The organism is Nannocystis punicea, from assembly GCF_026965555.1.
Lineage (GTDB): Bacteria > Myxococcota_A > Polyangia > Nannocystales > Nannocystaceae > Nannocystis > Nannocystis punicea.
Genome location: NZ_CP114040.1, coordinates 3048529 through 3509901 on the forward strand (window position 1 = coordinate 3048529; position 461373 = coordinate 3509901).

General features: G+C 71.9%; 367 protein-coding genes, 4 tRNA genes and 1 pseudogene (2 of these 372 cut by a window edge). 185 read left to right on the forward strand and 187 right to left on the reverse strand.

What is annotated here, in order from left to right; genetic code table 11:
- Positions 1-484 carry the final stretch of an ankyrin repeat domain-containing protein gene (locus O0S08_RS11570; RefSeq protein WP_269039143.1) on the forward strand. Its footprint begins 1010 nt before the window's first position, so the window shows 484 of its 1494 coding nt (coding positions 1011-1494); its start codon lies off the left edge, out of view; it ends in the stop codon at positions 482-484.
- Between the two features lie 58 nt (positions 485-542).
- Here O0S08_RS11570 and O0S08_RS11575 read toward each other — a convergent pair.
- From O0S08_RS11575 to O0S08_RS11595, 5 genes are all read right to left on the reverse strand, one after another.
- Positions 543-614 (reverse strand) — tRNA-Asn (locus tag O0S08_RS11575).
- 16 nt (positions 615-630) lie between these two features.
- Positions 631-703: transfer RNA gene (locus O0S08_RS11580), tRNA-Glu, on the reverse strand.
- A 7-nt stretch (positions 704-710) separates the two neighbouring features.
- Positions 711-784: transfer RNA gene (locus O0S08_RS11585), tRNA-Glu, on the reverse strand.
- Positions 785-1248: 464 nt separating this feature from the next.
- Complete coding sequence (locus O0S08_RS11590) at positions 1249-1725, reverse strand: hypothetical protein (protein WP_269039144.1); 477 nt, start codon at positions 1723-1725, stop codon at positions 1249-1251.
- A gap of 116 nt (positions 1726-1841) precedes the next feature.
- The gene (locus tag O0S08_RS11595; protein ID WP_269039145.1) at positions 1842-3032 is read right to left on the reverse strand and encodes a protein kinase family protein; all 1191 of its coding nucleotides are present in this window, start codon (positions 3030-3032) and stop codon (positions 1842-1844) included.
- Between the two features lie 193 nt (positions 3033-3225).
- Here O0S08_RS11595 and O0S08_RS11600 point away from each other — a divergent pair, with 193 nt between their 5' ends.
- From O0S08_RS11600 to O0S08_RS11610, 3 genes are all read left to right on the forward strand, one after another.
- Positions 3226-6198, forward strand: coding sequence for a peroxisomal multifunctional enzyme type 2 (locus tag O0S08_RS11600; RefSeq protein ID WP_269039146.1), 2973 nt, complete (start codon positions 3226-3228; stop codon positions 6196-6198).
- A gap of 33 nt (positions 6199-6231) precedes the next feature.
- Entirely contained in the window at positions 6232-7413 is a 1182-nt protein-coding gene (locus O0S08_RS11605; protein ID WP_269039147.1) for a lipid-transfer protein, read from the forward strand.
- 162 nt (positions 7414-7575) lie between these two features.
- Positions 7576-8367 (forward strand): acyl-CoA thioesterase, encoded by a 792-nt coding sequence (locus O0S08_RS11610; protein ID WP_269039148.1) that lies wholly within the window; start codon positions 7576-7578, stop codon positions 8365-8367.
- A 26-nt stretch (positions 8368-8393) separates the two neighbouring features.
- Here the strand turns inward: O0S08_RS11610 and O0S08_RS11615 are convergent, their stop codons facing one another.
- A complete protein-coding gene (locus tag O0S08_RS11615) occupies positions 8394-8960 on the reverse strand; it encodes a hypothetical protein (protein ID WP_269039149.1) in 567 nt (188 codons plus the stop codon).
- Positions 8961-8988: 28 nt separating this feature from the next.
- The gene (locus O0S08_RS11620) at positions 8989-10401 is read right to left on the reverse strand and encodes a hypothetical protein (protein WP_269039150.1); all 1413 of its coding nucleotides are present in this window, start codon (positions 10399-10401) and stop codon (positions 8989-8991) included.
- 183 nt (positions 10402-10584) lie between these two features.
- On the opposite strand from O0S08_RS11620, the gene O0S08_RS11625 reads away from it, so the two are divergent.
- On the forward strand, positions 10585-11661 hold the full coding sequence (locus tag O0S08_RS11625; protein ID WP_269039151.1) for a hypothetical protein: 1077 nt from the start codon (positions 10585-10587) through the stop codon (positions 11659-11661).
- A gap of 52 nt (positions 11662-11713) precedes the next feature.
- Here the strand turns inward: O0S08_RS11625 and O0S08_RS11630 are convergent, their stop codons facing one another.
- Positions 11714-12445, reverse strand: coding sequence for an alpha/beta hydrolase (locus tag O0S08_RS11630; protein ID WP_269039152.1), 732 nt, complete (start codon positions 12443-12445; stop codon positions 11714-11716).
- A gap of 222 nt (positions 12446-12667) precedes the next feature.
- A complete protein-coding gene (locus tag O0S08_RS11635) occupies positions 12668-13645 on the reverse strand; it encodes an archaemetzincin (protein ID WP_269039153.1) in 978 nt (325 codons plus the stop codon).
- A 417-nt stretch (positions 13646-14062) separates the two neighbouring features.
- Here O0S08_RS11635 and O0S08_RS11640 point away from each other — a divergent pair, with 417 nt between their 5' ends.
- Positions 14063-15913: a serine/threonine-protein kinase gene (locus O0S08_RS11640; protein WP_269039154.1), complete on the forward strand. Its 1851-nt coding sequence runs from the start codon at positions 14063-14065 to the stop codon at positions 15911-15913.
- A gap of 298 nt (positions 15914-16211) precedes the next feature.
- Positions 16212-18161, forward strand: coding sequence for a serine/threonine-protein kinase (locus tag O0S08_RS11645; protein WP_269039155.1), 1950 nt, complete (start codon positions 16212-16214; stop codon positions 18159-18161).
- Positions 18162-18247: 86 nt separating this feature from the next.
- On the opposite strand, the gene O0S08_RS11650 is transcribed toward O0S08_RS11645, so the two are convergent.
- Positions 18248-19246 carry an oxidoreductase gene (locus tag O0S08_RS11650; protein ID WP_269039156.1) on the reverse strand — a complete coding sequence of 333 codons (999 nt, stop codon included), beginning with the start codon at positions 19244-19246 and terminating at the stop codon, positions 18248-18250.
- 34 nt (positions 19247-19280) lie between these two features.
- On the opposite strand from O0S08_RS11650, the gene O0S08_RS11655 reads away from it, so the two are divergent.
- The 4 genes from O0S08_RS11655 to O0S08_RS11670 all read left to right on the forward strand — a co-directional run bounded on the left by O0S08_RS11655 (position 19281) and on the right by O0S08_RS11670 (position 23435).
- Positions 19281-20264, forward strand: coding sequence for an AraC family transcriptional regulator (locus O0S08_RS11655; protein WP_371879534.1), 984 nt, complete (start codon positions 19281-19283; stop codon positions 20262-20264).
- Positions 20265-20644: 380 nt separating this feature from the next.
- Entirely contained in the window at positions 20645-21619 is a 975-nt protein-coding gene (locus O0S08_RS11660) for an NADPH:quinone oxidoreductase family protein (protein ID WP_269039158.1), read from the forward strand.
- Between the two features lie 704 nt (positions 21620-22323).
- A complete protein-coding gene (locus O0S08_RS11665) occupies positions 22324-22860 on the forward strand; it encodes a carboxymuconolactone decarboxylase family protein (protein ID WP_269039159.1) in 537 nt (178 codons plus the stop codon).
- 80 nt (positions 22861-22940) lie between these two features.
- Positions 22941-23435, forward strand: a complete 495-nt coding sequence (locus O0S08_RS11670; protein ID WP_269039160.1) for a YkgB family protein — start codon at positions 22941-22943, stop codon at positions 23433-23435.
- Positions 23436-23504: 69 nt separating this feature from the next.
- Here the strand turns inward: O0S08_RS11670 and O0S08_RS11675 are convergent, their stop codons facing one another.
- From O0S08_RS11675 to O0S08_RS11685, 3 genes are all read right to left on the reverse strand, one after another.
- Positions 23505-24482: a cupin domain-containing protein gene (locus tag O0S08_RS11675; protein WP_269039161.1), complete on the reverse strand. Its 978-nt coding sequence runs from the start codon at positions 24480-24482 to the stop codon at positions 23505-23507.
- A gap of 84 nt (positions 24483-24566) precedes the next feature.
- Complete coding sequence (locus O0S08_RS11680; protein WP_269039162.1) at positions 24567-25541, reverse strand: zinc-binding alcohol dehydrogenase family protein; 975 nt, start codon at positions 25539-25541, stop codon at positions 24567-24569.
- Positions 25542-25594: 53 nt separating this feature from the next.
- A complete protein-coding gene (locus O0S08_RS11685; RefSeq protein WP_269039163.1) occupies positions 25595-26449 on the reverse strand; it encodes an alpha/beta fold hydrolase in 855 nt (284 codons plus the stop codon).
- Positions 26450-26722: 273 nt separating this feature from the next.
- Between O0S08_RS11685 and O0S08_RS11690 the strand changes: the two genes are divergently transcribed.
- The 3 genes from O0S08_RS11690 (at position 26723) to O0S08_RS11700 (ending at position 28556) form a co-directional block, all read left to right on the forward strand.
- Positions 26723-27346 carry a CGNR zinc finger domain-containing protein gene (locus tag O0S08_RS11690; RefSeq protein ID WP_269039164.1) on the forward strand — a complete coding sequence of 208 codons (624 nt, stop codon included), beginning with the start codon at positions 26723-26725 and terminating at the stop codon, positions 27344-27346.
- A 121-nt stretch (positions 27347-27467) separates the two neighbouring features.
- Complete coding sequence (locus tag O0S08_RS11695; RefSeq protein ID WP_269039165.1) at positions 27468-27839, forward strand: zinc-binding dehydrogenase; 372 nt, start codon at positions 27468-27470, stop codon at positions 27837-27839.
- Between the two features lie 264 nt (positions 27840-28103).
- Entirely contained in the window at positions 28104-28556 is a 453-nt protein-coding gene (locus O0S08_RS11700) for a hypothetical protein (protein ID WP_269039166.1), read from the forward strand.
- A 14-nt stretch (positions 28557-28570) separates the two neighbouring features.
- Here O0S08_RS11700 and O0S08_RS11705 read toward each other — a convergent pair whose 3' ends face one another.
- A complete protein-coding gene (locus O0S08_RS11705; protein ID WP_269039167.1) occupies positions 28571-29305 on the reverse strand; it encodes a hypothetical protein in 735 nt (244 codons plus the stop codon).
- Positions 29306-29631: 326 nt separating this feature from the next.
- On the opposite strand from O0S08_RS11705, the gene O0S08_RS11710 reads away from it, so the two are divergent.
- On the forward strand, positions 29632-31032 hold the full coding sequence (locus O0S08_RS11710) for an NHL repeat-containing protein (protein WP_269039168.1): 1401 nt from the start codon (positions 29632-29634) through the stop codon (positions 31030-31032).
- Between the two features lie 209 nt (positions 31033-31241).
- Positions 31242-31481 (forward strand): phage tail protein, encoded by a 240-nt coding sequence (locus O0S08_RS11715; protein ID WP_269039169.1) that lies wholly within the window; start codon positions 31242-31244, stop codon positions 31479-31481.
- Positions 31482-31532: 51 nt separating this feature from the next.
- Here the strand turns inward: O0S08_RS11715 and O0S08_RS11720 are convergent, their stop codons facing one another.
- From O0S08_RS11720 to O0S08_RS11730, 3 genes are read right to left on the reverse strand one after another with little or no spacing between them, the layout of a single operon-like run.
- Complete coding sequence (locus O0S08_RS11720) at positions 31533-32627, reverse strand: methanobactin export MATE transporter MbnM (RefSeq protein WP_269039170.1); 1095 nt, start codon at positions 32625-32627, stop codon at positions 31533-31535.
- A 28-nt stretch (positions 32628-32655) separates the two neighbouring features.
- On the reverse strand, positions 32656-33156 hold the full coding sequence (locus tag O0S08_RS11725) for a hypothetical protein (protein ID WP_269039171.1): 501 nt from the start codon (positions 33154-33156) through the stop codon (positions 32656-32658).
- Between the two features lie 7 nt (positions 33157-33163).
- Complete coding sequence (locus tag O0S08_RS11730; protein ID WP_269039172.1) at positions 33164-34000, reverse strand: MbnP family copper-binding protein; 837 nt, start codon at positions 33998-34000, stop codon at positions 33164-33166.
- A gap of 405 nt (positions 34001-34405) precedes the next feature.
- Here O0S08_RS11730 and O0S08_RS11735 point away from each other — a divergent pair, with 405 nt between their 5' ends.
- The 3 genes from O0S08_RS11735 to O0S08_RS11745 all read left to right on the forward strand — a co-directional run bounded on the left by O0S08_RS11735 (position 34406) and on the right by O0S08_RS11745 (position 37010).
- Entirely contained in the window at positions 34406-35188 is a 783-nt protein-coding gene (locus O0S08_RS11735) for a hypothetical protein (protein WP_269039173.1), read from the forward strand.
- 183 nt (positions 35189-35371) lie between these two features.
- On the forward strand, positions 35372-36073 hold the full coding sequence (locus O0S08_RS11740; RefSeq protein WP_269039174.1) for a hypothetical protein: 702 nt from the start codon (positions 35372-35374) through the stop codon (positions 36071-36073).
- A gap of 145 nt (positions 36074-36218) precedes the next feature.
- Positions 36219-37010 (forward strand): hypothetical protein, encoded by a 792-nt coding sequence (locus O0S08_RS11745; RefSeq protein WP_269039175.1) that lies wholly within the window; start codon positions 36219-36221, stop codon positions 37008-37010.
- A 90-nt stretch (positions 37011-37100) separates the two neighbouring features.
- Here O0S08_RS11745 and O0S08_RS11750 read toward each other — a convergent pair whose 3' ends face one another.
- The 7 genes from O0S08_RS11750 to O0S08_RS11780 form a co-directional block, all read right to left on the reverse strand.
- Positions 37101-41489, reverse strand: a complete 4389-nt coding sequence (locus O0S08_RS11750; protein ID WP_269039176.1) for a DEAD/DEAH box helicase — start codon at positions 41487-41489, stop codon at positions 37101-37103.
- Positions 41490-41617: 128 nt separating this feature from the next.
- A complete protein-coding gene (locus O0S08_RS11755) occupies positions 41618-43180 on the reverse strand; it encodes a hypothetical protein (RefSeq protein ID WP_269039177.1) in 1563 nt (520 codons plus the stop codon).
- A gap of 321 nt (positions 43181-43501) precedes the next feature.
- Entirely contained in the window at positions 43502-43981 is a 480-nt protein-coding gene (locus O0S08_RS11760) for an SRPBCC domain-containing protein (protein ID WP_269039178.1), read from the reverse strand.
- Positions 43982-43986: 5 nt separating this feature from the next.
- Positions 43987-44835, reverse strand: a complete 849-nt coding sequence (locus O0S08_RS11765) for a hypothetical protein (RefSeq protein ID WP_269039179.1) — start codon at positions 44833-44835, stop codon at positions 43987-43989.
- Between the two features lie 156 nt (positions 44836-44991).
- The gene (locus tag O0S08_RS11770) at positions 44992-45546 is read right to left on the reverse strand and encodes a hypothetical protein (RefSeq protein WP_269039180.1); all 555 of its coding nucleotides are present in this window, start codon (positions 45544-45546) and stop codon (positions 44992-44994) included.
- Between the two features lie 488 nt (positions 45547-46034).
- Entirely contained in the window at positions 46035-47411 is a 1377-nt protein-coding gene (locus tag O0S08_RS11775; RefSeq protein ID WP_269039181.1) for a hypothetical protein, read from the reverse strand.
- Between the two features lie 484 nt (positions 47412-47895).
- Complete coding sequence (locus O0S08_RS11780) at positions 47896-49206, reverse strand: UDP-glucose dehydrogenase family protein (RefSeq protein ID WP_269039182.1); 1311 nt, start codon at positions 49204-49206, stop codon at positions 47896-47898.
- Between the two features lie 56 nt (positions 49207-49262).
- Here O0S08_RS11780 and O0S08_RS11785 point away from each other — a divergent pair, with 56 nt between their 5' ends.
- A complete protein-coding gene (locus tag O0S08_RS11785; protein WP_269039183.1) occupies positions 49263-51428 on the forward strand; it encodes a hypothetical protein in 2166 nt (721 codons plus the stop codon).
- 258 nt (positions 51429-51686) lie between these two features.
- Here O0S08_RS11785 and O0S08_RS11790 read toward each other — a convergent pair whose 3' ends face one another.
- Positions 51687-52037: an Hpt domain-containing protein gene (locus O0S08_RS11790; RefSeq protein WP_269039184.1), complete on the reverse strand. Its 351-nt coding sequence runs from the start codon at positions 52035-52037 to the stop codon at positions 51687-51689.
- Positions 52038-52302: 265 nt separating this feature from the next.
- Between O0S08_RS11790 and O0S08_RS11795 the strand changes: the two genes are divergently transcribed.
- A complete protein-coding gene (locus O0S08_RS11795; RefSeq protein WP_269039185.1) occupies positions 52303-53295 on the forward strand; it encodes a nucleotidyltransferase family protein in 993 nt (330 codons plus the stop codon).
- An 82-nt stretch (positions 53296-53377) separates the two neighbouring features.
- Positions 53378-53914 (forward strand): hypothetical protein, encoded by a 537-nt coding sequence (locus O0S08_RS11800; RefSeq protein WP_269039186.1) that lies wholly within the window; start codon positions 53378-53380, stop codon positions 53912-53914.
- A gap of 60 nt (positions 53915-53974) precedes the next feature.
- Here the strand turns inward: O0S08_RS11800 and O0S08_RS11805 are convergent, their stop codons facing one another.
- The 4 genes from O0S08_RS11805 to O0S08_RS11820 all read right to left on the reverse strand — a co-directional run bounded on the left by O0S08_RS11805 (position 53975) and on the right by O0S08_RS11820 (position 57756).
- Positions 53975-55189: an FHA domain-containing protein gene (locus O0S08_RS11805; protein ID WP_269039187.1), complete on the reverse strand. Its 1215-nt coding sequence runs from the start codon at positions 55187-55189 to the stop codon at positions 53975-53977.
- Positions 55190-55303: 114 nt separating this feature from the next.
- Entirely contained in the window at positions 55304-56917 is a 1614-nt protein-coding gene (locus O0S08_RS11810; protein ID WP_269039188.1) for a tetratricopeptide repeat protein, read from the reverse strand.
- The gene (locus O0S08_RS11815; RefSeq protein WP_269039189.1) at positions 56914-57144 is read right to left on the reverse strand and encodes a hypothetical protein; all 231 of its coding nucleotides are present in this window, start codon (positions 57142-57144) and stop codon (positions 56914-56916) included. The genes O0S08_RS11810 and O0S08_RS11815 overlap by 4 nt, the downstream gene beginning before the upstream one ends.
- Positions 57145-57342: 198 nt before the next feature.
- Complete coding sequence (locus O0S08_RS11820) at positions 57343-57756, reverse strand: CBS domain-containing protein (RefSeq protein WP_269039190.1); 414 nt, start codon at positions 57754-57756, stop codon at positions 57343-57345.
- Between the two features lie 133 nt (positions 57757-57889).
- Here O0S08_RS11820 and O0S08_RS11825 point away from each other — a divergent pair, with 133 nt between their 5' ends.
- Positions 57890-58822, forward strand: coding sequence for a hypothetical protein (locus O0S08_RS11825; protein ID WP_269039191.1), 933 nt, complete (start codon positions 57890-57892; stop codon positions 58820-58822).
- A 47-nt stretch (positions 58823-58869) separates the two neighbouring features.
- Entirely contained in the window at positions 58870-59118 is a 249-nt protein-coding gene (locus O0S08_RS11830; protein WP_269039192.1) for a hypothetical protein, read from the forward strand.
- A 58-nt stretch (positions 59119-59176) separates the two neighbouring features.
- Here O0S08_RS11830 and O0S08_RS11835 read toward each other — a convergent pair whose 3' ends face one another.
- On the reverse strand, positions 59177-60559 hold the full coding sequence (locus tag O0S08_RS11835; RefSeq protein WP_269039193.1) for a cytochrome P450: 1383 nt from the start codon (positions 60557-60559) through the stop codon (positions 59177-59179).
- A 115-nt stretch (positions 60560-60674) separates the two neighbouring features.
- On the opposite strand from O0S08_RS11835, the gene O0S08_RS11840 reads away from it, so the two are divergent.
- The 3 genes from O0S08_RS11840 to O0S08_RS11850 all read left to right on the forward strand — a co-directional run bounded on the left by O0S08_RS11840 (position 60675) and on the right by O0S08_RS11850 (position 65985).
- Positions 60675-61364: an NAD(P)H-binding protein gene (locus O0S08_RS11840; RefSeq protein ID WP_269039194.1), complete on the forward strand. Its 690-nt coding sequence runs from the start codon at positions 60675-60677 to the stop codon at positions 61362-61364.
- 137 nt (positions 61365-61501) lie between these two features.
- On the forward strand, positions 61502-62869 hold the full coding sequence (locus O0S08_RS11845) for an efflux RND transporter periplasmic adaptor subunit (protein WP_269039195.1): 1368 nt from the start codon (positions 61502-61504) through the stop codon (positions 62867-62869).
- Complete coding sequence (locus O0S08_RS11850) at positions 62866-65985, forward strand: efflux RND transporter permease subunit (RefSeq protein ID WP_269039196.1); 3120 nt, start codon at positions 62866-62868, stop codon at positions 65983-65985. The genes O0S08_RS11845 and O0S08_RS11850 overlap by 4 nt, the downstream gene beginning before the upstream one ends.
- 63 nt (positions 65986-66048) lie before the next feature.
- On the opposite strand, the gene O0S08_RS11855 is transcribed toward O0S08_RS11850, so the two are convergent.
- The 4 genes from O0S08_RS11855 to O0S08_RS11870 form a co-directional block, all read right to left on the reverse strand.
- Positions 66049-67488 (reverse strand): right-handed parallel beta-helix repeat-containing protein, encoded by a 1440-nt coding sequence (locus O0S08_RS11855; protein ID WP_269039197.1) that lies wholly within the window; start codon positions 67486-67488, stop codon positions 66049-66051.
- A 303-nt stretch (positions 67489-67791) separates the two neighbouring features.
- On the reverse strand, positions 67792-69594 hold the full coding sequence (locus O0S08_RS11860; RefSeq protein WP_269039198.1) for a TlpA family protein disulfide reductase: 1803 nt from the start codon (positions 69592-69594) through the stop codon (positions 67792-67794).
- Positions 69595-69974: 380 nt separating this feature from the next.
- A complete protein-coding gene (locus tag O0S08_RS11865; RefSeq protein WP_269039199.1) occupies positions 69975-70748 on the reverse strand; it encodes a hypothetical protein in 774 nt (257 codons plus the stop codon).
- Positions 70745-72877, reverse strand: coding sequence for a M1 family metallopeptidase (locus tag O0S08_RS11870; RefSeq protein WP_269039200.1), 2133 nt, complete (start codon positions 72875-72877; stop codon positions 70745-70747). Before O0S08_RS11870 ends, O0S08_RS11865 begins: the two co-directional genes overlap by 4 nt.
- 76 nt (positions 72878-72953) lie before the next feature.
- Here O0S08_RS11870 and O0S08_RS11875 point away from each other — a divergent pair, with 76 nt between their 5' ends.
- Positions 72954-73562: a tRNA (adenosine(37)-N6)-threonylcarbamoyltransferase complex ATPase subunit type 1 TsaE gene (locus O0S08_RS11875; RefSeq protein ID WP_269039201.1), complete on the forward strand. Its 609-nt coding sequence runs from the start codon at positions 72954-72956 to the stop codon at positions 73560-73562.
- Between the two features lie 464 nt (positions 73563-74026).
- Entirely contained in the window at positions 74027-74224 is a 198-nt protein-coding gene (locus tag O0S08_RS11880; RefSeq protein WP_096326703.1) for a hypothetical protein, read from the forward strand.
- A gap of 285 nt (positions 74225-74509) precedes the next feature.
- Here O0S08_RS11880 and O0S08_RS11885 read toward each other — a convergent pair whose 3' ends face one another.
- On the reverse strand, positions 74510-76525 hold the full coding sequence (locus O0S08_RS11885) for an ATP-dependent helicase (RefSeq protein ID WP_269039202.1): 2016 nt from the start codon (positions 76523-76525) through the stop codon (positions 74510-74512).
- Positions 76522-78861 (reverse strand): S9 family peptidase, encoded by a 2340-nt coding sequence (locus O0S08_RS11890; RefSeq protein ID WP_269039203.1) that lies wholly within the window; start codon positions 78859-78861, stop codon positions 76522-76524. Before O0S08_RS11890 ends, O0S08_RS11885 begins: the two co-directional genes overlap by 4 nt.
- Positions 78862-79231: 370 nt before the next feature.
- Between O0S08_RS11890 and O0S08_RS11895 the strand changes: the two genes are divergently transcribed.
- From O0S08_RS11895 to O0S08_RS11925, 7 genes are all read left to right on the forward strand, one after another.
- Positions 79232-79693, forward strand: a complete 462-nt coding sequence (locus O0S08_RS11895; RefSeq protein ID WP_269039204.1) for a DUF6918 family protein — start codon at positions 79232-79234, stop codon at positions 79691-79693.
- A 197-nt stretch (positions 79694-79890) separates the two neighbouring features.
- Positions 79891-81201, forward strand: a complete 1311-nt coding sequence (locus tag O0S08_RS11900) for a sensor histidine kinase (protein WP_269039205.1) — start codon at positions 79891-79893, stop codon at positions 81199-81201.
- On the forward strand, positions 81198-81569 hold the full coding sequence (locus tag O0S08_RS11905) for a response regulator (RefSeq protein WP_269039206.1): 372 nt from the start codon (positions 81198-81200) through the stop codon (positions 81567-81569). The genes O0S08_RS11900 and O0S08_RS11905 overlap by 4 nt, the downstream gene beginning before the upstream one ends.
- A 165-nt stretch (positions 81570-81734) precedes the next feature.
- Positions 81735-83813, forward strand: coding sequence for a serine/threonine-protein kinase (locus O0S08_RS11910; protein WP_269039207.1), 2079 nt, complete (start codon positions 81735-81737; stop codon positions 83811-83813).
- A 50-nt stretch (positions 83814-83863) separates the two neighbouring features.
- On the forward strand, positions 83864-85051 hold the full coding sequence (locus tag O0S08_RS11915; protein ID WP_269039208.1) for an LBF_2804 family protein: 1188 nt from the start codon (positions 83864-83866) through the stop codon (positions 85049-85051).
- Positions 85052-85146: 95 nt separating this feature from the next.
- The gene (locus O0S08_RS11920) at positions 85147-86250 is read left to right on the forward strand and encodes a DNA ligase (RefSeq protein WP_269039209.1); all 1104 of its coding nucleotides are present in this window, start codon (positions 85147-85149) and stop codon (positions 86248-86250) included.
- Between the two features lie 217 nt (positions 86251-86467).
- A complete protein-coding gene (locus tag O0S08_RS11925; RefSeq protein ID WP_269039210.1) occupies positions 86468-87376 on the forward strand; it encodes a hypothetical protein in 909 nt (302 codons plus the stop codon).
- 249 nt (positions 87377-87625) lie between these two features.
- Here O0S08_RS11925 and O0S08_RS11930 read toward each other — a convergent pair whose 3' ends face one another.
- Positions 87626-88735, reverse strand: coding sequence for a hypothetical protein (locus O0S08_RS11930; RefSeq protein WP_269039211.1), 1110 nt, complete (start codon positions 88733-88735; stop codon positions 87626-87628).
- A 534-nt stretch (positions 88736-89269) separates the two neighbouring features.
- Between O0S08_RS11930 and O0S08_RS11935 the strand changes: the two genes are divergently transcribed.
- Positions 89270-90643 (forward strand): MFS transporter, encoded by a 1374-nt coding sequence (locus tag O0S08_RS11935; RefSeq protein ID WP_269039212.1) that lies wholly within the window; start codon positions 89270-89272, stop codon positions 90641-90643.
- 134 nt (positions 90644-90777) lie between these two features.
- On the opposite strand, the gene O0S08_RS11940 is transcribed toward O0S08_RS11935, so the two are convergent.
- Entirely contained in the window at positions 90778-91563 is a 786-nt protein-coding gene (locus O0S08_RS11940) for an SDR family NAD(P)-dependent oxidoreductase (RefSeq protein WP_269039213.1), read from the reverse strand.
- Between the two features lie 548 nt (positions 91564-92111).
- Between O0S08_RS11940 and O0S08_RS11945 the strand changes: the two genes are divergently transcribed.
- Positions 92112-92552 (forward strand): hypothetical protein, encoded by a 441-nt coding sequence (locus tag O0S08_RS11945; RefSeq protein WP_269039214.1) that lies wholly within the window; start codon positions 92112-92114, stop codon positions 92550-92552.
- A gap of 346 nt (positions 92553-92898) precedes the next feature.
- Positions 92899-93591, forward strand: a complete 693-nt coding sequence (locus O0S08_RS11950; protein WP_269039215.1) for a hypothetical protein — start codon at positions 92899-92901, stop codon at positions 93589-93591.
- Between the two features lie 101 nt (positions 93592-93692).
- Here O0S08_RS11950 and O0S08_RS11955 read toward each other — a convergent pair whose 3' ends face one another.
- Complete coding sequence (locus O0S08_RS11955; protein ID WP_269039216.1) at positions 93693-95726, reverse strand: carotenoid oxygenase family protein; 2034 nt, start codon at positions 95724-95726, stop codon at positions 93693-93695.
- A gap of 8 nt (positions 95727-95734) precedes the next feature.
- Positions 95735-97201, reverse strand: coding sequence for a serine/threonine-protein kinase (locus O0S08_RS11960; protein ID WP_276082626.1), 1467 nt, complete (start codon positions 97199-97201; stop codon positions 95735-95737).
- Positions 97202-97694: 493 nt separating this feature from the next.
- Here O0S08_RS11960 and O0S08_RS11965 point away from each other — a divergent pair, with 493 nt between their 5' ends.
- Together O0S08_RS11965 and O0S08_RS11970 are read left to right on the forward strand one after the other, a co-directional pair.
- The gene (locus tag O0S08_RS11965) at positions 97695-98948 is read left to right on the forward strand and encodes an efflux RND transporter periplasmic adaptor subunit (RefSeq protein WP_269039218.1); all 1254 of its coding nucleotides are present in this window, start codon (positions 97695-97697) and stop codon (positions 98946-98948) included.
- Positions 98949-98981: 33 nt separating this feature from the next.
- Positions 98982-102215, forward strand: a complete 3234-nt coding sequence (locus O0S08_RS11970; RefSeq protein ID WP_269039219.1) for an efflux RND transporter permease subunit — start codon at positions 98982-98984, stop codon at positions 102213-102215.
- 1 nt (position 102216) lies between these two features.
- On the opposite strand, the gene O0S08_RS11975 is transcribed toward O0S08_RS11970, so the two are convergent.
- Positions 102217-102870: a 2-hydroxychromene-2-carboxylate isomerase gene (locus O0S08_RS11975; RefSeq protein ID WP_269039220.1), complete on the reverse strand. Its 654-nt coding sequence runs from the start codon at positions 102868-102870 to the stop codon at positions 102217-102219.
- 138 nt (positions 102871-103008) lie between these two features.
- Here O0S08_RS11975 and O0S08_RS11980 point away from each other — a divergent pair, with 138 nt between their 5' ends.
- Positions 103009-103914 carry a hypothetical protein gene (locus O0S08_RS11980; RefSeq protein ID WP_269039221.1) on the forward strand — a complete coding sequence of 302 codons (906 nt, stop codon included), beginning with the start codon at positions 103009-103011 and terminating at the stop codon, positions 103912-103914.
- Positions 103915-104045: 131 nt separating this feature from the next.
- Positions 104046-104939, forward strand: a complete 894-nt coding sequence (locus O0S08_RS11985; RefSeq protein ID WP_269039222.1) for a hypothetical protein — start codon at positions 104046-104048, stop codon at positions 104937-104939.
- Between the two features lie 54 nt (positions 104940-104993).
- On the opposite strand, the gene O0S08_RS11990 is transcribed toward O0S08_RS11985, so the two are convergent.
- From O0S08_RS11990 to O0S08_RS12025, 8 genes are all read right to left on the reverse strand, one after another.
- Positions 104994-106724, reverse strand: coding sequence for a golvesin C-terminal-like domain-containing protein (locus O0S08_RS11990; RefSeq protein ID WP_269039223.1), 1731 nt, complete (start codon positions 106722-106724; stop codon positions 104994-104996).
- Between the two features lie 183 nt (positions 106725-106907).
- Complete coding sequence (locus tag O0S08_RS11995; protein ID WP_269039224.1) at positions 106908-108104, reverse strand: hypothetical protein; 1197 nt, start codon at positions 108102-108104, stop codon at positions 106908-106910.
- A 33-nt stretch (positions 108105-108137) separates the two neighbouring features.
- Positions 108138-109436 carry a hypothetical protein gene (locus O0S08_RS12000; RefSeq protein WP_269039225.1) on the reverse strand — a complete coding sequence of 433 codons (1299 nt, stop codon included), beginning with the start codon at positions 109434-109436 and terminating at the stop codon, positions 108138-108140.
- A 69-nt stretch (positions 109437-109505) separates the two neighbouring features.
- Positions 109506-110375, reverse strand: a complete 870-nt coding sequence (locus O0S08_RS12005; RefSeq protein WP_269039226.1) for a hypothetical protein — start codon at positions 110373-110375, stop codon at positions 109506-109508.
- Positions 110372-111601 (reverse strand): hypothetical protein, encoded by a 1230-nt coding sequence (locus tag O0S08_RS12010; protein WP_269039227.1) that lies wholly within the window; start codon positions 111599-111601, stop codon positions 110372-110374. The genes O0S08_RS12005 and O0S08_RS12010 overlap by 4 nt, the downstream gene beginning before the upstream one ends.
- A complete protein-coding gene (locus tag O0S08_RS12015; protein WP_269039228.1) occupies positions 111598-112245 on the reverse strand; it encodes an RNA polymerase sigma factor in 648 nt (215 codons plus the stop codon). The genes O0S08_RS12010 and O0S08_RS12015 overlap by 4 nt, the downstream gene beginning before the upstream one ends.
- A 272-nt stretch (positions 112246-112517) precedes the next feature.
- Positions 112518-113141: a peptide-methionine (S)-S-oxide reductase MsrA gene (gene msrA, locus O0S08_RS12020; protein ID WP_269039229.1), complete on the reverse strand. Its 624-nt coding sequence runs from the start codon at positions 113139-113141 to the stop codon at positions 112518-112520.
- Positions 113142-113210: 69 nt separating this feature from the next.
- Positions 113211-114233: a hypothetical protein gene (locus tag O0S08_RS12025; RefSeq protein WP_269039230.1), complete on the reverse strand. Its 1023-nt coding sequence runs from the start codon at positions 114231-114233 to the stop codon at positions 113211-113213.
- An 86-nt stretch (positions 114234-114319) separates the two neighbouring features.
- Between O0S08_RS12025 and O0S08_RS12030 the strand changes: the two genes are divergently transcribed.
- On the forward strand, positions 114320-115183 hold the full coding sequence (locus tag O0S08_RS12030; protein WP_269039231.1) for an ATP-grasp domain-containing protein: 864 nt from the start codon (positions 114320-114322) through the stop codon (positions 115181-115183).
- 283 nt (positions 115184-115466) lie between these two features.
- Here O0S08_RS12030 and O0S08_RS12035 read toward each other — a convergent pair whose 3' ends face one another.
- The 7 genes from O0S08_RS12035 to O0S08_RS12065 form a co-directional block, all read right to left on the reverse strand.
- Positions 115467-116711, reverse strand: coding sequence for a hypothetical protein (locus O0S08_RS12035; protein ID WP_269039232.1), 1245 nt, complete (start codon positions 116709-116711; stop codon positions 115467-115469).
- 334 nt (positions 116712-117045) lie between these two features.
- Positions 117046-117918 (reverse strand): M48 family metallopeptidase, encoded by an 873-nt coding sequence (locus O0S08_RS12040; RefSeq protein WP_269039233.1) that lies wholly within the window; start codon positions 117916-117918, stop codon positions 117046-117048.
- Positions 117915-118754, reverse strand: a complete 840-nt coding sequence (locus tag O0S08_RS12045; protein ID WP_269039234.1) for an alpha/beta hydrolase — start codon at positions 118752-118754, stop codon at positions 117915-117917. Before O0S08_RS12045 ends, O0S08_RS12040 begins: the two co-directional genes overlap by 4 nt.
- 218 nt (positions 118755-118972) lie before the next feature.
- Positions 118973-119548, reverse strand: coding sequence for a hypothetical protein (locus O0S08_RS12050; RefSeq protein ID WP_269039235.1), 576 nt, complete (start codon positions 119546-119548; stop codon positions 118973-118975).
- A 233-nt stretch (positions 119549-119781) separates the two neighbouring features.
- Entirely contained in the window at positions 119782-120690 is a 909-nt protein-coding gene (locus O0S08_RS12055) for an HTTM domain-containing protein (protein WP_269039236.1), read from the reverse strand.
- Between the two features lie 47 nt (positions 120691-120737).
- Positions 120738-121280 carry a hypothetical protein gene (locus O0S08_RS12060; protein WP_269039237.1) on the reverse strand — a complete coding sequence of 181 codons (543 nt, stop codon included), beginning with the start codon at positions 121278-121280 and terminating at the stop codon, positions 120738-120740.
- Between the two features lie 241 nt (positions 121281-121521).
- Positions 121522-123849, reverse strand: a complete 2328-nt coding sequence (locus tag O0S08_RS12065) for a prenyltransferase/squalene oxidase repeat-containing protein (RefSeq protein WP_269039238.1) — start codon at positions 123847-123849, stop codon at positions 121522-121524.
- Positions 123850-123956: 107 nt separating this feature from the next.
- Between O0S08_RS12065 and O0S08_RS12070 the strand changes: the two genes are divergently transcribed.
- From O0S08_RS12070 to O0S08_RS12080, 3 genes are all read left to right on the forward strand, one after another.
- Entirely contained in the window at positions 123957-124643 is a 687-nt protein-coding gene (locus O0S08_RS12070; RefSeq protein ID WP_269039239.1) for a hypothetical protein, read from the forward strand.
- 15 nt (positions 124644-124658) lie between these two features.
- Positions 124659-125888, forward strand: coding sequence for a DUF4215 domain-containing protein (locus tag O0S08_RS12075; protein ID WP_269039240.1), 1230 nt, complete (start codon positions 124659-124661; stop codon positions 125886-125888).
- A gap of 95 nt (positions 125889-125983) precedes the next feature.
- On the forward strand, positions 125984-126640 hold the full coding sequence (locus O0S08_RS12080; RefSeq protein ID WP_269039241.1) for a glycerophosphodiester phosphodiesterase: 657 nt from the start codon (positions 125984-125986) through the stop codon (positions 126638-126640).
- A 44-nt stretch (positions 126641-126684) separates the two neighbouring features.
- On the opposite strand, the gene O0S08_RS12085 is transcribed toward O0S08_RS12080, so the two are convergent.
- Positions 126685-127422, reverse strand: coding sequence for a hypothetical protein (locus tag O0S08_RS12085; protein ID WP_269039242.1), 738 nt, complete (start codon positions 127420-127422; stop codon positions 126685-126687).
- Positions 127423-127636: 214 nt separating this feature from the next.
- Here O0S08_RS12085 and O0S08_RS12090 point away from each other — a divergent pair, with 214 nt between their 5' ends.
- A complete protein-coding gene (locus tag O0S08_RS12090) occupies positions 127637-128968 on the forward strand; it encodes a radical SAM/SPASM domain-containing protein (RefSeq protein WP_269039243.1) in 1332 nt (443 codons plus the stop codon).
- A 566-nt stretch (positions 128969-129534) separates the two neighbouring features.
- Here the strand turns inward: O0S08_RS12090 and O0S08_RS12095 are convergent.
- Entirely contained in the window at positions 129535-130524 is a 990-nt protein-coding gene (locus O0S08_RS12095; protein ID WP_269039244.1) for a pyridoxal phosphate-dependent aminotransferase, read from the reverse strand.
- Positions 130521-131849 carry a radical SAM protein gene (locus O0S08_RS12100; RefSeq protein ID WP_269039245.1) on the reverse strand — a complete coding sequence of 443 codons (1329 nt, stop codon included), beginning with the start codon at positions 131847-131849 and terminating at the stop codon, positions 130521-130523. The genes O0S08_RS12095 and O0S08_RS12100 overlap by 4 nt, the downstream gene beginning before the upstream one ends.
- 643 nt (positions 131850-132492) lie before the next feature.
- Between O0S08_RS12100 and O0S08_RS12105 the strand changes: the two genes are divergently transcribed.
- A complete protein-coding gene (locus O0S08_RS12105; RefSeq protein WP_269039246.1) occupies positions 132493-133569 on the forward strand; it encodes an eCIS core domain-containing protein in 1077 nt (358 codons plus the stop codon).
- 20 nt (positions 133570-133589) lie between these two features.
- The gene (locus O0S08_RS12110) at positions 133590-133946 is read left to right on the forward strand and encodes a hypothetical protein (RefSeq protein ID WP_269039247.1); all 357 of its coding nucleotides are present in this window, start codon (positions 133590-133592) and stop codon (positions 133944-133946) included.
- Positions 133947-134022: 76 nt separating this feature from the next.
- Here O0S08_RS12110 and O0S08_RS12115 read toward each other — a convergent pair whose 3' ends face one another.
- Positions 134023-135438 carry a TIGR00366 family protein gene (locus tag O0S08_RS12115; protein WP_269039248.1) on the reverse strand — a complete coding sequence of 472 codons (1416 nt, stop codon included), beginning with the start codon at positions 135436-135438 and terminating at the stop codon, positions 134023-134025.
- Between the two features lie 200 nt (positions 135439-135638).
- Between O0S08_RS12115 and O0S08_RS12120 the strand changes: the two genes are divergently transcribed.
- On the forward strand, positions 135639-136067 hold the full coding sequence (locus O0S08_RS12120) for a hypothetical protein (protein WP_269039249.1): 429 nt from the start codon (positions 135639-135641) through the stop codon (positions 136065-136067).
- Positions 136068-136268: 201 nt separating this feature from the next.
- Here the strand turns inward: O0S08_RS12120 and O0S08_RS12125 are convergent, their stop codons facing one another.
- Complete coding sequence (locus tag O0S08_RS12125) at positions 136269-136949, reverse strand: DUF2293 domain-containing protein (RefSeq protein ID WP_269039250.1); 681 nt, start codon at positions 136947-136949, stop codon at positions 136269-136271.
- Positions 136950-137250: 301 nt separating this feature from the next.
- On the opposite strand from O0S08_RS12125, the gene O0S08_RS12130 reads away from it, so the two are divergent.
- From O0S08_RS12130 to O0S08_RS12155, 6 genes are read left to right on the forward strand one after another with little or no spacing between them, the layout of a single operon-like run.
- A complete protein-coding gene (locus tag O0S08_RS12130; protein WP_269039251.1) occupies positions 137251-137976 on the forward strand; it encodes an HlyD family secretion protein in 726 nt (241 codons plus the stop codon).
- Positions 137943-138422: an efflux RND transporter periplasmic adaptor subunit gene (locus O0S08_RS12135; RefSeq protein WP_269039252.1), complete on the forward strand. Its 480-nt coding sequence runs from the start codon at positions 137943-137945 to the stop codon at positions 138420-138422. Before O0S08_RS12130 ends, O0S08_RS12135 begins: the two co-directional genes overlap by 34 nt.
- An 18-nt stretch (positions 138423-138440) precedes the next feature.
- Positions 138441-139166: an ABC transporter ATP-binding protein gene (locus O0S08_RS12140; protein WP_269039253.1), complete on the forward strand. Its 726-nt coding sequence runs from the start codon at positions 138441-138443 to the stop codon at positions 139164-139166.
- Positions 139150-141597 (forward strand): ABC transporter permease, encoded by a 2448-nt coding sequence (locus tag O0S08_RS12145; RefSeq protein WP_269039254.1) that lies wholly within the window; start codon positions 139150-139152, stop codon positions 141595-141597. Before O0S08_RS12140 ends, O0S08_RS12145 begins: the two co-directional genes overlap by 17 nt.
- A gap of 8 nt (positions 141598-141605) precedes the next feature.
- Positions 141606-142973, forward strand: coding sequence for a sigma-54-dependent transcriptional regulator (locus tag O0S08_RS12150; protein WP_269039255.1), 1368 nt, complete (start codon positions 141606-141608; stop codon positions 142971-142973).
- Entirely contained in the window at positions 142970-144337 is a 1368-nt protein-coding gene (locus O0S08_RS12155) for a sensor histidine kinase (protein WP_269039256.1), read from the forward strand. Before O0S08_RS12150 ends, O0S08_RS12155 begins: the two co-directional genes overlap by 4 nt.
- A gap of 3 nt (positions 144338-144340) precedes the next feature.
- Here the strand turns inward: O0S08_RS12155 and O0S08_RS12160 are convergent, their stop codons facing one another.
- Positions 144341-144778: an acyl-CoA thioesterase gene (locus tag O0S08_RS12160; protein ID WP_269039257.1), complete on the reverse strand. Its 438-nt coding sequence runs from the start codon at positions 144776-144778 to the stop codon at positions 144341-144343.
- 22 nt (positions 144779-144800) lie between these two features.
- Between O0S08_RS12160 and O0S08_RS12165 the strand changes: the two genes are divergently transcribed.
- On the forward strand, positions 144801-145592 hold the full coding sequence (locus O0S08_RS12165) for an enoyl-CoA hydratase/isomerase family protein (protein WP_269039258.1): 792 nt from the start codon (positions 144801-144803) through the stop codon (positions 145590-145592).
- 116 nt (positions 145593-145708) lie between these two features.
- On the opposite strand, the gene O0S08_RS12170 is transcribed toward O0S08_RS12165, so the two are convergent.
- From O0S08_RS12170 to O0S08_RS12225, 12 genes are all read right to left on the reverse strand, one after another.
- Positions 145709-145909, reverse strand: a complete 201-nt coding sequence (locus O0S08_RS12170; RefSeq protein ID WP_269039259.1) for a helix-turn-helix domain-containing protein — start codon at positions 145907-145909, stop codon at positions 145709-145711.
- 85 nt (positions 145910-145994) lie between these two features.
- Positions 145995-147257, reverse strand: coding sequence for a M24 family metallopeptidase (locus tag O0S08_RS12175; protein WP_269039260.1), 1263 nt, complete (start codon positions 147255-147257; stop codon positions 145995-145997).
- A gap of 295 nt (positions 147258-147552) precedes the next feature.
- Positions 147553-148266, reverse strand: coding sequence for a hypothetical protein (locus O0S08_RS12180; RefSeq protein WP_269039261.1), 714 nt, complete (start codon positions 148264-148266; stop codon positions 147553-147555).
- Positions 148263-149423 carry an AAA family ATPase gene (locus O0S08_RS12185; RefSeq protein ID WP_269039262.1) on the reverse strand — a complete coding sequence of 387 codons (1161 nt, stop codon included), beginning with the start codon at positions 149421-149423 and terminating at the stop codon, positions 148263-148265. The genes O0S08_RS12180 and O0S08_RS12185 overlap by 4 nt, the downstream gene beginning before the upstream one ends.
- Positions 149424-149476: 53 nt before the next feature.
- Complete coding sequence (locus tag O0S08_RS12190; RefSeq protein ID WP_269039263.1) at positions 149477-149821, reverse strand: 2Fe-2S iron-sulfur cluster-binding protein; 345 nt, start codon at positions 149819-149821, stop codon at positions 149477-149479.
- Positions 149822-149827: 6 nt separating this feature from the next.
- Positions 149828-151849, reverse strand: coding sequence for a Fe-S protein assembly chaperone HscA (gene hscA, locus O0S08_RS12195; protein ID WP_269039264.1), 2022 nt, complete (start codon positions 151847-151849; stop codon positions 149828-149830).
- Positions 151846-152358, reverse strand: coding sequence for a Fe-S protein assembly co-chaperone HscB (gene hscB / locus O0S08_RS12200; RefSeq protein WP_269039265.1), 513 nt, complete (start codon positions 152356-152358; stop codon positions 151846-151848). The genes hscA and hscB overlap by 4 nt, the downstream gene beginning before the upstream one ends.
- A gap of 125 nt (positions 152359-152483) precedes the next feature.
- A complete protein-coding gene (locus tag O0S08_RS12205) occupies positions 152484-152816 on the reverse strand; it encodes a HesB/IscA family protein (RefSeq protein WP_269039266.1) in 333 nt (110 codons plus the stop codon).
- 5 nt (positions 152817-152821) lie between these two features.
- Positions 152822-153232 carry a Fe-S cluster assembly scaffold IscU gene (iscU, locus tag O0S08_RS12210; protein ID WP_269039267.1) on the reverse strand — a complete coding sequence of 137 codons (411 nt, stop codon included), beginning with the start codon at positions 153230-153232 and terminating at the stop codon, positions 152822-152824.
- Between the two features lie 61 nt (positions 153233-153293).
- Positions 153294-154520 carry an IscS subfamily cysteine desulfurase gene (locus tag O0S08_RS12215; protein WP_269039268.1) on the reverse strand — a complete coding sequence of 409 codons (1227 nt, stop codon included), beginning with the start codon at positions 154518-154520 and terminating at the stop codon, positions 153294-153296.
- Positions 154517-155308 (reverse strand): MerR family transcriptional regulator, encoded by a 792-nt coding sequence (locus O0S08_RS12220; RefSeq protein ID WP_269039269.1) that lies wholly within the window; start codon positions 155306-155308, stop codon positions 154517-154519. The genes O0S08_RS12215 and O0S08_RS12220 overlap by 4 nt, the downstream gene beginning before the upstream one ends.
- Before the next feature lie 252 nt (positions 155309-155560).
- Positions 155561-157636, reverse strand: a complete 2076-nt coding sequence (locus tag O0S08_RS12225; RefSeq protein ID WP_269039270.1) for a hypothetical protein — start codon at positions 157634-157636, stop codon at positions 155561-155563.
- A 155-nt stretch (positions 157637-157791) separates the two neighbouring features.
- Here O0S08_RS12225 and O0S08_RS12230 point away from each other — a divergent pair, with 155 nt between their 5' ends.
- The 3 genes from O0S08_RS12230 to O0S08_RS12240 all read left to right on the forward strand — a co-directional run bounded on the left by O0S08_RS12230 (position 157792) and on the right by O0S08_RS12240 (position 161539).
- Positions 157792-158895, forward strand: coding sequence for a hypothetical protein (locus O0S08_RS12230; protein WP_269039271.1), 1104 nt, complete (start codon positions 157792-157794; stop codon positions 158893-158895).
- Between the two features lie 33 nt (positions 158896-158928).
- Positions 158929-159339, forward strand: a complete 411-nt coding sequence (locus tag O0S08_RS12235) for a rhodanese-like domain-containing protein (protein WP_269039272.1) — start codon at positions 158929-158931, stop codon at positions 159337-159339.
- Between the two features lie 325 nt (positions 159340-159664).
- Positions 159665-161539 (forward strand): choice-of-anchor I family protein, encoded by a 1875-nt coding sequence (locus tag O0S08_RS12240; protein WP_269039273.1) that lies wholly within the window; start codon positions 159665-159667, stop codon positions 161537-161539.
- Between the two features lie 90 nt (positions 161540-161629).
- Here the strand turns inward: O0S08_RS12240 and O0S08_RS12245 are convergent, their stop codons facing one another.
- Positions 161630-162262: an NAD(P)H-binding protein gene (locus tag O0S08_RS12245; protein WP_269039274.1), complete on the reverse strand. Its 633-nt coding sequence runs from the start codon at positions 162260-162262 to the stop codon at positions 161630-161632.
- Between the two features lie 200 nt (positions 162263-162462).
- Entirely contained in the window at positions 162463-163059 is a 597-nt protein-coding gene (locus O0S08_RS12250) for a hypothetical protein (RefSeq protein WP_269039275.1), read from the reverse strand.
- Between the two features lie 257 nt (positions 163060-163316).
- Between O0S08_RS12250 and O0S08_RS12255 the strand changes: the two genes are divergently transcribed.
- The 3 genes from O0S08_RS12255 to O0S08_RS12265 all read left to right on the forward strand — a co-directional run bounded on the left by O0S08_RS12255 (position 163317) and on the right by O0S08_RS12265 (position 167411).
- On the forward strand, positions 163317-164543 hold the full coding sequence (locus O0S08_RS12255; protein WP_269039276.1) for a hypothetical protein: 1227 nt from the start codon (positions 163317-163319) through the stop codon (positions 164541-164543).
- A 367-nt stretch (positions 164544-164910) separates the two neighbouring features.
- A complete protein-coding gene (locus O0S08_RS12260; protein ID WP_269039277.1) occupies positions 164911-166314 on the forward strand; it encodes a GNAT family N-acetyltransferase in 1404 nt (467 codons plus the stop codon).
- Between the two features lie 200 nt (positions 166315-166514).
- Positions 166515-167411, forward strand: a complete 897-nt coding sequence (locus O0S08_RS12265) for a spermidine synthase (protein ID WP_269039278.1) — start codon at positions 166515-166517, stop codon at positions 167409-167411.
- A 128-nt stretch (positions 167412-167539) separates the two neighbouring features.
- Here O0S08_RS12265 and O0S08_RS12270 read toward each other — a convergent pair whose 3' ends face one another.
- The 3 genes from O0S08_RS12270 to O0S08_RS12280 form a co-directional block, all read right to left on the reverse strand.
- Entirely contained in the window at positions 167540-172690 is a 5151-nt protein-coding gene (locus O0S08_RS12270) for a P-loop NTPase family protein (protein WP_269039279.1), read from the reverse strand.
- 13 nt (positions 172691-172703) lie between these two features.
- On the reverse strand, positions 172704-173675 hold the full coding sequence (locus O0S08_RS12275) for a hypothetical protein (RefSeq protein WP_269039280.1): 972 nt from the start codon (positions 173673-173675) through the stop codon (positions 172704-172706).
- A 2070-nt stretch (positions 173676-175745) separates the two neighbouring features.
- Positions 175746-177401 (reverse strand): glycoside hydrolase family 44 protein, encoded by a 1656-nt coding sequence (locus O0S08_RS12280; protein ID WP_269039281.1) that lies wholly within the window; start codon positions 177399-177401, stop codon positions 175746-175748.
- A 355-nt stretch (positions 177402-177756) separates the two neighbouring features.
- Between O0S08_RS12280 and O0S08_RS12285 the strand changes: the two genes are divergently transcribed.
- The 3 genes from O0S08_RS12285 to O0S08_RS12295 all read left to right on the forward strand — a co-directional run bounded on the left by O0S08_RS12285 (position 177757) and on the right by O0S08_RS12295 (position 182781).
- Entirely contained in the window at positions 177757-178368 is a 612-nt protein-coding gene (locus O0S08_RS12285; RefSeq protein ID WP_269039282.1) for a TetR/AcrR family transcriptional regulator, read from the forward strand.
- A gap of 94 nt (positions 178369-178462) precedes the next feature.
- On the forward strand, positions 178463-181645 hold the full coding sequence (locus O0S08_RS12290; RefSeq protein WP_269039283.1) for an efflux RND transporter permease subunit: 3183 nt from the start codon (positions 178463-178465) through the stop codon (positions 181643-181645).
- Positions 181642-182781 (forward strand): efflux RND transporter periplasmic adaptor subunit, encoded by a 1140-nt coding sequence (locus tag O0S08_RS12295; RefSeq protein WP_269039284.1) that lies wholly within the window; start codon positions 181642-181644, stop codon positions 182779-182781. Before O0S08_RS12290 ends, O0S08_RS12295 begins: the two co-directional genes overlap by 4 nt.
- Positions 182782-182954: 173 nt before the next feature.
- On the opposite strand, the gene O0S08_RS12300 is transcribed toward O0S08_RS12295, so the two are convergent.
- Positions 182955-184268 carry a threonine aldolase family protein gene (locus tag O0S08_RS12300; protein WP_269039285.1) on the reverse strand — a complete coding sequence of 438 codons (1314 nt, stop codon included), beginning with the start codon at positions 184266-184268 and terminating at the stop codon, positions 182955-182957.
- 7 nt (positions 184269-184275) lie between these two features.
- Positions 184276-184554: a hypothetical protein gene (locus O0S08_RS12305; RefSeq protein WP_269039286.1), complete on the reverse strand. Its 279-nt coding sequence runs from the start codon at positions 184552-184554 to the stop codon at positions 184276-184278.
- 503 nt (positions 184555-185057) lie between these two features.
- Between O0S08_RS12305 and O0S08_RS12310 the strand changes: the two genes are divergently transcribed.
- The 3 genes from O0S08_RS12310 to O0S08_RS12320 all read left to right on the forward strand — a co-directional run bounded on the left by O0S08_RS12310 (position 185058) and on the right by O0S08_RS12320 (position 191442).
- Positions 185058-185240, forward strand: coding sequence for a hypothetical protein (locus O0S08_RS12310; protein WP_269039287.1), 183 nt, complete (start codon positions 185058-185060; stop codon positions 185238-185240).
- A gap of 264 nt (positions 185241-185504) precedes the next feature.
- Entirely contained in the window at positions 185505-189458 is a 3954-nt protein-coding gene (locus tag O0S08_RS12315; protein ID WP_269039288.1) for a protein kinase domain-containing protein, read from the forward strand.
- Positions 189459-189726: 268 nt separating this feature from the next.
- Positions 189727-191442 carry a hypothetical protein gene (locus tag O0S08_RS12320; RefSeq protein WP_269039289.1) on the forward strand — a complete coding sequence of 572 codons (1716 nt, stop codon included), beginning with the start codon at positions 189727-189729 and terminating at the stop codon, positions 191440-191442.
- Here O0S08_RS12320 and O0S08_RS12325 read toward each other — a convergent pair.
- On the reverse strand, positions 191417-192148 hold the full coding sequence (locus O0S08_RS12325; RefSeq protein WP_269039290.1) for a hypothetical protein: 732 nt from the start codon (positions 192146-192148) through the stop codon (positions 191417-191419). The genes O0S08_RS12320 and O0S08_RS12325 overlap by 26 nt on opposite strands.
- 284 nt (positions 192149-192432) lie before the next feature.
- Between O0S08_RS12325 and O0S08_RS12330 the strand changes: the two genes are divergently transcribed.
- Both O0S08_RS12330 and O0S08_RS12335 read left to right on the forward strand, forming a co-directional pair.
- Complete coding sequence (locus tag O0S08_RS12330; protein ID WP_269039291.1) at positions 192433-193110, forward strand: sterol desaturase family protein; 678 nt, start codon at positions 192433-192435, stop codon at positions 193108-193110.
- Positions 193111-193174: 64 nt separating this feature from the next.
- Positions 193175-193408 (forward strand): hypothetical protein, encoded by a 234-nt coding sequence (locus tag O0S08_RS12335; RefSeq protein ID WP_269039292.1) that lies wholly within the window; start codon positions 193175-193177, stop codon positions 193406-193408.
- Here O0S08_RS12335 and O0S08_RS12340 read toward each other — a convergent pair.
- A complete protein-coding gene (locus O0S08_RS12340; protein ID WP_269039293.1) occupies positions 193378-195957 on the reverse strand; it encodes a TIM-barrel domain-containing protein in 2580 nt (859 codons plus the stop codon). The two genes, O0S08_RS12335 and O0S08_RS12340, sit on opposite strands and share 31 nt — an antisense overlap.
- A gap of 207 nt (positions 195958-196164) precedes the next feature.
- On the opposite strand from O0S08_RS12340, the gene O0S08_RS12345 reads away from it, so the two are divergent.
- The 5 genes and pseudogenes from O0S08_RS12345 to O0S08_RS12365 all read left to right on the forward strand — a co-directional run.
- A complete protein-coding gene (locus O0S08_RS12345; protein WP_269039294.1) occupies positions 196165-197004 on the forward strand; it encodes a hypothetical protein in 840 nt (279 codons plus the stop codon).
- A 15-nt stretch (positions 197005-197019) separates the two neighbouring features.
- Positions 197020-197643, forward strand: coding sequence for a hypothetical protein (locus O0S08_RS12350; RefSeq protein WP_269039295.1), 624 nt, complete (start codon positions 197020-197022; stop codon positions 197641-197643).
- Positions 197644-197907: 264 nt separating this feature from the next.
- On the forward strand, positions 197908-198684 hold the full coding sequence (locus O0S08_RS12355) for a sterol desaturase family protein (RefSeq protein ID WP_269039296.1): 777 nt from the start codon (positions 197908-197910) through the stop codon (positions 198682-198684).
- 23 nt (positions 198685-198707) lie between these two features.
- Positions 198708-199142 (forward strand): hypothetical protein, encoded by a 435-nt coding sequence (locus tag O0S08_RS12360; RefSeq protein WP_269039297.1) that lies wholly within the window; start codon positions 198708-198710, stop codon positions 199140-199142.
- A 12-nt stretch (positions 199143-199154) separates the two neighbouring features.
- Positions 199155-199475 (forward strand): annotated as a pseudogene (locus tag O0S08_RS12365) (TUGYCR motif thioredoxin fold (seleno)protein); the annotation flags it as partial.
- Between the two features lie 69 nt (positions 199476-199544).
- Here the strand turns inward: O0S08_RS12365 and O0S08_RS12370 are convergent.
- The 3 genes from O0S08_RS12370 to O0S08_RS12380 form a co-directional block, all read right to left on the reverse strand.
- Positions 199545-201431 (reverse strand): hypothetical protein, encoded by a 1887-nt coding sequence (locus O0S08_RS12370; RefSeq protein WP_269039299.1) that lies wholly within the window; start codon positions 201429-201431, stop codon positions 199545-199547.
- Positions 201428-202798 (reverse strand): hypothetical protein, encoded by a 1371-nt coding sequence (locus O0S08_RS12375; RefSeq protein WP_269039300.1) that lies wholly within the window; start codon positions 202796-202798, stop codon positions 201428-201430. Before O0S08_RS12375 ends, O0S08_RS12370 begins: the two co-directional genes overlap by 4 nt.
- Positions 202799-202882: 84 nt before the next feature.
- On the reverse strand, positions 202883-204424 hold the full coding sequence (locus tag O0S08_RS12380; RefSeq protein WP_269039301.1) for a M23 family metallopeptidase: 1542 nt from the start codon (positions 204422-204424) through the stop codon (positions 202883-202885).
- Positions 204425-204718: 294 nt separating this feature from the next.
- Here O0S08_RS12380 and O0S08_RS12385 point away from each other — a divergent pair, with 294 nt between their 5' ends.
- The gene (locus O0S08_RS12385) at positions 204719-205462 is read left to right on the forward strand and encodes an FHA domain-containing protein (protein WP_269039302.1); all 744 of its coding nucleotides are present in this window, start codon (positions 204719-204721) and stop codon (positions 205460-205462) included.
- A gap of 102 nt (positions 205463-205564) precedes the next feature.
- Here O0S08_RS12385 and O0S08_RS12390 read toward each other — a convergent pair whose 3' ends face one another.
- Entirely contained in the window at positions 205565-206287 is a 723-nt protein-coding gene (locus tag O0S08_RS12390) for an NADPH-dependent F420 reductase (protein ID WP_269039303.1), read from the reverse strand.
- Positions 206288-206480: 193 nt separating this feature from the next.
- Here O0S08_RS12390 and O0S08_RS12395 point away from each other — a divergent pair, with 193 nt between their 5' ends.
- Complete coding sequence (locus O0S08_RS12395) at positions 206481-207527, forward strand: oxidoreductase (RefSeq protein ID WP_269039304.1); 1047 nt, start codon at positions 206481-206483, stop codon at positions 207525-207527.
- 25 nt (positions 207528-207552) lie between these two features.
- Positions 207553-208047 carry an Rrf2 family transcriptional regulator gene (locus O0S08_RS12400; RefSeq protein ID WP_269039305.1) on the forward strand — a complete coding sequence of 165 codons (495 nt, stop codon included), beginning with the start codon at positions 207553-207555 and terminating at the stop codon, positions 208045-208047.
- Between the two features lie 312 nt (positions 208048-208359).
- Here O0S08_RS12400 and O0S08_RS12405 read toward each other — a convergent pair whose 3' ends face one another.
- On the reverse strand, positions 208360-208695 hold the full coding sequence (locus tag O0S08_RS12405) for a thioredoxin family protein (protein ID WP_269039306.1): 336 nt from the start codon (positions 208693-208695) through the stop codon (positions 208360-208362).
- Positions 208696-208827: 132 nt separating this feature from the next.
- Here O0S08_RS12405 and O0S08_RS12410 point away from each other — a divergent pair, with 132 nt between their 5' ends.
- Positions 208828-209691 carry an NmrA family NAD(P)-binding protein gene (locus O0S08_RS12410; protein ID WP_269039307.1) on the forward strand — a complete coding sequence of 288 codons (864 nt, stop codon included), beginning with the start codon at positions 208828-208830 and terminating at the stop codon, positions 209689-209691.
- 15 nt (positions 209692-209706) lie between these two features.
- Here O0S08_RS12410 and O0S08_RS12415 read toward each other — a convergent pair whose 3' ends face one another.
- Entirely contained in the window at positions 209707-210342 is a 636-nt protein-coding gene (locus tag O0S08_RS12415; RefSeq protein ID WP_269039308.1) for an RNA polymerase sigma factor, read from the reverse strand.
- A gap of 194 nt (positions 210343-210536) precedes the next feature.
- Between O0S08_RS12415 and O0S08_RS12420 the strand changes: the two genes are divergently transcribed.
- Positions 210537-211664: an SMI1/KNR4 family protein gene (locus tag O0S08_RS12420; RefSeq protein WP_269039309.1), complete on the forward strand. Its 1128-nt coding sequence runs from the start codon at positions 210537-210539 to the stop codon at positions 211662-211664.
- An 82-nt stretch (positions 211665-211746) separates the two neighbouring features.
- Here O0S08_RS12420 and O0S08_RS12425 read toward each other — a convergent pair whose 3' ends face one another.
- Together O0S08_RS12425 and O0S08_RS12430 are read right to left on the reverse strand one after the other, a co-directional pair.
- The gene (locus O0S08_RS12425) at positions 211747-213297 is read right to left on the reverse strand and encodes a phytoene desaturase family protein (protein WP_269039310.1); all 1551 of its coding nucleotides are present in this window, start codon (positions 213295-213297) and stop codon (positions 211747-211749) included.
- Between the two features lie 70 nt (positions 213298-213367).
- The gene (locus O0S08_RS12430) at positions 213368-214723 is read right to left on the reverse strand and encodes an MATE family efflux transporter (RefSeq protein ID WP_269039311.1); all 1356 of its coding nucleotides are present in this window, start codon (positions 214721-214723) and stop codon (positions 213368-213370) included.
- Positions 214724-214829: 106 nt separating this feature from the next.
- Here O0S08_RS12430 and tsaA point away from each other — a divergent pair, with 106 nt between their 5' ends.
- From tsaA to O0S08_RS12455, 5 genes are all read left to right on the forward strand, one after another.
- Positions 214830-215372, forward strand: coding sequence for a tRNA (N6-threonylcarbamoyladenosine(37)-N6)-methyltransferase TrmO (tsaA, locus tag O0S08_RS12435; RefSeq protein ID WP_269039312.1), 543 nt, complete (start codon positions 214830-214832; stop codon positions 215370-215372).
- Between the two features lie 285 nt (positions 215373-215657).
- Positions 215658-216662 (forward strand): hypothetical protein, encoded by a 1005-nt coding sequence (locus tag O0S08_RS12440; protein ID WP_269039313.1) that lies wholly within the window; start codon positions 215658-215660, stop codon positions 216660-216662.
- A 17-nt stretch (positions 216663-216679) separates the two neighbouring features.
- A complete protein-coding gene (locus tag O0S08_RS12445; protein WP_269039314.1) occupies positions 216680-217090 on the forward strand; it encodes a hypothetical protein in 411 nt (136 codons plus the stop codon).
- 789 nt (positions 217091-217879) lie between these two features.
- A complete protein-coding gene (locus tag O0S08_RS12450) occupies positions 217880-219589 on the forward strand; it encodes a hypothetical protein (protein WP_269039315.1) in 1710 nt (569 codons plus the stop codon).
- Positions 219590-219650: 61 nt separating this feature from the next.
- Positions 219651-220706 (forward strand): hypothetical protein, encoded by a 1056-nt coding sequence (locus O0S08_RS12455; protein ID WP_269039316.1) that lies wholly within the window; start codon positions 219651-219653, stop codon positions 220704-220706.
- Between the two features lie 19 nt (positions 220707-220725).
- Here the strand turns inward: O0S08_RS12455 and O0S08_RS12460 are convergent, their stop codons facing one another.
- From O0S08_RS12460 to O0S08_RS12490, 7 genes are all read right to left on the reverse strand, one after another.
- Entirely contained in the window at positions 220726-221256 is a 531-nt protein-coding gene (locus tag O0S08_RS12460; RefSeq protein ID WP_269039317.1) for a GNAT family N-acetyltransferase, read from the reverse strand.
- A gap of 96 nt (positions 221257-221352) precedes the next feature.
- Entirely contained in the window at positions 221353-223071 is a 1719-nt protein-coding gene (locus O0S08_RS12465) for a serine/threonine-protein kinase (protein WP_269041956.1), read from the reverse strand.
- A gap of 425 nt (positions 223072-223496) precedes the next feature.
- Positions 223497-224036, reverse strand: a complete 540-nt coding sequence (locus O0S08_RS12470) for a hypothetical protein (RefSeq protein ID WP_269039318.1) — start codon at positions 224034-224036, stop codon at positions 223497-223499.
- A 302-nt stretch (positions 224037-224338) separates the two neighbouring features.
- Positions 224339-225232 carry a hypothetical protein gene (locus O0S08_RS12475; protein WP_269039319.1) on the reverse strand — a complete coding sequence of 298 codons (894 nt, stop codon included), beginning with the start codon at positions 225230-225232 and terminating at the stop codon, positions 224339-224341.
- Between the two features lie 79 nt (positions 225233-225311).
- The gene (locus O0S08_RS12480) at positions 225312-225731 is read right to left on the reverse strand and encodes a hypothetical protein (protein WP_269039320.1); all 420 of its coding nucleotides are present in this window, start codon (positions 225729-225731) and stop codon (positions 225312-225314) included.
- Complete coding sequence (locus tag O0S08_RS12485; RefSeq protein WP_269039321.1) at positions 225731-226525, reverse strand: hypothetical protein; 795 nt, start codon at positions 226523-226525, stop codon at positions 225731-225733. The genes O0S08_RS12480 and O0S08_RS12485 overlap by 1 nt, the downstream gene beginning before the upstream one ends.
- Positions 226526-226557: 32 nt before the next feature.
- Positions 226558-227745: a hypothetical protein gene (locus tag O0S08_RS12490; RefSeq protein ID WP_269039322.1), complete on the reverse strand. Its 1188-nt coding sequence runs from the start codon at positions 227743-227745 to the stop codon at positions 226558-226560.
- Between the two features lie 562 nt (positions 227746-228307).
- On the opposite strand from O0S08_RS12490, the gene O0S08_RS12495 reads away from it, so the two are divergent.
- The 3 genes from O0S08_RS12495 (at position 228308) to O0S08_RS12505 (ending at position 230663) form a co-directional block, all read left to right on the forward strand.
- On the forward strand, positions 228308-228877 hold the full coding sequence (locus tag O0S08_RS12495; protein WP_269039323.1) for a hypothetical protein: 570 nt from the start codon (positions 228308-228310) through the stop codon (positions 228875-228877).
- A 96-nt stretch (positions 228878-228973) separates the two neighbouring features.
- A complete protein-coding gene (locus O0S08_RS12500; RefSeq protein WP_269039324.1) occupies positions 228974-229645 on the forward strand; it encodes a TetR/AcrR family transcriptional regulator in 672 nt (223 codons plus the stop codon).
- 19 nt (positions 229646-229664) lie between these two features.
- On the forward strand, positions 229665-230663 hold the full coding sequence (locus O0S08_RS12505; protein WP_269039325.1) for a VOC family protein: 999 nt from the start codon (positions 229665-229667) through the stop codon (positions 230661-230663).
- Between the two features lie 200 nt (positions 230664-230863).
- Here O0S08_RS12505 and O0S08_RS12510 read toward each other — a convergent pair whose 3' ends face one another.
- From O0S08_RS12510 to O0S08_RS12520, 3 genes are read right to left on the reverse strand one after another with little or no spacing between them, the layout of a single operon-like run.
- Positions 230864-231112 carry a hypothetical protein gene (locus O0S08_RS12510; protein WP_269039326.1) on the reverse strand — a complete coding sequence of 83 codons (249 nt, stop codon included), beginning with the start codon at positions 231110-231112 and terminating at the stop codon, positions 230864-230866.
- On the reverse strand, positions 231109-231825 hold the full coding sequence (locus O0S08_RS12515) for a hypothetical protein (RefSeq protein ID WP_269039327.1): 717 nt from the start codon (positions 231823-231825) through the stop codon (positions 231109-231111). The genes O0S08_RS12510 and O0S08_RS12515 overlap by 4 nt, the downstream gene beginning before the upstream one ends.
- Entirely contained in the window at positions 231815-233602 is a 1788-nt protein-coding gene (locus tag O0S08_RS12520; protein WP_269039328.1) for a CFI-box-CTERM domain-containing protein, read from the reverse strand. The genes O0S08_RS12515 and O0S08_RS12520 overlap by 11 nt, the downstream gene beginning before the upstream one ends.
- A 230-nt stretch (positions 233603-233832) precedes the next feature.
- Between O0S08_RS12520 and O0S08_RS12525 the strand changes: the two genes are divergently transcribed.
- From O0S08_RS12525 to O0S08_RS12550, 6 genes are all read left to right on the forward strand, one after another.
- Positions 233833-235353 (forward strand): hypothetical protein, encoded by a 1521-nt coding sequence (locus O0S08_RS12525; protein ID WP_269039329.1) that lies wholly within the window; start codon positions 233833-233835, stop codon positions 235351-235353.
- Positions 235354-235649: 296 nt separating this feature from the next.
- The gene (locus tag O0S08_RS12530) at positions 235650-236624 is read left to right on the forward strand and encodes an expansin EXLX1 family cellulose-binding protein (protein WP_269039330.1); all 975 of its coding nucleotides are present in this window, start codon (positions 235650-235652) and stop codon (positions 236622-236624) included.
- A gap of 155 nt (positions 236625-236779) precedes the next feature.
- The gene (locus tag O0S08_RS12535) at positions 236780-237415 is read left to right on the forward strand and encodes an RNA polymerase sigma factor (RefSeq protein WP_269039331.1); all 636 of its coding nucleotides are present in this window, start codon (positions 236780-236782) and stop codon (positions 237413-237415) included.
- Positions 237416-237459: 44 nt separating this feature from the next.
- Complete coding sequence (locus tag O0S08_RS12540; protein WP_269039332.1) at positions 237460-240834, forward strand: serine/threonine-protein kinase; 3375 nt, start codon at positions 237460-237462, stop codon at positions 240832-240834.
- Between the two features lie 78 nt (positions 240835-240912).
- The gene (locus tag O0S08_RS12545; RefSeq protein ID WP_269039333.1) at positions 240913-242235 is read left to right on the forward strand and encodes a hypothetical protein; all 1323 of its coding nucleotides are present in this window, start codon (positions 240913-240915) and stop codon (positions 242233-242235) included.
- A 29-nt stretch (positions 242236-242264) separates the two neighbouring features.
- The gene (locus O0S08_RS12550) at positions 242265-243602 is read left to right on the forward strand and encodes an outer membrane protein assembly factor BamB family protein (protein ID WP_269039334.1); all 1338 of its coding nucleotides are present in this window, start codon (positions 242265-242267) and stop codon (positions 243600-243602) included.
- Between the two features lie 132 nt (positions 243603-243734).
- Here the strand turns inward: O0S08_RS12550 and O0S08_RS12555 are convergent, their stop codons facing one another.
- Positions 243735-244874, reverse strand: coding sequence for an endonuclease/exonuclease/phosphatase family protein (locus O0S08_RS12555; protein WP_269039335.1), 1140 nt, complete (start codon positions 244872-244874; stop codon positions 243735-243737).
- Positions 244875-245024: 150 nt separating this feature from the next.
- Between O0S08_RS12555 and O0S08_RS12560 the strand changes: the two genes are divergently transcribed.
- Positions 245025-246218, forward strand: a complete 1194-nt coding sequence (locus O0S08_RS12560) for a hypothetical protein (RefSeq protein ID WP_269039336.1) — start codon at positions 245025-245027, stop codon at positions 246216-246218.
- Between the two features lie 3 nt (positions 246219-246221).
- Here O0S08_RS12560 and O0S08_RS12565 read toward each other — a convergent pair whose 3' ends face one another.
- Positions 246222-247976, reverse strand: coding sequence for a sensor histidine kinase (locus tag O0S08_RS12565; protein WP_269039337.1), 1755 nt, complete (start codon positions 247974-247976; stop codon positions 246222-246224).
- Positions 247977-248159: 183 nt separating this feature from the next.
- Positions 248160-248783, reverse strand: coding sequence for a hypothetical protein (locus O0S08_RS12570; RefSeq protein ID WP_269039339.1), 624 nt, complete (start codon positions 248781-248783; stop codon positions 248160-248162).
- Between the two features lie 142 nt (positions 248784-248925).
- On the opposite strand from O0S08_RS12570, the gene O0S08_RS12575 reads away from it, so the two are divergent.
- Positions 248926-249888 (forward strand): diacylglycerol kinase family protein, encoded by a 963-nt coding sequence (locus O0S08_RS12575; protein ID WP_269039340.1) that lies wholly within the window; start codon positions 248926-248928, stop codon positions 249886-249888.
- A 184-nt stretch (positions 249889-250072) separates the two neighbouring features.
- Positions 250073-251314 (forward strand): DNA polymerase IV, encoded by a 1242-nt coding sequence (locus O0S08_RS12580; protein ID WP_269039341.1) that lies wholly within the window; start codon positions 250073-250075, stop codon positions 251312-251314.
- A 111-nt stretch (positions 251315-251425) separates the two neighbouring features.
- On the opposite strand, the gene eutB is transcribed toward O0S08_RS12580, so the two are convergent.
- Together eutB and O0S08_RS12590 are read right to left on the reverse strand one after the other, a co-directional pair.
- Positions 251426-253657 carry an ethanolamine ammonia-lyase subunit EutB gene (eutB, locus tag O0S08_RS12585; RefSeq protein WP_269039342.1) on the reverse strand — a complete coding sequence of 744 codons (2232 nt, stop codon included), beginning with the start codon at positions 253655-253657 and terminating at the stop codon, positions 251426-251428.
- 266 nt (positions 253658-253923) lie between these two features.
- Positions 253924-254568 (reverse strand): winged helix-turn-helix transcriptional regulator, encoded by a 645-nt coding sequence (locus tag O0S08_RS12590; RefSeq protein WP_269039343.1) that lies wholly within the window; start codon positions 254566-254568, stop codon positions 253924-253926.
- An 83-nt stretch (positions 254569-254651) separates the two neighbouring features.
- Here O0S08_RS12590 and O0S08_RS12595 point away from each other — a divergent pair, with 83 nt between their 5' ends.
- Positions 254652-255383, forward strand: coding sequence for a DUF8737 domain-containing protein (locus O0S08_RS12595; RefSeq protein ID WP_269039344.1), 732 nt, complete (start codon positions 254652-254654; stop codon positions 255381-255383).
- Positions 255384-255411: 28 nt separating this feature from the next.
- Positions 255412-256215 (forward strand): crotonase/enoyl-CoA hydratase family protein, encoded by an 804-nt coding sequence (locus O0S08_RS12600; protein ID WP_269039345.1) that lies wholly within the window; start codon positions 255412-255414, stop codon positions 256213-256215.
- A gap of 368 nt (positions 256216-256583) precedes the next feature.
- Here O0S08_RS12600 and O0S08_RS12605 read toward each other — a convergent pair whose 3' ends face one another.
- A complete protein-coding gene (locus O0S08_RS12605) occupies positions 256584-257246 on the reverse strand; it encodes an SAM-dependent methyltransferase (protein ID WP_269039346.1) in 663 nt (220 codons plus the stop codon).
- Positions 257247-257310: 64 nt separating this feature from the next.
- Between O0S08_RS12605 and O0S08_RS12610 the strand changes: the two genes are divergently transcribed.
- The 4 genes from O0S08_RS12610 (at position 257311) to O0S08_RS12625 (ending at position 262590) form a co-directional block, all read left to right on the forward strand.
- Complete coding sequence (locus O0S08_RS12610; RefSeq protein ID WP_269039347.1) at positions 257311-258369, forward strand: hypothetical protein; 1059 nt, start codon at positions 257311-257313, stop codon at positions 258367-258369.
- A gap of 41 nt (positions 258370-258410) precedes the next feature.
- Complete coding sequence (locus O0S08_RS12615; protein WP_269039348.1) at positions 258411-259595, forward strand: hypothetical protein; 1185 nt, start codon at positions 258411-258413, stop codon at positions 259593-259595.
- A 224-nt stretch (positions 259596-259819) separates the two neighbouring features.
- Positions 259820-261262: a pyridoxal phosphate-dependent decarboxylase family protein gene (locus O0S08_RS12620; protein WP_269039349.1), complete on the forward strand. Its 1443-nt coding sequence runs from the start codon at positions 259820-259822 to the stop codon at positions 261260-261262.
- A 302-nt stretch (positions 261263-261564) separates the two neighbouring features.
- Positions 261565-262590 carry an adenosine deaminase gene (locus O0S08_RS12625; protein WP_269039350.1) on the forward strand — a complete coding sequence of 342 codons (1026 nt, stop codon included), beginning with the start codon at positions 261565-261567 and terminating at the stop codon, positions 262588-262590.
- Between the two features lie 65 nt (positions 262591-262655).
- Here O0S08_RS12625 and O0S08_RS12630 read toward each other — a convergent pair whose 3' ends face one another.
- Complete coding sequence (locus O0S08_RS12630; protein WP_269039351.1) at positions 262656-264671, reverse strand: vWA domain-containing protein; 2016 nt, start codon at positions 264669-264671, stop codon at positions 262656-262658.
- Between the two features lie 164 nt (positions 264672-264835).
- Positions 264836-266119, reverse strand: coding sequence for an FG-GAP repeat domain-containing protein (locus tag O0S08_RS12635; protein ID WP_269039352.1), 1284 nt, complete (start codon positions 266117-266119; stop codon positions 264836-264838).
- Positions 266120-266472: 353 nt separating this feature from the next.
- Here O0S08_RS12635 and O0S08_RS12640 point away from each other — a divergent pair, with 353 nt between their 5' ends.
- Together O0S08_RS12640 and O0S08_RS12645 are read left to right on the forward strand one after the other, a co-directional pair.
- Positions 266473-270321 (forward strand): tetratricopeptide repeat protein, encoded by a 3849-nt coding sequence (locus O0S08_RS12640; protein WP_269039353.1) that lies wholly within the window; start codon positions 266473-266475, stop codon positions 270319-270321.
- A gap of 10 nt (positions 270322-270331) precedes the next feature.
- A complete protein-coding gene (locus tag O0S08_RS12645; RefSeq protein ID WP_269039354.1) occupies positions 270332-271018 on the forward strand; it encodes an RNA polymerase sigma factor in 687 nt (228 codons plus the stop codon).
- 40 nt (positions 271019-271058) lie between these two features.
- Here the strand turns inward: O0S08_RS12645 and O0S08_RS12650 are convergent, their stop codons facing one another.
- Genes O0S08_RS12650 through O0S08_RS12660 form a run of 3 tightly spaced genes read right to left on the reverse strand, consistent with a single transcriptional unit; the run spans position 271059 to position 273655 of the window.
- Entirely contained in the window at positions 271059-272522 is a 1464-nt protein-coding gene (locus tag O0S08_RS12650) for a sodium:solute symporter family protein (RefSeq protein ID WP_269039355.1), read from the reverse strand.
- A gap of 40 nt (positions 272523-272562) precedes the next feature.
- On the reverse strand, positions 272563-272778 hold the full coding sequence (locus O0S08_RS12655) for a hypothetical protein (protein ID WP_269039356.1): 216 nt from the start codon (positions 272776-272778) through the stop codon (positions 272563-272565).
- Between the two features lie 58 nt (positions 272779-272836).
- Entirely contained in the window at positions 272837-273655 is an 819-nt protein-coding gene (locus O0S08_RS12660) for a hypothetical protein (RefSeq protein ID WP_269039357.1), read from the reverse strand.
- Between the two features lie 208 nt (positions 273656-273863).
- Here O0S08_RS12660 and O0S08_RS12665 point away from each other — a divergent pair.
- Positions 273864-273936 (forward strand) — tRNA-Lys (locus O0S08_RS12665).
- A 132-nt stretch (positions 273937-274068) separates the two neighbouring features.
- On the forward strand, positions 274069-274677 hold the full coding sequence (locus O0S08_RS12670; RefSeq protein WP_269039358.1) for a hypothetical protein: 609 nt from the start codon (positions 274069-274071) through the stop codon (positions 274675-274677).
- A 10-nt stretch (positions 274678-274687) separates the two neighbouring features.
- Here O0S08_RS12670 and O0S08_RS12675 read toward each other — a convergent pair whose 3' ends face one another.
- From O0S08_RS12675 to O0S08_RS12705, 7 genes are all read right to left on the reverse strand, one after another.
- A complete protein-coding gene (locus O0S08_RS12675; protein WP_269039359.1) occupies positions 274688-276556 on the reverse strand; it encodes a hypothetical protein in 1869 nt (622 codons plus the stop codon).
- Between the two features lie 147 nt (positions 276557-276703).
- The gene (locus O0S08_RS12680; protein WP_269039360.1) at positions 276704-278023 is read right to left on the reverse strand and encodes a DUF1501 domain-containing protein; all 1320 of its coding nucleotides are present in this window, start codon (positions 278021-278023) and stop codon (positions 276704-276706) included.
- 18 nt (positions 278024-278041) lie between these two features.
- On the reverse strand, positions 278042-280336 hold the full coding sequence (locus tag O0S08_RS12685) for a DUF1588 domain-containing protein (protein ID WP_269039361.1): 2295 nt from the start codon (positions 280334-280336) through the stop codon (positions 278042-278044).
- A gap of 321 nt (positions 280337-280657) precedes the next feature.
- Positions 280658-281908: a hypothetical protein gene (locus O0S08_RS12690; RefSeq protein WP_269039362.1), complete on the reverse strand. Its 1251-nt coding sequence runs from the start codon at positions 281906-281908 to the stop codon at positions 280658-280660.
- A 39-nt stretch (positions 281909-281947) separates the two neighbouring features.
- The gene (locus O0S08_RS12695; protein WP_269039363.1) at positions 281948-282751 is read right to left on the reverse strand and encodes a DUF434 domain-containing protein; all 804 of its coding nucleotides are present in this window, start codon (positions 282749-282751) and stop codon (positions 281948-281950) included.
- Positions 282748-283788: an aromatic ring-hydroxylating dioxygenase subunit alpha gene (locus tag O0S08_RS12700; RefSeq protein ID WP_269039364.1), complete on the reverse strand. Its 1041-nt coding sequence runs from the start codon at positions 283786-283788 to the stop codon at positions 282748-282750. The genes O0S08_RS12695 and O0S08_RS12700 overlap by 4 nt, the downstream gene beginning before the upstream one ends.
- 98 nt (positions 283789-283886) lie before the next feature.
- Complete coding sequence (locus O0S08_RS12705; protein ID WP_269039365.1) at positions 283887-285125, reverse strand: hypothetical protein; 1239 nt, start codon at positions 285123-285125, stop codon at positions 283887-283889.
- A gap of 197 nt (positions 285126-285322) precedes the next feature.
- Here O0S08_RS12705 and O0S08_RS12710 point away from each other — a divergent pair, with 197 nt between their 5' ends.
- From O0S08_RS12710 to O0S08_RS12730, 5 genes are all read left to right on the forward strand, one after another.
- On the forward strand, positions 285323-286030 hold the full coding sequence (locus O0S08_RS12710) for a matrixin family metalloprotease (RefSeq protein WP_269039366.1): 708 nt from the start codon (positions 285323-285325) through the stop codon (positions 286028-286030).
- Between the two features lie 307 nt (positions 286031-286337).
- The gene (locus tag O0S08_RS12715; protein ID WP_269039367.1) at positions 286338-287780 is read left to right on the forward strand and encodes a nicotinate phosphoribosyltransferase; all 1443 of its coding nucleotides are present in this window, start codon (positions 286338-286340) and stop codon (positions 287778-287780) included.
- Between the two features lie 201 nt (positions 287781-287981).
- Complete coding sequence (gene pncA, locus O0S08_RS12720) at positions 287982-288599, forward strand: bifunctional nicotinamidase/pyrazinamidase (RefSeq protein ID WP_269039368.1); 618 nt, start codon at positions 287982-287984, stop codon at positions 288597-288599.
- Positions 288600-288606: 7 nt separating this feature from the next.
- Positions 288607-289695, forward strand: a complete 1089-nt coding sequence (locus tag O0S08_RS12725) for a hypothetical protein (RefSeq protein WP_269039369.1) — start codon at positions 288607-288609, stop codon at positions 289693-289695.
- Between the two features lie 167 nt (positions 289696-289862).
- Complete coding sequence (locus O0S08_RS12730) at positions 289863-290948, forward strand: DUF4215 domain-containing protein (RefSeq protein WP_269039370.1); 1086 nt, start codon at positions 289863-289865, stop codon at positions 290946-290948.
- Between the two features lie 88 nt (positions 290949-291036).
- Here the strand turns inward: O0S08_RS12730 and O0S08_RS12735 are convergent, their stop codons facing one another.
- On the reverse strand, positions 291037-292491 hold the full coding sequence (locus tag O0S08_RS12735) for a hypothetical protein (protein ID WP_269039371.1): 1455 nt from the start codon (positions 292489-292491) through the stop codon (positions 291037-291039).
- 101 nt (positions 292492-292592) lie between these two features.
- On the opposite strand from O0S08_RS12735, the gene O0S08_RS12740 reads away from it, so the two are divergent.
- The 4 genes from O0S08_RS12740 (at position 292593) to O0S08_RS12755 (ending at position 296460) form a co-directional block, all read left to right on the forward strand.
- Positions 292593-293138 carry an RNA polymerase sigma factor gene (locus tag O0S08_RS12740; RefSeq protein ID WP_269039372.1) on the forward strand — a complete coding sequence of 182 codons (546 nt, stop codon included), beginning with the start codon at positions 292593-292595 and terminating at the stop codon, positions 293136-293138.
- Entirely contained in the window at positions 293135-294022 is an 888-nt protein-coding gene (locus tag O0S08_RS12745; RefSeq protein WP_269039373.1) for a hypothetical protein, read from the forward strand. The genes O0S08_RS12740 and O0S08_RS12745 overlap by 4 nt, the downstream gene beginning before the upstream one ends.
- A 588-nt stretch (positions 294023-294610) precedes the next feature.
- Entirely contained in the window at positions 294611-295603 is a 993-nt protein-coding gene (locus O0S08_RS12750) for a DUF4215 domain-containing protein (RefSeq protein ID WP_269039374.1), read from the forward strand.
- A gap of 47 nt (positions 295604-295650) precedes the next feature.
- Positions 295651-296460, forward strand: a complete 810-nt coding sequence (locus O0S08_RS12755; protein WP_269039375.1) for an SDR family NAD(P)-dependent oxidoreductase — start codon at positions 295651-295653, stop codon at positions 296458-296460.
- A 32-nt stretch (positions 296461-296492) separates the two neighbouring features.
- On the opposite strand, the gene O0S08_RS12760 is transcribed toward O0S08_RS12755, so the two are convergent.
- On the reverse strand, positions 296493-297632 hold the full coding sequence (locus O0S08_RS12760) for an alpha/beta hydrolase family protein (RefSeq protein WP_269039376.1): 1140 nt from the start codon (positions 297630-297632) through the stop codon (positions 296493-296495).
- A gap of 113 nt (positions 297633-297745) precedes the next feature.
- The gene (locus tag O0S08_RS12765; protein ID WP_269039377.1) at positions 297746-298666 is read right to left on the reverse strand and encodes a hypothetical protein; all 921 of its coding nucleotides are present in this window, start codon (positions 298664-298666) and stop codon (positions 297746-297748) included.
- A gap of 223 nt (positions 298667-298889) precedes the next feature.
- On the opposite strand from O0S08_RS12765, the gene O0S08_RS12770 reads away from it, so the two are divergent.
- A complete protein-coding gene (locus tag O0S08_RS12770) occupies positions 298890-300428 on the forward strand; it encodes a carboxypeptidase-like regulatory domain-containing protein (RefSeq protein ID WP_269039378.1) in 1539 nt (512 codons plus the stop codon).
- 64 nt (positions 300429-300492) lie between these two features.
- On the opposite strand, the gene O0S08_RS12775 is transcribed toward O0S08_RS12770, so the two are convergent.
- Complete coding sequence (locus tag O0S08_RS12775) at positions 300493-301884, reverse strand: Vgb family protein (protein WP_269039379.1); 1392 nt, start codon at positions 301882-301884, stop codon at positions 300493-300495.
- A gap of 56 nt (positions 301885-301940) precedes the next feature.
- Entirely contained in the window at positions 301941-302117 is a 177-nt protein-coding gene (locus tag O0S08_RS12780) for a DUF1328 domain-containing protein (RefSeq protein WP_269039380.1), read from the reverse strand.
- 272 nt (positions 302118-302389) lie between these two features.
- Here O0S08_RS12780 and O0S08_RS12785 point away from each other — a divergent pair, with 272 nt between their 5' ends.
- Positions 302390-303736 carry a cytochrome P450 gene (locus O0S08_RS12785; RefSeq protein ID WP_269039381.1) on the forward strand — a complete coding sequence of 449 codons (1347 nt, stop codon included), beginning with the start codon at positions 302390-302392 and terminating at the stop codon, positions 303734-303736.
- Between the two features lie 118 nt (positions 303737-303854).
- On the opposite strand, the gene O0S08_RS12790 is transcribed toward O0S08_RS12785, so the two are convergent.
- Positions 303855-307439, reverse strand: coding sequence for an ABC transporter permease/M1 family aminopeptidase (locus O0S08_RS12790; protein ID WP_269039382.1), 3585 nt, complete (start codon positions 307437-307439; stop codon positions 303855-303857).
- On the reverse strand, positions 307436-308332 hold the full coding sequence (locus tag O0S08_RS12795) for an ABC transporter ATP-binding protein (protein WP_269039383.1): 897 nt from the start codon (positions 308330-308332) through the stop codon (positions 307436-307438). The genes O0S08_RS12790 and O0S08_RS12795 overlap by 4 nt, the downstream gene beginning before the upstream one ends.
- Positions 308333-308491: 159 nt before the next feature.
- Between O0S08_RS12795 and O0S08_RS12800 the strand changes: the two genes are divergently transcribed.
- Together O0S08_RS12800 and O0S08_RS12805 are read left to right on the forward strand one after the other, a co-directional pair.
- The gene (locus O0S08_RS12800) at positions 308492-308803 is read left to right on the forward strand and encodes a hypothetical protein (protein WP_269039384.1); all 312 of its coding nucleotides are present in this window, start codon (positions 308492-308494) and stop codon (positions 308801-308803) included.
- A 58-nt stretch (positions 308804-308861) separates the two neighbouring features.
- Complete coding sequence (locus O0S08_RS12805; protein WP_269039385.1) at positions 308862-309878, forward strand: hypothetical protein; 1017 nt, start codon at positions 308862-308864, stop codon at positions 309876-309878.
- 80 nt (positions 309879-309958) lie between these two features.
- On the opposite strand, the gene O0S08_RS12810 is transcribed toward O0S08_RS12805, so the two are convergent.
- Positions 309959-311614, reverse strand: a complete 1656-nt coding sequence (locus O0S08_RS12810; protein ID WP_269039386.1) for a formate--tetrahydrofolate ligase — start codon at positions 311612-311614, stop codon at positions 309959-309961.
- 181 nt (positions 311615-311795) lie between these two features.
- Complete coding sequence (locus O0S08_RS12815; protein WP_269039387.1) at positions 311796-312443, reverse strand: YiiX/YebB-like N1pC/P60 family cysteine hydrolase; 648 nt, start codon at positions 312441-312443, stop codon at positions 311796-311798.
- 208 nt (positions 312444-312651) lie between these two features.
- Between O0S08_RS12815 and O0S08_RS12820 the strand changes: the two genes are divergently transcribed.
- From O0S08_RS12820 to O0S08_RS12845, 6 genes are read left to right on the forward strand one after another with little or no spacing between them, the layout of a single operon-like run.
- The gene (locus tag O0S08_RS12820) at positions 312652-314667 is read left to right on the forward strand and encodes an ATP-binding protein (protein WP_269039388.1); all 2016 of its coding nucleotides are present in this window, start codon (positions 312652-312654) and stop codon (positions 314665-314667) included.
- A complete protein-coding gene (locus tag O0S08_RS12825; protein WP_269039389.1) occupies positions 314664-315308 on the forward strand; it encodes an ATP-binding protein in 645 nt (214 codons plus the stop codon). Before O0S08_RS12820 ends, O0S08_RS12825 begins: the two co-directional genes overlap by 4 nt.
- Positions 315308-315895 carry a SpoIIE family protein phosphatase gene (locus O0S08_RS12830; protein WP_269039390.1) on the forward strand — a complete coding sequence of 196 codons (588 nt, stop codon included), beginning with the start codon at positions 315308-315310 and terminating at the stop codon, positions 315893-315895. Before O0S08_RS12825 ends, O0S08_RS12830 begins: the two co-directional genes overlap by 1 nt.
- Positions 315896-315899: 4 nt before the next feature.
- Positions 315900-316355 (forward strand): STAS domain-containing protein, encoded by a 456-nt coding sequence (locus tag O0S08_RS12835; RefSeq protein ID WP_269039391.1) that lies wholly within the window; start codon positions 315900-315902, stop codon positions 316353-316355.
- A gap of 31 nt (positions 316356-316386) precedes the next feature.
- Positions 316387-317514 (forward strand): STAS domain-containing protein, encoded by a 1128-nt coding sequence (locus O0S08_RS12840; protein ID WP_269039392.1) that lies wholly within the window; start codon positions 316387-316389, stop codon positions 317512-317514.
- Entirely contained in the window at positions 317511-318344 is an 834-nt protein-coding gene (locus tag O0S08_RS12845) for an STAS domain-containing protein (protein ID WP_269039393.1), read from the forward strand. Before O0S08_RS12840 ends, O0S08_RS12845 begins: the two co-directional genes overlap by 4 nt.
- Positions 318345-318454: 110 nt before the next feature.
- On the opposite strand, the gene O0S08_RS12850 is transcribed toward O0S08_RS12845, so the two are convergent.
- On the reverse strand, positions 318455-318877 hold the full coding sequence (locus tag O0S08_RS12850) for an ATP-binding protein (RefSeq protein WP_269039394.1): 423 nt from the start codon (positions 318875-318877) through the stop codon (positions 318455-318457).
- A 79-nt stretch (positions 318878-318956) separates the two neighbouring features.
- Between O0S08_RS12850 and O0S08_RS12855 the strand changes: the two genes are divergently transcribed.
- A complete protein-coding gene (locus O0S08_RS12855; protein WP_269039395.1) occupies positions 318957-319691 on the forward strand; it encodes an expansin EXLX1 family cellulose-binding protein in 735 nt (244 codons plus the stop codon).
- Between the two features lie 75 nt (positions 319692-319766).
- Here O0S08_RS12855 and O0S08_RS12860 read toward each other — a convergent pair whose 3' ends face one another.
- Both O0S08_RS12860 and O0S08_RS12865 read right to left on the reverse strand, forming a co-directional pair.
- Positions 319767-320909, reverse strand: coding sequence for an STAS domain-containing protein (locus tag O0S08_RS12860; protein ID WP_269039396.1), 1143 nt, complete (start codon positions 320907-320909; stop codon positions 319767-319769).
- Between the two features lie 149 nt (positions 320910-321058).
- Positions 321059-321619 (reverse strand): helix-turn-helix domain-containing protein, encoded by a 561-nt coding sequence (locus tag O0S08_RS12865; RefSeq protein WP_269039397.1) that lies wholly within the window; start codon positions 321617-321619, stop codon positions 321059-321061.
- Positions 321620-321740: 121 nt separating this feature from the next.
- Between O0S08_RS12865 and O0S08_RS12870 the strand changes: the two genes are divergently transcribed.
- The 4 genes from O0S08_RS12870 (at position 321741) to O0S08_RS12885 (ending at position 325796) form a co-directional block, all read left to right on the forward strand.
- Positions 321741-322481, forward strand: a complete 741-nt coding sequence (locus O0S08_RS12870; RefSeq protein WP_269039398.1) for an SDR family oxidoreductase — start codon at positions 321741-321743, stop codon at positions 322479-322481.
- Positions 322478-323551 carry an S-adenosylmethionine:tRNA ribosyltransferase-isomerase gene (locus tag O0S08_RS12875; protein WP_269039399.1) on the forward strand — a complete coding sequence of 358 codons (1074 nt, stop codon included), beginning with the start codon at positions 322478-322480 and terminating at the stop codon, positions 323549-323551. Before O0S08_RS12870 ends, O0S08_RS12875 begins: the two co-directional genes overlap by 4 nt.
- Positions 323552-323912: 361 nt before the next feature.
- The gene (locus O0S08_RS12880; protein WP_269039400.1) at positions 323913-324698 is read left to right on the forward strand and encodes a VOC family protein; all 786 of its coding nucleotides are present in this window, start codon (positions 323913-323915) and stop codon (positions 324696-324698) included.
- Positions 324699-324983: 285 nt separating this feature from the next.
- Positions 324984-325796, forward strand: a complete 813-nt coding sequence (locus O0S08_RS12885; RefSeq protein ID WP_269039401.1) for a hypothetical protein — start codon at positions 324984-324986, stop codon at positions 325794-325796.
- Between the two features lie 175 nt (positions 325797-325971).
- On the opposite strand, the gene O0S08_RS12890 is transcribed toward O0S08_RS12885, so the two are convergent.
- From O0S08_RS12890 to O0S08_RS12905, 4 genes are all read right to left on the reverse strand, one after another.
- Entirely contained in the window at positions 325972-326751 is a 780-nt protein-coding gene (locus tag O0S08_RS12890; protein WP_269039402.1) for a hypothetical protein, read from the reverse strand.
- A gap of 496 nt (positions 326752-327247) precedes the next feature.
- Positions 327248-327589, reverse strand: coding sequence for a hypothetical protein (locus O0S08_RS12895; RefSeq protein ID WP_269039403.1), 342 nt, complete (start codon positions 327587-327589; stop codon positions 327248-327250).
- A gap of 145 nt (positions 327590-327734) precedes the next feature.
- Positions 327735-328607 (reverse strand): RNA polymerase sigma factor SigJ, encoded by an 873-nt coding sequence (gene sigJ / locus O0S08_RS12900; RefSeq protein ID WP_269039404.1) that lies wholly within the window; start codon positions 328605-328607, stop codon positions 327735-327737.
- 1 nt (position 328608) lies between these two features.
- Positions 328609-329040 carry a carboxymuconolactone decarboxylase family protein gene (locus O0S08_RS12905; protein WP_269039405.1) on the reverse strand — a complete coding sequence of 144 codons (432 nt, stop codon included), beginning with the start codon at positions 329038-329040 and terminating at the stop codon, positions 328609-328611.
- Positions 329041-329327: 287 nt separating this feature from the next.
- On the opposite strand from O0S08_RS12905, the gene O0S08_RS12910 reads away from it, so the two are divergent.
- The gene (locus O0S08_RS12910) at positions 329328-329999 is read left to right on the forward strand and encodes a DUF899 family protein (protein WP_269039406.1); all 672 of its coding nucleotides are present in this window, start codon (positions 329328-329330) and stop codon (positions 329997-329999) included.
- Between the two features lie 87 nt (positions 330000-330086).
- Positions 330087-331217, forward strand: coding sequence for a hypothetical protein (locus O0S08_RS12915; protein ID WP_269039407.1), 1131 nt, complete (start codon positions 330087-330089; stop codon positions 331215-331217).
- A 178-nt stretch (positions 331218-331395) separates the two neighbouring features.
- Here the strand turns inward: O0S08_RS12915 and O0S08_RS12920 are convergent, their stop codons facing one another.
- The 4 genes from O0S08_RS12920 to msrC form a co-directional block, all read right to left on the reverse strand.
- Positions 331396-332211: a mechanosensitive ion channel family protein gene (locus O0S08_RS12920; protein ID WP_269039408.1), complete on the reverse strand. Its 816-nt coding sequence runs from the start codon at positions 332209-332211 to the stop codon at positions 331396-331398.
- A gap of 278 nt (positions 332212-332489) precedes the next feature.
- On the reverse strand, positions 332490-333722 hold the full coding sequence (locus O0S08_RS12925) for an SLC13 family permease (protein WP_269039409.1): 1233 nt from the start codon (positions 333720-333722) through the stop codon (positions 332490-332492).
- A 48-nt stretch (positions 333723-333770) separates the two neighbouring features.
- Complete coding sequence (locus tag O0S08_RS12930) at positions 333771-334607, reverse strand: sulfotransferase family protein (RefSeq protein WP_269039410.1); 837 nt, start codon at positions 334605-334607, stop codon at positions 333771-333773.
- A 40-nt stretch (positions 334608-334647) separates the two neighbouring features.
- Entirely contained in the window at positions 334648-335136 is a 489-nt protein-coding gene (msrC, locus tag O0S08_RS12935) for a free L-methionine (R)-S-oxide reductase MsrC (protein WP_269039411.1), read from the reverse strand.
- Positions 335137-335331: 195 nt separating this feature from the next.
- On the opposite strand from msrC, the gene acnA reads away from it, so the two are divergent.
- Both acnA and O0S08_RS12945 read left to right on the forward strand, forming a co-directional pair.
- Positions 335332-338049 (forward strand): aconitate hydratase AcnA, encoded by a 2718-nt coding sequence (acnA, locus tag O0S08_RS12940; RefSeq protein ID WP_269039412.1) that lies wholly within the window; start codon positions 335332-335334, stop codon positions 338047-338049.
- Between the two features lie 34 nt (positions 338050-338083).
- The gene (locus O0S08_RS12945) at positions 338084-338815 is read left to right on the forward strand and encodes a class I SAM-dependent methyltransferase (protein ID WP_269041957.1); all 732 of its coding nucleotides are present in this window, start codon (positions 338084-338086) and stop codon (positions 338813-338815) included.
- 203 nt (positions 338816-339018) lie between these two features.
- On the opposite strand, the gene O0S08_RS12950 is transcribed toward O0S08_RS12945, so the two are convergent.
- From O0S08_RS12950 to O0S08_RS12985, 8 genes are all read right to left on the reverse strand, one after another.
- A complete protein-coding gene (locus O0S08_RS12950) occupies positions 339019-340002 on the reverse strand; it encodes a hypothetical protein (RefSeq protein ID WP_269039413.1) in 984 nt (327 codons plus the stop codon).
- Positions 340003-340201: 199 nt separating this feature from the next.
- Positions 340202-340402 carry a DUF4169 family protein gene (locus tag O0S08_RS12955; RefSeq protein ID WP_371879535.1) on the reverse strand — a complete coding sequence of 67 codons (201 nt, stop codon included), beginning with the start codon at positions 340400-340402 and terminating at the stop codon, positions 340202-340204.
- A gap of 442 nt (positions 340403-340844) precedes the next feature.
- Complete coding sequence (locus O0S08_RS12960) at positions 340845-341405, reverse strand: hypothetical protein (RefSeq protein ID WP_269039415.1); 561 nt, start codon at positions 341403-341405, stop codon at positions 340845-340847.
- Between the two features lie 70 nt (positions 341406-341475).
- A complete protein-coding gene (locus O0S08_RS12965) occupies positions 341476-341943 on the reverse strand; it encodes a VOC family protein (protein WP_269039416.1) in 468 nt (155 codons plus the stop codon).
- Positions 341944-342021: 78 nt separating this feature from the next.
- Positions 342022-342873 carry an AraC family transcriptional regulator gene (locus O0S08_RS12970; RefSeq protein WP_269039417.1) on the reverse strand — a complete coding sequence of 284 codons (852 nt, stop codon included), beginning with the start codon at positions 342871-342873 and terminating at the stop codon, positions 342022-342024.
- A gap of 13 nt (positions 342874-342886) precedes the next feature.
- The gene (locus tag O0S08_RS12975; RefSeq protein WP_276082596.1) at positions 342887-344278 is read right to left on the reverse strand and encodes a dihydrolipoamide acetyltransferase family protein; all 1392 of its coding nucleotides are present in this window, start codon (positions 344276-344278) and stop codon (positions 342887-342889) included.
- Positions 344279-344312: 34 nt separating this feature from the next.
- The gene (locus O0S08_RS12980) at positions 344313-345293 is read right to left on the reverse strand and encodes a pyruvate dehydrogenase complex E1 component subunit beta (protein WP_269039419.1); all 981 of its coding nucleotides are present in this window, start codon (positions 345291-345293) and stop codon (positions 344313-344315) included.
- 4 nt (positions 345294-345297) lie between these two features.
- Positions 345298-346266: a thiamine pyrophosphate-dependent enzyme gene (locus O0S08_RS12985; RefSeq protein ID WP_371879601.1), complete on the reverse strand. Its 969-nt coding sequence runs from the start codon at positions 346264-346266 to the stop codon at positions 345298-345300.
- Positions 346267-346607: 341 nt separating this feature from the next.
- On the opposite strand from O0S08_RS12985, the gene bioB reads away from it, so the two are divergent.
- The 4 genes from bioB (at position 346608) to O0S08_RS13005 (ending at position 352608) form a co-directional block, all read left to right on the forward strand.
- Positions 346608-347705, forward strand: coding sequence for a biotin synthase BioB (gene bioB / locus O0S08_RS12990; protein WP_269039421.1), 1098 nt, complete (start codon positions 346608-346610; stop codon positions 347703-347705).
- 389 nt (positions 347706-348094) lie between these two features.
- Positions 348095-349642, forward strand: coding sequence for an outer membrane beta-barrel protein (locus O0S08_RS12995; RefSeq protein WP_269039422.1), 1548 nt, complete (start codon positions 348095-348097; stop codon positions 349640-349642).
- A 95-nt stretch (positions 349643-349737) separates the two neighbouring features.
- Positions 349738-350895, forward strand: coding sequence for an aromatic ring-hydroxylating oxygenase subunit alpha (locus O0S08_RS13000; RefSeq protein ID WP_269039423.1), 1158 nt, complete (start codon positions 349738-349740; stop codon positions 350893-350895).
- Positions 350896-351171: 276 nt separating this feature from the next.
- Positions 351172-352608, forward strand: coding sequence for a ferritin-like domain-containing protein (locus O0S08_RS13005; protein ID WP_269039424.1), 1437 nt, complete (start codon positions 351172-351174; stop codon positions 352606-352608).
- A 156-nt stretch (positions 352609-352764) separates the two neighbouring features.
- Here the strand turns inward: O0S08_RS13005 and O0S08_RS13010 are convergent, their stop codons facing one another.
- Complete coding sequence (locus O0S08_RS13010) at positions 352765-354225, reverse strand: pectin acetylesterase-family hydrolase (protein ID WP_269039425.1); 1461 nt, start codon at positions 354223-354225, stop codon at positions 352765-352767.
- A 520-nt stretch (positions 354226-354745) separates the two neighbouring features.
- On the opposite strand from O0S08_RS13010, the gene O0S08_RS13015 reads away from it, so the two are divergent.
- On the forward strand, positions 354746-355045 hold the full coding sequence (locus O0S08_RS13015) for a hypothetical protein (protein WP_269039426.1): 300 nt from the start codon (positions 354746-354748) through the stop codon (positions 355043-355045).
- A gap of 117 nt (positions 355046-355162) precedes the next feature.
- Here O0S08_RS13015 and O0S08_RS13020 read toward each other — a convergent pair whose 3' ends face one another.
- Positions 355163-355840 carry a glutathione S-transferase N-terminal domain-containing protein gene (locus tag O0S08_RS13020; RefSeq protein WP_269039427.1) on the reverse strand — a complete coding sequence of 226 codons (678 nt, stop codon included), beginning with the start codon at positions 355838-355840 and terminating at the stop codon, positions 355163-355165.
- Between the two features lie 62 nt (positions 355841-355902).
- On the opposite strand from O0S08_RS13020, the gene O0S08_RS13025 reads away from it, so the two are divergent.
- Positions 355903-356838 (forward strand): LysR family transcriptional regulator, encoded by a 936-nt coding sequence (locus O0S08_RS13025; protein ID WP_269039428.1) that lies wholly within the window; start codon positions 355903-355905, stop codon positions 356836-356838.
- A 205-nt stretch (positions 356839-357043) separates the two neighbouring features.
- Here the strand turns inward: O0S08_RS13025 and O0S08_RS13030 are convergent, their stop codons facing one another.
- From O0S08_RS13030 to O0S08_RS13060, 7 genes are all read right to left on the reverse strand, one after another.
- Positions 357044-358519, reverse strand: coding sequence for a hypothetical protein (locus tag O0S08_RS13030; RefSeq protein ID WP_269039429.1), 1476 nt, complete (start codon positions 358517-358519; stop codon positions 357044-357046).
- Between the two features lie 218 nt (positions 358520-358737).
- Positions 358738-359184 (reverse strand): hypothetical protein, encoded by a 447-nt coding sequence (locus O0S08_RS13035; protein WP_269039430.1) that lies wholly within the window; start codon positions 359182-359184, stop codon positions 358738-358740.
- Between the two features lie 104 nt (positions 359185-359288).
- Positions 359289-360449 carry a pyridoxal phosphate-dependent aminotransferase gene (locus tag O0S08_RS13040; protein WP_269041958.1) on the reverse strand — a complete coding sequence of 387 codons (1161 nt, stop codon included), beginning with the start codon at positions 360447-360449 and terminating at the stop codon, positions 359289-359291.
- Positions 360450-360508: 59 nt separating this feature from the next.
- Positions 360509-361129, reverse strand: coding sequence for a 16S rRNA (guanine(966)-N(2))-methyltransferase RsmD (gene rsmD, locus O0S08_RS13045; protein ID WP_269039431.1), 621 nt, complete (start codon positions 361127-361129; stop codon positions 360509-360511).
- Between the two features lie 74 nt (positions 361130-361203).
- The gene (locus O0S08_RS13050; protein ID WP_269039432.1) at positions 361204-362172 is read right to left on the reverse strand and encodes a hypothetical protein; all 969 of its coding nucleotides are present in this window, start codon (positions 362170-362172) and stop codon (positions 361204-361206) included.
- Entirely contained in the window at positions 362169-362777 is a 609-nt protein-coding gene (locus O0S08_RS13055; RefSeq protein ID WP_269039433.1) for a hypothetical protein, read from the reverse strand. The genes O0S08_RS13050 and O0S08_RS13055 overlap by 4 nt, the downstream gene beginning before the upstream one ends.
- Before the next feature lie 626 nt (positions 362778-363403).
- Positions 363404-363526 (reverse strand): hypothetical protein, encoded by a 123-nt coding sequence (locus O0S08_RS13060; protein ID WP_269039434.1) that lies wholly within the window; start codon positions 363524-363526, stop codon positions 363404-363406.
- Between the two features lie 735 nt (positions 363527-364261).
- Here O0S08_RS13060 and O0S08_RS13065 point away from each other — a divergent pair.
- Together O0S08_RS13065 and O0S08_RS13070 are read left to right on the forward strand one after the other, a co-directional pair.
- The gene (locus O0S08_RS13065; RefSeq protein WP_269039435.1) at positions 364262-365188 is read left to right on the forward strand and encodes a ribulose phosphate epimerase; all 927 of its coding nucleotides are present in this window, start codon (positions 364262-364264) and stop codon (positions 365186-365188) included.
- A 330-nt stretch (positions 365189-365518) separates the two neighbouring features.
- The gene (locus O0S08_RS13070; RefSeq protein WP_269039436.1) at positions 365519-366058 is read left to right on the forward strand and encodes a hypothetical protein; all 540 of its coding nucleotides are present in this window, start codon (positions 365519-365521) and stop codon (positions 366056-366058) included.
- 46 nt (positions 366059-366104) lie between these two features.
- On the opposite strand, the gene O0S08_RS13075 is transcribed toward O0S08_RS13070, so the two are convergent.
- On the reverse strand, positions 366105-367352 hold the full coding sequence (locus tag O0S08_RS13075; protein WP_269039437.1) for a hypothetical protein: 1248 nt from the start codon (positions 367350-367352) through the stop codon (positions 366105-366107).
- 380 nt (positions 367353-367732) lie between these two features.
- On the opposite strand from O0S08_RS13075, the gene O0S08_RS13080 reads away from it, so the two are divergent.
- Entirely contained in the window at positions 367733-368767 is a 1035-nt protein-coding gene (locus O0S08_RS13080) for a hypothetical protein (protein WP_269039438.1), read from the forward strand.
- 425 nt (positions 368768-369192) lie between these two features.
- Here the strand turns inward: O0S08_RS13080 and O0S08_RS13085 are convergent, their stop codons facing one another.
- Positions 369193-369714 (reverse strand): hypothetical protein, encoded by a 522-nt coding sequence (locus O0S08_RS13085; RefSeq protein ID WP_269039439.1) that lies wholly within the window; start codon positions 369712-369714, stop codon positions 369193-369195.
- Positions 369715-369755: 41 nt separating this feature from the next.
- Between O0S08_RS13085 and O0S08_RS51270 the strand changes: the two genes are divergently transcribed.
- Positions 369756-370202 (forward strand): integrase core domain-containing protein, encoded by a 447-nt coding sequence (locus tag O0S08_RS51270; RefSeq protein WP_371879536.1) that lies wholly within the window; start codon positions 369756-369758, stop codon positions 370200-370202.
- A 275-nt stretch (positions 370203-370477) separates the two neighbouring features.
- Here O0S08_RS51270 and O0S08_RS13095 read toward each other — a convergent pair whose 3' ends face one another.
- From O0S08_RS13095 to O0S08_RS13105, 4 genes are all read right to left on the reverse strand, one after another.
- Positions 370478-370966 (reverse strand): IS5 family transposase, encoded by a 489-nt coding sequence (locus O0S08_RS13095; RefSeq protein WP_371879602.1) that lies wholly within the window; start codon positions 370964-370966, stop codon positions 370478-370480.
- A complete protein-coding gene (locus O0S08_RS51275) occupies positions 370917-371357 on the reverse strand; it encodes an IS5 family transposase (protein WP_371879537.1) in 441 nt (146 codons plus the stop codon). The genes O0S08_RS13095 and O0S08_RS51275 overlap by 50 nt, the downstream gene beginning before the upstream one ends.
- Before the next feature lie 1429 nt (positions 371358-372786).
- Complete coding sequence (locus tag O0S08_RS13100; RefSeq protein WP_269039442.1) at positions 372787-373119, reverse strand: hypothetical protein; 333 nt, start codon at positions 373117-373119, stop codon at positions 372787-372789.
- A 211-nt stretch (positions 373120-373330) separates the two neighbouring features.
- A complete protein-coding gene (locus O0S08_RS13105; protein WP_269039443.1) occupies positions 373331-374545 on the reverse strand; it encodes a hypothetical protein in 1215 nt (404 codons plus the stop codon).
- A 619-nt stretch (positions 374546-375164) separates the two neighbouring features.
- On the opposite strand from O0S08_RS13105, the gene O0S08_RS13110 reads away from it, so the two are divergent.
- Positions 375165-376298, forward strand: a complete 1134-nt coding sequence (locus tag O0S08_RS13110) for a hypothetical protein (protein ID WP_269039444.1) — start codon at positions 375165-375167, stop codon at positions 376296-376298.
- Positions 376299-376768: 470 nt separating this feature from the next.
- Here O0S08_RS13110 and O0S08_RS13115 read toward each other — a convergent pair whose 3' ends face one another.
- Together O0S08_RS13115 and O0S08_RS13120 are read right to left on the reverse strand one after the other, a co-directional pair.
- A complete protein-coding gene (locus O0S08_RS13115) occupies positions 376769-378355 on the reverse strand; it encodes a hypothetical protein (RefSeq protein ID WP_269039445.1) in 1587 nt (528 codons plus the stop codon).
- Positions 378356-378724: 369 nt separating this feature from the next.
- Entirely contained in the window at positions 378725-379015 is a 291-nt protein-coding gene (locus O0S08_RS13120) for a tetratricopeptide repeat protein (protein WP_269039446.1), read from the reverse strand.
- A gap of 162 nt (positions 379016-379177) precedes the next feature.
- On the opposite strand from O0S08_RS13120, the gene O0S08_RS13125 reads away from it, so the two are divergent.
- The 3 genes from O0S08_RS13125 to O0S08_RS13135 all read left to right on the forward strand — a co-directional run bounded on the left by O0S08_RS13125 (position 379178) and on the right by O0S08_RS13135 (position 381458).
- The gene (locus O0S08_RS13125; RefSeq protein WP_269039447.1) at positions 379178-379750 is read left to right on the forward strand and encodes a hypothetical protein; all 573 of its coding nucleotides are present in this window, start codon (positions 379178-379180) and stop codon (positions 379748-379750) included.
- 113 nt (positions 379751-379863) lie between these two features.
- On the forward strand, positions 379864-380142 hold the full coding sequence (locus tag O0S08_RS13130) for a hypothetical protein (protein ID WP_269039448.1): 279 nt from the start codon (positions 379864-379866) through the stop codon (positions 380140-380142).
- On the forward strand, positions 380139-381458 hold the full coding sequence (locus tag O0S08_RS13135) for a radical SAM/SPASM domain-containing protein (RefSeq protein ID WP_269039449.1): 1320 nt from the start codon (positions 380139-380141) through the stop codon (positions 381456-381458). Before O0S08_RS13130 ends, O0S08_RS13135 begins: the two co-directional genes overlap by 4 nt.
- Positions 381459-381757: 299 nt before the next feature.
- Here O0S08_RS13135 and O0S08_RS13140 read toward each other — a convergent pair whose 3' ends face one another.
- On the reverse strand, positions 381758-382822 hold the full coding sequence (locus O0S08_RS13140) for a hypothetical protein (protein WP_269039450.1): 1065 nt from the start codon (positions 382820-382822) through the stop codon (positions 381758-381760).
- Positions 382823-383131: 309 nt separating this feature from the next.
- Between O0S08_RS13140 and O0S08_RS13145 the strand changes: the two genes are divergently transcribed.
- Both O0S08_RS13145 and O0S08_RS13150 read left to right on the forward strand, forming a co-directional pair.
- On the forward strand, positions 383132-383680 hold the full coding sequence (locus O0S08_RS13145) for a hypothetical protein (protein WP_269039451.1): 549 nt from the start codon (positions 383132-383134) through the stop codon (positions 383678-383680).
- A gap of 408 nt (positions 383681-384088) precedes the next feature.
- A complete protein-coding gene (locus O0S08_RS13150) occupies positions 384089-385201 on the forward strand; it encodes a hypothetical protein (protein WP_269039452.1) in 1113 nt (370 codons plus the stop codon).
- A 3-nt stretch (positions 385202-385204) separates the two neighbouring features.
- On the opposite strand, the gene O0S08_RS13155 is transcribed toward O0S08_RS13150, so the two are convergent.
- Both O0S08_RS13155 and O0S08_RS13160 read right to left on the reverse strand, forming a co-directional pair.
- Positions 385205-386854 (reverse strand): hypothetical protein, encoded by a 1650-nt coding sequence (locus O0S08_RS13155; RefSeq protein WP_269039453.1) that lies wholly within the window; start codon positions 386852-386854, stop codon positions 385205-385207.
- A 521-nt stretch (positions 386855-387375) separates the two neighbouring features.
- The gene (locus O0S08_RS13160; RefSeq protein WP_269039454.1) at positions 387376-388347 is read right to left on the reverse strand and encodes a hypothetical protein; all 972 of its coding nucleotides are present in this window, start codon (positions 388345-388347) and stop codon (positions 387376-387378) included.
- Between the two features lie 101 nt (positions 388348-388448).
- On the opposite strand from O0S08_RS13160, the gene O0S08_RS13165 reads away from it, so the two are divergent.
- Positions 388449-390698 carry a protein kinase domain-containing protein gene (locus tag O0S08_RS13165; RefSeq protein WP_269039455.1) on the forward strand — a complete coding sequence of 750 codons (2250 nt, stop codon included), beginning with the start codon at positions 388449-388451 and terminating at the stop codon, positions 390696-390698.
- A gap of 171 nt (positions 390699-390869) precedes the next feature.
- A complete protein-coding gene (locus tag O0S08_RS13170) occupies positions 390870-391430 on the forward strand; it encodes a hypothetical protein (protein ID WP_269039456.1) in 561 nt (186 codons plus the stop codon).
- A gap of 551 nt (positions 391431-391981) precedes the next feature.
- Here O0S08_RS13170 and O0S08_RS13175 read toward each other — a convergent pair.
- The 4 genes from O0S08_RS13175 to O0S08_RS13190 form a co-directional block, all read right to left on the reverse strand.
- Positions 391982-392758, reverse strand: a complete 777-nt coding sequence (locus O0S08_RS13175; RefSeq protein WP_269039457.1) for a ketopantoate reductase family protein — start codon at positions 392756-392758, stop codon at positions 391982-391984.
- Positions 392759-392809: 51 nt separating this feature from the next.
- Positions 392810-394933, reverse strand: a complete 2124-nt coding sequence (locus O0S08_RS13180) for a choice-of-anchor L domain-containing protein (protein ID WP_269039458.1) — start codon at positions 394931-394933, stop codon at positions 392810-392812.
- Positions 394934-395132: 199 nt separating this feature from the next.
- The gene (locus O0S08_RS13185) at positions 395133-396509 is read right to left on the reverse strand and encodes a vWA domain-containing protein (RefSeq protein ID WP_269039459.1); all 1377 of its coding nucleotides are present in this window, start codon (positions 396507-396509) and stop codon (positions 395133-395135) included.
- A gap of 185 nt (positions 396510-396694) precedes the next feature.
- Entirely contained in the window at positions 396695-398914 is a 2220-nt protein-coding gene (locus tag O0S08_RS13190) for an RCC1 domain-containing protein (protein ID WP_269039460.1), read from the reverse strand.
- 173 nt (positions 398915-399087) lie between these two features.
- On the opposite strand from O0S08_RS13190, the gene O0S08_RS13195 reads away from it, so the two are divergent.
- Positions 399088-399855, forward strand: a complete 768-nt coding sequence (locus O0S08_RS13195; protein ID WP_269039461.1) for a hypothetical protein — start codon at positions 399088-399090, stop codon at positions 399853-399855.
- A gap of 72 nt (positions 399856-399927) precedes the next feature.
- On the opposite strand, the gene O0S08_RS13200 is transcribed toward O0S08_RS13195, so the two are convergent.
- Complete coding sequence (locus tag O0S08_RS13200) at positions 399928-402381, reverse strand: aminotransferase class V-fold PLP-dependent enzyme (protein WP_269039462.1); 2454 nt, start codon at positions 402379-402381, stop codon at positions 399928-399930.
- A 558-nt stretch (positions 402382-402939) separates the two neighbouring features.
- Here O0S08_RS13200 and O0S08_RS13205 point away from each other — a divergent pair.
- Complete coding sequence (locus tag O0S08_RS13205; protein WP_269039463.1) at positions 402940-404334, forward strand: monooxygenase; 1395 nt, start codon at positions 402940-402942, stop codon at positions 404332-404334.
- Between the two features lie 60 nt (positions 404335-404394).
- Here O0S08_RS13205 and O0S08_RS13210 read toward each other — a convergent pair whose 3' ends face one another.
- From O0S08_RS13210 to O0S08_RS13225, 4 genes are all read right to left on the reverse strand, one after another.
- The gene (locus O0S08_RS13210) at positions 404395-405672 is read right to left on the reverse strand and encodes a c-type cytochrome (protein ID WP_269039464.1); all 1278 of its coding nucleotides are present in this window, start codon (positions 405670-405672) and stop codon (positions 404395-404397) included.
- Complete coding sequence (locus O0S08_RS13215; protein WP_269039465.1) at positions 405654-406322, reverse strand: hypothetical protein; 669 nt, start codon at positions 406320-406322, stop codon at positions 405654-405656. Before O0S08_RS13215 ends, O0S08_RS13210 begins: the two co-directional genes overlap by 19 nt.
- 380 nt (positions 406323-406702) lie before the next feature.
- On the reverse strand, positions 406703-407341 hold the full coding sequence (locus tag O0S08_RS13220) for a hypothetical protein (protein WP_269039466.1): 639 nt from the start codon (positions 407339-407341) through the stop codon (positions 406703-406705).
- Positions 407342-407388: 47 nt separating this feature from the next.
- Positions 407389-408045: a hypothetical protein gene (locus tag O0S08_RS13225; RefSeq protein WP_269039467.1), complete on the reverse strand. Its 657-nt coding sequence runs from the start codon at positions 408043-408045 to the stop codon at positions 407389-407391.
- 158 nt (positions 408046-408203) lie between these two features.
- On the opposite strand from O0S08_RS13225, the gene O0S08_RS13230 reads away from it, so the two are divergent.
- Positions 408204-408746: a hypothetical protein gene (locus tag O0S08_RS13230; protein WP_269039468.1), complete on the forward strand. Its 543-nt coding sequence runs from the start codon at positions 408204-408206 to the stop codon at positions 408744-408746.
- Between the two features lie 76 nt (positions 408747-408822).
- Here O0S08_RS13230 and O0S08_RS13235 read toward each other — a convergent pair whose 3' ends face one another.
- On the reverse strand, positions 408823-410253 hold the full coding sequence (locus tag O0S08_RS13235) for a hypothetical protein (RefSeq protein ID WP_269039469.1): 1431 nt from the start codon (positions 410251-410253) through the stop codon (positions 408823-408825).
- A 176-nt stretch (positions 410254-410429) separates the two neighbouring features.
- On the reverse strand, positions 410430-411002 hold the full coding sequence (locus tag O0S08_RS13240) for a hypothetical protein (protein ID WP_269039470.1): 573 nt from the start codon (positions 411000-411002) through the stop codon (positions 410430-410432).
- Between the two features lie 62 nt (positions 411003-411064).
- Between O0S08_RS13240 and O0S08_RS13245 the strand changes: the two genes are divergently transcribed.
- The 7 genes from O0S08_RS13245 to O0S08_RS13275 all read left to right on the forward strand — a co-directional run bounded on the left by O0S08_RS13245 (position 411065) and on the right by O0S08_RS13275 (position 418880).
- A complete protein-coding gene (locus tag O0S08_RS13245; protein WP_269039471.1) occupies positions 411065-412234 on the forward strand; it encodes a PQQ-binding-like beta-propeller repeat protein in 1170 nt (389 codons plus the stop codon).
- 1 nt (position 412235) lies between these two features.
- Entirely contained in the window at positions 412236-412856 is a 621-nt protein-coding gene (locus O0S08_RS13250; protein ID WP_269039472.1) for a hypothetical protein, read from the forward strand.
- 47 nt (positions 412857-412903) lie between these two features.
- Entirely contained in the window at positions 412904-414451 is a 1548-nt protein-coding gene (locus O0S08_RS13255) for a TIM44-like domain-containing protein (RefSeq protein WP_269039473.1), read from the forward strand.
- 6 nt (positions 414452-414457) lie between these two features.
- Positions 414458-415084 (forward strand): DUF502 domain-containing protein, encoded by a 627-nt coding sequence (locus tag O0S08_RS13260; protein WP_269039474.1) that lies wholly within the window; start codon positions 414458-414460, stop codon positions 415082-415084.
- Between the two features lie 320 nt (positions 415085-415404).
- On the forward strand, positions 415405-418005 hold the full coding sequence (locus O0S08_RS13265) for an FG-GAP repeat domain-containing protein (protein ID WP_269039475.1): 2601 nt from the start codon (positions 415405-415407) through the stop codon (positions 418003-418005).
- A 144-nt stretch (positions 418006-418149) separates the two neighbouring features.
- On the forward strand, positions 418150-418449 hold the full coding sequence (locus O0S08_RS13270) for a hypothetical protein (protein WP_269039476.1): 300 nt from the start codon (positions 418150-418152) through the stop codon (positions 418447-418449).
- Entirely contained in the window at positions 418446-418880 is a 435-nt protein-coding gene (locus O0S08_RS13275; RefSeq protein WP_269039477.1) for a methyltransferase domain-containing protein, read from the forward strand. Before O0S08_RS13270 ends, O0S08_RS13275 begins: the two co-directional genes overlap by 4 nt.
- A 171-nt stretch (positions 418881-419051) precedes the next feature.
- Here the strand turns inward: O0S08_RS13275 and O0S08_RS13280 are convergent, their stop codons facing one another.
- On the reverse strand, positions 419052-420077 hold the full coding sequence (locus O0S08_RS13280) for a hypothetical protein (protein WP_269039478.1): 1026 nt from the start codon (positions 420075-420077) through the stop codon (positions 419052-419054).
- 387 nt (positions 420078-420464) lie between these two features.
- A complete protein-coding gene (locus O0S08_RS13285; protein WP_269039479.1) occupies positions 420465-421202 on the reverse strand; it encodes a TetR/AcrR family transcriptional regulator in 738 nt (245 codons plus the stop codon).
- 118 nt (positions 421203-421320) lie between these two features.
- Here O0S08_RS13285 and O0S08_RS13290 point away from each other — a divergent pair, with 118 nt between their 5' ends.
- From O0S08_RS13290 to O0S08_RS13335, 10 genes are all read left to right on the forward strand, one after another.
- Entirely contained in the window at positions 421321-421641 is a 321-nt protein-coding gene (locus tag O0S08_RS13290) for a hypothetical protein (protein ID WP_269039480.1), read from the forward strand.
- 167 nt (positions 421642-421808) lie between these two features.
- Positions 421809-422735 (forward strand): pyridoxal-phosphate dependent enzyme, encoded by a 927-nt coding sequence (locus O0S08_RS13295; RefSeq protein WP_269039481.1) that lies wholly within the window; start codon positions 421809-421811, stop codon positions 422733-422735.
- A gap of 65 nt (positions 422736-422800) precedes the next feature.
- A complete protein-coding gene (locus tag O0S08_RS13300; RefSeq protein WP_269039482.1) occupies positions 422801-422998 on the forward strand; it encodes a hypothetical protein in 198 nt (65 codons plus the stop codon).
- Positions 422999-423267: 269 nt separating this feature from the next.
- Positions 423268-424509 (forward strand): Mur ligase family protein, encoded by a 1242-nt coding sequence (locus tag O0S08_RS13305; protein ID WP_269039483.1) that lies wholly within the window; start codon positions 423268-423270, stop codon positions 424507-424509.
- On the forward strand, positions 424496-425851 hold the full coding sequence (locus tag O0S08_RS13310; protein WP_269039484.1) for an NlpC/P60 family protein: 1356 nt from the start codon (positions 424496-424498) through the stop codon (positions 425849-425851). The genes O0S08_RS13305 and O0S08_RS13310 overlap by 14 nt, the downstream gene beginning before the upstream one ends.
- 1225 nt (positions 425852-427076) lie before the next feature.
- Positions 427077-429659 carry a serine/threonine protein kinase gene (locus O0S08_RS13315; RefSeq protein WP_269039485.1) on the forward strand — a complete coding sequence of 861 codons (2583 nt, stop codon included), beginning with the start codon at positions 427077-427079 and terminating at the stop codon, positions 429657-429659.
- A gap of 103 nt (positions 429660-429762) precedes the next feature.
- A complete protein-coding gene (locus tag O0S08_RS13320; protein WP_269039486.1) occupies positions 429763-431229 on the forward strand; it encodes a M20/M25/M40 family metallo-hydrolase in 1467 nt (488 codons plus the stop codon).
- Between the two features lie 212 nt (positions 431230-431441).
- On the forward strand, positions 431442-432515 hold the full coding sequence (locus O0S08_RS13325) for a sensor histidine kinase (RefSeq protein WP_269039487.1): 1074 nt from the start codon (positions 431442-431444) through the stop codon (positions 432513-432515).
- On the forward strand, positions 432502-433296 hold the full coding sequence (locus O0S08_RS13330; protein ID WP_269039488.1) for a LytR/AlgR family response regulator transcription factor: 795 nt from the start codon (positions 432502-432504) through the stop codon (positions 433294-433296). Before O0S08_RS13325 ends, O0S08_RS13330 begins: the two co-directional genes overlap by 14 nt.
- Positions 433297-433511: 215 nt before the next feature.
- The gene (locus O0S08_RS13335) at positions 433512-434291 is read left to right on the forward strand and encodes a hypothetical protein (RefSeq protein ID WP_269039489.1); all 780 of its coding nucleotides are present in this window, start codon (positions 433512-433514) and stop codon (positions 434289-434291) included.
- A gap of 277 nt (positions 434292-434568) precedes the next feature.
- On the opposite strand, the gene O0S08_RS13340 is transcribed toward O0S08_RS13335, so the two are convergent.
- The gene (locus O0S08_RS13340; RefSeq protein WP_269039490.1) at positions 434569-434898 is read right to left on the reverse strand and encodes a hypothetical protein; all 330 of its coding nucleotides are present in this window, start codon (positions 434896-434898) and stop codon (positions 434569-434571) included.
- A gap of 161 nt (positions 434899-435059) precedes the next feature.
- Entirely contained in the window at positions 435060-437222 is a 2163-nt protein-coding gene (locus tag O0S08_RS13345) for an RCC1 domain-containing protein (RefSeq protein WP_269039491.1), read from the reverse strand.
- A 1307-nt stretch (positions 437223-438529) separates the two neighbouring features.
- Here O0S08_RS13345 and O0S08_RS13350 point away from each other — a divergent pair.
- A complete protein-coding gene (locus tag O0S08_RS13350) occupies positions 438530-439564 on the forward strand; it encodes a hypothetical protein (RefSeq protein WP_269039492.1) in 1035 nt (344 codons plus the stop codon).
- A gap of 264 nt (positions 439565-439828) precedes the next feature.
- On the opposite strand, the gene O0S08_RS13355 is transcribed toward O0S08_RS13350, so the two are convergent.
- Positions 439829-443644: a serine/threonine-protein kinase gene (locus tag O0S08_RS13355; protein WP_269039493.1), complete on the reverse strand. Its 3816-nt coding sequence runs from the start codon at positions 443642-443644 to the stop codon at positions 439829-439831.
- 228 nt (positions 443645-443872) lie between these two features.
- Here O0S08_RS13355 and O0S08_RS13360 point away from each other — a divergent pair, with 228 nt between their 5' ends.
- From O0S08_RS13360 to O0S08_RS13370, 3 genes are all read left to right on the forward strand, one after another.
- On the forward strand, positions 443873-445084 hold the full coding sequence (locus O0S08_RS13360) for a thiolase family protein (protein ID WP_269039494.1): 1212 nt from the start codon (positions 443873-443875) through the stop codon (positions 445082-445084).
- Positions 445085-445146: 62 nt separating this feature from the next.
- Entirely contained in the window at positions 445147-445701 is a 555-nt protein-coding gene (locus O0S08_RS13365; protein WP_269039495.1) for a hypothetical protein, read from the forward strand.
- 46 nt (positions 445702-445747) lie between these two features.
- Positions 445748-446701, forward strand: a complete 954-nt coding sequence (locus O0S08_RS13370; RefSeq protein ID WP_269039496.1) for a homocysteine S-methyltransferase family protein — start codon at positions 445748-445750, stop codon at positions 446699-446701.
- 166 nt (positions 446702-446867) lie between these two features.
- On the opposite strand, the gene O0S08_RS13375 is transcribed toward O0S08_RS13370, so the two are convergent.
- Together O0S08_RS13375 and O0S08_RS13380 are read right to left on the reverse strand one after the other, a co-directional pair.
- A complete protein-coding gene (locus O0S08_RS13375) occupies positions 446868-447629 on the reverse strand; it encodes an STAS domain-containing protein (RefSeq protein ID WP_269039497.1) in 762 nt (253 codons plus the stop codon).
- 941 nt (positions 447630-448570) lie between these two features.
- Positions 448571-451159, reverse strand: a complete 2589-nt coding sequence (locus tag O0S08_RS13380) for a serine/threonine-protein kinase (protein ID WP_269039498.1) — start codon at positions 451157-451159, stop codon at positions 448571-448573.
- A gap of 25 nt (positions 451160-451184) precedes the next feature.
- On the opposite strand from O0S08_RS13380, the gene O0S08_RS13385 reads away from it, so the two are divergent.
- From O0S08_RS13385 to O0S08_RS13400, 4 genes are all read left to right on the forward strand, one after another.
- Positions 451185-452063 (forward strand): sigma factor-like helix-turn-helix DNA-binding protein, encoded by an 879-nt coding sequence (locus O0S08_RS13385; RefSeq protein ID WP_269039499.1) that lies wholly within the window; start codon positions 451185-451187, stop codon positions 452061-452063.
- A gap of 33 nt (positions 452064-452096) precedes the next feature.
- Positions 452097-452612: a hypothetical protein gene (locus O0S08_RS13390; protein WP_269039500.1), complete on the forward strand. Its 516-nt coding sequence runs from the start codon at positions 452097-452099 to the stop codon at positions 452610-452612.
- A gap of 32 nt (positions 452613-452644) precedes the next feature.
- A complete protein-coding gene (locus tag O0S08_RS13395; protein ID WP_269039501.1) occupies positions 452645-452953 on the forward strand; it encodes a hypothetical protein in 309 nt (102 codons plus the stop codon).
- A gap of 917 nt (positions 452954-453870) precedes the next feature.
- Positions 453871-455520, forward strand: a complete 1650-nt coding sequence (locus O0S08_RS13400) for a DUF4215 domain-containing protein (RefSeq protein ID WP_269039502.1) — start codon at positions 453871-453873, stop codon at positions 455518-455520.
- 278 nt (positions 455521-455798) lie between these two features.
- On the opposite strand, the gene O0S08_RS13405 is transcribed toward O0S08_RS13400, so the two are convergent.
- Complete coding sequence (locus O0S08_RS13405) at positions 455799-456572, reverse strand: sulfite exporter TauE/SafE family protein (protein WP_269039503.1); 774 nt, start codon at positions 456570-456572, stop codon at positions 455799-455801.
- 212 nt (positions 456573-456784) lie between these two features.
- Here O0S08_RS13405 and O0S08_RS13410 point away from each other — a divergent pair, with 212 nt between their 5' ends.
- Positions 456785-457828 carry a hypothetical protein gene (locus tag O0S08_RS13410; RefSeq protein WP_269039504.1) on the forward strand — a complete coding sequence of 348 codons (1044 nt, stop codon included), beginning with the start codon at positions 456785-456787 and terminating at the stop codon, positions 457826-457828.
- Positions 457829-457860: 32 nt separating this feature from the next.
- Here O0S08_RS13410 and O0S08_RS13415 read toward each other — a convergent pair whose 3' ends face one another.
- Complete coding sequence (locus O0S08_RS13415) at positions 457861-459174, reverse strand: leucine-rich repeat domain-containing protein (protein ID WP_269039505.1); 1314 nt, start codon at positions 459172-459174, stop codon at positions 457861-457863.
- Between the two features lie 351 nt (positions 459175-459525).
- On the opposite strand from O0S08_RS13415, the gene O0S08_RS13420 reads away from it, so the two are divergent.
- Positions 459526-461373 carry the 5' portion of a M36 family metallopeptidase gene (locus tag O0S08_RS13420; RefSeq protein WP_269039506.1) on the forward strand. Its footprint extends 1809 nt past the window's final position, so only the first 1848 of its 3657 coding nucleotides appear in the window; the start codon lies at positions 459526-459528; its stop codon lies off the right edge, out of view.

Sequence of the window (461373 nt, forward strand, 5' to 3'; positions counted from 1 at the left end):
GCGGCCTTCGATCTCGGAGGGGCTCGCGCGTACGGCCGGGACGGCGTCGGCGGAGGAGGTCACCGCGCTGGTCGACGCCGGGGCCGACCTCGATGCCGCGCACGCGTTCGGCGGCCTCGACGGCTGGACCGCGCTGCACGTCGCCGCGTCGCAGGGCAACGCCGACGCGGTGCGGGTGCTCCTGGCCCGCGGCGCGACCGACCGCCGCGGGCCCGAGGGCAAGACCGCGCTGGCGCTGGCCCGCCGCTCCTCGGCCCCGGACTCGCGCGCCTGCAGCACGATGCTCGCCGCCGAGACGCGGCCGAAGTCGCCGCCGCCGCGGGTCGTCGACCCGCACGCCGTCGGCGAGCGCGTGACCCACGCCAAGTTCGGCCTCGGGACGATCGTCGCGGTCGAGGGCTCGCCCGGCGACCAGCGCAAGTTGACGATCGACTTCGGCGGGACCCGCCGGGTGCTGCTGGCGAAGTTCGTCGCGCCGGCGTGACCGCGAAAATGGTGCGACCCGCGAATCGCGTGAGCATGCGATTCGCGAATCATGTGAGAGGGCCGGGTGGGGATCGAACCCACGACCGACGGATTAACAATCCGCCGCTCTCCCGCTGAGCTACCGACCCTGGGGAATGCGAGGGCTGCTCTGTAGGGGATTCGAACCCCTGCGAACCTCCTTGAAAGGGAGGTGGCCTTGCCGCTAGCCGAACAGAGCGACGATGCGCGGGCGGAGGGGCTCGAACCCTGCGTCTCGGGAGTGAGGTTCCCGGATCCTGGCCAGTTGGACGACGCCCGCGTCTCTTTTAGAAAAGAGAGGAGATTCTCCTGCGCGGGCCCATCACTCTCAAACCCCGCGCAGGATCCGCTCGAGCTCCCGTTCCTCGTTGAGGACGCGGAAGCGAGCAGGATTGCTCGAATTGGGATTGAGGCGCGACATGACGACCGGAGTATCCGCGAGGTCCGGCGCGGCGTCAAGTCCATTCGTGGTGGTCCGCTTCACAATTCGTGTGAGTGCAGAACCGCGCGAGGTGTGGACATTCCGGCTCGCGGTCCGGTGAGCGACGGGGGCGGGCGACCGGGTGTCTTTCAGGACATGTGAGCGGGCCGGCTGCAGGCTACCCGGCCAGATGGGCGTGCCGGGCCAGTCGCTCCATTCGCTGCCGAGGCCGCGGTCCATGAAGGTGGCGCAGACGCTGCAGTGCCCGTGGGTACGGGCGTGGTGCGAAGGCGGGGGTGGGCTCGCTGCTCACGTGCCAGCGCTCAGCCGGGCGTGTCGACGGCGTCGTCGATGCAGGCGTCGGCGGCGGCGAGGAGGCGCTCGCGCGTGGGCTCGGGCAGCCGTGCAGTCGCGGCGGACTCGAGCTCGGCGCGGGTGATGCCGTCGTCGCTGCGCCAGCGGACGCGCTCGGGCGTGACCTCGCGGCGCCAGCCGCGGAGGTGCCCGTCGGCGAGCGGCGGATCTTTGCGGTCGATCGTCAACACGGGCGCCTCCGGCGTGGCGCCTCGCAAGGTCACCACGCGGTAGAGGAAGTTGTCGCCGTGCACCTCCTGGAAACTCACCGAGCCGCCCGCGAACTGCCGGACGGCGGCCTCGGTCGCCGCGGACCACACGACCTGGCCGCATCGCTGCTGCCACGGGCTGGTGGCGCCGCTGGTGTCCAGGGGTTGCAGGGGCCACGTCTCGGCGCTGGTGCAGGCCGAGACGACGAGGAGCAGGTAGAGCGCGGCGCGTGACATGGTTGGTTGCAGAGGGGGACTTCGAGGGGGCGCAGGCGCCCGGTGCGATATTGCTTGGAGCAATGTTGGAAAGGGCATGTCGTGATGGACATGCTCCAGGGGGCATGTCCGAAGATTCAGACGACGAAATCGCGGAACACGTGCGGGCCGTAGACGGTCTCGCGGATCCGCTCGAGCTCGGAGTACATGTCCCAGGCGTCCTGGGCCCGCTGCTGCCGGCTCGGGCGGGCCAGGTGGCGGACGAAGCGCTGCAGCGGGTCGGGCACGTGGTCGGGCAGCTCGAGGCTCAACGGGTCGCCGCCGAGGAGGAACGCCAGAGTGCGGCCGACCGACAGCAGGTCGGCGGCGGGGGTCGGCGGGCCGCGCTGGGCCACCTCGGGGGCGCTGTACTCGTCGTGCACGGCGCGGAAGCCCTGGCCGGTGCGGCCGGGCTCGACGATCGCGTAGCACCAATCGACCAGCACGACCCGGTGGTCGCGCGGGCGCACGATCAGGTGCGCGGGCTCGATGTTGCCGTGCAGCACGCCGAGGTCGTGCGCGTGTCCGAGGACGCTCAGGGTCCGGCGGGCGATCCAGACGATGTGCTCGGGCGGCACGCCGTGCGGCAGACGGGCGCGCAGGGCGGTGCCGTCGAGGCCCTCGACCAGGCCGAGCAGGTTGCCGGCGCGGCCGTCGGCGGTGAAGAAGCGGCCGTGCAGGCGCGGCAGCAGGTCGCGCTGACGGGCGTCGCCGGCGTGCAGCCGCTGCAGCACCTCGGCCTCGTTGAACAGCAGGTCGTTGTCGGCGGCCGCGAGCGCGACCTTGGCGACGCAGGGGTCGCCGTCGTCGCCGGGGGCGCGCCAGATGCCGGCGAGGTCGCCGTCGCCGAGGTGGTCGGCGAACTCCCGGGCGACGCCGGCGACCTCGACCCATAAACCGGCGGGCGGAGCGGCCGCCGATCGGTAAGGCCCCGGGTCCGCAGACGTGTGCGTCGCGGAGTTCGCGGGGGATCGATCCTGCTGCAGCGTCGCAGTGTCCGACTGCAGCGTTGCAGGCGGGCCGGGCGGCAGATCCGGCAGGCCCTGCAGGGCGGCGGCGTGCAGCTGGTGGAGCTCGCGCTGCAGCTGCTTGGCGAGGTCCTGGGCGCCGGGGTTGCCGCCGTAGCGCTCGGGCGAGGCGACCGCGAGCCAGCGCCGCAGCTCGTCGCCGAGAGCCCGCGCGAGCGCGGCGCCCTGCAGCGAGCGGTCGCGCAGCGACATGAACACGACCTCGGGTCCGCCGCCGCGTGCCAGCAGGTCTCGCAGGCGTCGCAGCTCGTCGATCCGCATCGCCGGCGAGGCTATCACGAGCGGGCGAGTGACGCCGCCAGGGGGCCCGCAGCCGCGCCCTCCGCAGCCGCTTGCGAGCGCGCGCGTTTCCCCTGCGAAAGGTCGGAGGGACGTCACGGATCGGCGGTTCGTCCGCGGCCCGGGGCGGGCGGTTGACGCCGCTCGCGCGGCTCGATATGCCGCGTGTGCCATCATGTCCAACGATCTTCGCTACGACGGAAGAGTCGCCATCATCACCGGGGCCGGCAACGGGCTCGGTCGCGCCCACGCCCTCCTGTTCGCCTCGCGCGGCGCCAAGGTCGTCGTCAACGACCTGGGCGGCAGCACGCGCGGCGACGGCAAGAGCTCGGCCGCCGCCGACAAGGTGGTCGAGGAGATCCGCGCCGCGGGCGGCGAGGCGGTCGCCAACTACGACAGCGTCGAGGACGGCGCCAAGATCGTGCAGACGGCGATCGACGCGTTCGGCCGCGTCGACATCGTCGTCAACAACGCCGGCATCCTCCGCGACGTGTCGTTCCACAAGATGACGGACGGCGACTGGGACATCATCCAGCGGGTCCACGTCAACGGCGCGTTCAAGGTGACGCACGCGGCGTGGCCGAAGATGCGCGACCAGGGCTACGGCCGCATCATCTTCACGGCCAGCGCCGCCGGCATCTACGGCAACTTCGGCCAGGCCAACTACAGCGCCGCCAAGCTGGCGCTGGTCGGCTTCTCCAACACGCTCGCGCTCGAGGGCCGCAAGTACAACGTCCGCGCCAACACGATCGCGCCGATCGCCGGCTCGCGCATGACCGAGACGATCCTGCCGAAGGAGCTCATCGACGCGCTGCGCCCCGAGTACGTCAGCCCGCTGGTCGCGTGGCTGTCGCACGAGTCGTGCGAGGAGTCGGGCGGCCTGTTCGAGGTCGGCGGCGGGTTCTTCAGCAAGCTCCGCTGGGAGCGCACGCAGGGCCACACCGTCCGCCTCGGCCGCGCGATCACCCCGGAGCTGGTCAAGTCGAAGTGGAGCACCATCGTCGACTTCGCCAAGGCCACGCACCCGCCCGACGTCGCGGCCGCGCTGCAGCCGGTGATGGACAACGTCAACGCCGGCGCGAGCAAGGGCGGCAACGAGTTCGTCGACGTCGACCAGGCGCTCGGCTACGAGATGCCGAAGGTCACCACCGAGTACGACGAGCGCGACCTGTCGATGTACGCGCTCGGCGTCGGCGCCGCCGCCGACCCGCTCGACGACACCGAGCTGCGCTACGTCTACGAGATGCACGGCAAGGGCTTCTGGCCGCTGCCGACCTTCGCCGTGATCCCGGCCCAGACCGGCATCATGCAGGCGTTCAAGGACGGCCACACGGCGCCCGGCTTCAACTTCGGCCTCGACCGCCTGCTCCACGGCGAGCAGTACACCGAGCTCAAGCGCCCGCTGCCGCCGCACGCGAAGCTGACCCATCGGACATGGGTGAAGGACATCTTCGACAAGGGCAAGAACGCGTTCATCGTGTTCGCCACCGAGAGCTCCGACGAGTCCGGCGAGGTCATCGCCTACAACGAGCTCGGCGCGGTGATCCGCGGCGCGGGCGGCTGGGGCGGCGACCGCGGCCCCTCGGGCGACAGCAACACCCCGCCCGACCGCAAGCCGGACGCGGTGGCGGAGGAGCAGATCCGGCCGAACCAGGCGCTGCTGTACCGCCTGTCGGGCGACTGGAACCCGCTCCACGTCGACCCCGCGTTCGCCGGCGCGTTCGGCTTCCCCAAGCCGATCCTCCACGGCCTGTGCACCCTCGGGGTGGCCGCCCGCCACGTGATCAAGCACTTCGCCGGCGGCGACCCGCGCAAGTTCAAGAGCATCAAGGTCCGCTTCAGCGAGAGCGTGTTCCCCGGCGAGACGCTGGTCACCGAGATGTGGAAGGAGTCCGACAACCGCGTCGTCCTCCGCTGCAAGCTGAAGGAGCGCGACAAGGTGGTGCTGTCGCAGGCGGCGATCGAGTTCTACTCGGAGATCCCGCAGCCGAAGCCGAAGGCCAAGCCGGCGGTCGCGGCCAGCGCGAGCGCCGAGGTCGCGCCGAACAGCGCCGACGTGTTCACGGCGATCGACCAGTTCCTGAGCAAGAACCCCGATCTGGCCAAGAAGGCAGGCGTGGTGTTCCAGTTCAAGCTCAAGGACCCCGAGAGCGTTTGGACGCTCGACCTCAAGAACGGCAAGCTCGCGGCCGGCGAGGCGGCGACGCCCGAGTGCACGCTCGAGCTGACCGACGCCGACTTCATGGCGATGTGCTCCGGCAAGGCCGACCCGCAGAAGCTGTACATGAGCGGGAAGATGAAGATCGGCGGCAACCTCATGGCGTCGACCAAGCTCAACTTCCTCACCAAGCTCGACCCGGCGACCGTGATGGCGGCCGCGCGGGCGCGGGCGGGCGCGGGCGGCGGAGCGGCTGCGGCCGCGCCGGAGGTCCCGGCGGCGCCGACCAGCGCCGACTACATGGCGGCGATCGGCGCGTTCGTGGCGGGTAACGCCGAGCTGCCGGGCAAGGTCGCCACGGTGTTCCAGTTCCGCCTCAAGAACCCCGACTCGAGCTACGTGTTCGACCTCAAGTCGAACCCGGGCAAGGTCTACGCCGGCGAGGTCGAGGGGGCCAACTGCACGCTCGAGCTCAGCGACAGCGACTTCATGCTGATGACCACCGGCAAGGCCGACCCGCAGAAGCTGTTCGGCGAGGGCAAGCTGAAGATCGGCGGCGACTTGATGGCGTCGATGAAGCTCGGCTTCCTCAAGAAGATCGACATGAGCAAGGTGAAGGCCGGCAGCGCGCCCAAGGCGGCCGCGCCGGCGGCGGCGGCGGCGGCCCCCAAGGTCGCGCAGGCGGCGGCGGTGCTCGACCAGGCCGCGGCGAAGCTGGCGGCGACGAAGTCGGCCCAGGAGGTCACGATCGAGCTGCGCGTGAAGGGCCCCGACGCGGTGTTCTTCCTGCAGGTCGGGCCGCAGGGCGGCAAGCTGGTCGACAAGGCCGCGGGCCCGGCGACCTCCACGATCACGGTGGCGGACGAGGACCTGGCCGCGCTCGCGCAGGGCAAGGCCAAGCTCGTCACCCTCTACCAGCGCGGCAAGCTGCGCGTCGACGGCGACGTCGCGGCGGCCCACCTGCTCGCGGCGCTCGAGCCCAGCAACTGACGGACGAACCGAACCAAGCGGAGAAACCCAGCCATGAGCAACAAAGTCAACGTGATCGGCGTCGGCATGGTGAAGTTCGCCAAGCCCGGCGCGAGCGACGATTACCACGTGATGGCGGCCAGCGCGGCCCGCACGGCGCTGCAGGACGCGGGCGTCGATTACAAGGACGTCGAGCAGGCGTTCGCCGGCTACGTCTACGGCGACAGCACCTGCGGCCAGCGGGCGGTCTACGAGCTCGGCCTGACGGGCATCCCGGTCGTCAACGTCAACAACAACTGCTCGACCGGGTCGACGGCGCTGTGGCTCGGCCGCCAGGCGATCCTCGCCGGCGAGGCCGAGTGCGTGCTGGTGGTCGGCTTCGAGCAGATGGAGAAGGGCGCGCTCGGCAGCAAGTTCAACGACCGGCCGACGCCGCTCGACAACTTCGCCGGCACGATGGACCGCCTGCAGGGCTTCAACCAGGCCCCGCCCGCGGCGCAGATGTTCGGCGGCGCCGGCCGCGAGTACCGCTGGAAGTACGGCACCCGCCGCGAGACGTTCGCCAAGGTGTCGGAGAAGGCGCGCAAGCACGCCAACCGCAACCCGTACGCGCTGTTCGGCGACCTCCTCAGCGTCGAGGAGATCCTCGCCTCGCCCGAGGTGTTCGACCCGCTGACCCGCTACCAGTGCTGCCCGCCGACCTGCGGCGCGGCGGCGGCGGTGCTCTGCTCCGACGCGTTCGCCAAGAAGAAGGGGATCGCCAATTCGGTGTACATCGCCGCCCAGGCGATGCGGACCGACTTCCCCAGCACCTTCGAGGAGAACAGCATGATCAAGATGGTCGGCTACGACATGGCCAAGAAGACCGCCGAGGCGGTCTACGAGAAGGCCGGCCTGGGCCCGCAGGACGTCCAGGTCGTCGAGCTCCACGACTGCTTCACCGCCAACGAGATCCTGACCTACGAGGCGCTCGGCCTGTGCCCCGAGGGCGGCGCCGAGAAGTTCGTGTGGGACGGCGACAACACCTACGGCGGCAAGTTCGTGACCAACCCGTCCGGCGGCCTGCTGTCGAAGGGCCACCCGCTCGGCGCCACCGGCCTCGCCCAGTGCACCGAGCTGGTGTGGCAGCTGCGCGGCCAGGCCGACAAGCGCCAGGTCGAGGGCGCCAAGGTCGCGCTGCAGCACAACCTCGGCCTCGGCGGCGCCTGCGTGGTGACGATGTACCGCCGCGACTGAGCTGACCGTCAGGACAGGCCCGGTAGGACATGGCGCGCGGGACAGGTCTCAAAGGACCTGCCCCCAGCGCCATGTGTTTTTCGCGCGGCCGACGGGCCCCGGCGCGGCGACTCACGCGCGGGGCGGCGAGCGTCGCGGGCGGCATTTGCTAAGGTCGCGGCGATGTCCGACCTCGACGCTCTCCTCGCGCTCACCCCCACGGGCCCCGGCCAGTTCCGCGCCGAGGTGGCCGACGGCTGGCAGCAGGGCCGCGGGGCGTTCGGCGGCCTCGTCATCGGCCTGCTGGTCCGCGCGGCGGCGGCGGTGGCGGCCGACCCGACGCGGCCGCTGCGGTCGCTCGGCGCCGAGCTGTGCGGGCCGACGCAACCTGGCCCGGCGGACATCTTCGTCGAGGCCCTGCGCACCGGCACCGGGGTGACGACCCTGGCGGTCCGCCTGGTCCAGGCCGGCGAGGTCCAGGCCCACGCGGTCGCAGTGCACGCGCGCACCCGCGATCCCGGCCTGCAGTGGACCGAGCTGCGCCCGCCGGAGCTGGCCCCGCCGAGCGGCCTGCCGCTCGGCACGCCGGACGAGGGGCCCGTGTTCGCCCGGCACTGCGAGTTCCGCCCGGTCCACGCGCCGCTGTTCACCGGCGGCGACGAGGCGCGGGCCGAGGGCTGGTTCCGCTTCAAGCGGCCGCCGAGCGTCCGCGACGCGGCCTACCTGGCGATGCTGTGCGACGGCTGGTGGCCGGCCGCGTTCTCGCGCCTGACGTCGCCGCGGCCGACGGCGACGCTGACGTACACGTTCCAGCCGCTGGCCGACGTGTCGCAGCTCGACCCGGAGCAGCCGGTCTACCACCGCGCCCGCGCGGTGGCGATGCGCGCCGGCTACTCGGTCGAGTTCCGCGAGCTCTGGTCGCCCGCCGGCGAGCTGCTGGCGCTCAATCAGCAGACCTTCGCGGTGATCCGCTGAGGCGGGGGCCGCGGGTAGCGCTCGAGTCAGAACATGAACAGGCCGGCGAACACACCGAAGTGCGGCAGCGGCACGCCGTCGAGGATGCCGACGATACGCGCCTCGCCGCCCACGACGCCCTTGACCCGCGTGGAGCGCTGCACGCCGAGCACGACGCCGAGCCGCACGTCGGCTTCGAGCGCGACCGGCGTGCTGCGCCACATCAGCACGCCGCCGCCGAATTGATAGTAGAGGCGGTCCTTCGGGCCGCCGTAACCGAGTGCGGCGAGGTGGTGCCGGTGGTAGGCGACGCCGTAATTGCCGCCCCAGCTCAGGAAGGCGGTCCCTCGCTCGGCGCCACCGACCGAGACGCCGAGCTCGTAGCCCAGGGCCGTCTTCCACACCTGCCCCTTACGGTCGATGCGCGGGCGCAGCGACGAGCCAAGAAACAGCGACACCTGGCCCGAGGGAGTACCCGAGGCGACGCTCCACTCGAGGCTGTAATGGTTGGCGAAGACGAGCCGGCGGGGCGTCTCCATCGTCGTGGCCGGCGGCGAAGCCGGCGGCGGAGATGGCGCCTGCAGGAGCAGGGCGAAGGCCATCGAGTGGAGCATGGTGCCGCTAGCGTAACAGACGTGAGGCTTATGGCACGGTTTGCAACGACGCCGAGGCCGTACCGAAGAGTGACATCTGGTAGGTCATGTTCAACGTGAGGGGACCGGTCGTGCTCTGGAGGCTGCCGACGAGCTGATCGAGCTCGGCGTTGAGGACCCCGCCGTTGTCGGTGACCGAGACGCCGTCGATCAAGACCGGTCCACCCCAGAACTGGGCCTGCATCACGTCGGTCGGGAACGTGATATTCTTGCGGATCTTGTCCCAGGTGCCGGAGAAGGGGACGCGGCTCTGGAACCCGATCTGCTGCAACTCGTATGTGCCGCCGCTGCCCGCCGCGTCGGTATACCCACCCTCCGCGTGGCCGGTGAGGCCGACGAGCGTATCAATGGTGATCGTGCAGGTGGTAGCCGTGCAATTAGACAGCGAGTAGCTGAGGAAACCCTGCACCCCGGTCATACCCGCCGAGTGACCGTCGGGAGTGATGATGGTGCCGCTGCCCTCGAACTGGGTGAAGGGCCCGTCCCCAATGATCAGCGGCTCTCCATCGCACTGCCAGTCGTTAGCATCTACCAAATCAATCTTCCAAGGCTCCTCCTGTTCATCGCCATCGATATCGTCGTTGTTCAACTCGTCCGTCCAATCGCCTTCGAAGATGCAGTCAACATACTTCGGAACCGAGCAGCCCGCATTCGCGCAGGCCATCGTGAGGGAATCATTGAAGTTGGTGCATCCATCCTCACATTTCGACTTCGCGTCCGCCTGGCTCTGCGCCACGACGCACTTGGAGAGTTTCTTCTGCCCGGCAAGCAGATTGACCGTGCTCGTCCAGCATGCGTCGTAATCATCGTCTTCAGGGTATAATCCCGGATCACGGTTGTAAGGGTCGTTCCCGAGAGCATCATCAGGGGAGATGTTGGCGCACTTGTGTGGCGACCGAAGGCTACAGTAGTACGTTCCGGGCCCGTCATTGAGGCCACCAGTGGTCTCCGTGTCGGTAGTCGTTGGCGCAGTGGTCGTTGGTTCGGTGGTCGAGTCGCCGCCGCTCGTGGCCGAGGTCTGACCGCTGCCACCACTGCTGTTGCCGGGCTCCTGGCCCACGCAACCCTTCGACTTTGCTGGATAGTACCAGACGGGGAAGTTACCCCGAGGGATTCCTGAACCGGAACAGTTCCCGACTTGGTCCGCGGTCAGGACGGTCATATCGCCCTGATGGGCGTCGTCGCCGAACCAGTTCCAGGAGCACAGCTCCGTGTCGTTGGGTTTGGGATCATTCCAGCACAGAGGCTCGGCAACCACGCAGTACTCTTTTGTCTCGGTCTCCTGTGTGACAGGATCTTTGTACTCACAGATGATGTGTCGCTGATACTCGGGTGGGGAACATCCCGGAACGACCAGAACCGACAAGGAAACAAGAATGCAGGATGTAGCGTGCTTCGACATTTTGAACCGATTGGTGTGAGACAGCGCTGGATGGTTGTAACATACCAAAGAGCGCTCGATCCTTATACCAACCAAACGGATGCAGTGTCAGTCTCCCTTCTCTTTGGTGTGTGAGAAGACTCAGCGGCGGGGGCAGCAGAAATGAAATCTCTGAGACGAGCTTCGGGTACATTTCTGTCAGACATGCGACGACGCTCAGGGGTTCACCCGGTCGAATTGGGGACCGCGCTGATGCTGAGCGCCTGCCTGCCCGAGCTCAGGCAGGTGCAGGGGGAGTATGTCCTCTACGAGTACAGCGCGGAATTGCACCCCTGCGCCGGCAATGCGGCCTTCGTCGATCGGATGGCGCCGTTCCTAGCGGGTCAGAGCGGCGTCCCCGTGCCGGACTCGGTGCGATTCTCGTGGATGAGGAGCGAGGAGCAACCTTTGCCGAGCTTGTCGGAGAATGGTGGACTCGCGGTTGGCGAGCACGCGTGGATTTTCAGGCCCGTTTCGATTCACGAGTTCACGCACGTGATTACGGGAGGCATGGTTGCACGATTTTTCACGGAGGGGATCGCCACCGCGATGGATGTCCTCGGGGATGGCCGGGGACCGCGGTACGCCACCGATACGGAACTCGCCTTCGAGGGGTGGGACCCGCGAAACACCATGATGGCGATCCGCAGCCAGGACGTGAATTATGCGACCGCAGCCGTGTTCGTCACTTACCTCCTGGTGCAGCACGGGCCCGAGCGATTCGGCGAATTTTATCGTCGCCTCGGGGGTCCTGCGAGCATGCGGTGGATCGCCGCGCAGTTCCGCGACGTGTACGGGCTCGAGCTCGAGGCCGAGATCGAGACGTTCTTGCAGGGCGTCCCGGAGTGCAGCGACGACAGCTTCCCGCTCCTGGTGGCCGAGTGCACTGGCCCAACGATCCCGTGGCAGAGCGAGGGATTTTGGCGGTTCGAGGGATCGATGGATTGCGAAGATCCAGAGGTCGTCGGCGGAGTCGAGCCGGGCTACGCGTGGCCCAGTTCTCGCGCCGTCACGGTCGAGGTCCCAGAGGACGGGACGTACTTCCTCTACATCAACGAGACTCGCGACGCCTGGCTGCGCGTCGGCCCGTGCTTTGGCTGCCCTTGGGAGGACGAGGGCATCTTCCTCGAGGACGAGAACCACGGCAAGGTCCTGCAGTTGGCGGCGGGCAAGTACTATGTCCGGATCGGATCGCGGTCAGATCTGTCGCCCGAGGTCACCGTGCGGCTCGAGAAGGTGTGAGGACGTGGGAGGGAATTGACTGCTCTACCAGGCCATGTCACGGAGGGCATGCTCAAGCGAACAGGAACTCGAGCGCGGCCGGGGCGCGGCGGCGCCAGGCGCTCTCGTGGTGGACTGCGCCGGGGTCGAACACCCAGCGCATCGCCTCGGGGCCGTAGCCGCGGCGGCGCAGCAGCTTGACCATGCGCTCGGTGGCAGGGCGCACGCGCGGCTCGTTACCGCCGGCGTCGAGGTAGATCCGCGACACGGGCGGGTTTTGCCGCTCGGACACGAAGGTCAGCATCTTCTCGCGCGCCACCCACAGCGACGGCGACATGCACAGCGCCCTGCCGAACACGTCGGGGCGGTGGAAGTGGGCGTACAGCGCGGCCAGGCCGCCGAGCGAGGAGCCGCCGACGGCGGTGCCTGCCAGGTCGTGGCGCACCGCGAAGGCGCTGCGGATCTGCGGCTGCAGCTCGTCGACCATCCAGCGCACCAGGTGCGGCGCCTGGCCGCGCTGGCGCAGGCGGAACGGCGACAGCTCGCGCATGCGGTACGGGCCGCCGTGGTCGATGCCGACGATCAGCGGGGCGACGCCGCCGCGGGCGCACAGGTCGCGCGCGGCGTGGTGCAGGTACCAGCCGCCGCTGTGCGAGGGCTCGTCCTCGAAGATGTTCTGGCCGTCGAACATGTAGAGCACCGGCGGCGGCGCGCCGGCGTCGGGCGGGACGTACACGCGCACCAGCCTGGGCCCCTTGAGCCAGGGGATCTGGAACACCCCGAACATGTGGATGCGGTCGTGCACGCTCGCGCGAGCGTAGCAGCTCGCTGCTCGCGTGGGCCCGGACGTGACTTCGCCGACGCGGCGGGCGGTGTGGAGCGGGGGCCTTGACGCCCGCGCTATGCTTTCTGGTCGCGCGGGCGTGACACTCACCTGTGCCAGCGGACATGTTTTTATGAGCATGTCTTCATGCATGTCCCGCGAGACATGTGGTGAATGCGATCGTCCTCCGGCGATCCGAGCGGCTCAAGGCGGGGGAGCGGCGGCGTCGATCGCGGCCAGGAGGCGCTCGCTGCGGGCGGCGTCGTCGGCCATCGCGTGGGCGCGGAAGAACTCGGCCAGCTGGCGCTCGCGGGTCGCAGGGTCGTAGGCGACCGCGTACTGCAGCTTGCGCCGGCACACCGGACAGAGGTGGAGCGGGGCGGCGTCGCTCTCGTCGAGGTGGTTGCAGCCGTTCATGATGCAGTGAAAATGGACGCAGTGCTCGAGGCCGAACATGTGGCCGACCTCGTGCACGAGCAGGCCGAGCCCGCGGCGGAGGATCTTCAGCTTCGCGCCGGCGCCGCGCGGCTGGCCGTAGAAGGCCGGATCGAAGCGGGCGAAGCTGTAGACGCCGACGCGCTCGTCGAAGCTGGCGTAGCCGAACACGAAGTTCCAGCCGGGGTCGGGGTAGAGGTCGGCGGTGGTGACCGCGATCAGGGCGTAGGCGTCGGCCGGGACGCGCGGCTTCATGCCGGCGAGGATCGTGCGGGTGTCGTATTGATGATGGTCGTCGCGGCCGCGGCCGCGGGCCTTGAGCGCGGCCATGGTGGTGGGCGCGAGGCGCTCGACCGGCAATTGAAAGTACCGCGCGGCGAAGTCGGCGACGACCGCGAGGCTCGGCCACTCGCCGCCCTCGAACGCGCCGATCGGCAACATGCTCAGCTTGCGCCGCGCCTCGGTCGGTCGATTGTGCCGTTGAGCGACGAATTGCGCGAAGGTCTGGCCGGGCTCGCGGTGCTCGCTCAGCCAGTCCTGCGGCCCGGGTCGCGGGATCGGCCGATCGTCGTCGCCGGGGGTGAAGGCGGCCTGGAGGTCGGGCGGGAGCTGGTCCAGGGCGCCGAGAGCGACCAGTCGCGCGGCCCGGTCGGGCGGGCTGAACTTGCGGGCCCGGGCGAGCGCAGGTGCGAGGGCGACGGGCGCGGCGAACAGGGCCCGCAGGAGCGAGCGACGCGTGGCAGGCATGCCGGCTGCTACGCGCGGGTCCAGGGGAAGTGTTCCAGGCTGTTCATGATCCTCAGGCGCGCGACCACGCCCGCCGGGGGTCGTGTCGACGATCGCCTGCCGAGGTGCGTGGCGAAGGACGTGGGATGTCCCTCGGGACATGCTCGGCGTGGAGCCGACGCCGCGCCGGGGCAGAGAGAGGATGCGAGCTGTCCTTCTGGACAGGATCGATCAGGCCGCGCCGCGGCGGGCTTCCTCGGCCGCGAGCGTGAGATGTCCTGAAGGTCAGGTTCGGTGCGAGGTCGTGCCGAGGAGGCCCACGCGCCGATGAGATCGCCGTCAGCGAAAGTCGCGCCGCGGGCTCGCATTCGGGCGAGAGGCGCGTCTGCGGGCTTGGCAGGCGGCCGGGCGGTCGTGGTATAGTTTGCGGCGAATCGCATGCAGGCGACGCCCCCGAATCCTGCCGATCTGCGCCTCGGCGAGGCGCTCGGGAGCGGCGCGGTGGCCACCGTGGTGCGCGTGCACGCGAGTGACGGGCGGCAGTTCGCCGGCAAGATCCTCCACAGCTCGCACCAGCAGGACGCGGCGGCGCAGTCGCGCTTCGCTCAGGAGGCCGAGCTGCTGCGGGGGGTCCGCGACGCGCACATCGTCGAGGTGTTCGGGGTGGTCGAGATCGCCGGCGAGCGGGTGCTGCTGCTCGAGTTGGTCGAGGGGCCGACGCTGGCGGAGCTGATCGCCCGCGAGGCGCCGCTCGGCGAGGCGCGGCTGGCCGCGCTGGGCGCGGGGATCGCCCGCGGTCTGGCGCGCGCGCACGCGGCCGGGCTCGTCCATCGTGACCTCAAGCCGGCCAACATCCTGGTCGCCGGCGGGCACACGCCGAAGATCGGCGACTTCGGCATGGCCCGGGCGACGTCGCTGGCCGGCGTCGATCGCAGCGCGCTCACGGTGCTGGGCACGCCCGACTACATGGCGCCCGAGTGCCTCGACCCGCTGGCGGTCGACGTCCGCAGCGACCTCTACGCGCTCGGCTGCATCCTCCACGAGATGGCCACCGGCGGGCCGCCGTTCGCCGGGGCGACCGCGTTCGGGGTGATCGAGGCCCACCGGCGCGCGCCGGTACCTGTCCTTCCGGACAGCTTCTCACCGCCGCTGCGCGCGCTGGTGCAGAGCCTGCTGGCCAAGGCGCCGGGCGACCGGCCGCAGGGGGCCGCGCAGGTGGCAGGGCTGCTCGAGCAGCTGGCGGCCGGGAGCACCTCGGCGCTGGCGGTGTTCACGGGCGAGCGCGACGGCGGCGACCCGCCGTGCGCCGGCTGCGGGCAGCCGCGGGCGGCGGCGCTGGCGGTGTGCCTGCACTGCGGCCTGCGGGCGGCGCGGGCCGAGGCGGGGCCGTTCACGGTGCTGGTGTCGGGGCCGGGCGAGCCGGGCGACCAGCTCGACGTGGCCCTGCGCGAGGCGCTGCGGCGGTGGGTGGCGGGCAACCCGGGGCTCCACATCACGCCCGGCCTGCTCGACAAGCGGATCCCGCGGGTGCCGTTCACGCTGCTGCGCGGGGTGTCGGAGGCGACTGCGCGGGCCGTGGGCGAGGCGCTGCGGCAGATCGGGGTCGAGATCGAGGTGGTGCGCGGCGGGGCGCTGAAGTCGGCGGCGATGCGCAAGAAGGCGCGCGCGCTGGTCGGCCGCAGCCTCGCGGTCGCGCTGGCGTCGTCGGTCGGGGTGATGAGCAGCAAGGCGATCTTCGTGCTGGCGCCGCTGCTGTTCATCGGCGTGACGGTGGGCGCGACGTGGTCGTCGCTGCGCCAGGTGACCGGCCGCGGCGAGCGCCCGGCCGCCCTGCCGCCGCCGCTGCAGCGCGCGCTGGCCGAGGTCGAGCGGGTCGGGCCGACCATCGACGAGGCGCGCCACCGCCACAGCCTGCGCGCGGTGGTCGGGCGGGCGCTGGCGCTGGCGCCCGCGCTCGGGCCCGCGACCGGCGACCCCGAGGCCCCGGTCGAGGAGCTGGCGCAGGCGGTCACTGCCGCGACCGCCGCGGCGGCCCGCCTCGACGCCCTCGACCGCGAGCTCGCGGCCCGCGGGATCCAGGGCAGCGACGAGGCGGTGCGCGCGACCCTGCACGAGCGCGACACCTGGGCCGCGCGGCTGCTGTCGCTGACCGCGTCACTCGACGGCCTGGCCGCCCGGGTCGCCCGCTCGCGGGCCGGCGGCGGCGCGGGCGAGGGCGAGGCCCTGGCCGATCTGCGGGCCCGCGTCGAGGCGCTCGAAGAGGTCCAGCGCGGGGGGCGAGGGGCGTGAGGCCGTCAGCATGGCTTTGGGGACATGTGCAGGGCGACATGTCCGTTCGCGCCTTCGCGCGGGCGGGAGGGGCCCGCGGCGGCGCTTCGTCGCCGACCCCCGGAGGGCAGCGGCTGGAGCGCGCCGAGCGGGCGCCGGCCGCCGCACGCGACGCCGCAGCCGCGCGACGTCGAGGTTCGGGGCCCGGCGCGAGAGTGTCTGCACCCGGGATGCGGGATCTCGCTGGATATGCCTGTGCAGGCATGTTTTTCGGGGCATGTTCTTTGGCACATGGTGATTGGGGCATGTCCTTGAGAGCATGGCGAAAGGGGCAGGCATGAGCGGGCCGGAGATCCCGCGGCTGCCGGCGGAGCTGGGGGCCGAGGTCGTCGGCGCGGCCGAGCGGGTCGGGTCGGAGCTGCGCTGTCGGGTCCGGCTCGGCGACGGGCGCGAGGGGGTGCTGGCCTGGCTGGCGCCGGAGCTGGCGCGCGACGCGGCGATGCGGCGCCGCTACGTGCGCGACGTGGCCCGCCTGCGCGAGCTCGACGCGCCCGGGGTGGCGCCGGTGCTGGCGGCGGGGCCGAACGACCCGCGGGCCCCGGGGGCGCCGCCGCCGTGGCGGCTGCGGCTCGACCCGCGCGGCGAGACGCTCGAGCAGTGGCTGCGGCGGCGGGCGGCGGCGCCGGTCGACGAGGTGGTCGAGCTGGCGATCGCGCTGTGCGAGCTGCTGGCGGGGCTGCACGCGCGCGGGGTGGTGATCCGCGACCTGCACCCGCGCCTGGTGGTGCGCGGCGACGAGGGCCTGTGGCTGACCGACGTCGGCCTGGCGCGGGTCGACATCCTGTCGACGCGCACCGCCTCGAGCCTGCTGCTCGAGGGCTCGCCGTACGCGGCGCCGGAGCAGCTGGCGCGCACCGCCCTCGACCCGCGGGCCGACCTCTACGCCGTCGGCGTGATCCTCTACCGCGGGCTCACCGGGCTGCTGCCGCGCGGCGAGGGGCCGGCGTTCCTCGGCGAGGCCTCGCCGGCCCCGCCGCGCGCGCTGCGGGCCGAGGTGCCGCCGGAGCTCGACGCGCTGGTGATGCGCTGCCTGTCCCTCGAGCCAGGTGGTCGCCCGGCCTCGGCGCGCGAGCTGGCGGCGGCGCTGGCGGGCGAGGCCCCGGCCGGCGCGAGCGCGGCCCGCACGATCTGCCAGCACTGCGGCGCCCGCCTGCGCCTCGGCCAGCGGCTGTGCCTCGCCTGCGGCCGCGTCGGCGTGCAGTTCGAGCACACGCCGAAGGGCACCTGCGCGGTCGACCTGCGCGCGGCCAAGGAGGACGCCGAGTTCTTCGCCCGCCTGGCCGGCGAGCTGCGGACGCTGGCCGAGGGCGAGGTGCCGGCGCTCAACCTGGTGATCGGCGACGCCCGCATGTACTCGAAGGCCGAGCTCGAGCGGCGCCACGCGCTGCCGCTGCGGCTGTTCTCGGACCTGTCCCCGGAGACAGCCGAGCGCCTGCGCGCGCGCCTGACCGCGGCCAAGCTGCAGGTCGCGGTGGCCGACCGCTCGCCGCGGGCGACCCGGCGCCTGGCCGCGCGCACGCTCGGCTGGACGGGCGGGATCACCGGCGCGATCGTGGCGATGACCCTGGCCTTCGGGGCGCCGATGTTCGTGCCGTTGATCTTCGGCATGATGGGGGCATTGATCGCGCTGATCGTGTTCCTCGCCGCCTCGGCCGCGCAGAAGAAGGACCGGCCGACGCTGCTGCGCCTGCGCGCGGCCCCGGCGGCGCTGCCGGCCTCCGACCCGCTGGTGGCGCGCCTGGCCGGCCTGCTGACGCCCGACACTGCCGCCGAGGTGCGCGAGATCGTCGGCGAGCTGGCGCTGGCGGTCCAGCGCCTGGTCGACCACCGCGCCGCGGCCCCGGGGGCGCGCGCCGAGCTCGACATGATCGCGGGCTCGCTGACGCCGCTGGTCGAGCTGATCGCCCGCCAGGTCGAGCGCCTGCGCAGCATCGACGCCGACCTGGCGAAGCTCGACGAGGGCGCCCTGGTCCGCGCCCTCGCCGGCAGCGAGGCCCGCCGCGAGCCGCCCGAGCGCCGCGAGGAGCTGCTGCTCGGCCTCGACCGCCTGCGCGCACTCGAGGACGAGCGCGCGCAGACGTTCCACCGCCTGCTCGAGGCGGAGCACCTGCTCCGCCGCGCGGTCGAGCTCGGCCTCGAGGTCCGCGACGACGCCGCCGAACACGAGCGCCGCGTGGCCCAGGCGCTGCACGAGCTCGGGGCGGGCTGACCGGGTGGTTTAAAGGACATGTTTTGAAGGGCATGTCCTTAGGGGCAGGATGGTCTAGACGTGAGGGCCGCGCGCGCGCGCGTCGGTCATGACTGTCCGCGCAGCAGCGCCTCGCTGGCGGTCCACAGGCGCTCGGCGGCGGCGGGGTCGATGGCGTGCGGCATGACGCCGAAGGTCCGGGTGGCGCCGTCGAGCTTCCAGGCGTCGACCTGGTCGGCGGGGACGGGCCGGGCGACCTCGCAGTTCTCGCAGTAGACGCCGCCGAGCCCGTCGAGCTGCGGGCTGGTGGCGCACCACACGGTGGTGGCCGCGCCCTGGGCGAGCGTCTTGAGCTGCCGCGAGGGGTCGCGGATCGTCCGGCCGTGCTCGTCGAAGACGCCGGTGGCCCGCAGATCGTCATCGGAGAGGTGCCGCTTGAGGTCGGTGTCGACGATGGCGCCGGGATGCAGCGAGAAGGCGCGCACGCCGTCGGGTCGGCCGCGCTGGTCGAGCGCCCGGGCGAACAGGATGTTGGCCGTCTTCGACTGGCCGTAGGCGCTCCAGCGGTCGTAGGCGCGTCGCTCGAAGTTCGGATCGTCGAACACGAACGGCGACAGGCGGTGGCCCCACGACGACACGCAGACGACCCGCGCACCGGCGGCCCGCCGCAGCGCCGGCCACAGGCGCTCGACGAGCTGGAAGTGCCCGAGGTGATTGGTGGCGAGCTGTGATTCGTAGCCGCGAGCGTCGCGGGCCAGCGGACAGGCCATGATGCCGGCGTTGTTGACGAGGAGGTGGAGCGGCTCGCCGCGGGCGAGGAAGCTCGCGGCGAAGCCGTCGATGGCGGCCGGATCGAGCAGGTCCATGGGCTCGATGTCGACGCCGGGGAGGTCGGCGAGGGCGCGCCGGGCCTTGTCCTGATCGCGCGCCGGGACGATCACGCGGGCGCCCGCGAGGCGCAGGGTTCGCGTGGTCTCGAGGCCGATGCCCGCGTAACCGCCGGTGACGATCGCGGTCTTGCCGGACAGATCGACGCCGCGGACGACCTCCTCCGCGGTGGAGGCGGCGCCGAAGCGCGAGCCGATGGGTGCTTGCAATGGGGTCATGGCCAGGAGTGTAAGGAGCCGATCCGGACGATGAATGCTGGAGAGTCCGGATTCCTTGTGCGATCGTCCGAGCGTGCTGCTCGACCCCTTCTCCGACATCCTGCGGCTGGCGAACGCCCGCTCGGTGGTCTCCGGCGGCTTCGTCGCCGGCGGTCGCTGGGCGATCCGCTTCCCCGCTCCGACGAAGATCAAGTTCTTCGCCATCGTCCGGGGGAGCGCATGGTTGCGCGTCGACGGCGAGAAGGCAGCGGCGCGCGTGGAGGCCGGCGACGTGTTCCTGATCTCGCGGCGGTCGTTCGTCCTCGCCAGCGCGCCGGGGGTGTCACCGGTCGACGCGCACCGCGTCTTCACCGGCGAGTCGCGTGCGTTCGCCCGGATCGGCCGCGGCGACGAGTTCTCCCTCCTCGGCTGTCACGTCGACCTCGACCCGACGAACGGCTCGCTGCTGGTCGAGGTGCTGCCCACGCAGATCCACGTGAGCGCGGCGTCTCCCCAGGCGACGGTGATGCAGTGGCTGCTCGATCAGCTCGTGCGCGAGCGCTCCGCGGAGCTGCCGGGGAGCGGGGCGGCGTCGCTGCAGCTGGCCCACCTGATGTTCGTCCAGATCTTGCGAGCGCACCTGGCAGGGTCCGAGAACCACACCGCCGGCTGGCTGCGCGCGGTGAACGACCCCCGCCTGGCGCCGGCGCTGCGACGGATGCACGCCGAGCCGGGCCGCGCGTGGCAGCTCGGGGAGCTGGCCCGCGCCTCGGCGATGTCGCGGACGTCGTTCGCCCACCACTTCAAGGCGGCCGCCGGGGTGGCGCCGCTGACGTACCTGACGCGCTGGCGGATGCGCCTGGCCGAACGCGCGCTGCGCGAGGCGGACACGCCCGTGGCCGAGCTGGCCCGCTCGCTCGGCTACGCGTCGGAGAGCGCGTTCAGCCACGCCTTCAAGCGGATCATGGGCGCCGCGCCGAAGCGCTACCGCGCGGCGGCCCAGGCGAAGACGCGCGACCGCCTCGCGGCGGCGAGCTAGCGGCGCTGGCGGTCAGGAGGTGAATGGATTGATAGTATATGTCATTTTGGACATGTCTTTATGTTCAAAATACATTCAGGGCACGGACCCGGTGACCATATGTCCTCAGGGACATGTCTTCGTGATACAGGCCGCGGCGGTGCGACCATCCGTGCTGCGGACGGCGGGGCAGCGCGAAGCGCCTGTCCGCCCGGAATGTCCTCCGGGACATGTCGTCGTGACGCAGGTCGCGGCGGCGCGACCGTCCGTGCTGCGGACGGCCGGACAGCGCGAGGGACCTGTCCGCTCGGACATGCGACAGCTCGCCTGGGCGGGCGGGCGACGGGAGCGACGCGGCGGCGCTCGACGGGCGCGGGCGTGCTTGCTAGAGTGGCGGCCGCATGCGCGCCGTTCGTGTCCACGAGCTCGTCGGGCCCTCGGGCCTCCGTGTCGATGATATGCCGGAGCCGCAGCCGGGCCCGGGCGAGGTGCGGATCGCGGTGCGGGCGGCGGGGGTCAACTTCCCCGATGTGCTGTTTTCGTACGGCAAGTATCAGTTCAAGCCCCCGCCGCCGTTCGTGCCGGGGCTCGAGGCCGCGGGCGTGGTGGCGGCGGTCGGCGACGGCGTCACTGCGGTCGCGGTCGGCGACCGGGTGGCGACGACGCTGGTCCACGGGGCGTTCGCGGAGCAGCTGGTGGTGCCCGCGACCGCGGCGGTGAAGCTGCCCGCGGCGGTCGGCTTCGAGCTCGCGGCGGCGACGCTGCTGACCTACGGGACGACGTGGCACGCGCTGGTCGACCGCGCGGGGCTGAAGGCGGGCGAGACGCTGCTGGTGCTCGGCGCGGCGGGCGGGGTCGGCATCGCGGCGGTCGAGATCGGCAAGCTGCTCGGGGCGCGGGTGATCGCGGCGGCGTCGACGGCGGAGAAGCTGAAGTTCTGCCGCGAGCACGGGGCCGACGAGGGCATCGAGTACACCCGCGAGGACCTCAAGGAGCGCAGCAAGCAGCTGACCGGCGGCGAGGGCGTCGACGTCGTCTACGACGCCGTCGGCGGGCCGTTCGCCGAGCCGGCCCTGCGCGCGATCGCCTGGCAAGGGCGCTATCTGGTGGTCGGCTTCGCGGCCGGCGAGATCCCCAAGATCCCGCTCAACCTCGTCCTGCTCAAGGGCTGCCAGCTGGTCGGCGTGTTCTGGGGGGCGTTCGCGGCCCGCGAGCCGGCAAAGAACCACGCCAACGCGGAGCGGATCCTCGCGGCCGTGGCCGCCGGGCAGCTGCGGCCCCACGTCGACGCGACGCTGCCGTTCGCCCGCGCCGGCGAGGCGCTGACGCGGATGGAGCGCCGCGAGGTGCTGGGCAAGCTGGTGCTGGTGCCGTAGCCGGGCCGTCGCACCGTCGCAAAAATGCCTCGATCCGGTCGTCCAGGTCGTCGAATGTGTGGGCGGCGAAGCGAGCCTCGCGGAGGCAGCGGATCGCCCCGCTCGACGCGGCCCTTCTCGTTGCTTCGCCGCGGAGCGCAGCCTTCGGGGCGAAGCGGTCCTTCGTGGCCAGGTTGAGGAGCGGGGGTCGAAGCGAATCGCGTCGCAGCGTCGTTCGACCGCCGCGCTCTTGAGATCGACGGAGAGCAGCTCGCGCGACACACCGCCGAATCGCTCGCGGGCATGCGCGTGGCCGGCGAGGAAGATGGGCATCTGTGCGCCGAGGTCGATGCGCGCGACCAACCGCCGCGACCAGCTCAGGACGACGAAGCCGACGCCTCGCCCTCGATGTCAGGTTCAGCCTCGCCAGTCTGTCCTTCAGGACAGGCTCCGAGCGCCATGGTCCGGCGGCGGACCATGGCCGCTTCCTCGAGCCGAGCGACCTGCGCTGGGGCTTCGATCGCCTCGCGCGCAACGCTCGAGTGACTCGGGCGCCGCGCGAGACGAGTTTCCCGAGCGTAGTCGTCGAGAGGGCGAGGTCGTGGAGGCGGCCATGAGACGATCGAGCATAACAATGAGACCCTTGTGCCCTGACTCGTTTCACATCCTCGGCGCACAATGACGCGTGTTCGGTTGACTCCGCTTCTTTCCGAGGAAACATCGCCATGTCTCGTATCCACACTCCCGCAGTCGAAACCGCCACAGGCGCTACCGCCGAGGTCTACGCCCGGATCAAGAAGGCCGCCGGCAAGGTGCCAAACACCTTCGCCGCGATCGGTGCGCTCGCACCCGCCGCGCTCGACGCAGTGCTGGCCGCCGACGCCGTGCTGGCCGCCGGCAGCCTGAGCAAGCAGGACCAGGAGACGATCAAGCTGCTCGTCAGCGAGATCGCCGGCTGCGACTACTGCGTGGCCGCGCACAACCTGCTCGGCAAGGCGACCGGCCTTCGACCGGAGACGCTCGAGCAGATCCGCAGCGGCGAATCCACCGGCGACGCCAGGCGCGATGCGCTGACGCGCTTCGTTCGCGTGCTGCAGCAGACCCGCGGAACCATCAGCGAGGAGGCGTACTCCGCGATCAAGGCCGCCGGCTACACGGACGCGCAGCTCGTGGAGATCGCCCTGGCGATCGTGATCGTGTCCTTCACGAACGTGTTCAACCGCGTCAACGACACGGACCTCGACTTCCCTCGCGTCGCGTGAGCCCTCGGCCGCGGGTCGGGCGGAAGCGACCCGTCCACCCGCGGCAACCACGATACCCAAACTTCAGGGGCGAAGAAACCATGAACTCTCTGCTCAACCTGCTCGGGAAGTCCGGCCTGCTGCGGAAGGACCTCGAGTACCACCTGATCCGCGCCTCGATGGTGCTGCTCTTCGTCATGTTCGGCTACCAGAAATGGTTCGAATACGAGGCGCAGACGTTGATTCCGTACATCAGCAGCGGCCCGCTGACCTTCTGGATGTATCCGGTGTTCGGCATTCGCGGCGCTTCCTGGTTCCTGGGCGTGTCCGAGTGGCTGTTCGGGGCCCTGCTGTTCGCCGGGTTCTGGAACAAGAAGCTCGGCGTGCTCGGTGCCCTCGGCTCGGTCGCTACTTTCATCGCCACCGTCACCATCATCCCGTTCATCCCCGGCGGCTGGGAAGAGTCGGCAGGCGGCTTTCCGGCGATGGTCGGCCCGGTGGCCTTCCTGATGAAGGACGTGGTGCTGCTGGCGGTTTCGGTGTACTTGCTGAAAGAAGACCTGGTCCGCCTCACGCCCGAGGCCGGGCGCGCATGAGCGAGACACGCCGAGGGGATCGACGACGGACCGCCCGGAGCCTTTCCGTTCGGGGCCGGCTCTGGCGGTTCAGCGCGACGCGTCGGCGGCCCGACGAGGCCCCGACGAACGCGCCTCGCGGCGCCAACGCGCCGGCGTGACACCCATGCGTTGCTTGAAAATGCGCTGAAAAGCGGCCTCGGATTGATACCCGACCGCCGCCGCCACGGCAGCCGTCGAAGCCGACGTGTTCTTGAGCTCCCTGGCGGCCACGGTCATGCGGATGTCCGTCAAGAGGTCGCTGGCCGAACGCCCCAGGGTCTGCTCGAATTGGCGAGCTGCAGTGGCTCGCGACATGCCGCACAGTCGCGCCAGATCGGGCAAAGTCCAGGGTCGGCCCGGCTCATGAAACATGGCCTCGACCGCGGGCGCGAGGCGGGGATGATTGGCCAGCGCGAGCAGTCCGGAGGGTCCTTGCCCCGCGTCGCTCGCCAGCCGCAACGTCAACGCGAACAGGGCGGTCGACAGCGCGTTCAGCATGGCATGGCCGCCCACCCTTTCGTCGGCCGACTCGGTCCGCATCAGGGATACGAGGCCCGCCAGTGGCTCACATATCGTGGACGGGGCCGCGGCCGGGCCGCGTGCGCGCACGACGAGCCGCCGAGGGAGGTACTCGCGCAGCAACCGATCGTGCCGTGCCGTGAGGACGAAATGACCGCAGAGCATATCCAGGCGGTCACCTGTCCCGTCGTTCTCGCTGATGGTCAGATTGAGCACGGCGCGGTTGCGGGCCGGTGCCCCGGGCGCACCGCTGCCGTCATGCAGTACATGGGCTCCGCCGCCGGGAAGCAGGAGGATGTCGCCCGCCGCGAGGTGCGTCCGCGGGCCGCCGTCCGGGCTCTCCAGCACGGCCGAGCCGCTCAGCACGACGTGATACGGAATCTCTCCTGCTGCCGCCGCAGGCTGGACGATGCGCCAAGGGGCGCCGTAGAGGCAGCGAAGATCGACGCGGCCACGGACGTGCAACATGTCGAGCAGACGGCTCAGCCAATCGATGGGCGGCGACATGTCGCACCGGATTCGTGAGACTCATGATAGCCAGTCGAGCTGGACGACCTCGCGGTCATGGCCGAATGGGTCGCGTGCAACGAGTCACTCATGGACCACGACCATCTTGCCGCGGGCCTCGTTGGCCTCCATGACGCGATGCGCTTCACGGATCTCGTCGAAGCGGAAGATCCTGGCGGGCTTCACGTCGAGCCGGCCGGCGGCGGCATCCGCCGCGATCTGCTGCAGCGGCACGTCCGACAGCGGGAAGCCCGGCGTGCCGAACACGAAGCTCCCGAAGAAGGTCAGGTAGACGCCGCTCGGCATCTGCAGCAGCGGGTTGAAATCGCGGATCGGGTCGAGCCCGCCGAGCCAGCCCGCGAGGCAGGAGCGGCCGCCGCGGCGCAGCATGGCGAGGGAATCGAGCATCACGCTGTTGCCCACCAGGTCGAGCACCGCGTCGATCGCCTTCGCTTCCGGGATGTGCCGCGACAGATCGGGCCGCTCGATCTCGCAGCGTTCGGCGCCGAGCCTCTCCAGCATGGGGAAGCGATCCCGATTGCGCGTCGTCGCGAGGACGCGCGCGCCGGCGTTGACCGCCAGCTTGAGCGCGGCCTGCCCGAAGGAGGATGTCGCGCCGCGGATGACCAGCAGCAGCCCCTCGCGGAGCTCCAGGTTGCGGAACAGGCAGGTCCAGGCGGTCGCGTAGGTCTCCGGAATCGCGGCGAGCTCGGCCCAGGGCAGGTCGGATTCGATCGACGCGACGTTGGTGGCGGGCGCGCGGGTGTATTCCGCGTAGCTGCCGTTGATGGTGCGACCGAGGCCGCCCATCAGCGCCGCGACCTTTGCACCGACCGGGAACTCGCCGCCCGGGCAGGACTTTACGACGCCGACGCATTCGATGCCGCTGACCGGCGCCGCTTCGGCCCATTCGCCGCGGCGCATGTGCATCTCGGCATGATTGATGCCGAAGGCCTTGACCTGGATGACGACCTGGCCGGCCTGGGGCTCGGGTTCCGGGATGTCGCGGTAGACGAGGCTGTCGAGCCCGCCGAATTTCTCGAGGACGATGGCACGCATGATGGCTCTCCGATGGATCGGCGGCCGCGCGGGGCGGGCGCTCGGTTGTATGATCAGTGGGGGAGGAAGCCGCGGATCTCCGTAGCGATCTCCGCGGCGTGGGTCTCCAGCGCGAAATGGCCGGTGTCGAACAGGCGGACGCGTGCAGCGGGGATGTCGCGCCGGAACGCCTCCGCGCCCGCGGGCAGGAAGAACGGGTCGTTCCTGCCCCAGACGGCCAGGAAGGGTGGCTTGTGGGCCCGGAAGTAGGCCTGGAAGGCCGCGTAGGAGGCGATGTTGCGCTTGTAGTCGCCGAAGAGGTCGAGCTGGATCTCATCGGCGCCGGGGCGGGCCAGGTAGTAATTGTCCAGCGAATGGCCGTCCGGCGAGATCATCGTCGCGTCAGGGACGCCGTGCGTGTATTGCCAGACGGTCGTCTCGGGCTGCAACAGGCTGCGCAGCGCGTCCCGGTTGGCGGCCGACGGGTCCTGCCAATAGGCGCGGATCGGGTTCCAGCCGTCGCTCAGCCCTTCCTCGTAGGCATTGCCGTTCTGGGAAATGATGGCGGTGATCCGGTCCGGGTGCTTCGCCGCGATCCGGAAGCCGGTGGGGGCGCCGTAGTCGAAGACATAGACCGCGAAGCGCGTCATGCCGACCACCTCGGTGAAGCGGTCGATCACCTCGGCGATGCGGTCGAAGCTGTAGGTGAAGCTGCCGCGGGCCGGCATGTCCGACTGCCCGAAGCCGGGCAAGTCGGGCGCCACGACACGGAAGCGATCGGCGAGCCGTGGCATGAGGTCGCGGAACATGTGACTCGCGCTCGGAAAGCCGTGCAGCAACAACAGCGCGGGCGCGTCGGCGGCGCCGGTCTCCCGATAGAAAATTTTCAGGCCGTCCACATCGACGGTGCGATAGCTGATGGCGGTCATGGCGGGGTGTCCTTGAGGTTCTGAGTAACCTTGTTGTGGCGGATTTTGAGGTTAGAAAGATGGCTCGCTGACTCCGCCTTGCCAGCGCCGTGAAGCCCGTAACCCTTCCAGGTGGAGCGCCGTCCTCTTGGACCTGGCACGGCTGGTAACCTCTTTGATTGCATTATGAAGGTTACCGATGGATCGTAACTTGTCAAGAGGCTTTTGAAGGGTTATTTGTGGCGGCGTGCACGACAGCCGCGCGTGGTCGATCGGCCACAAAGAGGAGTTGCGATGGACCGTCGTCCGCCTGCGATCTTCGTCGGCGATGCCCCCGGACTGGACTTCCTGAACTCGATCGCGACGCCGGTCGATACCCCCGTCGACTGGATCGATGACGGCGAGGGGTATCTGGGCTGGCTCGAGCAGGCCGGGCTGGTGCCGGGCGAGGTGCTCAGGGACGTCCGGGAGCGCGCGTTGCCCGGTGAGCTCGACAAGGTCGCGGCCCAGGCGCGCAGCCTCAGGGAATGGTTCCGGGGCTTCGTGCGCCGGCACAAGGGCCGGCCGCTGACCGCTGCGGCGCTGGCGGAGCTGGCACCGCTCAATCGCCTGCTGGAGCGTGACGAGGCCTTCAGCCAGGTCGTCCCGGATCCGGCTGGACAGGGCCCCTTGCGGCTTCAGGCCGCGCGCCGGTGGCGCAATCCCGATGCGCTGCTGCTGCCGGTGGGAGAGGCGCTGGCGAGCCTCGTCTGCACGGAGGATTTCGCCCAGGTGAAGGCCTGCGAGGGCCCCGCCTGTACGCTTCTCTTCGCCGACCACACGCGGGGTCATGCCCGGCGGTGGTGCAGCATGGCGATCTGCGGCAACCGCGCGAAGCAGGCGGCGCACCGGCAACGCCTGAAGGCGCAGCGGCACTAGACGCGGCCGGCGCTGCAGGCGGTGGGGCGGATGATTCGAGGCAGCCGCGCTGTCACCGGGCGCTCGCCAGCGAGCTCCCCAAGAGCCCGCTCAACCTCGGCCTGCTGAAGGCTGCCGGATCATGGGCTTGTTCCGGGGGGCGTTCGCGGCCCGCGAGCCGGCAAAGACCCCCGCCAACGCGGAGCGGATCCTCGCGGCAGTGGCCGCCGGGCAGCTGCGGCCCCACGTCGAGGCGACGCTGCCGTTCGCCCGCGCCGGCGAGGCGCTGACGCGGATGGAGCGCCGCGAGGTGCTGGGCAAGCTGGTGCTGGTGCCGGAGCCGGACGGCGCGTGTACGGATGCTGTCCTTTTGGACATGTCTTTACAATCATGTCCGAGAAGGGCCTCACGCGGCGCGCAATCGTCGGCGGGGCGGAGGCCTGTCGGCGCGACGAGGGCACGCGCGGGCGCGCAGGGCGAGCGCGAGCGCGGCGGTGCGGGCGAGCACGATTGAGCGCGCCGCGATCGGCGGGTTCCCCGATCCATCAGCGCGCGCTCCCGATCGCCGCATCCGTGTGATCCGATCCGCAATCGGCGTACTGCGGCCATTGCCTGGCCCCACGGCCTGTTCGGTCACCCGTCCACCCCGATCGCGTGAATGCAAGTCATGCGGGGTCATGTCGCACACCGCCGCAGGTGCTATTCGATCGGGCGCCGACGCGCGCCGCCCGAAGACCCGGGAATGGCCGTCCCTGGATCGATTTGGAGCGAGAGTACAATGTCACGAGGACACGAATTCCTGGCAGCAGTGCTCAACTTGACCTACCCCCCGCCGGCCGCCGGCGGGGAGCAGCCGGCCGCGGGGATCGGCGGCGACAGGCGCGAATTCGCGGAGAGACAGGAGGAGCGCTCGTTCGATGTCCGGGGCGAGGCCGCCCGCGCGCACGCGAATTTTTGGAGCTCCGAGGACGACGAGGATTTCCAGCTGATCGTCGACGTCGACACCCTGGCGCTCGTGGATGACAGCCTCGCCAAGATGAGTCGCGCGCTGGTCGAAGCCGAGGTCCTCGACGACTTCGCGGCGGGCGAGAAGGTTCGTTTCGCCGTGGAGGACGACGACGAGCCGCCCGTCGCCGGGCAGCCGGGGCTCGACCTCGGCCTCGAGTTCACGGACGCCGAGATCGTCTCCTTCCTGGATTTCGCGTGCAACGAGGTGCAGGCGTCGCCCTGAAGCGGCCGCTGCGGTCATTCCATGTGCGGGAAGCCGCAGCAGGCGGTCATCTTGTCTCCGAGCGTCTCGATGTCGAGGCAAGCGCCGTCCGTCGCGCACTCGCCGACGAGTTGCTCGTCCTCGAAGCACTGGCAGGATTCGACGTCGCACACCATCTTCCTGTCCGGCGCGAGGGGGCAGTCTTGCATCCACTCGCAAGACGTGCCGTCCATGGTGCCGCCGCCGCCGAAGGCGCAGCCGGCCGCGCACTCGGCCTTCAGAGCGAGCTCTTCCTCGCACGGGCCCGGATCGCCTTCGTTCGGGCTCTCGAGCTCTTCACAGGTCAATCCGGCCATGCACTCGAGCGCCGCCACCCAGGCCGCGTGACACTCCTCCTCGAAGGAGTCCAGATCCTGGGTGCATTGCAGCAAGCAGGCCTGCTCCATGGCCGGGTCGCCCTGCGTGCAGGCGGTGCTGTGCCCGCAGAACGCCTCGCACGGGCCCGCAGGCGGCTCTTCGCTGCCGGAGGTCGCCGTCTCGGGGGTCTCCTCGGGGCCCTCGCTGGTGCTCGCGGTCGTGGTGAGGGGGCCGCCGCTCGAGGTCGGCTCCGAGGCACCTCCGCCCGTGCTCGAGACGGACTCGCCGTCGCTGCTCGACGTGCCGCCGCTGCTCGACGAGCCCACGGTGCTCGGATCGTCGCCGGTCTCGGAGCCGCTCTCGCCCTTCGGCGCGCCGCACCCGGCCACGAATGCGAGGGCGATGGTAATCATCGTTGTGGCTGTAGATATTTTCATGAGAGTCCCAATGGCGCGAAGCTATCAGCAGCAGCGAGGGCCGGCCACGGACGGCGCTCGGAACTGGCTCGGCGGCCGTGTGCTGCGATTGAGGATGTCGAGACGGAACCTCGGTCCGGCGTCGGACGCGGTGAAACCATTGCGGCGGCGCCAGCGAGTTCGGGAGGGGCTGCGAGCGCATTCGCGCGCGAGAGAGGGGTCCGGTCGCCTCGGGTCCGGCGATCGCTGGGGTGACCTCGGGGGACTGTCCGCGGTCGCGGAACGCGCTTGTAGGTGGATTCACGGGGTAGTAGCGTGGCCTCATGAATCGCTGTGTCGCCGCGACTCTCCTCTGCACGCTCGCCCTCCTGAACACCGCTTGTGGCGACGATACCGGCGTCAGCGCGAGCGCGACCTCGATCGGGCCGGGGCCGGGCACCAGCACCTCGACCACCGGCGGCACGGCGACGGGGCCGACCACGGGCGCGCCGCCGACGACCAGCGGGAGTGATTCGGACAGCGCGACGACGACGACCTCGACGACGACCACCACCACGGGAGAGCCGCCGACGTCGACCAGCAACGGGGTGAAGTTCGACGTCGGCGTCGACGACGTCGGCGAGAGCTGCCGGCTCAAGTGCGGCAACACCGACTGGAGCTACGTGTGGATCGCCAACAGCGGCGAGCACACCATCTCGAAGCTCAACACGCGCGACATGACCGAGGAGGGCCGCTACATCACCCGCGCGGACCAGCTCGGCAATCCCTCGCGGACGTCGGTCAGCATCGACGGGAAGGCGGTGGTGGTCGCCAACCGCAGCGGCGGGATCACGAAGATCTGGGCCCGCCCGGAGTATTGCGAGGACAAGAACGGCAACGGCACGATCGAGACGTCGACCGGGGCCGGCGACGTGCTGCCGTGGGGCCAGGACGAGTGCATCGCCTGGTACACCGATTTCCCGGGAGCGACGACGCAGCGCCCGGTGGCCTGGACGTCGGGGACCTACAATCCGCGCACCTGCGAATACGAGGACCAGAAGATCTGGACCGCAGCCAGCTTCGGCGCCAGCGGGATCGGCAGCCCCTGCGACGGGGCCGACGGGGTCCACGTGTACCGCCTCGACGGCGTCAGCGGGGCGGTCGAGGACGAGGTGCACCTGCCGGACGTGACCTGCGGGGCGCTCGGGGCCTATGGGGCGGCGGTCGACTTCGACAACAACGTGTGGATGTTCGTGTTCGGCGGCGGCCTGATCTTCCGCGTCGACCACGAGACGCTCGAGCACACCGTGGTGTACAAGGGCTTTTATGGGATCACCGTCGACACCAAGAGCCGGGTGTGGCTCGACGACGGGTCGCGCTACGACCCGGTGACGCAGACGTGGGCGACGCAGATCGGCGACCTGCAGCCGAACGGCGGCTCGGGGGTGGTGCAGGACCTGAAAGGGCGGATCTGGCACGCCACGCAGGGCGGGATCGGCTGGGTCGACCCGGAGACGATGATGGTCGGCGGCAAGGTGACGCTGCCGAACCCGGGCCTGGCGCGCGGGATCGGGGTCGACGTCGACGGCTACATCTGGGCGGTGATCCTCGGCGGCACCGTGGCCTACCGGATCCACCCGGACACGTTCGAGATCGCGGAGTACAACGGGCTCAATCAGCCGTACACGTACTCGGACATGGCCGGCGGGCAGATCAACAACGTGACCTGCAATCCGCAGGGGTGACGGCGGTTTGCGAAGCGGAGGCGAGCGCTGCTGCGCGGTCGGGCTCGCTCGACGAGCGCGCGCGTGGCTCGGCGCACGCGGATTCGTGCATGCGCCGGTTCGAGGTCCGAAGGCCGCAGGCGCAGCGCGAGCGGGCCGCGAGGGCACATTCGCGCGAGGACGTGGCGGGCGGCCAAGCTGGTATGGTGCGTCGCCAGGAGGAATCGCTGATGGATCCGCTGCTCGCTGAAATTCGACTGTTCGCCGGTAACTTCGTCCCCCGCGGCTGGGCCGCGTGCGAGGGGCAGCTGCTGCCCATCGCGCAGAACGCGGCCCTGTTCTCGCTGCTCGGCAATACGTACGGCGGGGACGGCCGCACCACGTTCGCGCTGCCGACCTTGAGGGCCGCGCCGGCCGAGGGCCTCCGCTACATCATCGCCCTCGAGGGCGTGTACCCCTCGCGCGAATAGCCATGAGCGCACGGCGCTCGCGGGCAGCCGCGGGCGCCCGTGCCGACGCGGTCACGGCGGGCCGAACTTCGGGTCGGTCAGGAAGGCGTCGTCGGTGAGGCTCTCGAGGAAGGCGACGAGGTCGGCGCGGTCCTGCGGGGACAGCTCGACCTGGCGGACCAGCGTGCTCTTGTTGGGGTTCTGGCGGCCGTCGCCGGCGAGCGGGCCGTCGGCGATCTCGCGGCCGCCGGCGGCGTAGTGGTCGATGACCTCGGCGAGGGTGGCCATGCTGCCGTCGTGCATGTACGGCGCGGTGACGGCGACGTTGCGCAGGGTCGGCACGCGGAACTTGCCCTGATCGCGCGGGTCGCCGGTGAACTCGAACAGGCCGCCGTTGCCGGGGGGATAGGCGCCGCTCTCGTCGAGGTTGTAGAGGCCGTTGTTCTGGAAGTCGGGCGGGCCGGGCTCGGTGCCGGCGCTGCGGAACGAGGTCGAGAAGTTGGCGCCAGCGTGGCAATGATAGCACTCGCCGGTCTCGGAGAAGAACAGGGCCATGCCGCGCTGGGCCGACTCGGACATGGCCGAAGCGTCGCCCTGGTAGATGAAGCGGTCGTAGGCGCTGTCGCCGGAGATCAGGGTGCGCTGGAACGAGGCCAGCGCCTGGACGATGCGGTCGACGGTGAACGGGTCGTCGTCGTCGGGGAAGGCCGCGGCGAACAGCTCTTGATATTCGGGGTCGTCGGCGAATCGCCGCACGATCGCGTCGGTGTCCTGCTGGACGCCGAGCTCGAGCGGGAAGTCGGCGAACATCGGCACCAGCGCCTGCTCCTCGAGGGTCGACAGCTTGGGGTTGGCCCAGGTGTAGATCGACTGGAAGGCGACGTTGGTCAGGCTCATGGCGTTGCGCGGCAGGACGTGGCCGGTCGAGCCGATCGGGGTCGCCTTGCCGTCGGTGAAGGCCCGCGCCTGCTCGTGGCACGTGGCGCACGCCATGGTCTCGTTGTACGACAGCCGCGGGTCGTAGAAGACGTGGCGGCCGAGCTCGACCTTGGCGGCGCTCATCGGGTCGTCCTCCGGCACGAACGGCTCGGGGAAGCCCGGCGGCAAGCGCCACTCCCACGGCGCCTCGGCCGGAGGCTGGTCTTCGGGACATGCTCCGAGGAGCATGGCGAAACAGACAGCCGCGCGGCGCACCTCAGCCCTCCGGGAGGCGCACGCCGAAGCCGCCGGCGTGGCAGACGTTGCAGGCGCCCGAACTCGTGGGGAACGGCATGAAGTTCTTGCGCGCACCGTCGCCACTGTACACCGTGGGGAACAGGGACGAGGCGGGCAGCGGCAGGGACTCGGTGGTGTAGAAGTTGCCGAGGCCGTCGACCTCGATCGCGGCGACGAGGTCGCCCATGCCGTCGGGGGCGGTCCGCAGCTCGACCAGGCCGTCGGGGTAGGGGGCGCCCTCGGCGTCATGGAGGGTGCCGGCGGCGGTGAAGCGGCCGGGCCCGGGGCCGTTCTCCTGGTGGCAACGCATGCAGTTGTCGCCGGTGGCGTGGCTGATGGCGTCGCCGTGGGCGCTGACGAGCTCGACGTCGAGCGCGGGATCGCGGACGAACTCGTCGTCCCCCATGAACGGCTCGGGATCGGGCTCGTCGCAGGCGAGCGGGACGGCGGCGAGGGCGAGGCTGAAGAGCAGTCGAGACATGGGGACCTCACTCGGCGACGGAGAAGACGCTCTGGGCGGCGCCGGCCTCGTCGCTCTCGAAGCGCAGGCCGAGCGGGGCCATCATCGCCGGACACTCGGGGTCGCCGGGGAAGGCCATGCAGCCGGGGAGGGTGTCGGTCATGCCGTCGGGGGTCTTGTCGACGTCGACGCCGGCGAGGATCGCTGCGCCGTCGACCTTGATCGTGTCGCTGTCGGGGTCGAAGCCGTCGAGGCGGATGGTGGCGAGGTTGTCGTACTGGCAGGTGAAGCCCGCGGCGACGCTGCCGTCGCAGGCGGTGGCGCCGAGGTGGTAGAAGAACTCGGGCTGGGTGGTGGGCCGGACGTCGAGGCGGACGTACTTGTAGCCGCCGGCCCAGCTCCACCACAGACCCTGGGCGTTGAGCGGGGCCGGGGCGGTGGCGCCGTCGAGGTGGTTCTGCTCGTCGGGCACGCCGACCACGAACTCGACGCCGGTGTAGTCGTCGTGGTCGGGCGCGGTGCCGCGGACCTCGAGGTTCTTGCTCGGGCTGCCGGTCATGCACGCGCCGGTGCCGTCCTCGAAGTCGAGCAGGACCAGGCCGTCGTGCTGCCAGGTCTCGTCGTCGGTGATCGCCAGCGGGACGCGCTCGCCGCCGGCGCGCACCAGGGCCACGTCGTGCACGTACACGCGGAAGTCGAGCGGGGTGACGGTGGCGCCCGAGGTGCCGATGCCGGCGAAGTCGCGGCCACAGGCGAACGGCTCGCTGCCGAGCCGCGGGTCGAACCGGAGGGTGACCTCGCGGTCACCACCGGCGCCGCAGGCCGTGCCGACGAGGAGGAGGAGAGAGAGGGCGCGGAGGTTCACTCGGACTCGAATAGCGGAGGTCGCGCCGGGCGGCGATGCGACCCGAGGTCGCAGCGCGCCGGCCGTGCGACGCGGTGTCGCAGGACACTTTTGCCGAGAGGGGCCCGAGAAAACATGTCTTTTGAGACATGTGGTCTGCGAGCCTGCGCAACGGACGGGAGTCGAGGGGGCGGATCCGCGCGCGCGAGGGTGAGCTCGACCAGGTCGAGGACGAGCGGTGCTCATGACGAAGGGGTGTAGCGCGGGCCGCGAGAGCCGCAATCGAGATGTCTGAAGAGACATGTGATCCGGGCCACCGGCCGCTCCCGCGGTCGTCGGCGGGCGATCCGGGGCGCGCGAGTTGAACGAGGTTCGGCGTCGACGTAGCATGCCGGGATGCTTCTTACGCTTAATCGATACGCGACAATGACGATGGTGTTGGCGCTCTCGGCCTGTCCGGGCGGCGAAAAGGGGACCGGCGAGACCGAGAGCGGGGCGACGGCGGGCGAGACCGAAGGCGGGGCGACGGCGGGCGAGACCGTGGCAGAGACCCAGGGCGGCGCGACCGTGGGCGAGGTCCCGGCGGAGTGCGAGCAGGCCGATCCGGCCGCCGACGCGGGCTTCGAGCTGACGTTCAAGGACTGGGACGCCGGCTCGTTCGCCGACTTCGACGTGCAATGCGTGGTCGATGCGGTGACAGTGGCCGAGGCGGCGGTGACGACGGCGATGACCTGCGAGGTCGACGGGTCGTCGGAGCCGGCGTCGCTGCGCTTCGCGGTCGCGCCCGAGGGGGCGGTCGACTGGGAGGCCGGGCTGGCGGTGCGCCTGCGGATCGAGAAGGACGGCGATTTCGCCGACAAGCGCATCGTGCAGCTGCGCGCGGCCGCGGACGACGCGATCCTCGCGGTCGCGGTGGCGGGCGGGGTCGACAACAATTCAGGCTACCCCGAGGCGTTCCTGCCGCTGATCTACGGCTATTCGCGGGTGTGCGAGGGCGCGGGGGACACCGACGGCGGGACGCCGGCGCAGATCGACCTGTCCGACCCAGGCAAGGCGGAGCTCCACCTGATCTCGCAGCACCGCGGGAGCCTGCCGATCGACGGCGAGCACGCGTATGCGGTCGACGCCGGCGAGGTCGTCACCGGCGAGTCCGCGCACTACCCGGTGGCGCAGGACGTGCTGCTGCGACGGGTCCGCCTCGGCGGCTGAGCGAGGCGCCGCGCGAGCGCGGGTGGGATGGTCCACGGCGGCCAGAGATCGCGGCGGCGCGATCGATGGTTCATGGGACATATTCCTTGGAACATGTCCTTCAGGACATTGATTGAACTCGGGTGGCGGTTGACGCCCTCGCCGCCGGGAAGTACCTTTCAGGGCATGCGACGATTATTTTTTATGGGGACGATCGCTGTGGCTCTGGCTGGCGGGTGCGCGCCGAAGGAGGGCGGCGAGACGGACGGCGGGTTCCCGGCGGAGTGCGGGCAGGCCGATCCGGCCGCCGACGCGGGGTTCGAGCTGGAGTTCCAGGACTGGGACTCGCTGACGGGCTTCGAGGCCGACGTGCAGTGCGCGGTCGATGCGGTGACGGTGACCGCAGGCGCGGTGACGACGGCGATGACCTGCGAGGTCGAGGGCGCGTCGGCGCCGGCGAGCCTGCGCTTCGGGGTCGCGCCCGAAGGGCCGGTCGACTGGGAGGCCGGGCAGGCGGTGCGACTCGTGGTCCGGAGGAACTTCGACTTCGCGACCCAGCGCATCGTGCAGCTGCGCGCGGCCGCGGACGACGCGATCCTCGCGGTGGCGGTGACGGGCGGGACCGACAACAACACCGGCTATCCGCAGGCGTTCCTGCCGCTGGAGTACGATTATTCTTCGGTGTGCGACCCTTCCAACGACACCGAGAGCGGGATGCCGGCGCAGATCGATCTCCGCGGCTCGGGCGAGGCGGAGCTCCACCTGATCTCCCACCACCGCGGGAGCCTGCCGATCGACGCCGGGCACGCGTATGCGGTCGACGTCGGCGAGGTGGTGACCGGAGAGTCGAATCAATTCCCGGTGTCGCAGGAGGTGCTGCTGCGTCGGGTCCGCCTCGGCGGGTGAACGGGCGGCTCGCGCGGCCCACCCGAGCAGCAGCGGCGCGCGTCGTCCATGGTCTTCTGGACATGTTTAAAAAGGCATGTGCACACCGCGGGCGCGAGATTTGCGAGGCTTTGACGCGGACGCCGGCGCGAGCTACCTTCGAGAGATGCGTTGTTTAATTATTGGACATACGGTGATCGTCGCCGCGCTGGCGTGCGCGTCGGCGTGCGCGCCGAAGGACGGCGAGCCAGGCGAGACGGATGCGAGCTCGGGCTCGTCGACCGGGACGGACGGCGAGGAGCCCACGGGCGGCTCCTCCGACACGGAGGAGCCCACTGCGGGCGAGGCTTCGACGTGCGAGGGCGAGCCGACCGACGCGGCCGAGTTCGAGTTCACCTTCGACTGGGTGCAGGAGGAGGCGGAGATCGACGTGACGTGCGAGGTCGACGCGGTGACGGTCGACGCCGGCCAGGTGACGACCGCGTTCACCTGCGACCTCGGCGGCGCGTCCGGGGCCGCGAGCCTGCGCTTCGCGGCCCCGCCCGAGGGGCCAGTCGACTGGGAGGCCGGGCTGGCGGTGCGGGTGAAGTGGCTCGAGGAGCTCGAATTCGGCGACCTGAGGCTGGTGCAGCTGCGCGCGGCCGAGGACGACGGGCTGCTGGCCGTGGGGGTGTACGGCGGCCAGGAGGGTCCCGACGTGCAGGAGGCGTTCGCGCCGCTCACTTACGGCCACTCGTCGGTGTGCGGGGCGCCGTCCGGCGACGTCGTGCCGGCGCAGCTCGACTTCGAGGCGTCGTGGGGCGAGGCGCTGCACCTGATGCAGGGTCAGCGGGGCAGCTTGCCGATCGACGCCGGGCACGCGTTCGCGATCGACGTGGGTCGGGCCGAGGACAACGCGTCGGCCCACTTCGGTCTCTGGCAAAACGTGGTGCTCCGGCGGGTCCGCCTCGGCGGGTGAGCCGCGCGTCCGCCGACGGCCGGCTTCACACGCGCTGTTGGCAATGCTCGAATGGACATGTCGGAGCGGGCATGTCCGTTCGAGCATGCCTCAGTGGACATGTCCAGAGAGGCCGGCGCCGGCGAGCGGGCGGGTGACGGCGACCGGGGCGCCGTCGCGGTAGCGCAGCACCTGGCCGCGGACGGCGGGGACGCGCGGGCCGGGGGTGATGATGCCGACGAGGTTGAGCGGGTCGACGGCGGCGACCTCGAGCTCCTCGGCGTCGGCCGGCACGCGGCGGAGGGCGGCCAGGGCCTCGACGGCCTCGGGCAGGGCGAATTGCTCGCCCTGCTGGCCGGCGACGAAGCGGCCGCCGCGGATCTCCCCGCGGGCCTCGAGCCGGCGGTAGACATCGAGCAGGGCGCGCCACGGCGGGGCCCCGGTCTCGCGGGTGAGCAAGGGGCGGGCGACGACGCCGTAGCGGCGCAGGTACAGCCGGGCCAGCTCGACCGGGCTGCCGTCGCCGAACGGATCTGGCCGCTCGGACAGGTCGCGGGCGAGCAGCGACCAGCGGCCGCGCAGCAGCCGGCGCGGGCCCTTGCGCGGGTCGACGGTCTCGCACAGGGCGCGCAGGCCGGCGAAGCCGTCGCTGGTGATCGCGCCGGCGCGGGCGAGCTCCCACAGCGCCTCCTCGAGGTCGTCGTGGCCGGCGCCGGTGGCGGCGCGCAGGTCGGCGGCGAAGGCGGCGCCGCGCCCGAGCACGCGGGCGACCTCGCGGGCCAGCTGCGACAGGTGCGGCCACTCGTGCGCCGGCGTGGCGCTCGGGGCGACGAGGCTCGGGGCGTGGGCGCGCAGGAACAGGGCGACCTTGCCGGCCCCGCGCGGCAGCTCGCCGGGCTCGAGGCCCTCGGCCGGCAGCGGCGTGAGGCGGCCCCAGGCGACCTCGCCGGCGAGGCACAGCTCGTCGAGCCAGGCCGGGTCGTAATCGCGGACGCGCCGCGGCAGGACGTCGCGCTCCCACGATTGCGCCGGCAGCTCGAGGCCCTCCAATTGTTCGATGACGCGGAGCAGGCCCTCGGGGCCGTGCAATTGAGTGCCGGGCTGGACGTGCTGCCAGCGGGCGAGGAAGCGGACCAGTTCGGCCGGCGCGACCGCCCGCACCTCCTCGCGCAGGCGCCCGAGAGTGAGCCGGTGGATCCGCTGCAGCAAGCGGCGCTCGCACCACTCGGGCTCGGGTGTGGCGGGCGCGGTGAACTGGCCCTGGAGGACGATGCCGTCGAGCTCGAGGCGGGCCAGGGCGCCCTCGGTGTCGGCGCGCGACAGGCCGAGCGCGGCCGCCAGGGCGCCGGCGGTCAGCGGCGCCGCGGTCTGCACATGGGCGCGGACGAGCCGCAGCGCCGCCTCTTCGGGGTCGACGGGGCCGGAGAGCGCCGGCGGCAGGGCGATGCCCGGCTCGATCGCGGCCGCGGGCCACAGCGCGCGGGCCAGCGGGACCACCTCGGCCGCTATGTACAATGGCGCAGAGGACATGTCCCCGGAGACATCCGAGGCGGGGCGGCGGAGCAGGGCGGCCCGGCCGGCGCGGACCAGCGCGGCGAAGTGCTCGGCCCACTCGGGGCGCGGGGACAGGAGCCGCGGGGCGCACAGCAGGTCGTGCAGCTCGTCGGCGTCGCGCGGGCCGGCGGGGCCGTCGATGGCGACGGCGGCGATGACCGACTCGATCGCGCGCGGGTCGAGGCCGAGCAGGTCGCCGCCGCGGAGGGCGAGCTCGCCGGGGCGGGCGGTCTTGACCTGCCGGGCCCAGCGCTCCTCGAGCGGGGCGTCGTCGAGGAAGGCGAAGGGGTTGGCGGCCAGGATCCCGTGCGAGAACGGGGAGGGGGCGACTGTGTCGCGGGCGAGGGCCCGGATCTCGCCGCCGTGGAGGCGTCGCAACATGGCCTTGAGGCCATCCGCGTCCATGGCCTCTTGCAGGCAGTCGCGGGTGGTCTCGTGGACCAGCGGGTGGTCGGGCGGCTCGATGGTCTCGCCGCCGTGGTTGTCCTGGCAGCCGGCCTGGGCCGGGAACACCGCGGCCAGCAGGTCGGCGGCCTTCATGCGCAGGATCGGCGGCGGCGTGCGGCGGCTGCCCTGGTGGCGCAGCACCGCCAGCGAGCGGGTCGCGTTCCACCGCCAGCGCGTCTCCCACATCGGCGACTGCAGGGCCGCCTGCGTCAGCGCCTCGTCGACCGCCTCCTCGTGCAGGAAGTGGAAGATCGCCTCGAGCGGGAACGAGTGCTGCGGGCCGAGCGACAGCAGCACCGCGTCGTCGGTGGCGGCCGCCTGCAGCTCGAAGTCGAAGGTGCGGCAGAACTTCTTGCGCAGGCCCATGCCGAACGCGCGGTTGATGCGGGCGCCGAACGGGGCGTGGATGATGAGCTGCATGCCGCCCGACTCGTCGAAGAAGCGCTCGGCGACCAGGCACTCCTGGGTCGGCACCGCCCCCAGCGCGCGCGCCCCCTCGGCGACGTAGGCGACCGCTTGATCGATCGCCGGCTGCGACAGGCCGCAGTCGCCGGCCAGCACCGCGCGGGCGCGGTCGTCGGCTTGCCCTTCGAGCATGTCCCAAAGTTCATGTCGTAGGGTCGCGACCTCGGCCGACAGCGCCTCGCTGCGGGCCAGGCCCTCGCCGTTCCAGAACGGGATCGCGGGCGACTGGCCGCGGGCGTCCTCGACGCGCACGCGCCCGGCCTCGACGCGGCGGATCTTCCAGGCGTGCGAGCCGAGGCGGAACACGTCGCCGACCATGCTGTCGATGGCGAAGTCCTCGTCGACGGTGCCGACCACGGCCTCGCTGGTGTCCTCGACGACGGTGTAGTCGGCCTTGTCGGGGATCGCCCCGCCGGAGGTGAGGGCCGCCAGCTGGGCGCCGCGGCGGCCGCGGGCGCGGCCGTGGATCCGGTCGAGGTGGAGCAGGGCGCCGGCGCGGCCGCGGCGGGTGGCGATGCCGTCGCCGAGCATGGCGACGACCTGGTCGAAGTCGCGGCGGGTGAGCGTCGCGTAGGGCGCGGCCCGGCGCGCGAGGGCCCACAGCGCCTCGACGTCCCACTCCTCGGCGCTGCAGGCGGCGACCAGCTGCTGGGCGAGGATGTCGAGCGGGGCCTCGCGCTGGACCGGGCGGTCGATGCGGCCGGCCTTCATCGCCCGCACCGCGGCGGCGCACTCGATCAGATCGTCGCGGGTGGTGGCGAAGACCCGGCCCTTGGGCGTGCCGCCGACGGCGTGGCAGGCGCGGCCGATCCGCTGGCGCAGGACGCTGATCGAGCGCGGCGAGCCGACCTGGACCACGAGCTCGACGTCGCCGATGTCGATGCCGAGCTCGAGCGAGGCGGTGGCGACCACGGCCTTGAGCGCGCCGGTCTGCAGCTTGTGCTCGACCATCTGCCGGGTCCGCTTGGCCAGCGCGCCGTGGTGGGCCGCGACCACGCCCTCGCCGAGCCGCTGCTCGAGGTCGTGGGCGATCCGCTCGGCCAGCCGCCGGCTCGGCACGAAGATCAGGGTGGTGCGGTGCTCGCCGAGGTAGGCCTCGATGCGGGTGTAGAGGTCGTCCCAGGCGGTCCGTGAGGCCACCGCCGACAGCGTCTCCTGCGGCACCTCGACCGCGACGTCGAGCGGCTGCCGCCGGCCGGCGTCGACCAGGTGGCACGGGCGGGAGATGGCCTCGAGGACAGGTTCTGAAGGGCATGACCTTTCGGGCATGTCCACGGGGGCATGCCCCGAAGCGCGACCGAGGTCGTGGCCGACGAGGAAGCGGGCGGCCTCGGCCGGCGGCTCGACGGTGGCCGACAGGCCGATCCGCTGCAGCTTGCGGCCGCACAGGGCGTCGAGACGCTCGAGCGAGAGGGCCAGGTGGGCGCCGCGCTTGTTGCCGACGAGGGCGTGGATCTCGTCGACGATGACCTGCTCGCAGCCGGCCAGGATCGCCCGCCCGCGGTCGGAGGTGAGCAGGAGGTAGAGCGACTCGGGGGTGGTGATGAGGAGGTGCGGCGGCTGCTTCAAGATCCGCGCGCGCTCGCTCGCGGTCGAGTCGCCGGTGCGCAGGGCGGTGCGGATCTTCGGCAGCGGGGTGCCGAGCGCGGCCGCGGCGGCCTCGATGCCGCGCAGCGGCTGCTGCAGGTTGCGCTCGACGTCGGCGCCGAGCGCCTTGAGCGGCGAGATGTAGAGGATGGCGACGGCGTCCGGCAGCGCGCCGGCGAGGCCGCGGCGGACCAGGCCGTCGACCCCGGCGAGGAAGGCCGCGAGGGTCTTGCCCGAGCCGGTCGGGGCCATGACGAGGGTGTCCTCGCCGCGGGCGATCGCCGCCCAGCCGCGCCGCTGGGCCTCGGTCGGGCCGGCGAACCGCTGGCCGAACCACCGCGCCACCGGGGCCGAGAAGGCTGCCCCGAAGGGCATGTCCGAAGAGGCAGGCGCCGGGCCGGCGACGTCGGCGAGGTCGACCCCCAAAGGCGCGGAACCGTCCGTCATCGGCGCAGGATAGCCCGGGGCTGATTGGATGTACAGTGCGCCAGGCCGCGACGAAACGGCGATCTCGGGTCGCGACGCGGCGCCCGTCCGCCGAGAGCGGAGCGGGCGCCGCGAAGTGGAGGGCGCGACTACTCGATCGCGATCAGCAGCTCGTAGTTCGGCGTGGCGTAGCCGAAGTCGGAGTAGGTGACCTTGACGAAGTACTCACCGGCGGCCGGGATCGCGTCGCTGACGAAGTCCTCGTGGTAGTCGTCGTCGGCCGAGGGACCGCCGAGCGAGGTGGAGCAGTCGGCCTCGAACACCTCGACGACGGTGTCGGTGGTGTCGTCGCCGGGGGCGGTGGTGACGTGGATGGTCTTGCCGATGTCGGCGTCGCCGACGGTGAACTTGAACCAGTCGACGTCGGCCTGGTCGGGCATCGAGGCGGAGGTCGTCGCGGGCAGCGTGAGCTCGTTGGCCTGGGCGCACTCGTTGTTCGGCTCGGTCTCCGGCGGCGGCGGGTCGGAGAGGGTGACGTTGATCGTGTACTCGTAGCCCGAGTAGCCGCTATTGTCCCAGTAGACCAGGTACAGCGGGTCCTCGGAGCTGGTGTAGACCGAGATCTCGGAGTCGAACTTGATCAGGTCGGCGAAGCTGCCGCTGGCCGGCAGGGCGATCGCCCGCGCGCTGGCCTCGGCGTCGGCCGAGACGATCGAGAAGGTGACCTTCTTCGGCTCGGGCGGCGGGGTGAACGAGTACAGGTGGGTCTCGAGCGGATCGGCGACCGCGCCGATCTGCTCGGTGCCCTCGGCCAGGGCCACCGGGTCGCGCGCGGCGATCTCGAGCGAGCCCGGGGCGGTCGACGAGAGCTCGGAGCCCTGCGGGCCGCTCAGCACGCTGACGTCGTAGGTGCCGGCGGACACCGGCACGTCGACGAACATCAGGTAGTTGAGGCCGTAGAGGTTGGCGGTGTTGATGTCGCCGTAGAGGCCGGGGTCGCTGCCGCTGACGAGGAGGTTCGTGTAGGTGATGGGCTCGAACAGGCCGTCGCCGGTCTGGGTGGTGTCGAACGGGGTCGAGACGTCGAGCTGGTTGGCGTCGCCGACGAGGATCGAGCCCTGCGCGAGGGTGCCGGCGATCGGGCCGAGCGCGAGCGGGGCCTCGACCTTGAAGGCGCCGGCGTAGACCAGATCGGTGCCGCCCTCGCTGATCGTCACGTCGCGGGCGCCGATGCTGGCGCCGACGTCGACCGTGATGTTGGCCTGGATGCCGGTCGGGCTGGCGACGGTCACGTTGTTGACGGTCACGCCGTCACCGAAGTCGACGGCGACCGCGTCGGTCCACTGGGTGCCGAAGCCGCTGATCGCCACGTCGAGGGTGCGCTCGAGGTAGACCTTGCCGGGCACGATGCTGCTGATGCTCGGGTCGCTTCCGGGTCCGGGCGGTCCGGGCGGACCTTCGGGGCCGGGCTCGCCGGGCTCGCCGGGCTCGCCGGGCTCGCCGGGCTCGCCGGGCTCTCCGGGCGGGCCGGGCACGCCGGTGGTCGGCGGAGAGTCGGTGTCCGACTCGCCGTCGGTGTCCGTTCCGTCGCTGTCGGAGTCGGTGCCGCTGCTGGCCGTCGAGTCGCCACAGCCCACCGCCATCACCGGCATCACCGCCACGGCCGCGACCAGCCAATCCAGGTGTCTATCCCTATTGCGTGAAGTCATCATGTGGTCGGCGATGGTAACGAAATCTTCACGCGCAGGTGACGCAATTCGCGAGAGGTCCGATGGTTTTCCGTGACGCTCCAGGGGGGCGCTGGGGCCAGATTGGCGGCCGCGCGACGCCGCCCGGCGGTCACGTGACCGCGGCGCGAGGGCGCGCGCGATTGATGGCAAATGGCCATTGGGACAGGTCTGGAGAAGCGTGACAATCGAGCGCCGCGACGTCCGATTCGCGCCGCTGGCGCGACCCGAGACGCAGGGAGAGATGGCCCTCGAGACATGTCCATTCAGACATGCCGTTGGCGAGCGACGAGGCGCCCGCGGCCGCTAGCGGGCGTCCTGGCCGCCGGAGAGCGCCTCGGCGCGGGCCTTGAGGGCGCGGGCGTGGCGGTCGAAGCCGTCTTGGACCTTGGCCAGCGGGAGGAAGCGGGTGAGCAGGCCGGTAAATTCTTCGCGGGTGAAATAGCGGCTGCGTCCGCCGGGCAGCGGGTCGACCTGCTGCAGGCGGGTGGCGCGGACCAGGCCGAATGTGGGCAGCAGACCGGTGAAGCGGTAGGCGAGGCGGCCGGGCCGGGGGCCGTCGGGGGCGACGAGCTCGGTGATCCGCTCGCCCGAGCTGGCGCCGGTGCCGTCATTCCAGCGCACGTGGAGCCGCATGGCAGCGTCCGGCGCGGGCGGCCCGGCGTGGTCGATGGCCACGATGAAGGGATTCCATTCGTGGTAGCGATCGAGGTCGAGCATGACCGCCCACACGCGCGCGGGCGGGGCGTCGATGTCGAGGGTTGCTTCGGCGAAAGGTTTCGACATGGGGTTCACGGGGCGACGTCCGCCCAGACCTGCAGGTTGGCCCAGGTGGCGCCGTACCACGGATAGAAGCGATCTTCGACCGGGCCCGGCAGGCCGAGGCGAACCAGCGGATCGCGGGTGACCGCGACGTCGAGCGGGTCGAGGGCGGCGGCGATCGTCGGGCCGACCTGCTGGCCGCCGCTGAACACGGTGACCCGCGTGAGCCACGGCTTGGCCTCGAGGATGACGTGCCACACCTGTCCCGGAGACCAGGGACCGGGGGTGTCGGCGGTGTACGCGAGGTGGTTGCCGACCTCGAGGCGGCTGTCGCCGGGAGTGCACGCGCCGCGGACGCGGTCCATCGGGTGATAGAAGACGGTGGCCAGGACCTTGCCGGCCGGCTGGGTGCCGAACACCGAGGCGATGCCGAAGAACTCGGGGCAGCCCTCGGGATCGAGGGCGACGATGTCGTCGAGGTTGTCGAGGGTCTGCAGGTCGAACTCGACGCGCACGCAATTGAAGCCCTGGCCGGGCTGGAGGAACGCGGCCTCGTAGACGCTGCCGTCGGTGGTGGCCCACAGCACCGGCCCGGGCCGGTCGAGCACGAGGGCGTAGTTCGCACACGGACCGCCGTCGACCGGGCCGTCGGTGCCGCTCGTGGCGGTGGTCTCGGGCCCCGGCAGGCCGGTGGTCGGCGCGCCTTCGGCGGTGCTGCCGGTGGTGGTCGCGGTCGCGTCGCCGGTGGTGGTCGCGGTCGCTTCGGGCTCGCCGGTCGCCGGCTCGGTGGCCGTCGTGGTGCCGCCGTCGCCGGGCCGGTCGCCGCCGCCGCAGGCGATCAATGCGCTAAAGGACAGGTTGAAAAGGACATGTCGCATGAGACAGAGGAGAGCGCCGTGGCCGACGGAAGCGCGGCCGACGGGCGGCGCGGCCGACCCGGGTAGTGTATGCGGTCGGCCGCGGTCACGGCGTCTCCTCCAAGGACGATCGGGCGGGGCCTGGCGACCCCGGCGCGAGCCCGGCGCGGGGCCGAGCTAGAAGCGGATCTGCACGCCGCCGGGCGTGACGTTGAAGCGCGCCATGCCGCTGTAGCGGTTGTGGCGGGCCAGGCGGGCCGAGTAGACGATCGCGGGGATGATCGAGGCGATCGTGAGGGCGCCGAAGATCGGGGCCGCGACCGCGGCGGTCTGCCGCTCCCCGTTGCAATCCGCGTGGCGGGCGTGGGTCTCGTCGCAGCGGCGCAGGAGCGCCAGCGGGACCGCGGTGCCGACCACGCCGATGCTGGTAAACACCCACGAGACGGCGGTCTGGGCCTGCAGCTTCTTGCGCTCGCGCTCCCACTCGCTGGCCTGGATCCGCGGCGGGCGGATGCTCTGCGGCGGCGGCGTGGCGCTCGGCGGGCTGACCGAGGAGGGGGTGCTCGGCTCGGTGAGGACCGGCTCGCTGGTCCCCGGCGATTGCGCCGTGCGGGCGGCGAGCAGGCGGGGCGCGAGGCCGCCGGAGTAGCGGACCGGCTGGGCCGGCTCCCGGGCGAGCGCGACCGTCGAGGTGGTGAAGATGAGCAGGGTCAGGACTGTACGGACCAACATGGTTTCAGTCTCCTTGCCGTGACGGCGAGAAAGTCGATCGCATCGGGCGGACCATGCCGTCGCAATCGAGGTCGAGCTTGGCAGCGCGAGTCCCATCATTGGCGGCCGAGGTCGCCCACGCTGGATTCGAGCGGACACGTGTGTCTCCGGCGAACATGCCGAGGGTCGATTCGCTGTATGTGCCGATTCGCGGCCCGGCACAAACTGACATGTGCGTGCGCGTGGCCGGCGATCGCGTGGCGACATTGCGTCGCGCCCGAGAGGCACGATTGGCAGGTCCCGCCCCGGCGCCCGGTCGCCGGTCTCGCGCGGGCGGGGGCGCCCGAACCGCCGCACCGCGCGGCCGACCGCCGGCCGCCGCTCGCCCGGCGGCTGTCTCATGAGACAGCCGCCGATTGGCCGCGAGCCGGCGCGCATACGGCCGCGCCGGCCGCGGGCACGGGAGGTGCTCGCGCCGGCGGGGCGGTCGGGGGGGGCGGAGTGACGCATCACTCGAGCTTCAGCACCAGCTCGTACTTCCCCGAGTTGAAGGGGTCGGCGCTGTGGCTGACCTTGACGTAGACGTCGCCGGCGGCCGTGATCGGGGTGCTGAGGAAGTCCTCGTGGAACGAGTAATCGGGCGACGGGCCGCCGAGCGAGGTGGTGCAGTCGGCGGCGAACACCTCGACGACGGTGTCGGTGTCGGCCTCGCCGGGCTGGGTGATGACGTGGACGCTCTTGCCCACGTCGGCGTCCATGGCCTTGAACACGAACCAGTCGACGTCGGAGGCGTCGCGCAGCTCGCCGAGCGTCGAGGACGAGGACTCGACGCGGGTGGCCTCGTCACAGGTGTCGTTCGGCTCGGTCTCGGGCGGCGGCGGCTCGCCGGTGACGAGGTTGATGGTGAAGTCGTGCTTCGGGGCGCCGGCGGCGTCCCAGTAGATGACGTAGATCGGCTCGGCGGCGGTGCTGTCGACGACCACGCGCACGTCGGCGGCGATCAGGTCGGCGAAGCTGCCGCTGGCGGGCAGGACCGCCAGGATGGGCGCGGCGGCCTGGTCCGCGGCGGTGACGGTGAAGGTCATCCGGGTCGGCTCGGCCGGCGGAGTGAAGGTGTACAGCGCGGTGCCGAACTGATCCTTGAGCGTGCCGACGTTGTCGCCCTCCTTCAGCGGGATCGGGGTGCGGGTGGCGATCGGGAGGATGTCCGGCCCGGTCGAGGTCACCTCGCCGCTGTCGACGTGCACGTCGTAGGTGCCGGCGGCGACCGGCACGTCGACGAGCAGGGCGAAATCGGCGCTGTACTGCTGGGCGTAGAAGTAATCGACGGTGAACCCGGGTTCGACGGTGAGGGTGCTGTCCATCGAGTCGAACGGGGTCGAGATGTCGCGCTGGACGAGGGTGCCGGTGAGGACCGAGCCGACGGCGCGGGTTCCCTGCAGGGTCTTGAAGGCCAGCGGCGCCTCGAGCACGAAGGCGCCGGCGTAGACGACCTCGACCTCGCCCTCGCGGACGGTGACGTCGCGGGCGCCGAGGGCGGCGCGGTCGTCGATGGTGATGTGCGCGACCAGGCCGGTGGGGCTGGCGACGCGCACGCTGTCGACGGTGATGCCGTCGCCGAAGTCGACCTCGACGGCGTCGGTCCACTGGGTGTCGTCGCCGCTGATCGTGACGTCGAGGACGCGCTCGATGAAGGCGCGGTTGGGGTAGACGGCGCTGATGCTCGGATCGTCGAGCGCCGGCTCCGCGGGGGCGAGCAGGGCGGGCTGGCTGCGCTGCGCGGCCAGGAGGCTCGACAGGCGGGCGCGGGCCGCCGCGGGGTCGGTGTCCACGGGGGTCACGGCGTGGAGGAGCAGCGTGGTCAACATTGTCGCTTGCAGGATCATGTGGTTCTCCTTGCGCTGGCGACGAGCACGCCGTGCGCAGGTGCATCGAGCGCGTCGTCGCTATCGCGGTAGAGCCCGCAGGTGCAGCCTGCGGGCGGGTCCAGGGTCGATCCCGTATGGGGCGATTCGCCGCGGCGAACAATCCGACATGTATGACCGGCGCGGCTCGTGATTCACGGGTCGCGCGATCCAGCGATTCGGTCGAGGATCGCCGGCTCGCCCCGGCGACCGCCCGATCGCCGCGGACCGGTCATCGGCGGGCGAGGCGACGCGACGGCGCGCGGGCGAGGCGACGTGACGGCGCGCGGAGAGGCGGCCGCCCGGGCGACGGGCCGCGCCGGCGCGGCCGCGAGCTCATCCGGCGCCGCGGGCGAGCCGGGCGGCCGGGCCTCCATGGCGCATGGCCGAGCGGGCAGGGCATCGAGGACATGTCCCTACGGGCATGTCCGAACGAGCAGGCCGAACCGAACGAGCGGGCCGGCGGTCAGCGGCCGATGCCGGCGTACTCGAAGCCGAGGGCCTCGACGTGCTGGCGGTCCCACTGGTTGCGGCCGTCGAGCAGGACGGTGCCGGCCATGATGCGGCGCAGGCGCTCGAAGTCCGGGCTGCGGTACTCTCGCCACTCGGTGGCGAGGACGAGGGCGTGGGCGCCCTCGGCGGCGTCGTACGGGTCGCTGGTGAGCGTGCAGGCGGCGGCGACGTGCGGGCTGAGGGAGGCGAGGAAGTTCTTGCCGGCCTCGGGGTCGTGGAGGCGCAGGCGGGCGCCGTCGCCGACGAGGGTGCGGACGATCTTCAGCGCCGGCGCCTCGCGCACGTCGTCGGTGTTGGGCTTGAACGACAGGCCCCACACGCCGAAGGTCTTGCCGGCGAGGTCGCCGCCGAGCCGCTGCCGCAGCTTGCGGACGATCACGAGCTTCTGCGCCTCGTTGATGCGCTCGGCGCTGGCGACGATCTCGAGCGAGTGGCCGAACTCGCGGGCGGTGGTGAGGAGGGCGCGGATGTCCTTGGGGAAGCAGGAGCCGCCGTAGCCGACGCCGGGGTAGAGGAACTTGTTGCCGATCCGCGGGTCGGAGCCCATGCCGCGGCGCACCAGCTCGACGTCGGCGCCGAGCGCGTCGGCGAGGTTGGCCATGTCGTTCATGAAGCTGATGCGCGCGGCGAGGTAGGCGTTGCAGGCGTACTTGGTGAGCTCGGCCGAGCGCGCGTCCATGAACAGGATCCGGTCGCTGGTGCGGCAGAACGGCTGGTAGAGCCGGTGCAGCATCTCGCGCGCGTGGGCGTCGTCGGTGCCGACGATGACGCGGTCGGGGTGCATGAAGTCGTCGACCGCGGCGCCCTCCTTGAGGAACTCGGGGTTCGAGACGACGGTGAACGGGACGCGCGTCTGCTCGCCGACGATGCGGGCGATCCGCTCGGCGGTGCCGACCGGCACGGTGCTCTTGTCGACGATGATCGTCGGCCGGGTGATGTGACGCCCGATCTCGCTCGCGGCCTGGTAGAGGTACGAGAGGTCGGCGCTGCCGTCGGCGGCGGTCGGGGTGCCGACGGCGAGGAAGATGACGTCGCCGTGCACCGCGGCCTCGGCGTTGCTGGTGGTGAAGCGGAGGCGCCCGGCCTGGATGTTGTGCTCGACCAGCGGCTCGAGCCCGGGCTCGAAGATGGGCAGCTTGCCGGCCTTGATCGAGTCGATCTTGCCGGCGTCGATGTCCGCGCACAGAACATCGTTGCCGTAGTCGGCGAACACCGCGGCGGCGACGAGGCCGACGTACCCTGTACCGATGACGCTAAGCTTCATGACGCGCGCGGGAGGATACCGAAACGCCGCCTCGTCTGCTACGGTGGCCGTTACCCGTGGCGACGCCTGACGAGCCGAGCGAACCCGCCGAGATCACTCGCTCCGCCGCGGCCTCGCGGCTCGTGTACTTGCTGCCCGTGATCGGCGCGCCGCTCGGGATGGGCGCGGCCATCTTCGCGTCGTTCGCGATCGCGGGGTGGCACGTGACGCACTCGGCGATCGTGCAGGTCGAGCCGCAGTGGGTCGCAGGCGAGCCGGTGGCCGCGCGCGTGCAAGTCCTCGACGGCGGCGGTCAGGCCGTGCCGGACGCGCAGGTCGAGGCGACGCTGCGCCGCGGCGAGGAGCGCGCTCCGCTCGGCACGCTGCGCGACGCGGCCGGGGTGGGGACGGCGCAGGGGCGTCTGACGGCCCCTGGGTGGGCTCCGGGCCCGGCGAAGCTGGAGCTGGCGATCGCCGCGCACGAGCAGTTCCGCGAGGAGGTCGAGGTCGAGCTGGTCGCGTCTCGCGCGCCTCGCCGCGGGACGCCGACGGTGTCGGGTTCGACAAAAAATTACGCAGATGACACCGAATCGCAGCCCGAGAAGCTGCGCATCGTGCTGCGTCCGCTGGGCCGCCTGGTCGCCGGCTTCGAGAACGCGCTGGTCGCTCGCGTGACCGACCCCGAGGGCAAGCCGCACCGCGGGCCCGTCGAGGTCCGCCTGCTCGACGGCGAATTCGGCCGGCACAAGGCGGCCCGCGACGCGCCGGCGACGGTGGTCCGCGGCGAGACCGACGCGGCCGGGCTGGTCCGCGTCGACGGGCTGCTGGCCACCGACGTGGTCCGCTTCGAGGTGCGCGCGCTCGCCGGCGCGGAGGATATGTCCCAAGCGACAGGTGCGAAGGAGCCTGGCGCGAAGGATATGTCTGCTGGGACAGGTCCGAAGAGGCAGGCGAAGAGCGGGGCGAAGGACGCGACGGCGGGCGGAGCGAAGGACGCGAGCGCGACGGCGGGCGGAGCGAAGGACGCGAGCGCGACGGCGGCGGGCAAAGCGAAGGACGCGAGCGCGACGGCAGGCGCGAGCGGGACGGCGAAGGACGCGAGCGCGACGGCGGCGGGCAAAGCGAAGGACGCGAGCGCGACGGCAGGCGCGAGCGGGACGGCGAAGGCAGCGGGCGCGAGCGCGGAGGCGGCGGGGGCTGCCCAGGCGAAGGGCGCCGCGGAGGCCGGAGCGGGCGCGACAGCGGGCGCGAGCGCGGCGGCGGCGGGCGGAGCGACGGCTGCAGGCGCGGGCGGGACGGCGAAGGCAGCGGGCGCGAGCGCGGAGGCGGGGGCTGCCCAGGCGAAGGGCGCCGCGGAGGCCGGTGCGGGGGCGACCACGGACGCGAGTTCGGAGCCGCCGGCGATCGCGGCGCGGAAGTTCCGCATGGTCAGCTTCGCGGGCGCGGTGACGGTCGACGCGTCGCCGTGGACGGCGGGGGTCGGCGACGCGCTGACGATCAAGGCGCGCGGGCTGCGGCCGAAGCGGGCGGTGTTCGTCGACGTGCGCGGGCCCGACGGGGCGTGGGTCGACACGCTCGAGCCGCCGGTGGTCGGGCCGGAGCCGCCGCGCACGTGGTCGTCGGCGGGGCTGCAGCCGGGGCTGGTGCAGGTCGAGGCGTATCACTTCACCAATGCGCCGGGCGAGTCGTCGGCGCTGGCGCGGGTGGTCCTCGGGCCGGGCGCGGGGCAGGGGCCGCCGCTGTCGACCCTGATCGCGCTGCAGCGCGAGCGGCTGGCGATGCCGCGGGTCGAGAAGGACTTCGACGCCGGGCTCGAGGGCAAGTACCTCGACGCGCTGGCGACCGCGAGCCTCGACCCGGAGGCGCGCGAGCGGGCCGAGGCGTGGCTGATCGGGACGCTGCCGGTCGAGATCCACGGGCCGCCGACGGCGCTGACGACCCGCGGCCGCGAGGACGAGGACATGACGGCGCTGCGCCGGCTGTGGGCCGGGCGCGTGCGCCTGCTGCTGCTCGGCGGCGGCGGGCTGTTCCTGGCCGTGACGACGCTGCTCATCGTCGTCAGCCACCGCGGCGCGGCCGAACGGCTGGCCCGGGAGATGGTCGGCCAGGGCCCGGAGGTCGCGGTCGAGGTCCGCAAGGCCCAGCGCGCGGTGCTGTGGCGCGCGCTCGGGCTGCTGCTGTCGATGGCGTTCGGGCTGGTGCTGACGGCGGCGGTGCTCGACAAGCTGTTCTGGCAGACATGAGCGAGAGGCCACGTTGTTCGGCGGCGCTCGGCGGGTCGGACACGCTGTTTCGGAGGACATGACCGAAGGGGCATGTCCTCTGGCCCGGCGCGGCCGGACAACACGGGCCTGGAGACATGACCGAAAGGCCGCGTCACGAGGGCGCCCGCGGCGTCGCTCGACGAGCCGGTTCCTGGGACATGACCGAGCGGCCAGGTCCTCCGTCGCCGGCAACGTGCAGGTGTCCTTGAGGACAGGGCGGAGCGGACAGGCCGACGATCAGGCGAAGGCCTTGCGCAGGCGCTGCTCGAGCTCGTCGAGGGCGGCGCGGAAGGCGTCGATCCGCGGGCCGAGGATGGCGAGGTTCTCGGGGACCGCCAGCTCCTCGATGTCGCGGCCGTATTCGAGCAGCGGGCCGCCCGACAGATTGGCGAGGGTACCGACCACGCGGTGGGCGATCCGTCGCACGCACGCGGCGTCGCCGGCCGCGAGGGCGGTGGCGAATTCCTCGTGGATCTGCGGCAGATCGGCGGAGAAGAGGCCGACGAGCATCGCCAGCAGGTCGCGACGACCGCCGAGACGCGCGAGCAGTTCGGCCTCGTCGACCTCTACAGGAGGCGGCGCATGCACGCCTTCATCCTCGCGGATCTCGGCGCGCGGCGCAAGCTCGCGGCGCGTCGCGAAGCCCGCTTCGCTGCCTGCTTCGCCGGGCGAGCGGCGCTGGGATCGCTCGCTCGTGGGCGAGGTGTGACTCGCCCGCGGGAACGATGTTGCCGACGAACCAGCGAGCCGAGCGGGCGGCGAATCGGCGGCGCGGCGCGCGAGCGGCGGGCCCGGGGACGCAGTTCCGGCCGATTCCTTGGGCGCCGGATCGGCCGTGTTATGGTGCGACCTCATGAACGCTCCGCGCGCGATGATCCTCGCCGCCGGCCTCGGCACACGCCTCGGCGGGCTCAGTGCCGTGCGCCCGAAGCCGATGCTGCCGGTCTGCGGCGCGCCGCTGGTCCGCTGGGTGACGCTGTGGCTGCGCTCGCAGGGGGTGCGCGAGGTGGTGGTCAACCTGCATCACCTCGGCGACCAGATCGAGGCCGAGCTCGGCGACGGGTCGAAGCTCGGGATGGCGATCGCCTACTCGCGCGAGGACGGCGAGATCCTCGGGACAGGTGGCGCGCTCCGCCACGCGCGTCACCTGCTCGACGACGGCAGCGGCGCGCCGATCGTGGTCGTCAACGGCAAGATCTTGCTCGAGCTCGAGCTGGCTCGCGTGCTCGCGGTTCACCGTGCGGCGCACGCCGAGGCGACGATGGTGCTGCGCCCCGACCCCGAGGCGGAGCGCTGGGGGAGCCTGCGCGTCGACGATTCGGGGCAGGTCGTGGGTTTGCTCGGGGCGCTCCGACCCGGCGCCGAGGCAGCCGAGCCGCTGATGTTCACGGGGGTTCATGTCCTCGAGCCGCGGTTCTTGGACCGCATCCCTCCGCAAGGCCCGCAGTGCGTGATCCGCACTGCGTACACGGAGCTGTTCCATAGCGGTCGCGGTCTCGCCGGGGTGGTGACCCGCGATTACTGGTGGGAGCACTCGACGGTGCAGCGCTACCTGCAGGGCGTGGCCAACGTGCTGGAGGGCCGGGTGCGGCTACCCTACGCGGAGCGCCACCTGCGAGGTGCTGCGCCCGGCGCGACCATCGGTGCGGGGGCGCACGTCGACCCGACGGCGTGGATCGGCGAGGGCGCCGTGATCGGCGCAGGCGCGCACGTGGGACCGCGGGTGCAGATCGGTGACAGGGCCGTGATCGCCCCCGGGGTGCGCCTGCGCGACGCGATCGTGTGGGACGGGGTCGAGGTGACGCGCGATGTCGAGTGCGCGGTGATGTCCGAAGGGACAGGTTGATTCGGCAGCCCGGGCGGACGCGAGCGCGCGCGCTTCGGCCGATACCTTGACGATGTTCGCGCCGGTCCGCTATGTCCGGCCAATGCATCTTTTCAAAATGACCCTGGGCGCGGCGCTGGTCGCGGGCTCGCTGTCCGGCTGCGTGATCAGCACCGGTGGCACCGACACCAACTTCACCAGCCTCGGCACTGATACCAACGCGACGACGGACACGACCGCCGGCACGACCGATACCGCGGGCACGACCGACACGACCGACGGCACCGCGACCGATACCGCGGGCACGACCGACACGACCGACGGCACGACCGACACGACCGCGCCGACGACCACCGCGCCGACGACCACCGAGCCGACGACGACCACCGCCGGCACGACCGACACCACCACCGGCGGCGCCCTGTGCGGCTGGAGCCCGGGCGACAGCTACTACAGCTGCGGCTTCGAGGGCGAGGACCCGGACGGCACCCACCCGATCGCCTGCCCCGCGGGCCTGGTCGAGGGCGACCCGTGCAGCAACACCGGCCTCACCGGCGAGGGCTGCTGCGACGCCGACGGCAACAACTGGTACTGCGGCGAGGGCGACCCGCAGATCGTCGTGCTCGAGAGCTGCAGCTGAGCCGCGCTCCGCGTCCTCTACGCAAAAGCCCCCCGCGCGCTCGCGGGGGGCTCGCGCGTTTCAGGCCCGCGCCTCGGTGCGGCCCATGAGCTCGTCGATCTTGGCCCGCAGGAACTCCGACAGCTGCTGCGTGCTCGACACCCGGAACTGCGCCAGCTCGAACACCAGCTTGGTCTGCTTGTCGAACTTGAACAGGCTGGTCTTCTCGACCTCCATGCTCAGCTGGAGGTTGGCGCCGAGGTACTCGACGGCGAGGTTGATGTCGGTGACGCCGTAGTCCTTGCGCAGCTGCACCGGCGGCTGAAACTTGCCGGTGAAGCGCTGCCCGAGCGGCTCGGGGTCGAGCTCGGCGAGGCGGTAGTCGAGGGCGCCGAGGGCGTCGCGGATCTTCTCGATGTCGAGGTTGCGGACGTTGATCTGGCTGGCAGCGGCGATGTCGTAGGCCCACTCGATGTCGACGTAGCCGCGGACCTCCCAGTGGACGTCGCGGCCCGAGGGCGAGGTGCCCGGCGGCACGCGCAGTTGGAAGGTCAGCGGCAGGACCTCGTTCTTGGCGGTCCGCCACGGGCCCTGGCGCACCAGGACGCGGTCCCACACGTGGCCGTTCTTGGGCCCGCGCTTGTGGTACTCGACCAGCTCGACGAAGATCGAGGCGACGGTCTCGTTGTCGAGCGCGGTGAACTCGAGGTAGCCGTCGATGACCGCGGCGTTGGTGAAGGTGTCGCCGCGCAGCGCGATCAGCAGCACGCCGTTGTTGTTCGAGCCCTGGCGCCGGTAGGCGTAGTCGGCCGCCTTCGGCGCCGTGGTCCCGCCGATCCCCAGCATGGTCTTCATCGGGCCGCCCTGCGCCGGCGGGTCCTGGAAGGCCGCCGCGGCCGCGGCGACGGGGCTCGCCGGCGCCATCTTGGCCGCCTTGCGCGACTCGATCAGCGCCCGCAGCTCGGCCGGCATCTCCCCCAGCACCGTGGCCCCGCCCTGGCCGCCGCCCTGCCACTCGACCAGCAGCGGGATGTGGCCGAGGAACACCTGCTGGCCCGGCTGCAGCGGCTGCGGGTCGACGCCCACCGGCTCGCCGTTGATCCACGTGCCGTTCGACGAGCCCATGTCGCGGATCACGAGCTGGTCGCCGACGAACGCGACCTCGGCGTGGCGCCGCGAGACGCTGACCTCGCTGGTGGGGAGGCCGCAGGTCGGATCGCGGCCGAGGAGGACGCGCGGATTGCCGACGTCGAGCTGAACGGAGGCGCTGCCGAGCTGGAGCTTGACCTTCTGCATGACCCGCATGGCAACCGCATTCGCTTGCAGAGTCAACAGGGCCGGGGAAAGACGGCGACATCGCGGCGAATCACAGGCGCTCGCGCGATCGCTTGCGAGGCCGTAACCACCCGCTCAAGCGCCGTTCAACAGGCGAATTCGCCGAGCTCGACCGTTGGGGTCTCCGGCCTCCAAGGCCTCGAGCTCGCGCGCGTGGACGAGGGCCTCGTCGCGCCGCCCGAGCCGATGCAGACTGACGACGAGATCCCAGCGATAGCGGGCGCTGGCCGGCTCGAGCTCGACCGCGCGAGCCTCGAGCGCGGCCGCTCCGGCGAGGTCGCCGCCGGCGTAGAGCACAGCCCCGAGCGCGTGCGCGTGGGCTGCAGTGAGGTCGAGGTCGAGGGCGCGGCGCAGGTCGTTCTCCGCGAGCGCGAGGTCGCCGTCGCGGAGGGCGATCGTGCCGCGCGTGGCGTGGGCCCGCGCGCGCTCGCGATCGCCGAGGACGACTTCGCCGGCGTTGAGGAGGCGGATCTCGTCGACCTCGACCGTGGGCGCGGAGGTCCACTCCGGCGTGGCGAAGGCGAGGGCGATCGCGGCGCGGGCCTCGTCGCGGCGACCGAGGCGATCGAGGAGGACGGCGCGGGTGACGTGGTACGGCGTGATCGGGTCGAGCTCGGCGGCGCGGCCTGCGTCGCGCAGGGCGTCCGTCGGGGCGGCTGCGGCGCGCAGAGTGGCGCGGCGGTGGTAGGCGACCGCCAGCGGCAAGACGACGTAGGCGCGCTGCCGCGGGACGAGCTCGGGCAGGCGGGCCTCGCCGGCCGCGATCACGCGGTCCCAGTCGAGCGCCGGCAGCGGCAGGACGTCGACGACCGGGAGCGCGGCGATCCGCGCGTCCCAGTCGCTCGCGGCGGGCGCGAGCCCCTGCAGCAGGCGCGCGAGGCCGGCGACGTCGCGGACGACGGGCTCGCCGGCTGCCAGGCGCCGGACGGCGTCGACGATCGCGGGCTGGCCGCGCGCGGGCGGGGCGAGCGAGAGGTAGAAGCCGGCCAGGCGCGCGAGGTCGCCGGCGATCGGGTCGCTGTGCGGGTCATACTGCGGCGGCAGGTCGGCCGCTTCGTCCGTGACGGAGCCCGCGATGCGATCCTCGAGGTCGCGCGCGAGGGCGTCGGGATCGGTCTCGGGCGGGGCGTCGTCGAGGTCGGCCAGCTCACGGTGGCTCGGGACCAGCCAGGCGATCGTCCATTCACCTGACCTTTGGGTCATGCGGAGATTGTGCCGGCCGAAGTCGATCGGCATCGGCATGTCGAAGTCGAGGCGGCCGTGCGCGGTGCGACCGCCCTCGCCGCCGCAACCGATCGCGTGCAGGCGCGCCACGACCTCGCAGGCCGCCAGAGCGCAAGCGGCAGCCTGCGCGGGCGGCAGCCGCGGCCGGGCGACGGCGGGCGGAGGCTCGGCGAACACGACCCCCTGGCCGACGTGGAGGATCGGCACCGTGTGCGGCGAGGCGGCGGCGACGACGTGACGCGCGACAGCCTCGGCCCACATGCTGGCGGCCCACTGCCAGAACTCCTCGGGGAGCCGCTCGAGGACGCGGACGCGATCGCCGGTGCGGCGATCGACCGCGGTCGTCCACAGATCGTCCTCCCCGTAGGCGCGGTCGTTGCGGCTCCGCTCCCAGCGCAGCCAGCGGAGGCGGTGGCGGGTGGCGACGACGTCGAAGCGGTCGGCGATGACGCGGGGCGTGGTCATCGGGTCCGCTCCTGCAGGCGCGGGCGCGCGACGGCGACGAACGTGGCGGTCGCCAGCGCGGCGAGCCACAGGGCGAGCGCCGGGAGCTCTTTCTCCGGCGGCGGCGCGGGGGTCGGCGGATCGCGCGGCTCCCAGTCGTGCGGGCGCTCGGCCTCGGGCAGGACGTCAGCCGCGGCGATCGCGGGCGAGGCGAAGAGGACGAGGACGAGCGAGCTCGACCGGAGCATGCCGACGAGGGTAGCGAGCGCGCGGCCAGCTCTCAAGCCGGCGCCGCGGGGGGCCCGCGAGCGCGAGGCCGCGCCGAGCTGTCCGTCGGGACAGGTGCAGGCGCGCCCGCGGAGGGCGGTGAGATGGCCGAATGGACAGGTGACCGATCGGCCGGCGCCCGCCGTCGCTCAGTAACCTGCCCGCAGGGACAGGCGCGCTCAGGCGGCCGCGGGGGCCTCGTTGAGGAGCACGAGCAGGACCTCGAGGGCGTCGATGACGGTGAAGATGCCCTGGAGCTGGCCGTCGCGCATGACCAGGGCGGCGCCGATCTTGCGCTGGGACATGTCCCAGACGACCTGCGCCAGCGGGCTGTCGGGGTCGCAGACGTAAGGGTCCGGGGTGCACACCGACTCGACGGTGGTGTGCTGCGGGTCGAGGCCCTGGACGGCCAGGATGTGGCCGATGTCGCGATCGGTGACGATGCCGACGAGGTGACCCTGGCTGTACACCGGAAGGTGCCGGACCTGGAGCTGGAACATCCGCGTGTAGGTATCGACGAGGTTGAGACCGCCGTCCAGGATGAACGGATCTCGGGTCATGAACTGGCCGACAGTGAGGGTAGACCGTCGCATTGCGAACTCCTCCTGGGGAGAGTCTGAACCGGATCGTGCGATCGCGCCAAAACGGGCCGTAGGGGGTATCTCGGCCCGGTATAGGCGAACTCGCGCGCGGCGGGGGGGCAGACCGCGTGGTATGGTCCGCGCCATGCAGAGACTTACCACCCTTATGGCGGCGCTGGCCCTCACGGCTTGCCCGCAAGACTCCGGCGACGAGACCGGCGGGACCGACACCTCGGGAGCGTCCACGCCGATGACGACCACCACGTCCGCGACGAGCGACGACTCGACGACCGCGACGACCTCCGCGTCGACGACGACGGACACCACCGGGCCGACCACCGGCGAGACCACCGGGGAGACCACCGACGAGACCGCCGGCACCTCGACCACCGAGGACCCGACCGCGGGCGTGTGCGCCCTGCCGCCGCTGACCGAGGAGATCGTCAATACGCTCGGCTTCAACGTGTTCGGCCAGAGCTACGAGGCGAAGCCCGGCGAGTCGCTGGACCTGTCGGTCGGCTCGATCGAGTGCTGCTACATCAAGATGCCGGTCGACGCCTGCGTGACCTACTCGGTCAGCCCGGCCGAGGGCGCGACCATCAACGCGGCGGGCGCGCTGTTCATCGCCGCCGACGTCGAGCCGGGCACCGTGTTCACGGTGACTGCCGACGTCGAGGACGGCCGCAAGGTGCTGACGACCGAGGTATTCGTGTACACGCCGGAGTCGAACCCGTTCGTGGGGATCTGGCACGAAGTGGCGCAGCTGCCGTGCGGCGGCGGGGCCGAGGTGGCGCCGGAGATGGCGATCCAGGAGCTGTGGTTCCGCGCCAGCGGCGAGGTGCAGGTGACGTGGTTCCCGTTCGAGATCTACTTCGACTACTGGTCCGACTACGCCTACGACCTGCAGACCGGCGACCTCGAGATCACGCCGACCGGCGGCAACTACGTGCCGGCCGACGTCGAGGGCGCGGGCACGTTCAAGATCGAGGGCAATCAACTTGTCCTCGAGGACATGTGGCTCGGCTCGCCGCAGAACGGGATGACGCCGGCGAACTGCGGCCACCGCTTCGAGCGCTAGGTCGCAGGCTCGCGCGGGCGGCGTTGCAGAGCTGTCTGGAAGGACAGGTGACGGACGCCGCCTCGCGAGGGGGGGACGCCTTTGATGGCGTCCCACCCCACGCGTATGATCGTCGTCCCTCGCGCTTCGTCATCCCCGCGCTGGGCGGCTTCTGCGGCGAGTGCAACGGCGACGCCGACTGCCTCGGCGTGTGCGGCGAGTGCTCCAGCGACGGCGACTGCGGGCCCGGCGAGATCTGCAGCGGGCCGAAGGTGGACCTCGACCTCGGCGCCCTCACCGGCGCCAAGCGCCTGTGACGAGATGGCCTCGAGGACATGTCGGAATGGACATGTCTCGAGAGTCATCGTGCGTCCGCTAGCAGATCGGGGCCACGCGCACCGGGAGGCCGCCGCTCGGGCCGGCGGTGATGCCCTTCTGCTGCGCGTGGACCTTGTGAGCGGGGTCGGCCTCGACGGCGAAGCGCGTGAACAGGCGGGCGAGGACGATCCGCATCTCGTGCTCGGCGAACGCGGCCCCGAGGCAGCGCCACACGCCGCCGCCGAACGGGAAGTGGACGGTGGCGGAGGGCTTGCGCTCGAGCATGCGCTCGGGCTTGAAGGCGTCGGGCTCGCTCCATAGTGAGGGGTGGCGCTGGATGAGGTAGACGCTGAGCATGACGATGGTGCCGGCCGAGAGGTCGCGGCCGAGCAGCCGCATCGGCTTGCGCAGGCGGCGAGACACGCCGATGCCGATCGGGTAGAGGCGCATCGACTCGGCGATCGCCGCGCCGAGGTAATGGAGGTCGCGGACTCGGGCCGGATCGAAGCCGCCCTGCATGACCTGGGCGACCTCGGCGCGCACGCGGGCCAGCGCCTCGGGGTGCTGCACGAGGCAGTGCACGGCCCAGCACAGCGACAGCGAGGTGGTCTCGTAGCCGCCGATGACGAGCATCAACAGCTGGGCGTGCAGCTCCTCGCGCGACATCGGCTGGCCGTCGGCGAAGCGGGCCCGGAGCATCAGCGCCAGCACGTCGCTGCGGTTCTCCGGGCCGTCGGCGAGGCAGCGATCGATCTCCGCCTCGAGCAGCGCGTGGATCCGGCCCAGCCGATCGGCGATCCGCCGCACCGGCAGGCGCGACGGGGCGAACGGGGCGTCGAGCGCGGCCGCGCGGGCGCGCTTGCTGAGGCGCGTGAGGGCGGCGTGGGCTCCGGTCGGCGTCAGCAAGGTGCCGAGCGCCAGCATGTCGGGGCCGAACACCAGCTGCAGGTACTCGACGACGAGGGTGCGCAGCTCCTCGAAGCGCGGGCCCTCGGCGACGCCGAACAGGCAGCGCAGGATGACCCGCATGGTGATGTCCTGCATCGGCCCGATCAGCGGGAAGGTGCTGCCCCGCGGCAGGCCGTCGAGCACGCCGTCGGCGATCTCGAGCATCGTCGGCCCGAAGGCGCGCACGCTCTCGGCGTTGAAGGCCGGGTTGAGCAGCTTGCGCCGCTGGCGGTGGTGCTCGTCGTCGGTGAGGATGAGCGCGAGCGGGTCGACGAACAGCTCGACGCCGCCGGCGTGGCGCTCGAGTTGATCGTAGGAGCCGGTGAGGAGCTGGCGGACCGTGTCGGGCTCGCTACAGACGAGCACCGTGGGCATGCCGGCCAGGCGCAGCTCGGCGAGCTCGCCGCCGCGGCGCCGGAGATCGTCGAGGAAGCGGTAGGGTTCCCGGGCTATCTTGACGAGGTTGTCGATCGCTCGAGGGCGCCGTGCCACTTGTCGCGGATCGTCTGAAACATCGGCGGTCCGTCTAGCACGGCGATCCCCGGGGGGCCACGGAGGGACGGCGATGGACGGCGCGCGGCCGCTCGCGCTGGGGTATGTTCGGGCAATGCAGCGAGCAGCGACGCGACGCGTGGCGATCCTGGGGGCGAGCGGTGCGGTGGGTGGGCAGGCGCTGGCAGAGCTGTTGCGGTCGCCCGCGATCGCGGGGGTGACCAGCCTCGGCCGACGAACGATCGCCGACGCGCCGGCGTCGCCGAAGCTCGCGCAGCGCGTGGTCGAGCTCGAAGACCCGGCCGCGTACGCGCCCCTGCTCGCGGGGCACGAGGCGGCGATCTGCACCCTCGGGGTCGGGCAGCCGACGAAGGTGTCGCGCGAGGAGCTGCAGAAGATCGATGTCGACTACGTGATGAACTTCGCGACCGCGTGTCGCGACCAGGGCGTGAGGTCGTTCGCGCTGCTCGGGGCGGTCGGCGCCGACGCCCGCTCGCGCAGCTTCTACTTGAGGATGAAGGGCGAGCTCGAGGAGAAGCTGGTCGCGCTGGGCTTCTCCCGCACCAGCCTGTTCCACCCGTCGATGTTGCTGACGCCGCAGAACCGCTACGGGACGGGGCAGGCGATCTTGCTGGCGGTGTGGCCGAAGCTCGACCTGCTGCTGGCAGGGCCGTTGCGGCGGTTTCGGGGCATCACCGTGGCCGATCTCGGGCGGGCGATGGCGCGCGACGCGGAGCGCGACGACCCGGGCGTGCACGTGCTCCACTGGGACGAGTTCTCGGCGCTGGCCCGTGAGTCGACGTAGGGGATTCCACCGGGGCGCGCGATGCATGTCAGTACATGATTCTTCGGACATGTTGTAACGGGATCGTAATCGCGGCTTCGGCGGCGGCGGCGCGCCGATCGGGGGACATGACGGCGGTGTAAAGTCGGCGTCGACGCATGTCGACATCGACGAACGACAAGCCCCTGTTCCGTAGCGTCGCCACGTTCATCGCCTTCGTCCTGGTCGGCGTCGGCGTGTACGGCTGGCTGCAAGCGACCCGCGCGGCGCCTCGCCAGCGCAGCGCGGTCGAGCAAGGCCGCCCGGTGCGGGTGCTCGAGCTGGCGCCGATCGAGGTGGTGCCGCGGGTGATCGGCTACGGCGCGGTCGAGGCCCAGCGCGAGTGGCAAGCGCTGGCGCAGGTGTCCGGCACCGTGGTCGAGGTGGCGGACCGGCTCGAGGCCGGACGGATCGTGCAGGAGGGGACGGTGCTGCTGAAGATCGACCCCGGCAGCTACGCGATCGAGCAGGGCCGCTCGGAGGCGGTGGTGAAGGCGGTGCGGGCCCAGATCGCGGAGATCAAGGCGCGCGAGGCCAGCGCGGCGTCGAACCTCAAGATCGACGAGCGCTCGCTCGAGCTGGCCCGCGGCGAGCTCGAGCGCGTGCGCTCGTTGTACGAGCAAGGCGCGGCGCCGCTGACCGACGTCGAGGTCGCCGAGAAGGCGGTCATCGTCGCCGAGAAGACGGTGCAGACGTTCCGCAACACGCTCGGCGAGCTGCCGGCGACCCGCCGCGTGCTCGAGGCGCAGCTCGAGCAGCAACAGGCCGGGGTGGCGACGACCAAGCTCGAGCTGGCCAAGACGGAGATCGTTGCGCCGTTCACGATGCGCCTCCGCGAGGTCAACGCGGCGCTCGAGCAGGTGGTGACGGGCGGGCAGGCGCTGATGGTCGGCGACGGCATCGACGTGTTCGAGATCCCGGCGCAGGTGCCGGTCGGCAGCCTCGGCTCGCTGCTGCCGCCGCGCAAGCCGGAGGAGACGAAGCAGGCGCCGGGCGGGCCGTCGCGGCTCGAGGCGGTCGAGGCGATCGTGCGCCTCGAGGGCCAGGGGGTGCAGCGCGCGTGGAAGGGCAAGTTCCGCCGGTTCGGCGGCATCGACCCGAACACGCGGATGATGATCGCGGTGGTCCAGGTCGACGAGAGCCGCGAGGCCGGCGCGCAGCCGCAGGGGCCGCGGCTCAACCGCGGGCTGTACGTGGAGGTCGAGCTGCGCGGGCCGCCGCGCGCCGACTGCCTGGCGGTGCCGCGCGCCGCCTACCACGACGGGACGCTGCACGTGGTCGGCGCGGAGGACAAGCTCGAGCTGCGCAAGGTCGAGGCGACGCTGGTGCAGGAGGAGTTCGTGTGCGTGACCGGCGAGGTGCAGGCCGGCGACAAGATCGTGCTGACGGACCTGGTGCCGGCGCTGACGGGGATGCTGCTGGCGCCGCGCGTCGATGACGAGGGGACCGCCGCGCTGCAGCGGGCGGCCCGCGGGGAGGCGTCGTGATCGTCTACTTCGCGCGGCACCCGACGGCCGCAAACCTGTTGATGCTGGTGTTCGTGATCCTCGGCCTGGTGGCCCTGCCCGGGCTGCGGCGCGAGTCGTACCCGGAGTTCGAGCCGTCGCAGATCCGCATCACCGCGGCCTACCCCGGCGCCGACGCCGAGATCGTCGACGAGACGCTGGTCCAGAGCATCGAGGAGGCGGTGGCAGGGCTCGACGGGGTGGCGGTGATGACGTCGCAGGCCCGCGAGGGCTCGGCGTCGATCACGATCGACGTCGAGGACAAGGTGCCGCTCGCCGACGTGCTGGCCGACGTCAAGTCGGCGGTCGACGGCCTGCGCGACCTGCCGCCCGACCTCGATCCGCCGGTGGTCGCGGCGGCGACCCGCCGCGCGCCGGTGGCCTCGATCGCGGTCACCGGGCCGATGTCGGCCCAGGACCTCAAGCTGTACTGCGAGCAATTGCGGCGCGAGCTGCTGCGCGACGAGCACATCGCCCAGGTGACGATCGCGGGCTTCTCGACGCACCAGGTGTTGATTCAGCTGAAGCAGTCGGCGCTGGCCCGCCACGGGCTGTCGGTCGCCGACGTCGCGGCCGCGGTGCAGGCCCAGAGCGTCGACAGCCCGATCGGGACGATCGAGCGCGCCGGCGGCGACATCCTGGTCCGCTACTCCGACAAGCGCACCGACGTGGGCGCGCTGGCCGAGCTGGTGGTCAAGGGCGCGGCCGGGGGGGCGGAGATCCGCCTCGCCGACGTGGCGCACATCGAGGACACGTTCGCCGTCGAGGAGGAGCAGACGCAATTCAACGGCGAGCGCGCGTGCACGCTCGGGATCACCAAGACGGCGTGGCAGGACAGCCTCGACGTGCTCGGCGCGATCGAGGCGTTCCTCGCCGACCAGGAGCTGCGCAAGCCGACCGGCGTGAAGCTGACGCTGACGCAGAACATGGCCTCGGCGGTGGCCGACCAGATCGGGCTCCTGTTCACCAACGCGTGGCAGGGGCTGCTGCTGGTGTTCGTGACGCTGTGGCTGTTCTTCCACGTGCGCCTGGCGTTCTGGGTCGCGGCCGGCCTGCCGGTGTCGGTGCTCGGCTCGCTGTGGGTGCTCGGGCAGCTCGGCCAGACCGTCAACATGATGACGATGATGGGCATGCTGGTCGCGCTCGGCCTGGTGATGGACGACGCGATCGTGTTCGCCGAGAACTTCGCGGCCCACCGCGAGCGCGGGGCCTCGGCGACGCGCGCGGCGGTGGACGCGGTCAAGGAGGTCGCGTCGGGGGTGGTGTCGTCGTTCCTGACGACAGCGGCGGTGTTCGTGCCGCTGATGGGCATCGAGGGCCGGATCGGCCGCGTGCTGCAGGTGATCCCGATCGTGCTGATCGCGGTGCTGGCGGTCAGCCTCGCCGAGGCGTTCTTCATCCTGCCCAACCACCTCGCGCACACGTTCCGCGACGTCGACCCCAATCAGAAGAGCAAGGCCCGCGCGTGGTTCGACGCCGGGTTCGCCCGCTTCCGCGAGCGCCGCCTCGGCGGGGCGGTCGACTTCGCGGTCCGCCACCGCTGGGCGACGCTCGGGCTGATGGTGGCGCTGCTGATCGGCTCGGTCGGGATGCTGTCGAGCGGGCGCCTGCGCTACGTGGCGTTCCCGGCGGCCGAGGGCGACGTGGCGGAGTTCCGCCTGGCGCTGCCGCCGGGGGCGCCGCTGGAGCGCACGCAGCAGGAGGTCGACCGGGTGGTGGCCGCGGCCTGGCGCGTCAACGAGAAGCTGACGCCGGAGCAGCCGGAGCAGCAGCCGCTGGTCCGCAACGTGTCGGCCCGCTTCAACTACAACGCCGACGTGACCGACGAGTCGGGGCCGCACCTGGCGACGGTGTCGGTCGACCTGCTGGGCATCGAGGCGCGCTCGACCACGCTCGAGGCGTTCTCGAAGGCCTGGCGCGAGGAGACGGGGCCGCTGCCGAGCGCGGCGGTGACGAAGTTCGCCGAGGGCTCGAAGGGCGGCCCGGCCGGCAACGCGATCGAGGTCGAGATCCAGAGCGAGGACCTCGAGCGCGCGAAGGAGGTGTCGCAGCGGATCCAGGCGTGGTTCATGCAGAACCCCGGGGTGTTCGACGTCGGCGACAACCTCGACCCGGGCAGCGAGCAGGTGCGCGTGCGCCTGCGGCCCGGCGCCGGCTCGTACGGGCTGACCGGCAGCGCGGTGGCGCAGCAGGTCCGCTCGGCGCTGACGGGCGTGTCGGTGCAGACGTTCCACACCCACGGCGAGGACTACGAGCTCTACGTCGAGCTCGAGCACCGCGGCCGCGACACCATGGCCGACCTCGAGCTGATGCCGGTCACGGTCGCGCCGGGGGTCAACATGCCGCTCGGATCGATCGCCACCATCGAGCTGACGAGCAGCTTCGCCCGCCTGAACCGCCGCGACAGCGTGCGCACCGTGACCGTGACGGGCGCGGTGTCGGCGGAGGAGGCCAACGCGTCGGAGGTGATGAGCCGCTTCATGACCGAGGCGGCGCCGGAGATCGAGCGCGAGTTCCCGGACGTCCGCCTGGCGGCCGGCGGGGCGGCCAAGCAGTCGGCCGAGGCGCTGAACTCGATGCTGACGCGGATGATGATCGGCCTGTTCGCGGTGTTCGCCCTGCTGAGCCTGCAGTTCCGCAGCTTCGTGGCGCCGCTCATCGTCATGCTGGCGATCCCGTTCGCGTTCGTCGGGGTGATCTGGGGCCACCTGCTGATGGGCATGCCGCTGTCGTCGCAGAGCATCTTCGGCCTCATCGCCATCTCGGGGGTGGTGGTCAACGACTCGATCCTGCTGATGGAGTTCATCAACATGGCCCGCGTCCGCGGCGACTCGCCGGCGACCGCCGCCTCCCAGGCCAGCCGCGACCGCTTCCGCGCGGTGCTGCTGACGTCGGCGACGACCATCGCCGGCCTGTTCCCGATCATGTTCGAGACCAGCCGCCACGCCCAGTCGCTGGTCCCGGTGGCGGCGTCGATCGTGTTCGGCCTGGCCGCGTCGACCGTGCTGGTGCTCATCGTCATCCCCGCCGCCTACGCGGTCCTGGCCGACCTCGGCCTGGCGCCGAAGCCGTTCTCCGGCGACGAGGAAGAGGATTGAGCACGAGGCCTTCGGGACATGCTCCAAGGGGCATGTCCTGAAGGCCTCATGAAGAGCGGGCGCTCAGCCGGGGCTGGCGTAGGCGCCGTAGGCGGCGACCTCGGGCGCGGCGGTGTGGAAGTCGCCGGCTGCGGGGTCGGCGAACTGGGGGTCGGCCTCGACGACGGGGCCGACGCAGCTGGCGTCGCCGTCGCTGACGGGGAGGTCGACGGCGTTGTCGTCGAGGTGGAAGCCCATGGCGGCGGCGTCGTAGCAGTCGTTGATGACGCGGTGGCCGCCGGCGAAGATGTTGCGCCCGATCTTGGCGCCCTTGGCCTTGCCGGCGTCGTCGATGTTGATCTCCGAGCGCGAGCCGGCGGCCGAGCCGGCGCCGTTGGCGTAGAAGGTGTTGTGCTCGACGACGATGGCCTCGGTCGCCGGGCCGGCGAAGCGCACGCCGGAGTAGTAGTTGCCGTAGATCAGGTTGCGGCGGACGTGGACGTCGGTGATGGTGCCGTCGCCGGCGGCGTTGATGACGATGCCGTCCTCGTAGTCGGCGTGGCCGTTGCCGGTGATCCGGTTGCGCTCGATGACGATGCCGTCCAGGGTGCCGTACTGGCCGCCCTGGGTGTACAGCTGGATCCCCCGCGAGGCGTTGTCGCGGATCACGTTGTTGACGACGGTGATGTCGCTGCCGCCGGCGAGGTAGATGCCGTGGTCCTGGTGGCCCTCGGGGCCGCACCGGCCGTAGCGCTCGATCAGGCACGCCTCGACGCGCAGGCCGTTGGCGCGGTTGCTCTCGATGTGGCCGCCGTCCTCGCCGGTCTCGCAGTCGCCGGTGAAGGTGACGTGGTCGATCGTGACGTCCTCGACCTCCTCGACGCTGGCGGTGTTGAACGAGTCGCCCTTCTCGAAGCCGGAGATGTCGAAGGTCAGGTTGGTGACGACCACGTGGCTGCCGTCGCCCTCGAAGGTCATGCGGCCGCGCAGGCGCACGCCGTCCCGGCTCTCGCCCACGAACACGATCGGGGCCTCGGCCGTGCCGCCGTGCAGGATGTAGAGCAGCGGGTCGGCGCCGGCGTACTCGCCGTCGTGGATGAAGTAGCAGGTGCCGGGGCCGTCGTCGGCGTACTCGCCCTCGCCGCGCGAGGCGGCCGCGAGCTCGTCGACGGTGGTCAGGTCGACGCGGGTGGTGCCGTCGGGACAGGCGCCGGGAGCGTCGGTCCACTCGCCGATGGCGAGGTCCTCGGTCTCGTCGCCGGTGGTGGTGCCGGTGGGGTCAGGGTCGGGGCCGGTGGTGTCGGGGCCGGTGGTCGAGGTCGTCGGCGAGGCGGTGGTGGTGCCGTCGGTCGGTGAGGCGGTGGTGGTGCCGTCGTCGCTGCCGGTGGGCGTGCCGCTGCTGCCGTCGCTCGTGCCGGTGGGGCCGTCGGTGTCGTCGCCGGTGCTGCCGGCAGCGGCGCCGCCACAGGCCGACAGGAGGGCGAGCAGGAGCGGCGAGGAGAGGGCGAGCTTCGGCGAGGTCATCGCGGCGAGCATAGACGAATCGCGGTGCCGGAATTGTCGCGCCGCCGCGCGCTCACTGCGAGCAGTGGCGGGGGATACGGACGTCGTCGCGCTGCCCGGGCCGCCGCGGCTCGATGCGCGGCGGCGACATGAGGGCCTGCATGAGGTGGAGCGGACGAGGTCGTTCGTGGACCTCACGCGCCCGCCGGGCTCGTGGGTCGGCGCTCGACGAGGTTGGACAGGGCCTTCAGGGAATGTTCATGGGGACATGTTCATCAGGACATGGACTTTGAGGAATGTCCTGATGGACATGAACCTCCGCGCTCAGCCGGGCCCGGTCGCGGTCGCGCGGGCCGCGAGCGCCCGCTCGAGCGCGGGCAGCAGGTCCTTGCCGCGGAGCGCTGCGCCGAGCTCGACGATGGTGCCGTCGCCGTCGACGAGGACGCCGGTGGGGACGCCGGAGAAGCCGAAGCGGGCCATGACGTCGGCCTCGCCGTCGCGCCCGACGAAGGCGTGGGTCCACGGCATCGACCAGTGCTCGGCGCGGAACGACTGGACCGCGCCGGGGCTCTGGTCGAGAGAGACGAACACGAACTCGACCTTCGGTCGATCGACCGCGCCGAGCTTGCGCAGGCCGTCCTCGCCGGACCCGGCCGAGATGCCGTTGACGGCGGCGTAGGTGGCGTGGAGCTCCGGCATCTCGGCGACGCAGGGGCCGCACCAGGTGGCCCAGAACTCGATGAAGTAGAGCTGACCCTTGCGATCGGCCCGGGTGACCGGTGGGACGCCGGCGAGCGCGGGGAACTCGAAGTCCGGGAACTGCTTGCCGCGCTGGAGGATGCGCGCCGGATCGAAGTCCTCGGCGAGGCGCTTGGCCGTGTAGGTGCCGGCGAACTGCGGCTCGCCGGCGCGGGCGTAGAGCTCGGCGACGCGGTCCTCGAGGTGCCGCTCGTGCGCCCGGTAGAGGAGGAACTCGAGCGCGTCGAGGGCGACGTTGGCGTTCGGGTTGTCCTGCGCGTGAGCGAGCCACGCTTCGGTCCGCGCGGCGAAGGTCTCGTCGGCGGAGTCGAGGACGCGGTAGAGGAGGTTGTTGACGTTCATGAACACGCCGAGCCGCGGATCGAGCGGGTCGACGTTGGCCAGCAACCAGTCGGCGCGGGCGCGGGCGTCGGCAGCGCTGTCGTGGCCGACGAAGACGTCGAGGTGGGCGAGGCGCAACAACATCCGCGCGTCCGCGCTGGCGGCGGCGTCGGCCTCGGCGAGCGCCTCGGCGGCCAGCGCGGCCACGGCTGCCTGCTGCGTCGCGTCGGGGACGAGGATCTTGCCGTCGATGTGCGTCATGCTGCGCTGCAGCTCGCCGACGCGAGACCACCAGGCCTCGCGATACGTCTGCGCGGCGAGCAGCTCGGGCGCCACGCCGCGCCACTCGAGCCGCGCAGGCTTGCCCGGCGGCGGGAGGGCGGCGAGGTCGAGCTCGAGCGCGCCGCGACCTGCCAGGTCGACCACCGACCAGTAGTCGCCGCCGCCGTCGCTCTCGTAGCTGTCGGCGAGCGGGCCGTTGTAGGTGCGCGCGCCGCTGGAGAGCTGGTAGCGCAGCTTGACGGCGCGTGGAGGGAGGCCGGCGAGGTCGAGGCGGTAGGTGCCGGCGGGGGTGCGGACGGCCGTGCGCGACTCGCTGGCGAGCGTGGCGCCCCCGGCGTCGAGCAGCTGCAGGCTCACGTCCAGGGCCTCGCCCGGCTGCGGTCGAGCGTAGGTGCCGAGGTCGCCCTCGACCTCGACGACGCCCTCGACCCGCAGGGTCTGCACGAGCTGGGCGTGATCGACTGCGGCGAGGCTGAGCACGTAGAAGCCGGGCTCGAGCTCGACGCGGAAGCTGCCGTCCTCGGCCAGCTGCCCGCTGGTGACCGGCTTCATGAAGCCGTTGCGGAGGACGCTGAAGTCGGCCTTGCGCAGCGGAGAGCCGTCGTGAGCGCGGAGGCGCCCGGCGATCGCGCTCACGGCCGGGAGGGGCGCGAGCTCCGAAGGGGTCGCAGCCGCGGCGGGAGACGGGACAGGGACGACCGGTGCGTGGGTCGCAGCGCCGCAGGCGGCGAACAAGAACAGCCAGGAGACCATACCGATACGCATGGAACGGAGGGTAGCACGAGGAGCGGTCGGCGAGCATCGAGCAGGAACGTCGTGCGGCGAGAGACCGCGAGGGCTCGCCAGGCGTTGCAGCGGGGTTCACGACGGCACGGGCTGTCCCACGGGACATTGGAGGAGGCCGCGGGTCACGGGTCGCGTGGACCGTTGGGACATGTCTCGAGAGACATGTCGTTGCGGTGCTGCCTGTCATCTGTCTCTCGAGACATGTCCCCCGGTGCGGCTGGGTCTGGGGCGACGACCGCCCGGCGCGCCTGGGATCTGTCTCGAAAGACATGGCCTCATGCCGCGCCCATGAGCTCGTCCGGAGCGACGGCCCCGGGCGACCTGGCAGCTGTCTCGAGAGCCATGTGCCGGCCGCGCGCTCAGGCGCGGCGGCTGGCCTCGACGGCGACGGCCATGCGCCACAGCGCGAGGAACACCGCGACGCAGGCGAGGCCGCGGGCGGCCCACGACGACCAGGCCTCGCCGGACCCGTGCACGGCGACCAGGACGATCGCGCCGGCGACGGCCCAGCGGGCCAGGGTGAGGGCGCCGGAGGCCAGCCACAGGCGCGGGTTCTTGGCCACGTCGAGGCAGGCGCGCAGGTACTCGCGCGGGTGGACGCCGCGCTCGCCGCGGAGCACGCGGCGGGCGGCCGCGAGGTCTCCGGAACATGTCGCAAAGGTCAGGAGGAGGATCAGCACGACCAGCTCGACGAGCGCGTGCGAGCCGGCCAGGGCGTTGGCGACGAAGCTGAGGACGAGGCGGAGCACCAGGCCGTAGAGGCCGATCAGCGCCAGCACCGGGAGGTTGCCGAGGCTGGCGCGGCCGAACTCGGCCCAGGCGCGGGTGCCCCGGTCGCTGGGGTCGTCGAGGCGGAGCAGCGCGCCGCCGCGGACGAGCAGGGCGATCGCGGCGCCGAGGAGGCCGCTGGCGACGGCGGCGGCGACGAACACCGCGAGCAGGGCGGGGTTCAGCGGCAGGAGCTCGACGAGCGCGGCGATCAGGCGGTCGGGATGGACCCACAGGTGGCCGCCCATGGCCCGGCGCACGGCCCCGAAGACCAGCTGGGCCGCGCCCCAGGCGAGGCCGAGGTGCAGCGCGCACAGGCCGAGCCACAGGCCGGGGACGCGGAGGACGCGGCGCAGCGACTTCACAGGCCGAGCCCTCCGAGCAGGGCGAGGTCGAGGGCCTCGTGGAAGCGGGCCACCGGGTCGCTGACGCCGTCAGGCCGGCGCTGGCCGGGGGCGTGGAGCCGGTTGTCGAGGCGCTCGCCCTCGAGCAGCAGCTTGTCGTCGGGGTCGACGGCGACCGCGGCCAGCTTGCGCCCGGGGAAGTTGAACACGCGGTAGCGGGCCTGGCCGTCCCACCAGACCCGCTCGTGCGCGCCGTCGGTGAACTCGAACTCGACCTCGACCGGCACGCGGAACTCGCCCTCGCGCACGACCAGCGCGAAGGCCTCGGTGGCGGCCGCCTCGAGCTCCTCGCCCTCGGGCTCGGCCTCCGCCTCGACCAGCGCGAGCGCGCCGTCCTGGCCGCGGCGCCAGCCGCTGCCGCCGAGGGCCCGCCGGTTGGCGATCCGGGCCACCGCGAAGTCGACCGCGGAGGTCGCCTGCAGGCCCTGGTCGAGGAAGTCGCGCAGGTCGAGGTCGACCGGCTGTCCTTCGGGACCTGTCTCGGAGATCCTGACCTTTTGGCCCAATTCGCGCAGCAGCACGGCCTTCAGGTCGTCGCCGGTCGGGTGGCGGAAGCGCCAGGTGTCGCAGTACACGCGGAAGGCGCGGTCGAACTTCTCGGGGCCGGCGAGCGCGCGCAGGGTGTGGAACAGGGCGGCGGTCTTGCGGTAGACGGTGCCGCCGAAGGTGCCGGTGATGTCGCGGTACTCGTCGGCCCGGCTGTCGACCGGGTCGAGCCCGGCGGCCGCCGGCAGGGCGACGCGGATCATGTCGGTCGTGGAGACGCGCTGGTTGCCGATCCGGGCGATGGTGGCGTCTTCGCCGAGCCAGTCGTCGAACACGAGGGTGTTGGAGAACGAGTTGATGCCCTCGTCGAGCCACGGCTGGGTCGCCTCGTCGGAGGCGAGCAGGCCCTGGAAGTACTGGTGGCCGAACTCGTGGATGGTGGTGAACTCGCCGGTGAGGAGCTCGTGGATGCCGAGCAGGCGCAGCGGCAGCGGCAGGCGCAGGATGTCCGTCGTGGTGAAGAGGGTCGGGTACTCCATGCCCTGGGCGCCGCTCGCGGTGTCCGGCGGGTGCACGATCGTGATCGTCGACCACGGGTAGGGCCCGAAGCGGGCGTCCATGCTCTCGAGCGCGGCGATCTGGGCGTCGAGGTGGCGCTGGGCGTCGGCCGCCAGCGCGCGCGGGATCAGCTGGCGGATCCTGACGTCACGCCACATGTCGCCGTACTCGAGGAAGTCGGGCGAGGCGGCCCACGCGAAGTCGTGCACCGTGTCGGCGCGGTAGTGCAGCCGCTTGCGCCCGCCCTCCGGCGGCCGCTCGTCGACCAGCACGCCGGTTGCCCCGACGACCATGTCCTCGGGGACATCCAGGTGGACCTCGTAGTCGCCGAAGTCGGCGTAGAACTCGCTGTTCAGGGTGAAGACGTGGGCCTGCCAGCCGCCCTCGTGGCGCACGGCCAGCTTCGGGTACCACTGGCCGACCATGTGGAAGTCGCCCTCGTAGCCGGTGCGCGCGAACACCCGCGGCAGCTGGGTGAAGAAGTCGAGCTCGACGGTGACGACCTCGTCGGGGCCGACGGGGCGCGGCAGGGCGATCGTGCCGAGGCTGGGATCGCTGCCCTCGACCAGCGCGAGCGGGGCCGCGGCGGCGTCGCGCTGCTCGGGGGCCTTGAAGTCGGCGGCGTCGCCGTGCGCGAGCAGGCGAGCGGCGCGGACATCGATGTAGCCCCACTTCCCGTCGCCCTTGTCCTGGCGCGCGCCGCGGTGCGCTCCGCGGGCCTCGGCCATCCACGCGGTGTCCTCGGCGCGGAAGCCGTTCATATAGAGGTGGAGCACCAGCGAATCGACGGGCGAGCGGGTGTTGTTGCGCCAGGTGATCCGCGCGGTGCCGGTGACCGTGTGCTTGTCGGCGTCGAGGCTGGCGTCGAGGACGTAGTCGGCGAGCTTGATGCCGGCGGGGATCGGGCCGCGGACGTCGAGCGGCCGCAGCGGGTCGACGGGGTCGGCCACGCGCCGCTCCGGCGCCGCCGCCGGCTCGCACGCGAGGGCGCCCACGAGGGCGCATGCGGCGGCGCGGCGGAGGAGAGAGGAGCCCACTGCGAGCATCGGACCAGCCCTGTACCACCGGAGTTTCGCGGCGCACAAGGCCGCCTCTGCGCTCCGCCGCGTGTACACTCGCGGCGTGAGCGCAGGGCCGACCGACATGGGCGCGAGTGCCGACGACGGCGACCGACGATCGCTGGAATTCACCGACCTCGACCAGGAGGCGCTGGCGCTGCGCGGGCGCGCGCTCGGTGCCTGTCTGCAGGCCGGGGACGCGGTGCTCCTCCACGGCCCCATGGGCGCCGGCAAGACGACGCTCACCCGTGCGATCGCCGTCGGCCTCGGCGTGTCTCATCCCGGTCGCGTCCAGAGCCCGACCTTCACGCTCTGCATGGTCCACCACGGCCGCGGCCCGAGCCTCGTCCACGTCGATCTGTTCCGCCTCGGCGGCGACGGCGACGAGGGCCTCGGCGGCGGCGCAGGCTTCGATTCCCTCGACCTCGAGGAGATGCTCGGCGAGGCCGGTGCGCTCGGCGAAGCGGCCGAACAGCCGAGCCTCGAGCGGGGGGCGGCGATGATCGTCGAGTGGGGATCTCGGTGGCGTTCACCGCCCGCGGATCACCTGGCGATCACGCTGACGCGTCCGTCCGTGGACCGCAGATCCCTGTTCGCCGCGGCCACTGGCCCCCGTGCGGCCGCGCTGCTGTCCGCATGGTCGGTCGCCTGCGACGGCCTCTCCTCCTCTTAAAGGAAGGAAAGGCAAGGTCGCAAGAGACCTGGCCGGCGAGTACTCGGCCGTCAGGGCAGATGCGATCTACTGGGCCTCTCAGGCTGTGACGCGGGCTTCAGGGAGATCGGACTCTGCTCGCAGCATCGAGTTGTGGCGCGCCGACGTCGAGCAATTCGGCGGCCGCGGCGGCGCGTAGAGGCCCAGATTCATGGAATTTCGCCGATTTAGCGGCCTCGCATGCGCGTCGTCGAAGGTGCGATCGAGGTCGCCGACTGGTCCGCGAGACCTAAGGTACACGGGCCGCTACCCCCTCCCCGCAGCCCCTCCCCGAAAAAAGTTGGCTCCTACGCTGCAAATTTGCCTTTGCAGAGCACATGTTCCGGATTATGGTCCTTGCCGAGCAACGAGGTCGGGCTTCTCCGATCTACCGCGACCTCCTCCACATTCTCGTCCGCACGGACGTACGAGCGAAAGAACCAACAATGGCAACCAAGAACAAGGCACCCAAGGAAATCCTCGTCGTCGGCAGCAAGGTCAAGGACGTCATCCGTGACGCGGGTCTCCGCAGCGATGGCGAGCTGATCCAGGCCGTGTCCGACAAGGTCCACGAGCTGCTCGGCGCCGCGATCGAGCGCTGCAAGAGCAACAACCGCAGCACCGTTCGCCCCTACGACCTGTAGGCCGTCCGACCCTGAAGGGTCGCACGAAGCGAAAGAAAAAAGGCCGCTCCCGTCCGGGGCGGCCTTTTTTCGTGGCCTGCGGCGATTCTCACGCCGACGGCCCGATCGACGATTTTGCCGGCGACTCGCCCGCTCCGGCAATTCTTGCGGCCAGATCGGCCGCGGAGCGGCCGACGAATGGCCAGATCGGCCGCGGAGCGGGCGGCAAATCCTCGGTGTGTCCGTCCGGGCATGTGCGATCGGACATGTTCCCGGGCGCATGTCCGCTCGCACATGCTCCCGAGGTCAGCCGGTCGCCGGCGCCTCTTCGATCTGCCAGCGCTCGAACACCGCCGGGTTGTGGTCGATCTCGACCAGGAACCGGCTCGGGCGCATGATGTGCGACGGCCCGTCGCGGCTCTCCTCGATCACGGGGTAGCAGCAGTACAGCTCGTCGGCCGCGCGGGTGGCGGCGACGTAGAACAGGCGCCGCTCCTCCTCGAGGTCGGCGGGGTCGCGCACCGAGGTGGCCATCGGGAAGCGGCCCTCGGCCAGCCACAGGACGAAGCAGATCGGCCACTCGAGGCCCTTGGCCTGGTGCACCGTCGACAGCACGAGCATGTCGTCGGGCTCCTCGGCGCCGAGCACGTTCTCGGCGCTCATGCCCTGGACCAGCGCGAGCTCGCTGAGGAACTCGTTGGCGCCGTCGTAGCGCTCGGCGTAGCCGGCGAGGTGCTCGAGGTCGTCCTTGCGCGCGGCGGCGTTGGGGAAGTTGCGCTCGGTGTATTCGCCGTAGTGGCGGGCGACGACCTCGCGGATCATCGCGCCCGGGCTGCGCAGGTCGGGGTTCTCGAGGATCGCCCACAGCTCGGCCAGCCGCTCGAGCGCGGGCCGGCCCCGCCCGCGCGCCTGGCCGGCCTGCTCGGCCAGCAATTGCGCGGAGGAGGCGGCGCCCGCGGCTGTCTCTTTGGCCAGGAGCACCGCCAGCTGCTCGGCCGTCTGCGCGCCGATCCCCGGCCACAGCCGCAGCAGGCGGATCCACGACAGGCTGTCCTGCGGGTTCTGGCGCGCGCGCAGGTAGGCGACCACGTCCTTGATGTGGGCCTGCTCGAAGAAGCGGAGGCCGCTGCGTACCGTGTACGGGATCTGCCGCCGCGTCAGCTCGACCTGCAGCTCGAGGCTGTGCGAGTGGTTGCGGTAGAGCACGGCCATGCGCGACAGCGGCAGGTCGTACTCGTGGTGCAGCTCGAGCACGCGCTGGGCGATGAACTCGGCCTGCTGGAACACGTCGCGCAGCGGGATCACGGCCGGCTTCGGCCCCGACTTCTTCACCGCCACCAATTCCTTGGGGTATTGCTTGACGTTGCGGGCGATGCTGCGATTGGCGAGCGCGAGCACCTCGGGCGTCGAGCGGTAATTGATGGTCAGCGGATAGAGCCGCGCGCCGGGGTGGCGGGCGCGGAACTCGGCGATCTGGGCGAAGTCGGCGCCGCGGAAGCCGTAGATCGACTGGGCGTCGTCGCCGACGCACACCAGGCTGCCATGCTCCTTGGCCATGGCGTCGACGAGGGCGCCCTGGATGGCGCTCACGTCCTGGTACTCGTCGACGAGCACGTGGTCGTAGGCCGAGCGCACCAGCGCGGCGACCTCGGTCAGCCGCGGGTCCTCGAGCAGGCGCAGCCAGTGGATCAGGAGGTCGTCGAAGTCGCACACGTTCATGTGCCGCTTGCGCTCGGCGAAGCGGAGCGCGACCTCGTCGATCATGACCGCCTGGTCGAGCAGGCGCAGGCCGTGCTCCTCGACCACCTGCATCAGCGGCTTGCGGGTGTTGGCGGCCAGGCTGATGAGGTTGGCCAGCACCTTGGCCTGGGGGAAGCGGCGCGCGGTCAATGTCTGCAGGCCGAACTCCGCCACCACTGCGCCGAGCAGGGTGCGCGCGTCCTCGGGGTCGAGGATGCCGAAGTCGGGCGAGAGGCCGATCGCGGCGCCGTAGCGGCGGAGGATCCGGTTGCCGACGTGGTGGAAGGTGCCGGCCGAGCAGCGCCGCATCTCGACGCCGAGCAGCGACTCGACCCGGCCCACCATCTCGCGCGCGGCGCGGTTGGTGAATGTGCACAGGAGGATCCGCTCGGGCTGGCAGCCGCCGGCGACCAGGCGGGCGACGCGGTAGGTGAGCGTGCGGGTCTTGCCGGTGCCGGCGCCGGCGAGCACGAGGATCTCGCCCGGATCGGCCTCGACGACCGCGAGCTGCTGGGCGTTGAGCTCGCGCCCGAGGTCGAAGGGCTGGCGCGTCGGGGCGCTCGACTTGAGGACGTACTTCATCCGAGGTGCTTCTGCATGAACGCGAGGATCTGCTCTTCCATGTGCACGCGGTCCTCGAGGCCGCGCGGCATGTGCCGCTCGTCGGGGAACAGCAGCAGCTCGTAGGGCTTGCGCGCGCGGATGAGGGCGCCGATGAGCCGCGAGGTGTGGCGGAAGTGGACGTTCTCGTCGATGAGGCCGTGGACCAGCATCAAGGCGCCGCGCAGCTCGCCGGCGTGAGCCATGACGCTGCTCTCGCGGTAGCCGTCGGGGTTGCCCTCCGGGGTGCCCATGTAACGCTCGGTGTAATGGGTGTCGTAGCCGTCCCAGTGGGTGACGGGGGCGCCGGCGACGGCCAGGCGGAACACGTCGGGGTGGCGCACCATCGCCATCGCCGACAGGTAGCCGCCGTAGCTCCAGCCGTAGATGCCGACGCGCTCGGGGTCGACGAGGCCGAGGCCGGCGAAGTGGCGCACGCCGTCGACCTGGTCCTCGAGCTCGACGCGGCCGAGGTCGCGGTGGATCGCGCCCTCGAAGGCGAGGCCGCGGCGGGCGCTGCCGCGGTTGTCGATCTTGATCACGAGGTAGCCGCGGCTGCGCAGCGCCTGGGCCCGCATGTCGACCGTGGTGCCCCAGGTGTCGACGACGCGCTGGGCGTGCGGGCCGCCGTAGATCGCGACCAGGGTCGGGTAGGGCGGGCCGGCCGGGACCGGGGCGCCGCGGGCGTCGGCGCGGATGGTCGAAGGGTCAGGTCGGTAGATCGCCGCCCACAGCTCGTCGCCGTGGCGGTTGCGGAAGCTGACCAGCTCCGGCGGCGGCAGGTCGAGGCCGGCGAGGCGCGGGTCGTCCTCGCCGGGCAGCTCCTCGAGCAGCTTGCCGTCGTCGAGGCTGCGCAGCGACAGGCGGGTCGGGTGTTGCACGCTGCTGTGAGCGTCGACGAAGCGGCGCTTCTGCCGGTCGACGACGACGCCGTGGACGCCGGGCTCGTGCGTCAGCTGGACGACGTCGCCGCCGGCCAGCGGGACCGCGAACAGGTGCTGCTCGGTCGGGCGCTCGCGCCAGCCGGTGAAGTAGACGCGGCCGCGCTCCTCGTCGACGGCGACGATATGGTCGATGGGCCATGTCCCGGAGGTCAGCTCGCGGATCAGCCGGCCGTCGGCGGCGCGCAGCTCGAGGTGGCGGAAGCCGGTCCGCTCGGACGACCACACGAAGGCGCCGGCGAGCTCGCCCGCGCCCTGCTCGAGCGGGCGCAGGTCGTCGTGGAGGTTGTACCAGGGGGCGGCTGTCTCTTCGAGCAGGTGGGCGGACTTGCCGGTGCGCGGGTCGAGGCGCACGAGGCGGAGGTGCTGCTGGCCGCGGTCCTGCAGCTGCGCGGTGAGGCTGCCGTCGGGGAACCACTTCACGCGCGCGAGGTACTCGAACTCGCCGAGGTCCATCCAGGTGACGCGGCCGCCGGCGACCGGGACCACGCCGAGCCGCACGCGCGCGTTGGGGCTGCCGGCGAACGGGTAGCGGTGGTCCTCCTGCGCGCCCTCGCCGACCTGGTCCTTGCCCTGGTGGACGATGCGGTAGGCCGGGATGTGCGTCTCGTCGACCTCGACGAACGCGAGCTGCTTGCCGTCGTCGGACCACCAGAAGCCGTGGCTGCGGTGCATCTCCTCCTGGGCGATGTACTCGGCGAGGCCGTTCGTCTTGCCGGTCCCGCGCGCGCCGGTGGTGAGCTGCTTCGGCGCGCCGCCGGCGACGTCGACGACGTACAGCTCGTCGTCGTGGACGTAGGCGACGCGCTTGCCGTCGGGCGAGAGCTTGGCGTCGAGCGCCGGCGGGGCGCCCGGGCCGGGATCGACGAGCAGCCGCAGCTCGCTGTCCTCGGGCCGCTTGACGTAGATCTTGCCGGTGAGCGGGACGAGCATGGTGTCGCCGTCCTCGGCCCACGCGTACGAGGTGACGCCGAGCTCGCGCTGGCGCAGCCGCTCGCGCCGCAGCTTCTCCTCGAGCGAGAGGTTGGCCTCGGTCGCGCCGCCGCCGGGCGGGGCGACCAGCAGGCTCTCCTCGCCGGTCCGCAGGTCGCGGCGGTAGAGCTGGCGCACCAACGTGCGCTCGGGGCTGCGGAGGTAGGCGAGGGCGCGGCCGTCGGGGGTGAAGGTGATCGACTGCGGGCCGACGAGGCCGGGCAGCGGATAGGCGGCGGCTTCCTCGAGCGGGAGCGGGGGCTTGAGCGTGGGAGGCGTGGTCATGACGGGGCGAGTCGGCTGCTCGTGACGCGCGTCGTCGCGGCCGCACGCGCCGACCAGCGCGAGGCATGCGAGCGCGAGGCCGCGGACGAACGGTGCGTCGAGGTTCGGGAGGGACGGCACGCGCGTGCATCTTGGCACACTCACGCCCGCCGTAAATGCGGTCGCGCGGAGCGCCGCGGGCGTGGCGGCCCGGCGACGAGGTTTCATGGCGGCGTGTGCGGAAGCACCGAATCGGCGGCGCCGCCGGGACGCACGGGGAGCCGCGGGGCGCGTCGGACTCGCACCGGACCCCGACGCGCAGTGGACCGGTGCGGGAGAAGAGGCGCAGGAGAACGGGGTACGGTGGACGGGTGCGGAGGATGCCTGTGGTGGACGGCTGCGGAGGCTCGCGGTGGAGGCCTGCGGTGGATGCCTGCGGCGGATGCTCGCGGTGGCCGGGCGGGGCGCCTCGGCTTGCGCCGGCGCGGGAAATCGGCCATAAAGCGTGCCCATGGCCACCTTAGTCGAGATCTTGACCCGAGAAGAGGTTCGTCCGCAGGTGGTCCGCGCGTGCGCCTCGCTGATCGACGCCGAGGTCAAGAGCAAGACTGGCCTTTCGGCCCTGGCCATCAAGGCAGGTTACAAGCTGGTCGCGGCGATCCGCCCGTCGATGGTGGCCGACGTCGTCGACCGTCTGCTGCCCGAGTTCGCCGCGGCGCTCGAGCCGATGCACGTCGAGAGCCGCGACCAGGCCGCCCGCGTCGGCGAGCCGCTGCCGTCGGTGTTCGCCGCTCACGTGACCACCGAGGCGCCCCGCGTCGCCCAGGCGCTGCTCACCGTCACCGACCGCCGCGCGGCCAAGGCCAGCGGGCCGCTGCGCAAGACTTACGACCGCCTGCGCGACTCGGCCGAGGCCCACGTCCGCATCGCAGTGCCCGGGCTGGCGCGCACTCTGGCGCCGTTCCTCGCCTGAGCGCCGGCCTCGGCTGCGATCCGCGGGCCCGGCGCGCACACCCCTCCGAGGGCTCGGACGCCCCTGGAGCGCATCCCTTGCGGCCAGGGAGGGTCGTGATACCGTGAACCTCGGGGAGAGACGAGGTGTCCACTCCGGCTCCTGCTGAGGCTGCTGCATCCGGAGACACGGAAGAGGTCCGTGCGCTCCGCAAGCGCGTGGCTGAGCTCGAGCAGGCGCTGGCGACGCGCGAGACCCAGGCGTCGAGCGCGGCCGAGTTCCGCCGGTCGCTCTACGAGGCGTACGTGTACGGCCTCGGGCGCACGCTGTCGCTCTACGACCCGGCGTCGGTGCGCGTGCTGGTGCGCGAGATGGGGCGGCGGATCCGCGAGTACCTCGAGGAGGTCGGCTACGACCTCGGCGGGGCAGGCACGCTCGACGAGGTGCTCGAGAAGACGATCGGCTTCTTCGTCGACCACGGCTTCGTCGACCTCGAGGTGGTGCGGTGGGAGAACAACCTGATCCAGGCCCGCTGGCACCGCCTGCTCGGGCTCCGCGCGTACGAGCGGATCGTCGCCGCCGGCGGTGAGACGTTCATCTCGTGCCCGCTCAGCGCGGTGATCCACGACGGCCTGGCGGCGTTCGGCAAGGAGCTCGAGCTGGTCAAGAACACCTTCCACGTCGAGCGCGGCTACGTCGAGAGCTGGGAGGCGGTGGTCGACACGCCGACCGAGGAGCCGCGCGAGCCGCTGTCGCTCGACGCCGAGCGGATGTTCGCGCTGGAGCGCGAGCAGAGCCGGCAGCTGCGGGTCCGCGACGAGTTCATTCGCATCGCCTCGCACGAGCTGTCGACGCCGCTCACCGCGACCAAGCTGGCGCTGCGCCGGCTCGAGAGCGCGGAGCTGCCGGAGGCGGCGCGCCACCCGGTGGCGGTGCTGCACCGCCAGCTGCGCCGGCTCGAGCTGCTGGTGTCGGAGATGCTCGACACGACGCGGCTGCAGATCGGGCGCATCCGCCTCGAGCGGGCGGAGGTCGATCTGGTGGCGGTGACGCAGGGCGTGATCGAGCTGCTGTCGGCCAGCGAGATGGTCGAGCCGGGGGAGATCCGCCTGCACGGGACGACGTCGGCGGTGGGCCTGTGGGACGCGGGCCGCCTCGACCAGATCGTCACCAACCTGCTGACGAACGCGATCAAGTACGGCGAGCGGCGGCCGATCGACGTCACGATCACGCTCCACGGCGACGAGGCGCGCCTGCAGGTGGCCGACCGCGGGATCGGCATCGCCCCCGAGGCGCTCGAGCGGATCTTCGACCCGTTCGAGCGCGCGGCCCCGGTCGAGACCCACGGCGGGCTGGGGCTCGGGCTCTACATCGCCCGCCGGTTCGTCGAGATGCACGGCGGCCGGATCGCGGTCGACAGCCGACCCGGCGCCGGGGCGACGTTCACCGTCGACCTCCCGCGCACGCTGCCGCCGGCCCCGGGGTGGCGGGTCGAGCGGTCCGTCGAGGCCCGGGAGTCCACGCCGTGAGCCCGGTGCTGGTGGTCGAGGACGACAGGGACATCCGCGAGACGATGGGCCTGGTCCTCGAGGGCGAGGGCTACGAGGTCGTCACTGCGCCGAACGGGAGGGAGGCGCTGCAGCTGCTGCAGTCGGGCCTGCGGCCCTGCCTCGTCCTGCTCGACTTGATGATGCCGGTGATGAGCGGGTGGGAGCTCCGCGAGCAAATGCTGCGCGACCCGTCGATGGCCGCCATCCCGACGATCGTCATCACCGGCGACACGCGGGCGTCGCAGCGGACCGCGCAGCTGCGAGCGGCGGCCTGCTTCGCCAAGCCGTTCGAGATCAGCGACCTGCTGGCGGCGGTGGCCGAGGCGGCGCCGCGGGCGGAGGCGTGACGTCGCGTCGGGCGGCGCGAGGAGCGTCGACCGCGGACCGCCCGCAGCGAGCCGTGCGGCGAACGGGCCGCGTGCGGTCGGCGCTGCCGGGGGCCGCAGATGCGGCCCGCCGGGCGATGGAGCGCGATCGCGCCCCCGCGTCCTTTGTTATGCTGCCGTCCGCGCATGAGCGGGACGAAGCGATGGCCGTGGGACAAGCCGGACGAGGAGGATGAGCCGGCCATGGCCGAGCTCCGGCCCGCGGTGACGGGGACCGAACCGCAGATCGTCCGTTACCTCCGCGACATCGAGGTCGAGCCGCAGGTGAGCCCCGGCCTCGACGAGCTGGGTCCGCCGATCGACGGCATCGGCGACGGCCGCTACGCCGTGGGCGACCAACTGGGCCGCGGGGGCGGCGGGGTGGTCTACCTGGGGGCCGACCGCAGCATGCGGCGCACCGTGGCGGTCAAGGTGCTGTCGCCGCACCACGTGAACGACCCGGTGCGGGTGCAGGCGTTCGTCGAGGAGGCGATCATCACCGGGGGCCTCGAGCACCCGAACATCGTGCCGGCCTACGACCTCGGCTGCAGCCCGACGCTGGGGCTCTACTACACGATGAAGCGGCTGACCGGGCGGCCGCTGTCGCAGATCATCGACGCGCTGCACGAGGGCGACCCGGCGACGACGCACAGCTTCGGCATGTACCGCCTGCTCGGCTGCTTCATCGAGCTGTGCCGCGCGGTCGCCTACGCCCACGCGCGCGGGGTGCTGCACTGCGACCTCAAGCCGGAGAACGTGCTCATCGGCGAGTACGGCGAGGTCGTGCTGGTCGACTGGGGCCTGGCGCAGGTGATGGGCCCGCAGGGGCGCCGGCAGGCGCGGGCGCACATGCACGCGGGCACGCCCGAGTACATGGCGCCGGAGCAGATCACCAAGGCCGGTCACGACCTCGATGTCCGCAGCGACATCTGGTCGCTCGGGGTGATCCTCTACGAGATCCTCACGCTCACGCAGCCCTTCCAGGGCGCCAACGCCAAGGAGGTGCTGATGCGCGTGATGGTCGAGCAGGTCGAGCCGCCGTCGAAGCGCGCGCCGAACCGGCCGATCCCGCCGGGCGTCGAGGACATCTGCCGGCGAGCGCTGAGCAAGAACCGCGAGCACCGCTACAGCTCGGTGGTCGAGCTGCTGGCCGACCTCGACGCGTACCTCGAGGGCTCGCGCGAGCGGATGCGCCGGTCGGAGCTGGCCCGCCGCTCGCTCGACGCGGCCCACCTGCTGCTCGACCGCCTGCGCCCGCTCGAGGAGGAGTGCGACTACTGGCTGGCCGGGCGCCCGAGCGACGAGGGCGAGGAGGCGCCGACCGGCTTGATGGACGAGCCGCGGCTGGTCGACCTGCGCCGCGAGCTGATGGCGGTGTACCGCGACGCGGGGCAATTGATCTTGCGCGGGCTCGAGAGCGACAGCGAGATCGACAGCCTCGGCGACGCCGCCGGCGAGCTGTACTGGCGGGTGTTCATGCGCATCTATCCCTCGTCGGTGCCGACGTCGGGGCCGACCCGCGAGGCGGCGATGGAGCTGCTGCTGACGCTGAGCCAGAAGTGCTTCACCGGGATCGTGCGCGCGGGCCGACGGCTGACCCGCTCGCGCGAGCTGTCGCCGATCTCGACGTCGGACCTGCAGCGGCCCGGGCCGGTGATCGACGACCCGTGGCTCAACGTGGTCAGCACGCTGTGCGGCGACGCCGACGAGGAGGAGATCGACGCCTCTCGCGCCCCGCACAGCCTGCGCACGCTCATCGGTCGCATCATGTTCCTGCGCAAGATCAGCCTGTTCAACGCGGTGCCGACGGCCGCGCTGCTGCCGATCGCCGAGGCCTGCCACGAGGTCGCGTTCGCGCCGCTGCAGCCGGTGTTCGAGCAGGGGGCGCCCGGCGACGCGCTGTGCATCCTGCTCGAGGGCACGGTCGAGGTCGTGCGTGACGGCGCCGTCATCAACCGCCTCAAGCCCGGCGACGTCTGCGGCGAGGTCGCGGTGCTCAGCCAGTCGGCGCGCACGGCCGGGGTGTTCGCCACCGAGGAGCCGGTGCGGGCGCTGATGCTGGGGGCCGACCGCTTCCGCAAGATCGTGCGCGAGAGCGGCGACATCGGCCTCGCGGTGATCGAGGTGCTGTCCGAGCGCCTGCGCGTGGCGACCGAGCGCGAGGCGGCCCTGCGCTCGCTGGCCAAGACGATCCTGGCCAAGAAGGTCGACCTGGCCCTGCCGTGAGCGCCAGCGCGCCGACGCGGCCGCCGCGGATGCGCTAGCATCGCGAGCCTGTGACGCAGAAGCGGCGCGTGGTCGAGGCGCTCGCCGTGCGGTACTTCAAGCGCCGCGCGGGCAAGGCGGCGTGCCCCGACTCCCGCGACGCGGTCCACTTCCTCAACCCCGACGAGCGCCGGGCGCTGCGGCGCATCGAGTACCTGGCGGTCGGCCGCGCCGCGCTCGTCGGGGCGGTCTGCGCGGGCCTCGGGGCGATCGCCAACGTCGCCCTGCAGCCGCTCCTCGGCGACGACCCGAGCGCCGCCAGCTGGGGCGCGTGGATCGAGTTCCTGCTGTTCACGCTGATCGCCGCGCTGCCGCTGGTGGCGATCGAGCTGTCGCTGATCTACTGGAACGCGATCGACTCGGTGCACGCGCTGGCGGCCGCGGCCGGGCTGCCGCTGTTCCGCGCCAAGGAGGCCGGCCAGGACGTGGTCCGCCACGAGGGCGACGACGGCGACGACGAGGACGAGATCTTCGCGGCGGTGCTGGCCCGCGCGGCGCTCGAGATCCCGAACCCGCCGCGGCCGATGTTCGGCATCGACCCGCGGCGCGAGGCGTCGCGCCTGCGGATCTTGCTGGCGACGCTGGTCTACAAGGCCAAGGTCAGCCTGACCAAATTCGTCGCCCGCACGCTGCTGACGCGGGTGTTCGGCCGCGCGGCGCTGCGGGCCTGGATCCCGTTCGTCGCCGTGCCGATCACCGCGCTGTGGGACGCGCTGGTGTGCCGCCGGGCGCTGCGCGAGGCGAGGCTGCGGGCGATCGGCCCCTCGGCGGCGACCGAGCTGCTCGGCTTCGTCCTGGCGCCGCACCCGGAGCCGTCGCCGGGGCTGCGCGAGGCGCTGATGCGGGCGATCGGGACCGCGGTGGTCCGCTCGCGCGACTTCCACCCGAACCTGATCGAATTGTTGGATGACCTGAAGGACAGGATCGGAGAGACAGACGCGGAGGCGCTCGACGACGTGCCGCGCTTCATCGAGTGCCTGCGCCGGCTGCTGCCCGCCGAGCAGAAGGCGGCCCTGCACACGCTGGTGATCGCCTGCGTCCTCGACGGGCGGGTGCGCCAGGCCGAGCGCGCGATCATGACCAGAGCCTTCCGGGTGTGCGGCCGCCCGCCGCCGCGGATCCAGGTGCTGGTGCTGCAGCGCGCGCTGCTGTCCGGCGATCAGCTGGCGCCGAAGATGCTCGACCTGCTGACGCCGTAGCGCTCGATATCGATCATGAGCGCGCGGCGGCCCGATCTGCCGCGGATCGCCGCGAGCGGGTAGTCTCGCCGCGCCGCGAAGGCGAAGGATGGGACATGCCCGATCTGGCAGATGGGGACTCGGTCGAGGTCAAGGGGTCCGGCGCGAAGCCGTACGTGCTGAAGAATGTCGGCGGGGTGTACTCGTGCTCCTGCCCGGCCTGGCGTAACGCCGGCGGGCCGATCGACCGCCGCACGTGCAAGCACCTCAAGGGGCTGCGCGGCGAGGCGGTCGAGCTGGCGCGCATCGGCGCGCCGGCGGGTGCGGCGGCGCCCAAGCCGGCTGTCTCGAAGGCCAGCAAGGCTGGCCCGAAGACCAGCTCGGAGGAGGGCGACGAGGCCGGCGAGCAGGCGCCGCCGCTGCTGCTGGCGCACGTGTACGACCCCGAGGTCGACCCCACCGGCTGGTGGATGAGCGAGAAGCTCGACGGCGTGCGGGCCTACTGGGACGGCAAGCGGTTCGTGTCGCGGCTCGGCAACGTCTATCACGCGCCGGGGTGGTTCACGTCCGGGCTGCCCGACTTCACCCTGGACGGCGAGCTGTGGCTCGATCGCAAGGCGTTCCAGCGGACCGTGAGCGTGGTGCGGCGGCAGGACGGCGGCGAGGCGTGGCGGCAGATCCGGTTCCTGGTGTTCGACGCGCCGGGGCACGACGGCGACTTCGAGGCGCGGATGCGCCACTATCACGCGGAGCTCGAGCGGCGCCGACCGGGGTTCGCCAGCGCGCACGCGCACGAGATCTGCGCGGGCGCGGAGCACCTGCAGCGTGAGCTTATGCGGGTGGAAGCGCTCGGCGGCGAGGGCCTGATGCTGCGTCGGCCCGGCTCGCGCTACGAGGTCGGTCGCTCGCACACGCTGCTCAAGGTGAAGCGGTTCCACGACGACGAGGCGCGGGTGGTCGGGCATCAGGCGGGCACCGGCAAGCACAAGGGGCGGCTGGGGGCTCTGCTGGTCGAGCTCCGCGACGGGACGCGGTTCGCCCTCGGCACCGGCCTGTCGGACGCCGAGCGCAACGACCCGCCCGAGGTCGGCACGATCGTCACGTTCCGCTACCAGGAGCTGTCGGACGCCGGGGTCCCGCGCTTCCCGTCGTACGTCGGGGTCCGCCACGACGTGGCCTGGAAGCCAGGCCCGGCGGCGGCGAAGAAGGCGAGCCGCTGAGGTCGTCCGTGGAGGTCTGCTGCGGGGGTGAGCGGGCTCGGGGGCGAGCGGCCGGAGTTGTCTACGCCGCGCAAATATGGTACTTGCGCAGCGCGAATTCGCCCTGAACAAAGGGCCGTCCGTCGAATTGATCCTCACCCCCCAGGTTTTGACTTTCGCCGCCGCGCACCTGCGAATTCACAGACCAACCACGCACGAAAGACCCCACGGACACTCCATGAACACGTTCAACCGCATGTTTTTCGCCTCGGGCCTGGTGGCCTTCGGTCTCGGCATGTCCTCCACCTCCGGGTGCGGCGGCGGCGACTACTGCTCGACGGTCTTCAACAAGGCCGTGGAGTGTGCCTCGCCCGAAGAGAAGGCGCTCGTCGAGGGCCTGAAGGACCTCGTGATGAAGGACTGCCGCGAGAAGAAGGACCGCGACCCCGAGGAGGAGAAGGCCGATCTCGAGTGTGCCAAGAAGAGCGCCTGCGACGAGTACAAGAAGTGCCAGCAGGAGCTCAGCGACAAGAAGCAGGCCATCCGGATCAAGAAGGAAGTCGAGGGCGCGCTCAAGACCGGCGAGAAGATGGAGGACGCCCTGTCGTCCTGTAAGTACAGCGACATCAAGGACGAAGAGGTCAAGAAGCTGTGCGCTGACCTGTTCAAGAAGTCGATCGACGCCGCGACGAAGGAGCTCGAGGGCATCCGCGACAGCGGCGGCGACGGCCTCAGCAAGTGCTTCGACCTCCAGGCGACCGCCGAGAAGGTGTCCCCCGAGGAGAAGACCAAGGCCGACGCCCTGTGCAAGGAGGTCGAGGCCGGCAAGCGCGCCAAGGAGGCCCTCGACGAGGCCAAGAAGAACCTCGACGGCGGCACCAACGAGGTGCCCTTCCAGTGCAGCATGGCGGTCGAGGACCTCGAGAAGCTGACCTCGGACTGGGCCAAGAACAAGCTGCAGGAGGTCGCCAAGGGCTGCTACGTCGACCTCGGCAAGAAGATCCTGCCGGCCCAGGTCGACAAGATGCTCATCTGCGAGTACCAGGTCGAGCAGGTCTACAAGGCCGTCAAGAAGTACAACCTCAAGGACGCCGAGCTCGACGGCTGGATCACCAAGGCCGACGCCAAGTGCGCCGGCTCCAAGTGAGCGGTTTCCGATCCCCCAACCACGCCTGACGGCGGCCTGACGGCCCGATAGCGCCCGCCTCACTCCCCCGAGTGCGGCGGGCGTCGTCGCGAGCGGGCGCAGAAGACATGTCGTAAAGGGCATGTCCGAAGAGTCAGGCGGATGCGAGGCGCGCCGACGCGGGTGGCAGGTGTGCCGGTGGGCATGTCGTGATGGTCATGTCCCGAAGGACATTATTGATAGCTGCGGCGCGAGGCGGGCGCGGCGGGATCAGAGCCCGAACTGCAGCATCAACGAGCCGAGCCGCTCGGGCGGGGCGCCGCGGAAGGCCGGGTAGATGTCGAACGTGCCGAGCACGTGGCACCAAAACCAGCCGAGGCGGGCGAACACGCGGACGCCGGGGCGGGCGAGCGGGGCCAGCTGCACGGGCACGCCGACGCCGATGCCGCTGTCGGGGATGATGGGGTGGGGGATCCGCGGGTAGGTCAGCTCCCACGCCGGAATCACGGCCACGCGGGCGCGGGCGTCGGTCTCGATCACCAGGCTGTGGACCAGGACCTGCGGCCACGCGAGCTCCCAGCCGAGGCGCAGGCGCGGGCGCAGGCCCTCGGGCGAGAAGCCGAGGCCGACGCCGGCGATCGGTCCCCCGGGGTCGAGGCGGAGCGGGGTCTTGAAGGCGAAGGTCGCCGGGTCGTCGTCGTCCTTGCGGAGGTCGCGGGTGATCCGGCGGCCCTTGCCGCCGCGGAACAGCCCCGGCTTGTACTCGCGCCAGGGCCGGCGAAAGTCGAGGCTGAGGCGCATGCTCTCGGGCTGCTCCTGCGGCTGGTAGACGACGGCGTAGTCGGGCAGGCTCGCCGGCGAGACGAGCGGGTGGCGGCGGCGATTGGTGGTCCTGGCGCGGTCGCAGCCGCAGATCGCCGTGCCGAGGACCAGCTCGGCGCGGATCTCGACGACGGTGCGGCTCGCCTGTCCCGCGGGCCAGGTCACGAACAGCTCGCGCTGGTCGATGCCGAACCGCGGGTCGAGGGCGGCGATCGAGCTGGCCGCGACCTCGCCGTCGAGGCGGATGACGATGTCGGCGCCGGTCGGGTAGGCGAAGGTCAGCGGGATGTCGGTGGCGACGGCGCGGGTGAGCGCGTAACGAGCGGTCCAGGTGCACGCGAGCTTGCCGCGCCTGGCGGGGCGGCAGGTCAAGCCCGCGACCTCCTCGGAGGTCGTGACCGCGGCGGCGAACGCCTCGGGCACGTACGGCGGATGGAAAGTGGGGCCGATCCGGATGCAGTCGCAGGCGCGTGCAGGCCGGGAGCCGGCCAGGGCGACGGCGGCGGCCAGGAGCGGCAGGAGCCGCAGCAGCGCGAGCGAACGGGGCCGGGAGGTCATGGGCTAGTGCGGGTGTCGGCGGGGGCGGTCATGGGGCGTGGCGAGGCTGTTGGAAGGGACATGTCCTGAGAATCATGCGGAGAATGGCAGGCCGCTCGCCAGCGGCCAGGGCGCGGCGGGGGTGCTGCTGTTCGAAGGGGCATGTCCGAGGAGTCATGCAGCGAGCAGCGGACCGCTCGCGGGCGGCCTGGCGCGGCGGGGGTGCTGCTGTTCGAAGGGGCATGTCCGAGGAGTCATGCAGCGAGCAGCGGACCGCCCGCGGGTGGCCAGGGCGCGGCGGGACGGTGCTGCTGCTTTATTTTTAAAAACATGTCCGAGAGGGCGGGCGCGTGGGCGCGCTGCGGTCGGGCGAGTTGCGCGTTGCGCGTCGGCGGGCGGCGAGGCCGCGAACGACAGCGTGGCACATCGCCGCCGTCGCGACCACGACGCGGAGGTCGGCCGCGAGCGCCCGAGCGCGCCCGCCTGAAAAATGTCCGAAAGTTCATGTGAGAAGGCCCGGCGGCGCGGGCTCGGGCGACACGCTATGCTCGCGCCGTGGTCCAGCACCTGCAGGTCGATCCGAGCGCGTCGCAGGTCGGCCTGCCCAGCGACGCGCCGGGTTTGCCGTGGCGCGGAGTGTTGCGCCACGTCGGCTTCCGCCGGGTGTGGCTCGGAGCCATGGGCTCGTCGATCGGCACCTGGATGGAGGGCGTCGGCGTCCAGTGGCTCATGGCCGAACAGACCTCCTCGACCATGATGCTCGGCGCGCTCGCGGTCGCGCAGCTGGGGCCGATGCTGATCTTCGGGCTGCCGGCGGGGCTGCTGGTCGACTGGGTCGACCGGCGCAAGATGTTGCTGATCACGCAGGTGGCGATGATGGCGATCGCCGCCCTGCTGGCGGTGGCGCACGCGTTCGGCTGGGCCACGCCGCCGGTGCTGATCGGCCTCGGGTTCGTCAACGGGATCGCCATGGCGTTCAACACGCCGGCCTGGCAGACGCTGAGCCCGCGGCTGGTGCCGCGCGAGGAGCTGCCGCAGGCGATCGCGCTGATGGCCATGCAGTTCAACCTCGCGCGCGTGGCCGGGCCGGCGCTCGCAGGTGTCCTGATGGCCAAGTGGGGCGCGACCCTGCTGTTCACCCTCAACGCGCTCAGCTTCGTCGGCGTGATGTGGGCGGTGCACTCGACCGCGCCGGCGCCCCCGGCCAGCACGGGCGCGCACAAACCGTGGCGCGAGGTCGGCGAGGCGCTGCGGTTCGTCCGCGAGCACGTCGGCGCGCGCCAGGTGATGCTCGGCCTGCTCCTGCTCAGCATGCTGGCGGCGCCGCTGCAGCGGATGCTGCCGCTGTTCGTGTCGGAGGTCTACCACGCCGAGGAGGCCACCTACGGCGTGATGCTGTCGGCGGTCGGCGCCGGGGCGGTGCTCGGCGGGCTGACCCTGGGCCGCTTGCCGTCGTGGTACCCGCGGCACCACATCATCCCCCTGGCGCTGCTGATGTCCGGGGCGTCGATGACGCTCTACTGCGCGCTGACCGAACCGGCGTGGGCCGCCGCCTGCCTGCTCGTGTCGGGCTTCTTCTGGATCTGGGCCTTCTCGAGCCTGATGACCTCGGTCCAGCTGCTGACCCCCGACGTGATGCGCGGGCGCGTGCTGTCGCTGTTCAACATGGCGATGTTCGGGGCGATGCCGGTCGGCAGCGTGCTCTCGGCGCTGCTCGGCGACTGGCTGGCGGTGAAGCTCGGCGGCGGGCCGGGCCTGGCGGTGCAGCTGGGGGTCGGCGTGTTCACGCTGATCCTGCTGCTCGCCGGGGCGGTGCTGCTGATCTGGCGCACCCCGGAGATCGACGATCTCAAGCCGGGCGACCGCGGCCACGCGCGTCGGCCGGGGCTGTGGGCCGGGATCACGGCGGCCGGGCACCGCCCGGGGTGAGCGGCGCAGGCTGGCTCGGAGAGCATGTCCTGGGGGACATGTCGAGGGGCGCCCGACGAGCGCGCGGGCGAGTGAGAGCATGTCCTGGAAGACATGCTTGAACGGACATGTCCTCGGGGCCTGGCGAGCGCGGGCTACCAGTTGGCGGGCGCGCCGTCGCGGTAGAAGCGGTGGGGGGCGTCGCGGGGGACGTCGAGGCCGCTGAGGATGCTGGAGGCGCCGATCTCGACGGTGCGCTCGCCGTTGGGGCCGCCCATCTCGGTGCGCACCCAGCCGGGGCACACTGCGACCACGTCGAGGCGGCGCGGGTCGTCGGCGAGGTCGCGCGCGAGCAGGTGCGCCAGGGCGGTGACGCCGATCTTCGAGGTGCCGTAGGCCGTGCCCGGCCAGCCGGCCTCGCGGTGGCGCCCGGCCTGCACGTCGGCGACGAATTGGTGCATCAGCGCCGACAGCTCGCTGCGGGTGAGCGTCTCGAGGTCGAGGCGCGCGCGCAGCTCGGCCGACAGCAGGTCGCGCTGGCCGACGCCGCTCGAGACCAGGACGAGGTGCGCCCCGGGCCGCAGCAGCGGGAGCAGGCCCTCGACCACGCGCAGGACCCCGAAGTAGTTGGTGTCGACGGTGGTGGCCGCGACGTTGCCGTCGAAGCCGTTGAGGGCCACGCCCGCGTTGGCCACCACGACGTCGAGGCCCTCCGGGTGGAGGCGCCGCACCTCGGCGACGAGCCGATCGACGCTGGCCGGGTCGCTGACGTCGAGCTGCAGGAACTCGACCCCGAGCTCGTGGGCGGCGGCGCGGCCGCGCTCGGCGTCGCGGGCCGTCAAGATCACCCGGTAGCCCCGGTCGCGGAGCTGGCGACATACTTCGCGGCCGAGGCCACGGTTGGCCCCGGTGACGAGGGCGAGCGGCGGACGTGCGGTCATGCGGTCAGGCTAACCCTACCCTCGGGCCGATCTGACAGGACGGCGGGCGTGGGGCGCTCGCGACCTCTCGGCGAGCCGTCCGCGCCTCAGCGGGCTCGACCGTGGAGCAGCTGTCTCGCAACGCCGACGTCACGGGGCGCGGTCATGGTCGCTTCGGCGATGAGAACCGTGACGAAGGACGCCTGGCGGCGTCCCGGGTGGGCAAGCGCGTCGTGGTCCCGCACGGCCGTCCAGGGTTTTGCTTCGCGCGAGTACCCGGAGCTCGTGCGTGAATCGCTGCTGGCGCATCCGGGCGATCCATCGGCCATCGCTGCCGCTGCATGCGGGGCCGCCGTCTCGCCACGTCTGTCCTGCGACGAGAGCGGCGACGAAGGATGGCGTCCGGGCCGCCGCGCGGGCGGGGGATCGAGGTGCGCGGCAGAGCTCGCAGCAGCAAGCAGATCCGCGCATTGCGGCGGCGCTCAAAAAAAGTTTTCGGACCGTGTCGATTCCACGGGGCCCCGTTCGACGTGCTGGTGGAACCGGGCAAGGAGGAGAGAGACATGGTCATGAAGCGCATCTCTTGGGTCGCGTGTTTGTTCGTCGCCGCGTGCGAGAGCGGGCCGGACGGGCCGACCTCGTACGAGGACATGAACTTCGCGCAGCGGTACGAGTTCATGAGCGAGGTCGTGCTGCCGCAGATGCAGGAGACGTTCGTCCGGTTCGACGCGAAGTACGAGAGCATGACCTGCGCGACCTGCCACGGCGAGGGCGCGAGCGACGGCTCGTTCGCGATGCCGAGCCCGCAGCTGCCCCTGCTCCCCGCCAGCGAGGAGGCGTTCTTCGAGTACCTCGAGGAGGACCCGGAGCACCTGCGGTGGAGTAACTTCATGGCCGAGGAGGTCTGGCCGGACATGGCCGAGCTGCTCGAGGTGCCGGTGTACGATCCGAAGGCCGCCCCGACCGGGTTCTCGTGCAGCAACTGTCACATGCACGAGGGCCAGCTGTGAGGAGCGGCGGCGGCCGCGGGGGGCGAGGCGTCCGAGCGACTTCGACGCGAGGAGGAGGTGGTGCTCAGGCGGGTCGTCGGAACGCGTTCCGACGTCGGGTTGGTCCCGCGCGCGAGGCGGGCTATGACTGACGGATGCGTCGCGTCGCGGTCATTCTGCGGGTCCCGACCCAGGAGGTGCCGCCACCCGCGGGAGGGAGCGACGGGCGCGGTCGTGGGGAGCGCGGTACGGGCGACCTCGACGATCCATTCTTCGATCGCTCGGAGTCGGCGACGAATCGGCGCGCCAGGCCGTTCGAGCGGGTCGAGAGCGGGACGCGCGGCGCCTGGGCGGACGAGCGGCGAGGATGGCCGAATTGACGGTGCGCGGCCTCCCCGGGGGCGCGGTCGCGGCCGTGTGGCTGGCGCTGTCGTCTTTCGGCTGCGCGGCCGTCACGCCGGTGTATTGCGAGGACGAGCGCGGCCGGCTCGTGCACTGCGATTGTGCGCAGTCGCCCGGCGAGACCGTGGACTCGACGGGGCGGTGGACCGTGCGGGAGTACCACGTCACGGACTGGGGAGGCTTCAGGGAGAAGTCGTACACCGAGGGGCGAGACCTGAGCTACGTGATCCTCGGCCGCTGGTTCTACCTCGCGGTCGAGACGCGGCGAGCGGAGCGGCCGGCCGCGGCGCGCGTGTGGCTGCGCTGCGGCGGCGAGACGCGGCGGGCCGAGGCGGTGGTCCGCGGGACGAAGTCGTATCAAGGCAGGCTCCACGAGCAGGAGGTGCTGGTGTTGTTCCCGCGCGCGCCGGTGGAAGACGGCCGGACGCCGGTCTGTCGCCTGCACGTGGTGTTGTACGACGAGCGCGGGCGGCCGACCGCGCGCGGGAGCGAGACAGTGTACCGGGTGCCGCAGGTGTCGACGTGGGAGCCGGGCGTCGTCCGTAGATCGGCGTGGAGGGTGTGGATCTCGCGCGACCGCGAGCCGCCGGTGAAGGTGACGGCGACGCCGGCCGACCTGAACCCCCCGCGGCGCGCGTGTCCTTCGCGCGGTCGGTGAGCCGCCCGCATCGACGCGACGCGGGGCGATCCGTCGTCCTGACGGCTTTCAGGAGGATATGCGAAACATGTACTTCGGGACAGGATGTCCCAAGGGACAGCTCAGCGCGTCTGCTGCCACAGCCGGCGCAGCACGCCGGCGCCGATCGTGCCGAGCTCGAGCAGCTTCAGGTACGTCGGCATCTCGATGGTCGGCACCTCGTAGGGCGGGCGCTCCCACTCGTCGATGCCGCCGCGGTCGACCCACGCGCTGTGCAGCGGGAAGCCGGGGCGGATGCCCTGCTCGTGCGGGCCCGGGCCGAGGGTGCAGATCGGGCCGCGGTCGAGCGGCTGGGCGGCGTCCCAGATCCAGATCTCCATGTCGGGGTGGTCGGGGCTCCACACCAGGGCGACGATGTAGCCGTCGCGGGTGCTCTGGCTGCCGGGGCGCGGCACGAAGATCGGCGCCGCCATGAACCACCCGGGCTCGAACGTGTAGGCGCTGTCGAGCCGCATCTCGTGGTCGAGGCGGTAGAAGCGGACGGTGTTGTCCGGATCGGAGATCCGCTCGATGAACTCGGGCACCGGGACCAGCCGGCGCGGCGGCCAGGCGTCGTCGGGGCGGCCGCGGCGGAAGTTGGCGAACACCCGCGCGCTCATCGTCTGCGGCAGCCAGCCGCCGGCGACCCAGTAGGTCGCGTCGAGGCGCCGGCAGGTGCGGAGCAGGTTCGGCGTGTCCGAGGTGTCGTGCTCCGACAGGTACGGCGAGAGCTGCAGCGGCGGCAGGATGTTGAGGCCGTAGGCGAAGTGCTCGCGGTCGTCGGGGTGGGGGAAGGCGCGGGTCTCGACCGTGCCGCGGCGGAGGTCGACGACGTGGCGGCGGACCTGGTTGAGGTCGGTCGCGGACGAGAACATGCCGAGCAGGCTGTCGGGGACGATGCCGCCGCCGATCAAGCGGTCGCCCGCCTCCATCTGATCGGCCGGGTCGGCGCCGATGTTGTGCTGGGCGAAGATCGTGACGACGTCGCCGTCGTCGTCGTAGTCGGTCACCGCATGCGTCAGCTCCCACATGAGGTCGACGCGCCTGGCCGGCAGCTCGCGCGCGCCGGAGGCGAGGGCGCGGCGGATGTCGTCCTTGTGGATGAAGTAGACCGGGCAGACGTGGTCGGGCGTGGCCTCGCGCAGGCGGATCCGCAGCCAGCGGTACAGCACCCGCAGGTTGCGCGGGACCTCGATCGTGCGGCTCTCGACCAGCCACTTCCACAGCAGCGGCGTGAGCGGCTCGACCAGCGAGGAGGTGTTGAGCACCAGGTTGGCGTTGAAGACGACCAGGTAATTGCGGGTGAGGCAGATCTGGTGGACGCTGGCGTGGCCGAGGATCACGCCCTGGCCGTCGACGGTGACCCGCATCGGCGGGGTCGGCGGGGCGGGGCCGCCGTCCCAGGTGGTGATGTAGAGGTCGGCGCGGATCGGCTTGTTGACGTGGAGGAAGTCGGCGACCCGCGGGACGATGTTGGTGTAGAGAAGGCGCGGCTTGCCGGGCTCGAAGTCGGGGTCGTACACCGGGTGCCCGGTGGTCATGATCATCGGGCTGAACGAGCTGCCGACGGCGGTGTGATAGTCGCCGGGCCGACCCACCGGGGTGATGTGCGCGAGCGTCTTCGGCGAGACCTCGACCGGGCGGCCGGCGTCGTACGAGAGGAGCAGGCGCCGGCCGGCCTTGCCGTCGTGGGCGCCGACCGGGAAGGTCGGGATCGGCGAGGTGTTGGTGAGGTTGGAGGTGCCGAACCACGAGAACTCGGCGAAGTCGGTGCGGACGAACGCCTCGGGCGCCAGCTTGCGCAGGTGCCAGCTCTGGTTCTCGATGAAGCGGGTGGCGGCGCGGATGAACACGTTGCCGCCGTCGCGGTGCGGCTCGAGGTCGAGGATCAAGAGCCGCCCGCTGGCGGTGAGCATGTGCGGGTTGACGTTGAGCTCGTGGTGCTCGTGGATGGCCTGGTACGGGAAGACGGTGGTGAATGTCCTCCCGGACAGGTCCGAAGGGTAATGCCCCGTGCGCACGGCGTAGCGCGACGCGTGGTCGACGACGTCGCCGTGGTAGGCGTGCAGCAGGCCCCGCTCGACCCGCTCGGCGAAGGTTTGGGCGCTGATGGACATGGCGCGGACTAGCGGCTCCAGAAGCGGAAGGCGAGGAGGAACACGCCCACCAGCGAGCCGACCAGGATCAGCGAGGAGACCGCCGGGAAGGCGGCGCACAGCAGGGCGCCGGCGAGCATGACCCCCGCGGCGTACCAGATCCAGCGCTCGATGGCGATGCCCGCCATGGTGGCGATGGCGCCGAGCATCAAGAGGTCGTTGACCATGGTGGTGGCCACGGGGGTGCCCAGCACGACGGCGGCCGTCCGGTGGACCAGCATGGCCAGCGAGGAGACGACCAGCCAGGCCATGACGCGGCGGTTGATCGTGTTCTTGAAGAAGGAGCCGCGGAACGCGAAGATGAGGCCGAACAGGACCACGTTGATGACGGCGCCGGCGATCGCGTTGCTGGCCGCCGACGGGAGCAGGCTGCCCTCCGGGCTGTACATGATCAGGACGACGGTGATCGCCAGGATGCTGGCCGGGATGATCATCGACAGCATGACCCGCTGCGGGCGGGCGACCGAGAGGTCGAACTCGGGGTCGCGGGCGCGGCCGGAGCCGCGGTTCAGCGCGTCGAGCAGGTCGCCCATGCCGGGGAAGCGGTACTCGGGGTCGCGGTCGAGGGCGCGGACGATGGCGGCGTGGACGCCCGCGGGCACCGGCGAGTCGACCGGCGGCGGGCGGATCTTGCCGTCGCTGACGTTGATCACCAGCTCGAGCAGGCTGCCGCCGGCGAACGGGTGGTGGCCGTACAGCGCGGTGTAGAGGGTGACCGCGTAGCTGAACTGGTCGGTGCGGACGTCGGGCTGGCGGCCGGCGTGCTGCTCGGCGGCCATGTACGCGGGGGTGCCGGCGACCCGCCCGCCCTGGCTGCGGCCGGGGTCGGGCAGCGGCACGCCGTCGTCGGGCTCGGAAGTGTGGCGGTGCTCCGGCTCGCCGCCGACGGCCCCGACGGCGCCGCCCGTCAGGCTGGCGCGGCTCACCCCGGGATCTGCCGCTGCGGCGTCGCGTCGCAGCCCCGAGGCGCTGAGACCCGGCTCCGTCCGCGGGGCCGCGCGCGCGAGCCCGAAGTCCATGACCCGCGCGTGCTCGTGCTCGTCGATGAGGATGTTGTCGGGCTTGAAGTCGCCGTGGACGATGTCGGCCTGGTGCGCGGCCCACAGACCACGGCCTGCCTGCACCATCACGTCGAGGACCTGCTGCCAGGTCCGCGGCTGGGCCTTGAGCCAGCTGCCGAGAGTGCGGCCCTGGACGAACTCCATGGCGAGGTAGACCTGCTGCTCCCAGCGGCCGACCTCGTAGACCTGAACGACGTTGGGATGCGACATCCGGGCCATCGCCCGCGCCTCCCGCTGCATGCGCGCCTGTTGGCCGGGCTGTTGTCGCGGCCGGGGCGGATGAGCTTGAGGGCGACGCGGCGGTCGAGCTCCTCGTCGTAGGCGGAGTAGACGACGCCCATGCCGCCCTCGCCCAGCTGGCGCAGGACGGCGTATTTGCCGATCCGCGCCGACTCGCCGAGGTAGCCGGGCCGCCGCGTCGGCTCCGACAGCTCGTCCTCGGCGTCGGTGTCGGGGCCGTGCGACGAGTCCGGCAGCGCCGACATGTTGGCCAGCGTGTCGACCGTGACCTCGTCGGCCGAGCTGCCGGGGAACGCCGCCGCGTAGCTGTCACGCCAGTCGGGCTCGGACTTGGTCCCAGGGGCGAGGGGGCCGCGCTTGTTGTCGCCGTGGTCTCGCGTCATGTCCGTCGCCCGAGCCCGACCCCTCGGCGTGCTCGCCGAGACTACCCCAGCGCGACGCCGGGCGGCGCGAGATCGTCCCGCGGACGCAAGAGAAAACCCCCAGTGTCCACGCGAAGGCGTCCGCCAGACGCGGCGCCGGTTTCGCCGCCGGACCGGAGGTTTCCGACGTCAAGGGCTTTTAGGAAACGATGTACTTCCGGAGGCGCCCGCGCTATGCCCCACGGGCAAAGGGAGCCCCCCCGACGATGAAGCGAAGGCTGGCCCAAGGTGTCCTGATCGTCATCGTCATCGCCGTCGCCTTCGCGTTGATGGGCGTCATCCGCGGCATGAAGCCCGAGATCAAGGCAGTGGCCAGCGAGCGCCGCGCGGTGCCGGTGGTCGTGCAGCGGGCGCAGCCGGGGGCCCATCCGGTGACCGTCCGCGGCCTCGGCGAGGTCAAGCCGGTCCATCAGCTGCGCGTCACTTCCGAGGTCAACGGCCGCGTCGTCGAGCGCAGCGACGGCCTGCTCCCCGGCGGCCTGCTCCGCCGCGGCGACCCGCTGATCCGCATCGACGCCCGCGACGTGTCGGCCCAGGTGGCCTCGCAGCGCGCCGCGCTCGAGCAGGCCTCGGTCGCCCTCGCCGACGAGCGCGGGCGCAAGTCGGTCGCCGAATACGAGTGGCAGGGCCGCAGCGAGGCGCTCACCGACAACGCGCGCGAGTTCGCGCTGCGAGACGTCCACGTGCGCAGCGCCCAGGCCAACGTCGAAGCGGCGCGTGAACAGTTCGGCCGGGCCAGGCGCGACCTCGGGCGGACGATGGTCCGCGCGCCGTTCGACGCGATGGTGACCGACGCGACCGTCGAGCTCGGGCAGGTCGTCACCACGCAGACGCAGCTGGCCACGCTGGTGGCGATCGACCGCTACTGGGTCGAGATCGCGGTGCCGGTGTCGCAGCTCGTGCATTTGGAGATCCCGGGCGTCAACAGCACCGGCCAGCGCGGCTCGCCGGCGCGGGTCATCCACGACGCCGGCGCCGGCGTGATCATCGAGCGCGACGGCTACGTCGAGCGCCTGCTCGGCCAGGTCGACGCCCGCGGCCGCATGGCCCGGCTGCTGGTCGCGGTGCCCGATCCTCTCGGGACAGGTCTCTACGGACAGGTCCCGAAGGTCAGCGACGCGCCGGCCGCGGCCGCCCCGACGCCGCGCCTGCCGCTGCTGCTCGGCAGCTCGGTGCGGGTCGAGCTGGCCGGGCAGCCGCTGGCCGACACCACCGAGGTCCCGCGGGTGGCGCTGGTCGACGACGACAAGGTGTGGCTGGTGGTCGACGGCAAGCTGACGCTGCGCGCGATCGAGGTGGTGTGGCGCTCGGCGACCACGGTGCTGGCGCGCGGGCTGGCCTCCGGCGAGGCGGTCGTGACCACGCCGCTGGCGACCCCGACCGAGGGCATGCAAGTGACGATCGAGGGCGACTCGCCGGAGCTCATCGCGGCGAACCAGCCCCCGCCGAAGAAGCAATAGACCCGAGACACTGCGGACGCAGCGAGGAGCGCCATGGACTCGAATTCGTCAGGTTCGTCCGGCATGGTCGCAGGCAGCGGCGCGATCGCGTGGATGGCGAAGAACCCGGTCGCCGCCAACCTGCTGATGATCCTCCTGCTGGTCGGCGGCCTGCTCATGGCCGGCCGCGTCAAGCAGGAGGTGTTCCCCGAGACCGAGCTCGACATGGTCTCGATCAGCGTGCCGTACCCCGGCGCGAGCCCGGCCGAGGTCGAGCAGGGCATCGTCCTCGCGGTCGAGGAGGCGGTCCGCGGCATCGACGGGGTCAAGCGCGTGGTCGCGACCGCGTCGGAGGGCTCGGCCCGCATCAACGCCGAGCTGACGATCGACGCCGACGACGAGAAGGTGCTCGCCGACGTGAAGAGCGCGGTCGACCGCATCACGTCGCTGCCCAAGGACGCCGAGCGCCCGGTCGTCAGCCTGGTCACGAACCGCTCCGAGGTGATCTCGATGGTGGTCTACGGCCAGCAGGACCTGCGGGTGCTGCGCCGGATCGCCGAGCAGGCCCGCGACGTCTACCTCTCCGATTCGCGGATCACCCAGGCCGACCTCGCCGGCGCGCCGAAGAAAGAGATCTCGATCGAGGTGCCGCGCGAGCAGCTGCGGGTGCACAACCTGACGCTCGAGCAGATCGCCCAGAAGGTCAGCCAGACGTCGCTGCAGCTGCCCGGCGGCGGGGTCAAGACGGCCACCGGCGAGGTCCTGGTCCGCACCGACGAGCGCCGCGAGGACGAGCGCGGGTTCTCCGAGATCCCGGTGGTCACCGGCCCCGCGGGCACCGAGGTCCGCCTCGGCGACATCGCCCGCGTGCGCGAGACGTTCGCCGAGACCGACGAGTCGGCCAGCTTCGCCGGGATGTCGGCGGTGATGATCCGCGTGTACCGGATCGGTTCGCAGAAGCCGCTCGCGGTCGCGGAGGCGGTGCGCGAGCTGACCGCCAAGCACGCGGGGCAGCTGCCCGAGGGCGTGAAGATCGCCCAGTGGCAGGACATGTCCGAGATCTACGCCCAGCGCATGGACCTGCTGATGCGCAACGCGCAGAGCGGGCTCATCCTGGTGATCCTGTGCCTGAGCCTGTTCCTCGAGATCCGCGTCGCGCTGTGGGTCGCGTGGGGCATCCCGACGTCGTTCCTCGGCGCGCTGTTCCTGATGCCGCTGCTCGGGGTGTCGGTGAACATGATCTCGCTGTTCGCCTTCATCGTCGTGCTCGGCATGGTCGTCGACGACGCGATCGTGATCGGCGAGAACATCTTCGAGCGGGCCCAGCGCGGCGAGTCGTACATCGAGGCGGCCGTCGGCGGCACGCGCGAGGTCGGCATCCCGGTGGTGTTCTCGGTGCTCACCACGGTCGCCGCGTTCACGCCCCTCTTCTTCCTGCCGGGGTTCATGGGCAAGTTCATGAACGTGATCCCGATCATCGTGATCACGGTCCTGATCTTCTCGCTGGTCGAGTCGCTGTTCATCCTGCCGGCCCACCTCGGCCACCTCACCAAGCCCGAGGGCGGCGTCTACGGCGCGATCTTCAAGTTCCAGCAGCGCTTCGTGGTCGGCCTCGACCGCTTCATCGAGAAGGTCTACGCGCCGCTCGCCCGCGCCGCGCTGCGCTTCCGCTACTTCACCCTGACGCTCGGCTTCGCCACGCTGGTGCTGACGCTGACCTACGTGGCGACGGGCCTGATCGGGTTCCGCTTCCTGCCCGGCATCGAGGGCGACGTGGTCACTGCCGCGGTCGAGCTGCCCTACGGCTCGTCGGTCGAGCAGACCCGCCGCGTGCAGGAGCGGCTGGTCCGCGCCGCCCAGGAGGTGGTGAAGGAGTACGGCGGCGACCCGGTGCTGCGCGGGGTGTTCGCCCAGGTCGGCTCGCGCGGGCCGGTGATGGGCCCCGGCGGCTCGAGCGGCGCGTCCGGCGGGCACGTCGCCAACGTGCGCGTGTTCTTCGTCCCCAGCGACCTGCGCGACTTCAAGACCGGCGACTTCGCGGCCGAGTGGCGGAAGCGCGTCGGCCCGGTGCCCGAGGCGAAGACGATCAACTTCAGCGCCAACATGGGCCCGAGCGCCGGCAAGCCGGTCGACGTCGAGCTCAGCCACGTCGACGAGGACGTGCTCGAGCGGGCCGCCGACGAGCTCTCCGCGGCGCTGCGCGGCTACGCCGGCGTGCACGACGTCGAGAACGGGGTCGCGCTCGGCAAGCCGCAGCTCGACCTGACGCTGACGCCCGAGGCGCGCACGCTCGGCCTCACGTCGACGGACATCGCCCGCCAGGTCCGCGGGGCGTTCTACGGCGCCGAGGCGCTGCGCCAGCAGGACGGCCGCGACGAGGTGCGGGTGATCGCCCGCCTGCCGCTCGAGGAGCGGCGCAGCGAGCACGACATCGAGGAGCTGCTGATCCGCACGCCGCAGGGCGGCGAGGTCCCGCTCAACGAGGCGGCGGTGATCGAGCGCGGCCGCAGCTGGCCGTCGATCGAGCGCGCCGACGGCAAGCGGATCGTCCACGTCACCGCCGAGCTGCGCGAGGGCGAGGCCACGCCGGGGATGGTCAACGCCAAGCTGAAGAGCGAGCTGCTCGACAAGCTGCCCGAGAAGTACCCCGGCCTGTCGTGGCAGATGGGCGGCGAGAACCGCGAGCAGGCGGAGTCGTTCGGCAGCCTGAAGACCGGCGCGCTGATGGCCCTGCTGGCGATCTACGCCCTGCTGGCGATCCCGTTCCGCAGCTACGTGCAGCCGCTCATCGTCATGGCGGCGATCCCGTTCGGCCTGGTCGGGGCGATCGGCGGCCACATCCTGCTCGGCTACGAGCTGAGCATGATGAGCATGATGGGCATGGTGGCGCTGTCCGGCGTGGTCGTGAACGACTCGCTGGTGCTCATCGACGCGACCAACGAGTTCCGCCGCAGCCGCAACCTCGGCCACTTCGACGCGGTCATCTCCGCCGGCGTGCGCCGCTTCCGGCCGATCCTGCTGACGTCGGTGACGACCTTCTTCGGCCTCATGCCGATGATCCTCGAGCCGTCGGTGCAGGCCCGCTTCCTCATCCCCATGGCGATCAGCCTCGGCTTCGGCGTGATGTTCGCGACCGGGATCACGCTGGTCCTCGTGCCGGCGCTGTACCTCGCGGTCGAGGACGTGCGCGCAGGCGTGGGGGCGTGGTGGGACCTGGTGAAGGGCAAGCCGCCGCCGCCGCCGCCGCGCGCGCCCGAGTCGCTCGAGAAGTACTCGATCGACGTGTGAATCAGCGGCGATTGGCTGACGCGGGGCGGGTCAGCAGCCGATCGATCGCGTCGGGCGTGACCGGGTCGCGGCCGGCGAGGATCGCCTCGACGTCGCGCACGCGGTCCTGACCCCACACGAGCTCGCCGCGGACGAGGAAGCTCGGCACGCCGAACACGCCGAGGGCGATCGCCTGCTCCGTCTCGGCGACAAGGGCGGCCTTGATGTCCGGATCGCCGGCGCGGGCGACGAGGGCGGCGCCCGGCAGGCCGGCGCGGTCGAGGGCGGCGACGATGGCGGCTGGATCTCCGAGCTCGGCGCCCTCGGCCCAGCCGGCGCGGGCGATCGCGGTGGTGGCCGCGGCCCGCTGCTCGGGCGCGGCGGCGAGGATGGCCCGCTGCGCGGTGAGTGGATTGAACGGGTGCGAGGCGGGCCCGCGGAGCGGGACGCCCTGCTCGGCGGCGCGGCGCAGGATGTCCTTGAAGGTGAACACCCGCTTGGCCGGGATTTCGGCCGGGCCGAGCTGCCCCCAATGCTTGAGCAGCCCGGCGAACAGGATCGGACGATGGACGATCGTCAGATCGGGATGACGTTCGCGCAGCCCCGGCAGCATCGCGTCGGCGAGGTAGACGTAAGGCGAGATGACGTCGAAGAAGAACTCGAGCGTGTCGGCCATGTCCGGAGGTTAGCAATTGAGAATGCGTCATGGAGCCCCCGCGCGCAGCGAATGCGGATGATCCGGCGAGGCCCGCGAAGACGGTTGCGCGGGCCCCTGCGGCTTCAGGAGGCGTCCGCGGTGTGGTAGTGGGCAAAAATGCGGATCGCCTCATTCCTTTTCCTCACCACCGTCGGCCTGTTCGGATGCGGGACGGTGCCGAACATCACGGGTACCGACACCGACACGGAGACCGGCGCGGACACCGACACCGGGACCGGCACAGATACGAGCACCGGCACCAATCCATCGACCTCGAACAGCGGCGGCAACGGCTGCGTGCCCGGCCAGAGCATCGGCTGTGTCTGCACCGACGGCGGGGCCGGGGCGCAGGTGTGCAATCAGGCCGGCACCGCCTACGGCGAGTGCGTGTGCGAGGGCGGCGGGTCGAACTCCGAGAGTGATTCGACGCCGACGACCGGGCCCGACGCGACCACCGAGCCGGTCACGAGCACCGAGCCGGGCACGAGCACCGATCCGGGCACGAGCACCGATCCGGGCACGAGCACCGACACGTCGACCAGCACCACCGAGCCCGACACCACCGGCGGACCTGCGTGCGACGACCCCGGGCCCGAGCCGAACGAGGACGAGGACGGCGCGGTCGACCTCGAGAATCAGGGCTGCAACGACGAGGCGCAGACGATCACCGGCGTGCTGAACGGCGACGCCGACGTCGACTGGTTCCAGTACCATGGCGAGTGGGGCAACTTCTGCGGCTTCGGCGGGCCGGACGCGGCGCACACGTTGACCGCCAGCGACGAGGTGCGGCTGTGCGTGTTCGTCGACTGCGACGCGGGCACGCCGGACTTCGACTGCCCGGACGGCACGACGAACAACGATTCGCCGGGCGGGCTCCCGGGCTGCTGCGGCGACGGGGACCTGACCTTCGGCCTCAACTGCATGGGCGGCGGAGAAAACGCCCAGATCTACGTCCGCCTCGATCAGGCGCCGGCCGACACCTGCGTCGACTACGAAGTCGAGTACAGCTATTCGGAGGGCTGAAGCGGGTCGCATCCGCTCGCGTACCCCGACCCGCGAATGCTCGCGGGCCGGGGTACGGCGGTGTCGTCGGAGCGCCGGCGCCCGGGGGAATGCACGCGCGAGCGGTCCGCTGCTGTGATACTCGAAGGAGCATGCGGAAGTCTCACTTCGTCCTCCTCACTGCGCTCGCGGCCGCGGCGTGCGGCGGCGTGCCCGTGCCGAACGCCACCGAAGGCACCAGCGAAACCGGCACCGAGACCGGCACCGACACGAGCACCGACCCGTCGACGACGACGACGGTCACGCCGACCACGACCCAGGGCGACGACCTGTGCGTGCCGGGGTCGAGCACCGGGTGTACGTGCCCGAACGGCAACATGGGCTCGCAGGAGTGCAACGCCGACGGCAACAGCTACGGGCCGTGCGAGTGCGAGGGCGGCGGCTCGAACTCCAACAGCGACGGGACGCTGACCTCGACGACCACCGAGGGCGTGACGACGACGGAGGGGACGACGACGACGGAGGGGACGACGACGACCGAGGAGACGAGCACCACGAGCACGTCGACGGGCGAGGACACGACCACCGAAGGGGCGACCTGCGACGACCCGGGGCCGGAGCCGAACAACAGCGAGGCCAGCGCGATCGACCTCGGCGAGCAGGGCTGCGGCGCGATGGCGCAGACGGTCGAGGGCGTGCTCGACGGCGACGGCGACGCCGACTGGTTCTCGTACCACGGGATCTGGAGCGGGCTCTGCATCATCGGCCCCAACACCGGGCACACCTTGACCGCGAGCGACGACGTGCGCCTGTGCGTGTACGCGGACTGCGACCAGGGCAACGCCGACTTCAACTGTCCGAACGGCACCACCGAGGCCGACTCGCCGAGCGGCCGCCCGGGCTGCTGCGGCGACGGCGACGTCGACTTCAACCTCGGCTGCTCGGGGATCTTGAACCCCAACAACGCGCGGCTGTTCATCCGCGTCGACCAGGCCCCGGCCGACGCGTGCGTCGAATACTCGGTCGCGTACGACTTCGACCAATGAGAAGACCCGCCGGCGCGAGCGCGCGGCGGGCCTGTCGCGGCGAGCGCGGCCGGATCAGTTGCTGATCCGGATGGCGTCGGCGATGACGACGAAGTTACCGGTGGTCCAGCGCGACACCGCGATCTTGTTCCAGCCGGCGGTGAAGTTGAAGGTGCCGACGGCGACCCACTGCTTGCCGTTCGCCTGCTGGTTGACCTTCACGGTGCCGAGGTTCTTGTTGCTGGCATCGAAGGCGACGATCGGGGCGTCGGGGGCCCGGTTGGCGCCGGCCGTGTACCAGATCTCGACCTTCTTGCTGCCGGCCTTGTTGAGGAAGAACGAGAACTCGGCGGCGTCGCTGATCGGCGAGACCGAGGCGAACAGGTAGTTGCTGCCGTAGAAGCCGGGCGTGGACGCGGTGGCGGCCCAGTTGGCCGAGGCGTTGAACTTGGCGAGCGCGGCGTTGTTGTTGCCGTTGGCGCTGTCGATGATGATCTCGGCCGGGTCGGTGCCCTGCGGCGGCGGATCCTCGGGCTCGGGCGGCGGATCCTCGGGGTCCGGCGGCGGATCCTCCGGGTCGGGCGGCGGGTCGTTCGGATCCGGCTCCTCCGGCGGCGGGTCCTCGGGCTGGCCGCCGCACGCGGCGTTGATCTTGTTGTAGTAGGTCGCCCACGGCCAGTTCGGGCCGGGGTCGATGCGGTTGTTGGGCTGCAGCTGGCCGTGCGCGACGATGTGGTACTTGTCGATCGGGACGCCCTGGCGCTTGGTGATGTTGCACACCAGCTTGGCCGACTGCTCGATCAGGTTGGCGTTCCAGTTGGCCTGCTTGGCGAAGCCGGCGTGCTCGATGCCGACGGTGAAGTGGTTGCTGCTGACGCCCTCGAGCTGCGGCTCCTGCCCGCCGTTGAGGCTCTTCTTGTAGGCCGCGGCGATGTGGAAGGCCCGCTTCTCCTCCTTGACGAGCTGGGAGATCTCCGAGCCGTCCTCCTTGACCACGTAGTGGGCGCTGACGCCGGACTGCGAGTTGACCAGCCAGCCCCAGCAGCCCGAGTAGGCGCCCTCGCACGAGTGGATGATGACCATCCGAATCTTGCCGGTGCTGTTGGCGGCGCGGCTGCCGTAGTTCGAGCTCGGCGCGGCGCGGAAGATCGCGCCCGGGTAGTCGGGGTTGGTGGCGAGGATCGGGCCGCCGGTGCCGTCGTAGTTGGGCTCGACGCTCGGCTCGGGCTGGATCTCCGAGATCACGTTGCCGTCGTTGTCGGTGACCACGAGGCCGTTCTTGATGATGCCGTAGACGTCGTAGTGGATGTAGGCGATCGCGGCCGCCTTGTCGCCGATGTCGGCCAGGGCGGCGATCGACGGGGCCCACGCGCCGAGGTCGTCGCGGTCGATGCCCTCGTCGTCGGCCATGTCCGAAAGGACAGCTGCGGCGGCGCGGATGTTGGTCTCGCGGTCGGCCTTGATCTCCGCCGCGTCGACGCCGAGCAGCTTGGCCCCGCGCTCGAGGTTGGTGCCGCGCAGCGCCATGGTGCCGAACGCCGCGTCGCGGCCCTCGAACTCGACCTGGCCCTCGACCATCTCCCAGCGCGACTCGACGAACCCGACTGCCTTGAGGATCGAGACCGGGACGTTGAACTCCTCCGAGGCGCGGACGAACTCGCCGTCGATGCCCTCGAGGTACTCGCCGGGGTCGGCCTCCGGCGGGTCGACCGGGTCCGGGACGTCGATCGGCTGATCGCCGGTGTCTTCGCCTTGGCGCCCGCCGTCGTCGCCCTCACAGGCGACGGCGAGCAGGGGCAGTATCATGAGGGTGCGTGTACAGACGGTCCGCAGCATCATCGCCGCTATAGGCCAATGTCTGCGCGAGAACAAGAGGGGGGCGAACGATGTGCGACCTCGCAGAGCGCGGGGGCAGTCGTCCTCGTCACAGTCTTTCGCGAACGGGTGACGAATGCAGAGGCCCGCAGGGCGAATGCGATGCTGTCCCGGCTATCGCGGTTTTGTCTGTTTCGGCCACGCACGCGCGCGTAGTTCGAGGCCCAGGCTGGCCTCCACGCCGCCGGCGCTGAAGATTCGCGTGTCGCCGAGGCGGACGCGCACGGCGTTTCCGGTCGGGGTCGCGCTGGCGGCCACCTCCGCGAAGGCACCGAGGTCCAGCCATCGCGTGACCGCGAAGGTCGGGGCGATACGGATGTGTCCGCCGAGGAGGGGCGCCGGATCGGTCGATTCGCCGAAGCTGACGCGACGACCGACGTGAGTGACGAACCACGGTTCGACCGAGAGGTTCGCGGTCGCGCGCAGCTCGAAGCGGCCGCGAGTCAGCCACGCACCGGCCCCGAGGCTGACGCGGACCCGCGCGAGCCCGAAGCGCTCTTCACGACTCTCCATACCGGGACGAACGAGGCTGTGACCGGCCGCCCGCACGCCGGCGCTGACCAGCCAGACCCGCGGACCGCGGAGATCGACGCGGACCTCTCCGCCGCCCCCCCGCACGCCGGCGTCAGGCCCGAGGCCGAACAGCGGGCCGCCGGCGAGGCCGAGGGAGAGCGTCGGCCGCCTGTCTTTCGCGGCAGGTTTGGGGCGCTCGGGCGGCGCCGGCTCGACGAGGTCGTCGGCGGCTGGCGTGAGGGACATGTCCTGAGGTGCAGGCTCGAGGACAGGCGCGACCGGGACGATCTGCGGAGGGTCGGCGCTCCGCTCGGGCGGGGCCGGGACCGCGGGCTCGGCGGGTTCTTCGGACATGTCCTCGGGGACCTGTTCCGAAGGCGCCGCGGCGAGCGCGGGGCTGGCGGCCCGCTCGGGCAGGGGGGCGAGGGCGTCGTCGGCGATGGCGGCCAGCATCGAGGCGCACAGGCGGGCCGCGTCGCGCGGGCCGCCGCCGGGGCCGCGGCGGACGAACACACGGCCGTCGCGGAGGATGACGGTGACCGCGAGCTCGCCGGCCTGCAGCTCGACGTCGACGAAGGTGTGGTCGGGGTCGACGCTGGCGACGTCGCGCAGCAGGACGACGTCGGCGCCGCCCGAGCGCGGGCGCAGGGCAGCAGCGAGCGCGCGCTCGTCGAGGCCGCGCGCGCGCACGACGAGCGTCGGGGCGCGCGCGACCGCGGCGGGCGGCGCCGCGGTCGGGGTCGGCTCGGGCGGAGGAGCGGCGATGAGCGCCGCGAGGAGGAGCGCCGCCTGCGTCATGCGAGGGCGGCGGATGTTAGCAGCGCGTCGCGCTCACAGGCACACGCCCATGAGGCACTGCTGGTCGTCGGCGCAGTCGGCGTCGGTGTTGCACGGCGGGGGCTGGCAGTCCGGATCCTGCGGGACGTTGGGATCGCACATGTTGTCGGGGCAGAGGATCCCGTCGCACACGCACACCCCGTTCTGGCACAGGCTGCCGGGGCCGCAGTCGGCGTCGCTGTTGCAGACGAAGCCGCAGTCCGGATCGAACGGCAGCATGGGGTCGCAGACGCCGTCGAAGCACATGGGGTCGTTCGGATCGCACTGGTTGCAGTCGGGGTCGGCGGGGTTCATCGGGTCGCACACGCCGTCGGGGCAGTTCGGGTCGCCCGGCTGGCAGCCGCCGCACTGCGGATCGTTGGGGTCGTTGCACAGGCAGAGGCCGTTGATGCACGCCTGTCCCATGGGGCAGTCGGCGTCCGAGACGCACATGAGCCAGCAGTCCGGATCCATCGGGTTCATCGGATCGCACCAGTTGTCCGGGCAGAAGGGATCGCCGGGCTGGCAGCCGCAGTCGGGATCGCCCATGACGTCGGGGTCGCAGATGCCGTCGGGACAATTGGCCGGATCGTCGCACTGGTTCTGGCAGTCGGGATCCTCGGGGTTCATCGGGTTGCACACCCCGTCGCCGCAGTCGGGATCGCCCATGATGTTGACGTCGCACCAGCCGTCGCTGCCGCCGCCGCAGTTCGGATCCATCGGATCGGCGCACTGGCAGGCCCCGTTGACGCAGACCTGGCCGTCGGGGCAGATGCTGTCGTCGCTGCACTGGCAGTCGGGGTCCGCGGGGTCCATCGGATTGCACATACCGTCGCCGCACCCGGGGAGGTTCGGGTCGCAGTTCTGGCAGTCCGGATCCGCGGGGTTCATCGGGTTGCACAGGCCGTCGCCGCAGTCGGGGTCGCCCATGACGTTGACGTCGCACCAGCCGTCGCTGCCGCCGTTGTTGCAGTCGGGGTCGGCGGGGTTCATCGGGTCGCAGACGTTGTCGGGGCAATTCGGGCTGTCGTCCGGGCACTGGGGCTGACAGTCCGGATCGTCGGGGATCATGTCGCAGACGCCGTCGCTCGGCGGGGTCCAGCAGTCGGGGTCGTCGTCGACGTTGTTCATGTCGCAGACGCCGTCCCAGCAGTCGGGGTCCATCCCCTGGTTGGGATCGCAGACGGGCTGCTCGCCGCCGGTGTCTTCGTCGAGGCCGGCGGTGTCGCCCCCCTTGATGTCGATCTCGCAGGCGAGGCCGGCGAGCAGGGTGAGCGAGAAGACGGAGGATTTAAGGCGTGAAAGCGTACGCATGGGGCTCCTTGGGGCAAGCGTGGATGGCCGGCCCGGGGTCCGGGACCGGGGAGACAAGATTTTGGATTCTCAACAGTCGGGGTCTGCGGGGTTCATGGGATCGCAGTCGCCGTCAATACAGTCGGGATCGAGCGGGAGCATGGGATCGCAGACGCCGTCGCCGCAGTCGGGATCGCCCATGGTGTTGGGATCGCACATGCCGTCGCTGCTGCAGGCAGGGTCGTTCGGATCGTTGCACTGGCACACTCCGTTGGCGCACAGGTGATCGTCAGGGCAGTCGGCGTCGGTGTTGCACGCGGTGCAGTCGGGGTCGACGGGATCCATCGGGTTGCACGAGCCGTCGCTGCAGTCGGGGTCACCGGGCCGACACATGACAGCGCACTCGGGATCGCCGGGATCTCCGTCGCACTGACCGTCCATGCAGTCGAGGTCGGTGGGATCGAGCATGAGGTTGCAGAGGCCGTCGTCGCAGTCGAGGTCGTCGCCGTCGACGATGTCGCAGATGCCGTCGTCGCAGTCGCCGTCGCCCATGTTCTGCGGGTTGCAGTCGCCGTCGTGACAGTCGGGATCCATGGGATTCTCGGCCGGACACCAGCCGTCGTCGCAGTCGAGGTCGAGCGGGTCGCCGAAGTCGCAGAGGTCGTCGTCGCAGTCGGGATCGAGCGGGTCGTCGGGATCGCAGGCGCCGTCAGGGAGGACGCCGCAGTCGGGCGTGGCGCAGGTGGTCTCGCCGTCGCCGGTGGTGGTGGTTTCCTCGGTGCCGGTGGTGGGGAGGGAGAGGGTGGTGGTGGTCGGTTCGCCGGTGCTCTGCGGCTCGGCGGTGGTGGCGGGCAGGGTGGTGAGCTCGCCGGCGCTCTCGAGCTCGAGGACGTAGGTGTCGATGCCGCAGGCGAGGAGCAGCGGGAGGCACAGCGCGAGGCGACGACAGGGGACGATCATGGGAGGGTCGCCTCGTCGGCCTCGCGCCGGTAGGCGCCGCCGGGGAATCGCTCGCTGTAGGCGCGCCAGCAGTCGGGGCGGGCGTCGGCGTCGGCGAGCCGACAGAGGCCGGCGCTGGCTTCGTCGGCGAACCTTCCGCGCGGGAATTTCTTCAAATAGGCGCGCAGGAGCTCGCCGTGGCCGTCGTCGTCGCCGCGGCGCCGGGCGAGCAGCCAGCGATCGGCGTAGGCGTGCTCGACTGCGGCTCGCCGGCCGCCGATGGCGATCATCTGCTGGTAGCGCGCGTCCGCGTCGTCGAGGGCGCCGGCGAGCAGCGAGGCCTCGGCCTCGTCGTCCAGCCGCGCGAGCTGGTCGCCGAGCGGGTCGGTCGGGCTCGGCGGAGCGGCGGGAGGCTTGCTGGTCGAAGGGACAGGCGAGGGGCGGGGCGAGGCAGGGGCGGCGCCGGGGACAGGGCGGGGCTCGACGACGGGCGCGTCGGCCGAGAGCGAGCCTGCAACGGGCTCGAGGGCGGGCTCGGCGGGGGGCGTCGCGGCGGGCTCCGGGGTGACTGCGGTATGTCCTTCGGGGAAGGTTCCTGGGGACATGTCCCTTGGGGATTGTGACAGGGGGGCCCGCGGCTCGGACCGGTGCTGCTGCGGGCGGTCGCGGACGGTGTCGTCGGCCTGGGCGCCGGTGCGGTCGCTGGGGTCGAGATCGGCGAGGCGGCGCCAGGCCCCGGCGCCGGCGACGAGCAGCACGGCAGCCGCGGCGGCGAGGACGAGCAGGGGGAGACGCGGACGCGGGCGCGGCAGCGGCGGGGGCGGACGCCGCAGGCGCGCGGTCACGTCGGCGTCGGCGAGGCCGCGCGCGGCGGCGAGGAAGGGGGCGAGGTCGGCGGCTTGCGGATCGGTGGAGGACTGTTCGGACATGGCGGATGGGGCATGTCCGAAGGAGAGTCCGGTGCGCGGGGCATTGGGCCGATCGGACGTGGCGGATGGGGCATGTCCGGAGGGGGAGCCGGCGCGCGGGGAGCCGGCGTCGGGCCGATTGGACATGGCGGATGGGACATGTCCGGATGGCAATGCGGTGAGCGCGGGGGCGGCGGCCGGGGGCGGTACGGCGTCGGGGGCGAGGCTGTGGGCGCGGGCGAGGACGGCGGCGAAGCTGGGCGGCGGGCGCTGGGCGGCGCGCTCGGCCTCGGCGACGGCGGCGTCGAGGAAGGGATCGAGGCGGCGCTCGTCGGTCACGGGTCACCTCCGGGGAGCCAGCCCAGACGGCGCAGCTCGGCGTGGATCTGGGCGCGCGCGCGGCAGACCCGGACGTGGAGGTTGCCGGTCGAGATGCCGAGCAAGGCGGCGGCCTCGTCGCTCGGCAGGCCCTGCAGCTCGCGCACGAGGAAGGCCTCGCGCAGCCGCTCGGGCAGCTCGGCGAGGACTGCGTAGAGGACGCGGCTGCGCTCGCGCTGGAGGTGGACGTCGTCGGGGCCGACGCCGGCGGGCGGACAGCTGCGCCCCATGGCCTCGAGCCGGGCGTGCGCGGCGGAGGTGTTGCGTTGCCGCCGCCAGTACTTGCGCACGACGTTGAGGGCGACGCCGTGCAACCAACCCTGAAAAGTGCGCGCGGGGTCGAAGCGCTCGCGGCTGGCCATGGCCTGGGCGAAGGCCTCCTGCGCCAGCTCCTCGGCGACGCCGGTGTCGCCGGTGTAGTAGCGGAGCTGGCGGAAGACGGCCGGATAGCAGAGCTGGTAGAGGTGAGCCCAGGCGGCGACGTCGCCGGCGCAGGCGCGCGCGATGAGCGCGGGAGTCGGAGCGCCGCTGTCACCCGCGACGGGCTCGACCGCGCGGAGATGACTGGCCGCGAGTCGGGCGGCGCGTGGGCTCGGGACGCTCATGCGAGGGGCTCATGGCGTCTTACCGCGAGCCGCCGAGGCATTACACGCGAAGCGAGGCGGACGTTGCGGGCGCGCAGGCGCGCACGGCGGGGGCGGCGCGTCCGCGGACCCCGGCGGTTTGGGCCGGGGACCTGGCGCGAGATGGCCCGTGCATGAACTACCGCCGCGAGTTTCACGCAGGCGTGTTCAAGGATGTTGTCTTGGTGCTGTGGTGGAAGAGAGGGCGGACGCGGCCCATCGCGGCCCCGGCTTATCGACGGTGTTGCGAACGATCAGGAGCTCGCGCGCTGGTCGAATCGTGGCACCGGCATGTGGCAATATGGAGTCTTGCGGGTGCGCACATAATAATTTTGATGGTACTCCTCAGCGGGCCAGAATTTGCCGGCGTCCTCGACGGCGGTGGCGACGGCGTAGCCGTTGGCCTTGAGGCGGGCTATCAGCGACTCGACGGCGGCGCGCTGCTCGGGGCCGGTGACGAACACCGCCGAGCGGTACTGGGTGCCGATGTCGGGGCCCTGGCGATCGACCTCGGTGGGATCGTGGATCTCGAAGAAGCGCCTGGCGACCGCCTCGTAGCCGATCTTCTGCGGGTCGAAGGTGACGCGCACGGTCTCGGCGTGGCCGCTGTCGCCGCTCGAGACCTGCTCGTAGGTCGGCGCGTCGAGGGGGCCGCCCATGTAGCCCGACTCGACGTCGATCACGCCCGGCATCTGCTCGAGGAAGTGCTCGACGCCCCAGAAGCAGCCGCCGGCGAAGTAGCCCTGCTCGGTGGCGCCGCTCACGGTCGGCGTCGGCGCGGCCGCGGGCGTGGACTTCTTGTGGTTGGACTCGGTGGTGCCGCAGGCGGCGGCGAGGGCGAGCAGGCCGACGAACAGTCTTCGCGTGGTGGTGAACATGGCGGGCGCTCCGGGGCTACGTGGGCGGGCGGGGCGAGGTTACAGGCGGGCGAAAATGCGCGAAGCGCCTCAGGCGTCGGCGGGCGCGGGCAGGGGCAAGAGCTCGGCGGTGAGGCTGGCGACGAGCTCGAGGACGGGCGCGACGCGCTCGGGGTCGCGGGCGCGCCAGGCGGCGAGGGCGGCGCGCACGGGGGCGGGATCGTCGTGGGGCGGGGGATCGTCGACGAGGACCGCGCGCAGGGCCTGGCTCGGCGAGGTGTCGGCGCCGGCGGGCCAGAACGGGCGCGGGCGCTCGTCGCTGCGCGCGTAGCCGGCCGCGTCGCCGAGGCGCAGCAGCAGCGCGCGCAGCGGTCGGCGCAGCTCGACGTCGGGGCCGTCGGCGAGCAGGTCGAGCAGGGCGCCCTCGAGCCAGGGATCGTCGGCTGTCCTCGGGGACAGGCGGCGTACGTGCACCGCGGCGCCGCGGATCGTCAGCGGCGGGTCGGCGCGGCGCAGGCTCCAGCCGCTGGTGTCGACGCGGGTGAGGGCGATCCGCCCGCGCGCGGCCAGGCCCGCGAGGGCGGCGGCGACGAGCAGCTGCGGGTCGCCGGTGGTCCGCGCGGATGTCTCCGAGGACATGTCGGGAGAGTCATGCGCGGGCACGGGCGAGCGGACGGTGCGGACGAGGCCGCCGCGCACGGGGGCGCGGACGCGGACGAACACGTGGCCCTCGACGCGGTCGTCGTCGCTGCCGGCCGCGTCGCGGAGGTGCCAGCAGCGGCCGCGGTAGTGCTCGGGGATGGCGAGGATGACGCCGATGCCGAACAACCAGCAGGGGACGGTGACGAGGCCGATGCAGAGCGCGCCGGCGATGTCGAGGGGGGACTCCGGCGGCCAGCGGGGGTACAGCCACCACAGCAGCGGGCCGATGCCCAGGAGCACCGCGGCGACCAGCAGCGTGACGAGGGCCATGAGCAGGAGGTCGCCGAGGTTGTCCCACCACGGCGGGCGCAGCCACGCGAGGCGAGGATCGCGGGGGTGACCGCAGCGGGCGACGCCGCCCGGCGACCAGGTGCCGCAGGTGGTGCACAGCGAGAGCTCGCGCCGGGCCATCGCCGGGCATGGTAGCGCACGCGGGCTCGCGCGCGAGCACTCCGGCCTTGAGTCGCGGGGCGGCCGGGCCTACTGTCCTTCGGGTCATGCCGCCGCCGCTCTATTGCGTCACCGACGCGACCGTGCCGGCGACGACGACGGAGCTGCTGGCGGCGGCCTGCGCGGCGCGAGGGGTGACCTACGTGCCGGTCGACGCCGGGCGCTTCGATCCGTGCGAGGAGGTCGAGCTGCAGCCGGGAGACCTGCTGTTCCGGCCGGCGGTGTCGTACGCGGCGGTGCGGGTCGAGCAGCAGCTGTTCGCCGAGTCGGTGGCGACGTTCTACGCCGGCGGCGACGCGCTGTTCTTCGACGGGGCTGCGGCGCCGCTGCTGTTCGCGCGCGGCGGCCTGCCGATCCCGCGGACGATCACGCTGCTGCGCAACGACCGGACGCTGCAGCGGCGGGCGGTCGAGCTCCTCGGCGGGCTGCCGCTGGTGGTGAAGGTGCCGGGCGGCGAGGCCGGGGTGGGGGTGATGCTGCTCGAGAGCTGGGCGTCGCTGGTGTCGGTGCTCGACCACCTGTTCGCGGCCGGGAGCACGCCGCAGCTGATGACCTACGTGCCCGACGCGCTGCACTGGCGGGTGGTGGTGGTCGGCGCGCGGGCGGTGGCGGCGTATCGCAACTATCCGTACCCGGACGACTTCCGCAGCGGGCCGTCGAGCGATCCGGCCGACTACGTGGTGCCGACGCCGTCGCCGCTGACGGAGCTGGCAGTGGCGGCGACGCGGGTGATCCGCCGCGAGTTCGCGGGGGTCGACATCCTCGCCCACGCGAGCGGCCGCCTGTACCTGCTCGAGGCGAACTTTCCCTGCTACTTCCCCCAGGCGCAGGTGGTCGGCGGGATCGACGTGTCGGGGGCGATGCTCGAGCATTTATTGGCGAAGTCGGAGCGGCTCGGCAGGGCGAGGTGATTGAAAGGGCATGCGCGAGAGGGCATGTTTGAAAGGGCATGCTCTTATGGGCATGTTCTTCGGGGTAGGTGGTCGGTCACGCCCGGCTCGGCGGGGCGACCGGGAGTGCTCGCCGGCTCGGCGCCGGACGCGAGCGGGGGGCAAGCGCGTCGGGACGGGCTGAAGGGGCCGCGGCGGAGCGCAGCGCGATTGGTGGGCGAGCTCGTGGGCATGCTCGTGAGGACATGTGCATCGGGACATGTCCAACGGCGGGTGGGCGACCCGCGTCGGCCGGAACTCGGCGTCAGAGCGGGTCGGGGCCCGACTTGGCGGCGTGCTCGCAGGCTCGCAGCTCGACGCGGACGAGGTCTTTCTTGATGGTCTGCTCGACCTGACGCGCCTTGAAGTCCTGCTCGGCGGCGTGGCTGGTGCGCGCCTGGGCGGGTTGTCGCTCGCGCTCCCGCGCGAGCGCGAGCTGACGCTGGCGGAACTCGGCGAGCCGCTCGGCGCGGTGCTGTTGGCGGCGGGCCTCGGCTCGCTCGAAGGCCCCGGAGTTCGTGGGCTCCGATTCGGCGCGGGTGACCGCCTTGTCGTCTTGCTCGGCGGCGCGGCCCTCGGCGATGTCGGCCTGCCAGCGGGCGATCCGCGTCCATTCGAGCCGCTTGTCGCGCTGCTCGCCGGGCACCCGGCGGCGCTCGTCCTGGGCGACGAGGAGGGCCTTGTGGGCCTTCTCGTGGGTGGGGCCGAACTCGCCGGTCAGCTTGAGTCTCTGTTCGTACGCCGCGCGCTCGGCGGCTACGCCGGTGAGCTGGCGGGTGTAGCGGTCGCGCTCGCGCCTGGCCGCCTGCTCCTCGGCGACCAGCGGCGCGACGGCCCGCTTGCGCTCGGCCTCGCCGGTCTGCGCGAGCTCGGGTGGGAACTCGAGGCGCTGCTTCTCGGCCGCCTCGGCCGGTGAATCGGCGCGCTTGGCCGTCGACTCGTGAGCGGCGAGCAGGTCGGCCTCGGCCTTGTTGCGGGCCTCGGCCCTGGCGATGGAGGTCGAGGGTTGATCCCACGGAATGAAGAGCCTGGAGTACTGCTCGATCTTGGCGAAGCTCTCCTTGGCGAGGTGCTCGTGCGGCGGGGTGGTGACGAGCGATGGATCGTCGAGCTCGAGCGCGGAGGCGACGGCGGGGGCCTCGACGTGCGCCTCGCGCGGAGCTGCGGAGGGCGGTGCGGCGGCGGTCGAAGTGGTGACGCCGGCCGCGGCGACGCCGACGAGGGCGCCGAGGACCTCGCGGCGGGTCGGGCGACGCACGGCTGCAGGCGGGCTGACGCGGGCGCGCAGCAGGCCGTGATCGGCGAGCTCGTCGAGGGCGCAGAAGATGTCCTCGGGGACAGCTTCGAGCAGGCGCGCCAGCTCGGCCGGGCCGCGCCGGCCGTCGAGGAGGTCGAACAAGCGGGCGGCGAGGCCGAGCAGGATGACCTGGCCGCGCTCGCGGTGGGTCAGGACGATCGCCCCGGCCTCTCGCGTGGACTCCCAGCCGTCGCGGGCGAGCTCGGGGCTCATGGTGCGGACGAGGGTATCGCGTGGGGCGGTGCCGGAGCAACGCGCGGAGAGGAGTCTGCGGCCGGGGAGAGATGCGATGACCCGTCCGACCAAGCTCGGCAATGGCCCAAGGCCAGCTCTCCGCCGCTCTGTCGATGCGGTGGAGAGCTGGCCTTTTGAGTCAACTGTCGGGGCGCGGTGAGCTGCCCTTTGAGGCAGATTCCGTCGCGGAGCCTGGCTTCATGACTGCGGCGATTCGACGTTCGCCGCCGGGCCGGCTGTGTCGCGCGTCGGCGGGACGCGCATGCTCCTCGCGCCCCGCCGAGACGGCAGTCGCCATTTTCGCGAGCGGGGGCTAATCGGCGGCGGTGCGGGCCAGCTTGTCGTAGTCGCCGCTGGTGATCCACTCGTCGAGGTGCTTGGCGCGGAGGATCGGGAACGGGTGGGTGCGCATGGCGGTGATGAGGAACTTGTAGACCTTGTTGAGGGTCGACTCGTCGGCCTCCTCGTAGGCGCGGATCTGGCGGAGGAACTCCTCCTGATCCATCTCTGCGTAGAGCTTCTGCGCGCCGCCGGCGAGCTTCATGAAAGTGCGGAGGCCGACCTCCTTGTCCTGCACGCACATCAGCGCGGCGCGGTCGGCCGACAGCTCGCTCTTGCGCATCCAGTCATAGAGCGGCAGCTCGATGCCCTTGCCCAGCAGCGAGCCGAGGCCGAGCGTGGCCTGGCTGAAGATCTCGATCACTGCGGCGATGTTGCGGGCGACCGTGGTGTAGAGCGAGTGCTCGCACTTGACGTGGCCGACCTCGTGCGCCACCGCGAAGAACTGCTCCTGCTCGCCGAGGACGTCGATGAGGCCGGAGGTGAGGACGATGAAGGGCCGCGTGTGGCCGTAGGTGTAGGCGTTGGGCACCGGATCGAGGCTGACGTACATCTCGGGCTCTTCGACCCCGAGGATCGCGCAGCTCCACTTGAGGTAGCGGTACAGCCGCGGGAACATCTTCTCGGTCACGCGCACGTTGTCGGCGATGTTCTCGAGGTAGAGGATCCGCTCGAGCCCGTACTCCATGACCTTGGCGATCAGGCGGTCGAAGCCGGGCACGCGGTGGAGCGCGGCGGTGGCCTTGACGTCCCACGGGTGCATGAAGTCGGGGGCGGCGAGGCCAGGGTAGGTCCGCAGCTTGCGCTGCTTCCTGGCCGAGCCGTTGGGGATGTTGGGGTCGTTCATGGCGATCGCAGGGTGGCCTCGATGCGCTGGTGCAGCTCGCGGCGCATGGCGGGGGGAATGGCGTGGCCGACGTCGGGCCACACCTTGAGCCTGGCCGACCAGCCGAGATCTTGCAGATGATCGACGGCCAGTTCGGTGGGAGCGAGCTTGACGGCCTGATCGACCGCGCCGTGAAACGCGACGATCGGCGGGGCGCCGGCCGGCTTCGCGCGCGGCCACAGCGGCGGCGGGAGCCAGCCGCCGAGCGGGAAGGCGGCCGCGAACAGGTCGGGCGCGCGGACGGCCAGGTAGAACGAGAGCATGCCGCCCTGCGAGAAGCCGGTGACGATCGGCTTGCCGGCGGTCGGCCGCGTGGCCACGAGCTCGCGCACGAACGGCACGAGGGCGTCGCCGGCGCGGGCGATGCCGCCGGACAGGCCGCTGACGTCGGGGCTGCGGGCGCGGATCGGGAACCACGAATAGCCGCCCTCGGCGAGCGGATCGAGGCCGCGCGGGAGGATGACGCGGGCCGGCATCGGGAGGTCGTCGACCAGGACCGAGAAGCGCTCGGGCCGATCGCCGAGGCCGTGGATGACGACGAGCAGCGGTAACCTGGCCTCGGGGTCAGCCTTGCCGGTGACGAGCTCGACGTACTCGATGCCGGCGAGCTCGCGGTAGGCGGTCGCGGGCGGAGCAGGAGCGGGAGCCGGGGCAGGTGCCGGGGCCGGGGCCGGGGTTGGGGCCGGAGCGGGGGCGGGGGCCGGGGGCGGGGCGCTGGCGGCCGCGGGCGCGACCGGCGGCTCGCAGGCGGCCAGCGCGGCGAGGAGGAGGTGACGGACGCGCAGGCGCAGAGACATCGGCGCGCGTAGCGTGGCACACCGCGAGGGCCCGGTCCAGGGGCGCGCGGCCGGCGGGCCGGAGACTGTCCGAAGGGGCAGGTGAGGAAGGCGCCGAGTAGAAGGGGCGCGGCGGAGCGGTCGCGTGCGATGCGGTATGTCGTGGAGATGATCGATCGGACATGATTCGAGGGACATGTTTCGCCGGAGCGCCGGTCTTTACAGAGATGTCCTTACGGTCATGTGTGGACGAGGAAGTCGATCGTGCCGGTGGCGGCGAACTCGGGGGCCTCGATCTCGACCCTGCCGCTGCCGCCGGCGAGGACCAGGATCGCCTCGATCACGGCGATCTGGCCGACCTGCCACACGCGGCGGCGCAGCGCCTCGGGGACGTGCTGGAAGCGGACGGTGGTCGGGCGGCAGAACAGGATCTCGCAGGTGCCGCAGTTGCGGGCGCTGAACTTCTGCGCGTGGGGGTAGGCGCGCAGCAGCTCGACGGGCTCGCGGCCGAAGATGTGGATCACGCCGCGCAGGAGCGGCTGGAACATCGGCATGGCCGGCGCCGCGGTGACCATCTCGGCGGCGAGCTCGTAGACGCCGGTCTCGCCGAGGACCGCGGCGAGGGCCTCGTAGATGGCGGGCCCCCACGCGCCCGGCAGCCACTGCGTGCGCGAGGCCTCGGCGACCTCGCGCTGGACGTCCGGCGACAGATGGCGCCGCACCTCGGCGGCCTCGGGCAGCTCGTCGACGTGCTCGAGCATCATCTTGAGCACGCTGGCCTTGAAGGCCGGCTCCGTCTCGAGCAGCGGGCGCAAAGCTCGAGGAAAAATATCCGCGCGCAGCTCCCAGGTCGAGGCCTCGTGCGGGCGCGGCGGTCGCTGCGCCGCCTGTTCGTCGCTCCGGCGATGCGGACGGCTGCTGTCTGAAGGGACATGTCCCATCGGCGCAGCAGGCCCTGTCGGAGCGCGTGCGCACGGTCGAGGGCCGGGTGGCCGCGCCGGTCCTGCGCGTCGAGCTGCGCGAGGGCGCGGACTGGCCCGGTCGCGGGCTACGCGGGGGCGCGGGCGAGGCGGCGGAGCAGCGGCAGGCGCTCGACGGCGAACAGCGGGGCGAAGGCGAGGCCGAGCAGCGGGTAGGGGAAGAAGATCGCCATGATCGCCCACACGCCGAAGTGGAAGGCCCAGGCGAGCAGCGACCAGACGCGGGCGAACTTGCGGCCGAGCAGGGCGATCGGGGCCAGCAGCTCCAGCAGCAGGCTGGCGGTGGCCAGCGGCGGGAACAGCCAGGCGTAGCCCACCAGCCAGCCGCCGAGCGGCGAGTACCAGTCGCCGAGCAGGTGCTTGCGCAGGTTGTCGTAGGCGATGTAGTTGCGCAGCAGGTCGGAGGTGGCCCAGCCGAAGCCGGACAGGCGCAGCTTGGCGACGCCGGCGACGAAGTAGGTGCCGACGGTGAGCAGCGCGAGCAGGCGCACCGGCCAGCCGTACATGGCCGAAGGGACAGGCGATGGGGCGCCGCGGCGGCGGGCCCGGCGGGCGTCGAGCGACCAGACGTCGGCGGCGCGCGAGCAGCCGAGCGCGAGCACGTGCAGGACCAGCAGGTTCTCGGTGTGGAAGATCATGCCCCACGCGTTGCGGTAGGTGAGGACCCACAGCAGGGCGAGGGCGAACGCAGGGCCCGTGACGCGGAAGGCGAGGCCGAGGGCGAAGGCGAGGCCGAGGCCGAGGGCGAGCAGCGCCTGGACGATCACCGCGGCCGGCGGGAGCGGGGCGGCGAGGACGGAGGCGACGCCGACCGGGCGGAAGCCGCCGAGGCCGTGCAGGCCGAGCAAGTTGGGCAGGCGCAGCGCGAGGTAGGCGACGGCGAACCCGCCGACGAGGAGCCGCAGGGCCGCCAGGCGCTCGGGCGGGGCGACCGGGCGGTACCAGCGGTCGGCGGCGCGGGCTGCCCGAGAGAGCATGTCGGAAAGACCCTGTCGATTCGGACCGGTCGTCTGGGACATGTCCTTCATCGCGCGATCTTGCAGCGGGCCTGCCGCTTGGGCGCGGCCAGCGGGGTGGGGTCGCCGGCGAACCAGGCGAGGGCGTCGTGGCGCTCGCTCACCAGCTCGACGAAGGCGGCGTCGGCGTGTCCGGGGTCGGCGGCGACGCGGCGGGCGACGCTGCGGCACAGCGCGGCGCTGGCCTTCTTGCCGCGGCGGATCGCGTGGCGCAGGGTGACGTCGGCCTGCAGCACCTCGTCGCTGCCGAGGGCGCGCGGCGGGAGGGTGACCTGGGCGCCGTCGGGACCGACCGCGACCGCGCGGTGGACGGTGAAGACCGCGTCCTTGCGGCCGTGGGCGAACATCGGGAAGCTCGAGAACGGGAACGAGTCGTAGCCGAGCGGGCGCAGCATCGGCGACAGCGTCAGGCCGAGCAGGACGAGGCCGACCAGCCACGGCCAGGCGACGTGGCTGGATGTCCCCGGGGACAGGTCCGGAGGGATAGGCGGGGATGGGGCCGGGTGCGGCGCGCCGGGGGGGAGGGATCCGCGGGATGTCCCGGGGGACATGTCCGAAAGGATACGAGGAGATGGGGCCGGGTGCGGTGCGTCGGCGGGGAGAGCTCCGCGGTGCGGCGCGTCGGAGGATGAAAGTCCGAGGGATGTCCCGGGGGACATGTCCGGAGGGATAGGCGTGGATGGGGCCGGGTGCGACGCGGCGGAGGGGATCGGGGCGGACGCGGCGGCGACCTGCGGGCGCGGCGGCGCGTGGCCGTCCTCGCTGCGCGCGGGCTCGTCGCGGCCGCGCGAGTCAGCCATCGCGGCCCTCCGGCAAGAGGCCGAGCTCGCGGCCGCCGTGGCCGAGGGCGGACCAGGCGTGCTGGGTGTAGTCGATGCGCACGTCGAGCGAGCCGACCGACTCCGACCAGCCGCCGGCGACCTTCTGCTCGCGCGAGCAGGCGAAGCAGTTGGCGGCGGACCACTGCTGCTCGACGAGGAAGGTCAGGACCTTCTCCATCAGCTGCGCGTCCTCGGGGCGCTGCTCGCCGTCGGCGGCGCGGACGGCCATCGCCGCGGCGAGGGCCTCGCCGAAGCCGGCCGAGGGGGTGTTGTGCGGCACGAGGACGTTGCCGAAGCCGTAGGAGCCGACCAGCTCGGGGGCCACGCCGCTCGACTCGTCCATGATCAGGCGGCGCTTGAAGTCGACGTAGTCGAGGCAGAAGCGCTCGTAGCCGGGGTGGCGGTGGACGCCGAGGGCGGTGCGGGCGGCCAGGCAGTGCCAGTTCTCCTCGAGGAAGAAGAAGCCGTGGAGGCCGTGCGACCAGTAGTCGTCGGCGAAGTAGTCCATGGCCCGCTGGACGGCGGCCTGCACCTCGGCGTGCGCGGGCAGGAGCTCGCTCGCGGCGCGCGCGGTCAGCTGCTCGAGCAGGACGAGGGCGTACACGGCCTGGCCGGCGGCGTAGAGCAGGTCGGGGCCGACGTGGGCCTCGCCGGTGGCGAGGGTGACGCGGGCATGAAAGCCGCCGTCGGGCCGCTGCATGGCCAGGAGGTAGCGGCCGAGCGCGCCGATCAGCTCGTCGTGCTGCGGGCCGGTGCGGTCGCGGCAGGTGAGGAAGGCGATCAGCGGCAGGGCGGTGCTGCCGAGGTCGCCGAGGACCGGGGGACGACCTTCCTGATAGGACAGGACCGAATAGCCAGGTTGCGGGTAGTCCTTGCGCAGGCCGGCGAGCATGGCCAGCGACTTGGCGGCGGCGGGCACCGCGGCGTCGCTGCCGAGCTCGCACAGGGCGAGGGTGGTGCCGGCCTGGCGCGGGACGGCGAAGCCGCGCCAGGTGACCTTGCCGGTGAAGGGGTGCAGGAGGTAGCGGAAGCGGCCGTCGTCGGCCTGGGCGGCGAGGATGTGGTCCTCGGCGCCGGCGACGGAGGCGGCCAGGAGGTCGGCGTCGAGGCGATCGATCGGGTCGCGCAGGCGCGGCAAGGGGCGCACCCGGCCGGCGTGGTCGACGAGCAGGCTGACGGTGGCGAGGCGGGTGAGGCCGTCGACGCCGACGTCGGGCTCGGGCGCCGGGTCGCCCTTGCGCGCCAGCGCCTTGCGCAGGGCGGCCGGCGCGGCGCCGAACCGCAGATCCTCGATGAACGGCAGCGGGGTGTAGGTGAGGAATTGATTGAGGCCGAGCAGCTGCCACGGGAGCAGGCAGCGCGCGCCGTCGCAGGCGCCGTCGAGACCTGGCCGAAAGAGCAGGGGCAAAGGGCCAGGCAAGGAGTCGCGCAGCGGCTGGGCGCCGCCGACGACGTCGATCTTCATCGGCCCGGGCGCGCCGGCGTCGGCGACCACGGCCCCGAGCGCGGCGACCAGCCCGGCGGCGTCGTCGGCCTGGACGCAGCGCGCGGCGGGTCGCAGCTTCGGCTTGCCCTTCTGCGCCGCCCTGTCGGCGACCGGGTAGACGACGAACGCAGTGGGGCGATCGACGGGGTAGTCGCAGGTGATCGGAGCACGTGTCCACAAGGACAGGTCGGCGCCGGGCCGGGCCTTCACGCGCGGGAGGACGTCCTGGATCGCGGCGGCGAGGGCCGCGGGGTCGCGGTCGATCACTGCGATCGGCTCGGCGGCGGCGGCGGCGGCGGCTCGCCACAGCGAGAAGGTGACGAAGGCGAGCACCACCGCGAGGCCGCCGGTGAGCCGACGGCGCAGGCCGGGGCCGGACCCGAGGCCGCCGGTGGCGGCCAGGCCCCACACCGCGAACGGCAAGGTGAGGAGGACGAGGACGGCCCACAGCGCGGCGAGGGCCGCGAACACGCCCTTGCCCAGGCCGCCGTAGAGCACGGCGACGTAGGTGCCGGCGCGCGCGGCAATGAGGGTCTGGACCGCGAGGTAGAGCAGCGACAGCGCGGAGCCGATCCTCCAGACGAGCGCGCGAAGGCGGCTGCCGGCCAGCGCGAATGCGGCGGTGACGGCGTGGGCGAGCGCGAGGGCGGCGGTCATCGCCGCGAAGGCGGTCCAGCGCTGCCACGGGAGCACGCTCGCGGCCCAGGCGAAGATGCCCGCGTGCACGAGCGCGAGGGCTGCGAGCGACCAGCGCGGGGCAGGGCGAGGCGACGTGGACAGACCCGGCGCGCCGGGGTCCTGGGGCGTGACCATACGAGGCGTGTACCACATGCAGGCGATGTTCTGCGCCGGCGGGACGCGCACGGCCGCACCGCTCCGGGGGGTGCAAGCGGCGAGGAACGGTGCTATTGCCGAGGCGGATGGTCGGTTCGGTCGTCGCGTCGGCGCTGTCGCTCGTGCTCGCCCTGTCGCCTCCACAGCCGACCCCGAGCGCGGCCGAAGCTCCGGACCTCGCTGCGGCCGGTCGCGCGCCGCGCCGCGAGGCCGCGGAGGTGCGGCTGTCGCCGGACGCGCGGCTGGGGCTCGGGTTGGGCCTCGGCCTGACCGGCGGCCTGGTGATGGGGACGGGGATCGGCCTCGCCTTGCGCCACCGTCAGGTGTACCCGCGGTTCGTACCGGCGCCGAACAACGCCGCGTACGTCGCGGCCGTGAGCGCGACCGACACCGGCGCGGCGATGATCGGCGCCGGCCTCGGGCTCGGGGCGAGTGCGCTCACCGCGGGCCTCGGGGGGCGCGACCGGGTGCTGTGGGGCGAGCTCGCGGCCGGGGGGACGCTCGCCATCGCCGGGGTGGCGTGGTACGTCACGGAGTGGCAGCGCGTGCAGAAGATGCTCTACGACGGCGGCAAGGGTGACACGGCGATCGACCTGGCGCCGCTGCGGCGCGAGACCGCGGCGGCGACGTTCATCGGCGCCGGCGTCGGCCTGGCCTTCGGGGCAGGTGTGGCGCTGCTGACCCGCTACCTCGTCGCCCGCCGACTGGTCCGCCCGGGCCGCGCGGCGCTCGGCGGCGGACCGTTCGGCGCCGGGCTGCTGGCGCGCTTCTGACTCCCCTCCATCGCCATGGCCGCTGCGTCCCGAGCTCTCCTCCCCGGCCTCGTCGCCGCCGCGCTGGCGGCCGCGACGGCGCCCGGCTGTCACTCGTCCGGCTGTCGCGACAGCGACTTCGCCTGCGCCGCGCTGGCCGAGCCGAACACGACAAGCGAGCCGGAGACGACCACGACCGAGACGACGACCACCATGTCGCCGATGACGTCCTCGACCGAGCCGACGGTCACCGGCGAGCCCCCGCCGACCTGCGGCGACGGGGTGGTCGCCGGCGACGAGGAGTGCGACGACGGCAACAGCGACGACCTCGACGCCTGCAGGTCGGACTGCACCGCGACGACCTGCGGCGACGGGGTGGTCCAGGCCGGCGAGGAGTGCGACGACGGCAACGGCGACGACTCCGACGCGTGCGTGGGCGCGTGCCGGTGGGCCCGCTGCGGCGACGGCTTCGTCCAGGCCGAGCTCGAGCAGTGCGACGACGGCCCGGCCAACGACGACCAGGCGTATGAAGGCTGCACCTCCGACTGCCTGCCGGGGCCTCGCTGCGGCGACGGGCTCGTCAACGGCGAAGAGGACTGCGACGACGGCAACACCGTCGAGAGCGACGGCTGCATGACGTCGTGCGTCGAGGCGAAGAGCTGCCTGCAGATCAAGCAGCTCCTGCCCGAGGCGAGCTCCGGCGGGTACCGCCTGTGGCCCGAGGCGCTGGCCGGCGAGCTCAGCGTCGACGTGTGGTGCGACATGGACAGCGACGGCGGCGGCTACACCTTCCTCAAGGTCGACACCGAGTTCGGCAACGAGAGCGACAAGGGGGCCAAGAAGGCCGAGGCGGTCTGTGCGAAGTACGGCATGCGCCTGCTCGTCACGCGCACGCCGGCGCACGTGATGTCCTCGTACACGGTCGCGACCTCTCCGAACGTGCCCCCGATCGGCGGCGGCAACGTGGCCGCGGGCGTCGACTACCTGGCGATCCTGGCGATCTATCCGACGGTGATGGGGGCCACCTGCGACGGCGCGGGGCTCAACTCGACCGACTGCCCCGGCTGGCGCGCCGGCGACGACCAGGCCTACTGGGTCACCGATACCGCCTACGCCGATCAGCCCGACGCCGACCACTGCGCCGGCTGCTCGATGATCTACAAGTGGAACCTGGACGGCACCGCCAAGAGCTACATGACCGTGAGCTTCGGCGAGGGCGCGAGCAGCTACCGCTTCATGTGCGACGTCGGCGACAAGCACCCGTGAGCCCGCGGCCGGCCGGCCGATCGCCGTGAGTCGACGACGCCCCCGGGGGCCGGCGAGGACTACAGCACGCGCCCCAGTCGTGCCATAACCGCGGCATGCTGATCTTCGCGCACCGCGGCGCCAGCGACACCCACCTCGAGAACACGATGCCCGCGTTCCTCCACGCGCTGGAGCGCGGCGCCGACGGCGTCGAGCTCGACGTGCAGCTGGCCCGCGACGGGGAGGTGGTGGTGTTCCACGACCCGGACCTGATCCGCCTGGCCGGCCGCCAGCAGCGGATCGAGCACACCACGTGGGACGAGCTGGCGCAGGTGCAGCTCCACCGCAATCAGCGGATCCCCCGCCTCTCCGACCTGCTCGCCGCGTGGCCGACCGACCGCTGGCTCAACGTCGAGCTCAAGGCCGGCGGCGCCGCGGTGGCCCAGAAGACCGTGGCCCTGCTGGCCGGCCGCCCGAAGGTCATCCTGTCGAGCTTCGACCCGCGCATGCTCCTCGCCGCCCGCGCGTCCGGCAGCGCCTACGAGCACGCCCTGCTGCTCGCGGCCCAGAGCCCGCCGTTCCTCCACGCCGGCGGCGCCCAGGCGTTCGGCTGCGCCGCCGTCCACCTCGACCACCGCCTCACCACCGCCGCCACGGTCGCCCGCTACCACGCCCAGGGCCTCGTCGTCGGCGTGTGGACCGTCAACAGCCTGCTGCGCAAGCAAGAGGTCGCGGCCTGGGGCGTCGAGCGCATCATCACCGACTGTCCGTGAGGACATGTCGTGATGCGCATGTCGCGGCGGTCATGTCGTGAAGGTCATGCCGCGCCGGGCCCGGCGGTGTAGGCCGCCTCGGCCAGGTGGAGCGGGAACTCGCGGACGGACAGCAGGTGCCGCGCCGCCCCGAGCGGGCTCTTGGGCAGCTTGCTGAAGTAGCGCATGGCTCGCGGCAGCTCGCCGAAGGTGCGCTCGAGGACGCGGAAGCGGTCGTCGCCGAGGATGTTCTCGCGCAGCAGCGAGGCGGTCCTCGTCTGCCGGCGCCGGAACTCGCGCACGTACTCGAGCAGTCGGCCGTGGTACTCGGGGTCCTCGACGGTGGCGAGGATCGAGGCCGCCCGCGGGTGGGAGCCGGCGAGGATCGCCACGACCTGCTCCTCCATCGCGTGCAGGCCGTCGGGGAAGGAGTCGAGCAGCTGCAGGTCGTAGTCGGGGTTGGCGTGCACGACCTGGAGGACGTGGCCGATGATGGTGTCGCGCGCGCTGTTGAAGCCGGTCGGGTCGATCAGCGAGGCCGGGTCGTCGAGGAAGCGCAGCAGGGTGTGAAAATAGAAGTTGATGCCCTTCGACCGGTAATAGTCGGCCGCGCAGGGCACGATGAAGAAGCGCATCATGTCGATCGCCCCGAGCATTCGCTGGATCCGCGTCGGGATCTCGTCGACCCACCCGAGCTCCTTGAGCCGCTGCAGCCGCGGCAACACCTGCCGCTCGTCGCCGTAATTGCGGAGCGCCAGGGCCAGGTTGAGGAGCTTGCGGCGCCGGGTCGGCCGGTCGCCCATCGCCCTGCGGATCAGGGTGAACGGTGGCTCTCGAAGACGGGAAGTCGTCGTCTCGGGTGAAGGCGGCTGGGGTTCTCGCATGGCCATGATTTCCTGTGAACGTGAGCTCGGGGAGGCAGGTGTGCAAGATCGTTCGCGGCCCTCGGGGCTCGACTTGGGTCACACCCCTCGCGCGGCTGCGTAGCCCCTCCGTGGGCGTGCTAGGCTGGCTCTGGTGAAGCTTCGCGAGGCGCGCCGGCGGTTGCCGGTGGTGGAATCGTTGCCGCCCGGCCGCGGCCGGCGCGTGCTGCCTCCGCCGCGGGGCGCGGTACAGCGGCCGGCCCTGGCAGTATGGGAATTCACGCGCGCCTGTGACCAGCGCTGTCGGGCGTGCGGTCCTCGCGCAGGCGTCGCACGGCCGGACGAGCTGACGACCGAGGAGGCGCTGCGCCTGGTCGACGAGCTGGCCGAGCTCGGGGTCGGCGAGGTGGCGCTCATCGGCGGCGAGGCGTACCTGCGAGCGGATGTCCTTTGGGTCATCCGGCGGATCCGCGAGCGCGGCATGAGCTGCTCGCTGACCACCGGCGGGCTCGGCCTCACCCGCACGCGCGCGGAGGCGCTGGTGGAGGCCGGGCTGCAGCTGGTGTCGGTGTCGATCGACGGGCTCGAGGCCAGCCACGACGCGCTGCGCGGGACGCCGGGCGGCTGGCGCCGCTGCTTCGAGGCGCTGGCGCACAGCCGGGCCGCGGGGGCGCGGATCGCCGCGAACACGCAGATCAACCGCCTGAGCTGGCGCGAGCTGCTGCCGCTGTGCGACCTGCTGGCCGACGCCGGCGCCGAAGTGTGGCAGATGTTCCTGACGATGCCGCACGGCAACGCGGCCGACCACCCGGAGCTGCTGCTGCAACCATTCGAGCTGCTCGAGCTGTTCCCCGAGCTCGACCGCGTGATCGCCCGCTGCGCGGCCCGCAAGATCAGGTTCTGGCCGGGCAACAACCTCGGCTACTTCGGCCCGCTCGAGGGCAAGATCCGCCGCCTGCAGCAGGAAGAAGGCCACTACAAGGGCTGCTCGGCCGGCCGCACCGGGCTCGGGATCGAGGCCGACGGGACCATCAAGTCGTGCCCGAGCGTCGGCGGGGCGGTCAACGCCGGCGGCAATTGGCGCGACCACGGCCTGCGCGCCTTGTGGGAGCGAGCGCCGGAGATCCGCTACGTCGAGCAGCGCGGCGTCGATTCGCTGTGGGGCTACTGCCGCGAGTGCTATTACGCCGACACGTGCATGGGCGGGTGCACCGCGATGAGCGAGCCGCTGCTCGGGCGGCCGGGCAACAACCCCTATTGTCATCACCGCGCGCTGGAGATGGACCGCGTGGGCCTGCGCGAGCGCGTCGAGCAGGTGGCCGGCGCGGACGACCAGGCGTTCGCGCACGGCCTGTTCCAGATCGTGCGCGAGCCGAAGGTCCCGGGGACCGCTCCGGTGACGGTCGAGCGGCCGCGCACGGGCCGCGAGGTCGCCTTCTTCGGGCCGGGGACGCCGCTCGACGTCGAGGGCGAGGGCGAAGCCTGAGCGCGCGCCGGCTGTTCAGGGGCATGTGACGCCACCCTCACGGCTCACACACGATGCGGGCCCCGGCTGTGAGGCCGCGAGTCTCGGCGTCGTGCATCGATCGCACGGCTCGCTGCTCGTCCGGCTCTCCGGGCGGGATGAACGGCATGGGCAAGAGGACGGGGTTTTGCCCGTCTCGGTCATAGAACAGCCCTGCCAGGTGCGGGCAGCGAGGGCTCTCGACGATCTCCCATCGGGAGAGGGTCCCCTCCTCGTCGTGCCATTGCTGCACGACAGCGTTCGGACCTCCGCACGTAACGTCGGCGCATACCCGTTGCTGGGGACTCGGGACCGAGGGTGCGGCCGAAGTGGATCGCGCGTCATGCACGGGCGAGGTGACGGAGACGAGCGGGCCGGTCGCATCGGTCGGGGACTCCGGTGAACGCGGAGCGCATCCGAGACCGAACGCGGGAAAGACGAAGAGAAGCAAGGTCGCGAGCCGCACGCCCAGGAGCGTACGGCAAGCAAGCTGGTCAGGGCGTTGGGCGAGCCGTGGAACAGGTCGAGCATCGCCTCGCCGGCCCGCCTCAGGGCGCGGCGGGCAGGGCGCTCGCGAGGGCGACGGTGCGCTGGGGCTCGCCGAACACGCTGCCGGGGAGCAGCAGGACCCCGTGCGTGCGCAACAAGTCGCGGGCGTCGCCGTCGACGCCGACGAGGTAGCCGTGGTCGACGGCGAACGGCGCGAGGCCGCGGGCGCGCAGGGCGTCGATGAGCCGGTTTCGCCGCTCGTCGAGGGCCGTGACGAGCGTGGCGGGGAATTCGGGGTGGTCGGCGAGGAGGCGAGCGGCGAGCCACAGGTCGGCCTGCGGCGGGGCGGCGGCGCGGAACACAGGACCGAGGTGGTCGAAGTCGCGGGCGGGCAGGTGCGCCACGCCGAACACCCGCGGGTGCAGCCAGCCCTTCGACAGCGAATCGAGGTAGAGCACCTGGCCGCTGGCGAGCAGCTCGAGGGCGCCAGGCTGCAGCCTTCGGCCGAATGTGTAGACCCCGTCGAGGACGAGGCGGCGGTGCGGATCGCGGCCGAGCCAGGCGAGCAGGGCGGCGCGCTCGTCGGCGGCGAGCGGGCGACCGTGCAGCTTGAGCGGGTCGGGCAGGACGAGGGCGGCGACCTCGGCCCGGGTGGCGCGCGCCAGGACGTCGTCGATCGTGAGCTCGGGGAAGGTGGGCACCCCGATCGTGGCCACGCCGGCGGCGCGCGCGAGGTCCCAATAGACGGGGTAGACGTCGGTCGGCAGGGCGAGGCGGCGGCCGGCGGCCGCCATGTGGCCGAACAGCAGCGAGAGGGCGTGACGGACACCGGCGCAGATCATGGCGCCGCGGGCTGCCGCGGGCGGGAGGCCCCGCAGCTCGCACCAGGCGCGGGCGAGGTCGCAGCGGTGGATCGTTCGCGGCGGGTCCTCGCGCGCGAGGGCCGGGCGGCGGTCGGCGAAGGCGGCGGAGATCCGCGTCTCGCAGGCGCGCAGGACGTCGGGGTCGCGGACGGCCGCGCTCCAGGCGACGAACTCCTGGAAGTTCATGCCGCGGCCTCGGCGAGGGTGATGGCGCTGGCGCGGTCCTCGAGCGAGACGAGGCAGGTGTGGTCCGCCATGACGTTCCAGCTGCGGGCGAGGCCGTGGGTGCGCTCCCAGAACAGGCTCGGCTCGGTGTAGGCGGCGACGCGCACCGGGCTGCCGGCGATCGTGCCGGCGTAGACGGGGGCGCCCCACGGCAGCCGCTCGCGCTCGACGAAGTCGCGGGTGCGGGCCCACTCGTGGACGCGCGCGAGCGAGACCTGATGATCGGCGCTGTACTGATTGGCGGCCAGCGAGTGATACACGGACTCGCGGCTGGTGGAGACGTAGAGCTCCTTGAAGCAGACCTCGTCGGCGCCGCGAGCGGCGGCCCATTGCACATAGGCGTCGATGTCGGCCACGGTCTCGACGCCGCCGCGCTGCAGGACGCAGATGAGGCGCGTGCGCAGCGAGGAGCCGCGCGCGGCGCCCAGGACCCGCTCGGTGTGGGTCTCGAGGTTCATGCGCGCGGCGTTGACGGCCTCGTCCCAGTGGTGGCGCGAGACGGCGAGGACGCCGAGGCCGGCGGACGCGAGGTCGGCGATCCACGCCCGGCGCTCGCCCGGGTCGGCGGCGGCGAAGCGCACGCCGTTGGTGATGAGCACGACCTTGGCGAAGAACTCGCGGCAGGTGCCGACGAGCCCGAACAGGCGGTCGCGCGCGAGCAAGGTCGGCTCGCCGCCGCCGGTGAGGACGGCCCGCTCGGCGCCGCGACGGCGGGCCGCGGCGAGCCAGCGGGCGGCGAGCTCGAGATCGACGCGCCCGCCGGGTTGCTCCGCGGAGGCCGAGGCCTCGGAGAAGCAGAAGGGGCAGCTGGCCTGACAACCACGCGCGATCGGGAGGAAGGAGATCGATCGCGGAGCGATGCGCGGATAGGGGACGAAGCGGTCGGCGTGCAGGGCGAGGGCGCGGGCAGCGGCGTCCTCGAGCGGGATCGCGGCGCCGAGCTGACCGTCGCCGTCGATGGCGAAGAGCCGCTGGACCGGCAGGTCGCCGGAGGGCCACACGCGACCGAGGCCGTTGCGCTCGTTGACGCGCAGCTCGCTCGCCGGCAGCCGCGCCTCGAGGGCGACCAGAGCGTCGCCGGGGATGGCCAGCCGCGCGAGCAGACCCCTCGCCTTGCGCACGCCGATCGCCAGCTCGTCGACGGCGAGGACGTGCACGACGTCCGGATAGGTGCTCTCGGGGATCGACGATTTGCGGTAGCGCCGCTGGTACTTGTCGAAGCCGCGCGCGAAATTGCTGAGCGTGACGACGTGATACACCGTCGCCCGGGGAGAGGCGCTGTCCATGACCGGCGCCAATCTACCACGCGAATCGCAGGCCGGCAGCCGCGCACAGCCCGCGAAATCGGGCGATCCGGGCCGCGGGAGGTTTCGCGCGAGCTCGCCGACAGCGGCGGCGCGAGTGCGACAGTGAACCGCGAGGAGATAGCAGCACATGTGTCGTGGTGCTTAGTCGGAATGATGCGCTTCTTGCGCAGGGCGAGAACCATCACGACATCAGACTCTACGGTTCGACGCCGACTCGAGCCGACGACCAGTCGGGCCGTTCCCGCGATCATGGGTAAGCTGAGGCCTAATGAGGAAGAGCTCGGCTGCGCCCGAACGATTGACCGTTCCGCCCCGGCCGAATTCGGCCTCGAAGGCGCATAGTGACGACGGGCCCGACTGTAGCGACCATGCTTGGACGCACACCGGCATCGGCCAACTGCTTCTGGGACAGACGCAGACGAGCGTTAGAGTTCTTACCGGGTACGACGATCTCATCTCGGCGGTGCAGGGGACGTCACGTTCGCACGCCTTCGATGAAAGCGACGCCGGAAGGGCATTTAGCGCTTCACGAAGGAGCATGCCCGACTCGAGTTCAACCTCAACCAGAGCGCTACGCTCCAGTCGTAGCACTAGTTCGGACGTTGCGATTGCCCGAGCTGGGATGGGCGGTACACCCGCGAGCACTATCAACGTTCCAAAGGGCCGCGACGGTCGGCCACCCATCCGGGTGTACGAAGGGCCTGCAGCGGACTGGGCGGCGGTGCGCATCGGCGCCTATGGGTATTCACTGGGCGGTGATATCGTGCTCGGTCCAGGATTGGGGCAGCCGGGGAGGCCGAGCCGAGATGTGGTCTTGCGGCACGAGATGCGCCATGCGCTGCAGGCACGTAACCCTGGGCCGCGCGCCCATGCCGCAGCACTCGAAGCCGAGGCGCACAATCCCTCGATCTCTTTGCCTCAGCTCACAGCAGCCGACGACGAACTGCTCGGGTTCTGGTGGGTAGCGCCGCTGGCGGCCGGCCTCTATGTACTTCTGCGTCCCAGCGTCGCTAACGCACCAGGTCCCAAGGACCGCGCGCAGCCACGAGTGTCTGAGCTCCAGGTGGCGGGTGAGGCTCTGTCGATTTTCGCCGTCCCGGTCGGTGTGACTTCTGCCCTTGGTCGTATGGGCTTCGGCGTGATTGGCTCGTTCGCACTCGCCGGAGCTGGCTCCTCGACGACCTATCGTGGCCTTGGTGACATCGGCCGCGGCTCGTTCTCGGGCGTCGAGGCATACGTCGTCGACGCCGGGGTCGGCGCCCTGATCGGAGTCGTCGTTGGTGGCGTTTTCCGTTCGTTCGGTGGCATGCTTACGGCAATCCATGAGCCTACTCCACCCCTGGTTCACCTCACTGACACTGCGGGGAAAACAGGAATCACCGCCAGCGGGGTTTTGCGCCAATCGCAGGGTATCTATGCCGTGCCGGCGAAGACCGTGAGCGAGGGGACGGCTCTTCGTGTGTTTCGCACCCTGCTCCGGCCGAGCCGCACCGCTCATCCCATTCCGATCCCTGAGGGCAGCGGGGGACTATTCTCGCAGCCTCTCCCTATCGGCCCAATCTCCACGTATCAGCGCCTCGTAGGCGTGTATCGTGCGCCAGCTGGCGCCATCGAGCTTGCGACTGGTAGCTTCACCCCGTCCACCAACAGCCTCGCCAACATTACCGGGCAGTTCTGGCCCTATGTATCGACGCTATAATTTGGTCGAGTGGCGCCTTCGTGGGCAGCGAACTGTCGCCGAGCACGTCCGAGCAACGCGGGCAGGGCCTCCCCGGCAGCCTTGGCATTTACAGTATTGTCGGTGATCGCCCGCCGACGTTGGTCGGCGAACGCAGTGACGGTCCGTTCGTGTTCATCGCACCTGAAGCTCTCCAGATGGGAACCGAAGCGGCGCCAGTTGCGGGCTCCACAATGAAGCGATTCGACTCCAGCCCGGCGCTCGAGCCGAAATCAGAAATCCTTCCGCCGGCGATTATCTTCGTAACCCAGATGGTCAGTCAGCCGAACGCGTCGGGATCGGACTCGTCGGTTCCGCCAAATAACTTGGTGGCGCCACCTAACACGCTGGAGCCATGACTTCGTCGCCGCAAGTGCACCTTAGCGCCGGCCACATGGACGATCTACATCGTCCAGCCACGCCGTAGCCGCTCGTTCACAGCGAGGCGAGGAGCAGGCAGGCGGCGATCCACAGGCCGCCGGCGAACATCCACAGAGTGCAATAGCCGATGATGTCGCGCGCGCGCACGCCGGTGATCGCCAGCAGCGGGACGGCCCAGAACGGCTGGAGCATGTTGGTCCATTGATCGCCGTAGGCGATCGCCAGCATCGCGTGGGTCGGATCGACGCCGCGCTCCATCGCCGCGCTCATGATGATCGGCCCCTGCACCGCCCACTGCCCGCCGCCCGAGGGGATGAAGAGGTTGAGGAAGCCGGCCGAGAGGAAGGTGAGGCTGGTGAACACGCGCGGATCGGCGGCGGCGAACAGGCCCGCCAGCGCCGCCGCCAGGCCGGTGCCCTTCATGACGCCCATGATCCCGCCGTAGAGCGGGAACAGCAGCAGGATGCCCGCAGAGGCCCGGGCCCCCGCGTCGCAGGCGCGGACGAAGGCGTCGGGCCGGCCGTGGAGGACCAGCGCGAGCACCCACAGCGCGAGGTTGATGGCGTTGAGGTCGAGGGCCGCGCCGGCCGTGTCGCCGATCGCGAACACGAGCGCGGCGGCGGCCGGCAGCGCCAGCGCCCACACCACCAGCGGCGAGCGCTCGAGCCGGTCGAGGGCGGTGGTGTCTGTTTGGGCATGTCCTTCAGGACCTGTCTCGGAAGATAGGTCGTCAAGGACATGTCCCGAAGGCGGGGCGGGCCGCGGGTCGGGGTCGGCGCCGGCGGGCGGGGTGATGGCCATGAAGACGAGCGGGGCCAGCAGCCACAGGCCGCCGGTGACGGCGAGGTTGAGGCCGCCGAGCAGGCTGTCGCCGAGGCCGATCGGGCCGACGCGGGCGGCGAGGTCGGGGCCGAGCACCTCGGTGAGGTCGGCGAGGGTGGTGGCCTTGAGCGGGGCGGTGCCGGACAGACCGCCGTGCCACACCATCATGCCCGAGTAGCCGGCGGCGCACAGGAGCGGGTAATGCAAAGCGAAGCCGCGCCGCCGGGCCTCGTCTCCGGCTGTCCTGGCGAACATGGCCCCGCAGACAAGTCCCAAAGACCAGTTGAAGAGGCAGAGGGTGCACGAGACGAACGCGACCAGGCCGACGAGCCGGCGCGGGCCGGCGGCCAGGCGGGCCAGCGCCTCGAGGCCGCGCCGCACCGGCGGGGCGGCGGCGAGGGCGGTGCCGAGGGTGAGCATGAGGGCCATCTGGCCGGCGAAGGCCAGGAGCGACCACAGGCCGCCGGCGGCGCTCCACAGCCGCAGGGCGCCGCCGAGGCCGCCGAGGCCGTCGCCGAGCGCGAGGGCGCCGGCGAGGAGGGTGATGAGCGTCATGCCGACCGCGACGACGAACGGGTCGGGCGTGAAGCGACCGAAGCCGCGACGCACTGCGAGCCCGAGGCGGACGAGCGGAGGGAGGCGGGACACCGCAGGCGATGGTAGCCCCGGGCGGTGATTTTGGGGGACCGCGGCCTGTCGACCTCGGGAAGCTCGGCGCGACGAAGGGGCCGCCCGGTCGCTCGCACGAAGTTGCCGCTTGCGAGAGGCGCGGGTCGAGGAGCGGGTCGGGTTGCTCGCGCGGCCCGCCGATCTCCGACACGGGCCGGGGAGGTATGCTCGGGGCGAGCATGGATCTGCCGCTGCCGCCGCTGCTCGTGCTGCTGATCGACCAGGGCCGCTGGCCTCGCACCCGCGAGGAGGCGCTGGGCCAGCACCGGAGGCCGTGGGTCGAGCTCACGCGGATCCATGCGCTCGCCCCCGAGGAGGACGGGCTGTACCTCGCGCGGCCGCCGTTCGTGACCGTGCGGGCGGAGATGGCGAGGAACCCGTTCTGGGGCGACCCCTTGTCCGATCCGGGCGGCATCGATCCGGACCTCGCGCTCGTCCTCGGCGACTTCGGGCTCGGCTCCGACGCGCCGATCCTGCTCGACTATCGACTGGATCTCGCGCAGCCGCAGGTGCTGCGGCTGCTCTGGTCGCGGAGCGAGGGGAACCGCTGGGTCGTGGCGGCGCCGGACTTCGCCGGCTTCGCCGCCGCGCTCGGGCTCACGGGGTGAGCATGGCGCATCGGACATGTTTTTAAGGACATGTCATGGGCTGGGGCCGTGCAGACGAGGCGCGCGCAGGGCCTCGACCCGCGGGCGGCACGCTGCGGAAGCGCCGGGGCTCGGCAGGCGCGTGGCCCGAAGGGCATGTTTTCGAGGACATGTCCTGAGTGCCAGGGCGAGTGCCATCGCCTGGCACGAGGGACAGGTCGCTCACGCGGGCGCGGCGACGGCCTGGCACAGGGGACAGGCGCGGGCGGCGTGGGGCTCGTCGCGGCGGTGGAGGTCGAGCACCGCGCGGGAGATGTCGGCCAGCTCGCGCCTTACCTCGCGGCGGGCGCCCTTGACCCGGGCGATCTGCATGTCGTCGTAGCCGGTGGTCTGGTGGCGCATCCAGGCGATGACTGCGGCGCGGGCTCGCTCCTCGACGGGGATCCGCTCGGTGCGAGCGACTGTGCCGCTGCCGACCGGGGTGGCGTGGGCGGTGACGCGGACGGCGACTGCCCGGGCCAGCGCGTCCCAGCGCGGGGCGAAGCGCAGGAACTCGAGCACGCTCTGCTCGAAGGTGACGACGTAGGCGGCCTGGGTCCGCTCGCGGCGGGCGCCGTCGGCGGCCCGCTTCTTCGCGTGGGCCTCGGTCGAGCGCTCGGCCTCGAGGGCGACGCGCAGCGCCTCGATGGTGGCGGCGGGCGCCCACAGGCCCTTCGAGAACAGCTTGCGGCCCTTCTTCTCGACCACGGCCCACGACGGCCCGGCCGACTTGACCCTCCGCGTCAGGGCGGCGTCGCCGGGCGGCAGGCAGGCCCAGCCCGGCGGCGGAGACAGGCGGCGACCGTCCGGGGCGACGAAGACCCGCGGATCGGCGGTCGGGGCGAGGGTCAGCGACTCGCTCATCGTGCGGCGGACTGTGCCAATCCGCGCGCGAGCTGTCGAGGGTGCAGACCTCGCGGTCCGCGTCGGCGGCGGTGAAGCCGCTCGAGGCAGTGCAGGTATCCTCCGCGGGGTGTCCGGAAATGGGACGGCGTGGTGCCGGAACCGGACAAGACGCGGGACGCTCGCGGGCGAAGCTCATGAAATCGTTGGTGGCGCGGAGCTTGCGAGCAGTGAGGGCGTGGATGTCCCTCGCAGGCGGCGCGGATGGCTCGGCCGACACGGCGGGAAGCTCGTGGCCGCGATCGTGATCGCTACAGGGCTCGTGACCGCGACGGTGGCGATCGGGCAGCTGCGCCCGCAGCCGCCGACGATGGCGCGCGCGGCCCTGTGGATCGGGACGGTCGAGCGCGGCGAGATGCTGCGCGAGGTCCAGGGCAACGGGAAGCTGGTGCCCGAGCAGATCCAGTGGATCACCGCGCTGTCGGCGGCGCGGGTCGAGCAGATCTTCGTGAGGCCGGGCGCGGTGGTCGCGGCGGACACCGTGATCCTCGAGCTGCGCAACCCGGAGCTCGAGCTGCAGGCGCTCGAGGCGGAGCGGCAAGTGGCGGCGGCGCGGGCCGTGCTGGTCGAGATCCGGGCGACGATGCGCGGGCAGAAGCTGCAGCAGGAGGTCGCGGTGACGGGGCTGCAGATCGAGAAGTCGACCGCGCAGCGCAATGCCGACGCGAACTCGACGCTCGGCGGGCAAGGTTATCTGTCCCGCGACGACGAGCACGCCGCGCAGGCGCAGCTCGAGTCGATCGACCGCCGTGTGGGCCTCGAGTCGGAGCGGCTCACGGTGCTGGGCGACGGGTTGAAGCAGCGGAGCGCGGCGCAGGCGGCCCAGATCGAGCGGCTGGTGGCGATCGCGGAGTTCCGCCGGGAGCAGCTGGCGGGCCTGCGCGTGCGCGCGGGGGTGGCCGGGGTGCTGCAAGAGCTGCCGCTCGAGCCGGGCAGTGGGTCGACGCCGGGGCGTTGCTGGCGAAGGTCGCCCGCCCCGACCGGCTGAAGGCCCAGCTGGCGATCGCCGAGACGCTGGTGAAGGATGTCGGCCTCGGGATGCGGGCGCACATCGACACGCGCAACGGCGTGGTCGACGGCGAGGTGGTGCGCGTCGACCCGGCCGCGTCGAAGGGGACGGTGACCGTCGACGTGGCGCTCACGGGGCCGCTGCCCCGCGGGGCGAGGCCCGACCAGAACATCGCCGGGACGGTCGAGCTCGAGCGCCTCGGGGACGTGCTGTACGTGCGCAAGCCGGCGGCCGTGCAGCCGGACTCGACGATGGGGATCTTCCGCATCGACGGCGAGGGGCCGTACGCGTCGCGCACGAACGTCCAGTTCGGGCGGGTCTCGGCGTCCACCGTCGAGGTCGTCGCCGGCCTGTCCGAGGGCGACCGCATCATTTTGTCCGAGATGTCGAAGGCGGACGGCTCGGACCGGATCAAGCTCGAATAGCGAAGAGGCCGCACTGTGATGAATGCACCGACGACAGCGAACACGACGCAGGCTCCGATCATCCGCCTCGAGGCGCTGAGGAAGGTGTTCCACACCGAAGACCTCGAGACGCACGCGGTCGCCGACGTGCACGTGGAGATCCCGCGCGGACAGTACGTGTGCATCGCCGGTCCGTCGGGCTCGGGCAAGACGACGCTGCTGTCGCTGATCGGGCTGCTCGACACGCCGACCTCGGGCAGCTATTGGCTCGACGGACGCGCGGTGTCGGGCCTGTCGGCGCGCGAGCGGGCGCGCGTGCGCAACGAGCAGATCGGGTTCGTGTTCCAGAGCTTCAACCTGATCGGCGACCTGACGGTGGCCGAGAACATCGAGCTGCCGCTGACCTACCGGCCGATGCCCGCGGCCGAGCGGCGCCGGCGGGTCGAGGCGGCGCTCGAGCGGGTCGGGATGGCCCACCGCGGGCGCCACCTGCCGGCGCAATTGTCGGGCGGCCAGCAGCAGCGCGTGGCGGTCGCGCGCGCGGTGGCCGGCGAGCCGCTGCTGCTGCTGGCCGACGAGCCGACCGGCAACCTCGACTCGAAGAACGGCGACGCGGTGATGGGGCTGCTGCACGAGCTCCACCGCGCCGGCACGACCATCGTGATGGTCACGCACAACCCCGAGTACGCCCGCCAGGCCCAGCGCACCATCCACCTGTTCGACGGCCGGGTGGTCGAGGAGAGCGCGCATGCTCGCACTGGTTAGAGACGTCCGCTTCGCGTTGCGGATGCTGGCCAGGAACCCGGCGACCACCCTCGTCGCGGTCTTCACCCTGGCCCTGGCGATCGGCGTCAACACGTCGATCTTCAGCGCCGTCAACGCGATCCTGCTGCGGCCGCTGCCGTACGCCGATCCGGACCAGCTCGTCATGGTGCTCGAGACGCAGCCCGACGTCGAGCGGATGGCGGTGCCGTACCTGAACTACCTCGACTACAAGGCCGAAAACACGACCTTCAGCGCGCTGGTGGCGACGGGCATCCACGCCGCGACGGTGACCGGCAAGGGCAATCCGGAGCAGGTCCTGGTGGAGATGGTCTCGCACGACACGCTGCCGGCGTTGGGCGTCGCGCCGGCGCTCGGCCGCAACTTCCTCCCCGAGGAAGACGCGCCGGACGGGCAGAAGGCCGTGATCCTGAGGCACGGGTACTGGGCCCGCCGCTACGCCGCAGATCCGGCGGTCCTCGGTCAGACGATCACGCTCGGCGGTAGCGATTGGACGATCGTCGGGGTCATGCCGCCCGACTTTCGCAGCATGCTCCCCACCAGCGAATTGATGATACCCGTCGGCGCTCGCGCGAGCGAGACCACGTTCCGCGATCGCGCGGCGCGGCCGGAGATCTACCTGCTCGGGCGCATGAAGCCGGGCGTCCGCGAGGCCGAGGCGCGGGCCGACCTGCAGTCGATCGGCGACGGGCTGGCGAAGCGGTATCCCAAGGAGTACGGCAATTCGCGGCCGCTGGTGCTGTCGCTGAACGAGGAGATGGCCCAGCCCGTCCGCGGCGAGATGGCGATGCTGATGGCCTCGGTGATCTGCGTGCTGCTGATCGCGGCGGCCAACGTGGCCAACCTGATGCTCGAGCGGGCGATGCGGCGGCAGAAGGAGATGCAGATCCGCGCCGCGCTGGGGTCGGGCCGCTGGCGGCTGATCCGTCAGCTCCTGATCGAGAGCCTGCTGGTCGCGCTGTTCGGCGCGGGGCTGGGGCTGTTGCTGGCGCTGTGGGGCGTGGACTTGCTGGCCGCGGCCAGGCCGCCGGCGTATGGGGGGATACGCGGGCCGATGGCGGTCGACGCGACGGTGCTCGGCTACACTCTGGCGGTCGCGCTCGGCACCGGCCTTCTGTTCGGGTTGGTGCCGGCGCTGCAGGCGTCGCGGCAGAACCTCGCGCCGGCGCTGAAAGACTCCGACCGCCACGCGTCCGCCGGAGGCAAGAACCTGCGCGCGCGCAACCTGCTGGTCGTCGGCGAGGTGGCGCTCGCGTTGATGCTCCTGATCGGTGCGGTGGCGGCGATCCGCGGCCTCATACGCGTGCAGGCGGTCGATCCCGGGTTCGATCCGGACCGGCTCCTGATGTCGGCGGTCTCGACCGCGCCCTCGCCCGACGCGTCGCCCGCGGTGGCGATGCAGTTCTGGGAGCAGGTCCGCAGCAACATCGCGGCGATCCCCGGCGTGGTCTCGGTGGGGTGGTCGGCGGCGGCGCCGTTCGTCACCGATCAACTCGAGCAGTTTCAGCCGCTCGGCGCCGAGCGCACGCCGGAGAACATGCGGTCCGCGGGGACGTACCTCGTCAGCCCGGGATACCTCGAGACGATGAAGATCCCGGTGCTCGCCGGGCGCACGTTCGGGCCGCACGACGGGGCGGGCACGGCGCCGGTGCTCATCATCGACGAGGCGCTCGCCGAGGCGTTCTTCCCGGGGCAGGACCCGGTCGGGCAGCGGCTGCAGGACAAGCTCAGCGGGCTGCCGAGTGTGGAGATCGTCGGCGTGGTCGGCCACGTGAAGCAGTACGGGCTCGACGCGCCGGAGAAGACGCCGTACCAGATGTACTACGCGTTCGCCCAGCTGCCCGAGGCGTCGCAGCGGCAGGTGCGGCTGATCATCATGCACATGATCGTCCGCTTCGAGGGCGAGCCGCTGGCGTACGTCGAGCAGGTGCGGTCGGCGGTCACCGCGGCCGATCCGCTGCAGCCGCTGTTCGCGGTCGGGCCGTACACGGGACATATCTTCGGCTCGCTCATGACCCGGCGCTACACGATCACGCTGCTGTCGGTGTTCGCCGGGCTGGCGCTGGTGCTGGCGGCGGTGGGGCTGTACGCGGTGATGGGCAACACGGTGGCCCAGCGGACGCACGAACTCGGCGTGCGCATGGCGCTCGGGGCGCAACCGCGCGCGGTGGTCCGGCTGGTCGTTCGCCAGGGGATGGCGCTGGTCGGCGCCGGCGTGGCGATCGGCGCGATCGGTGCGCTGGCAATGACGCGGGCGATGTCGACGCTGTTGCCGGGCATGATCGACGCGACCGACCCGTCGCCGTTCCTCGCAGTGACTCCGGTCCTCGTGGTGGTCGGGCTGCTGGCGACGTATATTCCTGCACGCCGGGCCACGCGGATCGATCCGATGGTCGCGCTGCGCCACGAATGAGCCGCCCGATGCCAGACGCACGAGTGCTGATCGCCGACGACCAGGCCGACGTGCTCGAGGCGCTGCGCCTGCTGCTCAAGGGCCAGGGCTTTCAGCTGCACCTGGCCCGCTCGCCGGCGGAGATCGTGGCGGCCGTCGAGGCGCACGAGTTCGACGCGCTGCTGATGGACCTCAACTACACGCGCGACACGACGTCGGGGCGCGAGGGGCTCGACCTGATCGCCCAGATCGCGGCCGTCGACGCGACGCTGCCGATCCTGGTGATGACCGCGTGGGGCAGCGTCGACGGGGCGGTCGAGGCGATCCGCCGCGGGGCCCGCGACTACATCCAGAAGCCGTGGGACAACGGGCGGCTGCTGCTGACGCTGCGCACGCAGATCGATCTGGCGCGGGCGCTGCGACGCAGCGGCAAGCTGGCCGAGGCGAACGAGCGGCTGGCGGCCGGGAGCGAGCTGCCGCGGCTCGTCGCCGGTTCGCGGGCGATGGAGTCGGTGCTGCGGATCGTCGAGCGGGTGGCGCCGTCGGACGCGAGCGTGCTCATCACCGGTGAGCACGGGACCGGCAAGGAAGTGGTGGCGCGCTGGCTGCACGCGGGGTCGTTGCGGGCGAACCGGCCGTTCGTGGCGGTCAACGCGGGCGCGCTCGGCGACGGGGTGTTCGAGAGCGAGCTGTTCGGCCACGTGAAGGGGGCCTTCACCGACGCCCGGGCCGACCGCATCGGCTGCTTCGAGCTGGCCGACGGCGGCACGCTGTTCCTCGACGAGATCGCCAACATGCCGGCGGGCCAGCAGGCCAAGCTGCTGCGCGTGCTGCAGACCGGCGAGCTGCACCGGGTCGGGTCGTCGAAGCTGCGCAAGGTCGACGTGCGGGCGCTGGCGGCCACCAACGCGCCGCTGGGCCAATTGACCGCGGGCGGGGCGTTCCGCGAGGACCTGCTGTATCGCCTCAACACCGTGGAGATCCACCTGCCGCCGCTGCGCGAGCGCAAGGACGACATCCTGCGGCTGGCGCAGCACTTCCTGCAGGCCCGCAGCCCGCGTTACGGCGGCAAGGTGGTCGGCTTCACGCCGGAGGCCGAGAAGGCGCTGCTCGAGCACCGCTGGCCCGGCAACGTCCGCGAGCTCGAGCACGTGGTCGAGCGGGCGCTGCTCCTGGCCTCGGGCCCGGCGATCCGCGAGGAGGACCTGGCGCTGCGCGCCGGCGCGAGCGAGCGGGCGGCGGCGATCGACGACATGACGCTCGACGAGGCGGAGCGCTACCTCATCGTCCGCGCGCTGGCCCGCACCAACAACAACGTCAGCGAGGCGGCGCAGCGGCTCGGACTGTCGCGCAGCGCGCTCTACCGCCGGCTGGCGCGCCACGGGCTCGAGCCGTGAGCTGGAAGGAGCGGCACGAGGCGCGCGTCGTGCTGCTCGCGCTCGCGGCCGGGGCGCCGGCGCTGATCGTCGCGCTGTCGCTGCTGATGATCGGCGAGCACTCGGCGAAGGTCCGCTGGTCGCTGGCGTCGCTGTCGCTGGCGGCGTGGATCGGCGGCGCGGCGGCGCTGCACGCCCGGGTGACGCGCTCGCTGCAGCTGGTGTCGGCCCTGCTGGCGGCGCTGCGCGAGGAGGACTTCTCGCTGCGGGGGCGGGTCCCCGCCGGCGCGGGCGACGACGACGCGCTGACGGGGGTGATGCGCGAGATCAACGGCCTGGCCGACACGCTGCGCGAGCAACGGCTGGGGGCGTTCGAGGCCGACGCGCTGCTGCGCACGGTGATGGAGGAGATCGACGTCGCGGTCCTGGCCTTCGACGCGCAGGGCACGGTGCGCCTGGCCAACCGCTCGGCGGAGCGCCTGCTCTCCGGGACAGGTGGCTTGCTCGGGCGCGAGGCGGCGGGGCTGGGCTTGGGAGCATGTCTCGAGGGACAGGTGCCGCGCACGCTGCTGACCGTGTTCCCCGGCGGGGCCGGGCCGTGGGAGCTGCGGCGCAGCCGGTTCCGCCAGCGCGGCCTGCCGCACACTCTGGTGGTGCTGACGGACCTGCGCCGGGCGCTGCGCGAGGAGGAGCGGCTGGCGTGGCAACGGTTGGTGCGCGTCCTGGGCCACGAGATCAACAACTCGCTGGCGCCGATCCACTCGATCGCCGAGCACCTGCGGCAGCAGCTGGCGCGGCCGCGCGAGGAGCGGGCGAGCGACCTCGAGGAGGACGTGGCGGGCGGGCTCGAGGTGATCGCGCGGCGGGCGGGCAGCCTGAACCGGTTCCTCGCCGCGTACGCGCGCCTGGCCCGGCTGCCGCCGCCGAAGTTCGCCGCGGTCGAGGTGGCGGCGTGGGCCGGTCGGGTGGCGGCGCTCGAGCGACGCGTGCGTGTGACGGTCGAGCCGGGCCCGGACGCGCTGCTGCAGGCCGACGGCGATCAGCTCGATCAGCTGCTCATCAACCTCGTGCGCAACGCGGCCGACGCGGTGCTGCAGGCCGGCGCGGGCGAGGTGCGGGTGCGGTGGCGCGTCGACGCCGGCACGCTCGCGCTCGCGGTGGTCGACGAGGGCCCCGGCCTCGCCGACACCGCCAACCTGTTCGTCCCCTTCTTCACCACCAAGCCGGAGGGCAGCGGCATCGGCCTGGTGCTGGCGCGCCAGATCGCCGAGGCCCACGGCGGCGCGCTGTCGCTGGCCAACCGCGGCGACGGCCGGCGCGGCTGCGAGGCCTGCGTCACTCTCGGGGTGGTCGCGCGGGCGCCGACGATGATGCTGTCCGCGTAGGGCTCACTGCGCGACGACCAGCGGCTCGATGGCCGCGCGCAGGTCGGCCGGCAGCTCGACGGGGCGGCGGAAGGTCGGGCGGCGCGGGTCGAGGTCCATCACGACCGAGACTGTGGCGCCGGTGAGGCGCACGGGGGAGTCGGGCTCGCCGTGGGTGCGCACGCGGTAGGCGAAGCGGATCGAGGTGCGGCCGAGGCCGACGACGCGCTGCTCGACCGCGATCTCGTCGCCGAAGGCGACGGGGATCGCGAAGTCGGCCTCGGTGTGGACGGCGGGGAAGCCGATGCCGCGGCCGCGGACCATCTCGGAGTACCGCAGGCCCAGCACCTCGTCGAACCACGTCTCCATCGCCTCGTGGAAGAAGTGGAAGAAGCGCGGGAAGTAGACGATGCCGGCGGGATCGCAGTCGCCGAAGCCGACGCGGACGCGGTGGACGTGCACAGGATCGGGTATAAGCCCGGGCATGCCTCACGTCGAATACCACGCCGAGGGCGGCGTCGCCCAGCTCACGATCAACGTCCCGCCCGCCAACTGCTACTCGTACGCGATGATGCAGGACCTCGACGCGGCGATCCTCCGCGCCCGCTTCGACGCCGAGGCGCACGTGATCGTGGTCGTCGGCGCGGGCGAGAAGTTCTTCTGCGCCGGCGCCGACATCCGCATGCTCAAGGGCGCCGACCCGACGTTCAAGTACAACTTCTGCCTGCACGCGAACGAGACGATCGCGCGGCTCGAGCAGACGCCGAAGCTGGTCATCGCGGCGCTCAACGGCCACTGCGTCGGCGGCGGCCTCGAGATCGCGCTGGCCGCCGACCTCCGGATCGCCCGCCGCGGCGCCGGTCAGTGCGGCCTGCCCGAGGTGGCGCTCGGGGTGCTCCCAGGGACAGGCGGCACGCAGCGACTGACGCGCCTGATCGGCAAGTCGGCGGCGATCGAGCTGATGGCCGAGGGCCGGACGATGGACTTCGACGAGGCCCAGCGCCTCGGCGTCGTCAACAAGGTGTTCGACGCGCCGAGCGCCGCCGACTTCGTCGGCCAGGTCCGCGAGTACGCCAAGCGCTTCGTGCCGCCGGCCAAGGCGTCGCTGGCGGTCGGCCTGCTCAAGCGCGCCTGCCAGACCGGCGGCGAGCTCAGCCTGCTCGACGGGCTGGCGCTCGAGCGCGAGCTGCAGCAGCGGCTGTTTCAGAGCAGCGACGCCGCCGAGGGGTTGGCGGCCTACGTGGAGAAGCGGTCGCCGAATTTCACCGGGCGCTGACACAGTCCGCGCGCGCGGGCGCCCACGTCCGCGCGCTCGTCGATCGCGGAGCGTCGGCGTCGGTGCTCACCTGGCCGAAGAGCCATGTCGCACGCGCCGCCGCTCCGCCCCATCCACTAGGTCGTGGGCTCGCCACGACCGCCGCGCGCCGGCGGCCACTCGATGCCGAGCTTGATGATCCGCCGCTTGAGGGCGTGACGGGTGATGCCCAGCAGCTCCGCAGCGCCGACGATGTTTCCGGCGGTGTTGAGCGCCTCGGAGCACAGGCGCCGCTCCGCGGTCTCGAGGTTCAGGTCTTCAAGGATGAGCTGCGGCAATTTCCTCTCTCCGGTGTGTCAGGGCCTATACCACCCCGGCTTGCGCTCTTGGAGATCAAGGTCGCGCACGCAAAGGCGAGGCTCATCACCCGAACGGTGCGTCGATCGAACCGGCCCGCGGGCCGAATATCTCGGGCTCGCCCTCGGTGATCGCGACGATGTCCTCGAGGCGGACGCCGAGCTCACCAATCAAGTAGACACCTGGCTCGTCGGACATGGTCATGCCGGGGCGCAGCAGGTCCTGGTTGCCGCGCACGAGGTACGGGTCCTCGTGGGTCTGAAGGCCGATGCCGTGGCCGAGTCGATGCGTGAAGTTGCCGTAATCGGCAGCGTAGCCGGCCGCGGCGACCGCCGCGCGCGCGGCCGCGTCGGCCGCCTCGCACGTGCGACCCGGCCGCAGCTCGGCCAGCGCCGCCGTCTGGGCGCGATGGACCGCCTGCCACGCGCGCGCTTGCGCCGAAGAGACAGGTCCGAAGGGCCATGTCCGGGTGACGTCGGACTGGTAGCCGTGGAGCGCCCCGCCGGCGTCGACGAGCACGAGCTCGCCGCGAGCGAGCCGCTTCTCGCCCTGGGTTCCGTGCGGGAACGAGGCGTTGGCGCCGAAGAGGGCGAGCACCCAGGTGTCCGTGAGGCCAGCTGCGGTCTGGGCGGCGTGGACGAGTCCGGCGAGCTCACCTTCGGACATGCCCTCGGAGACATGCGCGGAAACGGCCCTCAGCGCGGCCTTGGTCGCCTCGTTGGCGCGCCGCAAGAGCGCGAGTTCGCTCGCGCTCTTGACCATGCGACAGCCGCGTAGCACGGGCGTGGCCGGAGCGATCTCGACCTCGCAGGCCGCGCGCGCGCCGTCGACGATGAACTGCCGGATCCACGGATCGACGCCGAGCTTGCCGCGCTCGCTCCCCGCCGCCCGCAGCGCCTCCGCCAGCCTGGCGTACGGCGATTCGTGCTCGTGCCACAGGTGCTGCGCGAGCCCGTCGCCGGCCCGCTCGCGCAGCGTCCGCGACTCGAAGGCCGGCGCCACGAGGGCCGCAGGACCGCGCGCCGGCAACAGGTAGAGCATCGGCCGCTCGCTCCGCCCCCAGCGGATGCCGGCGAAGTAGAGGAGCGAATCACCTGGCTCGAGGAGCATGGCCGAAAAGCCATGCTCCTGCATCAGCGCCTGCGCCCGCTCGCGCCGGCGCGCCCGCTCGTCGTCGCCGATCGGGGCGACGCCGTCGCAGGTGCCGGCCAGCGCGGCGAAGCGCTCGTCGGCGGCCGGGGCCGCAGTGGCGGCGGGCGAGCGAGCGGAGCGACATGACCCAAGAGACAGGGCAGCGAGCGTGCCGGTGACGAACGCGCGACGGTGCACGCGTCGACTATAGCCCCCGACCCCGCGGGCGGGCGCGCCGACAGCCGGTGGTCGCGGCGTGGTCTTCTTCAGATCACGCACGCGACCTACGATCGCCGGACCTCGCGGGCGCGGCAGGCGACAAGACCGCTCTTGTCCCCAAAAGTCGGGGCCCGATTCGGGCCCCCAGCGGAAGCGATACCTGGCGGCACGCCGCCCGCCGCGCCCACGAGGGACTTATTGCGATGGGCATCGTGGTCGGCCCGGGCGCCGGGCGTCCCTGTGTGTCGCTATCTCCGGGCGCGCCGCGGCCTGCTTACGGGCTGGTGGAGACGGGCGGGCAGGGGCCGAAGGCGGCGCGCAGGGCGGCGGCGAACGGGGCGAAGCCGGCGGGGCAGGCGACGCAGAGCTCGTCCGGGTCGGTGTGTCGCGCGATCTCTTCGCGCAGCTCGAGGCTGTCCGTCATCCGCCCGAGCTCCTCGGCGAGGCGCTGCAAGATGTGCTTCGGGCGACGCGAGCGATCGCCCGTGTTCTCGTAGAGGTCTTCGACAGGTCCCGAGGGACATGTCCTGGCGACCATATCAGGCGTGGTGCCGAGAGCCTCGGCGATGGCCCTGCGTGCTCCGAGCGTCCAGGCCTCGATCGAGCGCACCGCCACGCCGCAGACGATCGGGCAGCGCTCGCTCGTGTGGGCATGAGCGGCAGCGGGCAGGCCGCGGCGGTCGCGGTCGTTGTCCTCGTCCACGACGCATACGAGGCCGTCGACGAGGTGGATGCCGTGCTCGATCTGGAGCTGGGCGGCGCGGATCTTGGCCTCGTAGCCGAGAGTGCGCCGGGGACGGTTCTTGGGCTGGAAGCGGGCGAGCCGCGGGTGCGACCAGGGCATCGCCAGCGAGCCCGAGCTGTCGATGGCTGCGACGCTCTCGGCGAGGTGAGGCACGACGCCGCGCGCCGGGAACGGCTCGTCGGTGGGCCAGTCGGGGACGCCGATGTCGTGCTTGCCGTCGCCGAGGAACAGGACGCGCTTCACGGCTTCTTGCCCTCCACGAGGGCCTGCTCGCCGAGGAGGTACCACAGCTCGCCGGTGCCGAACTCGTCGAGGAGCTTGTGGACATCGGGGACGTCGCTCATCGGCGTGACGATGGTGCCGCGCTCGCGGTCTCGCTGGACGATCCGGACCTCTTCGGGTTGCGTGTAGTTGAGGAGGAGCGGGCTGTGCGTGGTGACGATGATCTGCCTCGGCGTGTTGCCGACAGCGCCGGTGCTGATCTTGCGGAGGAGCTCGACGACCTCTTGCAGGCGCGTCGGGTGGAGGCCGTTCTCCGGTTCTTCGACGAGGATCAGTCCGGGCTCGTCGCTGAAGGCGAGCGCCAAGAAGGCGGTCAGGAGCATCGCACCATCTGAGGCGTGGGCGCAGGGGATCGTGATGGCCGGCCCCTTCTTGGCGTTGGCGAGGACGAACTCGAGGGTCTTCGTGCCCGCATGTGCGGCGAGCGAGGGGAGCGCGATGCCGCTGAGCGTCGGAATCGCGGCATGCAGTGCCGTCTCGAGCCGGGCAATCGCCGTGCGATCGGGCCCCGAGAGAATACGATCGAGGACGGCCGCTAGATTGTCGCCGGTAGCAGAGAGGACCGCGTCGCGCGAGGTGAGTGCGGGCGTTCGCAGCGACTCCGGATTGAGGCGGAAGCGCGGTGCAGTGGCGAGCGAGTCGAGCGTGTCAAAGTTGACATGCGCAAACTGTGAGAAGAGCTCGTCGATATCAGTTCTTGGGTCCGAGGAACTGCCTGGCGGACCGAAGTGATCGGCGAGCCGCTCGCGCAAGCGGGTCTGTTTGAGGCTCGAAACCTCGACTTCTCCGACAGACGGCTTGGAAGCCAAATGCTCGCAGACTGGGCCGACAGGAGGAATTTCGAGGTCGTAGTACCAGGTCCGTCGCGCATGGGTGATGCGGAGCGCCCAGTTCATGCTTCCGGCATCCAACCCTTTCCACGCGAGATGCCGCCACTCGTCGTCGCCGCGGAAGATGTCGGCGAGCGGCTCGCGCATCGTGCGGCCGAGGATCCGCAGCGCGTCGAGGATGCTGGACTTGCCGCTGTCGTTCGGGCCGATGAGGACCGTGAACGGGCCGAACGCGAGGTCGACGTCGCGCAGGCACTTGAAGTTCTGGACGTGGAGGCGAGCGAGCATGCGGGTCGGCTACAGGATAGCTCGACTCGCGCGCCGCGGCAGGAGCGGGCGGCTCAGGGTTTACGGGCCTGGGGGTGCTCGTCGTACCAGGTGCGGATGGACTCCTGGGTGAGCTCGACGACGAGGTCGGTGGTGCCGACCTTGACCTGGCAGCCGAGGCGGCTGTAGGAGCGGACGTCGAAGCCCATGTCGAGGCGGTCGCTCTCGGCGTCGGACATCTCGGGCAGGCTGCCGAGGCCCTGACGGACGTAGCAGTGGCACGAGGAGCAGGCGCACACGCCTCCGCAGGCGGAGCCCATCATGATGTCGTGGCGCTCGGCCAGGTCGAGGAGGGTCTCGCCGGGCTCGGCCTCGACGACCTTGGTGCCATGGGGGCCGATGAAGGTGACGTTCGGCATGCGTTCTCAGGGCTCTTCGGGGTCGAGCAGCTCGGGGGTGTGGCCGGCCCGCTTCTCCTGCAGGGCGTCTTCGTCGGCCAGCGCGCGCTCGATGTCGTGGAGGCTCTTGCCGGCCATGCCGGCGTTGAGGGCCCGCTCCATGCGGCGGCGGGCGAACGGCTCGCTGACCTTCTCGAGCGCCGTGCGGGCGCGGTTCAGCGGGTCGGCGACGGCGTCGGGGTCGGCCATCGCCGCGTCGGCGGCGGCGAGGGCGGCCTCGAGGCGGGCGCGCTCGTCCTCGGGCAGGAGTTCGCGCAGGTGGCCGACCTCGGTGACGGCTGTCCTCAAGGCCAGGACGACGCGGCCGAGCTCGACGCGCGCCTCGGCGGCGTTGCGGCGGGCGTAGTCGTCGCCGGCGTGGTCGAGGCTCTCCATCACCAGGCGGTCGACCTCGGCCTCGGACAGGCCGTAGGTCGGCTTGACCTCGACCGACTGGCGCACGCCGGTCATCAGCTCGCGCGCGGACACGGTGAGGAGGGCGTCGGCGTCGAGCTGGAAGGTGACCTCGACGCGGGCCATCGACGGCGGCAGGCGCGGGATGCCCTTGAGGTCGAAGCGGGCCAGGCTGCGACAGTCGCGGGCCAGCTCGCGCTCGCCCTGGACGACGTGGATGACCATGCCGGTCTGGTGCTCGGCGTAGTTGGTGAACACCTGGCGCGCGGCGATCGGGATGGTCGCGTTGCGCGGGATGATCTTCTCGACGATCCCGCCCATCGTCTCGAGGCCGAGCGAGAGCGGGACGACGTCGAGCAGGGTCACGCCCTCGCGCGCCGAGCCGCTGAGGATGTCGGCCTGGATCGCCGCGCCCCAGGCGACGACCTCGTCGGGGTCGATGTCGGCCAGTGGCGGGCGCTTGAAGGTCTCGGCCACGAGCTCGCGGATCTTCGGCACCCGCGTCGAGCCGCCGACGAGGACCACGCCGTCGAGCTCGGGCGCGCGCAGGCCGGCGTCCTTGAGCGCCTGGCGGCAGGCGCGGAGGGTCCGCTGGGCCAGCGGCTCGATCAGGGCCTCGAACTCGCCGCGCGTGACCTCGAGCTCGGACAGGCCGGGCAGGGCCACGCGCGTGGCTGTCTCTCCGGTCAGGCGCTCCTTGGCCGCGCGGGCGGCGATGCGGGCGGCGTCGAGCTGGAAGCGGCTGGGCTCGCCGACGCCTGACCTTTGGAGCAGGTGGGCCGCGAGCGCCCGGTCGAAGTCGTCGCCGCCGAGGGCGCTGTCGCCCCCGGTCGCCAGCACCTGGAACACGCCCTTGTGCAGGCGGAGGATCGAGATGTCGAAGGTGCCGCCGCCGAGGTCGTAGACGGCGAACAGGCCCTCGCCGCCGCGGTCGAGGCCGTAGGCGAGGGCGGCGGCGGTCGGCTCGGCGAGCAGGCGGTAGACCTGGAGGCCGGCGATCCGCCCGGCGTCGCGGGTGGCCTGGCGCTGGGCCTCGTCGAAGTAGGCCGGGACGGTGATCACCGCGCCGTCGCACGGCTCGCCCAGCTCGGCCTCGGCGCGCAGCTTGAGCTCGCGCAAGATCGCCGCCGAGACCTCCGTCGGGGTGACGCGGCGCGACTGCGCCTCGCCCGACGAGCCGGGAGGCGAGCCGACCTGCGAGCCGGGAGGCGAGCCGATGTCGATGCGCAACAGGCCGGGTGTCTCTTCGGACAGGTGATACGGGTGGGCGAAGTGGATGTCGGAGAGGCCGCGACCCATCAGCCGCTTGACGCTGCTGATCACCTGCCCCGGGTGCTCGGCCTGCAGCGCCTGGGCGGCGCGGCCGACCAGCGGCGGGTCGGTGGTGTAGGCGACCACCGAGGGGACGAGGCCGCTGCCCGAGCTGTCCCGAAGGACACGGGGGGCGGCGCCGTGGGGGGCGAGGGCGACGAGGCTGTTGGTGGTGCCGAGGTCGATGCCGATCCCGCGGCCGGGGCGGCGCTGGGCGCGGCGCTGGTCGGTCGGCTCGGCGATCTGGAACAGCGCGCCGGTGTCGTGGATGGAGACGCTGGTCATGGGGCGCTGCTGTCGGTCTCGTCGAGGAATCGCTGGAAGTAGCGGCGGGCCACCAGGTGCTCGGCGGCGCGGCGGAACTCGCCGGCGTCGAGGGCCGCGACCGCGGCGTCGAGGGCCGCGTCGCCGCGGGCCTCGACGTCGTCGCGCAGGGCGGCGACGCCGTCCGGGCCGCCGTCCTCCAGGCGCTCGCGCAGGTCGATCATCTCGAGCAGGAAGGCCTGGGTCGGGTGCGGCGCGCCGCGCTCGGGGTCGGTGCTGTCGAGGTCGATGCCGCCGAGCTTGACGAGCGCCTCGGCCCGCAGGACCGGATCTCGCAAGACGCGATAGGCGGCGTTGACGGCGCTGGCGCGCTCGACGGCGGCGCGGCGGGCGGCGGTGCCCTCGCCGACGACGTTGTCGGGGTGGGCCGCCCGCGACAGCTCGAGGTAACGCTGCTCGATCGCCTCGCGCGCGGCGGCGTGCCGGCGCGGCAGGTCGAACAGGGCGAATGGGTCGATGTCGACGGACATGGCCGGAGAGTCGAAGAGAACAGGTCCGAAGGGACAGGCCCGCTCGAACAGGGCCGATGGAACAGGCCCGAAAGAGCAGGTCCGAGAGGGCAGAGGGTCGCCGGCCCCGCTGCGGCGGGCGGCGGCTAGAACGAGATCGACTCGCCGCAGCCGCAGGCGTCCTTGGTGTTGGGGTTCTTGAACTTGAACCCGTGGCCGCGGATCCCGGTCTCGAAGTCGACCTCGGTGCCGTCGAGGTAGAACAGGCTCTTGGGGTCGACGACGACGCGCACGCCGTCCTGCTCGACGACCAGGTCGTTGGCCCGGGGCGGCTTGTCGTCGAATTCGAACAGGTACGAGTAGCCGGTGCAGCCGCCGCCGCGGATGCCGAGGCGGATGCACGCCTGCGGGGTGCCGCGGCGGGCAAGCTGGTCGCGCATGATCTTGGCGGCGCGCGAGGTGACGGTGAGGCTGGGCATGACGGTCAGTGCTCGGGCTCGCTCTCGGGGTCGGGCGCGGCGCCTTGCTTCTGCTGGAAGTCGCGGATCGCGGCCTTGATCGCGTCCTCGGCGAGCACGGAGCAGTGGATCTTCACCGGCGGCAGCGACAGCTCCTCGGCGATCTGGCTGTTCTTGATCTGCATGGCCTGGTCGACGCTCATGCCCTTGACCCACTCGGTCACGAGGCTCGAGCTGGCGATCGCGGAGCCGCAGCCGTAGGTCTTGAACTTGGCGTCGGTGATGACGCCGTTCTCGACCTTGATCTGGAGCTTCATGACGTCGCCGCAGGCGGGCGCGCCGACGATGCCGGTGCCGACGCTCGCGTCGCCCTTGTCGAGGCTGCCGACGTTGCGCGGGTGCTCGTAGTGGTCGATGACTTTGTTGCTGTACGCCATGGCGGTTCTCTTCGGACCCGGGTGCGGGGTAGTGATTGGGCCCGGAGGCCCGAGAAGTCAATCAGTGCGGGGTCCACTCGATGGTGCGCAGGTCGATGCCCTCCTGGACCATCTCCCACAGCGGGGACATGTCGCGCAGGCGAGCGACCTCGCGCTGGATGAGGTCCGCGACGAAGTCGAGCTCCTCGCGGGTGGTGAACCGGCCGATCGTGATGCGCAGGCTCGAGTGCGCCAGCTCGTCGTCGAGGCCCATGGCCCGCAGGACGTAGCTGGGCTCCAGGCTGGCCGAGGTGCAGGCCGAGCCGGAGGAGACGGCGATGTCCTTGAGTCCCATGAGCAGGCTCTCGCCCTCGACGTAGGCGAAGCTGATGTTGAGGGTTCCGGGCAGGCGATGCTCGAGCGAACCGTTGACGATCGCGTGCGGGATCTCCGTGACCAGGCGCCGGCGCAGGTGCTCGCGCAGCTCCAGGATGCGGGCCGACTCGCTGGCCAGCTCCTCGCGCGCCAGCTTGGCCGCGTAGCCGAAGCCGACGATGCCCGGGACGTTGAGGGTGCCGGAGCGGGTGCCGCGCTCGTGGCCGCCGCCGTGGAGCTGCGGGGCGATCCGGACGCGCGGCTTGCGGCGGCGGATGTAGAGCGCGCCGACGCCCTTGGGCCCGTAGAGCTTGTGGGCGCTGAGGCTGGCGAGGTCGATGTTCATCGCCTCGACGTCGACCGGGATCTTGCCGAACGCCTGCACCGCGTCGGTGTGGAACAGGACCCCGGCGGCCCGGCAGGCGGCGCCGATCTCGGTGACCGGGTTGAGCACGCCGGTCTCGTTGTTGGCGATCATCAGCGAGACCAGCGCGGTGTCGGGCCGGATCGCCGCGGCGACCTGCTCCGGCGTGACGCGGCCGTCCTGCGCGACCGGCAGGTAGGTGACCTCGCAGCCGTGGCGCTCGAGGTGCTTGCAGGTGTCCAGGACCGCCTTGTGCTCGGTGACCGCGGTGACGATGTGCTTCTTGCCGGCCTCGGCCAGGTACTCGATCACGCCCTTGATCGCCAGGTTGTTCGACTCGGTCGCGCCGCTGGTGAAGGTGATCTCCTTCGGGTCGGCGTTGAGCGAGGTGGCGATCTCGCGGCGCGCGGCCTCGACGGCCTCCTCGGCCTGCCACCCGAACACGTGGGTGCGGCTGGCGGCGTTGCCGTAGCGGTCGCTGAAGTACGGCAACATGGCCTCGAGGACACGTGGGTCGACGGGGCAGGTGGCGGCGTAGTCGAGGTAGATCGGGCGCTTGGTGTCGGTCATGGGAAGGTCCCCTCGGCGTCGGTGGGGGCGGCGGCTCGCTCGGCGGGGCGCCCGGCGAACTCGCCCGGTCGCGCGGCCAGCTCGGGGCCGGCTGTCCGCACGGACAGGTCAGAGGAAGGTGTCCTCGGGGACAGGTCGGCTGTCCGCGAGGACAGCTCGGAGGCCCGCGAGGAGAGATCGGAGGTCCGCGAGGAGAGCTCGGCGGGTCGGCCGCCGGAGGCCGCGGTCTCGATCGCGCAGGCCCGGACCGGCTGCTCGCCGCCGGGCTTGCGGTGGATGCCGACCACCAGCGACGGGGTCGGCTCGTCGCTGCGGCGCTCGCTGATGCAGTTGGTGCAGGCGTCCGGCTTGGCAGGCTCCTGGCAGAGGCGGCAACCCTCGAGGTAGGCCAGACTTTCGGACAGGTCGCGCTCGAGCTGCAAGAGCCGGGTGACCTGCGCCCGGGTGTCGTCGAGCTTGCCGCGGAACAGCTCACGCACGCTGTTCATCGCCTCCGGCGCGGTCTGCGAGGCGGCCACGGTGCCCAGGAGGCTCTGGATCTGCGGCAGGCTGAAGCCGATGTCCTGGAGCTTGGTGATCCAGTAGACCCGGGCGACCTCGTCGGGACCGTACAGGCGGAAGCCGCCCTCGGTCCGGGCGCTCGGGACGAGCAGGCCCATCTCCTCGTAGAGGTGCAGGGCCCGCGGGGTCTTGCCGGTCTTGCGCGCGAGCTCGCCGATCTTGATCCGGCCGGGCCGCGTCACGCCGGCGGTCGGTGCGAGCGTGGGCTTGGCTTCGCTGATGCTCATGAGGCCCTCAACCTGTCGTCGGGAGGAAGGTATCTCTTACGTACACGTAAGAGTTGAGGCGGTGGTCAAAAACTGACATGCGGGCGCTTCGCTGTCAACCGCCGTTTCCTGCGAGAAAACGCGGCTGAAAAGCTCTCGGGCGACCGCGGAATGGCCGGGACCAGTCCGCGATCGCCCGAGGATTCAGGCGCTAAGCTCACGTGCACGTGCGAGTCGGGAAGACTTCAGCGCGGAGCCGCGCGCGCCTCGCCGTCACTCCGAGCGGCCGGCGCGCTTGGGCGGCACCCGCTCCACCTTGGTGGCGTCGATCTTGAGACCACCGGTCGTCGGGGTCTCGGTCTTCGGGGTCTCGGTCTTCGGAGTCTCGGTCTTCGGGGTCTCGGTCTTCGGAGTCTCGGTCTTCGGAGTCTCGGTCTTCGGAGTCTCGGTCTTCGGAGTCTCGACCTTCTTCTCCTCGACCTTCTTCTCCTCGACCTTCGGGGCCTCGGCCACCGGGGCCTCGGCCACGACCGGCGGCGGCGCGTCGATGACCGGGCGGAGGAACGCGGCCACGCCACCGGCAGCGAGCAGCAGCGCCGGCGCCGAACCGCCGACCAGCGCGCCCGCGCCGCCCTGACCGGCGCGGGTCTGGTAGGCGGCGATCCGCGGCGAGTTGGGGTACTTGGCGGCGAGATCGGCGAAGGCCTTGACCGGGTCGGCGCTGGTCGCCGCGGCGAGGGCCGCCTTGCCCTCCTCGTCGGTGGTGTTGCCGATCGACTGCACCGCGACGTGGATCACGGCGGCGTTCTGGTGCTCGCTGATCCACATCGTGGTGCTCGACAGCGGGGCGACGACGTTGAGGGCCGAGCGGGCGTTGCTCGACGAGTAGCCGGGGAGGCTGGCGAGGGCGCCGTCGAGGAGCTTGAGCAGCTCGGGGCTCTGCAGGCCGTCGAGCGGGACGTGGCCGACGAAGCCGACCTCGCCGGCGCGCAGCCCGGCGGCCAGAGCGGGCGGCAGGGCGGCGATGGTGGCCTCGCTGTTGGCGGCGGCCTTGACCAGGCCGACCTTGCCCGCGTCGGCGCCGACGACCGCGGCCAGGGTGCCCTCGGCCGGGAACACCCAGGCGTCGAGCGAGAGGCCGAGCTGGTCGGCCAGCGCCTTGGCCTGCGGGACGCCGCTGGCGCCGAGGTGCAGCGCCTTGATCTTGTCGGCCCCGACGGTCACGTTCTCGGCCTTGAAGGAGACCTTGCTGCCGGGGACGTCGGGGATCGGCTTGTTGTGGATCATCGGGCCGCCGAACGCGACCGCGAGGTCGGCGAGCGGGGCCAGCGAGCTGGTGTCGCTGAAGCCGAAGCGGGCCTGAAGGGCGGCCGGGTCGGCGCTGCCGCCGAACAGGACCTCGCCGGTGAAGGCGCTCACGGTGGCGCTGAACGGCGGCGGCACCTCGTTCAGGCCCTTCTTCTTGAGCTCGTCGATGTCGAGCTTCATCCACATGAAGCCGGTGCCGGCCGGGGCGAACTTCAGCAGCTCGGCCTGACCCGGGGCGAGGGTGGTGACCAGGTCCTTGGCGTCCGACGGGGCGCTGACGTGGAAGGTCGCGCCGCCGGCCGGCTTGTCGAGGCCGAAGTGGAGGTCGCCGTCGCTGACGTAGCCGAACAGCGCCAGGTCGTCGACCGCGACCGCCGGCAGGGCGGTGTTCAGGCGGGTGCGCGCGGCCTTGCCGTCGCCCGGCTTGTAGGTGGCGAGGGTCGCCTGGTCCTTGGCACAGGTGACGTAGCCGGGCCGCCCGGCGGTGGCCTGACACTCGGCGGTGGCGGCGTCGGGGATCTTCAGGGAGGCGAGCAGGCCCTTGGCGGCCTCGGCGCTGCTGGCCGAGAAGGTGATCACGGTGTCGTCGCCGCCCGTGAGCGAGGTGCTGGTGACGACGATGCCGCGCGCGAGGTCGGTGCCGGCCTTGGACAGGGCTTCCTTGGCGTCGGCGACGCCGTGCTTGAACAGGGCGAAGCTCTCGGTCAGCCGCGAGGTCTGGTCGGGCGAAGTGGCGCTGACGAGCGTGGTGAGCGGCTGCTCGAAGGTGCCCGCGGCGGTCTCGGCGAGCGAGAGGAGCGCGTCGGGGGCCTTGAAGACGACGTAGGAGGTGGCGCCGTCGTGGACCAGGCCGAGCAGCTCGTCGACGGTCGCCGGCCCGGTCGGGGCGGGCGGCGCGGCTACCGCCGGGGCCGGCGGCGCCTTGGCGTCTACCGCAGTCTTGGTGTCCGCGGCCTTTTGTTCGCCCCCCGAGGAGGCTGGATTGCACGCGACGAGCAGCATCAGCGTGCTCAGAGGGAGGGACAGGCGGGGGTTCGACATGCGGCGCATGGTAGCGAAAAGCGGGGTGGGTGTGTGATAAGCGGGGCGCGATATCGCGCTGGACGAATGCGGCGGTCGGCCGTGCGGCCCACGACCGACCGTGCGATGCTCCGCGCGTGCTTCGCCCATACTCGACCGGATTTATCCTGGCTTTCGTGGCTTCCTGCGGCGATCCGGGGACCTCGCGCCTGCAACAGCGAGACGGCGACGCGGCGCCCGGAAAGGCCGCGCCGGAGGTCCAGACGCCCGTGGGGGCCCAGCGCCCCGCGACGCCGGCCGATTCGCCGTCCAAGGCCGATCCTTCGCAACCGCAGAGCCCGGCGCAACCGTCCGAGACGGCGGAGATCCGCCTGGCCCTTCGGGAAGGTTCGGCCTACCGCGTGACGACGATCGGCAACGTCCGCTTCGGCTCGCTGGTCCAGCCGACCGGCTTCGCCCGCGAGGAGCGGCTGACGCTCAAGGACTGCGACGGCGAGGGCTTCACCCGCGCGTGCACGCTCGAGCACCGCTACGTGAACTTCGAGGCCGAGCCGCCGAACGGCAAGTTCCTCGACAACGACGAGAAGGCGGTCCATCAGCTGGTGACGACGCACCGCCTGCTGGCGACCGGCGAGCGACCGGGGACGACGTCGATCACCGGTCCCAAGGAGCAGGCGGAGAGCAAGCCCGGCCAGGCGCTGGTCGACGCCAATCGCTTCTTCTGCATCCGCTTCCCGGAGGAGGCGATCGGGGTCGGCGCCAAGTGGCGCTCGAAGTGCCAGATGCGCTCCGGCGGGGTGATCGACACGCGCGACGTGCTGTGGGAGCTGAAGAAGCTCGAGCGCGACCCCGACACCGGGCTGCGTGCCGAGCTGTCGTACATCGGCGAGTACACGTCGCCCGGCGCGAAGGCGCCGCTCGAGGGGGTGGTCCGCGGGACGCTGCTGTTCTTCGTCGACGCCGGCGAGCCGCACCTGCTGCGCGAGGAGTTCCAGACCGCGACCGACAAGGCGAGCGCCTACAAGACGCACACGACGCTGGCCTATCAGTTCGTCAAGCTGGTGCCGGGACCCGACGGCAAGGAGGTGGCGATGCGCACCGACGGCAAGCCGTTCCCGGAGACGCCGGCGATCAACGAGGGCCCGGCCGGGGAGGCGACGCCCGCCGCGGGCGAGGCGAAGGCCGGCGCGAAACCGGAGGGCGAGGCGAAGGCCGGGGCGAAGACGGGCGAGGCGAAGGAGCCCAGGGGCGCGGGCGGGGCGGTCTCGGCCGGGGGTTGAAGGTCGGCCCGGCCCGGGCTACGAAGGTCGGGCATGCCGATTCAGCGCCTCAGCACGCCCGAAGCGATCGCCAAGGTCGCGTCCGCTGGCAACCTCGTGCACATCGATGTCCGCAGCGTCCCCGAGTTCGAGGCCGGCCACGCGCCGAACGCCTACAACATCCCGCTGATGCACATGGGGCCCGGCGGGATGGTGCCGAACCCCGAGTTCGCCGCCGAGGTCCAGGCCCACTTCAAACAAGACCAGGAGATCCTGGTGTCGTGCAAGGCGGGCGGGCGCTCGGCTCGCGCCGCCGCGGTGCTCGAGGGCCTCGGCTACACCCGCCTGCTCGACCAGATCGGCGGCTGGGGCGGCGGTAACGGCGACGCCGGGTGGGTCGCCGGCGGCGGAGCGTCGACGACCTCGACGCTGCCCGGGCGCGACCACGCGTCGCTCAAGCGCTAGGCGCGACCGCTCGCCGCGACGCTGACGGGGGACGGCCGTCTGCAGGCATGACCTTCGGGTCATGTCCGTTCAAGCATGTTTTAAAAAACATGTCGCATCGAGCATGTCCCGAGAGACGTGTTCGGCGCGGCGCTCGGCGCCTGCGGACTCGGGCGACGCCTCGGGGGCGGGGCCGTCGCGAAGCCGTGGCATGGACGGCGACAATCGTCACCCGCGCGCGGCGCGGTCGTCGCCGAGGCCGCGTGTCATCGCGGCCACGAGGCGCAGTTTCACTCCCATGCGACAGAACCCGTCATTCTCCGAAATCGCCACAGTTCTCCTCGGCGTGAGCCTCGCGGCTTGCAGCCCGGAAGGGTCGACGACCGCCACGCCCGACGGCGAGACGGGCGAGACGACGACCACGAGCGGCACGACCGACGCGCCGGACACCACCACGACGCCGACCAGCTCGACGGCGACGCCGACCAGCACGACGACGACGCCGACCACCGGCGACGATTCGACGACCACCGGGGCGATCACGGGCAGCACGGGCGAGACGACGGACGGGACGGCGACGACGGGCGAGACGACGACGGACACGACGACGACGGACACGACGACGGGCGAGACGACGACCACGGGCAGCACGGGCGAGACGACGGAGGGGGAGATGGACACGGGCGTGGTCGAGACGATCGAGATGGTGCGGATCGGCCGCTACGCGCAGCCCGACGAGGCGGAGGCGATCGCGGTCTACCTCGACGACGACCTGAGCGCGGCGGAGATCCCCGCTTACGACCCGGCGAGCCAGCGGCTGTTCGTGGTCAACGGGCAGAAGTCGGGCATCGACGTGCTCGACCTGAGCGACCCGGCGGCCCCGGTGCTGGTGACGACCCTGTCGACGGCGCTGTTCGGGCCGCCCAACTCGGTGTCGGTGCACGACGGAGTGGTGGCGGCGGCGGTCGAGTCGACGACCAAGACCGAGACGGGCGAGGTGTGGTTCTTCGCGGCGGCGACCGGACAGAAGCTGGCGTCCGTGCCGGTCGGCGCGCTGCCCGACATGGTGACGTTCTCGCCCGACGGCAAGTACGTGGTGACCGCGAACGAGGGCGAGCCGGCCGACGACTATTCGGTCGATCCGGAGGGCTCGGTGTCCGTGATCGACGTGTCGGGCGGGGTCGAGGACGTCCTGCCCTCGGACGTCACGACGGCCGACTTCTCGGCGTTCACGCTGATGAACCTCGACCCCGAGGTGCGCCTGTTCGGGCCCAACGCGGACTCGCCGGCGCAGAACCTCGAGCCCGAGTACGTGGCGATCTCCGGCGACTCGAAGACCGCGTTCGTGACGCTGCAGGAGAACAACGCGCTGGCGGTGGTCGACCTGGCGACCGGCGAGGTCACCGACGTGCGCCCGCTCGGCTTCAAGGCCTGGAACAGCGGCGCGAAGCTCGACCCGTCCGACGAGGACGGCGCGGCGGCGCTGGTCGACGCGCCGGTGCGCGGCCTGTACCAACCCGACTCGATCGCGTGGTTCACGGTGAACGGCGAGGCGTTCCTGCTGACCGCCAACGAGGGCGACGTGCGCGACTGGGACGGCTACTCGGAGGAGGTGCGGATCAAGAACCTCGACCTCGATCCGCGGCTGTTCCCCGACGCCGACGCGCTGCAGCAGGACGAGGCGATCGGCCGCCTCAAGGTCACGAGCTCGCTCGGCGACCCCGACGACGACGGCGACTACGACGCGCTCTACACGTTCGGCGGGCGCTCGTTCTCGGTGTGGAGCGCGGCCGACGGGTCGCTGGTGCACGACAGCGGCGACGCGATCGAGCAGCTGCTGGCCAGCCACCCGGCCTACCAGGACAACTTCAACGCCGACAACGCCGACAACGACTTCGACAGCCGCTCGGACGACAAGGGCCCCGAGCCGGAGGGGCTGACGCTCGGCCACGCGTTCGGCCGCACGCTCGGCTTCGTCGGCCTCGAGCGCATGGGCGGGGTGCTGATGGTCGACCTCGCCGACCCGAGCGCGCCGGAGATCCTGCAATACGCCAACCCGCGCGACTTCGCGGCGGACGTCGAGGACGGGACCGCCGACGACCTCGGGCCCGAGGGCCTGACGTTCGTGCCGGCCGCGGCCAGCCCGAACGGCAAGCCGCTGGTGATCGTCGCCAACGAGGTCAGCGGCAGCGTGTCGATCTACGAGCTGCTCGGGCAGTGACGCGAGCGGCTGCCCAGGAGGACATGCCTCGACGAGCATGTCCTTCTGGGCATGCGCTCAGGGGCATGTCCAGAAGGACATCGCGCCGGCTCAGACGCGGAGGCCGAGCAGCGGGTCGGCGCCGGGCCGCTGCAGGCGGGCGTTGCTGAGCTCGAAGGTGGCGCCGAGGGCGTCGTCGCGGGTGAGCGCGGCGACGAGGGCGCGAGCGACGTGGCGGCAGTCGATCATGCGCGGATCGTCGGTGGGGCCGTCGTGCAGGCCGCCGGGGCGCACGATGGTGAAGGGCACGCCGCTGTCGCGCAGGACGGCCTCGGCCTCGCCCTTGGGGGCGAACCACTCGAGCATGTGCGGCGGGACGCCCGGCGTGGGCACGGCGCCGATGGTGGAGCAGAGCACGAAGCGAGCGACTCCGGCGGCCCGGGCCGCCGCGACGAGGCGCGCGGTGGCGGGCAGGTCGACGGTCCGCAGGCCGCCGCCGTGGACGTCGCGGCTGCCGAGAGTGCTGACGACGTGGTCGACGCCGGAGAGGGCCGGGGCGAGGTCGAGGTCGAGGGCGTCGCCGACGACGAGGTCGAGGCCCGCGCCGAGCTCGGCCTCGGCGCGCGCGCGGTCGCGGACGAGCAGACGCAGCGGGACGCCGGCCTCGCGCAGGAGGGCGACGACGTGGCGACCCGTGCGGCCGGTGCCGCCGACGACGAGGACTCGAGCGGGCGAGCTGGACATCGCCGGCACGCTAGCAAGACCGGCTGCGCCTGCCAACCAGGGCGCGCGGGCAGGGTTCCGGCGCGGATGCGCCGGCAAATGGCCGGCGCGCGCGATGTGTCCTCACGGACGGGGGGATGGTGATATGTCTGATGGGGCATGGCCCATCAGACAGGCCACGGAGCGGGCTGCGGCCGCTCCGGGATGATGTGTCCGATCGGTCAGGAGCGGCTGGTGCTGAAGCCGAAGCGCGACTTGGTGATGAAGATCTGGTCGACCGACTTGCTGTACGTGAAGCTGCTGACGCCCTCGCCCTTGTCGTCGACGATCCACAGCGAGTCGCCCTCGTTGCCGCTGACGTTGAAGGTCGCGTTGCCGCTGATCGAGTCGGTGCGGCCGCCGCTGTGGCCCGGCTGGCGGCCGTGGAACAGCAGCCCCTTGTCGGGGCACAGGTTGGTGACCCTGGTCGACGTGAACTTCGTGGCCGAGCCGCCTCCGCCCGAGCTCCCGCCGCCGGCGGCCTGGCGCTCGGCCTGGTGCCGGCGATAGGCCTCGGCGCGGGCCTGCTCCTCGGCCTCGCGGGCGGCGATCTCCTCGGGGGTGTGGCTGCGGCAGCCGAACAGGGTGTACCTGGCGCTGTACTGCTGGCTACGCTCGCAACCCTTGGCGCGATAGAGGCCCTCGTTGAAGCCGCGATCTTCGACCTCCTCGACCTTCAGCGATTCGGCGGAGCACGAGAGATCGGTCGCCGCACGCTGCCTCACCGATGGATCGAGCCGACCCGCGCACGCAGACAACGAGAGGAGGGAGAGAAACATCCACGGAGGTATCTTCACGCGGACGGGGTGTCGCCGACGGGCGCGCGAAAGTACGCGGACGCGCGCGGCCGAGCGAGGCCTCCTGGCTCGGACAGGGCGCTGGGAGCCGTGAATCACCATTCGGGCGGCGAGCGCCCGGGAGGGTCCTGGCGTGGCGAGGGCTCGCAGGTGGATCGCCTCGCGTGACGTCCACGTCATCCTCGATGGAACCGCGGGCCGGGGTGGACCGTGATCGCGGGTTGACCGACAATCACGGCGTGTCTGCTCGAACGATCCACGCGTGGGTGCTGCTCTCGGGATTGCTGGCGGCGTGCCAGGGCGGCGGCGAGACCACGGCCGCCTCCACGGCCGCAGCGACGGGCGGCGAGATGCCCGGCAGCGCGAGCGAGGTCAGCGGAGCGGCGAGCACCGCGGGACCGGACGGGCCGACGACGGGACAGGCGACGACGACCGACGGGGTGACGACGAATCCGGGTACGACGAATCCTGGTACGACGAATCCCGGGACGACGAATCCCGGGACGACGACCGAGGCGGACACGAGCGAGGCGACGTCGGCGACGGGCCCGGGCACCAGCGACGCGACGACGGCCGGCGATCCGCCGCCCCTCGACGACACGGCCTGTCAGGGCTACGCGACGCGCTACTGGGATTGCTGCAAGGCCCACTGCGGCTGGCAAGGCAACGTCAACCCCGCGACCGAGCCGCTGCAGAGCTGCGACAAGGGCGACAACAGCCTGGGCGCGGCGTACGACGTGGCGAGCTCGTGCCAGGCGCCGGCGGAGAACAGCGCCTTCACGTGCTACAGTGGGGCGCCGTGGGCGGTGTCGGACACTCTGGCCTACGGCTTCGCGGCGGTGCCGGCGATGGGCGACATCTGCGGGCGCTGCTATCAGCTCGACTTCGACGGGACCGGCCATTACAACGCGCAGGACCCGGGGTCGGTGGCGCTGGCGGACAAGGCGATGATCGTGCAGGCGACCAATATCGGCCACGACGTCGGCGGCGGGCAATTCGACATCCTGACGCCCGGCGGCGGGGTCGGGCTGTTCGACGCCTGCTCGTACCAGTGGAACGTGAACACCTCCGAGCTCGGGGCGACCTACGGCGGGTTCATGACGTTCTGCCAGCAGCAGGGCGGCGACCACGAGCAGATCAAGCAGTGCGTCCTCGGCCGCTGCGCGGCGGTGTTCGACGAGCCGGGCCTGGCCGAGCTGGCCGCCGGCTGCGAGTGGTACGTGCAATGGTACGAGGCGGCCGACAACCCGAACCTGCATTATCAAGAGGTGCCGTGCCCGCCGCAGCTGGTGGCGATCTCCGGCATCGACCGCGGCCCCCTGAACGACATCGCGCCCTGCAAGGGCGGCGGCGGCAGCTGCTCGCAGGAAGAGATGGACAACTGCGACTGCGGGTGGACGAACGGGGGGCAGAACTGCGGGCAGGACGACGGCTCGTGCTGCTGGACGGCCTGCTGCGGGCGGTGAGGGGGCGCTGCGAATCACCGACCGCGGCCGTGAACAGGCCGTCCTCGCGGATGCAGTCGTTGGGCGAGATGTCGCGTGGTCCGTCTTCGCGCACCTTCGACAGCGCCTTGCTTCGGCGAGCTCCATGGCGATGAAGCGGCGACCGCCCGCGCATTCACCATTGCATGGTGTCGGGTAATCGCCGCCGGCAGTGTCGACGCGCGCGCCGTCGACCCGCGCAGAGTCCTTGAAGCTCCAACCGGAGGTCGATCATGACCGGGGCGAGCTCGACCACGGGTTATTCCGCCCGAGGGCGCGAAGAACAGCGTTGACGGCCCTCTGTCCACGTGGCTAATGGGATGGTCGCCGAGCCCGAGCGAAGGACACCGTGCGCCGCCTCTCAGCCTCGATCGAACCGATGCTCCAAGGGTTACCGCTCCCCGACGGAATCGCTTTCCGGGGGCTCGCCCGCGCCGATCTGCCGGCGATCCTCGCAGCGCTCACCGACTGGCACCCCGACATCGCCATCGGCGAAGAGCGGCGCCTCGTCACCGCCGCCTTCTACGAGGAGCATGCCTCCTTCGTGGGCGAGGACGACGACCTCGAGGCGCGACCCGTCCGCGTCGCCCTGCTGCGCCAGGGGGAGGAGCTCGTCGGAATTCTCGTGCTCGAGTACGATGCCGCCGAGCACGCGCTCATCGGGCTGCTGTCGGCCGTGTCGCCGCGGAAGCGCGGGTGTGGCCTCGGGCGCGCCTTGATCCGGGCGGACGAGATCCTCGCCCGGGCTGCCGGAGCGCACGTCGTCTACGGCTTCGCCGAGCTCGACAATCTGCCTCAGGGCGCGAGCCTGGAGCGAGAGGGTCGCCACCTCTATGCCATCATTCCCGACTGCGAAGTGCGAAGGTTCGCGGGCGGCGTGACGAAGTACGTCCCCGAGGGAGTCTTCCTGAAGGTCCTGCTGCCGCCCGAGGAGCTGTTATGGCCCGATCCCGCGGACCTGTTGCCGCGCACGGCGGCCCTCTTCGGCATGGTCGAGTCTCTCGAGGCGGCGGCCTCCGTGCAATTCGGCGCCTGTCCGCCGGCCGCGCTCCCGCCGATCGGTCCCTCCGTCGCCGCCCTCGTCGCCGCTCGTCCGGTTGATACCTGGCCGGACGTGGCCGTCCTCGCCCGCGAGATCGATCTGCCTCCCGGCTGCTCCGTGCGCCAGCTGCGGAGAGAAGACATCCCGCGGGTGATCTCGATGTTCCGCTCCTCTTGCTGCGACGTCGCGGCCGAGTTGACGAGCGCTTCCTTCTACGAGGAGGTCGCCCTCGCCGGCGAGGATCAGCGGATCGCCGGGCGACCTTGGCACGTCTTCACCGTCGAACGCGATGGCGAGCTCGTCGGGGTCCCCTACTCCTTTTACGATAGCCAGGCTCACACCCTGCGCATCGGGCCAGGCGACATCGATCCACAGGATCGGCACCAGCGATGTAGCGCCCAGATCATCCGGTTGTCTGTGCTGCTCGCCCGTGCGATCGGAGCCGAGGCGGTCGTCACCCGGGCCACGTTAAGTCATCGAAGGGCCCAGATCGCCGCGGAGCGGGCGGGCCTGTGCCTTTGGGGCCTGATCCCCGCGTCGGAGCGCGTGATCGTCGGCCCGGGCGTGATCAAGCGCGGCTTCAAGGCGTTCTACGGCGTCTCCCTGGTGCCGCCCGAGCAGTCGCGCTGGCCGACGCTGGTATCGCTGCCGCCGCACCGGGCGGCCTGGGCGCGCTTTGTCCGCGGCGAAGCGTCGGAGCTCACCTCATGAGGGCGCTCGGGGTGGAGGTCGTCGCCGACCTTCATCCGCGCGGCCGCGCGACGCTCGACGTCGTCCTCCTTCGGGAGGCGATTCCGCGTGCCACAACCTGCTGAATGCGGTGAGCGGGGGCTCGCATGGCGGGCGTGGCGAATCGACACGATAGAATAGGAGACATTGCGATGAGACCATGGCCTCACGTACACACCGAGATGGTCGGTCCCGGCCGCACCCTCCTCCTCAAGTTGAGGGGACCCTGGCTCTTCGACGGCGAGGAGCACTTTCCGTCACTCGGTGGCATGAGCGCACGCATCCAGATCGGAGATTTTGAGGAGCTCGGCCGTGGACTCGTGATCGACGGCACGGTGCAGCTCACCGAGGCCGTGGACGCGCTCTACACGACGGCGCTGGTCTTCCCCGCGGCTCTGTCCGCGCGCTCGCGCCGTCGCTGGCTCGTGGTCGGCGGTGGCGACGGCGCGACGGCGCGCGAGGCGCTCCGTTTCCGCGACACCGGGTCGGTGCGCCTCGTCGACATCTCGCGCACCGTCGTCGAGCGGACGCAGGAGCTCATCCCCTCGTTCTGGTCGGGCTGCCAGCACGATCCGCGGCTCGAGATCATCCACCACGACGCCGGGGAGGTCCTGCGGGACATGGCCGATCGCGGCGATCAGGTGGATGTGATCCTCTACGACCTCTGCGATCCCGGCAGCGAAGAGTGCAACCCCTTCTTCGACTCGGCGGCAGACCACATGTACACAGAGGAGGCGTTCCGCTTGGCGGCGCGCTGCCTCTCCCCGGGCGGCGTCTTCGCGGCGCAGCTCGCCGAGCTGTCGATCCTGCGCTGCGAGGATCACCGCCGCTACCGGCGGGCCCTGAAGCGAGTGTTCCGCCATGTGCACTCGTATCGGACGTTCGTCGAGCCCTTCGGCTGTGTCGAGTCCTTCATCGTGGCTTCCAACGACGAGGGCGACTGGAACCCGTCGCGGGGCGACTCCGCCTCGCAGCGGCTCCCGGCCCTGTATGTCGGTGACTTCCGCGAGGTCTGGTCTGCTCCCTGGCACGAGCAGCTGTTCGCATTGCCTCCCTCACTCGTCAGCCGGTTGAACTGACGAACGGACGCTCTCCACCGCCGACGCGCTCGAGAACGTCAACGACGGCATCCGCCGGAGCACCGGCCGCGTCGACTCGGGGCGGATATGTGTTCGCGGGGACCACGAGCGCCGTGTCGGGGGCCTTATCACGCCGGGGGCCTCGTTCGCCGCAGGAGCTGCATCGCCACAGCTTCCGCCGGCTCCCTGCGGATCAAGGCGACCTCCAGCAGCTCGAGGTTCCCCCTTCGCTCGAGTGCAGCGACCAGTTCGTCGCAGACCGCCCTGAACGTCGCAGCAGCCCCTGGTAGCTCCGCCGAGACCTCGGCGCCGAACTCGCGCAGCACGAAGGGTCGGAGCGCCTCCTGGTCAGTCAGGAACTGATCCCGCACAAGCTCGGCGAGGCCACGCACGCGCGACCACCGGTCGCCGCCGACTGTCGGCGTGTCCTCGTCGGCCCAGCACGCGACCGCATGGCGGCGCCAGCATGGGACGACCTCTGCCTCGCCGATTCCGACGGCCGAGAGCAGAGCCAGCGCCAGCACGCTCGTCGGATCGTCGTCGAGGCGGCGCAGAAGCGTCGGCACGTCCTCAGGCCGCGGCCCGCCGAGCTCACCGAGCAGCTCGGTCGCGTGATATTCGATGGACTCGTCCCAGAAGGCCGCTTCGAGGAACGCGCGACGGACCTGCTCCTTATCGACCGTACCGGCGAAGCCGAGAACCATCTGTCGAACCTCGACGTCGGTGTCGTCGCTGTAGATCTCATCGCCGCCGCCAGTGATTTGCCACGGGACCACGCTGTCCTGCGGCGCGTGCAGAAGTGCGCCGAACACCAGCAACGCGTGCTCGGGGTGCCGGCCGTGGCGCGCGAACAGGCGGATCGCCCCTCGATCGCCGAGCAGCATCCGCGCGATCACACGGGCCTGCGCCCGATCCCCGTGGCGCACGACCATTCGATAGCACGGTCCTCGCCAGCGCTCGAGGTCGTGCGGGAAGGGCCGCGGAAAAGGTGGCCGGTCGGCGTCGTCCACAGCTTCGAGACCGGATCTTCCGGCCGCCCAGGCGGCCTGTCGCCGCTGGTCGTACCGCCGATCGGACTGCTCCCAGGCATCCGCACGCGCCTGCAGAGCTCTCGCAGCGGGAGGCGGGCAGTGGAGCAACGAGTACATCCAATCCGCTTCTTGAGGGCCGCCGAGTTCGGCCGCCGCGGAGAGCGCCGCGACGAGGATGTTGTCGCCCTCTGTGGTCTCCGCGATGTGTCGCAGCAACGGCAAGCTCTTCGCGTCCCCGAGCCGACCGATCAGCTCGAGTGCGGCGCAGGCGACGGATCCGTCCGGAAGAGCCTGCATCCATCGCGCACCCCAGCGCCTGGCATCGTCCGCGTCGCCGACGACACTGAGCAGGTGCAGTGCGGTCGTCGTCCGCTCAGGATCTGCATCCTCCATCCCGCGCGCCCAAATGGCGGCCCGCTGGCGCTCGGCCACCGTCGCCGACTTCAGAAGGTTCCCCCGGTGCGCCTCGACGAACGACAAGGCGTGCTTTACAACCCACTCGGGCGCGTCGCTGCGGATCAGTCGGAGCAAGCTCTCGAGGCCTCCGAGGGCGCCGAGCAGGCCGGGCCACACCGGCGCGACCGGCCGCTCATAGGGCCGCTCGGGCGGCTTCGGGGGCGTGAAGAGGCCGGCGCGAAGGGCGGCGGCCAGGCGGTCCGCGGCCTCGCTCGCTAGATCGGTGCCGAGGAGCAGCCGCGCGGCCCGAATGCAAGCGAGCTCGCCGTACGAGAAGCCGGCGAGCAGATCCGGCGCGCGGGGCTCGTCCGCGAGCAAGTGGAGGGCCCAGTATCCACGCAGCGGGTGCCTCAGATCGGCGATCACCGTGCTCCGGTGTACGTCCGGCCGATACAGCCGCCTGATCGCGGCGATCGCAGCCCGGCGTAGCTCGGCGTTCTCTGCCGCCGCCTGGCCAGCGAGCTCGTGGATGTACTCTGGGCCCTCCTCGGTGGCGAACCCCGGCATGTCCTGGAAGTTCTGCCAGCGGAGCGTTGCCCGCCCGAGGACCTCCCAAAGCGCGTCGAAGTGTGTGTACTCGCCGAGCTCCTTTGGAGTGATCGGGTCGACGAGCTCATCGCCCGGCGCTGCAGCATCAGCCACGAATGTCATGGCGACATCGGCGACGTCGGGTGCGATGGCACGCACCTTCGTGGGGGCGCGCGGACGGGATAAATCGTCATTGTGACGCCGACGCGCGAGGTATCGCGCGGCGAGCTGGGCAACCTCGGGATCGGGATCGACGGCCGCGCGGGTCATCCACGCCAGCGCCCTGTCCTCTTGCCGCCACGCGATGAAAGGCAAGCGCGCGGCCGCCCAGCGGCGCTGGACCACAGAGCCGCTGACGAGCACGTCCGCGACGACCGGCAGCATGCGAGCGTCGCCGATCTCGTCGAGCACCACGCGGGCGGCTGCCGCCACGGACTCGCGCTCGAGCGCCGCCAGCAGCGCCTGGACCTGCGGGTCCGTCACGACAGCCTCTCCCGCCCGACGCACGAGCGCCCGATATGCCCGCTCGCTGTGCGCCTGCACGGCGGCGTCGTGCGCGGGCAGCGACGGCACCGGCGGACGCTCGTCGTCCGAGGGTCGTGCGGGCGTGGTCGAAAGGATGGCCAGCCACAGGTCGAGTGGGAGGTCCGGCGTATCGATGGTGAAGTACTCCCATGCCAGTCGCCGCTCGCTCTCCTCGAGCGAGCAGAGCGAGGACAACAGGCGCTCCTTTGGCGCCTGGATGCCGCCGTCGATGATGCGCCGCCAGGCTTCGACACGCACCGGCAGGAACGGATCACCGAGCGCTGCGCACAGGATGTTCGCCGTCTCCGCGCCCTTCGCGTCCACGTTCGAGCGCGAGAGAATGGCCCGCCACCGGGCCGGACCGCAGGCGTCGTGGAGGAAGCTCGCGTACAGATGCTGAACCTCCTCGGAGGCGACGTACGCCGCACCGAGCAGGCCCGCCGTCCACGCCCACTCCCACAGGCTGAGCCAGTGCTCTGACGACAGGCCGCGTAGGCGGCCGTGGATCGAGACGGATGTCGGGGAGTCGCCCGGTGCCCGGTAGGAGAATGAGAGCGCGCTCAACTGGTGACGCAGCAGCGCTTCCTTCCGCTGCTCAGGACTACCGTGGCGGCGGACAGCGAGCAGAATGACGTCGGCACCGGCCCTGTGCTCATCCAGATCGGCGAGCCGCTCGAGCGCTCGATGCAAGGGGGCACCGTGCAGCCACGCGACCCGGGCTCGCTCGGCCAGTGGCCCCTCACGCGTCAGCAGCGGCTGCAGTTCCTCGGCCCAGGGACCGCGCTCGCGCTCTCCGAGCAGCTCCAGACCGTCGGTGAGGCGAAGGAGCTGCGGCGCCGAGAGCTCGGGCTCAAGGTGGCGGAACAGGAACTCCGCCCACGAGGCCATCGCACTGCGGTGAATGTCGCGGTCGGTGTACCGCGGCACCTCGAACACGTCCTCGCCGGCGATCCACGCCTGGATGTCGGGGTGACTGGCGGCGTACAGCCGCGCACGCTCGCGCCGAAGCCCGACAGCGTGCCGCAGGATGGCCGCGCGCACGTCGTCTTCGACATGCACGCGGCCGGGAAGAACATGTCCTGGCAGACAGGTCAGTAGCCTCAATCGCCGGCTCAGCGCTCGCACGATGAGGTCGATCGGCACGGACCCTGGCTCGCGCTCGAGCAAAATCCTGACAGCGAGAGAGGCGGCCGTCAGCGGTTGCTCTGGGTGGCTGAGCAGATGGCCAAGCACGTCGGAGACGTCCCGGCGGAGCGCGCTCAGGTGTAGCAATACCTCCTGCACGCCGGGGTCCGGCAGGCGGGCCAGCAGGGCGAGCGGCACTGGCTGTTCTGACCCGTCCGCCAGATAGTGCGCGGCGCAGAACTCGACGAAGCTCTTGTGCGTGAATTCCCACGCGTCCGGGCCGACGCGTTGCACGAAACTCCCGGCCTCGAGCAACGCGTGCAGGTTGTCCGCCTCCTCGTCGCCGAGCTGGCCGGAGCGCTCGAGCGCTCCGAGGTCCTCGCTCGTGAGGGTCGTGCGGCCGCGGAGGAGCATGCGCCAGGCCAGCGCACCGAGCATCGGCAGTCCCTTGCGCTCGCACCAGCGGCGGACCGAGGGCGAGATCCGTCCGCTCTGCTCGGCGGCGTGAAGCATATGATGGATGGCGTTGCGCAACAGCCGGGCGCGCGCGTCCGTCGGCCGGGTTCCGGGGAGCGCGAGTAAACCGACCCCGAGCGGCGTGCGACAAAGGTCTGTCTGCATCACCGTCCACGGCATGATCTCGTGCCCTACCGAGCGCGGCCACTGCGTCTCGCGGGGCGGGATGAGCTCCTCCCGGCCCTCCAGCTTCAGCAACGCATCGACGTGACGACGGTCGAGATCGTCGACCTCGCAGGCTGCGAAGTCCGATGGCGTGTTCGCCAGATGACGGGTCGTCGCTACCACCGGACCCGGCCAAGCGCGCAGCTGCGTCAGCAGTTCTTCTCGCGCGAGAGCGCCGAGTTCGTCGAGTCCGTCGACGAGCAGCCACACCGACCCTCGCAGGCCAGGGGTCGTGAGCGCGCCGACCACCTCGTCGCGGCCGACGTCCGCGAGCGGAGCCCCGATCGCCGAGTACAAGTCGGCGCCTTCGCGCACCCGTCGAGCGTCGAGACGAACGGCCGGCCCGTACCAGCGTTGCTCGCCCGCCACCAGGTCGTGGTGCAGCTTGCGCAGGAGCATCGACTTGCCCGAGCCGGGACGGCCAAGGACCAGCAGCCGGCGCGCCGCGAGGACGCGCTCGACGATCCAGGAGTTCGTGCTCCCTCGCGAGTAGACGGAGCGCTGCTCCAGCGGCCCGTGGACCGCGAGCTCGACAATCTCCTCGGCCGAGCGAATCCGTCCTCTAAAATCGGTGACGCTCGCCGCTGATCGCCGGATCTTGTCGAAGAAGCCCGTCGCAGGCTCTCCGAGGTCGACGATCCCCTGCATGACGAACAGATGGGTCCGGCTCCGCACCGGAATGATGTGTCGCCATGGCTCATGGGGCAGCCAGGGGAGCGGCCGCCCACGCTCGTCGTCCGCCCGACGAACCGCGACGAGCGCCGGATCGTCGTTCGCCACCAGAAACCGCGGCGCATCCCGCCAGCCCGCACCCGCGAGTCGCGCCGCGAGCTGCTCCAGGGTGTCGTCGCGCGGCCTGGCGACGCCGTCGGCGGCGAAGTCTGCGAGCAGGAAGACGCCCGGTAGGATCTCCGCGATCGGGCTCGAGTCCACGGAACCACCCCTTTCAACTCTCCATCACTTCTGTCCGAAGATGGGTGAGGACAGGTGTCTCGAGGATTGTTCCCGAGATACCGAACATGCCGAGCAGACGGTCGATGGCGGCGTCTCCGGCGGGGGTCCGGGCGAGACGCTCCAAGATGATCGCTGCCGGCCGATGCAACCCGGCTTCCGTGTGGATGGTCCGAGAGGCGATCTCGTGCCGCTGAGAACCGAAGGTCTCACTGGTCTTTTTCACGCCGGCGAGCATCGACTCGCACTCGAGGACATATTCGCGGTTGCCGAGGTCGAGCGCCCTTTGAAACTGCCCGAGCCATCGCCGCAACGGGCGGTACTCCTCGCGCATTTGAAGCGCCGCGAGTACGAGGTCCTCGGGGGTCCTGGCGTTTTCGATGATCTCGACGAGCAGCGGGGGCACGACGAAGCGCAGGAGCCGCGTCGCCGTGTCCTCCAGCGCCGCCAGGTAGCGCCCGCGGACCGCGTCGATCATGGCGAAGGTCCTCGCTACGGCATCCCCGTCCGGCCTCACGAGCCCGCTCTGGGCGAGAAAGCGGCGCCGTACAGGATGACCCACATAGGTGACGTTCAACACGGCGCTACGGGCGAGATAGCCGACGGAGCCCCACAGGACCTGCGATCCGTAGGCGCTCGCGGCTTCCCCGTTCGCTCTCATCGCAGCGATGTTCTCCTTGTGCCAGCGCTGAAGTGCAGGGACATGAAAGATCTCTTTGTAGTACCGCGAGCGAACCTGCGGCAGGCCGTCAGGCTCCGGAATCGGACACAAGATCCCTCGAGCGTGGAGCCCGAGGACCGGCGAGGACTCGCCGGTCCACGCCTCGACGTGTTTTTGCTCGACCAGCATGCGATCGCGCAACACGATCGCTCCGAGCACGGTAAGCAACGATTCGAGCGCGATGCCACACCAACCTGCGGTGCTCCACTTCAATTCTTCCTGACCGACGGCGACCAGCCCCCACACGTCTTCTCGCGGGGCCCTGCGAGAAGAGCTCCGCGATGTCTTGGTAGATCCAATTGTCGGTGAGCATATCGAACCCGACCGGCATTTCGATATGCATCGGGAGCTTCAGGGCGCGGCGGATATCGTTGACTGCGCTCGACTCGTGCGGGAGGGCTCGTTCGAGGGCATCGAGCAGCGGCGGATCGACGAGCCCTCTCCGGACGAGCGCGGGGACCACGAGCGCGGCGTAGTCCATCGCGCTTCCTGTCGGCGTGGGCAGCTCAGGGCCCAGGCTATGGTCCCCCAAGACCCGGAGGAGGAGCCCGTGAACCCAGTGCGGGTTAGGCGCATTCCTGCCCAGGAATTCGACAAGGAGCCTTTCGCTGCCAGGTTCGCGCATCACCAGTGCAGTGCCTCAACCAGGAAATTCGATCAAGTCGGGAGCGCACGTCATCCGGAAGAAGGCGCCCCGCGACCTCGGAGGCCGACTTCGAGTTCAAGATCTTCGGTGGGGAGGACGAGGCGCGGGGCGTCAACCAACGGGCCCGGCGCCGCCGGCGCCGGCCGCGTGCGCGCCCGTTCGCCCGCGTGTGCGCCCAACATGCCGAGGCCGCCCACGGCGTGGCTCCCTCGCCGACGACCCCGACAAGGCGCCATGCGCCCCGCGCTGGGGTTCAAGATGGGGGCGGGGATCGCGCCCGCGGTCGCGTATGCCGTGAGCGCCTGGTTTTATTGAGCGGCATCCGCCCGGCTATCAAGCACGCGGCCGCACCGTTGGGCCACCTGCGGGTGGCCCCCGTATCGTTCGTAGCCCATACGGGCCGCGACTTCCGGCGTATTCGTTCGCCGCGACAAGGCGGACTGATCACATTCCTGGTCGGCGTACTCGAACGCGACCCGGCGGGTATCGGCTCAACGTGAATGAAGCCAATGAAGTTGCTCGACCACCAGGCCTTTGTCGGGCAGGCGATTCTGCGCGCGAAGTCTCGCACGCTGAGTCCCGGCGCGTGCGGGACGCTCAGCGTCCGGCTCCGCGGAGCGACTTCGAGGTCCGAGTCCTTAGCGAGAAGCAGCGATGTGCATGGCTCCTGGCACGGGAGAGTGGTTCGCTCATTGACCACATCTCGGGGGCGTACCTCCGCCACATTCACAGGCGCAATCTCTCGCTTCGGGCCCGTCGGGCACGGCGGTTTGCCCCTTGCCACGGCAATCACAATAGCAGGCGCCAGGAACAACCTTACAGCCTGGGCGAGCTTCACATGTGCGGCGCGCGGCGCTGTCCGGCACCTCGAGCTCGGCCTGATCAATGCCTTGCTCGCAGGGGAGCTCGGCCTTCCGGCAGCGATACTCCCGGGACGGACCCACCGTCGCTCGCTCGAGGGTGCATTCGGTCGAGGCCATGCACTGGGCGCGGGTCAGGCCCGCGCAGTCCGAGCTTCGCGCAGTGGATATTTCGGGCGGGCTCTCGCGTCCGGGAGCGGCCGCAGCGCCCCCGTGCGCCGCCCCGCTGGGCGCGCCGGGATGCCCGCCGCAGGGCTCGAGCAGGAGCAGAGACGACAGCACGGCGCGGGTCCAGGTCCACATGAGTAACTCCCATCATGCCTCAATCCGCAGGTTGGCGCTCGCTCGGGCGTCGCCGCGGAGCCTGTCGTCGGCCGTTGCAAGCGCGGCCGGAGCACCCGGCGCTGCGAGCCGCTGAGCCAAGACCCGGGCCAACGCGCGACTGCTGAACGGGGCGCCAGCTGGATGCGCGGCGGCAACGACATCCGCAGCGCCCGATGTTCGACAGCGCCGATGGGCGCATCGCCGGTCCTGCGACCTGCGGCTCGGAACTGACCCCTCGGCGATGTCTGAAGCTACTTCACCTGGCGAATGCGCGGCGATGCGATCACGATTTCGCCCATGGGCTCTCCTGGGCGTACAGGGCCCGACGAGGCCGCACGGAGGCGGCCTCATCTCAGGAGCACGAGGCGCTGCACGAGCCAGAGCCTCGTGCTCGTCCCGAGCCCGGATCTGGTCGTGTCCCGTTCCGGCGGGATCGGGCTGGTTGGACGCGCCGCGCCGGTCGGCCGCAGCCGTCGCGCAAGCGCCTCACTGCGGGACGAGCACGCTGACGCTGTAGGCCGGCATCTCGTAGCGGAAGGCGTTGGTGGCGGCGGGGGTGAGCGCTGGTCCGGAGACCAGCTCGGGCTCGGGGCCGGTGAGCTGCCAGACGGCGACGCTCGAGTAGTCGGCGTAGGCGGCGAGGGTCACGGCGGCGGTCAGGGGGCCGCCGGTCTTGTTGATGGCGACGATGACGGTGCGCGCGGGGTCGGCGACGTCGGTGCTGGCGTAGACGCTGGTGGCGGCGACGTCGGAGGTGACCGCATGGATCGAGGTGTCGCCGAACTTGCTGCCCTGGCCGTCGTAGCTGGTGAAGGCGCGGAGGGCGGCCCAGATCATGGATGTCTGCTCGGACAGGGCCCAGTAGGCCGCCAGGGTCACGCCCTCGCGGCCGAAGATGCCGAGCACGTCGGCCTGGGCGATGGCGCCGGAGATGTGGCCGCCGCCGCCGTAGTTGTACTCGGTGAAGCCGAGGCCGGTGCCGGGGTAGTGCTCGTCGATGCGCTCCTTGAGCCACGGGATCAGGCGCACCGGGCCCTGCACGACGTCGTTGGCGATCCAGGTGTCCTCCTGGAAGCTGTCGTCCCACAGCGAGCGCGGGGCCTGCACGCGCGCCTCGACCGAGGCCGGCGAATTGTCGTCGCCGGTGATCCGCTGGCCGTTGGCGTAGACCTCGGTGTACCAGTGGAGGTCGAGGACGTCGACGAGGCGCTTGCCCGCCTGCGCCTCGGCCTCGGCCATCGCCTGCAAATAATAGGAGATGAACTCGCCCTGGGCGTCGGGGGCGTTCTGCAGGGTGGTGTAGCCGCTGTAGCCGTAGGAGACGAAGCCGGCGACGATCGCGTTGGCGGCGACGTCCTTGATGGCGCCGGCGAACTCGGTGTTCTTGTCGACGAGCTCGGCGTAACCGACCGGGTCGGGGTGGATCCGCTCGTGCGTGGACGACCAGAGGTCGGGCTCGTTGTCGAGGGAGAACAGGAGGCGCGCGCGCTCGCCGTGGAAGGCGTCGGGGAATTGGGCCTGCAGCCAGGCGACGAACTCGTCCTGGTAGACGGCGTCGTCGTTCAGGTCGGGCTCGCTGTCGAAGGCGGCGTCCTTGCGGGCGATGGTCGGGTGGAAGCGCGTCTCGAGGTAATTGGGGGTCTGGTCGACGTCGCCGCCGCCGTCCTTGTCGGCGGCCACATAGCCGCAGATCGGGACGGTCACGAGCAGGTCGGCGCCGGCGTCGAGCACGTCGGCGGCGACGGCCCGCACGACCTCGCCGGGGATGTCGCCGTCGACGCCGAGCTGCGAGGCGAGGTAGTCGTCGTTCTGGTGCTGATAATCGGCGCCGGCGTTGCTGGCGTTATTCTCCCAGTTGTACGCGGTCATGCGATTGCCGCCCGCGCGCACCAGGGCGAGGCCGCGGTTGGTGGTGGCGAGGTCTTCGTATTGATTGGTGCCGTAGATCCACGGCGAGATCGGGTGGCGATCGGTGTCGGCGCGAATTTCAAAGGTGACGTCGCCGCTGCCGGGGTCGCCCGGCTCGACCAGGGAACCGGGGTCGGGCCCATCGCCCTCCGTCGCAGATTGGCTCCCCGCCGGGGTATAGAAGCACGCGGGCCCTGTCAGGGCGACGATGATGGGTAGTCTGTTGTGCACCATCGACCCCAGTGTCGGCCGTGCCCTCGGCGATTTCAAGCCGCGGGCGGGCTGTGTCGGCGCGCTCTCGGCCCTGTGCCTGAGCGGGCGCGGAGCGCGAGCGGTGCGGCCATTCATCGAAGTTGCATGGCGGCCAGGGTAACCGAGCGCGGGCGTGAGAAGATGTCCCGAAGGACATGTCAGCGGCGCGCGCTCTCGAGTGCGCGCGCGGCAGGACGTCTGGCGACGTAGCGAGCGGGCTCGAACAGGCCGGCGCTCGCGGGTGCGCGCGAGAGGACGTCTGGCGATGCAGCGAGCGGGCCCCACCGCGGGATGTGCGCTGTTGCGCCGAGACGATCGGTCAAGTAGAACCGAGCCCGTGAGCCGGGGCGACGCGCGCGACCGCCTGATTCAGGCGGCCATCGACTTGATCTGGACGTCCAGCTACGGGGCGGTCAGCGTCGACGCCATTTGCGAGCGCGCGCAGGTGCGCAAGGGCAGCTTCTACCACTTCTTCGCCAGCAAGGACGACCTGGTGGTGGCGGCTCTCGACACCCACTGGAGCAGCCGCCGGCCGGTCCTCGACGACGTGTTTTCGGCCTCGCGCGCGCCGCTGGAGCGGCTGCAGCGGTACTTTACCCACATCGGCGAGCGCCAGGGTGAGGTCCGCGGGCAGTACGGGCGGGTCCTCGGCTGCTTCCACCACGCGGTCGGCAGCGAGTGCGTGCAGCGGCCCACGGCGGTGGCGGCCAAGGCGCAGGAGATCAGCCTGGCGCTGCGCCGCTACATCGAGTCGGCGGTGCGCGACGCCCAGGCCGAGGGCGCCCTGCCGTCCGGGGACCCGGTGGCGGCCGCGAAGGGCCTGTTCGCCTACGTGACGGGCGCGCTGGCCCAGGCCCGTGTCCACGACGACCTCGAATTGCTGCGCCAGCTGCCCCAGACCGCCTGGCTGGCGCTGGGCATGGCCGGGCCGCCGAAGCCCGGCGCGTGAGCGGCCCTGTCCGGCTGCTCCGCGCGTTTTCGCGCCCTCGAACTTGACTAAACAGTCATCTCCCACGACCTCCTCGACAGCTCGGTAACCGCCCATGTGGATCGTCCGACTCGCGCTGCGCCGCCCGTACACGTTCGTGGTGATGGCCTTGATGCTGCTGCTGTCGGGCATCTGGGTGGTCCGGCAGACGCCCACCGACGTGCTGCCGGACGTCGACATCCCGGTGATCAGCGTGGTGTGGACGTACACCGGGCTGCCGGCGCAGCAGATCGAGCAGCAGGTCACGCTGTTCAGCGAGCAGTCGCTGGCCGGCAACGTGGCCGACATCCAGAGCATCCAGAGCGACAGCTTCGACGGGGTGTCGGTGATCCGGCTGTTCTTGCAGCCCGACGCGGACGTCGCCTCGGCGATGGCGCAGGCGACCGCGGCCTCGCAGACGATCGTGCGCCGCATGCCGCCGGGCATCGTGCCGCCGATCATCCTCCGCTACACGGCGTCGAGCGTGCCGATCCTGCAGCTGGCGTTCTCGAGCGACACGCTGTCGGAGGCCGAGATCTACGACCACGTCAATCAGCGCGTGCGGACGATGCTGAGCGTGGTCCGCGGGACCCGCTTCCCGCTGCCCGCCGGGGGCAAGCAGCGCCAGATCACCGTCGACCTCGACCCCGCGGCCCTGCGCGCGCACGGGGTGTCGCCGGCCGAGGTCAGCCAGACGATCGCGGCCCAGAACCTGACCCTTCCGACAGGCGCAGCCAAGATCGCCGAACGCGAGTACCGCATCAGCCTCAACAGCAGCCCGGAGGCGATCGCGGCGCTCAACGAGATCCCGCTGACGGGCGCGGCCGGGCGCCAGCTGTTCGTCCGCGACGTCGCCCACGTGCACGACGGCTACGCGATCCAGACCAACATCGCCCGCCGCGACGGGCGGCGCTCGGTGGTCCTCAGCGTGATGAAGACCGGCGACGCGTCGACCACCGAGGTCGCCGACCGCGTGAAGGCGCTGGTGCCGGTGATCCGCGCGGCCGCGCCGGAGGGCCTCGAGGTCGAGCTGCTGTCCGACCAGTCGACGTTCGTGACGCGCGCGATCGACGGCCTGCTGGTCGAGGGCGTGATCGCGATGGTGCTGACGGCGGCGATGATCCTGCTGTTCCTCGGCAGCGTGCGCGCGACGGTGCTGGTGGCCATCAACATCCCGCTGGCGGTGATCATCGCGCTGCTGTGCCTGCGCGCCCTGGGAGCGACCATCAACGTGATGACGCTCGGCGGGCTGGCGCTGGCGGTCGGGATCCTGGTCGACGACGCGACGGTCGAGATCGAGAACATCCACCGCAACCTGGCGATGGGCAAGGGCCTGACGCGGGCGATCCTCGACGGGGCGCAGCAGATCGCGGTGCCGGCGTTCGTGGCGTCGCTGTGCATCAGCATCGTGTTCGTGTCGGTGGTGTTCCTCGAGGGGCCGGCCCGCTTCATCTTCCTGCCGATGGGCATGGCGGTGGCGTTCGCGGTGATGGGGTCGTACCTGCTGTCGCGCACGCTGGTGCCGACGCTGGCCCGCTACCTGCTCGCGGAGCACCACACGGCCGCGCCGTCGCGCGGCCTGTTCGCGCGGATCCACCGCGGCTTCGAGGCCGGCTTCGAGCGCGTGCGGGCCCGCTACGTGGGCCTGCTGGCGTGGGCGCTGGCCCGCCCGCGCACGGTGGCGACGCTGTTCGCAATGGTGGTGGCGGCGACCGTGGCGCTGGCGCCGTTCGTCGGCCGCGACTTCTTCCCGCAGGTCGACGCCGGGCAGGTGCGCCTGCACGTGACCGCGCCGCCGGGGACGCGGATCGAGGAGACCGAGCGGTGGTTCTCGCGGGTCGAGGACCGGATCCGCGAGCTGGTGCCGGCCGACCAGCGCGAGAGCATCCTCGACTTCATCGGCATGCCCAGCGGCTATACGCTGGCGATCACCGACAGCAGCAACGTCGGCTCGTCCGACGGCGAGATCCTGCTGACTCTGGCCCACGACCGCGAGCTGGCGACCGCCGACATCGTCCGCGCGCTGCGCGAGCAGCTGCCGCGCGAGTTCCCCGAGCTGTCGTTTTACTTCCAGCCGGCCGACATCGTCACGCAGATCCTCAACTTCGGCCTGCCGTCGCCGATCGACGTGCAGGTGTCGGGGGCGCAGCGCGACGCGACCCTGAAGGCGGCCCGCTCGCTCGAGGCCGAGCTGCGCGCGGTGCCCGGGGTGGTCGACGTGCACCTGCACCAGATCGTGGCGGCGCCGCGGCTGCACGTCGAGGTCGACCGCCAGCGCGCGCACGAGGCCGGGCTCAGCGAGCGCGACGTGGCGGCCAACCTGCTGCTGATGGTGTCGTCGTCGACGCAGGTGAGCCCGACGTTCTGGACCGACCCGAAGTCGAGCTTCGCCTATCCGGTGGCGATCCAGGTGCCGGAGCACCGGGTCGACTCGCTGGCGGCGCTGCAGGGGCTGTCGCTGCCGACGGCGGCCGGCGAGCAGAAGCTGCTGATGGACGTGGCCGACTTCCGCCGCGCGACCACGCCGGTGTTCGTCAGCCACATGAACGTGCAGCCGACCTACAACGTGCGCGCGGACGTGCAGGACTCGGACCTCGGCTCGGCGGTGGCCCAGATCGAGGCGATCGTGCAGAAGCACCGCGAGGCGCTGCCGCCCGGGGCGACGATCGCGGTGCGCGGCCAGGCCGAGAGCATGCAGGTCGGCTTCGCCAGGCTCGGCGTCGGCCTCGGGTTCGCGGCGCTGCTGGTCTACGCGTTGATGGTGATCAACTTCCAGTCGTGGAAGCTGCCGTTCATCATCCTGATGGCGCTGCCCGGCGCGGCCGTCGGCATCGTGTTCACGCTGTTCGCCACCGGCACGACCTTCAGCATCCCGTCGCTGATGGGCGCAGTGATGAGCATCGGCGTGGCCACGGCCAACTCGATCCTGGTGGTGTCGTTCGCCAACGAGCTGCGGCCGCAGGGCATGTCCGCCGCCGAGGCGGCGCTGACCGCCGGCAGCGTGCGCCTGCGCCCGGTGCTGATGACTGCGGCGGCGATGTTCATCGGCATGCTGCCGATGTCGCTCGGGCTCGGCGAGGGCGGCGAGCAGAACGCGGCCCTCGGCCGCGCGGTGATGGGCGGCCTGGCCGGGGCGACTCTGGCGACCCTCGGCTTCGTGCCGGTGGTCTACAGCGTGCTGGCGCGGCGCTGGCACCCGCCGGCGGTCGACCCCGATCTCGCCCTACCCGGCGATGCACACGCGAAGGAGAGCGTATGACGACGATGCAGTCCGGCAGGCCAGGGTGGGCGATGATGGCGATGATCGCGGCGGTGCTGGCCGGCGCGGTGGTGATCGGCGTGGGCCCCCGGCTCGAGCAGCGCGACGCGCGGGCGCGGACGCTGGCGCAGGCGACCGGGCCGAAGCGCGTGCGCACGGCGGCGGTCCGCGCGGGCGACGAGGCCCACCAGCTGACGCTGCCGGCCAGCTCGACGCCGATCCGTCAGTCGGCGCTCTACAGCAAGTCGACCGGGTTCGTGCGCCGCTACCTGGTCGAGCTCGGCGACGCGGTGAAGGCGGGCCAGGTGCTGGCGGAGATCGAGGCGCCGGAGACGGACGAGGAGATCCGGCTGGCGCGCGCGCGCCTGGCGGAGGCGCGCGCGAACGTGGGGATCCACCAGGCGACGTCCGATCGCACGCGCAGCCTGGCGGGCAGCGGGGCGGTGTCGCGGCAGGAGGCCGACGACGCGCTGGCGGTGGCCAACTCGGCCGACGCGCTGGTGGCGACGCGCAAGGCCGACCTCAAGCGGCTGCAGGCGCTGCGCGAGTACCAGCAGATCGTGGCGCCGTTCGACGGGGTGGTGACGCGCCGCCTGGTCGACTCCGGGGCGCTGGTCGGCCCGGCTCGCTCCGGCAGCGGGCCGATGTTCGAGATCGCCGACGTGTCGACGCTGCGGGTGCTGGTCGACGTGCCCGACAGCCACGCGGCCGACGTGAAGGTCGGCAACCAGGCCGAGCTCTACTCGCCGCGCGACCCGTCGCGCGTGGTGAAGGGCGTGGTCACGCGCACGAGCGGGGTGCTCGAGACGACGACGCGCACGCTCCGCGTCGAGATCGAGGTGCCCGGGGACGAGGCGGTGCTGCCGGGCTCGTTCGTGTACGTGCGCCTGCAGGTGCCCCGCGCCCGCCCGGTGCCGACGATCCCCGCGAGCGCGCTGGTGGTGCGCAAGGAAGGGACGCTGGTGGCGAAGGTGGCGGAGGGGGCGGTGACCCTGGTGCCCGTGAAGCTCGGCCGCGACCTCGGCAAGGAGATCGAGGTGCTCGAGGGCGTCGCCGCCGGCGACGAGGTGGTGCTGCAGCCGCCCGACACGCTCGAGAACGGGCAGGCCGTCGAGGTGGTGCCGACGGTCGGGTGAGGATGTGTCGAAGGACATGCTCGATGAGGCATGGCGATTCGAACATGTCTTGAAGGGCATATCTCTCGCGAGAGATGGACCGTGAACGAGCGGTTCGCCGGGCGAGCGGGCGCACGGCTCGCTCCCGGCCTCGTCGCGGAGAACTCCCGTCAGGGCGGCGCTCCTGTCATCGCTCAGAGCAGGGCTTGCATCGCCGCGACCGCCTCGTCATCCGTGAGCGTCTCGGCGTCCGCGCCGGGCTGCAGCTCGATGTCGAGGAATCCCGGGACGCGAGCGCGACCCGCACCATGCGCCACCCAGATCTTGTGGTCGCGCGCGACCTGCTCCAGCCGCTTCGGGAACTCCGCCGCGTCGATGCGCGCGTAGACGTGGAACAGGTTCGTCGGCGGGACCTCCGGCGCCACGATGAAACGCGCGTCCTTCGCGAGCCGGGCCGCCAGCCGCTGCGCGCGCGCCACCCACTTGGGGATCCGCGCGAGCACGTCGTCGATGCGCATCGCAGCCGAGGCCGCGTAGGGAAAATACGCCGCGACGTTGCCGCCGTGCCGGTGCCGCCACAGCCGCGCCCCGTCGATCAGCTCCTTCGAGCCGGCCACGACCGCGCCCCCCAGCGCGCCGATCGTCTTGTACAGCGAGACGTAGGCCGACGAGCAGCCCCGGCAGACCTCGGCGAGGGGGCGCCCGAACGCCGGCGCCGCCTCCCACAGGCGCGCGCCGTCGATGTGCAGCGGCACGCCTCGCTCGCGGCACGCCGTCTTCAGGTCCTCGAGCTCGGCCCACGTCTGCATCTGCCCCGTCCAGCGGGCCGGCAGTTCGACCGACACCACGGCCAGCGGCTCTGGCGCGTGGCGGACGTCGTCGCCGAGCAGCACTCGGCCCCACGGCGACAGGACCACCTCGTGCATTCCGTGCAGCACCTCGAACGCGGCGCTCTCGTGCAGCAGGTGGTGCGACGACGGGTGCACGCCGAGCGCGCGACCGCGGCTGCGATCCGCGTACAGCCGCAGGAGACAGAGCTGACCCATCGTGCCGGTCGGCATGAAGCAGGCCGCCTCGAAGCCGAGCAGAGAGGCGATCCTCTGTTCGAGCGTCTCGACGAGGTCGCCCGTGCCGTAGCGATCGGCGACGGCGTGTTGCTGCTGGCACCATTGACCGATGCGCACGAGCTCGGCGCCGTCGAAGATGCGGGCGCCGGTGACCAGCGCGCCGCGGCAGGTCGCGATGAGCTGGTCGACGCCGCCGGGCGGTCGAGCCGGCGGCGGCGCGGGACGCAGGGGCGGGGCCGCCGTCGCGGCCCGCGGTGCGCACCCAGCGAGCGCGCCGCCCATGCCGGCCGCCAGCGAGATCATCCAGTCGCGTCGCAAGAGATCGGTCATGCGTGGGACTCTAGCCGAGCACGCCGGCAATTGGCAGCGCCCGCGAGGCAGGCCGCGGGCGGTTCGTATGTTTGAAGAGACATGGCTGTTTCGCCATGTCTCTGCGGTCATGTCGAGGTCAGCAGTCGTCGCCGATGGTGCCGTTGGGGCCGCCGGTGGGCGGGAGCTCGAGGATGTTGCCGTTGAAACAGCCCGGCTTCTCGTCGTCGTCCTCGGTGGTGGCGGCGGTGGTGGTCTGGACCTCCGCGGTGTCGCCGCCGGTGGTGGTGTCGTCCTCGCCGCCGGTCGACTCGTCGCCGGTGTCGTTGCGCTCGATGTTCTTGTCGTCGGGGTCGTCGCAGGCGACGGCGGCGGTGAGGGAGAGGGCGAGGAGGAGGGCTGTGAAGATCTTGGACATGACGCGGGTCTCCGTGACGACGCGCAAGCTCCGGCGGCGGAGGTTCGCGCGGCGCGATCGAACTGTCGGTTGGGGGGTCGAAGGCGGGCCGGAGGACGGCCCGGCAGGGGCGGACGGACGAGGGCCGCGCGGCCGGCGTGGCTGCGCGGCCGCCCTGGCGAGGCGAGGCGAGGCATGGCCCGCAGCGCCGTGACTCGGATGGCGGTGGTTACTGGCCCGAAGGGATAGGGTTACGAGGCTGGAGGCCGTGGACTGCGTGCGCGGCTGGTCGGTGGCGCGCCGAGGTCTCAGGGTCGAGAGGCGGGCGGTGGCGGTGCAACCTGGCTCCTGGGACAGGTCTCAAAGGACCGGTGAGCATCGACGTCAAGTGAGACCGGGGCGTCGGCGCCGGAGTTTTCGCGGTGCAGCGAACTGGAAGGGCGTGCAGTGAGCGGCCGCCTGTGGCAGGATACGTAGCTATGGAGCACCGCACCCGAACAGTCGCGCAAAACGAACAATGCACCGTGCTGCAGTGCACGTGCGGGATGCTGCACGTGAGCGTCGGGTCGGTCACGGTTCGCATGCGGCCGGCCGCTGCAGCCGGCCTGCGCGACGCGGTGGCGGCGGCGCTGCAAAAGATCGAGGCCGACGATCCGTCGCGCGCCGCGGGGCGGGTCGCCTCGCGCGGCGAGGACCTGCCGTCGTGACGCTCGCGGAGGTCACCTCGCGCGGCGACGATCTGCCGTGACGCTCGCGGAGGTCACCTCGCGTCGTGACGCTCGCGTCGCGCGGCGGCGGCCTGCCTTCGTGAGCCCCGCGATCGCGCGGCGAGCTCCGGCGCTGCATGTACAAGCGCGGCGCTCGAACTCGCGCTGAAACGCGATCTGCAGGCGTTTTGGGGCGAAAAGAAGGCTCGCAGCGGCTGTGGGGAGGTGCAGGAGATCGAGTAGAGTGGGCCTCGGTAGCCGGCCATGAGCGAAGCGCAGGAAGTCGTCGACCGCAGCCCCAAGGCGAGGATCGGGAACGTCTTCGCCGACGAGTTCAAGATCCTCCAGCACCTCGCGCGCGGTGACGTGGCCGACACGTTCCTGGCCGAGTTCATCGACCCACCGACACAGGTGTGGATCAAGATCTGCCGCGCCGAGTACTCGCACGACCGCGCCCAGGCCGAGCGCCTGCTGCGCGAGGCGCGGGCCGCCGCGGCGGTGCTGCACGCCAACGTGTTGGAGGTCCTCGACGCCGACATCGCGCCCGAAGGCGACGTCTACGTGGTGACCGAGGCGTTCGAGGGCGAGGACCTCGGCCAGCTGCTGCGCCGGAACGGCCGCCTGCCGTGGCCGCGCGTGCGAGGCATCGCCCTGCAGATCGCGGAGGGCCTGCAGGCGGCGCACGCGGCCGGGGTGGTCCACCGCGCGATCAAGCCCGGCAACGTGATCCTCGGCGAGGGCGACCACGTGAAGGTCGCCGACTTCGGCATGGTCGCGGTCGAGGAGGTGACGCAGGACCGCGAGGCCGGCACCGTGGTGCTCGGCGACGCGGTCCACTTCATCGCCCCCGAGCAGGCGCTCGGCGAGGCGGTCGACCAGCGCAGCGACATCTATTCGCTCGGGGTGCTGATGTACACGCTGCTGTCCGGGCGGGTGCCGTTCTTCGGCCGGCCGACGCAGGTGACGATGCAGCACAAGTTCGCGGCCGCGGCGGCGCTCGGCAGCGTGGCGCCGGAGGCCGAGATCCCGCCGCTGGTGGAGTCGCTGGTGCTCAAGGCGATGTCGAAGCGCCGCGAGGACCGCTTCCAGGACATGAGCGCGCTGGTGGCCGCGCTGCAGCAGATCGGCGAGGACGGGGCGCGCGAGGGCGGCGGCGGGGCCAAGGCGGCGGCGCGCAAGCAGCAGCCGACCACCGACAGCGCGATGTTCTACTCGCTCGAGGCGCTGCAGACCGCGCTGGGCCAGACGCCGGACCCGCGGGCGCAGATCGACATCCTCCACAAGATGCAGAAGGCGCTGACGCAGCTGGCCGGCGGCGCGGGGGGCAAGGAGGGCCAGGCCTGGCAGCAGTGGATCGCCCAGGGCCTCGACTACGCGTACTACAACCTGGCGGCCCAGCACCTCGGCGCCGAGCAGTGGCAGGAGCTGGTCCAGACCTACCGCGAGCACGCCGACCTGACGGCCGACCGGGCGATGAAGAGCGGCCTCTACGGGGCGATGGGCTACGTGCTCGACAAGTCGCTCGGCGACGTGACCGGGGCGATCGCGGCCTACCGCAAGATGATCCAGCTCGAGCCGACGTCGCAGGACGCCGTGCTGGCGCTGGCACGCCTGTACGAGCGCGCGCAGCAGTGGGACGCGGCGGTGCAGACGCTCGACCACTTCCTGTCGCTGTGCGCCGACCCGGTCGCGCGCACCGAGGAACTGACGCACGTCGGCAAGCTGCTGCACGAGAAGCTGGTGGCCTCGGAGCGGGCCGAGCTCTACCTGCGCGGGGCGCTCGAGCACACGCCCGGGCACGTGCCGGCGCTGACGCTGCTGGCCGACATGTACCGCGGTCGCAAGGAGTGGCGCGAGCTCGCGGCGGTGTGCGAGGCGCTCCTGACCCACGCGACCAGCTACTACGAGCGGGTCGAATTCGGCATCGAGGCCGGCTTCATCCACTACCGCCAGCTCGGCGACATCGCCAAGGCGACCGAGATCTTCGCCCGCGTGATCGAGCTCGACCCGGAGAACGTGCGCGTCGGCACCGTGCTGTCGAAGATCTACTACGAGGCCGGCAACTACGTCGGCGCCGCGCCGATCTACGAGATGCTGGTGCGCAAGGCCCCGGGCGCGCCGATCAGCGTCAAGGCCCACGTCGAGCTGTGCCTGCGCGCCGCCCGGGTCGAGCGCCTGCTCGGCCGCTCGCAGCGAGCGCTCAAGCTGTTCAAGAAGGCGCTCGACCTCGAGCCCGGCAACTGGACGGCGATGCTCGGCCGCGCCGACCTGACCTTCGAGGCAGGCGAGTGGGAGGCCGCGTTCAACTACTACGAGCAATTGCTGGCCGCGTCCGCCAAGGAGAAGTCCGACAAGGTGGCGGCGGCGATCCAGGTGCGCCTGGCGGAGGTGTGCAAGCGGCGGAACCAGCCGCAGAAGGCGCCGGGCTACCTGCGCAAGGCGCTCGAGCTCGACGCCAACAACTGGCAGGCGCTCGAGGCGACGCTCGAGCACCAGCTGGCGGCCGAGGACTGGCAGGGCGCGCTCAACACCCGCCGGGCGATGATCAACGTCTCGGGCGACGACAACGTCAAGTTCGAGCTGTTCGTCGCCAGCGGCAAGCTGTTCCGCGATCGCCTGCGCGACCCGCAGAAGGCGGTGATCGCGTTCCAGCGGGCGATCGAGCTGCGGCCGCGCGAGCTGAGCGTACTCCACCTCCTGCTCGACACGTTCACCGAGCGCAAGATGTGGCAGGAGGCCGTCGGGGTGCTCGACCGGATCGTCGACGTCGAGCCCGAGCCGGCCCGCCGGGCCCGCTTCCACTACACCGCCGCGGTGCTGCTGCGCGACAACCTGGCCCAGGTCGACGGCGCGCTGGCGCGGTTCGACCGCGTGCTCGACGAGGACCCGAGCCAGCTCAAGGCGTTCCAGGCGATCGACAAGCTGCTGACCCAGCGCAAGGAGTGGAAGGGCCTCGACCGCGCCTACCGCAAGATGATCAATCGCTTGCCGCCCGACGGCGAGACCCCGCTGCGGACGATGCTGTGGTCGAACCTGGCCGAGATCTACCGCACCCGCCTCGGCGACTTCCGGGCCGCGGCCAAGGCCTTCGAGGTCGCGGCGGCGCTCGACGCGGGCAACGCCGACCGCTGGCAGATCCTGGTCGAGCTGTACGAGGCGCTGATCCGCAACAACAACGCGCGCGAGTTCATGGACCCGCTGATCCGCGCCCACTTCACGCTGCTGCGCCTGGAGCCGCACCGCTACGCCAGCTACCACCGGCTGTTCGAGATCTACGTGGCCCGCCGCGAGCTCGACAAGGCGTTCTGCGTCGCCCGCACGCTGGTGTTCGTCAAGCAGGCCAACGCGCAGGAGACCGCGCTGTACAACCGCTATCCGCAGCCGGAGTTCCGCCGGATCAAGCAGCGGCTCGGCGAGGACCTGCTGCGCCGCTGTGTGTTCCACGCCGACGAGGACGCCGGCGTCGGCGCGGTGCTCGGCCTGCTCGCGCCGGTGCTCGCCGGCTGGCGGCCGAAGATGCTGCCGTACCCGCTGCGCCCGTCCGACCGCGTCGACCCCGACGACGACGGCTCGCTGGTCAGCAAGAGCTTCATCTACGTCACGTCGGTGTACGGCTTCCCGCAGCCCGACCTGTACTTCCGGCCAGACGAGCCGGGCGACGTGGCGGTGCTGAACGTCGAGCGCGGCGGCAGCGTGCGGCCGACGATCATCGCCCTCGGCGGCGCGCTGGCGGAGAAGTCGGAGAACAACCTGGCGTTCACGCTCGGCCGCCACGCGCTCGACCTGTACCCGCCGCACTACGCGTTCATGATCATCGACCGCTCGCCCGAGAACCTGAAGGACGTGCTGATGGCGAGCATGCACGTGTGCAAGGTCGGCGCGCCCGAGCTGTCGAGCGGGGCGCAGGCGCTGGCGCGCGAGGTGACGAAGCACCTGCCTGCCGCGGCGATCGAGCGGCTGGCGGCGGCGCTGCAGCGGCTGGTCAAGGGCGGCGAGGTCGACGTCAAGCGGTGGGCCCGGGCGGCCGAGCTGGCCAGCTACCGCGCCGGCTTTTTGTTCTGCAACGACCTCGCCACCGCGGCCCACGCGATCGGCCAGGAGCAGCGGGTGTTCGGCTCGATCCTCGCGCCCAAGGAGGCGCTGCGCGAGCTCGTGGTCTACAGCGTCAGCGAAGAGTACTTCGAGGCGCGCCGCGGCCTCGGCCTCCACGTCGCCTGAGCCGGGCGACTGCGTCCTGCGAGCGGGAGGACGACCACGGCGGTCGTCCTCCCGAGTCGTTTCGCGGAAGCGCACCGGCCTCGCGCGAGCGCTCGCGCGATGCGACGAATGGTGCGACCCGGTCCGCCCCGGCGAAGTTGCATGATCACGCCGACGCGGCCGGCAGGGGGTCGGCTCCTGCAGCCAAACCGCGTGCAGCGGGCCCTCGGCGGTCCTCCGGCGCGGGGACGCGCTTGCCGGCCCGGACGAAGGGTGATACGACCGCTCAATGACGCGAGCGAAGCAGTGGTTGCGTTGGCCGATCGGGTGCGGGCGTGCGGCGGCGTTGGCGACGGTGTTGGCGGTCGCCGGCGTGGCGGGCTGTACCAAGTCGAACGAGCAGGTGGCCGCGGCGGCGCTGGCAGATCCGGCCGTGCGGGCGCTGCTGAGCAAGATCCCCGCCGACACGCCCTACGCGTTCATCAGCTTCGGCGGCCCCTCTGCGCGAGCGATGATCGAGAAGATCTACAAGAGCATGAGCCCGGCGATGGAGCGCCTCTGGCCGCTCCTCGACCAGATGCCGATGGACCAGGAGTGGGGGCCGCTCGCCAAGGCGATCTTGGTCGAGTTTCGGGCGGCGATGAAGGAAGGCGGCATCGACCGCACCGGCATCGACATGGACGGCCGCGCCGCGGTGTACGGCATCGGCGGCCTGCCGGCGGTGCGCTGGTCGCTGAAGGATCCGCAGGCGCTGCGCGACCTGCTGGGCCGCGTGCAGCAGGCCGGCAACGTCACCCTCCAGGTGTGCAAGCTCGGCGACGCCGAGTACTGGTGCGGCGGCGTCGGCGAGATCAAGTTCGCGGCGGCGATCGTCAGCGACGAGTTCGTCATGGGCCTGGCGCCGGCGTCGATGGCCGACAAGGTGTTCGAGCTGCTGTTCGGCAAGACGGTGCCGGAGCGGTCGCTGGCCGACTCGCCCAAGCTGCGCGACCTGCTGACGACCTGGCAGCTCGGCAAGCACAACGTCGGCTACGTCGACGGGCGGGTGATCGTCGAGGCGATCCTCGGCGAGGGCGACCCGCTCAACAAGGAGGTCCTGGCGGCGGTGGTCCCGAAGGTGGTCGAGGAGTGGCCACGGATGACGCAGGTGTGCAAGGACGAGTTCCGCGGCCTCGCAGCGATCGCGCCGATGGTGGTGCTCGGCACCGAGACGATCGACGCCAACGGCTTCGAGGGGGTGTTCGGCGTCGAGCTGCGCTCCGACCTGGCGCAGGACTTCAAGTCGCTGCGGGCGTCGGTGCCCGGCCTGTCGAGGGAGGTCCGCGGCGAGGCGATGTTCGCCCTGGGCGGCGGCTTCGACGTCGGCAAGGCGATCGAGTGGGCGCTGCGCAAGGGGCAGGAGGTGTCGAAGTCGCCGTATCAGTGCCCCGAGCTGGCCGAGCTCAACCAGTTCGCGGCGAAGATCGGCCAGGACACCTCGGCGATCCCGAAGTGGGTGCCGGGGCTGCGCGGCGGCAGCCTGGTGCTCACCGACATCAAGATGGCGGGCTTCTTGCCGTCGACGATCACCGCCCACGCGGTGCTGGCGGCCGCCGACCCGCGCGCGGTGGTCGAGGCGATCAAGGCCGAGACGCCGATGATCGCGTCGTACGAGTTCAGCGACGACGGGGCGGTCAAGACGCTGCCCGACGGCACGGTGCCGTTCGTCAACGGCATCGCCTACGGGGCGAAGGCCGGGACGGGCATCGTCGTGGCGATCGGGCCGGGCTCGGAGGGCACGGTCAGCAAGCTGCTGTCGGCGCCGGAGGTCAAGGACCCGCCGCTCGGCCTGTTCGCCTACGACATGGCCAGGATCATGAGCCAGCTCGAGCCGGTGCTCGGCATGACGGGCCAGCCCGAGCTCACGGCCGTGTTCGACATCTACAAGGTGTTCGGGCCCGCGGGCTACGAGATGTACGCCGAGGACCGCGGGCTCGTGTTCAAGGTGGGGATGACGCTGCGCTGAGCAGGTCGTTGGCCGCCTGCATGCGCATGGTGCAGGCGTCGCGCAGGCGGCCGACCACGACGTCGCCGTACCACGCGCCGTGGGCCGGGAGCTCGCGCTCCCGCAGGGCCTCGAGCAGGGCCGGGAGCTCGTAGACGCCCGAGCGGACCAGGCTCTCGACCTCGCGCTCGGTGCGGTGCTCGTTGCGGTCCTGGAGGACCCGGCGGATGGCGGAGCCGAGGTGCGGCAGGCGCAGGTCGTTGGCGGCCCGGCGCAGCCGCAGGGCGATGCCCGCGGGGTCGTTGTCGCAGAAGTCGAACCACAGCGCGGCGGCGAAGAAGCGCAGCGAGTCGGCGTTGCGGCGGGCGGCGAACGCGGCGTGCAGCTCGGTCGGCGTCAGCTCGGTGACCGCGCGCGTGAGCGGCACGATCGAGCATGGCCCATCGGACATGTACGCGAGGATCTCGACCAGCTGCAGCTGCTCCCACGGATCGGGGCCGAACCACAGCACGCGCTCGCAGTCGGTGGGCAGCTCCTCGGCCCGCTGGATCTCCGCCAGGTCCGTCTGCCAGAAGGCCATGCGGAGGAACACGTGCCGCCCGCGCTCCCGCGAGCAGGGTCCGACCGCGGCGCTGTCGCGCCAGCCGAGCACCTCACCCTCGAGGTCGATCTCGCGAGCGAACCCGGCGGCGCAATCACCTGAGTGGATATGGAGGATCGGTAGCACGCCCCGGTAATGGACCCGGTCCCGGAGCGGTGCAACTTGAGCGCGTCACCTTCGGCGGGCCGGTTTGCGATCCGCGAGACGATGCAGCACCGCGTTCCGTGGGAGCGGCGCGTCCGTACGCGCGGGTGATCGCCGGCACGCGCAGCGAGAGGGCGCGGAAGTGGCTGCAGGCGGCCTCGTCGGGCGATGTGGGACCATGATGGATTCTTGATGGGCTGCGCAAAACCCGAAGGGTCGCCGGGGGCACTTGGCAGCAGGCCGGACCGCCGCTAGCGTCCGCTGTGATGGTCGAGTCGTTCGAATCGCAGGCCCGCGAGATGCCGCAGCACGTGGTCGCCGCCCGGGCGCGCTACCACGCCGGGTTGCCGCCGACGTACCGGCCGTGGTTACACCTGGCGACGCCGTTCGCGTGCGGGGCGGCGGTGATCGCGGGCTGTGTGGCCTGTCTCGAAGGACCTGCGCTATGGGACATGTGCGTAGTGCCAGCCACGTGGATCTTCTCGATCGCGGCCGAGTGGCGGTTTCACCGCGACTTGCTCCACCGGCGGGTGGCGCCGCTGCAGCTGCTCTACGACAAGCACACCGTGTCGCATCACTCGCTCTTCGTCGAGGGGGCGATGCAGATCGGCTCGGCGCGCGACTTCCGGTCGATCCTGTTCCCATGGTGGGCGGCGCCCATCTTGGCGGTGGCGCTCGCGCCGCCGGCTGCCTTGCTCGGGCTCGTGCTCGGCGCCGACGTCGGGCGACTGTTCCTGGCCACGGGCATGCTCTACGTGATGACCTACGAGGCGCTCCACCTCACCTATCATTTGTCGCCGTCGCATCCGTTGCGGCGGCTGCCGGGCGTCGAGCGACTGGCGCTGCACCACGCGCTGCACCACGACCCGCGGCGGATGCAGCGCGAGAACCTCGGGGTCACGAGCACTCTGTGGGACCGCGTGCGCGGGACGATCGCGCGCTGAGTCGACGGCTCGGCTCGCCGGAGCTGGCGTCGGCCGCGCCGCGAGGAGACAGCCGCAGGCGAGCATGGCGGGCGCGAGCGGGCGCGACGGGCTGCAGCACGCGCTGGGGCTCGCCTTCTGCGATCGCCACGGCCGGGCCCGGCAGGTCGCGCTCGGGGCCGAGGCCGGCGAGGCGCTGGTGTTCTTCGCGCAGCCGCCCTGGGCCAGCGGGCTCGACGGGCGGCCGTGGCAGATCCGCGAGCCGACGCTCCATCCCCAGGCAGCGCGTCACTCGGCGAGCGTTGCCAGCACGACGTGAGCGCCGGGGCCGAGCTTGACGCGCAGGGTGCCGCCGAGATCGGAGGTGTAGATCCAGCCGTCGGCGGCGGCGTCGAGGGCGGCCGCGTCCGCTCGCTCGCTGAGGTCGGCGTCGTCGACGGTGACGCCGGCGAGCGGGGCGAGGGCGTGGACCTCGACGTCGACCCCATTTTTGAACACGTCGCCGGGGGTGACCTCGAGGTGGAAGGCGGTCTTGCCGAGGCGTTGCTTCAGGGCTGTCCCATCGTACAGGTCGAACCGACTGCCGAGCGGGCCGGGGGCGACGCGGGCGTACAGGACGCCGGGGTCGCCGACGAAGGAGTCGACGTCGGCCGCGGCGGTCGGCGCGAGGGTGTCGATGGTCGGGCGCAGCATGGGGACGATGCCGCCGACGCGCAGGAACAGCGGCAGGGTGCCGAGCGGGGCGTCGACGGTGACGTCGACGTCGCCCTGCAGGACCTCGCCGGTCCACCAGTCGAGCCAGGCACCTGGCGGTAAGGACAGCTTGCGCGTGGTCGCCCCGCGCGCGACCACGGGGGCGACCAGCAGGTTGTTGCCGAGCAGATACGTGTCGGACGGGTGGACGCCGAGCTCGGGGTAGGCGAGGCCGAGCGGGCGCTGCAGCGGGCGGCCGCCGGTGGCGAGGGATTGCGCGAAGCTCCACACGTACGGGAACAGGCGCAGGTGGAGCCGGGCGTATTGGCGGTACCAGGCCAGGCTCTCGTCGTCGAGGCCGTTCTCGGGGGTGAACTCCCACGGGACGTCGGACGAGCCGGTGCCGACCTGCATGACCGGGGTGAGGGCGGTGTACTCGAACCAGCGGACGAAGGTCTCGCGGTCGGGCGGGGCGTGGCGATAGCCGCCGGTGTCGGAGGCGAAGAAGGGGAAGCCGCTGGGGCCGAGGCTGAGGGAGGCGGTCAGCGCCGCGGGCAGACCGCCCACAGCCACGTACGACTCGCCGTCGTCGTCGACCGATTCGCGGTGGGCGGCCATGTTGGCGTCGAGGTCGCCGGGCCAGATCACGCTGACGTTCTGCTGGTCGCCGTAGGTGCCGGCGCGGCACAGCAGGAAGCCGCCGGACTCGGGCAGGAGCTCGGCGTAGGCGCGGTGGTACAGCAATTGGTAGAGCTTGTGCATCGTCCGCTCGCTGCTGCCGTCGGCGAATTGCCAGACAGTGCGCGCGCCGCCGAGGCCGACCGTGATGTCCTCGGCGTAGTCGAGCTTGAAGCCGTCGACGCCGTGGTCGGTGTATTCGCGGATGTGGTCCTGCCACCATTCGAACGCGTCGGGGTTGGTGAGGTCGAGCGGCTCGCCCCAGTCCGAGGTGACGAGGCCGACCTCGAGCGGGAAGAACTCGCTGGCCTCGGCCTCGCTGCGCATGGCGGCGGCGGCCGGGTCGTCGTCGTCGACGTAGGGCACGTGCCACAGGGCGAGGCGGAGGCCGAGGTCGTGGATCTCGGCGATCATCGCCTGGGCGTCGGGGAACTGCGCCTGGTTCCAGTCGAACACGCCGACGGCGCTCTGGTAGGGGCGGTCGATCCAGATCGCCGAGGTCGCCAGGTCGAGCTCGCGGATGGTGGCGATGTCGTCCTCGACCTGGGCCTGGTCGTCGTTCTCGTCGCGCCAGATCCACGGGCCCAGCGCCCACGGGGCCGGCAGCTTCGGCGCGCCGGTGGTGGCGTAGTAGTGGCGGGCGACGTCGAGCGGGTGGTTGGCGGCGTAGAGGTGGAAGACGAGGCCGGCGGGGGTGTCGGGGCCGGTGCCGAAGGTGGCATCGAGGCGGTCGTCGGCAGCGGCGGCGACGTCGAACACCGCGGCGTGCGGATCCTCGACGAACAGGCCCCACCCGCGGGTGCCGGTGACGAACGGGACCGGGACGTGGGCCTCGTTGTACTGGCTCTCGATCTGCGGGTCGTACTCGAGCTGCATCGCCCGCACGCGGCCGCGGTGCTCGGCGGCGTCGAAGTACTCGCCGAGGCCGTAGAAGCCCTCCGATGGATCGACGACGGGTCGCAGGCGCATGTACGCGAGGACAGGTCCGCCGGGCTCGGGGACCAGGCTGGCCTGGAAGCGCCCGGGCGCGGCCTCGCCGACGGTCAGGCGCGCGTGCACGTCTGTCCCGAAGGACAGGCGCACGTCGACGGCGGCGCCGCCCCCGAGGTCCTCGGCGGCGGTGACCGTGAGCCACTGGTCGGGCGCGAGGAAGAACGGGTCGTACGAGGAGCCGTCGTCGAGCGCCGCGACGACGCCGAGCTGGAAGCCGTCGGCGGGGAAGCGCAGGAGGACGTCTCCGCCGCGCACGAGCCGGAGCTCGAGGTCGGACCACTCGACCGTGACCGGCTGCTCGGGCTCGCTTTCGGACTCCTCCTCCCAGGCGGTGGTGCCGCTGGTGGTCGGCGCGGTCGACGAATCGGTGGCGCCGCCGGTGGTGGTGTCGGTGTCACTGTCGGTGGCGCCGGCGTCGTCGGCCGGGCCGCCGCCGCAGGCGAGGGCGCAGGCGAGCGCGAGGAGCGGGAGCGGCGAGGTTCGGAGGGCGCGGCGCGTCGGCATGCGTGGCGATGCTCGCAGGATGACGGTGAGTCCGGCTCGCTGTCCACCGCGATCGTGCGCGAGCGTGGGCCGGTGTGCCGCAGCGGTCCTGCCCGTGGGGGCTCGCACAGCCGCGGGCGCGCCAGGTTGTCGGCGCATGCGGTCACGTCATCCTGACCGATGGGTCATCCCCGGAGGTTCGCAATGTCGGTCGCGTATCGCCGCCCCGTGCTCGCATTCGTGTGCGCCGCGTCGTGCCTCGGTCCGCTGCCCGCGTCGGCCGCGTTCAAGACGCCGCGCCGGCCCGCGGCCGCCGAGGCGGCCAAGCCGGTCGATCCGCTGGTCGCGGCCGCGGCCGAGCGCGACGCGCTGATCGGCAGGGTCGGCGAGCTCGAGGCGATCCAGGGCGTCGAGCACTGCGCACGCTGGCTCAGCGGCCAGGCGTGGGACACGCAAGACCCGTGGATTCATATCATGTCCTCGAGGACATGGCTCAAAGTGCAGACTTCGACCGCGACCCTCGACCGCGCGGCGTTCCACGCCCATGAGGCGGTGGCGCTGGCCGACGCGCCGCCGGTGCCGCGGATCGCCGCCGGGGAGGTCGCGCAGATCCACGCGGAGGCCGACTCGCTGCTGCGCTCGGTGGCGGAGCGGCGGGCGGAGATCCGGCGGGTCCGGGCCGACCGGCGCGCGGCGGAGCGGCAGATCCGTCGCGGCCGACGCGAGCTGATCGCGGGCGGGGCGATGATGGTCGTGGCCGCGCTCGGCGGAGGACTCGCGCTCGGCGGGGCGACCTACAAGCGCCGCTTCGACGAGACGATCGCGCCGGTGCTGGAGGCCGAGCTGCCGGTCGACCTGGCGCCGCTGCGCGCGCTCGACATCCAGGGCGATCAGATGCTGGCCGCCGGCGCGGTGCTGGCCGCGGTGGGCGTGGCCGCCGGCGTGCCGCTGCTGGCGCTCGGCGGCCGCGACGTCCGCCTCGGCCGCCAACAGCGCGGCCGGCTGTTGCTGCAGCTGCAGCCGGGCCTCGGCACCTTGAGCCTGATCGGTCGGTTCGGGCCGCGTTGAGGCTACACTGTCGGCATGCGACGGGGCCCGCTGCGCCTGATGCTCTTCGACCGCACGTGCACCGGCAAGCGCCTGCGGCCGGGGCTGTCGCACGCGTGGTGGGCCGGCTCGCACGTGTACCGCGGGCTGTCCCGCTTCGACGCGTCGCACGGGGTGAGCTGCTGGGAGGACGGGCTCGAGTGGCTGGCGACGACTCACCCGGATCGTGAGATCGCGGAGATCCAGTACTGGGGGCACGGGCACTGGGGCGAGCTGTTCGTCGACCGCAAGGGCCTGACGGCCGAGGCGCTGCTGCCGACGCACCCGCTCCACCGCAAGCTCGAGGCGATCCGTGAGCGCATGGTGCCGGAGCACCTGTGGTGGTTCCGCACCTGCGAGGCGTTCGGGGCGGTGCGCGGGCAAGAGTTCGCGCGCCGGTTCACCGACTTCTTCGGCGGCCGCGCTGCCGGCCACACGTACATCATCGGCATCTGGCAGAGCGGGCTGCACAGCCTGCGCGCGGGCGAGGTGCCGACGTGGTCGACGCAGGAGGGTCTGTCTCGAGGGACAGCCGAGTCGCCGGTCGAGGCGCTGTGGTCGCGCCGGCGCGAGCCGAACACGATTCACTTTTTGAACGGCAAGATCCCCGAGGGGTACTGACCGGCCGTGGCCCTGACGGGCGACGCACGCGTCCGGCGTCGGTGACCTGTCCCGAAGTACTCTCGAGAGGACGGCCTGCGGTGGCCCGGTACGCGCCGAGATCGGCGGCCCTGGCTGCGCCGTGCGGGACGGGGCCGGAAACGAGGATCGGTCGCGGAACAGGGTTCGGCGGTCCATGTCGCGGTCGGGCGCAGCTCCGCGCGCAGGTTGGGTCACGCGGTCGCAGGCGGCGCGGGGCGGCTTCGGTGGTGCGACAATCGGCGGGTGTTCGACCTCGGGACGTTCCTCGACTGGTTCGTGGTGCTGGTGTTTGCGCACGCCGGGGTCACTGTGGTGACGGCGGCGATCGGTCGCGCGGCCGAGCGGGTGCCGGCGAACAAGCGGATCCAGGGGGAAGCCTTGCCCGAAGGACAGGTGGCGCGGGAGATCCGGGCGAACATCCGCTTCTGCTTGCTGATCCCCGCGGCGCTGGCGGCGGCGCTCGCGGGGCAGTGGATCGTGTGGGGACCCGACCTGCTGCTCTGGGCGGCGGTCAGCTTCTTTCTGTGCAACGTGGTGTTCGACGTCTACTTCTACGCGCTGCACCGGCTGCTGCACACGCGGCCGATGATGCGGTTCCACCGGCTGCACCACCTGTCGCGGGTGACGACGCCGTGGAGCGCGCAGTCGGTGTCGACGGTCGAGGCGCTCGGGTGGGCGCTCGGCTACGTCGGGGTGCCCTGGCTCTTGGGCCATGTCGCACCGGTCAGCCTGATCGGCTACTTCGTGTACCTGTTCTACAACGTGTTCGGCAACATCATCGGCCACACCAACGTCGAGCTCGGGCCGCCGGCGCTGACGCGCAGCCCCGCGGTGTGGCTGGCGCACCCGTACACGTTCCACGCGCTGCACCACGCGCGGTTCACGAAGCACTTCGGGTTCGGCTCGACCTTCATGGACCGACTGGCCGGGACCGAGTGGGCCGACTGGGTGCCGGCCTACGAGCAGGTGATGTCCGGAAAGCCGCTGCGTCACCACGGGAAGACGGAGCCGCACGCCTGAGGAACGGTGGTACGGTTCAGGGCGTGAACCGACGACCATCCTTTTACTTGTGCGCGCTCGCGCTCGCGGGCTGCCCGGACGGCGGCTCGGACTCGACGGCCAGCAGCAGCTCGGGCGGCATGACCGGCTCGACCACCGGCGGCCCCGAGACGGGGACCGAGACCGAAAGCCTGACGACGAGCGGCACGGGCATGACCACAGGGACAGGTACTTCCGGACCTGTCCCGACGACCAGCACCGGCGAGGAGCCGACCACCGGCGAGTCGACGACCGGGCCGGTGGCGACGACGACGACGACCGGTGACACCGATACGGACACCACGGGTGAGCCGGCCGGCCCGGCGCCGGACTGGGAGCTCGTCGACGTGAACCCCAACTCGGCGACCTACGAGCAGACGCGGGCCCGCAGCGACTACGCGGGCCAGGTGTCGGGCTGGTACTTCGCCCACGCGACTTGAGGCTACTGCCGTAGCCAGTTCGGCTACCTGAACGACCTGCAGATGGAGCTCAACGGCGAGTTCCCCGACCTGGGGATCGAGCTGCTGGGGGTGAACGGGATCGGCTTCGAGTCCGGGGTCCCGCAGATGGTGAGCGGCCGCTTCATCCCGCTGCTGCAAGACGTCGCCGAGGTCGACGCGTGGACGCAGTGGGAGGTGGTCTACCGCGACGTGATCATCCTCGACCGCGACGGAGCGCCCGTCGGCGTGTTCAACCTGACGGAGCACGACCTGTCGATGATGGGCGAGTACGAGGCGCTCAAGGGGATGCTCCTCGACGTGGCGATGATGTGAAGGCCGAAGGCTTGGCTCGCGCAGCCTCTTCGGTGTCTGCCGGAGAGGCGGACTCTACGTCCTGCCTCTTCAGGTCGCGCTCGAGGGCTCGCTCGAGTCGAGGCCGGCTGCGAGCCTTCGCCGGACCTCTGCGAGGGCGTCGACCAACGAGGGCGAGGGAGTGGAGGCGACGGCGCCGCTAAGCAGCGCCTCGGCCTCCTCGAGGCGTGCTTTGGCGTCGGCGTGTTGACCCTGGTGTTCATACACGTCTGCGAGACTTTGCAGGCAGAGGCCCATACTGCTCACGACTTGGCGGGTATCGCCGGTCAGCGCCCGGCTGCGGCGAAGCAGGTCGAGGCTGGACTCGAAGTTCGTCGCGGCGGCGGGCCAATCTTCCTTTTCCCGGTGAAGATCGGCGAGCTCGAAGAGCCTGGTTGCCTCGTTCCGAAGAGCGGTGGGCGTGTCGCCGGAGAGCGCGCGGATGCGATGACTGAGGGCCACGGAGCGCTTCAGTGCCTCGGTGGCGCCGGCCCACTCACCCTTGAGACGGTGGAGCTCGCCCGCAACGTCGAGGAACTCGGCTTCATCGTGCAACTGCTCCTCGGTCCCGCGAACAGTGCGGAGTGAGGCAAGAAGCGCCAGGCTCTGGTCGAGGGCCCGTTCGGCGGCATCGAGGTCGCCCATTTCAGACCGGATTTGAGCGAGCAGGAGGAGGGCCACGTACTCGTCGTGGAGCGCCTCCGATGTGTCGCCGACGATCGTGTTTACGCGTCGAAGTAAGGCTAGAGCTGTCTCGAGGGCTGTGACGGCGGCAGGCAAGTCGCCCAGAGAGAGACGAATGCTGCTGAGGCCGAGGAGACAGCGGACTTCGTCGCGGAGTGTCCGAGAGGTGTCCCCGAGCGTACCGCGAAGCTGACGACTGAGGGCAAGAGCCGCGTCGTCGGTCTCCGCCGCGGCCGTGTAGTTTTCCATTTCGAACTGGATGTCGCTGAGCTCGCGGAGGCACTCGAGCTCGACTCGCAGCGCTTGTGGAGACTCCGCGGATTCAGCCGCAACTCGTCGAGCTCGCTCGCGCATCCGTGTTGCCACCGCAAGCGCTTGGTCGAGGGCGCCGCGTCCTTTGAGGAGCGACGCGAACGCGTGCAGCATCCTGGGAGAAATCTTTTCGCGATGGTCGACTGCGAGCGCCTCGTAAAAGTGTCGTTCCGCTGCCGATACATCGCCGACCTGTCGTTCGATCACGCCGAGCGTGCTGAGAGCGACGGCGCGAGCTTCGGGGGGCGCGACTTGAACCGCGAGCCTCAGTTGCTCGCGCGCCTCATCGAGACGGGAGCTAGCGAGCAGGGCTGCGGCGGCACGAAGGCGGGCGGCAGTCTCCGCTAGCGGCTGACCGGCGGCCTGCGCTGCGGCGATTGCTTGCAACGCGAGGGGCAGCTCGGTGGTGGCGACGGGTTCTTCCTCGTCGTGCTCGAGCGCGGGGCGCGGCGCCATCGCACGAGTGAGAGGAGGCGCCGAGACGTCGAAGACGAGCGAGCGGATCGACCACAGGTCCGGTGCGGCCGCTCGCGCGCGCGGCTTGAACGCAGCGGGCGCGATCAGGAGAAGGCCACCGCGGAGGTGCTGCCGCAGCCAGTCGCGCCGGAGGTTGAGGCGAGTGAGGAAGTGATCCCAGGCGTCGGCCCAGGCTTCATCGACACCATCGACGAGGACAGCGACGCATCCGTCGACGCTGGTGGCGTCACCGAAGAGCCACGCCACTGCGTCCGTGGCGAGCTCTTCCGGCTGACGCGGCCGGCGCAGTTCGGAGCTCCGGTCCTCGCCGCGCAGCAGTTCGGCTGCTCGAGTGAAAAGCTCAGTCCCACTCGGCGGGTGGTTGGTGAAGATCCAGCCGAGCCAGAACCCGCGAGCCCACTCGAGATGGGTTTGCAGGTTCTTCCACGCCAGCTCGCCGCTCGCGCTCAGGGAAATGGAGCTCATGACGGCGTGCCGGCGGCGGACTGCCGTTCGGCTGTCTCGTCCAGCTCCGCGATCTGACGCTTCACCTGCTTGACGATCAGCGGATGGACGCCGACCCACTCGTGGCCGTTGCGGTACGTGAGCACCAGGTGGTTGTTGTAGAAGCGGGCGAGATCGCGGAGCTTCTCCTGATCGTCGAGCTGCGTCGTGTGCGACTCGTCGACCCGACAGAGCCATCGCGCGTCGTCGTTGGCGATCGGGAGGTAGCTGTTGCGCACGTCGTCGAGCGCGAGGGCCCGGATCGCCGGCGAGGCCGGGAGGCGTTCGTGCCGGGCCAGACGGAGCACGGTCTGGAGGATCCGGAAGAGGTCGCGGAGATAGCCGCCGGAGGCGAGGAGCAGCTCGTCGAGGGCCGCGCGATCGTCCCCGAGCAGGCGCCGCCAGTCGCCACGCCGCGCCACGATGCGCTCGAGCTCGTCGAGGCCAGCCTGGCACTTCTCGCCGTGCTCGTGGCGGACCTTGACGCAAGGGATGAGCTGCGCCTCGCGATAGAGACCGGCGACCCCTGGCGCCTTGATCTTCAGCCACGGGGGGACGGTGTAGACGACGTGCAAGTAGGGGATCTTGAGGGCGTTCGAGTGGGCCCTGAACACGATCTCGAGCGAGTCGGCGACCTTGGGTGCGTTGACCGATGTGCCTTCGATCTGCTCGACCGAGTCGAGGAGCATCACCACGCGCTGCGAATCGTCGGAGTGAGCCTTTCGGATCGCGGTGATGCATTCGCCGAAGAAGCCGTGCACGTCCTTGACGAGCGCGCCCAGGTGACCCTTGAGGCGGTCCTGCAGGCGCTGGCGGAACGTCGGATCCTCGCGGAGGTTGAGCTTGAGTTCGGCCTTGAGCGCCGGCGTGCCGGCGCTCAGCCCCAGGGCGCTCACCTCGATCTGGGTGCGGGTGAGGAAGTTGCAGAACCGGGTCCAGTACCCCTCCCGGATCACATCCTGGCCGGACATCACCGGGTCCTTCGCCAGCTCGTCGCCGAAGGCGCCCGCGGCGGCCAGCAGGAAGTCGCTCACGTCGAGTTCGGTGGACAGGTTCAGGTAGTCGCGCATGTCGCAGAGCACGACGACGCTGCCGTTCTTCTCGAGCTGGCGCTTGAGCCGGTGCAGCTCCGTGCTCTTGCCGGTGCCGCGAAAGCCGCTGAACAGCTGCGCGCTCTGGACCGCCTCCCACTCGATGGTGGTCTGGAGTTCGTTGACCGGGTCGGAGGGCGCGCTCGAGTTCTTGGCGTACAGCGGCTCGTAGAGGGCCTTGTCCACGACCGGATCCAACGGACGATCGTCCAGCGCCTGGTAGAACGCCTTGAGAAACTCAACGTCCGTGGACTCCATGGCCTGGTGGCCGTACCCCAAAGTTTGAGGGTCGTCCACTCGAAGGCGGAAGCGCGAAAACGCGCATGTGGCGCTGGTGATGAGCTACGAGCCCGACGTCTCGCGCAGGGCCTTCTGCCACGGGGCGATCTCGAGCTTGAAGCGCTCGAGCTGGGTGCCCTTGAGCGGGGCGCCGACCACTGCGGGGCGGCGGTCGCCGCCGGCGGCGAGCAGCAGCGGGTCGAGGACGGTCGGTTCGCCGTGCTCCTCGCGCCACAGCTCGAGGCGGACGCGGTCGGTGGCGGTCTTGCCGGAGTGGCCGGCGAGGGCGACGAGCTGGCCCTGGCGGACGGGCTGGCCGGGGCGGAGGTCGCCCATCGTGCGCGAGAGGTGGGCGTAGCGGGCCACCGTGCCGTCCTCGTGGGCGAGCTCGAGGACCAGGCCGGCGTCACCCTGCTCGCCGAGCGAGCGGACCGCACCGTCGCCGAGCGCGACCACAGGGGCGCCCTCGGGGCGGCGGTAGAGCGCGCCGGAGCGGCCGGCCACGACCTCGACCGACGGCGGCATCATGGCGCGGGCGCCGGCCTGGAGCGCGTGGAAGGCCAGCGGCGAGCGCAGCAGGGTGCGACGCACCGGCTTGCCCTCGGCGTCGAAGTAGGCGGCCTGGCCGTTGCCGGTCTGGAAGCGGAAGGCGAGGAAGCGGCCGGCCTCGCCGCGGAAGCGGACGGCGAGCAGGCTGCCGTAGCGGTGGAACTGTTTGCCGAGGAAGCGCCGCTCGATGACGAGGTCGATGCGGTCGCGCGGGCGGGCGTCGGCCACCAGGTCGACCTCGAACGCGAGCGCCGCGGCGATCCTGTCCGCGAGTTCAGGTCGCTCGCCGGCCTCGACCACTGCGGCGCGCAGGTCGGCGTCGGGTCCGAGCTCGAGGTGGACCGCGACGACGTCGCTGACCGGCGGGTGCTGGATCGCTCGGACAGTCATGCCCGCCTGACCGCCCGCGCGACAGGCCTGCAGCAGGCGACCTTCGGCTTGCTCGATCTCCACCGCGAGGATCGCGCCGTGGCGGTCGGTGGCGACGCGCAGCGGGGCACCTGTCCCGGCGACCAGGCCGAGGTCGATGGTCGGGCGCAGGGCGGCCTCGAGGGCGTCGATCTCCGGCGCGGCGACGCCGAGCTCGAGCAGGGCGAGGCGCAGCGTGCGGCCCGCGTCGAGCGTGGTGGCCTGGTGGATCTGGTCGTTCAGGCCCTCGAAGATCCGCACCGGATCGCCGCTGCAGGCGGTCTCCGGCGGCTCGGCGAAGGCGCCGAGCGGGCCGTGGCCGCGGTCGTCGTGCTCGACGATCGCGGCGGCTCGCGGGGCCCCGAGCTCGAGCACGCTGGTGCCCTCGCGCCACACGAACACGTAGAGGTTGACGACCGCGAGCAGCATCAGCAGCGCGACGGTGCGGTTGCGGGTCTTCCGCTCGACCGGGTCGACGTAGGCTCTGGCGGCCTTCTGCCGCTGCTCCTCGGTCATCCGCCGGTTGCGGGTCATCCGCGTCGCCGGGCGGCCCGACGTCTGCAAGCCGAGCCACGCGCGCAGGCCCTCGGTCTTGCGGGAGGTCCTGCGCCGGCCCGTGGCCATCCGGCGGTTCTTGCTGCTGCGCACCAGGGCGGCGCTATCAGATCGGGCGGCGCGGGGGCAACATTTCGGGGAATTCGGGGGGCTAGATGGTCGCCCACGGGCTCGCGCGGGCTGAATAACTGTGCAGGTCGCGCCGCTAGCGATCTCGGGGGGCGACGTCCGCGAGACGAATTTGACAGCGCGTGACTGCGCGCTCCGTCGCACGCCCGAGGATGCGGACTCGTCGCTCGTGGCCGCGCATGATCCGGGCGGGACCACGCGCTAGTTCACGAGCCCCGCGCGCCCCGCGAGGCCCCCGGTTGGCTTAGCATCCGGGCAATGGCGAATATCCCGCTCGTGCTGACGTGCGCCGGACGGCGGATCGGCGTCGGCACCGACGTGTTCTCGATCGGCCGCACCCGCGACAACGACCTCCCGATCCGCAGCGGGTCGGTGTCCCGCAAGCACTGCCGCGTCGAACGGCGCGGCGAGAATTTCTACATGGTCGACCAGCACTCGACCACCGGCCTCGAGCTGCGCGGCTGCAAGGTCACCAACTACCGCATCGAGGACGGCGACGTGTTCTTGCTCGCCGACGACATCACCGTCCGCTGCTCGCTGAGCCCCGCGCCGCTGACCGAGCTGCACCTCGACGACCTGCGCGTCATCACCATCGATCCGGGGCCGCTGCAGATCGGCGCGCAGGCGGCCGACCTGCGCCACCGCGAGGCCCTGCCGTTCGACGTCCGCGGCGTCCTGCTGGCCGGCCCCAAGGGCGCCATGGTGTTCTGGCGCGACGACAGCACCGGCCGCTCCGGCCTGGCCCGCGCGACCGAGTCGTACGTGTGGAGCACCGCCGCCTTCCCGCTGCTGCGCGCCGACGCGGCGCCCGACGGCATCACCCTGCGGCTGTTGCCGTCGCGCACCGCGGAGCCGGTGACGCTGCTCGAGACGACGACGCGGGTCGACGAGACGACCTGGCGGGTCACGCAGGACATCGTCTACCTGGTGTCGCGGCTGTTCCCGGCCGGAGCGAAGACCGGCGACGAGATCGAGCGGCAGCTGACGTCGTCGCGGCTGTGAGCGAGTGCCAGTCGTCCTCGCGCCGGATCTGGCAAACAGAAGGCGCGAGGAGGCGGCGGCCAGCGACAAGCGAGGGCTGCGCGAACTGCTCCGGTCGCGGCGCTAGGGCGCGGCGAGGGCGTCGATGCTGCCGGCCGCGGCGATCAGCTGCTTCACCGACTCTTCGCCCTCGCGGCGGTAGTCGGCGACCTTGTCGCGCTCGGCGGCCGCCAGGGCGGCGCGCAGGGCCGCGGCGTCGAGGTCGTGGCAGTAGGCCGGCGTGCCGACCTGTTGCCGCCACGAGTCCGCCAGAGTGCCGGCGTCGACGCCGTCGAAGCCGAGCTGCTCGAACAGCTGCAGGACGAGCTTCTTGGCCTCGACGTCGTCGCCGGCGACCGACAGGGCGACCCGGCCGGGCGCGCCCGCCGGCAGGCCGCCGCGGTTGAGGGTGCGGGCCTGGACGTTGTTGAAGGCCTTGAGGACCGGGCGACCGAGGTGACGCGCGACCCACTCGCTGTCGTTGAGCCCGGCGTCGAGCTCGGCGATCCGGCCGTCGCGCAGGTCGGGGTAGTAGTTGCCGGTGTCGACGACTGCGCGCGGCGAGCCGCCGGCGAACAGGTCGCGCGGCAGATTGGGCACGGCCCGCTGCGGGATGGTGACGATGACGACGTCGCGCGCGCGGGCGGCCTGCTGGACCGTCCCCGCGGTGGCGCCGGTCTCGGCCGCGAGCGCGGCGAGGCTGTCCGGGCCGCGCGAGTTGGCGACCGTGACGTGGTGCCCCAGCCCGCTCAGCCGCCGCGTGAGGGTGCCGCCGATGTGTCCTGAACCGATGATGCCGATGTCCATGCTGCTCCTGAATCCGAACCGGGCGGGCGGCGACAGGCTCGACGACCGCGCGAGCTCACAACTGTAACTCTTATAGTCTCATTTCTGCCTCGCGCAACGCGAAAGTGTGGGCGGGCGAGCGGGCGGTCGCGAGCGCAGAAGTGTTTTAATGATCCTTGCACTTAAACATGAACTGAACTAGTGAGGGATACATATGGACGGACACGTTGGTTCTGCACTGTTGGACCCGCTGCGGCTGGGCGCGCTCGAGCTGCCGAACCGGGTCATCATGGCGCCCATGACCCGGCTGCGCTCCGACGCCGCGCTCGCGCCGAGCGAGCTGGTGGCCGAGTACTACGCGCAGCGGGCCGGGGCCGGGCTCATCATCAGCGAGGGGATGGCGGTGCGGCCGTACGGCGCCGGCTTCCCCGACCTGGCGGCGATCTTCTCGCCCGCGCAGCAGGCCGGGTGGGCCCGCGTGGTCCGCCGCGTCCACGAGGCGGGCGGGCGGATCGCCGCGCAGCTGTGGGACGTCGGGCTCCCGCGCGCCGAGCGGCCCGGGCAGCCGCCCGGCTGGGCGATCGCCGACGAGGTGCGACCGGCGATGCTGTCGCGCGACGACATCGCGGCGATGATCGCGGGCTTCGAGCGAGCCGCGCGCGCGGTGAAGGACGCGGGCTTCGACATGATCGAGATGCACGCCAGCAGCGCCAACCTGTTCGACCGCTTCCTCCGCGCCGCCACCAACGCCCGCACCGACGAGTACGGCGGAGCGCTGGCGGGGCGGCTGCGGCTGCTGCAGGAGCTGCTGGGCCGGCTGCAGGCGGTGATGGGCGCGGGGCGGGTCGGGCTCAAGCTGTCGCCGAGCGCGATGGTCGACGGCAAGCCCGACGCGTCGGCGCGCGACAACTTCGCGGCGATCTTGCAGGAGCTGTCGCGGCGCGAGCTGGCCTACGTGCACGTGACGCGAACGACCGCGGACGACCGCGGGCGCGGCAGCGGCCCCGGTCTGTCGTTCGCGGAGCTGCGACCGCACTACCGCGGCACGCTGCTCGGCGCCGGCGATCTGACGCAGGCCGAGGCGGAGGTGCTGCTGGCGGAGCGGCAGATCGACGGGGCGGTGTTCGGCCGGCTGTTCATCGCCAACCCCGATCTGCCGGCCCGCTTCGCCGCGCGTGCGGCGCTCAACCCTCCCGATCGGGCGACGTTCTACACGCCGGGTCCCGCGGGCTTCATCGACTATCCGCGCCTACCGGGCTGAGTGCCCGCGTGCTACACCTCGCGCCATGGTGGACGTGCGGTTCGCCTCCGCGCTGCAGCTCATGCTGATGCTGGCGCTCGCCCAGCGCGAGGACGCGGGGTTGTTGTCGTCGTCGGAGCTCGCCGATGGGCTGGCCACGAACCCGTCGTTGACCCGCAAGCTGCTGGCCCAGCTGGCCGCGGCGGGCCTCATCGTCACCAGCATGGGGGTCAAGGGCGGCTCGCGCCTGGCCCGCCCGGCCCGCGAGATCACCCTGCGCGACGTCTACCTCGCCGCCCTCGGCGAACGCGGCCTGTTCGCCGGTCGCTGCGACCTCCCCCACCGCTGCGTGGTCACCTCCAACATGGAGGTGATGTTCCGCGAGCTGTCCCACGAGCTCGAGGACGCGACCCTCGCGGTGCTGGCCGGGCGCACCCTGGCGAGCGAGCTCGATCGGCTGGAGCAGCTCGGCGGGCCCTGCTCGCACAAGAAGAAGGTCGCGAAGGCCGGCAAGACGGCCGCCCGCGCCCGCCGGGCGTGAAATGCATCCAAAAAATGGGCATGCCCTTTCGGGCATGCTTCATCAAGCATGACCATTTTGCCATGTTCGAATGGACATGTCCTTCGAGTTATGTTCGCACACGGGTGCGACAACGGGGCCGTCGCGGGCTCGCGTCGCGGATGTCGACATCGACGGCCGCTCGCGGTGCTGGGCTCCGCGAGCGGTCCGTCGCCGCGCGGCGGCCTCGACGCCCAGCAGCCTCGATGCGAGCGGACGGCTGGTCGATCGGCTCGCCGGCGCACGGCTGCTCGCGGTGCGGGCTCCGCGAGCGGCCGTCTCCGCGAGGGGGCCTCAGGTGCGCAGCAGGGCCTCGATGCGCGCGCGCGGCTGGTTGCCGACGAGCTGGCCGATCGGCTTGCCGTCGCGGAAGGCGACCAGGGTCGGGATGCTGCGCACGCCGAACTGCTCGGCGAGGGCGTGGCTGGCGTCGACGTCGACGTCGAACAGGGTCAGGTCGTTGCGGTCGCGGGCGATCGCGTCGAGGGTCGGCTGCAGGGCGCGGCAGGGCGGGCACCAGGCGCCGGCGAACTTGACGAGGACGAACGGCGAGGCCGCGACGTCGGCGGCGAACGAGGCGTCATCGGTGCGGCGAGGGTGCGGGCGCGAAGAACTGGGCGAAGTCGTCATCGGGGAGCGATCCTTTCGTGTGGCTCGCCGATGCAGTGCGACCGGGGGCGGGAAGTGTGTCACGGGTTTCGAGGGCCGCGCGCAGGACCTTGCGGGGCCGCGCTTGAGCCGGTCAGGTGGTACCCTGGCCCGGTGCGCGGGCGGATCCTCGTCACCGGCGCGACGGGCAACGTCGGCAGCGCCGTGCTGGCGCGTCTCGTCGCCCGGGGCGCGGCCTGCCGGGTCGGTGTCCGCGACCCCGCGACCGCGGCCGCGCGCCGGGACGTCGAGGTCGTCGCCTTCGATTTTCACCGCCCGGAGACGTTCCGTGCCGCGGTCGCCGGGGCAGGCGGGCTCTTCCTCGTCCGTCCGCCGGCGATCGCCGATGTACGGCCGTCGCTGTGCGCGCTCGTCGACGCCGCGGCGGCGGCCGCGGTACCGCACGTCGTCTTCCTCTCCGTCGTCGGCGCCGACCGCCGGCGCCTGATCCCGCATCACGCCGTCGAGCAGCACCTGACTCGCGGACCTGTCCCCTGGACCATCCTGCGGCCCGGGTTCTTCGCGCAGAACCTCGGCGACGCGTACCGCCCGGACCTTCGGGAGCGCGACGAGCTGTTCGTCCCGGCCGGCCGCGGCCGCGTCGCGTGGGTCGACACCCGTGACCTCGGCGAGTTGGCGGCCGACGTCCTGCTCGATCCCGGTCCGCATCGTGGCCGGGCCTACACCCTCACCGGCGGCGAGACCCGCGACTTCGGCGAGGTCGCCGGGCTGCTCGCGCGCGCGCTCGGGCGACCGATCCGCTACACGCCCGCAGGCGCGCTGGCGTACGCCCGTCGCCTCCATGCGCGCGGGTGTCCGATAGGACAGGTCATCGTCCTCACCCTGCTGCACCTCGGCCTGCGGCGAGGCGACGCCGAGCGGGTCGACCCGACCCTCGCTGTCTTGCTCGGCAGGCCGCCGCGGACGATCGCGGACTACATCGCCGACCACTGCTCGCTCTGGCAGCGAGCGACATGACCGGCGAACGAGGCGTCATCGGTGCGGCGACGCGAAGAACTGGGCGAGGTCGTCATCGGGGAGCGATCCTTTCGTGGGGCTCGCCGATGCAGTGCGCCCGGGGGCGGGGAGTGTGTCACGGGCTTCGAGGGCCGCGCGCAGGACCTTGCGGGCGCGCTTGAGCCGGCTGCGCACGGCGTCGTGGGTGAGCGAGAAGCGCTCGGCGATCTCGACGCTGGTCACGCCCTCGGCGGCCAGCAGGAACGCCAGGCGGTCGGTGCGCGAGAGGGTCATCAGCGCGTCGCCGAGGGTCGCCCCGAGCTCGCGCCGCTCGGCGACCACCGCCGGGTCGTCGCAGGTGCAGGGGACGTCGACGACCTCGGCCGTGGGCGCGGCCTTGCGGTTCAGCCGCCAGCAGGTGCGCGCCACCAGGGTCGACAGCCACGCGAGCGGGGAGCCCTCGCCGCGGTAGCCGGTCATCGCCGTGCCCGCGGCGAGCAGGGCCTGCTGCACCGCGTCCTCGGCGTCCTCGCGCAGGTCGCAGCGCCGCCGCGCGACCGCGAGCAGGCGGTCGCCGTAGGCCCGCGCGAGGTGGTCGAGCGCGCGCAAGTCGCCGTTCTGCATCAACGCGAGCAACGTCTCGACGGACGGTGCGGGCCGGGAGCTGGGCATGTCTCGGAGGTGCAGGCTGCGGCCCGAAGTGTGTCACGAAAAATTCTCGAGCGCATGCCGCGCGAATCCGCGGAGCGCGGTGCTCCCTGTCCGGGCTGCGACGGGCGAATCGCTGGAGCATCCCCCGAGCCCCTCGAGGCGTGACCGCGGCGGGCCCCGCGCTCCGGGCGGCGAATGTGGTAATGGCGCCGCCCATGAGCTCCGCGACCCCCCCGCGTCCCGACCATGTCCCGGCGTCCGCCGTGTACTCCAGCGATTCAGCGCAGTGGTGCGAGGACAACGACACGGCGGTGCGCCGCTGGTACCGCGACGGTCAGCCCCTGCTCGACGCCCGGCTGCGCGGCGGCAAGCTGCACGGCGAGCTGTCGTGGTTCACCAACCACCCCGACTTCAATTACGACGAGGCGGCACGTCGCGCCGCGGAGGCGCTGCAGCAGCAGTACGGCCTGCCGATCGGCCCGCCGCTGACGACCCGGATCGCCGCGGTCTACGAGGACGGCGCGATCGTCACGGCCACCTTTCACGGCTACCCGTTCGGCCAGATCGCCCTGATCGCCTCGTGGCGGAACGGTCGCCTGCACGGCCGGTTCGAGTGGCAGAAGATCACCCAGGGCGAGCTCCTCCGCTTCGGCGACACCGTCATCGGCGCGCACGACGTCAAGCTGCCCAAGCCGCACCCGGACCGCGGGGTGTCGGAGTTCGTCGACGGCAAGCGCAAGAGCACCGCGTTCTTCGACCGCGAGGGACGGGAGCTCGTGCAGCCGAAGCCGCTCAAGGAGTGGGGCCAGAATTTTACAACAGCGGACCTCGCCGGCTACGTGGCCCGCGGCGAGTTCGAGCGCGACCTGGCGGCGTTCTTCCCGACGGGCCGCCGCGTCACCGAGCTCGTCGAGGGCGCGCGCCCGCTCGAGTCGTGGATCGATCGGCTGCCGGAGGCCCACCGCGCGGCGGCCCGGGCCTTCGACGCGCTGGTGCGCAGCGGCCGGTTCCCCTGGCTGGGGCAGCGCTTCGACGTGTCCGGCTCGTACGGCTTCGACTGCGTCCGCAACGGGCTCCACGGCGCGGCCGACGAGCGCTACGTCGGCCTGTCCGCCGACGGCTCCGGCGACATGCACCTGCTCGACACGACCACCGGCCGCGTCCTCGGCTATGAGCACGAGGAGGGCCGGTTCGACGCGCGGCGCGGCTTCGACGACCTCGACGCGTTCGCGTTCGCCATGATCCGCGCCGAGGCGGCCGCCGCCAAGCGCATCCCGGCCAAGAAGCTGGCCGACCTGTTCAAGGCCCTGGGCCTGACGGGCGGGCTCGCCGAGCTCGACTGAATATGTGCATGCGCGAAGGGGCATGTCCGTCAGGACATGCCCCTTCACACATGCCCCGACGGGCATGCCCGAGCGGACAGGCTCAGCCGAGGCCGAGGTCCTTGAGCGCGGCCATGGCGGCGTTGTGGCCGCCGCAGCCGATCACGCCGCCGCCCGGGTGGGTGCCGGCGGAGGCGGCGTAGAGGCCGGCGATCGGCTGGCGGTAGGGCACGCGCTGGTCGAAGCCGTAGGTGTTGTCGACGTGGAGGATGTGGCCGCGGGTGATGCCGAAGTGCTGCTCGATCTTCTGCGGGTGGAGGACGAAGGTGTCGACCACCAGGTCGCTGGTGCCGGGGGCGAAGCGGTCGCAGATCGACAGCAGGTGCTTGACGTAGCGGCTCTCCTCCTGCTCCCAGGTGGTGCCGGCCAGCTCGTAGGGCACCCACGACACGAACAGGGCCGAGTTGTGGTGGCCGTCGGCGTCGCGCATGGTCGGGTCGACGGTGGTGTGGATGTACCAGTCGATGACCGGGAAGTCGGGCAGCCGTCCGGCCTGGACGGCCCGGAACGCCTCGCCGAAGCTGCGGATCACGACCTCCTCGTCGGGCAGGAGGTGGATCGTCGGGCCGTACTGGCCGCGGTCGACCGGCAGGCAGGTGAACTGCGGCAGGCCCTTGAGCGCGAGGTTGACCTTGAGCGAGGTGCCGTCGCGGCGCATGCCGTCGAGGCGGGCGTTGTAGTCGGCCGGGAAGTTGTCGCGGCCGGCGAGGTCGCGCATGCGGAACGGGTCGGCGCCGACCAGGACCACGCGCGCGCGCAGCTCCTCGCCCTTGTTGGTGAGGACGCCGACGGCGGTGCCGTTCTCGACCAGGATCTGCTTCACCCCGTTGGCGGTGTCGATGACCGCGCCGGCCGCCCGCGCGGCGGCGGCGAACTTCTGGCTGATGGTGCCCATGCCGCCCTCGACCAGCATCCACGTGCCGCCGGCGCCGGGCAGGCGGCACATGTTGTGGACGAGGAAGTTCATGCCGGTCCCGGGCGTGTCCCAGGTGCCGTAGACGCCGGTGAAGCCGTCGGTCGAGGCGTACATCGCCCGGATCAGGTCGCTCTTGAACGGGAAGCGGTCGATGTACTCGCCGACCGGCTTGCGGCACAGGTCGACGAAGACCTGCCGCAAGGACGCACGGACGTAGCGCTCGGCGGTGTCCTCGAGCGACAGCGGCTCGTGGAACCACGACGGCGCGAGGTCGTCGCGCAGCTGGGCGAGCTCGGCCTGCATGGCCTGGTCGGCGTGCCAGTCGGCCTCCGACGAGAAGGCGGCGTACTGACGTCGGGTCTCCTCGGCGTCGGAGCCGAGCAGCAGGTAGCGGCCGTCGGTGGTCGGCAGGAAGTAGTGCGGGTCGCGTCGCTTCAGCGGCAGGTCGACGCCGGTGATCTGCAGCAGCTCGGGCTGCATGAGGCCGAGCAGGTAGGCGCCGGTCGAGATCGCCAGGTTCGGGGCGCGCGCGAACGGCTTCTCGGTGCGGACGGCGCCGCCGACGACGTCCCTCTCCTCGAGCACCCGCACTCGCAGGCCGCGCCTGGCGAGCAACAGCGCAGCCACCAGCCCGTTGTGGCCGGCGCCGACGACGATCACGTCCGTGTCCGTTTTCATGGCGGGCACCATACTCAATGCCCGTCGCCCGTGCGACCGCCGATGGCGGCCGCGGCGCGGCCACGCGGCACTAACGCTGTTCGATCGAGATCTTCCCGACCGTGGCGGGGCCGCGGACGGCGATCCACGCGAGCAGCGCGGTCGCCACCAGCGCCAGGCCGACGGTCAAGCCCCACCACAGGCCGCCGATGCCGTGGCCGCGCTCGAACGCCAGCCACCACCCGAGCGGCAGGGCGACCGCGTAGTAGCCGGCGAAGTTGACCAGCGCGGCCTTGTTGGTGCGGCCCATGGCGCGCAGCACCCCGAAGCCGACCACCTGGACGCCGTCGAAGATCTGGAAGGCGGCGGCGATCGGCAGGCTGGCGACCGCGAGCGCGTAGACCTCGGGGTCGGCCTCGAACAGCGCCGGCAACCGGTAGCGCAGCGAGTACATCAGCACCGCGCCGGCGCCCATCACACCTGCCCCGAGAGACATGGCGACCCACGCCGACCGCTCGGCCTCGCGCGGGCGCTCCGAGCCGAGCAGGTTGCCGACGCGGGTCACCGCGGCCATGGCGATCCCGACCGGGATCGTGAAGGTGCACGAGGCGAGGTTGAGGACGATCGTGTAGGCCGCGAGCGGGGCGTCGCCGAGCCAGCCGGCGAACAGCATGGCCGCCTGGAAGGCCCAGATCTCGAGGCCGAGCTGGAGGCCGATGCCGAGGCCGACCCCGGCGATCGCGGCCAGAGCGGCGCGGTCGAGCGCGGCCCGCGACCACGGGACCCACGCGCCGTGATGCAGGCCGCGGCGGACGATGATCCACGCCAGGGCCGCGGCCATGACCACGCGCACCACGCCGGTCGAGATCCCGGCGCCGACGGCCCCGAGCGCGGGCAGGCCGAGGGCGCCGAAGATCAGGACGTAGTTGAGGCCGACGTTGACGACGTTGGCCGCGAGCATGACCAGCAGCGCCGGGCCGGTGATCCCGCGGCCCTGGAGGTACGAGCGCATGGCCGCGTAGAGCAGCACCGCCGGCGCGCCGGGCAGCTGCGCGAGCAGGTAGTCGTGGGCCTGGGCGGACAGGTGCGGCGCCTGGCCGAGCAGGACCAGGGCGGGGCCGGCGAAGGTCCACAGCAGCATGACCGGGACGCTGGCGAGCAGGGCGAGCACCACGCCGCGCTGCAGGGTGAGGCCGAGGGCGCGGCCGTCGCCGGCGCCGTGGGCCTGGGCGATGAACGGGTCGCAGCCGAGGACCACGCCCATGCCGATCGTCAGGACCGCGAAGCCCCACAGGTTGCCGAGCGCGGCGGCGTCGAGCGCCTCGCGACCGACGCGCCCGAGCATCAGCATGTCGACGATGCCGAGCATCATGTTGCCGAGCTGGGTGAGCGCCAGCGGCACGGCGAGCACGGCGAGCCGCCTCAACTCTGCGAGGACCTCGCGCATAAAGAGCGAGTCTTAGCCCAGCGACGGCTGGGCCCGCCAGAGCGCCGCAGCGTGCCCCTGCGCACGCGTGGCCCGCGAAACCGGCGAATTGGACTAAGCTCGCCGCGTGCGCCGCAGCATTCCGGAGCAGGACCACACCACCGGCCAGGGCGAGCGCCCGAGCTTCTCGTTCGCGCCGATCGGCGTGGTGCGCTCGCCCTACACCGAGCGGTTCGGCACGCCGCGTCAGCCGACCATCACCACCCAGGTCAAGGAGGACCGGGCGCTCCCGGGGCGCATCGAGGTCCTGCCGGAGTTCGCCGCCGGCTTGCAAGATCTGGCCGAGTTCGAGCGGATCTGGTGCCTCTTCGTGTTCCACCTCAATCAGGGGTATGGCCTGAAGGTCAGGTCGCCGCGCGACCCGTCGCGCGCCGTCGGCCTGTTCTCCACCCGCGCGCCGCACCGGCCGTGCCCGATCGGCCTGTCGTGCCTGCGCGTGACCGCGATCGAGGGCGACGCGATCCACGTGCTCGGGCTCGACATCCTCGACGGCACGCCGGTGCTCGACATCAAGCCCTACGTGCCCTACGCCGACGCGTTCCCCGAGGCGCGCGCCGGCTGGCTCGAGGGCCGCGTGCAGGACGAGCCGGACGAGTTCCGCCCGCGCTGACCGGACGGACATGCCCAAAGAGGCATGTCCTGGTGGGCATGTCCGAACGGGTATGTCCGAACGGGTATGTCCCGCGGGACCTGTACCTTCGTCGCGCGCGCCGGTCCGCGGGCGCGTACGGCCGAGCCCGCTCGGCGTCGATGGTTGACGACGGTCACAATTCGCGGGACGGCGGCGCACGGGTCCGGGGCCTGCGGCCCGCAGGCGTCGTGTCGCGGCCGCACTCGCCGGGGCTTTTCGCGGCTGCGCGAAGTCGTCTATCCTCGGCGCTGGAGTTCAACCACCATGCACAAGCACACAGTCAGTGTCTCCGCCGGCGCGTTCGCGCTGGCGCTGCTGCTGCCGGCGGCCGGACGGGCCGACCTGCCCCCGGGTCCGCCGCCCGTCGCCGCCACCACCACAGCGGCGCCGGCCACCGCCACCGCGTCGGCCTCGGCCAACATCAAGATCTCCGATCAGGAGGCGCTGAACGACGACATCCTCTCGGTCATCGACCTGCCGCTCGCCGCCGCCGACGCGCGCGCGGCCGGGGTGCCGGAGGCCGATCTGAAGGAGGCGCTCTCGGTCACGCAGGAGGTCGGGCTCGGCGCCGGCGAGGCCAGCGACCTCGTCGCCGAGGAGGCCGACGCGACGAGCAAGCGCGGCAAGGCCAACGCAGGCTTCGGCAAGTGGGTGCGCGTCCAGGTGGCCAGCGGGCTGCGCGGGCAGAAGCTGGCGGCCAAGCTCAAGGACCGCAAGGAGGACGCCAAGGAGCTGACGGCCGAGGAGACCGACAAGCTCAAGGTCAAGCTCGACGCGCTGGCCGAGCAGAACCGCCTGCGGCGCGAGAAGCTGCTCGAGAAGCGCCAGGAGCTGCTGGCCAAGGGCCAGAAGAAGATCCTGGCGGCCAAGGATCGCCACGACAAGCGCCAGGAGAAGCTGGCGTCGTCGACGGCGGCGATCACCGAGAAGAGCGGGCAGGTCGAGCTGCGGCTGCGCGAGATCGACGCCAAGCTGGCGACCGCCACCGGCGAGGAGAAGTCCCGGCTCGAGATCGAGAAGAAGCGGCTCGAGGCGCTCGGCCAGCGGCTCGACAAGGCCGAGGAGAAGCTCGAGAAGACCGAGGGCAAGCTCGACAAGAAGGACGCCAAGCTCGACACGATCTCGGACAAGGTCGAAAAGCGCGAGGACAAGCTCGAGAAGAAAGAGGAGAAGCTCGAGCAGCGCCAGGACCGGCGCGAGGCCAAGATCGAGGCCAAGGCCGAGAAGGCCGAGGCGAAGAAGGACAAGGCCGCCCCGGCGCCGCAGTGATGAAAGGAGATACCGCCATGCACCACTCCACGCATTCGTTCCTCCGTGCCGGTCGTCTCGTCGCGCTGCTGGGCGCGCTCGCGCTCGCGCTGCCCGCCTGCGGCGGCGAGGGCAAGAAGACCGAGGTCACCAAGACGACCAAGGTCGAGACCAAGACCACCGTGACCAAGACCGAGACGCCGAAGCCCGAGGTGAAGGCCGAAGAGCCGGCGCCGAAGCCCGAGACGGCGCCGAAGCCCGACCCGGGCTCGGAGAAGGTCCAGGTCGCCGCCGCGGTCGCCAAGGAGATCGCGGCCGACCCCGAGCACGCCGACGACGTGCTGGCCAAGCACGGCCTCGACCGCTCCAAGCTCGACGCGATGATGTTCGAGATCGCGGCCGACCCGGCGCTGACCGAGGCCTACATGGCCGCGCGCAAGACCACCTGACGCCGCCTCCGCGGCCATTCCCGGGGCCGGGCGACTCGCGCGACGAGTCGCCCGGCCCCGTCGCAATTGCGCCATCGTGCCAGTCGACGGCGCCCCGCAGCGACGACAGGTGGTCGTGACACCGAAGAAGGAATGGCGCGGCCTGCTGCAGCTGCTCGCACGGCCGCCCGCGGCTGCGAGGCGTCCGCGGCTGCGCGCCGGAGCGCGACGTCGGCCGCGTCGGCCTGCGGGGCGTCCGCCGCTCCTGCCGACCGCTCGTGGGCGCCGGACCCGGCGCGCGCGCCTCCGCCGCTCTGCTGTGGATCACGGTCGCGGTGCGCGGGCGGCGGCGGGGGGCGAACGGTGGCGCAGGGCCGCATTCGATTGTGCCACCGCGGACCGCCGCGGCGAGGCGAGCAAGCGGGCAAGCGCCGCTGCTCCGGCGCGTGATCCGCCCCACCCGCCGGAGAATCGCGGCAGCGGACGCGGCCACCTTGTTCGTTGGCCGCGTCGGAGTGCGCGGAGAAAGAGGAGCGCGAGCAGGCCAATGATCGGACCACCTCGTACGCGGCGACACCGTGCGCCGCCCACCGTCGGATCGGCGCTTCGCCGGGTCGACGCGCGGTCCGGCCTGCACCCTCGCGGCATTCGCCCATGAATGCCCGCGCCGCTCCGACGCGGCCGATTCATCACACCTCGATCGGCGCCCTCGCTTAGCCTGCCGCCAATTCGTCAATCCGTAGCAGCACCGGCGGCGGCCCATCGCCCGCCGCGGCGGTGCCCGTCGTTTCGCAACCAGGAGTGATTGTCATGAGTGCGACCCACAGGCGCGGAGGCGTCGTCGATCATCGGCTGGTCCGCTCGCTCGCGCCGCTGTGCCTCGCGCTGGCCTGCTCCGGGGTCGACGTCTACGACACCCACGAGCACGGCGAGGGCGAGGGTGAGACCGAGTCCTTGCCGCTGCCGAGCGGGCCGGCCATCGAGGCGCCCTATCTGGTCGGCGACCTGGCGTGCGCGGAGCCGTCGCTGGTCGGCGCGGCCGAGCGCGACCTGTCGCCCGACGAGTCGACCGAGCTGCCGGCGCCGGCCGGGCTGCCCGAATTGCTGGCGGACATTCGCGCCCGCGGCGGGCGGCCGGTCCTCCGCTTCGACACCCACGCCGCGGGCCGGCTGCTCAACGTCCGCGTGCCGGTGCGCAGCCATCAGGTCCACCGCAGCGTCGACGGCGTCAGCGACGTCTCGCTCGACCTCGGTGCCCTGACCGTGCGGCTGGCCCACGCGCCCGGGGCGGGCGGCCTGGCGCCGGAGCTGGTGCTGCCGACGACCTTGCCTTTGGACCAGGTGGTCGTGCTCAAGACCTACGCCCGCGAGCCGACGCCGGACGGGCTCGGCCGCGCGGCGCTGACGATGGTGTCGGTCTTCGACCGCCGCGACGAGGCCGCGGGCCCGGTCGCCGCTCTGGCGATCGACGACCAGGTGCCGCAGGCGCGCGAGGCCGACTGCGACGCGCTGGCCTACGAGTTGGCCGCGGAGGTGCCGCCGGTGGCGGTCAGCTTCCCGCCGCTGTCGAGCTGCACCGTCGACGAGTGCGCCAAGACCCGCGCGGCCTGGCTGCGCGCCAACCACGACCTGTTCCGCGTGCGCCAGATGCTCGACTTCGTCGCCTCCAGCCCGCCCGGCGATCGAGCGTTCCTGTGGGCGGCGCAGGGCGGGTCGGAGAGCGGCGAGCGGCTGATGAGCTACGAGAGCGACGACGTCGGCCCCAACACCGCGCTGGAGTTCTACTTCGGGCCCTACGCCGAATACCGCCTGCAGGCGATCCGCCTGGCCTATTCGCGGCTGTGGCAGATCTTCCACGACCACGAGATGGGCGGCCTGACGCTCGACATCGAGTGCACGCCCGACGGCCCCGGCGACATCTGCAACACCACCCGTCCGGGCGGTCACCACGCGGTCAAGAGCAACATGAAGCTGTGCGACAAGGCCTACTCGACGCCGAGCCAGGCGTTCGACGTGCCGCGGCTGGTGCTCCACGAATCGATGCACCACATGTTCGTGCCGTGGAAGAACACCGTCGGCCGGCTGTCGCCGATCATGGACACCCACACCCACGGCCACGGCGGCCTGTGCACCAGCAAGCTGATCACCGACAAGGGCTACGGGCTGAAGAAGATCAAGCACCTCGCCTCGTACGAGAACGATCGCGGCGGCGATTGCTGGCACAACAACTTCGCGTTCCGCAACAACGACACCTACGCCTACGCGGCCGCGACCCTCGGTACGTACATTCGCTTCGGCTACCTGGCCCGCTGGCCGCTCGAGCTGCCGCCGCGGGAGTCGGAGGAGGGCTACCACCCCGACCCCGAGTGCGGCATGCCGGGCGTGACGACGCCGCCGCCAGGCTTCAGCGACCCGCTCAGCAAGTGCTACAAGTCGGGCGGGGTGCTGGTCTGTCCCGGCGCGAACGGGGGGCTGTCGCCCGGCGACCTCGACATCGCGGCGGTCTGCGGCGACCCGTGAGGCTTGTGCCTGGGCGGTGGCGCTTGACGCGGGTCGAGCGGTTCCACCATCATGAAGGACGTTGCCGTCGAGTCGTTCCTCGTGGAGCCTCCTCGCGCTGGGTCCCTTCGCGCTCGCGTGCGGGTGGTCTGCCGCGCCGTCCGATCCATCATCGCCGGCTTCGTCGGCCGTCCCTGCGGAGAGTGTTCAAACCGCGCGGATCGAGGGGCTCCAGGCACAGATCGATGCGATTTCTGGAAAGCCGGAGAGCTTCGATCTGTGGGTCTCCAATGCCATGACATTGAACGGGGCGCCCGTCCCCCAGGACCTGGGGATGGCGATCCTCGTCGACAGGCTCCTTGCGAAGGGGCTGTTCCCCCACGGCTTCTCGGAGGGCGCGGGCGGCCGCACGTATCACTTCCGCCGCGGACCAGCCGGGCCGGCTGTACCGCCCGCCGGCGAGCCGCGGCTCGTACCGCGGGACCTCCGCGCCGGGAGGGCCTACAAGATCCATGTCGAGCACAATCTCATCGGCGGCAGCTCGACGATGAGTGTCGACGCCACGGCGACTGTCACCTCGATCGGGGACGACGCCGTCGACCTCGACGTCCGCGTCGAGCACGGCACCGAGCACCCGGCCGAGCGCGTGATCTTCAGCGACGTGAAGCTCAGACTGTCGGTCCCGAAGGACGCCGGAGATCCGCGCCCCCAGCGGGCCGACGGTTTACCCTTCCCCGTGGAGTTCCTCGATCCCCGGCCTGATGACGATACGCGTGCGACCCTCCCCGGCCTGCTCAACACGTTCAGCTTCGAGCGGTGCCTGCTGCCTCGACAGGCGCACGCGACCGGAGAGAAGTGGACCGAGACGCGAGCGCTCCGGTTCTTCGGCGACGTGGCGATCGCGTGGGAAGCCGGCCCCGTGGTGGTCCATGCCGGCGGCGCGTTCGCGACTTACACCGCGCTGTGGCGGATGTCGACTGCCAAGAATGCCCCGCCGACGCTGGCCATATTCGAGGTGAAGCTGAGCGTGCACCTGGACGACGGCTTCCACGGCGATTGCGTGGTGCACGACTTCATGCTGGGGCCGGACAACCCGAGCTTCATGACGCGGATCTCGTCGACGCCGGTGCGAGGCTGAGCGCGTCGAGCCGGCGACGCTAGCGTACGTGCCCGTGCGCGGGAGCGGCGGCGTGCACGACACAGTCCATGTCGCACAGGCGATCGAAGCGGGCGAACTGCATGCCGATCTTGTGCAGGACGCGGATCGATGCAGTGTTGCGCCGATCGGCGAACGCGATCAGACCCTGCAGGCGCAGGACCTCGCGCGCATGGCCGAGCCACGCCGACGCGACCTCGGTGGCGAGGCCTCGACCCCAGTGTGTGCGCGCCAGGCGGTAGCCGAGCTCGAGCTCGCCGGTCTCCGGCAGATGAAGAACGCCGGCGTCGCCCAGGTACGCGCCCGTCTGCGCGTCGCGGACGGACCACTTCGAGAAGCCGTGGTGCTCCTGGTGCGCGATGTAACGCTCGAGGCGTGCGCGCGTCGCCGCGGTGTCCCGATCGGGTGCGCCGGCGGCGTAGCGCATCACCACCGGGTCGCCGAACACCGCGAACGCCTCGGGTACGTCCGCGAGCGAGAAGGGCCGCAGGAGCGTGCGCTGCGTGCGGAGCTCGGTCGCGGCGCGCGTCACCCGGCGACTGTACCCGCGCCGCGCGAGCGGGTCACGCGCTCGAACGCTCGGCACGATGCTGGCGGCCGAGCGCATCGAAAGGCCTCGGGTGCGGCGCTAGCCCTCGGCCTGGGCCTCGAAGCGGCCGATCACCCGCCCGAGGTCCTCGCGCAGGCAGCCGATGCAGTCGCGGGCGACGAACCAGTCGCGGCAGCCGTTCTTCGGCGTCTTGGCGACCATCTGCAGGCCGGGCAGCGCCCGCAGGTCGCCGGCCTCCTCGAGCTTGAGCAGGACCTTGCGCTTGTCCTCGCAGCGCGACAGCTTCTCGATCCAGGCGAGGTTGCGGACGTACTCGGGGATGGTGGCCTTGTCGGCCTCGCTCGCGCCCGTGATCGCCTCGGCGGCCTTCTTGCGCGCCTTGTTGCCGGTGCCGGTGAGCAGGGTCTGCGCCGCGTCGGCGAAGGCCGCGGGGATCTCGGCGACGTCGGCGGGCGGGGGCGCGGCCGGCTCGGGCTTCGGCTCGGGCTTCGGCTCCGCCTTCGCTTCGGCCTTGGCCTCGCCCTTGCTCGCCTTGCCCTTGCCGGGCTTGCTCGGCTCGGGCGCGGGCTCGGGCTCGGCGACCGCCGCCGGCTGCGGGTCGGGCTCGCTGTGCCGGCCGCATTGATACACCAGCACGAGCACCAGCAGCACCAGCGCCCCGGCGCCGTAGCGGAACAGCTGCGGCCGCTGGATCGACAGCGCGCGCAGCCGCATCTCCCACGGTGCCGGCCCCGGCGGCCCGGCGATCAGGGTGCCGCCCGGGGTCGAGAACTCGGGCCGCTGTGCCGCGCTCGACCAGCCGGCCGAGGTCGGCGCGTGCGACATGCTGATCGGCGCGCCCGCGAGGCGCAGCTCGGGGGCGGTGCTGAGCATGGGGTCGCCGCTGAAGGCGATCCGGCGCAGCTCGTCGCGCACCGGGGCGACCGCGCCGGGGCGCACTGCCGGGTCGGCGGCGATGAGCTGGGCTGTCAGATCGGACAGGGTCTCGGGGACCTGTCCCGGAAGCATGTCGCGCAGCGGGGTGACTGCGCCGGCCAGCTGGCGGGCGAACAGCGCGGTCAGGCTGTCGGCCATCCACAGCCGCTGGCCGGTGGTGCACTCCCACAGGATCACGCCGAGCGCGTAGATGTCGACCCGGTGGTCGATCGTCTGGCCCACTGCCTGCTCCGGGGCCATGTAGCCCGGCGTGCCGATGATCGCGCCCATGCGGGTGATCGGCTGGCTGGCGTCGACGACCGCGCCGTCACCTGTCTCTCCGGACAGGCGCGCGATGCCGAAGTCGACCACGCGAGCGTGGAACGAGCCGTCGTCGCGCTGCTCGAGCAGGATGTTGTCGGGCTTGAGGTCGCGGTGGATGATGCCGGCGGCGTGGCAGGTGGCGAGGGCGTCGGCGATCTGCCCGCCGAGCTCGGCGACGTGGCGCCACGGCAGCGGGCCGCGCTCGAGCCGGCGGGCCAGGGTCTCGCCGCGCACGAGCTGGATCACCAGGTACGCGCCGCCGTCCGGCAGGTGGCCGTAGTCCATCGCGCTGGCCACGTGCGGGTGATCGATCTGCGCCGTGGCCAGCGCCTCGCGGGCGAACCGCGCCTCGGCCTGCCCGTCGCCGGCGAACTCGGCCCGGATCGTCTTCAGCGCCACCAGCTTGCGCAGCTTGAGGTGTTCGGCGACGAACACCGCCCCCATGCCGCCCTCGCCGAGGACCTCGACGATCCGGTAGCGCTCGTCGATCAGCCGGCCGATCCACAGCCCGGACAGCTCACCCTCGGGGCTCGGCGGGGCGCTCGGCTCGGTGCTCACCAAGACGCTGCCTCCGGAACGGTGCGGGACATGGCGGGGCGCAGTATACCCGGGCGCCTACGGGAAAAGGCTGTCTCTTCGGACAGCTGCGATCGCGGTTTGCACGTGCTGGGGCCGTGACGCGCACCACCTCGCAGCCGCGGGCAGCCCCGCGCCCGCCAGCGGACTCGGCCGCGCGCGACGGCCCGCTCGCGGCGCGGGCCGGCGAGCGAGCGGCGACGCAGGCGGGCTCAGGCGCAGCGTGCGAGTGTCCGCGTGAGGACTCGCGCACGCGTGAGATCGACCTGCTAGCGAAGGCGGCGACGGCGGACCTTCACCCTGAAGGATCAGGGGAACCCCCGTCATGCCGTCGATCGTGGATCGGATGGTCGAAAGGACAGGTCACCCCGGACGTGGTTTCGCGTCGGGGCCCGCGACGGTGGGGCTCAGGCGGGGACGCAGAGGCCGCTGCGGTCGTCGCAGATTTCGTCGTTCGAGCACGCGTTCGGATCGCTCGGGTCGCAGTTCTCCTCGCAGTTGGTGACGCCGCAGCCGCAGGCCGAGTCGTTGACGCAGTGGAAGCCGTCCTCGCACGGCGGGGCGCCCAGCGACTCGTCCACGTCCGGGTGCTCGCAGTTGATCGAGACGCCGCAGGTCGAGGCGCACTCGTCGTTGGTGATGGACTCGCTCCCGAACGTGTCCAGCGAGTCGTCGGTGCCGGAGTCCGAGTCGGTCGCGGTCGCGGGACCGGTGCCGGTGGTGGTCTCGACGGTCGTCGTCGAGGTGGGCGCGGGCGTGGCGTCGGTGGTGGTGGCGTCGGTGGTGGTGCCGGTGGGTTCGCCGGTGCTCGTGCCGGTGCCGGTGCTCGCGGGATCGGTGGCGTTGCCGGTGCTGTCGTCGGTGACGGTGCCGGCGTCCTGCGGGCTGCAGGCGACGAGGGTGGTGATAGCGAGGATACGAATCATGCGATCGCCGAAGTTAGTCATGCGCCGCATGTTACTCCATTCGCAGCGCCGGGCCAGGCGCGCGCCGCCCCGAGGGGCGAGGGGCAGGTGCGCAGCGCCGGGGCCTCCACGCCCCGGTGCGCGCGCAGTCGGGCGGGCCGCCGCGATCGGCGGTGCGGGCCGAATCGTCGCCGTCTTCGCGCAGGCCCCGGCGACGCCTTACCCCGAGGATCGGGGACGATCCGCAGATCCGCAGGCGAGGTGGCGGATGTCCTGAAGGACAGAGGACCCTCCGTGCGCCCAGCAGCGCGGGCCGCGAGGGGCCTGTCCCCGAGGTCATGGGATCAGAGATCGGACTCGGGGATGTCGGGCGGGACGTCGGGGACGTCGGGGACGTCGAACAGGTCGCAGGGGATCGGCAGGAACGGGTTGAGCGTCGAGAAGGCGCCGCCCTGGTAGCTGTAGAAGTTGCCGTCGTACTTCACCCAGGCGTCGCCCAGCGACGGAACGGCCAGGCCGGTCAGGTCCTGGAGCGCGGACAGGCCGCCGGCGGCGTAGTGCAGGTGCAGCACCATCTGGAAGTTGGGGTTGTCCTCGAAGGCGTCGAGCGTCGAGCACAAGAACGGCTGGATCGGGGCGCTGAGGCTGATGAGGAGCGAGGTCGGGTCGCCGTCGAGCGGCGCCACGTCGGTCGCCACCAATTCGCCGGTGCTCTGATAGTAGCAAAAGGGCTCGTAGTAGCAATAATAATAGTTGTACGGCGGTTCGTAGTAGCAGGGCGCCGGCGGGTCCGGCGGGCAGACCTGCTCGAGGTTGTAGTACCTCAGGTCGATGAGGGTGGTGCTGGGCTGGCCGCCGTAGTTGCCCATGTAGGCCTGGGCCATGCTGAGGCGGAAGCGCTTGGGGTTGACCGTGTCGACCGGGGCGAGCGGCTCGGTGAAGCTGAGCTGCAGGGTCGACGGGTCGCGCAGCTTGACGCCCAGCAGCGCCGGCGGCACGTCGGCGGGCGGCGGCGGATCGGGCGGGGGCAGCGGATTGGTCGGATCGGGCGGCAGCGGGGTCGGATCGATCGGCGGTCCGGTCGGGTCGTCGGTGGTCGGTCCGTCGGTGGCGGTGCCGGTGGCGGTGGCGGTGTCCGTGTCCGTGTCGCCCTTGCCGCCGTCGGGACAGGCGGCGAGGACCAGCGCGCCGCTGGCGATGGCGGCGTGTACGAGCCGGCTGAAGCGTAGTCCAAGCATGCGCAGAGGGTACGCGCGCCGTCTCAACGCGCCGAGGTCGGCGCCTGCGGACGGCCGCGGGAACGACCTGTCCCTTGGGTCATCCCCATCGATCCATGGCGCGGGCGATCTCAAGCGCCGTGTCGGCGCCCTCGTGCGTTCGAGCGGCGCCGCGCAACAATAGCGCGACCAGCAGGGGGTGCTCGACCGCAGGCAAGGCGGCCGGACCCACCAGGAAATAGGTGAGGGTGCGGACGATGAACGCGAGCCCGCCGCTGCGCTCGCGCTCGGCACGATCGGCCAGCGCCTCGAGGCCGCGCAGCGCCCGGTCCCGCAGGTCCGCGAGGTCGCGGCCGGCGAAGGCCTCGCGGCCCGGCGGCCACGGACCGTCGTATCCGCCCGTGCCGACGCAATCCGCGAGCTCGGGGAAGAAGGCGAGCTCGGGCACTGCGCGCAGCAGGAACTCCACGTCCTCGTCGTCGGCCGGCGGAGGCGAGCCGGGGTGCAGCGCGGGGTGCATCAGAACAGGGTGCAGGGGATCGGCAGGAACGGGTTGAAGTTGCTGAACGGCGTGCTGTTCATATAATTGTAGTAGTTGGTCTGGTTCTTGACCCACGCGTCGGCGATCGGCGCCAGCGGCAGGCCGGCGAGGTCGGTGACCTGGGACAGGCCGCCGCCGGCGTAGTGGAGGTGCAGCACGAAGTCGATCACCGGGTCCTCCGGCGAATTGAGGATGTCGCACAGCGACGGCTGGATCGGGGCGGTCAGCGACAGGATGACCTGGGTCGCGTCGCTGTAGTGATTGAACACATCGGCGATCTGCAGCGGCGGCGACGGCTGATAATAGCACCCGCCGTAATAGCAGTAGTAGGGCTGCGGATCGTAGTAGCAGCCGGGCGGGGGCGGCGGGCAGTACTCGACGAAATTGTAGTACCGCGGGTCGCGCAAATAGGTGCCGGGCTGGCCGCCGTAGGTGCCGAAGTAGCCGCGCGCGAGGCTGAGGCGGAAGCGCTTGGGGTTGACCGTGTCGACCGGCGCGATCGCCTCGGTGAAGCTCAGCTGCAGCGTGAATTGATCGATCATCGTCACGCCCGCGAGGGCCGGCGGGGTGATGTCGCCGGGCGGGGGCGGGGGCGGCGGCGGGAAGCCGGTGGTCGGATCGGGCGGGTCCGAGGTGGTGTCGGTGTCGCTCGAGTCGGTGTCGGTCTCGGTGCCGGTCTCGGTGTCACCGGGCGCGTCGGGGCAGGCGCCGAGGATCAGCGCGCCGCTGGCGATGGCGGCGTGGACCAGTCGGCTGAAGCGTAGGCCAAGCATGGGCCCAGCGTACGCCCGACCTTTCGGACAGGTCAACGTTGCCGCGCGTGCAGCCGCTGGTGGGCGGCGTCGAGGGCTCTGGAGCCGAGGCCGAGCAGGTTCATGTCGTCGGCGTCGAGGCCGAGCTTGCGGCCGAGCTGGAGGTTGTACTGGTGGACCGCGAGGTCCCACAGGCCGACCTGCGCCGCCGAGGCGACGCCGCGCAGGCGCTTCCGCTCGAGCTCGAGCTCGAACTGGAGCTGCAGGCGGGCCCCGAGGTGCGAAAACGCGGCGGCGATCCGCTGGATCGCCGAGCGCCGATCGCCGGCCGGCGGCGAGACGCGGAAGCCGGCCAGGTCGAGGTCGACGCGCAGCCGCAGCGGGTCGCCGTCCGGCTCGACGCAGGTGACGCCGATGTCGACGCTGCCGTCGCGCAGCCATCGGCCGACGGCGCCGAGTCCGACCACCCCCTGCGGCGCGAGCGGGACGTCGCGCACCGTCCAGCTGCCCGGCTCGGCGAGGAAGGCGTTGCCGCGGGCGCGGCCGCGGGCGCGGGCGTGACACAGGACGTCGACGAGCGCGTACTCGCTGCGCAGCGGGGTGATCTCGAGGTGCTCCAGCGCCAGCGGCAGGACGCGCGTGGTCGCGGCTCCGGCCAGGTCCTCGAAGTCGACGGCGAGGTCGTCGACGACCAGCCGCTCGATCACGAAGCCGCGACCGCCCGGCTGGCCGACGCCGAGCGCCCGGTTGCGAACGATCGCACCGCGCACCCCGTGCAATTGCAGCGCAGTGATCGGGACCTCGCGCTCGAACAATCGCAGCATCGCGATATCGATGTCGAGGCGGCCGATCGAGAGGGCGAGGTCGGCGCCGTTGCGGTGGCGGATCGCCACGCCCTCGAGGTGCACGTGGCCGGTGAAGATGTTGCCGCGCGCGCGCTCGAAGCACACGTCGACGCCGCTGGTCCGCTCGACCTGGTCGAGCAGCAGCCGCAGGCCGGGCTCGTAGAGGACCAAATCGACGAACACGAGGGTCGTCAGCACGAGGCCGAGGACGCCGGTCAACGTCCACACCGCGCGACGCCACCAGCGCAGCAGGCGGGTCGGCCGCTGGCGGCTGCGCCATAATACGAGGTAGCCGGCGCCCAGCAGGGCCGCGCCCACCAGCTCGAACAGCAGGGCCGCCGCCACCAGCAGCGGCACTGCCATGAGCTCGGCGACGACGATGAGCAGGGCTTCCACGCCCGTGGGATTCTCGCACCGGTCGCTGCCGCTGCAAACGCGGCCGGGTGGCCCCACGGGCGCGAAATGTGGGGGTCTGTGAACGTTGATCCGCGGACGAACCCCCGGGGCGACCGCTGACCACGTGCTCGGGCCTTCAGGTGCGGGCGCCGGCGCATGTCTCGAAGGACAGGTTGCGCGTGGCGGGCGCCGTGTGCCCCGCGACACCGCGAGGACAGGGTTTCGCGCCGCCCGGCGCCGCGGCAGCGGGCGACCCGCGGGGCGGGGCAGGGCCGGCCGGCGCGCCGGCGAGCCCCGCCGCGGGCGCCCGCGCGACCGCCCGCGTGAGGACCACCGCGAGGTCGCTCGGCGGATCGATCCCGTGCGCGGAAGGGGTCGAGGTCGCTCGCCGCGGGCCGAGGCGAGCCGAGTTAGGCTGTCCTTTCAGACATGTGAATGCGGCGGCCCGGCGGCCCTGGCGCGGAGGTGGGCGTATGGACAGAGATGTCCTCCTGGACATGTCCTCGGGGACTGGCAGCCCGCGGCGCTGGCGAGCGCGGGCGCGGCTGGCTATCGTCTCGGCATGACGCTTGACTTCAAATTTCCCGGCACGGCCCCGCTCCTCGCCCTCGTCGCAGCGCTGGCGGCGTGCGGGCCGAGCAAGTCCGATACGACCGACACGAGCACGACCGACGCGAGCACGACCTCGGAGCCGCCCGCCGGCACAGGCACCGACACCGACACGACCGGGACGACGACTGACCCGACCACGACCGACGCGACGCCGACGACGACCGCCGACGCGCCGACCCTGTGCGCCGACGCGAAGACGGAGGCCGAGTGCATGGCGGCGACCGAGATGGACGAGGAGCAGGGCCTCGCCTGCCGCTGGGCCGAGGTCCTCCGCTTCACGCCGACCGACGGGGCCGACGGCTGCGGCTTCGAACCGGCGGGCGGAGTGTGCGTGCTCGCCAGCTCCGAGGAGGGCGGGGCCGGTTGCGCGGGCTTCTGGCGCGAGGTCGGGCCGGGCCAGATCGACTTCGCCATGTGGGACTGCGGCACGCCGGAGCCCGACGAATGGCAGGGGTGCTTCGACGTCGAGATGGACAGCCCGGGCTCCGCGGCGTGCCTGTGCATGAACGGCGGCGGCTAGGGCGAGCAGCCCGTCGCGGCTCGGAGAGGCGCGCCGGGTCGCGCGATCCCGAGCCATGTTGACGATTTAGACCGGTGGTCTATACTACCGGTCTAAATGCCGCGAGAGCGCTTCTACAACCTGTCGCCCGAGGCGCGGGCGCGGCTGCTCGGCGTGGCGATGCGGGAGTTCGCCGAGCGCGGGCTCGAGGGCGCCTCGCTCAACGCGATCCTGGCGGCGGCCGGGCTGTCGAAGGGCGCCTACTATTATTATTTCGAGGACAAGGAGGACCTGTTCGTCACCGCGATCGCCGGCGCGCTCGACGAGGTGCTCGCGCGGCTGTCGCTGCCGGACTTCGAGCGGCTGAAGCCGGCGGAGTATTGGCCGGCGCTCGAGCGAGCGGTCGCCACCTGGTCCGAGCTGTTCGAGTCCTCGCGCGAGCTGCTGCGCGCCTCGCAGCAGCTGGACGCGGCCCGGCTGAACAGCCCGCGGTTCGCCGCCGTGCTCGACCGCGGGCGGGCGCTGTGGCGGCGGCTGATCGCCGCCGGCCAGCGGCTCGGCTGCGTGCGCACCGACGTGCCGCTCGAAGCGCTCGTGCGCATGGTCGAGGTCAACGATCACGCCCTCGACGAACAGTTCCGGGCCGAACACGGCGGGGGCTTCACCCGCCGCGACTTCGAGGCGCACGTGCGCCTGGTGTTCGACACGTTCAGGCGGCTGCTCGCCGTCGATGCCGCGGCGACACCGGCCGGCGGGCGAGCGGCGGCCAGGAAGAAGCGCGCGCGCTGAGCCGCGCGAGGAGGCAAGAATGGGAGTGGAGGCACATCGACAGGTCGCGGCGCGCCTGCACCACGTCGGGCTGGTCGTCCGCGAGATGGCGGCGGCGATGGCGGTCTACCGCCGCCTGGGCTTTCACCTGCCGGCGCCGTCGTGCGGGGCGATCGCGGGCCACGAGGGCGGTCCGGCGACGCCGTTCGGCGCGATCAACGTGCACGCCGAGTTCGCCCGCGACTTCGTCGAGCTGGTCGCGTGCGTCGACGGACCGGCCGACGCTCCGCCGGACGCGGTCCTCGTGCCGGTCGAGGTGCCGCGCGAGCACGTGGGCCGCTTCCGCGAGCTGGTCGCTCGCAGCGTGGGCACGCTCGCGTGGTGCCTGCAGCGATTCCAGGGGCTGCACATCCTCGCCCTGCAGGCGGCCGATCTCGAGGCAGTCGCTGCGCGCCTGGGCGACGCGGGTGTCGCTCACGGCGGCGTGCACGCGGCCCAGCGGCGGATCGAAGGCGACCCCGATCCGGTGGCCGTGCCGATCCGCTTCCTCGAGCTCGAGAGCGCCGAGGCGGGGCCGGGTCGGATGCCGGAGGGGCGCGTGGCGATCGTCAGCGACCCGTCGAGCGAGCGACCCGACCGCGCGCGCCAGAGCCGGCACCCCAACGGCGCAGTCGCGCTCGTCGAGGCCATGCTGTGCGTCGCCGACACGGCGCTGCCCGCGGCGGCGCGGCAGTGGGCGACGATTCTCGGGCTGCCGGCGCGCGCGGCCGGGGCGACCGTGGTGTTCGAGCTCGAGGATGCGCGGCTGGTCGTCGCGCCGGCGTCCGCGCTCGCCGAGCTGCTGCCGGGAGAGCGACCGCCCGCGCTGCCGGCGTTCGTCGCCTACGCGGTCGCCGTCGGCGACGTCGCCGCGGCGCGCGAGCTGGTGGCGCGGAGCGGCTTCCCGGTGCGGACGACCGCCGCCGGTGAGCCGTTCGTCCCGGCCGAGGCGGCCCTCGGCGCCGCGGTGATCTTCCGCGCGACCGGCGACGGCGCGTGAGGCCTCCGCGGACGGTGGCTCGCCGTCGCTGCGCGAGCGGACCAGGAGCTCAGGTGCGTCCCGGACGTCATGAGACGCCGACGGCCCTCGACATCCATCGCTCGCTGGGCGAACGGCGCTGCGCGCCGGAGATCGCCTGTCCTTCGGAGCATGTCACTCGAGACGCCGGGAGATCGTGGCGCCGAGAGCGGTCGGCTCGCTCAGCCTTCGGTGCCGGTCGTGTCGTCGCCCGTGGTGGTGTCAGGCTCGTACGACGGGCAGGCGTCGGGGTCGGGCTGGGTCTTCACGCAGCCGTTGCCGTCGGCGACGCAGGGCGAGCACCAGGGGCGCTCGGGGCTGTTGTCGGCGCACCAGGCGTCGCTGTGGACGTCCTTGTGGACGCAGTGGTCGGGGTTGGGGATCCGGCACGCGCCCGCAGCCAAGGCGAGGATGAGAAGGACATGTCTCATGGGACAGCGGCGTGCAGGCGCTGGGCCAGGCGACCGGCCTTGCGCGCCGCCAGGAGGGTGAGGAGCCAGGTGGCGGCCAGGCCGGCGCCGACGGCCAGGAAGGCGGCGCCCGCAGGCCGGTAGGTGACGAGCGAGGTCGGGTCCGCGGGGTCGACTGCGAGCGGTCGGGCCACGAAGGCGACGCCGGTGATGACGGCGCCGAGGCCGAGCCCGCCGGCCACGCCGCCGAGGATCACCAGGCGACGACACGCGGCCGAGCCGTGACACCAGGGCCCGCCCGGGGCCGGGGCCGGCCCCTCCATGCCGGCAGCGACCGGGACGGGCGGGCTGGCCGGGGCGACGTGTTCGGTGGGCCTGTCCGAAGGGACAGGCGCGGAGGCGGGGCCGGGCATGCCGGGGGTGGCGAGGCCCGGCGAGGTCGCGGTCGGCGTGCGCGCGGCCGGACCGACGGGCGCGGCGGGACCGGCCGCGCCGTTGGTCGAGGCGGCGCCGTTGGTCGGGCTCGCGGGTGCGGCGTCCGTCTGGGCCGGGACCGGGCCGCGGGGCGAGGTCGCGCCGCTGGTCGCGGGCAGCGGTCCGGAAGGTGTCTCCGGGGACATGTCGATTGCGACAGGTTCCCAGGGGCCTGGCGCCGGGGACATGTTCTCGGGGGCAGCCGGGGCGGCGGCCAGGGCGAGCGCGGCGAGGGCCGCGGCGAGGGGGCTAGCCGCCATGACCGGGCTGCGCGCGGGTGGCCAGGTTCGCGGCGTCGGCGACCGGCTGGAGGACGACGCGGGCGAGGCCGCGGAGCAGCGGCTCGTGCTGGATGACGCGGGCCAGCGGCGGGCTGTAGGCGTAGTAGAAGCGCACGAGGTCGACGCCGGTCGCGGTGGTCTTGAGGTAGAGGTCGCGGAACGAGCGCAGCGCCGCGACCTGGGCGGCCCACGGCGCGCCCCAGGCGGCGGTGGCGACGAAGCAGAAGCTGTCGACGGTCTGGAACTGCTGCGCCTCGGTGGTGATCGCGGCGCCGACGATCGGGCTGCGGTTGGTGCACTTGTCCTCGTACACGACCGCGAACTGGTAGGTGTAGTCGCCCCACAGCTCGCCGATCTCGAGGGTCACGAGGCCGGTGGTGGCCGCGAGCTCGGCGGCGCTGAAGGTCTTGAGGAAGGCGGCGCCGAGCAGCTCGTCGGTGAGCGGCTTCTCGCCGGTGATGTGATAGACGTGGATCTTCGTCAGCTCGAAGTCGGGGTCGCTCTGCTCCGGCATGCGGAAGCTGACCTGCACGCGGTCGAACGACATGCCGGCGAGCGCGAGGTCGTCGATCGGGACGAGCGGCCGCAGCTGGCTGCACTGGCCCCACCCGCCGCTGCCGTCGCCGCCGGTGTCGTCGCCGCTGGTGCCGGGCTCGCCGGTGGCGCCGTTGCTGTCGGAGTCGCTGCCGGCGCTGGGGTCGTCGCCGGTGTCGTCGCCGCCGTCTCCGGTGGTCCCGCCGCCCTCCTTGCCGTACGAGAACACGCCCCAGCGGAACGTGTCGCCGTTCTTGGTCATGACCCGCAGGCGGTCGGCGCCGCTGCCGTTGCTCTCGCTGAGCTTGCCGTCGCGCGGGTGCAGCGAGCCGGTGGCGCCGTTCCAATCGCCGTAGCCGAGGTACTCGGTGGTGCCGACGAAGGCCCGCTCGCGCGGGTCGAAGGCGACCTTGTAGATCACCGAGGGCTGGCCGAGGAACTCGATGCCGTAGGCCTCCAGGCGCGGGTCGACGAAGTGGTCGTCCTCGCGGTCGTAGTCGAAGTTGGCGTTCTCGTCGCGCTCGAGGTTGACCTCGACGTAGGCGGTCAGCGGGCCCTTGGCCAGCACCTCGGGCGCCAGCAGGACGGTCGTGAACTCGGCCATGTCGCCGACCGGCGTGGCGGCGGTGACGGCGTCGAGGTCGTTGATCTCGGCGTACTGCTTGGCGTCGTCGGAGTCGACGCCGCCCTCGAACTCGACGAGGTCGTTGCGCGGCGGGTAAAACGCCTGGTTGCCCTTGGGGTCGAAGCGGCCCTTGTCGGACTGGAACACCTTCGGCGACGGGCAGGTCTTGGTGTCGACCGAGATGGTCTCGTGCTCGGAGGCGGTCAGCGGCCGGCAGTAGTAGTTCTCGGCCGAGCTGCTGTTCTCGTGCCAGCCGAGCGACTCGAAGTCGGCCGGGTTGTCGTCGAGGAAGATGATCCGCGGGTACTTCTTGCCGCGCCGGTGAGCCCACACCGGCAGCACCGACTGCCGCGGCCCGTACGGCGCGCGCCAGCTCGACACGAAGTTCCACACGCCCGGCCGGTTGCCGATGCCGTACTTGCCGGTGGCCTGTGTGACGAGGACGTCTTGCACAAAGTTGCCGTCCTGGTCCTCGAGCCAGATCGCCATCTGTACGTCCGGCACCGGGGTGTAGTGGAACTCGACGAGGATCGGCTCCTCGGCGGCCGCCTCGCGCGCCGGGGCCATGATCCCGGCCAACACGACGACGGCGCTCACGACAGTCCAGGGATGTAAGCCAGGCACGGCGGCAGCATATCACGGCGACCTACCGGCCCCTCCGCCGGCGCCTGGAGCCGCGCGAGGGTCCCGCGAGGGCCGGGAGGGGTCGTTCGCGCGCTGTGCGCGGGTCGCCGCCTGCGCCGCATTCGGGCCGATAACTGGCGGTCCGGGCGCGAGTGCGCCAGATCACCGCTGCATGCGCGGACGGACCGTAGAGTAAGATCGTCGTGGCCCTCAGCTCCTCTCATCGCCCCGGTCGCCGCCAGGTCGTGCGCCGCCGCGTCACGGCCCGCGGGTCGGGTACGCGGGTGATGGGGGCGATCCTGGTCGGCGTGGCGACGCTGACCTGCGGGCCGCGGCCAGGCACCGAGGCCGCAGTGCCGGCGCTCGGGAGCCAGAGCCAGCTGCCCGGCGGGCCGCCGCCGCCCCGCGTCGGGCTCGGTCTGCCGAGTTTGGTGGTCTCCTGGTCGCCGCCGACGCTGACTGCCGGCGACGCCGAGGCGCTGGCAGAGGCGCTGACGGCCTCGCCCGCGGTCGAGGTGCTGCTCGGCCCCGGCCTGGCCGGCTGGGACGCGCGCGTCGGCCCGGCGCTGCAGGCCCTGAGTCCGCCGCTGCGGATCACCAGCGTGCGCCAGGCCGAGCAGGCGGCGATCGTCACCCGGCCCGACGCCCTGACGGCCCCGCGCGAGCCCGGCGGCGGCCGCCCGCGCTACCGGGCCGACGGCATCCAGCTGCAAGAGACATGGCTCAGAAGACATGACCCGAGCGCCAGGTCGATCGTCAGCGTCGACGCGTCGACGATCGACCTGTCGGCCTGGAAGGCGCTGCCCGCCGCGCGCGTGGGCGGCTGCGAGCCGGCGATCCGCGCCCTGGCGGAGGGCCAGGAGCAGGGCCTGGCCCAGCTCGAGGGCTTCCTCAACCACGCCGACGCGCTGCTGTGGCGGTTCTACAGCGCCGAGCTGGCGGCGTTCGTGCCGGAGATCCACGCCGAGCTGCGCGCCTTCGCCGGCGACGAGGTCCCGACCGAACCTGACGCGAAGGCCAGGTACGAGTGCGGCCGGGCCTACTGGGAGCACGTGCAGCCGTACGCGGCCTGCACGTCGGCCGACCGCTGCGCGGTGGCGCCGCGCCTGGTGCTGTCGGCCGGCGGGGCCCGGGTGGCCGCGACCGAGCCGCCGCTGGCGCTGTCCGACCGCTGTCCGATGCTGGTCGGCCGCGACTACCCCGGCGAGCTGCGCCAGCTCGGCCTCGACGCCGCCGAGGCCGCGACCGCGGCGCTCGACCGCGACTGGTCGACCCTGGCCGACCGCCTCGGCGCGGTGGCCGAGGTGCATGCTGTCCTCGAGGACATCTGCACGCCCCGCCGCTGGCGCTTCACCGCGGCCGACCTGGTCGAGGCCCGCGGCCGCCTGGCCCGCGTCGGCGACCTGCTCGCCAGCTCCGAGCTGGCCCAGCCGCAGGCGGCCTGGCGCGTCGAGACGTCCGACCTGTTCGTGCCCGGCGCCGGGCCGATGCGCCAGCTGGCCCGCTTCGACCCCGGGCCGGCCGCCGTCAACAACACGATCGGCGCCGAGGCCAGGGCGCTGCGCGAGTTCGTGCTGTCCCGCGCGCAATGTCGTGCAGGACATGACCCAAGGCCCATGTCCGTGCTGGTCGCCGACGCGGAGTCCGGCCGCGCCCGCTTCTTCGGCTACCTCTACGCCGAGGAGCTGGTGTGCGGCGACCTGCCGCCGCTCGGGCGCGAGTGAGGCGCGAGCTCTACGCCGAGGAGCTGGTGTGCGGCGACCTGCCGCCGCTCGGGCGCGAGTGAGGCGCGAGCTGCCGCGGCTCGAGCCCGTGAGGCGCGAGCCGCGACACCGCGCGAGCGGGAGCCGGGGCGAGCAGACGGCGCTCGAAGGCGAGTAAGCGCGCGAGCCTCGAGGACGCGCAAGGCCGAGTCGCCGCTCGGACGCGAGGGTGCGTGCGAGTCCCTGTCGCGCGCGGACCTCGGGGGCGAGCCCGCCCGCCATTGACACGCCCCGCGAGCTGCGGCCATGTCTTGCGGATGCGCGGGCGACGGTTCGAGTGGGCGGCGATCTTCCTGTACACGGCGTGCCCTGGCGACGGCGGCGACACCGAGGCGTCGACCGGTGGGGTGGCCTCGACGACGGCGACCGAGGAGGCGACCGTCGCCGGCCCGACCGGTAGCCCCGGCAGCGACGGCACGGCCGGGCCGAGCAGCGGCGACGAGCCGACGAGCGCGGGCCCGACGAGCGGCGAGACGGCGACGACGAGCGGCGGACCGACGAGCACGAGCGAGACGAGCACGAGCGAGACGAGCACCGGCGCGACCAGCACGACCGCGAGCGAGACGACCGCGAGCGAGACGACCGGTCCGGGCACGAGCGAGACCACCGGCGGCGGCCAGGCCTGCGAGAGCCAGGACCACGAGGGCAAGGCGACCTACTACGCGGCCGACGGCAGCGGCAACTGCAGCTTCGACGCGAACCCGGGCGACGACATGGTCGCGGCGATGAACACGCCCGATTACATGGCCTCGGCGGTGTGCGGGGCGTGCGTGCAGATCGACGGGCCCGACGGCCAGATCGTGGTGCGGATCGTCGACCGCTGCCCCGAGTGCGAGTCGGGTCACATCGACCTCGACGAGGACGCCTTCCCGATGATCGCCGACAAGGACCTCGGCGTCGTGCCGATCACCTGGCGCTACGTGTCCTGCGAGCTCGACGGGCCGATCGTCTACCGCTTCAAGGAAGGCAGCAGCCAGTGGTGGACGGCCGTGCAGATCCGCAACCACCGCAACGCGATCGCCAAGCTCGAGTTTAAAAATGAGGACGACGCCTGGCAGGACGTCGCTCGCCTTGACTACAACTACTTCGTCGCGGAGGAGGGGATGGGGCCGGGGCCCTACTCGTTCCGCGTGACCGACGTCCACGGCAACGTGCTCGCGGACGAGGGCGTCCCGCTCGTCGAGGCCGGCGAGTCGCCCGGCGCGGGGCAGTTCCCGGCCTGCGCGCCGTAGGTGTTTTAATGGGCATGCTCTTGGAGACATGCTTTGAAGAGCATGGCCTATCGGGCATGTCTGCGAGGACACGTCGATCCTCGCCCGGCTCGCGGGTGCGCCCGTGAGCGAGGCGCGCGCTTGACCGGCCGGGGCGGGCTTGTGAAGCTCCAGAGATGGACGACGACGCGCTCTTGACCGCCTGGCGAGCCGGACGGCGCGAGGCCGGGCACGCGCTGATCGAGCGCCACTACGCGGCGGTGTTCCGGTTCTTCTACGGCAAGGCGCCGCTGCCGGCGTGCGAGGACCTGGCCCAAAAGACCTTCGAGACGCTGTGCCGGCGGCCGGAGGGGTTCCGCGGCGAGGGCTCGTTCCGCGCCTATCTGCTCGGCGTGGCCCGCTTCGTGCTGATCGGCTGGAGCCGCCGCGAGCGCCGCTTCGACGCGGTCGACGACAGCGCGCTGCCGGCCGAGGGCCCGTCGCCCAGCGGGACGATGGCCGAGCAGGAGACGCTGCGCCTGGTCGCCACGGCGCTGCGCGGGCTCGACCTCGACGATCAGATCCTCATCGAGCTCAAGGACTGGGAGGGGCTGTCGCAGGCCGAGCTCGCGGGGCTGTTCCAGCTGCCGCAGCCGACGGTGGCGCGCCGCCTGCAACGCGCCCGCGCCCGCCTGCGCGCCGCCGTCGACGCCCTGGCCGCGGGCACGACCCACGCGCCGGCGCTGCGCGACCTCGACAGCTGCCTCGCCAGCATCCGCGCCGACATCGAGGCCCGCTTCGGCCGCGTGCGCGGCGCGGTCGAGGGCGCTTGAAAAAAGAATCGTCGAGCGGGGATCACGCGCCGCGGTGGCGGCACATGAACAGCGAGGCCCCACCCGACGTGCCCGCGCTCGCCCTCCACCCCGATCCCGCGCCGTCCGCAGCCATCCGCGGCGCACGAGCGCGGCTGCTCGCGCGCCTCGACCGCCTGCACGACGAACCGGCGGAGGACCAGGACGGGCCGGGAGACGGCGAGCGCTACGCGATCGGCGAGGTGTTCGCGGTCGGGGGGCTGGGCGTGATCCGCCGCGCCTACGATCGCCGGCTCGGGCGCGTGGTCGCGGTCAAGATGCTGCGCCGCCGCGATCCCGCGGCGGCGGGGCGCTTCGCGCTCGAGGCCCGCCTGACCGCGCGCCTGCAGCACCCGGGGATCGTGCCGCTGCACGACATCGGCCGCTTCGCCGACGGCGAGCCCTACTACTGCATGAAGCTGGTCGACGGCGAGTCGCTGGAGCGGGTGATCGCCGGCGAGCCGACGCTGCGCGGGAGGATCGGCCTGGTCCCGCACGTGCTCGCGGCCGCCGACGCGATCGCCTACGCGCACCAGCACGGGGTGCTCCACCGCGACATCAAGCCCGGCAACATCCTGGTCGGTCCCCACGGCGAGACGGTGGTGATCGACTGGGGCCTGGCGAAGGACACGACGGGGATCCTGGCGGACGAGCTCGCGGCCGAGGAACCGGACGGGGCGCCGCTCGAGGCCACCGGCGAGGGCGCGATCGTCGGCACGCTGCGCTACATGCCGCCGGAGCAGGCCCGCGGCGCGGCGATCGACGCTCGCAGCGACGTCTACGCCCTCGGCGCGGTGCTGTTCCACGTGCTGGCCGGCCGTCCGCCGCACGCGCAGCTCGAGCGAGCGCAGTTGCTCGAGCGCCTGTGCGCCGGCGAGGCGGAGGACCTGCGCCCGCTGGTGCCCGAAGCGCCGCGCGAGCTGGTGGCGATCGCACAAAAGGCCATGTCCCCGCGGCCAGGCGAGCGCTATGCGAGCGCCGCGGCGCTGGCCGACGATCTGCGGCGATTCGCGGCCGGGCGGCTGGTCGACGCGCACCGCTATCAACCGGGCGAGCTGCTGCGGCTGTGGCTCCGGCGTCACCGCGTGGCCGTGGCCGCGATCGGCGCGGCGCTGGTGGCCGCGGCGGCGGCTTCGATGGTGTACCTCCGCCGGGTCGAGGCGGCCCGCGCCCGCGCAGAGGCGGCCGAGGCCGAGGCGCTGCGGCGGGCCAACGACGCGGTGCTGGCCCAGGCGCGCGGCGCCCTCGACGACGACCCGGCCGAGGCGCTGCGCCTGTTGCGGCAGGTCGACCTGAGCGATCCGCTCGACCTCCGGCGCGCGCGCCTGATCGCGGTCGCGGCGGCCGCTCGCGGGGCGCCGGAGCGGGTGCTGCGCGGGCACACGCGGCCGATCGAATACCTCGCGCCGCTGACCGACGGCGGGCTGGTGAGCATCGACGGCGGCGGGGCGGTGTGGCGCTGGAACTCGAGGACAGGTCGCGGAGAACAGGTGATCGACCTGAAGGCGCCGTTCGGCACGGTCGTCGCCGCCGCCGAGGCGCCGGTGTGGGCCGCCCTCGCGGGGTCGCATGGGGTCGTCTTCCGCGGCGAGGAGGCGCCCGAGTCGATCGATCTGTCGACCCTGCCGATCGGCGCCGGACAGACCATGTCGCACCGCTGGGAAATGTCGCGCGGCGGCGAGACGCTGGCGGCCCTGCGCGTGATGGGGATTGCATGGCTCGAGCCGGCGGACGCCTACACCTGGGACCTCTCGGTGCGCCCGGCGAAGGCGTCGGCGCCGCCGTTCGGCAGCTCGCAGCGGGCCGTGATGAGCCCCGACGGCCAGTCGATCGCCCTCGGCGGCGCGCAGCAGCAGGCGCTGCTGGTGAAGGGCGGGGACGTCACGCCGTTGCCCGCGCTCAGGTTCCCCAGCGCGTTCTCGCCGAGCGGTCTGTACCTGGTCGAGGTCGGGACGTCGCTGTCGCTGCGAGACGGCACGACGCGGCCGTTCGCCGGCAGAGCGCTGACGATCACGCCCGACGACCAGGTGCTGGTCCGCCGCCGCAACGCGCATCACCCGCCCGGGAGCGACGACCCGCAGCTGGCCCTCCTCGACCTCGAGTCCGGAGCACAGCGGTGGCAGCGGGACCTGTACCCCTCGCCGGAGGAACTGCGCGGGTTCGCCAGCCTCGACGGCGGCTTCGCGGCCGCCGACGCCGGCGATCGCTTCGCGGTTCGATACGACGGGCGCTGGACGATATGGTCGACCGCGGTCGGGCGGATCGTGCGGGCGCTCGCGGTCGGCAGGAACGAGCGCGGGGCGTTCACGAGCGACGGGCGGTTCGTCAGCACGCACGGCCGTGACCTGTGGCTGTGGTCGGCGGAGGCGCTTCCGGATGTCCCGAAGGACAGGTTCTTCACGGCCGCGCCGGAGGCCGGCTACGCGCTGGTGCTCGGCCTCGATCGCCGCGGGGCGCCGGAGCTCCTGCGCCCCTGCGACGGGCGCCGGCGCCGGGTGATGTGCCCGTTGCAGATCGATCTGGCGCCGGCCCACGGCCGCCCGGTGCGGCAGGCGGTCGACGGTCACGGCCGCGTGCTGATCGCCGGCGTCCGTCACGGGGCGTGTCTGGTCGACGCCGACGGCCGGACCTGGGTGATCGCGGCGGACGAAGCAGTCGCGGCGGTCGCCCTGGCCGAGTCCGGGGATCTGTACGCGGTCGGTCTGGCCGACGGGGCCGTCCTCGCCTTCTCCGGGGCCGGCTCCGCGACGCGCTGGCAGCTCGACGCCGAGGTCGTGGGCCTGTGGGCCACGCCCGCGGGCACGGACCTGATCGCGCACACGAGGTCGGACGCGGTGTTCGGCCTGCGCGTCGGCGAGGTCGAGCCGGCCCTGCTCGGCGGCGTGCGCGGGGGGCGGAGCGCGGCGCCGGTCGTCGCGACCGAGCGGCGCGGAGGCCGGGCCGCGATCGCGCTGTCCGGCACCGACACGCTGGTTTTCTACGCCGACGGCGTGGCGGCGCGCCGGTCGCTGCTGCTGGAATCCGCGCCCCGGATGGCCTTCAGCCCGAGCGGCGAGGTCCTGGCGATCTCCCTCGCAGGCCGCTCTGTGCTCGTGCTCGCGGGTGCAGACGATCCGGGCCGCGAAGTTCCGCTGCCGGAGGCGATCGATCAGCTCGAGTTCGTCGCCGAGGACGAGCTGGCGATCGCCGGTCGCGACGACTCGCTGCTCCGGCTCGACCTCGTGCTCGGCGAGGCGATCGTGCTGCAGCGTGAGCACAGCGTGAAGCCGCTCGGACTCGGCCTGCTGGCGCCGACCCGGGGCGACGCGCCGGCGGCCGTCCGCGTGCCGGCGGGCGACGCGGAACATGTTCCAAGGGACAGGTATGGCCTGACCCGGTGGTTGTCCGCTCGTACCGAGTGAGCGGTCGATCGGCATGAGAGCTCCGGCGTCGCGAGGCGGCGCGCGGAATGGGTGTTCTTCATCGGAGGTGGAGAGATCATGAGATGCGTTCATGGGCGCGTAGTCTGGCTTTTTGCCGCCCTCGGGTGCCCGGGGCCGGACACTGCCACGCCGGTCACCGAAGCCACCGGCGCTTCGGAGTCGACGACGTCGGCGGAGTCGACCACGGCCGAGCCGACCGGGACGACCCCGGAGCCGGTGCCGACCGGCGATGCGCCGGCCTCCTGCGGCGACGGGGCGGTCGACGGCGACGAGAGCTGCGACGACGGCAACACCGTCGACGGCGACGGCTGCAACCGGGACTGTGAGCCGTCGGCGCGGCTGTTGTGGGAGCGGCTGTCGGGCGCGCCGCAGTCCGACTGGTATCACGACATGGTGCTCGGCCCGGACCAGACGCTCCTGGTCGGCGGGACGATCGCCAACGCGCGCGACAATCAGGACCGCCTGCTGTCGCGCCACGACCTGGCGGGCGAGCCGCTGTGGGCGCGCAGCTATGACGCGGGCGCGCAGTTCGAGCGGGTGCTGGCGGTGGGGCGGCACGAGGCCGCCGTCTACGCCGCGGGCGCGAAGTACTCGCTCGCCGACGGCTACGACCTGTGGATCGCCCGCCACGACCTGGCCGGCGAGGTCGTGTGGGAGGACCACCTCGGGTCCGGCTTCGGCCACGACTTCGCCACCGGGCTGTCGCTGACGGGCGAGGGCGAGGTGCTGGTCGCGGGCGTCGTCGGCACTGCCGACGGCGCCGCCATGTGGACGCGGCGCTACGGGCCCGACGGCGCGGTGCAGTGGACGCAGAGCGTGCCGGTGCTGCCGAGCGCGGTCTTCTACCTCGGGCCCGACGTCGAGGTGGCCGGCGAGCGGGTGCTGGTCGGCTTCACCGCGTGGTCGAACGATTACAACGAGGTGCTCGCGGCCTATCCGCCAGGCGGTGGGGCGCCGTTGTGGCAGCGCGACTGGGCCAGCGGCGGGCTGATCTACGGGCTCGCGGCGGCCGGCGAGAGCATCTTCGTCACGGGCCAGCGGTACCCGGAGAGCTTCTTCGTCCGCCGGCTCTCGGCCGAGGGCGAGTCGCAGTGGGTGTCGACCGAGTGCATCGGCTCGGCCGGCCGCGCGGTCGCGGTCGACGGCCAGGGCGACGTGGTGGCGATCGGCCTCGGCGCCGGCAGCGACGGCGCCAACGCGCGGCTGTGCAAGTTCACCGGCGACGGCCAGCTGCGGTGGGGCAAGGACCTCGGCAGCGGGCTCGGCGACGACTTCGGGGAGGCGGTGGTGATCCTCCCGGACGGCCGGATCGTGGTGGCCGGCTCGCAGGCGGTCGGACCCGACGACTTCGACGGCTGGCTGGCGATGTTCGCGCCCTGATGTTTGGTGTGTAGGAAAGGACAGGTTGTATGCGACATGCTGTGAAGGACATGTTTTTGGGGACACTTTTGGTCGCGGCTTGCACGATCCGCTTCCCGGACGGCGACACCGACGCGCCGCCGGACGAGACGGGCGCGCCGGCGACGACCGGGGCGACGACGACGACGGGCGACGCGCCGACGACCGGGGTCCCGACGACCGGGACCTCGACGACGGACACGAGCACGACGGGTGTCGACGAGACGACGGCGGGGGCCTCGTGCGGCGACGGCGTGGTCGACGTCGACGAGTTCTGCGACGACGGCAACACGGCCGACGGCGACGGCTGCAACGCCGACTGCCGGCCGTCGGCGGAGCTGTTGTGGGAGTTCCGCTCGGAGATCTTCATCACCGACCACTTCCGCGACGTGGCGGTGGCCCCCGACGGGACCATCGTCGCGGGCGGCCTCTGGCTGGGCGAGGGCGCGTGGCTGACGCGGTTCACCGCCGAGGGCGAGGGCATGTGGTCGAAGACGTTCCAGAAGAGCCAGTTCGACACGATCCAGGGGGTGGCGGTCGGCGAGGCGACGATCGACGTGGTCGGCGCCACTCTCGGCCCGGACCAGCGAGACGCCTGGATCGCCCACCTCGACGGCGACGGCGAGATCCTGTGGGAGGAGACGGTCAGCTCGGGCCTCGGCGACGACTTCGCGAAGAAGGTCGCGCGCACGCCCGAGGGCGACCTGGTGCTGAGCGGGGTGCGCAGCGTCGAGGGCGGCCTGGCGGAGCTGTGGGTGCGGCGGTACGCGCCGGACGGGGCGGTGCAGTGGACGCACGCGCGGCCGATGGACAGCGAGCCGCTGTACGAGCTCGGACCGGCGCTGGTCGTCGCGGCCGATCAGGTCGTGGTCGGCTTCCGCACGCCGCCGCCGGCGCCGTCGGGGGAGCTGCTGTTCGCGCTGCAGCCGGACACCGGCGCGGAGCTGTGGTCGCAAGCGGTGCCGATGAGCGTGGACGTGGTCCGCGGGCTGGCGCGGGCGAGTGACGGCGACATCCTGACTGCGTCGTTCGAGACGCTGGTCCGCCGCCTGTCGAGCGCGGGCGAGAGCGAGTGGTCGCGCACGCAGTGCATGGCCGAGGGCCGCAGCAGCGACGTGGCGGTGGACGCCCAGGGCGACGTGATCGTGGTCGGATCGAGCTTCGGCAACGCGCAAATTTGCAAGTTCACGGCCGCCGGCGAGCTGCGGTGGGAGCGGCTCGTCGCCGGCGGCGGCAGCGGCGGCTTCGGCCTGGCCGTGGCGCTGACGGCCGACGACCGCATCGTCGTCGCCGGCGAGACGGGCAACGGCGACACTCCGGACGCGTGGCTGGCGATGTTCAGCCCGTAGCGCGCGGACGAATCACCGTCTGTCCGAAGGGACATGCGATGACGCGCCGGTTCGTTGCGATCGGGGACGTTCAGGCCGCCGTGGCAGGGCGAATCATCGCATGTCCGGAGGGACATGCGATGATTCACCGCCTCACTCGAGCGCGACGGTGGCCCAGATCGGCGCGTGGTCGGACAGGTCGGGGCAGTCGGCCAGGCTGCACAGGCCCGGGGCGGAGGTGAAGGGGCCCGAGCTGAACAGGAGGTCGAGGACCAGGCCCGGGTGGTGCGTGACCCGCTGCGATCCGGGCAGCGAGCGATGGGCGTCGAGCCAGCCGCGGTCCAGCAGCGGTCTCGTGGTCTCCTCGCTCCGGGAGGCGCCGAGGTCGAGGAAGTAGAGCGCGGCGTTCATGTCGCCGCCGAGGACGACGCGGTGCGGCTGCCGCAGGCCGTGCTCGGCGAGCTCGATCGCCTGGGCGGCACGATAGGCGCCGTCGCCCGCGCCGGACTCGAAGTGCAGGCTGTAGACGCCGAGGCGACGTGTCCCGACGGCCAGGTCGGCCTTGAGGAACATGCGCCCGCCGAGGCGCGGCTCGTCGCTGTCGTACCAGGACTTGTGGACCGCGTGGCGCACCAGCTCGACGGCGCCGATCGGGTAGCGCGACAGGATCGCGTTGCCGTGCTCGCAGGTGTCGACGATCGTGCCGCCCGGGCCGCCCTGGCGCGGCAGCTCGACGAACTCGACGCCGAACACGAAGTTCATCCGCAGCGCCGCGGCCAGCTCCCAGGCGATCGCGCGGCCTCCGGTGCGGCTGCAGCCGCGGTCGAGCTCGGAGAGGAGCAGGACGTCGGCGGCAGGCAGCTCGTCGCCGGCGGTGAGCGCCGCGATCTGGTCGTCGATCTTCAGGCCGCGCTCGAGGTTCCACGCCAGCACCACGAGCTCGTCCCTGGGCGCGACGGCCGGCGGCGCGAAGCTGCCGCCCTCGAGCGCGCAGTGGAGGAAGACCTTGTCGGGCGCGCCTGCCGGATCGGCCGCCTCGGCGCACAGGCGCGCGCCGAGGTCAGGCGGGCCGGGAGCGTAGGGGAACTCGACGAAGGGATCGACGGAGCTCGCGGTCCGCGGTGGCTCCGGGGCGCGGGTCGGTCGGGCGCGAGTCGGCGCTGCGGGCGGATCGCGGGGGATCGCCGGGAGGTCCGCCGGCGGAGTGTCGGCCGTGCGCGCGGCGTCGCTGCCGGACGGCGCGTCGCAGGCGGCGAGGACGAGCCACGCGAGGCGAGCGCGAAGGGCCGGCATCACCGCGAGGGTACGTGCTCTGCGCTGCGTGCGGGTAGAATTCTCCGCGGCTCGCCGACGGCGCGGCGTCGTCGTGGCCACCGAGGGTCGCACGGCCGAGCCCGGCGCCCGCCGCTCGCGCGCGCGGCTGGGGCGGTTTATCCTGCGCCGATGATGCGCCCTACCTTGCTGGTGTCTCTCGTGTGTGTCGCCGCGTGCGGTGACAGCGTGCAATCCACGGCCACGGCCGCGAGCGAAGCGTCGACGGCGACGGACACGTCCGACGGCACGTCCCCGACCTCCACGCCGACGACGACCACGTCGCCGACGTCGACGACGACCGCGACCGAGGGCGGGCAGACCGACAGCGACACCGGGACGACGATCGAGCCGACGACGTCGACGACGACCGAGGACTCGACGACGACCACCACCACGAGCGAGACGACGTCGACGACGACCTCGACCACCGACCCGATCGACACGACGTCGACGACGACCTCGACCTCGACCACGCAGGCCGAGACGACCACGACGACCGACACCGGCGAGACCACCGACGAGCCGCCGCCGGCGTGCGAGTGCCCGGACATCGAGGTGCCGCTCGACGACGGGATCTTCGTGCTCTCGGGCGATGCCGAGCTGTGGAAGTACTTCCCGGAGTCGAACTCGTTCACGATGCTGGGCGGGCTCAACTGCGGCGGCCTGGTGAGCACGTTCTCGATGGCGGTCGATCGCCAGGGCTTCGCGTGGGTCCAGTTCGTCGGCGGCGAGCTGCGCAAGGTCGACGTGACGAACGTGTCGAACTGCGAGGACCCGGGCTTCTCGCCGGGCCAGCTCGGGGTCAACAACTTCGGCATGGCGTTCGTGTCGAACAGCCAGTTCGACCAGTGCGACCGGATCTACGGCAACACGTACAGCGGCTTCGGGCCGTTCAGCGAGGGCCCGAACATCGGCGACTTCCTCAGCATCGACCCCGACTCGCTGCAGCTGAGCAAGCTCGGCAAGACCAACTTCGACGGCGCCGAGCTGACCGGCACCGGCGACGGGCGGGCGTTCGAGTTCGGCGGGACCGGGCCGGCCAAGCTGGTCGAGGTCGACAAGGCCAGCGGCGCGGCGCTCGAGGTGCTGCCGCTCGGCGGGCTCGAGATCAACAACGGCGCGTTCGCGTTCGCCTTCTTCGCCGGCGACTTCTACTTCTTCACCGACAGCGACAACGACTTCTTCGCCAGCGAGGTCACCCGCCTCGACTACGACGACAGCGACATGAACGGGATCCAGGACCTCGAGCTGCTGACGAGCGACGCGCCGCTGCTGATCGTCGGCGCCGGGGTGTCGACGTGCGCGCCGGTGGCCCCGATGTGACGATCACCCGGGCGGCGGCGCGGCGACCGGCGCGGCCGGCAGCTCGACGGTGAAGGTGGCGCCCTCGCCCGGGCGGCTGTCGGCGCGGATCGTGCCGTGGTGCGCGTCGACGATCTTGGCGGTGATGTGCAGGCCGAGGCCGAGGCCGCCGAAGTGGTTGAGGGAGACCGCGCGCTGGTAGCGGTCGAACACGCTCTGCAGCCGCTCGACCGGGATGCCGATGCCGTGGTCGACGACGACCAGGCGGGCGGCGCCGTCGCGCCGCAGGACGCGGACCTCGACCGGCGCGCCCTTGCCGAACTTCATGGCGTTGGCCAGGAGGTTGGAGACGACGACCTCGAGGCCGGTCTCGTCGCCGTCGATCTCGACGGGGTCGTCGGCGTGCAGCTGCAGCTCGCAGCCGGCCCGCGCGAACAGGTCGGCGAAGTCGACGGCGACGTCGCGGACCAGCGCGGCGAGGTCGAGCCGGGCGAACCGCAGCGGCAGCCCGCCGTCGCAGTGCTTCGCGGTCATGACGATCAGCTCGGTGAGCCGGGACAGTCGGGTGGCCTGGCGATCGATGGTGTCGACCGCGCGCTGGAGCGCGGGCGGGCCCGGCGGCTGGGCCTTGCGCAGCAGCTCGACCGCGAGCTGCAGCGAGGTGAGCGGGGTCCGCAGCTCGTGGCCGGCGAGGTTCAGGAAGTCGTCGCGCGCGCCGATGGCCGCCTGCGCCTGCGCGTAGAGGCGGGCGTTCTCCAGCAAGGTGCCGACCTGCTGCGCGTAGGCCTCGGCGAACCGCAGGTCCTCGCGGTCGTAGTGGCGGTTGCGGGTGGCGAAGGTGAGCACGCCGGTGACCTCGTCGCGGACGCGCAGCAGCACCGAGAGCACGCTGCGGACCCTCAGGGTGGTGAGCAGCTCGATGTGGCCGTCGGGCAGGTCGGCCTCGCGCAGGGTCGCCTCGTCGGCCACGGGCATGAGCAAGGACTGGCGCTCGCGCAGGGCCTGCATGCCGAGCCCCGGTCCGTCGATGTCGGCGCCGTACCGTCCGGTCAGCTGGTCGAGGATCCGCTGGCCGGCGGGCTCGACGTGGGCGGCGGCGATCCGCCAGGCGCGCCGGCCGTCGTAGCCGATCAATGTACATATGTCCCCGAGGACAGGGATGCCGCGGCGCACGACGATCTCGCCGGCGCGCGCGGGATCGAGGGTGTCCGCGAGGGCGCTGGCGGCCTGGGCGAGGAAGGCGGCCTTGCGCTCGGACTGCTCGGCGTGGTCGCGCGCGCGCGCCTCGAGCAGGCGCGCGAGGGTATGGCTCAGGGTCAGCGCCAGCTCGATGTCGTGCGGCGTCCACTCGCGCGGCTCGCCGACGGCCTCGTGGCAGAGGATGCCGGCGAGGCGGCCCTGGGCGAACACGGGGACGTCGAGCATCCCGCAGATCGCGTGGGTGTCGAAGTAGGCGGTCAGGGCGCCCAGGCGCGGGTCCTCGCGGACGTCGCGGATCGCCAGCACGTTGACGCTGCGGATCTGCTCGAAGTACTCGGGGGCGCTGCCCTCGGTGACGACGAGGCCGCGCTCGAGCAGGCGCTTGCTATGTACATAGCCGAGCTCGCAGGCGATCGCGGCCGGGTCGTCGTGGAAGCTCCAGTAGCTGGCGCGCTCGACCGCGATGAGGTCGCAGCAGATCTCCAGCACCTGCTGCAGCGCGCCGGACCAGTCGGACTTGCCCATCACGCCGAGTCGCAGCAAGGTGGCGACGACCGAGTCGGTGGGGGTGTGCGACATCGCTGGGAGGATGCCGTCCATCGCGCATGCAACAAGTCGGCGCCGGTCGTGCGGCCGACGCACACGTTGCGCGCGTCGATTCGGCCGCTCGCGCCCCAGCCGCCTCGGCGATTCGCTGACCCTGGAGTGTCGGGGAGATTCGCGGTGCGCAACGAGCGCTATCGCGCGCCGCGACCGACCCGCTCACTCGGCGGTCTTGATGATCGTCTCCGCCAGCGCAGTGAGGCCGCGCCGGGCGACCGTGACGACCTTCGGCGAGCGGCGATCGGTGTAGAGCTGCGAGACCTTGTGGTCGAGCAAGGTGGCGCCCCAGACGACGATCCGGTCGGCCCACGCGAGGTCGTGCGCGGCGTCGTGGGCGGTGCGGCGGGCGGTGCCGTCGACGAGCCGCAGATCGATGCGCCCGCCGACCAGCGCCCGCAGCTCGTGGTGCAGCGGCGGCGAGCCGCCGACGACGACCAGGCGATGCCAGTCGCGCCGGGCCATGGCGGCGAGCGCCCGCTCCCACGCGCTGCGGTTGGTCGAGCCGCCGCAGAACTCGCACAGGCGGGCCGCCGGGGCGTCGAGGTCGACGACGATCCGACCGTCGGCCACCGCGGCGGCGCGACAGTGGGCGCGCGAGCAGGTGCGCACGAACTGCTCGGCGATGACCTCCTCGACGCGCGGTCGCTTGCCGGCGGCCAGGTTGCGCTTGCCCGGGCGCGTGAGCCCTGCGCCCTCCAGCGCGGCGCGGCCCAGATCGCGCGCCTCGCCGCCGCGGAGACCGAGCTCGGCCAGGAGCGCGTCGATTTCGAGGTCGCCGCTCACGCCGGGAAGAGTGGCACACTCCCGGGATGAACACCGCACGCCGGCGGACGCCGCGGCCCGGGCTCCATCGCCTCGACTGTTACGATTGGCCGGCCGACCCGCGTGCGCGGGTCGCTCGCGCCGCCGGGCTCAGGAGGAAGTGGTGAAGCCGCGCGCCGCGCTGGTGTGGAACCCGGTCGCCGGCCTCGCCCGCGACGACCTGCCGGCGGTCGTCGCCGCGCTGGAGCAGACGTACGCGCTCGAGGTGTTCGAGACCAGCCCGGAGCGCGACGCCGACGCGTGCGCCACTGCAGCGCTGGCGACCAAGCCGGCGCTGGTGATCGCGGCCGGCGGCGACGGCACCGTGTCGCTGGTGGCGTCGCGCCTGATCGGCGGCGAGGTGCCGCTGGCAGTGATCCCGCGCGGCACCGCCAACAGCTTCGCGCGCGCCCTGGCGATCCCGCTCGACCTCGCGGGGGCGCTGGCGAACGCCTGCAGCGGCAAGCCGCACGCGATCGACACCGCCCGCGCGGCCGGTCGCACGGCGCTGCTGTTCGCGTCGGTCGGCTTCCACGCCGACGCGATCGGCGAGACGTCGCGCGAGGCGAAGAACCGCTGGGGCCTGATCGCCTATATCGTCACCGGGCTGCAGCGGCTGTCCGAGCTGACGCCGTTCGCGGTCGAGCTCGAGACCGAGAGCGAGATCATCCGCTGCAAGGTGACCAACGTGGCGGTCGCCAACCTGGCGCCGCTGCACACCCTGTTCGCGCAGGGGCCGACGGCCGTGTGCGGCGACGACGGCAAGCTCGACGTCACCCTGATCGCGGTCCAGGGCCTCGGCGCAGGCATCGGCGCGGCGCTGCACCTGTACCGCTCCGGCCTCAACCAGAACCCCGCGAGCCGCGACGACATCGGCTTCCTGCCGGTGACCCGGGTGACGATCCGCGCCGACCCGCCGCAGCGCGTGCTGGTCGACGGCGAAGACGTCGGCGAGACGCCCGTGACGGTCGAGTGCGTGCCCCTGAGCCTGCGGGTGCTGGTCCCGGAGGCCCCGCCCGCCGAGGGCTGCGATCAGCGCAAGCTCGAGGGGCTGCCCGAGCTCGAGGTCGAGCCGAAGCCCGGGTGAACGAGCGCACTTTTCATGAGTCGTTCGAGACATGCCCGATCAGGCATGTCTGGATGGGCATGTCTCTAACGACATGTTCAAACGAGAATGTCCGAGCAGACAGCCGAGGGGGGCGGCGAGGGCGCGGTTGCGCGCGTTCGCGCGCGGTGACGGGCGGGCGCGGGCGCGCTAGGCTTGCCTCCGCGTGAGCGGCGACCGGGCCATCCTGCACGTCGACATGGACGCGTTCTTCGCTTCGGTCGAGGTGCGCGAGCAGCCGCAACTGCGCGGGCTGCCGGTGCTGGTCGGCGGGGCGGGGCGGCGCGGGGTGGTGGCGGCGGCCAGCTACGAGGCGCGCAAGTTCGGCTGCCGCTCGGCCCAGCCGATGGCGGTGGCGCTGCGGCTGTGCCCGCAGGCGGTGGTGGTGCCGCCGCGGCACGCGCTGTACACGGAGGTGTCGCGGGCGGTGTTCGCGGTGTTCGAGCGCTTCTCGCCGCTGGTCGAGGGGCTGTCGATCGACGAGGCGTTCATCGATCTCGCCGGCACCGAGCGGCTGTGGGGGCCGCCGCGCGGGGTGGCCGAGGCGCTGCGAGTGGCGGTGCACCAGGAGGTCGGCCTGACGTGCTCGGTCGGGCTGGCCTGCGTGAAGTTCCTGGCGAAGATCGCCAGCGGCATGAACAAGCCCGACGGCCTGACGGAGATCCCCGCGGGCACGGAGCTCGAGTTCCTGACGCCGCTGCCGATCGGCGAGCTGTGGGGGGTCGGGCCGCGCACGCAGGAGAAGCTGCAGCGCCGCGGGGTCCACACCGTCGGCGATCTGCGGCGGCTCGGCGAGGCGGCGCTGGTCGAGATGTTCGGCGCGCACGGCCTGCACATGCACCGGCTCAGCCTCGCGCTCGACGAGCGCGCGGTGGTGCCCGACCGCGCGGCCAAGTCGCTCGGGCACGAGGACACCTACGCGGACAATGTCGTCGGGGTGCCGGCGCTGCGCCGCTGCCTGCTGTCGCAGGCGACGCGGGTCGCCGATCGCCTGGTCGCGCAGGGCCTGAAGGCGCGCTGCGTGTGCCTCAAGATCCGCGACGGCGACTTCGTCACCGAGACGCGCCAGTGCACCCTGCCGCGCGCGACCGACGACTATCGCGAGCTCCACGCGGCCGCCTGTCGCCTGCTCGAGGCCGTCGAGACCGAAGGCCGCGGCTTCCGCCTCACCGGCGTCAGCGTCACTCACTTCGAGGCGCCCGAGCGCGAGGTCCAGCTCGACCTGCTGGCCCCCGCGAGCGAACCCCCGCCGAAGAGCGCGGCGCTGCAGGCGGTCCTGTCGGCCGTGCGCGAGCGCCACGGCCATCAGGCGCTGTTCCCCGCCGAGGCCGGCAGCGAGCGCCGGCTGGGAGACACGGGCGCGATCACCCACTCGCGCCCGAACGAGCCGGCCAAGCGCCGGCGCTGAGGCTCTTTTTTTTAAAGAAGAAGCATGTCGTGGCGGACATGTCGTGAGGGACATGAGCGCCTCGGCGGGATCTTGGCTGCCGCTCGAAGGATGTGACCTCGAGGACATGCCTCAAGAGGCATGTGCATCAGGGCATGTCTTTTTCAAAGACATGATCTCGAGCAGGGCGACGGCCTCGCGGGCGGCTTGCGCGGGCGGATAGGCGGTGTCGGCGACGCCGGAGATCACGCGGGTGATGTGGTGATCGATCGCCCGTGGCTCGGCCCAGGCGGCGCCGTCGGCGGCGGTGAGGTAGACCGAGAAGGCGTGGTGCATGGTCCCGGGGCGCTCGCCGATGGCGTGGATCAGGCGGCGCGGGCCGGGCAGGCCGGCGAACAGGGCGGCGCCGAGGGCATAGCCGGCGCGGACGCGGCCGCCCGCGAGGACGAACACGTCGGGCGCGAGCGCGAGGCCGGCGGCGCGCAGCTCGGGCGCGAGGACGTCGAGGAAGGGGAACAGGTGGTGATCGTCCATCAACGCGCGCGCGTTGAGGCCGTCGGACACGACCAGGACGGTGTCGAAGCGGCCGGCATAGCTGTCCCTGAGGACATCCAGCTCGGCGAGCGCGGCGGGGCCGAGGGCCTCGCCGGTGGTCGGGTGCAGGATGTACTCGTCGCGGTCGCCGGCGCGGGTGCGGAGGCGGCGGGCGCCGGGGATCTTGCTCACGAACTCGGTCCGCCACTCGGCGCGCAGGCTCTCCTTGGCGTCGGCGCACTGCGAGCGGACCTCGGCGTCGAGGGCGGGCGGGAGGTCCCAGGGGCGGTCGCCGTGGCCCTCGCCGATCGCCACGCCGCGGGCGCGCACGGCCGCCAGAGCGGTTCGGCCCTCGCCGGCGACGACGTCGGCGGGCCTTTCGTCGCCGCGGGCGCGGCACCACTGCAAGTAGACCCACACCGGATCGCCGAAGCGCGCCGTCGGCCGCCCGCGCTCGTCGACGACGCCGAGGCGGTCGCGGAAGAACGCCCACATGCGATCGTCGACGCGGGTGCCGAACCGCTCGCGCAGGCGCACGTGGTCCTGGAAGGCGGTGGTGAGGTAGCTGAGCATCGGGTCGTTCTTGGTCGGCAGGGCCATGAGGTAGCCCGGGCAGGCCGGGGCGATCCGCTCCAGGCACCAGTCGAGGTCGTCGAGGCCGATGTCCATGTGCAGGGTGGCGCACACGTCGAGGCCGATCATCAGGCCGTGCAGCTTGGCCATGGCGATGTCCTCGAGGCAGCAGCGCACCAGCTGCTCGCGGGTGCGGAACACCTCGGGGCCGATGAAGCCGGCGACGTCGTTGACGTGCACCCACGGCGCCGGGTCGAGGCCGAGGCGGCGGCGGGCGTCGGCGACGTCGGCCTTCAGCAGGCGCGCCAGGCCGTACTTGCGGGCCTCGTGGACGACCATGTCGACGCCGCGGCCGTGGCCGTTGGTGAAGTCGGCCCCTTGACCTGTCTCGAAGTACAGGCCCCAGCGACCGCTGCGGCTGCGCGCGTGCCGGCGCAGGCCGGCGAGGTCGAGGCCGAAGGTGGCGTTGGCGGCGTCGGAGCCGGCGATGCTCTGGAACCAGATCCCGGTGGTGCCGGGCGCGCGCCGCTCGACCTCGGCCTGGACGTCGATGTGGGCGAGGACGCAGTGGGGCAGGGTGTCCTGCAGGCCGAAGTCGACCAGGATGTCCCAGAGGGCAGCTTCGACCGCGGCCACCGAGCGCGGGTCCGAGGACACCGGGTTGGTGCCGAGGACGACGTCGCCGACGGCGTACGACCAGCCGGCCAGCACCTGCCAGCGGATGTCGTCGGGGTGGTCGGTCGGGCTGTTCGGCTGGATCCGCGCGCCCAGGTAGCCGCGCGCGCCGAGCCGGCTGCCGGGCAGCGGGTGGAACAGCCGCGCGCCGAGGGCCACGAGCTCGGCGTCGCTCATGAGCTTGACCAGGCAGGCGACGACGTCGCTGGCGAGGCCGGGCAGCAGCTGGGTGACCTCGGCCTCGTCGGCGGCGAGGACGAATTGCTTGAGCTGTCCCAGGGACCAGGTCGTGACGTGGGCCGCGGCGCGGGGATCGAGGGCGGCCAGGAGGGTGTCGTAGAGCTCGTCGCGGAACAGCGGGGCGGCCGCCAGCCGACCGACCGCGGTGTTGGCGAGGAGCCGGCGCGCGGCTGTCCGCGAGGACAGGTCGGCCGCGTCGAGGCCGAGCGCCGCGTCGCCCTCCTTGAGCTCGTTGGCGGCGCCGATCACCGCCCGCCGCCGCGCATGGTCGCCGCCGGTGCGCGCGAGGTAGGCGAACAGGTCGTCGTCGGGCAGTGCGTCGTGGACTCGGACGGCCGGCATGATCCCAGGAGACGATACCCTGGGCGGTGGCCGGCGCGAACGCGAGGGAATGCGCGGGGCAGGACGGTCACGGCGGCGAGCCCGGGGCGGTTTTGCGCGGGCGGCGCGGGGCGCTCGCCGGCGCGCGCCGGCGGGCTCGAGTAGGCGGTGCGGAAGAGGTGGATGGCCGAAGGGACAGGTCCGAAGACGGCCGGGCGGATGGTCGAACGGACAGGTCGAGGCGTCGACGCGCAAGATGTCCGATGAGACAGGCGAACGGTGCGCTCTCACGGCCGCAGGCCGAACGCGCGCGCCAGGTCGGCCAGCGCTCGCGCCGGGCCCTCGCGGGCCAGCGCGGCCTCGGCCACCAGCGCGCGGGCCGAGGCGCCGTGGACGATCCAGGCGCCGAAGCTGCGCAGCGGGCCCGTGAGCACCAGCTCGGGGGCAGGTGGGGCGCCGTCGACCAGCTCGACCGCGGGGCCGCCGGTGCGGACGGTGAAGGAGAGGTCGTCGACGCGGAGCTCGGCGCACAGCGGGCGGCCCGTGCCGAGGTAGCGGCGCTTGAGCGAGACCATCGCCCAGCGCGGGTCGGTGCGCTCGTCGGCCGCGGGGGCGCGCAACCAGTGGGCGCCGAAGCGGCCGAGCGCGAACACCACGGGCTCGAGCTCGCGGCCGAGCGGCGTCAGCTCGTACAGGGTCGCCGCGTGCGGGGGCGGCAGGCGGCGCTGGGTGACGAGGCCGTCCTTCTGCATCTCCTTGAGGCGGCGCGACAGCAGGTTCGGCGTCAGGCCGGGCAGGGCCGCCTGCAGGTCGCTGAAGCGGCGGCCGCCGAGCAGCAGATCGCGGACCAGGAGCAGCGTCCAGCGCTCGCCGACGATGTCGAGCGCGCGGGACACCCCGCAGTACTGATGGTAGCCGCGACGCTCGGTCACGCGTCCCATTTTGCATACTACTTTTTTTGATAGCAAGCGCTTTACTCCTTGATAGTCTTGGCAAAACTATCGAGGAGCCCGCCGTGCCCGTCCCGCCGATGCACATCCCCTCCGCTGCCAGCACCGCCGCCTTCGTCGTCATCGTCGCCGCGGTCGTCGGCATGCTCGTCGTGGGGACCGCGCGGGCGGGCGTGCGCCTGGGCGAGCCCCCGGCGCAGGCGCTGCGCTGGACCGTGGGCACGGCCGCGGGCGCGCTGGTATGGCTGGCGCTCACGGGGCTGGTGTCGTGGTCCGGCGTGCTGGCGGCCGACACCCTCCCGCCGCGCGCGCTGTTCTTCTTCACCGGCTCGCTCGCGGTCGCTCTGGCCTTCGCGCTGACGCGGCCCGGGGCGCGGCTGGCGGCCGGCGTGCCGATCGCCGCGCTGGTAGGATTTCACGCGTTTCGCCTGCCGCTCGAGCTCGTGCTGCACAGCTGGTACCGCCAGGGCACCGTGCCGATCCAGATGACCTACGAGGCCTGCAACCTCGACATCCTCACCGGCGTCGCCGCAGTCCTCGCCGGGCTGTGGCTGTGGCGGCGCGGGCCCTCGCGGCCGCTCGTGTGGGCCTTCAACCTGCTCGGCACCGCGTTGCTGGTCAACGTGGCGACGATCGCCGTCCTGTCGTCGCCGGTGCCGTTCCGCCACTTCACGAAGGAGCCGGCGGTCCTGCTCGCGTTTCATCTCCCGTACGGCTGGATCGTCCCGTTCTGCGTCGGGGCGGCCCTCGCCGGGCACGTGATCGTGTTCCGCTGGCTCGCGCGTCCGGCCGCGTGAGGCCGCGCGATCGGGTATGCTCGCGGGTATGAGCGAGAGCCCGCCGCGCGTGATCGTCTCCGTCGACGCCGGAGTCGCCGAAGTCCGCCTCAACCGCCCCGACAAGCGCAACGGCCTCGACCTGGCGATGTTCGAGGCGCTGGTCGCCGCCGGTCGTCAGGTCGCCGCCGATCGGACAGTGCGCGCGGTCGTGCTGCACGGCGAGGGCAAGGCGTTCTGCGCCGGCCTCGACTGGGCCGCCTTCCTGGCGGCGCCGGAGATCGGGCCGAAGTTGCTCGAACGCGGGGCCGGCGCGGCCGCCAACCTGGCCCAGCTGGCCTGCTGGATCTGGCACGAGGTGCCCGTGCCGGTGATCGCCGCGATCCACGGCGCAGCGATCGGCGGGGGCCTCCAGCTCGCGCTCGCTTGCGACATCCGGCTCGCCGCGGCCGACGCCCAGCTCGCAGTGATGGAGCTGCGCTACGGCCTGATCCCCGACATGAGCCTGTCGAAGACGCTGCTGCGGCTGGTCCGCTCCGACATCGCCCGCGAGCTGATCTACACCGCCCGCAGCGTGTCCGGCGACGAGGCCGCCCGCCTCGGCCTCGTCACCCGCGTCGAGGCCGACCCGCTCGGGGCCGCCCGCGAGCTCGCGCGCACGATCGCCGGCCAGTCGCCGCAGGCCGTCCGCGCCGCCAAGGCGCTGTGCAACGAGGCGCCCGAGCTCGACACCGCCGCGGCGTTCCGCCGCGAGACGGAGCTGCAGCTGCCCCTGCTCGGCAGCGAGAACCAGGCGGAGGCGGTCCGCGCGGTGTTCGAGCGGCGGGCGCCGGTGTTCCGCGACGCCGAGTGAGCAGGCTGTCCCTGGGGACAGGGGAGCAGGGGATGCCGGCGCTTCGCGGGAACGAGTGAGGCTGTCCCTGGGAACAGGAGGCCGGGGACGTCGGGGACCTGTCCTCCGCGAGCCCGCATGAGGGAGGAGCCCGCGTGCGCGGGGCTGTCTCTGGGGACAGGCGGATGGGGAACGGCGGGCGCCGGTGTTCCGCGACGCCGAGCGAGACAGGGTGTCCCTGGGACAGGCGGATGGGGAGCGGCGGGCGCCGGTGTTCCGCGACGCCGAGCGAGACAGGCTGTCCTTGTGGACATGTCTGGCGACGGTTGCAGAGTGTCTTGAGAGACATGTCCATGGCGACATGTCCAAAGGGATAGGCGGATAGTGCGTCAGGCCGCGTTCGGGTCGAGCTCGAAGGTGCGGGCGGCGTCGGCCCGCTTGCGGTTGCGCTCGATGCCGACGGCGTCGAAGCCGTGGCCGTTGGCGACCGCGAGGATCGTGCCGAGGCCGCAGAAGGGCACGACGATCTGCGTGGTCGCGGGCGACAGGCGGCGCACGGCGGTGACGGCGGCCTCGGCGGCGCGCGTGCCGATGCTGTGGCTCCACGGCATCGCGCCGAGGTCGGGCAGGACATCGGGGGTCGGCCGGTCGGCGTCGTCGCGCGCGCGGCGAGAGAACGCGAGGATGTGCGAGTAGCCGGGGCGGCCGTGGATGAGGCTGCCGGGCGGGCGGCGGCACACGATCTTGTGGAACAGGAGCGGGACGTCGAGCTCGTCGGCGACCCGCAGGACGAGGCCGGCCTTCGACACCCAGCGGCCCTCGTGCTTGTTGTCGGTCTGGATGAAGACGGCGAGGCCGTCGTCGGGCGCGGCGAGCAGGACCGCCCGCGCGGCGCTCAGGAAGAACTCGCGCCAGCGATCCAGGCTGACCCCGAGCTCGCTGACGTCCGGCATGGTGGCGATCACGGAGCTGTCCTGGAGGCCAGGTCGCTCGACGAGCCAGGCGAGGGCGTCGCCGTGCACGACTTCGCGCCGCGGAGGATGGTCGGACACCGGCGAAGGATAAAGGAAGATGCCGCCGGCGCCGGGCGGGCGTGGTATGGGATCTCACAGAACAATGACGAGAGCGGCGCTGATCGCTTCCCTGTGGCTGGTGAGTTCGAGTTGCACGCGGACGGAGCAGGCCGCTCCGACGCCGCCGACGACGGCGGGGCCGGCGACCCCGGCGGGGGCCGGCGCGGCCGACCTCACGCCGGTCAAGCTGGCGTCGTACGTGCCGGGCTCCTCGTGCAACCTCGTCCACGACGGCGAGGCGCTGTACTGGCTGATCCAGAGCATGGCCGAAGAGACAGGTAAGACCGCCCGCGCGGACTCGACGGGCGCGTGCGGCTGGGCGCTCGACTGCCCGCGCACGCGCGGCTCGGTGATGCGGGTGGCCGTCGGCGGCGGGCCGGAGGAGGTGGTGGCGCGCACGTCGGAGTGGCCGTGGGAGCTGTCGGCCGACGCGACGACGCTGTCCTGGATCGGCTACTGCTCGTCGGCGCTGTGGACGGTCGAGAAGTCGGGCGGGACGCCGCGCAAGCTCGGACCCGAGGGGCTGCAGATCCTCGATCATGCGCTCGAGCCGGGGCGCGTGCTGGTGGCGGATCGCTCGAGCGCGACGAAGGGGATCCACGCGATCGATCGCGCGACCGGGGCCGCGCAGGTGGTGGCGGGCCGCGGGGTGGAGGCGTCGCTGATCGGGACGCTCGGGCAGCGGGTGGTGTGGGCCCAGGTCGGGGACGCGAACGCGACTGTGTACGCGTCGGCGCGGCCGGACGAGCGCGTGCCCCTCGGCGAAATCCGCGGGCGGCCGATGCATGTGGTGCCGGTCGACGGGGGACTGCTCGTGCAGACGACTGCGGCGATCGTTCGGATCTCCGAGGCGGGCGCGCCGGTCGAGTTGACCGCGCTGTCCGACTACGGCGATCGCGGCAGCCTGGCGACCGCCGCCGGGCAGGTCTACTGGGCCGGCGGGCGCGCGGGGACGCTGGGGCGACTGGACCGGGACGGTGTGCGTCGCGAGGCGCAGGTCGGCGGCGAACCGTGCGGCGTGGCCGTCGACGCGGAGCACGTGTACTGGCTCGATCGCGGCCGCAAGGCGGTGATGCGGGCGCCGCTGCGGGTGTTCGAGTGAGGCCCGCTGCGGACGGCGCCGGGCCCTGATAGGGTCGTGGCATGGTCTGGTCTGCCCGCGCCGTCGCCCCTGCCTTCGCCTCCGCCCTCCTCCTCGGCCTCGCCTGCGGCGACAGCGGGACGATGGCCTCCGCGACCACCGGCGAGTGCCCGGTCGGCGCGCAGGGCTGCCCGTGCACGCAGGGCGGCGGCTGCGACGGCGAGCTGACCTGCGAGGGCGGAGTTTGTATGTCCTCGGGGACAGGTACTTCGGGGCAGGAAACTTCGACCAGCACGGCCCCGACCACCGGCGGCAGCGAGTCGGGCGGGGAGACGACGACGACGACCGCGACGACCGCGGCCTCTCCGACGACCACGAGCGCGACCACGAGCGACCAGCCGAAGCTCGACGTCGGGTCGGACACGACCGGTGGGCCGCCGGCGCAGGGGTGCACGAAGATCGACATGCTGTTCGTGCTCGACGGTTCGGGCTCGATGAACGAGGAGCGGGCCGCGCTGGCGCAGGTCGACGCGTTCACGGCGGTGGTCGACACCCTGGCGATGCTCGGCGAGGGCGACATCGACTACCGGATCGCGGTCACCACCGACAACGACGACGGCTACGTCACCCCGAACTGCTGGCAGGAGCCGGAGCCGTGGGTGAGCTCGGTCGGGCACACGCCGCAAGAGGTGGCGCAGGCGTTCGCGTGCGCGGTGTCGGGCTTCGGCGTCAGCAACTTCGAGGCGGCGGTCGGCTGCGAGCACGTGCTCACCAGCGCGGTCGACCTGCTCGACGGCGACGCCAGCGGGTTCGTCCGCGAAGACGCGCTGCTGGTGCTGGTGCTGGTGACCGACGTCGACGATTACGGCGCGTACGACCAGCCGAACGGCAACGTCTGCGGGTTCGGCTGCGCGACCGGGCCGACGCCGCTGCCCGAGCTGACGCAGCGGCTGGTGATGGACGTGAAGAAGGGCGAGGCCGACGGAGTGGCCGCGATCGTCGTGGCCGGCGATCCGAGCGTCGACGGGGGCCTGAACTTCTGTCAGCAGCCGGGCTCGTGTGGCTGCAACGGGATCGACTGCGGGGCCTTTCACGCCGACCGTCTGTGGCAGTTCGTCGGGATGCTCGGCGCGAACGGCTACGCGGCCGACCTGTGCGCGGGCGCGAAGGCGGTGCCCGAGGCGGTCGAGACGGCGCTGACCGAGAGCATCGACCTGGCGTGCGAGCAGTTCGAGCCGCCGCAGTGAGAGTCGCGGCGAGCCACGTCGGCGTCATGAGCGGCGTCGGCATCATGGCCTGGGCAGCGACCCCGTCCGGCGGCGAAGGAGGGCGCAGCGCGGGGGCGTGGGGCCGCCAGCGATCTCGTGGGCGCTCGTCGGCCGGAGAAATTCGGGAAAAGGGGGGACACGAGCGGGGCGATTCGTGAGCCGCGTGGCTGGTGTTTTCGTCGCGCTTGGCGTACGCCCGGGGCGTGCGCGCGACGCCTCCGCCCGACTCTCCGACGCCCGAGCTCGAACCCGACGCGGCGGCGATGCGGGCGCTGGTGGACGCTGCGATGCGGAGGATCGGCGCGCACATCGAGGCGCTGCCGGCGATGCCCGCCTGCGCCGTCGAGGGCGGGGCGGCGCTGGCCCGCGGCCTGCGCGAGGGGCTGCCGGCAGAAGGATGTGCTTTCGAGCATGTCCTCGAGGTCCTGTTCGATCGGGCAGTCCCGTGCAGCTTCAACACCGCCGGCCCCGGCTACCTGGCGTACGTCCCCGGCGGCGGGCTGTTTTTGGCGGCGGTTGCCGACCTGATCGCCGACGCCACCAATCGCTACGTCGGCGTGTGGCAGGCGGCGCCGGGGCTCGTGCAGCTCGAGAGCAACGCGGTCCGCTGGCTGGCGGAGATCGTCGGGCTGCCGGCCGGGAGCGGCGGGTTCTTGACCACGGGCGGGTCGCTGGCGACGTTCTCGGCGGTGGTGACGGCGCGGAGCGAGCGGCTCGGCGAGCGGTTCGACGACGGTGTCCTCTACACCTCGGAGCAGGCGCACCACTCGGTGCAGCGGGCGGCGCGGCTGGCCGGGTTCCGCCGCGACCAGGTGCGCGAGATCGGCGTCGACGAGCGCTTCCGCGTCGACGTCGCGGCGATGGCCGCGGCGATCGCCGACGATCGGGCCCGCGGCTTGCGGCCGTGCCTCATCGTCGGTCACGCGGGCACCACCAACACCGGGGCGGTCGACGACCTCGCGGCGCTGGCCGAGCTGGCGGCGCGCGAGGGCCTGTGGCTGCACGTCGACGCCGCCTACGGCGGGTTCTTCTGCCTCACCGCGCGCGGGCGGGCGGCGCTGGCGGGCATCGAGCGGGCCGACTCGGTCACGCTCGATCCGCACAAGGGCATGTTCCTGCCCTATGGGACAGGTTGCTTGCTCGCCCGCGACCCGGCGGCGCTGCGGCGGGCCCACGGCTCGCCGGCCGAGTACTTGCCGCCGATGCAGGAGGACCCGGACTTCGTCGACTACTGCGAGCTGTCGCCGGAGCTGTCGCGGGACTTTCGCGGGCTGCGGGTGTGGTTGCCGCTGAAGCTGCTCGGGGCGCAGGTGTTCGCGCGGGCGCTGGAGGAGAAGCTCGACCTGGCGGAGGTGTGCGCGGCGGCGCTGCGCGAGCTGCCGGACGTCGAGCTGGTGGCGCCGCAGCTGTCGCTGCTGGCGTTCCGCCACGTGCCCGCGGGCATGGGCGACGGGCCCGAGCTCGACGCGCACAACCGGCGCTGGCTGGCGGCGATCAACCGGCGCGGGCGGGTGTACTTGACGGGCACCGTGGTGCGCGGCGGTTTCGTGCTGCGGATCTGCGTGCTCTCGTTCCGCACCCACCGCGACCGCATCGAGGCCGCGCTCGCGGACATCCGGGCGGGACTTGCGGAGGTCGGAGGATGAAGGCGGGTCCGGCGCGCTCGCGCAGTCGCCGCAGTTCTGCGCGATCCCCTGACCGATCGAATCACATCGTTCCCGGGGCTGCGGCGGCGCGGCCACAGAACAGGGTTCATCGGCGCGTGCCGGGTCCTGCGCGCGGGTCCTCGGCAGGCTCGAAATCAAACCGCGCCGAGGGCCGACGCGCGAGGACTTGCGCCGCCACCTGCTCCTGCGCTGACATCCAAGTACAGAGTTTGACTGCGAGTGCCCTGCGGGGCACCTAACTCCACAACGCCCCAAAGGGGCTGAAAAGGTCCGAGCACCCGATGACCCAGGCCGATCGTCTCGAGACATTCATCCGCGGCATCCCCAAGGCCGAGCTTCATGTCCACATCGAGGGCACCCTGGAGCCGGAATTGATGTTCTCGCTGGCCCGCCGGAACGGCATCGCCTTGCCATGGATGGGGGTCGAGGAGTTACGCAAGGCGTACGACTTCCACAACCTCCAGAGCTTCCTCGACATCTATTACAAGGGCGCCGACGTGCTGCAGCACGTGCAGGACTTCTACGACCTGACGTGGGCGTACTTCGAGCGGGCGGCGCGCGACAACGTGCGCCACGTCGAGCTGTTCTTCGACCCGCAGACGCACACGCGCCGCGACGTGCCGTTCGAGACCGTGATGACGGGGATCCACGGCGCGCAGGTGGACGCCGAGAAGCGGCTCGGGATCACGTCGAAGCTGATCCTCTGCTTCTTGAGGCACCTGTCCGAAGAGTCAGCCATGGAGACGCTCCACCAGGCGGTCCCGTTCCGCCCGTGGATCGGCGGCGTCGGCCTCGACTCGTCGGAGTCGGGCAACCCGCCGAGCAAGTTCAAGGACGTGTTCGTCGAGGCCCGCGAGGCGCTGTTCCCGGTGGTCGCCCACGCCGGCGAGGAGGGCCCGCCGGCCTACATCCTCGAGGCGCTCGACGTGCTCAAGGCCCAGCGCATCGACCACGGCGTGCGCTGCCTCGAGGACGACGCGCTGGTCGAGCGGCTGGCCCGCGAGCAGGTACCGCTGACGGTGTGCCCGCTGTCGAACATCAAGCTGCGGGTGTTCCCGCACCTGGCCCAGCACAACCTCAAGGAGCTGATGCGCCGCGGCCTGCTCGTGACCATCAACTCCGACGACCCGGCCTACTTCGGCGGCTACATCGGCGACAACTACGCCGCCTGCGCGCGCGAGCTCGGGCTGACGCGCGACGAGGTGATCGCCCTGGCCAAGAACAGCTTCAGCGCCAGCTTCCTCGGCCAGGACGACAAGCAGCGCCACCACGCCGCGATCGACGCCTACGCGGCCGCCAACCCGTGAAGCGAGACCTCGGGACATGCCCCGAAGGGCCTGTCCCGAGGTTCCTGTCTCGAGCGCCCTGTACTTCAGGGCAGGGCGCTGCGGCTGTGGACGGTCTCGCGGTTCATCAGCGTGCGGGCCTTGTCGACCAGCGCGACGAACTCGCGGCGGTGACCCTCGGGGTCGGGCAGCTCGGCCGACTGGGCCCACCAGCGGGCGGCGGCGAGGTCGAACTTCTCCATGCTGGGCGAGCCGCGCAGCTTGAGGCCGAAGGCGGCGACGGCGGCGGCGAGGCGCAGCTGCGGCGAGGCCTCGTCCCAGTCGGCGCGGGCCTCGGTGACGGGCGACTCGAACTTGGTGCTCTTGTCGCCGTCGGGCTGCTTGTAGCGGACCTTGATCGTCAGCAGCTCGGCGTCGGCGGGGCCGGCGGGGCGCTGGTACTTGAGGTTGTCGACCGCAGCCCCGGGCACGGGCCGACCGGCGGGCACGACCTCGTAGAGGGCGGTGACGCTGTCGCCCGCGCCGAGCTCGCCGGCGTCCTTCTTGTCGTCGTTGAACTGCTCGGCGGTCAGGGTCCGGTTCTCGTAGCCGAGCAGGCGATAGCCGGCGACGCGGTTGGGGTTCCACTCGACCTGCAGCTTGACGTCCTTGGCGACCGCGACGAGCGTGCCGCTGGCCTCGGCGACCAGCACCTTGCGCGCCTCCTTTTCGGAGTCGAGGTAGGCGTAGTTGCCGTTGCCGTGGTCGGCGATCTGCTCCATCGTCCGGTCGTTGTAGTTGCCGCGGCCGACGCCGAGCACGGTCAGGAACACGCCCGTCTTGCGCTCCTTCTCGATCAGCTTGACCAGGTCGTCGTGATCGGTGAGGCCGAGGTTGAAGTCGCCGTCGGTGGCCAAGAGCACGCGGTTGATGCCGCCCTTGAAGAAGTGCTTGTGGGCCTCGGCGTAGGCCAGGGCGATGCCGGCGCCGCCGTTGGTCCCGCCGCCCGCGCCCAGGCGATCGATGGCGCGCAGGATCGTCTGCTTCTCGCTGCCGGGCGTGGTCGGCAGGGCGACGTGGGTGTCGCCGGCGTAGGTGACGAGGGAGATCCGGTCCTCCGGGCGCAGCTGCTCGGCGAGCAGCGACAGGCCCTTCTTCACCAGGCCGAGCTTGTCGTCGTCGCTCATCGAGCCGGAGGTGTCGACCAGGAACACGAGGTTGCGCGCGGGCACGCGGTCGGTCTCGATCTTCTTGGCCTGCAGGTGCACGCGCACCAGCTGGTGGCCCTTCTTCCACGGACACGGCGCGACCTCGGCGCCGACGCCGAGCGGGTGGTCGCCCTCGGGCGCGGGGTAGGCGTAGTCGAAGTAGTTGATCATCTCCTCGACGCGCACCGCGTCCGGCGGGGGCAGCCAGTTGTCGCCGAGGAACCGACGGACGTTGCTGTAGCTGGCGGTGTCGACGTCGATCGAGAAGGTCGACAGCGGCGCGGCGTGGGTCAGCGTCCACGCGGCCTCCTGGACCTTGGCGTAGCGATCGCCGCCCGGGCCGCCGGCGACGTCGTGGCCGGAGAGGCCGCCCCACACGTCGGCGTCGTCGTTGCCGACGGCGTAGGCGCTGCCATAGGGGCTGCCGATCGTGCCCTCGCCGGTGCCGCCGCCGCCGCGACCGGTGCCGACGAGGCCGAGGCCGCCGACGCCGTAGCCCTCGCCGATCTCGGTGCCGGTGAGGCCGGCGAAGCCGCTGGCCATCTGCGGGATGGCGTCCTTCGGGCCCTTCATCGCGTAGAGGCCCGACTTGCTCTTCGAGGTGGGCCTGCCCATCTTGCCCTCCTCGCCCTTGTGACGCTGGCCGCTGCCCGCGGCCTCGTCGTCGCTGTTCTCGTGCTCGATGGGCGGGTCTTCCTCTTCGATCGTGTCCGGCTTGGCGATCGCGCGGAGGAAGCGGTTGGTCGAGTAGCCGCCCTCGCTGACGATGTCGTCGATGGTCGGCTCGGGGGTGCAGGCGGGGAGCAGCGCGCCGAGGAGGGCCACCGCGGCGGGGAGCAGGCGCGTGAGGCGGGCGCGCTGCGGGGAGACGAAGTAGTGCGGGACGACAAGACGGACGGGCGAGGTGCGATGCATGACGGCTCTCCGAAATCGACGGGGGCCGAGACACGGGTGATGCGCTCCGGTTCCTCGCGGCAAAAAAACTTCGCGTGGACGTGCGCCGGGACGGGCCGCGGCGACGACCTGCGAAGTCGCCGGGAACCTGCCCCGGAGCCGGTTGTCGGCCCGCGGACGGCCGATCACGGGTCGGCGAGGAGCACGGTCGCGCCGGCGCCGAAGGCGTCCGCAGTGACGATGTCGAGCGCGCCGTCGTCGTCGAAGTCGGCGGCGGCGAGGTCCATCGGCCCGGCGCCGACGTCGAAGCGAGCGATGTCGACGATGTCCTGGACGCCCAGGCCGGTGATGACGACGAGCTCGCCCCGGGTGTGGTCGACTGCGACGAGCTCGGGCGGGCCGTCGCCGTCGAGGTCGGCGCCGATCACGGCGTAGAGGCCCTCGCCGAGGAGGATCGGGATGTACTCGCCGAACTCGGCGCCGCCCAGGCCGGGCAAGATCGACAGGTGATCGGCGGTGAAGCTGGCGGTGGCGAGGTCGAGCAGGCCGTCGAGGTTGAGGTCGGCGGCGACGAGCCGGCGCGGCTCGGGGTTGACGAACCGCTGGCCGGCGTCGACGAAGGTACCTGGCCCATCGGACAGGAGGATGGTGACGCGAGCCTGGTTCTGGTCGGCGCTGACGAGGTCGAGGCGGCCGTCGGCGTCGACGTCGGCGACGATGACGTCGTAGGGCTCGTCGCCCACCGGGTAGACGACCGGGTCGGCGAATTCGCCGCCGCCGGAATTGAGGAACACGAGCACTGCATCGCCGGACTCGTCGGCGACGGCGAGGTCGAGCAGGCCGTCGTCGTCGAGGTCGGCGGCGGCGAGGGCCCGCGGTTCGCTGCCGGCCTTGACCGGCTGCGGCGGGTCGTAGACGAGACCGGGGCCGACGTGGCGGTAGACGCCGACGAGACCGACGCCCGGGTCGGCGAACACGAGGTCGAGGCGGCCGTCACCGTCGACGTCGCCGGCGATCACGTCGCGCGGGTGCAGGAAGGCCGGGAGGTCAGGGCCGGCGGTGAACTGACCGTGGCCGTCACCTGTCTGAATAGTCAGGTCGCCGGCATCGAAGTCGGCCAGCAGGAGATCCTCGTCGCCGTCGAGGTCGAGGTCGGCGACGGCGACTGCGACCGGGCGCGGGCCGGTCGGCAGGTGGACGCCGGGCGCGAAGCAGAACTCGCCGGGCTGGCGCATGCCGTCGCCGCACACCGCGACGGGGCCGGTGGTGCCGCTGGTGCCGGGGCCGGAGGTGGTGGTCGTCGCGTCGGAGGTGGTGGTCGATGTGGTCGGGTCGGAGCTGGTCTCTGAGACATGTCCTGAAGTGCTGCCGCTGCCGGTGCTCGTGGGCTCGCCGCCCGATGCGTCGCTGCTGCCCGGGGCGGTCGGCGTGCAGCTGACGAGGAGGGCGAGGAGGACGCGCGACTTCACCTTGAGAGGATACGCCGGGCCCGGTCGGCCGGGCTCGCGCGATCTGTAGCCGTCCTATGAGCGGCAGCCGCACGCCGAAATAGAGGATGGAAGGCGGATCGGCCGTACCGGTCCACGGCGGCGACAAAAAATATGCGGGTCGTCGTAACGTTCCGGGCAGAACTCGGATGAACCGGGCAACGCTCATGCGCAGCTCCATCCCGAACTCTCCATCCTCCCCCGCATCCTCTTGCACCGCACTCGTCGACCTGTATCTAGGCGAAGATGGCGCGCTCCACCTCTCCTGGATGGAGGGACCCGGGCAGGCGCCACGCCGCGTGTCACCTCCTCAGGTGCGCAGGCTCCTTACTCGTATGCAGGACGTCCGTGACGCCGAGCAGACTCACGACGTCGCGCGTGTTCAGGCGGCGAGACTGGCGGCCAGTGCCGAGCTCTACGACCTGCTCGATGGAGCAGAGCGAGCACTGGCTCGCCGTATCGAAGAAGCCGAGCAAGGGGGCATGGCGCTGCTCGTCTCAGTGCGGGCACTTGCCAAGCATCACGATGCTCTCCGTGAGCACCCGGCGACGCAGATGGGGTGGCATCTCTTGTCCTTCGCGGACGCAGAGGAGCACGGTCGGTATCGCTTCGCCGTCGTGCTGCAGCTCGGGCCGCGAAACTCGGTCGTGCCGGATCCCTTACCGCACTCCGGGCTGCGGATCCTCTACATGGCCTTTTCACCGCGGGACGTCGAGCCCGTGCTCGACTTTGAGGGAGAGGAAGAGCGCTTCCTCGAGGTGCTCGCGCCTTTCGTTCAAGCCGGCCGGGCACTGGTCCGCGTCGTCGAAGATGGCACGCTGGAAGACCTCATGAGGGCGTTGCTCCTCGAGTCCTACGACGTTGTGCATCTTTCCGGCCACGGTCTGATGACCTCGCACGGACCACAGCTGGTGATGGAAGACGACACCGGCATGCGCCGGCGTAACCTCGACGGTACGCCCGCCGATGTCTCGCCCGCATCGCTCATCGAAGCGCTTCGGCGCGCGGAATCGATGCCATCGATCGTGATGTTGTCGAACTGCCACAGCGCCGAGTCCCGAGACGCGATGCCGAGCTTCGCAGTCGAGCTGGTGGCTGCAGGGGTTCCGGCTGTGCTGGGATGGACGAGGCCGGTGCGCGACGACCAGGCGACGGAAGTGACCAGCGACATCTACCAGCAGCTCGCCGCTGGCAGGCCGCTGCCGATGGCCGTCGAGCTCGCCCGCGACTTGTTGCGCCGGCGCGAAGCCAAGAGTCCGCAGCGGAGTCACACCTGGACGACGCTTGCGCTGGTCACCGGCGGAGCTGCCGGAGTCCGCATCGACCGCCAAGCGCCACCTCTGCCCGCGCTGATCGACGCCTCGGCAACCTATCAATTCCTCGAGCGAAGTCCGATGCGGGTACTGCGTCGTGGCTTCGTTGGCCGGCGGCGGCCACTGCAGCGCATCGTCCGCCTGCTTCGCGACGGCATGTTTGCAGAGCACGACGGCGCGGCACAGCGTGCTGTCGCTGGCCTCGTGGTGTGGGGGATGAAAGGAGTCGGCAAGTCGTGCCTGGTCGCGCGCGCCGTCGAGCGAGTCCGCCAGCACGACCCTGAGCTGGGCATGATCGTCCTCCATGGTGCGCTCGACGACACGGGCGTGGTCCGCGCCTTCCAGCGGCTGGCGATCGATCACTGGCATGATGCCGAGGCCGAGAAGATCCTGGCGTCGGTGAAAGAGTCGGTCTTGCTGCGCGTCCGTCGGGTGCTCGCTCGCTGGCGTGACCGCGGGCTGGTGCTGATCTTCGATGACTTCGAGCAGAACATCGAGCTCCGCAATGACGGCCCGTCGCGCTTGCACCCCTACGCCGCCGAGTTGTTGGACACGCTTCTGCCGGCATGCCAGCTCGGCCGGCCCAAACTGCTGATCACGACGACGGCGATCTTTGCCGTACCCGGGCCTGAGCCGACAGTGCTCGGCGAACTCCGCCTGGGACCGCTCGAGCCCGCTTCTGTGCGGAAGTTGTGGATGCGAGGTCCATCAGCGAGCGAGCACATCCCGGTCTCCCTCGGACAGTGGGAGCTCCTCGCGGCGCGCTTGGGTCGCAACGGCAGGATCTTGAGCTGGGCTCGCGACTTGCTGAGCCGCAAGACCTCCGAGGAGTTGGTCACGATCGCCGCGCGGGCGGCCGCGACCGTACCCGTGTGGGAGCCCGGGGACGAGACGCGGCAAGCAAAGCACGACGAGCTCGCAAGCCTGTTCCTCCGGCACATGGCCCACGAGGAGGCGCGCGCGACTGTCGGCTCCGACGTGCAGTTTTTTCTGCAGCGTGTGCGCGTCTACGAGGTCGCAGTTCCGGTCGACGCGTTCGTCGAGCTCACCGAAGGGTTGACGCTCGACCTCGACCGCGACCTCGTGGCGCTGGCGAATCTCGGCTTGTTGGAGGTCGGCGAGCTCGACGGACAGCGTGCCTATCGCGTCAGTCCGCTCGTCGAACCGAAGTTCACGGCCGAGCGGCCGGAGCATTGGCACAGCATCGCGTCGCGCTACTGGTGGCAAGTTGCCCACGCGGACGAGGCTTCGCCCGCGTTTTTCGAGCGCGTGGGTTATTCGTGGCGCCACGCGCTCGCCGGCCGCCACGCGCAGCTCGCGGACCAAGCCGGCCGGGACATCCACCTCATATTGCATGAGTCGGGGTTTTATGCCGAGAATCTGCAGCGGGCGGAAGAGCACCTCGCCGCGTTGCCCGATTCCCCGTTCGGAGCCCTGTGGGTTGGCGACGCGGAGAACTATGCCGCGGGTCCCACGCAACGCGCGCACGATCTGCTGCAGAACGCCTTGCGCAGGTTGATCGAGGCGCATGGTACGGAGAATCACCCGGAGGTGGCGGCGTGTCTCCACGCGCTAGGCGGTGTCCTGCACGCACAGGGTCGTCTGCCCGCGGCCCGCGCTATCCACGAGCGAGCGCTGGAGATCCAGGTCGCGGTACACGGTACCGACAAGCACCTGTCCGTCGCGGTCTGTCTTCATGCTCTCGGGATCGTCTTCGACGATCAAGGCGACTTCCCTGGTGCTCGCGCCGCTCTCGAGCGCTCTCTGGCCATCAAGGCTGAGCTTCTCGGCAGTGACAAATTCCCGGAGGTCGCGGCCGGTTTGCACGTATTGGCGAGTGTACTCACAGCACAGGGCGATTACGGAGCTGCACGCGCAGCACTCGAGCGCTCCCTGGCGATCAAAGCGGAGTTGTTCGGCAGCGAGAATCATCCGGATATTGCAGCGACCCTGCAGGCGCTGGGCGGAGTTCTCCTCGCTCAGGGGGAACTACCGGCTGCTCGAGCCGCCCTTGAGCGCGCGCTCGCCATCGAGAGGGAGGTCCATGGCACCGAAAAACACCTTTCCGTCGCGGTCTGTCTGCACGCGCTCGGGGATGTCTTCCTCGCATCAGGCGATGTGCCGGCCGCTCGCGCCGCGTTTGCCCGTGCGCTCGCCGTCAAGCTCGAGGTGTACGGCACTGACAGGCACGCATCGATCGCCACCAGCTTGTACGCGTTAGGCTGCGTCCTTCAGACCGAGGGCGACCTCGCCTCCGCATACAACCATCTCAAGCGCGCATTGGAGATCCAAATCGAAGTCCATGGCACCGAGAAGCATCCGTACGTGGCCTCCGGCTTCCATGCCCTGGGTGGCGTCCTTCTGGCTCAAGGCGAACTCGCAGCCGCTCGCGCCGCTCTCGAGCGGTCCCTCGAAATCAAATTCGAACTGCACGTCGACGACGACCATCGGTCGATTGCCGCCGGCTTGCACGTCCTCGGCAATATTCTCTTTCAGCAGGGGGATCTCCGGGGTGCTCGAGCCGCGCTGGAGCGATCTCTCGCCATCACGATCGAGCTCCATGGTGCCAGCAAGCATTTCGACGTCTCGTCCGGCCTCCATAGCCTGTCCATGGTCTGTCTGGTCGAAGGCAAGCTGCAAGACGCCGTCATGCTCCTCCGCCGAGCCCTCGACATCGAGGAGCGATGCTTCGGAAGCCTCGAGCAGTACCACTCTGCAGAGATCGAAGCCGCGCTGGCGATGGTGCTCTTGCGCCTTCAGCAGCATGACGAAGCTCGAGGACGACTCGCACACGCCGTTCCCTTGCTCGCCGCTGTCAACCCCCATCACCCCATGGTGCTGCAATACGCAGCATGGATCAACCGTCGATAGCCACACGCCGATGTCGTTCGTCGAATCTCTGCTGAAGGTCGCGATGCAGGCGCAAGCGCCGGTCGCAGAGGATCTCACAGCCTTGCGCGCCGCGGTCTTCCGGCGATTGCACAGCTCGGGTTGGCGTCCCTCGCTGCAGCCCGCGCGGGGCCTTCCTCACATGCGACGCTCCGACGAGGCGCTGCTCGCGGCCTTCCTCGCCGGCGACGCAGACGCATTTGAAGAGTTAGCGAAGCGCCACCTAGCATGGCTCGTCGGCCATGTGCGCCGTAACCTCGCTCGGACAGCCGACGCGGACGACCTGGTCCAGGATGCCTGGATCGTCCTACTCGAGCGGGGGGCCGAGGTCTTGCGACACCCGAGCCCGAACGTTGCCGGATTCATCTTCGGCGTGCTGCGCAATCGGATTCGAAAGACCCTCGGTACGCGAGATTTCGGGCTCGACTCCTTCTCCGAACCCGTCGATGCCGTCGATCTCGCCGACCTGATGAGCGAGCGCCAGCAGTGGGCGCGAGTTGTCCGACTGCTCGAGCGAGAGTGTAACTTGCTTGAACAAGAGGTGCTCGCCCGCGTGCTCGACGGCTTGAAGAACACGGAGATCGCCGACGCGCTCGAGCTCAAGCCCGGTCATGTTCGCAAGCTCAAGCACGATGCCCTCAAGAAGATTCGCGCTGCGTTGCGACAAGAGCCGGCCTGACGCCACGTTGAATTCCGCGAGCGGTGATGACTGAGAGGTCTCAGGCCGGGCCGAGGGCCCTGGCGACCACGTGGGAGGGTGGGGGGCGGGACAGGGCGGTGCCGACGAGGGCGCCGGCGATGGCCGCGACCAGGCCCCAGGCGACGGGGAGGACGCCGAAGGGCGCGGGGAGGATGCCGGCGAAGGCGAGGCCGAGAGCGAGGTTGCCGGCGGCGATCGAGGCGATGGCGCCGGTGGCAGTGAAGCGACGCCAGCGGACGCCGAGCAGCAAGGTGGGGGTGAGGGTGACGTAGCCGGAGAAGCTGAAGGCGGCGATGTCGAACAGCGAGGCCGGGCGCGCGAGCACGAGGACGAACACTGCGGCCGACAGGGCGAGGGTGAACAGGCGCGCGGCCACGACCTCGCGCGCGGGCGCGAGGCCGGGCAGGAGCCGGCGCAGGACGTCGCGGGTGAGCATCGACGAGAGGGTGAGCAGCTGGGCGTCGAGGGTGGACATGACGGCGGCGAGGACGCCGGCGAGCGCCATGCCCTGAAGGACAGGTCCCAAGTGACGGGCGACGAGCAGCGGGAAGATGGCGTCGCTGGCCTTGCCCTGCAGGCCGGCGATCTCGGCCGCCCCCCACACGCCGAACAGCACCGCCGGTAGCCACAGGACCACCAGCACGACCGGGTACAGGCGGCACACGTTCTTGAGCGCGGCGGCGTCGCGGGCGGCGAACACCCGCACGAGCATGTGCGGGAAGGCGATCACGGTCAGCGAGATCGCCAGCGCCCACGAGGCCCACGGGCCCGGGGCGAAGGCGCCGGCGGTGGTTTTTTCGAGGAGGTGCGGGGCGCGGTCCTGGACGGCGGCGGTGGCCGCACCGAGGCCGCCGAGGCGATCGGCGATCAAGAAGAAGGCGGCGACGATGAAGCCGAGGAAGGTCGCGCCCTGAAACACGTTGGTCCACATGGTGGCCCGCATGCCGCCGAGCGCGGTGTAGGCGATCGTGATGCCGAGGATCAGGGCCGATGCTGCCCCGAAGGACAGGTTGCCCTCGGTCAGGACCTCGGCGGTCAGGCCGGCGCCGATCACCGCGGTGACCATGTACGGGAGGGTGTAGAGGAAGAAGGCGGCGAACAGCGCCAGGCCCACCGCGGGCGAGCCGAAGCGCTCGGCGTAGAGCTCGGCCGGGGTGATGGCGCCGAGGCGACGCGCGGCGCGACGGGCGGGCTCGCCGATGAGGAAGAAGGTCAGCGGGATGCCGAGGCCGACGATGGCGGCGTTGAGGCCGAACACCGCGACGCCCTGGTGATAAGCGAGGCCGGGGATCCCGAGCAGCACGAACGGGGTGACGTTGGTGCCGAACAGGGCCATGAAGAGGACGAAGGTGCGGGCGGCGCGGCCGCCGAGGAAGTAATCCTCGGGGGTGCCGGCGGTGCGGCGATAGGCGACGGCGCCGATCACCAGAGTGACGGCGAGATAGACGGCGACGACCAGGCCGATCGCGGCGAGCGAGCTCATGATGCGTCCTGGTCTTCGGGCCAGGTCGTGAGAGGCGAGATCACGGGTCGTCCGGGTCCTCCGGCCAGATCGCGCCCGAGGTCATGTAGAACACCAGAAAGGTGGCCGCGGCCATCCACGCCAGGTGATAGGCGAGGTCCCACGGCAGCCAGCCGAGCACGAGCGGGCCAGGGCCGGCGTTCCAGGTGTCGACGTGGAGGACGATCAGCGCGACCGCGAGGCCGGCGAACAGCCGCTGATGCGCCGCGGGGGACATTGCCGCGATGGTACGCGATGCGAGGTCGCGGGTGGGGCTGCGCGAGGTCGGGCCGGCGTCAGTTGTTGTTGAACACGCAGTACCGCGGGTCGGCGCTGCAGACGTTGTCGACGCAGGCGAGGTTGTCGCACTGGCCCAGGTTGCTGCACGGCTCGCCCGCCGGCCGCGTCTTCCGACAGATGCCGGTGGGGCTGTCGCTGGTGTCGCACCAGAGATCGAGGCCGCCGCACCAGCCGTCGCGGCAGGGGTCGCCGAGCTGCGGCCTGGGGACGCAGATGTTCTGGTCGAAGTCGCAGATCTGGTCGGCGCCGCAGAAGCCGACGTTCTGCTCGCCCTCGCGGCACTTGTCGCCCCCGTCGACGGGCGGCACGGGGCCGGTGCACACGCCGCCGTTGCAGAACAGGTGCGGGCCGCACGGGTCGACGATGTCGGCGATGAAGTCGCAGGTGTCGCCCTCGGCGCGGGTGCCGACGAAGTCCTCGCAGGTACCGCACGGCGAGGCCTCGTCGACGTCGCAGGAGGTCCACTCGTGGCGCAGCACCAGCTTGCGCGCGCACAGCGGGTCGAACACGCTGCCGGCCGCGAGGTAGACCTTGTTGCGGCCGATGTTCTTGGCGGTCTGGTCCTCGACGCAGGTGCTCGGGACCCCGGAGCAGTCGCAGGCCGCGAGCTTGGCGCAGGTCGCCTCCGCGAGCGCCGCAGCGTACTCCTCGTGGGTGGCAAAAGGCTCGAGGTCGGCCGGACATTCCGCGGGCGCGGTGCCCGTGGCGTCGCCACCGGTGGCCGGCAGCGGCTCGGTGTCGGAGCCGCCGGGATCGCCGGGGCCGCAGGCAAAAAGCAGGGATAGGAGGGCGAAGCAGGGTCGGCGTTGGCGCATGGCGAGGCAGCGTGGGTTGTTCGATTATCCATGCGCTAGCGCACGGTTCGTCGAGTCGTTCGCGAGTTCGTGGCTCTTGATGGCTCTGAAGGCACGAACAAGACCGCTCTGGCCGCTATTCCCCGGGGGGACGGGGGGGCCGGACCTCGCTCGCGGCGAAAATACCTGTTGCGTCCCCATGGGGATCGTGTAGAAGGGGGGCCGCTTCGGGCTCGTAGCTCAATTGGCAGAGCAAGGGACTCTTAATCCCTGGGTTGTAGGTTCGATTCCTACCGGGCTCACCGAAGAATGAAGGCCAGAGGTCCAAAAGACCCCTGGCCTTCGCTTTTTGGTCGCGCGGCGCTCGACGTCCGCGGGTCGGTGCTGGCGGCGACTGCGACCGCTCGAGGCAGATCTGTTAACCTCGACCGGTCATGCGTCCGCTCCGACCCGCCCTGTTGGCTCTGGCCCTGGCCGTGGCCGCCTGTTCGATGCACCCGGTGTACGTCGCCGAGATGGAGACGAAGATCCCCCAGCCCGGCGAGCTGCGGCGGATCGAGCACCCGCTGTTCATCATCCTCGACCCCGCCAAGCTGCCCGACACGATGACGGCGCTCGGGCAGGGGGTGAAGCCGATCGAGGTGCACGGCCTGCACACGTTCGTCGAGCGCGACCTGCAGCGGACGATGACGCAGCTGTTCTCGACGGTGACGGTGGGGCCGCCGTCGCTGCCGGCGCCGAGCGGGATCTTCCTCACCGGCGAGGTGCTGGTGAATTCGCTGTCGAGCTTCGTGGGCACGCGCGGGCCGGGGACGCCGTCGGGGGTCTACGTGCGCATGCAGTGGAGCTTCCGGATCCGCGCCTACGGGGCGCCGGCCGACGCGTTCATCTACCAGGGCACGGCCGAGAGCACGGTGCCGATCACGGCGACCAGCACGACCCAGCCGGCGCTGCAGACCCTGTTCGAGGACGCGTTGCGCCGGCTCGTGTCGCACTACGACGGCCAGAAGGCCTACGAGCGGATGTCGCGCATCGGCGCGTGAGGTCGCGGCCTCACTCGAAGGCGGCGACGCGGACGGTGATCTCCTTGGCGTCGCCCTCGGGGACGAGGAAGCGGGTCCGGTACAGGGTGCCGGTGTCGTCCTGCACGTAGAGGACGGTCTCGCCCGGGTCGAGGCGCAGCTTCTCGCGGATGGCGTCGCCCGCGCCGGCGAGGTCGGTGGCCGAGGCCTTGCAGCTCGGCTGTACTTCGGGACAGGTGAAGAAGCCGGGGTTGGGGTGCTTGTAATCGGCGTTCGGCGGCAGGTCGTCGGACGCGACGTAGAACAGGTAGGGCAGGCCGTCGCCGCCGCGGCGGTAGTAGAAGTCGACGGGGCCGTTGTTCTTCCAGTAGTCGCCGAGCAGGAGGTCGGCGATCTTGGGCGCCTGCTCCTGCAAGTAGGGCCGCACCGACTCGGCGATCTGCGGGCCGGTGATGCCGATGTCGATGTCGCGCAGGGTGAAGGCGACGTCGGCCTCGCCCTCGGGGATGTCGATGCTCGGCGGGGTGTGCAGGGCGATCTGCGCGACCTCGTTGATCAGCTCCCACACGTACTGGTCCTTCGGCGGGTTGCCGAGGTTGAGGAACACGTCGAACAGGGCCCAGCCCGGCGGGTCGGGGCCGACGTAGATGTGAGCGCCGAGGTTGCAGGAGAACAGGACCTCGTAGCACTTGTCGAAGATCCGGTTCTTGTACTTCTCGCGGCCGCCGGCGACGATCACGCTCTCGAGCAGCCACGGCTCGATCGCCCACGCCGAGCCCGGCCAGGTCGCCTTCACCAGGTCGACGTTCTCCGGCAGGTTCTGCTTGCAGGCGTCGTCGCCGGCGCACGAGTTGATGAAGTCGTCGTGCTCGGAGATGGCGAAGCGGAGGTCGACCCGCGGCTCGTCGGCGACGCCGACGATCGAGAACTTGGCCGGGTCGTTGAAGTCGAACTCGAGCGGCTCGCCGTAGGTCGGGCCGGTCACGTCGACGACGGTCGACATGTAATCTTTCCCTTTGGACAGGTCGATGCCGTCGAGCAGGCGGAGGTTGCTGGCCGCCTCGATGTTCATGGCGAACTCGGGCGTGAGGCACTCGCTGGTGATCGGGAAGCTCGGGTCGACGATGCCCGGGTGGCCGCCCATCGGCCCGAGCTTGGCGGCCAGGGTGGTGAGGTCCTGCAGCGCGTCGTCGAGGTAGAGCGGCAGCGAGGTGCCGTCGCCGCCGATGTGCGGGTGGGTGGCGAGCAGGTTGCGCTGCAGGGCGACGACCAGCTCCGGGGTGGTGATGAACTCCTCGGTGCGCTGGATGCCGAGGGTCTCGGCGAGGATCTGGCTGAAGCCGCCGCCGATGCCGAGGCCGTCGGCCAGGCCCTGCATGCCGTCGATCGAGGTGCCCTCGACCTTGGCGTTGGCCGGGGTCATGGTGAGGATCCGGATCAGCGAGTACTCGGCGCTGGTCTCCCAGGTGTTGTCGGGGCCCTTGAAGTCGGTGCCCGAGCAGTCGTGCTTCGGGTCGGCGCTGTCGGCCTTCCAGCCGGTGCCGCAGGCGCCCTTGATCGTGTCGAGGGTGTTCTTCAGGAGGGTCCCCGACTCGATGTCGAGCAGCTTGATCTCCTTGGCGGTGTCGCCGAACAGCTGGGCCGCCTCGGCCTTGTTCATGCTGAGCTTGAGCGGCGGGACCGGGTCGTCGTTGAGCCGCAGGACGAACTCCTGCTCGGGGCCGAAGCCGTCGGCGCCGGTGGTGGTCGGCTGCTCGGTGTTCTCGCCGGCCGTGGTCGAGGTCGGGTTCGGGCCCTCGGTGGTGCCGGTCTCGGTGGCAGAGTCGGCGGGCGAGTCGCCGCCGTTGCACGCGGCGAGGGCGAGGACGAGGAGGCGAGCGGTCGGCTGCGTGGTGGCCATTGGGGCTTCCCGTAAGACTTCACCTTATCACAGCCGCGCGTGGCGGCGCGACGGCCCGCAAAACGCCGCGAGCGGCTCCAGAAGCCCCGGGGGCCGCTGGACGCCGCTCGCGCCGCTCGTTCGGTCGTCGGTCGCTCGCCTGCGGGCTCAGGCGAGGAGGTCCATCTCGTCGCCCTTCTCGATGGCGATCGGGTACTGCTTCATGAGGTCGTGGCCGTCGATCTTGGCCAGGCGCCGCAGGCTGGCGTGGACGTGGCGCGGCTCGATGTGGATGCCCGAGTCGCTCTGCTTGAGCGTCTTGGGGTCCCAGTTGAAGGCGTTGTGGCGGTCGTCGGAGGCGCCGATGACCTTGTTGCCGCCGATGCCCTTGCCCATCATCATGAGGCTGGTGATGGCCCAGTGGTCCTTGCCGTTGGTGTCGTTGTAGCCGGGCGTGCGGCCGAAGTCGGAGCCGCACAGGACGACGAAGTTGTCGCCGATGCCCTGCACCTCGGCCTCGGACCACAGGAAGTCGAGGCCGTCGAGGATCTGGACCAGCCGCGGGATGTGGCTGTTGTCGTGATCGCCGTGGGTGTCGAAGCCGCCGATGTCGAGGTTGACCGAGATCGAGATGCCGGCGCGGAAGGCGGCCAGCGCGACCTGGATCTGGCGACGCAGCGGGTTCGGCCCGTTGTCGAGCATGTCCGGCAGGTACTGCTGCAGCTTCTTCAGCTCGTTGCTGCCGGTGCGCGAGGCGTAGAGGTTGCCGATCGCGTTCTGCACGCGCGGCAGCTGCTCGGTGGCGAGGAGCCGCTCCTTGCGCGCCTCCTGGGCCTTCTTGATCAGGTCGTTGGCCACCGGCGAGTGGAACAGGCTGTTCTCGTCCTCCGGGTTGGCGCGGTCGGGGTAGGCGATGCGGGCCAGCGCCTGGGTGTTGCCCGAGCGCGTGCGGGCGACCTGACCCTGCGTGTCGTCGTAGCCGCCGAAGCTGAGGTAGCTCATCGGCAGCGCGTGGCCGTGGACGGCGGCGACCAGCGCGGCGAGGCTCGGGTAGCCCTCGGCGAGGCGGCCCGACCAGCAGTGGCGCGAGCCGCTGTCGTGGCCGTTCGACTGCATGTCGAGGCCGTTGATCACGCGCAGCCGCTTGTAGTGCTTCTGGAAGAAGGCCTCGTAAGCGGTCGGGTTGTCCATCGTCCCGATGTTCGGGTACTTGATGTTGCCCGCGGCGTCGATCTGGTCGAACGTGAAGGCGTGGTTCATCGCCTCGTTGTCGTCGGGGCCCTTGCCGCCCTTCGGATCGCACAGCGAGGTCGGGTCCCACCCGCCGCCGGCGTTGAGGAACACCCACAGCGGGCCGGTGTAGGTCTCGGCCAGCGGCGGCAGGTTGGGGTTCTTGAGCGCGCCCGGGCCCCGGCCTGCGAACACGGTCGGGGACACGGCCGCGAGGCCCGCGAGGGACATGAGCTTGAAGAAATTACGACGGTCCATGATGTCCTCCTTCGGGGCCTATTCGTGCAGGAAGCGGTAATCCGACAGCATGTAGGCGAGGACGCCCATCCACGCGCGGATGGTGTAGTCGGTGTCCTGGGTGATCCGGTTCTCTTCCGGCAGCGGGTTGCCGGTCCACCAGTCCTGGTCGGTCCGGCACGGCGGCTCGTTCGAGTAGGTGCCGGCGGCGAGGCCCGCCTTGCCGTCCTGCCAGATCTCGAAGAACAGGTTGTACGCGGCGTCGACCTCGGGGTCGCCGATGTCGTAGTGCTCGCCCAGCACGTGGTCGTACAGGTGCTGGATGTTGGCCCGGATGGCGTCGTTGACGGCCGGGACGGCGAAGCCGTTGTCGTCCTGCGGGACGAAGCTGGTCTCGACGTACGGGAACAGCAGGCGGTCCGACGGGTCCTTCGAGAAGTCGCGCGAGGTGGCGCGGCAGGCCATCTCGTTCGACATCCGCAGGGCGATGTTCGCCATGATGCCGTTCGGCTCGGTGATGCGGGTGACGATCGAGTCCGAGTCGATGCCGCCGTAGAAGATCTTGTACTCGTTCTCGTTGAGCAGCAGGTCGGAGTCGTTGACGTTGTAGCGCCACGGGTAGCCGGTGACCGCCTCGACCTTGCGCGCGAGCTGCTCGGGCGACAGGTACTGCGCCGTGCCGAGCTCCGACAGCTCGCGGGCGCGGGCCTCGTCGACCTCGCCGCGGACGTTCTTCGCGCGGAAGAAGTCGGTCTTGATGATCTCGCGGAACACGACCTTGAGGTTGTAGTTGTTCTCCTTGAACTTCTTGGCGATGCCCTTGATGACGCGGTCCTGGACCTCGAACTCCTTGAGCGCCTCCTCGAAGCCGGGCATGGCGGCGTCGAACGGCTCGTTGAGCGGCTCGCTGCCGGTCAGGCCGCGCCAGATGATGTTGACCGCAGACTGGGCGAAGCGGTCGTCGGCGGTCAGCTGCTTGGCCAGCCACTGCTCCGCCTTCTTGGTGTCGCCCTCGGGCATCTGCGTCTCGCCGAAGCCGGGCAGCAGCATCTCCTGGTACCAGACCATCGCCTCGGTCTCGGCCCACGGCCGGTAGTCGCCCATCTCGTTGAAGTTCTGGAGGGCGCCGGCGACCGGGTCGATGACGTTGTGGCAGACGTTGCAGTTGGGGTTGTTGAGCGTGGCGTTCGGCGTCTTGATCGCGGTGGGATCGATCGGCCGCTCGCCGAGCCGCAGCACGTCGGTGGCGAGGAAGAACTTGTAGGTCATCCGCGCGCGGTGGCGGTTGCGGTTGGTCGGCGTGGTCGGGAAGCGGTTCAGCCACATCACCGAGGTCAGCACGCCGGCGTGCGGGATGCCGGGCAGCTTGCCGGTGGCGAGCTCCTTCCAGTCGTTCGGGTCGTTGAACTTGACGTCGACGCCGTAGGCCTTGGCCGAGAACGGCGTGAAGACCATGTAGTCGGCCTCGACGATCTCCTTGTACGAGAGGTCGTTCTTGACGATCCACGCGACCAGGTTGAGCGCCTCGCGGGCGACGCTGGTGTTGGTGTACCAGCGGTACTGCTCGCGCACGTCCTCAGGCTGGCCCTCGAACCAGTAGGCGTTGGGGTACTTCTCGGCGTTGAGCAGCTCGACGGCCCCGTTGCCGCCGATGTAGCGGTCGGTCAGGAACACGTCGTTGTAGATCTCGACGACGCGGTCGATGAACGCGTCCTCCTTCATCACCGCGTCGAGCACCGGGTCGAGCTGGTCGATGCCAAAGCCGCGGACGGCCTCGTACTCCTCCGGCGTCGGCAGGCGGCCGGTCAGCGCGAGGGTGGCCTTGCGCAGGGTGTCGACCTCGTCGAGCAGCTCGACGTCGTCGAAGTAGTTGCCGAGGTTGACCGCGCCCTCGCACTCGACCGGGTTGTCGAACCGCTTGAGCAGCGCCTGCAGGTCGCTGTACTCCTGGCTGTCGGGCTTGAGCTGGAGGCCGCCCTCGTGCTCGACGCGGGTCGAGGGCTTGGCCAGGATGAGCGGCAGGCCGTCGACCTCGTAGCGCGCGAGGTCCTGGACCAACTTCATGTTGGCCTCGAGGTAGCCGGGCACTTCCTTGGGAGTCAGCACGAACTTCGTGTGCTTGGCGGCGCCGGTCGAGCTGTGGCACGAGCTGCACGTCGCGGCGAGCGTCGGGGCCCAGACCTTCTCGCGGAAGAACACGTCGGTGGGGACACACTCGCCGTCAGAGACGTCGGAGCAGGCGGACAGTCCGAGGCCGAAGCCGGCGCCGGTCACGGCGACCAGCGCCGCGCGGGTGACCAGCTCGCTGGTTCGTTTCGGGTGAGAACGGGTCATCGTGCGACTCCTCGTGCGAAGGGGCGAGACGCATGCTCGCCACGTGGTCATCGTAAAGGCGTTGGCGCAGCCGCTGCAAGCGTCGCAGGCGGGGCGAATCCGATCGCAACGCGCCGGCTCATGGGCCGGCGGGAAAACCTGAGGGCGAGGATATCGAGATGTCCGAAGGGACAGCTCGCTCGAACGCCCGAATTCCGGGTGTGAGTCGGCCGTCACGCGCGTTTGGGGTTACGCGACCATGACGGCCGAATGCCCGCATTGGTGCGCTGCGGGCTGGCGACGACGGCGGAGCTCACCGCGATGGAGATCGATCGCGCGGCGCTAGGTGGTCGACGTGGTGGTCGTCGACGACGACGAGTCGTCGGTGGTCGACATGCCGTCGGTCGTCGTGGACGTCGTCGAAGTATCGTCGGTCGTGGTGTCCGGACCCGTGGTGGTCGTGGTGGTGTCCGGACCCGTGGTCGTGGTGGTGTCGGGGCCCGTCGTCTCCGGCGGGGGCTCGCCGACGCACTGGCCCTCTTCGTTGCAGTTCTGGCCCTCGCCGCAGCCGCCACAGCCGCCGCCGCAGCCGTCGTCGCCGCACATCCGCCCGTCGCAGTTCGGCACGCAATTGCAGGCCAGGGGGTCTTCCATCGGCGAGGCGTAGCCCTCGTCGCACTGGCACAAGGGCGCGCCGCTCGAGCTGTCGCACGCGCCGTGGCCCGAGCAGCTCTCGAGGTAACAGGAGCCGGTGACGAACGGCAGGTAGCCGACGCTGTGCGCGAGATCTCCGCTGCCGACCTGGACCTCGACCAGCGTCGCGCCCTCGACCTTGCCGAGCAGGAACGGCACCGCGTCGACGGTCACCTGCGTGCTGCTGACGATCACCGAGCCGGTGGCCAGGCCGCCCGAACAGCCGGCGCTGATGCTGCCGCCCTGCACGCTGGCGAACTTCAAGCCGCAGTAGCGGCTGCCGTCGCCGTTGAGTGGCCGATTGGACATGCCCATCGGGTCATACACGGTGAAGCCGATGTCGAGCATCGAGGTGCCCTTCGGCGAGACCTTGACGGTGGCGATGTCGATGAGCGGCTTGCCGTAGTCGACGTCGCCGGGCACGCGCGCGAGCATCGGCTCGTCGACGGTGGCCGCGATTTCGCCGCCGGCCGCGAGGGCGATGACACCGAGAGCGCCGATGTACGCGACGGCGCGGTCGTCCGCGGCGGCGTGCGAGACGACGCGGCCCTCGCCGCGCTGCCACAAGATCGCGGGCTGCTTGGGCACTTCGCCGCCGAAGGTGACCTCGGCGGGGATCCGCAGGTCGAGGTCGGTCGGCTCGAGGCGGTAGGCGCCGCCGGACTGCTTGAAGTCGCCGCGGCTGAGGTCGTCGTCGACGGGACGGATGACGATCTGCCGCGTGGTGACCAGAGCGCCGGCGGGGAACTTGATCGTCGGACCCTCTTCGAGCGCCAGCTCGCCGCCTTCGGGGCCGATCAACGCGTAGACGGCGGACGTGTCCTGACAGCCAGGTACGAGCACGGCCGCGGCGAGAAAGAACGAGCGGACGAGGGGGAGCCGAAGAGAAGCGATCGTCACGAAAGAACCGTATACCCGAAGTGCCTTCGCTTCAGAAGGTCACCCGAGGTCTGCTCGCGGCGGCGCTGCTTCGTCGGAGAGGTCGAGCAGCCACAGGTCGGGCCTCGCGGCGAGCACTGGTCCTTCGAGCGGCAACGCGTGCGAGGATTCGGTGGGGCCCCGAAGGAGCGCACCGAGGAGGTCGATCCAGCGCGCGCATCGATCGAGGATCCACGCGTCGCTGCTGGCGACGACGCCGGCGTGTTGCGCCAATATAGGATCGGGGTGAAGCACGAGCTGGACCGTCCACGGCAGCCGACGTTGTTCGGCGCGAGCCTCCAACAGCGCGCGGAGACGACCGCTGCCCGCGACAGGTCGGTCCAGGTACCACACGACCTGCGCGGGCGCAGGCGCGCCGTCGCGGTGCAGGAGGCGAGCGATCGCGTCGACTGCGAAGCTGGTCTCGAGCACCTGCTCGTAGGCGCCGTGGACGGCCGCGAGGTCGCGCAGGGCTCCGTCACGGCCGCGTAACACGACGCCGTGCGACAGCGCGGACTCGATGGTGATGAGCGCGTTGAGGCCGTCGATGGCCAGGTCGGCGCCGGCGAGATCGGCCAGGTCGGCCCGGGTGGCGCGGCGTCGCGCGAGCGCCTCGTCGCTGCAGGCCGAGCGCAGCACGGCCATGCGCTGCCTGGCCGAAAGGACATGTTTGTCGCCGACCAGCTTGAGCGCCGCGTCGCCGCTGTAGCCGCGGGTGAGCAGCCACGAGAGGTCGGCGACGGCGGCGCGCAGGGCCGGGCGGGCGGCCTCGCCGAACAGGCGGTCGTCGCCGGTGGCACGGGCGCGGCGGCGGAGCTCGGTCATGTGCGGATGGCGACCAGCTTCGCGGGCGCGGCGGCTTCGGGTTCGTCCCAGCGGAGGCCCCAGCCGCGCTCGACCAGGCACTCGCGCCGCAGCTTGCGGAACACCAGCGGGATGGCGTCGCTCTTGACGTGGACCTCGCGGCTCATGTCCAAAGGGACAGCTCGTGGCCGCTGCGCCTCGACGATCGGCTGGTCCTCGAGGAAGATCCGGCGGGTGCGGCGCTTCGCGGTGCCGTCGGCCCAGGCGCCGGGCAGGAAGTCGCGCAGCATGATCCAGCGGGTCAGGGTGTGCTCCTCGTCGACGGGGATGTTGCTGCTGAAGACGATCATCCGCATGCCGCCGAGGTCGAGGTCGAGGCGGGTGTAGCACGGCATGTAGAAGGCGACGCGGGTCTTGACCGGCGGGCGGTCCTTCGGCAGCACCAGCGACCACAGGCCGGCGGGCGGCGGGGCGACGAGCTCGACGGAGGCGCTGGCGCCCCACGGGTGCGGCTCGACGACGTAGTCGCCGACCTCGGGGCGCGCGGGGTTGCCGAACGAGCGCGAGTGGACGAACGGCGCGTGGGCGATGTCCATGCCGTTCTCGACCACGCGGGTGTAGTGCGCGTGCCAGAGGAAGTCGCCGTGGACGGCCTTCCACCCCGGCTGGCCGTACTCCGGCAGCGGCGGGATCGGCGGGCGCTCGGCCTCGGCGAGCTCGCCGACGAACAGCCACACCCAGCCGTGGCGCTCCTCCGTGGGGAAGCTGCGGACCTGGGCCTTGCGCGGGATGCGGGCGTCGCCGGTGTTGGCCGGGATGTGCACGCAGGCGCCGGCGGGGTCGAAGGCCCAGCCGTGGTACGGGCACACGATGTGGCCGCCGGAACATGTCCCCTGGGACAGGGAGCCGCCGCGGTGGGGGCAGCGGTCGTCGAGGGCGACGACCCGGCCGCCGCCGTCGCGCCACAGCACGAAGTCGTGGCCGAGCATGCGCAGCTTCGTCGGCCGGGCGGTGACCTCGGCCGAGCGGTGACAGGCGTACCAGAAGTTCTGCAGCACGACGCCGGTGTAGCACGCGGGCGTGGACCGGCGCCATCGCGGTCCGCGCGGCGGACGAGCCGCCGCGCGGACGCGGAGCGCGGCCTGGGGCGCGCGGACTACATCGGCGCGAACGGGGCGCAGGTGGAGACGCCGGCGCCGACGATGCGGATCGGGGCGGCGTTGTTGATGGTGGTCAGCTGCTGCTGGCCGTCCATGTCGCTGTCGTCGTAGTCGAGGTGGGTGACCTTGCTGAACGTCGGGTTGGCGCTCTCGGTGAAGAAGTAGAAGTCGCCGCCGAAGAAGGCGAAGGCGAAGCCATTGGTCAGCGGCAGGTTCTGCAGCGGGAAGATGTCGAGCACCGCGCCGCTGACCTTGTCGCGCTCGATGAGCTTGGACGGGACGCCGCCGAACGAGAACACGCGGCCGTCGCCGGTGCCGGTCATCTCGGCGCCGTTGAAGTCGGACGGCGAGATGATGTCGATGAGCAGGCTGTCGGGGTCGACGCTGAGGAAGTCGCCGAAGTTCGGACCCTCGGTGAAGCCGAGGAAGCCGCCGTCGAACGAGTTGCCGAACATGCGGTCGCACTGGTCGAACTGGCTGTTCGACACGAACGCCATGCCGAAGTAACCGATGCCCTGCTGGTTGGGGTTGTAGCCGGGGTCGATGCAGTTGCCCGGGTTGGTGACGTCGATCTTCCAGATCTCGCCGACGGGGTCGCCGAACATGACCCACGCGAAGCCGAGGCGGTCCACGGCCATCGAGAAGGTGTTGGTCATGCCGCCGCAGTTGAAGCCGCCCAGCATCGTGAAGCTGTTGCTCTCCGGGTAGTACTTCCACAGCTCGGAGTTGTCCGAGAGGACGAAGATGCCGTCGTCGAGCGGGACCTCGATGTCCGGACAGTCGCACGGGCCCGGCACCACGCCGGTGGTGGAGTCGTCGGTGGTCGAGCTGGTGTCGGTCGTCGACGTGCTCGTGGTGGTCTCGCCGGTGGTGGTCGTGGTGGTGTCGGTCGTCGTGGTCGTCGTGGTCGTGTCGGGCTCGGTGGTCGTGAGCGTGTCGACGCCCATCGTCGTGGTCCCGGTCATCGACTCGGTGGTGGTCGAGGTGGGCGGCGTCATCGTCGTGCCCTCGCTCGTGCCCTGCGACTCGGTCTGACCCATGGTGCCCACCGTCGGCTCCTCGGTCGCGCTCATGCTGGCGCCGTTGGTCGAGTCGGTGGTGGCGGTGGTCGTGCCGTCCGTGTTGGTGCCGGTGGCGCTGTCGGTGACGGCGCTGGTGACGCCGCCGTTGTCGCCGCAACCGACGAGCAGCACGGCCAGAGCCCAGGCGGAGCGGTTCATGGGTAGTTCTTTCATGCGCGCAGCGTAACAATTTCGGTACAAACGTGGGCGCAGGCCGGCGCGCAGGCGCGCATGTGCTTGCACGCCTTGCGTGATCCGGTTCACTTCGAGGTCGAGAGGTCCTCGTGACGGTTGCGGGCCCGGGCGGCGGCAGGTCGCTGAACCGCTTGCGAAGCCTGAATAGGTTCGGGCCGTCGTGCGTTGGCCTCGACATGTCGTCCTTGCTCGTGACCCTGTGCGCGGCGGCGCTGGTGGCCCGAACCTCGGGGGCCACGCTCGAGCTCGCTGCGGAGATCCCCGGAGACGTCGTTGCGGACGTGCAGGAACCGCAGATCCGGGCGGTGGTGGTGCTGGTGGTATTGGGAGAATTCCCGGCGGAGTTGCTCGACGGCGTCGAGGCGGCGCTGCGATCGACATACCAGGTGGAGGTGCAGCGCCGGCCGCCGATCGCGTTGCCGAAGTCGGCATGGTACGCGCCGCGCAAGCGCTACCGCGCCGACGCGCTGCTCGAGCACCTCGGGGCGCAGGTGGCCTCTGCGCCGCGAGGGACGCGGGTCCTCGGGCTCACGTCGGTCGACATCTCGACGAGCAAGGGCCAGTTCGTCGACTGGGGTGTGTTCGGCCTCGGCGAGCTCGGCGGGACGGCGGCGGTGGTGTCGGGCCATCGCTTGTGGCGCAAGACGAAGGACAAGCAGAAGATCGCGTGGCGGGTGACGAACACGGCCGTCCACGAGGTCGGCCACGTGCTGGGGCTCGACCACTGCGAGGAGCCGCGCTGCGTGATGCTCGACGCAGAGGGCAAGATCGACAACACCGACGAATCGACGGGCGGTCCGGGGCCGAGCTGCACTGCGCTGCTCGACGCGCGCGCGCCCCTGCGTCCGCGGGCGGTGGTGATGGGGGACGCGAAGGCGCGGTGACTCGGCGAAGAGGACGCGCGATCGGCGATCGACGAGGCGATGGCGGAGAGCCTCGCGCGATCGACGGCGCAGCGCTGTGAGAAGGGTGCGACGGGGGCGGGCGCGAGGGCGGCGAAGGCCTGCTGCGCTGGCGATGGGCTCGAGCGATGCGCGAGCGCGATGCTGCTCGGGGGCGGTGGCGAGACGCGGAGGCGCGATCGCGCGGGTGATGCGTGCGCGGATTGACGCGCGCCTCGACGCGCGGCGATCGCTGACGATGGCTCGCGCGCCTTGACGCGGGCAGGGCCGGCGCGCTACGCCGAACTTCGTGTCGCCCGGCTCGCTGGCGCTGTTGACGGACCTCTACCAAGTCACGATGGCCTGCGGCTACTGGAAGCTGGGGCGCGCGGACGAAGAGGCGGTGTTCAACCTGTTCTTCCGCCGGGCGCCGTTCCGCGGGGCGCATGCGATCGCGGCCGGGCTGCAGGAGGCGCTGCAGTACATGGCCGAGTTCCGGTTCACGCCGGAGGACGTGGCGTATCTGGGGACGCTGCGCGGCAACGACGGCCAGCGCTTGCTCGAGCCCGGCTTTTTGGACTATCTGGCGTCGCTGCGGCTGTCGCTCGACGTCGAGGCGGTGCCCGAGGGGACGCCGGTGTTCCCCCACGAGCCGCTGCTGCGGGTGCGCGGGCCGCTGGCGCAGTGTCAGTTGCTCGAGACGCCGCTGCTCAACTTCATCAACTTCTCGACGCTGATCGCGACCAAGGCGGCGCGGATCTGCGAGGCCGCCGGCGGCGAGCCGGTGGTCGAGTTCGGCCTGCGGCGGGCGCAGGGCAGCGACGGGGCGCTGACCGCCTCGCGCGCGGCGTACATCGGCGGGTGCGCGGCGACGTCGAACGTGCTGGCGGGGATGCGCCACGGGATCCCGGTCCGCGGGACGCACGCGCACAGCTGGGTGATGTCGTTCGCCGACGAGCGCGAGGCGTTCGCGGCCTACGCCGAGGCGCTGCCGAACAACTGCACGTTCCTGGTCGACACGTACGACACTCTCGAGGGGGTGCGGCGCGCGGCCGAGGTCGGCAAGCAGCTGGCGGCGCGCGGGCACGCGATGGCAGGGGTCCGGCTCGACTCCGGCGACCTCGCGGCGCTCAGCGTGGCGGCCCGCGAGATCCTCGACGCGGCCGGGCTCGAGCAGGCGGCGATCGTCGCCAGCAACGACCTCGACGAGCGCGAGATCGCGGCGCTCAAGGCCAAGGGGGCGGCGATCGGGGTGTGGGGCGTGGGCACGCGGCTGGTGACCGCGTACGACCAGCCTGCCCTCGGCGGGGTGTACAAGCTGGCGGCGCTGCGCGGGCGCGAGGGCTGGGAGTACCGGATCAAGCTGTCCGAAGAGCCAGTCAAGGTGTCGAACCCGGGGGTGCAGCAGGTGCGCCGCTTCGCCGACCCTGCGGGGCGTCTGCTCGGCGATCTGATCTACGAAGAGGGGCTCGGGCTGCACGGGGCGGGGGTCCGCGTCGACGCGGCCGGAGAGTTCGCGCCGCCGGCCGGGGCGAGCGTCGAGGACCTGTTGGTGCCGGTGCTGCGCGCGGGCCGGCAGGTGTACGAGCCGCCGCCGCTGGCCGAGGTGCGGGCGCGAACGCAGGCGCAGCTGCAGCGGCTCGATCCGGCGGTGCGGCGGATCGAGGCGCCGGCGACGTATCCGGTGGCGCTGGACCGGCCTCTGGCTGACCTGAAGGCCAGGTTGATGGCCGAGGCGCGGAGGGAGCGGTGAGATGCGGGCGCGGATCTTCGTCGACGTCGAGAGCGACTTCTGGCTGGCCGGGGCTGACCTGAAGGCCAGGTTGATGGCCGGGGCGCGGAGGGAGCGGTGAGATGCGGGCGTCGCTCCTCGTCGACGTCGAGAACGACTTCTGGCTGGGTGTGGCTGACCGGAAGGCCAGGTTGAGGGCCGGGGCGCGGAGGGAGCGGTGAGATGCGGGCGTTGATCCTCGTCGACATCCAGAACGACTTCTTGCCCGGCGGGGCGCTGGCGGTGCCGGAGGGCGACCGCGTGATCGCGGTGGCCAACGCGCTGATGCCGATGTTCCCGCTGGTGGTGGCGACGCAGGACTGGCACCCGCCCGATCACGGGAGCTTCGCGGCCAACCATCCCGGTCGTTCGCCGGGAGAGGTGGTGACTCTGGCGGGGTTGCAGCAGGTGCTGTGGCCGACGCACTGCGTGCAGGGCACGCGCGGGGCCGAGTTCGCAAGGACGCTGCAGCAGGGGCCGGTGGCGCAGATCTTCGTCAAGGGGGTCGATCCGGAGGTCGACTCGTACAGCGGCTTCTTCGACAACGGCCGCCGGCGCTCGACCGGGCTCGGCGAGTACCTGCGGGCCCACGAGGTCCGCGAGGCGGTGGTGCTGGGGCTGGCCACCGACTACTGCGTGAAGTTCACGGCGCTCGACGCCCTGTCGCTGGGGATCGCCACGACCCTGGTCGAGGACGGTTGCCGCGGGGTCGAGCTCCGGCCCGGCGACGTGGCGGCGGCGCTGACCGAGGTGCGTGCAGCCGGCGGCGCGGTGCGGCGGAGCGCGGATCTGCTAGGCTGACGCGACGATGCTCGCCGTGCTGATGGCGGCGACGATCGTCGCTGTGGCCGAGCCGCCCCCCGGCCTGGTGCTGGCGTGGACGGCCCCCGCGGGCTGCCCGGACGAGGCGGAGGTGCGCGCGCGCGTGGTCCGGATGACCGGCCAGGAGGCGGCCGACCGCGCGACCCTGACTGCGCGCGGGACGGTCCGCGAGGCCGGGCCGGGGCGCTGGTCCCTGACGCTCGAGCTGACCGGGGCGACCGGGGGCGGCCGCCGCGAGCTGACCGCGCCGCGCTGCGAGGAGCTGGTCGAAGCGGCGGCGCTGGTGGTGGCGATCGCGGTCGACCCACGCGCGGCCCTGGCGGCCCCGGTGGCGGGCGAGGTCGTGGTGCCGGCGCCGCCGGTGAACATGTCGCAAGGGGAAAGCCCGAAGGAACAGGGCGCGAAGGACATGCCCGATGGTTCAGGTCCGAAGGGAAATGTCGGAGAGGGCATGTCCGAAGGGCCAAGAGATGCGCCGGCGGGCGAGCTCGAGGGGCCGGTGGCCGACGAGCCGCCGCGACCCGACGGGGGCGAGGCGCCGGCCGCGGTCGCCCAGCCGCGGGGCGTGGAGGTGGGCCTGCGGGTGGCGGCGGGGGTGAGCTTCGCGCGGCTGCTGCCGCAGCCGAGCGCGGCGATCGGGCTGGCGTTGAGCGTGAGCGGCCGGCGCTGGCGGGCGGAGATCGGGGGGCTGTACGCGCCGCCGGTGCCGGGCGGGACGCCGGCCATCGGCGGGCTGTTCCAGGCCGGGGCGGTCGAGCTGCGCGGGTGCCCGGTGCTGCGCCGCGGGGCGGTCGAGGTGCCGCTGTGCGTGGGCCTGCAGGTGGGGGCGATGGAGGGCCGGGGCCGCGGGACGGGGCTGGTGACGACGACGACGGAGCGCTCGCCCTGGTTGGCGGCGACGGCCGGCGCGGCGCTTGCCTGGCGGCCGCGCGGGCGGGTCGGGCTGTGGGTGGGCGCCGACGCGATCGTGGCGCTGCTGCGGCCGACGTTCGTGACTGCCAGGGGGCAGGAGGTGCACAAGGCGGCGCGGTTCGGCGGACAAGTGCTGGCAGGGATCGAGGTGCGCCTGCGCTGAGACGGGTCGATGCGGCCGTGATGATCGGTGGGCGGCGGATGTTCGATGGGCCGCGACGCGAGGGGCGGCGAGGCGACGAGCGGTGAAGGGGGACGTTCGCCTCGACGTGCGTGGCGACACGCGGGGCATGGTTGCCCGGCGGGGGGCGGGCTGGCGAAGATGGGAGGATGCGATCCTGGCTGTCTTGTTCGCTCTCCCTGGCCCTCGCGTCGCTGCCCGGCTGCGGCGGCGGTGAGGCGAGCAATCCGTTCGGGACGAACCCGACGGCGACCGCAGCGATGACGACGAGCGGCTCCACCGGGCCGGCGGCGAGCAGCGGGAGCACGGACACGAGCGGGGCGGCGCCGACGACCGAGGCGACGCCGACGACGGGGACCAGCGCAGACACGACGGGGATGACGACGACGCCGGTGACGACGGGGGTGCCGGGCAGCTGCGGCGACGGGGTGCTCGATCGCGGGGAGGAGTGCGACGACGGCAACACCGACGACGCCGACGCGTGCACGAGCCTGTGTACGACGGCCCGCTGCGGCGACGGGTTCGTGCAGGCGGGCGAGACGTGCGACGAGGTGGTGGCGACGGCCAGCTGCGACGGCGACTGCACCGCGGTGCAGTGCGGCGACGGGCTGACGAACACGGTCGCGGGCGAGGACTGTGACGACGGCAACACCGTGGACGACGACGGCTGCTCGAACGCGTGCACGGGGGCCAAGTGCGGCGACGGGGTGGTGCAGCCGGGCGTCGAGGCGTGCGACGACGGCAACATGGTGGACGACGACGGCTGCTCGAACGCGTGCCAGATCGGGCCGTGCGCGCCGTCGGGGCAGCGGGCGCCGTTCGACACTCTGGCGTCGTTCACGACCACGGGCGACTGGAAGGGCAACCCGTGCGACAACGACGAGTACACCCACGGGCCGGGCGACACGCAGTGCTTCGGCGGGATCGGCGAGTCGTTCGTGTGCTCGGGGCCGTCGACCTGCGTGTCGCACGTGGGCATCACGACCTACTGGTCGGAGCAGATCTGCCAGGGCGTGTGGGAGGTGCTGTGCGACGGGACGGTGGTGGCGCAGCTGAGCACGATGAACAAGGTGTGCAACACGTCGGCGATGAACGGCGGCTGCAGCGTGGCGTTCCCGCAGCAGATCTGCTCGACCCTCGAGCTGCGGGCGGTGGAAGACGGGATGTTCGGCGCCGGCTCGTGCTGCGCGAACGCGGTGCCCGACTCGTCGATCGGGTCGGTCAGCGCGTGGTGAATGCTTGAGACATGCTTGAAAGGGCATGTCCGATGGAGAAGGTGCCGAGGGACATGCTCGATCGAGCATGTCCCCGGAGGCATGTGATTCAGCCGCCGAGCTGGACGCGGGCGGCGGCGGGGCGAGCCTTGAGGCCGGTGGCGCCGGGGACGGCGGCCGGGGGGCCGGGGTCCTCGCCGACGAGGCGGACGTGCTGCAGGGCGCCGCCGGTGACGTAGACGAGCTCGGCGTCGGCGCCGGTGGCTCCGCGCGCGAGGGCCGGCGGGAGGGTGGCGGTGGCCGGCTCGGCGACGGTGAAGGGGGCGCCCCAGTCGTCGTTGTCGAGGCCGCGCACGGCGTAGACGCCGTCGTCGTCGTAGCCCTTCCAGGCGAGGTAGTAGGCGCCGTCGTCGGTGGCGACGAAGGCGAGCTCGCTGGCGGTGATGGCGAGGTCGTCGACGAGGGTCTCGACGGTCCAGGCGTTCTGCGGGGTGAGCAGCTTGACGACGGCGATCTTGCCGTCGGCCGCGCGCACGTAGGCGAGCAGCAGGTCGCCCTCGGCGTCGACCAGCGCGGCGGGGGTGAGCTCGCTGTCGACCAGCGGCGGCGGGGCCTGCATCGACGGCTGCCAGGCGCCGCCGGGCGAGGCCTTGGAGCTGTAGAAGATCTTGCCGTTGTCGCCGGCGTAGGCGGCGTAGGTCTCGGCCGCGCCGGGGGCGAGCGCTGCGGCGCTGGGGCCGAACGCCTGGATCTGCGGCATCCCGGCGGGGAGCGGGGCGAAGGGGGCCCAGTCGCCGTCGGTCCACAGGGCGGTGTAGTGCTTGAAGTCGGTGCCGAGGAAGGCGAGCGTGACGGTCTCGGCGACGGCGGCGAGGGCAGGGCCGTCGATGCCGAAGCCGAACGCGCCGACGGCCTCGGCGGCGGCCCAGTCGTCCGGCTGTCCTTTGGACCATGTCGTGAAGACCAGCTCGTTCTCGGCGTCGGCCTCGGCGGTGGCGCGGCGGCCGGCGCCGAGAGCCCCGAGGTGGGTGGCGACGAGGGCGGTCTCGCCGAGGTCGACGTCGAGCTGGCCGACGGTCCAGCCGGGGCCGGGGACGTAGCGGGCGGCCAGGGCGGGGGCAGTGCCGGCGCCGGCGAGGACGAGCAGCGCCTGTCCCGAAGTACAGTCGCTGAGGCAGGCGTCGGCGTCGTCGGCGTCGCCGTCGTCGCACACCTCGTCGCCGTCGACGACGCCGTCGCCGCAGGCGCCCGCGGTGGTGTCGGGCGCGGTGGTCGAGGTGTCCGAGGTCGTCGAGGTGGAGGTGGTGGTCGAGGTCGAGGCGGTGGACGTGGAGGTCGCGTCGGTGGTGGTGCCGGTGAGCGCGTCGGTGGTGCCGGTGGTCGTCGCGTCACCGGTGGTGGAGGTCGGGGCGGCGGTGTCGGTGGCGTCCGGGAAGCTGCTCTGGGGGTTGGTGATCGGGGCGGTGGTGTCCACGGGGGTGGTGGCGGAGAAGCCGCTGGGTTGCTCTTCGGTGCAGTGGACCGAGAGGAGGACGACCACGGGGAGGACGCGCGCGGGGTGCATCGAAGAGGAGGATGCCCCGGAGGCGGGTGGGTGCGCCAGCGCGCGCGCGGGCCCGGCGGATGGGGGTGACAGAAACCCTCGGGTCTGGACAATCACGCGAGATGCCTGCCCTGGGCCCCGCCGCCGCACCGCCGCTGACGCTCGCGGAGGTCTATCGCGCGCACGCGGGGTTCGTGTGGCGGGTGGTCCGGCGCCTCGGGGTGGCAGAGTCGGCGCAGGAGGACGTGGTCCACGACGTGTTCCTGGTGGTTCACCGCCGCCTGCGCGAATACGACGGGCGGGCGGCGCTGACCAGCTGGCTGTACGGGATCGCCCGCGGCGTGGCGGCCAATCACCGGCGCAGCACCGTCCGCGCCGAGCGACGGCTCAGCGTGGCGCCGGCGCCGGGGGCCGGGCCCGATCCGGAGACCGGCGCGGCGCAGGAGCAGGCGGCCGCGTTCGTGCGCGCCTTCCTCGACGGGCTCGACGAGGAGCGGCGGATGTTGTTCGCGCTGGCCGACATCGAGGGCATGAGGGTGCCCGAGATCGCGGAGGCGCTGGGGCTGAACCTCAATACGGCGTACTCGCGGCTGCGGGCGACGCGAGAGCTGTTTCAACGCGCGCTGGCCGAGCGAGACGGGCGGCGCGGAAGGGCTGCGGCAGGATGACGACGGGACCACGGGGACGCGAGGGCGAGCTCGATCCGCAGGCTGCTGCGGCGCTGCGGGCGTTCCGCGCCGAGGAGGACATGCCCGCCGCGGCCCAGGCGCGGGTGTGGGCCCGCCTGGCGGCGAGCACCCGCGCCGACGAGATGTGGTCGAAGCGCCATGTCCAGAGGGTCAGGTCCGAATGGGTCTGGGGGGCGGTGGTGATCGCGGCGGCGGCCGCCGTGCTGCTGGCCTCGCGCGCGGGGGTGCTGGGGCCGCTGGTCGGGGTCCGCGACGGCGGCGAGGCCGCCGCCTACGCCGAGCGGCAGTCCGCGGCGACCGAGCCGGTGCGCGCCGGTGAGGGGCAGGCAGGGCATATCTCGGGGGACATGGCTCAGGAGACAGGGGACAAAGGCGGCGAGGAAGGGCCCGGGGACCCGACCGGAGTCGAGGGGTCGAAGGGACATGTCGTGAAGGACATGTCCAGAGAGACCGATGCTGCGCGTGCGAGCGAGGCCCGGCGAGTCGAGGCGGGGCGCGGCTCGGAGCGGCGGCCCTCACGGTCGAGCTCGCCGGAGGCGCAGGCGGGGGCGCAGGAGGCTGACGCTCCGGGGACGGAGAGCGCCGAGGAGTCGAGCTCGCTGGCGAAGGAGGCCGAGCTGCTGGCCGGGGCGCAGTCTGCGATCCAGGGCGGCCGCGCGGACGAGGCGCTGACGCTGCTGGCCGCGTATGCGCGGCAGTTCCAGCGCGGGGTGCTGCGCGAGGAGCACGACGCGCTGCGAGCTCTGGCGCTGTGCGCGAGCGATCGCGCGGACGAGGGCAGAGCGGCGGCGCAGGTGTTCCTGCGGGCGCACGGGGGCTCGGCGCTGGCCGAGCGCGTGCGGCAAGGCTGCGCTGAGGAGTGAGACGAGACAGACGGAGGCTCGGCGCGGGTTGAGGCGTGCGGCAGGGCTGCGGCGACGAGTGAGACGAGACAGACGGGGGCTCGGCGCGGGCCGAGCGCGTGCGGCAGGGCTGCGACGAGGAGTGAGACGAGACCGACGGAAGTTCGGCGCTGGCCGAGGCGTGCGGCAAGGCTGCGACGACGGGTGACGACGCGTCTCGCTGCGGGCACGCGAACCAGACCGACTGATGCAGCCGCGCTCCTGGTGAACCGAGGTTGTTGCGGGGCGCCAGACTGCAGAAGGTGACGCGGTCTCCGTGGGTGCTTCGCGTCGACTGAATCGTGCGTCGGCGTCGCTGTCGCGGCGTCCCTGAGGAACGCCCGCCGAGCGCGTTCCTCGGGCGCGGAACCATGAGGTGCGTCTGCTCGCATCGATGGACGCGTGGCCGGCCTCCTCGCTTCGAAGAGGGCGCGGGTCGTCGCGCCGTCTTGCGCGGGGGCGGCGGACGCGGCCGCGCGGACGTGCGATCGAAAAAAAATCGCGAGGGCCGACACAGACGAGTCGCGGGCCGGACAACTACCGGGCAACCCATCTCAGGAACGACCCACCATGCATCGCACTTTTCTTAATTCCTTCAAGTCCCTGAAGAACCATCGCCACCTCCTGTTCGCCGGCTTGCTGCTCGGCGCCACGGCCGCGGCCTGCGATCCCAAGATGATCGGCAACGAGACCTCCGGCAACGTGACCTGCGAGGAGGGCGAGACGAAGCCGGCCGACGACGGCTGCAACACCTGCACGTGCCACGACGGCGGCTGGGCCTGCACGGAGATCGGCTGCGAAGGGCTGTGCGAGGAGGGCGAGACGAAGCTCGGGGAGGACGGTTGCAACACGTGCACGTGCCACGACAACTCGTGGGCCTGCACGCTGAAGGATTGCCTCGCGACCGAGGGCCAGACCGCGGAGTGCGGCGACGGCGTGCTGCAGGCGCCGGAGGAGTGCGACGACGGCAACCTGGCGGGCGGCGACGGCTGCTCGGCGGAGTGCACGATCGAGGGCGCCGAGACCGAGGGCACCGGGACCGAGGGCGAGCCGAACGAGACCGAGGGCACCGGCGAGCCGGTCGAGACCGAGGGCTGGTCGACCACCAGCGCCGGCGTGTGCGGCGACGGTATCGTCGAGGGCGTCGAGTCGTGCGACGACGGCAATACGCAGAGCGGCGACGGCTGCAGCAGCGAGTGCGGGATCGAGGGCGGCGGCGCGTTGACTTGCCCCGACCCGGCGCCGGCGGATCCGTACGAGATCCTCGAGGCGGCGATCGTCGGCGACAAGATCGTGGCCGAGATCCAGTACAGCGGCGGCTGCATCGAACACGACTTCGCGCTGTGCTGGGACGGGGCGTTCGCCGAGTCGGATCCGGTCCAGATCTGGACCAAGATCTCGCACGACGCCAAGGGCGACCTGTGCGACGCGCTGCCCACGGTGAAGCGAGAGTTCAGCCTGCTCGACCTCAAGGCGACCTACCAGGCGGCCTACCAGGCGCAGAGCGGCGAGATCACGATCCACCTCGACGGCTGGGCCGACTCTCTCGACTACGTGTTCTGAGGTGAGGCGCGGCGCGCACCGGCCGCGGTTGCGGTATGGTGCGCGCCATGACGCAGTTTCACGGACAGGTCGCGTGGATCACCGGCGCGACGGCGGGGATCGGGCGGGCCATGGCCCGCGAGTTCGCCCGCCGCGGGGCCGATGTGGCGGTGTCGGGGCGTCGCCAGGACCGCCTCGCCGAGGTGGTCGCGGAGGTCGAAGGCCTCGGCCGCCGCGGCCTCGCGGTCCCGTGCGACGTGCGTCGCGACGACGAGGTCGCGGCGGCGGTGCAGACGGTCGTCGCCCACTTCGGCCGCCTCGACGTCGCGGTCGCCAACGCCGGCTTCGGCGTGATCGGCCGGGTCGAGGACCTGACCGACGACGACTGGCAGCGCCAGTTCGAGACCAACTTCTTCGGCGCGGTGTCGGTGGTGCGTCACAGCCTGCCGGCGCTGCGCCGCACCGGCGGGCGCCTGGGGCTGGTCAGCAGCGTGTCGGGCATCCTCGCCAGCCCGCGCGTCGGCGCCTACTCGGCCTCGAAGTTCGCGCTGCGGGCCGTGGGGCTGACCCTGGCGATGGAGCTGCGCGGCTCCGGCGTGAGCTGCACGCTGCTCAACCCGGGGTTCGTCAGCACGGAGATCGGGCAGGTCGACAACGAGGGCCGCTTCGAGGCCAGCCGCAAGGACAAGCGCCCGGCGGGGCTGATGTGGACGGCCGACGACGCGGCCCGGGTGATGGTGAAGGCGATCGCGGCGCGCAAGCGCGAGTACACGTTCACCGCCCACGGCAAGCTCGGCGCGTTCCTCGGCATGCACTTCCCGGGGCTGATGTGCTGGCTGCAACGCGACGCGCGCGTGAAGACGGCCAAGCTCGACTGAAAGGCCATGTCCGATCGGACATGGCCTGAGGGTCAGAGGGCGCAGTAGTCGGGGAAGTCGCCGGGCAGGCCCTGGGCGTACGGCGAGGCGCCGACCCCGAACGGGTGGTCGAAGAAGAACTGCATGACGCTGTCCTGGGCGTCGGGGATCGAGTGGCCGCCGCCGTGGTTGCACAGGAAGTTGAAGTCGTCGTTGTCGTCGAGGTAGGCGGCGTAGTCCTTGCTGGCCTGCTCGAAGCCGACGACGACGACGTCGCCGGGGCCGCCGTGGAAGATCATGGCGGCAAACTTGTTGTCCGGGTCCTGGAACGGCGGCATGGCGCCGAAGATGAGGCCGCCGGAGTAGGGGGCGGCGGCGGCGATGTAGCTCGAGCGCCGAATGCTCATCTGGGCGGTGTTCAGGCCGCCGGCGCTGAAGCCGAGGGTGTAGATCCGGCTGGCGTCGACGCCGATCTGCTCCCGGGCGCAGGCGAGCACCTCGTCGGCGAGGAGCAGGTCGTCCTGGGTCTCGCTCAGGACGAGCCACCACGGGAAGATGCCCGCCATCGGATCGTGGGTCGGCGCGATGACGATCCCGCCGAGGTCGAGGATCTCCTGGATCCCGAGCTCGCCGATGCCGGTGAGCGCCTCCTGCGGCGAACCGCCGGTGCCGTGCCAGTAGAAGACGACCGGCCCGTCGGCCTGATCGGCGGCGTCGAGGTCGACCCAGATCCGCACGTCCCGCGGGCTGTCGAGGCCCGAGGGCTGGAAGCTGACGTCGCCGTCGATGATGTCGGGACAGTCGGCCGTCGGCGCCGGCAGCTCCGGCGCGACCGGGTCGACGCCGGTAGTCGAGGTGTCGGTGGTCGCGCTGTCGGTTGTCGAGGCGTCGGTGGTCGAGGTGCCTTCGCCGGTGGTCGTGGTGGCCTCAGTCGTGGTCGAGGTGGCGACGGGACCATCTGTCGGGTCGGGCTCGGTGGTGACGGGCTCGCCGGTGGTGATCGGGTCGGGCGAGCTGGTCGAAGGGTCAGGTGAGTCGCTGGTCGGACCGGGCGCGGTGGTAGGACCCCCGGAGGTGCCGTCAGTGGTGCTGTCGGCGTCGGTGTCGCCCTCGGTCACGGTGAGGGCTTCGACCTCGCCGCACGCGACGGTGAGGAGGAACAGGAGAGGACCACAGGCGAGGATACGTGACACGCGCGAACTCCGGGCAGGCGAGGGCCGTCATGACAGCGCGAACGAGGGGGCGACGTCAAGCGCCGCCGCGGCGCATGGCCGACCATGCGCGCGGGCGAACCGTGGCCGCGCGCTCAGCCCGGGTTGATCGGGTAGCAGCAGCCCGTGGTGCAGTAGTAGCCCTCCGCGCAATTGCTGTTGCCCATCATGTCGACGGTGCACGAGTCGAAGCCCTCGCAGGTCGGATCGTCGCAGCCCGGCGGCGGCTCGGACTCGCCGAAGCAGATCTCGCACTCCTCCGGGTGACACTCCTCGTCGCAGTCGTCGTTCTTGGTGCACTGCTGGCAGCTGGCGATGTCCGACAGCGCGCAATCGGGGTCGCCGAGGAAGATGTCGTAAGTCATGCCGTCGACCTCGACGGTGCAGCAGCCGAAGCAGTCGCAGCCGTTCGGGACCTGGCAGTTGCTCAGGCACTCCTCCGACTGCATCTCGGGGCAATTGTTGAAGTCGGGGTCGTAGGGGCAGATGTCGCCGCCGGGGTTGGCGGGGTCGCACTTGAGGCTCCAGTTGCACTTGTCATTGCCGGAGCCGGAGTTGCCGTCGAAGAAGCAGTCCTGGTTGCACGGGTCCATGTTGTCGCCGGGGAGGCCGGTGGCGAAGGTGTCCTCGCGGTCGTCGCATGGGGTGATGCACTCCGGGTCGGCGAGGTCGACCAGGCCGTCGCCGTCGTTGTCCATGCAGTCGCCGCAGGCCAGCACGGCGCCCTCGCACGCGATGGGGGTGCAGGTGAGGCCCTCGGTGGTGGCGGTGCCATCGGTGCCGGTGCCGGTGGCGGTGCCGGTGCCGCCGGTGGTGGTGGTCGGCTCGCTCGAACCGCTGCTCGAGGTGGTGGACGTCGGGTCCGTGAGCACGTCGGTCAGGTTGAGGGTGGTGGTCGCGGTCGAGCTGCCCGGGTCGCTGGTCACCTCCGTCATGGTCTCGCCCGACTCGGGGGACTTGCAGCCGAAAGTGAAGGTCACTGCACTGAGGGAGACGAGCAGCGCGATCGATCGCATGGTCTGCCTCAGACCTGCCGGGCCGCGACGATTCCAAGTCGTCGCGAGGAGAATCATCAGACCCTCGATCGCGCACGATCGAACGCGGACACGCGCCGAGGTTGGAACGGGGCAGCAGACCTCGGTCTCAGCGGGCATGCCGGATACACTCATGGATCGTCTCGTTGGAGTTGCCGTCATTGCGTTCGGTGTCACGAGCTGCCAGAAGGAAGAAGAGGCGCCGTTGCCCGAGCAGCCTCAGCTGGCGGCCGGCGCGACTTGCGACCCCGCGGTCAAGCCGGTCGAGGCGACGCCCGAGACCGAGGACGACGAAGATCCGCAGCCGATCTGCGCGGCGGGTTTGGCGTGCGAACCGCTGGCGAGCGGCGAGGGCCACGTGTGCGGGACGGCGCTGTCGATCCGCGGGCGCGTGACCGACTCGGCGAGCGGGAGCGGAATCGCGGGGGCGCTGGTGGCGGCGCTCAATGAACTGGGGGAGCCGGTGACCGACGTGGTCGCGACCGACGGGTGCGGCGACTACGACCTGCCGGTGAGCGTGCGACGCGACGCCGACGGCGGCTACGCAGTGGCGCTGAAGTGGACGCTGTCGGTGTCGGCGCGGGACTACCAGCCGTTCCCGACCGGGCTGCGGCCGGCCCTGCCGATCGATCTGTCCGACGCCGAGGCTGCGCCCGAGCCGGTGGACGAAGAGGATGCGGACAGCGAGGAGGCGCAGGCGCCGGACGTGATCGACAACGCGGCGACGCACGTCGCGCTGGTGTCGCTGGGGGGCGAGGCCGCGGGTGTCACGATCGCGGGCACGCTCGGCGAGGGGACCGCGGGCGCTCTGGTGATCGCGGAGGGGGCGACGACGCCGGCTCCCTACGCGATCGCCGACGCCTCCGGGGCGTTCACGCTGTTCAACGTGCCGGCCGGCGCGGTGACGATCCGCAGCTACCGTCAGGGCCTCGAGGTGGAACCAGTGGCGATCACCGTGGGCACGAGCGACCTCGCAGACGTCGCGCCGGCGGTGATCACGACCGACCCGGCGATGCTGGCGACGGTGACGGGCGGCCTCAACATCGTCGACTCCGGGGCGGGCTCGGTGACGAGCGTGGTGCTGGTGCCGTCGAGCGTCTACAACGCGCCGCTCGAGCGCGGGCCGGTGCCGCTCGGCCTGCGCGACCCGCCGCCGCCGGCCGCGCCCGATGTGTCCGGGTCGTTCTCGCTGACGGGGGTGCCGAGCGGGACGTACAAGGTGCTGGTGGCGTTCGAGAACGACTTCCTGGTGCGCGACCCGGACGAGGGGATCGCGGGCACGCAGGTGCAGGAGATCGTGGTCGAGCGCGGGCAGGCGACGGCGGTGCCCGAGAGCTTCAAGGTGACGGGGGCGCTCGAGATCGTCGGGCCCGGCAAGGACAGCCCCGAGGCGGTCGAGGCGACGCCGACGTTCACGTGGATCGACGACTCGAGCGAGGAGGGTTACGACCTGGTGGTGTTCGACGCGCTCGGCAACCTGACGTGGGAGGCCGAGGTGCCGGCCGGGAACGGCGGCGAGGTGTCGTTCGCCTACGCCGGGCCGGAGCTGCTGCGGGGCATGATCTACCAGTTCCGGGTGACGTCGTGGCGCATGGTCCAGGACCAGCGCCGCAACATCTCGCGCACCGAGGACCTGCGCGGGGTGTTCACCTACGGCGAGGGCCCGCAGATCGAGGAGTGCGAGATCCCCGAGCCCGGTGAGACCGCGGGCGCGGCGAGCAGCAGCTCGAGCGACGGCGAGTGAGCCGGCACGGGACTCGACAATGACCGTTTGGACATGCCCTGCAGGGCATGTCCGAACATGCATGTCACCCGGGCGGGAAGACGACGTTGCTGAGGCCCCAGCCGGTCATGTCGCTGTAGGTGTAGGGGCCGACGAGGCCGTCGTACGACAGGTACTGGTCGGTGACCGTGTCGACGCGGAAGGCGCTCTGGGCCATGTCGACGACCCACACGTAGCCGTAGAAGTCGACGCTGACGCCCTTGACGCTGCCGGAGGGGAGGGTGATCGACTTGCCGACGGCGAGCGTCTCGCTGTCGATCTCGCGCAGGCCGGGCAGGTTGAAGTCGGCGATCCACATGCGACCCATGGCGTCCTGCTGGATGCCGTAGCCGAGCACGGGGAAGGTCGCCCACTGTTGGGTCTCGGGGTCGAAGCGCACGCTCTCCTGGCAGAAGGAGCCGATCCACGGCCGGCCCTTGCCGTCGACGGTGAAGCCGTAGGGGCAGATGCCGGGCGGGACGACGAACTTCTCGTACGTCAAGGTGACGCCGTCGACGTGCACGAGGTGGCTGGGGACGACGTCGTAGATGACGAACCAGAAGTCGCCGTCCTGGTTGACTGCGCCGCCGTAGGCGCCGAAGTAGCCGATCGGGACATCGGGCATGGCGAGGGTCTCCTCGACCGCGCCGGTGTCGCCGTTGACGCGGTTGACGACGAGGCTGTCGGCGACGCTGTTCTGCCCGCCGGCGGTCCACACCTTCTGGTTCTTGTAGGTGCACGAGCCCTGGTCGAGCTCGCCCGAGGTCCACGCGACCGGCCGCTGGGTGGAGTAGCCGAACGGGGTGTACCAGGCGATGCACTCCTCGACGCCCCAGGGGAGGAAGTTGGCGTCGGTCGACGTCTGGATGCCCGGCATGCCGTTGCTCTCCTGGCAGTCCTCGGGATCGGCGTAGACCTTGGTGAGGCCGCCGAGGCGGTTGGCGACGGCGACGTCGCCCGAGAGGTTGACGGAGGTGCGCGACGGGCTGCCGGCAGAGTCGGGTCGCACGATGTAGCGGCCCATCTCCTGCAGCGTCTGGGTGTCGATCTTGCTGATCGTGCCCTGGGCGCTGTTGGCGATCCAAATGTAGGAGAAGTCGGCCATGCCGCCGCCGCCTCCGCCGCCGCAACCCTCGCCCGCGTCGGGCTGGATGCCGAGGTCGAACTTGGGGCCGCTGTCGCTGGCGCTGCTGTCGGTGACGCTGACGGCGCCCGTGCTGGTGCTGGTGCTCGTGGTGCCGGTCTGACCGCCGCTGTCGTCGGTGGTGGCGGCGGTGGTCGTCGGCGCCTGGGTGGTGGTCGGCGACGCGGTGGTCGTGGGCGGCGGCGCGGTGGTGATGGTGGTGGTCGCGCTGGCGCTGTCCTGGGTGGAGTTGTCACCGCACGCGAGATGCACCGACGAGACGAACAGCGCGAGACACAAGCCAGGCTTCGACATCGCTCGACGGTACACCCCGGCGGCGGCGCGGCCAAGTCTGGTGCAGGCGAGCCGGCTCAGCGCGGCAGTTGGTCGCCGGCGATGAGGCCGGCCAGGAGCATCAGCGCGAACACGCCGAGGAAGATGTAGAAGAGCACCTGCGCGACGTCGGTGGCGGCGTTGGAGAGGCCGCTGAAGCCGAACACGGCGGCGATGACGGAGATGATGAGAAACACGAGAGCCCAGCGCAGCATGCGACGGTCCTCCTTCTCGCCTCGATACCCGAAGATGTGGACATCGCCAGGCATCGGGGCGACAGCGAGGACGGAGGACGCGGGAGGCCGGGGCGGTGGACGCGGGCGACGAGGCGAACGACGGCGGTCCGCGGCCGGCGCCAGAACGCCCGTAAACTGGCGAATTCGGCCGAGTCCGCCGGTTCGTGCGTTCGCGCCGGCGGCGGGGACGTTCGGTCCTCGTTGCCGTCGGCACGCCCGCCGGGCAGCATGCGGTGGTGACGACTCCTACCGTGTCCGCGCCGCCTCGTCTGCCGCCGGGTCGCTCCGGTCTGCCGTTCGTGGGCGAGTGGTTCCAGATCCTGTTCAACCCGCGCTTCGGCGCCGAGCGGCGGGCGGAATTCGGGCCGGTGTCGCGCACGCGCTTGTTCAATCGCGACATGGCGCTCCTGGCCGGGCCGGAGAACAACCTGCTGCTGTTCCGCGGCGAGCACAAATTCGTCGAGGCGACCTGGCCGGCGAGCACGCTCAAGCTGCTGGGGCCGAACACGCTGTCGACGCAGGAGGGCGAGCTGCACCTGCGGCGGCGGCGGCTCCTGGCGCAGGCGTTCCGGCCGAAGGCGCTGCTCGGCTACCTGCCGCTGATGGAGTCGCGGATCGCAGCCGCGCTCGATCGCTGGCTCGAACGCGGCGAGCTGGCGCTGTACCCGGAGATCCGCGCGCTGACGTTCGAGATCGCGGCGGCGCTGATGATGGGGGCGCGCGAGCGGACCGACCCGGCGCTGGTCCACGACTTCGAGACGTTCGCGGCCGGGCTGTTCACGATCCCCGCCGACCTGCCGCTCACCGCGTTCGGCCGGGCCAAGCGGGCCCGCCGGCGCCTGATCGCGCACCTGCACGCGGCCATCGACGCCCGCCTCCGCAGCGGCAAGGCCGGCGAGGACGTGCTCGGGCTGCTGCTCGCCGCCCGCGACGAGGACGGCTCGGCGCTCGGCCGCGAGGAGCTGGCCGAGCAGATGCTTGTGCTGCTGTTCGCCGGCCACGAGACGCTGACCTCGGGCCTGACCAACTTCTGCATGCTGATGGCGCAGCACCCCGAGGCCTACGCCCGCGTGTGCGCCGAGGTCGAGCGGGTCACGCCGCGCGGGCCGCTGACGGTCGAGGCGCTGGGCCGCCTGGCCGACACCGAGCGCGCGCTGGCCGAGACGCTGCGGCTGCAGCCGCCGGTGGCGGCGGCGTTCCGCAAGTGCACCCGCACCTTCGAGGTCGCCGGCTTCACGGTGCCGGCGGGCTGGCTGACCGGCTACCGGATCCGCGACACCCACCGCGACGGGGCCCTGTTCGAAGAGCCAGGTCGCTTCGACCCTGACCGTTTCGCAGTGTTCGAAGAGACATGTCCTCACGGTCGGGTCCACGCCCACGCCCACGAGGGCCGCTACCTGCCGTTCGGCGGGGGGGCGCGGATCTGCCTCGGGATGGAGTTCGCGCGCCTGGAGATGCGGGCGTTCGCGGCCCTGCTGGCGCGCCGCTGCGCGCTGACGCTGGCCCCCGACCAGGATCTGACGATGAAGCAGGTGCCGGTGCCGCGCCCGCGCTCGGGGCTGGTGACGCGGCTGTCGCCGCGCGGGCCGGCCCGCTGAGTCGGAGCGGCCTGCGCCGGCGCCTCGCGCCGCCGACCCCGGGGCAGAGCGGCGCGGCCGTTTGGAAGCTGTCCGGAGGGACATGAGGGGCGCGGGCCTCGCCGCGCCCCGCTGCGTGTCACACGCCCATGCGGTTGTCCTTGGGGGCGCGGTCGATGAGCTTGTTGTAGGGGTCGATGCCGACGCGCGCGGGCGGCTCGTCGACGAGGACCTCGATCTCGGTCTCGCCGTCCTTGAGCTTGCGCCGCTCGAAGAACAGCGGCTTGCCGAGGTCGAGGTCCTGCGGGCCGGGGACGCCGAACACGGCGACGTCGATGTAGTCGGCCACGGGCACCTCGGTCTCGTCGCCGAGCTCCGAGGCGCGCAGCTTGCGGGCGGAGACGGTGAAGCGGACCCTGTACTTGTCGCCGTCGGGCGCGGCCTCGGCCGAGACGACCTTGTTGTCGTAGAGGGTGATCGTCTCGAACATGTCCTCGAGGACGTACTGGTACTCGGCCGGGGTGACCTCCTTGAGGATGGCCATGAGCTCCCGGGAGGTGGTGAACGGGGGGTTCTGGAACCCGACCTGCTTGATGTAGCGGGCCAGGGCGGCGTTCAGGACGTCCTCGCCGATGTAGTCGGCCAGCGCGTACCACACCAGCGAGCCCTTCTGGTAGTGGATGTACTGCTGGTTCTCGTTGCGCATCAGCGGCAGCTCTTTCTTCTTCTCGTTGCTGCGGCCGCCGAGGTAGCCCTTGAGCTCGTAGGCGAGGAACTTGTGCATCTTCTCCTCGCCGTACTCCTGCTTCAGGACCATCAGCGCCGAGTACTGCGACAGCGACTCGGACAGCATGGTCGCGCCCTGGACGTTGGCGCCGATGACCTGGTGGGCCCACCACTGGTGGGCGACCTCGTGGGCGGTGACGTAGAACGGGTAGTCGATGTCCTCGGGGTCGCCGGGGCGGACGCGGGCGATGAAGCCGATCGCCTCGGAGTACGGGATGGTGTTGGGGAACGACTGGGCGAAGCTGGCGTAGCGCGGGAACTCGAGGATCCGGACCTGGCGGTGCTGGTACGGGCTGAAGTTGGCGGTGAAGTACGCGAGCGACTTCTTGATCGCGTCGATCATCCGGTCGAGGTTGTACTCGTGGCCGGGGTGGTAGTAGACCTCGATGTCGACGTCGTTCCACTTGTCGCGGCGGACCTGGTAGCGCGCCGACAGGAACGAGTAGAAGTTGAGGATCTTGCTGTCCATCGCGTAGGCGAAGCAGCGCCGGCCGTCCTCGGTCCACTCCTTCTGCAGGTAGCCGGGGGCGATGGCGATCTGGTCGGGGTCGGTGCACACAGTGCCGCGGAAGTCGATCCAGTCGGAGTCGTTGGCGATGTACGTGTTGGCCCGCGCGGCCTCGTCGTCGAGCGAGGGCATGCGCTCGCGCTCGGGCAGGCCGTGCTCCTTGCGGTCGTCGTCGTTGTCGAGCTCGAGGCCCCGGTTGTAGCCGATGCTCGGCGCGATGCCGTCGCTCGACACGAAGCTGCCGTTCTCGACGATGGCGGTGTCGCGGCCGCCGTTGCCGAAGCCCTCCCGCTGGTCGGCGAGGTCGAAGTGCAGCGTCAGCTCGGCGCCGGGCGCGAGCGGCTCGGCCAGGCGGTGGATCATGTAGCGCAGCCGCTTGTCGTCGTGCTCGACCTCGGAGGGGCGGTCGAAGCGGAGCTCGCGGATCGTCAGCTCGTCGCGCAGGGTCACGTGGACGGCCGGAATGGCCACACCTGACTTGTTGGCCAGGCGCAGGGTGCCCTTGAAGGTGCCCTGGCCGCGCGCCGGATCGAGGTCGACGCGGACGTCGGCGGCGACGATCCGCGGCTGCGGCAGGTGCTCGTACTGCTTGTACTCGCGCTCGTAGACGGCCCGCAGCTCCTCCTCGTCGTCCCTGTCGCGGAAGCGGTTGAGGCCGTGGGTGTTGTGGCGGATGAACGCGAACAGGCCGATGAACACCGCCAGGAGCCCGCCGGTGGCCGCGAGCCAGCGCGGGGTGATGCGCGCGCGGGCCAGCCGCAGGCGCGCGCGGGCGCCGTGGACCTGACCGCGGACCAGGAACAGCCGCGCGACCGCCAGCAGCAGGCCGGCGAAGGCGAAGTAATAGGCCATGAACCACATCCAGGCGCCGAGGCTCGGGCCGTAGCGGTTCATGTCGGAGTAGACCGGGTCGGGGAACTGGCTGTAGCGGAACAGGTTGTCGTGCACGCCCCAATAGCTGAGGACGAGCGTCATCACGTAGTAGGCGATGATGAGGCCGTTGGCGACGAGCTTCTGGTTGGTGACGACGTGGATGAAGAAGGCGAGCAGGGTGAGGAGGACGATGCCGGGGAAGGCGATGCCGTAGACGTAGCCGAGGTAGACGTCGAGCTCGAAGTGGCTGTAGCCCTTGCCGGCCTGGACGAGGATGCCCGCGAGGATCAGCGCGCCGCACAGGGTCGCCTCGACCGCCACGAGCGCGCCGACCTTGCTGGCGAACACCAGCGGGCTGCGCGTCGGGGTGGCGTCGACCAATTGATCGCACTTGAGGCCGCGCTCGCGCCACACCAGCTCGCCGGCGTACAGCGCGGAGATGATGACGAAGAACAGCCCGGAGCCGACGATGACCTCGACCATCGCGTAGGTCACCGGGTAGACGGTGGTGCCGTAGAGGAGGTCGGCGTAGAAGGCGTTGACGACCGTCATCTGCACGGCGATGGCGCCGAGCGCCAGGAAGGCGCGGTCGCGGACGATGCTGCGGTAGTGCAGCCCCATCAGCGCGACCACCCGCGCGAGCTCGGCGCGCGGGCCGGCGATCGGGGTGACGCGCGGCAGCTCGGCCGGGGCCCGCACCGCCGGGAGGTCGACCTCGACCCTGGCGGCCTTGCCGGGCCTCCGCGCGCGCGTGAACGCCTCCATGCGGAACATGCGATACGCGACCAGCAGGATGACGACGCCGAGGCCGATCCACAGCAGGCGGTTCAGCAGCAGCACGCCGTCCATCGGCAGGAGCGTGCTGTTCTTCTCGGCGACGGTCCAGAAGCGGTTGACGAGGTTGGTGGCGTTGAAGCCGAACGGGTCGAGCAGGGCGGCCAGCTGCTCCTGCTCGATGTCGCTGATGATGTTGTTGGCGATCGAGTAGCCGATGAAGAGGACGACGCCCTGGATGTAGACGGCGACGAAGCTGCGGGTCAACACGCCGACGGCGAAGAACAGGGCGCTGGCGAACAGGCCGGTCGGGACGACGTAGACGAAGACCGGCCAGAGATAGGTGCCGGGCGGGACGGGGCCGATCTTGTCGGCGTCGAGCCAGGGCATGTGCGCGCCGAGCCACAGGCCGAGCGCGCTGCTGGCGAGCACCAGCACCGTGACGAGGTAGGCGCCGAGGAAGCGGCCGAACACGAAGGCCGGCTTGCGCAGGCGCGTGGTGAACAGCAGCTCGTGGGTCTTGTACTCGAAGTCGCGCAGCACCGCGGTGCCGGCGATCGCCGAGGTGAAGATCGTGCCGATCAAGGTGAACACCATGACGGCGGTGCTCACCAGCCACGGGGCGTTGTTCAACACCTTGCCGCCGGCGCCGCCGAAGCGGACGACCTCGGTGGTCATGGCGAGGAAGCCGAACAGCGCCATAGCGAACGCGAACACGTAGGTGACCGGCCGCCGCAGGTGGTAGCGCACCTCGAAGCCGGCGAAGGAGAGGAGCTGGTTCATGCCGCCTCCGAGGCCGCGCCCTGGGCCGCGCCGGTGATGTGATAGAAGTAGACGTCCTCGAGGTCGGGCTCGACGGCCTGGAACTCGGGCCCCGGCGAGCCGTCGTGGAACACGTGGATGACCGGCTGCCCGGTGACGAGCCGGGTCGAGATGACGCGGAGCTTCCGCTGCATGTCCTCGAGCTCGGCCCGGGCCACGACGCGGCGCCAGATCTTGCCGCGCAGGCCGTCGATGACGGCCGCCGGCTCACCGCTGAACTTGACCTCGCCGGCGGCGATGATGGCGAACTCGCGGCACAGCTCGCGCACGTCCTCGACGATGTGCGTGCTCAGGATGACGACCACGTCCTCGCCGATGTCGGCCAACAGGTTCAGGAAGCGGTGGCGCTCGGTCGGGTCGAGGCCCGCGGTCGGCTCGTCGACGATGACGAGCTGCGGCCGCCCGAGCAGGGCGATGGCGATCCCGAGCCGCTGCTTCATGCCGCCCGAGAAGCCGCCGACGGCGTTCTTGCGCGCGGCGGTGAGGTTGGTCTGCTCGAGCAGCGCGGCGACCTGGGCCTTGCGCTGCTTGGCGTCGACGATGCCCTTGAGGACCGCGAAGTGATCGAGGATCGCCTCGGCGCTGAGGTTGGGGTAGAGCCCGAACTCCTGCGGGAGGTAGCCGAGCACGCCGCGCAGGCGATCTTTCTGCGTCAGGACGTCGATGTCGCCGAAGCGCACGCTGCCGCCGTCGGGATCTTGCAAGGTCGCAATCGTGCGCATGAGCGTCGACTTGCCCGCGCCGTTCGGCCCGAGCAGCCCGAACATGCCGGCACCGATCGTGAGGTCGACTCCGCGCAGGGCACGGACACCATTGGGATAGGTCTTCGAGAGATTGCGGATCTGGAGCTGCATGCGCGGTCCTGTCAGCCGAGGGTAACCCCGATGGTGCACCCTGACTGCGCTTGGAGCGGCCACCGAACCCGGCGGTTTCGCGCGCGCACGTGCGTTCTCGACCGGCGACAAGCCGGCGGCTATCGGCTACGGTGCCGGCGAATCAACGGAGGGTGGTGGATGCCAAAGGTCAGTAAGCGCGAATTGGAGGAGCTGGGCTTCGTCTCGTCGACCGACGGATACCTGTATCACTTCGGCGAGCCGCACAACAACACGCACCTGCACATCGGGGCGTACGGCTCGGGCTACAAGCCGCTCGAGATCAAGTACCTGTCGGCCAAGTTCGCCGACCAGGGCATCGGCAACTTCGGCTACTCGGCGGTCACCAAGCAGTTCAAGACCTACAACCTCGACGAGGTCCAGGGCCACGCCGAGGCGGTCGACGAGTTCCGCCGGGTCATCGCCAAGCTCAATGAAATCGTGACGAACTAGCCGGACGCTGGCTTGGGGGGCGCCGGCGGCTGTGCTATCGTCGGCGTATCCCTGGCTTATGCGACGCGGCGTCCGTTCCGTCCTGACCTGCGGGCTCGCGCTCGCAGGCTGTAACGACCACCGGTTCGGCTTCTTCCCCGGCACCGAGAGCGACGGCACCTTCGACCCGTCGACCGACTCGGAGACGATCGGGCCGACGACGCTGAGCCCGACGCTGAGCCCGACGACGGTCAGCCCGACGACGGTCAGCCCGACGACGGTCAGCCCGACGACGATCACGACGGCGACCGACACCGAGACGACGATCGACCCCACTGTCACGGTGACGACGAGCGGGCCGACCGAGTGCGGCGAGATCGTCCTGCCGGCGGTGGTGCCGATCCACCAGGTCGACTCGCTGCAGGCCAAGGGCGACGACTTCTCCCTCAGCTGCGGGGGGATCGGCGGCACCGACCTCGAGGTGGTGTGGACGGCGCCGGTCACCGGGCGGTTCCAGTTCGACACCATCGGCTCGACCTTCGACTCGCTGCTGGCGGTGCTCGAGGGGGTCTGCTTCGGCGGCGAGCTCGCCTGCGACGACGACAGCGGCGGCAACCTGACCTCGAAGGTCGAGGTCGACCTGATCGTCGGCCAGACGGTCACCCTGGTGATCGACAGCTTCGGCCAGAGCACCGCGGACGTGGTCTACAACATCACCCAGGTGCCGGTCGCCGACGAGTGCCCCGACGGGGTGTTCGAGCCGTTGGTGCCGCTGACGATCGACGGCCAGACCGCCGGCGCGGCCAACATCCGCGCCGGCAGCTGCAACGGCTTCGAGTCGCCGGAGATCGAGGCGATGTGGTCGGCGCCGTTCGACGGGCTGTTCGTGTTCGAGGTCGTCGAGGCCGACTTCGACCCGGTGCTGTACCTGCTCGACAGCACCTGCCAGGGCGGCGAGCTGGCCTGCAACGACGACTCCAACGGGCCGTTCCCGCAGATCGCGGTCCCGATGTTCGCCGGCCAGCAGGTGATCGTGGTCGTCGACGGGGTCGGCGGCCAGGCCGGCAACTTCGTGCTGTCGATCCACGAGGGCTGATGCGGGCCGTCCGTCGGGGCATGTCTCTCAGGACATGCGCGTGAGGGCATGCCCGAAGGAGCATGCCCCCCGAGACAGGCCTAGAGGCCGATCGCGGCGCCGGTGACCGGGTCGAGGTCCATGTCGACGGCGTTCGGGCGGGCGCCGAGCGCCGGCAGGGTGGTGAGCTCGCCGGTCAGGACGGTGGCGAAGCCGGCGCCGGCGCGGACCAGGACGTCGCGCACCGGCAGGGTGAACGGCTTCGGCAGGCCGCCGTCGGCCGGGTCGTGGGTGGTGGCCAGGTGCGTCTTGGCGACGCACAGCTGCAGCTCGCCGAGGCTCCACTTCTCGATCTGGTTGAGGCGCGTGCGCGCGGCCGGGGCCAGCTCGATGCCCTCGGCGCCGTAGACGTTGCGCGCCAGGCTCTCGAGCCGCGGCACGAGCGGACCTGTCCCTTCGTACTGGTAGCGCAGGTCGGTCGGGCGCGCGGCCTTGACGACCGCGCGCGCCAGCTCCTCGGCCCCGGCGCCGCCGTCGGCGAAGCCGGTGTGGACGGCGAAGCCGGCCCCGAACTCGCGGGCGATGCCCTCGACGACCGCGATCTCGGCGTCGGTGTCGGTGGGGAAGCGGTTGAGCGCGACGACCACCGGCGGGCCGAAGTTGGTGGCGATCCGCAGGTGGTGCCGCAGGTTGGCGGCGCCCTTCTCGACGGCGCTCACGTCCTCGGTGAGCACGGCCTGGTCGAGCGGCTTGCCGAGCACCGCCTTGGCCACGCCGGCGTGGACCTTGAGCGCGCGCACGGTGCAGACGACGACGACGCAGGCCGGCCGCAGGTTGCCGAGGCGGGCCTTGATGTGGACGAACTTCTCGAGGCCGAGGTCGGTGCCGAAGCCGCACTCGGTGACGACCCACGGCGCGCGCGTGAGGGCCCAGCGGGTGGCGATCAGGCTGCTGTTGCCGTGGGCGATGTTGGCGAACGGACCGGCGTGCAGCAGCACGGGCGTGCCCTCGCTGGTGCGCGCGAGGGTGGGGTAGAGGGCGTCGCGGAGGAGCACGCTCATGGCCCCGGCGGCGCCGAGCTGCTCGGCCCGCACCGGCGCGCCGCCCTGGTCGGGCCCGAGGACGATGTTGCCGAGGCGCCGCCGCAGGTCGCCGCGATCGTGCGCGAGGGCGAGGATCGCCATGACTTCGCTGGCCTCGTTGATCTCGAAGAAGGACTCGCGCGGGACGCCGTTGAGCGGGCCGCCCAGGCCGGTGATGACCTTGCGCAGGCTGCCGTCGTTGACCGGCGTGACCCGCGAGAAGGCGATCCGCGCCGGGTCGATCTTCAGCGCGTTGCCGTGGCGCAGGTGGGCGTCGAGCATCGCCGCGAGGAGGTTGTGCGCGGCGCCGACGGCCTGGCCGTCGCCGGTGCCCCCGAGGTTGATGCGATCGGCGGGGACGACCTGCGCCTTGCCGCCGCCGGCGCCGCCGCCCTTGGCCCCGAACACCGGGCCGAGCGAGGGCTGACGCAGGCACGTGAGCGCGGACTCGCCGATCCGCGACAGGCCCATGCCGAGGGAGATCGAGGTGACCGTCTTGCCCTCGCCGAGCGGGGTCGGCGTGACGGCGGAGACGACGACGAGGTTGCCGTGGGCGCTGCCTTCGCCGGCGGCGACGGTGTCGATCTTGGCGAAGTCGTGGCCGTAGGGGACATAGGCGCGGCTCTCGGGATCGAGGCCGAGATCGCGGGCGAGGTCGACGAGGCGGCGGAGCATCGCCGGATGGTGCCACACGGTCTCTGGCGCGGCGGGGCGACGGCCGCGGGCGTGTGGGCTGGGTCGCGTCGACGGCCCGCGCAGGAACGAGGATCCTTCGGCGTCGTCGGCGAGACCGAAGGCGGGGCACCGGCGCGGCGCGCGGCCGCACGTCGGCGGCGATGAGATCTCTCGTGATGCTTCAGGGTGGTCGGGGGAGGTAGCTGGTGCCGACGATCCGCAAGCGAGGATCGGCTGCGAGGCTGGCGGGTGTGAGGACGGGGACCGCTGCGAGCGCCGGCCGACACGCGGCGAGCGAGGGCGCGCCGCGGCAGGCCGGGTGCGATCGCCAGCGCCGCGTCAGCAGGCGTCGCACGGCCGCGTCGTCGAGTGCGAGATCCCCCAGAGGGCGCCACGAGCCGACCGCGACGTCGACTGCGGCGTAGGCGAGAACCACCAGCTCGCTACAGTAGAGGGCGTCATCACCTGGCGTAAAGGACAGATCGTAGGGACGCCCGAGGTAGCCGGCGGCGGCCGCGACCACGGCGGCGCGCGCTGCGGAGTCGAGGCCCGGATGGCGCAGGGCAGTGGCCTTGCCGCCGACGCCCCGGGCCAGCCAGTCCGCCAGCGGCGTGCGGCGAGTCGGGCCGACGGCCTCGATCACGAAGACGTCGCCGCCGGTGCGATCGACGATGCCGACGTGGGTGTAGGGGCTGGCGGTCGCGCGGGCGACGGCCACGGCCTGCGCGCCGCGCGAGGTGTGGAGCAGGATGTCGCCGTCTCGCAGCGCGGCGATGTCGAGCTGCGGGACCGCGAGCAGGCCGGTGAGCAGGGCGAGCCACACACACATGACGGTAGCAGGGCGGGGAATTGCGTGACGGCTCGCGCCGCGAGGTCGGGTGCGCCGGCCGAATGCGGACCGCGTGGCGAAAGCCGGGGAGGTCCCGAAGCCGCGGTCCAGGAAGGACGATGTGCGCTGCGGTCGCCGGGTGGTCGGTGAGCGTGCGCGAAAAAGGATCGCACACTGGGGATGCGTTCCCCCATACAATCCAACTCTCGTGTCTGACGGCGACACCCAGCGCGCGACGCGTGGCGAGGAGACGGCGATGTTCGGGGAGCGAGAGCGGGCCTTCGCCAGTTCGAGCTACGCGCGGCTGCTCGCTGCCAGCGACGCGCTGATCTTCGAGCTCGACCGCGACGGTCGATTCGCGGCGGTCAACGCCGCGGCCGCGGCGGCGCTGGGCCACGTGCCGGAGCAATTGCTCGGGGCGCGCCTCGTCGATCACGTGCACGCCGACGATCGCGGCGCGGTCGAAGCTGGCCTCGTGAACATGTTCGAAAAGCCAGGCGACGTGCAGGCCCTGCGGACCCGCTTCGTCCACCGCGAGGGGCGGACGGTCGCGCTGGCGTGGCACGCGGTGGTCGACGCCGCGGCCGGTCGGGCCTACGCGATGGCGTCGGACGCCGGCGGGCGCGAGCTGGCGGAGCGGGCCTTCGAGCGCGAGCACGCGGCCGCGGCCAGGGCGATCGCCGAGAGCGAGGCGCGGCTCGGGGCGCTGTGCGATCACATCCCGGCGATCGTCTACCTCAAGGACGAGGGCGGGTCGTACCTGTTCATCAACCGCTTCTTCGAGGCGCTGCTCGGCCGGCGGCGCGAGGAGGTGCTCGGCCGCACCGACCGCGACGTGCTGCCGGCGGCGGCGATCGAGGCGTTCTCTCGCGGCGAGACGCAGGTGCGCCAGCGCGGCGCGACGGTCGAGGTCGAAGAGGTGCTGCACGGCCTCGGCGACGGGGCGCGCACGTTCTACTCGGTGCGGTTCCCGCTGCGCGCGAGCGACGGCAAGATCGCGGCGATCTGCGGCGTGTCGACCGACATCAGCGGCCGCAAGTCGGCCGAGGCGCAGCTGGTCGAGCTCAACGAATCGCTCGAGCGCCGGGTCGCCGAGCGCACCGCGGCGGCCGAGGACGCGTCGCGGGCCAAGAGCGAGTTCCTGGCGCGCATGAGCCACGAGCTGCGCACGCCGCTCAACGCGATCCTGGGCTACAGCGAATTGCTCGAGGACGAGATGCGCGAGCGCGGGACGCAGACGTGGCTCGCCGACCTGCTGCGCATCCGCGCCGCCGGCAAGCACCTGCTGAGCCTCATCAACGACATCCTCGACATCTCGAAGATCGAGGCCGGCAAGATGCTGGTCCACATCGAGGAGTTCACGGTCGCGGGGATGATCGACGAGGTGGTGGCGACCAGCCGGCCGCTGATCGAGAAGAACCGCAACGCGTTCCGCCTCGAGATCAGCCCCAGCGTCGGCTCGATGCGGTCCGACCCGCTGAAGATCCGGCAGTGCCTCCTGAACCTGCTGAGCAACGCGGGCAAGTTCACCAACAACGGCCAGGTCGAGTTCAGCGTGGCGCGCCAGATCGTCAACGGCCGCGCGTGGATCCTGTTCCGCGTGTCCGACACCGGCATCGGCATCGCCCAGGAGAACATCGGCCAGCTGTTCCGCGAGTTCTACCAGGTCGACTCGTCGTCGACGCGCCGCTACGGCGGCACCGGCCTCGGCCTGGTCATCACGCAGCGGCTGTGCCACATGCTCGGCGGCGACATCCGCGTCAGCAGCCGGCCGGGGCAGGGCTCGCAGTTCACGCTCGAGCTGCCGGCGGTGCACATCGAGGCCGGCGGCTCCGAGGTGGCGCTCGAGCTCGACGTGCTCAGCGAGAAGGACGTCGCTCGCGCCCGCGTGGCCGCGCGCGAGCTGTGCCAGAAGCTCGGCGCCCGCCCGCTGTCGCTGCAGAAGATCGCCACCATCATCAGCGAGCTCGCGCGCAACATGGTGCTCTACGCGGGCGGAGGAAAGGTCGTGGTCGGATCGGTGGGCGCCGAACGAAAGTGCGTGTTCATCCGCGCCGTCGACGAGGGCTCCGGCATCGCCGATGTCGATGCGATCCTCGCCGGGCGCAAGGTCAGCCGCAACGGCCGCGGTCTCGGCCTCATCGGCACCAAACGTCTGGCCGACGGGTTCCGGCTCCACACCGGCCCGACCGGCACATGGATCGAGGCGGAGGTCAACCTGTGACCGATCTGCGAGGCAAACCACCAGGCGCTCCAGGCCTGGACGACGCCGCGCTGCTGTCGGTGCTCGCGCGCTTCGTCGGTACGGCGCGAGCACAGGGCATCCTGCTGCGCGCACGCACCGAGCTGCGCGGGCGGCCCGCGACCGACAGCCAGCTCATCACCCGGCTCGTCGAGGGCATGCGCGGGTTCGTCGGCGAGGCCGACTCCCGCAAGGCGTTCGCCGAGCTGACGCGGGCCGCGTCGCCCAAGACCATCGAGGCGATCGAGATCGACGTGAAGATCGAGGCGGACATCGCCCGCGCCCGCCTGGCCGCGCGCGACATCTGCATGGCCCTCGGGACATCCGCGCTGATCCTGCAGAAGCTGGCCACCGTGGTCAGCGAGCTGGCGCGCAACCAGGTGCTCTACGCCGGCGGCGGCAAGCTGGTCATTCGGCCATGTCCGAGCGGGCGCCGCTGCATGCACGTGGTCGGCAGCGACAAGGGCGGCGGCATCAAGAACCTGCCGGAGATCATGTCCGGCAAGTACAAGAGCCGCAGCGGGCTCGGGCTCGGCATCCTCGGGACCAAGCGGCTGTCGGACAAGTTCGAGATCGAGACCGGGCCCACGGGCACCCGGATCGAGGTCGAGGTGAACTACTGATGTTCACGACCGCCTATCGGACGAGCCCGAAGACGGGCGAGCGCGAGAACGGCGACGCGGTGCTCGTCCGCCGCGGCCCCGAGGCGATCACGCTGGCCGTGATCGACGGCCTCGGTCACGGGCGCCTGGCGGCGCTGGCCGCCCACGCGGCCGTCGATTGCCTCAACCGCCTGCCGCTCAACGTCGACATCGAGGAGGCGATGCGGGCGATGCACGAGGCGCTCCGCGGCACCCGCGGCGCGGCGGCGGCGGTGTGCCAGCTGGGCTTCACGCCGACGAGCACGCCGGGCACGGTGTCGTTCGTCTGCTGCGGCGTCGGCAACGTCGAGATCCGCTGCCTCGGCGCCAAGCTGCCCATCTTGCTCAGTCCCGGGGTGCTCGGCGCGCGCGTGCAGAGCTTCCGGATCTGCCGCGGCGAGCTGCCGTCGGGCGCGCGGCTGGTCATGTTCTCCGACGGCATCTCGCAGCGGTCGCCGCTCGATTCGCTGCGCAACCTCGACCCTGAACCCTTGTGCGACACCCTGATGCGCGAGCACCGCAAGCCGGACGACGACGCCAGTGTGCTCGTCTGCGATACCGAGGCATGAGGCCATGAAGACCTTCGAGAACCGCATCCCCGTCATTCAGCTCTGGCAGCGCATCGTCGTCCCCTTGCAGGGCGATGTGACCGACGAGACAGCCGCGTTCCTGGTCGACGACGTGCTGCGGACGATCCGCGACACCTCGGCGGCCGGGCTCGTCATCGACGTCACGGGCATGTGGACGATGGACAGCCACCTCTGCCACGTGATCGCCAACCTCGCGGCCGCGGCCCGGCTGATGGGCACGCCGACGGTCATCTGCGGCATGAGTGCGCCGATCGCCATGACGCTGCAGACGATGGGCGCCGACTTCCGCCTGGCCCAGACCGCGCTGACCCTCGAGGACGCGCTCGAGCGCCTCGGCGTCAGCGCGGTGGTCAGCGAGCTCGAGCCCGACGACGCCTTCGACGACGTGACCCCCGAGACGATCACCAGCGCGGCGTCCTTCGCCAAGTCCGCCGACTGACCTCCCTCCTCCTCCCTCCTTCCTCCTCGCCATGACCGCCCTCGCCCCAGGCAAGCTCGACATCGCCGGCGTCAGCCACGAGTGGGACCTCGTGCGCGGCGAGCTGAGGATCGGCGGCCTGCCGAGCGTGGCGATGTTCCGCGACTCGTCGCTGGCGCGGCTGATGTCGGCGTTCCTGGCGATGGTCGGGCCGCGGCGGTTCGCGCTGGCGCTGCAGGCCGAGGGGGTGCGCAGCACCGACGGCGACTGGACCGTCATCTCGGCGTACCCGACCTTCGAGCAGGGCTTCGTCGAGCTGGCGAAGTACGCGGCGGTGTCGGGCTGGGGCGGCTGGGAGCTGGTCGACCTCGACCGCGCGGCCAAGGTCGCGGTGTTCCGCGTGACCAACGGGTGGGAGAGCGTGCTGCCGCGCGACGGCAGCGCGTTCAACGGCGGGCTGGTCGCGGGCAAGCTGACGGGGCTGTGTCAGCGGCTGTTCGGGACCCTCTGCTGGCCGCGGCAGACGGCCTTCACCGGCGACGGCGACGCCTACGACGAGTTCGTGATCGAGGCCTCGACGCGCTCGCTGGACGACGAGATGCGCGAGCTGGCGGCCGACGATCAGGCGACCGCGGCCGACCTGCAGCAGATGCTGGCGACGGTGCACGCCAGTGCGGCGGCCCGCGAAGCGGCGCTGGCCGAGCGCGACCGGATGGTCGCCGAGATGCAGGAGAAGATCGCGCTGATCGCCGAGCAGCGGCAGGCGATCATGACGCTGTCGACGCCGATCATCGAGCTGTGGGACGAGGTCGTGGCGGTCCCGATCGTCGGGGCGATCGACGCCTCGCGCACGGCGCAGATGATGGAGCGGCTGCTCGAGGTGATCCTGCAGCGCCGGGCCCGCTGCGCCATCCTCGACCTCACCGGCGTCGACACGATCGACACCGCGACCGCCGACAACTTTCTCCGCATCGTCCGCGCGGTGAAGCTGCTGGGCGCCCAGGGCGTGATCGCCGGGGTCGGCCCGAGCGTCGCCCAGACCCTGGTCGATCTGGGCGTCGACTTGACGGCGATCCCCTCTTTCTCCAACCTCCGCGAGGCCCTCAGGGCCTTTATCGCCGCGCCGCGTCGCGCCGCGTCGTCCGCGACTATGTCGAATGTTAAGGAGCTGAGCCGATGAGCGCAGAGCCACAGTCCAACGTTGCGTCCTTCAAGGCGATGTTCGCCGGCCTCGCGGATTTCGCAGCGCTGGTCGAGCCGAGCGGGGCGGTGCTGCACGTCAATGCGTCCGGCTTGCGCCTGGTCGACCGCGCCTCCGACGAGCTCCCGGGCCTCTCGATCGACCAGCTGAGCGCGCACGCGGCCCAGCTGATCGGCGAGTGGATCCCGGCGGCCATCGCCGACGGCCAGTGGGAGGGCGAGGCCGAGCTGCGGCGCGCCGACGGCTCGTCGCTGCCGGTGCAGCTGACGATCGCCCCGGTCCGCGACGACGGCCGCGTCAGCGCGGCGGCCATCATCGCCCGCGACCTCAGCGAGGGCTTCCGGATCGAGGAGGAGCTGCAGCGGCGATTCCTGCAACAAGAGGCGATCACCGCCGCGACCTCGACTCCTATCATTCAGGTCTGGGACGACATCGTCACCATGCCGGTCGTCGGCCTGGTCGACAGTGTGCGCGCGGCCGACATGAAGAACACGCTGCTCGAGGCGGTGTCCCGCACCGGGGCGCGCTTCGCCATCGTCGACCTCACCGGCGTCGACACCGTCGACACCGCCACAGCCGACCACCTGCTGCGGGTGATGCGGGCGGTCCGCCTGCTCGGGGCTCGCTGCGTCATCACCGGCATCCAGCCCGCGGTCGCCCAGATCATCGTCGGCCTCGGCCTCGAGCTGCAGGGCGTGGTCACGCTCCGCAGCCTCCGCGAGGGCCTGCGCTTCTGTCTGCGCCGGCTCGGCTTCCGCGTCACCCGCGAGGAGCAGACCCTCGACCTCGCCGCCATCGCGGCCTCCTGAGCGAGCGCAGGGCACTCCGGCGAGCGCGCGGCGGCTTCGTGCCCCGCGCGCTCGGTCGTTTCGGCCGCTGCACGCCTGGCTGATGGGGCATGTCCTTCAGGACATGCGGCTCACGATCGGGTCGGGCGCACGAGGTAGCGGGTCGCGACGATGCGCTTGCCCTTGGGCAAGGCCTCCTGGACCAGGCGGTCGCTGAGGCGGAGCGCCGCTCCGAGGCCGCTGCCGAGGCCGCGCCGGCGCATCCGCTCCTCCGGCGGGATCGGGCCGCTGGCGGTGTGACCGTCGAGCAGCGCCGTCTCGAGGTCGGCGATCGGCGGGCTGCCGTCGATCGCGGCGACGACGAGCGCCGGGCCGTGCGGGCCGTTCGTCATCGCCAGATCGATCTCTCCGCCGCCTGCGTGGCGCACCAGGTTCCACGCCAGCTCCGAGGTGACCAGCGCGACCTCCTGGGCCGCCAGCCGCGGGAACCCCTCCTGCAGCGCGAGGCGTTCGGCTGCCACGCGGGCGCCGATCACGTCCGCTTCGGTAGTCACGCGGTAACGACCCACGACCGCGATACTATCACCGTTCGCCTGCGTTGACAGCGTTGGTTCGCTCTGGCCTGCTGGTGTCATGAGCGGAGCTCGCGGCATATGGGTGGCGGTGTCGGTGTTCCTGGCGTGCGGCGGCGGCGGCGGCGGCGGCACTGCAGGCCCGGACGCGGACAGCGACGCGGACGCTCCGAACGGGGGCGGCGAGGTGTGCGAGGGCGAGGTCCACACCGGCGAGGCGACCTATTACTCGGCCGATGGCAGCGGCAATTGCAGCTTCGACGCGGACCCCGGCGAGCCGATGGTGGCGGCGATGAACACCGTCGATTACGCGGCGTCGGCCGCGTGCGGCGCGTGTGTCGCGATCGACGGACCGGACGGATCGATCATTGTCCGCATTGTGGACAGTTGTCCGGGATGTCCGCAGGGCGACATCGATCTGAGCGAGGGTGCATTCCCGAAGATCGCCGCCAAGGAGCTCGGCCGCGTGCCGATCTCCTGGCGCTACGTGTCGTGCGCGACCAGCGGACCTATCGTCTACCACTTCAAGGAAGGCAGCAACGAGTGGTGGACGGCGGTGCAGATCCGCGGGCACAAGAACCCGATCGCCTCGCTCGAATTCAAGGACGGCGAGGGCCAGTGGCAGGCCGTCCCGCGCCTCGACTACAACTATTTCGTCGCCGAGCAGGGCATGGGCCCGGGGCCGTACTCGTTCCGCGTCACCGACACTGCCGGCAATGTCCTCGAGGACAGCAATGTCGCGTTCGTCGAGGCCGGCGACGCGCCGGGCGCGGGTCAGTTCCCGGCCTGCGAGTGAGCGCGCGGCGCACTCGTTATATGGCCGAAGAGACAGGCGCTGAGCGCGGCCCGGCGCGCGGCGGCCGGGGAGCGCTCAAGCGCCGGCGGCCGGGGCGGCGGGAGCGACCGGGCGCTTGCGGCCGAGGCGGGCGATGCAGTGCTGCAGGGCGTCGCGCAGCTTGCCGAACACGGCCACGTGGGTGAGGTCGACGCCGAGCGCGACGATCGTCTGCGCGATCATCGGGTGGATGCCGGTCAGGATGCCCTCGGCGCCGAGCAGACGGATCGCCTGGATCATGTTGATCAGGTGGCTGGCGGTGCCGGTGTCGACGACCTCGACGCCGGTGAGGTCGAGGATGGCGAAGCGGGCCCGCGTGCGCCCGACCGTCTGCAGCAGGTTGTCCATGATCTCGGCGGTGCGCACGCTGTCGATGAGGCCGACGATCGGCAGGGTGATCACGCCGTCCCACACCTCGATGATCGGGGTCGACAGCTCGCGGATGACCTCCTGCTGCTTCTCGATCAGATCGAGCTTGGCCCGCAGCTCGACCTCGTTGCGCTTGGTGTCGGTGACGTCGAGCGAGATGCCGACCAGGGCGACGTCCGACGCGTTCTTGACCGGGATGTACCAGTGCATCCAGTGGACGCCGTAGGTCTCGGACTGGACGCCGAGCACCGGCTCGCCGGCCAGCGCCGTCCGCACCTCGGCGTGGCCCGTCTCGTTGGCGTAGACCTCGAACATGTTGAGGCCGACGAACTGGTGCGGCCGGAGGCCCGCTTCTCGCATCGCCTTGCCGTCCTGGAACAGGAACACGCCGTCGGGGTCGAGCGCCCAGGCGCTGATGTCGAGGGTGTCGAGCAGCGTGCCGAGGACGGTGCGCTCGAGCTCGCAGCGCTTCTCCGCGGCCGCGCGGGCGGTGACGTCGAGGCCGTAGAGCGCGGCGCCGGTGACTCGACCGTCGCCGTCGCGGAGCGCCTGCGACCAGGCCTCGAACAGCACCTCGCGCCCGGGGAGGGCGACGGCGCGGACCCGCGGCGTCTCGCCGTCGGGCGTCAGGGCGTCGCGCCACGCTGAGGGATCGCCGGAGACCGGCATCAGCTCGACGACAGGTTTGCCGTGGGCCTCCGCCGCGGTGACGCCGAACACCTGCTCCGCCCGGCGGTTCCAGCCGGTGACGCGGAGCGCCTCGTCCAGCTCGATGACGACGTGGGGGGCACTGCTGCTGCGTTCGTCCATGGACCGTCGAGAGTATCCACTTCGTGGGGGTGAGAGCACGCATCCGCGAAGGCGGGCGAGCCGCGCGGCGTACATGTGCGCGCAACGAAGTGTCTGGCGCCGAGGACATGCCCCAAGGGACAGGCTGCGAGGCGCGCGCCGCGTCCGCATCAGCCGGCCGGCGGCGCGAGGGTGATGACGCTGTAGGCGATGGCGGCGGCGCCGCCGGGATTGCGATAGCCGTGGGGCTGGTCGCCGCGGAAGACGACGACGTCGCCGGGGCCGAGCTTCCAGATCCGTCCGGACTCGCTGAGCTCGATCTCGCCGCGCTCGCAGGTCAGGTACTCGCGTGTGCCGGGGGTGTGCGGGATGCCCGACATGCTCGCGCCCGCGGGCACTTCCATGCGCTCGATCTCGAGGCCGACGATCGGCTCCGGGAGCAGACGTCGCACCCGGACCTTGCCGCGCTGGCGGGTCGGCAGGGTCGCGGCGGCGTAGAACTTCGAGGTCGTGCGCGGCGGGCTGATCAGCTCCTCGAGCGAGACCTGCAGCGCGGCCGCGACCTTGATGAGGACGGCGAGGGTGGGGTTGGCGGCGCCGCTCTCGAGGTTGGCCCAGGTCGGCCGCGGGACGCCGGCGACCTTGGCGATCTGCTGCTGCGTCAGGCCGCGGGCCTCGCGGAGCTGGCGGACGTTGTTGCCGAGGTGCGCGGGGACGGTCTCGTCGTCCATGCGGCGACTTTGGCCGGGCGGCCCGGTCGGCGCAATAGCCTCGTGACAAGGAAATAGCGCCGCGGTTGGTAAACGGTCCGGGCGGCTCCAGCCTGGGGACAGACCCAAAGGAGCTGTTCTCATGACCACGAATCTCGACTTTGCAGACACCGCCGCGCTCGTCACCGGGGCGAGCCGCGGCCTCGGCCTGGCGCTGGCGCGCGAGCTCGGCCGGCGGGGGGCCCGGGTGGCGCTGGTCGCCCGCGAGGCGGCGGCGCTGGCGGCCGCGGTGGCCTCGCTGCGCGCGGAGGGCCTCGTCGCCGAGGCGATCGTCGGCGACGTCGGCGACAAGCAGGCGATCCACCCGATCGCGCACCAGGCGGCGGCGCTGCTGGGCCCCGTCGATCTGCTGATCCACAACGCCAGCACCCTCGGGCCGACGCCGCTGCGGCTGCTGCTCGACACCGAGTGCGAGGACTTCGAGCGCGCGCTGCAGGTCAACCTGCTCGGGCCGTTCCGCCTGAGCAAGGTGATTGCCGGGGCGATGGCGCTGCGCGGGCGCGGGACGATCGTGCACGTCTCCTCGGACGCGGCCGTCGAGGCGTACCCGCGCTGGGGCGCCTACGGGGCCTCGAAGGCGGCGCTCGACCACCTGAGCCGGACCTGGGCCGCGGAGCTCGAGGGCACCGGCGTGCGCGTGCTGGCGGTCGACCCCGGCGAGATGGACACGCAGATGCACGCCGACGCGATCCCCGAGGCCGACCGCGCCAGCCTGGCCGATCCCGCCGACGTGGCGCGGGCGATCGCGGCGATGGTGCTCGACCCCGCCGCACGCTCCGGCGACCGCGTGCGCGCCGAGGCGTGGAAGGAGGGCCGGCGATGAACCCCGCGACCGCTCCCCGCGACGACCGGGCCGACGCCCGGCTGCTCCTGCTCGACCCGCGCTCGGGCGCCCGCGCCGACGCCCGCGTGCGCGACCTGCCGCGCTGGCTCGGCTCCGGCGACCTGCTGATCGTCAACGACGCGGCGACCCTGCCGGCGTCGCTGCGGGCCAGCGTATGGCTGAAAGAGCATGTCTCAGAGGACATGTCCGAAGACGTCGAGGTGCGGCTGACCGGGGTCGGCGAGGCGACCTGGCGGGTCGCCCTGCTCGGCGCCGGCGACTGGCGCACGCCGACCGAGCGGCGACCGCCGCCGCCGCGGCTGCAGGTCGGCGATCGGCTGCGGTTCGGCGAGGCGCTGACGGCCGAGGTGGTGGCGGTGTCGCCGGTGTCGCCGCGCCTGTGCGAGCTCCGCTTCGACCGCGAGGGCGCGGCGCTGTGGGGCGCCCTGTACCGCCTGGGCCGGCCGGTCCAGTACGCCTACGTGCGCGAGCCGCTGGCGCTGTGGTCGGTGCAGACGGTGTTCGCGGGGCGGCCGTGGGCGGCCGAGATGCCGTCGGCGGGGCGGCCGCTCGACTGGGACACGCTGCTGGCGCTGCGCCGCGCGGGCGTCGAGATCGCGGCGGTCACCCACGCGGCCGGCCTGTCGTCGACCGGCGACCCGGAGCTCGACGCGGCGCTGCCCCTGCCCGAGCGCTTCGAGGTGCCGGCGGCCACGGTGGCGGCGATCGCCCGCGCCCGCGCCCGCGGCGGGCGGGTGATCGCCGTCGGCACCACTGTGGTGCGCGCGCTCGAGGGCGACGCGCGCCGCTTCGGCGAGCTGCAGGCCGGGGCCGGGGAGACCGACCTGGTCCTCGGGCCAGGTTTCGTCCCGCGCGTGGTCGACGGCATCGTCACCGGCATGCACGGCCCGGGCGAGAGCCACTTCGAGCTGCTGCAGGCGTTCGCCGGCGAGGCCGAGCTGCGGGCCGGGTTCGAGCACGCGGTCGCGGCCGGCTACCTGGGCCACGAGTTCGGCGACGCCGCGCTGATCGTGCCGGGGCTGCTGCCGCCGGCGGCGCGGGCGGCGTGATGAACATGTCTCTTGAGACATGCTTCGGCTCACGCGAGCCGGGCCCGTCGGCGGTGGATGTCTGAAAGGACAGGCGATCGCGCTGGCCGACGGGCGCGCTATCGTGGCTCTCGCGCCTGCGAGGCGGGGCGTGGGCCGGGCGAAGATGGCGATGGAACGGTGTCCTGAGGCAGCGCCTGGCCGACGCCATCCCCGTCGTCCTACCTCGACGCTCGAGCTCGCTGGCTAGAACATGTTCTTGAGGACAGCCTGTCACCCGCGTGTAGCAAGGATGTGGTTGCAGCGAGCGGGGACGCGAGAGGGGTTGACTGGCTGGTGCCGAGGGGGTAGGCAGGAGCGAACTCGCGCACGGAGCACGAACATGACACAGCGAACCGGATACCCCGACGGGGCCCCCTGCTGGGCCGATCTCAATGCCACGGACTTCGACGGCGCCAGGCGCTTCTACAGCGGGCTGTTCGGCTGGGCCTTCGACGAGCCGGTGGCCGAGTTCGGCCACTACACGACCGCCCGGCTCGGCGGCCGCAGCGTGGTCGGCATGGCGCCGAAGATGCCCGGCCAGCAGGACATGCCGACGGTGTGGAGCGTGTACCTCAAGACGTCCGACGCCGACGCGACGGTGCGCCGGATCGAGGACGGCGGCGGCAAGGTGCTGGTGCCGCCGATGGAGATCCCCGGCCAGGGCCGCATGGCGTTCGCGTTCGACTCGGCCGGCGCGGCGTTCGGCCTGTGGGAGCCGGCGTCGCACACCGGCGCGCAGGCGTTCGACGAGCCCGGGGCGATGTGCTGGCACGAGGTCAACTCGCGCGAGGGCACCAAGGCCGACGCGTTCTACCGCGGGCTGTTCGGCTACGAGCAGCAGCAGATGGGCGACGGCGAGAAGTTCGACTACGTGGTCTACAACCTCGAGGGCAAGGCCGTCGGCGGCCGCATGCAGATGACCGCCGAGTGGGGCGACATCCCGCCCCACTGGATGGTCTACTTCCGCGTGGCCGACACCGACACCAGCGCCGCCCGCCTGACCGAGCTCGGCGGCAAGATCCTGCACGGGCCGTTCGATTCGCCGCACGGCCGCATCGCCGTGGTCTCCGACCCCTGGGGCGCGATCTTCTCGCTCGTCGGCCCCGAGCCGACCGCGGCGGCCTGAGGCGCGGCGCTCGCCGACACTTGCCGACCGGCTCGCGCCGGTCGGTCCCTGGCTGTGCACCCGACACGGTCACGGCACCGGCTTCTCGCCGGCCTACGCGGTAGATTCCTGGGACATGTCTCCACGCACGGAATAGCTGGTGTTTGGGACATGTCCTTGGGAGCATGTGGGCCGCGCGGCTCGCCGCGGCTCGCGGGCTACGAGCCGGGCACGTCCGCTCGGCTCGGCGGCGAGCGCCTCCGCTCGCCACTGTCACAGGGCGAGATGCGTGATAGAGAGGTCGCAGTGCCTCCCCGCGTTCCTGCGGTCGCCGTCGCCGCGCTGCGCTGCCACGTCGAGCGCTTCCTCCGGGCCCACGGGGTCGCCCCGGACACGCTGTGCGAGGATGCGGAGGTCGACGTCGTCGACCTCGTCGGCATGCTGCTCGCCGGGCTGCGCCACGTCCGCGCCGCGTATCCGTGGCTCGGCCGCGACGGCGCGATCGTCGAGCCGCCCGAGCCCGAACCGCCGGGCCTCCTGCCGGCGGTGGCCCGGGCCCTGCCGGCCCTCGACGCGCCGCTCACCGTCGACGCCTGCGTCGAGGCGCTGCGGCGGGGCTGCCCCTTCGTGATCGACGAGGCGCAGTGCGGCCGCCGCAGCGCGCCGCCGGGCGTCTATCCGTACATGTCCCTCGAGACAGACGATGCCCTGGCCCGGGACGACCTCGTTGATCGCGTGTTCGGCGTGGTCGCCGACGACGGCTGGCTCGCCGAGCCCGCGCGCCGCGACGCGGTGCTCGCGGCGGTCGGGCCCGTGAACGCCGAGCCGATCAGCTTCGAGGCGCTCGACCGCGAACAGGCGCGCGCCCTCGCGGGCCACCTCCTCGCCGGCAGGCTCGACGCGGCCGCCGCGTTCGTGCGCATCTTCGGCGCCGACACCCGCTGCTTCGGCCTGCGCGGCCAGGAAGGCGAGGGCGACGACCGCTTCGCGCGCGGGCACGCGTGGAGCTGCTACGACGCCGACGGCTACGGCAGCTGGGGCCGCACCCTCGTGCTCGTCGCGACCGACGGCCTGCGCGTCGCCTACCTCGACGCGCTGTGGGACATCAGCAGCGAGTGAGCGGGCCGGTCCACGAGAGTGCGGGGCGACGTCCGAGGCCGCCGGCGGGTGCGACTGCGAGGGGACAACGAGCTCGCTGGCCGCGGATGCCGGAGCCGCACTCGCGACGACACGTCCAGGAACAACATGTCCAGCGCAACGGACGAGCTCGGCGATCCGTCGGCCCGCGCGGCGTTCACTCGTAGTCGTAGATCGTCGGCATGGTCTCGGGGAACGCGGCCGGCTCGACGGCGCCGTGGCCGAACAGCGCCGTGAGTCGGGCGCAGCGCTCGGGCTGGGCGGCGGGATCGCAGCGCTCGTACTCGCCGCGCAGGTCGGTGAACTTGACCGCCTCGAAGTCGGGGAAGCGCAGGGCGTCGGAGACGAAGGCCTGCGGGTACGCGGGCGCGGGCGCCTCACCGCCGTGGCACACGCCGCAGCCAGTGCCGTCCACGCCGTCGAAGATGCGGGAGAACGGGGCGTCGGGGGCGATCGGCGCCGCGAGGGGGAACGCGATCTCGGCCTTGATCGACCGCGTGGGTCCGACGAGCTCGCCGAACTCGAGGAGGTCGAAGCCGTGACCGTCGACCGCGACGGACATGACGAGCTCGCCCATGAACAGGAACAGCCGCGGGCTGCTCTCGCCCACGGCCGGCTGCAGGCTGATCACGCTCCTGGTCGCGGCGATCGCCAGCGGCCGCTCGAGCCGCTCGAGGAAGCAGTCGAGGGTGAGCGGCTGCGGCAGCTCGTTGATGAACGCGACGGCCTCGCCGATCGTGCGCGGCGACGCGGCGAGGCTCGTCGCCTCCGCGCACGCGGTCACCGGCGGCAGCGGCTCGCCGGTGGTGGGTCCGGTCGTGTCGATCGGCTCGCCGGTGGAGGGCTCGGCCTTCGACGTGCTCGCGTCGGTGGTCGCCGGCCCGGGCGTCGGCGCGCCTGCGTTGCACGCGGCCGCGAGCGCGAGGAGGCCCGCCACGATCACGCGCGGCCACGCCCTCTCTCGCATCCCTGCCTGCCCCGCCACGTCAGCGGTCACCTTACCGCTCGAGCGCCACCGGCTCAATCGTCCGCGACCGGACGCCGCACGGCCCGCGCCCCCGATCACTGCGGACCCGCCCAGGGCCGGCCGCGGAGCTCCGTCTCACGTGCGCAGAACCCACCTGCGCTCCCGCGAGGACGCGACATCTCTGGCCTGCATCTTCGAGCAGGTCGCGTTCCGGCCCGCTGCGACGCGAGTCGAGCTGCGCGTCCGCGCCGGCGGACAGGGGAACTGCAGCGCGGATGTCCCAAGGGACAGCAGGAGCGCCGACCCCTGGGGAATGCTCGAAGGACATGTTTTCTAAAAAAAAGAATTGTCACGAGTCTCTGCGGCGAGCTCGTCGAGGGCGCGCACGGAGCGGTCCGGCCAGATCACCGCGGCCCGTTCTCCAGCGTCAACTCGCTCGGAGCGCGCGCGCGTCCAGGCAGCTGGCTCACGGGGCATGCTCGGAGGGACATGTCTTCTCTGCCATGTCCCGAGCCTCCGCGGCGAGCTCGTCGACCAGGCGGCAGGCGCGGGCGAAGTCGACGCGTTTATGAAATTCGATGTCGGGCCAGGTCGCGGCGATCGGGCCCTTCTTGCACACGTGCAGGCAGCCGACCACTGCGACGCGCACCGGGGCCCCGCTGGCGGCCGCGTAGGCGCGGGTCTGCTCGACGAGCTGGCGCGAGACCTCGCGCGGGGCGCACGACTTGCCGACGCAGATGACCAGGGCCGGGGCGTCGTCGACCTCGCGCTTGTGCAGGTGCTTGCGGAGCTTTCGCTTCTTGCCCATGAGTCCGTCCGCGCCGCAGGCGGGCGCGAGAGGAGTCTAGCGCGGCGGGCCGGAGCGGCCGCCGGACCCGGCGAGAGCGCGCGAACCGGCGGCCTCCGAGCGGCCGGGCCCGCCACGGGGGACACGGCGCAGAGCACGGCGTCGCTCACGCGAGGCCGACCAGCTTGTCGGGGTTGCGCATGATGTAGATGCCGGTCGCGGCGCCGTGCTCGTCGTAGGCGAACGAGAGGGCGGCGATCGTGCTGCCGTCCTGGGCGCGGACGACCAGGCCGCGCGCGCCGTTGAGGTCGGAGGCGTCGCGCACGAAGGTGACCCAGAAGCGGCGCAGGGTGTCCTGCAAGAACGCGAGGACGGCCTCCTTGCCGCGCAGGGTCTCGCGCAGGGCCGGGACCTTGCCGCCGCTGTCGACCCGCAGCTCGACGTCGCTGGCGAGCAGCGCGGCGAGCCGGTCGGTGTGACCGCCGACGAGCGCCGCCTCGAAGGCGGCGAGCAGCTCTTCCTGCCGCTCGCGCGGGGTGACGTGGCGGACCTTGGCCTGCTCGACGTGGTTGCGGGCGCGCGAGACCAGCTTGCGGCAGTTTGTCTCGTCCATGCCGAGAGTGCGCGCGGTCTCGGCGTACGAGACGTCGAACACCTCGTGCAGCAGGTAGGCCGCGCGCTCCTTCGGCGTCAGGCGCTCGAGCACCAGCAAGAAGGCGGTGGTCAGCGAGGCGGCCAGCGAGACGTCGCCGGCGTCGCCGGTGAGCGTCGGCAGCGGCTCGGGCAGCCAGTTGCCGACGTACTCGACGCGCGACTTGTGGGCCGAGCGCATCATGTCGACGCAGCGCCGCGTGCACACCGTGGTCAGCCACCCGCCGGGGTTCTCGATGGTGCCCGGGACGGCGGCCCGCCACTTGAGCCAGGTGTCCTGGACGGCGTCCTCGGCGTCGGCGCGCGAGCCGAGGAGCCGGTAGGCGAGGCCCAGCAGCATCGGCCGGGCCTGCGAGAACACCTGGTCGTCGTCGTCGAGGTGCGTCATGTCAGTGGGTCGAGACCTGGAGGCGGTTCCAGAAGTTGATCATGCCGATGGTCGCAGTCAGCGCGGCGATCTGCTCGTCGCTGAAGTGCTGGCGCAGGCGGGCCCGCAGCGGCCCGTAGTCGGCCTTGCGGTCGAGGACGGTGAGCGCCTCGGCCCACGCCAGCGCGGCCTTCTCGCGCTCGGTGAAGTCGCTGACGTGATCCCAGACGATCAGGCGGTCGAGCCGGTCCTGGGTCTCGCCGTGCTCGCGGGCCTCGCGGAGGTGCATCTTGAGGCAGTTGACGCAGTTGTTGATCTGCGAGGCGCGGGTGATCACGAGGTGGTGGATGGTACGATCGAGGCCGTGGGTGTCGAGCACGCGGTGCAGCTCGACCGCCGCCTTGATGACGTCGGAGAGCTGCTGGTCGAGACGGACGGGATGGCTGTCGCTCATGGTGTTCGCTTCCTTCGTAGGCTTGTCGAGCGAGCTCCCCCGGTCGTGACACGCGGCGAGAATTATTTTCTGCGGCGCGAGGTCGCGCATCGCGCGTGATGCGCGGGCGGAGGACCTCGTGGTGTCCCATGCGACATGTCTCGAAAGACACATGAATGGACTGTCCATCTAAACATGTTCTAATAGACATGTCCTTAAGAATATGCAACCAGTGTAAGCGGGCTTACGCGATGATCATGCAGCGAGCGGGCTTTTGCGCGCGCTCCGCCGCGTGCTAGGTTGCCGGCATGGGCCTGACCTTCCCCAACGAATCGACGGAGTACAGGGCGGCGCGCGAGCGGCTGCTGGCGCGGGAGATCGAGCTGCGGCGGCTCGTCGAGGCCGTGGCGCGCGAGCGGCGGGCGCTGCCGCCGGGCGGCCAGGTGCCCGAGGACTACGTGTTCGAGGCGGGGGTCGACGGGGCGGCGACGAAGCTGCGGCTGTCGCAGCTGTTCGCGCCCGGCCAGGACACCCTGGCGATCTACAGCTACATGTTCGGGCCGGAGCGCGAGCGGCCGTGCAGCATGTGCACGCCGCTGCTCGACGGGCTCGACGCGGCCGAGCCCAACATCCGCCAGCGGCTGGCGCTGGTGGTGGTGGCCGAGTCGCCGGCGGCGCGGCTGGCGGCGTTCGCAAAGGAGCGCGGCTGGCGGCACCTCCGCCTGCTGTCGACGGCCGGCAACCACTACAACCGCGACTACCACGGCAAGGGCAGCGAGGGCGGCGACACGACGATGCTCAACGTGTTCCGCCGCGAGGGCGGCGAGGTCCGCCACTTCTGGGGCACCGAGATGGCCCACACCGACGGCGACCCGGGGCAGGACCACCGCGGGCTCGACTGCCTCAGCCCGATCTTCGCGATGTTCGACCTCACCCCCGAGGGCCGCGGCGATTTTTATACGAAGCTGTCGTACCGCTGAGCGACCAGCGCCGCGCGGCCGAGCGCACGCCGTGGACCCAGGCGCGCCGGCTTGCCGCGGCCGCGCGCGCGCTGATATGGTCGCTGCGTGCCGCCTGGCCGCGCGACGTGGATGATCGGCCCCGCGTGGGACCTGGCGGCGCTGGCGTTCGGCTGGCTGCCGTTCTACCTGTGGCTGGTCCTCGGCCTCGGCCTCGGGGCGGAGGCGTTCGGCGGCGCACCGCTGGCGAAGGGCGCGCTCGAGGAGGCGACTGCGCTGGCGGTCCTGGCGGCGCTGGCGATCAGCTACGTGCATCGCCACTACACCTTCGTGGTCGTGTACGGCGACCGCGAGGTGTTCTCGCAGCGGGCCCGCGCCTACTGGCTGGCGCCGACGCTGATCGTGGCGATCGTGGCCCTGGCGAAGGCGACGTCGGCGCTGGCCCCGGCGACGGTGGCGGGGATCAAGCTGTCGCCGTGGCAGATCGCGCTGTTCGTGACCGGGGCGTGGAACATCTGGCACACGCTGCAGCAGCGCTACGGGATGCTGCGGATCTACGCCGGCAAGCTCGGCGGGGGCACCGAGCGGCCCGAGCAGGCGCGGCGCGATCGGGCGCTGATCTGGCTGGCGACCGCGAGCGTGGCGGTCGCCCTGCCGCTGCTGCGGCCGCAGCTCTTGGCTGGCCACGTGAATGCGCGCAAGGTCGGGCGCGTGCTGGCGCCGCTGGCCGAGGCGTGGTGGGCGTGGGCGCTGCTGTTCGCGGTGACCGGCGCGTTCGCGTGGGTGCTGCTGCGCTGGCTGCGACACGAGCTGCGCGCCCCGGCGACGCCCGGGCAACGTGCGCCGCGGCTGGCGATGATGGGCTCGACCCTGCTGCTGTTCGCGGTGTTCCTGGTCCACGGGCCGGTGGTCGGCTACCTGTGCTTCGGGACAGCTCACGCGGTCGAGTACATGGCGTTCGTCCACCACTACGGGACGAAGAAGTACGCCCGCGGCGAGCGCCGCGGGGCCGCTGCGGCCGTCCTCGGCGACGCCCGCGTGGCCGTCCCCGCGCTCGCCGGCGGGCTCCTGCTGGTGTTCTGGCTGATCCACGAGCAGCGCCGCACCGACGTCTACCTGGTCTACTACACGGCGACGTCGTGGCTGCACTTCTTGTACGACGGGTGGATCTGGAAGGTCCGCCGGCCCGAGCTGGCGCGCACGCTCGAGCTCGGGGCGCGGCCGTCGGCCAGCGCTTGAGGACATGTCTGGAGAGACAGGTCGTTCGAGGACGCGAGCGCGCGTCGGGGCATGGCTGAAGGGACAGGTCGCTCGGCTCCGCGGTGCTCGCGGACGCGGCCGAAGAGACTCCAATTAAAATAAAAAGGCGCCGGCGGGCGGGGCCCGTCGGCGCTGCGGTCCCGGCCGTGGCGCGGGCTCAGGTGCGGTGTTCGACGTGGTGCGGGGCCGGGACGGGCAGGCCGCCGGTGACCTCGCCGATGACCCGCTGGGTGTCGTCCACCACCTGGCCGAAGTTGAGGTTGTTGCAGAACGGCCGGACGTAGAGGAGGGTGCCGGCGGCGTTGTATTCGAAGATGCCGACCTGCGGGCCCGGGGTCTGGACGACGTTGGGGATCTGGGGCAGCCGCGCGGCCAGGGCGGCGATGACCTGGTGGGGGTCGACGCCGTGGGCCAGCTGCGCCCGCAGGTCGACGCGACGCGACGGGTTGGCCGAGTAGTTGATGATGTTGTCGGAGAACAGCTTGTTGTTGCCGATGAAGACGCGGACGTTGTCGCCGGTGTCGATGGTGGTGGCAAACAGGCCGATCTCGCGGACGTCGCCGGTCACGCCGCCGCCGGTGATGGCGTCGCCGACCCGGAACGGGCGCAGGACGACGAGGAAGATGCCGGCGGCGAAGTTGGCCAGGAGGCCCGACCACGCCATGCCGATGGCGACGCCGGCGGCCGCGAGCACGGCGGCGAAGGAGGTCGACTCGACGCCGAAGATGCCGAGGATCGCGACCAGCAGGACGATCTTCAGCAGGACGCTGAGGGCGGAGTTGACGTAGTGGCTGAACGTCGGATCGATGCCGCGGGCGGTCATGGCGCCGCGCACGATCCGGCCCGCGCCGGAGATCAAGATCCCGCCGACGATCCAGAGGACGATCGCGCCGACCGCCTTCCACGCGAACGGGATCACGTACTGCTGGACGATGGCCGAGACGTCGGGGAGTAAGTCTGCTGCGACGAGCATGGGTCTCCTGAGTGCGAGGGGGTAAAGTCCGTGCCAAGGGTCGTCGGTTCGCCGCTCGGGCGCAATCACGGGCGAATGCCCGCTGCACGGCGGAGAAATGCGATGGGCGCCCGGGCGGGCGCCCACGGGCGGCCGAATTCGCCGTGCATGAAGCCGGAGCGGGCGATGGACGCCGGTCAGCGGCGGGCGCCTACGCGGACGGTCCCGCTTCACTGCGTTCTGCGGCGAGATCGCGGACCGACGCGGCGCCGCCCCACTCGCGCGAGCTGGCCCGAAGTTCAGATCCCGAGCGCGCGCGCCAGCCCGACCAGCGCCGGCACGCACACGGCCAGGACCACGAGGGTCGAGACCAGGCCGAAGCGCAGGTACTCGAAGAAGCCGAGCTCGTGGGCGCCGGCGGCCTTCTCGGCGACGATGATGTTGGCGACCGAGCCGATCAGGGTGAGGTTGCCGGCGACCGTGGTGACGAAGCCGAGCAACACCCAGGCGAAGGTCGAGCCGTCGACGGCCACGTGCGGCGCGGCCAGCAGGACCATCGGCACGTTGGAGACGAGGTTGGAGCCGAGCAGGTAGAGGAACGACAGCGCCGAGACGCCGGCGAGGTTGTCGTGGCCGAGCCGGGGCCCGAGCGTGACCCAGGCGGCGTCGACGAGGCCGGTGGTCTCGAGCCCGGCGACGACCACGAACAGCCCGGCGAAGAACACCAGCAAGGTCCAGTCGACGCGGGCGAAGATCGCCTGCGGGTCCTCGCGCTCGCTGAGGATCAGGGCGACGACGCCGCCGAGCGCGGCGTAGCCGAGGTGAGCGCCGGCGAAGAAGGCGACGAGGACGCCGACGACGACGACGACCAGGCGCCGGAGGCGGCCGCGATCGAAGCTGCTCGAAGGGACAGGTGCGAGCGGGCCGCTGCCGAGGTCGCGGCGGTAGTAGAGCAGGAGCAGGCCGATGTTGATGACGAGCGCCAGGGCGGCCACCGGCGCGGCCAGGGCCGAGAAGGTGGCGAAGGACAGGCCGCTGAGCCCGCCGACGATCATGTTCTGCGGGTTGCCGACGAGGGTGGCGGCGCTGCCGAGGTTGGCGCTGGTGGCGGTGGCGATGAGATAGGGGCCGAGGGGCAACCTGGCCTTTTGGCAAGCCACGACGACGAGCGGGGTCAAGAACACGCACACCGCGTCGTTGACGAACAGGGCGCTCATGGCCCCGGCGAGCGCGGCGACGGCGACGAGCAGGCCGACGGGGGTGCGCGCGCGGGCGATCGCGCGGGCGGCCGCCCACTCGAAGAAGCCGGCCCGCTCGACGTAGGCGACCAGCGCCATCATCGCGAACAGCAGGAGGATGGTGTCGCCGTCGATCGCGGCGTAGCTGTCGGCCGGCCGCAACGCGCCGACCGCCACCATGAGGAAGGCGCCCAGCAGCGCGCCCGCGGGCCGACCGATCGGGAGCACGCGCAGGCGCCGGGCCGCGATCAGGACGTAGGTGAGGGCGAAGACGGCGACGACGACCGCGGTCAAGCGCGGGCGAGGGTCGCACGGGCGCGGGCGGTCGTCGAGCGGGCGGCCTCAGCTCTCGGGCGTCTGGCCCCGGGCCTCGGCCTTGATCGCGCGGCGGCGGCGGGCGTCGTCGCCGAGCTTGCGCTGCCACTGGGCGATCCGCGGCGCCACCAGCTCGTTGGTCTTGTTCAGCTTCTCGAGCATCGGCGCGGTCAGGCCCTTGCCGGCGTGCAGGGCCGCGTAGAACTCGTCGAACACCTCGGCGACCTCGGGCTCGACGCTGTCGGACGGCGGGCGGTGCTGGGTGCGGTGCTCGGGCTTGACGGCGGCCAGCGCGGCCTCGGGGTCGCCCTTGCCGATCCACTTGAGGACGTCGCGCACGACCCGCTGCGGGTCGGCCAGGAGACCCTCGTACGACTGCACGTGGACCGGGTAGCGGCGGATGGCGATGTCGCGGACCAGGGCGAAGTTCTCGGCCCACCACTCGAGCGAGCCGGGCATGCGCAGCGGGACCAGGTCGTCCTTGCCCTCCTTGCGGCGGTTGTCGTCCTCCATCGCGTACAGCCGGCGGATCGACGACTCGTACTCGCGCCACTCGCGGACGGTGGCGATGACCTTGGTGATGAAGGCGCGGTCGCTGCGGACGAGGCCGGGGATGAACACCTTGACCGCGTGGTGCTGCACCTGCTCGGGGAACAGGTAGGCGCCCGTCTTCGGGTGCGGGTTGGTCTTGTAGTAGATGCCGCGGCGCAGGTGCGACTCGTAGAAGCCGTCGGGGTTGGCGGCCTTGATAGTCTGCTCCCAGCGGCCGCTGAACTGCTCGCCGATGTACGTAAAGCCGGCGCCGATCAGGATCTGCATCCACATCGAGGTGCCGGAGCGCTTGGTGCCCGTGACGATGATCATGCGAACAGGACCTCCAGGGTCGCGTGCGGGGCGGAGACGGTCAAGCCGGCCAGGCGAGCCCGGCGACCAGCGCGGCGAGGCGCGTCAGGTGCTCGGCGTCGCGGTCGTCGAAGTTGCCGAGGCGGTCGCTGTCGAGGTCGATGACGCCGAGGACATGCTCGCCGCGGACGATCGGGACCACGACCTCGCTGCGCGAGTCGGCGTCGCAGGCGATGTGGCCGGGGAAGGCTTCGACGTCGGCGACCACGAGCGCCTCGCGGCGGGCCGCCGCGGTGCCGCACACGCCCTTGCCGCGGCCGATCCGCGTGCACGCGAGCTTGCCCTGAAATGGCCCGAGGACCAGGTCGTCGCCGACCTGCCGGTAGAAGCCCGCCCACGACACGCCCGGCAGCTGCTTGAGGCAGGCGGCGAGGTTGGCCAGGTTGGCCACGAGGTCCGGCTCGCCCTCGACGAGCGCCTGCGCAGTCGCCAGCAGCTCGGTGTAGATCTCGGCCCTGTCCGCGCCGGCAGGGAGGTCGAATGTGTGCATCGCGGCGACGCTATCACGCCCGTGAGCGGGCAGCCGGCGGCCCGCCGTGACCAGTGCCTGCCGGCGCGGGCCGCGAAGGCAGTACGCGGGCAGGGCGAGCGAGCGGCGTTCGTGGGGGGAAGGGAAGACAAGTGAGCCAGCGCGCGCCTTCGCGCGACAGATGCCACGCGACGATTTGATATCTTCCGCCCGCTCATGACTGCCTCGACCCGCAAGCGCGACCCCTTCCACGCCAAGGACACGATGACCACGCCGATGGGCCCGCGCGCCGTCTACCGGCTCGACCGGCTGAAGGGGCTCGGCCCGGTCGACACGCTGCCCTACTGCATCAAGGTCCTGCTCGAGGCGTGCCTGCGCAACGTCGACGACTTCATCGTCACCCAGGACCACGTCAAGGCGCTGGCGGGCTACGACCCGAAGAACGTCGGCGAGGTCGAGATCCCGTTCATGCCGGGCCGCGTGGTCCTGCAGGACTTCACGGGCGTGCCGGCGGTGGTCGACCTGGCGGCGATGCGCGAGGCGATCGTCAAGCTGACGGGCAACGTGGGCAGCGCGGAGAAGGTCAACCCGCTGGTGCCGTGCGACCTGGTGATCGACCACTCGGTCCAGGTCGACGCGTTCGGCTCGCCGCAGGCGCTGCGGATCAACAGCAAGCTGGAGTTCGAGCGCAACCTCGAGCGCTACCAGTTCCTGAAGTGGGGCCAGCGCGCGTTCAACAACTTCCGCGTGGTCCCGCCGGCGACCGGCATCGTCCACCAGGTCAACCTCGAGTATCTGGCGACCGTGGTGTGGGACGGCGCGGGCGAGCAGGCCGGCGCGATCTACCCCGACTCGCTGGTCGGCACCGACAGCCACACGACGATGATCAACGGGCTCGGGATCGTCGGCTGGGGCGTCGGCGGCATCGAGGCCGAGGCGGTCATGCTCGGCCAGCCGATCTACATGCTCATCCCCGAGGTCGTCGGCGTGCGCCTGTCGGGCAAGCTGGCCGAGGGCTGCACCGCGACCGACCTGGTGCTGCGCGTCACCGAGCTCCTGCGCAAGCGCGGCGTGGTCGGCAAGTTCGTCGAGTTCTTCGGGCCCGGCCTGTCGCACATGCCGGTGTCGACGCGCGCGACGATCGCCAACATGGCGCCGGAGTACGGCGCGACGATCGGCTTCTTCCCGGTCGACGAGCACACGATCACGTACCTGCGCCTGTCGGGCCGCGACGCCGGGCTGCTCCAGCTGGTCGAGGAGTACTCGAAGCTGCAGGGCCTGTGGCGCGACGACAGCCGCGAGGTCCGCTACACCGAGGTGCTCGAGCTCGACCTCGGCACCGTCGAGCCGTCGCTGGCCGGGCCCAAGCGCCCGCAGGACCGCATCGCCCTCGGCGCGATGCAGAAGCAGTGGCGCTCCGACCTGCACGGCAAGACCTTCGCCCGCCCCGAGAACGCCCCGGCGCAGGCGGTCGAGCTCGACGGGCAGAAGTTCGAGGTCAAGGACGGCTCGGTGGTGGTCGCGGCGATCACCAGCTGCACCAACACCTCGAACCCCGAGGTCATGATCGCGGCCGGCCTGGTCGCCCGCAAGGCGGCCGCCCGCGGGCTCACGCGCAAGCCGTGGGTCAAGACCTCGCTGGCGCCGGGCTCGAAGGTGGTGACCGAGTACTTCCGCGCCGCCGACCTGACGAAGGACCTCGACGCGATCGGCTTCAACCTGGTCGGCTACGGCTGCACCACCTGCATCGGCAACTCGGGCCCGCTGCCGGAGCCGATCTCGCAGGCCATCCAGCAGGGCGACCTGGTGGCGACGTCGGTGCTGTCGGGCAACCGCAACTTCGAGGGCCGCATCAACCCCGACGTCAAGGCCAACTACCTCGCCTCGCCGCCGCTGGTGGTCGCCTACGCGATCGCCGGCACCGTCGACATCGACCTGCAGAAGGACCCGATCGCGACCGACAAGGACGGCAAGGAGGTGTTCCTGCGCGACATCTGGCCGAGCCAGGCCGAGGTGCAGGCGCTCATCGACGAGTGCGTCACCCGCGAGCAGTTCATCGTCCAGTACTCCGACGTGTTCAAGGGCGCGGAGGAGTGGCAGGCGATCGCCGAGGTGCAGAGCCAGCTGTACGCGTGGGACGAGGACAGCACGTACATCCAGAACCCGCCGTTCTTCGCCGAGCTCACCCCCGAGGTGCGGCCGATCCGCCCGATCCAGGGCGCCCGCGTGCTCGCGGCCATGGGCGACTCGGTGACCACCGACCACATCTCGCCCGCGGGCTCGATCAAGCGCGACTCGCCGGCCGGCAAGTTCCTGATCTCGCGCGGCGTGACGCCGGAGATGTTCAACCAGTACGGGGCGCGCCGCGGCAACGACCGGGTGATGACCCGCGGCACCTTCGCCAACACGCGGATCCGCAACGCCCTGGTCGAGCTGCAGGTGCCGGGCGGCAAGGAGGGCGGCTACACCGTCGACTTCCTCGACAACCAGGTGAAGTTCATCTACGACGCGGCCGTGCACTACCAGGAGGCCGGGGTGCCGCTGGTGGTGCTCGCGGGCAAGGACTACGGCATGGGCAGCTCGCGCGACTGGGCGGCCAAGGGCACGTTCCTGCTCGGGGTGAAGGCGGTGATCGCCGAGAGCTTCGAGCGCATCCACCGCTCGAACCTGGTCGGGATGGGCGTGCTGCCGCTGCAGTTCAAGGCCGGTGAGTCGCGGACGTCGCTCGGCCTGCGCGGCGACGAGGTGTTCGACGTCGCGGTCGACGACGACGTGCGGCCGCTGCAAGAAGTGCGGGTGACCGCCCGGAACGCCGCTTCGGGGGCAGTGGTGCGCGAGTTCGCCGCGATCGCCCGGCTCGATACGCCGGTCGAGGTCGAGTACTACCGCAACGGCGGCATCCTCCACACGGTGCTGCGCAAGATGGCGGGCTGAGGCGCGGGGGCCTAAGCTCGGGATCGCCGTGCCGATGGACGACGACGACGAGCTGCCCCCGCTCTACACGCGGCGCGCCGCGTGGTTCCACCTGCTGACGGCCCCGGCCGACTACGTCGACGAGGCCGCCGAGCTGGTCCGCATCATCCGCGAGGCCGGCTCGGGGCCGCTGGCGACCCTGCTCGAGCTCGGCGCCGGCGGCGGCAACATGGCCTCGCACTACAAGCGCGACGTCGCGGCGACCCTGGTCGACCTGTCGCCGTCGATGCTGGCCCTGTCCCGCACGATCAACCCCGAGTGCGAGCACCTGGTCGGCGACATGCGCACGCTCCGGCTCGGCCGCAGCTTCGACGCGGTGCTGGTCCACGACGCGGTGATGTACATGACCAGCGCCGAGGCCCTCCGCGCGGTCATGCGCACCGCCCTGGCCCACCTGCGCCCCGGCGGGGTGGCCGTGTTCGCGCCCGACTGCACCCGCGAGACCTTCACCCCGGGCACCGCCCACGGCGGCGACGACGACGGCGAGCGCGGCCTGCGGTACCTCGAGTGGACCTTCGACCCGGACCCCGACGACTCGACCTACACCGTCGACTTCGCCCTGCTGCTGCGCGACGGCGACGAGGTGGTCTGCGAGCACGAGCGCCACACCTACGGGCTGTTCGCCCGCGGCGAGTGGCTCGACATGCTCGAAGAGACAGGTTTCAAGGCGCAGGTGCGTGAGACCGAGCTCGGGCCGCTGTTCGTCGCCGTCCGGCCGCGCGGCTGAAGGGTCGCGCCCGAAGCCGCGAGCGGACGCCCGGCGAGCCGAGGCTCGATGTCTCTGGGGACATGTTCAGAAGCGCATGAACTCGGCGCGGCCCGCGACTCGCCGTCAGACCCATGACTCCACGGACATGGCCTGAAGGTCTGGCGCGGGGCGGCGAGCCTGCGGGATCGAAGATGTCCGTTCGGACATGCCCAATGGGACAGCTACGGCGGCGGGCCGAGGCGGGCCGCGTAGGCGGTGAGGGTGGCCTGCATGTCGGTCACCACCGAGGCGCCGCTGGCCGCCAGGGAGCGCACCAGCAGGCTGGCCGGCAGGGCGTCGGGCTCGTCGGGGACGACCTGCGTGGCGGCGACTGCGGTGAGGTCGTCGCCGGCGGCCGCGGCCGCGGCGACGCGCTCGCCGAGGTACCAGCGGGCCATCGCCAGCTCGCGCTCGGGGCCGATCCACGTGGCCGACCAGCGGGCGATCACGCCGGGCTCGACCATGTCCGCGGGCTGGCCGGCGCCGCTGCGGAACGCGGCCTCGGCCAGCCGCAGCGAGCACACCGCCTCGCGCGCGAGGATCGGCAGGACCTCCTCGCGGCGCGGGGCGAAGGCCTTGAAGGCCGGGCCCGCGGGCAGGTTGCGGGCCTCGGCGACCTGCAGCGCGTCGCCGGCGACGGCGAAGCCGACGGCGCCAGCGATCAGCGGGCCGCGGCCGCGCAGGTAGGCGCCGAGGCGCAGCGCCGCCGCGAACGCGGGGTCGGTGTCGTCGCGCGCGTGTGCCAGGGCGAGGCGGGCCAGGCGGAGCATCTCGACCACGCGCGCCGGGCCGGCCGAGAGGTCCGCGGGGTCGACGATGCAGAGCTCGCTGCCGAGGCCGCCGTGCTCGGACCACTCGACCAGAGCGGCGAGGGCCTGCTGCTCGGCCGGGTCGCTGACCGGCTCGGGCGGCCGCGACGGCTCCCACGTCTCCTCGCTCCTGCCGGCGCGCTTCAGGTGGTCGAGCGCGGCGTGGAGCCGGTCGATCGGCGCGTCCGGGTGGCGGGTCTCGGCCGCCCACGACTCGACCTGCGCCCACGTCCCGGCGATGTGCTCGGGCGCGGCGATCGGCGGGGCCAGCCACGGCCCCGCTGCGAACCACCCCGCGGCCGCCAGCGCCAGCAGCACGAGCAGCAGCACTGCGAGCCAGCGGAGCCACGCGGACACGGCCGCACCATCCCACGCGGCCCGCCGGTGGTCAACGAGCGCGGACGTCCGCGGGGAGGCCGGGCGCCGGGCCGGGTGAAAATACTGGCTTTCAGGTCATGTCTTCAAGGCCATGCGCGGCGGTGGAGGTCGGCCGCGCGGCCCGGGCGGTCACGTCCCGGGCGCGGGGGATACTGGCCTTTTAGACATGTCCAAACGGTCAGGGGCCCTTCGGCCCCTCGTCGGCGGCGTCGAGGCGCTTGCCGTCGAGCTCGGTGGACTGGCGGTCGAGCTCGCGTTGCACCGCCTGCTTCTCGGTGCGGGTCCGTGCGTGACGGACCCGATTGGCCTCGGCCTTCTGCTCCTTCTCGGCGCGGGCCTTGGCCTTGCGATAACGATTCAGATTGATCACATCGCCCATGGGGTATGCCACCACAGTAACGAGGCCGCGATCGGGACGCCAGCAGGGGCTCTCTCAGCGCCCCGGGCGCCGCGTTCGACCTTTGCGGATAGGCGGCGGCGGCGATTTATGCGGCGATCGACGCGGGCGCCGGTGCCGACGCGCGCGGCCGGACGCGAACGTCGATTCGCCAGTGGCACTTTGCGGCGCGGTCGTTCGCGCGGGCACGAGCGGCGGCGCCGTCGCTCGTGCCACGGCCAGGGTTTCGCCGCTCCCTCGCGCCGTGGGGCGATTCGTCGCCGACGAGCGACGCGGCGAGCGTGACGGCGAGCGGGAGGTCGAACGCCCCGGTCGCCGCGCGAGTGGGGCGATCGGGGCGACGCGTCCTCGCACACGAGCGAGCGACGAGCGCTCGCGAGTCGCAGCTCACGGGCCGCAGCTCACGAGCGCGACGGGCCGCAGCTCAGCGGCGGAACTGCCAGGTTCGCACGCCGCCGGCGGTGTCGCCGTCCCAGTGGTCGGGGTGCGGGATGAGGGCCATGAACACGCGGCCGGTGCAGCGCGCGGCCGCAGGCTCGAGGGTCCGCAGCAAGCTGTCGGGCTCGGGGACCATCGAGGCGACGAACAGCTTGTGGTGCGCCGACCCGAGCACGAGCTTGTTGAAGTCTTGCACCGCGTCGGTCCGGTCGAGCGAGAGCTCCGACTCGACCTGCCACAGCACCTCGGTGATGTACCAGTGCTCGCCGAGCTGCAGGCTGCGGCTGATGGTGATGTCGTGCAGCAGCTCGCCGGTGCCGAGGCGCGGGCGGACGTTGTCGTGGTAGCGGCTCAGGGCGTCGACGTCGCCGCCCTCGTGCTCGCGCAACGCGTCGGCGAGGGCGAGCACGAAGTGGCGCGAGCGCGCCTTGTGACGCTCCTTTCGCGTCGTCTCGGCGGTCGGGTGGGCCTGCGCGGCGCGCAGCGCCCCTTCGACCAGCGCGTGCAATTCACTGAGTTCGTTCGTCGGCGCGTCGGACAGTGCCAAGGTCCAATGAGGATGCCGGAGGCGGGGCCTGGCGACAATCTCCCGCGAGCGCGCGCCGGCGCGCCGGCGGTCAGGTGGACCGGGCGCACAGGGCGTCCATCCGCCGCTGCAGCTCCGCCGCCGACACTTCTTCGACCTGGGTCTGGATGTTCCACCGGTGCCCGAACGGGTCGGTCAGGCGGGCGGACCGGGCGCCATAGAACTCGACTTCGATCGGCCGCTCGAGCCGGGCCCCGGCGGCGACGGCCCGGGCGGCGACAGCGTCGACGTCTTCGACGTGCACGGTGAGAGTGTGGGAGATGCGTTCCGGGGTGGGCCCGAGGAAGCCGAGCGACGGGTACTCGCTGGACAGGTAGATTTGGCCGCCGAACAGCGACAACTCGGCGTGGGCGAGCCGGCCGTCGGGTTCGTGCAAGCGCAAGATCTCCTCGGCCCCGAAGGCTCGCGCGTAGAAATCGAGCGCGGCGGCGCCATCACGGACGACGAGGCAGGGGATCACGCGCGGGCCGGGGGGAATCGGGCTGGGCTGGGTAGTCATGGCTGCTCCTTGCCCGCCCAACCTAATCGCCCGCTCCCGGGCCGGTCTTGAACAAATTTTACCTGCGGGGCAGCGGGCTCAGGCGAACGCGAGGTCGCCGATGAGCGCCCGAGCACCCGTCGGGGTGATGCCGGTGAAGCCGCGGATCTCGCGGGTCAGGTGGGCCTGATCGGCGAACCCGAATTCGGCCGCGAGCTCGGCCCAGGTGGCCGACGGGCCCGACTTCAGGCGGCGCACCAGGTGGTCGAAGCGGACCAGCCGCGCGAGCAATTTCGGCGGCACGCCGACGCGATCGCGGAACAGCGCGATCAGGTGCTTGCCGCTGTAGCCGAGCTCGCCGGCCAGGCCGCCGATGTCGACCGCGCCGGCGCAGGCCTCGATCCTGCGGCAGGCCCAGGCGACGGTGGCGACCTCGACGCGAGCCTCGGCGACGCGCGTGGCGATGAAACTTTCGACCATGTCGAAACGGTCATCCCAGTCGGCCAGCTCGGCGAGCCGCGCGGCCAGGCCCCGGTGCGCGCGCGGCAGCAGGTCGTCGAGGTGGACGACGCGCCCGGCCAGCTCGGACAGGGCCACGCCGAACACCAGGCGCGCGCCGATCGGGGTCAGGTTGAGCTGGATCCCGCGCTGCGAGCCGTCGTGGCCGGTCTCCGTCCAGCAGTCGTGGACGCCGGCCACGAACCCGCCGGCGTAGCGCGAGGCGACCCCGGCGTCGTCGTGGACGCGGATCGGCGGGCCGAACTCGATGATGACGACCACCTGCGGCAGCGGGAACTCGCGCCGCAGGCACGGCAGCGCCGACGCCTCGCTGTAGCCGAGCAGGCCGCGCACGTGGGCCCGCAGGCCGGCAGGGAGCTCGCGGGTGGCGACCTCCCAGCGGGACTCGCCCGCCTCGCTGCGGGTCACGCGGGCGCGGCGGTGCGGGTCCACGGCGACCTGTCCTTCAGGTCAGCAGCGCGAGCGGGCTCTCGAGCAGCTTGCGCAGGGTCTGCAGGTACTTGGCCGACTCCGCGCCGTCGAACACGCGGTGGTCGCTGCACAGGGTCACGCGCATGCGCTTGCGGGCGACGATCTTGCCGTCCTCGACCACGGCCTCGTCCTGGACCGCGCCGACGGCCAGGATCGCGGCCTCGCCGGGGTTGACGATCGCGCAGAACTCCTCGATGCCGAACATGCCGAGGTTCGACACCGTGAAGGTGCTGCCGGTCAGCTCCTCCGGCTTGAGCGTCTTCTCCTTGGCGCGCGTGCCGAGGTCGCGGACGTCGATCGAGATCTGCTTGAGCGTCTTCTGGTCGGCGAAGCGGACCGGCGGGACGATGAGGCCGTCGTCGAGCGCGACCGCCACACCGACGTGGACGTCGCCGCGCTCGACGATGCCGTTGTCGGTGTAGTAGGCGTTGACCCGCGGGTGCTTGCGCAGCGCGCGGGCGGCCGCGAGGATCACGAGGTCGTTGAGGCTCGCCTTGGTGCCGTCGACCGAGAGGTTGAACTCGGCTCGCAGCGCGACCGCCTTGTCCATGACGATCGGCATCGTCAGGTAGATATGCGGGATCTCCCGCTTCGCCTGGCCCATGCGCTTGGCGATCGTCTTGCGCATCTGCGACAGCTTGACCGTGCGGTCGGGCCGGCTGATGTACGGCCGGCCGTACTCGTCGACCTCGGCGGCGTGGCTGCCGGGCGGCAGGCTGGCCGCCGGGACATGTTCCGAAGGACCGGTCGCCGCGGCGGCCGCCGGACGGGCCGTCGGGCCCTTGGCGATCGCCTGCTCGACGTCAGCCTTGACGACCCGGCCGTGCGGGCCCGAGCCCTGGATCTGGGCCAGCTCGAGGTCGTGCTCGCGGGCCAGCCGGCGGGCGACCGGCGAGGCGGGGATCCGGCCGCGATCGACCTGTCCCTCGGGACCGGTCGACGTGGCCTTCGGGGCAGGTGCCTCGGCGGCGGCCGACACCTCGGCGGCCTTCACCTCGTCCTGGCTCTCGGGCTGCGGCCGCGGCTCGACCGGCTTGGCGGCCGCCTTGGCCGGCTCCGCGGCCTTCTCGGGCTTGTCGGCCTGCTCGGGCTGCTCGGCCTTCGGCGCCGGGGCGCCGGCGGCGTCGGGGTTCTCGCCGGGCTGGCCGAACACGGCGATCGGAGCGCCGACGGGCAGCGCCTCGCCCTCGGGGGTGACCAGCTTGAGGACGGTGCCGGCGTCGAAGGACTCGAACTCCATCGTCGCCTTGTCGGTCTCGATGTCGGCGATGACCTGGCCGCGCTTGACCTTGTCGCCGACCTTGATCCGCCACTTGGCGATCACGCCCTCTTCCATCGTGTCGCTGAGGCGGGGAAGTGTGACCACGGTTGCCATGGGGTCTGTCTCCTTGACCAGGTGCTCAGCGCTTGTAAGCGACGCGGCGGATGGCCGCCAGGGCGCGTTCGGGCGAGGGGAGGATCAGGTTCTCGAGGTTCTCGGCGTACGGCATCGGCAGGTCCTCGTAGCAGACGCGGAGGACCGGGGCGTCGAGGTCGTCGAACGCGAGCTCCTGGATGCGGGCGACGATGTCGCAGCCGACCCCGCCCTGGGGCCAGCCGTGGTAGACGACGACGGCGCGGTTGGTCTTCTTGACCGAGGCGATGATCGCGGCCTCGTCCATCGGCCGGATCGAGCGCAGGTCGATGACCTCGCACGAGAGGTCCTCGGCGGCCGCGAGCTCGGCGGCCTTGAGCGCGACGGGCACGCCCTGGCCCCACGTGATCACGGTGACCGCGTCGCCGGGGCGCTTGATGTCGGCCTGGCCGAACGGGATGAGGTACTCCTCCTCGGGCACCTCGCCCTTGACCGAGTACATCAGCTCGCTCTCGAGGAACAGCACCGGGTTCTCGTCGCGGATCGCCGTCTTGAGCAGGCCCTTGGCGTCGTACGGGGTGGCGATCGCGATCACCTTGAGCCCGGGGATGTGGGCGTAGAAGTGCTCGAAGGCCTGGCTGTGCGTCGAGCCGAGCATGTGCGCGGCCGCGTTGGGCCCGCGGAACACCATCGGCACGCCGAACTGGCCGTGCGTCATGTGGCGCAGCTTGGCCGCGTTGTTCAAGATCTGGTCGAACGCGACGGCCGAGAAGTTGAACGTCATGAACTCGACGATCGGCCGCAGGCCGCACATCGCGGCGCCGATGCCGATGCCGGCGAAGCCGGTCTCGGTGATCGGGGTGTCGATCACTCGCTTGGGCCCGAAGTGGTCGAGGAGGCCCTCGCTGCACTTGTAGGCGCCGTTGTAGTAGCCGACCTCTTCGCCCATGAGGAAGACGCGCTCGTCGCGCTCCATCTCCTCCTTCATCGCGTCGCGGATCGCCTGGCGGATCTGCAGAATCGGCATGGTCTTACTCCACTCCCGCCGGCCGCGTCGTCGCGCTGTCGCCGTAGTAAGGGCCCTCGGCCATCACGTTCTCGAACCGGGCCTCCGGCGCGGGGGCCGGGGCCTTGTCGGCGAAGTCGTAGGCGGCGTCCATCTCGGCGACGATCGTCTCGTCGATCGCGTCGAGCTCCTGCTCGGGGACCTGGTAGATCGTCTTCAGCGCCATCAGCGTCCGCTCGAGCGGGTCGTTGAGCCGCCAGCGCTCGACCTCCTCCTTCTGCCGGTACTTGGCCGGGTCGCTCATGCTGTGGCCGCGGAAGCGGTAGGTGATGAGCTCGAGGAGGGTGGGGCGGCCCTCCTTGCGCGCGCGCTCGACGGCCTCGCCGAGGCGGCGCCGGGTCTCCTGCACGCTGGTGACGTGGAAGCGGTCGCTGGCGAACCCGTAGCCGGCCGCGCGCGCGGTGATGTCCTCGACCGGCAGGGTGCGCTTGAGCGGGGTGCCCATCGAGTACTGGTTGTTCTCGACCACGAAGACGATCGGCAGCTTCATGATGCCGGCCATCGTCATGCCCTCGTGCACGGGGCCGATGCCGACGGCGCCGTCGCCCATGAAGCAGAGGGTGACGCGGCCGTCGCCGGTGTACTGCGAGGCGAAGGCGTGACCGGCGGCGACCGGGATGTGGTTGCCGACGATCGCGTAGCCGCCCCACAGGCCGCGCTCCTTGTCGAAGAAGTGCATCGAGCCGCCGACGCCGCCGACCAGGCCGGCGGCCTTGCCGAACAGCTCGGCGGCGCAGGCCTTGGGGTCGGAGCCGAGGGCGATGGCGAAACCGTGGGTGCGGTAGGTGGAGACGACGCGATCGCCGGGCTCCATCGCCTGCTGGGTGGCGATGGCGATCGCTTCCTGACCGATGTAGAGGTGGAGAAATCCGCTGATCTTGCCGCGCGTGTAGGCGCGGGCGGCCGCCTCCTCGAAGCGGCGGATCCGGAGCATCTCGCGGTAGTCTCGCAGGACATCTTCGCGGCTCTGGCCGTCGTAGTCGGCGCGGAGCTTGGCCTCGTACGCGGCGTCCACCGTGCTGTCCGAGGCGGCGTCTGGTGCGGCTTCTGATTGCGTCATTGGGGACCCTTCTCGCGGGCGCGGGGAGGGTACCACCGGCGACGGAGCGGTGAAAGCGCGAGATCCGTCGAGTTCGCCGCGCGGGGACGCGAAGGACGGTGCACGGCAAAGCTCACTCGCGGGCCGCGGGAGATGCGGCGGACGGGCGAGCGCGCACGACGGACGCGCACATGGCGTCGGTCCGCGGCGCGCTCGCTTGCGGTATACCTCGCGCCATGACGAGCCTCGACGCGCGCCCTGAACTCCCTGCTCCGCACGCCATCGCCGAACGGATCCTCGGCGGCGAGTGGGACGCGCTCGACGGGGCGACCCTGGTCCGTTACCTGAGCGGCGAGGGCGAGCTCGGCGACCTGATGGCGGCGGCCGACCGCCTGCGCCGCGCTCGCTTCGGCGACGAGGTCCACCTGTGCTCGATCGTCAACGCCAAGATGGGCGGGTGCCCCGAGGACTGCGGCTTCTGTGCGCAGTCGAAGCACTTCACCACCCACATCAAGGCCGACAAGTTCCTCGGCCACGCCGACATGGTCGCCGCCAGCCGCAAGGCCCAGGGCCAGGGCGCGACGGCGCTCGGGCTGGTGACGGCCACGCGCGGCTACGAGGACGGCTCCAAGGGCCTGAAGCACATGATCGAGGGCATCCGCCAGGTGCGCGCCGCGGGTCACACCGAGGCCCACGCGTCGCTCGGGATCGTCAGCAAGGAGGCGCTCCGCGAGCTTCGCGACGCCGGCATGACCGAGTTCAACCACAACCTCGAGTCGGGCCGCAGCTACTACGAGAAGATCGTCACCACCCACAGCTACGACGATCGCCTCGACACCATCCGCGCGGCCAAGGAGCTCGGCCTCCGCACCTGCGTCGGCGGGATCTTCGGCATGGGCGAGCAGCCCGAGCACCGCGCCGAGCTGGCCATGGAGCTGCGCGGGCTCGACGTCGACGAGGTGCCGATCAACTTCCTCGTCAGCATCGAGGGCACGAACCTCCAGCACGTCGACCCGCTGCCGCCGCGCGAGATGCTGCGCATCATCGCCTGCTTCCGCCTGGCCCTGCCGCGCCAGAACATCTTCATCGCCGCCGGCCGCCAGCACCTCGGCCAGCTGCAGCCGATGATCTTCGCCGCAGGCGCGTCCGGCATGATGATCGGCGACTTCCTCACCACGCCCAACCGCTCGACCCAGGACGACCTCGACATGCTCGAGCAGCTCGGCCTCCGCGGCCGCGTGTGCGCCACCGGCGAGGCCCCGGCGCTGCGCCCGGAGATGGCCCCGCGCGTCGAACGGCGCGCCGGCGCGACCCACCTGCCCGTGCTCGCGTGAGGCGCGGCTGTCCCTCGGGACAGCCAGAGCCCGCGAGCGCGCGCGGCGGACCCCTCGTGGCAGATGAAGGCGCTCCTGTCTCGAGGGACAGGTGTCGCCCGTCGGTCGGGGCCGCGCGGGGCGAGTGTGAACCTGTCGTGAGAGACAGGTGAGCTCGAGATCGTCGCGCCCGCTCACGACGGGCTCGCAGGACTCGTGGGACAGAGGACGACCGGGCGATCACGGGCGCGCCTGGCTGATGGGACAGGGCAGGCCCGGTGTGACGCGGGGTGTGACGCGGCGCGCGGGAGCGATCCCCGGGCGGGTCGGCGCGCGCCGGGGCCCGCGGACGGCGCGGCGAGGCGATCTGGACGTCGCGGTGCCGTGCGCGGCCCAAAGCCCGGTCGGCGATGAATTGGCGTCGCGGCGAGGTCTGGCCGCAGAATGGGGCGGCGACCGCCATGAGCCCGACGATCTCCGCCCTCGCCTCGCTGATCCCGCTCGTGCTCGCCGCGCCGGGGGCGAGCGAGTCGGGCGCGCTGGCGTTGCCGCCATGGACACCGACGCCGGCGATCGAGGTCCGCGACGAGCCGGGTCAGGTCGAGGGCGCAGGTGTGAACGAGTCGCGCTCGGCGAGCGAGCCGGCGCCGTCGTCCGCGCCGGCGAAGCGGACGACGAAGGTCTCGGCCGACGTCCCGGCGTCGCAGCAGGCGCCGACCTCGTCGGCCCCGCCGGTTGTTCGTCCGGCGCCGGCGATCGGGCCGGATGACGAGGGCGTCGAGGCGGCGCTGCCGGGCACCGACGCGGCGGCGGTCAACAACCCGGCGCTGGCGGCCGGCGAGCACATGGACCCGCACCTGCCCGGCTTCAAGCCGTGGGAGGTGGGCGGCTTCATCGACGTCAACTACGCCTACAACAGCAACAACCCCGACAACCACGTGTACCGCGGCACCAGCGTGCAGCCGCGCACCGGCGAGTTCACGCTCAACCACGCGGTCGCGTACATCCGCCGCGACGCCATCCCCGGCAAGTTCTCGCCGATCTTCGAGTTCGCGGCGCAGGCCGGTCCGGCCGCCGAGGCGCTGGTGGCCTACGAGCCGAACCCCGGCGGGGCCAACGGCAAGTTCGCCGGGCCGCAGGTGTGGAAGCACCTGTCGCGCGCCAACGTCGGCTTCCGCGGCCGCCACGGCACGGAGCTGGTGGTCGGCCTGCAGCTGAGTCCGGTCGGCATCGGCATCCACTGGAGCCCGTACAACTGGAACTACACGGTCACGTGGCAGCTCAACAGCGTGCCGTACTACCTGTCGGGGCTGAAGCTGGCGCAGACGATCCGCGACAAGCATCAGGTGCAGCTGTGGGTGGTCAACGGCTGGCAGCTGCTGGCCGACAACAACAAGGCGCCGAGCGTGATGCTCGGCTACACGTTCACGCCGAGCGAGAGGTTCAGCTTCGCCGAGTACGTGTGGATCGGGCCCGAGCAGGCCGACATGCGCCCGCGGGCGTGGCGGCTGTTCTCCGACACGCAGGCGGTCTACAACACCGAGCGCTTCGGCGTCGGCGCGCTGTTCGACGTCGGCGCCGACCCGCGCACCGATCTGCCGCGGACGCCGTGGCAGATGTGGATGAACGGGGCGGTGTTCACCCGCTGGCGCGTGCTCGGCAAGCAGCGCACGTGGGACATGGCGCTGCGCCCGGAGTTCTTCTGGGACCGCGACGGGCGGATGTTCGGCGTGCCGCAGACGCTGATCTCGGCGGCGTTCACCAACAACTTCCGCGTGTTCAACAACCTGCTGCTGCGCCTCGAGTACCGCTACGACCACTCGACCAGCGCGAACGGGTTCTTCTACCGCGGGCCGGCGATCATGGACGGCGGGCCCGGCCTCGCTCGTGATCAACATACCGTCTTCTTCGCGGTCGCCGGTGTGTTCGCGCACCGCTTCGGCGGCAAGCGAGGTTGACGCCGGCGCGCCGGCGATCACCCGCTGTGACGCTCGCGCCGGCGGGCCGCGCAACGGTTCGACCGCGCCGGGGAGGTCGACTATCCTCAGCGCCGATGGACGCCACTTCGCTCGTCGCCCCGGTCGATCCGTCCGCGCTCGCCCAGGTGCTGCGGCCCTTCGGCGAGGGCGAGGGCCTGCCGCGCGACGCGTACGTGTCGCAGGCGGTGCATCAGTGGGAGCTGCGCGCGTTCCTCGACGACGCGTGGGTGTGCGTCGGCCGGGCTCAGGCGTTCGATCAGGTCGGGGCGCAGCGGGCGATCCGCGCCGGGCGCGAGGGCGTGCTGCTGGTGCGCGACAAGGCCGGCGAGATCCGCGGCTTCTTCAACGTGTGCCGCCACCGCGCCCACGAGCTGGTCCAGGTCGGCGAGTGCGTGCGCGGCGGGCAGATCCGCTGTCCGTATCACGGCTGGGTCTACGAGCTCGACGGGGCGCTGCGCGGCCAGCGGCGCGAGCTCGAGCCGCGCGGGCTGGTGCCGGTGCGCGTGGAGATCTGGCGCGGCTTCGTGTTCGTCAACCTGTCGGGTTCGGCGGTCCCGCTGCGGCAATGGCTCGGCGACCTCGACGCGCTGACCGCCGCGCACGACCTCGATTCGCTGCAGATCGCGGCGACCCACAGCTACGAGCTGGTGGCCAACTGGAAGCTCGTGGTCGAGAACTACCACGAGTGCTACCACTGCCCGCTGATCCACCCGCAGCTGTGCCGCGTCAGCCCGCCCAACAGCGGCCAGAACTACAGCGGCGCGGGGGCCTGGATCGGCGGGCCGATGCAGCTCATGACCGACGTCGAGACGATGTCGTTCGACGGCAAGAGCGGCGGGCAGCCGCTGCCGGGGCTGACGCCGGAGCAGCGACGCAGCGTGTTTTATTACGGGGTCGGCGCCAACCTGCTGGTCAGTCTCCACCCCGACTACGTGCTGACCCACCGGCTCGAGCCGCTCGCGCCCGACCGCACCCGCGTCGAGTGCCAGTGGCTGTTCCACCCCGACGCGATCGCGGCGCCCGGGTTCTCGCCCGCTTACGCGGTGGACTTTTGGGACATGACCAATAGGCAAGATTGGCGGGCGGTCGAGAGCGTGCAGCGCGGGGTGTCGTCCCGCGGCTTCCGCCCCGGCGTGTTCGCGCCGCGCGAGCAGGCGGTCTACGAGTTCGTGACCCGCGTGGCCCGCGGCTATCGCGACGGCGGCTGGGCCCAGTCGGGCGGGGCCGCGTAGTCCTGTCCCGAAGGACAGCCTTTCCCGGGCGAGGCTGTCTCCCGTGGCAATGAACTGCCCCGGCGCCGGGGCGTCCGCCGGCGAGCGCCGGTCGACGGTCGAGTGCGCGGGAGCGTGGGGCCGCGAGTCCGCGCGGCGTGGATCGATCATCGAAACATGTCCCTCAGGACATGTATTGTGGCGAGCTCGGCCACGCTCGACCGAGCTCGAGTGTGTCCTCGTCGCCGGTGCAGATCGCCCCCCCGCGGCCCGCCGGGCCGGCTATCCTGCCGCCACATGCGAGACCGCCTCCACACCGTGTTCACCGCGTCGATCGCGGCCGCCCTGGCCTCGACCGTCTCCGCCGCCGGCTGCGAGAAGACTTCGACCGTCCCGCCCGAGCCGGCGCCGACCGACAGCAGCGCGCCGGCCGAGCCGCCGGCCGAGCCGCCGGCCGAGCCGCCGCCGCCGGAGATCCCGTCGGGGCCGACGGTCGCCGACTTCGCGGGCGACACCTGCGATCCGGCCGCGCTGGTCGCCCGCTTCGGCGAGGCGAAGCTGGCCAAGCCCTACGATTACGTCGAGCTGCGGGTCTCGCAGCTGCAGCCGGACAAGGGCGAGCAGTGGAAGGTGGTGAAATCGGAGGCGGTGGCGTCGTTCGGCGCAGCCTGCAAGGATCCGAAGACCGCCAAGGCGTGCACCAAGGCGCTCGCCAAGGCGACGTCGCCGAACTCCCTGTTCCCCCCGGGGGCCGGGCGCATGCCGACGGCGACGTACCTGGTGGTCCAGTCCGGCGCCGAGGTGGCGACGATCACGACCCGCGCCGAGGCCGTGGCCTTCTTCGGCACCATCGACGCGCCCGTCGAGGCGCTGTTCCTCACCACGCTCGACGGCTATGTGCCGCTGTGCGACGCGAGCAAGGCGCGCGAGGTCGAGGGCGGCTACGAGCTGCTGGCCAAGAAGAACTTCAACGAGTGCATCAACCAATTCCACGGTCACCTGGTGACGGTGAAGGGCGAGACGGTGACGTCGCAGGCCGAGGTCGATCTGACCACGCCGAACGAGGGCTGCGCGGTCGCCGGGCGCCGTCCCGAGGGCTTCCGCCCGGCGCCCCGGACCGCCGACAGCGCGCTCGTGGCCTACCTCGACGAGATGCACCACCTCGAGGCGGCCAGCGTGCCGGCGTTCGTGCGCCTGGCTCGCGAGCTGGCGCACCACGGGGCCCCGACGGCGCTGGTCGAGCGCGCCGAGGCAGCGGCGCGCGACGAGGTCCGCCACGCCGCCGGCTTCGCGGGCCTGCGCGCGCGCCTGGCCGCGACCGACGGCGCGTCGCCGGCGATCGAGGTGCCCGCGGAGGTGCGCTCGCTCGAGGCGCTCGCGCTCGAGAACGCGGTCGAGGGCTGCGTGCGCGAGACGTTCGGCGCGCTGGTCGCTCGCTATCAGGCGTCGGTGGCCGCGGACGAGCCGCTGCGCCGGCTGTTCGCCGCCATCGCCGAGGACGAGCTGAACCACGCGGCGCTGGCGTGGGACGTCGCGACCTGGCTGAACGGTCAGCTCGACGAGGCCGCCCGCGCGCGCGTGCACGCGGCCGAGGCCGCCGAGCTGGCGCGCATGACGGTCGCCCTGGCGAGCACCGAGCCCGACCCCGAGGTCTCGCGCCTCTGCGGGGTGCCGAGCCCCGCGATCGCTACCGCGATGTTCGAGCGCTGCAAGGCGTCGCTGTGGGCGGCCTGATACGATTCATGTTTGTGTGAGGCGCCTGGCACGAGCGCTCGTGCCAGGCGCCTTGCGGACGCGCTCGGCTCGCCGAGCGCGCCGAGGCCGATGTCGAGGACGCGAGGCGTGACGCAGGCGTCGGCACGGGCCGAGGCTCGTCTCCCTCGCTGCAGGTCACGGCGCGACGTGGGTGGCGTTGCCGGCGAGGAGGTCGGCGACCCAGTCGGCCATCAAGGTGCCGTTGATCGCGGCGGTGTAGAAGTTCTGCGTCAGCCAGGTGTGCTGCATGCCGGTCGGGTAGAAGGTGCCCCAGGTGCCGGCCGGCTCGCTCATCACGTTGTCGCGCAGGTCGGCGAGGCCGTCGGTGAACAGGGCGCCGCTGAACTGGCCGCCGGCGCAGTTGTTGAGGCCGAAGCCGTAGAAGTAGCGGATGGTCTGGTCTTGCAGGGCGGAGATGACGCCGAGGCGCTGGTCCTTGTGCTTCTCGCCGAGGTACTTGAGGACGTTGGACATCCCGCCGCCGTCGGGGTTGAAGCAGTCGGTGCAATCGGCGGGCAAGGTCTCCTCGAAGTTCCACAGGTCGCGCCACTTCTGTTGCAGGCAGGGGGCCAGGAACTCGTCGGACATGACGGGGCCGGAGTCGTCGAGGAGGGTGACGGGGCGATCGGGGAAGGCGTCGGCGATCCGGTCGTAGTTGAAGGCGGAGCCGAAGCCGCCGGCGCTCTCGCCGGTGACGAGGACGTGATCGACGCTGTCGAGGAAGGTGGGGACGATGCGCTCGAGGTAGTGGGTGACGTTGTTGTAGCCGACGAACTGCTGCGGAGCGGCGAGGCCGGGGATCACGACGTCGTTGCGGGCGCCGGCGTGGACGTCGCCGCTGCAGTAGGGGACGAACACGACGCTCCAGTCGAGGACCGGGTTGGCGGGCTCGTCGGGGTCGAAGATGCCCTTGCTGCCGACGTTCTGGACGAAGTTGTTGTAGCTCGGGAGGCCGAAGCTCTTGATGTTCTGGTTGCAGGTCTCGGCGTTGAAGCAGGCGCCGCCGCTCTGGAAGTAGATCATCAGGCCGGGGGCGGTGCCGTAGCGGACGGCGATGCCGGTGGTGCTGCCGTCGCGGCACAGCGACTCGGGGAACGGGACCCACTGCCACTCGCCGCTCGGCGCGTCCGGCAGCGGCTCGCCGTCCCACGGGGAGGGCTCGCCGGTGGTCTCGGTGTCGGTGTCGCCGGTGGTCGAGGTCGTCGAGGTGGTGGTGGTGGTGTCACCGGTGGTGGTGGTGTCGCCGGTGGTGGTGGTGTCACCGGTGGTGGTGGTGTCGACGCCCTGGGTGGTGTCGCCGGTGGTGGTGGTGTCGACGCCCTGGGTGGTGGTGTCACCGGTGGTGGTGGTGTCACCGGTGGTCGTGGTGGTGTCGTCGGTGGTCGAGACCGAGGTCGAGGTCGAGGTCGTGTCGCTCGGCTCGGTCGTCGGGGCGCCGGTCGTCATGGCCTCGGTCGTGAGCGCGTCGGTGGTGGGGCCGCCGGTGCTCGTCGAGGTGTCGGTCGTCGTGTCGGTGTCGGTGGTGTCGCCTCCTGGGTCCTGGCAGGCGAACAGCGCGAAGCAGGTGGTCGAGAGAAGTGAAGCGCGGCGAATCATCGCGCCAATCTATGCGAACCATCGCGGCGGTCGCATGCGGGATCGCCGGGGTCCGCCGTCGCGCAGCTGTGGCCTCGTCGATCCGGACCGCGGTCGGCTGTGGACAGCGACGGCGGAGCTCGCTCACCCGCGGGCGCGATCGATCACTGCGCGCGGCGCGAGCTGTCCTTCGGGACATGGGATCGAGGATGCGCGAGCGGACGACGCGTGCCGAGCGGTCTGTCTCGAGGGACAGGTCCGTCGCGCAGGCCCGATCACCCGCCGCGACTCCCGCGGTGACCTGCGGATCTTGCCCGGCGATCCTCCCGCAGACTCGCGGTGGCCGCGGGTCGGTTGGCGAGCAGGTCTCGGAGCCGTCGATCCGCGGCTCGGGTCGCCCTGCGTGCGCTCGGTCGCAGGTGGCCCGCCGGCGGCCGCTCCCGGACTTGCCCGGGGGGGTCGCGGCAGAACGAGGTTACGCGCAAGTCGACGGGGTCACGGAAATCCCGCGCGGGGATCGCTCGCCGGGTAGGATCTCGCCATGAAGCTGCTCCGCAACGCGCTCTGGATGTCTCTCGCGCTCTTCGCCGCCGCCTGTGCGGACGCCAAATCGGTCGATCACGCCGCGCTCACGGGCAAGCTCGCGGAGGTCAACAAGCGCATCTGCGCTTGCAAGGACATGGCCTGCGTGGACTCGACGGAGAAGGAGTTCGCGCTGCTGTGGCAGGAGGTCCTCGCGGCCAACAAGGACGACAGGGCGGTCCTGAGCAAGTACGCCGAGCAGGACGTCGAGCACAACAAGTGCGTGAAGGAGGCGATGGCCGCCATGGGCCACAAGTAACTGCGCCGGCGCGGCGGCTCGCGGCCGGTGTGCACCGGCCTGCGTGTGCAAGGTCGAGGCGTGAGCATCGCGGGCGCGTGTCCACGACGCCCGTCCGGCGGCCTCGGCGAGGCGGCGTCAGGAGGCGGGGGCCTCGCGCGGGCGCAGGAACGCGGGCACGGGCCGGCCGTGGCGCGCGAGCTCCTCGCCGTACAGCTTGCGCTCGGCGTGCAGCGCGGCGGCGACGCTCGGGCGCGCCTGCAGGCGCTGCAAGTAGGCGACCAGAGAGGGCCACTTCTTCAGGTCGATCGGGGTGGCGACCGACCACGTCAGGACGGTGACGAGGTAGGCGTCGGCGACGCTGAAGCGGTCGAGCAGGAACTCGCGGCCGTCGAGGTGGTGGGCGAGGTAGTCGAAGCGCGACAGGCCCTTCTCGAGCGCCCAGCTGCGGACTGCGTCGGGCACCTCGCTGCCGAGGAGGGGCGCGTACACGCCCTTGTGGAGCTCGGTGCCGATGAAGCTCAGCCACTGCTGCAGGCGGACCCGCTCGCGGCTGCCCGCGGGCGGGGCGAGGCCGGCGGCCGGCAAGGCGTCGGCGATGTACTGCAACACTGCGGCGTTCTCGGTGATGAGCTGGCCGTCGTCGGTGCGCAGCGCGGGGACGAGCCCGAGCGGGTGGATCTCGCGGTAATCGGCGCCGTCGCGGGTGCGCTTGGTCGGCGCGTCGACCTCGACGTACTCGAACGGCGCGCCGGCCTCGAGCAGCGCGATGCGCGTGGCCATGGAGCAGGAGAGGGGTGAACCGTGGAGCTGCATGGCGGAGAAGATGGCGCACCGTGGTGGATGCGTCCAACGCATCGTCGGTATAGAATCGATGCGTGACACGCATCGCCGCGATCCCTCGCCCGCGCCTCGAGCTCCGCGATCTCCAGGTGGTCCTCGCCGTGGCGGCGGCGGGCACCACGGCGGCGGCCGGCTCGGCGCTGCACCTGTCGCAGCCGGCGGTCAGCCGGGCGCTGCTGGCCGCCGAGGACCGGCTCGGGGCGCGGCTGTTCGAGCGCTCGCCGCGGGGGCTGCAGGCGACGCCGGCCGGCGAGCAGGTGGTGGCCGGAGCGACGCGGCTGCTCGCCGAGCTGGTGGAGCTCGAGCGCAGGGTGCGAGCGCCTGCGGTCCGGCCGACGCGGGTTCGTCTGGTGTGCGAGTGCTACACGGCCTATCACTGGCTGCCGACGGCGATCGCCGAGCTGGCCGCGCGCTCGCCGGGCCTCGAGTTCGCGCTGGCGGTCGAGCACACGCGCGCGCCGGTGGAGGCGCTGGTGGCCGGGACGATCGACGTCGCGCTGCTGACCACGGGCGAGGTGCCGCGCGGGGAGCTCGTCACGCAGCCGCTGTTCTCCGACGAGATCGTGTTCGTGGTCGCGCCGACGCACGCGCTCGCGCGCAAGCCGACGCTGTCGCGCGACGATCTGCGAGCGGCGCGGCTCATCACCGGCGAGACGCCGGAGGCGGAGACGCGGTGGTTCCTGCGGCGAGTGTTCGGCCGCGGCCGCCTGCCGGGGCGAGCGCAGCGGCTGCCGCTCACCGAGGCGATCCTCGACGTCACGCGCGCCGGGATGGGTGTGGCGGTGCTGTCGGAGTGGATGGCGGCGCCGCACCTCGGGCGCGGCGATCTGGTGGTCAAGCGGCTGTCGTCGGGCCCGCTGCGTCGCCCGTGGCGGATGGCGTGGCGCCGCGAGGCCGAGGATGCCGCCCGCTGCCTGCTCGCGACGCTCAAGGCAGCGGCGCCGTCGCTGCGCCGCGGCGAGAAGTCGTGAACCTCATCGGGACGCGACGCATGGGTGCCTACCGGCTGGTCTTCGCGGCGGCGTTCTCGGTGCGGAAGGTGTGGCCGCGCTGGGTTCGCGTCGCGGATGCTCGCCCCCCCGCCCCACGGGCGACGAATCTGAGCCGCTGAACGAGCCGCGGCGATCGGAGCGTCGCGACGGGACTGGCGCGTCGTTCGAGCGAGAGGAGCGCGATTCACGGGCAGGCGGTGACCGTGGGCGCGGCGTCGCGGTAGGTCGACCACATCGTCGAGACGAAGTCGTTGCTGGCTCCCCCGCCGCCGTCGACGTCGCCGGCGACCCAGCGGTCGACGTAATCGAAGAAGGCGTCGTGGGCCCATGCGGTCTTCGCGTTCATGGCGTGGATCGCCAGCGCCTCGCCGACCCAGGTGTGCGACGTACAACAATTGCGATAATCGTTGCACCCGTCGACGAGGCCGGCAGGGTCGCGGCAGTCCTTGGCGCCGGCCTCGCAGTCGCCGCCGTACTGGCAGCCGTTGGGCAAGTAACAGTCGTCGCAGGCGCGGCCCCACAGCGCCCTGTCGTCCTCGCCGTAGTAGGTCATCTCGTCCTCGTTGCCGATGTCGACGCCCGGGCTCGCCATCGCGGCGTCGCCGAGCAGGCTGCCGGCGAACACGACCGGGAACTTGCGGCCGTTGCTGTGGCCGCCGTTGGCGTCCCAGTTGCCGCCGGCCTGCAGCACCCCGTAGTTGTCGATGCCGAGCTGGACGAGCCGTCGCGCCAGCTCCTGCTGATCGGGCGTGTCGAGCAGCACGTAGGCGGCGAGCGTGGCGACGATGTCGCCGACCTCGCGGCCGTAGCAGTACATGTTGAGCGTCGCGCAGCCGTGCTGGATCTCCCACGTGCGCAGGTGATCGACCCAGGGTCGCTCGACGTGGCGCAGCAGCGCCGTCGGGTCGGGCGTGTCGGCCGGCGCGGCGAGCTTCGGCAGCGCGCTCCAGCACACGTCGCCCGCGCGGTGGAGCGGCTTGTCGGCGCCGGCGTAGGGCGGGCGGAAGGCGTCGGCCGGCGGGGCGGCGGCGACGACGGTGAGGATCGCCTGGGTGGCGATCGGCCCGCGCTGACAGTCGCCGTCGTAGGTCATCCAGCCGTCGCTGTTGCCCTGCTGGCACTCGAGCTCCTCGGGGTGGCTGATCGCCGACACCAGCGAGTGCGTGCCCTCGACCGCGAGCGGGAAGCTGACGCGCAGGCCGTCGGCGTGGTTGCCGGCGCGGCTGTCGTAGTCCTGCGAGCCGACCGGGTCGAGCATCGAGCCGTTGCGGCCCTCGGTCGGCGCGGGATCGACGGAGACGACGGTGACCGGACCGACCACCCACCAGTCGCCGGTGACGAACTGGCCGACGGGGCGCGGGGCGTCGAAGGTCCAGGTGATGCCGTACTGGGTGACGGACATCTGCAGGTTGTCGGGCGCGCCGGTGGTGGTGTCGGGCTCGGTGGTGACGCCGGTGGTCGGCGCGGGCTCGGTGGTGGTGCTCGTGGTGGTGCTCGTGGTGAGCTCGCCGGTCGTCGTGCTCGTGGTGGTCGTGCTGTTCGGATCGGTGGTCGACGAGGTGGACGAGGTCGTCGCGGCGTCGGTGCCTCCGGAGCCGCCGCCGCAGGCGAGGGCGAACGAGCAGACGAGCACGCATGTCACGAGGAGTCGGCGGGCCATCGCTCGATCCTATAAAAAGTGGCGCCGCGGATCAGCCGGCCGCGAGCCCCCGAGGTGTTCGTCGTGGGGGGTCTGGTCGCCCCAGATGATCGGCGCGGCCGGGCGCGATCGAGCACATGTCTCTTGGAGCATGTGGTAAGACGGACGTTCGGGCGCCGACTTCATGGATGTCCCGAAGGACATGTTGTGCTGGAGATGGTTCCTGGCCGAAGGACCGCTCATCGCGGCAGGTCGAACGCGAGCACGCCGTCGTCGCCGTCGTCGTGGCAGCGGGTGCAGGCGTGCGGGTCGCCGGAGTAGACGACTTCGCCGCTGGTCTCGTACTCGGCGAAGAACCACGCGTCGCCGCGCTTCTGCATGGCCACGACGATGTGCGGCTCGCCGGCCATGAAGCCGTCCTTGACGATGATCGCGCCGTCGGGCCAGGCGGTGAGCGGGCCGCCGGCGAGGGCGTCGGCCAGGACCTCGTTGATGAAGATCTCGACCTCGTCGCCGTGGACGGTCGCGCTCGGCGTGCGCGCCTCGTAGCCGGGGGCGCGCGCCCAGTCGTGGTAGTCGGCGGCCTGCAGCTCGTCCCACAGCGCCTCGGCGCTCTCGGGGTTCTGGTTGCTGCAGGCGGCGAGGACGGCGAGGAACCCCGCGAGGGCGGCGCGACGGGCTGGCATGGCGAGCCTACGCCGCCGGTCGGGCCGAGTTACCCGCGGCGGCGGCGACTTCATCCACCTGGCCCATGAGCCAGGAACGCGGACGCGGGTGACGGGCGCGGCGGTCAGGCGCCGCGCGGCGGCGGCAGGCTGGCGACGGCCTGGCCGAGGCGCTCGAGGCCGGCGCGCAGGGTCTCGTCGGCGGCGGCGTACGAGATGCGCAGGTGGCCCGGGGCGCCGAAGGCGGTGCCGGGCACGGTGCCGACCAGCTTCTGCTCCAAGAGCCATGTCGCAAAGGCAATGTCGTCGGCGAACCCGGTGCCGGGGCCGAGGTGGCGCGAGACGTCGCAGAACAGGTAGAAGGCGCCGTCGGGGGCGACGACGTCGAGGCCGGGCAGGGCCTTGAGGCCGGCGAGCATGAACTCGCGGCGGCGGGTGAAGGCGGCGTGCATGTCCTGCACCGCGGCCTCGCAGCTCGGGTCGGTGATGGCGGCGAGGGCGGCGATCTGCGACACCGTGGCGGCGCCGGAGGTGACGTGGCCCTGCAGGCGCGAGGCGGCGGACACGACCTTGCTCGGGGCCAGCAGGAAGCCGATCCGGTAGCCGGTCATCGAGTAGCTCTTCGACACGCCGTCGACGATGACGATCTGCTCGGTGACGTCGGCGAGGGTGGTGATCGCGCTGACGTGCTCGAAGCCGCCGTAGACCAGGCGGCGGTAGATGTCGTCGACGAGCAGCCAGCAGCGCGGAGCGACGCGGGCCATGACCTCGCCGAGGCTGCGCAGCAGCGGGGCCGGGTAGCCGGCGCCGGTCGGGTTGGTCGGGTTGCCGAGCACGATGAAGCGCGTCTTCGGGGTGAGCGCCGCGGCGAGGGCGTCGGGCTGCAGGCGCCAGCCGTCTTCGCGGCGCGTGGGCACGATCACCGGCACGCCGTCGCCGAGGCGCACCATGTCGGCGTACGAGACCCAGTACGGGGCGGGGATCACGACCTCGTCGCCGGGCGACAGCGTGACCGCGAACAAGTTGGCGAGGCTGTGCTTGGCGCCGCACGACACCAGGACCTCGCCGCGGGTGACCGGGCGGCCGTGGTAGCGCGCGAACTCGGCGGCGGCGGCGTCGCGCAGGGCGGGCAGACCGGGCACCGGCGCGTAGTGCACCGCGTGCGTGCGCAGGTACTCGACGACGGCCGCGGTGACGCCGGCGGGCGGGTGGAAGTCGGGCTCACCGGCGCTGAAGTCGAGGACCTCTTTGCCCTGGGCCTTGAGCTCCTTGGCGCGCGCCGACATCGCCAACGTGGGCGACTCGCTCAGCGCCTGGGCTCGTGCATTGGTCTCAAGTTCGCGCCTTAGCACTGTTGTGGGGCCCCCGTGGTCGTAGTCTTAGTATGACGGAGGTACTCGACCGCCGTCTGGCCGTAGTGCCGGGTCGTCTCGACGACCAGGCCCTCGGGCCATGCGGGCGGCCTCGTGCCTCCAGCGCGGTCATATTCGCATACAAGCGCGGCGCTTTCAGCCAGCCAGCCGCCCGCAACCAGCGCAGGCAGCACCGCCGCGAGCACGACCTCGGTGTCGTCGTACGGCGGGTCGATGAACACGAGGTCGTATGGACCCGTGAGCTCCGACGCGCCCGCGCTCGCCGAATGTCGGCGCAAGAAGGTCGCGGCGTCGCCGTGCCAGAGGCGCGCGCGATCGCCGAGCGCAAGCTCACGGATCTGTGTCTGCAGGTGGCGTGCGACCGCGGCGTTGCGCTCGACCAGCGTGGCCCGCGAGGCGCCGCGACTGAGGGCCTCGAACGCGAGCGCGCCCGAGCCGGCGAACAGGTCGAGCACGACCGCGTCGCGCAATTCGTGCTGCAGGCGGTCGAAGATCGCCTCACGCACGCGCGCGCCGGTCGGCCGCAAGCCGGGCACAGTCGGCAGCGACTTCAACACCCGCCCGCGCAGGCTCCCTCCGCTGATCCGCTGCACGGCCCGGCATATACCCCACGTCGCGCCGCGCGCCCAGTGCTCCGCGCTGACCTGTCCTCTGCGACAGGTGAAGATCAAGCCGCGAACGGCGCACGCAGCGCGGCGTCTTCGGCCTCGAGGCGGGCCCAGCCCGCGCGGAGGTGGCGGCGGCGGCGGACCGCGGCGATGAACACCAGCGGGAACGCGAGCGCCATCGGCAGGCCGTCGCCGCTGACGATCGGGAACCACATGAAGCGACCGGTGAGGCCGGTGCGCCACTCGGAGTCGAGCTCGGCGAGCGTGCGGCCGAAGCCGTTGACGAACGCGGCCTCGAAGTTCTTGCCCTGCTTGACCTGCGCGAGCGCCTGCCGCAGGTCGGAGCCGTCCTCGTCGCGCCAGCGGAGGAAGTTGACGAAGTCACGCGCGGCGGCGTAGCTCACTGTGACCGTGATCGCGTCGGTGCTGCGGAAGTTCTGCTCGAGCTGCTCGAGGTGCGGGACGCCGGCCCCGAAGATCGCGCCGGCCAGGGTCTGGCTGCGCATCAGATCGATCTCCTCGCCGAAGCTCTCGGCCACGCCCTCGTGGAACCACCGCGGCAGCGGCTGGCCGCCGGTGGCCCGGTACAGCGCGACGTGGGCCATCTCGTGGCGGAGCAGGCCGTCGAGGTCGGTCAGCGAGCCGTCGGGCGCGTGGGCTGCGATCGCGATCTCGCCGGTCGGCGGGTGAGCGACGCCCGCGGCCCACTGCGGCACACCGGTGCCCTCGGCGATCCGGCCCGAGTGGGCGACGAAGTGGATCGTCAGAGCGTCGTCGAGGTCACCGGCCAGCTCGTGCTCGATCTCCGACCAGGCTCGCGGGATCTCGCGGGCCACCGCCAGCGCCTCATCCTCCAGGCGCGGGTCGTAGCGGAGCGTGACGCGGCCGACGTGCACCTGCGACGTCGCGCTCGCCAGGGACCATCCCACGGGGCGGCTCACGTCGGCCCGGGCGGCCTGCGGCGCCACGAACAGGAACAACAACGCCGCGAGGAAGAGGCCGAGCGCCGCGCGCCAGGGACGGGTCATGGACTGACTGTGAGCACGACGATCTCACGGCGCAAGCTGGCCGCGACGACCACGCCGATCGCCACGCCGACGGCCAGGATCGCCCCGCCGACGATGAGACCTGTCCGCACCTTCGGACCCAACCGGGTCCGCCGCCGCTCCTTGGCGCCGTCGCGGACCAGCGCCTCGTGCTCGCTCCACAGCGCCGCCACCAATTCGGCGTGACCGGCGGCGTCGGCCCCGCGGACGCCGAGCGCTCGATCGAGCCGACAGTCGTGCGGCAGCAGCACCGGGTCGGGGCGATCCGCGAGGTATTCGACCAGGATCACCAGGTCGTCGCGGCGCTCGCGGCAGACCTGCTTGCCCTCGCCGACGCCGGCGCGGAGGCGGCGGACGGTCGCCCTCGGGGCCGCCGAGGCCCGCGCCGCGCGCTCCAGCGCGTCGACCAGGGCGACCTCGGGCTTCGTCCCCGGCGCCGTCGGGCCGAGCCCGACAGCGACCGTGATCGCGTTCTCGGGCTCGCCGAGCCCGGCCCCGGGGGCCAGCGACGGGGGCGGGGGCGGAGGGGCTGGCCCTTCGGCCCTGGCCTCGGGGACCTGTACCTCGGGACCTGTGCTCGAGGACATGTCTGTAGCGACAGGCTCTGCCGCCGGGGCGTCGGGCCGCGCGGGCACCGGGACCGCGAGCGGAGCCTCGACGGGTCGCGGATCGGCGGCACGGACCGGGGCCGGCAGAGCGACGAGCCCTGCCAGCACGAGCGCGCCGCATCGCCGGGCCGTCCGCATGCGGCAGGTACTTCGCGCGTCTGCGGCCGCGTGTCAACGGCGGCGAAGTCATGTCGCCGGCGGGAATGAGCGGGCCGCGGCGCGGGTAGTCGGGCGTCGTCGCGGCGTCGGGCCGCCGCTCCGCCGCCGGGTGTCGGCGTGACGGCGATCGCGGCGGCCGCCCGCACTCGTCGCGCAGCCCGGGATGATGGTGCGTGACGGCCGTTCGCCGCAGTGGCGTGACGGCGAGCGCAGGGCCGCGAGCGCAGCGAGGATGGGTCGGGCGTCGCAGCGGCGTCGGCGGGCCGCTGCGCCGGCGCGAGGCGGCCGTTCGCCGCGATCGCGTGACGGCGATCGCAGGGCCGCCCGGGAAGTTGCGGGACGGTCGACGAGCAGCGAGCGGGCCGGCGAGCTCGCGCTCAGGACGAGGCGCACGCGAGGGCGGTGCGTCGAACGTCTTGGTGGTGCACACGGCGACCGCCGTCGGGCTACACGCGTCGGTCGGCGAGCCCGTCGACGCAAGCGGCGTCGCTGCTGCAGCCGCAGTCGGTCGTCATGCAGGTGTCGAGGCCGAGGACGCTGGAGGTGACGCAGTCGAGCCGGCGCCGCACTCGCAGCGTCCGCTCGGCACCTTGCAGCGCGGCAAGCCGGGGGCGTTCGCGCGGCCGTCGTCATCTTGGCGCAGGCGACGATCGGGTCGCCCTCGATCGAGGTCACCTGCACCTCCTCGAAGTTGAGCATGGCGCGGCCGAGGATGTCGTTGGGGACGAAGCCGCAGCGACCTTCACCGTCGTCGATGTCGACGCCAGCCTGATTGGCAGTCGGCGTGGTGCAGGGCGACTTGACTGTCGAAGTCGTCGCTGCACTTGCCGGGGGCAAGGCAGCACCCGGGTGGCGAGTGAAGCTCATGTCCTGACCGCCGATCCGGCAGTCGAGATCGGTGGCGGTGCCGCGCTCGTCGTCCCGGGTTCGTGGCCGATGCAGAGGCAGAGGCAGATGCAGAGGTGGCGACTGGTGAGGGGGTCCCTGTCCTCACCGCAGGCGAGGAGGAGCGAGGCGAGCAACCCTGGGGCGAGGCGAGAGGTCCTGACGGACGACAGTCGCGGCGGCCGACCTCCAAACGATGATTCGGCGCCTCTGCGGTCCGCGTACGCTGTTTGCAATCCGCGGGGCCGGAGGTTTCACCTTGCGACGACGGTTGCATGAGAGAAAGGCCACTCGCCTGTTGCAGCGGGTTTGGCGGGTATGGCATGATCGGCGGATGGACGGGGCACGCTCGATGGCGCCCCTCCCGGAGGGGATTAGAGATGCGTGTGATGCCAATTCGATTGATCTCGTGTGCGCTCGTGAGTGTGTTCCTGACGGCGTGTGGCGACGACGGCGGCGGTAAGGCGACCGGCGCGACCAATCCGAGCACCAACAACACTACCAACGACGACACCACCGAAGGGACCGCGGGCGAGACGTCGACGGGAGGGCCCGATCAGACGACGTCGGGCACGACCTCGACGACCGCGCCCGAGCCGACCTCCAGCGCCACCGGCGGCGAGAGCACGACCACCGACGGGTCCTCCTTCATCACTCCGCCCGACGGAGGCGGCGGGGCCAAGGAGTGCGACCAGTGGACGCAAGACTGTCCCGAAGGACAGAAGTGCATGCCGTACTCGGGCGACGGCGACAACGCGTGGGAGTCGCTGAAGTGCACGCCGGTGATGGAGAACCCGGGCCAGGTCGGTGACCCGTGCACGGTCGAGGGCAGCGGCGTCAGCGGCATCGACAACTGCGACAAGGGCAACATGTGCTGGGACGTCGTCGAGGGCGTCGGCGTGTGCGTGGCCCTGTGCGTCGGCTCGCCGGACGCGCCCGACTGCGCCGCGCCGATGACCTCGTGCCTGATCTCCAACGACGGCGTGCTGACGCTGTGCCTGCCGTTCTGCGACCCGCTGCTGCAGGACTGCCCGGGCGACGACCTGTGCATCCCGAACCCGCAGAACCCGGACGCGTTCCTGTGCGTCCTCGACGCGTCGGGCGAGGAGGGCCAGGAGTACGACGCGTGCGAGTACATCAACGCGTGCGACAAGGGCTTCACCTGCGCCAACCCGGAGCTCGCGGTCGAGTGCGACGCGATGGCGATCGGCTGCTGCGTGGCCTTCTGCGACATGACCGAGGCGGGGGTGTGCACCGGTCAGAACGCGGAGTGCCTCGCGTGGTACGAGATGGGTCAGGCACCGCCCGGATTCGAAAACGTCGGCGTCTGCGGCATCCCGCAGTAAGCCCAGTGCTGCCTGCTCGAGGCGGGCCCCGGGACCTCCCACGGTCCCGGGAATGATGCGCCGCTCACACCCAAAGCCACGGTCGCGGATGTCTGCGCGGACTACGTCCGCTCGCTCGAAGCGCGAGCGGACGACGGCCAGGTCGCCCGCGATGCCAAGTGCAAGCCGAACACTCTCAGGCGGCGCTACCTCGACGACATGTACCGGCGGCCCGAAGTTCCCCGAGGGATGGCGACGCTGGATCTCGGGCGCCATCGTCCTCGTAGGTGTGGTCTGCTCGCTCGCGGCGCTGGGGCTTGCAAGCGGCGCGGATTCTGGTGAGATCCGCGCATGGGCCTCCCGCTTCAGGTGCTCGGCTGTGTCATCGTCTGGGCGATCACGATCCCGTTCGTGGTCGCGGCCGTCCGCTCGGTGCGCAACGGGGAGCCGCTGCGGTTCAGCGTGCGGGCGTTGTACTCGCACGAGGTGCAGACGAGCGTCGGGCCGGTCGGCGCGGCGATCATCGGGCTCGCGGCGCTGGCGATCGCGGTCAGCTTCGCGGTCGGGCTGCTGCAGGCGACCGGAGTGATCGGCGACAAGCTGGAGCGCGAGCGCTGCGAGCAGCGCGGGTACGCGGCGTTCATCGCGTGGAACGACCACGTCGAGGCGCTGCGCAAGGAGCTCGCGGCGCTCGCCCCGGACGACGCGCGGCGCGAGGGGCTGCGGGCGGACATCTCGGCGCTGGTGCGCGTCGGCGGCGAGGTCCGCGAGCATCCCGAGCGCGCGGAGCAGATCGCCGGCGGCGCGCCGGTCGCGGAGGCGCCGGCGTATCACCGGGCGATGCAGGCGTCCCGGGCCGCGCAGGAGGCCTGTCAGGGGCACTGGCGCTGAACTACGGCGCCATGCGAGCCGGGTGTGTCCGGCGGCGACGCCGTGGTCAGCGCGAGCCGTCCCCCGAGAGCCCGGCGTCCAGCGCCGCGAGCGCGGGGTGCTCCCGGATCTGGCGCCTCGTCGCCCGGGACCGCTCGCAGAGCAGCTCCCCCAGCGCCTCGCGGAGCCGCACCGCGTGGCCGTGCTCGGGGATGGTGAGATCGTGGGGATCGACCGCCGCGAGCAGGCGGCGCAGCCGGTCCGGCGGCAGCGGCAGAAGGCGGCGCAGGTCGATCCGCTCGCCGAGGACATCCTCGATGTAGGGGCGCTGGCAGAGCCAGATCGGCAGGAGCTCGTCGTTGGTCAGCGGCGGCATCGGGACGACCGGCCAGCGCGCGAGGTCCGGCGCCATCTCGCGCAGCCGTGCCCACGCTGTCTCGGTCGAGGCGAGGATCAGCTGGAACGCGGCGTCCGGATCGAGGGCCATCTCCGCGGCGTAGCGGAGCAGCGGCGGGTCATCCGGCACACGGGTCCACGCGCACACGAGGCCCGGCGCGATCGAGGCGGGGACGGCGTCGGGTCGGGCGCGGTACCGCGGATCGGGCGAGCCCCCGCCGTGCCAGTTGTCGACGTTCACCCCTCGGGTCTGCGCCAGGAGGCGACGGAGCTGCCGGATCAGGGCGCGTCGCCCCGAACACGTCTCGCCGATGAGGGCGAACCCCGGCGCGTGGACGAGGCGCTCGCGCCAGACGGCGTCCGGCTCCCGCTCGAGCCAGGCCGGCTCCACGGCGAGGCCGACGTGCCCGCGCGCGCCGAGCTGGTCGAACAGCGCGCAGTACGTCTCACGGGCCGTCATCAGTCCCTCGGCGTACCGCGGGTCGAGGGCGGACAGCGCCCATAGCGAGTGGTCCGGCAGGCTGCGGAGCAGCACTCCCGGATCCACGGACGCGCCGGCCGCCTCGCGGGTCGCCCAGCGACGCCCCCAGCTGTAGGCCAGCGGCAGGTCGCTCGCCTCGGCGATCCGCTGTCGCCAGATCGCGTGGGCGCGGTCCAGGGGCGCACCCGTGAGGGTCGGACCGAGCAGCTCGGGGTGCAACGCGACGATCGCACGGGCGAGGTCGCCGGGCTCGACGGCGTGCGCCTCGGGGTGGGGCCCGCCGTAGGGCACGGCGGCGAGCGCCTCTTCCTGTGCCGCCCGCCACCACGCGAGCGACACCGCAGCGTCCCACAGCCGGCGCGCGTCCGGTTCACAGCGCGCCCGGATCTCGGGGACTGTGGGGGACGGGACGCCGAATGCGGGTTGGTGGACATGCATCGCCGGTCCCTATACCCCGCTCGTAGGAAGACAGGTGGATTCAGGAAGCAACATGCCGCGCGAACCCCTGGAGAACTTTGGGGCCGCTGTACTCGCGGACCTTCTTCGGGCTCAGCCAGGATTCAGTGTCCTCAAAGTCCATGATGAACACGAACACCAAGAGCGCGTCGGGCCGGAGAAAGCCGGCGTTACAGCCCTCGCGCCCGTTGAGCTCGGGCGAGACGGCGGCCGCCAGGGAGTCTGCCCCGGCGAAAGGCCCGCCCCGGCGACCGGCCAGGCCGTGGCAACGCGACCCGCGGTTCACATCGAGGCCGGAAGAAGCGTTCCAGGCCGGCTGTCCTCGTGGTAGACCGCGCGCAGGAGGCCGGAGAGGGGCGACCTTGATGTTCCGCGTGATGATGCTCGTCGGGCTCTGCGGCTGCGCGTCGATACCCGCGGACGCCCGCCGGGGCAGTGCATGTCCCGAGCTCGCGGTCGAGGTCGACCGCGTGATTCCGACCCGGCGCGGGAGAGCGGAGGGCCGGAGCCAGACCACCCGGCTGTGGATCGACGCGCGCGACGTTCCCCACGTGACGTGGAGCAGCCAGTGGTGGCAGTTCACCACAATGGGGCGGTCGCATCGCGAGCTTCACCACGCATGGCTCGCGGGACGACGATGGATCGTCGAGCACGATCCAGTACCATCCGACTGGCCGGCAAACCCGGATATCTTCGCCCACGACGGCTCGCGCTGGTATGTGCAATTCACCGAGGCGGACCCGTCGCCGGTGCCGCGGTCGCTCGTGACGCGACTGTGGGTCGGCCCACCGTGGCGAGTGATCCATACGATCCGCGAGGGCGAGTTCGTGCTGACGCAGCGGCAGGACCGCGACGGTGCATGGCTCGTGACCACCATGGGGAGGAGCACACCGAGCTCTCCCGGGGGCGAGGCGCCGATCCGCCTCTACCGCTTAACGGCGGGGCAGCTCGCCGAGGTCGTCGACCTCGATGAGGCACCGACACCTGACGAGGTCCGGTCGACGAGGCCGACGCCCGATGTGCAGTGGCCCGCGGAGGTCTCGCGCGCTGCTTCCTATGACTCGTTCGCGGTGGCGACCCGCGATGGGCGAAGTGTCATCGTGGGTGTCGGTTGGCGGCCCCGCGGGCCGGCGACCCAGAGAGAACACCCACACGGCGAGCCCTATATCCACTATCCGAATCCGCGCCGAGGGCGGGGGACGCTGATGGTGTGGGTGCTCGAGGGGTCGCAGGCCGAGCCGAGGGTCGTCCACTCGGTCCGCCTGCGCCGTCACTTCCGCCCGCAGGTCGAGATCGGTCCCGGCGGCACGATCCATGTGCTGCTCGTCGACACCTACGTCTCCGACTTCGCGCCGAATCGCTATGTGAAGCTGCGCTGCCGTTCGCAAGGCTCGTGACGCGCGGGGCTCTCGATGTGGGTCGGCGGCTCGGGTGCTGCTCGAGCGCGCGGGGCTCGTCCAGCGACATGGTCGTCGCGGTCTCGGATCAACGCACGCAGCCGCTCGAGACGGCGACCACGTCCTCGAGGTCGACCACCGCGTGTTCGGTGCGCCTGTGGGCCTCGGGGTGAGCGCGGTGTCGTCGCTGCCCTGGGCGCGGGTCTCGTGGTCGCCGGTGAGCGTGGGCGCGTCCGCCAGAAGGCCGAGGTCGTGCCCCACGGCGGCGCGCACGGGGTCGGTGTCCTGCTACGCGGCAAGTTCTGACAGGAAGGGCGCTGCGACGATGGAGCAGGCCGCGCCTTCCAGCCCGATCGCCCGCACCGGCACTGGCATGTCGATATCGCCTACAGGTACTTGCGGGCGACCAGGATGGCGTCGTCCGGTCAGGGCGTCTCTGCGGGCGCGGGGGCCGGGGGCGCCTCGGCGCCGGAGGGGCCGCGATAGCCGTAGGACTCCTGGGTCGCCAGCTTGCAGTCGGCGTGCGAGCGGGTATAGCCGCTGGAGTCCGGGTCGCGGAAGTTGTCGACCCGCATCGGGGTATATTGACCGTTGGCGACATGCTCCTCGATCGCCTGGAACAGCGAGAAGAAACAAAAACCCTCGGCGCGGTCACGCTCGAGCACGCCGAACCACGCCGAACGCTGCAGCACCGCGCCGGAAATCTCGTGACGCTTCAACTTCCAGGAGTCGTCGGCGCTCGCCATCCACAGCTGCTCGTATTCCGGACGCTTCTTGCGGACGTTGTCCCAGACTTCGGGGAGTAGCGCGTCAAACTGTTCGGAGGCCGTCATGGAGGCCGGCACCTTCGTCATCGTCTTCGGGCCAAAGAGGCACCAGCCATTTCCGAGTAATAGAGACGCGGCGAGTATCGCGGGCACTGTTGATTGCATGGTGGATAAATGCACATGCGTGCATCGTATTGTCAAAGAGACTTTCCGCACGAGATGTGGCGCGGAATTGCACGCTGCGCAAGAAAGCCGCGCGGCCCGGACCTGCCCGCGGCCGTCCTGCGACCGTACTTTGTGGACGACGATCGCGGGACGAGGCTCGCCGCGTCACCTCCGACTTCGTCGAGCACTACAACGCCCGCCGCCTTCACAGCTCCCTCGGCTACATCGCGCCCGGCGACAAGCTCGCCAGCCGCGAGACCGCCATCTTCGCCGAGCGCGACCGCAAACTCGAGGCAGCCCGAGAGCTCCGCCGTCAACGCCGAGAACTTGCTCGCCAACTTCGATATCACGACGCAGCTCGCCGGACGGTTACGTTCCTGCAGGTCGGGCTCGACGCCTGGACGGCGCACGCCAACGCCGCTACGTGGCGCCTGGCGCATCTTGATGCCAGTAGACCTGAAGAAGTAGCGCTTGGCGGTTCGCACAGTACACCGCCAGGATGACACGAAGGGATCGACTCGCACCTCGGCCTGGAATTGCGAGGTCGACTTTCATCTCTTTGCCACCGTCTTCCGTACTGCCCTGCCGCGCAATGCCATTGGTTTTCTCGTCACAGTTGGTGTTGGCATTTATGTATCCGCACACCTTCTCCTGCAACGCCTCGCGCACGTCACGATAGCGTTTGTGAACTTCGGGTGGGAGCTTCGCAATAAAGTCGCCTGCGGGCTTCGCTACGCTTCACACTCTATCCCTCGGATGCACTGGTACGAATACTGCTCTAGGCTATGTCCGAAATCGCGCATGAAGCAGACAGACGCAGGTAGCGGTGGATAAACGCTAGTTTAACCATCGCCCCGAAGTTGATGGCTTTCTTCTCGAACCGGGTAGCGATCCGGCGTGACTCCTTGAGCCAGCCGATGAGGCACTCGATGATGCTTCGACGCCGGTACGCGGCCTTGTCGAATGCGACAGGCCGAAGGGAGCGGTCCTCGTTCTCCTTACTCGGGATTATGGGCTTGATGCCGAGCTCCAACAGGTACTGGTCGACCCAGTTCGCTCGGTAACCCTTGTCGCCGGCGAGCGCGACGGGCCAAGCCATCGGTGTCCCGTGCTCGTCGTGCAGAGTCTCATCGGCGCCGCAAAGCAAGGTGTCGACCATCGTCTGGTCGTGGATCTGGCCGGCGCTGAGATGGAAGTGGAGGGGGTGTCCGTGTGCGTCACACAGGATGTGGATCTTCGTGCCCCAGCCACCCCGGGAGCGCCCCAGAGCGTGATCCTTCGGTTCTTCTGGGTCCGTCGATTTTCCCCCCGCCGCTGCTGCAGCGAGCCGCGCGGATAGACGTGCCGTCGATGCACCAGAGCTCGGCGGGGGGGTCGTCATGCGAAACCACGCAGCTGCGGAGTCGTCGCAGCACCTCGTCGAACGTCCTGTCTTGGTTCCACTTGTTGAAGAAGTCCCACGCAGTCGACCATGGACCGAACTCGATCGGAAGATCACGCCACGGCGCTCCTGTGCGGAGCACCCAAAAGATGGCGTTCAGGATCGTCCGGCGATCTCTCGCGCGCCGTCCCGTCTTGCAGTTGCGAGTCGGAAACAGGTCCGCGATCAGGTTCCACTGGTCGTCCGTGAGCTGGTGGCGGGGAACGCGGGGCGTCATGTCCCCGACCAGATCAAGAAATCCCGATGTCTCCAAGAAACTGGCGTTTTCGGGATTTCGGACATGGCCTAGACAAGCGGCACGAACTCCCCAGCCATTGATCCTCGATCCCGCTCCCTTATCGAAGGCACTTTTCCAACCGAGGTTCTTATGCGCGATTTCCGAAATGGCAGTAGGGCAGATCGGCCACCGACCGGCGGCCGGGTCGGGCCGCGACGACCCATCCGCGCGCGAAGGTCACCGGTCGCGTACCGTGGACACGAAGAACAAGAGGAGCCCAGCACCGCCGCCGCGTCAACGCCCGAGACGCGCGTCGTAGTGGTCGCAGGCGGCGTCGTCATCCGCACGGCGCGGGCGGGGTTCGAGAACTTCCGACCAGGATCGAGATCAAACACGTCAACGCCCCGCTCGCCGCCTGCGGCCCCGAGCGGAGTTACCAGCAGTGTCTCCGTGAGGGCCACGGGCGGCCGGCGTGCGAGCCGCTCCTCAGGCGCTCAACCTGCCCGGCCGCCAAGGCCCCCGCGACCTCCAGCCCGACCGTGCAGAGCCCGCCGCCGCGCGTACCGTACTGACCATTAAGACATGTTGCTGAGAACAGCCGCGGCCGGCGCCGCGCCGGGCAAGGCAATACGCGTGCGCTACCTGGGCTCCGGCCCGCAGTGGGGCGACGGGGGCGAGTTTCATGGCTGGCAGGTGTGGTGGCACGGCGACCCGTTCTGGCCCCGTCGCCGCGGGCGAGCTCGCGGGCAACTGGCTAGGCGTCGAGCTCAGCGAGCGCGCACGCGTCGAGCTCAGCGAGGCGGGATTTGATGGCGTGGGCCAAGTGACCCTAGCGCGGCAAGAATGACGCGCAGCGCTGGTGCTCCCGGGACCTCGCTCTCCGGGTAGAGTCGGCACGAGGATCCGTCTGCAGGCGAGCCGCCGGCGACGTCCTGGCCGTCGACGAGGATAGTCGGCGACCCGTACCCGCGAGCGTGGGCCGGGACGGCATCGGAGCTCACGTCGTGTTCCACCCATGTCGCAGCAAGACCGGCGCGTTCGAGGGCTTGTGCAAGCTGTGCGCGGGCAGCCGGAACGTGCGGGCAGCCGGGGAAGTAGAGCAGCTCCACGGACGGAGAGCGGAGATTGCGGGCGTCCACCGGCCGATCATGCAGCATGAGCCCGACATCCGAGGCAAGTACAAACGACGCTTGGGTGCGCTTGAACGTGAAGGCGCTTTTTGGGTGCATCCTCAGGACGATGCGCCGTCGCCTCGTCCTCGTCCTGACCTCCACCGCGGCTCGCATGCGGGCCGCCCGTAGCGGGCTGAGCTGATGCGCCAGCATCTGCCAGGAGGTCTCGGGCCGGTCCTCGACGTCGTTCAGCTGCGCCGCGCTGCCCGCATGCGCCACCTGCACGCCGGTGGGCCCGCACCACTCGGGTTTGCGGTCTACAGGGTCTTGGCCTTGGCACACGCGGCCGCGTTCTTGTCCTCGTTGCACATGCGCTCGCAGGCGGCCTTGCCCTCGAGCTCGCAGAGGGCCTCGGTGACGCGGTCGTCGGCCTTGCATGCCTCCGCGTCGCCCTTGCCGTCGGCGCAGGCCATCGGGCACAGGTTGAGCGCCGCGGTGACGTGCTTGCCGGCTTCAGGGCTGCGCTTGTCGGCGGCGGCGACGTAGGCGTCGGCAGCCTTCACGCACTCCTCGGTGGTCGCGCTCTTCTTGCCGCAAGCGGCGCCCATGATCAGCCCGAGCAGGGCCACGACGGTGATGCTGTGATGCATATGGCACCCTACCCGAGTGACGCCCGGCCGTCACCGGACGGCCCTGGGGCCGGACAACTTTGCAGCCACCTGTCCCGGGCTCGCTGGTGGATTCGAGAACGTCGGCGTCTGCGGCATGCCGCAGTAAGCCCAGTGCTGCCTGCTCGAGGCGGGCCCCGGACCTCCCACGGTCCCGGGAATGATGCGCCTCTCACCAGTGACGGCATGGACTCTATTGCACGCAGCGCAGCTCCGCGACGCGGAGCCGCCTGCGCGCGCGACCCTCCGCCCAGGCCGCGTAGACCCCGGCGTGTGAGCGGCCGAGGACGAGCTCCTCGGCGAAGTCGTACGAGCGCGCCACTTCCACGGCGCGCCCGGGGCGACCGTCGGCCGCCAGCGGGATCACGAGCGCCTGCGCCGGCGCGACGCAGCGGTGACGGGCGCAGTGCGACACCTCGGCGCCGAGCCAGAAGCGACCACGGTGGTGCAGGAGCGCGGTCGGCCGGGCTCGCGGGAGCGGACCGCGCTCGCCGAGGGCTTGACGCGCCTCGCTGCGCGGCGCCCCGTCGAAGCCGACGGCCACGAACATGAGCTGCGCCGCGCCGCGCACGAACACCACGCCGAGCCCGTCCGACCCGCGTGCCACCCGCGGCTCGTCGACCTCGCCGTCGGCGAGGGTGCGCAGAGGCCCCGACGCGCCGTTGCGATCGAGCAGCCGGAGCACCACCTGCCGCGCCGACGCCGGCGCAGCCGCGTGCACATACACGAGCGCGTAGCCGTCGGGCATGCGCTCGAGGCGGACGCCGCGGATGAGCGGCGCCGAGTCGACCACGTCGACCCGATCGACGGCACCATCACTTTTCACGAGCGCGAACCGGAGCTCCATCGCTCCGTGAACGCCTGCGCGGATCCAGGCGACCGCCCAGCCGCCCTCGGGCCGCGCGACGAGCACCGGCTCCTTGTCGTGCAGCGGGTGCGGATCGACGCGGGCCAGCAGCCCTGGCGCGTGGAGATCGCCGAGGGCGATGTCGTCGTCGCTGTCGTTCGCCACGGTCGTCGCGTAGATCCAGCGCTCTCCGGGCGCGAGGTCGAGGCCGTAGTGGACCGGCAAGGGCGGGGTCCCGCGGCGAATCACGGCCGACGGTGCGTCGAGCTCGATGCGGACCCACGCCCCGGAGTCGTCGGACAGCACGAGCATGGCACCCTCGGCGGTCCAGACGAAGGTCGGACGGTCGCGCAGCGACTTGCTGCGCCAGGTGACGTCGACATCGAGCGGTCGCACCGCGATCTCGTCGCCGCACGGCGCTCCGTCGAGCGGGACCGCGACCGCCGGCGGCGCTCGCGGGACCTCGAGCCCGCCGCCGCGGACGCACGCGAGGGAGAGCGCGAGCACCAGGCCCGCCGCGCTCCCCGGGAATCTCCGGCGACCGGTCGTCGCGCCCGACATCGACGAGCTTGTATCACGGGCGGACGTGCCGCCTCGAGATCGCCGAGGTCGGGCGCCTGGCGAAGGTCCGCACGCGTCGCCAGGCGGGCCGCATGCGAACCACTACTGGGTGCGCGTCCTGTTACGACCCGCTCGACGAGAATGGCCCCGGTGAGCGGCTCGTTTCGGACTCTCGCGACAGGCGCAAGAGACTTCGTCGCGTCGACGCTGGCAACCCACGCCGTCGGCGGCCGTCGAGCCTGGACCTCCCACGGCGACGCTGATGGCGCAGGGAAACGCTGCCGGCCCTGGCGAGCACGTCGGGCGCCTTCGGCGGCTGTCCCGAGAGACAGCCGAGCGGGGTCGACGTTCGCGGGCACGGCATGACGATCCCCGAGAGGGACGCGCCGCCTGTGCGCGGAACCCCCGGAGTGGTACGAGATGGGTCAGGCGTCGCCGGGGTACGAGAACGTCGGCGTGTGCGGCATCCCGCGGCTCGCGCCGGCCGGGCTCTGCGCCGCGTGAACCGCCGGGCGCGGCTCCGACGATCTCCGGCTCGCGGGGTCGCGCGCGGACGTTTGCCCGGGCGCGACCGGCGAGCTTGCGCCGGGACGGCGATGGAGCGACGCTTTTCGGGCCCATGATCATCGAGCTCGAACGCGGCAGACAGGCAACCCTCGATCAGATCCGCGACCTCGCGGTGCGCTTCGGCAATCGTGTCGAACTGAGCGAGGGCACGGGGGTCTACGACACCGTCCACATCATCGGCGACAGCCGCGAGTTCGCCAGCCGCGAGAGCTACATCCTCGGCCTGCCCGGGGTGCGCGCGGCGTGGCAGCCGACCGGCGGCTACAAGAACATCGCCCGGGTCGTGCGCGGCAACGAGGGCAAGGCCCTGCACCGCGAGCGGCGCGTGGTCGAGGTCAAGGGCCTCGACGGCAAGGCGCGCCGGTTCGGCGGCGGCAACGGCAAGCACATCTTCGTGTGCGGCCCGGACTCGCCGCAGACGCTCGAGCAGACGCTGGCGACGGCGCGGATGGCCCGCGAGGTCGGCGAGAAGTTCGGCATCCTCGACCGCGTGATGCTGCGCGGCGGCGCGTTCAAGCCGCGCACCCGGCCGACCGACTGGCGCGGCCTCGGCATGAAGGGCATCGCCATCATGGACGCGGCCCGCGAGGAGACCGGCCTGCCGTACGTCACCGAGGTGATGGACCACAACCTGGTCGAGCAGATCGGCGCCCACGCCGACATGCTGCAGATCGGCACCCGCAACGCCCAGAACTTCGACCTGCTCGAGTCCGTGGGCCGCTTCGGCAAGCCGGTCATCCTCAAGCGCGGGTTCGGCAACGAGGCCGAGGAGTGGTTCTACTCCGCCGAGTACATCGCCAACCAGGGCAACCTCGACATCGTCCTGTGCGAGCGCGGGATGAAGACGCTCTACACGAAGGGCGGCTACTGCCGCAACCAGCCCGACCTCAACGCCTGCACCCATGCCCGCAAGCAGACCATCCTGCCCATCATCTTCGACCCCAGCCACGTCGCCGGCGACCACCGCATCGTCGCCGAGAACCTGATGGCCGCCTGCGGCCACCTGGTCGACGGCTCGATCACCGAGACCGTCCACACCGAGGCCTGGCGCCGCGAGCAGCTGTGCGACGCCGGCCAGGCGCTGGTGATGGACCAGTACTCGATCCTGGTCGAGGCGGTGCTCGAGTACGAGAACCACGTCGCGCCCAGGATGAAGACGATCCTCCGCATGCTCGGGACCGACTGAGCGCGCTCGGGCAGTTGCCCGAAAGGGCATGTACGAAGGGGCATGTTCTTCCGGGCATGCCCCTTCGAGCATGTCTGGAGGGACATGCGGCGAAGGAGCAGGTCCGCCGCGGCGAGATCGAGCAGGGCGGAGCCCGCGCCCGCGAGTCGATCGACGGGCGGGCGAATCGCCGCGGCCGCCCGCTGCGGCGCGAGTCACCGCGAGAGCGCGGGGCGGGCGAATCGCCGCGGCCGCCCGGTGCGGCGCGAGTCACCGCGAGAGCGCGGGGCGGGCGAATCGCCGCGGTCGCCTGGTCCGGCGCGAGTCACCGCGAGAGCGCGGGGCGGGCGGTGGCGGGGGGTGAATGCCTGCGCAGGGCAGCGAGAACGGCGATGCGGGGCCGCGGGTGGCCGCCCGCAACGGTCCGTTCAGCTTCATGGCTGGCGCCCGACGAGCGGGCGGTGGCGCGGGTGGATCGCCCGCTACCCGGGCTACGAGAGCGGGAGCGCGAACGACAGGGCGACCGGGGCGCCGGTGAGGGCGGCCGGGTAGGAGGCGCCGATCTTGAGCTCCGGGCCCGCTTCGCCCTGGGTGAGGGCGGCGCCGAAGCGCGGGCGGATGGGCGTGCCGGGGAGCAGCACCAGGGCTGCGGCCCGGCTCACGGCGTCGGCGGCCTGCTCGGCGCTGGCGCCGGCGGGCACGCGGTCGCGCACCCACAGCGCGAAGCGGACGGTGCGACCGACCAGCAGCTGGCCGGCGAGGCTGGTCGTGTCCTCGCTGCGGTGGACGGTCGGGCAGGCGGCGAGGGTCAAGAGGTCGCTCTGCTGCGGGCCGCCGACGGCGGTCAGGCCGCGGCGCGCCAGGGCCAGCTGGGTCTCGGCGGAGCAGGGCTCGGCGGTGCCGATCGGGATGTCCTCCTGGCCATGTCGGAAAGACCTGGTGGCCGGGGCGCGCAGGTCGGCGTCGCGGCCGAGCTGGGCGAAGGTGCCGCCGAGGCGCAGGCTGGTGGCCAGCAGCGCCGCCACGGCCAGGGCCGCGCCGCCGGCGACGACGCGCTCGCCGGCCGGGGTGGCTTCGGCGGCCAGCACCGGGCCGTTGACCGCGAGGGTGAGCCAGCGGCTGGCCGGGTCGTCGCGCAGCGCGGCGAACTCCTCGCCGAGGTCGCGGGCGTCCGCGAGGGCGGCCGCGTCGGTGAGGCCGACGGCGGCGGGGGCCAGCTCGGCGCACACGGGGGCGTGCAGGTCAGCCGCGACCTCGGCCAGAGCGGCGGCCTCGGCCAGGCTCTTGAGCGGGTCGAGCAGGAACACCGCGTCGGGACGCGCCAGCGGGTCGAGCTCGCCGAGCGCGGCCAGGGCCGCGGGCAGGCCGGCGGCGTCGACGTCGAGCAGCTCGACGTCGAGATCCTGGTCGCGCGGGCATTGCCCCAAGAACAGCCGCAAGGCCCGCCAGCGCAGCTCCGCGGCCCGCAGCGTGGGGTCGGCGAGCACGGCGGCGGCGGCTCGCGCGAGGGCGGCCGACAGCGAGGCGTGGGCGGCCCGCGACGGCTCGGCGGCGGCGCCGGCCGGGGTGCTCTGGACGGTGCCGCGGACGACCGCGTCGATCGCCGAGCTGGCGGCGCTCTTCGGCGCGGTCGAGCCGCGCGCCAGGAGCTCCTCGACGAGGTCGCCGCCGCCCGCGTCGGCGGGCTTCTCGGGCGGCGGGGCGAAGCAGGCGGCGATCTCGGCGTGCAGCGGGCCGCGGCCGGCGATCCGGGCGACCGTCGCCAGCAGCTCGTCGCTGCGCGGGCGGCCGCTGGGGGCGAGCAGCCGCTCGCGCAGGCGGTGCAGCTCGCCCAGGCTCTGCTGCACGACCTCGGCTCCCGAGAAGTCGCGGAAGCGGGAGAACTTGGCCTTGACCTTGAGCTCACCGGCGGCGCCCAGAGCCGGGCCGACGTCGACGTCGACCGCGAGCGACGACTGCGTCAGGCGCTCGGCCAGCTCGGCCAGCAAGATCCGCCCGCGCCGTCCGCTCGGTCGCGGCGACAGCGGCCCGGCGACGAGGAAGTGGAGGCGCGGCGCATTGGAGATCGAGGGCTGCATCGCACGCACGCTACCCAAGCCGCAGGGCCCGCGACAATGCATGTCTCCGCGCGGCGCGATCGCGGCGGTGCGAGTCGGTGCGCGCAAATGCAACGGCGAGCCGAGGGCGCGAGGGTCCGAGGCGCACTGCGAGATGCGAGCGCGCGAGCCGACGTGGGCGGCGAGCCGGGGGCGCGGGGGTCCACCACGAGGCGCGAGCGAGCCGACGAAGCGGCGCGGGCCATCAGCCCACGAGCGCGCGACGCACGTGGCGAGGGCTGTGAGTCCACGAGGCCCCGGCGACGGTGCGAGCCCGCGGGGACGCGAGCAACTTGCCACGTTGGTAGCGAACGGAGCTTCGGGAATACGCCCGCGGGACTGACTGCAGGGCTACGGGAACACGCGGGCGCGGGCGCGCGCCAGGACGCGCTGGGCCTCGTCGAAGATCTCGTCGAAGTTGCCGGCGAGGTTCGACAGGGCGATGGCTTGCTCGGCGCGGGTGATCGCGGCGGCGTAGCGGCCGAGCTGGCACAGCTCGCCGGCGGCGCTGCTGTGGAGCCCGGCGAGGGAGGGGTGCGAGGCGCCGAAGCGAGCTTCGATCCGCGCGATCGACTGCTCGTAATGCGCGAGGGCAGCTCCGTGGTCGAAGGGGTGGAGCATCTGGAGGGAAGGCGCGGTCACGAAGAAGAGCTAGCGCGATCGTGCATTCCGTCCGGTCACTGGCGGACGGCGTGGTCGCGACATGGTTTGTCGTCGCCGCGCATGCCGGAGGGATGCGTGTGCGTAGGGCGCGCCACGGATGAGTGCGCCGCGGGCGCCCCGTACGGGATATCCTCCGCGCTCATGACGAAGTTCCGCCTGTTCCGTCGCCTCGCCTTCGCGTTCGCCATCGTCGCCGCTCCGCTCGCCGCCACCGCCTGCAAGCCGTACGCGGTCGTGCAGCAGTCGGGGCCGCCGTCGGCGCTCAAGGGCGTGACGAACCTGACCGTCGGCTTCGACTGGTCGAAGGTCACCGTGCTCGACAAGGCCAGCGAGGCCGAATACCTGGCCGAAAAGAACGACGAGGAGAAGGCCGACTTCGCCAAGATCAAGCAGGAGACCGACGCGGCGATCCTCGAGGGTCTGCGCGATCGGGGGATCAACGCCACGCCCGCGGCCGCCGACGCCGCGCCCGACCTGGTGGTCGCCTATATCCACGTGACGACCGGCATCTTCACCCCGGTGTACAGCGTGCCGTCGAAGCTCGAGGCCCGCTTCTCGTGGCAGAAGGACGGCAAGGTCACCGACGTGATCGACACCAAGTCGATGGTCGGCGCCAGCCTCACCACGCCGTCCGATCATCAGCGCATGGAGATGGCCGGCCGCAACGTCGGCAAGGCGGCCGCCAAGTTCGTCTCGGACTCGCAGGGCAAGTGACGCGCGCGCCCCAGTGACCCGCGTCGCCGAGGTGCAGGCGGCGCGAACGTCTCCCGCGCCGCGTGGCACCGGCCCACGTCAGGTCGGCGCGCCGCGGGCGGTAGACTGTCGTCGTGCCGTGGCCGCTCACCGTCCTGGCTGTGTTGGTCGGCCTGTTCGCGCTCGACCGGCTGCTCCTGGCGCTCGAGCGCGGCGGGTACATTTATTATCGGGTCCGCAAGCCCTCGGGCTCGGGGGCCGGCAACGCCCTGGCCGAGCTGCAGCAGATGCTGTCGCCGTCGACGCAGCACGTGATCGTCGCCAAGCGAGAGCAGCGGCCCGAGCACGTCGACGACGGCGGCCCGCCCGACCCCGACGGCAAGCCACCGGGGCGTGGTACGCTGGGACCGTGAGCCTGCGGGACAATCGCCGCCGCTTGCCGGTGGTGGCCTCGCTGCCGCGGCCCGACGATCGCCGTGCGCTGACGCGGGTCGCCGGCGAGGCGCCCAGGCCGCGCTACGCGGTGTGGGAGCTGACGCTGAAGTGCGATCAGAAGTGCATTCATTGTGGTTCGCGGGCCGGCGCGGCGCGACACGGCGAGCTGACCACCGCCGAGGCGCTGGCCCTGGTCGCAGACCTGCGCGCGCTCGGGATCGGCGAGATCACGCTGATCGGCGGCGAGGCCTACCTGCGCGACGACTTCATCCTGATCGCCCGGGCGATCCGCAGCGCCGGCATGGACTGCACCATGACCACCGGCGGGCTCAACCTCGGCGAGGAGCGGGTGGCGGCGCTGGCGGAGGCGGGGATCCGCAGCGTCAGCGTGTCGATCGACGGCACGCAGGCGGCCCACGACGCTCTGCGCGGGGTGCCGGGCAGCTTCGAGCGGGCGTTCGCGGCGCTGGCCCGCCTGCGCGCGGCGGGGGTCGGACGGGCCGTCAACACGCAGATCAACCGCCTCACGCTGCCCACGCTCGAGGCGCTGCAGGAGCGGCTCGTGGCCGAGAAGATCGGCGGCTGGCAATTGCAGATCACTGCGCCGTTCGGCAACGCGGCCGACCACCCGGAGATCCTGCTGCAACCATTCATGATGGTCGAGGTGTTCGCGGTGATCGAGCGCCTGATCGCCCGCGGCGCGCCGCACGGGCTGCGGCTGTTCCCGGCCAACAACCTCGGCTACTTCGGGCCGCTCGAGGCGGAGCTGCGCGGGCGGCAGAAGGCCGGCGGGCACTACAAGGGCTGCATCGCCGGCCGCCACGCGCTGGGGATCGAGGCCGACGGGACGATCAAGGGCTGCCCCAGCCTCGGCGGCCCGGCCAACGTGGCAGGCAACGTCCGCGAGCGGCCGCTGCGGGAGATCTGGGAGCACGCGCCCGAGCTGCAGTTCACCCGCGCCCGCACCGTCGACGATCTGTGGGGCTACTGCCGCGATTGCTATTATAATGATGTGTGTATGGGCGGCTGCTCGGCCACCAGCGAGCCGCTGCTCGGGCGCCCGGGCAACAACCCGTACTGTCATCACCGCGCGCTCGAGCTGGCGCGCGCCGGGCTGCGCGAGCGCATCGAGCCGGTCGCGCCGGCCCCGGGGGTGCCGTTCGATCACGGGCTCTATCGCGTGGTCCGTGAGTCCGTCGACCCGGAGCAGGCGGCGCGTGGACCGGTGGGGATCGACGACCCCCGCGTGGGGCGCGAGGTGCAGCCGTTCGGCCCGGGCGTGCCGATCACGTGAGCGAGCGGTCCTTCGGCACCTGTCGCGCAGGGCGAGCTGTCCTTCGGAACATGTGATTGCTGAACACCTGTCCTTGGGGACATTTTTGAAGCCGCGGGTGGGTCCCATGTCAGACATGTCCCTGGGGACGTGTCATCCCATTCACGGCGGCGGGATGCACACGCCGATCGCCTTCGAGGGCCGGAGGCGGCCTGGCGACTCCCGGGGGCGAACGACTTTGCGGCCGAACGTGCATGTTCTTGAGGACATGTCGTGAAGAGCAGGCGGGCCGCGCGTGCGACATGTCCTCTGGGACATGTTCACGGCGGCAGGATGCACACGCCGACGTCGTCGAGGCCGGAGGGCGCCTGGCCCTGATCGAACCAGGCGATGCACTCGACGCCGGCGCCGTTGCACATCGGCGCGGTCAGGTCGCAGTAGCTCAGGCAGCAGCCGGGCGCCTGCGCGTCGCACTCCGTGGCATTGCCTGGGTCCAGGCAGGCGAGGCCGAGGTCGCAGGCGTTGAGGAACTCGCACGGCTCGAACTCGGCGCCGCCGTCTTCCGAGACGTCGACGACGCAGGCGAACTGGGACGTGTCGAAGGGGTTGGAGACGCACACCTCGCCGGGCGCGCAGGCGGGGGCCAGGGGGTCGCAGGTGGGCACGCACACGTGCGCGGTGTCCCCGAACTGGACGCAGGTGGCGGCGGCAGGGCACTCGGGGAAGTCGGGGGTGCCGTCGCACTGGGCGATGCAGGTGCCCTGGAGGGTCTGCCCGTCGACGTCCCAGCACACGCTGCCGACGGCGCACGAGTCGAGGCCGCTGCCGAACGAGCCCTCGACCGTGCACGGCTGGCCGGGCTGGTCCGGCTCGCGCGCGACCGGTACGCACTCGGTCGCGTCGAAGACGTCGCCCTCGCTCTGCTTCGGCGCGCACTTCTGTCCTTCGGGACAGTCCTGCTCGAAGGTGCTGCACTCGATCGGGTTGGCGAAGTCGGCCGGGCAGCCGCCGTAGAAGCTGCAGCCGGTGTCGCTGGTGTCGATGTCGCCGGTGCTCGACAGCTCGCCGGTGCTGCTCGCCTGCGTGGTCGCCGGGCCGTCCGTGGTCGCGGTGCTCGCGGTCGACGTGGTTCCCTGCGTGCTCGAGGAGGTCGGCGAGGTGGTCGTCGTGTCGCCGCCGCTGCTCGTGCTCGTGCCCGTGCTCGGGGTCGCGGTGTCGCTGCCGGTCTCCTCGACCGGCCGGCCGCTGCACGCCGCCTCGAGCGCGCCGAGCAGGACGACCGCCCCGAGGCGCGCGGCCCCGGTGGTGCGCAGCGAACGGCCGCAGAACGGGCACGCGCCCTCGCTCGGGCGGACATGGCGGTGACAGGCGTCGCAAAGCTTCATAACCCGGCGAAACTACCATATCGCCATACGAGGCGTCCAAGAGTTCGCCATCCGCGCCTCAGGAAGAAGCTCGGGGGCGCTGGGGGACACCCCGGAATGCAGGGGCACGAGACGGCGTGCGGCGAGAGCGGAGGTCGCCATGAAGCAGGGGCATTGTCCAGGGGCGGGCCGCTCGAGCCGATCCTCGACGCCTCAAAGTGCGCAGGACGCGTGCCTCACCACCGGTCCGCCAATGCGAGGATCACCGGGAGCGCGAATCCGCCCCGCGGCGGGAGGGGACAGCGGGCGATTGTGCCGTACCTTGCGATCGTGACCCAGGACCCCGCGGCTGCCCTGGCGGCGCTCACGGAGGCCGAACAGCTGGCGCGGCAGATCCAGCGCGACCTGTGGCGGCGCGCGCTGATCGACCAGCTGGCCGTCGGGGCCCGGCCGGAGCTGGAACACGCCCGGCCGGGCAGCCTGGCGGCGTCGCTCGGGCTGCCGGCGTGGGCGTGGATGGTGTGGGCCGGGCTGGCGGCGGTGGTGTTCACGGCCCCGGCGCCGGGGTTCCTGCTGCTGGCCGGGCTGGCGGCGGCGCTCGCCCTGGTCATTCGCACATGGCTCACGGTACAGGCGGCGCCGCAGCTGTTCAGCCCCGACGCGGCGGCGCTGTCCCGCCTGATGGCCGCCCTCGAGGCCGGCGCCCGCGAGATGCGAGCCCTGCCGACAGACCCCTACCGCGACCACCCATGCGAATGGGTCGGAGGCGATCCGACCGCCGCCGAGCGCCCGTGGACCGAATTGTCGACCATCGCCCGCACGGCCGCGGCGCTGCGTCGCCGGGCCCTCCCTCCTGGCGAGCGGCCGGCGGGCGGCTGAGCGGTCGTAACGGCGTCACGGACTGACCTTCGGGACATGGCGAAAAGGCCCGGTTCGGCGCGATCCTGCGCCGATGTGCAGCCTCGAACCTCACGCTTCCGCGCAGCGCGGTTGCGCCCGGTCGGGGTAAGCTGGGGACGTGCGGGGAATGAGACCAGACCTGTCCACGCCGCCGGTCTGCGAGGCCCTGGCCGCGGCCGCGTCCTGGCGCGCCGGCGCGGCGTCCGCCGGCGCGGCGGCGGCTGTCCCTGAGGACATCTCTGGCGATTCGCTCGCTGCGGTCCTGCCATTTGCGGGTCGCGCCAATCGGGTCCGCCGCCGGTATGGGGCGGTCGACGCATTATCCCCGGTATCCCGTCCGGCGATCACCAATCACGGGGGTCCAGCATGCTCGGCGTTCGTTCTCCGATGAAGCCGACCCTCGGCGAGGGTCGTGGCGTCGCCGTCCGCGGCGGAGTGGGCCTCGCGGCCCTCGTGCTCGCGGTCGCCTGCGAGGGCCCCGAGCCGGCCGCCTCGTCGTTCGCCATCCCGCCGGCCCTCACTGCGTCGACCTCGACAGGCGAGGGGCCGGAGGGCTCGACGAGCACGACCACCTCGTCCTCGTCGTCGTCGTCGTCGTCGACCGAACGTGTCCCCGAGGACAGCTCGACCGGCAGCAGCGGCGAGGCGAACACGACGGTGCCGCTGCAGGACCTCGGGATGCCCGACCTCGGCGACCTGCACCCGGTCGGTTGCAAGGGGAAGATCGACTTCCTGTTCGTCATCTCGCGCTATGCCTTCATGGACGTCATGCAGGCCCGGCTCATCGAGGCGTTCCCGTACTTCATGGAGACGATCGAGAGCAAGTTCGCCGACTTCGACTATCAGGTCATGGTGATCGACCCCGACGAGACGTGGGGCCACGCCTTGTGCAACGAGGATTGCAGCCCCGAGGGGTGCTCGGTCCCGGACTACCCGTGCGAGGCGGCGGCCGAGCTCACCGCCTGCGACACGACGCTGGGCGCGGGGACCGTCTTCCCGGCCGGCAAGGGCGCGTCGAACCACGACTGCGGGCTCCTCGGCGGCCGCCGCTACTTCACCCGCGAGCAGCCGGACCCGGTCGGGACCTTCGCCTGCCTGGCCCAGATCGGCCTCAACGGCGACGACGAGCTCGGCGAGGCGGTGACCGCGGCGGTGTCGCCGGCGCTGAACGGCCCCGACGGCTGCAACGAGGGGTTCATCCGCGACGACGCGCTGCTGATGATCACGTTCATCGCCAACACGCCCGACACCGACTCGGAGGGCAAGCCGAAGCTGTGGGCGGAGGCGATCACGAACGCCAAGCACGGCGACCCCAGCTCCGTGGTGATGTTCAGCATCCAGAAGCCGGAGTGCAACCCATGGGACATGGTGTGCGACCTGGTCAAGTACTACTTCCCGTACTGGTACATCATCGACAACGACGAGCCGGACTATCGGCCCGGGTTCGACATCGCGACGGATCGGATCAACCAGGCCTGCTCGGCCTTCATCCCCCAGTGAGCGCTACGGAGCGATGAAGGCGACTGCGGGGTAGCCGCCCGCCGTCATGCCGCCGGCGTAGATCTGGCCGTAGGGCCCGATCGCCAGGGCCGTGGGCGTGTGGAGGGCGAGCGCGTCCTGGTGGTCGTAGGACCAGACCGGGTTGGCCTGGAGCGGGAACCACGCCTCGGCGAAGAACGAGGTCGAAGCCTGCTCGCCGTCGCGGGCGGCGACGAACACGACGTAGCCGGCAGGGTGCCAGGCGAGCGCCCGCGGGTCGGCGAGCAGCGGATCGAGCGAGCGCTGCCAGACCTGCTCGCCGGTGCTGGTGAACATCCGCAGCTCGGCGAGGTGCTCGCATTGATCGCCGCAGCCGTAGCCGCCGGTCATCGTCCGCGCGCCGGCGTCGATCGCCAGGACGCGGCCGCCGCTCTGGCTGCCGCTGTCCTGCGGGGCGACGCGCCACGTGGGGTTTTCGCCGGCGGCGTCGATGTCGAGCAGGAATTGCCGCACTCGTGTGATGTTGTCCCCGTCGTGCTTGCCCTTGAGCTCGCCGGTCACGAGCAGATGCTCGCCGGTGAAGCTGCAGTCGTTGGGCGCTTCGTTGAAGCCGGTGAGCACGGGCGGGTCGGTGTCCGGCACATAATCGTAGGTCAGGTTCTTGCCGGGTTCGCCGGGGACGAACAGCCACACGGCCGCGGTCGCGAGCTTGCCGTCGGGCCGGGTGCCGCACACCGCGGCGCGGTCGCCGTCGAGGGCGAGGGCGCGGGCGACGTCGCCGACGACGCCGGTGCCGACCTGGGTGGGCTCGGCGGCCCAGGCGTCGAACTCGCCGAGCCACCAGCGGAGCTCGCCGTCCTCGAACTTCTCGACGAGGACGTGGAGGGCGCCGTCGGCGTCGACTGCGAGGTCGATGGCGCTGCACTGCAGGCCGGGCTTGACCTCGAACACGTCGCCGGGGCCCCAGCTGCCGCCGAGGTCGCGGCGGCGCAGGTAACAGCGCGCCTGTCCCTGGGGATAGTAGGTGCCGAGCTCGATGAGCTCGTGCGACGGGGTGACGGCGAGGGCGACCACGGTGCCCTTGCCGATCGCGTTGTCGCCCTCCCAGAACAGCTCGCTGCCGAGCGGCGGCAGGGCCACGGTGAACGGGATCTCGAGCGGCTCGCTCTCGAGTTCGCCGCGCCAGGCGACGAAGGTGGCGAGGTGCGGGCCGTTGTCGAGCGCGGTGTAGATGACGATCTGGCCGGCGAAGCTGTCGGCCTCGGCGGGGCCGAGCTCGATCGGCGCGCCGCCGTCGACCCGCATGCGCACGCCGTCGGCGTGGAGCGTGCCGATGGCGACCTCGACCGGGCCGGCCTGCTGCAGCGGGTCCGGGCCGAGCGCGCCGTCGACGATCGCCGGCGGCGCGAGCGGATCGTCCTGCGTGGTGCTGCTGCCGGCGGATCCGCTGCCGATCGAGGTGGTCCCCGGGTCGTCCGCGGTGGTCCCTGGGGTCAGCTCCGGCGCGCCGGTGGTCGGCAGGCCGCCCTCGCTGACGCCGCTGGTCGCCGACGTCGACGTCTCCTGCGCCGGCGGCGTGTCCTCGGAGGTGACGTGGTCGAGTCCGGGCGCCGTGCAGGCCGCGACGCCGAGCACGACGAGGCCCGGGAGGCTGAGGGGGGCGCGCCGCTTCATCTCCGGGTCCGCGAACAAGAGGGTAGCCGAGCCCAGCGAGTTCGCGGGTCGACACGCGCGTGACTTCGAGAGCGCACGCGAGTTCGCCGAGCATCGATTGCGCGACAGACCCTTGTTCGCGGCCATTCTGTGCGCTCTGGCGATTGACCGCGGGCTGTCAATGTCAGGCCCGTAAGGGCTGGCGCGGCCGCGAATTCGTGGCAGGCCACGGTCTCGACATCACCCACGCGCGCGCGCCGGCGCTCATGTCATGATTTCGCGCGGCGCGGAAATGCTCGCACGGGGGATCCTGGGGACACGCGGGGGCCGCGAGCGCGCGCGGACGAGCGGCCGTGGGGGTGTTTCGCGCGGGGGGCGCACTGGATGTCTGAAGAGACATGTCCTTCGGGCCTGTGACGTCGTGCCGCGAATGTCACGAGCGCGGAGGGGGTCGACTCATACCATTGGCCCAGGTTCGCGATCGCATATGGCCGTAGGACACGGGGGCGGCGGTGGACCGTGGCCGCTCGGCCGAGGCCTCCTCAGAAGCGGCCCGAGAGGGTGAGCATCGCCGACCAGGGGCTGGCGGACACGCGGGCGGTGGTGCGTCCGCGCTGCGGGAGCGCGAGCAGGACGACCCCGGTGACGGCGGCGATGCTGGCGACGGCTCCGGTGACGCCGGCCACTGGGGTGAGGTTGCGGTAGATGTCGGCGAGCTGGGCGACCCGCTCGAACTCGGCGGAGGTGATCGGTCGCTGCTCGGCGTCGACGCGCTCGCCGATCTCGACGATCTCGCCGTTGACCTGGCTGCGTCGCACCAGCATCACGGCCGTGCCGACGCCGAGCCCGAGGCCGCCGACCAGCAGCAGGCTGCCGGCGATGATGCGGCGGCGAAAGCGGTCGGCCGGCCCGCTCTCGGGCGGTGGTGGGCCCGCAGGGGCCGCCGCTTCGGCGCGCAGCGAGGGGGTCGTCGGCGGCGGAGACTTCGACCGCGAGACGTCGAGCAGGGCCGGCTGCGAGGCGTCGGTCGGCGGCGGCGCGACGGGCCGCGGGCGCTGCACCACCGGCAGCAGGGCGCCCGGGCTCGCCGGCGGCACGTTGGCGGTCGCCCGCGCCTTGACGCCGCAGGGGTCCTTCGTCCCCTGCCTGGCCAGGCCCGACTCGGTGACGTCGCGCAGCCGGCTCGCTACGGCCTTGGTGTCGCCGAAGCCGACCTCGCGCTCGACGCGGCGGTACAGGTTGCGGGCGCGACACAACCCTGCGGCCTCGCCGGTGGCCGCGAACATGCGGTGGTAGCCGCGCAGCGCGTAGAAGGCGAGCTCGCGGCGCTGCCACGGCTCCAGGTCGACGCGGGCGAACGCCGTCTCGCCGTCGCGCGCGAGCTCCTCGAACCGCTCCTGCTCGACGAGCTCCTGCATGTGCCGCTCTAACCGGCCGAAATTCGTCGGCTGCGTCGCGGGGACCGGCGCCGCCGCGACGCCGGCGGCGAGGACGATGCACAGGCAAGGATTCATCGCCCCGTAGACATACCACAACCCGCCAGCGGTCGAGCAGCGCAGCGGGTGACGCGCGCCGACAATTGCGTTCGCGGGTCTGACGAGGCACCCTCCCGGTGATGCCCGTCGCGCCCGAGTCGCCCCGGTTCCGCCTGGTCGAGCGGATCGACGAGGAGCCGGGGCGCAGCGTGTACGTGGCGCATGACGAGCGCGAGCGGACGCGGGTGCAGCTGGTGTCGCTGCAGCACGCGCTGCCACCCTCGGCGGCCGAGCGGTTCGGTCGCGACGCGAAGCTGCTGGCGGCGCTGCGCCACGCGTACATCGCCGCGGTCGTCGATCACGGGGTCGGCGGCGACGGCCACCCGTACTTCGTGCGCGAGGACGAGGGCGGGGTGTCGCTGGCGCAGCGGTGGATGCAGGGGCCGCTGGCGACGGACACGTGTTGGCAGGTGGGGCTGCAGATCGCCGAGGCGCTGATGTGCCTGCACGAGCACGGCCTCGTCCACGGGGCGGTGACGGCCCGCAACATCCGCTGGAGCGACGCCGGCGTGGCCCGCCTGCTCACCGCGCCGCGCACCGACGAGGCGGACGGTGAGAGGTCGCCGCGCGCCGACCTGGGCCAGCTCGCGCGCACCTTGAAAGCGCTGATGGACCGCGACGATCCGGCCGAGCCGGTGCCCGAGCCGCTGCGCCGGGTGCTCGAGCTCGCGGCCGATGTCACGGGTCACCCGCAGCTGCGCGCCGAGGAGCTGCGCGCGGCGTGGCTGGCCGCGGGCATGGAGGTGTGGCCGCACAAGCTGGCGGCGACCCAGCCGATGCTGCGACCCGAGCCGCAGGTGTGGCCGCCGGCGGCCGACCTGACGACGGCGCCGCCGGAGCAGCCGAGCTGCAGCGACGCCGGCGAGGTCGGCTGCAGCGCCTCGGCGCCGCCGCGGCTGTACGCGCGTCGGCTCGAGCTGCGCACGCTGCTCGGCCAGGGCAAGTGCGGGCAGACGTGGCGGGCGTACCACCACATCCTCGGGCGCGACGTCGCGGTGAAGATCTTGCCGCGCACTCTGGCCCGCACGCCGGTGCTGGCCGATCTGTGCCGCGAGGCGATGGCGCTCGACAAGCTGAGCCACCGCGCGTTCCCGCGGATCTACGAGTGCGACTACAACGACGACGGCTCGTGGTACCTGGTCGAGGAGCTGATCGACGGCGAGCCGCTGACGCGCACGATCCAGCGCGGGCCGATGGACCCGCTGGCGGCGGTCGAGCTGGTGCTCGAGCTGGCCGAGGCGCTGCAGGAGGCGCACGCCCGCGGGATCCTCCACGGCGACCTCAGCTTCACCAACCTGATGCTCGAGCGCAGCCTGCCGCCGCGGCCGCGCATCATCGACCTCAGCGAGTGCCGCTTCCTCGACGCGTTTTACGCCGCCACCGACCAGCGCTACGCGCCGACGCCCCGCCACCGCGGCGACGACGGCCGCGCGTTCGGCCACCCCGGCTTCGCCGCGCCGGAGCTGTTCCGCGGCGGCGCCAAGTCCGAGCGCAGCGACGTCTACTCGCTCGGCGCGGTGCTGTTCATGCTGATCACCGGGGCGCAGATGCCCAACGCGGTCGTCCGCGAGCTGCTGGCCGCCGAGCCCGCGGAGGGCGCCGAGCGCCTGCGCGAGCACGTGGTCCGCGCCGCGCCGCAGCTCGAGGACACGTTCCTCGCCGGGGACTTCCAGGACATCCTCGCCCAGGATCCCGAGCTGCGCGTCCAGTCGATGGCCGAGCTGGTCGAGCTGCTCCGCGCCGAGCGCGACGCGCTGCGCAGCTTCCACAGCGACCGCGGCGAGCGGGCGAGCCCGCCGGCCGCGGCGTCGACCGGGTCGCGCCCGCGCGCGGCGGCGCCGGTGGCCGCGCCGACGCCTGCCTGGAAGGACATGTCCCCTGAGACACCCTCGCGGCCGGCCGCGCGCCCGCGCCGGGGGCTGGCGCTGGGCCTGACCCTGGCGATGCCGGCGATCTTCCTGGCTGTCTTTTTCGCCATGTCCGAGCAGACAGGCTCGGTGGTGTCCCCGAGCGGTGCGCCCCCGCCCGCGCCGGCCGCTGCGCCTGCGGTCGAGTCGCCGCCCAGCCCGGCGCCGCGGCCGGGGCCGACGCGCGCCGAGGTGATCGCCGCGGTCGAAGGCCTGGCGCCGCGCCTGCGCGCGTGCCCGGGGGCGCCGCGGCGGCTGGTGATGGCGCTCGAGGTCGGCGGTCCGACCCGGCTGCTCGAGGTCCAGCACCTCTCGGTCGACGATCAGCACCCGCTCGACCGCTGCATCCGCGAGCTCGTGGCGCCGCTGCGCTTCGAGGGCGCGCCGGTGCGCCACGCGATGACCGTCGACCTCGGCGGTTGAGCCCGCCGATGCGGTGGCGACGAGCGTCGGTCCGGCGTGTCTGCGGTCGCGTGAGTTCGTGGGGAGGGCAGGTGTCGCGGGTGCTCCGAGGATCGCGTACGCCGGCGGGGGAGCGATTGATTCGCGTCCTGCGGCAGAACGACGGCCGCTCGCCGGCGTTGGCACGTGGCGATGGACGACGACGGACGCGAGCCGCTGCGCACGTTCGCGGTCGCCTCGCTGTGGTCGATCGTCAGCGCGTTGCCGTCGCTGGTCCTGCACGCGCTGGAGATCCCCGGGATCGAGGGCGACGCGGCCGACGCCGGCCCGCTCATCCTCTCGGGCCTGTGGTTCCTCTGCGGCGGCCTGACGTCGCCGGCGCTGGGGCGGATCCTCGGGGCCGTGCCGGTGGTGAAGGCGCTGCCTCCGACCGAGCGCCGCCTGGACCATCTGCCGGCCGCGTGCGCGCTGCTGGTGCGCGAGGCGGCGACGATCCGCGGCCAGCTCGAGGCGCTCCGCTTCGACGAGGCGCTGCAGCGGGCGTGGGAGCTCGCCGGGGAGGTCGAGCGCGCCGGTCCCGAGGTCCGCGCGGTGCTCGAGTGGTGCGGCGCGTCGCTGCAGGCGGTGCGCGAGATCGCGGCGGCGCGCGCGGGCTCGGCGATCCCCGACGAGCGCCTGCGGACCTGCCTCGAGGGGGCGCTGGCGGAGTTCGAGCGCGCGCTGAGCTCGCCGCGCTCGGGGCTGTTCCGCTGAGCAGAGGCGCCGACAGGTGGCATCCGTCGCCTGGCGGCTGCGCCGGGGCGGAGCGGCTGCGGGATCTTGCCATGACATGTCCTGAGAGCCAGGTCGGTGCGGCGCTGGAGTACCTCGAGGTCTGCGCCGAGGGACCTGCAGCGGGGCGCCAGTCGGGGGCCTGCGTGGAGCGCAATGCCGCCCTTTCGGACCTGGGGAGGCCGCCTCGCGCGCGCGGCATGGGCTGTCCTTTGGGACATGCCGTGGCAACACGCCGGCCTCGCGGAGCCGATCGCGCGAATGTCCTTGGGGACATGTCGAGGCGACGGGCAGGCCTCGTGGGCCAAGTCATCAGGCTGTCCCTTGGGGCATGTCAAGGCGACGAGCCGGCTTCGCGCAGCGGCCATTCGGATGTCCCTGGGGACATGTCGAGGCGCGCGGTCCTCGGCGACCGGTCTTCCGGCTGGCCTTCGGGACATGTCGCGGCGCGACGGCCCCGCGCGGCGAGTCGCCCGTCTGTCCTTCGGGACCTGTCGAAGCGACGCGCCGGCTGGGCGCGGCTGTCTCTCGAGTCAGGTCGGAGCCGGGAGCACGCCGGCCTCGCGCAGCAGGCCGAGGTGGGTCGGCGTGGCGATGCCGTGCTCGGCGGCGGCGGCGACGAACCAGCCGTTGCGCCACGGCCAGTCCTTGACGGCGCCGCGGTAGGAGGCGATCGCGCGCGAGTAGGCGCGCAGGCGCTGCAGCAGCGGGGCCGCGTCAACGTCGACGCCGAGGGCGGCGCGGCCGACTGCCAGGAGCTCGTGGACGAGGGCGTCGAGCAGCTCGTCGTGGCGCTCCAGCGCCTCGCCGACGGTGCAGGCGAACCGCTGGCAGAGCAGGCCGAAGGCGCAGTTCCAGAGCAGCTTCTCGAGCATCGCGGCGGCGAAGGCCTCGCGGGCGACGACCTCGACCGGCAGGTCCATCGCCCGCAGCCAGGTCGCCACGGCCTCGGCGTGCGGGCCGGTCAGCACGCTGGTGCCGCCGGGCTCGATCGCGGCGCCGCGGCGCGGCACGGCGAAGTAGAGCAGGGCGCGGGTGCTGTCCTGAAGGCCATGTGCGAACAGCCAGGGCTCGAGGACCCCGTTCTGCACGAACACCAGGTCGGGGCGGCGCGCGGGCGGCACGCGGGCGAGCGCGTCGTCGAGGCCGGCGTTGTCGACGGCGACCACGACGGGCTCGCCAGGGGGACCGTCCAGGGCCTCCCAGCCGGCCTCGCGGGTGACGAGGGCGACGGGGATCGGGCTGCGAGCGGCGAGGGCGCCGCCGACGCGGCCGGCGCCCAGGATCGTGACACGCGACAGGACAGGCACGGCGAGCGGAACGTACGCCCGATCGCCGGACCTGTCGAGCCGCGGCGGGCGTCAGTTGGGCTGGACGCCGGGCTGCGAGGCCTGGACCGACCAGACCCAGTCGTCGAGGAGGACCAGCGAGTCCCACTGGCCGTCGGCGGTGTCCCAGATGGCGAAGCGGATCTCCATGATCTCGCCGCCGGTGACGTTGCCCGACATCTTGAGCCAGCCGGTCGCGCCGCCGGTGTGGTTGTTGCCGTTCTGGCAGTAGTCGAGGTTGTCGTTGACCTGGAAGCCGGTGCCGGCGACGCCCTGCGTGCCGGTGCAGTTGTTGTAGTTGAACGCGGTGCCGTAGCAGCCGACGATGCCGTTCTGGCACTGCGTGAACAGGCCGGGCGCGGCCTTGGCGATGTTGACGCCGACCGGGTACTTCTGGTTGTTCGGCGCGTTGTAGATGGCGATGTTGCGGTCGTTCGGGTTGCCGGCGGCGTTCGAGTTGACGAGGGTGACGAACAGGTCGTTGAAGGCCGTGCACACGTACTCGGGCCACTCGGCCGAGTAGAAGTACATCTGGACGTTGAACGACTTGGCGTTGGTCGGCACGCGGATCCGCAGCTTCAGCATCGCGCTGTCGAAGGTGCTGTTGCCCTGGGCGCCGGGGCAGCCGGGCGCGTTGGGGAAGTTGCCGCCGTTGGCGGCCAGCCAGTCGGCCGGGGCGGGGCTGTTGGCGCCGTTGATCTTGCCGGGCTGGAAGTCGGCGTAGGGCGGGTTGGCGTCGTTCTGGTCGGCGGCGTTGCCGGTCGAGAGGATCGCCAGGCTCGCGTTCTGCTGCGGGACGACGTTGGTGCCGAAGCCGGGGCGGATCGACTTGGCCTGCGAGTCGATCGCGCCGGCGCCGTTGGCCCGGCTGAGGGTGCCGGAGATCACGCCCCACTTCTTCTGGTTCTGCGGCGGGTTCTCGGTGGTGGTCTGGCAGAGGTCGATCGCCTTGGCGTACTGGAGCGGGTCCGACGAATTGCTGGGCAGGCCGCCGTCGCACGAGGGGACCGGGTTGTCCTTGGTGCCGTCGCAGTCGTCGTCGACCATGTTGCCGCCGACCTCGAACGCGCCCGGGTTGACGAGCGCAGGGTTGAGGCAGCTCGGGCCGACCTCGTCGCAGCAGTCGCCGCCGCACACGGTGTAGCCGTCGCCGTCGGCGTCCGCGTCCTCGTCGACCTGGCCGTTGCAGTTGTCGTCGAGGCCGTTGCTGCAGATCTCGGTCGGGTTGGGCGTGACCTCGCCGTTGCACGGGCCGTAGCCGGTGCCCTGCGGGTTGCAGGTCTGCATGCCCTGCTTGCAGATGCCGACGCCCTGGGTGCCGTCGGGGCCGGTGTAGCAGGCGATCTGGGTGCCCGGGTCGCACTGGCACGGGCCCTGGTTCTCGCAGCCGTTGCCGGGGTCCTTGTCGCAGTCGTTCCACGGCGCCTTGCACGACGCGAGGCCGCACTGGGCCATGAGGCACGCGGCGTTGCCGTTGGGCGGCACCGGGCAGGCGTTGCCGCAGCTCTGACAGTTGGCGGTGTCGACCAGCAGGTCGACGCAGCTGTTGCTGCAGCAGGCCAGGCCGTCCTGACACGGCTGCATGTCGTTGCAGCCGGGCACGCACTCGCCGGCGTCGCACACGGTGCCGAGCGGACAGTCGCCGTCGCCGAGGCAGCCCTTGCAGGTGTTGCTGCCGACGTCGCACTTGGTCGGGGCGCTGCAGTCGGTGTCGTCGTTGCAGCCGGGGATGCACTGGTCGCCGTTGGGATCGCAGAACTGTCCCATGGGACAGTTCGCCTCCTCGCACGGCATCGACATCGTCGTCGAGGTGCCGGGGTCGGTGGTCGTCGTGCTCGGGTCGGGGCCGGTGCTCGAGGTGTCGCTGGTGCCCGGGTCGGTGGACGTCTCGGGCGGCATGCCCGTGGTGCTGTCGGTCCCCCCCGACTCGGTGACGACCGTGCTGTTGCCCGGATCGGTCGGGGTCACGGTCGTCGTCGTCGGCTCGGTGTCCTGCGGTCCGCTGGTCGAAGAGACCTGGTTGGTGGTGGGGTTCGTCGCAGTGGTGATTTGCGGCGAGGTCGGATCGAAGGACGTTGCCGGCTGATCGTCGCCGCAAGCCGCGAGCAACACGGCACACGACGCGAGGGCCACGATATCGGGGCGAAACTTGTGCATTACAGCCACCGTATCAGGGTCGCCGCTATGCATCAATCAGCGAGACGGACGCGGCGAGGCGCGAAGCGCCTCGCACGGCCGCACGTCCTCCGAGCGTGCGGCCCGAGGGCCGGGGCCGGCGACGGTAATCCGCAATCGACGATGCCCGCGCCGAGGACGACAGCGACCTCGGCCGGTCGACCCGCGAATGCGCCGAGCGTCAGCCGGGCTTGCAGTAGTACTCGACGCCGGCCTCGCCGGTCTGCTTGAGCGAGCCGCAGGCGGTGCCGCACAGCTCGATGGCGGTGTACGGCGGCGCGGGCTCGACGTACTTCCAGCCGTTCTCGTTGGCGCAGTTGCCAATCTGCGGCACCTCGACGTTGCCGATCTTGACCTTGGTGAACTGCGGGAACCCGGGCGGCTCGTTGAGCGCGATGACGCAGCTCTGGGCGTCGGTGACGATGGCGTTGAGCGCGGCCTGCAGCTCGACCTGGTTGTCGGCGCTGTAGAACTTCTCGGGCCCGGGCTTGGCGGTGCCGCCCTGCATCGCCAGCTCGTTGAGCTTCTGGTACGGGTTGATGTTGTCGGGGCTGCCGTCCATCTGCACCGGCGACACGGAGTTGGCGATGGCGATGCCGATGACGTAGGTCGGGATGCCGTCCTGCGTGAACGCGTTGCCGACCAGGGTGTGCAGCGACTGGTCGTAGTTCTCGAACAGCGGCGGCGGCTGCAGGCCGGTGGTGCAGTTGGCCGCGCCGTCGGTGATCAGCATGACCGCCCGCGGGATCATCGGGTCGAGGCTCTTGAGGTGGTTCAGCGCGGCCAGGACGCCGGCCTGGGCCGGGGTGCCGCCCTTGATGGTGTTGTTGTTCTGCGCCGGCAGGGCGTTGAGGATCGGGTTCTTGTTGAAGGGGGCGACCGGGACCTCGACGTTGCCGTTCACCGGACAGGCGCCGGGGACGTAGGTGTCGACCGCCTGCTTGTTGGGGAACAGGTTCATGCCGAAGTTGAAGTCGGCGTTGAAGGCGGTGAGCACCTGGTCGACGACGGCGTAGAGGCTGTACCAGCGGCTCACCGTCGGGGTGCCCGGGTTGGCGTCGTGGTCCCACAGGGACAGCATCGAGCCCGACTTGTCGAGCACGAGCATGACGTTCGGCACGACCGGGGTGAGGACCACCTGCATCTCGTTGCACGGGATGTCCTCGGTGGTGGTGCCCGGATTGGTGGTGGTGGTCGTCGTCGAATCGGTGGTGGTGGTAGTCGTCGACGTCGTCTCGCTGGGGTCGACGGCGGTCGTGCTCGAGCTGGTCTCGCTGTCGCTGGTGGTCGAGGTCGTCGTCTCGGGCGGCTCGCCGGTCAGGGTGTCGGTGGCCGTCTCGGTGACGCCCATCGTCGCAGTGACCATGCCGGTCGAGGTGCTGTCGGTGGTGGTCGGCACGCCCGAGCTGTTGCTCGTGCCGCCCATGGTGCCCTCGCTGGTGGTCGGCACTGTCGCGGTCCCGCTGTCGCTGCCCTCGCTGGTTCCGAGGGTGTCGAGCCCGGTCGGCTGGGTCGACATCGTGGTCTGCGAGGCCACGCCGGTCTGGGACGTTTGCATGCCGTCGTCGCCGCAACCCACGACGAGGCCGAGCGAAGTCATCCATACGAGAGAAGTTGTGCGTGCCATAATTTTCACCGCGCGAAGAAGTCGAGCCGATCACGACTATCGCCCGGCGACGACGCAGCTTTCAAGCGCGCGAGCCCCGTTGATTTCGCCGCGGCAGCGCCGCAGCGAAGGCGAGTTCAGGGCAGCGGAATCGCGCGTGGCGTGGTGACGACGTCCCACGTGCGCGCGACCTGTGGCGACAGACCTTCGCCCCAACACAGGACGCGCTCGCCGTCGCCGGCGCACGCGCTCTGCGCCCCGACGGCGAGGAGGCTCGCGGGCGCGGTGAGGGCGACCTCCGGCGCGAAGCGCTGGCCCGCGGCGTCGCCGTCGCCCCAGCAGAGCACGCTCTTCGCCTGTCCGATCGCACAGGTGGTGTCTTCGCCCGCCGCGATCGCGCGCGCGCGGCCGAGGTCGGGCACGCGGGTCGGCGCCGCGCGATCGGCCCGCGAGCCGTCGCCGAGCTGGCCCATCAGTCCGTCGCCCCAGCACACGACGTCGCCGCCGCGCCGCAGGGCGCAGGTGTGGAGCCGCCCGGCCGCGAGGGCGATCGCGTCGTCGAGCCCGCGGACGGCGACGTCGGCGTCGCGGGACTCGGTCGTGCCGTCGCCGAGGCGACCGCTGTGATTGGTGCCCCAGCAGCGGACTTTACCGCTCGTGTCACGGGCGCACGTGTGCGCGGCGCCGAGGGCGAGCTCGACTGCGCCGGCGATCGTGCGCTCGTGCGACAGCGGCTCGTCGGCGAAGGCGTGCCAGCACACGACCGCGCCGCCCTGCCGCAGGCCGCAGGTCCGGTGCCCGTAGGTCGCGAGGTCGACGACGTCCGCGAGCCCGGCCACCGGGCCCGGGCGCGGGCGGCTGCGCGTGTCGATCGGGGGCAGCGGCCGCGGGCCGCGGTGCTCGTCGACCGGCTCCCCCGAGGGGACGCCGCGACCGGCCAGCTGCCCGAAGGTGTCGTCGCCCCAGCACATGACTGTTCCGCCATGTTCCAAAGCGCAGGTGTGACGCGCGCCGACGACCAGCTCGCGCACCCGGCCGAGGTCCGCGACCGCGGTGGGGCCGTCGCGGCGGGTGCGGGCGCCGTCGCCCAGCTGGCCGTACGTGCCGTCGCCCCAGCACCAGGCGCCGCGGTCGTTCCAGGCGCACGCGTGGACCTCGCCGACGGCGAGGCCGGTCGCCGGGAGGGCGTGGACCGTCGGGCCCGCGGCGGCGGCGGCGGTGGTGCGCTCGCCGGCCTGGGCGAATTCGTTGTAGCCCCAGCACGCGACGTCGCCGCGCCTGCGCCGGACGCAGGCGTGGGCGCTGCCGAGGGCGAGCTCGACCGCGTCGTCGATCTCGCGGACCGGCGCGGGGCGATCGCGGGCGAGCTTGCTGCCGTCGCCGAGCTGGCCGTCGCGGTTCTCGCCCCAGCAGGCGAGGGCGCCGGTGCGGCGCAGCGCGCAGGCGAAGTCGTCGCCGACGGCGGCGGCCGCGGGGTCGGCGAGATCGGCCACCTCGGCGAGGCGGGGCCTTGCCACCGCGACGCCGTGGGGGCTGCGCGGCGGCTCCACGGTCGGCGGGCGGGCGTCGCCGAGCTGTCCTTCGGAACCTGTCCCGATGCACAGGATGCGATCGCCGCGGCCGACGGCGCACAGGTGATCGGCGCCGGCCGCGAGGCTGACCGCGCCGGCGAGCGCGGGCAGCTCGGCGGCGGCGGTGTCGTGGCCGTCGCGCAGCGGGTCGACGCCCCAGCAGGTCACGGCGCCGCCGGCGAGGGCGCAGGCGTAGGCATCGCCGACGGCGATCGCGTCGGCCGCGGGGGCGCCCGGGACGAGCGTCGGGCGGAGGATGGGCGCGGCGCCGTCGCCCGACTCGCCGCGGTAATTGGAGCCCCAGCACAGGACCTTGCGGACATGGTCGATCGCGCAGGTGTGGGAGCCGCCGGCGGCGATCGTCCGCGCCCGCAGGTCGGCGACGGGGCTCGGCCGCGGGCGGGTGCCGAGGGCGCCGTCGCCGAGCTGGCCGAGCGAGCCATCGCCCCAGCAGAGGACGTCGCCGCCGCGTCGCAGGGCGCAGGTGTGCCAGGTGCCCGCCGCCAGGGCGACGACGTCGGCGAGGCCGGGCACCTGCGTGGGGACGCTGCGATCGCGGCGGTCGCCGAGGCCGAGCTGACCGTGACCGCCGTAGCCCCAGCAGTACACCTCGCCGCGTTCGAGCGCGCAGGTGTGGCTGACCCCGAGCGCGAGCGTCGGGCCGGCCGCGGCCGCGAAGTCGTCGCCGTCACCGCTGGCGGGCGGCTGGCCGGCGGGTTCGCGCCCGCGGTCGGCGCAGCTCACGAGGGCGAGGACGGAGCAGAGCGCGAGGCGAAACGTCCGCATCCCGACGACGATAGCGTACGACGTGCGGGCGGGTGCGAGCGACGGCCGAGGTCGTCGCGTAGGTGGCCTGTTCTTTGGGACATGTGCGTCGGGACCGGCCGGCGCTCGTGGAACGTGGTAAAGTAGGGGGGATGAGGTTTCGGGGCGGACGCGCGCGGCTGGTAGGGTGCCTGATGGCCCTCGGCGGGTGTCTGACGGAGAACCCCGCGTACGACGGAGCGACCGGGTCGACGAGCGAGCCGAGCCCGCCGGGCTCGACGGCCGAGCCGACGACGAGCACGAGCACCACGAGCAGCACGAGCACGAGCACGAGCACCGGCCTGGCGACCACCGGCGTGGGCGACAGCGAGGGCACGAGCACGAGCACGACGACGATCGCCCTGACCACCGACGACACGACGGCGACCACCGGCCTGCTGGCGAGCGCGGAGCTGCACCATTACGAGCCCGCCAACTGCGTCGAGCCGCTGTGGTGCTACGGCGGCGGCGACATCTGGAACGGGCTCGACGGCGAGGTCCGCGGGGCGGAGTGCTTCGACTCGCCGATCGCCCCGCCGTACCGGGTGCGGCGGATCGACTACACCCTGGTGGCGGTGAGCGGCCAGGCGCGGCTGCGCTTCCAGATCCGCTCGGCCGATCTGCAGCAGGTGCTCTACATGTCCGAGTCGCTCGGCCTGCCGACCTCGTCCGGGTCGCTGCAGATCTCCGCGCAGCAGCAGCCGGTCGTCGAGGAGGGCCGCTTCTGCGTCGGCTTCGTCGGCGGCGATCCGCAGTCGACGATCGGGATCGGCGCCGACCCGTCGAGCCTGCCGTCGCCAGGGCAGAGCTACTTCGGCTCCGACGCCTGCGACGAGCCCGGGCTGCGCGACGTCGACCAGTTCGTCCCGGAGGTCGACCCCCACGGCGCGTGGTGCCTGGGGGTCGAGATCGCGGCGCTGTGAGCGGGCGTCCGTTTGGACATGCCCTCAGGGCCATGTCCTCGAGGGCATGGCCGAGGGGGCATGTCCCAGAGGTCACGTCTGACAGGCGGCGTTGGCCCGGCTGACCGCCGAGGCCTCGGCCCGGTTGGGGGCGAGGCGGGCGCGCAGCTGGGCCAGGTCGCCCTGGAGGTAGGGATTTTGGCCGGTCTCCTCGCCGATGGTGCCGCGCCCGCGGCCGTCGAAGTCGTGCAGCGGCCACACCTCGGTGTGGCCAGGCAGGCCGCGCAGGCGCAGCAGGCTGGCGGCGAGGGCGGCCGGATCGCCGGCGAGGTCGCAGCCGCCGGTGCCGCCGAGCCACAGAGTGTCGCCGGTGAGCACGCGGTCGGGCAGGAGCAGGCACAGCGAGTCGGGGGTGTGGCCGGGGGTGTGCCACACCTCGAGCGCGAGGCCGCCGAGAGTGATGGTGTCGCCGTCCTCGAGCGGCCGGTCGACGCACGGGGCAGCGGCGGCCCGGTGCATGGCGATCTCGCAGCCGAGCAGGTCCTTGAGCCGCTTGGCGCCCGAGAGGTGATCGCCGTGGGTGTGGGTGTCGAGGACGAGCTCGAGGCGGAGGCCGTGGCGCTGCAGCTCGGCGAGGTAGCGGTCGACCTGGTCGCGCCGCGGGTCGACGAGCATGGCGGCGCCGCTGGTGCGGTCGGCGACCAGGTAGCTGCGGGTCGGGCCGCTCGGGTTGAGCTGGGCGAACAGCAGGGCGGCGCCAGGGTCGGCGTCGACGTTCGCGGGCGGGCTCGGGGCGTCGGCCTCCATCCAGCGGTCGTTGCAGCGGCCGGCGAACTCGGCGGTGACGCCGGCGGCGCGGACGCGGTAGCGGCCAACCCATCGCCTGTCCTGAAGGACAGCCACGGCCTCGAGCAGGCGATCGACGTCGGCCTCGTCGTTGTAGAGGCCGAACGAGGCCCGCACGGCCCCGGGGGCGCTGCCGGGCTCGGGGGTGGCGCCGCCCTGGCTGGCCAGCAGGCGGTCGACGTGGACGTGGGCGCAGAAGCGGCCGTTGCGGACGGCGATCCCGCGCTCCTCGCTGAGCACCGCGGCGGCCAGCGGATCGGAGACGCCGACGACGTTGAAGCTGAGGACGCCGAGCCGGGCGTCGGGATCGTCGGGGCCGTAGAGGGTGACGCCGAGCGCCTTCATGCCGGCCATGGCCCGCCGCGTCAGCGCGAGCTCGTGCTGGCGGACGTGGGCCATGCCGATGCCGTCGAGGAACCGCAGCGCCTCGGCCAGGGCGAGCACGCCGCCGATGTTGGGGGTGCCGCCCTGGTGGCGATCGGGCGCGGCGACGTACTCGACGCTGTGCGGGCCGACGCGCGAGGCAGTGCCGCCGCCGGGCAGGTAGGGCGGGGCGGCGTCCATGATGCCGCGCGGACCATAAAGGAAGGCGGCGCCGAACGGGGCGTAGGCCTTGTGCCCGGCGGCGGCGACGAAGTCGAGGTGCGCGGGGTCGCCGGGCGGGCGCACGTCGATGCGCTGGTGCGCGAGCAGCTGGGCGGCGTCGACGAGGATCAGGGCGCCGTGCTCGTGGGCGAGGCGCGCGATGGCGTGGATGTCGGGCATCCAGCCGGTGACGTTGCTGGCGCCGGTGACCGCGACCAGCTTGACCTGGTTCTGCCGCAAGAGCTGGGCCAGGTGGTCCATGTCGAGGCGGCCGTCAGGGGTGATCCGGGCCCGCAGCACGGGGCCGCGGTTGCGGTGCGGGAGGTCGTTCGAGTGGTGCTCGAGCTCGGTGACGACGACCTTGCCGGGCAAGGGGGCCATCACGTGCGCGGCGAGGTCGACGGCCTGGGTGGTGTTGCCGAGGAAGACGACGCAGTCGCGCTCGAGGTCGCCGCCGATGAAGTCGGAGACGACGTAGTAACACTCGTCGAAGTGCTCGGTGGCCTTGCGCGAGAGGAGGTGGGTGCCGCGGTGGATGTTGGCGTACTCGCCGGCCATGAAGCGGGCGTAGCGATCGAGCACGGGCTCGGGGGCGTGGGTGGAGGCGGCGTGATCGAGGTAGAGGAGGGCGCGTTCGCCCTCGCCCATGACCGGGACCTGGCGGCCGACGATCGGGAAGGCGGCGCGGATGTCGGCCCAGGTCGGGGCGCGCGCGCAGGCGGCCGCGGCGCGGGCCCGCGCGGCGGCGCAGGCGGCGAGCGGCAGACCGGCGGCCTGCCAGGCGAGCAGGCCGCCCTCGAGGTACTGCACGCGGCTGTAGCCCAGGAGCTGCAAGACGTCGGCGACGAGCACCGCGCGGTGGCCGGAGGCGCAGACGACGACGATCGCGGCGTCGAGGTCGGGCAAGATGTCGGCCGCCAACTTCTCGACGAGGCCGCGCGGGACGTGCACCGCGCCGGCGATCGTGCCGGAGCCCGCGAACTCGTCCGGCTCGCGCACGTCGAGCACGACGCTGCGATCGCCGGGGAGCCCGCGCCGCGCGGCGAGCTCCGCGGCGGAGACGCCGGAGACGCGGGCGCGGACGCGATCGACGAGCTGGTGATAGCTGAGGCGCATGGCGGCACGCTACCTGACGCCCGCCGCCCGTCAAAGCGCGAGGCCGTCGCCGCTCCGACGCCGCCGGCCCCGGAGCGGAGTTCTGACGCCCATGTGAGCGCGCTCCCCCGGCGGCGAGCTCGCGGTGCGCGGCAGGCGGCCGGCGTGCAAGTCCGGTCGCGCCGCCGCCCGTGGGCGAATCGCGGCGGCGACGATGGCAGGCGCGAGCGCGAGGGCGGGGAAACCATGTGTCGTAAGCGACATGCTTGATGAGGCATGTCCTTGGAGACATCTTTTGATCGAGGGCTGCTCGACCGGCTCGAGTGAAGATGTCCGTTGGGACATGTCATCTTCGAGCTGGGGCGAGCGTCGGCGGAGCGGAGATGTCCTCGGGGACATGTCCCGCCCCGGCCCGCGAGGCGTCCTCGTCGGCGGGATCATGCGCCTGGTCGGGGTTCAGCGGCCCCGGAGGCGGGAGTCGTGCGCGCGGACTCACGGGGGCCTCGGTCTCGCTGTCACCCGTGCGCTTGAGGCCTCCGTGCGCGGGGTGTACGGTGGGCGACGATAGGAGTCCGCTCGATGGAACGCCGCCTCGCCCTCGCTCTCCTCGCTGTCTTCGCTCTCGCCTGTCAAAACGCGGCTCCGGCCGGCGACGAGGCGGGGACCACCGGCGGGGACACCAGCGGCGGCACGGCCGGCAGCGAGCCCCCGACGAGCACCACGGAGGGCGCGAGCGAGGCGCGGTACACCTACTGGCGCGACGCCAAGGCGATCCTCGACAAGCACTGCGCGACCTGCCACCGGCCCGGCGACGTCGCGCCGTTCTCGCTCGAGACCGCCGAGGAGGCGCAGATGTTCGCCGGCTTGCTGGCGCCGGCGATCCTCGACGGGACGATGCCGCCGTGGCCGCCGAGCGCGGATTGCAACCGCTACGCGCACGACCGTTCGCTGCCGGAGGCCGACCGCGAGCTGCTCCTGGCGTGGATCGACGACGGCGCGCCGCTCGGCGACCCGGCCGACGCGCCGCCGCAGGGCCCGGCCGCGCCGACGATCGCGTGGGACCTCGACATGCCGCTGCCCGAGCCGTACGTGGCGACCAAATCGCCCGACGACTACCGCTGCTTCGTGCTCGACTGGCCCGAAGACCAGCTGAAGTACGTGATCGGCTTCGACGTGGTGCCCGACGCGCGGCCGATCGTGCACCACGCGATCGCGTTCCTGATCCCGCCCGGCAGCGTGACCACCTACAAGAACCTCGACGCGGCCGAGGACGGACCCGGCTACACCTGCTACGGCAGCCCGGGCGGCGGCGGCTTCTCGCAGCAGTGGCTCGGGGCGTGGGCCCCGGGGACCCAGCCCTCGCTCGACGAGAAGCGGGGGATCCCCGTCCAGCCGGGCAGCGCCATCGTGCTGCAGATGCACTACCACCCGATGTCCGGCACGAGCCCCGCCGACCAGACTCGCCTGCGGCTCAAGCTCGCCGACAGCGTCGAGGTGCCGCTGCACGTGATCCCGTTCACCAACCCCGACTGGCTCGGCGGGAGCATGCAGATCCCCGCGGGCGAGTCGAGCGTCGTCCACGACTTCGAGGTCGACCTCACCGGCTTCATCGGCGACTTCTTCCCCCAGGCCGGGGTCAAGAACGGCGAGCCGTTCGTGATGCACGAGGTCAGCCTGCACATGCACACCCGCGGCCGGCGGGCCAGCCTCGAGCTCGACCGCCAGGGCGCCGAGGACGAGTGCGCGCTCTACATCCCGAACTGGGACTTCAGCTGGCAGGGCGGCTACCGCCTGAACGAGCCGATCACGGTCAAGCCCGGCGACCGCCTGCGCTTGACCTGCGAGTGGGACAACAGCGCCGCCAACCAGCCGTTCGAGAACGGGGTCCAGGTCGAACCGGCCGACCTGGGCTGGGGCGAGGGCACCGGCGACGAGATGTGCCTGTCGGTGCTCACCGTCAGCCCGGTGCACTGACGTTTCGGACATGCTCCAAGGGGAAGGTCCTCTTGGACATGTCCTTACGGGCAGCCAGGACTACTGCGGGCGGCCCTGGGCGATCCAGGTGTCGACCAGCTGGATGTCGGTCAGGGGCACCGGGGTGAGGCCCAGCGGCATGCCGCGCTGCTCGGGCGCGGCGCCCTCGACCTCGGCGTGGCGCGCCAGCATGTGCGCGACGATCCGCGGGGTGCCGTCGGGCAGCGGGGCGAACACGCTGCGGCGCTTGCCGTCGTCGCCGACGCTGCCGGAGGCGATCCCGGTGTACGAGGCGAGGTCGAGGCGGCGCGGGGCGAAGCCGTAGCCGCCGCTGTTGCCCGGCCCGCCGTCGCCGCGCGCGTAGTCGGGATCGGAGTGGCAGTGCCAGCAGGTCTTTTTGAAGACTTTGGCCTCGACCTCGGCCCAGGTGACGCGGCGGTCGAGGAGCGGCAGCCGCTGCACGGGCTTCGGTGCGGGCAGGGGCTCGAGCGGGACCTCGGTGACGTAGGCGGCGAGCGCCCGCGCGTCGGCCTCCTCGAGCGGGATCTTCGGCATCGGCGTGCCCGGCTTGTGCCGCGGGGGATCGAGCAGCCAGGCGACCAGCGCGGCGGGGCGCATGCGCTCGCGCGTGAAGCGGAGATCGGGGGCCTGGGCCAGGCCGCGCTGCAGCTGGGCCTCGTCGAGCGGGACCGGCAACTTCGGCGCGGGCGCGATGTTGGGGGCGCCGGTGAAGCGGTGACAGAGGCCGCACGACTTGGCGCCGAACAGCTCGCGGCCGCGCCCTTCCGCGCCGGGCGGGGGCGCGGCGGCCTCGGCGTCGGGGACCAGGGCGGCGGCGAGGTCGGCGGCCTCGGCTGTCCCGAGAGACAGGCGAGGCATGGTCGAGTTGAGGCCCGGGCGCAGGTCGTGCGGCGCGTGCAACCAGTCCGCCAGCCAGGCGCGGCGGAGACGGTCCGTGCCGCGCAGCGCCGGGACGTCGGTGAGGTGGACGATGTGGCCCTGCCACTCGCGCAGGGTCTCCGGCGGGGCCGGGAACTGGCCGGCGAGGATGTCCTGGTGGCAGCGGACGCAGTGCTTCTCGAGCGGCGCGGGCTCGCGGCCGGGGATGTCGTGGCAGCGGACGCACTCGAAGCGGTCGATCAGCGCCTGGCCGCGGGCGACCGCGGCGGGGTCGGCGGCCGGCTCGAGCGCGACCGGGGGGGCGGCCGGCGTCGGGGCGGGCACGGACGCCGTCTCGACGGGGTCTTTTGGACCTGTCTCGCACGACATGAGCGAAAGGACAGCGACGAGCGACAGGCGCGCCGGCGGGCGGCGGCCGATCACAGGGTGACGTCGCACCGGACCCCCTTGGCCGCCTGCTGGCGGCAGTGTTCGAGCGCGGCGGTCCCGGCCTCGAGCTCGCCGCGCTGGCGGTGCAGCGCGGCGAGGACGGCCCAGCCCTGAGCGGTCGGCATGAGGTCATGGTCGCCCAGATCCTTGAGCAGGCGATAGGCCTCGTCGCGCGAATCCTCGGCGAGCGCGAGCGCCTCCGCCAGAGCGGCGGTGTGGGCCGGATCGTCGAGGCTGCGGCAGGCACCGAGCTGGCAGATCACGTGGCCGGCGCCGGGCGAGATGTCGGCCCGCATCGTCGAGATCGCCCAGGCGACCGCGGCGCGCCGGTGCTCCTTGCGCTTGCCGCCGAGGCCCGGCCCGAGCGCGACGGCGCCGGCGCTGCGCGCCACCGCGAGGGCGAGCAGCTGGCGGGCCCGGTTGTGCACGTAGGGGTCGACGTCGGGCGCCGGCGAGGCCGACTCGGCGGCCGTCTTGACGGTGCGTCGCACCTGCGCGACAGCCTCGCCGTGGCGCCCCTTCTCGATCAGGTGGGCGGCCTTGTTGAGCTCGTCGTGCTCGGGTCCCCAGAGGTTCTTGCCGCCGCAGGCGCGGGTGGGGGCGGGACAGAGGAGGAGCGTGGCAGAGAAGAGGGCGAGTGGGACGATGGTTCGGAGCATGACGAGACCTCGGCCCGCCGCGGGCGCGGCGGGCGGTGAACGAGATGGGGAAATGGACATGTCGCAAGGGACATGACCGTTGCTATCAAGGCCGCACGGGCGAGCGCGGCGGGAGGAAGCTACGACGCGAGGGGAGAGCTTGAACGAGAGGGTGAAATGCACATGTCTTTAGAGACATGTACGTTGTTATCAGGAGTCGCATGGCCGGCGGAGCGAGCCCCGGTGCCTCAAGGACGTAGTGGTTTAAGGGACATGTTCCAAGGGCTATGTCAGGCCGGGCGCGTAGCGAGGGCCGATACGTACGCGTGCGGGCGACCGCCGCGCGGCGACGCGGCGAGCCGACATCGATTCGCCAGAGAGCCGCGCAGTGCGGCGCGGCGTCAGGCCTGTTCGGCGACCTCGCACTTCACGCCGCGAGCGTTCATCTTCTCGCAGCGTTCGACGGCCTTCTTGCTGCCCTCGACGTCGCCGCGCTGCTTGCTGAGCTCGGCGAGCAGGGCCCAGCCGTTCGCGCTGGGCATGAGGTCGCCGTCGCCGAGCCCCTTGAGCAGAGAATAGGCCTCGGCGCGGCCGCTGGCCTGCAGGGCGAGGGCCTCGGCCAGCTCGGAGGTCTGGGCGGGCGTCGGCTGTTCGCCGGCCTGCAGCCGCAGCGCGAGCACGGCCCAGGCGATCGCGGCGTCCTTGCGGCCCTGCGCGGCGCCGCCGAGGTCCATGCCGATCGCCACGGCGCCGCCGCTGCGCACGACCGAGAGGGCGAGGATCCGCTGGGCGCGACCGTGGAGGTGCTCGCCGGGTCCGCGGTGACGCGCGGCGATCGCCTGGTCGCCGAACAGCTCGCGGACGGTGTTCACGGCCTTCCTGTACTGGTGCTTGGCGAGCAGGAGCTCGGCCTGCTGGACGTACTCCTGGCCGCGATCGACGATCCGACGCACGCTGTTGCCGCAGGCGCCGGCGACGTTCGGGAGGCTGACGACGGCGCCGGTGACGGCGAGGGACAGGGCGAGCGCGAGTCGAGACATGCTGAACCTCAGGACATGTTGAAATGGACAGGTGCGAAGGGGAAGCCTCACAGCTCGCCGCAGCGGGCGACTTGGGCCGCCATCTGGCGGCAGCGCTGGACGGCGAGCGCGCGCCCGGCCGCGTCGCCCTGCTCGCCGCGCAGGCGGGCGAGGGCGGCCCAGGCGTCGGGGCCAGGCATGAGGTCGGCCTCGGCGATGCGGGTGAGGATCGCCAGCGCCTCGCCGCGGAGGTCGGGGCTGCGCGCGTACGCCTCGGCGAGCTCGGCGTTGGCCCGCGGAACGAGGTCGTCGGAGCAGAGGGCAGGATCGAGGGCGCAGTCGACGTGCTGCGAGACTGCGAAGGCGCGGACCTGGCGTAACGCCGTGATGGCCCAGGAGATCGCGGCGGTCTGCTGGTCCTGATGGACGTCGCCGATGCCCTCGTGCACACGAATGGGGCCGCGGCCGCGCACCACGGCGAGGGCGAGGACCCGCCGGGCGCGGTGCTCCAGCTGCTGGTCGCCGGCGCGCGCGTCCTCCTGCTTGGCCAGCTCGGCGCGGGCGAGGCGAGCGGCCTGCTGGTACTTGCCGGCGTCGAGCGCCGCCTCGGCCCTCTGGATCCGGCGATAAAGGCCGGCCAGGACGCTGTTGCCGCACGCATCGGCGACGGCGGGGACGCTCAGGGTCGAGCAAGCGAGGGCGAGGGCGAGGACGAGGCGGTGCACGGCGAGGTCGTGGTGCGCGTGGCTACGCGCGGTGATGCGGGCCGGTCTGGCAGCGCTTACGCGCGAGCGGGCGGCGATGTTCCTCTCTCATCTTCCCGTGATCCGGGTGAAACTCAAGGCGGTCGCCCGGGCGTTGCTCGGCTCGAACCGGAGGATCGATGTCGCTCTCGCGCCTTTGCACCTTGCTCTGCGGCTCGTGGTTCGTCGCCTGCGCCGCGCCGGAGTCCGCCCCGAAAGCGGAGCCGAAGAACGCCCCGCCGGCCGCCCCCGCGCCCGAAGTCGTGCCGCCGACGATCGCTGCTCCACCCGAGACGCCGCCCACGCCCGAACCCGCGCCGCCGGTCGCCCGTGCCGACGGCAAGATCGGGATCCCCGCGTGCGACGCCTACGCCGAGCGCTACCGGGCCTGCATCGCCGACAAGGTCCCGCAGCGCGACCGCGACGCGCACACGCGGGTGCTGACGGCCCAGCTCGCGACCTGGCAGGCGGCCAGGGCCGACGCCACGCTGGCGCCCGCGCTCGACGGCGAGTGCGCGGCGGCGGCCGAGGCCGCGCGGGCGACCACGCGGGTGTTCGGCTGCGTGTGGCGCGACGACGACACGCCCGAGCCCGAGGCGCCGAAGCCCGGCAAGGTCCAGCCGGAGGTGATCTCGACGCCTCGCGGGCTCGCGCCGGAGCGGGACATGCTCGACGCCCTATGAAAGAGGTCCTCGAGGACAGGTCTCAACGGACATGCTCCCGGGCGCAGGTCCCGAGGAGCATGTCCTCGAGGACCTGTCAGATCGCGTCCTTGAGCGCGATGGCGATGCCGACCACGGCGAGGCACATCTCGTCGAGGGTCTCCTCGCCGAGGTGGACGTCCTTGGGGGCGTCGAGGCCCTGCTCGGCCAGCGCCTGGACGACGAACGGGTTCGACATGCTGTTGTTGTAGGTGCAGCGCAGGTACAGCTGGTCGCCGGCGTCGAACTTCGGGACGGCGTCGAGCGGGGCGTCGTAGCTGTAGGTGCGCTGCCAGTTGAAGTCCCAGCCGGGGGTCTGCAGCAGGCACTCCTCGGCCGGCTCGCCGTCGGCGGGGCTCGGGCGCTGGAGGCCGATCAGCATGTCGGTGCCGACGTAGTGCATGTGCGTGCCGACGGCGAACACGCGCAGCGGCGGGACGTCGTTGAGCTTGAACAGCATCTGCTCGACGTGGTTCTCCACGCCGGCGGGGATCCGGAACTCGGGGTAGCCGTTGTCGTCGTGCTCGCTGGGCAGCAGCTGCGGGCCCTCGCTGTTGCCGATCAGCGCCAGCATGCCGACGTACTCGGGGATGGTGTCGTGGATCCGCAGGTCGAGCGAGGTCTCGCTGTCGAGCTCGGGCTTGCCGGTCGGGTGGTAGTGGACCTGCATGACGATCCGTGAGCCGGCGGCGATCCGCGAGGCCACGTTCGGCGGGGTCCTGAACGGGGTCATGCCGGGGGCCCAGGCGGCGATCAGGTTGGCGCTGTTGATGCCGGGGCCGCCGAAGCAGGGGTAGTAGCCGTCCTCGTTGACCTTGTCGGCCGAGGCGCCGCTCTCGTCGACGTAGGCCAGGACGTGGTGCACGACCTGCGGGTTGCCGGCGCTGATCTGGACGGCGTCGATCCAGGTGTCGTCCTCGAAGCCGGGGTCGACGCTGAAGCAGAGGAACAGGTCCTTGTCGCCGTCGATCGACACGGGCGTGGGGATCTGGACGCGCACGTCGGCGTCGGTCAGCTCGAGCTCGGGCGGCTCGGGCAGCGGCGCGGCGGTGGCCGGGTCGCCCTCCGGGGCGCCTTGATCGACCCACGCGCGCAGCAGGTCGAGCTCGTCGTCGCCGAGGCGCGGGTCGTCCTGCCAGCCGTGCCGCGGCTGGCAGTCGGCTGTCTCATCGGCCAGGAAGGGAGGCATCGTGCCGCGCAGGGCCGCGTCGAGGGCCGCGGCGGCGAACGGCTTGGCGGTCTCGTAGCTCTCCAGCGAGAAGGGGGCGATGCCGGCGTCGTGGTGGCAGCCGCTGCACTTCGCTACGACGATCGGGGCGATGTTCTGATGCCAGGTGACGGGCTCGGTCTCGGGCGCGTCGGTGGTGGTCGGCGCGTCGGTGCCGGCCGTGCCGCTCTCGGTGGTGCCGGTGCTCGCGTCCGCGGTCTCGCTGGCGCTCTCGAGCCCGGGGCCGGGGTCGCTGCAACCATTCGCAACGCACGCCAACACGACCGCCGCAGGTGCCCATGACTTGTGAATGAACATCGTCCGACCTCTCGCGAGCCTGAACCCGCGAGCTGAAGGGGTACTTCAGCGGCGAGGAAATGTCACGGAACGAATTGTCACGGGTCACCGGCTCGGGACCGTTGGCTGCAAGGGCTCGGGGCCGATTTCGCGGTCCGGCTTCAGGGGTCCTCGACCTCGACCTGGATGCTGGCGAGGGTCCACGTGTTCTGCCCGTGGTTGTGCAGGTGGAACACCACCGGCTCGCCGGCCGCGAGCGCGAAGTCGGCGACGAGGTCGATGTCGTAGACCATGGCCTTGCCGGGGATCTCGACCTCGCGCTCGAGCAGGACGTGGTCGCCCGCCATGAGCACCGCGTGCGCGGTCGCGGGCTCGGCCGCGACGAGGTCGAAGTGGTAGAGGTTGAGCGAGATCTGCGCGCCGGGCACGATCTCGCGGAGCGACGGCTGCGTGAACGCGCCGTAGTTGCAGCCGCCCGTGTTGACCTCGAAGCCGGTGACCTCGACCAACCAGCCGACGCCGAGCGGACATTCGATCGTCTCCGGCCTGTGGTCGCGCAGCGGGTCGGCGTCGGCCCCGAGCTGCACCCACGCCTGCGGCTTCACGAGGTCGACCATGGTGCCGTCGATCTCCTTCACGGCACCGGAGCTGTCGGTGCCGCCACTGTTGGGGCCGCCGGCGTCGCCGCACCCGGCCGCCAGCGCGCACGCGAAAAAGAACCGACGAGAGGTCACGCGGGGACGATAGGTGGTCGCGCCGGGGCTGTCACGCGGGAGGTTGCGCTACAGTGCGGCCGGTGCGACGCCCGGCATGCTCGTGGAGCGCCTCCGCGCTCGTGATCGTCCTCGCGGCGTGTCGCCGCGGCGATCCCTCGCTGGCGCCAGGCGGGGCCGCGACGGCCGTCCATCCGGCGAGCCCGGGGGCGCCGGCCGGCGGTAACACCAGTCCTTCGGGACAGGTGGTGACGACCGGCGGCGAGGCCCTGGCGCCGGCGCTGGCGCTGCGACGCGCGCAGGGGGTGGCGGCGATGGACGGCGGCCGCCACGACCTCGCGCGGCAGGCGTTCGCCGAGGTGCTCGACGAGGCGCCGAACAACCTGGCGACGCAGGCGCTGTACGACGCGGCGACCACGGCGATGCTGGCCGCGCAGTCGCAGGCGGGCGAGCGGTTCGCCGGGCGCACCGCGACGGTGCTGCCGGCGCCGCCGTGGGCCTACGCGCTGAAGAAGCCGGCGCCGATCGAGCCGGGGCCGGCGCCGACGCTGGTGCCGGTGTCGGAGAGCGCGAACGCGATCGGCGACGACGGCGAGTGGCTGGCGCGCAACGGCCTGGCGCTGCCGGAGTACGAGGTGCCGAACCCGATGCGGGGCGAGCCGGGGACGCTGCCGCCGACGATCCCGCCGACCTTCGGCAAGTACCTGCTGGTCCAGGCGATCCACCAGGACGGCTTCAACATCCTGTTCTATGGGGCAGATTACTCGGGCGGCCGGTTCGTGGCGGTCCAGCGCGAGGACAGCGCGGAGATCGTGGCGCTGTTCGACTTCGAGGCCTACGCCCACGCGCCCGGGACGTCGGCGGGCGAGCGGGCGTTCGCGGCCCAGCGGGCGACCTGGGCCGCGCTGGCAGGCACCGTGCTGTTCGTCGGTCACGCCCACCAGGCCGACGCCAGGGGCGGCAACGCGTTCATCACCGCGCTCGACGTCGGCAGCGGCGAGCTGCTGTGGCGCAGCGCGCCGCTGGTGGCCAACGCGGCCGACTTCATCGTCCACCGCGGCCACATCTTCAGCGGCTACGGCGCGGGCGCCGGCCCCGGCCACCTGTACGTGCTCGACGCGGTGACCGGCAAGACGGTGGGCAAGACGCGCGTCCGCAGCGGGCCCGACTACCTGTTCCTTCAGGCAGGTCGATTGCTGGTCCGCTGCTACGACACCGACTACGTGTACGAGCTGCGCCACGGAGGAGGCTGACATGGCCGGGTTCTTCGCCGACGACGGGAAGGGCGCGCTGCGCCGGGCGATCGAGGCGTTCGAGGCGGGGACCTCGGCGGAGCTGGTGATCGCGGTGCGGCCGACGTCCGACCGCTACGCCCACGTGCCGGCGCTGGCCGGCGGGCTGGCGGCGCTACTGACCCTGGCGTTCCTGCTGTACGGCGAGCCGGAGTTCGGGCTGCACTGGTTCCTGGTCGACCCGCTGCTGGTCGGCCTGGCGGCGGCGTGGCTGGTCCGCCACAGCCACGCGCTCGCGCGCCTGCTGACGCCGCGCGCGTGGCGGGCGGAGGCGGTGCTGCGCGCGGCCAAGGCCGGCTTCCTCGACCACGGGGTGATGGAGACCCGCGCCCGCACCGGCGTGTTCGTGTACGTGTCGCTGACCGAGCGCGCGGCGGTGGTGCTGGCCGACGCCGGGGTCCGCCGCGAGGTCCCGCGCGAGCCGTGGGACCAGGCGGTCGCCGGCCTCCAGGCGGCCGTCGCCGCCGGCGCCCGCGCGGTCGAGCTGGCGCCGCACCTGCAGGCGATGGGGGCCCTGTGCGCCGACGCGCTGCCGCGCGGCGAGGACGACGTCAACGAGCTGCCCGACGAGGTGCTGGCATGAAGGACATGTCTTGGAGGGCATGCTCCCGAGAGCATGGTGCGAAGGGCATGTCCCAACGGACATGGCTGAAGGTGCTGGCGATCGCGGCGGCGGCGGTGCTGCTGGCGCTGGCGGCCGAGGCGGCGGCGCGGCCCGGGGGCGGCCACAGCTACTCGGGCGGGGGCGGGGGCGGCCACAGCTACTCGGGCGGGGGCAGCCGCGGCGGGGGCTACAGCGGCAGCCACAGCTACTCGGGCGGGGGCGGCAGCGGCGACGGCGGGGCGATCCTCTACTTGCTGGTGCGCCTGCTGTTCGAGGTGCCGCAGATCGGGGTGCCGCTGCTGATCGGGGTCGGCGTGATCATCTACTTCCACCACCGCCACGACCGCCAGCGCCAGGCCGACGAGACGTGGGACAGCGCGCCGACGGCGGCGGCGCACGCGGCCCGCCACGGCGATCTCGGGTCGATCCGCCGCCTCGATCCCGACTTCTCGGCGGTGCTGTTCACCGACTTCGTCTACGCGCTGTACGCCCGGGCGCAGGGGGCCCGCGGCGACGTCAAGGCCATGGAGGCGCTGGCGCCGTACGTGGCGCTCGACACCCGTGAGGTGCTGATGAAGCGCGAGCCGGCCGGGGTGCCGATCCGCGGGGTCGTGATCGGGTCGATGCAGGTCGAGCGGGTCCAGCTGCCGTCCGGACCCGACGGGATGATCGACGTCCAGGTCGCGTTCGAGGCCAACTACAGCGCCGCGCTGCCGAACGGAGAGCACGGCTTCTACGTGCGCGAGGCCTGGCGGCTGCAGCGGCGCGCCGACGCCAAGAGCCGCACGCCCGAGTCGGTGACGGCGCTCGGCTGCCCCAACTGCGGGGCGCCGTTCGAGCGCAGCGACAGCGGCGCGTGCCGCTTCTGCGGCCAGCAGGTCGAGGGCGGGCGGTTCGACTGGACGGTCCACCACGTGCGCGTGCGCAGCCTCGAGCCGCGGCCGCCGCCGCTGACGCACCACGCCGAGGAGGTCGGCACCGACGACCGCACGCTGTTCATGCCGGGCATCCAGCAGGCCCACGCGGCGCTGATCGCCGAGGACCCGACGACGTCGCCCGAGCGCATCGACCAGCGGGTGCGCACGATCCACGCCGAGATGAACGCCGGCTGGACCGCGCTCGACCTCCGTCGGGTGCGGCCGTACGTGTCGGACTCGCTGTTCAACTACCTGCAGTACTGGATCGACGCCTACCGCGCCCAGGGCCTGCGCAACGTGCTGGCGAACACGCAGGTGCTGCGCATGGTGATCGTCAAGCTCGAGCGCGACCGCTGGTACGACGCGCTGACCGTGCGCGTGTGGGCCCGCGGCATCGACTACACCGCGCGCCTCGGCGGCGAGCACGTGTCGGGCAGCGTCAAGCACCCGCGCACGTACAGCGAGTACTGGACGCTGATCCGTGGGTCGGCGGTGCGCGGCGCCCCGGCCAGCAACGTCAACTGCCCCAACTGCGGCGCGCCGCTCGACCGCGTGAACATGGCCGGCGCGTGCGAGTACTGCGGCGCCCACCTGACACGCGGCGAGTTCGACTGGGTGCTCAGCAAGATCGAGCAGGACGAGGCCTACGCCGGATGAACCGAGATGCTCGCCCACGCCAAGAACTTCGCCCGTAACACGTTCCTCGCCGGGGTCTTCGCCGCGATCCCGCTGGTCTTCACGATCGTCGTGTTGTGGTACGTCGACCACTTCACCCGCGAACCCCTGAAGCAGCTGGTCGGCATCGACGTGCCGTTCGCGGGCGTGGGGCTGGCCCTGGTCGCGATCTTCGTGCTCGGCCTGATCGTGCGCAGCCTGATCGGCCGCTACGTGCTGGCGGCGATCGATCGCCTGCTGCTCAAGGTGCCGGTGCTGGCCGAGCTCTACAAGGCGTGGAAGCAGATCTCGCTGACGCCCGGCGGCAGCAGCGGAATCTACTCCAAGGTCGTGCTGGTCCGCCTCGACGGCGACGCGTGGCACCTCGCGTTCACCAGCGGCGAGCCTATCGGCGCCGACAGCGACGCCGTCTGCGTGTTCGTGCCGACCACGCCGAACCCGATGGTCGGCCGGGTGCTGTTCGTCCCGCTGTCGCGCTGCCGGCCCACGTCGCTGGCGGTCGAGGAGGTGTTCAAGTTCTTGCTGTCGGGCGGCAACTACGTGCCGGAAGAGGTCGCTGTCGCCGCCCGCAGCGACGCGTCGGCGAGGACTCCGCCGCCCGTCACGGTCGCATAGATGGTTGCGATCCAGCTGTCGTCGCGGTCATCGACGCAATTGCAGATCTGCGTCTGGAGGCGTTTGTCGGGCAGATCTCGGGCGAATACGACGTCTGCACGATCGGCTTCGCGGCTGCGCGCCGTGTCACGGCGATGGCTTCGAGGTGAATAAAAGTCACGCTGCGGCGAGGGCCGCGCGGGGGCTCGTACGCGCGGAGGGCATGATCCAAATGTCGTGATCGGCCAACCGTCCGGGGGCTGCGCCGCGGGCTCCTGGCCGCGAAAAAATGCTGATTTGTTGCGTGGTCCGGAGCCGCTCAGTATGGCTAAACTGTCGATATGAACACGAACTTAGCGCGTTATTGGGCACTCTCCGGCGTTGCGCTGCTCAGCCCCGCGCTGGCCGGGTGCGGCAACGACACCAACGTCGCGACGGGCACGGACACGGCCGACACGTCGACGGGCGACACGAGCACCGAGCCGACGACGACGACGACCACGTCGACGGACACGACGCCGACGACGACCGAGGTCACGGACTCGGGCATGAGCGCGACCGGCACGACGACCACGTCGACCACGCTCGAGCCGACGTCGACCACCGGCACGACGGAGGACACGACGACCGACGCGACGACGTCGACCTCGACGGGGCCGGTGGGGGAGACCACCGGCGTCGACATGTGCATGACGATCCTCTGCGGCGAGCCGGCCGTGTGCTGCGGCGCCGGCGAGGAGTGCGTCGACGGGGCCTGCCTCCCCGAGTGCCCGAGCGGCATCCGCTGCGGCGAAGACAAGTCGATCTGCTGCGACGCCGGGGCGGTGTGCCTCGGCGACGTGTGCGAGCAGCCGGCGGGCGAGTGCGCCGACTCGTACGACTGCGATCCGGGCTTCTACTGCGAGCCGATCTTCGGCCAGTGCCTGCCGCAGCCCGACCCGCTCGACTGCGAGGTCGTGCCGACGTTCGACGACATCGATGTCCAGCTCGAGTGGGCCTGGACGGCCAACGAGGTGATCACGCTGCCGGTGATCGCCGACGTCGACGGCGACGGCGTGCCCGACGTGATCGTCAACACGACCCGGCAGGACGGCCTGATGCTGCCGGCCAGCTACACGCTCGGCGAGATCGTGCTGATCGACGGCGCGACCGGGCAGGAGAAGTGGCGCATCAGCCACGACCCGGCGATGATGAAGTTCGGCTCGCACGGCCGCGCCTCGGTCGCGGTCGCCGACGTGAGCGGCGACGGCCTGCCCGACATCATCTACGCCGGCCGCGAGGAGGGCACCAACCACATCTCGCCGGTCCACGCGGTCGACGGGATGGGCGCGCTGCTGTGGACGGCCCGCACCGCGAACAACCAGGTCGCCAAGGTCCGCATCGAGAACGGCTCGGCCACGGTCGTCAACCTCGACACCGACCCCGAGGCCGAGATCGCGTTCGGCGCCACGATCTTCGACGACGACGGCCTGATGGTGTGGAACCAGCCGTGGGGCCCCAACAACACGGCGTGGGGCTCGATGTACGGCACGCCGATGAACGGCAACACGCCGATCTACGCCGGCGGCGTGGCGACCTTCGCCGACCTCGACGGCGACAACAAGCCCGAGCTCGTCACCGGCCGCGAGGCGTGGAAGATCGAGTGGATCCCCGGCAACCCGCCGTCGGTGACGATGACCCAGTACTGGGCGAACAAGACCAACCCGGTCCAGAGCCACAACAACGACGGCTGGCCGTCGGTCGCCGACCTCGACGGCGACGGCAAGCCCGAGGTCGTGCTGGTCGCCTGGCCGGCGATCCGCGTCATCAACGGCCAGACCGGCCAGCTGTGGTGCGGCGTCGACCCGACCGACGCGATGTGCCAGCAGAACCCGGCCCTGCGCACGCAGCCGATCCAGATCAAGGGCGGCGACCTCGGCGGCCCGGCGACCATCGCCGACTTCGACGGCGACGGCCGGCCCGAGGCCGGTATCGCCGGCGGCAAGGCGTACGCGGTGTACGACTTCAATCGCCCGAGCTACAACGGCGACAACACGGCCGAGATGGTGGTCAAGCTGGCCATGGATCCGGCGCCCGTGGCCGGGGCGATGTACGCCCGCTGGACCGCGACGATCCAGGACGAATCGTCGGCCGCGACCGGCTCGTCCGTGTTCGACTTCCAGGGCGACGGCAAGGCCGAGGTCGCGTACCAGGACGAGTGCTTCGCCCGCGTCTACGACGGCGCGACCGGTGCGGTGCAGCTGCAGATCATGAACTCGAGCGCGACGATCCACGAGTACCCGCTCGTGGCCGACGTCGACGGCGACGGCAACTCCGAGTTCGTCGTGGTCGCCAACTACGCCGAGGCCAAGAACGTCACCGACTGCCAGGCCAAGACGCCCGGCTTCACCGCGCGCAAGGGCGTGTTCGTGTACGGCGCCGGCGGCGACAACTGGGTCCCGACCCGCAAGGTCTGGACGCAGCACACGTACCACGTGACCGACGCCGACTCGGCCGGCAACCCGCCGATGTCCGAGGAGGCCAACTGGACCGACGGCGGCCTCAACAACTTCCGCCAGAACGTGCAGGGCGAGGGCGTGTTCAACGCCGCCGACCTGACCGTCTCGCTGGCGGCCGACCTGAACCTGTGCTCCGACGAGCTGGTGCTGGTGGCGACCATCTACAACGAGGGCGCGCTCGGCATCTCCGCCGGCGTCGACGTCTCGTTCTACGAGGGCGTCGACAACACGGGCGTGAAGCTCGGCACCAAGCCGACGGCGGCGTCGCTGCTCCCCGGCGCGTCGACGCAGGTGCTCTGGAAGGTGCCCGGCCCGACGAAGGACAACAAGAAGAACTTCTTCGTCGAGATCGATCCGGGCATCAACAACGGCCTCGTCACGGAGTGCAAGGAAGACAACAACGGCGCGCTCGTGACCGAGGCGTTCTGCCCCGAGGCAGGCTGATCGTCACGGCGTGACCGCCCCCGCGGGCCGGCCGGCGCACCGCCGTCCGGCCCGTCGTCGTTTCGGTGACGTTTCGGTGGCAGATTCGCCGAGCGCGCGGTGCGCGCTTTACAAGCGCAGGGCCGGTTGCTACGTAGGTTCGCCTTGGATCGCAGCGCCTACGACAAGCTGTTCGAGCTCGAGAAGCGCCACTTCTGGCGGATCGGTCGCCGCGGCGTGATCCTCGACGTGCTGGAGCGCTGGGCCCCGAAAGGGCCGCTGCGGCTGCTCGACGTCGGCGGGGCGTGCTCGCTGATCTCGCAGGAGATGACGCGCTTCGGCGAGGTGACGGTGATCGAGCCCGACCTGCCGACGGCCGAGTTCGCGGCGCGCGAGCTCGGCCTCGACGTGCGCCCGGCAGCCTGCCCGACGACCTGCCGGTCGAGGGCAAGTTCGACGTGGTGACGCTGTTCGACGTGCTCGAGCACATCGACGACGAGGACCCGGCGATGGCGGCGGTGGCCGGCCTGGTGCGCCCCGGCGGGCTCCTGGTGGTCACGGTGCCGGCCCTGCCGATCCTGTGGAGCGACCACGACGTGTCGGTGCACCACCGCCGCCGCTACACCAAGGCGACGCTGCGCCCGGTGCTCGAGCGCGCGGGCTTCCGCCTGGAGCGGCTGTCGTACCACACCTGCCTGCTGTTCCCGCTGGTGTTCGCCCAGCGCGTGGCGAGCCGCCTGCGCGGCCTCAAGGCCAAGCCCGAGTACGACGTGCGGGTCCCGGCCGCGCCGCTCAACCAGGCGCTGCTGGCCGTGATGGAGGCCGAGCGCCGGCTGCTCCGCCGCGTCGACCTGCCGATCGGCTCGTCGCTGGTCGCGGTCGCCTTCCGCGAGTGAGAAGGGCGCGAGACTCGACCGTGCATGTCCCGCGGGACATGTGAACGAGGGCATGTCCGGAGGGGCATGCGCTCGAGGACATGTCCCTCGGGGCACGTCGGCGGTCGGATTGAACGCGACGAGCGCGGCGAAGGTCGCCGCGCTCGCGCTGGGCCCGGGCGGGCCGGCCCGTCAGAAGCGGGCGGTGAGGGTCAGCTGACCGCCGCCGAGGCGACCGCCGGCGTTGAGGTTGGTGTTCTTGGCCACGCGCACGCCGTACTCGTTGAGGACGCGGTTGCGGTACTTGTCGCGGTGGTACTGCACGGTGCCGACGATGCCCATGATGAGGCCGAGGCCCTGCAGCGAGCCGGACACGGCCAGCGAGAAGTCGTCGGTGGCGTACTTGGCCTGCTCCATCGCCAGGAACGGGCCGACGACCGGGATGAACATGTTCTCGGCCAGGTCACGACAGCGGCCGGGCTTGTTCATGCCGGGGCAGCGATCGTAGAGGTCGGCCGCGTTGCTCGCCGTGATGAGGTACGAGACGCCGAACAGCACCCAGCCGGTGACCATCAGGCCCTTGCGCGGCGGGGGCGGGCGCTTGATCGCCGGCGGCGGAGCGGCGTGCGACGGCCGCGAGACCACGCGAGTGACGATCCGCGGGGGCGGGGGCGGCGGGGCGTAGCGGCTCTGCGGGTAGCGCTGCTGCGGCGGGGCGACGTAGACCGGGGCCTGCGGCGGCGTGGTGCGGGTGTTGGTGGTGACCGTCGGCGTCGCGTTCGAGTTGCTGCTCGAGTTGGTGTTGGTCGCGATGTCGGCGCTGCTCGTCGGCGAGGCGTTGCCCTGCGGCTGGGCCTGGACCTGGATCTGCGGCTGCACGAGCACCTGGATCTGCGGCTGCATCACCGTGCTGCCGGGCGGCACGTTGAGCGTCGCGGCACCCGGGGCGGCGAGGGTCTGGCTCTGGCTCTGCGGCCCGGCGACGCTGCCCGGAGGCGTGAGCTGGGTCTGGGCGCCGGGGGCCTGGACTTGCGTATTGACCGGAGCGACCGGCGTCTGCCCCGGGATGGGCTGAGCGAGGGACTCGCCGCCGGGGTCTTGCATGCCGAGGAGCGGCACGCTGCGCGCGTAGGGCGACGCGACGGCGGCCGACGGCATCAACAGCGACGCGGCGAAGAGGGGAGTGGCGACGGAGACGAGCAGACGAGACCGCAACATGACGTGGCTACCTCGAACGGGATGGCTTCAAGATTGGCAGATGCTCCACGTGCCGACCAGTCGGAAAAGTCAAATATTCCGGCTCAGCGTCGGTCGCCCGGCGCAGAATTCCCCGACCGTGATCGGACGCGCTCCGGCGCGCCGTGGAATGCGCGGAAGGCGGCCTACCGGCCCGCTTTGGGGCGGGAAACGTCGTTCGAACTCGAGCCTGGGGTCGGGGGTCGACACCGCGAGTTCGGCGCCATGTGTGGGGATGGCCATTGGCTTCCCATCACCTGCACGCGCCGGTCCGGTCGCAAACGATTGGAATGACAGCAGCCGGCGCGACGCCGACCGAGGTGCAGCGTCCGCGGCGATGCAACTTGCGACGGTCGGCTGTCACGGTCGCTAGCCGCCGGTCAGGCCGCTCCGCCCCGGGATCCCCTTCCGCCGCTTCAGCTCGCGGATCCACAGCTCGCAGGCGTCGGCGCAGAAGTCGAGGTAGCGGTCGACGTCCGGACCGAGCGGCCGCTCGTCGAAGAGGACCTTCTCCTCCATCAGGCGGAACCCCGTAGCGAATGTCATCAGTCGGGTGAGGTCCAGCGCCTCCGTCTCCGTCAGCTCGCCCCGGTCGATGAACCGGCGCAGCCCCAGCGACGCCTTGACCGTGAGGTCGTCGACGAAGATGGCCCGGTTGAGCCGGCCGAAGCGCGGGTTCAGGCGGGCGATCGAGAACATGCAGCGGACGAAGAGCGGGTGCGTGCGGCTCTCGTACAGCCGCTTGACGTAGCGCGCGACCACCCGCGGGATCTGCTCGAGCTCGGTCACCGCCACCACCTCCGCCCCGCCCGCCGCCATGTCGCCGTAGAAGGTGACGATGATCTGCTCCACCATCTCTTCCTTGGTCCGGAAGTAGTGGTAAAGGCTCGGCTGCTGCATCCCGACCCGCCGCGCCAGCTCCCGCAGCGAGGCGCCGTGGTAGCCGCGCTCGGCGATGAGCTCCATCGCCGCCTCGAGGATCTCGCGGTGCCGCCCGGTCGCCGGCGGAACCTGCGGCAGCGGCTCGGTCCCGCCGACCGCCGACGCGCGTCGGCCGGCCCGCGGCCTGGCGGCGGAGGTGGGTGCGGAAGGGGGGCGCCGGGCCACCGGTGGAGTATGCCCCAGACCGCGCAAACGTGCGGCAGGACGTCGCAGCGACGGTGCTGGCGCTTGCGAGACTATCGATCGATAGGTAGCTTGCCTATCGACTGATAGGGAGGCGGAGATGTCGAGCAACCATGCGTGTCCCCACTGCCACCACACCTCGCTGCGCCGCCCTCCGGCGTGGGGGATCGCGGTCGTCGCGCTGGCGTGGGTGTTCGTGGCGACGATGCTGTTCGTGTCGGCCCTGATCGGGCCGTTCATCATGTTCGCGGTCCCGGTCATCTTCGCGTTCGGGGCGGGCGCGGTGCGCAGCGCCCACGACTTCGCGTTCGCCCCGGCCGATTGCCGGGCGTGCGGGAAGCTGGTGCTGGCAGAGTCGCCCGCCCCGACGACGACGACGCCGGTGCGCGAGCCCGCCCCGGCGCTGGCCCGCGCGGTGTGACGCGGATCGCCGGTGCTCCGCGAGATCGATGTCGCGGCGCCGATCGGCCGGCGATCGGCGGGTCGACATCGTTCGCGTCACGCGTCGGCGGCGGAGCGCCCGGCGCGGTCGAGGTCGCTGCGGTCGTCGGCTTGCTCGGCGAGGTCGTGCGGGTGTATGGCGGTCGCATGTCGCTCGCGCAGACCACTCCTCTTCTGCGTTCCCTGCCGCTCGGCGCGGCGCTCGGCGAGCCGGTGCTGTTGAAGATGGAGGCGCTGCAGCCGTGCGGGTCGTTCAAGCTGCGCGGGCTCGGCCGCCTGTGCGCCAGCCGGGTCGCCGGCGGAGCGCGGCGGCTGGTGTGCGCGTCCGGCGGGAACGCGGGCCTGGCGGTGGCCTACGCCGGACGACGTCTCGGCGCGGCGGTGCGAGTGGTGGTGCCTTCGACGACGAGCGCGCGGTCGCACGAGCTGCTGACCGCGGAAGGCGCCGAGGTGGTGGTGCGCGGCGACGACTGGCTCGCGGCCCACCGGGCGGCGCTCGCCGAGCTGCCGGAGGACGCGACCTACATCCATCCTTTCGACGACCCGGAGATCTGGACCGGTCACGCCGACATCGTGGTCGAGGCCGCCGCTCAGGCGGAGCGCCCGGGCGCGGTGGTGGTGGCGGTCGGCGGTGCGGGCCTCCTCTGCGGCGTGCTGCAGGGGATGCACGCGGTCGGCTGGACCGACGTGCCGGTGCTGGCGGTCGAGACCGAGGGCGCGGCGTCGTACGCGGCCGCTCTGGCCGCGGGCGCGCCGGTGGCGATCCCGGCGATCACCTCCCTGGCGACGACGCTCGGCGCTCGCGCGGTCGCGGCCGAGGCGGTGGCGTGGTCGCGTCGCCACGAGATCGTGCCGTGGACGGTCAGCGATCGCGCGGCGGTGCAGGCGTGCCTGCGCTTCGCCGACGACCACCGCGTGCTGGTCGAGCCGGCCTGCGGAGCTGGCCTTTCGGTCATCTACGATCGGGCCCCGCCGCTCGTCGGCCGCGGACCGGTGCTGGTGATCGTGTGCGGCGGCGCGGGGGTCAGCCTCGCGCTCCTGCGCCTGTGGGCCGAGAGCACCGGCGCTCGCTGACAGCCGGCGCGGCTTGACCGCGACGCGGGGGTCGGCCACCGTGCCCGAGGGGAAGGGCGGGTGGTATGCAGATCCAGCGGGAGAAATTCTTCGCTCTGACGGCCTCGCTGGCGGGTTTTTGGCCCAACGCGGGCTGCATGATCGACCTCGGCGGGGTGGCGACCGAGGACTCGACGACGACGACCCCCGCGTCGACGACGGCGACGACCGCGAGCACCACCGAGGACGCGACACCGGCACCGCGTCGACCGACGCACCGATGAGGGGCGCGCCGACGACCGGTGGGAGCACCGCCGGCGAGGAGGACTGCTGCCTCGCTGTGGTTGCGCCGACGACGCCGTCGCGACGTGCGTGTGCGACGGGGACCCGTTCGGCTGCGGGCTCGCGGGCGGCGACCGGGACGAGGCCTGCGTCCGCGACGTGAACACGTCGGGCTGCGGCCTGCGCGACGCGCCCGACGCCGGGAGACGACTTGAGCGGCCTGTTCACCGGCGCGCCCGGGCGGGCGCCGACCTGTGCGAAGCTTCGGCCCGTGAGCGACCCGAGGCCCGTGCCCGCCGCCGCCCCCTGGGCCGAGGACATGTGCACGTTCGGCGTGACCGGCACGAACGGCAAGACGTCGACGACGACGATGCTGGCGGCGATCGTCCGCGCGGCCGGGCAGCACGTGTTCGCGGCGACGACCCTCGACTATTCGCTCGACGGCCGGTCGCTGCCGGTCGAGCGCAGCTGGCAGGGCTTCCTCGCCGCGGCCGAACAGGCGCGCGCGGCCGGGGCCCGCCACGCGGCGGTCGAGATCACCAGCCAGTCGCTGGCCCGCGGCTACGCCAAGCGCTGGCGGTTCGACTGGTCGGTGTTCACCAACCTGTCCCCCGACCACTTCAAGAGCCACGGCTCGTGGGAGCACTACCTGGCCAGCAAGGCCCAGCTGTTCGTCCACACCTCGCCGGGCGGGGCGGCGATCCTCAACGCCCGCGACCCGGCGGCGCTGCTCCTCGACCAGGTCACGCCGGTCGACGTCCGCCGGGTGTGGTACGGGGTCCTGTCCCGTGGGGCATGTCTGAAGGAACATGACCTCGAGGCCGTGTCCGTAGGGACATCCGTCGACGGGACGGCGCTGACGCTGGCGCCGTCGCCCCTGGCGGAGGCGCTGGGCGGGGCGCTGCAGGTGGCGTACGTCGGCGAGGTGTTCGCCGAGAACGCGCTGGCGGCCGCCGCCGCGGCGCTGTCGGCCGGCTTGCCGGCGGCGGCGGTGCGCGCGGGCCTGGCGAGCTGCCCGGTGGTGCCCGGCCGCTTCGAGGTCCTGGGCCGCGCGCCGGTGGTGGTCGTCGATTACGCGCACACTCCCGACGCGCTCGAGCGGACGTGCGCGACGGCGCGGGCGCTGGCCGGCGCGGGCCGGGTGATCGTGGTGTTCGGCGCCGGCGGCGACACCGACGCGGGCAAGCGCGAGCCGATGGGCGAGGCGGTCGGGCGCGCGGCCGACCTCGCGGTGCTGACGACCGACAATCCGCGCCGCGAAGATCCGCGGCAGATCGCGGGCCACCTGCGCGCAGGCCTGGCGCGCGGCGGGCGGGCGCGCATCGTCGAGGAGGTCGATCGACTGCGGGCGATCGGCCTGGCGCTCGAGCTGGCGCAGCCGGGCGACGTGGTGGTGGTCGCCGGCAAGGGCCACGAGTCGGGCCAGACGATCGGCGACGAGACGCTGCCGTTCTCCGACCGCGCGGTCGTCCGGCAGCTGCTCGGGCTGGAGGCCGGCGATGGCGAGGCCTGAGTCCGAGGCCGGACAGGCGCGCCGCGAAGCGCTGGACGAGCGCGCGACGAACCCGGAGGTTCGCGTCGAGCGGCGAGTAGGCGACGGTCTGGACGAGCGAGCGGCGGCGCTGCTCGAGCTGCGCGTCGCGGGGGTGCTGGCCGAGCGGCGGCAGGCGCTGCAGCGCCGGTTCGGCTGGGCCGGACCTGTCCTGCGCTGCGCGGTCGAGCCACGGCGGCGGACCCTGGCGCTCGTCGGCGAGGCGCTGAGCCGAAAGGCGCTGGCGGCCGCGCTGGCCGAGCTGGGCGCGGCGCTGCCCGCCGGGTGGCGTATCGACGCCGCGGGGACGGAGATCGCGGCGCCGCGCGCCTGGTTCGCGCTGCCGGCCGGCGTGACCCGGCTGTGGCGGGCGCCGCCCGCGGGAGTGATCGTCGACGGGTGCGTCGGGATATGTCCCTCGGAGCATGTCCTCAAGGACGTGTGGGCGCAGCGGCGCGGGAGTGAGAGTCTTTCATGGCATGTCTCTTGGGACATGTTTGACTCGACCTCCGCCTCCGGACGAGGGGGCCGACCGGCGGCCCTCGTGGCCGCGCCGATCTGCTCGTGTGGGGTGCGCGAGTGCACGGGCGGGCGAAGCGGCGGGGTGAAGCTCAGGGGGTATGAGAGTTCGGCGCGTGCGTTGTTCGACAGAGATCGATTGTGTCCCGATGAACATGTCCTTGAGGACATGAGATTTGAGAGTGCGGCGTGCGGGCGGGCCGGGTGGTGTCCCGATGAACATGTCTGCGAGGACATGGAGATGTGCACCGAGCTGCTGGCCGACGACGGCCCGGTCGGGGTGCTGGCGGCGGGGGGCGGCTGGGCGCTGGTGCGGGCGCGCGACGGGACGATCGGGTGGACGCGGGCGCGGCTCGGCGCACTGGTGGCCGTTGCATCCCGGACGACGCCGGCGCGCGGCGAGGTGGTCGCGTTGACGCGGGTGCTGCGGCGCTTCCGCGGAGCGCCGTATCGGCTCGGCGGGACCACGCCGCTCGGGATCGACTGCTCGGGCCTGGTGCAGCGGGCGGTACGGGCGGCGCTGGGCGTGGTGCTGCCCAGGCACTCGAGCGATCAGCTCGCGCTGGCGGCGTCGCCCGTGCGGCCGCTCGGCGAGCCCGGCGATCTGTTGTTCATGTGGGGGGCAGGCGAGTCGCCCTGCCACGTGGGGGTCGTGCTCCGCGGCGCGCGAGCGGGGGCTCGCACGCTGCTGCACGCGTCGTCGCGCCGCGGCCGGGTGATCGAGGAGCCGCTCGAGCAGGTGCTGCCGCGGGCGTCGCGGGTGCGACACATGGAGCTCGAGCAGGTGCTTGCGCTGGGTCGGTGACAAGCCGCGCGCGCTTCTTCTCTCGCCCAGCGGACGACTCGCAACGAATGTGTTGGCCGATGACAGGCGCGAGCATGAGGCGCGCGGGGGCTGCTTCTCTCGCCAGCGGACGACTCGCGACGAATGTGTTGTCCGATGGCAAGGGCGAGAGGCGCGAGGCGATGGAGAGCTGACCTAAGGAGCCGCTCGAGCAGGTGCTACAGCGGGCGTCGCGGGTGCGGCACATGGAGCTCGAGCAGGTGCTTGCGCTGGGCCGGTGACGGCCGTGCGACCTGCTTCTCCGCGCCAAGCGCATGATTCGCGACGAATAGTTCTTCGACAAAGCGCGATGGTGAGGCGCGCGCGCTTCTTCTCTCGCCCAGCGGACGACTCGCAACGAATGTGTTGGCCGATGACGGGCGCGCGCATGAGGCGGCCGGCGATGAGAGCTGACCGAGAGGATCTCGGCAGAGGGATCGATGAGGTGATGGAGCAGGTGTTGCAGGCGGCGTTGCGGGTACGGCAGATGGAGCTCGAGCCGGTGCTTGCGCTCGGTGAGTGATGGGCCGCGACCTTCGTCTCTTGCCTGCGACCCTTCGCAACGAATGTGCCCTTCGAGGACAGGCGCGATCGTGAGGCGATGGAGAGCTGACCGAGACCGAGGGAGCGAGGAGCTGCTCGAGCTGGTGCTGCGGGCGTCACTACGCGGGACGGGAGCTCGAGCAGGAGCTTTACGCCGGCCTGGTGACGCATGGGCCGTGGGCAGGCGCCGTTGCGTGCGTGCGGGGCAGGGGGGCACCCGTCTCGGGCTCGTCGATCGACGAGCCGTCGATCGTGCGGGTCGGCTCGGGACGCTGCTGGCAGGGCTTGGTCGGCGACGAAACAGATCGGGCGCGCAGATCCCTTCGGGCATGTCGTGGAAGACATGTCCTCGAGGACAATTGATTTTGCCGCGTGGCGACGACGGCAGTGTCCGCCGCGGCGCGCGCCCGGACAGCTGCGGCGGATCGTCGCGGACATTCGTCGCGTGACGCGCCGTGGGGCCTCGTGGACCGGTGGGTGCGGCCGCTTCGCTCCAGCGAACTCTGCGGCGACCATGCGCTCGACGTCGGTTTCGTCGCACGATGCCGCGCGAGCCGTGACAAATGCGGCGGCTACATGTCGCAGTCTGTCACGCCGCGGCGCCGAGCGGCCTGGCGGAGATGTCACTTGCTGCGCCGGGAGCGTCGGCATAGCGTCCGCGCCCATGACGAGCGACGAGCGCAGTCGGAGCCCGCACGCGCCGAAGTTCCGTCGGCTCGCGGCCGTCGGTCACGGTGGGATGGCCGACATCTACCTCGCGGCCGCGCGCGGGGTGGGCGGGGCGCTCAAGCTGCTCGTGCTCAAGGATCTGCGGCCGGCGCTGGTGCGCGACCCGGAGTACCGGGCGATGTTCCAGCGCGAGGCGAGGATCGCCACGCTGCTGTCGCACCCCAACGTGGTCCAGACCTACGAGGTGGGCAGCGAGGACGGGCGGCCGTTCATCGCCATGGAGTACCTCGAGGGCCAGCCGCTGCACCGGATCCTCCGCCGCGTGTACCAGCCGCCGCCGCTGCCGCCCGGGCTGCCGCTGGCGATGCACCTGCGGATCCTCGCCGAGCTGCTCGCCGGCCTCCACTACGTGCACGAGCTGCGCGACTACGACGGGCGGCCGCTCGGGCTCGTGCACCGCGACGTGTCGCCGCACAACGTGCTCGTCACCTACGACGGGCAGATCAAGCTGGTCGACTTCGGCATCGCCCGCCTCGAGGGCGACGGCGACACCGAGGTCGGCACGTTCAAGGGCAAGGCCTCCTACTCGTCGCCCGAGCAGGTGTGCGGCGAGCAGGTCGACCGCCGCAGCGACCTGTTCTCGGTCGGCGTGATGCTGTGGGAGGCGCTGGCCCGCCGGCGCATGTGGGCCGGGCTCGACGAGCTGGCGATCGCGCGCCGGCTCGAGGAGGGCGACATCCCGCCGCTGCCCGCCGAGGCCGCGGCGCCGCCGGTGCTGCGGGCGCTGGTGGCCTCGGCCCTGGCGGTCGACCCCGAGGCGCGTCCGGCCTCGGCCGAGGTGTTCCGCGAGGCGCTCGAGCTGCACCTCGGCAAGAGCGGCCCGTCGCCGCGGGCGATCGGCATCGCTCTCGGCGACATCTTCGCCGCCGACCGGGCCAGCCTGCGCGGCCTCGTGGAGGCGCAGATCCGCCGCGCCCGCCAGGTCCACGACGACCTGCCCGTGCTCGACCTGTCCGATCCGTCAGGTCTCGTCGACCCCGGGCCCGGCGACCTCGCGCACCCCGACGAGCCGACCCGACGCGACGCCCCGCGGGCCGCCGAGGCCCCGGCCGAGCCGAGCCCGACGCGGCCGAGCGGGCCGCACGACGCCACCTGGTCGGCCGTGCACCCGCCCCTTCGCCGGTCGCCGATCGTGTCCCGCTGGCTGCCGTGGGGGCTCGGGGCGGCGGCGGTGGCTGTCTCTGCGACCATGGTCTTCACGACAGGTCCGGATGAGCATGGTGTTTCGGACATGTTCGCGGAGCCAGCCGAGATGGCGCCGTGCGCGGGGGCCGACAAGCCGGTGGTCGAGCTGTCGGGGGAGATCGAGCACTCGGCGCGGCTGACGTGCGACAAGATCTACCGCCTGCGCTTCGTGACGTTCGTGCGCCCGGGGGCGACGCTGACGATCGATCCGGGGACCACGATCGTCGGCGACCGCGACACCCGCGGGACGCTGGTGGTCCAGCCGGGCGCGAAGCTGGTGGCCGAGGGCACGCGCGAGCGGCCGATCGTGTTCACCAGCGAGGCGCGCCCGGGGTTGCGGCGCGCGGGCGACTGGGGCGGACTTATCATCCTCGGCAAGGCGCCGACCAACCTGCGCGACGCCGAGGGGCGGCCGACGGTCGGCCGGGTCGAGGGCATCGCCGACGGCGGCGAGTACGGCGGGGATGACCCGGAGGACAGCTCGGGCTCGCTGCGGTTCGTGCGGGTCGAGTACAGCGGGACCGAGCTCGGGCCCAACAACGAGATCAACGGGGTCACGTTCGCCGGGGTCGGCCGCGGCACGCAGGTCGACCACGTGCAGGTGCGCCACACCGCCGACGACTGCTTCGAGTTCTTCGGCGGCACGGTCGACGCCAAGCACCTGATCTGCCAGGATCCCGGCGACGACGGGTTCGACTGGGACCTCGGCTACACCGGCCGGCTGCAGTTCCTGCTGCTGCGCGACGGCGCCGAGGCGCTCGACACCACCGCCGGCTTCGAAGGCGACAACGACCCCGGCGGCTCGCGCAACACGCCGCGCTCGGCGCCGACGATCTACAACGCGACCCTGTGCGGCCGCGGCCACGGCCTCGAGCACGAGCACTACGGCGTGCTGCTCCGCCACGGCACCGCGGCGACCCTCGGCAACGCGGTGGTGGTCGGGTTCGGGGCGCCGCTCGACGTCCGCGACCGCGACACCACCGCCGACCTGCGCGGCGGGCTGTGGCTGTCGCGCAACTTCGCCGCGTCGCTGGCCCACGCCGAGGTGCCGGGCGGCGAGCTCGCGCTGGCCGATGACGACTTCGGCCTCGACGAGGCGGCGCTGCTCACCGCCGCCGGGGCCCGCGTCGAGGATCCGGATCTCCCTGGCTGCGCCGACCCGGCCGGCCTGAATCGCTACAAGCCGCGCACCCCGCTGACCGCGGGCGCGGCCGCCCCGCCCGCCGACGGCTTCTTCGCCCCGGAGGCCCGCTTCGCCGGCGCGTTCCGTGACGAAGCCGACGACTGGGACGCCGGCTGGGCCGTGTGGGCCGATGCGCCGGAAGATGTCTGAAAAGACATTGCTCTCGGGATAGGTTCGGGCCTTGCGAGGTCGCGCCGGGGTAAAGTAGAGGATGCGGGTGCGCCTCGCGTCCTGTTTGCTCCTCCTCGCTGCCGTGTCCGCCTGCCCGGCCTCGAAGTCGGGCGAGACGGCGCCGCCGATGATCCACGCCGAGTCGATGCCGCTCGGGTCGGCGCCGCCGGGCTCGCACGCGGGCACGGGGCCGGTGGTCGGCGGGGACAAGCCGTCGCTGCCGTCGGCGACGGCCGTCAGCGTGACGACGCCGCGGGTCGAGGAGCTGCCGGCGGTGTTCGTCGACGCGGCCGAGCGGATCGGCGCGGCGGCGCAGGGCCGCGCGCGCGCGTGGGAGCTGCTGGCTGTCCTTTCGGACACATTCGGCCACCGCCTCAGCGGCTCGCGCTCGCTCGAGAAGGCGATCGACTGGTCGATCGAGCAGATGAAGCGCGACGGGCTCGACAACCCGCGGCGCGAGAAGGTGATGGTGCCGCACTGGGTCCGCGGGGCCGAGCGCGCGCGGGTGGTGGCGCCGATCGAGCGCGACCTGGTGATCCTCGGGCTCGGCGGGACCGTCGGCGGCAAGGTCCGCGGCGAGATCGCGGTGGTCGAGTCGCTGGCCGAGATCGCGACCCGCGGGGCCGAGCTGCGCGACAAGATCGTGGTGATCAACCAGCCGATGCCGCGCTTCGACCACGCGCATAACGAGACGCACTACGGCGACACCGTGCGGATCCGCGGCGGCGGGGCGTCGGAGGCGGCGAAGGTCGGGGCCAAGGCGGTGCTGATCCGCTCGGTCACCGCCAACAGCCTGCGGAGCCCGCACACCGGCGCGCTGCGCTACGAGGAGGGGGTCAGGAAGATCCCCGCGGCCGCGGTCACGCTCGAGGACGCGGAGCTCCTGGCCCGCCTGGCCCGCCGCGGCAAGACCACGGTCGAGCTGTCGCTCGGGGCCAAGACGCTGCCCGACAGCCCGAGCGCCAACGCGATCGCCGAGCTCCGCGGGCGCGAGCTGCCCGACGAGATCGTGCTGATCGGCGGGCACATCGACTCGTGGGACGTCGGCGACGGCAGCACCGACGACGGCGGCGGCTGCATGATGGCGATCGAGGCGGCGGCGCTGCTCAAGGAGCTGGGGCTGGTGCCGCGGCGGACCATCCGCGTGGTGCTGTTCACCAACGAGGAGAACGGCCTGCGCGGGGCCAAGGCGTACCACGCGGCCCACGGCAAGGAGAAGCACGTGGCGGCGATCGAGGCCGACACCGGGTCGGGGGCGCCGCGCGGGTTCGGCATCAGCGGCACGCCCGAAGAGGTGGCGGCGCTGCAGCGCTTCGCGCCGCTGTTCGACGGCCTCGGCGCGGGCGTGCTCGAGGCGGGCGGGGGCGGGGCCGACATCTCGCCGCTGACGAAGGACGGGGTGCTGAGCCTCGGGCTCCACCCGGACGTCAGCGCGTACTTCGACCTGCACCACAGCCCGGCCGACACGTTCGACAAGATCGACCCCGACCACCTCGAGCGCAACGCGGCCGCGATGGCGCTGATGGCCTTCGTGCTGGCGGAGCGATGAGGGATGCGCCGGACGTGAGACGTCCGGCCAACTACTTGGGACCCGCGGCGCCGCGCCGCGGTTTCATTTAAAATTCGCAGTCCACTCGCTGCGGCTTCACGTCTCTTCGCTGCAACCACTCGGGCTCGGGTCAGGTCGAAGTGGCAAGGTCCCCGAGGATGGAGCATCGCCCCGAGACGGCCGCGACGTCACACGGCCCCCCCGCGTGGGTAATGGCCGCGCCGTGGCTGCTGTGCGGCCTGATCTCGACCTCGCAGGTGTACTTCCTGTGGCCCGTGCGGGTCCCCGAGCCCTCGTTCCTGCGCGACCTGGCCTGGCAATACCCGCCGTGGCTCTATCTCGCCGCCGCGGCGCCATTGCTCGCGCGGATGGCTCGACGCTTCCCGCTCGGACGTGACAGCTGGACGCGTCACCTCGGACCGCACCTCCTCGCCAACGCGGTGCTCGCATCAGGCTATGCCCTGGTGGTGTGTGTCGCCGGGGTGCTGTTCGGCGACGCGTACTACCAGGAGACCCCGTTCATCCTCGCCTACGGCAAGCTGCTGGCCAAGGGCGTGCAGCTGCAGCTGTTCGTTTACTGGCTCGTGGTCGGCTTCGTGCACGCGTACGACTACCACCGCAAGGCGCGCGACGCCGAGCTCGCGTTCTGCCGCCTCGAGACCCAGCTGGCGCACGCGCAGCTCGAGGCGCTCAAGATGCAGCTGCACCCGCACTTCCTCTTCAACACCCTGCACGCGATCGGGGTGCTGGTGCGCAAGCAGGACACCCAGGGCTCGCTGCAGATGCTGTCCGGCCTGGCCGACCTGCTGCGGCTCGCGCTCGACAACACCGGGCGGCAGCTGGTGCCGCTCAAGCAGGAGCTCGACTTCCTCGGCCGCTACCTGGCGATCGAGAAGGTGCGCTTCTCGGACCGGCTCGACGTCCGCATCGACGTCGCGCCCGAGGTGCTGGACGCGCTGGTGCCGAACCTGATCCTGCAGCCGCTGGTCGAGAACGCGATCCGCCACGGCATCGCGCCGCGGGCCGCGTCGGGTCGGATCGAGGTGTCGGCGAGCCGCGAGAGCGGGGCGCTGACGCTGTCGGTCCGCGACGACGGGGTCGGCCTGCCGGACGCGTTCTGCGTCGAGCGCTGCGGCGGCGTCGGCCTGCGCAACGTGCGGGCCCGCCTCGGACAACTCTTCCCTGCCGACCATCGATTCGAGGTCGCGGCGGCGCACGGCGGCGGAGCGGCCGTGTCGCTGCAGATCCCCCTAGCCTTCGAGGAGCCGATGTATGTTGGAGCGTAGTTCTACAATTAGGACGCTGATCGTCGACGACGAACCCCTGGCCCGCGAGGGCATCCGCCTGTTGCTCAAGCAGGACGCCGACATCGAGGTGATCGGCGAGGTCGGCTCCGGGCGCGAGGCCGCCAGCCGGATCGAGGACCAGCGCCCCGACCTGGTGTTCCTCGACGTGCAGATGCCGGAATGTACCGGGTTCCAGGTGCTGGCCTCGCTGCCCCCGGCGAGCGTGCCCGGGGTGGTGTTCGTGACCGCGTACGACCGCTACGCCCTGCAGGCGTTCGAGGTCCACGCGCTCGACTACCTGCTGAAGCCGTTCGACGACGAGCGGTTCTTCGAGGCGCTGCGGCGGGCCAAGGCGCACCTGCAGGTGGCGGAGGTCGAGGAGCTGCGGCGCCAGCTGGCCGCGCTTTTGGCCGACGTCGGCGAGCCGCGCGAGCCGGCCCCGGCGGCGGTGCAGCCGGCCGAGCGCCTGGCGATCAAGGACGGCAGCCGGGTGGTGTTCCTGCGCGCCGACGAGATCGACTGGATCGAGGCGGCCGACTACTACGTGCAGATCCACGCCGGGCCCAAGAGCTACCTGCACCGCGAGACGATGCAGAGCCTCGAGCGCCGGCTGGACCCGGCCCAGTTCGTGCGGATCCACCGCTCGGCGATCGTCAACCGCCGGCGGATCCGCGAGCTCCGCAGCGGCGGCCGTCGCGAGGCGGTGGTGGTGCTCGAGGGCGGCGCGACGCTCAAGGTCGCCCGCAGCCAGCGCGACAAGATCGCGTCGCTGCGGGTCTGAGGCGGCTGCACGAGGGGCATGCCCGCGGGGGCATGTGCGAAGGGGCATGTTCTTCGGAGCATGCCCCTTCGCGCATGTGCGTACGGACAGCCGCTGCCAGCCGGCTGCGCGGCGAACGGGCGGCCCCGCCGGCTGCGCCGGACCGGCGTTCGCCTGCTCCGCGCTGGGGCGCCGCCGGGACCTCGCATAGCTTGTTCGGCGACGGGAGGATGACGATGCAGCGATGGATCCTGGCGATGGCGATGGCGCTCGGCGGCGCTTCGGCGTGTGACGACAACGGCAGCGGTGAGGGCGGCAAGCCCGGGGCGGCCCCGCAGACCGAGTTGACGGCGGAGCAGGTGGTGGCGGGGCACCTGGCGGCGCTGGGCGGGCTCGACCGGCTCAAGGCGACGAAGAACCTGGTGATCCGCGGCGAGTACCGGGAGGGCGGCTCGGTCGACGCGTTCGTGGCCTACCGCGCGCGGCCGAACAAGTTCCGCAAGGAGGGCACGCACGAGGGCAAGGCGTTCGTGAAGGTGTTCGACGGCGACAAGGGCTGGCTGGCCGAGGGCGACGCGCCGATGGGGCCGATGCCGGCCGAGCACGCGGCGAAGCTGAAGCAGTACGCCGAGTTCGACGACGCGCTGGTCGACGCGGCCGCGCGCGGGCACAGGGTCGAGCTGGTGGGCGCCGCCGAGGTGAAGGGCAGCAAGGCCTACCAGCTGCAGGTGACGCTGGCCAACGGCGACGTCGAGCAGCGCTGGCTCGACGCGACGACGTTCCTCGACGTGAAGCGCACCGTCACGTTCAAGGACAAGGCGGGGGCGCAGAAGACCAAGAACGTGACGTTCAGCGACTGGCGCGAGGTCGGCGGGCTCAAGTTCAACTTCGCCAGCGAGGGCGAGGTCGACGGCAAGGTCAGCACGGTGAAGATCCAGTCGATCGAGGTCGACGGGTCGATCGATCCGTCGAAGTTCACCGCCCAGCTGGCCAACACCGTGGCGATGGCGCGCTGACGCGGGCCCGAGCTTCGGCGTCGTCCTCCTCACGAAGTCCGACCCGATGGGCCGCCTGCGCGGTGACGCGGGTAGGAGATGGCGCGTCGACGCGGGCTGGTCGTCGGCGTCGGCCTTCCGTGGCTCGACGAAGTCCCCCGGGATAGCGTCAGCGACCCGAGGGGCGGTATTGTCGAGGGGGCCAGGGAGGCGTGTCCGGCGAGGCGAGGACGTCGCGGTTAGCGACGGCGCCTCGCCTCGCCGGTCGCGTTGCGCGACGGTGCCCGCGGGGCCGGCGTCAGGCGGGCTCGCGGGCATCGTCCTTCACCGCCAGCGGACAGGCCTGGGTGGCAGGGTCGTAGCATTGATCGCCGCACGGCTTCTGCCCGTCGGCGCATACGACCCCGCCGTTGCTGCAGCTCTGATAGAAGGGGTCGTAGCATTGGCCGCCGCACGACCGCTGGGCGCCGCGGCAGACCAGCGCACCGGGCTGGCAGCTCTCGGTGGAGGGGTCGTAGCATTCGTCGCCGCACGGCCTGTGGATACCGCGGCAGACCTTGCGAGGGCTGGCGTCGGCGAATCCGCCGAGGGCGAGGCCGGCGCCGAGAGCCACAGCGAGCACGAGCATGAATCGACGCATGCGTAGGAGTTGCGGCGCGATCGGGGGGCGGCCAGTCAAATCGCGATCAATTGCGGGGACCGAGCTCGCTGCGGGGCCGAGCCGCCGGGTGTCGGGCGACGGCTGCGTCGGGATGTCCTCGCGGACAGGTCGCGACGCGCCCCGCGGGCTCAAGGTGCCGGCAGGCCGACGACGGGGGTGAACTCCTCGCGCCAGCGCGGCGGCGCGGTGCGGGCCTCGTGGCGGCCCCAGCACCACACCTCGCCGGCGCGGGTGCGGGCGCACGTGTGGCAGCGGCCGGCGCTGAGCTCCTCGACGTCGCGCACCGGGACGACGACGCCGGGGAGTGGGCGGGCGACGACGGTGCCGTCCCCGAGCTGACCGCAGGAGTTCTCCCCCCAGCAGCGGACGGTGCCGTCGCGCAGGCGGGCGCAGGCGTGCTTGCCGCCGTCGCTGACCGCGACGACGTCGCGGAGGCCGGCGATCGGGCGGGCGCGCAGCTCGAATTCCCCGTCCAGGGTCCAGCACGCGACCTCGCCGGTGCGTCGGACGGCGCAGGCGATGTCCTGGTCCGGGCCGCTGGCGAAGAGCGGCGAGTCGGGGGGCACGATGGCGCCGTTGCGGATGAGCTGGACGGCGTCGTGCAGGGGGACGTCGCGTCCGCGCCGATCGATCACGACGTCGCCGCTGCGCACCACCATCGGCTCGGCCTTGACGCAGCTGATCCGGCCGCTGCGGCGGCGACCGCAGTGGATGTCGGCCCATCGGGTGGAGGTGGTCTCGAGGATGTCGGTGGCGATCGGGGGAACGGCCGCCGCCTCGCCGCGATCGAAGCTGCGGGCGTCGAGGCGCTGCTCCTCGCACTCGAGCACGCCGTCGACGCGCAGGCCGCAGCCGCTCTCGGGATCGACGTGTCGCAGCGGCTTCGCGGGCGCGAGCGTGTGGTACCGGCAGGTGACGGCGCCGGTCGCGGCGAGGATGCACAGCCCTTCGCGGCCGACGTACACGGCGACGCCAGGGCCCTGCGAGGTGAGGGAAGGGGCCGGCTTGTCGGTGTCCCGGAGCTTGAGGTCGCCCCAGCACCACACCTCGCCGTCGCGCACGCCGCAGACATAACCTGGCCCGGAGGACAGGCCGGTCAGGCCCTGCGCGGCGTCGATGCGCTCGGGCACGAGCGCCAGCGGCGAGGCGCCGCTGCCGAGCTGACCGGTGTCGTCGTAACCGCGACAGAGGACGGCGCCGGTGCCGTCGAGCAGGCATTGATGGCGCGGGCCGAGGGCCAGCGCGACGGCGCCGGTGCCGAGCCGCTCGGGGGCGCGCGTGGCGACTCTGGAGTACAGGTCGGGAGACCACGGAGCGCCGGCGGGATCGATGGCCGCGGCCTGCCAGCCGTGGTCGACGAGGTCGCGGGCTTTCGGCAGCTCGGCGATCGGCTCCGGGTCGCGGACCCGTCGCGGTACGGGCCACACTCTCCACGTCGGCGTCGCCGAGGGCGCGAGCGGCTTGGGGCGCTCCCTGAAGTCGCGCAAGTCGCCGACGCAGGCGGAAGTGCCGTCGCGCCACAGGCCGCACACGCGCTCGAAGCCGCAGGCCAGGGCGACGGCGCCGCCGAAGCCGGCGAAGCGATCGGGCTGGAAGCTATCGTGAGGATCCAGTCCCCAGCACGACAGGTGGTCGCCGAGGAGGACGCAGGTCTGCGCGTCGCTGGCACACGCGAGGTCGGGGGCACCGATACGGGCGACGGGCGCCGGCGGTTGCGGGGTGAACTTCCAGTGGCGGCCCCACCAGGAGCGCCCGAGCGCCGGCGCGGCGCCCCAGCAGAGGAATTCGTCGGCCGTGCGCGCACAGGCATAGCCGGCGCTGGCGACGAGGAGGGTCGCCGGTGCGATGCCCTGGACCTTCACGGGCGTGCGGCGATCGAGGTCGGTGCCATCGCCGAGCTGACTGTCGTGGTTGTGACCCCAGCACCACACGCCGCCGTCCTCGGCGAGGGCGCAGGCGTGCTGGTCGCCGGCGGCGATCGCCTGCACGCGCGGCAGGCCGGCGATTCGCAGCGGCCGCGGGCTCGGTACTTCGCTGCCGTCGCCGAGCTGGCCGTGATCGTTGCCGCCCCAACACCACACGGCGCCGCGCGGGTCGAGGGCGCACGAGAAGTCGAGGCCGAGCGCGAGACGGCCGCGGTTCGGATGGGCCACCGGTGCCTCGGCGCCGGGGTCGATCGGGGGAGGGCCCGCCGCGTCGGGCGGGGCAGAGGTCGCGGGCGAATCGCGCGGGGCCGGATGACACGCGAGCACCAGCGCGAGCGCCGAGACTGTCCACGAAGATCGCCCCACGCGTCGATGGTGCGACGAGCGCGGTGCGTTGCCAAGCCCGTGCGATGTCCGGCAGTGCCCACTCCCTCGTCGCGCCGGCGAGGCACGCCGTCGGAACCACGACGCGAGCACGAGCAGCAGCCCCGGGGCAGCGTCGCCGGGGCCCTCGTCCGCCGCGCAGCGCAGCCTTGCGCGTGGTCGTCGGGCGCCGATCCGCCACCCGTCGCGCCGTCCGTCTTCGCGTCGTCGGAGGTCGTCCTCGGCCCGTCGCCCGACGTCTCGGTCGGCGCGTCCCCGGTGGTCGGAGCGTCGGTGCGACGCGAGCGGGGACCGCCGTCTGCCCCGAGAATTCGATGGGCACAGGCCCGCGGGCGATCGGCTCGGCCCGTGACGGCCCACGGCTTGTACAAGAACACGTACAAGCCCGGCCGTCTCGCAGAGACCGGCGCTGCCTCCGTCGTTACGACCCGGCCGAACGTCACGCGTCGTCGGCGATCAGCGCCCCGTCGATGTCGTCGAGCCTCCACCCCGCCAGCCCCGCCAGCAGGGCCGAGCGAGCGACGGCGGGCGAGGGCGCGGCGCTCAGGTTGCATGGCTGAAGAGACAGGTGATTGCGAACCGTTCGTCGACCCGACCAGGCCGCGGCGGGCTGGCCGGATCTCGCGGGCTCGAGCGCGGCTGCAGGTCCGAAGCGGGCCGTCGGAGGGTCGAAGAGACAGGTGAGATCGAGGGCTCGAGTACGGCCGCAGGGCCGGGGCCAGATCGGCCGAGGAGGCTGGCTCCCGGCCGGTGAGGTCGGGTTCTGGTGCACAGGATCGCGGGCTCGCGCGGTGCCGGTCGCCTGGATGGCCGAAGGGACAGGTTCAACGCGAGGGGAAGATCGCGGGCGCGTTCGCGGCTGCCGGCCAGGGGGCGAGGTCGGCCGACGAGGCGGGCTCCGCGGCCGGAGACGCTCCGCGGGTGCTGCCGCCCGGTCCGGGGCACGCGACGGAGATGAGGGCGAGGCGGCTGCGCTCCGCGGGGCGCGGGGCGTGATCGCGCGGGCATTCGCGCGCGACGAATGGGCCTGTACGAAGAGACAGTATCGCCATTGCCGGCGAATCGGCGCGCCCGCGCGCGGGCGCGACACGCCGCATTCGCGCTCGGGTGAGCGGATGGATCGAGCCCGGTGCGCCCCGGATTTGCGAACGCAGAGCGGCGCCCGTGGAACATTGTTGTGACGGCGAAAACGCCCCGGCGGCCGCACAGAGGAGGCTCACGCGGGGGTCCGGCTCCAGCACGCCCGGGCCCGGCGGGAATGTGACAGGAATCGTCGCAGGATGTGGGGCATGGCGGGAGGACGGGGCGCGGTGCTGGTGGGTTGCGGGCTGTTGCTCGTCGGCTGCTGGAAGGACAACCCTGCCTTCATGGTCACCGTCACCGACGGCCCGGTCGGCGAGTCGAGCGGCGGGGCGGAGACGGGGACCAGCGCGGCGATCGACGAGACCGAGTCGTCGGGGACGACGACGGGCGACGCGACCACGACCTCGGGGGTGGAGCCGAGCCCGTCGACGTCGACGCCGGGCTCGACCAGCGGGGTGGCCACCAGCGGGTTCGACCCGTCGTCGACCTCGAGCACCACCGGCGCCACCACGGACGACCCGCTCGTCAGCACCAGCACGACCGCCGAGGACATCGCGCCGGCGTGCGGCGCGACCGGCTTCGGCCCGGCCGAGCTGCTGGCGCGGCAGTGGATCGATCTGGTCATTCAGAAGTGCGAGGACATCCCGGGGCGCAACTTCCGGATCCTCAACGTCCCCGGCGAGCTCGTCACCGCGGTCGCGTGCTCGAGCAATCCGGCCTCGGGCTGCACCGGCTGCGACTACGGGCAGACGCTGCTGTTCGGCTTCACCACCCCCGAGCCCGCCGGCCTGCTGGAGCTGACGACCTGCGTGTACCTGTCGGCGCACGGGGCGATCGAGGCCGCGCCGCTGGAGCCGTGCGCGTACCGGCAGATGGCGCTGTGGTGGAACGACACCAACAAGCCGGCCATGGGGGCGCCGCTGGCGATCTTCGGCCACGACACGCTGGCGACCGACTCCGAGCTGAAGCAGATCAACGGCCAGGACCTGGCGGTGCAGTCGGTGCCGACCGAGAGCGACTGCTCGTGCGTCGACGCCGACGACTGCTGCCCGGACAAGGCGGGCGAGTACAACCTGCGCTTCGCCGTCGAGGACGAGGAGCCGGTCGAGCTCGCGCCCGGGCAACACGCGCCGGTGACCCTGGCCGGCGAGACGTACGAGGCCTACAACGGCCAGTCGCACGAGACCGGGGCCTGCGCGCAGGAGCCGCGGTTCGACTGGTGGCTGCTGCGGCAGCCGTGAGCGGGGCCCCGCGAGCGCCAGGCGAGGCGTCGCGGCTCGCGTGTGCCAGCTGCAGCGGTTCGACGAGAGGTGGCTGCGGCGACCGTGAGGAGGCGGTCCACGAGCGCCGAGGCCGGGCGTGTCGCATGGGCCGCGGAGCGCTGATGTGCGGGGGCCGCGTCGGACTGGATGAATGCACGGACATGTCGTAAGGGGCATGTCCCTTCAAAAATGTCCTGGAGGGCATGACCGATCGGACATGTCCCGGCGGGCGTGCTCGAGCGATCAGCGGGTGGGGCGGTCGGGGAAGCCGGGCAGGAGGGCGCGGGCCATGCGGTCGGGGCGGCGGACGCCCTGCTCGCCGAGGGCGATGTCGGCGGCGGCGATGAGCTCCGCGCCCTTGTCGCCGCCGGTGAGCTCGCCGAGGCGGCGGCGGGCGGCGGCGGCGTAGAGGGCCATGTCGGCGGCGCGCAGGCCCGGCTCGGCCGCGCGCAGGCCGGCGAGGGCGCGGTCGTGCTGGCCGTGCACGGCGGCCAGGCCGGCGCCGACCAGCTCGCCGAGCGGGCGGGCCCAAGGAGCTGTCTCCAAGGCCAGGCGGCTGGCCTCGGTCTCGACCAGGCGGACCAGGCCGGCGCGCTCGCTGTCGCCGTGGTCGGAGATCAGGCGCAGCAGGGCGGCCTGGGCCCGCAGGAAGCCGAGCACGACGTGGGCCCACTGGCTGTGGAAGAGGAACGACGTCTCGAGGTCGGCGAACTCGCGCTCGACGCGGCCCCACGGCGCGGCCGGGTCGTCGCCGTAGAAGTCGACCAGCAGGTTGCCGACGAAGGTCCACAGCCGCGGCGGGCCCAGCGACTCCTCGGGCAGGCGCTGCTGGACGTAGCCGATCTCCGCGCGGGCCCGCGGCAGGTCGTCCTCGGCCAGCCAGTAGGCGACCTGCGGGCCGCCGCGCAGGAGGGCGTCGGACCAGCTGTCGTCGCGGTCGCGGGCCTCGGCGATGAAGGTCGCCAGGCGCTGGCCGACGACGCGCAGGTCGCCGAGCAGGAAGTGGGCGATCAGGCGGTGCGACTGGCCCGACACGATCTCGTAGTTGGTGCCGGTGCACTCGCTGCGCAGGATCTGCTCCGACTGCTCGAGCAGGACGATGCTCTCGCGCCAGCGGCCGAAGTGGAACGCCGCGATCCCGCGCGACAGCGCCAGGAGGCCGCGCGGCAGCGCCTCGGGGGTGCGCTGCAGCAGCGCCTGGGCGGCGCTGGCGAGCTTCTCGGTGCGGGCGCGGTCGGCCTCGCCGCCGGACGAGACGGCCGCGACCTCGGCCGCGAGCGCGCAGGCGGCGTGGTAGATGTTGCCTGTCTTGTAGGACAGGTTGAGATATCGGGCCTGGAACAGCGCGGTCAGCGGGAGGTCGTGCGCCGACAGGCTCGACGACAGGGTGCGGCACACGGCCAGGCGCACGAGGTCGTCGGGGTCGACGGTCTTCGGGTCGCGCTCGCGCAGGCCGAGGCCGCGCAGGCGCCAGCGGGCCCGCTCCCACGCGAGGCTGGTGTGGAGGGCCCGGCTGGTGGCCGGCAGGCTCATGCCGGCGGCGGCCAGGACCTGGCGGATCGTCGCCATGCCCTCCGGCAATTGACCGGCGCGGAGGAACTGCTCGCCGGCGCGGCGGCGCAGCTCGAGCGCGCGGGCCGGCGGCTCGGAGGCGGCTGCCTCGAGGTACAGGCGAGCCGCCTTGACGCCGCGGCCGGCGTTGGCGAGCGCGTCGGCGAGGCGGACGCTGAGCTCGGCGCGGCCCTTGTCGCTGTGCGGCTTGAACTCGAGGGCGAGGCGGTAGAGGCGGGCCGCGCGGTCGAAGGCGAGGGCGGCGGCGGCCTGGTCGGCGGCCATCTGCGCGTAGTCGCCGGCGCGCTCCCACTCGCCGGCCTCGCGGTAGTGCAGGGCGAGGGTGTCGCTGTCGCGCTCGCCGTGGTTCTCCATGGCGAAGGCGAGGTCGCGGTGGCGGGCCTTGAGGTCGTCGGGCGCGAGGGCGGCGAGCACCAGCTCGCGCACGCGGTCGTGGTAGGTCTCGATGACCTCGCTGTCGCCGCTGCGGGTGAGGATGAGGTGCTCGCTGCGCAGGGTGGCGAGGGCGGAGTGGGTCTCGGGCAGGCCGGCGGCGGCGCCGGCGAGGCGGAGGTCGACGGGGCCGCCGGCGACCGCGGCGATCTCGAGCAGGCGCCGCGCGGGCTCGGGCAGGCCGTCGATGCGGGCCAGGAGCACGCGATCGAGGGTGACCTCGCCGCGCTCGCCGGGGCGCTCGCCGGTGGCCAGGAGGTGGCGCACCAGCTCGCTGACGAACAGCGGGTTGCCCTGGGCCTCGCGCGCGACCTGGCGGGCCCGCGCGCGCAGGTTGGCGGGCAGGAGTGATTGCGCGAGGTCCTCGGCGTCGGCCTCCGAGAGCGGGCCGATGTGCAGCTCGCGGAGGTCGAGCTCGCCGCGGGCCGCCTCGCGCAGGGTCTTGAGCACCGCGCCGTTGTGGGCCTCGGTGCGGTAGCTGGCGATCAGCAGCAGCGCCGGCGCGTCGGGCGGGCGCAACAGGTCGGCGAGCAACGCGGCGCTGTCGCGATCGCCCCACTGCAGGTCGTCGATGTGCAGCACCAGCGGGGCGCGGTCGGCCAGGCGCGCCAGCAACTCCTTGAGCGCCGCGAAGGCGCGGCGCCGCAGCTCACGCGGGTCGGGGATGTCGACCGAACGCCGCGGCGCCTGGGTGACGGCCTTGACCCGCTGCAGCACCGGGAACACGCGGGCGAGGGCGTGGACGTCGCGCGGCATCAGCTCGGCGACCTTGGCCTCGGGCAGGCGCAGGAGGTGCTTGGCGAGCGCGTCGATCAGCGAGTCGAGCGCCTTGAACGACACCGACTCGCGCTCGTAGCAGCGACCGGCGAGCACCACCGCGGGGCCGCGCTGCAGGCGGGCCAAGAACTCGCGCACCAGGGCGCTCTTGCCCATGCCGCTGCGGCCGTAGACCTGGACGAGGGCGGCGCGGCCCTTCTGCGTGGCGGCGGCGGCGTCCTGCAGGGCGCGCAGCTGGGCCTCGCGGCCGACGAAGAGGTCGCGCTCCTGGCCGACCGAGGTGCGCGGGCGGATGCCGGTCGGGCCGCTGCCGACGCGCTGCAGCACCTCGGCGCTGCCGGGGCGGGCCTTGGGGTCGCGGCTGAGGAGCGCGAGGCACAGCTCCTCGAGGTCCTTGGGCAGGCCCGAGACGATGCTCGAAGGGACAGGTGCGTCCCGCTCCTGCTTGGCGATCATGATCTTCAGGCCCTTGCCCTTGAACGGCAGCTCGCCGGTCAGCGCCTGGAAGACCATCACGCCGACGGCGTACCAGTCGGAGGCGGTCGAGGCCGGCTGACCGCCGGCCTGCTCGGGCGAGATGTACGCCGGCGTGCCGACCACGCCGCCGGCCTCGGTGCTGCGCACGGTCTCGGTGATCGAGTCGCTGACCAGGCCGAAGTCGAGGATGATGAGCCGGCCCTCGCGGGTGATGAGGACGTTCGACGGCTTGATGTCGCGGTGCAGCTTGCCGGCGGCATGCAGCGCGCCGAGGCCGGCCGCGAGCTGGCGCAGCGCGGCCCGCAGGCGCTCCCAGCCCTGCTCGCGCTCGGCGGCGAGGGCCGCGGGATCGGCGTCGGCGCCGTCGTCGGCCTCGCCGCGCACGTACTCGACGAACTCGAGGCCGTCGATGTACTCCATCGTGAAGAAGATCTGCTCGCCCTCGAAGAACAGCTCGTGCAGCTGGATGACGTTCGGGTGGGCGACGTCGGCGAGGGCCCGGAACTCGCGCTTGAACCGGTACAGCGCGCCCGGGCTGACGTTGAGCAGGGTCTTCAGCGCGACCGGGTGGGCCCGCTCGCGATCGATGGCCTCGTACACCACGCCCATGCCGCCGGCGCCGACGCGGCGGACGATGTTGAAGCGCTTGTCGGCGGCGAAGCTGACGAACTGGGCGCTCTCGCCCGGATCCGGCTCGCGCGGCTGCGACGGCGCGCTCTTGCCGTCTCCGGTGAGGTCGTCGCCCGAGCGGAACGACATCGCCTCCTCGAGCGACAGCTGCGTGTTGTCGTCGCGACTCACGACCCCGGCAGGTTAGCTCCGCCGCTGCCCGCGCGGAACCCAATCCGCGCCGACGCGGGTGCCCGGGCGCCGGCGCGGCGGTGCGTCGGCGGCCGCGCGGCAAGCGGAGCCGGCCGCTGCGGCGCGGCGTGTGACCGTCCTCCGCCCGGCTGTCGCGCGGTTCGCGTGAGCGAGCGCAACTGAAACGTGTCCTGAGCCCGCGGGCGGTCGTGATAACCCCCAAGGGACATGACCTCCGATGCTCGTACGCCCGTCATCGTCGCCGCCGTCCGCACGCCGATCGGCCGGCTCCGCGGCGCGCTCGCGCCGGTACGGCCCGACGACCTCGCGTCCCACGTCGTCCGCTACCTCGCCGAGCACTACAGCGCGGCGATGGAGCAGCTCGAGGACGTGTACTTCGGCGCCGCCAACCAGGCCGGCGAGGACAACCGCAACGTCGCGCGCATGGCCTCGCTGCTGGCCGGCCTGCCGGTCGAAGTCCCGGGCGTCACCGTCAATCGCCTGTGCGGCTCCGGCATGGAGGCCATCATCCAGGCGGCCAAGAGCATCATGGTCGGCGAGGGCTCGGTGTACATCGCCGGCGGCGTCGAGAGCATGACCCGCGCGCCGTTCGTGATGCCGAAGGCGGGCGAGGCGTTCGCCCGCGACGCCCAGCTGTTCGACACGGCGCTCGGCTGGCGCATGACCAACCCGGCGATGGAGCGGCTGTACGGCGCGGAGCCGCTCGGCATCACCGCCGAGAACGTGGCCGAGCGCTACCACGTCAATCGCGCCGACCAGGACGCGTGGGCGCTGGGCAGCCACACCAAGGCCGCGGCCGCGCAGGACGAGGGCTGGTTCGACAACGAGATCGTGCCGGTCGAGATCCCCGGGTCCAAGGGCGCCGAGCCGACGCGCGTCAGCGTCGACGAGAGCGTCCGCCGCGACACCACTCTGGCCGCGCTGGCCAGGCTCAAGCCGGTCTTCAAGCCCGGCGGCAGCGTGACCGCCGGCAACAGCTCGCCGCTCAACGACGGCGCGGCGGCGCTGCTCATCACCAGCGCCGAGCAGGCGCACAACCTCGGCCTGCGGCCGATGGCCCGGATCGCCGCGTGGGGCCACGCCGGCGTCGCGCCCGGGGTCATGGGGATCGGCCCCGTCCCGGCCAGCCGCCGCGCGCTCAAGCGGGCCGGCCTGCAGGCCTCGGACCTCGGGGCGGTCGAGCTCAACGAGGCGTTCGCCTCGCAGACGGTGGCCTCCATCCGCAGCCTCGACCTCGACCCGGCCAAGGTGAACCCCGGCGGCGGCGCCATCGCCCTGGGCCACCCGCTCGGCTGCTCCGGCGCCCGCATCACCACGACCCTGGCTCACGGCATGGCCCGCGCCCGCGTGCGCTGGGGGCTGGCGTCCATGTGCATCGGCGTCGGTCAGGGGATCGCGCTTGTGCTCGAGCGCACTTGAGCGAGCGGCGCTGCGCGCATGTTTGTTGGCGGCCTGACCGCCGCGGCCTATCGTCGGCTCCAATGCGAAAGAACATCGTAGCTGGCCTCGCCTGCGTCCTCCTCGCCATGCCCGCCTGCACCGGCAGCAGCGGCGACACCGACACCGACAACACGCCGAACACCACCGACGGTGCCACCGCGAACGACACGACCGCGGGTGAGACGCCGACGACCACCGAGACCGGCGGCATCGTCTGCGAGCCGGCCCCGGCCGGCGGCGTCGGCGGCGTGATGAGCGAGTTCGGCGCCCCCTGCACCACCGACGACGAGTGCGTCACGATCCTCGGCGAGGGCGGCGTGTGCCTCACGGACATCCTCGAGCTCTACGATCTGCCCTGCGGCTACTGCAGCAAGCTGTGCGAGCTGCCGCCGCAGACCGCCTACGTGCCCGACGACATGATCTGCGGCGAGGGCGTGACCTGCATCGGCGCCGACATGTACTTCGAGGGCTGCGTCGTCGAGTGCCAGGACAACGCCGACTGTCCGCGCGAGGGCTACGAGTGCCGCATCATGCCGACCATCGGCCAGCCGATGGACCCGAAGTTCTGCCTGATGAAGGACGAGTTCATGCGGTGAGGACATGTCCTGAGGGGCATGTGCGAAGGGGCATGTCCAAGGAGGCATGTCCGTGAGGCCATGGCCGGCGCCGGCCCTGCTCGACGGGGCGATGGGCACGGAGCTCGAGCGCCGCGGCGCGCGCATGGACGTGCCGCTGTGGTCGGCGCACGCGCTGATCGAGGCGCCGGAGGTGGTGCGGCAGGTCCACCTCGACTACCTCCGCGCCGGCGCGCAGGTGATCACGACCGACACGTTCCGCACGCACGCGCGCAACCTGGCCGCGGGCGGCCGGGCGCACGAGGCGGCGGCGCTGACCCGCCTGGCGGTGACTCTGGCCCGCGAGGCGCGGGAGCAATTCGCGGCGGAGGACGCGGAGGTCGCCAAGGGGGCGCGGATCGCCGGATCGATGAGCCCGCTCGAGGACTGCTTCCGCCCGGCCGATTCGCCCGGCAGCCGCGCGGGACCCGAGCACCGGGAGATGGCCGAGACGCTGGCGGCCGCCGGCTGCGACCTGCTGCTGGTCGAGACGATGGGCCGCGTCGACGAGGCGGTGGCGGCCGTGCAGGCCGGGCAGGGGCTCGGCCTGCCGGTGTGGCTGGCGGTGGTGTGCCGCGAGGACGGGCGCATGCTCGCCGGCGAGTCGCTCGAGCAGCTGGTGGCCGGGCTGCGCGGGCTCGAGCTGCAGGCGCTGCTGGTCAACTGCACGGAGCTGAAATTTTTGCCCGCGGCGATCCCGGCGCTGGTGGCCGCGGCTGGCGCAACGGACATGCTCCTCGGGACCTATCCGCACACCGGGCACGCGGAGCCGGGCCGGTTCGTGACCCATGCGGTGACCGCCGAGGCGTTCGCGGGCGAGGTCGCGGCGCTGGCGCGAGCTGCCGGGCTGCAGCTGGTCGGCTCGTGCTGCGGCTCGACGCCGGGGTGGACCGCGGCGCTGGGACGCGAGCTGTACCAGGGGACAGGCGAGCGCGAGGCGGCGAGGGCGGCGCTGGCCGCGGCGGTGCCGCGGCGGGCGTGAGCGCGGCACCGCGTGCATCGCCGGGCCGGCTGCACGGGTGACGTTGTGTCTTTGGAGACAGGTGGCGCGCCGCGCTCGGACGGGCGAACTCGGGTGTCTCTCAGGACAGGTCGTCCGCGCCGGCGCAGCGCTGTCGCTCGCAACAGGGGCTCGCGGGCGGGCGCGCTCAGCCAAATTTGCGCACCCGCTCGAGCGCGTCCTCGAGGGTCGCTGCGGTGGCCAGGTGGGTGAGCGCGCCGGAGCTGGCGACCAGCAGCTGCGCGAGCGCCGGGGACACGCCGGCCAGCAGGCACTGCGCGCCGAGCAGGCGGGCGGCGGCGGCGGTGCGGCCGAGGTAGTCGGCGACGCGCTCGTCGGCGTCGACCAGGCCGGTGACGTCGAGGATCAGCGCGTGCGCCCGCTGCTCGGTGATCGCGGCGAGCACGGTCTCGGTCAGGTTCTGCACGCGGGCGGCGTAATAGTGACCGACCAGCGGCACGACCAGCACGCCGGCAGCCACCCGCAGGACGGGCGTGGGGAAGTTGCGCTCGGTCATGGCGGCCGGGGCGAGCCCGGCGGCGACGCTGGCCTGGGCGGTGAGGTCGACGACCACGCCGATGCTGTAGCGGACGCCGGCGATCTGCGTGACGTGGACGGACATGTGGATCGGCGTGCGCTTGCCGGTCTCGAGGCCCATCGCCGAGAACTCGTAGTGCTCGGGGACCGCCTCGCCGGCGATCCGCCGGCGGTAGCGGTCGACGACGAAGTCGCGGTCCTCGGGGGCGATGAAGCGGACGAAGCTCTGGCCCAGCGCCTTTTCCATCGGACACTCGCACAGGCTCACGAACTTGTCGTTGCACCACTGCAGCACGCCGTCCTGCATCACGTACAGCGCGATGGGGAGGTGCTCCAAGAGCGCGAGGACCCGGGTCGCGTCGAGCGAGACCATGCCGGACGATATAGCCGAGCCGCTCGGCCGCGGCATGGCGTGGAAGCGCGCAGCCGCGATCCGCCTGCTGCAATTCGTCGCAGCTCGGTCCGCCCCCGAGGACCGCGTTTTGCGGACCGTGCCGCGACGTCGGCGGGAGGTGCGGTCGCCGACCGACATCCGGCTCGCCCTCTCTCGACCTTCACGCGCCGGGCCGACGCCCGTGCGATCCGCACGGGCGATCGCCGGCGGCGGCAGATCTCGAGAACATGCCGGAAAGGACATGTTGGGCGGTGGAGCCGGGTCCGCCCGGGCTCGCCGCGGACCGAAGCGACGCACATGTCGAAAGAGACATGTCGTGGCGCGGGGCGAACGCGAGCGATGCTCACGGTGGACGATGACGTGCACATGATGACGAGACGCGAAGCGAAGTCAGCAATGTTCGTCTCGGGCCGGGGCGCGCGGATGTCCGAAGAGACATGTCGTTGCGCGGGCGAACGCAGCGATGCTCCCGGGCCGAGGACGCGCACATGTCGGCCTGGCGTGGGGCTCGAAGGCAATGCTCGCTCGGGCTGACGACAAGCACATGTCGGAAGAGACATGTCGTGGCGGGGCGAACGCAGCGATGCTCCCGGGCCGAGGACGCACACATGCCGGCGTGGCGCGGGGCTCGGAGGCAATTGCTCGATCGGGCTGACGACAAGCACATGTCGGAAGAGACATGTCGTGGCGGGGCGAACGCAGCGATGCTCCCGGGCCGAGGACGCGCACATGCCGGCGTGGCGCGGGGCTCGGAGGGCCGAGGATACGAACATGTCGGAAGAGACATGTCGTGGCTCGGGTGAAGATCGCACCATGTCGAAGGAGACATGTCGCTGCGGCGCGAGAGCCGAGCGCTCGCTGCGGTCGCGCGCGAGGGCTCGATCCCGGCAAAAGACGCGGCTCGTCAGGCGGCGTCGGTCTCACCTCGGCGTGGCGAGGGCTTCGTCGACGTCGGCGATCGCCTGGCGGAGCTCCGCGTCGTCCGGCGAGGCGGCGAGGGCGGCGCGCAGCGGCGTGATGACCTCGTCGGCCTCCCGGATCGTCGCGCGTGCGGCGGTGGCCGGCTGCGCGTCGGCGAGGGCGAGCAGGCCTCCCACGAGGTCGGTCCGGGCGCGCGGCGTGTCGTTGCGCCGGAGCAGGTCGCGGAAGACCGCGCCTGCTCGTTCGAGCGAGCGCACCGCGTCGGGATGGCCCCGCTCGCGCTCGAGGTCGCCGAGGTGGAGCAGGGCGACGGCGAGGTCGCGCTGGGCCTGGACGTCGTCGGGCTTGGCTGCCGCGAGCCGGTCGGCGATCTCCACCGCGCGCAGCAAGCTCGCCCGCGCCTCCGCGAACTGCTCGCGGGCGCGGTAGAGATCGCCGAGCTGGATCGCGGCCACGGCGACGCTGCGCGCCCATTCCAGGTTGCGCGGCGTCCTGTCGGCGAGGCGCTCGCTGACGTCCAGGCTCTCGCGCAGGAGGGGCAAGGCTCGCTCGAGGTCGCCCGATTGCAGCATCACCGTGCCGAGCTGATCGTTGGTGGTGCCGAGAGCCTGAAGCCACAACATGTTGTCGGGATCGCGGAGGACCAGGCGCTGGCTGACCTCCCTCGCCCGCGTGAGGGCCTCGCGGGCGGCCTCCGGGTCGCCGGCCCGCCGCGCGCCGCGTCCGACCTCGATCAGCGCCAGGGCGAGCTCGTGCTGCACGTCGGCGTCGCCGGGATCGGCGGCGGCGGTCCGTTCGGCCCGCTCGAGGTTGGCGGCGTAGGCGGCACGCGCCCGGGGGACGTCGCCGTGGTCGGTCGCGGCGGTGCCGATCGCGTCGCTGACGTAGAACTGCAGCTTGCGGCGGCTCGGCCCGGTGATGGTCGTGGCGAGCTGCTCGGCTCGCTCGAGTCCGGCGAAGACCGCGTCGAAGTCGCCCTCGAGCCGATCGAGGTCGGCGAGCGCGAGCAGGCTCTGGACCTCGAACTCCGGCCCCGGGTCGCCGGTGCATGAACCGTAGGCGGCGCGGGCCGCCGCGAGGTCACCGCCCCGCTTGGCGACGTCGCCGCGGTGGAGCTTCGCGCGGCACCCGACAGCATCGCTCGCGCGACCGGGGAGGCGCGCGACGGCGGCGCTCGCCATGGCATCCTCGCGGACAGCGGCGGTCTGGGCCGCGTCGAGGTCGCCGAGCGCGAGCTGGGCCTCGCCGAGGAGCGAGAGGGCCTCGGCCCGCCGCAGCAGCTCCTCACCGCCGACGGCGCCCTCGCGTACGGCCACGCGCTCGTAGTAGTCGTCGACGGCGGCGCCCACCCCGGCGAGCAGGTCGAGGCGACCGAGTGGTTCGAGGCGGGCCCGCAGGACGTCGAGGACGTAGCCGACCAGCTTCTCGGCGGCGGCGCGCTGGGTCTCGGCGAGCTCGCGGCTGCGATCCGAGGCCGCGCGGGCGAGCTCCGCCTCGTCGCGCGCGAGCATCACCCGCCGCACCGCGACCCCGCCGATCACGACGACTGCGACGAGCGCCGCGGCCCCGGCGACCAGCGCGGCGCGGTGTCGCGAGGCCCACCTGCGGACGAGCTCGGCGAGCGTGTAGCGGTGCGCAGCGACGAGGCGGCCGGCGAGGTGCCGGCGCAGGTCGTCGGCGAGCTCGCGCGCGAGGGCGTAGCGCTTGTCGGGCTCGCGGGCCGTCGCGCGCTCGACGATCGCGGCGAGCTCCGCGGGGACCTTCGGTTCGCGCCGGGTGACTGCGACCGGCTCCCGGGGCGACGGCGGGGCCCCGGTGAGCACGTGATGGAGGAGCGCGCCGAGGCCGTAGATGTCGCTGCGCGCGTCGGCTGGTTCGCCGGCGGCCTGCTCGGGGGCCATGTACGCGGGCGTGCCGAGGACGGTGCCGTCGCGCGTGAGCCCCGGTTCGGCCGGAGCAGGGCCGCTGGCGAGCGCGGCGTCGTCCTCGTGCACCGACTTGGCGAGCCCCCAGTCGACGACGACGGTCTCGCCGAAGCGTCCGACGATCACGTTCGCCGGCTTCAGGTCGCGGTGGATCACGCCGCAGTCGTGGGCGTAGGCCACCGCGTCGATCGCCGTCATCACCGCCGGGAGCAGCGCGAGGCGCCCGGTGAGGCCCTCCGCGTCGGCGGCCGCGCGGTCGAGCGTGCGCCCGTGGACGTGGCGCATCACGTAGAAGGGTTCGCCGTCGGGGAAGGTGCCGGCGTCGTAGATCGTGACGATGGCCGGGTGCTGCAGCCTCGCGGTGATCTTCATCTCGCGCGCGAACCGGGCCGCGCCCGCCGGGTCACGCACGGTCTTCAACACGACCGGCCGATCCAGCAGCCGATCGATCGCCGCGAACACCCGCCCCATGCCGCCGCGCGCGATCTCCTCGCCGACGACGTAGCGATCGTCGGCAGGTCGGGTCTCCATCCGGCCGAGGACGGCCACCGCAGTGAGGCAGCCGGCGCACGCGTCGAGATGGGTCTCGATCCGTGCGACCCCGACCCGGTCCAGAGTACCGCGCAGCCACGACAGGAGTTCGACTTCGCCGGGACACTCCATGGCTGGGTGTCTTACATTGGCCGGCGTGCCGTCGCCAGTGGAGGCCTTTGAAGCGCAGCTGGGTGCCCCGCTCCCGGCGGACGAGCGCACCCGGGTCGCCGCGGCGCTGGCCGAGCTGCTCCACCGGGGCCGGCTCGCGTGGCCGGATCTCGCGGTGACGGACGAGGCGTTCGCGGGGTGTGTCGCGGTTCGGCTGCGCGGGACGGTCAGGCTCGTCGACGAGCTGTCGGCCCTGCCGCCCGACGATCTCGTGCTGGTGGCCGCCTGTGCGCGCGGCGACGCGGGCGCGCTCCAGCGGTTCGAAGAGCGCTACTTCCGGCCCGCGCGCGAGGCTCTGCGAAAGATGCGCCTCGACGCGGCGGTGATCGACGATCTGTTGCAGCGGCTGCGTGAGCGCCTGTTCGTGGCCCCTGCCGGCGAGCACCCCCGGATCTGCGCGCTCGTCGGCGGCGGCGACCTCGGGGCGCTGGTGCGGATCGCGGCGGTGCGGCTCGGCCTCAACGCGGCGCGCGACGATCGCCGCAGCGACGACGATCCCGAGGCGCTGTTCGAGCGGCTGGCGATCGAGCTCGATCCGGAGACCGAGCTGATCGCGGCGCACGCGCGCAGCGCGTTGGCGAAGGCCTTCACCGACACGCTCGCCGCGCTCACGGCCCGCGATCGGACGCTGCTGCGGCTGCACCTGGTCCACGGGCTCTCGATCGACGAGATCGGCGCGACCTTCCGGGTCCACCGCTCCACGGCCGCGCGGTGGCTCGCCAAGATCCGCAGCGACCTCGAGGAGGGCACCCTGAAGCTGCTTCAGGAGCGCCTCGATCTCAGCGAGGGGGAGGCCGCGAGCCTGGCCCGGCTGCTCCAGTCGCGGCTCGAGATCAGTTTTTCTCGCGTGCTCGCCCCGGAGTGATGCGACTTTTTAAAACTCGCGGGTTTATCCGGCATGCGGACCTCAACGCTGGCCGGAATCGCGCTCGCCGTGATCCTGAGCGGGTGTGACGAGCAGCTCTCGGAGAAGGACGTCACCGACCTCCCCGCCGGCGACGCGCTCGGCGACGCGTTCGCGGGCGACTACACGATGGAGCTGACGACGCTCTCGTGCGAGGGCGTGTGCGCGCCGGTGAAGATCTCGGAGCTGATGGTGCTCCACGTCTGCGACGTGGGTGCCCGTCAGTCGGGGACAGCGCGCGTCTCGCAGACGGACGGGCGGCTGCAGCTCGACATCGACGGCGCCCTGCAAGCGAGCCGGCTGATCGGCGGCGTCGACAAGGACGGGAGCTTCGACGTGGGCGGAGTGGCGACCGCGGCGAGCCAGGCGCGGACGTTCCGGTCGCGCGTCGCGGGCTCGCTCGACGCGACCGGCGGGACCGGCGTCATGCACACGTCCTCTCTCGGAAGAAGAAGCGATCTGCGCGAGCTGCAGTGCGAAGCCCGGCACGAGCTCTCGCTGTGGAGATGAGCGGGCAAGGCCACGAACAGGAGTCGTCGAAGATGAATCAACGCAGCGTAATTGCCCTCTTCCTCGCGCTCGTCGCGGGTGCAGGTTGTGCCAAGAACTCGGAGGAGGCGCTCACGCGGGCGCAGGAGGCAGCGACCAAGCACTGCGACTGCGTTCAAGAGCAGATGAAAAAGCCGTGGAGCGAGGTCCGGGAGGCGGACTGCGCCGTGACCCAGGCGGCCTTCTACGAAGCGGTAAAGCTCGACCACAGCGACCCGAAAGCCGAGAAGATCTACAACCTGGGACGCGGCTGCATCACCAAGCTGCGCGAGATGGACCAGCGAGCCACCGCGGCGAAGTAGCCGACCTGGCCTTCAGAGCAGCAGGGACGCGCCGCTGACCGCGACCATGGCCGAACGGCCCGAGGTCTCGCCGGGGAGCCGCGTGTACCTCTTTCGAGCGCACCTCGAGAGCCGCCGCCGGCGCCGCGGTGAACCTCGAGGTAGATCGACGAATCACGCTCTGCGCGGGTGCGGGTGGAGGCGGCACGATCGCGATCGCCTGGAGGAGGACGCAGATCACGGCGTCATCGGCATCGCCACGCTCGCCCCGGGGCGCAGGTTCTTCACCCGCCGCTCGACCAGGGCTCCGCGTCGCGGTGAGCTCCCTCGCCGGACCTGACTCGTCGATGGTCAGCGTCGGACGTCCCTCTCACGTCGGTCCCGTCGGCGGCCCGGTTGAGCGATAAATCGAGCTCGCGGCCCAGATCGCGGGAGAGCGATGCATCGCGCGCGTCGAATCGACGCTCCCGCGCTGGGCGCAAGAGGTCGCGGCCTTTCGCACCGCAGACGAACGGTCCGTTCACTTCGGCCCGATGCTGACGCTCTCCGAGAGCGTGGCGAACGGGTCGCGCCGTGACGCCCGGCCGCGCCAGCGATCCAGGGCCAGGCGCCGCGGTGCGGGATGGCTCTGCGGACAGGTTGCTTGCGCAGACTTCCCGGCCGTCATGCTCGCGGCCTCGCCCGAGCACCTCGTCCTTCCGAGAGAAGAGCCACGGACGTGGATCGAGGCGGAGCCGCGAGGTGGTTTTGCCTTCGATGTCTCCCGACGCGGATGCCACGCTTCCGGCAGAGCATCCTCACGGCGCAGGCCACGAGGGCCGAATTCTCGGCGCCGAACGCTGGCCAGCGTCGGCGTACGCGGGGGTTGAGCGCGACATCGCATGTGGTCGATTGGCCTCATTGGATGATACGAGGTTATTCCTGGAGGAGATGAGGTAATGGCGGTTGGGTTGAAACAGGGCTTGGGCGTGTTTGCGGCGCTGGGGCTGGTCGTGTGGGGCGGCGCCTGCAGCGATTCGTCGACGGGCAGCGCGACGGCGACGGAGACGATGGGGACGACGACGGAGGCGGGGACCTCGACGGGGGAGCCGACGACGACGGCGACGCCGACGACGACCACGACGACGACGGGGGAGCCGACGACCGGCGTCTCGGCGACCGGCGACAGCGACAGCGACAGCAACGACACCACCATGATCGACACCACCGGCGAGGCTCCGGAGTGTGGCGACGGGGTCATCGATGCCGGCGAGCAGTGCGACGACGGGCCCGACAACGGGCCGGGCAAGGCGTGCAAGGCGGACTGTCAGATGGCGACGTGCGGCGACGGCGACGTCGGCCCCGGGGAGGAGTGCGACGACGGGGCCAACAACGGCGACATGAACTCGTGCACGTCGGGCTGCAGCAACGCGTCCTGCGGCGACGGGCTCGTCGGGCCCGGCGAGGGCTGCGACGACGGCAACCAGGTCGACGACGACGACTGCACCAACGCGTGCGTGCTGGCCGGCTGCGGCGACGGCGTGGTCGCGCCGGACGAGCAGTGCGACGACGGCAACCAGGTCAACGAGGACGAGTGCACCGCCGCCTGCACCAACGCGGCCTGCAACGACGGGTTCGTCCAGCCCGGCGAGGAGTGCGACGCCGGGGTCGACAACACCGACAACGGCGCGTGCACGACCGCGTGCACGACCGCCGTGTGCGGCGACGGCAAGCTGTTCAACACCGGCGACGGCACCGAGGAGTGCGACGACGGGGCGGACAACGGCCCCGGCAAGCCGTGCAACGCGATGTGCGTGCTCAACGTGTGCGGCGACGGCGACCAGGGCCCCGACGAGGAGTGCGACGACGGCAACCCCGCGGACACCGACGCCTGCGTCGGCGAGTGCAAGGCCGCCGCCTGCGGCGACGGGTTCGTGCAGGCAGACGTCGAGGAGTGCGACGACGCCAACGCCGTCGACACCGACGAGTGCATCTCCGACTGCAAGGCGGCCGCCTGCGGCGACGGGTTCGTGCAGGCGGGCGTCGAGCAGTGCGACGACGGCAACGCCAACAACAACGACGCCTGCAACAACCTGTGCAAGGAGCCGATGTGCGGCAACGGGGTCGTCGACGGCAGCGAGGAGTGCGACGACGCCAACGCCAACAACCAGGACGGCTGCGACACGTCGTGCGTCGCCATCCGGTCGAAGGTGATGATCTGCGGCACCACCGCCCGCCCGGTCTCGAACTACTTCCCCGCCGGCTACAGCTGGACCGTGTCGAACAGCTGCGCCCCCGACGCGCAGACGCAGGCGCTGTTCATCACCCGCAGCTGGGGCGGGGGGATCGGCGCTCCGGCGCTGCAGGCGTACCTCAACGCCGGCGGCATCGTCATGACCGAGTACAGCATCTCCGACGACGTGTGGTCGCTGGCGTTCGGCGCCACCGCGCAGGGCGGCGGCAACGGCTCGTGCCAGGACACCATGCCGGCGGTGGTCCAGTTCAACCCGGCGACAAGATCTGGACCAAGGTCCCGTTCGTCGCCCACAACCTCAACCAGACCGGCTGCGGGTTCAGCGTCAGCGGCTTCGCCGGGATCACGACGCTGACCGGCTGGAACGCCAACGCGGCGGCCACCGGCTACCGCGACCTCGGCCTCGGCCGCCTGTGGGCCACCGACTTCGACTGGCAGGACAACGAGATGCTCCAGCCGTTCGCGTTCACCAACGCGATGATGGGCTACTTCATGACCCACCGGAAGTAAGCAGCGACACGTAGCGACGAGGCCGGCGCCTGCGACTCCCGGCCGGGGATCGCAGGCGCCGGCCTCGCTCGGTGGCCACGACATGTCCTTCGGGACATGTGCGTCGCGCGGGCGACCTGGCCTTCAGACCAGCAGGGACGCGCCGCTGACCGCGACCATGACGACGATGGCCCAGCGGACCAGCGGCGCGCCGGCGCGGAGCTGCATGCGGGCGCCGAGCCAGCCGCCGAAGGTCATCCCGATCGCCAGCACGCCGGCGCGCGGCCAGTCGATCTGGCCGGCGGCGGCGAACACCGCGACGACCAGCAGGGTGTAGACGAACACCAGCGCGACCTTGGCGGCGTTGGCCCGCAGCAGGTCGTGGCCGAGGTGGGAGACGAACAGGGCGATCAGCGGGAAGCCGACGCCGGCCTGCAGGAAGCCGCCGTAGACGCCGATCAGCAGCGCGAGGGCGTACGCGGCGAGGCCCGGCGGGCGCGGCTCGGGCGGCGGGGCCATCATGCGACCTGGCCGAACGACCAGGAACAAGGCCCACGCGACCAGCACCGCGCCGATGACCGGGCGCAGCACCGCGTCGCTGGTGCGGGTCGCCAGCCAGGCGCCGAGCAGCGCCCCGGCGCACATCGGCGCGGCCAGGCGCGCGACCAGGCCGGTGTGCAGGGCGCGGTCGCGCGCGAACGTGAGGGCGGCGGCCGAGCCGTGGGCGAGCACGCCGATCCGGCTGGTCGCGTTGGCGACCCCGGGCGGCAGGCCGAGGCCGATCAAGAGCGGCAGGATGACGAAGGAGCCGCCGCCGGCGAGGGTGTTGAGCACGCCGGCGAGCACGCCGGCGAGCACGAGCGCGGCCGGGCCGACGAACGGGTGGGCCAGGAGATCGCCGGTCGGCGAGGCGAGCACGGAGGGACGGTACGCGATCGCCCGCGCCGGCGCACCTTCCCAGGCCGCCGCCGCGTGTGCGATCGTGCGGCCGTGACGCTCGCTACGCGCGTGGACGTTCCCCCGGGCCCGCCGCCGAAGAAGGCCGGGTGCCGGATCGATGCGGAGGCCGGCGGCGCGGGCTGGCTCGTGCTGCTGGCGCTGTGGCTCGCGCGCCGACGTCGACGAGGGGCATGACCGCGACGACGCTCCTCCACGGCCCGATCGGCGCGGCCGATGTGGTGCGGCGGTGGTGGCTCCGCCGCCTCGGGCGCCTCGTCCGGCCGCTGATCCGCCGCCGCGAGCTGCGGATCGCCGTGCTCGGCTCGACCATGGTCGGCACCGCGCTGGCGGCCACGCTGCTCGCGCCGCTGTGGCTGCTGATCCTCGGGCCGCTGGTGTGGGGCGTGCCGCACCTCGTGGCGGACCTTCGCTACATGCTCGTTCGGCCAGGTTATCACCGCCGCGCCGCTCTGGTCGCGCTGGCCGGCCCGCCGCTCGTCTACGTCGCGCTCGGCGGGCAGCTGCTGTGGGGCTTCCTCGCCGCCGGCCTGGCGGTCGTGGCGGCGCGCGCGAGCCCCGGCCGGCGCGCGCTCGGGGTGGTGATGGTGGCGGCGCTGGCCGGCAGCTTCGCCGCGCTCGGGCGCACCGGCGACGTGGTGTTCGCCCACCTTCACAACGCGATCGCGGTGCTGCTGTGGTGGGCCTGGCGGCCGCGGACCTCGCGGCTGCACTGGCTGCCGCTGGCGCTCATGGTCGCGGCGAGCGTGTTCCTGGTCAGCGACGCCGCGCTGTGGGCGGTGCGCGCCAGCGGCGGGCTGCAGTGGTTCGGCGGCGGGATGGGGCCGGACTACCAGGTGTGGCGGCTGTCGCCGGGCATCGGCCCGGACTGGGCGCTGCGGCTGGTCCTGCTGTTCTGCTTCGCCCAGACGATCCACTACGGCGTGTGGCTTGGCCTCCTGCCCGACGAGGACCGCGCGCGCGCGACCCCGCCGACCTACCGCGCCCGCTGGGAGGGGCTGAGGGCCGACATGGGCCGGCCGCTGCTGTGGGCGGCGATCGCAGTGGCGGTCGCCCTGGCGGTGTGGGCCGCCCGCGACCTGATGGCCGCCTGCCACGGCTACTTCCGCATGGCCCGCTTCCACGGCCACCTCGAGCTGTGCGCCGCGGCGCTGCTGCTGGTCGAGGGTGCCCCCGGGGACATGCGCGATGCAACAGGTCCGAACGAGCATGTTTGAAGGGACATGGCCCCGAGGGCATGCCCCTTGGGTCACCCCGGATTGATCGGGAAGCACTCGCAGCGGCCCCAGCTGCCGACGCAGCCCCACGGGACGCCCTCCAGCTGGTTGAAGAAGGTGTCGTAGTCGCTCTGGCTCAGGGCCGGGTTGCCGACCGACGAGAAGCCGTCGATCTGGCTCAGCTGCGGCGCGCCGGCGAGCGAGGCGAGGTGGTCGTTGCCGGCCAGGGCGAAGTGGCCGACCGAGACCAGGCTGTCGAGGCCGACGAGGCTGGTGAGGCCGTCCATGCCGCCGTCGTCGCCGTGCGAGCAGTCGCCGATCGTGAAGGTGCCGACCGAGGCGAGCGCGCCCAGGCCCTCGAGGTCGCCGACCGCAGGCAGGGCGTTGAAGGTGAGCTGGCCGCCGCTGACGAGGTTGGCCAGCGGGGCGAAGCCGGGGACCTTGGGCAGCCGCTGGAAGTGGAGGTCGGCCTGGACCACCGGCTCGAGCCCGGTCAGGGAGGCGAGCTTGGGCAGGTCGAGCAGCTCGATGAGGACCTTGTTGGCGCCGTTGTCGGCCAAAAGGCCGCCGAGGCCGCTGATGCCCGGCAGGACCGCGTTGCCCTCGATGTGCAGCTCGAGCGGCGCGGCGGCGACGCCCCAGGTCGCCGCCGCGTGCAGGTCGACCAGGGCGTCGTTGTCGCGCAGGATCAGGGACGAGACGCCGGCGAAGTCGGGGGCGAAGGTCGGCAGGCCGGTGATGCCGAGGCGCTCGAACTCGAGGTGCGGGGCGACGCGCAGGTTGGCCAGCGCGTGCAGGTCGTCGAGCTGCGGCATGCTGGTCAGCTTCAGCGCCTCGACCTCGCGCAGGCAGGCGAGGCCCGACAGGTCGGCGAGCTCGAGGTTGCCGGCGATCGTGACCGTGCCCTCGACCCGCTCGAGGTTGCCGAGGCTGGCGATCTCCTGCAGGCCGGCGTTGGCGCCGATGTACAGGTCGCCGACGATGTGGTTCACGCAGGCGAAGTTGGCGCCGGCGCCGGTGAGCATCACCATGCCCTCGTGCGACGAGAAGCTGTCGCACGAGGGACCGCAGGCCGCCGGCGGATCGAAGGTGCTCGAGACGTCGCCGCCGCCCGAACCGGCGGTCGCCACGTCCTCGGTATCGCTGGTGGTCGGCGTGGTGTCGGGGTCGGTCGGCCCCATCGTCGTCGCCGACGAACCGACCGTCAGTTCGTCCGTGGCTCCCCCCGTCGGGCCTGTCTCGCTCGCGGTGTCGGTGTCGAGCGGACCGGGGACGGTGCCGTCGTCAGGACATGCGCATATGAACAAAAGGACAGGTAGAAATCGATAACGGAGAAAGCCAAGCATGGTAGCCATGATGCCGGAGTTCGACCGTACGCGCGACCGGGTCGCTCGCCGAACGTGCGAGACGCGGCGGCGGGCTGATGGGCGGGCCGACGAGCGCGTTCTCCGCGTGGGGCATGGCCGCGCGGCGCGACGCAGCGTTCGTCGTGACTCTCGGCCCGTCGCCCTGATTCCGCCGCGGCCTCGCGTACGCGGAGGTGGGCGCGTGGTCCCGCGGCCGTCGTGGGGCCCGGCAGCATCTGTACGAACGGACAGGTCGGTGCTCGTCGCAGCTCCGGCGCGCGACCACGCGCCGCTCGCAGGTCGGTTCGACGCGGCTCGACACGGGGGGTCGATTGGCTAAGCTCGGCGCCGATGCACCGTCGATCGAGGATAGGGTTCGTCTCCTGCGGATATCTTCTGACACTGACCGCCGCGCTCGCGCCCGCCTATGCGTCCGGGTCGCCTGCGCCGGCGATCGCCGCCGAGGTCGCGGGCGACGCGGTGGTGGCCTCGCGTCACGACGGCGTGCCGTCGTTCGTGTGGGCGTCCGGTCCGGCGCCGCGGGGGGCCTCGCCCGAGCAGGCCGCGCGGCATCACCTCGAGCGGCTGCGCCCCCTGTATGCGGTCCCGCGAGCGGCCCTCGCCGACGCGCGCCTGGTCCACGTGCACGACACCGGCCGCGGCGGGATCGTGGTCATCCTCCGGCCGACGGTCGGCGGCGTCGACGTCATGCACAGCGACGTCAAGGTGCTGCTCGACCGCGGCCTCGGCCTGCGCGCGATCGGTGGCAGCCCGCACCCGGCCGCGCTGGCGAGCAGCGCCCGCGCGGCCTCGGTGAGCGCGCCGGCGGGCGTGTCGGCGGCGGTGCGTGACCTGTTCGGCGTGGATGTCCCGGCGGACAGGTGGGTCGCGACCCGCTCGGCCGACGCCGCCGGCCGGGTGCCCTACACCCTGGCCAAGGCGCCGGCGGGCCTGCGCGTCGATCGGCCGGCGCGGGTGCGGCCGGTGTACTTCCCGGTCGGGCGATCGCTGGTGCCGGCCCACCGCGTCGAGGTCCAGGCCACGCCCGCGGGCGGCGAGCCGGAGGCGTTCGTCTACGTGATCGCGGCCGACGACGGGCGCGTGCTGGCCCGCAGCGACGCCAAGCAGCACGACGCGTTCTCGTACCGCGTGTGGGCCGACGAAGAGGGCGACCGCCGCCCGCTCGAGGGGCCGCTGCAGGACTACACGCCGCACCCGCTGGGCGAGCCGTCGGGCGAGATGCCGGCCGGCGTGGCGCCGGGGCTCGTGTCGATGGAGGGCTTCAACACCAACCCCGACGGCGCCGCCGACCCGTGGCTGCCGCCCGGGGCGACCGAGACGAACGGCAACAACGTCGACGCCTACGCCAACCACGGCGGCGACGAGAAGCTCGGCGTCAAGGACTTCCGCGCCACGGTCACCGCGCCCGGGAGCTTCGACCGCGCCTACGACCTGACGAAGGAGCCGATCGCCGACCACGAGCAGAGCATGGCCGCGGTGACGCAGCTGTTCTACGTCACCAACTGGATGCACGACTGGTGGTACGACTCCGGCTTCAACGAGGGGGCCGGCAACGCGCAGGTCGACAACTTCGGGCGCGGCGGCGCCGGTGGCGACCCGCTGCTGGCGCTGGCCCAGGACGACGGCCTCGGACAGTCGCGCGACAACGCGTTCATGGTGACGCTCGAAGACGGCGAGTCGCCGCACATGCACATGTTCCTCTACAGCGCGCTGTCGACCGACCTGTCGCTGACGGTCGACGACCAGCCGCTCGCGGTCGGCCAGGCCGGGTTCGGGCCCAAGATCTACGACGTCACCGCCGAGCTGGTGGTGGTCGACGACGGCATGGGCAAGAGCCCGACCGACGGCTGCGAGCCGCCGCTCAACGACCTCGCCGGCAAGATCGTGCTGATCGATCGGGGCACCTGCGCCTTCGAGCTCAAGGCCAACCTCGCCGAGGCGGCGGGGGCGGTCGGCGTGATCTACCCCGACATCCTGTCCGACATGCCGGCCTACCCGCCGGGGCCCGACCCCATGATCGACGACCCGACGATCCCCGGCCAGGGGCTGTCGAAGGCCGACGGCGACGCGCTCAAGGCCCAGCTGATGAACGGCCCGCTGACCGCCCACATGGTCGGCAACAGCCCGCCCGAGCGCGACGGCACGATCGACAACATGGTGGTCGCGCACGAGTGGGGC

Excerpts from the sequence above, each read along its gene's own strand:
- O0S08_RS11590 (WP_269039144.1), bottom strand. The coding sequence starts at position 1,725 with ATGTCACGCGCCGCGCTCTACCTGCTCCTCGTCGTCTCGGCCTGCACC.
- O0S08_RS11595 (WP_269039145.1), bottom strand. The coding sequence starts at position 3,032 with ATGCGGATCGACGAGCTGCGACGCCTGCGAGACCTGCTGGCACGCGGC.
- O0S08_RS11600 (WP_269039146.1), top strand. The coding sequence starts at position 3,226 with ATGTCCAACGATCTTCGCTACGACGGAAGAGTCGCCATCATCACCGGG.
- O0S08_RS11605 (WP_269039147.1), top strand. The coding sequence starts at position 6,232 with ATGAGCAACAAAGTCAACGTGATCGGCGTCGGCATGGTGAAGTTCGCC.
- O0S08_RS11610 (WP_269039148.1), top strand. The coding sequence starts at position 7,576 with ATGTCCGACCTCGACGCTCTCCTCGCGCTCACCCCCACGGGCCCCGGC.
- O0S08_RS11615 (WP_269039149.1), bottom strand. The coding sequence starts at position 8,960 with ATGCTCCACTCGATGGCCTTCGCCCTGCTCCTGCAGGCGCCATCTCCG.
- O0S08_RS11620 (WP_269039150.1), bottom strand. The coding sequence starts at position 10,401 with ATGTCGAAGCACGCTACATCCTGCATTCTTGTTTCCTTGTCGGTTCTG.
- O0S08_RS11625 (WP_269039151.1), top strand. The coding sequence starts at position 10,585 with ATGCGACGACGCTCAGGGGTTCACCCGGTCGAATTGGGGACCGCGCTG.
- O0S08_RS11635 (WP_269039153.1), bottom strand. The coding sequence starts at position 13,645 with ATGCCTGCCACGCGTCGCTCGCTCCTGCGGGCCCTGTTCGCCGCGCCC.
- O0S08_RS11640 (WP_269039154.1), top strand. The coding sequence starts at position 14,063 with ATGCAGGCGACGCCCCCGAATCCTGCCGATCTGCGCCTCGGCGAGGCG.
- O0S08_RS11645 (WP_269039155.1), top strand. The coding sequence starts at position 16,212 with ATGGCGAAAGGGGCAGGCATGAGCGGGCCGGAGATCCCGCGGCTGCCG.
- O0S08_RS11650 (WP_269039156.1), bottom strand. The coding sequence starts at position 19,246 with ATGACCCCATTGCAAGCACCCATCGGCTCGCGCTTCGGCGCCGCCTCC.
- O0S08_RS11655 (WP_371879534.1), top strand. The coding sequence starts at position 19,281 with ATGCTGGAGAGTCCGGATTCCTTGTGCGATCGTCCGAGCGTGCTGCTC.
- O0S08_RS11660 (WP_269039158.1), top strand. The coding sequence starts at position 20,645 with ATGCGCGCCGTTCGTGTCCACGAGCTCGTCGGGCCCTCGGGCCTCCGT.
- O0S08_RS11665 (WP_269039159.1), top strand. The coding sequence starts at position 22,324 with ATGTCTCGTATCCACACTCCCGCAGTCGAAACCGCCACAGGCGCTACC.
- O0S08_RS11670 (WP_269039160.1), top strand. The coding sequence starts at position 22,941 with ATGAACTCTCTGCTCAACCTGCTCGGGAAGTCCGGCCTGCTGCGGAAG.
- O0S08_RS11675 (WP_269039161.1), bottom strand. The coding sequence starts at position 24,482 with ATGTCGCCGCCCATCGATTGGCTGAGCCGTCTGCTCGACATGTTGCAC.
- O0S08_RS11680 (WP_269039162.1), bottom strand. The coding sequence starts at position 25,541 with ATGCGTGCCATCGTCCTCGAGAAATTCGGCGGGCTCGACAGCCTCGTC.
- O0S08_RS11685 (WP_269039163.1), bottom strand. The coding sequence starts at position 26,449 with ATGACCGCCATCAGCTATCGCACCGTCGATGTGGACGGCCTGAAAATT.
- O0S08_RS11690 (WP_269039164.1), top strand. The coding sequence starts at position 26,723 with ATGGACCGTCGTCCGCCTGCGATCTTCGTCGGCGATGCCCCCGGACTG.
- O0S08_RS11695 (WP_269039165.1), top strand. The coding sequence starts at position 27,468 with ATGGGCTTGTTCCGGGGGGCGTTCGCGGCCCGCGAGCCGGCAAAGACC.
- O0S08_RS11700 (WP_269039166.1), top strand. The coding sequence starts at position 28,104 with ATGTCACGAGGACACGAATTCCTGGCAGCAGTGCTCAACTTGACCTAC.
- O0S08_RS11705 (WP_269039167.1), bottom strand. The coding sequence starts at position 29,305 with ATGATTACCATCGCCCTCGCATTCGTGGCCGGGTGCGGCGCGCCGAAG.
- O0S08_RS11710 (WP_269039168.1), top strand. The coding sequence starts at position 29,632 with ATGAATCGCTGTGTCGCCGCGACTCTCCTCTGCACGCTCGCCCTCCTG.
- O0S08_RS11715 (WP_269039169.1), top strand. The coding sequence starts at position 31,242 with ATGGATCCGCTGCTCGCTGAAATTCGACTGTTCGCCGGTAACTTCGTC.
- O0S08_RS11720 (WP_269039170.1), bottom strand. The coding sequence starts at position 32,627 with ATGCTCCTCGGAGCATGTCCCGAAGACCAGCCTCCGGCCGAGGCGCCG.
- O0S08_RS11725 (WP_269039171.1), bottom strand. The coding sequence starts at position 33,156 with ATGTCTCGACTGCTCTTCAGCCTCGCCCTCGCCGCCGTCCCGCTCGCC.
- O0S08_RS11735 (WP_269039173.1), top strand. The coding sequence starts at position 34,406 with ATGACGATGGTGTTGGCGCTCTCGGCCTGTCCGGGCGGCGAAAAGGGG.
- O0S08_RS11740 (WP_269039174.1), top strand. The coding sequence starts at position 35,372 with ATGGGGACGATCGCTGTGGCTCTGGCTGGCGGGTGCGCGCCGAAGGAG.
- O0S08_RS11745 (WP_269039175.1), top strand. The coding sequence starts at position 36,219 with ATGCGTTGTTTAATTATTGGACATACGGTGATCGTCGCCGCGCTGGCG.
- O0S08_RS11750 (WP_269039176.1), bottom strand. The coding sequence starts at position 41,489 with ATGACGGACGGTTCCGCGCCTTTGGGGGTCGACCTCGCCGACGTCGCC.
- O0S08_RS11755 (WP_269039177.1), bottom strand. The coding sequence starts at position 43,180 with ATGATGACTTCACGCAATAGGGATAGACACCTGGATTGGCTGGTCGCG.
- O0S08_RS11760 (WP_269039178.1), bottom strand. The coding sequence starts at position 43,981 with ATGTCGAAACCTTTCGCCGAAGCAACCCTCGACATCGACGCCCCGCCC.
- O0S08_RS11765 (WP_269039179.1), bottom strand. The coding sequence starts at position 44,835 with ATGCGACATGTCCTTTTCAACCTGTCCTTTAGCGCATTGATCGCCTGC.
- O0S08_RS11770 (WP_269039180.1), bottom strand. The coding sequence starts at position 45,546 with ATGTTGGTCCGTACAGTCCTGACCCTGCTCATCTTCACCACCTCGACG.
- O0S08_RS11775 (WP_269039181.1), bottom strand. The coding sequence starts at position 47,411 with ATGATCCTGCAAGCGACAATGTTGACCACGCTGCTCCTCCACGCCGTG.
- O0S08_RS11780 (WP_269039182.1), bottom strand. The coding sequence starts at position 49,206 with ATGAAGCTTAGCGTCATCGGTACAGGGTACGTCGGCCTCGTCGCCGCC.
- O0S08_RS11795 (WP_269039185.1), top strand. The coding sequence starts at position 52,303 with ATGAACGCTCCGCGCGCGATGATCCTCGCCGCCGGCCTCGGCACACGC.
- O0S08_RS11800 (WP_269039186.1), top strand. The coding sequence starts at position 53,378 with ATGCATCTTTTCAAAATGACCCTGGGCGCGGCGCTGGTCGCGGGCTCG.
- O0S08_RS11805 (WP_269039187.1), bottom strand. The coding sequence starts at position 55,189 with ATGCAGAAGGTCAAGCTCCAGCTCGGCAGCGCCTCCGTTCAGCTCGAC.
- O0S08_RS11810 (WP_269039188.1), bottom strand. The coding sequence starts at position 56,917 with ATGACCACGCCCCGCGTCATCGCCGACCGCTTCGACGTCGTCGCCACC.
- O0S08_RS11815 (WP_269039189.1), bottom strand. The coding sequence starts at position 57,144 with ATGCTCCGGTCGAGCTCGCTCGTCCTCGTCCTCTTCGCCTCGCCCGCG.
- O0S08_RS11820 (WP_269039190.1), bottom strand. The coding sequence starts at position 57,756 with ATGCGACGGTCTACCCTCACTGTCGGCCAGTTCATGACCCGAGATCCG.
- O0S08_RS11825 (WP_269039191.1), top strand. The coding sequence starts at position 57,890 with ATGCAGAGACTTACCACCCTTATGGCGGCGCTGGCCCTCACGGCTTGC.
- O0S08_RS11840 (WP_269039194.1), top strand. The coding sequence starts at position 60,675 with ATGCAGCGAGCAGCGACGCGACGCGTGGCGATCCTGGGGGCGAGCGGT.
- O0S08_RS11845 (WP_269039195.1), top strand. The coding sequence starts at position 61,502 with ATGTCGACATCGACGAACGACAAGCCCCTGTTCCGTAGCGTCGCCACG.
- O0S08_RS11855 (WP_269039197.1), bottom strand. The coding sequence starts at position 67,488 with ATGACCTCGCCGAAGCTCGCCCTCTCCTCGCCGCTCCTGCTCGCCCTC.
- O0S08_RS11860 (WP_269039198.1), bottom strand. The coding sequence starts at position 69,594 with ATGCGTATCGGTATGGTCTCCTGGCTGTTCTTGTTCGCCGCCTGCGGC.
- O0S08_RS11870 (WP_269039200.1), bottom strand. The coding sequence starts at position 72,877 with ATGCTCGCAGTGGGCTCCTCTCTCCTCCGCCGCGCCGCCGCATGCGCC.
- O0S08_RS11880 (WP_096326703.1), top strand. The coding sequence starts at position 74,027 with ATGGCAACCAAGAACAAGGCACCCAAGGAAATCCTCGTCGTCGGCAGC.
- O0S08_RS11885 (WP_269039202.1), bottom strand. The coding sequence starts at position 76,525 with ATGAAGTACGTCCTCAAGTCGAGCGCCCCGACGCGCCAGCCCTTCGAC.
- O0S08_RS11895 (WP_269039204.1), top strand. The coding sequence starts at position 79,232 with ATGGCCACCTTAGTCGAGATCTTGACCCGAGAAGAGGTTCGTCCGCAG.
- O0S08_RS11910 (WP_269039207.1), top strand. The coding sequence starts at position 81,735 with ATGAGCGGGACGAAGCGATGGCCGTGGGACAAGCCGGACGAGGAGGAT.
- O0S08_RS11920 (WP_269039209.1), top strand. The coding sequence starts at position 85,147 with ATGCCCGATCTGGCAGATGGGGACTCGGTCGAGGTCAAGGGGTCCGGC.
- O0S08_RS11925 (WP_269039210.1), top strand. The coding sequence starts at position 86,468 with ATGAACACGTTCAACCGCATGTTTTTCGCCTCGGGCCTGGTGGCCTTC.
- O0S08_RS11930 (WP_269039211.1), bottom strand. The coding sequence starts at position 88,735 with ATGACCTCCCGGCCCCGTTCGCTCGCGCTGCTGCGGCTCCTGCCGCTC.
- O0S08_RS11940 (WP_269039213.1), bottom strand. The coding sequence starts at position 91,563 with ATGACCGCACGTCCGCCGCTCGCCCTCGTCACCGGGGCCAACCGTGGC.
- O0S08_RS11945 (WP_269039214.1), top strand. The coding sequence starts at position 92,112 with ATGAAGCGCATCTCTTGGGTCGCGTGTTTGTTCGTCGCCGCGTGCGAG.
- O0S08_RS11950 (WP_269039215.1), top strand. The coding sequence starts at position 92,899 with ATGGCCGAATTGACGGTGCGCGGCCTCCCCGGGGGCGCGGTCGCGGCC.
- O0S08_RS11955 (WP_269039216.1), bottom strand. The coding sequence starts at position 95,726 with ATGTCCATCAGCGCCCAAACCTTCGCCGAGCGGGTCGAGCGGGGCCTG.
- O0S08_RS11965 (WP_269039218.1), top strand. The coding sequence starts at position 97,695 with ATGAAGCGAAGGCTGGCCCAAGGTGTCCTGATCGTCATCGTCATCGCC.
- O0S08_RS11970 (WP_269039219.1), top strand. The coding sequence starts at position 98,982 with ATGGACTCGAATTCGTCAGGTTCGTCCGGCATGGTCGCAGGCAGCGGC.
- O0S08_RS11975 (WP_269039220.1), bottom strand. The coding sequence starts at position 102,870 with ATGGCCGACACGCTCGAGTTCTTCTTCGACGTCATCTCGCCTTACGTC.
- O0S08_RS11980 (WP_269039221.1), top strand. The coding sequence starts at position 103,009 with ATGCGGATCGCCTCATTCCTTTTCCTCACCACCGTCGGCCTGTTCGGA.
- O0S08_RS11985 (WP_269039222.1), top strand. The coding sequence starts at position 104,046 with ATGCGGAAGTCTCACTTCGTCCTCCTCACTGCGCTCGCGGCCGCGGCG.
- O0S08_RS11990 (WP_269039223.1), bottom strand. The coding sequence starts at position 106,724 with ATGATACTGCCCCTGCTCGCCGTCGCCTGTGAGGGCGACGACGGCGGG.
- O0S08_RS11995 (WP_269039224.1), bottom strand. The coding sequence starts at position 108,104 with ATGACGCAGGCGGCGCTCCTCCTCGCGGCGCTCATCGCCGCTCCTCCG.
- O0S08_RS12000 (WP_269039225.1), bottom strand. The coding sequence starts at position 109,436 with ATGCGTACGCTTTCACGCCTTAAATCCTCCGTCTTCTCGCTCACCCTG.
- O0S08_RS12005 (WP_269039226.1), bottom strand. The coding sequence starts at position 110,375 with ATGATCGTCCCCTGTCGTCGCCTCGCGCTGTGCCTCCCGCTGCTCCTC.
- O0S08_RS12015 (WP_269039228.1), bottom strand. The coding sequence starts at position 112,245 with ATGAGCGTCCCGAGCCCACGCGCCGCCCGACTCGCGGCCAGTCATCTC.
- msrA (WP_269039229.1), bottom strand. The coding sequence starts at position 113,141 with ATGTTCACCACCACGCGAAGACTGTTCGTCGGCCTGCTCGCCCTCGCC.
- O0S08_RS12025 (WP_269039230.1), bottom strand. The coding sequence starts at position 114,233 with ATGGCCCGGCGCGAGCTCTCGCTGTGCACCACCTGCGGCACCTGGTCG.
- O0S08_RS12030 (WP_269039231.1), top strand. The coding sequence starts at position 114,320 with ATGCCGCCGCCGCTCTATTGCGTCACCGACGCGACCGTGCCGGCGACG.
- O0S08_RS12035 (WP_269039232.1), bottom strand. The coding sequence starts at position 116,711 with ATGAGCCCCGAGCTCGCCCGCGACGGCTGGGAGTCCACGCGAGAGGCC.
- O0S08_RS12040 (WP_269039233.1), bottom strand. The coding sequence starts at position 117,918 with ATGAACGACCCCAACATCCCCAACGGCTCGGCCAGGAAGCAGCGCAAG.
- O0S08_RS12045 (WP_269039234.1), bottom strand. The coding sequence starts at position 118,754 with ATGTCTCTGCGCCTGCGCGTCCGTCACCTCCTCCTCGCCGCGCTGGCC.
- O0S08_RS12055 (WP_269039236.1), bottom strand. The coding sequence starts at position 120,690 with ATGCTCTCTCGGGCAGCCCGCGCCGCCGACCGCTGGTACCGCCCGGTC.
- O0S08_RS12060 (WP_269039237.1), bottom strand. The coding sequence starts at position 121,280 with ATGTCCCCCGGGACATCCCGCGGATCCCTCCCCCCCGGCGCGCCGCAC.
- O0S08_RS12065 (WP_269039238.1), bottom strand. The coding sequence starts at position 123,849 with ATGGTCACGCCCCAGGACCCCGGCGCGCCGGGTCTGTCCACGTCGCCT.
- O0S08_RS12070 (WP_269039239.1), top strand. The coding sequence starts at position 123,957 with ATGGTCGGTTCGGTCGTCGCGTCGGCGCTGTCGCTCGTGCTCGCCCTG.
- O0S08_RS12075 (WP_269039240.1), top strand. The coding sequence starts at position 124,659 with ATGGCCGCTGCGTCCCGAGCTCTCCTCCCCGGCCTCGTCGCCGCCGCG.
- O0S08_RS12080 (WP_269039241.1), top strand. The coding sequence starts at position 125,984 with ATGCTGATCTTCGCGCACCGCGGCGCCAGCGACACCCACCTCGAGAAC.
- O0S08_RS12085 (WP_269039242.1), bottom strand. The coding sequence starts at position 127,422 with ATGGGCGACCGGCCGACCCGGCGCCGCAAGCTCCTCAACCTGGCCCTG.
- O0S08_RS12095 (WP_269039244.1), bottom strand. The coding sequence starts at position 130,524 with ATGAACTTCCAGGAGTTCGTCGCCTGGAGCGCGGCCGTCCGCGACCCC.
- O0S08_RS12100 (WP_269039245.1), bottom strand. The coding sequence starts at position 131,849 with ATGGACAGCGCCTCTCCCCGGGCGACGGTGTATCACGTCGTCACGCTC.
- O0S08_RS12105 (WP_269039246.1), top strand. The coding sequence starts at position 132,493 with ATGGGCGGTACACCCGCGAGCACTATCAACGTTCCAAAGGGCCGCGAC.
- O0S08_RS12120 (WP_269039249.1), top strand. The coding sequence starts at position 135,639 with ATGGATCTGCCGCTGCCGCCGCTGCTCGTGCTGCTGATCGACCAGGGC.
- O0S08_RS12125 (WP_269039250.1), bottom strand. The coding sequence starts at position 136,949 with ATGAGCGAGTCGCTGACCCTCGCCCCGACCGCCGATCCGCGGGTCTTC.
- O0S08_RS12140 (WP_269039253.1), top strand. The coding sequence starts at position 138,441 with ATGAATGCACCGACGACAGCGAACACGACGCAGGCTCCGATCATCCGC.
- O0S08_RS12145 (WP_269039254.1), top strand. The coding sequence starts at position 139,150 with ATGCTCGCACTGGTTAGAGACGTCCGCTTCGCGTTGCGGATGCTGGCC.
- O0S08_RS12150 (WP_269039255.1), top strand. The coding sequence starts at position 141,606 with ATGCCAGACGCACGAGTGCTGATCGCCGACGACCAGGCCGACGTGCTC.
- O0S08_RS12165 (WP_269039258.1), top strand. The coding sequence starts at position 144,801 with ATGCCTCACGTCGAATACCACGCCGAGGGCGGCGTCGCCCAGCTCACG.
- O0S08_RS12185 (WP_269039262.1), bottom strand. The coding sequence starts at position 149,423 with ATGCTCGCTCGCCTCCACGTCCAGAACTTCAAGTGCCTGCGCGACGTC.
- O0S08_RS12190 (WP_269039263.1), bottom strand. The coding sequence starts at position 149,821 with ATGCCGAACGTCACCTTCATCGGCCCCCATGGCACCAAGGTCGTCGAG.
- hscA (WP_269039264.1), bottom strand. The coding sequence starts at position 151,849 with ATGACCAGCGTCTCCATCCACGACACCGGCGCGCTGTTCCAGATCGCC.
- hscB (WP_269039265.1), bottom strand. The coding sequence starts at position 152,358 with ATGTCCGTCGACATCGACCCATTCGCCCTGTTCGACCTGCCGCGCCGG.
- O0S08_RS12205 (WP_269039266.1), bottom strand. The coding sequence starts at position 152,816 with ATGCCCAGCCTCACCGTCACCTCGCGCGCCGCCAAGATCATGCGCGAC.
- iscU (WP_269039267.1), bottom strand. The coding sequence starts at position 153,232 with ATGGCGTACAGCAACAAAGTCATCGACCACTACGAGCACCCGCGCAAC.
- O0S08_RS12215 (WP_269039268.1), bottom strand. The coding sequence starts at position 154,520 with ATGACCGACACCAAGCGCCCGATCTACCTCGACTACGCCGCCACCTGC.
- O0S08_RS12220 (WP_269039269.1), bottom strand. The coding sequence starts at position 155,308 with ATGAGCATCAGCGAAGCCAAGCCCACGCTCGCACCGACCGCCGGCGTG.
- O0S08_RS12225 (WP_269039270.1), bottom strand. The coding sequence starts at position 157,636 with ATGTCGAACCCCCGCCTGTCCCTCCCTCTGAGCACGCTGATGCTGCTC.
- O0S08_RS12235 (WP_269039272.1), top strand. The coding sequence starts at position 158,929 with ATGCCGATTCAGCGCCTCAGCACGCCCGAAGCGATCGCCAAGGTCGCG.
- O0S08_RS12245 (WP_269039274.1), bottom strand. The coding sequence starts at position 162,262 with ATGTCCAGCTCGCCCGCTCGAGTCCTCGTCGTCGGCGGCACCGGCCGC.
- O0S08_RS12250 (WP_269039275.1), bottom strand. The coding sequence starts at position 163,059 with ATGTTTCTCTCCCTCCTCTCGTTGTCTGCGTGCGCGGGTCGGCTCGAT.
- O0S08_RS12265 (WP_269039278.1), top strand. The coding sequence starts at position 166,515 with ATGGTCGGTCCCGGCCGCACCCTCCTCCTCAAGTTGAGGGGACCCTGG.
- O0S08_RS12280 (WP_269039281.1), bottom strand. The coding sequence starts at position 177,401 with ATGGTGCACAACAGACTACCCATCATCGTCGCCCTGACAGGGCCCGCG.
- O0S08_RS12290 (WP_269039283.1), top strand. The coding sequence starts at position 178,463 with ATGTGGATCGTCCGACTCGCGCTGCGCCGCCCGTACACGTTCGTGGTG.
- O0S08_RS12295 (WP_269039284.1), top strand. The coding sequence starts at position 181,642 with ATGACGACGATGCAGTCCGGCAGGCCAGGGTGGGCGATGATGGCGATG.
- O0S08_RS12300 (WP_269039285.1), bottom strand. The coding sequence starts at position 184,268 with ATGACCGCAGAGACATGGCGAAACAGCCATGTCTCTTCAAACATACGA.
- O0S08_RS12305 (WP_269039286.1), bottom strand. The coding sequence starts at position 184,554 with ATGTCCAAGATCTTCACAGCCCTCCTCCTCGCCCTCTCCCTCACCGCC.
- O0S08_RS12315 (WP_269039288.1), top strand. The coding sequence starts at position 185,505 with ATGAGCGAAGCGCAGGAAGTCGTCGACCGCAGCCCCAAGGCGAGGATC.
- O0S08_RS12320 (WP_269039289.1), top strand. The coding sequence starts at position 189,727 with ATGACGCGAGCGAAGCAGTGGTTGCGTTGGCCGATCGGGTGCGGGCGT.
- O0S08_RS12330 (WP_269039291.1), top strand. The coding sequence starts at position 192,433 with ATGGTCGAGTCGTTCGAATCGCAGGCCCGCGAGATGCCGCAGCACGTG.
- O0S08_RS12335 (WP_269039292.1), top strand. The coding sequence starts at position 193,175 with ATGGCGGGCGCGAGCGGGCGCGACGGGCTGCAGCACGCGCTGGGGCTC.
- O0S08_RS12340 (WP_269039293.1), bottom strand. The coding sequence starts at position 195,957 with ATGCCGACGCGCCGCGCCCTCCGAACCTCGCCGCTCCCGCTCCTCGCG.
- O0S08_RS12350 (WP_269039295.1), top strand. The coding sequence starts at position 197,020 with ATGCGACGGGGCCCGCTGCGCCTGATGCTCTTCGACCGCACGTGCACC.
- O0S08_RS12370 (WP_269039299.1), bottom strand. The coding sequence starts at position 201,431 with ATGAGCTCCATTTCCCTGAGCGCGAGCGGCGAGCTGGCGTGGAAGAAC.
- O0S08_RS12375 (WP_269039300.1), bottom strand. The coding sequence starts at position 202,798 with ATGGAGTCCACGGACGTTGAGTTTCTCAAGGCGTTCTACCAGGCGCTG.
- O0S08_RS12385 (WP_269039302.1), top strand. The coding sequence starts at position 204,719 with ATGGCGAATATCCCGCTCGTGCTGACGTGCGCCGGACGGCGGATCGGC.
- O0S08_RS12390 (WP_269039303.1), bottom strand. The coding sequence starts at position 206,287 with ATGGACATCGGCATCATCGGTTCAGGACACATCGGCGGCACCCTCACG.
- O0S08_RS12395 (WP_269039304.1), top strand. The coding sequence starts at position 206,481 with ATGGACGGACACGTTGGTTCTGCACTGTTGGACCCGCTGCGGCTGGGC.
- O0S08_RS12400 (WP_269039305.1), top strand. The coding sequence starts at position 207,553 with ATGGTGGACGTGCGGTTCGCCTCCGCGCTGCAGCTCATGCTGATGCTG.
- O0S08_RS12405 (WP_269039306.1), bottom strand. The coding sequence starts at position 208,695 with ATGACGACTTCGCCCAGTTCTTCGCGCCCGCACCCTCGCCGCACCGAT.
- O0S08_RS12415 (WP_269039308.1), bottom strand. The coding sequence starts at position 210,342 with ATGCCCAGCTCCCGGCCCGCACCGTCCGTCGAGACGTTGCTCGCGTTG.
- O0S08_RS12420 (WP_269039309.1), top strand. The coding sequence starts at position 210,537 with ATGAGCTCCGCGACCCCCCCGCGTCCCGACCATGTCCCGGCGTCCGCC.
- O0S08_RS12425 (WP_269039310.1), bottom strand. The coding sequence starts at position 213,297 with ATGAAAACGGACACGGACGTGATCGTCGTCGGCGCCGGCCACAACGGG.
- O0S08_RS12430 (WP_269039311.1), bottom strand. The coding sequence starts at position 214,723 with ATGCGCGAGGTCCTCGCAGAGTTGAGGCGGCTCGCCGTGCTCGCCGTG.
- O0S08_RS12440 (WP_269039313.1), top strand. The coding sequence starts at position 215,658 with ATGCACAAGCACACAGTCAGTGTCTCCGCCGGCGCGTTCGCGCTGGCG.
- O0S08_RS12445 (WP_269039314.1), top strand. The coding sequence starts at position 216,680 with ATGCACCACTCCACGCATTCGTTCCTCCGTGCCGGTCGTCTCGTCGCG.
- O0S08_RS12450 (WP_269039315.1), top strand. The coding sequence starts at position 217,880 with ATGAGTGCGACCCACAGGCGCGGAGGCGTCGTCGATCATCGGCTGGTC.
- O0S08_RS12470 (WP_269039318.1), bottom strand. The coding sequence starts at position 224,036 with ATGACTAACTTCGGCGATCGCATGATTCGTATCCTCGCTATCACCACC.
- O0S08_RS12475 (WP_269039319.1), bottom strand. The coding sequence starts at position 225,232 with ATGCTTGGACTACGCTTCAGCCGGCTCGTACACGCCGCCATCGCCAGC.
- O0S08_RS12480 (WP_269039320.1), bottom strand. The coding sequence starts at position 225,731 with ATGCACCCCGCGCTGCACCCCGGCTCGCCTCCGCCGGCCGACGACGAG.
- O0S08_RS12485 (WP_269039321.1), bottom strand. The coding sequence starts at position 226,525 with ATGCTTGGCCTACGCTTCAGCCGACTGGTCCACGCCGCCATCGCCAGC.
- O0S08_RS12495 (WP_269039323.1), top strand. The coding sequence starts at position 228,308 with ATGACGCTTGACTTCAAATTTCCCGGCACGGCCCCGCTCCTCGCCCTC.
- O0S08_RS12500 (WP_269039324.1), top strand. The coding sequence starts at position 228,974 with ATGCCGCGAGAGCGCTTCTACAACCTGTCGCCCGAGGCGCGGGCGCGG.
- O0S08_RS12505 (WP_269039325.1), top strand. The coding sequence starts at position 229,665 with ATGGGAGTGGAGGCACATCGACAGGTCGCGGCGCGCCTGCACCACGTC.
- O0S08_RS12510 (WP_269039326.1), bottom strand. The coding sequence starts at position 231,112 with ATGAGACATGTCCTTCTCATCCTCGCCTTGGCTGCGGGCGCGTGCCGG.
- O0S08_RS12515 (WP_269039327.1), bottom strand. The coding sequence starts at position 231,825 with ATGGCGGCTAGCCCCCTCGCCGCGGCCCTCGCCGCGCTCGCCCTGGCC.
- O0S08_RS12530 (WP_269039330.1), top strand. The coding sequence starts at position 235,650 with ATGCGCGGGCGACGGTTCGAGTGGGCGGCGATCTTCCTGTACACGGCG.
- O0S08_RS12535 (WP_269039331.1), top strand. The coding sequence starts at position 236,780 with ATGGACGACGACGCGCTCTTGACCGCCTGGCGAGCCGGACGGCGCGAG.
- O0S08_RS12540 (WP_269039332.1), top strand. The coding sequence starts at position 237,460 with ATGAACAGCGAGGCCCCACCCGACGTGCCCGCGCTCGCCCTCCACCCC.
- O0S08_RS12545 (WP_269039333.1), top strand. The coding sequence starts at position 240,913 with ATGAGATGCGTTCATGGGCGCGTAGTCTGGCTTTTTGCCGCCCTCGGG.
- O0S08_RS12550 (WP_269039334.1), top strand. The coding sequence starts at position 242,265 with ATGCGACATGCTGTGAAGGACATGTTTTTGGGGACACTTTTGGTCGCG.
- O0S08_RS12555 (WP_269039335.1), bottom strand. The coding sequence starts at position 244,874 with ATGCCGGCCCTTCGCGCTCGCCTCGCGTGGCTCGTCCTCGCCGCCTGC.
- O0S08_RS12560 (WP_269039336.1), top strand. The coding sequence starts at position 245,025 with ATGATGCGCCCTACCTTGCTGGTGTCTCTCGTGTGTGTCGCCGCGTGC.
- O0S08_RS12565 (WP_269039337.1), bottom strand. The coding sequence starts at position 247,976 with ATGTCGCACACCCCCACCGACTCGGTCGTCGCCACCTTGCTGCGACTC.
- eutB (WP_269039342.1), bottom strand. The coding sequence starts at position 253,657 with ATGCCGGCCGTCCGAGTCCACGACGCACTGCCCGACGACGACCTGTTC.
- O0S08_RS12600 (WP_269039345.1), top strand. The coding sequence starts at position 255,412 with ATGAGCGAGAGCCCGCCGCGCGTGATCGTCTCCGTCGACGCCGGAGTC.
- O0S08_RS12610 (WP_269039347.1), top strand. The coding sequence starts at position 257,311 with ATGACGAGAGCGGCGCTGATCGCTTCCCTGTGGCTGGTGAGTTCGAGT.
- O0S08_RS12615 (WP_269039348.1), top strand. The coding sequence starts at position 258,411 with ATGGTCTGGTCTGCCCGCGCCGTCGCCCCTGCCTTCGCCTCCGCCCTC.
- O0S08_RS12625 (WP_269039350.1), top strand. The coding sequence starts at position 261,565 with ATGACCCAGGCCGATCGTCTCGAGACATTCATCCGCGGCATCCCCAAG.
- O0S08_RS12630 (WP_269039351.1), bottom strand. The coding sequence starts at position 264,671 with ATGCATCGCACCTCGCCCGTCCGTCTTGTCGTCCCGCACTACTTCGTC.
- O0S08_RS12640 (WP_269039353.1), top strand. The coding sequence starts at position 266,473 with ATGCAGGACGTCCGTGACGCCGAGCAGACTCACGACGTCGCGCGTGTT.
- O0S08_RS12645 (WP_269039354.1), top strand. The coding sequence starts at position 270,332 with ATGTCGTTCGTCGAATCTCTGCTGAAGGTCGCGATGCAGGCGCAAGCG.
- O0S08_RS12650 (WP_269039355.1), bottom strand. The coding sequence starts at position 272,522 with ATGAGCTCGCTCGCCGCGATCGGCCTGGTCGTCGCCGTCTATCTCGCC.
- O0S08_RS12655 (WP_269039356.1), bottom strand. The coding sequence starts at position 272,778 with ATGTCCCCCGCGGCGCATCAGCGGCTGTTCGCCGGCCTCGCGGTCGCG.
- O0S08_RS12660 (WP_269039357.1), bottom strand. The coding sequence starts at position 273,655 with ATGCGCCAACGCCGACCCTGCTTCGCCCTCCTATCCCTGCTTTTTGCC.
- O0S08_RS12670 (WP_269039358.1), top strand. The coding sequence starts at position 274,069 with ATGCGTCCGCTCCGACCCGCCCTGTTGGCTCTGGCCCTGGCCGTGGCC.
- O0S08_RS12675 (WP_269039359.1), bottom strand. The coding sequence starts at position 276,556 with ATGGCCACCACGCAGCCGACCGCTCGCCTCCTCGTCCTCGCCCTCGCC.
- O0S08_RS12680 (WP_269039360.1), bottom strand. The coding sequence starts at position 278,023 with ATGGACCGTCGTAATTTCTTCAAGCTCATGTCCCTCGCGGGCCTCGCG.
- O0S08_RS12685 (WP_269039361.1), bottom strand. The coding sequence starts at position 280,336 with ATGACCCGTTCTCACCCGAAACGAACCAGCGAGCTGGTCACCCGCGCG.
- O0S08_RS12695 (WP_269039363.1), bottom strand. The coding sequence starts at position 282,751 with ATGACCGAGCTCCGCCGCCGCGCCCGTGCCACCGGCGACGACCGCCTG.
- O0S08_RS12705 (WP_269039365.1), bottom strand. The coding sequence starts at position 285,125 with ATGAAAGAACTACCCATGAACCGCTCCGCCTGGGCTCTGGCCGTGCTG.
- O0S08_RS12710 (WP_269039366.1), top strand. The coding sequence starts at position 285,323 with ATGTCGTCCTTGCTCGTGACCCTGTGCGCGGCGGCGCTGGTGGCCCGA.
- pncA (WP_269039368.1), top strand. The coding sequence starts at position 287,982 with ATGCGGGCGTTGATCCTCGTCGACATCCAGAACGACTTCTTGCCCGGC.
- O0S08_RS12725 (WP_269039369.1), top strand. The coding sequence starts at position 288,607 with ATGCTCGCCGTGCTGATGGCGGCGACGATCGTCGCTGTGGCCGAGCCG.
- O0S08_RS12730 (WP_269039370.1), top strand. The coding sequence starts at position 289,863 with ATGCGATCCTGGCTGTCTTGTTCGCTCTCCCTGGCCCTCGCGTCGCTG.
- O0S08_RS12735 (WP_269039371.1), bottom strand. The coding sequence starts at position 292,491 with ATGCACCCCGCGCGCGTCCTCCCCGTGGTCGTCCTCCTCTCGGTCCAC.
- O0S08_RS12740 (WP_269039372.1), top strand. The coding sequence starts at position 292,593 with ATGCCTGCCCTGGGCCCCGCCGCCGCACCGCCGCTGACGCTCGCGGAG.
- O0S08_RS12745 (WP_269039373.1), top strand. The coding sequence starts at position 293,135 with ATGACGACGGGACCACGGGGACGCGAGGGCGAGCTCGATCCGCAGGCT.
- O0S08_RS12750 (WP_269039374.1), top strand. The coding sequence starts at position 294,611 with ATGCATCGCACTTTTCTTAATTCCTTCAAGTCCCTGAAGAACCATCGC.
- O0S08_RS12755 (WP_269039375.1), top strand. The coding sequence starts at position 295,651 with ATGACGCAGTTTCACGGACAGGTCGCGTGGATCACCGGCGCGACGGCG.
- O0S08_RS12765 (WP_269039377.1), bottom strand. The coding sequence starts at position 298,666 with ATGCGATCGATCGCGCTGCTCGTCTCCCTCAGTGCAGTGACCTTCACT.
- O0S08_RS12775 (WP_269039379.1), bottom strand. The coding sequence starts at position 301,884 with ATGTCGAAGCCTGGCTTGTGTCTCGCGCTGTTCGTCTCGTCGGTGCAT.
- O0S08_RS12780 (WP_269039380.1), bottom strand. The coding sequence starts at position 302,117 with ATGCTGCGCTGGGCTCTCGTGTTTCTCATCATCTCCGTCATCGCCGCC.
- O0S08_RS12790 (WP_269039382.1), bottom strand. The coding sequence starts at position 307,439 with ATGAACCAGCTCCTCTCCTTCGCCGGCTTCGAGGTGCGCTACCACCTG.
- O0S08_RS12795 (WP_269039383.1), bottom strand. The coding sequence starts at position 308,332 with ATGCAGCTCCAGATCCGCAATCTCTCGAAGACCTATCCCAATGGTGTC.
- O0S08_RS12800 (WP_269039384.1), top strand. The coding sequence starts at position 308,492 with ATGCCAAAGGTCAGTAAGCGCGAATTGGAGGAGCTGGGCTTCGTCTCG.
- O0S08_RS12805 (WP_269039385.1), top strand. The coding sequence starts at position 308,862 with ATGCGACGCGGCGTCCGTTCCGTCCTGACCTGCGGGCTCGCGCTCGCA.
- O0S08_RS12810 (WP_269039386.1), bottom strand. The coding sequence starts at position 311,614 with ATGCTCCGCCGCCTCGTCGACCTCGCCCGCGATCTCGGCCTCGATCCC.
- O0S08_RS12815 (WP_269039387.1), bottom strand. The coding sequence starts at position 312,443 with ATGTGTGTGTGGCTCGCCCTGCTCACCGGCCTGCTCGCGGTCCCGCAG.
- O0S08_RS12830 (WP_269039390.1), top strand. The coding sequence starts at position 315,308 with ATGTTCACGACCGCCTATCGGACGAGCCCGAAGACGGGCGAGCGCGAG.
- O0S08_RS12835 (WP_269039391.1), top strand. The coding sequence starts at position 315,900 with ATGAAGACCTTCGAGAACCGCATCCCCGTCATTCAGCTCTGGCAGCGC.
- O0S08_RS12840 (WP_269039392.1), top strand. The coding sequence starts at position 316,387 with ATGACCGCCCTCGCCCCAGGCAAGCTCGACATCGCCGGCGTCAGCCAC.
- O0S08_RS12845 (WP_269039393.1), top strand. The coding sequence starts at position 317,511 with ATGAGCGCAGAGCCACAGTCCAACGTTGCGTCCTTCAAGGCGATGTTC.
- O0S08_RS12855 (WP_269039395.1), top strand. The coding sequence starts at position 318,957 with ATGAGCGGAGCTCGCGGCATATGGGTGGCGGTGTCGGTGTTCCTGGCG.
- O0S08_RS12860 (WP_269039396.1), bottom strand. The coding sequence starts at position 320,909 with ATGGACGAACGCAGCAGCAGTGCCCCCCACGTCGTCATCGAGCTGGAC.
- O0S08_RS12865 (WP_269039397.1), bottom strand. The coding sequence starts at position 321,619 with ATGGACGACGAGACCGTCCCCGCGCACCTCGGCAACAACGTCCGCCAG.
- O0S08_RS12870 (WP_269039398.1), top strand. The coding sequence starts at position 321,741 with ATGACCACGAATCTCGACTTTGCAGACACCGCCGCGCTCGTCACCGGG.
- O0S08_RS12875 (WP_269039399.1), top strand. The coding sequence starts at position 322,478 with ATGAACCCCGCGACCGCTCCCCGCGACGACCGGGCCGACGCCCGGCTG.
- O0S08_RS12880 (WP_269039400.1), top strand. The coding sequence starts at position 323,913 with ATGACACAGCGAACCGGATACCCCGACGGGGCCCCCTGCTGGGCCGAT.
- O0S08_RS12895 (WP_269039403.1), bottom strand. The coding sequence starts at position 327,589 with ATGGGCAAGAAGCGAAAGCTCCGCAAGCACCTGCACAAGCGCGAGGTC.
- sigJ (WP_269039404.1), bottom strand. The coding sequence starts at position 328,607 with ATGACGCACCTCGACGACGACGACCAGGTGTTCTCGCAGGCCCGGCCG.
- O0S08_RS12905 (WP_269039405.1), bottom strand. The coding sequence starts at position 329,040 with ATGAGCGACAGCCATCCCGTCCGTCTCGACCAGCAGCTCTCCGACGTC.
- O0S08_RS12910 (WP_269039406.1), top strand. The coding sequence starts at position 329,328 with ATGGGCCTGACCTTCCCCAACGAATCGACGGAGTACAGGGCGGCGCGC.
- O0S08_RS12920 (WP_269039408.1), bottom strand. The coding sequence starts at position 332,211 with ATGCTCGTCGCAGCAGACTTACTCCCCGACGTCTCGGCCATCGTCCAG.
- O0S08_RS12930 (WP_269039410.1), bottom strand. The coding sequence starts at position 334,607 with ATGATCATCGTCACGGGCACCAAGCGCTCCGGCACCTCGATGTGGATG.
- msrC (WP_269039411.1), bottom strand. The coding sequence starts at position 335,136 with ATGCACACATTCGACCTCCCTGCCGGCGCGGACAGGGCCGAGATCTAC.
- acnA (WP_269039412.1), top strand. The coding sequence starts at position 335,332 with ATGACTGCCTCGACCCGCAAGCGCGACCCCTTCCACGCCAAGGACACG.
- O0S08_RS12945 (WP_269041957.1), top strand. The coding sequence starts at position 338,084 with ATGGACGACGACGACGAGCTGCCCCCGCTCTACACGCGGCGCGCCGCG.
- O0S08_RS12955 (WP_371879535.1), bottom strand. The coding sequence starts at position 340,402 with ATGGGCGATGTGATCAATCTGAATCGTTATCGCAAGGCCAAGGCCCGC.
- O0S08_RS12965 (WP_269039416.1), bottom strand. The coding sequence starts at position 341,943 with ATGACTACCCAGCCCAGCCCGATTCCCCCCGGCCCGCGCGTGATCCCC.
- O0S08_RS12980 (WP_269039419.1), bottom strand. The coding sequence starts at position 345,293 with ATGCCGATTCTGCAGATCCGCCAGGCGATCCGCGACGCGATGAAGGAG.
- O0S08_RS12985 (WP_371879601.1), bottom strand. The coding sequence starts at position 346,266 with ATGCTCCGGATCCGCCGCTTCGAGGAGGCGGCCGCCCGCGCCTACACG.
- bioB (WP_269039421.1), top strand. The coding sequence starts at position 346,608 with ATGACGAGCCTCGACGCGCGCCCTGAACTCCCTGCTCCGCACGCCATC.
- O0S08_RS12995 (WP_269039422.1), top strand. The coding sequence starts at position 348,095 with ATGAATTGGCGTCGCGGCGAGGTCTGGCCGCAGAATGGGGCGGCGACC.
- O0S08_RS13000 (WP_269039423.1), top strand. The coding sequence starts at position 349,738 with ATGGACGCCACTTCGCTCGTCGCCCCGGTCGATCCGTCCGCGCTCGCC.
- O0S08_RS13005 (WP_269039424.1), top strand. The coding sequence starts at position 351,172 with ATGCGAGACCGCCTCCACACCGTGTTCACCGCGTCGATCGCGGCCGCC.
- O0S08_RS13010 (WP_269039425.1), bottom strand. The coding sequence starts at position 354,225 with ATGATTCGCCGCGCTTCACTTCTCTCGACCACCTGCTTCGCGCTGTTC.
- O0S08_RS13015 (WP_269039426.1), top strand. The coding sequence starts at position 354,746 with ATGAAGCTGCTCCGCAACGCGCTCTGGATGTCTCTCGCGCTCTTCGCC.
- O0S08_RS13020 (WP_269039427.1), bottom strand. The coding sequence starts at position 355,840 with ATGCAGCTCCACGGTTCACCCCTCTCCTGCTCCATGGCCACGCGCATC.
- O0S08_RS13030 (WP_269039429.1), bottom strand. The coding sequence starts at position 358,519 with ATGGCCCGCCGACTCCTCGTGACATGCGTGCTCGTCTGCTCGTTCGCC.
- O0S08_RS13035 (WP_269039430.1), bottom strand. The coding sequence starts at position 359,184 with ATGCCAGCCCGTCGCGCCGCCCTCGCGGGGTTCCTCGCCGTCCTCGCC.
- O0S08_RS13040 (WP_269041958.1), bottom strand. The coding sequence starts at position 360,449 with ATGTCGGCGCGCGCCAAGGAGCTCAAGGCCCAGGGCAAAGAGGTCCTC.
- O0S08_RS13050 (WP_269039432.1), bottom strand. The coding sequence starts at position 362,172 with ATGACCCGTCCCTGGCGCGCGGCGCTCGGCCTCTTCCTCGCGGCGTTG.
- O0S08_RS13055 (WP_269039433.1), bottom strand. The coding sequence starts at position 362,777 with ATGTCCTCGAGCACAGGTCCCGAGGTACAGGTCCCCGAGGCCAGGGCC.
- O0S08_RS13070 (WP_269039436.1), top strand. The coding sequence starts at position 365,519 with ATGGGCCTCCCGCTTCAGGTGCTCGGCTGTGTCATCGTCTGGGCGATC.
- O0S08_RS13075 (WP_269039437.1), bottom strand. The coding sequence starts at position 367,352 with ATGCATGTCCACCAACCCGCATTCGGCGTCCCGTCCCCCACAGTCCCC.
- O0S08_RS51275 (WP_371879537.1), bottom strand. The coding sequence starts at position 371,357 with ATGACGCCCCGCGTTCCCCGCCACCAGCTCACGGACGACCAGTGGAAC.
- O0S08_RS13100 (WP_269039442.1), bottom strand. The coding sequence starts at position 373,119 with ATGCATCACAGCATCACCGTCGTGGCCCTGCTCGGGCTGATCATGGGC.
- O0S08_RS13105 (WP_269039443.1), bottom strand. The coding sequence starts at position 374,545 with ATGTCGGGCGCGACGACCGGTCGCCGGAGATTCCCGGGGAGCGCGGCG.
- O0S08_RS13110 (WP_269039444.1), top strand. The coding sequence starts at position 375,165 with ATGATCATCGAGCTCGAACGCGGCAGACAGGCAACCCTCGATCAGATC.
- O0S08_RS13115 (WP_269039445.1), bottom strand. The coding sequence starts at position 378,355 with ATGCAGCCCTCGATCTCCAATGCGCCGCGCCTCCACTTCCTCGTCGCC.
- O0S08_RS13125 (WP_269039447.1), top strand. The coding sequence starts at position 379,178 with ATGACGAAGTTCCGCCTGTTCCGTCGCCTCGCCTTCGCGTTCGCCATC.
- O0S08_RS13140 (WP_269039450.1), bottom strand. The coding sequence starts at position 382,822 with ATGAAGCTTTGCGACGCCTGTCACCGCCATGTCCGCCCGAGCGAGGGC.
- O0S08_RS13150 (WP_269039452.1), top strand. The coding sequence starts at position 384,089 with ATGAAGCCGACCCTCGGCGAGGGTCGTGGCGTCGCCGTCCGCGGCGGA.
- O0S08_RS13155 (WP_269039453.1), bottom strand. The coding sequence starts at position 386,854 with ATGAAGCGGCGCGCCCCCCTCAGCCTCCCGGGCCTCGTCGTGCTCGGC.
- O0S08_RS13160 (WP_269039454.1), bottom strand. The coding sequence starts at position 388,347 with ATGAATCCTTGCCTGTGCATCGTCCTCGCCGCCGGCGTCGCGGCGGCG.
- O0S08_RS13165 (WP_269039455.1), top strand. The coding sequence starts at position 388,449 with ATGCCCGTCGCGCCCGAGTCGCCCCGGTTCCGCCTGGTCGAGCGGATC.
- O0S08_RS13170 (WP_269039456.1), top strand. The coding sequence starts at position 390,870 with ATGGACGACGACGGACGCGAGCCGCTGCGCACGTTCGCGGTCGCCTCG.
- O0S08_RS13180 (WP_269039458.1), bottom strand. The coding sequence starts at position 394,933 with ATGCACAAGTTTCGCCCCGATATCGTGGCCCTCGCGTCGTGTGCCGTG.
- O0S08_RS13185 (WP_269039459.1), bottom strand. The coding sequence starts at position 396,509 with ATGCAAACGTCCCAGACCGGCGTGGCCTCGCAGACCACGATGTCGACC.
- O0S08_RS13190 (WP_269039460.1), bottom strand. The coding sequence starts at position 398,914 with ATGCGGACGTTTCGCCTCGCGCTCTGCTCCGTCCTCGCCCTCGTGAGC.
- O0S08_RS13195 (WP_269039461.1), top strand. The coding sequence starts at position 399,088 with ATGGCCCTCGGCGGGTGTCTGACGGAGAACCCCGCGTACGACGGAGCG.
- O0S08_RS13200 (WP_269039462.1), bottom strand. The coding sequence starts at position 402,381 with ATGCGCCTCAGCTATCACCAGCTCGTCGATCGCGTCCGCGCCCGCGTC.
- O0S08_RS13205 (WP_269039463.1), top strand. The coding sequence starts at position 402,940 with ATGGAACGCCGCCTCGCCCTCGCTCTCCTCGCTGTCTTCGCTCTCGCC.
- O0S08_RS13215 (WP_269039465.1), bottom strand. The coding sequence starts at position 406,322 with ATGCTCCGAACCATCGTCCCACTCGCCCTCTTCTCTGCCACGCTCCTC.
- O0S08_RS13220 (WP_269039466.1), bottom strand. The coding sequence starts at position 407,341 with ATGTCTCGACTCGCGCTCGCCCTGTCCCTCGCCGTCACCGGCGCCGTC.
- O0S08_RS13230 (WP_269039468.1), top strand. The coding sequence starts at position 408,204 with ATGTCGCTCTCGCGCCTTTGCACCTTGCTCTGCGGCTCGTGGTTCGTC.
- O0S08_RS13250 (WP_269039472.1), top strand. The coding sequence starts at position 412,236 with ATGGCCGGGTTCTTCGCCGACGACGGGAAGGGCGCGCTGCGCCGGGCG.
- O0S08_RS13255 (WP_269039473.1), top strand. The coding sequence starts at position 412,904 with ATGTCCCAACGGACATGGCTGAAGGTGCTGGCGATCGCGGCGGCGGCG.
- O0S08_RS13260 (WP_269039474.1), top strand. The coding sequence starts at position 414,458 with ATGCTCGCCCACGCCAAGAACTTCGCCCGTAACACGTTCCTCGCCGGG.
- O0S08_RS13265 (WP_269039475.1), top strand. The coding sequence starts at position 415,405 with ATGAACACGAACTTAGCGCGTTATTGGGCACTCTCCGGCGTTGCGCTG.
- O0S08_RS13280 (WP_269039478.1), bottom strand. The coding sequence starts at position 420,077 with ATGTTGCGGTCTCGTCTGCTCGTCTCCGTCGCCACTCCCCTCTTCGCC.
- O0S08_RS13290 (WP_269039480.1), top strand. The coding sequence starts at position 421,321 with ATGTCGAGCAACCATGCGTGTCCCCACTGCCACCACACCTCGCTGCGC.
- O0S08_RS13295 (WP_269039481.1), top strand. The coding sequence starts at position 421,809 with ATGTCGCTCGCGCAGACCACTCCTCTTCTGCGTTCCCTGCCGCTCGGC.
- O0S08_RS13300 (WP_269039482.1), top strand. The coding sequence starts at position 422,801 with ATGCAGATCCAGCGGGAGAAATTCTTCGCTCTGACGGCCTCGCTGGCG.
- O0S08_RS13310 (WP_269039484.1), top strand. The coding sequence starts at position 424,496 with ATGGCGAGGCCTGAGTCCGAGGCCGGACAGGCGCGCCGCGAAGCGCTG.
- O0S08_RS13315 (WP_269039485.1), top strand. The coding sequence starts at position 427,077 with ATGACGAGCGACGAGCGCAGTCGGAGCCCGCACGCGCCGAAGTTCCGT.
- O0S08_RS13325 (WP_269039487.1), top strand. The coding sequence starts at position 431,442 with ATGGCCGCGCCGTGGCTGCTGTGCGGCCTGATCTCGACCTCGCAGGTG.
- O0S08_RS13330 (WP_269039488.1), top strand. The coding sequence starts at position 432,502 with ATGTTGGAGCGTAGTTCTACAATTAGGACGCTGATCGTCGACGACGAA.
- O0S08_RS13335 (WP_269039489.1), top strand. The coding sequence starts at position 433,512 with ATGCAGCGATGGATCCTGGCGATGGCGATGGCGCTCGGCGGCGCTTCG.
- O0S08_RS13340 (WP_269039490.1), bottom strand. The coding sequence starts at position 434,898 with ATGCTCGTGCTCGCTGTGGCTCTCGGCGCCGGCCTCGCCCTCGGCGGA.
- O0S08_RS13350 (WP_269039492.1), top strand. The coding sequence starts at position 438,530 with ATGGCGGGAGGACGGGGCGCGGTGCTGGTGGGTTGCGGGCTGTTGCTC.
- O0S08_RS13360 (WP_269039494.1), top strand. The coding sequence starts at position 443,873 with ATGACCTCCGATGCTCGTACGCCCGTCATCGTCGCCGCCGTCCGCACG.
- O0S08_RS13365 (WP_269039495.1), top strand. The coding sequence starts at position 445,147 with ATGCGAAAGAACATCGTAGCTGGCCTCGCCTGCGTCCTCCTCGCCATG.
- O0S08_RS13370 (WP_269039496.1), top strand. The coding sequence starts at position 445,748 with ATGTCCGTGAGGCCATGGCCGGCGCCGGCCCTGCTCGACGGGGCGATG.
- O0S08_RS13375 (WP_269039497.1), bottom strand. The coding sequence starts at position 447,629 with ATGGTCTCGCTCGACGCGACCCGGGTCCTCGCGCTCTTGGAGCACCTC.
- O0S08_RS13380 (WP_269039498.1), bottom strand. The coding sequence starts at position 451,159 with ATGGAGTGTCCCGGCGAAGTCGAACTCCTGTCGTGGCTGCGCGGTACT.
- O0S08_RS13390 (WP_269039500.1), top strand. The coding sequence starts at position 452,097 with ATGCGGACCTCAACGCTGGCCGGAATCGCGCTCGCCGTGATCCTGAGC.
- O0S08_RS13395 (WP_269039501.1), top strand. The coding sequence starts at position 452,645 with ATGAATCAACGCAGCGTAATTGCCCTCTTCCTCGCGCTCGTCGCGGGT.
- O0S08_RS13400 (WP_269039502.1), top strand. The coding sequence starts at position 453,871 with ATGGCGGTTGGGTTGAAACAGGGCTTGGGCGTGTTTGCGGCGCTGGGG.
- O0S08_RS13410 (WP_269039504.1), top strand. The coding sequence starts at position 456,785 with ATGACCGCGACGACGCTCCTCCACGGCCCGATCGGCGCGGCCGATGTG.
- O0S08_RS13415 (WP_269039505.1), bottom strand. The coding sequence starts at position 459,174 with ATGCTTGGCTTTCTCCGTTATCGATTTCTACCTGTCCTTTTGTTCATA.